Source organism: Maribacter litopenaei (genome assembly GCF_025244665.1).
Lineage (GTDB): Bacteria > Bacteroidota > Bacteroidia > Flavobacteriales > Flavobacteriaceae > Maribacter > Maribacter litopenaei.
Window position 1 is genome coordinate 2,097,747 of sequence record NZ_CP104205.1, and the last position, 461,373, is coordinate 2,559,119.

The following is a 461,373-nucleotide window of genomic DNA, read 5'->3' on the forward strand; positions in this document are numbered from 1 at the left end:
CGGCCGTGGTGGTCAATAAATGCAACCTTTGAATTCCGTTCCTTTTACTGGCATCGCACAATGCATCCAGCAATTGCGTTCCAATACCCAAACCTTTATGTTCGTCGGACACCGCCAGGACCGTAACAGGCCATGAGTACCATAGGTTTCAATACCTATGCATCCCAGCAGCTTCCCATCCTTTTCCTTCGTAATGAATGCCACTTGGGATTCCTCCAAATCTTGGTAGGGAAGCTTGTTTTCCTTTAATAAGTCTTGAATGGGTTTTATATCCGTTACTGGCTTCATCATATGTTTTTTTTAGAAATTCTTTGTTGCCGATAGATTTTTCAAAACTAGATTCCTGAACTTCACTTTCAATTCATAAACCGACCCATCTTTTCATATTATTTCACCTGGCCCATCAGCACCTCAATGGATTTTTCCAATTGCTGATCTCGGCCTTTGGCAATGACCTCGGGTTGATTTTTAATGAGAATATCAGGATCAGTCTCATTGTTTTCCATCCACTCACCGGCCTTATTTTTGGCACTTACGGGCACAACGCCCCAAACACCTCCGTTCGGTAAGCGCTCCCAACCGGCAAAGCTGCAGGTACCCGGTACAGGCATACCCACCGTGGTCCCTATTTGCAGTTCCGTATAGCCACTGGCAAAACAGGAACCATCACTATACATGGATTCGTTGTACATGGCCAAGGTGGGTTTCGTCCAACGTGAGGTGGGCTCCCCTCCTACGACGCGATCCTCGGTTTCATAGGATAAAAAGGATTCCCCTGTAAAGAACATGGCCAAATCCGCAACTAAGTCGCCCCCTCCATTAAATCGGGTGTCTACGATTACCCCTTTTTTATCAAAGAACTTGCCCATCATTTCCTCATAAATGGAACGATAGGGCCCATCACTCATACCGGGAATATGCACATAGCCAAGGGTACCGTTACTCTTTTCCTTTACTTCCTTTTCGTTGGTCTCTACCCAACGATCGTATAGTAGTCCGCCCTCCTCATTTAAGGAAATGGGTTTTACGGTAATCTGTTTACGTCCATTGTCCTCGCCTAAAATATCCAACAACATGAATTCCCCTTCCTTGCGATTCAAGTAACTGGCCACATCCTTGGAAGGTAGTATGGTTTCCCCATTTATTTTTTCAATGATCATCCCAGGTTTTAAGTCAAAGCCGGCCTTATCCAAAGGTCCACCCTTGATTACCTCGGCAATCTTGATACCGTTTTCGGTATGGTCATAATCCATAAAAATTCCCAGGGAGGCCGTAGCGTCACCATTATCGATATTGTCGTTGTAGCGACCTCCTGCATGGGAAACATTCAGCTCCCCCAAGAGTTCCGAAATCATTTCAGCAAACTCATAATTATTGCCAATATACGGGAGGTACTTTTCATACTCGCTCCGCATGGCCTTCCAGTCGATACCATGAAAATTGGAGTGATAGAAAATACCATTGGTGCGTAACCAAATATGGTCGAACATATACTTTCGTTCGGCATCGGCATCCGAGAACCATTTCCGACTTCAACTTAACGGGTTCCCTTTTGCTAGCTTTCACATCTATTTTGGCAATACTACCGTCCGCCAATAAATACAGGTTTTCCTGTTTTTTGTCCCACTGCAGGCTACCGCTCTTCGCTCCAAGGCTGACCAGTTTTTTCGTCTCCTTGGTACGGATTTCGGTTTCCCAAAGATCTAAGTCTTCCTCAAAACGAGTGAGGTAATACAGCTTTTCCCCATCTTTGGACAACACCGCATCGCTCAGTTTGGAAGAATGTATCGTAAGGCGGGTCTTTCTGTCCTCGGTACCTTCCAAATCAAATTTCAAGGGTTTTACCGCCTCTTCTTTAGAATCATCATCTTTCTTCTTTTTCTTTTTATCCTCCTTGTCATCCGTCTTATCCTCCTCCTTTTTATCTCCCTCCTCAATGAGCTTCATTAAATCATATTCCTCTTTGGATAGATTGAATTTGTCCCAACCATCTTGGGTGAGGAACATGGTGTATACATCGAACTCCGACTGGCCACTCGTAGCATAGCTTTTTAATCCATTCCTGTTGGAGAACCAAATAATCTGGTTCCCATCCCCTATCCACTTGGGCTGCATATCATAATAGCCGCTTTCGGTAAGGTTTTTTCGGGTCTTGCCATCGGCAGAAATCAATAGAATTTCGCTATTACTCAAGGTCACTCCCCAATCCACCAACAACCATTTACTATCCGGACTCCATTGGTAGTATTTATCCCCGTCGGAGAAATGGTAGAGGTCTTTTGGGGTCAATAATGTCACCTCTTCGTTTGTTTTTAAGTTTTTGATTTTCAAGGTTCTACGCCCTTCGATGTAGGCTATTAAATTACCATCAGGCGAAAACTCGGCAAATACACATCCGTACTGTCGGTCAACAAGGTATCCTCCTCAACCAAGGTAGCTGCAAAAAAGTAGGGCTCCTCTTTTCGTTGCTTTACAGTCTTAAAAATAGACCATTTCCCATTTCGCTCACTGGCATAGGCGATTCCCTTTCCATCCGGCATGAATTTTAGAAAACGTTCCTGCTCCGGTGTATTGGTCAATCGTTTGGTCATAGTGCCATCCACGGAAGTGGCAAAAACTTCTCCACGGCTTATAAATGCTATTTCCTTACCATTGGGCGCTATATCCATCTCTCGAACACCACCATTAATGGATACATATTCCATAGCGTTCGTTGCGGATTGCGTACGGATGATAATATCCACTTTTTGCGGCTCAGACCCTTCTTCAAAAGTGTAGAGCTCCCCGTCATAGCTAAAGGCCATGATCCCGTTCCCAATGCTCAAAAAACGAACGGGATGGGTCTTGAAAGAGGTTAACTGTTCTTTATTTTCAGGATTGTTCAAATCCAATGAATGCACATTAAAAGTACCACTCTCCTCACTCAGGTAGTACAAGGTATTTCCGTCCTTACCATACACAGGATTACTATCCTCGCCATCAAAATTGGTCAGTTTGGTATGCGCCCCGCTTTCCTTATCATATATCCGGATATCACGTGTAATGGCGGAAGTGTGGTGCTTACGAAAAGTATCCTCAAAGCCCTTTTTATCATGATACACTAATTGGGTGCCATCGGAGTTCACCTGCACATCCTCCGCAGGGACCGTAAGCACTTTATCCACACGGCCACCGTTCACAGGAACGCTATACAGTTCCGGCTGCCTGCTCATAGGGTATTGGCGATGCTTTACATCGTCCTGCCTGGCCGCTCCAAAAAGGACACTTTTGCTGTCGGATGAAAAAGTATATGGTGTTTCATCATTACTATGGAAGGTCAATCGAGTCGCCTCCCCCCTCGGGCATTCATCACATAAATGTCGAAATTACCAAATCGGTTGGATGCAAAAGCCAAGGAATCCCCCTTTTTATTCCATATTACCTGATAATCATGGGCTTTATGAAAGGTGAGTTGCTGGGCAACGCCACCGTCTTTTGAAACCCGGTAAATATCCCCTTTGTAGGTGAAGGCAATGGTAGTACCATCGGGTGATATGGAAGGATAACGCAACCATTGAGGGTTGTCTTGGGCATTAATTTGAGAGGTAAAGAATAGGGTAATGGAAAGTAGTTGAAGATAGTTTCTCATTCTCGGTTTTTGCTTGGTTTTTAATCTTCGGAAGATAGGTAAATTGTGTGTATTTGTACCAAATATTTGTATACATGGTCAAGAATCGGCGATGCCTTTCAAAATTGTACCTATTTTCGTTTCCGAAAGCTAGTTACCATGGATGACAAAACCTATTGGACCCAAAGGTACGAGGCCGGTTCCACGGGATGGAACATTGGTTACCCCTCGACACCTATCAAGGAATTTGCGGACCAATTAACCGACAAAAACCAAAGGATACTAATCCCGGGTGCAGGAAATGCCTATGAGGCCGAATATCTTATTGAAAATGGATTTGAAAATATACATGTACTGGATGTCTCCGAAATTCCCTTGAACGAATTAAAAAATCGGAATCCGCGTTTCCCGGAAAACCAGATTTTACATGAAGACTTCTTTACCCACACCGGAACCTATGACCTTATTTTGGAGCAAACCTTTTTCTGTTCCTTGGTGCCTACGGACGAAAATAGAAGTCGGTACTTTGAACAAATGCACAGATTGCTAAAACCTGATGGAATCCTGGCTGGACTCTCGGTTCGATTTTCCCTTGACAGGAGATATGGAAAAACGGCCCTTTGGTGGCAATAAAGACCTTTACATGCGCTATTTAGCACCTTACTTTAACGTCCGAACTTTTGAATCCTGTTATAATTCCATTCCGGAGCGCCAAGGCAAGGAGCTATTTGGAATTTTTGAGCGAAACTAATCCGCTGTATTGGAAAATTATGGGCACATACCAAATAAGTTTGCGGTTTTTTACATCGGTCTTCCACTGCTTTTACCGTATCTTTAGGCGTATTGGTTCTATACCTGTGCGTATGAATTCTAAAAAATCAATCTCATGAAAAAATTAGCCATATTCGGTGCCCTTGTAATTATTGCATGGAGCTGTAAGCAAGAATCCAAGGAAGAATCGGATACTTCCATGGCCAAATCGGTAAAATCCTATACCATTGAACAGATGATGGACAATGAGGCCATTGGAGGCGGTAGTTTTTCACCTGATAATTCCAAGCTGTTAATATCCAGTAATCGATCCGGGATTTACAATATGTATACCATTTCAACGGACAGTGGGGAGATGGAACCCATTACGCAATCGGACAGTTCCTCTGTATTTGCCATTTCCTATTTCCCTAGGGACGAGCGCATGCTCTTTAGAATGGATGGCAATGGGGATGAAATCTATCATATTTATATCCGTAACCTGAGCGGCAGCTTTACGGATTTGACCCCTACCGAAGGAGCACGTGCCAGTTTTCATTCCTGGTCGGAAGACAAAAAGAGTTTCTTTTTTACTTCCAATAAAAGGGATTCCCGTTTTATGACCTGTACAAAATGGATTTTTTGGACTACAGACCGCAACTCTTGTATCAAAACGATGAGGGCTACGATATCGGGCCATTAAGTAAGGACCAAAAATACTTGGCGCTGTCCAAGTCGTTGAACACCAACGATTCCAATCTCTTTCTATATAATCTGGAAAACAAGGAAAAGACCCAGATCAACAAGGAACAAAGTGCCAATAACGGTCAGGATTTTACACCGGATGGTACGGCCCTTTACTATACAACCGATTTTGGGAACGAGTTTTCCTATCTCATGAAGTACGACATAACCACTGGTGAAAGTACTAAAGTAATGGAGCGTGATTGGGATATCATGGGCAGTTATTTCACCAAAGATGGTACCTATCAGGTAACCTATATCAACGAGGACGCCAAAAATGTTATTGAAGTAATGGAAACCGCCACAGGAAAGAATATAGACCTTCCCTCCTTCCCCAACATGGATATTACGAATGTGGGTTTTTCTGATGATGAAAATATGATGCGTTTTTATGCAGGTGGGTCACAAACTCCCAGTAATCTCTATGTGTATGATTTGGAGACCAAAGAACAGAAACAATTGACCAACGTGTTGAACACAGAAATTGATCAAAATGACCTAGTTTCCGCGGAGGTTATCCGATATGAATCCTTTGACGGACTGGAGATTCCTGCCATCTATTACAAACCCCACCAAGCATCCGAAGCGAACAAGGTACCTGCCTTGGTCTCGGGTACATGGTGGTCGGGTGGGCAATCCGGACAGAATTTCAGTTCTTTTATCCAATATTTGGTGAATCATGGTTATGCCGTGTTGGCTGTGAACAACCGAGGAAGTAGTGGGTACGGTAAATCCTTTTATAAAATGGATGACCTTAATCATGGGGACAAGGATTTGAAGGATTGTGTGGAGGGCAAAAATTGGCTGGCCTCCCAACCCGAAATAGACTCGGATAAAATTGGAATTATTGGTGGTTCCTACGGGGGCTATATGACCATGGCGGCCTTGACCTATACACCGGAGGAATTTGATGTAGGTGTGAATCTTTTTGGAGTGACCAATTGGATCCGAACGTTGCGCAGCATCCCACCATGGTGGGAATCCTTTAAGGATGCATTGTATTTGGAACTCGTGAATCCTAATAGCGCGGATTCGGTCAGATTAAGGGCCATTTCCCCGCTGTTTCATACCGACAAGGTCACCAAACCATTGATCGTGCTACAAGGATCCAAAGATCCCAGGGTGCTTCAGGTAGAATCTGATGAAATAGTGGCGGGCGTGAAAAAAAATGGCGTACCGGTGGAATACGTGCTCTTTGAGGATGAAGGCCATGGATTCGTAAAAAAAGAAAATCAAATAGAGGCCTATAGCAGGGTTTTGCAATTTTTGGATGTGTACCTAAAAGGGGATGAAGGAACTCCCATTAAGGACGGGGAATCCATAGAAAGTGATATTTAGATCAAAGTCCATTTTACATACTGAAGTGGTTTAAAGTTTTTGAATTGAAGCGAAAATTGATGATTTTGTGCCCATATAAAGGCTTTTTTGAGCTGCATAGCTGGGCTACGGAGCAATAAAAAGACAAAATATGGGTGCAAAGGGGCAATTTTTTAGCCAATTTGTAAAAGTTTAAACCACTTCACTTAATAAAACTTGAAGAAGCAGTATCTATGAGGAAATTACTATGGGTAGTATTGAGCATTATCTCCACAATGGCCGTGGCCCAGGAAAACGGCGAGGACAAACTGGGAAGCTGGCATATGTATTTTGGTACCAACCAAATTGCGGATAAATGGAGCATCCATACAGAGGCACAACTCCGATATTTTGAGCAAGCCAAAAACTTCAACCAGTTATTGCTACGAACAGGTCTCAATTATCATATCGATGGAAATGCCATCGCCACTGCCGGATATGCCTTTATTAAAACAGACCCCACATATTTTGAATCGGCCGTGCTAGACCTTGAAGAACCAGCTTCCGATAAGATTTCTGAACACCGAATTTTTGAACAATTCATTTTAAAGAATAAGGTTTGGGAATTGTTGTTTGAGCATCGGTATCGTTTGGAACAGCGTTTTATAACCGATAGTGACCTGAATACAAAAAGCACTCAGCACAGAACGCGCTATCGACTTCAAATGACAGTTCCGCTCACCGATATTTTCTTTTTGAATTTTTACGATGAAATATTTATCAATCTACAGAACGAAGCTTTTGACCAAAACCGATTGTATGCCGCAGTGGGGGTGAATGTTACAAACAATTTAAGTGTACAGGCGGGATATCTTAAAAACCATTTTAGAACCGTAAACTATGATCGTTTACAAGTGGCCGTTTTTTACAATCCGGATTTGCGTGGGCTTTTCGGTAAAAAATAGGAATTCCCAATAGTTTCCTTCCATATTCCAACAAATTACCGAATACTGTTAAAATGATTGGGATATGAGTTCATATAGCGCTGGGATTTTCTTAATTTTAACAAACGTAAATTTAAAACAAGAACAATTGAAATCCTCATTGAGGGTTTTGTTGTGGCAATTTAAATTAGCTAAGAAAGTAAATACTTAATTATCAATTCGTTAATATAAATTTAATCACATGAAAAAAGTAATAAAATTACCATTGGTCACATTGGCCCTTTTAGCGATCTTTAGTTGTAAAGAAGCAAAAAAGGAATCCAATGATGCCGCAAACGAAGCGGAAGAGGCAATGGAAGAGATGACAATGGAAGAAGAAGTACAATCCATTAAATTTATGATGGAGCCAAAAAGTGACAGTGGCGTACAAGGAGAGGTGGAATTCACGGAAGAGGACGGTGAGGTTAAAATGATGGCCTCCTTTACAGGTCTTTCAGAAGGTGAGCATGCCATTCACATTCACCAAACTGCGGACTGTTCCGCCGCCGATGGAACATCGGCAGGTGGACACTGGAATCCAACTAACGAACCGCATGGTAAGTGGGGAGCCAGCGAAGGCTATCATAAAGGTGACATTGGTAACTTTACCGCGAATGCCGATGGCACCGCAACAGTTGAATTTTCTACGACCAATGGTGTATTGGTTGTGAAGACCCCAATAAGAATATTGTTGGCAAGGCTGTAATAGTACACCAGGGATCAGACGATTTTACAAGTCAACCAAGTGGCGCAGCGGGAGCAAGAGTTAGCTGTACCGGCATTATTGAATAGGATTAAAAAAGATCAGGATAAAAGCCACCCTCAGCGGTGGCTTTTTTTATTTTTAATCGCTAAATTCACGGCTATGCAATTGGAACAATTGGTTGAGAAATTTCGGGAAAAGGATATGTCCGCTTTTGAAACCCTTTACGGTATGTATGCCGATAATATTTGCGGGGTCATCAATACCATTGTACGGAACGAAGCACGATCCCAAGAAATTTGTCAGGATGTATTTGTCAAAATATGGGACAATGCAACAACCTATAATGCTTCCAAAGGACGCTTTTTTACCTGGATATTGAATATTGCCAGGAATGCAGCCATCGATGAAATACGCAGTAGGTCGTATAAAAATGAAAAAAAGAACCTTTCCGCAGACTACTTCGTAAGTGTTTTGGAAAGTAAGGAAGAAGAAAGCGTAGATACGATGGAAACCAAGGGTCTTAGGAAATTGGTAAAAACCCTTAAGAAAAAATGTGTTCAGCTTATTGAGCTACTTTACTTTAGAGGATACACCCAAAAGGAAGCTGCCGAAGAACTGGCCATACCGGTGGGAACTGTCAAAACTAGAAATAGAAGCTGTATTTCCAAGTTAAGGGAAAATATGGGAGAAAGATAATGGATGTACAAGAATACATAGCGTCCGGAATATTGGAACTATATGTGGCCGGGATTCTTTCTGAAAAAGAAAACCTAGAGGTACATACCTATGCCCAAGAATATCCTGAAATCAAGGCTGAAATCGAAGCCATTGAAGCTGCGGTATTGGAAATTTCACATAAGGCCACAAACTTGCCTGCTAAGGGTTTTGAAACCCTTAAGCCCAGATTGGAAAATTCAGGAGAAACAAAGGTTATACCTATACAAAGAAAGCCTGTATCCTGGACAGCTTATATAGGTTGGGCCGCTTCCATTTTACTGGCTATTGGATTATTCGGGTATACAACCAAAACAAAGCACTGGAATCCGAATTAGAGTTGGTAGAAAGTCAAAATCAACAATTGGAACAGCAAATAGCCGATTCCAATACCTCCTTGGAAAAAACCCAAGACCTTTTGAATACCTTACGGGATCAAAATATTTCCGTCATCCCATTAGGTGGACAAGATGTATCCCTGCATTCCTATGCCAAGGCCTATTGGAACAAACAAGAGGAAAAAGTTTTTATAGATGCCCAAGGTTTACCGGAGCCACCGTAAGGATTTGTTTATCAAGTATGGTCGTTGAAGTTATCGCCATTGACACCAACAAGTATGGGATTATTAGAAGACTTTGCTATGGATGAAAATAAGGTGTTTACCTTAAACAACCCCAATGAATCAGAAGCGTTTGGTATAACATTGGAACCTGCTGGTGGTAGTGAATCCCCAACCCTGGAACAACTATACACCTTAGGTGTGGTTTCAGCATCCTAAACAATTTGATTATCTATACCTATCAGATAATCTAAAATTTACTATTTTTCCCGCATGGATTTGAAGAAACTATTTGGTACAGTACTCACCCTTCTAGGTATTGGTGGTCCGGTATATGCAGCCATTCTTTTTGGTAATGGTGCGGGAACAACAAAAGCATTGATCGTTTACGCTGTATTGGGAGGAATCTTTTTTTCTCTGGAATAGGGCTCATACGTACCACAAAAAGTAAGGAATAAATCTCCCTTAAAGGTCCTGTAAAACCCTATGAAAGCGCAATGTTCTTACCATCCATTTAGGTAAGGGCTTTGTCGGGTTCCTCTTCTTTAAATTTAGGTACAAACCCAATGGCTTAAAAATGGGCACTTTATGGGTTTCTACAAATTCAATTAAAGTTCCATCCGGATCTTCCACATAACTAAAATGGCCGGCAGCGTCTCCCATATCAAAGCTTTGGGCACTGTCTACGGTAAAGGGATACTTTAAAGAAGCGGCACGATGTCTTAATCCTTTCATTCCCGATACATCAAAACAAACATGGATGTAGCCCAAATCCCCCCATGTCCTATTATCAAATATTTTGTTTGGATTTCTGTCCAAAGCCTGCAATAATTCTATTTGAGTAGGTCCCAGTAACGCACCAAAACCCCCGAATTTTGGCCGGGAATGCCCTAAGACTACTTTTCTATACAGACCATTTTTTCTACCGCCTGTATTGAGTGGCAATCGTATATTCTCCTCTGAGAGTATGGTGCCATAGCCCAAGAGTTCCCTGTAAAAATGTAATGCATCAGGCATATGCGAAACTCCTATGACCACTCCTAAAACACCCCCTGTACTAAAATGGGTCTTGGTATATAAATAATTGTCCTGTACTATTTCGACCAAATTATCCCAAGTATCCTGAAAATAGAACGAATCTCCTACTACATCATTTTTGATAATATCTGTCAAATATTTTAATTCTAAACTTCTTAGCGTTTCATGACTCTTTGCGATGTTGTTGCTCCGTATCTTCATGGCATTAATACCCAAATCTCCCGTAATAATTGGATTCTTGGGTTTTTGGGGCTTTCTGTCCATAAACTGCCATATTTCCAAACCTCCACCTCCCATCATGTTAAGTGACAAATAGGCATTCCTATGGCATACGGCATTACTGGTATATTTTTTCATTAACGTGGCGGGGGCTTCATCCTTAAAAAGAAGGATGTCAAAACCCGGATGTTTTCTATACCAATTGAAAACCGTCTTGGTATCGGATACACCTATACCTACCTGTTGAATCCCGTTAATAATATCAGGAGTTGTAGGGAGTTCTGATGAGTTTGTCATGAATAGTCTTTAATTTTTTACTGCTATACCCCATGTTAAATAATATCACAAGTAATAAATTGGAAAGATTTACCCGCAGGTAGGAGTTGGATTCGTATTTTCTTGCAGAAACAATGAGGTTACTTTTTACGATTTTATATCTGAGCTTATGCTTTTTCATACGTTTAAAAAACTCAAAATCCTCCATCAATACTTGGTTTTCATTAAAACCTCCCAATTTTTCAAAAAGCTTATTCCTAATAAACAAACATTGATCTCCCCCACCCGTAAATAGCCCGTCCTTAGCTGTAAAATAAGCGTTTATTTTTAGGGGTAGGCTGTCCTTATCAAACCGATAGGAAAAAAATCCGGCGTCAAAATCGCTATCAATGGTATTTCGAATGTCACGCAAGAAGGTTTTTGGTGGTTTAACATCAGCATGCAAAAACGCCAATACATCCCCTTTGGCTATTTTGGCAGCTTCGTTCATTTGGGTCGCCCTACCCTTCCGCTCGCACTTTAAGAATTGGGCACTTTGCATGACCTCAGCATCGAAATTCACCTTTGATACCGGGGACAGCGCCACTACTATCTCATAAGGCTCTGAAGCTGTATAACTGGCTAGTTTACGTACTAAAGAGTCAATGTTTTCAGTTTCCTTATGTGCGGGGATAATAATACTGATCATTACGGTAAAAATGAGGGCTTAGCAAGTATCTTGATACTTGAAATTTATTAAATCTACGTAATAAGAATGGGAAGGGTTTTGTTTCCGGTATACATTTATTGACATTAATTTAGAAAGTTTGTTGATTAATTACGACCTAATACAAAACCTTACCCATCGCAACTTCGTAAGTGAGGAAAAACAAGGATATGAAACACATGAATATAGTACGGATACTTCCTATAATTTTTTTCATAGGGTGCTTAACCATTAAGGCTCAAACACAGGAGGAAAATATTGATTTCAATGAACTTTCCATGGAGTTTTTGGTCAAAATAAAAAACAATGAAAGCACAGAAGGTGTTCAGAAAACCTTATCCAAGGTATCCATAGAAGCTTTGGAAAAGGCCTTGGACAACAACGATAAAAAATTAGCCTTTTGGGTAAATATCTACAATGCCTATATTCAGGTAATTCTTCAAAAGAACCCGGACTTGTATAAGGATAGAAATGATTTTTTCAAAGCCGATCAAATAGCCATAGCAGGGGAAGATATATCCTTTGAAAAAATAGAACATGGTATTATTAGGGGGTCCCAATGGGAATATGGATTGGGATTTATTGGAAAACTATTTCCCGGAGAGTTCGAAAAAAGATTAAGGGTTGAGGAGCCGATTACCGAATACATTTTGCCCTCAATTGTGGTGCAAAAGACTGTCCACCTGTGGCTATTTATGATTGGAAAAGATTGGATGAGCAATTCGCCAAGGGTACATCCAACTATCTAAAGCGTACTACAGAGTATGACCCAAAAGAAAAAGAGGCAAAGGTAACCACATTATTTAGTTGGTTTCGGGGCGATTTTGGTGGTACGGATGGAGTAAAGGACATTTTAAAGAAGGAAGGCCTTATTCCAACGACCAAAGGAATAGACTTGGACTATAAAAATTATGATTGGACCTTGAAATTGGATAATTTTGTGACCCTTTAACCTTAGGCATTAGAAAAATAGTGTTGTTTTGCCTATAGACGGAAGTCTCACTACATGAATCATCTTTCCCTTGTAAAAAAAGTCTGCATAGTTGTTTTCTTGCTAATTGCTGTATTCTCGGCTTCCCTACTACCTCGACTAAAATTTTCTTTTGATTTTAGTCAATTTTTTCCGGAGGAAGACCCGGATCCGAGTTTTATCAAGCATTTGTGGAGGAATTTGGCACGGACGACAATTTCCTATTGATTGCCATTGAGAATGACCCTACTGTTTTTGATGAGGATTTCTTGAAAAAATTCCATGCCTTTTCAGTAGAAAGTAAAGACTTTGATTTTGTTACGGAAAGCAGTTCATTAACGACACTATCCTACCCACTAAAAACCTCTTTTGGTTTTACGCAACTGCCCGTTATTCATAGAGACGACCCCCTTGCCTATAAAAAAGATTGGGAAAAAATCAAGGAGGATGGACTCTTTGTCAATTTTTTAATCGATAGCAATGCAAGCTCAACCGTAGTTGCCCTAAGGACACAGGACGACATAGATTATCAACAGGCGGAGTTGTTGCTTTCCCAAGTTAGAGCATCTCTCAAAACCCATCAATTGGATAATTATCACATTTTGGGAAGGGCATTTTTTCTCGAAGCGATCGTTGATATGCAAAAAAGTGAGGTCCTCAAAACTAGCATTATAGCGGCCATTTTGGTTTTAATCATTTTGCTATTGGTGTATAGAAGTATTCCCCTAGTGTTTATTTCCATGGTTTCCATTTGCCTATCCCTTATCATCTTTATGGGCATACTGGCGCTTTGGGGCAAGGAATTGAATGCGATGGCAGCTTTTTACCCAGTTTTAATGCTCATTGTAGGTACCTCGGATGTGATTCATGTTACGGATAGTTTTATTAGAAAAATCCAGTCCGGCATTCCTAGATATAAAGCCATACGTTCATCTTTGCGGGAAGTGGGCCTCACTACCTTGCTTACATCTGTAACCACGGCAGTTGGCTTTATCACCTTATTATCTTCCAGATTGGTCAGTATACAGGAATTTGGCATCAATGCCGCTATTGGAGTAATGGTGGCTTATTTAACGGTTATTTTCTTTACAGGTTCACTATTGATTAGTTTGCCGGAGAAAATGTTATTGGGAAGAAGGAGTATTTCTAAAAAGTGGGTAGACCAACTCCTTAAAATCAACACTTTTACAAAAAATTACCCAAAATCCATTTTGGCAGGTACCCTACTATTTACGGGGTTTTGTTTCGGGGTATCAGTTTGATTAGTACCAATTATGAGTTTAAAAGAACACTGCCCAATAACAGTGAAATTGCGGCCGATTTTGAATTTTTCCAACAAAACTACGCTGGTTTTAGGCCATTAGAAATTGCCGTTATGTCTCAGGATACCTACAAAGTTCTCGACCATTCCGTAGCCTTGGAGATTGAAAAGCTAATGGGGTATTTAAATACTATTGCTTCCATCGGAAATCTCCAATCCTCGAATTTACCCTTTAAAATACTTCACAAAGCCTATAATCTAAATAAGTCTGATTTTATGACCTTTCCGGATGATGCGGCCACTTTTGAAAAGTATAAGAAGGATATAAATAAGTTGGGGCGACAACAACTCAATCGGTTTGTGAACGAAGATGGCTCTATGGCCCGTATCAACGGTAGACTTCAGGATGTTGGTACGGATAGTCTGAAAGTAGTGTATGATAGAATTGAGCAATATGCGAAAACCGATTTGGATACTACAAAAATTAGGGTCAAGGTAACCGGAAAGAGTTTGCTATTGGACAAGAATTCCGAATATATTCGAAGTAGTTTGCTTGAAGGGTTGTTTCGGGACTACTCCTCATTGGGATTATTATGGTCTTGGTATTCAGAAATTTTAAAATTTTCATTATTTCATTGATCCCTAATATTTTGCCCATTCTATTTGCCGGTGCCGTGCTAGGTTTTCTAAGCATACCACTAGAGGCATCCTTATCGGTGGTATTTGCCATCGTATTTGGGATAGCCGTGGACGACACTATTCATTTTCTAGGCAAATATAAATTAGGGAGGACGCAAGGACTAACACAAGAAGAAGCATTGCAAAAGACTTTTGCACATACAGGTAGGGCCCTGGTAATAACGACCATAATCCTCTTCTTTGGATTTTTGGTATTATTGTTCTCTATACATCAACCTAGTATCACCATAGGAATTATCATCAGTGTAACGTTAGTAACCGCTCTTATTTTAGATGTACTTCTGTTACCTGTATTGATACGTAAAATGTTAAGGGAAGCGTAGTTTTATTTCCTATCCAACATTTTTTTAAGTGAACGATGGGCCACTATTGTTTTTCCAACCATAAAGGCCATTAGGGCAATCCACAAAGTAAAGAGTAGGTATTCCATAACAAGCGAATTTTAAAAGTTTGGTTTGGTCAAATTCATATACTATTTCTAAGTTTTGGGGCTTAACAAATAGCTTTATTATGCATTTCAACGATAAATATATGTATTTCATCTGTTCCATTGTTAATTATTGTTAACTTTTCGATGAAATGCACCAAAATAAAAAACGCCATGACCGGTTTAACCATGACGTTTTTCCAAAAAACAATCCAACCTAATACATACAAACCGGAAATGAAAACTTATTACAACCCTCGAATTTCGCTTTCCATGCCAGGACCCAATTCATAGAGGGCCCCTAAAAGTTCTTGTTTCAGTTCATTGATCCTTTCTGCCATATCATTTGCCTTGTAAACGGTCGCAGCCACATATAATAGGGATGGCTCATACGTTTGGTCAATAACATATGTGTCAATTATTTCCTTGGCCTTTTCGGGATTACCCAGTTTTAAATAACTGTAGGCCAACCAACTATAGGATTCCGGAGTGGGCCTATTGCTAACTTCTTCCTTGGCCAGTTGCAATGCTTTCTCAAATTGCTCCGTTTCATTTATCAACACATCCAAATTGTAGGCATTATACATCTGTCCGTATGATGGATTTTCAATTTCCGTAAAGTAGGTATGGATATTTTCAAGTCTGATTAAATCGTTTCCCATATAATCAGCTATTTCTGCCTTCAACAAAAAGTAATCGGGTGCTTTGTGGTTTTCCGTAATAGAATCCAGTATTCTTAAGGCTTCTTTTGGATTTTTATCATGGGAGAAGACTATCCAAGCAATTCCCTTTTTGGCATAAGCATTATTGGCATCCACTTCCAATGCTTTAAGGTAGTGGTCATAGGAATCCTCTATCCTCCCAGCGTGGCCGTAGTAATCCGCAAGATTGGTCACACTCCAAACAATCAGAGTCCCTATTTTTGGATTCCACAGCAAGGCCTTTTGCCTTCTCCATAAAGTTGATGGTCGTTTCCAAATCACCCTTATAGTCGTTCCATTTGGCAAGTCGTATCAAGTAACCAAAATCTTTCATGTTTTTGGTACTATCCAAATATTTTTCCGCAGTTCTATAATTTCCTAACTCCAAATGGACATCAAAGAGCAGGTATTGACTTTCCTTTGGATCCGTGCCAATTTCCCTAGCTTCATTCGCCAGCACCAACGCTTCCTTAAATCGATGTTGTGATATATAATTTCTTGCCAAAGACCGCCTATAGCCTGCCCTACCTACAGAAGCTATTTCCACGGCTCTTTTGAGACTCCTTTCGGCCTTCTTCAAATAGGAGATATCCCCCGTTTCCTTGAAATATCTACCATACTCGCCGCCAACTATACCAAAACTGGTTAGCTGCATACTATCCAATCTTATCTTGGAATTCCATAATTCAAAATATTTGGACGTGGTTTTGGGAGCATGTGTTACGAGATATTTATCGTAATCCCTTTGGGAGGCCACACGATTGTTGCTCTCCTCAGAACACGAGCATACGAGCAATAGCCCCAATATGTATATGTATAATTTCATCTTGATGGTTTTCGGATTGTTAATAGTATTTATAAAGGGGGAGCATTAACTCCCCCTTGCTCCTCTTTTTCATAGTCTTTATTCAGGAGCTCCCAAATAAGGGAATGTTGTTGAGATGTCTGCCGTTAAGGCTACCCCATCAGAAGTCAATCTTGGTAAATCGGGAGTACCGTCCATATCGGTATCCTGACCACTAAAACGGTCACCTTCCATACCTCCGAACAACAGTATTAAGGATATATCGATGACATCATCCTGAGGCCTTCTTCCTGTCAATGCAACCTCGTCACCGTCTTGCACCAAAATTCTACCATCCATATCATTATCGGTACCCGGGTCAAAATAGGTTGTGGGAAGGTTTGGGGCCACTTCAAGAACATCCGCAGCTAAGTAACCGGTTAATGTAGCGGCATCCAAACCAAGAATATTGGGCTCATAGTTCACATCCTCGGGGTTGGCACCCAATAAATTGGCGTATACATCGTGATAAGCCTCCAATCTTGCCTCAAATCCGGCTTGAAACATACTCCCCATTTCTGATGGAATTGCCTTGTTATAGGCATTTTTTGTTTCATCATCTGCACTTAAAACAGTATTAATACCAGGTCTGCCCATAAAATCGACTTGGGCATATGTTCCTGAAAAATCCGGCATCATAGGTTCCATTCCATCCTCACAAGGGGTACAGGATCCTCCACAATCTACCCCTGTTTCATCACCGTTCATTATTCCATCACTACACGTAGCCATGGCCATGGGCGGGGTATAATCATCATCATTATTGCATCCTGTCAAAACAGTCAAAGTACAAATTGACAGAAAAACATATTTTATTGTATCTAGTTTCATCTCTATATCTTTTAGTTCGTTAATTATTGTTTAGCATTCGTGGTTACCCACGTTTTGTATACTGAAAGTCCAAGAGCATTCATAGCAGTAGTTTCACCCAATATAGTGTTAGGTAATTCCACGACAATGGACATCGTATTGGCGCCATCAAAAGTATCCACGGCGGTCGTATCATCGTCATCCGTGGAATCCGGATCACCTGCAGGTTTAAAACCTTCGGGTGCCATCCCTCCTATTACAGCGTTAAACTGAAAAAAGTCAAAAAAGAAAGCATCCTGCCGTGGCCCGGCGAACAATGAGACTCCATCTTCCGTGGTTTCTACAATGGCAGTATCGGTAGAAATATCTACAGATCCCAATGGACTATTCACCATGACCATACCGTTCAATCCGGTACTGCTGGGGGCAACCGATCCAAAAAAGTACATTTTTCCATCCCTAGGTATCGCTTGGATGACCAAGTCTTCTACCAGGTCCCCATCAGTATCTATATTGATTTCCGTTAAAATGTTCTCGTCAAAGGTCCCATAGGCCAAATCCGGCAAAACATTGGATTGTAGATCTACGGCAAACACCGTATTGTCCGAACCTACGGTGGGTTCAAAGGCATAAAAATCAGCAATATCGGCACTGGTTCCCATAGAATGCGGGGCGTCAATGTGGTCGGCAGCCACCAATAGGGTCGCAACGAGTGCCAATATCCCAAGACCGGTTAAAAGAGTTTTGTTTTTCATAGTGATAGTTTTTAGATTAAATCACCCTTACCTACGCAGCAGTCCCTTGAGGGTTTTGTTTTAAATGTTAAAAGAAAGTTAAATACCGGTTCCCGGATTTTTATCTAGAGAAAAGTTAAGCTTGATTTCCTTTGCAACTTCAGTACTAGAATATCTGGTAATCCAGATTAAAAAGTATATCGTATAACAATTTTGGAAGGAAACAAGAACATGCAATTGGCTAACTTTGCACTTTTCTAAATACCTAGGTAATGAATCCATCGGCGAATGGTTGGATAGATAAGTTTGGATCGTTGGTAAAGAACCATGATGGGCATTACGGTACCTTCAAGGAACTATTCAAGGATTTAAAAAATATAGGTTTTGTGTATGGTATCAATACCGGCTATCCAGATTTCATTTCTCCGAACATGCATTTTCAGAAGATGAAAAAGCCAAGATAAACTTGGTAACGGCCCTTTATTTTACCTTTAAAATAGAAACTCAACGTGCTGATTTTGAATCCTTTTTAGAAAGGATATTCCAGTTTTACGAGACTTTAGAGGTAAACAAGGTTACCTTTCTTGGTAAACTCTTTTCCGGAAGCAAGACCTCTTCGAAATTGGAAAAAATCTTGGAATCCCGCATTTATTTAGAGGATAATATCATAAGTAAGACCTTCAACAGTTCCATCACAAACTCTCTTTTGTTCATAGATGTCCTCCTTTTCCGAAGGTATTTGTTGAATGCAAAAGGAATTAAGAAACATGCCCAACTTCTCGAGTATCTGGCGATTAACATTACCTATCACGCCTTAAATTCCAAGGAGAAGAATAGGAAAGATGAAAAATTGGCGCAATTACTGGCATCCTCGCTCACCTTTATCAACAGTGATTCAAAAAAATTTGACGATGCCTATAGACAACATCTGGTTGTAAATGAAGACGAATGGGAAAAAAGATATCTACTGGATTTGGCCTGCCTTACGGTATGGGAAGACCATTCCCTTGAATATATGGAGTCTGAATTTATTTATGGTATTGGCAAGGATTTAAAGTTAGATGAAGAAACGATTCGGGATTCATTGTCCCATGTTTCTTACTTCATAAGTTCCCATAAGGAAACCATTCCGTTTTTACAGGAACACAATATGGCCGTTCAGTTTTATGACAGTATGTCAAAGCTGGTCAATAGGCTCATACTGAGGAATAGAAAGCGTTTGCACAAAGAACTTTCTGAAAGCGCGGAACTGGTAGCCTTGCTTTCAAAATCGACCATAAGTGACCTTTCCAAAGAAGAGAAGAAGAAGGTACAGTCACAATTATTGGATATTTTTAAAAGTATCCCTTCCTTGGCTATTTTTCTGTTACCTGGCGGTGCTATATTGCTTCCAATATTTATTAAACTGATTCCCAAATTATTACCCTCGGCATTTGACGAAAATAGGGTGGAAAAGGAAGAATAGTCGTTCTTAAAAGGAATACTTTTTTACTTTTCACTTACTCCAACCGGAGCTTAAAGTCCTTCACACGTTCCCTGCTCACTATGATTTCTTGGTCTGAAAAGGAATTGAGTTTCAATTGTAAACGGGAATTGGTATAGGAAATAATGTCTTTTATAGCATTGATATTCACATAAAACTTACGGCTCACCCTAAAAAAAGTATCGGGTCGTAATTCATCCTCTAAATTTTCCAACGTAGTATCCAACAAATAATTTCTTCCGTCCGAGGTAGCGGCATAGGTACCCTTATTTTCACTGTAAAAACATTCTACTTCATCGGCATTGATGATTTTTAGATGCTGGCCAACTTTTGCGGTAAAGCGCTTTTTAAATTCCCGCTCCAACGGATTCACCAAAAGCTTTTTGATATCCTCAAAATCCGGACTTAACTTTTTGGATTCGCGCTTTAGGTTTCTATACTTCTTCACGGCACTTTCCAATTCCTCATCGTCGATCGGTTTAAGCAAATAGTCAATACTGTTTAGCTTAAATGCCTGTAGGGCATATTCATCATAGGCCGTGGTGAAGATAATGGCACTTTGGACATCGACCACATCAAAAATTTCAAAGGAGAGACCATCGGACAACTGAATGTCCAAAAAGATAAGGTCCGGATGTTCATTCTCCTGAAACCACGTAATGGATTCCTCCACGGAATGTAACATGGTGGAGACCGCGACATCCAACTCCGACAATAATCTACCAAGTCGACGAGCGGCAGGCTTCTCATCCTCTATGATAATGACATTCATACTCACTTATATTCAAAATTAGAATTCCTCAAAAATACCATTTAATCCCTTCGGGACACTTTTTCCTCCTCTTCCTTAAGAATCCGTTCCAGTTGCCTTTCCTCCCATCTTTTTAGGAAACCTGGTTTTAGCTCTTGCCATGGCTTAGATTTGAAAGTAAAGACATAGAGTCCGTGAGCGAGTAACCCAATACCCCATAAGACGGGGGTTCCCAAAAAGTTCCAGCCCATCCAATCATTAAATTGAGGACTTTGCAACCAATCATAATCATCTTTAAACCAATTAAATAGGTTCAACTTAATTAGTAACAAGAGAACATTAACAATTATAAATATCCTAAGATGACGGTAGAATTTTTTCATGTCCTCGATACGCTTCCGTGCCTTTATATAGGACTCATTTTGCGACTGATTCATATTTTTATTTATTTAAATTTTTCGGCCTCCTGCCTATCCTTTTCCATATATTTCTGAATCTGACGCTCTTCCCATCGCTTTGAAAATATGGGATTACGGGAGAAGACCTTCATTCCATGGAAGAAGAGACCGATACCCCAAAAAACCCATACTGCAAATGTTCCAAAATCCAGTACATCCGTAAAATTTGCCCCGCTATTCATCCTTCCTATAATGCTACTAATGGATATAAAGCTGTTAACTCCAACATAAACGACTGCATGCCAATAGAAACCTTTTAGTTCCTTAAGCCTCTCTTTGGCCCTTTCCAATTTATTTTCCTGCCTATCCATTACTTCCATTTTGTTTGTTCTTCGTCCTCCTTCATAAGTTCCTTTAACTTTCGTTCTTCCCAGTCCTTCCCTAGTATAGGGTTGTATCCAAATGCTTTCACACCTTGAAATATGAGTCCTATGCCCCAGCCAAAAGCGGCCCATAAAAACCAAGGATAATTCCATTGGTCCAGCCAATAGTTCAACCCGGCCAAAAAGCCAATAAAAATTACGTAGGAAAGTGCACTGGTATAGAATTTTTTTATGGCATCTACACGTTCCTTGGCCCGGTAGTATCTAGATTCTTTGTCTCTTGGTATCATTGCTACATGTTTTGTTGGTGTATCCTGTTTTAAATATACTTTATTCCTTAAAAATCATCCCTTTTCATAAACTCTTCCAATTTTCTTCGTTCCCAGTCCTTTCCAAACAATGGATTGTATCCATAAGCATTGGACCAATGTCCCAATAAGCCTAATCCCCAACCTATGGCCGGAAAGATGGCCCACGGGAAGCTTGTGGTATTATAGTTAAGCCAAGCCAAAAAAGGAATGACAATACAATATGCCAGCAAATTGGAATAAAAACATTTGATTTCCTTTACTTTTTCTTTTGCTCTTTTGTATTTGAGTTCGTTTGTGATTTCCATGATTTTAATTTTTTAGGAGTATGACCTCGTTAGTACTATTTATACCACGAATTTCATCAAAGAACAGAGGTTTTTAAAAAGATAGATACCCAATTGTAATTTTTGTGGGATGGATTGTAATACAATGTATCTAAGAATTCAGAATACTTCTCCACCTAATGAAAAACACTTGTTTAAAAGGTGCATTCCCATATATTGGGACGCTATAAATCATCCTTGTCCATTAATTCACGTAGTTTCTTTTCCTCCCATCTTTTTCCCCAAATTGGGTGGTAACCAAAGGCTTCCAAACCATGGGTCAACAATCCAAACCCCCAACCCACCACTGGAAAGATAATCCAAGGAAAACTTGTGGTCTTATAGTTTAAAAAGGCCATAAAAGGAATTACGATACAATAGGCTATGAGATTTCCATAAAAACCCTTAATGTTCTCCACTTTTTCCTTTGCCTTTTGATAACGTTTGTCCTCAATAAATTCCTCTTGTGTTTCCACAACAGAAACCTTTTGCGTCAACATGGGCAACTCCACGGTAAAGGTGTCGGCCGTTTTATGGATTTCCATTTTACGTGTACTAAGAAGTTCATAACGCTGTTGTATATTTTGAAGTCCAACGCCACTGCTCTTTTTAACGACTTGTTTTTCCTGCAAATTATTGGAAATCTTTAAGTTACCATCCTGCTCAAAAATTTTGATGTGCAAAGGTTTGGCACTATTTACAATATTATGTTTTACGGCATTCTCCAATAATAATTGAAGGGATAAGGGAACAATTTTTGCCTCCGGGTTAGAGGCCCTTTCGGGAATATCGAGGATAATGCTATCCTCAAATCTCATTTTTAAAAGTTTGACATAGGTCTTGGCGAATTGCAGTTCCTCATCTACAGAAACCAAATCCTTATTTTTTTGTTCCAGTACATAGCGATATACTTTGGACAGGGATGTCGTAAATTTCTGTGCCTGATCTGTATCTTCCTCGATAAGGCTTGTGAGTACATTTAAGCTATTGAACAAAAAGTGGGGATCCAATTGGTTCTTTAGCGCATCAAACTTAGCAGACGCGGTACCTGCTATTATTTTTTGCTCCTTTACCTTATTTTCCTGGAGGGCCTTGTAAAAATGGAAGGCATGTAGAAATAAGGAAATCAGAACCGTAATAATAATGGCAAAGACGTAGGAAAATGGTTCCTCATACTCCAAAAAATCGTTGAAGGAATTTCCATAAAATACCATGGAAAGGAACATTCGTAATAACCCGAAAGCTACTATGGACAATGCTATGGAACCCAATGCACCTACCCAAAGCCGTGCCTTTGGTTGCGTTGCCCAATCATATCTAATGGACACACCATCATAGTAATAGGCATTGACCAATGTCAGCACAAAACTGAACAAAAAACAGATTCCAAAATACTCCCAAAAAACAGGCCATGTCAATGGTTCATCTAGAAAGAAAAACAAGTTAAGCAGGGTTACCCCTGCCGTTATATATATGGATATTCTAAGAAGTTTAAGAAACTTTTTCATCCCCTACCCTTTACACTGTTTCACAATGGCCTTAGCCCTATCTTCACCCCAATTTGGATAAAAGGGCCCTTTTGGTTTAAAGTTAGTGAAAAGTTCCAAGGACTGCTCCACATCCTTGCAGTATTGGGTGGTATCCTGACCAAAATAGGCAGCAGCGCCCATGTCCCATTCTGCTTTCGAAAAGACTACCCGAGGATTTTCAGGGGCAATCTTTAGTGCCTCGTTATACAAGGCAACCACCTTCCCTGAATGGGTCATTCCATAAGTAGCCCCATCAAATGCAATCCATGCTGTGTAGGTCATGGCCTGTTGCACCATAATTTCAGGGTTTTTCGGAGAAATTCTTTTGGCTATATCCAAGAACTCCTGTGCTTTGTCCAATTGTTGTTTTAGCTTCTTTTCATCTTTCTCCCCAAAGGAATTTATGGTATTTATCCGGGCCACATAGTAGTAAGGTAGCCAATTGTCTTGCTCCGCGTTACTAATTCTTTCGAATAAATTGGAGGCTTCCATGGGTTTACCTTCCCCCCGGAGGGCAAAGGCCTTTTCCATTCCTTTTGTAAACTGGTCTTGGGATCAGGTACTAGTAGTCAGCACTACAAAAAGTAGTGTAATAAATTTTTTCATTTTGAACAGCTTTTAATGAATTTGAATTGAGTGTTTCAATGTTCCACCCAATAATTGAAATTTAGCATCCCGCCATTTAGGAGGTCCAAATGCGAGGGGGCATTGTTAGAGGCTCCAAAACGTTCAGTAGGCAAGCCGAAAAGTCTATTGAGCTTTCCGTCATTGTCCTTGTCGTGAAACACGGAAATGGCGTATACACCTTCGGGAATATCCCGAAAAATAACCGTAGTTACCCCATTGGCTATTTTACCGAACGCTCCTTTGTAGGGCTTTAGCAACCATCCTTCCTCCGAATTGTAGAGACCGACCAACATTTGACCTTCATCATTTTCCATTCCGGTAATTTCCAATTCGATAACTCCCATGGCGGCAGTCTGCGCCACTCCTAGGGTCAACCAAAAAATTCCGATAATGGTAAAAAGACATTTCATTGGGTTAAACATGATTTGCTGTTCAAAGCTCTTTGAATATTCTTGCAATTTATAAAAAGAATGACCCAACTGTGGATTTTAATTGCTGGAATGTAAATTTCCAAGCCATATAATTTATTTCAAATAAAAAAGTCCGATGAAATCATCGGACTTTGGACTCAAATTTACACTATATTAAGAAAGTGTAAACTCCGGTAATTTTATAATCGCACCACCTTGTTGTGCCGATTCGTGTGCCAAGATTCCAACGCAAGTAATGTTTGCCGATTGCTTGACATTTGGATAGGGCGATCGCTGTTGCACTAGTGCCTCCACAAATTCATGAACCAAATGAGGATGTGAGCCTCCATGTCCAGCCCCTTGGGTAAAGGATAAGTGTTCATTTTCCTCGGAATCGTAGACCCCCTTGGTCGTAAAATGCTGTATCTCCTTAGGCAATAGCTTTGCATAATCCGGACTTTCCACTTCTTCAGGTATTTCAGGTTCGGGCCTTTTGGCGGTATGAATCACCAATGGCTTCCCTTCTATCAAAGGCCATTCTACCGATTTTTTAGACCCATATACTTCAAAACTTTCACGATATTGTCTCGCTACATCGAACAAGGAGCGATAGACCTGTGCGCTCAAATCTGAATTTCTAAACTTGATATGGGTAGTTTCTACGGCATAGGGAGAGTTGTATTCCTTGATCAGTTCTTCCCGGATAGTCCCGAACCAAAACAGGAAACGTATTCGGCCTCGCCTTTTGTTAAGGCGAGAACGGGACCAACACAATGTGTAGCATAGTGCATAGGAGGTAATCCAGGCCAGTAGTTGGGCCAACCGTCCATATCCTGTTGGTGGCTTGCTTTTAGGAATTGTACTTTTCCAAGCTCACCATTTTCATAAAGCTCCTTCATAAAAAGGAACTCACGCGCATACACCACGGTTTCCATCATCATATAAGTAAGACCCGTTTCCTGTGTCAATTTTACGATTTGCTCACATTCTTCAACGCTAGTGGCCATGGGTACGGTACACGCAACATGTTTGCCGGCTTTTAAGGCTTTAATCGATTGTATTCCATGATCTGGAATAGGCGTGTTGATGTGCACAGCATCAATATTCGGATCCTTTAACAAATCATCATAGGAAGTGTATCTTTTCTCTATATCGAAAGCATCGGCCAGTTCATTCAATTTGGCTTCGTTCCGTTGACAAACTGCTATTAAATTGGCATTAGGGTGCTTTTGGTAAATCGGTATAAACTCCGCTCCAAAGCCTAATCCTACGATTGCGACATTTACTTTTTTTCGCTCATAATCAATATCTTAGTTAAATGTTTTCTTTAAAAATTTTAATCCATCCGAAGCAAATGCGTCTTGACTATCCGCTAATTTCTTCCAAATGTTCACTGCCGCGGCCAATTCAGGTATTTCAGGTGTAAAGCTTTCAATTATCATAGCCCCATCATAGTTTACATCTTCCAGGCCTTTGGAGAACTCCTCCCAAGGTGTTAAACCGGTGCCCGGGATACCTCGATGGTTTTCGGAAACTTGTACATGAATCAATCGATTGCCAGCGGTATTAATGGCTTTTCGGATATCCTGTTCTTCAATAGTCATATGAAAACTATCCAATATGATTTTCATGTTCGACTCATTTATAGTATCTAGTAGGCGAACTACATCATCCGCGGTATTTATAAGGTCAGACTCAAAACGATTGAGCGGTTCCAAAGCAATATCCAGTCCGTGCTTTTTACCAATACCGGATAGGGTTCTCAAATTAGTAACGGCACGTTGCCATTCCTTCTTTTTTTCCTCCACAGGTGCTAAACGGGCCTTTCCGACTGCTGCATATAATGGGCCCGCCACAAAATCGACCCCAAGTTCAGTGGCCACAGCAAAGCACTTCTCCGCATGTTCGAAACAATTTTGGTGTAGCGAGGTGTCTTCGGAAGTTAGATCCTTATCATTGCCAAATACGATACATATGGACGGCTTCAAATCGTTTTCTTCCAAAGCCCTTTTTACCTCTTTCACATTGATTAACGAGGGGTCTTCAATTGGAATCTCGACCACATCAAATCCCAATTTTTTAATTTTAGGGAAGAGCGCCACAGATGATGTGGAAAACGGTGCTTCCCAAAGCCAAGTGCTAACCCCAAATGAAATTTTCTTCGACATATATTTTTAGTTGGGAACCACTTTCATAACACCTTGCATGATTCGCCAATGTCCCGGAAAGGTACATATGTATGGATACTCGCCGGGCTCCGATGGCGCTTTAAAACGAAGCGTAACTGTTTGATCCGGATTTACCAATGCGGTCGCAAATAATACTTCCGACATTTTGGGTACATAGTTTTGAGTTGCTCCATTGGGATCTGCGGCCAATTTGTCTGCAGCGGCACCCACCTTTTCTTTGGTACCCGGTTGAACGATCACCGATTGTGCTGCATAAAATCCACATTGTCCGAACCAATTCCACTTCCTTACCTGCAGGCACTACAAACTCCGTAATGTCAAATTTCATTTCGTTTTGGATCGTCTTCATATTGATAACGACTCTATCCGCTGAAACAGCTTCATCGTCTGTATCTTCGCCCAAACCTTCCATGGCATAGTTTTTTATAAACACCTCTGCGATAGAGCTACCTCCAAAGGCATTATTGGCGCTTTGGGAAAAATCGGTCTCCACCTCATATTTCCAAGTACCTGCCAAGGATAGGTTTTTGCTCCCGGATCTAATGTATAGTTGTTACGGCCTTCCGTAGATTCCACCTCCTCCGCCTGTGTCCTCTACCCGGATGGCCAAGGTGTTTTTTCCACTCTTGAATAGGTCCGTATCAATATCATAGTATCGGTTTCCGGCATATTCCCCTTCGGTGACACCGATTTGAGTTCCATTGAGGTACACTATATCAGAATCATCAATGGGACCCAATGAAATATAAGCAGACTGACCTGGACTAAAATTAAAATCTTTACGAAACCGAGATGATACCGTCCATTTCCAATCCGGCATCCTCAATGTATTGAGGTAGTTCCATTGTTTTCCAACCACTGTCGTCATAATCCAACGCCTGTCTTTTTGTAATACCCAAAGAGGAAATGTCAAAATTTGGATACTCCTCTCTGTAACTGGCCATAAAGCCATTGCCCTGTTTGGCGGCGGCGGCATACACCGCCTTGGAAAGCCAATTGTCCTTTAAAACAGCATCGCTCTTGCTTACATCGTAAATTACTTCTCCTAACACATCTGAAGGTTCCCTGTCGGCCATATATAAGATTGCCGCAAGCTGCACTAAAGGTTCTTTATCGTACAATACGTTGGATTTTATAATGGCATTATCCGATGCCTCCGTTTTGGGAAGTATTTGGACAGCGGCCCTACGTACAGCGGCCGATGGATGGTATAGGGCTCCAGCAACCACATCCCTGGCTTCTTGGTTGGACTCCAATGATACCAATCCATCTATAGTCCATAAAGCATGTAATGCTCCCGCATTCATACCCATATTATCAACGTTATTGGAATTCACTAATTTATATAGGTCTGTAAGCACGTCAGTATCTTGATTTTCGACCAGAAGGCGCTGGGCTGTCATTCTCCAAAACATATTGGGATTACTTAAGGCGCCTACCGGACCTTCGGAATCCTCAGAGTTCAAAACCATGGGATCCGTTTCATGCGCTCCTTTGGGAACCACTCTCCATATACGTCCTCTGGATTTATCCCTAAGGGGATTCACATAAGCATTTCCGTCACCATTTTCGGCATCGAAACCTCCACGTTCCTTACTAGGCGTTGGATTGTGCTGCACGATAAAATTATACCAATCCGCCACCCAAACATTGCCATCCGGGCCCACTTTCGCTTCCACGGGAGAAACCCACTCGTCTGAGGAAGCAAATAGATTTCCGCCATCCTCTTCCTGGTACCCTGCTCCCGTCTTTACAATTTTTGCCATGTGCACAACGCCTCCGGTAGGCTCGCAGACAAAGGCGATTTTATTCCAATAGGTACTGGGATAGTTTCTTGCCGTATAGAAATGGTGTCCGGCTGCCGCGGTAAAACCACCAAATACGTCCACTTGTCTAACGTTAGGGGTTATGGCCTGCATATCATAATGACCGTCTATCTTAAGACTGCCTTGGGCCGGAATCCCCACAATACCGTTCATGGCAGAATTTGGAATGCCCAAATACACGCTATGTGTGTTGTTGGCAGTAGAAGCAAATACGGAATTGTCCTCTGTAATACCCAAACCCCATGTATTGTTACTGGTGTTTGTCAATACCTCGAAGGTGTTTTTCTTTGGATTGAATCGGTATACGTTTTGATTGAATTTAAAGTTCTTTCCAAATATCTGACCCTCAAAGCCTGAATAGCCCACTACTCCATACAATTGATTGTCTATCCTATATTGCAAGTTGGAAGGCCCTGCGTGGGTATCAAAAGTACCCCAGCCGTCAATCATTATTTCCCGTACATCCGCTTTATCATCGCCGTTGGTATCCTTAAGAAATAGAAAATGTGGCGCCTGGGAAACTACAATTCCTACGTCATAAAAAGAGAAACTGGTAGGGATGTTCAAATTTTCAGCAAATATGGTGAACTTGTCCGCTTTACCATCTCCATCGGTATCCTCACAAATTTTTACCCTATCGTCACCTATACCGTTATCATTTCTAACCGTATTTGGATAATCCACTGTTTCAATGACCCAAAGCCTACCACGCTCATCCCAGTTCATGGCGATCGGATTTATGATATCCGGCTCGGAAACAAATAGTTCCAATTTAAAACCCGCAGGTACCTGAATCAACTTTGCCGATTCTTACGGAGATAGCGGCAATTGATATTTGGGTGCAGGGTCTCTTTTCTCATAGTTGGGAATATTAGGCTTCTCTTCATATTTTAAAGTGGGTATTTCCGCTGCAAAGGCTATCCAATTTTCCCTTGGTGTATCTCCAACTGCCCATAAAATCCCTTCCTTTACCAAGTTTTGAAAACCAGGATTGGCCCATGTACGCTCATCATGCCCATAAGCAGTGTAAAAAACCTTTCCATCTCCATATTCCTTGACCCAGGTCCAAGGTTCGTGATGGTCTCCTTCTACCCTTTCCATTAGCACCGTAATATCATCCGCAATCTTATCATGGACGTATGTTTCGTCCCATATGGAAAAAGGCTCCACGTTCTGCATGATAGGATGTTCCTTTTTGATAATATCCGTAGTAAAAGTACCCGTTCCATGCTCCAAGAACTGTGCACCTACCAAATCGATATATTCCGGTGAATTTTTAAAACAGAAACTGGCAGAATGAATCGGAATGAACGCATGGCCCTCACGAACATAGTCCAACAAGGCCTTTTCCTGCGACGGGGTTATCTCCTCATGATTGGCATATACGATCAAACCATCATAGAGGGAAAGGTTCCTTTCATTCAAATCATTGACATCTTCCGTATAGGTAATGTTAATCCCATCCTTGGTCAATGCCGATGCCAAAATAGGAAAGTAAGCACGAGAATTGTGATGTTCAATGGAGTGCCCCAAGAACAACAGTTCCAATCTTACGGGAACATCATCTGCAATGGCCTTATTCCCATTTTCTGATTTACAACCGGTAACCAGTAGCAAAACACCAAAAACCACTGATAATATCTTATAAAAAGCCTTCATAAAATGATAAATATTGATTTAGCTTTCAATTTTAATCATAATATTACAATTAGATGCCCTGTGTTTTATCCTATCCTGACTGTATTTTATCATGCTAATCCATAAATTGTTAAATTTACAGGCAAATTAGTGTTTTGTTGCTCCCTTTGGGAGTACGTACCCAAAAGTTGGAATTTTGAAGGTAGCATTAGAAAAATCCCCCATCCCAAAAACACATGCCCTGGTTTCCAAGGCCCTCAAACAACCTTTGTTCGATCCCAATTGGCACTTCCATCCGAATATCAACTGTTCATGATCCTAAAAGGTAGGGGTACACAATTTATTGGAGATAGTATACGTCCCTATAGGGAGGGAGAAATTACCTTTACCGGACCCAATCTCCCCCACCTCCGGAAAAGCGATGTTGAAGGGAAGAAGGACAGTAAAGATGGATATTCAGAAGGCATCGTTATTTATTTTAATGGAAACTTTTTGGGAGAAAATCTTTTACAGAAAGAGGAAGGTATTAAGTTGAACCAGCTGTTTAAAAAAAGTCTTCGTGGACTATTAGTTCAGGGAAATACAGCTTATGAAGTCCAAAAATTGATGCAAAACCTTTTGCATTTAGAGGGTCCGGAAAGCGTACTCGAATTATTGAAGATTCTTAATCTTTTGAGTGAAACCAAGGATATGGAGGTTTTGGCAAGTCCAGGATATATAAATTCCCTAAAACAAGGGGACACGGAACGTATGAATACCGTGTATGCCTATGTTATGAGACATTTCCGTAGAAAAATAGCTTTGGAAGAACTGGCAGAACTCACAAATATGACCCCAACCTCTTTCAGCCGCTATTTTAAGGTGCATGCCAATAAGACCTTTTCAGAATTCGTGAGTGAAATTAGAATCGGGCACGCCTGCAAACTACTGTTGGAAGAAAATATGAACGCTTCCCAGGCCTGTTACGCTAGTGGTTTCGAGACCCTTTCTAACTTCAACAAACAATTTAAAGGTATTACCAATCGTACTCCTATTGCCTATAAACAAGAATTCGGAAATTGATATCCGTACAGTTTGTAAGGTATTTATTTTAGCATTTTACTCTTCGAATATGACTAAAATCCACCTACGCTTCCAAGTCAAGTATTCAACGTACCTTCGCAGCTTATAAGAACTACATGACATTTAAAGAACTTGGCCTCACTGGGCCTATTTTAGAGGCTTTGGAAAAAGAGGGGTATACACATCCCACACCCATTCAAGAGCAAGCCATTCCCATATTATTACAAAAAAAGGATTTATTGGGCGTAGCCCAAACAGGTACCGGAAAAACCGCGGCCTTTGGTCTTCCTATGCTCCATCACCTGTACGAAGGAATAAAGCTGAGTGATACCAAACGAAGAATAAAAGCGCTCATTGTGACACCAACACGAGAGCTCGCCATTCAGATTGGGGAAAGCCTTACTGCGTATGGCGCCTTCACAGGACTAAGGAATACCGTGATTTTTGGAGGGGTAAAGCAAGGAAAACAAGTCAACGCCCTAAAAAGTGGCACGGACATTCTAGTAGCAACCCCAGGTCGATTGCTTGATCTATTGAGTCAAGGTTATATAAGTTTTAAGGACCTGGATATCGTGGTTTTGGACGAGGCCGACCGAGATGTTGGACATGGGTTTTATTCATGATGTAAAAAAAATCATTGCCAAATTACCCCCAAAAAGACAGTCGCTCTTTTTCTCCGCCACCATGCCACAGGATATTGTGGAGTTGTCCAAAAGCATGTTGGGGGATTTTCATAGGGTTACCATAAGGCCGAGACAAACCCACTGCAGAAAAAGTGCAACAAGGAGTTTATTTCGTGAGCAAACAAAATAAGCCCAAGTTACTTATCCATTTACTTAAGGAGCGTCCAAAGGAGTCGGTATTGGTATTTTCCCGCACCAAACACGGAGCCAACAAAATTGTAAAGAAATTGGCGCAAGCAGGCATTAAGTCGGCAGCCATTCACGGCAATAAGTCACAGACCGCAAGGCAAAAGGCCCTTGGGGATTTTAAGGACGGTAAGCTAAAAGTGCTGGTCGCCACAGATATCGCAGCTAGGGGTATCGATGTGGACGAACTGTCATTAGTGGTCAATTTTGATTTGCCCAATGTTCCGAGAAACCTATGTTCATAGAATTGGGCGTACCGGTCGTGCCGATGCCAGTGGCACGGCATTGTCCTTCTGTGATAAGGATGAAAGGCCTTATCTGCGGGATATCGAAAAGTTGATAAAGCAAGGTGTTCCGCATATGCCCGAGCATCAGTTTGTAGATGATGAAACGGAAATAAAGGATACCGAATCTTCAAAACCAAAAGAAAAAGAGCAACAGAACCCATTTCCAAAACCTGGAAACCGAAATAAGAATAGAAACAGGAATAGGAATCGAAATAAAAATCGCAACTCCCGAGGAAACAAATCCGGTAAACCCAAGTTTAGGGATGCCCCTAAAAAAGGAAGTCATTCTTAGCTTCCAAAAAATTCCCATATCGGTAAAAAAAGGGTGAACAGGCTATCTTTATGGTTTAAAATAAATAGGAATGAAGCGACAATTATTTATTTACGGAAGTGGAAGACATACGGTTCCATTTTTGGACTATGTGGCAAAAGCTACGGGTAAGGAACCACCCAACCTTTGTTTTATCCCTACGGCCAGTGGAGAAGACCAGGACTACATTGAATCTTTTTACGAGGTCTGTTCCCAAATCGATGTGATTCCGCATGTTATGAGCGTTTGGATCAATTCCTATGACCAAAATGAAACTTTTGGGGACATTATTTCAAAAATGGATGCTATTGTCGTTGGTGGCGGCAATACCCTGAATATGTTGGCCATTTGGAAAGCCCAAGGTATCGATTCCGAACTAAAAAAAGCTTATTATAATGGTGTAGTCATGGCTGGGGGAAGCGCAGGATCATTATGTTGGTTCAATGCCGGTACCACTGATTCCGGACCTAAAGAACTAAGTATCGTGGAGGGTATGGCCTTTATTGACAAAAGTCATTGTCCGCATTATAATTCGGAAACTTCTAGGCGACCCTTGTACCACAACAATATTCTTTCCGGAAAACTGACCGATGGCTATGCCTGTGACGACCGTTCGGCTATTCACTTCATCAACGAGCAAGTACATACCTCGGTTTCCTTGGATGAGCAAAATAATTCCTACTATGTCCATGAACAGGAGGGAAAGATTGTGGAAGACCGACTGGATAGAATCCTAATTTCCTAGTCTATATCTGCCTAATTTTTTTAGTTTTCATATAGGTTTTCGTTCTTAAATGTAAGCCGATTCTTTCCTAGTATTTGAATTGTATTTAATCTATTGATAATCAATTTATTTCTTATTTTTAGTGAAATCCAACCAAACTAAATATGAGAAATACCATCACCCTTGCTTTCCTTGCTGCGACCACTTTTTTATCCGCTCAAACTGAAAAAGAAATAGCCGCGGCAACAGTCCGAGAAAAACAACATAGAAGGCCATATCTATTTTCACGGCCGATGATGTATTAAAAGGCCGTGGAACCGGAACCCCGGAACTAAAAATTGCAGCATCCTATCTTGCCAATACTTTACGTAGTTATGGCATAAAACCACATCCGACCACAAATTCATATTATCAAACATTCAATCTTCTCCAAACAGCTCCACCAGATTTACTAAAAGTTTCCATAAACGGAGAGGCACACCCGCATGTGATTGCGATAAAAGCCAAGGCAACTAAAATTTCCGGGGATGCCATATTTCTAGGATATGGACAGACAGATGATTATGATGGCAAGGATGTTAAGGGAAAACTTATAATAGTAAGGGCCGGCACGTCAGAGGCTACCGATGCTAGGAGTATTTATATGGCTCATAAGGAAAAACAAGAATTAGCCAAGTCGAAAGGGGCTATCGGCATCATTGAGATGACGTTGCTAGAGGAAGACTGGTGGACACGTATGTCACACTTTATGGGAGAAAGTGTAAAGATTCCGGACCCAGTGAACCCACAAAACCCACCGAATGACTTTCTACATCTTTGGGTAAATACCACCGCTGAAAAACTAGAGGGACCTCTAAGCAACAAAGGCACCTATGCCATTGAAACCGATGGAATTAAGGAAGAAACCCTGGTAACCCAAAATGTTATTGGCGTGCTAGATGGAACCGATCCACAACTGAAGGACGAATACATCATGTATTCCGCACATTATGACCATGTGGGCATTGGAAGACCTAATGCAGAAGGAGACAGTATTTACAATGGTGCCCGTGATAATGCCATTGGCACTACAGCTGTTTTAAGTATGGCTGAGAATATTGGCAAATATCCAACGAAACGTTCCGCTGTCTTTATCTTCTTTACAGGAGAGGAAAAAGGACTTCTAGGTAGTAAATACTATGCAGAGCATCCTGTATTCCCGTTAAATCAGATCGTATATGGCTTCAATACTGATGGAGCCGGTTACAACAATACCAAATTGGCCATGGTTATTGGGTTGAACCGAACCACGGCCCAAAAACATATCCTAACCGGTGCAGCGGCTTTTGGACTTGAAGCTATTGATGATCCTGCACCCGAACAAGGTCTTTTTGACCGGAGCGACAATGTTAGTTTCGCCAGCAAAGGAGTACCCGCACCCACCTACTCCACCGGTTTTGATGCCTTTGATGATGAAATCAATAAATATTATCATCAAGCTACTGATGAAGCGGAAAGCTTGGACTATGACTATTTAGTAAAATTCTATCAAGGATATGTGTTATCGGGTAGGTTAATCGCCAACGACCCTGAAAGACCTTATTGGGTAAAGGGTGATAAGTATGAAGCGGCGGCAAACATTCTATATGGAATCGCCCCTGAAACACCCCTGAAAAACTAACAGACATTAATTCAAATTAAATGAAGACCCGTATTAAGGCCTTTTTAGGCTTGGTATTTCTTTTTTCTGCCTGCAAGCATGAAGGTCCTACAAAGGATATACCACTATTTGTGCATGATATTAAGGATGGTCCACTCCGTGGACTAGCGATGTTTTTGAATCCACTGAGGACGATTTTACCTTCGCGATTATCTCTGATCTAAATGGCGGAGAACGGGAGGGAGTCTATAGTGCAGCTGTGGTACAACTAAATCGGTTAGATCCCACCTTTGTACTGAGTGTGGGCGACCTAATTGATGGGGGAACAGAGGATTCCCTTCAATTGGCTACCGAATGGGATTCCTTTGAGACTAGGATCAAAAACCTGAACATGCCCTTCTTCCATTTAGGGGGCAACCATGACCTGACCAATCCCACCATGCGCACTTTTTGGAAGCAACGTTTTGGTCCGAGATACTATCATTTCCTTTATAAAAATGTATTGTTCTTAATGATGGACTCTGAGGATTATGAGGAGGAACGAATGCTAGAAATCTATAAGGCACGGGCGGAAGCCCTCAAAGTCATAAATGGGGAAGTCAATGGAATCTATGAGGAGACGGACTATTATGGCATGCAAGAACGAAAAGTAGGTGGTATGGGTTCGGAACAATTAAGCTATTTCAAGCAGGTTTTGGAGCGATACCCAAATGCTGCATGGATCTTTGTCCTAATGCATAAGCCCCTTTGGCAACGTGATGGCGATAAAGGTTTAAAGCCTTTGGAAGACCTTTTGGGCAATCGCCCCTATACGGTCATCAACGGACATATCCATTCCTTTTCGCACCAAATTAGGAACAATCGTGACTACATCATCCTAGGTACGACAGGAGGCTCCCAAAATGCACAGGATTCCATGGCTTTTGACCATATTTCCCTGGTGCGCATGGCCAAGGAACCCATAGTTACCCATTTAAAAATGAACGGTATTTTGGATAAAAAAGGGGAATTACCACCAACGGGGGAGCTCATCCATTGAAAACAGTTTTATGATCAAATTCTTTAGAAAAATCCGTCAGCAACTGGTCAAAGAAAATCGATTATCTAAATATTTTCTATATGCCTTTGGCGAAATGGTATTGGTAGTCGTAGGTATTTTGATTGCGCTTCAAATCGACAATTGGAACGAAAACCGAAAACTCGAGGTAAAGACTCAAAATTACTATAAACAAATACTGGAAGACCTGCAAAAAGACAAAACATTTGCAACGCAAACCATTACAAAGTTTGAATTGCAGAGAAAAGCCTATCAAGACTACATCGACAAATTCAAATCCTCACAATTCACATTGACATCCATGTACGAGGAATTATTGGACTTGAACGCTGAATCCTATGCCCTAAACTTCAATACCAGTACCATTGAATCACTCCAAAACAGCGGAGAAATAGCACTAATTCCCCCTCACCTAAGGAATAAGCTGTTAGACCTTAAACGGATGCAACAAAAAATAACCCTTGACGAGAGCTTGGACAATAGGGCAAAAACCGGTGTCACAGAGCGTATTAGTATGCTTATTGGATCACCTGACTTAGAGAAAAGATTGGAACACCAAGAGGAGTTAAAGCATTCATTGGATATAGAAAAAAATAAGGCTAAGATAATCCTAGGTTTAGAGGGCGTACAGGATTGGATGGACTTTTCAGAGAAAAAATCCATTGGGCAGCTTAAGGAATTGGTAAAAGAAATAGAAACCATCGAAGAACTCATTATCAAAGAAATAGCATCCTTGTCATGATTAAATTCTTTAGAAAAATTCGGCAACAATTACTGAAGGAAAACAGGTTTTCTAAATATTTACTCTATGCTATCGGTGAAATCTTTCTCGGTGGTCATTGGTATTTTGATAGCCTTACAAATCGACAACTGGAACGAAACTCAAAAAAGTAAAAGCCTAGAACAACAATTACTAAAGGCCCTATTGACGGAATTTGAATCTAACCTACAATTGTTGGACGAAGTAATTGCCATGAACAACTTGAATATAGAAAACAGTATTCGTTTGGGCGAATTTACAGGTCCCTCCCTTTCCAACATCAATGAAAAGGAACTTTCACAATACATGGTGGGCATATTTAAAATAGAACCGAGATATACACCAAATCAGGGCGCGGTACAGGAAATTATAAATTCGGGCAGGCTCAGTGTATTGTCGGATGACCTGCTCCGCAAGGCCATATCATCCTGGCAGTCCAGTCTCGAAAGTGTAAAAAGACAAGAGACGTATGTCGTAGAAAGACGGGATATAGGGCACGACTTTTTTTTAAAGGGAGGAAATTTCAGGAGGCACCTTGATATAATTGACGACGCACTGCTCGACCCAACTCCCAGTAAATTTCCGGATAACGATTTCAAATTTTTGGAAAATCGAGAATTTGAAAGTCAGCTCTATCTGTTTATTGTAGCTTCCAAAAATCTGAACGTCGCATTTTACGAACCTCTGAGGGAGCGTATAAATACCATAATTAACTTGATTAACAACGACCTTCAATGATCAAATTCTTTAGAAAAGTCCGTCAAAGGCTACTTCAGGAAAACAGGTTTTCCAAATATATGCTCTACGCCCTTGGTGAAATTATACTGGTAGTCATCGGTATACTTATCGCCCTTCAAATAAATAATTGGAATGAAAACCGTAAGGAACGTATAGAGGAAAGTGTATTATTGACCCAATTGAAATCTGAGTTTGAAAGCAACAGCAAACAACTGGGTGAAAAAATGATCATTCGCAATAACATGATTACCGCGTCCTTTAAACTGTTGGATTATATTGATCATCCGGAAAAGCGACAGTTGGACAGTGTTAGCTCTTACCTTGTTCAAACCTTCTTGGTTCCCACCTTTGACCCCATCGTCAATGATATTATTAGTTCTCGGTAGAATTCAATTGCTAAGAAACAATAGGTTAAAAGAATTGCTTACCCTATGGATCAGTGAAATTATTCAGGTAACGGAAGAAGAGGCGGCCTGGAGGGATTATAAGTCTAGTTCCTATGCTCCATTTCTTCTTAAATATAGCTCCATAAGAACTATAATGAATAGATACTGGCAAGAAAATGCCATGGAAACATTTTATTTGGACAAAGGGACCACCGTGAAATTTGATTTAAGAGACTCTTTGCACCGCGACCGATTTCTCTAACGTTTTTGAAAGTCCGGATTTTGAAGATCACTTGGCGGTCTGTGCTACCGATGCAAAAATTGCCAATATCCAGTCTTTAAGCCTACAGAACAGGATTACCGAGATTTTAGGGATTATAAACCAAGAATTAAAAGAAACACAATGATAAAATTCTTTAGAAAAATTCGGCAGAATCTCATCATGGAAAACAAAACCTCCAAATATTTTAGATATGCCATGGGGGAAATCGTGCTGGTGGTCATCGGGATTTTGATTGCCTTGCAGATCAATAATTGGAACCAGGACCGAATTAACAATATCGAAAAAAAAGCTTTACTTTCTAAACTACATGCAGAGTTCAAAACCAATAAAAAACTGGTAGAGGATTTTAGGCTTGAAGAGCAAAGGGCCATAAAATCTTCCAGTAAATTGATTAGTTTGATCGGTGCCTCAAAAGAAGAGCTTGAAAATAAAAATTTAGACAGCCTATTTTTTGAATCCTTCCCCTCTAACGAACTGGCATTTGCCAACAATTCGGTAAACAATCTCGTGCAAAACGGACGTCTTAACCTTTTTGAAAACGATTCCATCACCTCACTTTTATACCACTGGAATTCACTATCTGAAATTAGGCAAACACGTTTTGACAAATTGGACGCTTGGAACAATGAACATCTTTTGCCCTTTTTGTTACCTTATATTTCATTTAGGGAAATGGACAGTAACGCCCATTATCCATGGTCCGGGAAATCCAAGGTGAAACCGGACTACTATCCCTTGTTTCAGAAAGTGGAATTTGAAAATTTGTTGGATAATTCCTTATGGCTGCATCAAAATATAATGGATAGGTTGGATGAAACTGAAATGTTGATTGAAGAAATTCTTCAGGAAACCAAACCTGCAATAAAATGATAAAATTCTTTAGAAAAATCCGCCAGCAGCTACTTCAGGAAAACAGGTTTTCCAAATACCTGCTCTATGCCATTGGGGAAATCGTGCTGGTGGTCATTGGTATATTGATTGCCCTACAGATTAGCAACTGGAATGAAAACAGGAAAGTTGATGGTGAAATCGTGAAAATTCTTACCGAAATACGCAGTAATCTCATTAGTGATAGCCTTAACATTGAGGAAACCTATAGCACGAAGTTGGAAGATATCAACATACAGTATACCGTAATCAATAAGCTAGAGACGGGTAATATTCCTTATGATTCCATCAATTATCACCTAGGGCGTGTAATGTTGGCGAGATGTATCGTGTTAGTGGACAATGGGTATCAATTGATAAAAAAATTAGGAATAGAACTCCTCCAAGATCAGGAACTCCGTAATAAGTTGACAAGTTATTATACTACTGCCGTAAAAAAAATCAACGATGATACCTATGACGACGATTATGAATTTCGCACCGTGTTCCTGCCTTATATACGTAACCATTTTAAAGATTACAGCTGGGGCAAAGAAGCTATCCCTGCAGATTATGAACAACTCAAATCCGATCTTTACTTTCTAACATCCCTAAAAATAAATATAAGAAACGAGGAAAGTACCCTTGAAGCCTTAGAGGAAGGAAATCAGGCCATTCGGGAACTACTACCCAAGCTTGACAATGCCCTGACCTCCTACCAAAAAGGGAACTAATACTATTGAAATCATGATTAAATTCTTTAGAAAAATCCGGCAAAAGCTACTTCAAGAACATAGGTTTACCAAATATCTCCTCTATGCTATCGGTGAAATTGTACTGGTAGTCATCGGGATTTTGATTGCCCTTCAGATTAATAATTGGAACGAAAACCGAATCAACTCGAATAAAGAAACTATTGTTTTGGCCAATATTCACAAAGAGTTCGTACAAAACAAAAAGCAATTAGACTCCGTGGTCGGTCAACACAAGGTTGTCTTCAAAAACTGCGCAGGTGTAATTAGTCTCTTCCCCATTACATCAAAACCGGAACAGGAAGTATTGGATTCACTGGCCACTATGCTTTGGTGGACATATGGAGGAAATACCTTCAATCCCACCCAAACAAGTATTAAAGCCCTGGCCAGCACCTCTTCTTTCGATATTATAAAAAACGGAACGCTGCGCGACTTATTAATTTCCTGGAACGACCTAGTTACAGATTATCAAGAAGAAGAATTGGCCTCCGGAAATCACATTTGGAGCCAATATGATCCTTATTTGTCAAAACACTTTGATTGGAACCTTAATTTTAAAGACGAGCGAAACGATTTTGACGCACTCCAAACGTTGGAGTTTGAATATATGATCCGGAGTCGGTATGATTTGGTAGATCAAATATTGAATACAAGCGGTGAGCTACAAAAAGTACAGGTCACTCTAAAAAGAATAATTGAACTTTCGAAACCTTAAATTAATTATAAACCATGATAAAATTCTTTAGAAAATCCCTTTAGAGTTCCCCTCTTGGGAGGGAATAAAGGGGTGGGTATAACATGAAAAAAATAATTCCATATAATCAAGATTTGATTGCCTTTACCAAAAAGTTAAGAAACAATATGACCTTGGGGGAGATAGCCCTTTGGCGCGAATTAAAGGGCAGACAGCTAGGTGTAAGGTTTAGCAGACAGATTCCAATTGACCAATTCATTGTTGATTTCTATTGAAAGGATTTAAAATTGGCCATAGAAGTGGATGGAGGAATTCACTTTGAGGAAGGCCAACAGGATAAAGACCAAAAAAGGCAGAAAAGACTGGAATCTTTAGGAGTTACTGTAATTAGGTTTAGTAATTTGGATATTAAGAATAATCTTAAATGGGTTTTAGAAGAGATTCGGAAGGAAATTGAAAAGTTACCCACCCCTAACCCCTCCAAGGAGGGGAATATATTCCAACAGAAATTATAGCAACGATGATAAAATTCTTTAGAAAAGTCCGACAAAATCTCCTTATGGAAAATAAAACCTCCAAATATTTTAAATATGCCATCGGTGAGATCATACTTGTCGTCATTGGAATATTGATTGCACTACAAATCAATAACTGGAATGAAGGTCGGTTGGAAAACAATCGGGAAAAGGTCACCATACAGAATCTCCATACGGAATTCAATGAAAACTTAAAGGACTTGGACTCCATAAATACCATATTAAATCGTACCATACTCGCAACCGAGACCATTTTTGAAAAGTTCAGGGAAAGAGAACTGCAGGACGCCAAAGAAGTGGATAGTCTATTGCACCATGTCATAGAAAGTCCATCCTGGAAGCCCAGTGAATTTGTGTTGAACGACTTACAAAACTCCGGAGGACTCTCAAAACTGAACAATACGGAACTTAAAATACTCTTGTTCAATTGGTCACGATTTTTTAACGAACTGCAAGAAACCATGGTCCAATCGGAGGAGACCAATATCAGCGTCATCGAATACATTAGGGAACACGGATCATTAAGAAACATTGATACCCAATCCAAGGCCTTTCAATACAGGCCCTCACAACTTAAAATGAACAATGCCCTATTGCTACAAAATATTGAATTTGAAAATTATATCGATGACAAGCTTTATGTACTAAAGGAGTCGGAAATTGCCTATAAACAGGCTAAAATATTGATACAAAAAATATTGGAAGAAACTACTCTAGAATAATGCATAAGTCTCCTTCAAAAGAAACTTGATACCAAACCAAATGAAAAATTTTCCCAATGCCTTTGTCATTATTATTGCCGCGGTCATGTTCGCATGGGTGCTTACCTATGTGGTGCCACAGGGCAGCTATGAACGGTTTACGGATCCGGATACCGGTATTACAAGCGTGGTAAGTGATTCATACCAAGAAACGGAAGGCAAACATTTATCTGCCTTTGAGGTAATGCTAACCATTCCCAAGGGTATTGCGGATAGGGCCAATATTATTGTGTTGATCCTTTTATTGGGCGGTTGTTTCTATGTCATCGAAAAAACGGGGGCCCTGTCCCAAGGCCTGAACAAACTCGTCAAGGTTTTAAAGGGCAGGGAAGTCTTGTCCTTATTCGCGGTCACCCTATTATTTACCGCCGCAGGGGCAAGTATTGGCATGCAGGAAGAAGTCATCGCCATGATGCCGGTACTCATCATTTTTGGAAAAAGCATGGGGTTCAACATCTATACGACGGTTTACATGAGTTATGGTTCCACCGTATTGGGAAGTGCCTTTAGTCCATCAAACCCCTTTGGGGTCATCATTGCCCAACAGGAGGCAGGTGTTTCCTTACTATCCGGCAGTATATTCAGATTGGTGGTTACGGGCATCGCTTTTTTAATATGGATGCTCTACTTGGTACGGTACAACGCCAAACACCAAACAGAAAAAATGGAGGCCTCCGATACCCAAGAAAAAATGTCCCTGAGTTCCAAAATTATTCTCACCCTGTTATGTCTCACTTTTGTAGTGGTACTATACGGCCTTTTAAAACTGGATTGGGGTTTTATTGAAATGTCCGCCAGCTTTTTTGTATTAGGTATTGTTTCCGGACTTTTGGGGAAACTGGGGATTAATGGTACGGGTGAAGCCTATATCGACGGATTCAAGGAAATGATCTTTGCCGCCATTATCATTGGTCTCGCCAATAGCATATCCATGGTCTTGCAAGAGGGGATGATCATTGATTCCATTGTGTACGGACTCTTCGGGCCCTTGCAATATGTATCGGCATCGCTTTCCGGGGTATTGATGATGGTGGCCCATGTCATTTTGCACATTCCCATTCCCAGTTACTCCGGGCAGGCTATTTTGACCATGCCCATTTTGGTACCGCTCTCCGATTTGATCGGGATTTCGAGACAGACATGTGTACTGGCCTACCAGTATGGCGCCATTACGGCGGACATGTTCGTGCCTACCAACGGGGCCCTTATGGCCATATTGGCAGTAAGTGGAATCCCCTATAACAAATGGTTACAATTCGCTTGGAAACCCACTGCCCTTCTGTTGCTTTTGGGAGCCTTGGCCATTGTGGTATCGGTATTTACAGGGTATGTCTAGGATGCTACGCCGTTAAGGATTTATAGGCCCTCAGTACATTTTCTATTTTCGCCTCCGTGTCCGGGTCGATCCATTGCCGTTCCGGTTTTTCCTGTAGCCAGTTCAAGGTACGTTTGATTCCTTCGGAATATGGGATGGTAGCCTTAAAACCGGGTACAAAGGTCTTTATTTTGGTATTGTCAAAAATCACACTCTCCGCTTTGTCCGCCAATAAACTTCCGGTAAAGGAAGGCTCTACTTTACAGATGAAGTCTGAGGCGATGTGGACAATATTCGCCTCCTTACCCAAAGCCTCCGCTGTAATCTTATAGATCATGTTCCAGCTCAATACCTCGTCTGAGGTAATATGAAAGGCATGGCCAATAGCGGTGGTCAATCCCAATAAGCCCACAAAACCTTTTGCAAAATCGTCGGCATGGGTAACGACCCATAAGGAAGTACCGTCACCATGGACAATGATTTCCTTGCCCTTCAAAATCCGATCAATCACGTTGTATTTGTTAAAGCCACCAATGGCCAAAGGTGTCACGGTACCATAGGTATGAGAGGGTCGCACGATGGTCATGGGAAAACCTTCCTCCCTATAGGCCTTTAGCAGTCGTTCCTCACACTGTATCTTTTGGCTGGAATAATCCCAAAGATTATTGCATACCGGGGTGGATTCGGTGATGATGGGATAGCGTAAAGGGGTTTGGTAACAAGAGGCGGAACTGATAAAGATATATTGCTTGGTCTTGCCCCTGAATAGCTCCAAATCGCGTTCTATATCTTCGGGTGTAAAAGCGATCCAATTGACCACAACGTCCCAGGAATGTTTTTTAAGCTCGGTCAGTTCCTCGGGTTTATTGATGTCACCTATGATGGTGGAGGCACCTTCTATCTCCACTTTGGAATTCCCTCGGTTCAATAAAAAGAGGTCCATTTCTTTTGAAAGGGCCAAATGGCTGGAAGGCGTACTGATATTCCCCGTACCTCCGATAAATAATACTTTCATTTTCTATTATATATTTGATATTCAATTGTTTGAATTATTTTAAAGGATTATTTACTCGTAATATCCCTGTAGAACGTCAGACCGTTTTTAAAAGGGTCATAAAAGGCGAATTCCTTCGTGCCCCAGGCCGTTTCGCGTAACAATGTATGCGAATGGAATACATCCTTTTCGCCATACTCATCGTACAGGCCTTCAATGTTTTGGGTAACGATGCGCAACATGGGTCGATCAATCTCTATATCCCATTCCTTTTTATCATGCCACTGTAAATGTATTTCTATGTCGTCTCGGATAACACCGGCGTATTTGGGGTTTTTGGAATCATCCGCGAAGGCGATGCGAAAGCCCAATCGGTTTACATAAAAGTCCAACGCGTCCAGCACATCCCACACGGGTAGTACCGGATGTATTTGATGTAGATGGATTTTTTCGTTCATAGCTTGAAGGTATGAAATTTATTATGGTTTCAGGTTTGGGGTTTCTAGTTCCAAGTTTCATGTTCAAGAAATCACTTATAGCTTTTGGCTTTTAGCATTTAGCTCTAAACTTTTTACTTAAAACTTATAACTAGTCCCTCAAACTTTTCACTATGAAATCCGTACATTGAGGGTTCAAACCAAACGAGAACCCCTTATGAAAAAATACACTACGCTACTACTCTTATTTATTGGCTTAGTATTCACCCAAGCACAGAAAAAGACCAATTTGGAGCTGACAGATATCTTCGATTATGAGTTTATCTCCGACCCACAGATTTCCCGGATGGCAGCCAAGTCATCTACGTGCGAAACTTTAAGGATATCATGACGGACAAAAACCTGTCCAACCTTTGGATCGTGAATTTTGATGGCAGCCAAAACCGACCCTTGACCACCGGAAACCACAACGATTACTACCCCAAATGATCCCACGATGGCAAAAAGATCATCTTTAAGTCCAACATGGCAGATGAGAAGATGAAACTCTATCTCATGTGGCTGGATAGCAAGGAGACAGTGCCATTGACCAATACACCAAAGGCGCCGGGAGCCGTTAGCTGATCCCATGATGACCGATATGTGGCGTTCAATATGTTTGTGCCGGGAAAGGATGAATCCCTCATTAAAATGCCTGCAAAACCGGAAGGTGCCAAGTGGAATACACCCCCTACCTATATCGATAAGATGAACTATCGCGGTGATGGCCAAGGCTACTTAAAAGCCGGTAACGACCAATTGTTTACCCTGTCCATCAACGGGGGTACGCCCAAACAGTTGACCACTGCAGAATTTGACCACGGTGCCCCGGTTTGGTCCAATGATGGGAAGAGCCTCTATTTCTCAGCGAATTTTCATCCTGAAGAAGATTTTGAACCTGCCAATAGCGAGGTCTATAAATTAGACCTTAGCAATAATAGTGTAACCCCACTGACCAGCCGATTTGGTCCCGATGGCTCACCCGCCCTTTCCCCGGACGGTAAAAAAATCGCCTATACGGGTTATGACGATACCTTTCAAGGCTATCAGGTCGAGGAACTGTATGTGATGAATGCCGACGGTAGCAACTCGCAGCTCATTTCTCGGCGATTTTGATCGCGACATCGGCAATGTGCAATGGGCCGCAGATGGCAAGGGGCTCTATTTTTTATACAACGACGAAGGGGATTCCAAAATAGGACATATTACGATGAACGGTACCGTAACCACTTTGGCAGAAGGACTGGGCGGACTTTCCTTGGGAAGACCGTACAATGCGGCCGACTTCACGGTGTCCAACAACGGCAAGTTTGCCTATACCTTGGGTGGCACACAGCACCCGTCCGACTTGGCCGTGGCCGATAAAAAAGGAAGCCAACGCCTCACCTTTGTGAACGACGACCTATTCTCCTTTCGCAATGTAGGCGACGTAGAAGAAATCTGGTGGAATTCCTCTTTTGATGATCGAAAAATACAAGGGTGGATCGTAACCCCGCCCAACTTTGACCCCAACAAAAAATATCCCTTTATTTTGGAAATCCACGGGGGGCCTTTCCAAAGCTACGGTTCCGTCTATAGTGCAGAGATACAGGCCTATGCCGCTGCCGGCTATGTGGTGCTCTATTCCAACCCACGCGGAAGTACTAGCTACGGGGCGGAATTTGGCAACCTCATCCACCATGATTATCCCAACCATGATTATGAGGACCTCATGAGCGGCGTGGATACCGTTATTGAAAAAGGGCTATGTGGATACCAACAACCTCTTTGTCACCGGAGGTAGCGGTGGCGGGGTGTTGACTGCATGGATCGTGGGAAAAACGGACCGTTTTAAGGCCGCCGTAGTCGCCAAACCGGTGATTAACTGGACGAGCTTTGTGCTCTATGCCGATGGGGCCGCTTTCTTCTCCAAATACTGGTTCGGGAAGAAACCTTGGGAAGACCCGGAGAACTATTTTAGGCGCTCTCCCCTCTCCTATGCCGGTAATGTGACCACACCCACGATGTTGATGACGGGGGAGGAAGATTACCGTACCCCCATAGCCGAATCCGAGCAGTTCTATACCGCCTTAAAATTGGAAGGTGTGGAAACCGCCATGGTACGTATTCCCGGTTCCGGGCATGGGATTGCCAATAGGCCCAGTAACCTGGTCGCCAAAATAGCCTCGGTATTGGCGTGGTTCAACAAATACAAAACGGAATAAGCAGATGAAAGTATTGAAAAAATGGGGTTGCACCGTTTTGCTGGTGCTTTTGGCCAGTGGATTGACCGCTCAAGAGGTTAAGGTGATGTCCTACAACATCAAGTATGATAACGTAAACGATACCGTCAACAACTGGAATTTTAGAAAGGAGGCCATGGTGCAGCTATTACACCACTATGGCCCCCATTTTGTAGGCATGCAGGAGGTCTTGCATAACCAATTGGAATATCCGGACGAACACCTAGCCGACTACGCTTACATAGGTGTGGGTCGTGACGACGGCAAACAAAAGGGCGAGTACTCCCCTATTTTATACAATAGTCAGCATTTTGAACTGCTTCGAACCAATACCATTTGGCTTTCTCCCACTCCTGAAAAAGTGTCCAAGGGATGGGATGCTGCGTTGGAGCGAATCTGTACCTACGCACTGTTTAAAGAAAAAAGCACGGGCAAGGAACTGTATGTTTTCAACACCCATTTTGACCATGTAGGTACCGAGGCCCGAAAGCAGAGTGTAAACCTTATTTTACGACAGATCAAGGCGGTGAATACGCAAAACCTGCCCGTAGTGGTGACGGGGGATTTTAACCTGGAGCCGGACTCCGAACCCATACAGTTGATGCAAGCCGGTTTGACCGATGGGCTACAGGCCACCCAGCAGCCATTTTACGGCCCTACGGGCACCTTTAACGGCTTTGACCCCAATATGGTGTTGGATCGCCGTATCGACTATATTTTTGTGAAAAATCTACAAGTGCAACGTTATCTGCATATTGATGACCGAATGGAAAACAACATGCATATCTCGGATCATTTACCGGTGTTGGCGAAGTTGAAGATGGAGTAATTAGACCGATTCGTAGAACTAAGTACTTTAGCTCTTTATTTTATATTTTATTCGCAGTTTTTGTAAAATGTTTGAGGGTATATTTCCGGAACTTCAGGCATTTTTTCAATTAGGTCGATTTCCAAATCTGACTTTAATTGTTCGAATGAAAATCCATATGTTTCTTCAAATTTTTCAAAACCATCTTTCCAAACCAGTCCAAATTGTTCTATACTGTAATTCTCCAATAAGTATTCAACAATGTAGGCCGATTGATGGTAGGAAAAATTTTCGGGTTGTTTGTAAAAGTCGGTTGTGAGTAAGTTCATGGAAATCAATTGGTCATTCTCTAGTAAATATCTGTACATCTGTGCAACCGTCCATCCACTACAATTGTTTTCGGCAAACGTACCAAGCCCTTCATTCATCCAGGTGGACGATGGTGGCGGGTAACCCCATTCCAACATGGAGATGAGATGCATGAGCTCATGTTTAATGGGCGGCCGGGTGTTATCATTTGCGACAACATAGAGGGTTTTTAAATGCGGATACGCACTGCCGCTAGGTGTATTTCCCGTTAAGGGTTTCATTGCCTCTCTGCTAGGTAAAAATCGGATAAAAATGGTATCGTTGAAGTCTTTAAGGTCTATAAGTTCGCTATCATATTTTATTGCATCAAAACAATCTTTAACCAGTCTTTTACGGTTTTTATAGGCAAATCCACTTTCCGGAAAGGTAAAAATTACATTATCGATTTGTTTTTCTGTTTGGCCCACTCTTTTCCATCCATCATTTTGATTCATCTGCTCCTTTTCCTTGGATTCACTGCAGCCCGGAAAGACTGTCGCGAAGCTTGATAAAAACAAAATTCTAAATGAATTTCCCATTGTTTTCAGTTTTTCCAACTTATGGATTTTACTTTATGAATCGTAGCAACCGAATGAGAGCTATGATTTCATTTACATTGTTATGTGTATATTATCCATTTAAAAGTTTGATTGTCCTGTTTTTAAATCTATCATCGACTTCGAGTACTGATATACTTCCAGGATTGAGCCCGAAATTGATAAAACCCATAGATGAAATATCAATCTTTTGAAAAGCTGCGATAAAAAATGTTGCTGCAAATCCATGCGTTACAACTATTTCATCTTTTTGTAATACCATTATTTCTTCAACGAATTGATATATTCGTTCAGCAACATTTCTCCTGCTTTCTGCTCCATTACATATCCTATGGTCTAATCTGTTTTCGTTTGGACTTACTGGGATCATTATTTTGTTATGTTCACTTTGCATCATTCCTTCATGTTCTCCAAAAGACATCTCCCTTAGTCTTTGATCATAAATTATTGGTGTATTTGTTCCGCTTGTCAAAATCTGAGCTGTTTGGGCGGCTCTTTTGAGATCAGAGCTGTAAACTTTCAAAGTTCCAAAGTCAAAACCCAATTCTGAAATCCTATTTGTCAACTGTGATGCCTGTCGTTTTCCATCTAATGTTAGTTCTGAATCGAACCACCCACCAACTCTTCCGTCCACTGAATGCGTAGCTTCACAGTGAGTAATGAGACATATTCTTTTCATTTTCTATTTATTGACAATCACCCATTACGATTAGTATATGAAAAGTAGGCGATTTCGAAGCGCCAAACTTTCAGTTGAGCACTAATTTTGATACGGGCCAAAAGCATTAATATTATTACTATTACGCCTATTTTTTATATACATTGTTAGCCACTGGCATTTCTTCCACGTTGTATTGAATGTCCGTGATTTGTAATTTCAACCAAGTCCATTTATCATTCTCCAATTCCCAACTCACTTCGCACTCAACAGGTATTTTTAAACCATTCCGTTCTTCTGTTTTTGTTGCAATGACAGTCCATTCGGTTGGTTCGGTTGCATTTGAATCTTGATAACGCAATGCTATAAATTTTTTAAAGTTTCCTTTTTCGTCAAAATGGAATTCTCCCGAGCCTCTTGTTCCCTCATAATCCATAGTTGCTTTTGCGGAATACTCATTCAAAGATTCCCATTTTATGTATGGACTTAAAGAAGCTGAAGGAAACCAAACTATTTCTGCTAAAAATCTTTGCAAGGTTGCTTGGTTTACTTTTTCGTGATTTTTAGCATTTGCAACTGGAATAAGCGAAAACAGTTTTATCGTCATTTCGCCGTTGCCATTTTCAAATTTATCACGACCTACAACTTTTAAAATCGAGTTCATTTGTGTTGTAATATTCCAATTAAAGGCAGGTGGTTGAACCGTAAAGTATTGTTCCGCAGCACCATTATTCCATTCTAATTGTTCAGGTTTCATTTTAAGTTGTAATTCCTGCACTAAATGAACGTTTGAAATGAACTTTTTACCAATCACTCCACTATTGGTCAACCATTTCTGAATCACCGCCGGTAATTCCGAAAGTGTGTCTTTAGTTATAATTTTTTCATTAACAGGTTGTGAGTTTTCGAAGAGTTTGTTCCTCTCTTCGGCAACCTTATTCTTAAAACTAAAGTTTGAATAAGCTAATATTGCAGACACAAGAATTATAAGGTTTGCTATTGTACCAAATTTTGCATCAGACCAATAGTTAAAAATCAAAATCTGCGAAACAACTACAGCCAAAAATCCGCTTAACCACCAATAATTTGACTGAAAAATTAATAAAGTAGTTGTAATCGCAAGAAGAACAAAAGTCAATAACCAAACAACTCCAAAAGTTTTGGAAATCGGTTGTGAAATAGTATTAAACTCAGATATATCAAATGCTTTCAGAAATCCGAATAAATGGATGATTCCGTGAATTCCAGTCAATATGGTTACAGCTGTTCTCACTGTTTTTTGCTTCTGACCAACAATTGTATAAACTTACCTAGATATGTTTATCTCTACTTTAGGGGAAGTAATTAAAAATCCTATAAATATTTGGTTTGGGCAAGGAAATGGGGAAATATGTACCCTTGACTGTGCTTCACCTTATTGATTTGTCCCCTTTTAATCACAAGTGAAAAATAAATTTACGACCATTCAAAAGACTATATGCACAAATACAATTGTATAAACGCTTCTTTATCCCTTTCCATGAGGTATTCAATCTTTTCGATTCCTTGTAGGAGCATTTAATTTTTAACCTCTCATAATTGGCCTTAGATAATCTGCCAAAATTCCAAAAATGTTACTTAGCACAAATAAATTAACCGGAAAAATCAGAAACCCTATCCATGTAGCCTTAAATAATGTTCGGTAAACGATGAAGTCATACAAAAAAATCATTAGAAGCGGAATGACATAAATGACCAAAAAGGGATTAATTGCTATATCCGAGAAAAGAATAAAAACGAACAACCCCCGCTCCGCTTAATATGATTAGTGTGTAGAGCAAGTATCTTTTATGGTAATGAGGATTATTCCGATAAATATAACCCAGCAAAGCATAGATTACCCCAATAAAGAACAATCCAATTTCATTACCCATTACTTCAAAGGGTACGGTCTCAAAAGGAATGGGGGCCCTGAGCAGAACCACATAAATACCACTGACAAAAACAGCTATGATCAGAGGGACTAATATTTTACCAACTTTGATATGTAATTTTCTCCTATTTAGGATTATTAAAAGAACTTGAGCAAAAAATAAAAAATACCAACAACCGGCCAGCGCCCCATGTACAATTGCCCTAATAGGAATTTCACCTCCATTTTCAATGATTCCGGAGGAGGAGGATCCAAATCCTACTACCGAAGTAATAACATAATAGAGAGCAAAAATGGAAAAGAAATGATGATCCGCTTTTTTTGTAGCAATGACTTTCATGTATGATTTAATTATGGCTAACAATCCAATATGTGTAGAAATACACTTATTGCTTTAGGGGAAGTCCTTAAAAATCCTATAAAAAAGTGAGTTGGGCAAGGAAATGGGGAAATATGTGCCTTCGACTCCTCTCAGGCACCAAATTAGACTCCCCTTCGACTTTAGTTTACCTTTAGAGTAGCCGAAAGGCTCAGGGCAGGTTGTTCAGACATCAATAAAGGTCAAGTCGCCTATCCACTTAAGATAATTATGGGATACCCTTACTCTTTCGAATATTCCAACAAATCACCTGGTTGGCAATCCAAAGCCTCGCAAACGGCTTCTAACGTACTGAATCTAACCGCCTTAACCTTTCCAGTTTTAAGTTTTGAAAGATTTGCCAAGGTTATATTGACCGTTTCTGCTAATTCATTGAGCGATATTTTTCGTTTCGCCATCATTACATCCAAGTTTACAACTATTGCCATGGTCTATACCGTTTCTTCCAATTCTTCTTGATACTCCACTCCTTTTAAGAAAATTACTCCAATAATGTACACCACGGCTGCCATTAAGATAAAAGCCTGTCCATCTGCCCAAAATGAATTCAATTTATCTAAAGAAAGTCCATTGTTCCCAACATTCTTTGCCAATTGCCTTCCTATTAGACTCAATATGCCAATTGAAAGGGTGTAATAGCTTATATTAAGAATCTTTTTAGATACCATGTTATTGAAGGGTTTGGTTAGGTCGATTTTAGTTATCAAAAGAACCACCAAGTAAAAAAGAACCACCTTTAAAAGGGATATCGCAAGAATGAATCCGTATAATCCAAAGAAGATTAGTTTACTACTTTGATATACATGGCTTAAATCTAATTTCTGATAGAGGTTCTGAACAAATTCGGTCGGATACAGGCTAAAAATAAAATTTACAATCAGGCCTCCTGCTTCCACACAGAGACCCACAAAAATAATCCATGAAATAATCTTTAGTCCTTTAAAGATGAGATTGTCTGTTTTTAACCTTGTTTTCATTTTAAATATATTAAACTCTGAGTAAAATTAAAAAAATTTTTATTGATAAACAATAAATATTTTTCTTTTTATGATAAATATTTATTTAAAAACTATTAGGTCATTATTTAGTTTAACCAACAGGGTGTACAGGTGTATTTGTAAAAAAATGGAAATATGTGGGTTCGACTTTAGTTTACCTTGAGCATTGGGTGAAAAGAAAATATATTTTCTTTGAACGCACCTTGCGTAGCAAAACGAAAGGCTCACCCACCTTGAAAGAGGCTACCTAGGCACCACACATACTACGGGACAATTGCTGGATCGTAAATCGTTCGGCTTATTTTTCAATCCGTTTTTGAATTCTTCCTCTCTTATTGACGGTATTGATAGCCATTGTATTGCGAATTTCTTCCAATGGATTCTTGTCCAACAACACCATATTCGCAATTTTACCCATTTCAATGGATCCCAAACTATCCTGGGCATGCATCATTGCCGCCGCATTATAGGTACCCATCTTGATAATATCCAAGGGCTCCATACCCCCCCATCTCAAGCAATTGCATTTCTTCGTGCAAACTGTAACCGGGCATTACAAAAAAACCGGTATCTGTACCTAAGGCGAAACGTATACCGTTTTCATACAAAACCTTTATATCCTCCACTTGGAAGGCCGCAATATCAGCTAATGTTACACTATCTTTCTGAAAATAATCCCTCCGGAATCCCATATTTTGTTAAGCCCGTGCCAAGAATTCGGGTTTTTTCGCATTTTCAAAATACGCTTCATCAAATATGTTTTCTTGGCGAAGGTCGGCCACCCATTCAGGGAACAAAGGATATAAAAAGCCCTTATCAATCATAAACGTGGTGATAAATGATGGCCTTACCTGATATATTTTTTCCAAAAGGACGGTATCTCTTTGAAAGTCAATATCCGGACCTGTCCAATGAACAATGTTTTGAATTCCCGCATCCATGGCCATTTCAAGTTCCACATTGTCACTAACATGGGCAAAAACCTCTGTATCATAATTCCTTGCCTCTTTCTGAACCTTGTTGATAAAAGCTTGCGGCATTCGCTCTACCCAAGGAGGATGGGGTCCATCTTCAATCGTAAGCTTGATTCCAACTATGGGATATTGGGTTACCTCTTTTACCAAACTTTCTATTTGAAGCGTGTCCTTGAGCAAGAAAACCGATTTACCGTCTTCCCAGTTTCCTTGGTATGTTTTCAACGGATGCCGGCCCTCCATGGTAAAATGCTGACTCGTATGAAACACAATTGGGGCAGGTAATGTGTCCTGATTACCATAAGAGCGCATACTGGCATAATATTCATTGGTGCATACACTGCCACCGGTAATGAACACGGATGTCACACCATAATGTATGTATTTGGCAAAATCACTTTCAAAATCCGTGGTGTGGACATGACAATCGAATAATCCGGGGATCAAAAATTTGCCGGTACCGTCGATCTGGATTTCTGCACTACTAGAATTGGTAGAATCAATGACAACAATCTTACCGTCTTGGATACCAACGCTCACATTTGTTTTTAAGGGGCTTCCCGTTCCATCAATAAGGCTCACATTTGAAATAACCATGGATAAGGGATCGGAATGCTCAGTGGTACAGGCAACAAGACAACCAAAAAGAATAAGTAAGGCTAGGCGCTTCATTTTAATAGGGATTAGAATTATATAATTGAATTGGCTTCGGGGTAAGCCTATTTCTTTAGGGGAAGTCTTCTAAAATTCCTACAAAAAATTGATTTGGGCAAGAAAATGGGGAAATATGTGCCTTCGGCTTTAGCTTACCTTGATCAAATCATACGGGTACATATTTTTACACTCAGTAGTACGCTGTGATACTAATGATACTGGTATACCACAGAATATTCTAATTTTCAGCCAAGGTTACAAAAAGTTGGGACTTGATTTTCCACACTCCGGACTTTTTGCTCCACATGGCAGAATAGTTACCATTTACGATGGATTCATCACTCTTTTCAGGGTCGTATCCATTCCGGATTCCACGTTCCCAAGCCAGCCCCCTCTCTGTGTTCACTATTATTTCCTGTGTATCTCGAATCCAGTACATCTTGCTTTTTCCACCTTCTTTTATATAACTTGCCAGGGCTTCTTTTCCACATAGTAACGTCCCATTCCCGGTTGTGGTAAGTACATCATCGGTTAAATAGGAAAGCACCTTGTCGTTTTCATATGTTTTTAGCGCCGTATTGGATGCATTTCTAAGGGCCATGATCTGTTCCTTATCCCTATGGGAAAAGAGTCTCGAAGAGCACATTAGCATACACACGAGTAGTAAAGCGATATTTCTAGTACCATTCATCTGTGTTCCTGTTTTAAGTTTACTTAGTGACACCTAGTTCAAGTTTAAAAATCGTGCGGCATTGCCATAGAAAATACCCTCTTTATCCTTTTCGGTTAAGAACTCAAGACTGTTTAGGAAATTGATCGATTTTTCTATAGCATAGGGCCACACCATTTGGTCTGACCCGAACATCACCCTATCCAAATAACCGGCATGTTTTGCATTCTTTAGAAATTCCGTAACCGTGCGCTGGGTATTGGGCTCCACCCAAAGCATTACGGCAATATCCGTATACAACTGGGGATAATAGGCCATGAGCCGCAAGGCATGTTCATGCCACTCTTCCCCACCGTTGTGCATCAAATACATTCTCAGCTTGGGATATTTCACCAACACATCCTCGATCAAATACGGATCACCCATCCTAAGCCTTGCTTTTGGAGACCAGGAATAAGTGCCTCCAGGGTCGCCCCCACCTGTATGTAAGGCAACCGGGATATCGTACTTTTCACAAATACGTAAATAAGGCTGCCAAACAGGATCGCTTAGGGTGGTACCGCCATAATACGCACCAATTTCCCCAAAAACTTCAATTTCCTTATCCTTCACCATTTGCTCGAACTTTAGACTGTCCAAGCCATAATCATCGGGTGAAAAGATCAAAATCCCTTTAATTATCCTGTCATTGTCATCTTTTGCTGCCCATTCTTCCACGCTTTGGGGATTACCGCTTACCGCGGCTTTCACAATATTCCATTTTTTAAATGCCTCGAACGTTTCAACGCGATGTACCTCTGCATTTGCAGCACCTTTTTCACCATAATGATCGCTTGTTGGCTCACGTTCACCAAAATCTGACTCTGAATATGAATGAATATGCATGTCAATAATCCTGGTCTGAGAGAATGTCGGTACTAACTGTATCAAGAAAACAAGTAAGGCAAGTGTGGTTTTATTCATAAGGTTGGTTTGTATTGGCCCGTATCAATGGTATATGCGCATTCATACGCATTCATACGCATTCATACGCATTCATTGATTTTTGGAAGCCTATTAAAATTCAAACAAAAATTTGGGTTGGACAAGAAAAAGGGGAAATAAGTAGATTTATTATTCCCTTAATTCGGATTCCAATAAGGACATGAGTTCCTGGTTTCGTTGTTGGGTATCCCGAATCAATTCATTTTGCACATCAATGATCATTTTAATCCCAAAAAGATCCGACATTAATTTGGAGTCGGTGGCAATATCCAAATCTTTTACAGCAGGCATCTCTGAGGACATTCCCATCCAGTTGGATACAAATTCCTTGGTGAAGAATTTAGGATACGAGTCATCCACCACCCTTCTGTTGATGACTGCGATGCGATTTTGAACCCCACCCAAATAATCAAAATTGTAGTATTCGGACAAAGCCTTTCGAAGCTCATTGTCTTCAATAAGACCAATACTCTCTGCGGATAGCATATTATTGAATGCGATGCGTACCGGGTCAAATACCTCATAGTAGGTAAAATCGTTTGCATTATTGTTAAAGATGCGAAAGCGTTCTTCGTTGGTGAGGGTATCTACAAAGACCTGCAGCATTTCATCTACAATGACCTTTTTGCTATCATTAAACGTTAGGACGGTTTCCAATCTCAGGGAATCATGTTGAAGGTTGGTCCGAATTTCTTGCAGATAGGCCTGCTCCTTCCGCTGTGTTTGCTGATCGATATTCCAATTATTGATTTGCAGGGCAATCAAAATTCCAATAACCACGAGAATGATTTCACCGATGGCATATTTTAGATACTTAACTGTTTTTCCCTCCGAAAGCAGGTTTCTTCTAATTTTTCTAAAAATTTTTGCCATGAATCCGAGGTTGGTCAATTATTTGGTCTATGCACTACCGTACCGATTTTCTACTTGGGGAAAGTCCTTTAAAAATCCTATAAAAAATTGGGATTGGCAAGAAAACAAGGAAATATATAAAAGGGGATCGGGCCTGCAATCTAAGGAGCCAAGGATGCGTCCGTAATCATAAGAAGATAATCCCTTTCGTATTCCCATGGGGTAGTAAAGATCCATTGATCATCTACTACAGGTCGCTGCTCATAAAGAATGGTCAACACTCCCGTTTCCTCTTTTCTGTAAAGTGTGATGGCATCAAAAGCCGTGGTTTTGGATGGGGGTATAAAGGAATCCAAATTGGTGGAAACCCCCAAAAACTGCTCGGATTGACTTTCTACGGTAATTTCTTCCGCATCTGCATTTAACCAAATGAGATCAACGCTTGAATTGTTTTGAACGTAAAATTCCGAACTAAAGGCCGGTTCGTCGTTTGATTCACATTGCATGGACAGTAACAATGGCACCGAGAAATAAAAGAGTTACTTTTCGCATGGGTCATTTGGTTTTTTACATAACAACTAAGTTCTTAAAAATACTACCGGAGAAAGTAAATTTTTCGTTACCAATTTTTACATAAGAAAAAAATAGGGTACAATCAAAAAAAGAGTGATACGAAAAGTGGGGAAATTTGACAACTTCATGTAAGTATTGTGACATCGAAAAATGTGATTTCAATTCTCTTTCGACTCTATCAAGAATAAAAATACTTAAAGGAACTTATGTCTATTTAGAGTCACTTTCTTGATTGGTTAAATGCTCCGTAAATCCCTTCCATTTTTCAATATCCCCATTTATTTCAAAAGACTTGGAGTTTTTGAATAGTATTGTGAAACCACCTATTGCGGCACCGGCAGTTCCTCCAAAAATTGCTCCCGATAGCGCACCTTCCCCACGATTATAACCAAAGATCCAAGCATCTCGGATCAGCGGTGGCTATCCCTACAATGGCAAAGGCGGTTGCACCTGTAGCAGCACCTACCAAAACATTGTTACCACCGGAACGTTTGGTTTTAATCCTACCGATATCATCCACCATGAATTCCATAGTTTCCCCATGTCTAAATAATTGAAGTGATGTTTCCGATACCTTATGAATTTTTCCCTTCCCTATTTTTTTACCCTGTAAATTATATACTCGCACAAATCCATTTGATTTTACCTTCACATTTTGTGCATGAATGTTCATGCATGCTATTAGAGTTACTGCAAAAATTACATGTTTCATAATGAGTTATTTTAAAAATGAATTAGCTCAACAATGCATAAACAAATTAGAAAAATGAAGTATTAAATCTATTTATTATTAGGAGTAAGTTCTTTAAAAATCCTATAAATAAGTGAGTTACACAACTAAATGAAGAAATATGAGAATTCGGCTACCACTGGATTAAGTCTAGATTTAGGTAGTAGAAAGGCTATACACAGGCTTCTTAACTTCGCCTCTGAAGTCCATAATCATAGGGCTGGTTCACCGGACGTTTTATGGTTGCCATCTGACCGCAATGCCACATGGTATGCTTTACATTCCAATCAATGGCCTCAAATTTTGTTTTGGCCACTGGGTGCGGCACTTTAAGAGGTTCTATAGGTTGCCAAAGGTCCGGTATGGATAATGAGTCGATAACCTCCAAGGATGTATCCTGCATAGTTTGCAAGTCGGCCGTTAATTTTACAGGAGCCCAAGTTCCCGCCATTTCCTTGGCGTGGGTATCGTAACCACAAAGTTTGGTGTACAATCGTAGGTTTAGTTGCTCAATGAGTTCGGGCATATGTCCTACAGTGGTCATGATGGTATGGTAGTAAATACTTACCACAAGATGGCCCACCTGCCAACTAAAACTGGATCCTAGGACCTCCGGTATGTCATCCCACTTCTCTTTGGGAACGGAATCCATCAACTTATGTGTCCGGACATAAGCCATCTCCGTTTGTTTGGTAAGGATTTCTAGTTCGGTCATTGGATTCGTTTTTCCAGCTAAAGATATTCAAACTATTGTATATGAATAATTTGCCCAAATCTACTCATAAAAAAAGGCCTTCTAGAAGGCCCTTTTTGTTTCTCTGATATTCTTACTACTTATTTTTTCAAAAAAGAAATCAAGATTTCGTTCAATTCCTTGGCATGGGTAATGTTCAATCCATGCGGTGCCCCTTTGATGACTTCGTAGGTGTTATTCGCGATTCCCTTGGCCGCCTGTTCTGCGGAAGTTTCAATGGGAACAGTACTATCGGCGTCCCCATGTACGATCAACGTTGGTACATCAACATTCTTAAGTTCCGGTCTGAAATCGGTATGCATCCATGCAAGAGCCGCCTGAATGGTACCCCGTGGAGAGGCATGGGAAGCTACAATAAAATCGTATTCCAGCTGTGCCTCGCTCATTTTGTTCTTATTGTCATCATAGTTGTAGAATCCCTTGTGGAAGGTCTTTAAAAACCCTACGCGATCCTTTTGAAGCGCATCCTTGATGTTATCCAATACATTTTCTCGGCACTCCATCCGGGTTGTCATCTTTCTTTTTTACCAGTGGAATAATGGAACTGATTAGGGCCACTTTGGCAATCTTGTCGCTTCCGTAGTCCGTTAAATAACGTACAACTTCACCACCGCCCATGGAAAACCCGACTATTATGGCATCCTTCAATTCCAATCCTTCAATAATCGTATGCAGGTCACTGGCCAAGGAAGAGTAGTCATAATCGCCCCATGGTGCAGAAGAGATTCCAAATCCCCTGCGGTCGTAGGAGATACAGCGATAGCCTTCCTCCACAATTTTCCAAACCTGCTGTTCCCAGGACTTCCTACTCAATGGCCAACCATGAATTAAAATCACGGGTTGTCCTTCCCCATAGTCCTCATAAAAAATATCAACGGCTTCCTTTCCTTTTTTGTTCGTTATAAATGGCATCTTAGTTTTATTTTAAGTTCATTTGAAAATACCTTTTAAAAATAAAAATGCTTGACGCGTTCACTTAGATTGTTACCTGAATCAATGTTTTGCTAATTTTATAGCATGTATACACCCCAACACTATAAAAACGAGGACCTGGCATCCATAAAAGAATTTATTAAGGCGAACAGCTTTGGTATTTTGGTGAATCAGGTGGATGGAAAACCTTGGGCAACCCATATTCCTATGGAATTGGATATGGATACCGATGGAAACGATATTTTGGTAAGCCATATGTCCAAGGCCAATCCCCAATGGAAGCATTTTAATGAAACCGATGAAGTACTCTGTATCTTTAACGGGCCCCACTCCTATGTGTCCTCTTCCTGGTATGCTGAGGAGGAAGTGCCCACATGGAATTATATAGCCGTTCATGTATATGGACAAATTCGTATCTTATCGGAAGCGGAAGTATTGGACTCTATGCACACCTTGGTGGACAAATATGAAAAAGATTCCAAACATCCGATTTCACTTCATGATATGTCCCCTAAAACCATGGCACAAATTCGTGGGGTGGTCGGTTTTAAGATTCAAATAACGGATATACAAGCCACTTATAAACTATCTCAGGGTAGGGAGCATGACCATGCCAAGATTATTTCGGAACTTGAGGAACGTGATGCCGGTGCCAGGGCCATAGCCTCTAGAATGAAAAGAAAATGATGAAAAAGAAAGGAATACATCTGTTGCTATTGTACCTTTCCCTATGGGTCGTGACCTTTGTATATTTTCTTATTCGGTTTTCCGGAAGGGACGGCAGTTTCGCGGAATATATTTCCTTTTTCTTTGAACTTGCCTCACGTACGTTTATTCTCATAGGGTTTCACATTCTCTTTATACTGTGTTGCGGATTGTATTTTGTCATCAGTCATTTTGTGAAAGTAGGCAGGAAAAAAGGCAGCGGTACAGCATGGAAACAGTTTTCATTCCGCTTTCTCTTGCCGATTGTTTTTTTGATAGTCGGATTTAAAACGGTGGTATTTATCAATGCCAATGAAGGCCATGATTTTCAATGGGATCATGGAGCCATGAACGAAACCGGCAAGGCAAATCACTTTTATGAAATCGATAGTAAGCATAGGGGTGCGAGCGTATTTGGATGGTCGGACGACAATTCGGAAGCCATAGATCAACTCATACGGGCCAATGTGGAATGGGTTGCGGTCATTCCTTTTTTACATCAGGAAAATGAAAACACCTCCCAAATGGAAGTCCCGGAATCCATGGAGTCATACGGACGTAGGGATTCCAGCTTTGTTAGAGCCATCAACGACCTACACAAAAACGGGATACATGTACAGCTAAAACCTCATTTATGGATGCAGGAAGGCTGGCGTGCCAACATCCAATTAAGGGATGACCGCGAATGGGACCAATGGTTTGAAAGCTACCGAAAAAACATGCTCAAATACGCCGAATGGCCCAAGAAACACAAACGGAGCTTTTTTGTGTGGGCACCGAGCTAAAGACATCCATTAAAAAACAGCCCGAAAAATGGATACAGCTCATTGCGGAAATACGTAAAGTGTATGACGGTAAATTAACCTATGCTGCCAATTGGCACGATGAATATGAACATATCGATTTTTGGGATCAATTGGACTATATCGGTATCCAAGCCTATTTTCCATTGACAAAGGAAGAGCATCCAGATTTGTCAACCATCGAAAAAGGATGGGATAAACATCTTTCAGTCTTGGAGGCCGTCCATAAAAAGTACGACAAACCCATCCTCTTCACAGAAGTCGGTTACAAAAGCACCCCGGACGCCACTATCAGGCCATGGGAATGGGGGTCCTATTTTAGCAAGTATACCGAGAAAAAATCGGACAAGACCCAACAGCTGGCTTATGAGGCCATGTTCAAAAAAATGTGGAACCAGCCTTGGTTCGCAGGTATTTATATCCGGCAATGGCAGAATAGGACTACCCCCGAGAGTGCCCTTACGGATTTGGACTTCTCCCCCCGATTTAAGCCAGCGGAAAACGTGATTGCCAAGTGGTTCGGCACACCCCCCCATTAACTGAAAGCGTCCTTTTTATTGGGATTAGAGCACATGCAGTTCATCGAATTTATGATTTCCTTGCCCGAAAGGCATTTATTTTTTTGCAATTTTGCCATGCCCAACTTTTAAAATAATCGGCTTCGGGGAAGTCCTAGGAGCCAAAAAAACATTTTAAAATGAAAACAAATCTTATGTACACCCTATTGGCGTGTACCCTATTTTTAGTTACAAGTTGTTCCGATGATTCAGCAAATATGGACGGTATGGGAAGACTACGTGTTCAGATGGTCGATGCCCCCTTTCCTTTTGACCAAGTGGCGGAAGCCAACGTAACCGTCTTTAAAATCGATGCTAGATTAAAGGACGGTGCTGACGTATCTGATGACGACGAAAGCCTGGAAGATGATTCCAATGAAATGAATTCTCCCTTTGTACTCTTAATGGAAGAGGAAATTCCCTTGAACTTGTTGGATTTAGTAAATGGCACTACAGCTACCATGGCAGATTTGGATGTACCTGCAGGCACCTACGATTTGGTTAGGGTACATGTAAAAGGCGTAAATGTTGTGCTTAAAGATGGTACGGAATACGACCTCAAAGTTCCAAGCGGTGCACAAACTGGTATAAAGGTATTTATTGAACCTGGCTTAACCGTGGTGGGTGGACTTTCCGCTGACCTATTGTTGGATTTTGACGTGAGTAGGTCCTTTGTTGCGAAAGGAAACGCCAAGGTTGCAGGAGGTATTACTGGATTCAACTTTAAACCCGTTATCAAGGCGACCAACATGTCCACGGCAGGTACCTTAATGGGTAACGTTTCAACTATAATTGAAGAAGCTCCATTGGCACTCGAAGGTTCTTTGGTTGAAATATTCAATGAAACAGATACCTTGACCACGTTTACCGATATTGATGGAAATTATATGATTATGGGCATTCCGGCCGGTAGCTATAGAACTACTTCGGCTTGGAAGGCTATATACAAAGCGATACGTTATCCGTTGATATCAATGCAGCGAACAAAACAGTACAGGATTTCATCCTAGAAGCCGAAATGGTGGTAGAGGAAGGAAATTAAACCTGTCACTTAACACAATAAAAAGGCGGTTTGTACCGCCTTTTTTATTGCTCATATATTGGGTAAATCTGTACTTTTAAGATGTGAGATAAAAAAAATTAGTCCATTTTAGAACCTTTTCAACACTCTTACGTAGGTAAGGCATAAACAAACCAAATCTACTATGACCTACATACAATTTTCGTTTTATATTGGAATGATTGTCTTCCTACTTTGGATGACCTTTAAAGCGAACAAAAACCTTCAAAAGGTTTTAAATACGAAGACCACCCATTAGAATGGCCTTTTACTAATGCTATAGACTACCTTAGAGATTAACTGTCTTTGAGGGATTTCATATCGATTACGAATCGATACTTCACATCCGATTTTTGTAGACGGTCATAAGCATTGTTGATATCTTGTATGTTGATCATCTCTATATCGCAAACCACATCGTGTTCCCCGCAGAAGTCCAACATTTCTTGGGTTTCCTTTATACCTCCTATTAGAGATCCGGCAATACTTTTCCTGCCCATGATCAGTCCACCTGCATGTAGGGAATCCAATGGCTCCACAGCTCCAACGATAACCATGCTTGCATCACGTTTTAATAGTGATATGTACGGATTCATATCATGACCTACAGGTATGGTATTCAATAGAAAGTCAAAACTCCCGGTGTGTTTTTTCATGTCATCCTCATTTTTGGATATCAAGACCTCATCTGCACCTAATTTTTTGGCGTCCTCGCTTTTGTCTCGGGGAGGTGGTAATCATGACGGTATGGGCTCCCATGGCATGGGCAAACTTAATTCCCATGTGGCCAAGACCTCCAAGGCCTATCACACCAACCTTGTCTCCTTTCTTTACGCCCCAATGGGCCAAGGGAGAATAGGTGGTAATACCTGCGCACAACAAGGGAGCGGCCGCCTTAGCATCCAAATTCTCTCGGAATGCGAAGTACAAAATCCTTGTCGACCACAATACTCTCGGAATAACCTCCAAATGTGTGACCGCCCATATGCTTGTCCTTGCTATTATAGGTCATTGTGGCCCCGTTTTCACAGAATTGCTCCAAATCGTCCTTGCAGGAGCTACAAGTCTCGGCAAGAATCCACCATACAACCTACCCCAACCAAATCATCTTTCTTAAAATTGGAAACATTATCGCCTACCTCCAAAACCTTTCCGATAATCTCATGGCCAGGAACTACAGGGTATTGGGAGTTTTTCCAATCATTTCGTACTTGGTGCAAATCACTATGGCACACCCCACAATATAGAATGTCTATTTTAACGTCATCTCGGTTTTACATCCCTACGTTCTATGTCAAAAGGTTTTAAATCCGCATCCTTTGATGATGCTGCATATGCTTTTATAGCTGTCATTTTTATGTTTTAAGGTTCTTTCCCAAAATTCAAAAAATAGTTTCTGAATCTTTGACTTGAATACCAAATTCCCTGACGCTTTCTAATAATTGTACAGGCATTCGGCAATATCCCGTCAAGATGAGCGATTTAAAGATTATCCAATTGATTGCTTTTTTTATCCTGACTGATGATTCAAAAGAAACCCACGAAAAAGAAAGTATCCGCATTGGGGCGAATGGTCCTCCGCTCAAAAACGCCCAAGTCATTAGGTGTGTTCGCATATTGATAACCATTCACATTATTGAATCCCGCCACATTACTTATTGAAAAGTACAGGATTTTTTGCTGTGACAACAAATATGCCCAGTTCACACTCAAGTTATTATAGGATTTGGTTTTTTCGCTAAGGAATTCGGCCTTGTTAGGGTCGTTATAGGGCCTTCCAGCGCCATAATTATACGAAAACCCGACTTGGGAGCGCCAATCTTCTACCCAATATTTAGTGACCAAGGAGAAACTGTGTTTCGGCGCAAAGTTGGGAGTGGCCTTTTCCCTAAAATTTCGGTAATCGCGCTCCGTATCCAAAAAGGAATAGGAAATCCAATAATCCAAGTTTTTAATGCTTTTGCTGTCCCGCCGGAAAATATCCAGTCCCGTGGCATAGCCACCTCCGTTATTATTGAAAACCGAATTGAATTGTGGCATATCGGTATCGAACTTTACGAGTCGGTCATAATTTTTATAGTAGGCTTCGGCCCTAAAGGTCCGTCCGTTTTCCAAAAGCTGATAGTTCAAAATATAGTGCGATGTCCTTTCGGCTTCCAGGTTTTGGGAAAACTTCAGGTATTCCTGCCAAGGGTTCCGTAAAAATCCCCGTATGCCAATGAAAACTGACCCTTCTCCCCGCTTTTATAGGCTAAGGAAAACCTTGGCGAAAGTGTTGTTTGCCCCAAAAGTTTGCTGTTTTCCATTCTTCCCCCGAGTTTCATGGCAAAACGATTGCTAAAATAGATATCGGCTTCCACAAAACCGGCCCATAATCCGTCATTAAAACCGTTTTGAAATGGGTCGATTCCAGCACTGGCAAAGGTTTCATCAAAGTTTTGCATAAAATATTCCGTGCCAAAATTCAATTGGAACCGATTGCTGAAATTCTTACCTACTTTGGTCTTTAAGTGGCCGGCAACTTCCTTGGAATCTATCTCATTGTCCAAAATGACAATATCATTTCCATCACTGGATATGCTGGCACCTGTGGTAAGGATTCACTCGTCCTCAAAAAAATGTTTGTGGGAGGCGTTAAGATATAGATTGTTATTTTGAAGGCTAAAAGGCACATATTCCTCAAAATTGATGTCGGCCTGAGCGATATCCAAATTAGAATGATTGAACCCTGTGTAGAGTTTGAACATACTTTTGTCTCTCAAGCTTCTGAATACCGCTTCCCCTGAAATGGATTCATAGGGTTTGTTCCATCGCATATCCTGATTGGAGGGTACTAATAGTTGATATGGCGCCAAGTTCAAGTAGTTGGCATTAATGCTCAGGGATTCCTGTCCCCAAATCTCGGTATGTCCTACTCCTCCCCCAACGGACATGATGGAAATATCGGTCTTTTCCTGTTACGGGATATCGCTTGTATTTAGAAGCAATACACTGGATAGTGCCTGGCCGTATTCTGCGGAATAACCCCCAGTGCTAAACGTAATTCCTTTAAAAAGAAATGGGGAAAACCTTCCTCTTGTGGGCATATTGTTCGCAGTGGCGCTAAAGGGTTGAAAAACCCGTAAGCCATCAATGAACACCTGTGTTTCCCCGGCAGCTCCTCCCCTTACGAACAGCCTTCCATCCTCGTTTACCGTACTGGTCCCTGGTAGTATTTGTAATGCGGCCACAAAATCGCCCGCTGCACCGGCGGTCGTAACTATATCCAACGGTTTCAATACCGACGCTTTGGAGTTGTCCCCCGCCTTAAAGCTACCGGCCGTTAAGGTCACCCCAGTTAATTCGTTCAGTGCCTCGCGAAGGGTGATTTTCAGGTCATTTAGATAGGTTACATCACCTACCATGGAATAGGATTCAAAAGATAGCATGGAAACGAGTAAGTTCTGTGAACCTGTTTCGGTCGTCTCAAAAGAAAAAGTGCCTTGGGTGTCAGTAGAGGCTCCGTCATAGGTGCCTTCCAAATAAACATTGGCGCCTTCTATCGGAGTATTTTTTACATCTGTCACTGTTCCGGAAACTACCGTTTGAGCAAAGGATCCGGCTGTCATGCAAATGAAGATAAGTTGATACAAAGTTTTCATGTTGTCTTTCCTGATTGATTACAGGACAAAACTCCATCAAACAAAAACACAACCAAATTCACGTTGACCCAACTGTGGATTTACCCTTCTGAATTGATGCCAAAAAAGAAAAAAACATTTCACTCCTAAAAAACAACAACTCGGTAAACGTATTTTTTAAGAGCAGTAGGAAACCATGAATTTTGGACTATCCAATAACTTTAAAACTTTGAGTAATGAAAAAATTAGGAATTATTTTAGGAATTGTATTCACAAGTATGGTCATGAATGCCCAGCAGCAAAATGGGGTAAACGTTACTGTAACTATTGAAAATGTACTGTCGGACGAGGGACAGATTATTGGTTCCCTCCACACGGCCGACACCTTTATGAAAGGGCCTGGGATACAGAACAAAAGTGTGGACGCATCCACAGGGGAAGTGACCCTTACATTTTCAGATGTTGCCCCCGGGACATTTGCCCTCATGTTGATGCATGACAAAAACAGTAACCAACGTATGGATTTTGAACCTTCTCGGAATGCCTAAGGAAAGTTATGCTACCTCTGGTGAAATGTCTTTTGGACTCCCAAGTTTTGAAGGGTCTAAATTTGAAGTAACCGATATCGATTTAGAATTTAGGGTACGCTTCTAAATATATCATCAATCAGAAAACGAAAAGACTTCCATTTGGAAGTCTTTTTTTATGGCTTGAATTTCCTAATTTTAATAGGTCACCAATTCCATTTCCTATGCCCAATATGATCAAAGCATCAAATTTTGAGGAGTACGTTGCCCATTTTCCGTTTGAAATACAGGAAAAATTAAGGATTCTAAGAAAACTGGTAAAGGAAACTGCCCCCGATGCCGTAGAAGGAATTAGTTATGGGATGCCTGCCTTTAAACTCAACGGGAAGCCATTGGTCTATTTTGCGGCGCAGAAAAATCATTTTGGCTTCTATGCCACACCTAACACACATGAAGCTTTTGCGGAACATCTCTCTAAATATAAACAGGGAAAAGGTTCGGTTCAATTTCCCTTTAACGAGCAACTGCCATTAGAGCTTATAAAAAGAATGGTCAGTTATAAAGTCCGGGAACTGAGTAACTGACCATATTGATGATTACATATTTCTTAAATATCTTCGGCCAACCAGGCTTTCATCATCCGAGACGGTTTTTTCCTGCTCGGTAATAAAATCGCTCATCATTGAATTTGTTCCCTCGTCATCAGCCTCATCCGAAGCTTTTAAAATACCCCTTTCAATTGTCAACAATTCCTTTAATGAATCCACAATTAACCTAATGGCATCATCATCCTTGGTAATATTCTTGCCCACGGGCACCGAGGCTACAGAAATATAGTCCTCAAAGGTATGGGTAGGAACACCTCCAAGGGTTAAGATACGTTCTGCTACCATGTCCACTTTAGTGTTGGCATCGGTATATAACTCCTCAAACTTTAGATGTAAGTCAAAGAATCGCTTACCCTTAATATTCCAATGTATACCACGTAAGTTTTGATAATACCTTTGAAAATTGGCTAAAAGCACATTTAGATCTTTACTTATCACTTTGGATTTGTCCGTTTCCAATCCTATACTATTCAATTTCATATCTGTGTATTTATAAGTTATCAATTACAATACTAAGTATAAATATATTGAATAAAAATGATGATTATCATAAGTAATATTGATAGTTTTTATACCTTTATCATCAAAACCACTAGCATGACAATTACTCAATTAAGATATGTACTGGCCGTTGCGGAATACCAAAATTTTACCTTGGCCGCGGAAAAAAGTTTTGTAACCCAGCCTACTTTAAGTATGCAGGTGCAAAAACTTGAAGATGAGTTGGATGTGCAAATTTTCGACCGTGGAAAAAAGCCTATATCCGTTACTGAGGTAGGTAAGAAAATTGTGGCCCAGGCCAAAAATATCGTCAACGAGGCCAATAGGATCAAGGATATCGTTGACCAGGAAAAAGGATATATAGGAGGAGATTACACGTTAGGTATCATACCCACTATTATGCCTACCCTATTACCTATGTTTCTTAAAACCTTCATTACGAAATATCCCAAGGTAAATCTCATTTTAAAGGAGCAAAACACAGAGTCATTAATTGAAAATCTACAGGATGGGCATTTGGATGCGGCCATTGCGGCAACACCTCTAGAGGTGGATACCATTATAGAAAGACCTTTGTATTATGAACCGTTTGTAGGCTATGTTCCAAAAAATCATAGATTGGGAAGCTATTCCACATTGGAGGTTGAGAATCTTGACGTTTCGGATATACTCTTATTGCAAGACGGACACTGTTTTAGGGAAGGAGTACTAAATTTATGTAAAGCCCCAAAAAAATTGGGTGGTGATCATTTTCAATTACAGAGTGGAAGTTTCGAGACATTAATAAATCTCTCCAATGAGGGCTTAGGAATGACACTACTTCCTTTTTTAAATACCTTGGAACTGGAAGATGACAAAAAACAAAATCTGAAATATTTTAAAGAGCCTTCCCCAGCACGTGAGGTAAGCTTAATTTACCATAAAAGTGAACTTAAAATCCAGATTACCGAAGCCCTACGTAACGTTATTTCAGGAGTGGTTAGGGGGGCCATTGCCTTTCAGGACGTAAAAATAATTAGCCCGCTTAATAAATAATTCTTTGAATTGTAAAACCTCTTAGGGTAAGAATAAACATTAAAAAAGCCACTTTTCAGTGGCTTTTTCTTATGCTTTAAGATACGTTAAACTTGGTTTCAACTCTGGTTTGTCGACTACAAAAGTTTCCAACCAGATCTTTAATTCTGCTACCTCTTCCGGTAGCAATCGCTCAAGGGCCTTTTTAAGCTCCTTGTAAAACAATTTGGCGTCAAAACTAACCTTTTGGAGCACTGTTTTACTGTACTCCAACATTGTTCTTTTCATCTAAACACGTTTTTAAATTAGTTGTTGTGTAAATTTAAACCCCAAAGTGAATATAATATTGTGGTCAAAAAGTTAAAATCGATTAAAAAATGTTAAACCACTTCAGGATTTGATTTCATGGAATATAACAAAATCAATTTTTAATTCCTAAAATATTGGTTAACAATAAAATACAATACATTTAAATGAAGAAAATCTCCATCCTCTTACTGCTATCAGGTCTCGTATTCGGCTGTGCCAGCTTAAAAAAAAGGGTTCATAAATCAATTGACAAAAGCTTAGATTCTTCCTTCTTCAATAACCAATTTACTGGATTTTTGGTCGTGGACCCCATTTCAAGGGACACTCTTTATGATTACAATAGTGATAAATATTTTACCCCTGCCAGCAACACCAAAATTTTTACACTATACACGGCCTTAAAAACACTGCCGAAAAAAGCGCCCGCCCTTAACTATATACATCATAATGATACCTTATATTTTGAGGGAACTGGAGATCCCTCCTTTTTACACCATTACTTAAAGGACAGCACTGCATATACCTTCCTAAAGAATAGTGATAATTTGGCTTTTTGTTATCCCAATTTTCAGGATACCCCCATGGGCCCAGGTTGGTCTTGGGATGATTTAAGTTGGTACTACTCTCCTGAACGGAGTGCCTTTCCCATTTTTGGAAATACAGTGATGATTCATGACACTCCAACTTATAGTGTTTCTCCAAATTATTTTACGGATAGTGTAGTCCAGATTCAAAATGCTTGGAATCGGGAAAAAAATAGAAATGTTTTCTATTTTGATAAGACAGCAAGGGATTCATTGGAAATTCCTTTTAAAACGGATAAAAAAACCGTTGGTTCAATACTGGAGGAATCCTTAGTAAAACCCATAAACATAGTACTCAAAATGCCCGAGGGTGAAAAGAAAACACTTTATGGGATTGATATGGATTCCCTATACGTACGACTGATGCACGAGAGTGATAATTTTATTGCCGAACAATTGCTCATTATGGCCTCCGGAATATTGACAGACACATTAAATTCTGAAAATGCTCGAAACTACATATTGGAAAATAACCTTAAGGGAATTCCTCAAGAACCCCGATGGGTAGACGGATCGGGACTTTCCCGTTATAATCTCTTTACACCTCAATCCATGGTATACGTCTTGAACCAACTGTATAGAGAACTTCCGGAAGAACGACTCCTAATGATTTTCCCAACAGGAGGTGTTTCAGGCACCTTAAAATCGTGGTATTCCGGAAATCAAGAACCGTATATTTTTGCAAAATCGGGTAGTTTAAGTAATAATTACTGCTTAAGTGGCTATTTAAGAACCAAAAAAGGGAAGCTATTACTCTTTAGTTTTATGAACAATCACTTTAGGCATTCCTCATCCGAAGTAAAGGAACAGATGCAGGCAATATTTGAAACGCTAAGGGACAGATATTAGTTTAGATTGATTTGTGACTCAAAATCTTTCACCATGAATTTTCTACTCCAATAAACCATGTATCTCGGGCGTATTGCAAAAGCAAAATCGTTTTAGCATCGCAGATTTCGCCTGAAAGTATCATTTGTAAGGCTTTTTCAAACCGGATTTCCAAAACCTCTATGTTTTCGGTCTCGTCATCCGCCCCTCCACCTTCACTAATTTTCATTTGGTCTTCGTATTCCCCTACAAACAAATAAAGGATTTCAGTGACCGATCCTGGCGACATATAGGTTTCAATCACCTTTTTAACGTTTTCGATTTGATATCCGGTTTCTTCCTCTGTTTCCTTTTTAATACAATCCTCAGGGTGGTCTCCATCTAAAAGACCGGCGCATACTTCTATCATCATACCATCTTCATTCCCGTTAACATAAGTAGGCATTCGAAACTGTCGTGTAAGTATTACCGTTTGCTTTTTTCTGTTATAGAGCAAAATGGCAGCACCATTACCTCGGTCGTATGCTTCCCTATGTTGTTCTTCCCAGGTACCATCATCTTTTTGGTATTCGAAAGAGAACTTATTCAATGTGTACCAATTATCGGATAGTAATTGCTTTTTGATATTTCTAATTTTAGAATTTCCCATCCTTTTCAATTTTCCCTGTAAAGTAAAACCGGATTTAAAATATTCTTTTAAACCCGGTTCAACACTATTTTAAAATTTGTTCTCTTAAATACTCCAGCGATTCCCGACTTCTGAAAGCGGCTTACAAGCTTCATATCCGCCTGGGATGGGGTCATAACTTAATACGTTCTCCCCCATTTCCTCCGAGGTAAAATATGCCCAAATGGCCATGGACTTCATAGATCTATAAAAACCTACGGGTTTTTGATCCCCCACCGTTGTTCCCCAAACACCTGGATTGAACTTTGGATCATTGGCCTCCTCTTCTTTTAACATCGCTGTTTTATCGGCATCGCTCAGTTCAGGAAAGATTGAACCGTACTTCTCCTTGCTCCTAGCATTGAATTCTGCAATGGCATTTTGCATATTTTTTTGCCCTTCAGCATCGTAGGTATGGGCAACAACCTTATCGATGAACATATCCGCCTTTACATCCAATCCGCCAGGAGTATCTGTTGTGGGTAAAATAGTATCGATCAATACTGCAATAGTTTTAGCCTCTTCCTCTGTGAAAAATTCCGGTTGCCAATCCAACCTAGTTTCATTTTTGCACGACTGCAGAAGGGATAAAAATGAAGGCATTGCAAGGGTGGCTCCCGCCAATAATCCGGTTTTCTTAAGTGCTTTTCTTCTATCCATGATCTTAGATATTAAATTTTTTCAATTCGGATACAGCATGGTCGGCAGCCCTAGCGGTAATCGCCATATAAGTCAATGAAGGATTCACACAAGACGAAGACGTCATACAGGCCCCATCGGTTACAAATACATTTTTGGCCGCGTGTATTTGGTTAAATCCATTCAAAACCGAGGTTTTCGGATCTCTACCCATTCGGCAGTACCCATTTCATGAACCCCATATCCTGGTGGATGTTCCTTATCAAAGCCCATCACATCTTTTAGTCCGGCTGTTTGCAACATCTCCACGGCATCCTCCTGAATTTGCTTGTTCAGCGCCTTTTCGTTCTCTTTGAACTCGGCATCAATGGTTAAGGTAGGTTGACCCCATTTATCCAAGACCTCATGATTCAAACTTATTTTATTATCGTGATAAGGCAAGCATTCGGCAAAACCTGTGATGAAGAACTCCCATCCGCCTGGTTTTAGGATTCCATCCTTAAAGTCGGCCCCAAAAGACTCCTCATTGGCCGGGTTGCCCCCTCTATAACCTCCTCCTTGGAAACCGAATCCTCTAACAAATTTATCTGACTTAGACTTTTCATCAATGTTTACATATCTCGGGATATAAATGCCGTTAGGTCTTCTTCCCTTGTAATACTTATCTTCAAATCCGTCCACTTTACCAATAGCACCTACTCTATAGGTATGATCCATAAGATTGTGTCCTAACTCACCACTATCGTTCCCCAATCCATTTTCGAACCTCTTGGATTTTGAGTTCATTAGGATGTGGGCCGTACTTAGGGCCGAAGCATTCACAAAGATAATTTTAGACGAATATTCAATAACCTCGTTGGTTTCCGCATCAATAATACGAACCCCGGTAGCTTTGCCTTTTACATCATCATAGATAACTTCCTGTACAATAGAATAGGGCCTAATGGTTAGGTTACCGGTTGTATTCGCAGCGGGCAAGGTTACCGCATTACTACTAAAATAGGCACCATATGGACATCCCCTGCTACATCTATTACGATATTGACACTGACCCCTCCCATTATGCGGTTGGGTCAAATGGGCGACCCTTCCAATAATTAGGTTTCTTCCTTCAAAATTCTTTTCAATCCGTTCCTTCACATGTTTCTCCACGCAATTGAGTTCCATAGGTGGAAGAAAGTGGCTATCCGGTAGCTGTGGCAACCCCAAGGCCTCGCCACTAATCCCTGCAAATTTCTCCACATAGGTATACCAAGGTTCTATATCCTTATATCGTATAGGCCAATCCACACCGTGTCCATCCTTGGCATTGGCCTCAAAATCCAGGTCACTCCAACGATAGGTCTGTTTCCCCCAAAGCAGGGATTTTCCACCCATTTGGTGTCCACGAAGCCAAAGAAAGGGTTTTTCTTCCGTGTATGGGTTGGCTTCATCATCGGCCCAAAAGTGTTCCGTATCCTTTCCAACCCATCCAGAGCGGATGTTCTTATAGTGTTTCTTTTTCTCCTCAGGCGTAAGTCCCCCTCTGTATTCCATATCCCATGGGTCCCAGTGCATGGTTTTGTAATCCACCACATGTTCCACTATAGGACCTCTCTCAAGTACCAATGTTTTAAGTCCCTTTTCACAGAGTTCCTTTGCTGCCCATCCACCACTGATTCCAGAACCTACCACAATGGCATCATAGGTCACGTCTTTTTTTGCGTCTATATTAAAATTGGCCATAAAAATTATAAGTTAACCTGTTAAAGATATAGTTTATCAAGAATATGACAATAGTTTACTGTTATACTATGCAGAAAATAAGTGCTATTTTTAAGAAAATTTAATCCGACTTAATGAAAAAAAATAGCCTCTTATTTGTCCTATTGACTTTATTGTATTTGAGCTGCAAGGACCAATCCAAAACAGAAGAAACCAATACAGAATTACCAAGAATTGCCATTGCGGGAATCGGTATTGAATCCAGTACTTTTTCGCCGGCCCAAACCGAGGAGGCCGCCTTTCACGCCGAATTGGTGACTCCATCTTTGGTCGCTATTCATTTTTTGATGAAGGGACCGATATTAGAAAACGTGCGGATTGGGTACCTACTTTACTTGGGAAATCCCTCCCTGGAGGCATTGTGACTAGGGAAGCCTATGAATCCATGGTAGACAAATCGTTGAAAATGCTGAAAGAAGGCATGCCCTACGACGGATTGTTCTTTGATATTCATGGGGCGATGAGCGTGGTAGGACTGGAAGATGCCGAAGGAGACTTGATCCAACGAATCCGGGAAGTGGTTGGGCCTGAAGTGTTGATTTCCACCTCCATGGATCTACACGGAAATGTGTCGGAAACATTGGCCAAACATAGCGACCTTATTACTTGTTACCGAATGGCGCCACACGAGGATGCGCTAGAATCGAAAGAACGTTCCGTTCGATTATTATTGGAACGGTTGGAAACTGGCAAGGGAAAACCGGCCTATAAGGCATGGATTCCAGTTCCCATTTTATTGCCTGGAGAAAAAACCAGTACGCGCATTGAACCAGGGAAAAGCCTTTATGCCAAAGTTCCCGAGGTAGCGGACCAAGAAGGGATTATTGATGCCGCAATTTGGATTGGCTATGCTTGGGCGGACGAACCCGTAAACCATGCGGTGGTGATGGTTACCGGTGACGATAAGGAAAAGGTTACTGCAGGGGCCGAAAAATTGGCAAACGCCTTTTGGGACGTTCGTAACGAATTTGAGTTTGTAGCCCCCGTCGGAACTTTGGAAGAAAGCTTGCAATTGGCATTGAATAGCGATAAAAAGCCCTATATGATTAGCGATATGGGGGATAATCCTACTGCTGGAGGAGCAGGCGATGTCACTTGGACCTTGGACAAAATCTTACAAAGACCGAATTTAAATCCAGCGATGGATCTACATTGATATACGCTTCCGTACCAGGACCTGAATTTGTGGAGAAAGCCATGGAAATTGGGGTTGGCGGACAAATTTCAGCAACGGCAGGTGCAGCCGTAGATGACCGGTATGCCGATCCTGTGGAGCTATCTCGGTACAATTGAGGCCATACATGAAGGTGATAGGGATGCCGAAGTGGAAGTAGTGGTAAAAGTAGGTAGTGTGCATGTTATCGTGACCAAAAAGCGAAAGCCGTACCACCATAAAAGCGATTTCACCAATTTGGGACTAAAACCCACGGAATCGGACATAATAGTGGTTAAAATTGGGTATTTGGTTCCCGAATTGTACGACATGCGCGGTGATTGGATCATGGCCTTGACTCCCGGTGGTGTAGACCAGGACTTGGAACGATTGGGTTACAAAAATATCAAAAGACCTATGTTCCCATTGGATGCCGATATGGAAACACCGGACTTGAGTGCGCGGTTAATTCCAGCCTCAAATAAATAGTCGGCTTATACCGAAATAGCTTGGTTTAAATAGTTCCTAAACGGAAGCATTTCGCGATAAACATCGAAAACCTTTTCGTTAAAATTGGGCTTGAACAGTTCCTCATTGCTAAATTTTGTCATCACCGCAAAGGTTTTATGCTTTAACAAATGGATATGCGGATGATGCTCTGAAAATCCTTTCGGTGGGCGTGTCAACCGTACATCCTTTACGAGTCCTCCAAAAGTATTCTTGAAAGTGGGTTTTGTCAAAATGGCTTCCAATTCCTCCCCATTGTAATCGATGGCATCCCTAAGGCTGGATAATTTTTTAGGTTCAGGTCGCCAAAGTCCTCCGGCGAACATTGATTCCTCAATACCTATTTCAATATAAAAATCGCCCGTGTTGGGTCGCTTGTCCAAGCCGGCTCCAAAATGATCCTTATAGATAGGACGGTTTGGATGATATAGCAGATTGTTGTTAATTCTATTAATTCCCTTTCTACCGGGCGTATTATAGTAATTGTCATACTCCTGCAACAAATGCCCATTTAATACATCGAGCCAATCAATGAACTCATCCCGGACGGAATGGTACCATTTTCTATGGGCATCCATCCATTCCTTGTTGTTATTTTTATTGAGGTCCTGGAGAAAGACGATAAGGTTTTTGAAATCCATAGAAAAAATACAAGTTCAAGAGTCAAACTCAAATACAATAGTTAACTTAAAAAAAACATATAGTTAATAGTTCCTGTGACAAATCAGTTCTTCAAAAATAATACGATTTGGAACGAATCTATTGAACTTGATTCTTGAGCTTGTATTTGAACTTTAAAACCTATTATCCCCATCCAACAAATCACCTAAGGAACCTAGAATACTTCCTTCTCCCTTATCCTTTCCTCCTCTTGGAATTGCGGCCAATACCCGACCCGCTAATCGGCTAAAGGGTAGCGATTGAATATATACGGTACCCGGGCCCCTCAGAGTAGCAAAAAAGAGTCCTTCCCCGCCAAAGATGGTATTTCGTATACCACCGATAAATTCAATATCATAGTCCACATCCTTGGTAAATCCAACAATGCAGCCTGTGTCTACTTTTAAAACTTCACCTGGCCCCAACGTCTTTTTGGCCAATGTACCACCTGCATGGACGAATGTCATTCCGTCACCCTCCAATTTTTGCATAATGAACCCTTCACCCCCAAAGAGACCGCGACCCAATCTTTTTGAGAATTCGATTCCGACGGAAACTCCTTTGGCCGCACATAAAAAAGCATCTTTTTGACAGATGAACCTTCCACCGAGTTCAGATAAGTCGATGGGAACGATTTTTCCAGGATAGGGAGAGGCAAAACTTACCTTCTTTTTGCCCTGACCAATGTTTAAGAAGGCGGTCATAAACAGGCTTTCTCCGGTAAGCATACGTTTACCGGCTGAAAATATTTTACCCAATACGCTATTGTCTTGGTTGCTACCGTCCCCAAAAATGGTATTCATTTTAATATCGGTGTCCATCATCATAAAGCTACCGGCTTCGGCCACCACAGCCTCTTGCGGATCTAGCTCGATCTCCACATATTGCATTTCCTCCCCAAAAATCTCGTAATCTATTTCGTGTGCGTTCATTTTGTTCTGTTTTTTGTTGATGCGTATTAGTTTTCGATATTACCTGAATTGTTACAATTGTCCTACTTTTTCTTTCAGGAGTTTTGCTAACTCAGAAGCTTTTTCAGACCCAATAAAATAGTTATCTCCATTATATAGTAGTACTTGGATTCCTTTCTTAGCTTTAATATTGTAGACGTTACCGTAATTCTTGTTTACCAGTAATCCTAGCCCTTTTGGAGCATATAAAACGGAGGCAATAGATTTTATTTCCTCAATGGAAATGCTCTTTTTGAAAAACGGGTAAAAATGAATTTGAAGCTCCTGCTCCTTTATAGATATCTCCAATTTAAGGACCAAAAATAAAGCTATAAATAAAATACTGAGCAGCACAGCATATATGGCCCACATGTTGATGGTGACTTTAGATTCTTCCAAAACCTGTGTAAATGCATCGACTTCCCCTTGAGTTTTTACTATCGTTACACTATTTGTAATTAAATTATAGATTGACAAGGAAAAAGCGACTATCAAAAATAACCACATCCACCACGGCGTGAACTCATGGGTCTCTTTAAAAGAAAAGCTTTCGTACTGTTTCATTGTTTTAAAATTACCGTCCACAAAATCCTTCGTCAAGCTTTGGATGATGGCTTTCCAAAATTTCAATCAACTTTTTAATCGTACCGTCCATTCGAAATTAAAGGTACTTACCACTACCCCATCGGTATTCACCCCCACCGATTTCATCCAAATCGTTTGTCCTTCTCCCGTAGCGATCGTTTTCTCCAAAGCTTCTTTAATTAAGTGTCCATCCTCACAAGTAAAGGTGATTTTACCAGTAGCCTTTTTGGAGAAATTGGCATTGTTATTGGCCACAAGCATGGAGATTTTCTTACCAGTCGCATTGATTTGATCAATCATCATGGCCCCTGTTGAGAGTTCTGCGGCCATGCCCTGCACAGCCCAAAACATAGAATTAAAGGGATTTTGGTTGAACCATTTATGGGTAACGGTCACCACGGCCTTCCGTTGATCTAAGTATTTTAAACGTACCCCGCACCACCAAGCAGAGGGCAACTTAAAGAAGGTGAACGTATTGAATTTACGTATGTTTACGGCCATTACAGTATTATTTATTTTCTAAAAATATTGATAATTATCAACATCTTAAAATGTTAATAAAAAGTTAAATATTAGTACTATGTGTTACATAGTACCATCTTTTAAACATATATTTGCATAGTAAGTTATTATGTAATCAATGTATTCTTTTAAAACCTAGTAACTTAAACTATCATCAAATTAAAGAACGAGCCATGACCGATTCATTAACAAAACACGAAAGAAACCTCTCCGCATTAATACATGCGAGTACGTTTTCCAAATTCTTTATCCCTTTTGGGAATTTTATTGTGCCCCTCATTTTATGGACGGCCAATAAAAAAGAATATGAGTTTGTAGACCATAATGGAAAACAGGCCTTGAATTTTCAAATTAGCCTTCTACTCTACTCTATTATTCTTGGGATTATAAGTATTCCTTTTTTCATTGGCTTTTTTCCAAATATTTTCGATTTCGATTTCTTTGGGTTTGGCCACTTAAATAATTGGAACAACCTCAACTTTCACATAGATAGTGATGACTTTAGGTTTGGAACTTGGCTAATACCCGTGGGAATCACAGGTCTACTACAAGGTGCATTGTTCGTGGTGAACATTATCTATACCATTTTGGCCACCATCAGAACCAATGAAGGACAACTTTTTCAATACCCCTTAACCATTAAATTTATAAAGTAATGACCTTGTTAAAAGTAATAGTATATATCGTTGTTGCCTTCTTTACGAGTTTGGCTTTTGGACAGGTTGCAAAGGATTCTGAGTTGTACAATGAGTTGAAAAAACAGGACAGTATCTTGTTCCATGCGGCTTTCAATACCTGTAACGCCGATGTTCTTGAAGAAATCTTTACCGATGACTTTGAGTTCTATCATGACAAAAGCGGATTCACGGATGGCAAGAAGGCTTTTTTAGCTCCGTTCATTGAAAATTGTGCCGATAGAAATCCGAATGAACCACAGGCATCTAAACGAATTTTGCTGCCCAACACCTTGGAGGTTTATCCATTGTACAATAATGGAGAAATCTATGGAGCCTTGCAACATGGAGTGCACAGGTTCGAGTTCCTAAATGAGAAAAAAGAGTATCAAAAAGGAGACGTTGCCCAATTTACCCACGTGTGGATAAAACAGGGCGACACTTGGAAAGTAAAAAGGGAATTAAGTTTCGATCATCAATATAAACCAGAGTTTAAATAGGGTATTCATCACACCCATAGGAGTTTACTAATCAATCAAAAATCAATCAAGGATGTTTATTCATCAATCAAAAAACGAACCGTTAACCCATGCAGACCACAAGAAAGCAGAAGGAGTAATCCCCAATGAGAAAGTGGCCGCATAAAAAAGAAAAGACATTATGAATGTAGAAAATACAAAAGCGCAGATGCGTAAGGGAGTCTTGGAGTACTGCATCCTGTCCATTTTAAACGGACAAGATAAGTACGCCTCGGAAATCCTGGATACGCTAAAGGATGCCAAAATGCTGGTGGTTGAAGGGACTATTTATCCCCTTTTAACCCGATTAAAAAACGCCGGGCTTCTCAATTATCGTTGGGAAGAATCTACCTCCGACCACCAAGAAAGTACTATACCCTAACGGAGACCGGGAAACTTTTTTTAAAGGAACTGGACACCACATGGGATGAATTGAGAAAGGCCACGAATCTGGTAACCAACACAAAAAACAGCTAACAATGAACAAGACAGTAAATATAAATCTAGCAAATACGCTCTTCCATATAGACGAGGATGCGTACAACAAAATGCGTAGGTATTTGGAAAGCGTGAAACGCTCCTTTGCCAATACGCCGGGAAGCGACGAAATTTTGGCCGATATAGAGGCCAGGATCGCAGAACTCTTCTACGAAAAATTAGAGAACGAAAGACAGGTAATCACCCAAAAGCAAGTGGACGAAGTAATCGCCATTATGGGACAACCGTGAAGATTATATGGTGGATGAGGACATTTTTGAGGACGAACCAAAGTCCAAGAGCACAGATCCCGCCCCACGTGTAAAAAAATTGTACCGTGATACCGAACAAAAATACGTTGCGGGGGTTTCCTCAGGTCCGGCCCATTACTTGGGAATAGATCCGTTATGGATACGCATCCTTTGGGTCTTTTTGACCATAGGTTCCGGTGGCGGGTTTATACTTCTTTATGGCCTTCTTTGGATATTGATACCGAAGCGACCACCACTGCCCAAAAATTGGATATGCGTGGCGAAGCAGTAAATATTAGCAATATTGAGCGTAAGGTTAAGGAGGGTTTTGAGGACGTTGCGGATCGTGTAAAAAGTGTTGACTACGAAAAGGTAGGCAATACCGTCAAAAAAGGAGGGAAAACATTTTTTGATACCCTTGGTGACATTATCATGTTCTTTTTCAAAATCTTTGGAAAATTCATAGGAATCTTATTGATCATCATAGGGGCTTCTACCTTAATTGGTCTTTTTGTAGGACTGATTTCAGTAGGTGTCATGGATATGATCCATGTACCGGGAATTGACTTTTACAATGTTGTCAACTCTAGCAATATGCCAATTTGGTTGGTTTCATTATTAGCCTTTTTTGCTATAGGAATCCCATTTTTCTTCCTTCTTTATTTAGGCCTGAAAATTTTGGTGAAGAACCTAAAGTCTATTGGAAACATTGCTAAATTCAGTCTTTTGGGACTTTGGTTAATATCCATTATATTATTGATTGTATTCGGGGTAAGGGAAGCCGCAGCACATGCCTATTCCGGAAGTGCCACATCTGAGACAGAGGTTTATTTTGAAAATCCCGTGGATACATTGAATATACGCTTGGCCACTTTCGACTACAATAGAGACCGAAAAATGCATATGGGGAATATGATCATTACCCATGATGATAATGGTGAAAAGATATTGGTATCGGAAGATGTACGATTCAGAATCAGAAAATCGAACGACACCATTTTTAGAATCGAGGTACGCAAGGAAGCCAATAGTCCTTCCTTTGCGAGGGCCAAGGAAACCGCGGAAGCCATCAACTATGACTATACTGTAACCGGTAACGAACTTGTATTTAATAATTATCTACAGATTCCAGGAGACAGCAAATTTAATGACCAAGAGGTACGGGTGAATGTCTTTGTTCCTGTTGGGACCGTTCTCACCTATGATCGGGGAGATGGTCGTAGTTGGGTAATGAGGGCCGACACCGATCGGAACACCAACAACTTGGACGGATATACATGGGAAATGGAAAGTGATAATGAACTACGATGCCTTGATTGTCCAGCAGATATGGAATTTGATGAAGATTCCGATAATAGGGTACGCATCAACGAAAATGGTATCGATATAAACATCAACGATACGGATGGGGAATCCTTTAAAATGAAAATCGATGAAAATGGGGTGCGAATCAATGCGAAGGACAACGATGAAGAAAAGGTGGATATAAACATCGATGCGAACGAAAGCAAGATAGAGATACAGGCCCAGGACGGCGATACCACCATGCGGAAGACCATTTCAAAGAATTAATTTAAAGATGACAGTTCAGAGATGAAAAACTACAATTCAGTAGAAATCATTTAATAAAGAGATTATATAACATCAATTTTACATCATTCAATAAACAACAATCTAAAAACAAACATCATGACAACAGTAGTAAGAGTAACCATAGCATTTGTACTTGCCATATTCTTGTCCTCCTGCGGCTTCGACGTTAATTTCGGGGACTTTGGAACAGGAAAGTCCGGTAACGGTATCGTAGTGGAAGAAACAAGGGAGGTAACCGAGGATTTTAATGTGATTCACGCATCGGAAGGAATTCAAGTGTACGTGACCCAAGCTTCTGACTACAGTATTTCTGTGGAAGGGGACGAAAATATCATTGACCTTATAGGTACCGATATTCGTAATGGAAAATTAAAAATCCATGCCATAGAGAACATCGGTAGAGCTACTAAAAAGGTATTTGTTTCTTTACCGAACATTACCTCTTTGGAAAGTTCCAGTGGAGCTCACTTGACCTCACAAAATCTAATTAAGGGAGATGATATCAATGTAGATTCCAGTAGTGGTTCTATTCTGAATGTGGAAGTGAACGCCAATCACGTAGAAATAGATGCGAGCAGTGGCGCCAATATTGAAATTACAGGGAACGCCAAGGAAGTGTATGTGGATGGAAGCAGTGGTGCAAACATTAGGGCCAAGGACTTGGTATCAGAGGAATGTCGTGCAGAAGCAAGTAGTGGTTCTAACATAAGCGTCAATGTTTCGGGCCTTCTAACAGCTGACGCCAGCAGCGGTGGCAACATATCTTATAAAGGAGACCCTACAGTTAAAAAGAACAAATCGGTTTCTCGCAGCGTGCATAAATATTAAAGGTAAATTTTAACCTATCAACCAACGAACCCACTGAAAATTCAGTGGGTTTTGATTTTGGATTATGGGTCATATCCCTATCTTAGTAGTATGCAATTACAGCTACAAAAACATACTTTGGCATTACGCCACACCTTTAGTATTTCTAGGGAGTCCCATGATTTTCAGGACACTCTTATCGTAGGTTTGGGTCTAAAGGGCCACACAGGATTTGGGGAAGCTACGAGCAACCCGTATTACCAAATTACCGTTGAAAGTATGATGGCCGAAATCGAATTGGTACGAGAAATTATCGAAACGTTCGATTTCAAAAATCCCGAAACATTTCATGCATTTCTTAAGGGTAAAGGTTTATCTAATTTTACATTGTGCGCCTTGGACCTAGCGGCTCACGACCTGTATGGTAAACTAAATGGAAAACCCTTGTACGAACTATGGGGAACACAAAATGACCACTACCCTATTACCAATTATACGATAGGAATCGCACCTATTGAAGAAATGGTCTCCAAAATGATGGACATGCCATGGCCTATCTATAAAATAAAATTGGGAACTGAAGATGATGTTTCTATTGTGAGAGAGCTTAGAAAACATACCAATGCTGTTTTTAGAATCGATGCCAATTGTGCATGAACCGCTGAGGAAACTATTGATAATGCCCCTTTGCTAAAAGAATTGGGGGTGGAGTTTTTAGAGCAACCCTTGAAAGCGGATGATTGGGAAGGCATGGAAAAAGTAGTTCATCAAAGTGTACTGCCTATCATTGCGGACGAAAGCTGTATTGTAGAAAGCGATGTTGAGAAATGCGCCATGCACTTTAATGGTATCAACATAAAGCTCACCAAATGCGGCGGCCTCACCCCTGCCCTTCGCATGATAAAAAGGGGAAAAGAGCTTGGTTTGAAAGTCATGGTGGGATGTATGACAGAATCTACCGTGGGAATATCGGCCATAGCCCAATTATTACCTCAATTGGATTATGTGGATATGGATGGAGCACTACTTTTGAAAAATGATATTGCCAAGGGTGTCGAGATACAAAAAAACGGTAAGGTGATTTTTCCGAATTGGCCGGTAGCGGAGTAACAATGATGTAGAATCTATGGCGTATTTTATCGATTCATTCCCAGGGAGAGAAATAAAGTATGAGGGGCAGGAATACCTGTATTTTGGGGGAACCTCTTATTTGGGACTCCAAAATTACCCGCCATTTCAGGAACTCTTTATAAATAACATTAGAAAATATGGAACCAATTACAGTGCTTCCGGAAAATCCAATGTCCGCTTTTCTATTTTCCATTTGGCTGAGGATTATCTCTCCGATTTAGTAGGGAGTGAAGCCTGCATCACGCAATCCTCAGGATATTTGGCTGGACAATTTTTATCGGACTATATTCATAAAAAGTCCTGTAAACCCTTTTTTGCTCCCAATACACATTCTGCATTGTTCAGGCATCAGGTTAAAAATTATGTGACCTATGCGAGTTTAAACATAGCCTTGCGAAATTACCTGAATGAACCCAATGCCAAAACCCCTGTTTTATTCATGGACGCCATAGATTTTTCGGGAGGTGGCTATCCTGACTTTGAAAGTTTAAAAATCCTTCCACTTAATGAAATCATAGTAGTGGCGGACGACTCCCATGGTATCGGGATAATAGGAAAAAATGGGAGCGGTGTATACAGGTCTTTACAAGCGTTGAATCCCAAAAAATTATTTGTATGCTGCTCGTTGGGAAAAGGGTTTGGTGTACAAGCGGGAGCTATCTTTGGTAATAAGGAAGATTTGCTTCATATGGAAAACACCTCCTTTTATGGTGGTGCAAGTCCGGCAAGTCCGGCCGCAATTGCCACGTTCTTGGAAGCGGCCCCTCTTTACTTGGAAAGAAGGAATATTTTAAAGGCTAACTTGGATTATTTTTTAGAAACTAATGAGTCTCTGAAACACTTTAGACATATGCAGGGGCATCCAACTTTTACCTTTTTAAATCAAGAACTGGTTCAATTTCCGGAGAAGCACCATATTATCGTTACCAATTTTAACTATCCAAAAGAAAGCTCTGAAACGATGAGCCGTATTGTACTTTCGGCCTCACATATAAAGTCCGATATCGATTTGCTGACCAATACCCTAAACAATTTCAGACGTTAGGTCTACACCTAAACCTTACTGAAAATTTGATAATTATTATCCTTAAAAATTGTTAAATTATCAATATTATTTGTACCTTTTATGGTATTAATAACCATTAAATAATTTGGCCATGAAAAAATTAATTGGGTCAGTTTTTTTGATGTTCTTATTGGTAACCCTTACCAGTATCACTTCTTCAAAACTACAAAACGCGAATTCCTTAGAAGGAACCTGGGAACTTATCAACCGATATAATTATGATGAACAAGGTGTTTCGGATACATTACAGAACGTAAATGGTTATCGGCAAGTCAAGATTTACAGTAAAGGTAAAGTAATGTGGACACGTTATTCACCGGACGATCCGGCGGAATGGTTCGGATATGGGTCGTATACCAATACAGCAAACGAATTAGAAGAGCGATTGGAATTTGCCTCTTCAGAAATGATGAAAATACAGGACACCGTTCGTATATTCAAGTTTGAACTGGTTTTGGATGAAAACAATTATAGCCAAATAACATTGGACGATGATGGGAATAGGGTCTATGCAGAGAATTATAAGCGAATCGACTAAAAATAGCATCTTAGTAAACAAAAAAAGCGCCTAAACGGCGCTTTTTTATTTATCTATTATTATTCAATTATTATAATCGTCCGCTATGGTTTCTGCCACAGAACCTATGGTCGCCAGATAACGCTCTGCATCCAAGGCTGCCATACATCCAGTACCGGCAGCAGTTACCGCCTGCCTGTATTCCTTATCCTGGGCATCACCGAAGCAAAGACCCCAGGGATATTAGTCTTGGTAGATTTACCCTTGGTAATAATATATCCGGTTTCGTCCATATCTAATTGCCCCTTGAAAATATCCGTATTGGGTTTATGTCCAATGGCAATAAATAGACCTGTAATGGCAATCTCTTCTTTTTCACCGGTTTGATTATTCACCATTCTTAGTCCTTCAACCACTTGGTCTCCCAGCACCTCGTCCACCTCTGTATTGTACTTTATTTCAATATTTTTGAGGCTTTGAACCCTATGCTGCATGGCTTTTGAAGCTCTCATATAATCCTTACGACCAACATGGTAACCTTATTGCAGATATTTGCCAAATACGAGGCCTCCTCGGCCGCAGTATCCCCAGCACCAACAATGGCAACATCCTGACCTTTATAGAAGAAACCGTCACAAACGGCGCAGGCCGAGACTCCTCCGCCCCTTAATCTCTGTTCACTAGGGATATTCAAATATTTTGCCGATGCCCCAGTAGATATAATCACCGTTTCAGCTTCAATTTGCTTTTCATTATCGACGGTAATTTTATGGATACCGCCCTCTTTTTTACTAAAATCCACATTCGTCACCATACCGATGCGTACATCAGTTCCAAAACGTTCCGCCTGTTGCTGAAGTTGAACCATCATAGAAGGTCCGTCTATACCCTCTCGGATAGCCCGGAAAATTATCTACTTCTGTGGTGGTGGTAAGTTGTCCACCTGGTTCCATACCTGTATATAAAACTGGTTTTAAATCCGCTCTTGCAGCATAAATTGCAGCCGTATATCCAGCAGATCCAGATCCAATTATCAATGTTTTTAAACGCTCTATTGCTTCCGACATAATAGTATCTTTCAATTCGTTCTACAAAAGTAGGATATTGGACAAAAAACTTACATGGAAGTTATTAAAAGTTTTCACAGGAATGTGTGTTCCCTTTAATTCCTAATTGGAATAAATTAAAAGGTCATTCGGTCAACATATTCACGGTTGCAACGGTTCTAAATCCTGTATGTTCCAACGAAGAATCCATACTGGAACCCATCCTTGCAGAAACGCGATAACTTGCACAATAGGAGGCACTACATAAAAAAGAACCTCCCTTTATCACCCTTTCCTTGGCATAAGGGTTGTTGGGGGTAAATGGCATTTTGGCACCCTGTGGGTTTTTCTCGACCAAACCTGAAGCACTTGCTTCCTTATAATAATTGGTATTGTACCAATCACTTGTCCACTCCCGGACATTGCCCGCCATGTCATACAATCCGTAATCGTTTGGGGGGTAAGACTTCACTGGGGCCCTCAATTCAAATCCATCCGTTTTGGTGTTGGATACCGGGAATTCGCCTTCCCAAGTATTGGCCCTGTCCTTCAGTACATCAATATCATCTCCCCGAAAAAGGTGGTTCCTTCCTTTCCCGCCCTAGCGGCCAATTCCCATTCTGCCTCTGTAGGCAAACGTCTTCCTGCCCATTTGCAGTAGGCCAAGGCATCCTCATAGGATATTTGTACCACGGGATAATTTTCCTTGCCTTCGATAGAACTGCTAGATCCATTAGGGTGCCTCCAATCAGCTCCTATAGTCCAATTCCACCATTGTGAAAAGTCGTAAAGATTGGGTACCGAAGTCTTTGTTTTTTTAAAGGTCAATGAACCTGGTTGCAATAATGAATCATGGGGTTTCTCTGTTCCCTCCGGCACTTGTTTCTTTAATTCCTCCCAGTCGATGGCCCTTTCCGCTGTGGTAACATAACCTGTTTGTTCCACAAACTTCTTGAACTGGGCATTGGTCACTTCGGTAATGTCCATAAAAAACCCATCTACTAAAACATGTATTGCAGGTTTTTCGTGCTGCATCGCCATTTTATCTTGGGAAACAGCACCTTGTTTTAAGGCCCCTCCCGGTACCCAAACCATACCTTCCGGGAAAGCAATGTTATCCGGCTTTTCTATAAGTACATCTTGACCAATTTCTGCAACTTTTGAAGTCTCATGTTCCGAATTTGAACTTTCCGTTAGTTTCGCCGCCTCTTGCTTACATGCCTGCAAGCCCGGAAATACAAGTACGAAAACCTTCACTAATTTTTGCATTTTAGTTCTTTAGCTATTGGTAAAACTACACATTATGCTTGGAGAAGACAATAGTATGTAAAGTTTGGTTCTATTATGATAACCACAAAAAAACACCTAGCCGAGCTAGGTGTTCCCCTATATTTGCTATTATGGTTGGAGACTCCTAATTTCCTTTCTTGTAATCTTCTAGGAACTTCGCTAAACCACTATCCGTCAAAGGATGTTTTAAAAGACCCTTAATTGCGGATAAAGGATCGGTCATAACATCCGCGCCAATTTTGGCACAATCCAATACATGCATCACGTGTCTTACGGAGGCTGCCAAAATTTCCGTTTCAAAACCGTAGTTGTCGTATATCAATCTAATATCGGATATTAACCCAAGTCCATCCGTGGAAATATCGTCCAATCTTCCAATAAACGGGGAGACATAGGTGGCTCCCGCCTTTGCCGCCAATAATGCCTGACCTGCAGAAAACACCAATGTTACATTTGTCTTTATTCCTTTATCCGAAAAATATTTACAGGCTTTTACACCGTCGGCAATCATAGGAAGTTTAACTACAATCTGGGGATTTAGGGCTGCCAATTTCTCCCCTTCTTCGACCATCCCGTCAAAATCGGTGGAAATAACCTCTGCACTTACATGCCCATCAACCAAATCACAGATTTTCTTGTAGTGATTTAGGATATTTTCAGTTCCCGTTATACCCTCCTTGGCCATTAGGGATGGATTGGTGGTGACACCGTCCAATACTCCCATATCTTGGGCTTCCTTTATTTCATCTAGGTTTGCTGTATCTATAAAAAATTTCATTGTATTCTTCTTTTATCTATTTGTTCAAAAATTCTATTACTTCTTTATATACCTGATCTCCCGTAAATCCAAACTTTTCATCCAATACGGAAGCCGGCGCAGAATATCCAAAGTGTTCAAGACCGAAAACCTTTCCATTTGATTCTGCCAAACCTTCTAAATTTACAGGTAAACCTGCCGTCAATCCAAAAACTGGTTTGTTGCCAGGAATCACTTTTTCCTGATATTCCTTAGACTGCTGTCTAAAAATACCTTCGGACGGGATAGAGGCAATGTTTACTTTGAGATTTTTCTTTTCCTCCAATAATTTTGATGCATCTACAAGAGTGGATACTTCTGAACCGTTGGCAACTAAAATCACATCCGGGTCACTGGATTCCTTCACCAAATAACCGCCCTTTTCCGCTCCAAGGGCCGCATCATATCTACTACCGGACTCTGCAGGAACGTCCTTAATATTCTGTCTTGATAAAATAAGACCCGTTGGAGTTTTTTTATTCTCAATGGCCATTTTCCAAGCTACATTGGTTTCCTGTGAATCTGCAGGGCGCAGGGCCACAAAGCTCTGCTCATGGCTGTGGTTCTTTAATTTTTCCAATAAGCGTATTTGTGCCTCCTGTTCTATAGGCTGGTGGGTGGGATCATCTTCCCCTATCCTAAAGGCATCATGGGTCCAAACATATTTCACCGGTAATTCTTGAATGGCGCTCAATCGAATGGCAGGCTTCATATAATCCGAGAAAACGAAGAAAGTTGCCACTACAGGAATAATCCCGCCATGAAGAGCGATTCCATTGGCAATCGCCGCCATGGTCAACTCGGCCACCCCGGCTTGTAAAAAGGCCCCTGAAAAATCACCCTTTTTAAGAATAGAGGTCTTTTTAAGGAAACCATCCGTTTTATCGCTGTTGGATAAATCAGCAGAAGAAACAATCATATTCTCCACATTCTCTGCTAAGTAGGCCAAAACATTGGACGATGCCGCTCTTGTAGCCTGACCTTCTTTCTGTGTGATGGAGCCAAAATCTAAATCAGGTAGTTTACCATCAAAGAAACTATCCATTTTACTGGAAAGTTCCGGATTATCAGCTCGCCAAGCATCGATTTTCAACTTCTTTGCATGGGCCGCCGCTCTTTTTTTCCAACGATATCCTCATAATATTCCGCGACACTTTTAAAGATTTCAAACGGATTGTCTACGTCTGCCCCTAAGTTTTCTAGCGTCTTTTGATAATCTGCACCTGTATCACCAATCGGTTTTCCATGTAATTCGGTATGACCTTCATACATTTCACCATCTGCGGTAACACATCCTTTACCCATAATGGTATGTCCAATAATCAATGTGGGCTTTTCGGTCTCCGCATTGGCATCGGCCGTAGCCTTTCTTATTTGGTCATGGTCATGGCCATCAATGGTTACCACCTTCCAACCCCATGCTTCATATTTCTTTGCAGTATCCTCGGAAGTAACCTCATCAGTCTTTGAGGAAAGCTGTACATCGTTTGCGTCATAGAACATGATGAAATTATTCAATCCCAAATGTCCTGCTATTCGGCCAGCTCCTTGGGAAATTTCCTCTTGAACCCCACCATCGGAGATAAATCCATAAATCTTATGGTTCATCCAATCTCCAAAACGTGCCTGTAAAAATTTAGCCGCAATGGTGGCGCCCACACCCATGGTATGACCTTGTCCCAAGGATCCCGAGGTATTTTCCACTCCCCTAGCCACATCCACTTCCGGGTGACCCGGTGTAACGGACTCCCATTGTCTAAAGTTGGCAATGTCCTCCTTCTTATAATTGCCCAACAAATAATACTGAGCGTACATGAGTGTAGATAGGTGACCTGCATCCATAAAAAAACGGTCACGGAATGGCCAATGCATATCCGCTGGATCGTAATTAAAGAATTCGGAGTATAGAATATGCATAAAATCTGCCCCACCCATGGGTCCTCCCGGGTGTCCGAATTTGCCTTTTCCACCATAGCCACAGCCAAGGCCCTGATGTTATCCGCTGCTAGTTGATCAATTTCTTGGTTCATTTATTAAAAGGTTGTTTGAAATTTGCTTTTACATTTAGACTTTGCGCCCCAAATATACCGTATTTATAGCGCCTTTTAAAATTATTGCACCACATATAATTATATATATGTGTAAAAATCACATTTAAAAAATATCCATTAAAATTTTTAAGTGAAAAGTAAACTAAAAATCAACCATACATCTAAAATGTTGTACTATGGACATAAAAAAAACCCACTAAAAGTGGGCTTTTTTTATCTGTAAGAACGCTCTTCTTATTGCTGTGCCATCTCTAAATTGATGGTCAAATCGATTTCACTGCCAATAGCAGCACTCTCTTCACCAACACCAAATTCAGTTCTGTCTATTGTACCGGTCAATTTTAATCCAGCTTTTAATTTTTGACTACGCTGATCAGTAATCACTCCGTTTACTTTTCCTTCCAATGTTACAGGCTTTGTAACCCCATGCATAGTTAAGTCTCCCATCATTTTGAAGGTATTGTCACCTGTTTTTTCAATGGAAGTAGTTTTAAAGGTCATTGTAGGGTGGGCTTCTACATCAAAGAAATCTCCGCTCTTTAAATGACCATCTCTTCTTTCATTATCGGTATCAACACTGGATGTATTTATAGATACATCAAAAGATGGATCCATAAAAGTATCACCGGCAGTAGCAGAAATTTCAAATTCGTCAAAATTACCATCTACCTCAGAAATCAATAAATGCGTAACGGTAAAACCAATTTTAGAGTGTGCTTTGTCAGCTGTCCATGTAGACTGGGCTGTAAGCACTGAACAAAATATCAGTGCTAGAAGGGATAGATTTTTTTTCATAATGATTAAAATTGTAGTTGTTGAGTTAAAATATTTAAATGAGACAACAAATAACATAAAAGGTTTAATGCATATATGTTAAAAAAATTATAATAAATCAAAGAGGTATTATTCTAAGAATCAGTATTTAAACAAAAATATTCAAGACTAAAACAATTGATATCCAAGGTTTCCTATTACAATCCAAAAAATAATACCTTTAAGGGATTTCATAGTAGAAAACTTGATAAGACCCTAAAACCTCCAATTGTAAAAGTCTGACTTCGAGCTTATCAATTGGGGTCATAACCAAACCAAATTGAAATGAAAAAATCGACAATTCATATTTTGTGCACTCTAATCTTCGGATTATTCTCGATTAATGGTCAACAAACCGATGATAGTGAGAGAATGCGCAATGTCAGGAAATTCTTCAAGGATATTGAGGACAAAGCCATGGCCGAGGAGTTTGTTGGCGTGCGAACATCCAAAGGTCTTGTGGAAAATCTTTTTCCAATCCATTCTACAGGTGTGTCTACCATCCACATTACTACTGCCGCCAATAACTTTTTAAGAAGCCTGGATAAAGAGCAACTGACTAGAACTACTTTTAAGGTAGATGATCCTGAATGGCGAAAATGATCCAATGTGGATAACGGGATTTTTATTAGACAGGGAATATCTTTAAAAGAAATGAATCAGGACTAAAGAAAGTTGGCTTTTGAACTGATGCAGGAATCACTAAGTGCAAAAGGCCTTCAACTTAGCAAGGATATTATGAAAACGGACCATACTCCGGCCGAACTTAACAGTAGACCGGATATTTTTAGCGAGGAACTTTATTTTTTCACCATAATGGGTACTCCTTCCCTATCAGAGCCTTGGGGCTGGCAAATAGATGGCCATCATTTAGTGATAAATTATTTTGTTTTGGGCGACCAAGTTGTAATGTCACCTGTATTTATGGGTGGTGAACCCATTATTACTACTAGTGGTAAGTATGAGGGCAATACCCTTTTTCAAGACGAGCAGAATATGGGGTTACAATTTATGCAAACCTTAAATGAAGAACATCGAATGAAGGCTACCCTTAATAATGAAAAGAAGCATAATAACAATCAAGCCGAAGCCTTTAAGGATAATCTCATTTTAGAATTTGAAGGTTTACCTATGGCCGAAATTCCAAAGAACCAGCAGGAGATACTTCTAGACCTTATAGACCAATACATAAGTAATATGAAGGAAGGGCATCAAGAAATTAAAATGGAAGAGATAAAAAAGCACATAGACCAAACTTGGTTCGCCTGGGTGGGTTCCATAGAGGAGGATGCCGTATTCTATTACAGAATTCATAGTCCTGTTGTCCTAATTGAGTTCGACCATCAAGGGGTAGTTGGAGTCCCTAATGTGGAAAGAAGAGGCCCCACCCGAAACCATATCCATACGGTAGTAAGAACACCAAACGGCAATGATTATGGAAAGGATTTATTAAAACAGCATTTGGAATCATCACACAAAAATTAACACTAAAAAATATGCCATGAAAAAATTAGGAAATGTCATAATTATTATACTACTGGCCAGCACTTCATTACAGGCACAACGAGATTTTAGTACCGTTGAAATAACTTCGGAAAAACTTACCGATAATGTCTACACTCTCTTTGGTGCGGGTGGAAATATTGGCCTCGCCATTGGGGAGGATGCGGCTTATCTTATTGATGACCAATTTGGATCACTTACGGAAAAAATAGTAGCCCATGTAAAAACAATAACCGACAAACCCATCAATTTTGTACTAAATACCCACATGCATGGAGACCATACGGGGGGTAATGAAAATTTAGCAAATGCGGGAGCTCTTGTCATAGCCCATGAAAATGTGAGAAAGCGTATGGTAAGCTCCGAGGAACCACAACCAAAGGAAGCTTGGCCGGTAGTCACTTTTAACGACAAGATGACCTTGCACTTAAAAAATGGGAAAAGCGTGCATGCCATGCATGTAAATCCCGCCCATACGGATGGGGATACTTACTATTATTTTCCTGAGGACAATGTCATTCATATGGGTGATAATTTCTTTAGTGGACGCTATCCATATATCGACTTAAATTCGGAGGCGATATTGACGGGTTGATATCCAATACAACAATGGCCCTGGAACTAATTGACGATGAAACAAAAATCATACCTGGTCATGGTGCTATATCCTCAAAGACTGATTTAAAGGATTTTACCAAAATTTTGATTACCTTGAGGGAACGTGTTAAGGAAACCGAAGTTCCGGAAAATCATTGGAGGAAGTACAAAAAATGGGGCTATCCAAAGAGTGGGACGAGACCCATGGACAAGGCTTCATCAATGCGGATCGGATTGTGGAATTTATTTATAAATCTGCCGATTAAAAACTTAGTAAAATGAAAGAGTTAAGGAAAGAAGACATTAAACAAGAGGTTTTTGACCTTTATGACGACTATGCCCATAATAGGGTAAGCAGAAGATTGTTCATTGACAAATTATCCACTTATGCGGTAGGGGGAATTACGGTGTCATCCTTACTTAGTTTTATCTCGCCGGATTATGTCAAAAAAATACAGATACAGGCGGATGACCCCAACTTAAAATCGGAATTCATCTATTATGATTCACCTAAGGGAGGAGGTTCCATAAAAGCATTGCTATCAAGACCAGCCGATGCAAAAGAACAGCTTCCGGGCATTGTAGTTGTACACGAAAACAGGGGATTGAACCCACATATTGAAGATGTAGGCAGACGCGCCGGATTGGCCGGGTTTATCTCCATAGCGCCCGATGCATTGACGCCATTGGGTGGTTATCCAGGGAGCGATGATGACGGACGCGAACTACAGAGAAAAAGGGACAGAAATGAAATGTTGGAAGATTTCATCGCAGCCTTTGATTACCTAAAAAACCATCCAGAGTGTAATGGAAAAGTAGGTGTCGTTGGTTTTTGTTTTGGTGGATGGATTTCCAACATGATGGCCGTTAAAGTATCGGACCTTGGAGCTGCCGTTCCTTTTTACGGAGGCCAGCCAACAGAGGATATTGATAAGATAAATGCTCCATTATTACTTCACTTTGGAGAGCTGGATAAAAGAGTCAATGAAGGTTGGCCGGCTTATGAAGAAGCACTCAAGAAAAATGGAAAGGAATACGTGGCCTATGTATATGAAAATGCCAATCACGGTTTTCATAACGATACAACACCAAGATACGATCGTGAAGCTGCTGAATTGGCATGGAAACGTACCATTGAATTTTTTAAGGCTAAACTTGCCTAAGCAACACGTGCAATGTCTACGGACACTTTAAGTTTGCTTTTTCCGCTTCCATAGACCACTCCCTTTAAGGGAGGGACGTCATAATAATCCCTTCCCCACCCTACCAATATATGTTGGTCCTTGGGGATTTGATTATTGGTTGGGTCAAAATCCACCCAACCGAAACCAGGAATAAATATGGAGAACCACGCATGGGAAGCATCCGCACCCACCAGTTTTTCCTTCCCTGGTGGTGGAAGCGTTTCAATGTAACCACTCACGTAACGAGCTGGCAAACCCACAGATCTGATACAGGCAATGGCAATTTGTGCAAAATCCTGGCATACCCCTTTTTTCTCACGCATGACCTCTTCCACTGGAGTTGAAATACTGGTAAAACCCGAAACAAAATCGAAATCGGTGTAGATACGTTGCATTAATTCGTAAGCAGCATCAAAAACAGAACGATTTCCTTGAAATGACTTTTCTGCATACGCTTTAATGTCCTTATTGGTCTGCCTTATAAATATGGATTCCAACACAAACTGTTTTGCATCCATAATGGTAGCATCATTTCCATTGAGGGCATAAAGGGCCTCGTTCATGGTTATTTTTCTACAGGCATCCGATAAAAATGAATCGTAAAAAAATCCAAAGTCCCTAATTATTTTGCTTTTGGTAGTGACTTTTAGAGTGTCGTGCTCTGTCTGAATGGAAAATCGGGTTATAAAATTTCCAAAAAAATCAACCCTTTCGGTTATTTCAGCAGGTCCGGGACTAATATTTATTTTGTAATCCAATAATTCCTGTCCATCCGACCTACGAGGACGTAATGTCGCAATATTATGGCAGTAATTTACCGGGGCATTATATTTATAAGTGGTGATATGCGTTACGTTGAAAACCATATTTAAATGGGAAAAGACTGTGTAAACATTTGGGTCTGTCTATCTGTATGGTTAAAATAGGTACCAGTGATGGATTGGGAGGTCTTGTACAATAAATCCGAAAGCTCCTCAAGTAAGATGTCCAATTCCTGGCGTACCACGTCGTTCTTAGATTTCGTCAAACTTAATTTTGAAGAATCCGAAAGTCGCAACTTTGAAAAGGCACTAAAAACATATTTCTGATAATTGGTCAACTGCTGATCTTTTCTTGAATGAGGTAATCTAGCAATATCCTTCTGCAACCTCTTTATCATAAAAGTCAAGGATCCGGCATATTCAACATCCGTAATTACCAAATCCAAAACATGCTCCAATTGAATATAGGAGCGATAACTATACCTGTAAATATTTAAACTTTCATGACTGGTAAGGAGATATTCCAACAGGTCGTACTCAACCTGTGTATCGTATTTTACGGCCAATAAAGAGCGGCACTTCGTTATAGTCAACATACTCTGTTCCAATTGCAGACCAATGAAGTAAAGCAATAATCCTTGCTGGACCATGATGCTTTCCTCAATAAGCCCCATGAAGGCAATTAACCGGGTAATTAATTGATTAAGTACTTTTAGAATTCTCAATATAGAGGGGTTTTCTTCCTCTTGAAAACTTTGCCATAGTTTTTGTATATTTTCAAAAACCCGCCACATATCCGATGACCAAAGGTTACGAATGGAATAATAAGAATTGCTGAACATACCAATGGTATGGGCCAAGCTACCCACCCTATCTTTATCACGTATTACGGAAAGCATTTCCTCATAGGGGTTATCCATAGCAGGAGTGCCTTCCTTGGTCTTTTCCGAAAAACCAGGATAGGTACCGGTCATATGTGTAACGGCTTTTAAAAGAACCTGAATTTTTATGGAATCGGGTTTCTCATCCCTATTTTGCATCATGGCCATTTGACGCATAACCGTTCTGATAAAACGGGCATTCACAAGGGTACGACCTACGTATCTCCCTGCCCAAAACAAATTCTCCGCAGTAAGACTGGGCAAGTCATCCAGCCCGGATAAGGCGATAGCTGACTTCTGTTCCCAATTCTTGTTTTTATCCTCTTTAACTATCTGATCACCAACTACCCAAAAATCCTTGCTTGTACCCCCTCTTTGATTGGATACACGTACTGTTTTGCTATCCGGGGCCACCCTTACCAATCCACCAGGCATCACACTGTACTGATTACCATAGGCAATTGAAAATGCCCTGGTAACCACATTTCTAGGTTCCAAGGAGCCCTGTGTGAGATTAGGTGCCGTTGAAAAATTTATTTGCTCCTGGGCTACAAATCTATAAGGTCTCTGTAATATCTGTGCTTTAAGGGATTCCAATTGGTCAAAACTCAAAAACTTGCCGAAATAGATACTTTCCCTGTTGGTCCTATCTATTCGTTTAACTACTAGATTTGAGAGATTGTTTAGTACATAGTTTTTCTCCTTTTCCTGCCCACACCACCAAGACGCGATTTGAGGAAGGATTAGATTCTCATTTAAAAAATATCTTGAAATGGCGGGCATAAAGGGTATCAAACCTGGATTTTCTATGACCCCGCTTCCTACCGGATTGATAACAGATACATTCTTTCTTCGAACCACATCCGGAAGACCGGCAACACCCAAATGGGAATCCTCCCTAAGTTCCAAAGGATCCGAAAAGGCGTCGTCTACCCTACGGAGAACCACATCTATTCTTTTTAAACCTTGTAAGGATTTCATCCAAAGGAATCCATCCCGTACCACCAAATCATTCCCCTGTACCAAGGGGTATCCTAAAAACGAAGCCATATAGGCATGCTCAAAATAGGTTTCGTTATGGGATCCAGGTGTTAAAATGACAATGTTGGGGTTGTCCTTCTTTCCAGGGGCAGCATCAATCAACATTTGATGAAATTCCATGAAGAAGCTCGATAAACGGGTTACGTTCATCTTAGAATACATTTCGGGAGTGTCCTACTGGTTGTAGACCTATTTTCTAGGGCATATCCCATTCCCGAGGGTGCCTCAGTACGATCATTCACCACCCATAATCTACCGTCAGTGCCTCCGGCTAAATCGGCCGCATAAATTGAGAGTAGCTTTTCAGTCGTGTATTCAATTCCGAACACTGTCTTAAAAAGCCCCTATGCCCATAAATTACCTCATGTGGAATAATGCCGTCCTTTATCAACCTGCGCTCCCCATAGGCATCCTTTAGAACCAAATTCAATAACTCGGCCCTCTGTTTTAAACCCGCTTCTATCGTTTCCCACTCACTTCTATGCATGACCAGTGGAACCACATTAAGATTCCAAGGACGGTGCATACCTTGTGGATCATTATATACATTGTAAGTGACCCCATTCTCCAAAAGCAACCAATCGATATCCTTCTGACGACCTGAAAGTCCATTTTCGCCCAATTTATCGAAACTGGTGAACAGTTTTTTCCAATACCCCTTTACCTCATTGCTAGAGTTGAACAACTCGTCATTCCCAAATTTTGTTGAATAGGTATTTAACCAGCTTGCCTTCGTAGTTGTGGACATTAAATTCTGCTAATTACTTCTTTCTTAAATCCGTTACATGGGGATATTCCGGATTTATAGGTATCTCTTTGTATGCAAATGTATTCGAAGCAACCTTAGGTTGTACCATTCTGCCCGCAAAATTTGTTGAAGGAGCCACTTCCATCGGTGTGACTTCACCTTGGGTGTGCCCAAACTCCCAAAATCGATTGATTCTCCTCGATTCTGCCTCATAGCTATTTACGGGATAGGTATCATATGAACGACCGCCCGGATGCGAAACAAAGTAGGTACAACCCCCTATGGATTTTTTGTTCCAGTCATCGACAATGTCAAAAACCAACGGTGTATCTACGCCAATGGTCGGATGGAGGGCAGACCAGGGCTCCCATGCCTTAAATCTAACACCTGCTACATATTCACCCTTGGTTCCTGTGGGACTTAATTCCACTTTAATTCCATTACAAGTCAAGGTATACCTTTCTTCGGTGAAATTTTTCACTTTCACCTGTACCCTTTCCAATGAGGAATCTACATATCTTGCCGTTCCCCTACCGGACATTTCTTCGCCCAATACGTTCCAAGGCTCTATAGCCATTCGCAGTTCCATTTGTATTCCATTGATTTCTACCATTCCATACAATGGGAAACGGAATTCGAAAAATGGGTCGAACCAATCCAATTTAAATGGGTAGTCCGCATCGTTCAGTTGTTCCACTATATCTTTTATATCCTCTTTCACGTAGTGTTCTAACAGGAATTTATCATGAAGTTCCGTACCCCATCGTACCAAATCGTGCTTATACGGTTTTTTCCAAAACCAAGATACCAGTGTACGAACCAATAACATCTGCATTAAGCTCATTTGGGCGTGAGGGGGCATATCAAAAGCACGAAGTTCCAAAATTCCCAAACGACCCGATGAAGAATCCGGGGAATACAATTTATCGATACAAAATTCCGCCCGATGGGTATTACCTGTGATATCCGTCAGCAAATGCCTAAAGAGACGGTCTGTTAACCAAAATGGGACTTCTTTGTCCTCCGGGATTTGGGAAAATGCAATTTCCAATTCATACAAATTCTCCAATCGTGCTTCATCCACCCGTGGTGCCTGACTCGTAGGTCCTATAAACGCTCCGAGAAAATAGGTAAGAAAGACCCGGGTGATGTTGCCAAAAGGTCAACAAACTACGTAATAACTGTGGATTTCGTAATAGCGGACTGTCACCCGGAGTTGGCCCGCCAAGCGTTACGTGATTTCCTCCACCTGTTCCCGTATGTTTACCGTCCAACATAAACTTTTCGGTACCCAAACGGGACTTCTTTGCTTCCTCGTACAGTTTTAGGGTGTTTTCAGTAAGTTCCTTCCAGTTATTTGCGGGGTGTACGTTGACCTCTATAACTCCAGGGTCCGGCGTTACTTTTAACACCTCTAAACGGTTATCCCGTGGTGGTTCATATCCTTCCAAAATAACGGGAACCTTTAATTCTTTTGCCGTTGCTTCTATACTGGCTATCAAATCCAAGAAATCATCGGCACTGTCCAATGGTGGCAAGAACAAAAACAATTTATCCTCACGGACTTCCGTACATATGGCAGTTCGAACAAAGGGATGATTTTTATCGGCATTCATCCCATCACTTTGCATTCGTTCATTCAAATCGTGCCCATATGGCTTTAAATGGGGCTTGGCCTCGAACAATTCCGGCTCGGCAGTAGGTTCCGATGGAATTTTTGGATTTTTTGGTAAAGATTCCAATGGCAAACGCAAACCTATGGGCGAGTTACCCGGACTCAAGAAGAGATGGGTACCTCTGAACTCCCATGGATTTGTAATCCATCGATTACCTTTTTTATTCAATGGCAATACATGTCCAACACTTTTACCGACGCCCTGTTCCAAGACCTCACCCAATTTTTTCCTAAGGGCGGTATCCTTTTCATTATATTCCTTTGGGTCTATATCTAAGGGAAGTTTGCGTTCTTCCCATAAAAAGTAGAAAGCATCTTCATAGGCTGGGATAATCGATTCATCTGAACACTTCAAAAACTTGGTTAGAGATTTTAAAAATGTGGATGTAATATTGTCCGGAAGCTCATATTTTTTGGTAAAGGAAGCTAGTAACTCAGGGTTTTCCCAAACCATCTCACCGTCTTTTCTCCAATGGATCCCTATAAGCCAGCGGGGCAATGGTTCACCAGGGTACCATTTACCCTGGGCATGGTGCAATAGTCCACCTTTACCAAAAGTATCCAACAAACGGAGCGAAAGGGAACTTGCCAATTGCCGTTTATGGTCACCATCAGCGGCCGTATTCCATTCTTCCGATTCCATATCGTCTATGGATACGAACGTTGGTTCTCCCCCCATAGTCAAACGCACATCATTTTCTTGCAACTCTTCCTCGACCGCAAATCCGAGATTATAAATAGCCTGCCACTGGTCTTCAGTGTAAGGTTTTGTCACTCGGGGGGATTCAAAAATTCGGGTCACGGAATTATCGAACTCAAACTCGGTTTCACAGGGATCGGTCAATCCGTATACCGGAGCAGCACTTTCAAACGAAGGTGTGCAGGCAAGGGGAATATGTCCTTCTCCTGCCAAAAGTCCGGAGGTTGCGTCTAGACCAATCCAACCTGCACCTGGCAGATATACCTCGGCCCAAGCATGCAAATCGGTAAAATCCTCCTCAGGGCCGGACGGACCGTCCAATGATTTTTCATCCGCTTTCAACTGCACCAAATAACCCGAGACGAAGCGTGCCGCCAACCCTAAATGTCTAAGTGTCTGTACCAAAAGCCACGCGAAATCCCTACAGGAACCCAGTTTTCTTTCCAGTGTTTCCTCACAGGTCTGTACCCCAGGCTCCATACGGATGGTATAATTCAGAAAATTATATAAATCCTGATTGAGTCCCGTTAAAAAATCGATACTACGCCTAGGAGTTCTATCAATGTTGGACAGCCATTCCTTTAAAAGGGACCATCCTCTGTAATTTCCAAATAGGGTAGTAATTCCTTTTTGAGATCTGGCTTGTAGGTAAACGGAAAATCCTCCACCGATTCCTCTACGAAAAAATCGAAGGGATTTATCGTTTTCATATCGGCAATAATTTCCACATCTATGGAAAGCTCATCCGTTTTTTCCGGAAAGACCAGTCGAGCTAAGTAATTCCCAAATGGATCTTGCTGCCAATTAAAAAAATGGTTTTCTCGGCTTTATCTTAATGGAATACGCTTCAATTGGGGTTCTGCTGTGGGGCGCCGGTCTTAGCCGGAATATATGGGGTGAAAGATTTACCCTTCTATCATATTTATATCTCGGTACTATGTTTAATTGCAACTTTTAAAGCCATAAAATCATTTGTTTCAAGCCTAACTAAGATAAAGACTTAATTTCCAATAATCGATTTTTAAAGTTGTTTCCTTGTGATTTTTATCCAAATGATAGTTCCAGGGATTTTTTTTGCAGAAATAACATTTTATCTGTCCATATAAAATATACCATATCTCCATAGAAATTTGGAATCACTATCTTGCTATAGATTACGTTGGAATTCTTTGCGAACTCATTTATCAGAATGTTCTAAAACAATTTAAACCTATACCAAAATATTTAATTCAAAAACATATTAACCAAGTGAAAACCAAATTAACGCTAACGATTGCAGCCATTTCAACTACTTTATTAGGTGTGGCACAGGAACCGGACTGGGAAAAAATGTATAAGGAATCCCGGAAAACGGAGGTCTACGAACCTGTACCTCCAAAGGTTACCCCGGGCAAGAAATCCAGTGAGGCACCTTCAGATGCTATTGTCCTTTTTGATGGATCCGATTTAGAAAAGTGACCTATGACAACCCGGATAATCCGGAGACCTGGAAAGTGGACAACGGCATATTGACAGTTAATAAAAAAGCGGGTAGTTTGACCACGAAAGATGCGTACATGGACTACCAACTGCATTTAGAGTATCGCATTCCCGAGGAGATTACTGGAGAGGGTCAAAGCCGAGGAAATAGCGGAATTTTCTTAGCGTACCTTGGGCTAGATGAAAGTGGCCTTTTCGAAGACGGATATGAAATCCAAATATTGGACAATTATAACAATGAAACCTATGTTAACGGCCAAGTAGGGTCTATGTACAAACAATCCATTCCTTTAGCGAATGCCGCAAAGAAACCAGGAGAATGGCAGACCTATGATATCGTATGGAAAGCACCCGGATTTAATGAGGATGGCAGTTTATCCTCTCCTGCAACGGTTACTGCATTACATAATGGAGTCTTAGTCCAAAATCATTATGAACTTAAGGGCATAACCCCATGGATAGATCCACCAAGCTACCGAAATCATAGTCCTTCCCCTATTCGCCTACAGGCTCACGGAGACCCAAGTGAACCCATTAGCTTTCGAAATATTTGGCTCAGGAGATTATAATTCTAAGTTTACATTTTTTTAAAATCATGAGCGAAACTAAAAAACATCGAATTTATACCATGTCCTTCGCGGGAGTATATCCCCATTACATTGCAAAAGCCGAAAAAAAGGGTAGAACAAAAGAAGAAGTAGATAACATTATTTTCTGGTTGACAGGTTATGATCAGGAATCCTTGGCGAAGATCATTGAGAGTAAAACGAATTTTGAGACATTTTTTGAGGAAGCCCCGCGTCTAAATCCAAATGTTTCTAAAATTACTGGGGTAATTTGTGGCCATCGGGTTGAGGAGATTGAGGACAAACTGATGCAAAAGGTTCGGTATTTGGATAAATTGGTAGATGAATTGGCAAAAGGAAAATCCATGGAAAAGATTTTACGTCAATAGATTGTTAGCATTAAGATAAATTAAACCTTTGGCAGAACTTCAACTAAAAAAAGTCCCCCAACGTCTGTAACAAAGGTTACCTATATAACCGTTTATATAATTTATTTTTGTGGCAAAATTCCAAGGTATGTTTAGCAAAGGTTCCAAACTATATAGTATTCTATTTTTAAAATGTCCTAGATGTCACGAGGGTGCATTTTTAGAAGCCCATCCTTACAAATTAAGTAATTTTAATAAAGTGAAGGAACATTGCCCAAAATGCAATCTCAAATATAGTATTGAGCCAAGTTTTTATTATGGTAGTATGTATGTTTCCTATGCTGTAGGAGTTGCTGTTGCAGTCGCAGTGTACGTTTTGACACTTATATTTGGTTTGGAATTAAGCATACTTGGTCTCTTTGGATCAATTGTGGCCGTTCTCGTGTTGACCATGCCATGGATTGCGGCAGTATCAAAATCTATTTGGGCCAATTTCTTCTTTGACTATAATAAAGAAATTGCGGAAAAAGTTAAATAAGTACTTCAATGATACAGGAGCTCACAGAAAGTTACGGTTCAATTTTTGAAAAGGAATTGATCAACGAAATAGCACAAGTTGGTACTTACAAAGAAGTACCGGAAGGTTACAAACTCATTGAAATCGGTGACTATATCAAGGGAATGCCTCTGCTGATTTCCGGAGCTATAAAAATCCTTAGAGAAGATAATGATGGCGACGAATTATTGCTATACTATCTAGAAAAAGGGGATACTTGTTCTATGACCTTGGCCTGCTGTATGGGAGATTCCAAAAGTGAAATTCGCGCCATAACGGAAACGGACAGTAAGTTGATTATGGTTCCCATGCAAAAAATGGAGGAATGGATCGTAAAATATAAATCGTGGCGAAATTTCGTTTTTAACAGCTATCATGAGAGGTTGAATGAACTACTAAGTACCCTGGATAGTATAGCCTTTGATAAAATGGATGCCCGCTTGATCAGTTACCTTAAAGAGAAGGCGAGAATCAACAAGGGCGATATCATTAACAATACCCATCAAGAAATCGCCTACGAACTCCATAGTTCCGGAGTAGTGATTTCTAGGTTGTTGAAAAAGCTGGAACAGATGGGGTTCGTTGAGCTACACCGCAACTACATAAAAATTTTGGATTTATAATCCTCTGTAACCAATGTTACTGCAAACCTTCCTAAGGTGCACTAGCTTCGCACCAATAATTATAAAATTACATGGAAGTGCTCCACATATTTGGTTATATCAGTGCGTTGATTATTGGAATATCTCTTGGCCTTATAGGCGGTGGGGGTTCAATTTCGGCCGTGCCAGTTCGGCCTATTTGTTTTCTGTAAATGAGAAAGTCGCCACAGCTTACTCACTCTTTATTGTAGGCGCGAGTGCCCTTGTTGGTGGATGGAAACAACATCTAAAAGGTTACGTGGATTGGCGAACAGCCATAGTTTTTGGCATACCGGCCATTATCGGTGTTACTTTGGTCAGGCATTACCTTGTTCCCATTTTACCCGATGTTTTATTGGAAATAGATAATTTTCAGTTCACACGCCGCATGGGAATGTTTGGGCTATTTGCCCTATTAATGATTCCCGCGGCCTATTCCATGTTAAAAACCAAAAAGGAAGTATTAAAAAAAGGAGGCGGTGAAGTAAAATACAATTACCCGCTCATTTTGGCCGAAGGCCTACTAGTTGGAGGTATTACAGGCCTAATAGGAGCTGGTGGGGGGTTTTTGATTATACCTGCGCTGGTAATTTTGGCCAATGTAGAAATGAAGGTTGCAGTAGGAACCTCATTGATTATCATTGCGGTAAAATCCCTTATGGGATTCTTTTTGGGAGATGCCTTGACAATGGAAATCAACTGGTTTTTTCTGCTATTGTTTACCGGCCTTTCCTTTTTGGGAATCTTCATCGGTAGTTATATCGGAAATTTTATAGATGGAAATAAACTGAAAAAAGGCTTCGGTTATTTTATTCCGGTGATGGCGTCATTCATCTTTTATATGGAATTTTTCACCATTGTCTAAGCACCGACTTTACAAGATTTTGAAACCTGTCCAAAACGGCAGGTTTTTTTATTTTCCTGTGTAACCAAAGTAACTGTAGACTCCTTTTATGATATTTACTTTTAAAGAGTGAACCATAAAAAAATAGTAATCATGAAAGTCGAACAAATTTATACCGGATGTCTAGCGCATGCCGCCTATTACATTGAAAGTAAGGGTGTTGCCGCAGTATTTGATCCTTTAAGGGAAGTACAGCCATATTTGGACCGAGCAAAAAAAGATAATGCCAAGATTAAATATGTTTTTGAAACACATTTTCACGCAGATTTCGTGAGCGGACATTTGGATTTACAGAAAAAAGCTGGAGCTGAAATTGTATTTGGACCGGGAGCAAAACCTGCCTATGAAGCCATTACAGCGGAAGACGGACAAATTTTTGAGGTAGGGGATTACAAGGTGAAGGTTATCCATACCCCGGGCCATACCATGGAAAGTACCACGTATCTTTTAATTGATGAACATGGCAATGAACATGGAATTATAACTGGGGATACCTTATTTATTGGAGATGTGGGAAGACCCGATTTGGCTCAGCATGTAGTTTCGGAATTGACAGAAGAAAAATTGGCAGGCCACCTATTTGACTCGCTCAGAAACAAAATTATGCCATTGAGCGATGACCTCATCGTATACCCCAATCATGGGGCTGGCTCTGCCTGTGGCAAAATGATGAGCAAGGAAACAACGGATACCTTGGGCCACCAAAAAGAAGTGAATTACGCATTGCGTGCCGACATGACCAAAGAGGAATTCATAAAGGAATTGTTAACCGGACTTACAACACCACCAGGCTATTTCCCAAAAAATGTTTTGATGAACATCAAAGGGTATGATAGTTTGGACACTATTATGGATAGGGCCACTACCCCCTACTTCCCCCGAAGCTTTTGAAGCTGTGGCAAATGAAACCGGCGCTTTGGTCTTGGATACAAGAAATGCCGAGGATTTTGCCAAAGGGTTTATCCCAAACAGTATTAACATAGGTTTGGAAGGTAGTTTTGCCCAGTGGGTAGGTGAAATGATTCCGGATATAAAACAGGAAATTCTATTGGTAACCTATGATGGTAAAGAGGAAGAGGCCATCACCCGTCTATCAAGGGTGGGTTATGACAATACTGTTGGCTTTCTAAAAGGTGGCTTTGACGCTTGGAAAGATTCCGGTAAGGAATTTGAAACGGTGGGCCGCATTTCCGCCAAGGAATTGGAAATGGCCATGAAAGACGAAAAACCGTTGATCATCGATGTTCGTAAAAAAAGTGAATATGATTCCGAACACCTAATTGGCGCCATAAATATTCCATTAAATGAAATAAATCAACATTTGGCAGAATTTCCTAAAGACAGCACCTTTGTATTGCATTGTGCAGGAGGGTATAGGAGCATGATTGCAGCCTCTATACTAAAACAACGTGGTTGGCAGGATTTTGCAGACGTGAAAGGCGGTTTTGAAGATCTTTCCAAAACAGCCCTACCAAAGTCAGAATACGTATGCCCCTCTACAATGTTGTAGAAGATTGATATAGTGTAAAAAGCCCCTAATTTAGGGGCTTTTTTGTTTTTGAGTCAATGTAACCTTTGTTACCAATTTAGTAAATTGCAATTAGTAATTTTGTATTCAATTAAAAACTGTGTACCTATGAAAGTTGAACAAATTTACACCGGTTGCCTTGCACAGGGAGCCTATTATATAGAGAGTAAGGGTGAGGTTGCCATTATCGACCCTCTTAGGGAAGTAAAGCCTTATATCAATAGGGCCAAGCTGGACGATGCTAAGATCAAGTATATTTTTGAGACGCATTTTCATGCCGACTTTGTAAGCGGTCACGTTACATTGGCCAAAGAAACTGGAGCTCCCATCATTTATAGTCCTAACGCCAATCCTAACTTCGAAGCCATTATAGCCGAGGACAATCAGGAATTCAAATTGGGAGAAGTAACCATAAAAGTCTTGCATACTCCAGGACATACCATGGAAAGCACCACCTATCTCTTAAGGGACAAAGATGGGAAGGACTACGCTATTTTCAGTGGTGACACTTTGTTCTTGGGCGACGTAGGTAGGCCGGACCTGGCCCAAAAAATGGGTGTATTGACCGAAAAGGACCTTGCTGGATTCCTGTATGATAGTCTTAGGGAAAAAATTATGCCCCTATCAGATGATGTTATCGTATATCCAGCTCATGGCGCTGGTTCTGCCTGTGGTAAGAACATGATGAAGGAAACGGTAGATACCCTTGGCAACCGAGAAAAAAATGAATTACGCCCTTAGGGCGGATATGACCAAAGAGGAATTTATTGAAGAAGTTACGGAAGGGCTGTTGCCCCCACCACAGTATTTTCCTTTGAACGTGAAGCTGAATAAGGAAGGATACGAGGATATTGAGCAGGTATTGGAAAGAGGTACGAGGGCCTTGTCCCCAAAAGCCTTTGAGGCTGCCGCCAATGAGACTGGTGCCGTAGTATTGGACGTTAGAAATGCGGCCGACTTTGCTAAAGGGCATATTCCAAGATCCATATTTATTGGTCTCGGATGGTAGCTTCGCTCCATGGGTAGGCGCCTTGATTGCAGATGTTCAGCAACCTATATTATTGGTAGCCCCAAAAGGCCTGGAAGAAGAAGCGGTCACTAGATTGTCCAGGGTTGGTTTTGATAATACTTTGGGATACTTGGAAGGAGGATTTGAGGCTTGGAAAAAGGCATCCATGGAATACGATACGGTAAGTCAAGTCGATGCTAAGGAATTAAAAGCAGAATTGGAAAAAGAAGATGTACCCGTATTCGATGTTAGAAAAAACAGCGAATATCTATCAGAACATGTTTTGGAGGCCCATAACACACCCTTGGATTATTTGAACGACCATTTATCTGAATTCCCGGACAACGAAACATTTTATGTACACTGTGCAGGAGGATACAGAAGTATGATCGCGGCTTCCATTCTTAAAAGTAGGGGTATTCATAATTTAATTGATGTTAAAGGTGGTTTTAAGGCCATCAATGAGGCTGGTATACCTGTATCTGAATATGTTTGCCCATCCACATTATAACTCAGCTGTTTGATGTAAGTCAAAAACATTCAAACTACTTTTCACTTAAAGACCCATTATAAAATTGATCAATTTTATAATGGGTCTTTTGTTCCTATGCTCTAAGTGAAATCTTTTTTCTTAATTTTTTTCTCTTGTGTAACCATGGTTACTGTAGATGCTTTATTCCCGTTTTACCTTTACTGTACTATGGTGAAAGGCCGTAGTAACAAAATCGATTGATATTTAGGGATAGGTATTAATCTGATTGTTTTTAATTGGTTGGTTGTTTAAGGGAGGCAGACCAAAAAGTCTGTCTCCTTTTATTAAGTACTCACTTTAAAATTCTTGAACATGTCATTTCTTAGCACATTATTTGGCTCTAAAACCACAACTGATACAGGAAACATCGTCATTCTCGGACAAAAATGAATATGCAGAAGCCATCTCCGGCAAAAAAGTACAATTGGTTGATGTGAGAACGCCAGCGGAATACAATGGTGGCCACATTAAAAAAGCGATAAACATAGACTTTTTCAATGCCTCCCATTTTAAGAATGCCTTTGAAAAATTGGATAAAAATCAGCCCGTATATGTATACTGCAGGTCCGGGGCAAGAAGTCAAAAAGCTGCTCGGAAACTTGTGGGAATGGGCTTCACCGAAATATACGATTTACGGGGAGGATATAATTCGTGGAGATAGGAAGATTTAAAAACATTCAGATATGAAGGCTTCATTGATCGTACAAAATCTTAAGTGTGGTGGTTGTGCAAAAACCATTATCGATAAAATCTCGGAATTAAAACATATTTCCAATGTGCAGGTACATGTTGAATCCTCAACCGTATCGTTTGAGTATACGGATTTGGACGAAGCCATCAGCGTAAAGAATAAACTCCAAAAAATTGGATACCCATCGGTGGATATGGAAAACACTACTATGTCCATGTTGAAATCCTATGTGAGCTGTGCCACCGGTAAAATGAGGTAGCCTACTAAATTGGGGATGTAGTGTAACTACAAAAGAATCGTAAAAAAAGTACAATCTTAAGGATTATGGGTATGGGAGTTTTTATATATAAGGCTTTCCCGAATAAGGGGGGGCTACCGGATTGTTAGGAGGTTAAATCAAAAAATTAATATTCTAAGTTATGTACCTAAAAAATCTTCTATATGTATTTCTCATACTCGGGCTGGTAAATTGTAAGGATTCAGAAAAAACAAAAAAGCCCCTATCCAAGTTGGATGCGAACGCACCTGTAGTTTCGCAAGAATCATCCCATAAAGGCAAAGAGCTAATGGAGGCGAAATGTTATGTCTGCCATGGTCCGGATGCCGGTGAGGATGCGCGAATCGCACCGCCTATGGCCGCAATTAAGGCCGAGATATATGATGGGGAATCCAAGCAAAGAGGAATTTGGCAATGCCATTTGGAATTTTGTTGAAAAACCCACTATGGAAAAAGGAAAGATGAAGGGGGCTTTAAAGAGGTTTGGTGTTATGCCCTATCAACCCTTTTCCGAAGCGGATATCAAGCTCATTTCTGATTTTATGTATGAATATAAAATTGAGGAACCTAGTTGGTTTAAGGAGCATTGGGAACAAGGCCATGGAAAAGGAAACTATAAGCAACAAGGAAAGGTTTTACATTCGAAACCGGACTCCCCTCTTAAATCCCTAAAGGAAACAGGACTTGAAATAGCGAGGAATACACAAAAGGTCCTTGGCAAAAATTTGATGGGAAAAATGCAGAACGAGGATCCAGTGGCCGCTCTCCAGTTCTGCAATGAGAATGCCTATCCATTAACGGACAGTATGGCTACTGTACATCAGGCTAAAATCAAAAGGGTATCGGATAAAGCTAGAAATCCCCTAAACCAAGCCAATCAAGAAGAAATGGAGCACATTGGTTATTTCAAGAAAAAAGTGGAAGCTCAAGAAAACTATGATCCTATCATAATCGAGAACGGTGATGAGGCCCATTTCTACTATCCCATCGTCACAAACGACATGTGCCTAAAATGCCACGGAAAACCGGGTCAAGATATCAGTCCGAAGTAGCTAACATTTTAAAGGAGCGATACCCTACGGATGCCGCTACCGATTATACCATCAATGAAGTTCGGGGTATTTGGAGCCTTGTTTTACAAAGCAATACCGACAAGTAAATCACTGTTTTTTCTTCCTTATACCGAATCCTGAAATATTCTGACCAATAAAATCTTGTGGCATATGCTCATCGCCCGGGTAGCCAAGTTGAATGGTTCCACTTTCTTCAGGAATATAATTGATCCTAAAAATATAATCCCGGAGACTTAGACTTATACCGAAGTTCACCCCATATCTTTTCCCCTTAGGCAAATTATAGGCATGGTGGTACAAATGCATGACCGGGTTATTAAAAAGATATTTTAAAGGCCCCCAAGTGATTTTGATATTGGAATGGTTGAAATGACCAATTGCAATGGCTAAAAAGTGAACAATATAGGCCTGCTCCGGCTCAAAACCTCCCGAATCATCACACCAAAAGTTTTTAGGGGTTTGTACAGTATATTTTCCATCCAGTGGTACCGTAAATGAGCTGCAAAGCCCATTTCCTTTACACTGTGGTGAACTTTGTGGAAGTTCCATAGGACCTCATACCTATGCAAAAGTATATGGGTAAACCACTGAACAAAATCCAAAATCAGGAAAAAAACCAATAATTGCGCCCAAGAAGGCCACGCGGTAAAATCGATTACGGCAAGACTTTTGGCAGTGATTCCTATATCCCTAAACAATAACTGAAGTACCTTGTACACACCACTAATGACAATAGCGAAGATGAAGAAATTGAAAAACATATAAAAAGCATCCAGCCAAAAATCCTTTCTAAAAACCCCCTGATCTTTACGCCATGGAAAGAGTATCTCCAGTCCCCAAACTAATAAAGAGATAAGGATAAGTCCCCAAAAGTAATTGGTATACCAAGGGACTTCAAAAATGATGGATTTCCAGATCCAGTTTAACGTTCCTAAAAAAGAATTGTAAAATGCTTCAAGATATTCCATATCATTAGTTTACATTTTCAAATATAGCTTCCTATCCCGTAAGGTTCGGTAACTTTGGTTACAAAACGATTCCAGTAATATCACTATATTGTAGTTACAATTTTACATGAACAGTAAGGCTAAAACCTTTGTCGCAATTTAAACAATAGGCTTACCTAAGTTCAATTTAAAAATCAGTATAACCAATTAATTACTTAATTATGAAAAAAAATATGGGAACCGCGGACAAAACCATCCGAATTATAATTGCTTTGGCAGTATTTGCCCTTTACTATTTCAATGTCATTGGAGGTACTTTAGCTTATGTATTGATGGCTCGGCAGCCATTTTTGTTTTGACAAGCTTAATAAGTTTTTGTCCGTTGTACACGCTCTTCGGAATCAATACCTGTAAAACAAAATAAATATCATTTTAATCGCAATGAAAAGGCCGATTTCCTATTAGGAATCGGCCTTTTTTATGACCCCTATCATAAAAATTTAAGGCTTTGTAACAATTGTTACATAATTCATAAAAATTAGCTCTTATATTTATCAGGTTGAACAAAAATTAATCAAAATGAGCTCACATCATCAAATACTTGTTATTGGTGGGGGAACAGCAGGCATCATGGTCGCTGCCCAACTAATAAAACAAAAGCATGCAAAGGACGTTGCGGTAATTGAACCTTCAGACACACATTATTACCAACCTGCATGGACTTTGGTGGGTGCTGGCACTTATGATTACGATAAAACCGCAAGGCCCATGTCTTCTGTGATGCCAAAGGAGGCGACTTGGATTAAGGATAAGGCCACGGGGTTTGATCCCGAAAACAATATAGTACACACGGCCTCCAGTGGTGATATATCCTATGACTACTTGGTGGTGGTTCCTGGGCTGGCTTATGATTTTAGTCTGATTCCCGGACTTGGAGATGCGATGGACAAGGGAGTGGTTTGTAGTAATTATACGGATCCAAAACATACTTGGGACGTCATCAAAAATTTCAAAGGGGGTACGGCCCTATTTACCCAACCTACAACACCTATAAAATGTGGTGGGGCACCACAAAAAATAATGTATTTGGCCGAAAGCTATTTTAGGAAAAGTGGGGTCAGGGATAAAACCGATGTGGTCTTTGCTACTGGAGGCACCGTAATTTTCGGCGTGAAGGAAATTGCTCGAACCTTAATGAAAGTGGTGGATAGAAAAGATATCAACCTTCGCTTCTTCCATAAACTGGTGGCCGTGGATGGTGATAAAAAAATAGCTTGGTATGAGTTGGGGAAAGATATTACGGCAGGTGGTTGTGTTGTCATGGCAGGGGAAGATGATGATCGGCATTTGGACGAATCTTTCCAATATAACTATAAAGATGTAAAAGTAACGGTAGATGGTGACCGATATGGAATTCATTATGACATGCTCCATACAGCTCCACCCTCGGTAGCCCCAAAATTTGTAAAGGATTCCGTATTGGTAAACGATGCGGGTTGGTTGGACGTAGACCACAAAACAATGCAGCACAATAAGTACCCCAATATTTTTGGATTGGGCGATGTAGCAGCGTTACCTACAGCTAAAACCGGAGCGGCCATCCGTAAGCAGGTACCTATTGTAGTGGATAACATAGATAAACTTATTAAAACACAATCGATGGGCACAAAAGCCTATAACGGGTACTCTTCATGTCCCTTGGTAACCGATTATGGAAAGATGGTTTTGGCGGAGTTTGACTACAACAATAATTTTACGCCCGATCCAAAGTTAAAACAGATGCTCATTTCCGATTCTTCCAAAGAACATTGGAGATTGTGGATGCTCAAAAAATATGGACTTCCTTATTTATATTGGAACAAAATGATGCAAGGAAAGGATGTTTAATCAAAATCCCCTAATTTAAAAGGATGAAGCTTTAAGTTTCATCCTTTTTTTGTGCCCTTTAAAAATTGTAGTTTAAAATAAAATCTATGTGGAGCATATCCACTTTATTAAAGTAAAAATTAGGATTGTCCGGTATGTCCCCATTGCCTATTTTTCCGGTTACCAAAAGTTCACGGTTTTAAATTGTTTAACCCCTTTATATTTAAAAAGAGATCCAAGTTAATGTGGGTATAATCCGGCATGGCATACTTATTATTTTCTGCGTCGGTGACAGCGGGTTTCCACTGTCTACCTACACTAAAGATAGTCCGCACATCCACTTTATCGTTTATAATGGGAAAAGCGTTCCCATAGGTCAACACCACCGCATGGTTGTCCGCGGAGCCTTCACTTCGTTCCCTTTTTTGAAAACTAAAAAGGTCTTCCCTACCCCATTCGCGGGGAGATATAAACTGACCGCCCGGAAGTATATGATCATATCCTAGGGAAAGTTTCGATTTTCCTTGTTGATAATTCAATTGTAATCCCAAAAGGTCCGAAGAGGCTTGTGCGAAATACCTGAATTCATCCAAAGCGTTGCCCCCATCCCCTATTCTATTCTGATGCAACCATTCCGCGTTCAATATCCACTTTTCACTGAGTTGTAAGCTGGGCTTAACATACACCGTATTGTAAATATTGTCCACATAATAATTCCAAAAATCCAATTGTAGTTTCTCGGTTAATTTAAAATTGGAATTAAACATGAGAATAAAGTCTGATGAAGTATTTCCTTCATAAAGACTTGGTGCTCCGAGAAATAGACCTTCCAACAGGGTATGTGCCAATACTCTCGCCAATTGTATAAAATCTTCCTGTGGAACGGGGGGCTATTTCATTTAGTACCCCAAATTGAAACGTACCATTCGGGGAGGCTTTGTATTTGTACCAAAAACCTTGGACCAAGGTGGGTATCATTCTCCCATCTTGTGGATTTATCAATGGGGTATTGATTTTTATCCTTCCTAGTGTAAATCGATGCTTTTTTAGTTGATACTCCAAATACAATTCCCCCAATAAAAAGACCGCATCATTTTCCAAATCCAACCGGTCGAATTGCCCCTCCTCATAACGACTCAGTCTTCCAGTAGTTCCATCGGGAACGGTCAAATCCTGTAAACCCATATTGGTGGAATTGTACAAGGCAGAGCCCAACCTAAGATTATTTCCAAATTTCAACTCATATTTCAAGAATCCCCCTGTAGCTAAAGCCCTAAAATCCTTAAGGTCGCCTTTATTGACCGTATTCATGTAATAACTCCGCCATTGTCCGGATAGCGTTCCTTGTACCTGAGACTCGGTCGGATTTTGGGAATGCAACAAAAATGGCAAGAACAATAAAAGATATATTTTTTGCATGAACCCCTATTTGGACTTTTCAATATTATAGTGCTCCTTATAGTACTCCATTATCGGAAGGAAAGGACCATATTTGTGCTGTTCTTGAGAGAAATTGTCTACCCAAGGTCGTAGGAAGTGGACACAGGTTTTAGTTTCTTATCCGGATAATCTGTTTCTGTATGGCTCTTTACTGGACGATCAAAACTATTAATATATCCCGCCACATGATAGGCTTCCTCATCTGTAAGTTTTGGATTTTTATAGGTAGCCAATCCAAAGGGCATATTACTTTTAATGAATTCGGCAGAAGTAATAACTCGGTGCATCCCGGCACCATTGTTAAAACTATCGGGGCCCCATAGAGGTGGGTACAGATATCCATTTTCTACATCCGGCTTTTTAATCCCTTGACCATCCGCTCCGTGACAGACCATACATTCCTTATCATAGACCAATTTTCCTATTGCCAAATCAACCTTTACTTCGGTATTTTTATTTTTGGATATCCTTTGTACTCGTTCTCCTTTTCTTTTGGCAATCCCTCACCCAACCACTCCATGTAGGCTACAATGGCCAAAATCTCATCTGAATCTTTGGGTAATTTTTTACCGTTCATGCTGCGTTCCATACATCCATTAATGCGGTCCTGTAAATCGCCAACAGCATTTGCCCTTCCTCCAAATTGGGGAAATCGATTCGCCACCCCAACCCAGGATCCGGAACCTGCCTGTGTTCCAAATTGTAAATGGCAGTTAGTGCAGGATAGGTTATTGCCAGCATATCTTTTGTTCACATCTTTAGCCTGGGATCCATTTCACCCGGGGTTTGGGAAACCAACAAAAAACCTGACTTAACATTGGGAGCCATACTGCCATCTTCAAAAGCAGCCAATACATCTCCGGGTTGCCACTCTTCGGGATTCTCTTCAACCAATTGAACTTCTTCTAGGCTTGTTAGGCTTGGGCGATATGTTAACAGGGCAATAAAAAGCGCGGTAATCAACGAAAGGGCAATGACAAATAGCCAAAAAAGACGTCTTACCAAATATCCAAAATGCTCCATATCCAAGTTTACAAACTTTTAAAAGACCAACGAAATTAGTGTTTAGGCCTAGACAAGACAGTAACAATTGTTACAAATAAACCCAAAATGAAACGATATTTTCGTAAACTTACTGACAATATTATGAGTTGTGGGCCAAACCAAAAATGCTCCGCTCAATTTAAATCAGTCTAAACATAAAAACATTAGAAATGTACTATATGAAATCAAGAATTAGCCTAGTTATCACCCTATTATGTATCAGCCTCTCTATGGCTCAAGAGTGGGAGACACCGATTATAAAGGGATATGGTAAAATAAAAAATTTCAAGGACGTGGCCGTACAGCCCGATGCTTCAATAGAGTACAAATTGGTATTTGACATCACCAGCGATTCTGAAATGGACGGCGTGAACAAGGGGCTATGGAAAATTGCGCGCGTTATCAATATGTTGGGGTCTGCAGATATCCCTTCGGATAAAGTCCATATTGTAGCTGCCATACATGGGGCGGCTACCTTTGCGACATTGAACGATACCAAACATCAGGTAAAGTACGATAAAGTGAATCCCAATACAGAATTATTGGGCCTTTTAAAAAACTATGGGGTAGAACTCTTTGTTTGCGCACAGGCTACGGCGGCACGAAACATTACTGCCGAAGACCTCAACCCAAATACTGAATTGGCCCTTTCTGCCATGACCGTTTTGGCGAATTACCAACTACAAGGTTATGCCTTAATGCCCTAGTTTTTCAATGCAGGATTTTTGGAACCAAAGATATTCCGAGGAAACGTTTGCCTATGGCACCGAGCCAAATGAGTTCTTCAAACAGCAGCTAGAACTTTTAAAACCCGGAAGTATTTTACTTCCTGCCGAAGGTGAAGGTAGAAACGCCCTGTATGCCTTACAAAAAGGTTGGAAAGTACACTGTTTTGATTATAGTGAATCCGGCAAACAAAAGGCCCTCGAATTAATTCGACCTTTTGGTTTTGAATTGGATTACCAAGTATGTGATGTTCTTGAATATAGAGCGGAAAAGCAATTTGATGTCCTTGGGTTTAGTTATGTACATTTTCCAAAGGAAATACGCCCAAAAGCACATGAATACCTGCTTTCATTTTTAAAACCTGGAGGTACGATTATTTTTGAGGCCTTTTCAAAATCACAATTAGGAAAATCCTCTCGGTGGTCCAAAAAATTTGGAGATGCTCTTTTCCGTAGATGAAATAAGAAGTGAATTTCAAGGAATCCAATTTGGTTATTTGGAGGAATTGACAATTCAATTAAATGAAGGGCAATACCATATGGGTGAGGCTTCTGTAATTCGGTTTACAGGTAAAAAAGGGGGCTAAAGAATTAGCCCCTTTTTTATTATTCATTTTATTAGAAAACAGTACTAGAATTTATACTGCAAAAAAGCAGAGAAATTCCTTCCCGGATCGTTGATACGTGTATTCGTAAAACCAGCTTGATTATTAAAGGCAAAGTTCAAGTGGTTATTATATGTGGCATCGAATACGTTTAAAACCGCCACACCCAAGGAAACGTTTCTAACCGGTATTATACCTAGTCTAACATCCAATACTTCATATCCTGGAGTAACCTGTTCTCCAAAAGAAGGTGCAATATCATCCTGCTTCGAGGTTATTGTGTAATTCGCATTTGCCCAAAATTTCTCCGTTTCATAGCCTAACTTCAACCGTGTAGTCAAAGGAGGAACTAACGGTAGGGATTCGCTCAAATCCTTGTTTTTGGCATATACATAGGCTAATTCCGTTGTGAAATTTAAGTGATTCCAAAAATCAAAACCTGCCATGACTTCAAAACCGGTCTTATAGGCCTCATCCAGATTTCTAAAAACTTTAGGGTTTACAGGTTCATTACCGGGCATATATTTTCGGGTCAAGGATTCGTCAATAATCGGAACAATATAATTTTCATACAAGGAATAATAAAAGGAAGTACTATAGTTAAAAGCGTCTGAAGTTTCTTCAGAGAGAGGCAGCCTCCCTTTGAACCCGACTTCAAACTGATTGTTTACCTCGGCCTCCAAATTGGGGTTTCCTATATATTCATAAGGATCTTGTCCAACCGTAAAATGGTTGATAACCCGCTCTATCATATTTGCGGAGCGCACGCCCCTACCATAGGCAACCTCCATAATAAATTCCGTTGAAGGGACATATTTTATTGAGGTAGTGGCACTTATGTTATGTTCGGTACGCTTTTCCAAATCAGGGTATAAAGCTGCAAAGTCGTCCGCTGGGTCTTTGATTTCAGAGGTTATGTTATCATACCGAATACCGGCCGTCCAAATGGTATGGGAAGACAAAGGGTATTTGGTTTCTGCAAAAATACCCAAATCATATATGTAGGAATCCTGCCATACCTTGTCCACAAATTCCATGGGTGTAGGCAAAGGTCCCATCATATTCCTTTTTACCAAACGGGTTCGAGCCCCATCACGAGCAATATTTAATATATCTAAACCTGTGTACAAGGAAAGCTTGTCATTCGGCACGAGTTTAAATTCCAATTTACCTCCTGCCGTAGTGGCATCAATTTCAGAAATTGCTTCCGTCATCATAAAAGAAGGTCTATTGGTATTTGACATGATATGATCCACATAACTATAGTAGGCTTTTGCCGTTATATCCTTAACCAACCCAACTAGCCCGGTCAACTTGTAATCCAAGGAAAGTATACTACTGTTATCCTCATCCGTGTCCATGGGGAGCCCGGCATGTAAAACGTCCCTTCCATACGATTGTCTCCAATTGGCCTGCAACCGCTGGTTATCGCTAAAATTATATCCTGCTTTAACACCATATTCCAAGCTTCTGAAAGAAGATGGAATTTCCGTTCCATCGCCATCCTCATAATTTCCAAAATCCCGATATCCTATTGTTCCGCCAACATCGTATTTTGCAGTGGCCTGCTGAATTTGAGCAGTGGTTACCATGGATTCACCATTGGTTTCGTACCCTGCACCAATACTACCACTTAGCCCATAGTCTTGGGATGAAGGTTTTTGAGTCACCATATTAATCACACCGCCAAAAGTAGCACCGTAACGCACCGTATATGGTCCTTTGATGATTTCAATCTTTTCTATTTCTTCCGGATTTACATGCGTGGTAATAGGATCCATTCTATTGGGGCATGCATGCATCACCTTGGTTCCCCCATCAAACTGAACATTTAATTGTTCGTACTGAGACGCCCTAAAACTAGGGTCGATCGCATAATTTCCTCGTTTTATCAAGGAGAATCCATTAACATCCGAAAAAAGATCCGCCACATTCCGTGGCTGAACAATCTTTTTTGCATAATCATTGGTTTCCATGACGTGGACGGGATCGTCCTTGCTATGACCCGTAACCAAAACGCCCTGTATTTGAATGGGAGCCTCGTTTAAATAAATTATCAAGACTTGATCAGAGGGAAGAACTTGAATTTCTTTAGTCTCGTGCCCTACGAAAGAAACAATGATTTCCTGTCCGTTTTCATTGATAAGGATTTCAAATTTACCGTTTAGGTCTGTATGGGCAGTTGTTCCTCCAGTAGTCCGAATATGGGCTCCCGCAAGTACTTCTTTAGTATTCTCGGACAGAATTTGTCCTTTAAAATTTTGTGCATTGATTAGATTGACCAAGAGCAATGCCCCTAGTAATCCAAGATATTTTAGATTCATTTTTAATCTTTAAATATTATACATAAGATGTGTCCGGGAAATGACCACTCATCCCGGAAAATTGAAATTGGAAAAAAGAATCCTAGTATCTCGGGAGGTATTATTGTGACTGGCACAAAACGAAAATTGTATAAGTTTATTTGCTTTGCATAAACCCTTTTCAAAACCGAAAAAACTTTAAAATCAAGCGCGGATAAAGTTTCTAAAAATAGGATTGTTTCCGTTTTTAGCCAGTCTAAGTTGAAAGGCTTTCTTTCCTCCTGCTTTTTTTTAGCCAACATTTTAGAAAGGGCGCACTTGCCATTACATTGTAACTCCGGCCTTTCTTTGTTCTCACAAAATCGCTCTACGAAGTCTTCGGTGAACAGTGCATAATACCCCAAAGTGCCCGCTATTTTAAGGCTTCCGGCTATGGTTATGACCAGGAACAAAATTGTTATGGCTAAGGTATTCACTTTCACGTGGCGAATTTATAAAAGAACCAAAACTCTAAAAGTGACATAAGTCACATTCCTTCATGTTCTTGGGAAAAAACATTTCAACCAATTGAAATTCAATTTTATACATACTAGAGTAGAGTCACTAAAATTTACATTTTACACTAAAGCATTTATTCTAAAGACTTATAACCTAAAAAAATGTTAAAAAGATACCTATGTAACCTAGGTTACTACACGACTTTATATGATAGTGTAAATTTATCAAAAATTAAAAATTCAATAAACAATATCTATTATGAATACTGAAAGTAACACTTCCGAAACAACGAATGTAATGCCAAGAATTGGAGATCAAGCACCTGATTTTACAGCAGTAACAACAAAAGGTAAAATAAAATTTTCTGATTTTGCAAAAGACAAATGGGTCGTAATGTTCTCCCATCCAGCGGATTTTACACCCGTTTGTACGACGGAAATGAGTGGTTTTGCAACCGGAAAATCCGAATTCGATGCACTCAATACAGAGCTAATGGGGTTAAGTATTGATAGCATTCATGCACACTTGGGTTGGGTACAAAACGTACGGGAAAATACAGGTGTATATTTTGATTTTCCGATTATTGCCGATCTGGATATGAAAGTATCTAAACTTTATGGCATGCTGCAACCTAATGAAAGTGAAACAGCCGCCGTACGTGCCGTATTTTTCATTGACCCCAGTAAAAAAATACGTTTGATTATGTACTACCCACTAAACGTAGGTAGAAATATGGACGAAATTTTAAGGGCGTTGGAAGCCCTTCAAACTTCCGACAAACACAAAGTTGCCATGCCATTGGATTGGAAAAAAGGTGACAAAGTGATTGTGAGTCCACCAAAAACATTGGATGAGTTAAATGAACGGATTAAGGACGAATCACTAGAAAAAGTGGATTGGTATTTAGCCAAGAAAAGTATTTAATCAAGAGTCATCATCGGTCTATTCCCTTAGAATAGACCGATTTTTTTATCATTTAGGACTATTGGCCAAACCATCATAAGGAAGTATATGATATTTGTTAAAATTTAGGAATTGTAACCCATATTACTCAATAAAAAGTACCCCAATCGTAATTTTGTAATAAACCGAATACTATGGATGTAGAAATTCTTGCCGGAATTCAATTCGCTTTTACTATTGCTTTTCACTACATATATCCACCACTGAGCATAGGTATAGGTTTGATTATGGTCATTATGGAAGGTTTGTATCTTAAAACTGGCCATAAGCACTATGAAGTTCTTACTAGGTTTTGGTTAAAGATATTCGCCATAACCTTTGGAATTGGGGTGGCTACGGGAATTATCATGGAGTTTGAATTCGGCACCAATTGGTCCGTATACTCCAAATATGTGGGTGATATTTTTGGTAGTGCATTGGCAGCCGAAGGGCTATTCGCTTTTGGTTTGGAAAGTACTTTTTTAGGGATTTTATTATTTGGCTGGAACCGCGTATCACCAAAAGTTCATTTCATATCCGCACTTGGTGTTTTTTTAGGGTCTATGTTTTCTGCGGTCCGGATAGTGGTCGCCAATAGTTGGCAACAAACCCCCGCAGGATACCATATTGTAGGTGAAGGTCTAAGTGCCAGGGCCGAGGTAACCAATTTTTGGGCCATGGTTTTTAACCCATCTAGTGTGGATAGAATTATCCATGTTTGGCAAGGGGCATTTTTAGCGGGTGCTTTTATGGTCTTGAGCGTTCATGCCTATTATCTTTTAAAGGGAAGATATGTTCAGATTTCCAAAAAAGCATTCAAAATCGCTTTATTTGTAGCTACCGTTATTTCTTTGTCGCAACTAGTTTCGGGTCATAGTTCAGCTGATGGCGTTGCCAAGCATCAACCGGCCAAACTGGCCGCTATGGAAGGCCACTATGAGGAATCCGCAGCAGCTGACCTTTACCTATTTGGTTGGGTTAACAATGAAACCCGTAAAGTTACTGGTATGGGAATACCTGGAGGTTTATCCTTTTTGGTACATCAAGATTTTGAGAAGCCCATTAAAGGCCTGAATGCCTTCCCAAAGGATGAAATACCCACTCAGGTCAATGCCGTGTTTCAGTTTTATCATATAATGATTTCAATCGGCATGTTTCTTATTCTATTGACTCTTTACGCTAGTTATTTATGGTGGCGAGGGACATTATTTGACAAAAAGTGGTTGCTCAAAATCTTTGCGTTTTCGGTATTATTGCCCCAAATAGCGAACCAAGTTGGATGGTTCGCTGCGGAAATGGGTCGTCAACCCTGGGTTGTTTACGGGCATTTAAAAACAAGCGAAGCATTTTCACAGGAGGTGTCCGCAAATCAAATCCTGTTCTCATTGGTATTGTTTCTGATAGTCTACACGATTCTATTTTTGTTGTTTTTGTATTCCCTGAACAAAAAAATTAAGCATGGACCTTATGAGGAAGCTGAAAATCCGGACGAATTTTTAAAATATACATAAGAGCAGAATCATGGAAACATTTTTAGGGATAGATTATCCAACGCTGTGGTATTTAGTAGTGGGATTGCTGTTTTCAGGTTATGCCATTTTGGAGGGCTTTGATTATGGTGCAGGGGCTTGGCATTTGTTTTTTAGAAAGGATTTGAGCAGACGAATTGCCATAAACGCCATTGGACCATTGTGGGACGCTAACCAAGTTTGGTTGATTATTGGAGGAGGTGCCCTATTCGCCGGGTTTCCGGTCATGTATGCTACCATGCTTTCGGCCATGTATATTCCTTTTATGGTGTTTTTGATGTTGCTCGTTTTACGCTCGGCGGCCATTAAATTTAGAAGTTCGGAAGAAATGACCTGGTGGCGAAAAACTTGGGATGTCGTCTATTTTGTATCCAATACCCTTATAGGTTTTCTTTTGGGCGTTGTTCTTGGAAACATTCTCCAAGGCTTTGAACTTCATGAAAACTTTGAATATAGGGGAGGCATCTTTTTAACTTTTTTAAACCCATATGCCCTCATGACGGGCCTCACTACCCTGTCCATTTTTATGACCCAAGGAGCAATTTTTTTGTTGTTAAAGACAGAAGGCAAGCTGCATGATAGACTTTCCTATCTCTTGAAAAAAGGAATGGTTTTCTTCATTATCAGCTTTGCTATTACCTCATTATACACCCTTACCTTCCTTCACGGGGTAACCGATAAATTTAAAGAGCAGCCCATTTTCTTTATTCTACCGATACTTGCGTTTCCGGCGGTAGCCAATGTACCCAGATTGGTTTCTAAAAAAAGATATGCGTACGCATTGGTGTTTTCATCATTGATTATGGCATTTTTATTAATGTTGGTGGCATTTCAACTATATCCCGTGCTTTTGCCATCAACAGTTAACCCAGGATATAGTGTAACCATTTATAATGCGGCCTCTTCCCAAAAATCATTGGGAATTATGCTGACCATCGTATTAATCGGCGCACCACTTCTAGCGGGATACTTTTTATTTTTATACAAAACCTTTCATGGCAAAGTAAAATTGGACGATACCAGTTATTGAGGTATGAGCAATGGCTGTTAATAAAAGAGCATCCAAATGGGTGCTCTTTTCATGTTACTACGGGGACGAACTCAAATTATCGTTGAAATCAGTATTTTGTGTCAAGTATTATCCTTTGGTAATCAAAAAATGAAATAAGGTCTAATACATCTTTCTTGAACAAATAATCGACAATTATATAGGGTATTGCTATTTGTAACCTTTGTTACAGACCAAAACCTGATCAATGTCATATATTTGCCTCATAAAAATTGTTATGGACTGGATTTATGAACCTTGGCCTTGGTATGTTTCCGGGCCGATGATTGCTTTGGTGATGTTCCTATTATTAATGGTAGGAAAGAACTTTGGAATGTCCTCCAACCTTAGGATCTTATGTACTATATGTGGTGCAGGCAATAAAGCTGATTTTTTTAGATTTGACTGGAAGGCGCAACGCTGGAACCTAGTAGTGGTATTAGGTGCCATTATCGGTGGTTTTATTGGTTCACATTTTATGACCACCGATGCGGCCGTTGCAATTAACCCTGATACGGTGAGCACTCTTAATGAGCTTGGTTTTAGCAGCGCAGGTAAGACCTATTTACCCACAGAACTATTTAATATGGAAGCCATGACAGACCTCAAAAGTCTTGCGCTTTTGTCTATTGGCGGACTCTTGGTAGGTTTTGGTACCCGCTATGCAGGAGGATGCACCTCCGGCCATGCCATTTCCGGATTGAGCAACCTTCAGTTCCCATCACTGATTGCCGTTGTAGGGTTCTTTATCGGTGGTTTGATTATGATCCATCTTATTTTCCCCCTAATATTTTAAACTATGAGAACCCTATCCTATTTATTGATCGGAATCGTTTTCGGAATCACCATGTTCAAATCTGAAGCAGCATCCTGGTTCCGGATTTATGAGATGTTCAAATTTGAATCCTTCCACATGTATGGTATCATAGGTTCTACGGTGCTAATTGGAATTATTACGGTACAAATGATCAAAAGAGTACCTATTAAGTCCTTTTATGGAGAAACGATCCAAATACCACCTAAGGCCAAGAGTTTTAGCCGTTATATGTTTGGAGGAATACTTTTCGGATTGGGTTGGGCCTTGGCAGGTGCTTGCCCAGGACCCATGTTCACCTTGGTCGGTGCGGGCTATGTTCCCATTTTGGTAGTAATTGCTGCGTCGATTTTGGGAACTTTCCTTTATGGATTACTTAAAGACAAATTGCCTCACTAGCTAGCTACAATTTCCACCCATTTTTTCGGATTAGTTGAGTGAAGTCCAAAAAGTAACTTAATCAAATTCCTTTATGAATGGTATGATTTTTATCATTCCCTAGGTGTCGCTTTATGTGTAGTTTTCGGTTAACCCATAACCTATCCCGATGACTATTCTATATGCGACCGATTGTTCTAAAAACTCCATATCTACGTTACAATATGCCCAAAAACTGGCCTTACAGTTAAGTGCCAAGTTGGTGGTACTCTATGTCTACGATATTCCACCCATTGCCGGAAAAACCATCAAAACGGAGGAGCAGATTCAAAGGGGGCTAAAAAAGGAAAAATTACAACTCTTGAGGAGCTATTGCCATGAAAATTCGGTAGAAAATATAAAAAATCTAACCATGTTCCTTACCTCCGAATATGGAGCTTCCATTACGCATACCATCATGGAATACACCCTACATTTGGATTGTAATCTATTGATAATTGGTATGAAGGATGAACACAGCAAAAGGGGTGTGTTTTCAGGAAATATCGCCAATAGTCTACTAAGGCATATCAATTGTAAAATGATGATCGTTCCAAATGCTTTTGAATTCTCTGCCATAACATCGATTGTTTACGCAACCGACTTTGAGGAAGAAGACATTAAGGCTATTCAGCAGGTACTACAAGTTTTTAAAATGCAAAATTTAGAAATCAAAGTTGTCCATGTGGATACAAATACAAACGCCAAAGGAAAGGAGCAAATGGAGTGGTTTAAGGAAATGGTACTTGAAAAGGTTGGGGATAGTACAATTTCGTTTAATGTAATAAATGCCAAAACAGTTCCCCAAGGTTTGCGCATGTTCATCGGGGATGAAAACCCTAACCTAATCGCTCTTTTGGAACGTGAGGAGCCAACAATATTTAAAAAATTGTTTCACAAGGATTTGATCAAAACTATGGAGTCGCGAATTAGAATCCCAATACTATCTATTAACCAAAAGTCGTTACAGTGAATATGTGCTTTTCATTCTCGTTAAATAATTAGACGTACCTCCCCAAGTTCCTCCAATCGATACGGAAATTTATCGCCGGGAGAGCCGATGAACATGAAATTGGTAGGAATATTCCATTCCTTTGAAAGCTCCTCTATTTTCTTTGGACCAAATTCATCCTCAACCTCCACAAAATCGATATCTATAGTGGGGTAGGCCCTATTGAGTACCTGTATATCCGTCCTCAAGTTTTTTACCACCTGAACTCCTTTATCCGGGATTGAAACAATTTTTAGTTTTCTGGTAGGTTCATTCTTCTTAATATATAACATGATTTTATTTAGTCACCTTTTTGAATGAAAATCCAGTATAAATTTGTAATTATTTATAGGATGGTAGGATTTATATTATCCTTATAAACCGCTATTTCTTCAAATTAAAGAATGTAAGAATTTCTCCTAAAAAGGGAAGAACTTGGAGAATCTCAACAAACTTTCATTGCAAATTAAGCTTTAATTCTTTTCAAGAAATTAGGATTTACAGAATCCTTTTACATCCAATGCTGAAAATAGAAAAGATGAAATTTCATAAATTCAAAAAAGGAAGGGATCTAGATAATCCTCAAAACCCTCATAGCAAATGACAAAGTGAAGGTTACCACCTTCGCACTTTTTGCTTTCAAACACTTATACAAATTTTGTTTGCGCCCCCTTTAAAAGCAAAAAGTGAACTGTTTTCACAGTTCACTTTAACATTCAGTCGGGATGACAGGATTTGAACCTGCGACCACTCGACCCCCAGCCGAGTGCGCTACCGGACTGCGCTACATCCCGAATTTTAATAAATAACACCAACTTTTGTGTTGGCCTCGTAGTTTTTCAAATGACCTAGAACATCCTCTAGTGCAGTTTATCCTGAGCTCGCCTGCACTGAGCGCAGACGAAGTGTCGAAGGGCTACATCCCGAATTCGGATGGCAAAAATAAAAAAGTAAAATAGATTACTCCCTATCTTTTTGCAAATTTTAAACTAGCGCAAACTTTCAATCCATTCGAATAGTCGCTCTGTCCAACCTCTAAGGTGTATATCGTTTCCGGCCAATGAAAATCCGTGTCCGCCTTTAGGATAAATGTGCATCGTCGCAGATACCCCTTTATCTTTAAGTGCCTGAAAAAATAGCAAACTATTTTCTACTGGAACCCCTCCATCATCCGTAGCGTGCATGAGAAAGGTGGGCGGTGTTTCAGCAGATACTTGTTTTTCATTTGAAAAGTGCTCGACCATGGCTTCCGTGGGATTTTCACCAATTAAATTTTTCTTGGAACCGCCATGAGTGTTTAAGCCAAAGGTAATGACCGGATACCCAAGCGCCATAAAGTCCGGGCGGGTACTAAGTTGATCAACAGCATCCACGGCTTCATAGACCTTTTCATTATAATGTGTACCTAAGGTAGAAGCCAAATGACCCCCAGCAGAAAACCCGATAATCCCGATTTTATCCGTCTTAATATTCCAACCATCGGCCTTACTACGCACCAAACGTATGGCACGTTGAGCATCGATCAACGGTACATTGTGCTTTTCCACTTGCGATACATCAGAAGGCAATCGGTACTTCACGACAATACCAGCTATGCCCTTTCCGTTTAAAAACTTCGCTATATCCGTTCCTTCCCAATCATAGGCCAAAACACCATATCCCCCACCAGGGAAAATCAACATGGCCTCACCGGTAGCATTTCTTGCTGAAGGCAAATACACCTCAATAGTAGGGTCTTGCACCTTACTAATAATGAGAATACCTTCTTCTCTATGAGTCTCCTTTTCGTTACTATGAATGTGATTGGGACCTTACCCTTTGGCCATAAGGGTATAATGGTATCTTGTGAATACATGGTTATACCTATTAAGAAAATTATTCCGTAAACTAGTTTTTTTGGCGTTTCCATTTTTCTATTATTTTATTCGCAATCCCAGGTAAAGTTGGCTATTTTTTCATTGGATGCAGATGACAGGTTATAGTGCCACCATTCCGTGCGTATCGACCAAAAGCCATGCTTTTCCATCGTTTCCTTTAATAATTTTCTATTGTCCAAAATTTCTTGGGGAAGATCTGTATTATCGTGATAGGCCCTTTTACCAAAAAAATCGAAATCGGTTCCCATATTCAATTCCTTCCCGTCCAGATCCACCAAGGTAATATCCACTGCCCCGCCCTTATTATGTATGAATCCTTTTACCGGATTCGCCACATATTGCGGGTTGGGAACAATCTCCCACATCTTGTACTGAACGGAATTGGGCCTATAGCAATCGTAGAACTTTATTTTTACACCTTCTTTTAAAAAGTCCTTATTAGCGGCAATTAGGGCCTTCGCGGTTTTGACCCGGGTGTAGCATTCGGCACATTCATACACCTTAGCCTTTAAAAAGTTATTTTCAGTGGCATAGCGCATGTCATAGGCAAAGTCATCACTAAAGTCGGCCAGCCTTATAAAGGTGGTATCGGCCAGTCCATCAAAACTCCTTAGTCGCACTTCTGAAACTGGTGCTGCCTCGATCATGGTATCCTTTTTCTTTATTTTTTCGGGGATTGCCGCCTCTTTTTCCTTTTTATTTCCCGACTTACAGGAAACAATCAATAGACAGAAAAGCATTCCAAAAATGTATTTCATACCTGCAATTATTGCGATTAAATTACATCTAATTGAGGGAACTTCCTAAAACCTACTTCATATGAAGGTGGGATTCCAATTTTTCATGATGATTGATGTAAATATGCGTAAATTGATTTTTGTGAAAAATCAAATCCGAACTATGTATTCAAAAATTTCCCTCGTTAGTATCCTTATCCTTTTTTTAGCCTGCAAAAATAAATCAGGGACAACCGAGCCAACTGGAGAAGAACCCTCTTCCCAATGGCTATTGGGTTTTGAAAAGGCTGAAAAAATCCAATAATGGTTCCGGATTCTACCTACATATTTACCGATCCCATTACCCAAAAGGAAGTCCGATGGCAAAAGGCAGATGTTTTTAATCCGGGGGCCATTGTAAAAAACGATACCGTTTTTCTCCTGTTTCGTGCCGAGGACAACCCCGATGCCATTTTAGGCGGACGCACCTCAAGAATCGGGCTCGCCTATAGTACCAATGGTATTGATTTCACCAAGTATCCGGAACCGGTTTTCTTTCCACAGGACGACGCATTTAAAAAATGGGACTACCCTGGTGGTATGGAAGATCCTCGAATTGTAGAAACACCTGATGGCACGTACCTTATGTACTATACTAGTTGGAACCAAGATGTAGCCGGACTTTCCGTAGCCTCTTCAGATGATTTGAAAAATTGGTCCAACCATGGCCCCATATTTCAAAAGGCTCACGACGGTAAATTCTTGGATGTTTGGAGCAAGTCGGGTTCCGTGGTGACGGAATTAACCAATGGCCGCTTAATCGCCAAAAAATTCAATGGTAAATACCTCATGTATTGGGGAGAACTTTTTGTAAATCTTGCCGAAAGTGAAAATGGAATCGACTGGACACCCCTACTTGATGACAATGGCGAACTCCTTCATGTGTTTAAACCGACCTTAAACGAGTTCGATAGTCACTTAACGGAACCGGGGCCTCCGGCCTTATATACCGAAAATGGAATTCTATTGCTGTATAATGGCAAGAATCTTTCAGGTGAAGGTGCTACCGACCAATATCCGGAAGGCACCTATTGTGGCGGGCAAGTGCTATTTGATAAAGAAAACCCAACCAAGATGCTAGAACGACTGGAAACTCCTTTCATTTGCCCCAGCTTGCCCCATGAAGTCAGCGGGCAATACAAGGCCGGAACCACCTTTATCCAAGGATTGGTCTATTTTAAGGACCAATGGTTTCTGTATTATGGGACGGCCGATTCCATGGTGGGATTGGCGATTAAGGAATAATATGGCATGTACAGGATTTTAAAAATAGGTACCTCCGCTATTTTGCTTCTTTTACTTTTGACCAATTGTAAGGAAGTGACTCAGGTTGCCTCTGAAAAAAAAGTTCAGGGATCTAATGTAATCCTTATCATGGCCGATGATCAAGGATGGGGCGACTTGAGCTTTCATGGCAATACCAATCTGAACACTCCCAATATCGATGCCATTGCCAAAAAAGGGGTATCCTTTACCAATTTCTTCGTACAACCTGTCTGCTCCCCCACTCGGGCCGAACTTTTGACCGGAAAATACTTTACCCGACTTGGGGTGCATGATACCTCGGCAGGCGGAGAGCGCATGGACATTGGTGTACCCACAATTGCCGATATCTTAAAAAACCACGGATATAAAACCGCCGCCTTTGGAAAATGGCATAACGGTATGCAACCTCCGTATCATCCCAACGCCAGGGGTTTTGATGAATTTTACGGATTTGCTTCGGGGCACTGGGGCAACTATTTTAGTCCGCTATTGGAACACAATGGGGAATTGGTTCATGGCAATGGTTTCTTGGCAGACGACCTTACCGATCATGCTATTTCCTTCATACAAACCCATAAAGATGCGCCCTTGTTTGTCTACCTTCCACTGAATACGCCCCATAGTCCTATGCAGGTTCCGGATTTATTTTGGAACCGATTCAAGGACAAAGAGCTTGTGATGAAATATCAAAATCCGGAGGAGGAAGACCCTCAATTTACACGGGCCGCTTTGGCCATGGTGGAAAATATCGATTCGAATGTAGGTCGGATTTCAGAGCATTTAAAAACGCTTGGGTTGGAGGAAAACACGATAGTCATATATCTATCCGATAATGGCCCCAATGGATGGCGGTGGAACGGCGGATTACGGGGTAAGAAAGGTACAACCGATGAAGGCGGTGTTAAAACGCCCTTTTTTATCCGATGGAAGGACCATATAAAAGCGGGCATCACCGTAAATAGAATCGGTGGCTCCGTGGATATTACCCCTACCCTATTGGGATTGTTGGATATCTCTGAAGACAAATTGGAAACGGACGGGGTAAACTTGGCACCATGGGTTTTTGAACCAAAATCGGCATTCAAGGATCGTATTATTTACAACCACTGGGCCGGTCGCACCAGTTTAAGAACACAACGGTACCGCTTAGATGATGAAAACCGATTGTACGATATGGTCAACGACCCAAAACAAAAAGAAGACATTTCCGAAAAGCACTCAAAAATTCGAGATTCCTTGGTACAAGAAAAATTCACTTGGTTAGCCCAATACCCACCGATAACCAAAGAAACTGATAATCGACCCTTTACCTTAGGCCATCCCGATTTCACATTCACACAGCTGCCGGCAAGGGATGGAATTCCATCGGGCCAAATACAACGAAGTAACCGTTTTCCCAATAACACTTTTTTTACGAATTGGACCCAAACCAAGGATTCGATTTACTGGGATGTAGAAACTTTAAAAAAGGGTAAATATCAGGTTACCCTCTATTATACCCTACCCGAGGGAAATGCAGGTGCCGAGATATCGCTAAAACAAGATAATAACATATTAACAACCACAATTCCGAGAAATATACGACCCACCTCTTAAGGGTATGGAAAACGACCGGGTGGAGCGTATGGAATCCTATGTAAAGGATTTTAAATCGCTTAACATGGGCATTTTGGAACTGGATACTGGTAGAAGGCCTCTTATTTTAAAGGCTAACCGAATAAAAAGTACAGGTCCTGATGTTCGACTTTTACAATTTGAACGCATAGACTGATTACTTTTTTCTATTTTGTGCTCCCTTAAACCACATTTTATGTCAACCAAGAATATTACCCGCAGAAACCTATTAAAAACTGGAACCTTATTTGCCGTTTCGGCTACATCCGGACTGGCCTTTGGCAGCACCACTCCAAAGGATGTACGGAAGTATACACAAGAACCAACGCATTCACTCCCATTTAGGGTGAGTCTAAATGCCTCAACCTTAATGGCATACCAACTACCTGTGGATGCTCAAATTGAAAAAGTGGCCGCAGCCGGATTTGACGGGATTGAACTTTGGATGCGGGACATCATGACCTATTTGGAAAAAGGAGGTACCACGCAGGCTTTAAAAGAAAAGTTGGAAAAAGGTAACCTAAAGCTGGAAAATATCATTGGTTTTTCGGAATGGTGCAGTGATGACCCTGATAAAAGAAGGAAGGCCATAGAACAACTGCGAGAGGAGATGAAGATCATTAAGGAATTGGGAGGAGAACATATTGCCGCACCTGTCATGGGAATTTCAAATCTTGAACCTTCAAATATGGGCGAATATGCAGAACGTTACCGTGCCATTCTCGATTTGGAGGAAGAAACAGGGGTCATTCCCGTTATTGAACTTTGGGGAATGGGAGCCCTACATAAAATATCGGACTGTGCCCGGATAGTCATTGCCTCCTGGGCATCCAAAAGCTACCATGTTATTGGATTGTTATCATGTTCACCGAGGTGGAAACTCATGGGATACAGTGGATGTGCTCAATGGTGCAAAATTGCCTGTCATACACATGAACGATTATCCCTCGGAACCCACGTACGATAAGTTAACGGATGCCGATCGCGTGCTACCTGGAGAAGGAGTTTGCCCTTATGATTATATAGTTCCAAAACTCTTTGAAGCCGGGTTTAGAGGTGGATTTTCGGTAGAGTTGTTCAACAAAGGGTATTGGGATAGCATGGATGCCGATGCCTTGCTCAAAAAGAGTTTTGAAAGCTCGGTATTGGTTTTGAGTTCAGCACTACAAAAAGCGGGACATTACTAACCTATTCCATCCTTAAAATTTCGCTATCCAAATAACCAATTCGTTCCGCCTTGGCTTCAAAATTCAAATCTTTGGAAAGCGGTTTTATGTAGACCTTCCAAATAGAATCCTGGGAATGTTTCCGGACAATTGTAGCGTCCCTTTGCGGGGAAATCAATTGCACGACGGAATCCCTCATGGCTACCTCCAAGGGAGGCAAACGCTTTGCCTTACCATCGGGGAGCCATTTATCGATAAGTTCCCGCTCCGGTATACCTCCCAAATCCTTACTTTCCTTAATCCATTCATCTAAAATGTTTCGGTAGAAGATGAGTGTATCCTGCAAATCGGGGTTTCCCGCGAGGTTGTTCAGTTCAAAAGGGTCGTTTTGCAAATCGTACAATTCCTCTTCCGGTTTGGTGGGATGCAACCAAGCTGCCTGTTGTTCGTTCAAGGCTCCTTCGTTATAAAGTTTACGTAACTCTTGCATCATCGGCATTTGCTCGCGATAGGAAACAGGCAACGCGTGACTTAGTTCCGTATTGTAACTTTTGATGTATTTGTAACGCTTGCTACGAACGGCGCGCAAGCGATCATAAATTTCATCAAACCGATCTGAGGTATGAAATGTATATTTTGGTTTTTTATCAACAGCATATTGACCAAACTGCGCCATACCCTGCATTACTTTTGGAGGTTCTATTCCCGCTAGGGAAAGTACCGTAGGCCCATAATCTATAAAACTGATCGAACGGTCATCATAGCTTCCAGCTTTCTCATTTTCAGAAAATTTTACAATCAGCGGGACTTTAACTCCAGTATCGTACAAAGCCCTTTTATGTCGAGGAAAAGGTCCCCATGGTCACCATAGAAAAAAATAATCGTGTTTTCATACAATCCATCTTCCTTCAAATCATCTATAACCTTTCCAATCTGGTCATCCAAACGCTTCAGGTTGCTATAGTTTACAGCCAAATCATGACGTATTACTTCCGTATCGGGGAAATAGGGCGGAACCTTAACGTTTTGCGGATCTACATAAAGTGAATCCTTACCTCGATTCCATACTTGGGACTCATGACATACGGAATAGTTGAACACAGCAAAAAAGGGTTGTCCATTTTTACGTTTTCTCCAATGGCGTTCTCCACTACTCTCATCCCAGGCTGCATCGGTCTTTTCAAAATTATAATCCTCCTTTGGGCCATTGGCCGTATAATATCCTATTTTTCGTAGATACTCAGGAAACATCTTGACACCTTCAGGGACTATTGGGGAATAGCTAGGCAGACTATCCAACGTTGGCTGGTTTACCGCTAACCATGGTGTATAGGTACGCATATTATGTGTACCAAGGGTGGTTGGGTACATTCCTGATATCAATGCACTTACGGCAGGGGCGCATACCGGAACCGGAGCCACAGCATTCGTAAAGACAACTCCATCTGCCGCCAGTGACTCCGGATTTGGTAAAGAAATGGTAGAATCCCCGTACATTGGGAACCATTCCGGAGATTGATCTTCTGCGACCAGCCAAACAATGTTTGGTAAATTTTCCTGAGGGATATTTTCTTCGTTTCGCTGTTCCTGAAGACAGCCTACCAGTACTAAAATGGCGAATAGGATAATAGGATATTTTGGTTGCATATCAATCCATATGAAGTTTCCCTAAATTTATATTTTATTGGTACAAATAAAAAACCCTTCATAGATTTAGAATGAAGGGCTTTACTTTATTCGGATTCCATTTAAGATAATCTATTCAAGACTTTCCAAAAATTGTAGGCTTTTAGGAACTTGTTCCACGACTCGGGAGGACTCATCCTCAATGAACATGTATTCCAGTCCAAGTTTTTTAGCCTCAGCTACTACACCGGCAATATCTACTTGTCCTGTACCCAAAACCACGTTTGTCTCTACGTCCTCATGGCCGGTATTATTACCCTTCACCCCGTGTTCCATATCTTTTAAATGTAGCAAGGTCATTTTACCTGGATACTTTTTCATCAGACCTACTGGGTCCGCTCCGCCATGTTTGGCCCAATATACATCCAGTTCAAAAGTGAAGTCGGTCGCATTTTTGGCCATATAATCGAAGAAAGTGCCGTCCTCATACGGTCTGAACTCGTAGCCGTGGGCGTGATACGCCAAGGTCAACCCTTCTTCCTTTAATCGCTTTCCTGCGGCATTAAAAACATCAGTGGCATGTTTGGTCTCTTCCAAGGCCCAATTATTCCCATCATGGGGAACCCACGCACACATGACATACTTCGCCCCAAAATCCTTCGCATTTTGAATAACTTTCTCCACATTTTGCTCCAAGTCATTAAAATCGGCTCCTACGCTTACTACACTTAGTTTGTTGTCCCTCAAAAGTCCCTGAAATTCATCTAGAGGCATTCCGTAAGTGCCTCCTCCTTCAATTTTTGAAATACCCCAAGAATTAATAAGTTTTAATGTACCAGGTACATCTTCCTTAAATTGATTTCTTAAGCTATACAATTGTAGACCAACTTCTTGGGCATTAATACTTACTGCAGTAAAGGCAATGACCAATACAAATACAAGTCTTTTCATATTGATTGTGTTATTATGTGAGAAGATTTCCTTCATCATCCCATTCCGCAATGACATTTCGTTTGCTCTGATCGACACATCCGGCAATCCATTCCGGGTCATATGCTACACCATGTTGATCCAAGACATCTTGGGGCACTCCATCCCGGACATTCGGTTGGTTGCCTTTATAACCTAAGTCGGCTATCCCCACTTTTGAAGTATAATAACCCGTTACGGTCAAACCTCGCATCATGTAGAAGAATTGAATTTCCAAGGGCTGTTCGGATAAAGGTTTTTCAATATCATGCCAACAAATCTCGTCACAAATCTGTTTCTTTTGTTCCAAGGTGGCCGTCTTAAATTCAGTTCCAAATTCAGTATTACTCTTATGGTCCAACCACATTAGCCCTCCTAGCAATGTGGGCGCCATATCAGGAATATCCTTTCCCATAAATTCAACCAAATCAGGAACGCCTGCTTCAATAGGTGCACCGTGGGGTTCCTTTGGGGGAAGTATGACAACACTCAATGCCGCTATCGTCTCCATTTCGTGTTCATTGAACAACTGCTCTGCCTGTAGCTTTTCCAAGCGTTCCAGTTCCGCAGGGGTTCTTCCAAAATATTTATCGCTACTTTCCGTAATGGCCTGGTCTATAGGTTCTGTATTCTCTGTTTTACAGGAATTGAAAACTAAGCCTGACCCAGCAGCGGCTCCTCCAAGAATTAGGGTTTGTAAACTCTTTCTTCTGTCCATCTTCTTAAATATTTTGTTGCTTCAATTGTTCAATGATATAGTCCGATGCCCTCCAGGACAGCGCCATGATAGTCCACGTACAGTTTTTATCCGCTTGTGAAACGAAGGATCCTGCATCCACAACAAACACATTATCACAGTCGTGAAGTTGCTGGAACTTATTGGTTACCGACGTTTTTGGATCATTACCCATTCGGGTCGTACCCACTTCGTGAATGATTTGTCCAGGGGCTAGCAATCCATAATTTTGGTCTTTACCTGGTTTTTCACTTAATGGTATACCTCCCATATTATGAATGAGTTCCTCAAAAGTATCCTGCATATGCTTGGCCTGGTTGATTTCATACTGCGAATGCTTGTAATTGAACTTTAATACCGGAATACCGTATTTATCGACAGTAGTAGGGTCTATTTCACATCGATTTTCCTTAAACGCAATAGCTTCTCCACGGCCTCCAAATCCAATAACGGAACCATAGTATTTTTTCACGTCGTCCCGTAGACTGTCACCATAGCCGCCGACTTTAAGTCCGAAAAATTTGTTCATGGCATTAGGATCGAATCCAAATCCGTAGTTTGGTTGGCTCATACCACCCCAAACCTCAATATGATATCCTCTTGGAAAGTCCAATTTGGAATTATCGCCCCACCAAGGAGAATAGACATGCATCCCTCCTACACCATCTTCATTATAGGACACCTTTCGATTCATTAGACCTGGAATGACACCCGCAGCACTGGCACCGGTGGAATCGTGAAGATATCTACCCACTGCATCACTACTGTTACCTAATCCATTAGGATGTTGCTTACTTTTGGAGTTAAGTAGTATCCTAGCAGAACTACAAGCGGAAGCGCCTAATACTACTACTTTACCTTTTAACTTATATTCCTTTCTATCCTCTTTGTTTATATAGGACACCCCTGTGGCCTTACCTTCCTCATTGGTAGTCACCTCACGAACCATGCAGTTCACGAACAGCTTTACTTTTCCCCCATTTTTTTGTGCTGGAAAAATAAGGCAGCTACCGGCCGAGAAATCGGCGTAGACTTGACAGGAACGACCACATTGTCCACAATAAAAGCATACACCCCTATCATTGTTAATTCGTTTCGTCAACATGGATAGCCTTCCTGGAATTACCGGGATTCCGGTTTTTTTAGCACCGTTGATATAAAACAATTCATGAAGCCTTGGTTTTGGCGGTGGAAGAAAAAATCCATCAGGATCGTTTTCCCTTCCCTCTTTGGTACCAAAAACTCCTATCAACTTGTCCAACTTATCGTAGTAGGGTTTTACATCTTCATAACCAATGGGCCAATCTTCGCCAAGACCATCCCTAGATTTGCCTTTAAAATCCTTTGGTCCAAATCGTAATGAAATACGTCCCCAGTGATTGGTACGCCCGCCCAGCATCCTGGCTCGCCACCACTTAAAATCCGTTCCTTCTTCATGGGTGTAAGGTTCCCCCTCAACTTCCCAATCGCCCCAGGACTGGTCCCATTCCCCAAAAGCTCTGTCTGTACCCGCACCTCTTCTTGGAGAGTCATAGGGCCATTTTAATTGCGTCATTGTCTTTGGGTCGGCTGGGTCAAAAAACAGACCGGCCTCTACAACGGCTACATTCAATCCTGCATCCGCTAATTGTTTGGTGGCCATTCCGCCACCTGCCCCGGAGCCTACAATAATAACATCATACACTTCGGAGGATTCTTTTATCTGCATAACTTGGTCTTTGGTTTATTGTACAATTTAAAGAATAATTCAAGAATTACCCGATATACTCCTATTCAGAATACACAAATTCATGAATCATGATGTTCAATCATCATTTTACTTGAATTTTGATATCCCATAAAAATCATTTAGTTACAAATCCTCGCTTATAAAGGTAGATGCAGGCAAGCCTACGGCATTGAATAGGTTCGCAATGTCAGTACTTTTATAAGCGTATCTAACTTTCTTAGGTACCTTTACCTCTTTTGAGCTTACCGTCACAATCCCATTGTTAATTTTAGCCTTTGCCGGATACCATGTTCCATCCGAAGACAAAAGTTCAAAAAGTTCCAATTTATTTCCTTTTTTAGTAAGCCCTTCATTATTCGTAAAATGAACCTCAACTGTACTTTTGACTACCTCGGCCCTATCATACAATGGTCCATATACTGAGGCATCCCAAGCAGAATAATGTTGTTTTAAAGCAATGTTTGCCAACCTGATACCTACATCTATTTTATTTGTAGGATGAATATCTTCTACAGTACATATGTCACTGGTCATAGCCATACCGGTATTTGGAATGGACAATGTTCTTCTTTGCTGATCCCTAACGATACCTCCTTCATATTCTCGGCCATACTTATATGGGGCAATCTGTACATAATAAAACGGAAATTCATAACCCCATTGGTTACGCCAGGATTTTATCATGGTACCAAAGGTATTTTCATAGGTTTCTGCATTTGCCGTGTTGGACTCTCCTTGATACCATAATGTTCCAGCTATCTTAAAGTCTGTCAACGGCGCAATCATGGCATTATACAAAATCGATTTTTCAATAGGCACCCAAGGATTGGGTTTTATAAGCTCATAGGATTTCTGCAAGTCCGGATTCTTCTCAAATTCCTCTTTCGGTGTCCACACTTCCGCACAGGATGCTCCCCAGGAAGAATCTATTAATCCAATGGGTATGTCCATTTCCTCTTGAAGACGTTCCGCAAAAAAATAGGCAACCGCACTAAAATCCGGCATGGTTTCAGGAGAACAAACTTGCCATGTCCCTACCAGGTCATCTTGAGGATAATCCGAAGTCCTTTTCGCCACTGTAAAGAGTCTTATTGTTGGTTTATTGGAATTTGCAATGGCCTCTTCCTTATTATCCAAACCACTATTTGCGCTCCATTCCATATTGGATTGCCCGGAACACAACCAAACTTCTCCTATCAATATATTTTCTAGGATAATTTCATTGGAGTTTCCTTTAAAAATAATCCTGTAAGGTCCTCCCGCAGCCGGAGTTTCGACCGACAATTTCCACTTTCCGGTAATTGGAGTTTTTATGGCAAATTCCCCATTGTCCCAACTCGTGGCTATGGTAAATTTCTCTCCAGGATGGCCCCATCCAAATAGGTCAACAGAAGATTCCCGTTGTAAAACCATATTACTGGAGAAAATTTTGGGAAGGGAGATTTCCGCTCTAGTAATGGTGAAACAGAAAAGAAACAATACAAAAAAAAGATGCCTCATGATAAATTATTAAATTAAGCCACCCAAATATAAATATTTAATAACGTTCCGCTTATTTTTATACCAACATGATACGTTTTATTAAGTATAATCTAATAACTTACGAAAAACTTTTTCACACCATAGCATTCTTAAGAAATTATTTATGAGCACCGAAAAACAACTTTTAGGAAGAAGGAATTTTATCAAAGGCGCTTCCGCCGCTTCTCTACTCTTATCCTCCATGGGCAGTTACGGATTTGAATTCTTTAAAGATGAAAAACCAAAAAAAGTGGCCCTTATTGGAACAGGTTGGTATGGCACTAGTGACCTGTTTAAACTGATTCAGGTTGCCAATGTAGAAGTTGTTTCGCTCTGCGATGTAGATTCCAATTTTTTAAACAACGTAGCCGAATTGGTTTCCCAACGTCAAAAGAATGGTAAAAAACCAAAGCTGTATTCGGATTACCGAGACATGCTTAAAAAAGAAAAACTGGATATCGTTTTAATTGGAACACCGGACCATTGGCATGCCCTTATGTGCATTGAGGCCTTAAAATCAGGGGCTCACGTATATGTTCAAAAACCAATAAGTGTAGACGTGATAGAAGGAGAGGCCATGGTTGCCGCAGCCAGTAAAATACAATAGGGTTGTACAGGTGGGTACCCAAAGAAAAAGTACCCCGCATTTAATCGATGTCAAAAAAGAAATTGTAGATAAAGGACTATTGGGAAAAGTGGGACATGTAGAGATGTGCTGCTATTATCACATGAGGGCCAATGGAAATCCACCCGTACAACCGGTACCGGAGTTTCTCGACTATGAAATGTGGACGGATCCTGCTCCGATGAGACCTTATGACGGAATTCCCCATAAGAGATGGTGGAGGACCTTTATGGAATATGGTAATGGGATTATGGGTGATATGTGCATTCATATGTTCGATACCGTACGTTGGATGTTGGATTTGGGATGGCCTAAGCAAATAAGCTCCGAAGGTGGCATTTACATACAAAAGGATGGCAAATCCAATATTTCCGATACACAGACCGCCGTATTTGAGTATGATGACTTAAACTGTGTTTGGCAACATAGGAGCTGGGGAAATCCTGCGGATCCGAATATCCCTGGGCCTTCATTATTTATGGGGACAAAGGCGTACTTAAGGGAAGTACCATGCAGGCCGATTTTATTCCCTACGGCGAGGGCGACCCAATACACTACGATGTACTATACGAGAAAGAAAAATATCCGGAGGATTTGGTAGAAAAGGACAATGAATTAAACGCAGCTCCTGCCACAAGAAGGCACATGATAGACTTTCTTCAAGCAATTGCGAATGGTACTAGACCGGTTGCCGATATAGAAGAAGGCCATATTTCAACTGCGAGTTGTATTTTGGCAAACCTATCTATGGATTTAGGAAGACCACTTGTATATGACCCTAAAAGTCGTACCGTGGTCAATGATGAAGAAGCAACTGCGAGATTAATGCGCGACTATCGAGGTGACTGGGAACATCCCCATCCGGATACCGTGTAATTACTGTAGCTTTTTAGTGGAATCCCTAACCAAAAGGCTGGTTTTTACCACTTTAGTCTCGAATGGCCTATTGGGTTCCTTTATACGCTTGATTAAAAGCTCTGCGGCCTTTTCCCCGATGAATTTTCCATGCTGACTTACCATCGTCAATGACGGAGTCACATATTGCGACAATTGTCCGTTTGTGAAACCAACTATAGAAACATCCCCAGGAACATTATAGCCACGGGACTTCACGATATGGAGAATTTTAACGGCCGTGATTTCATCCAAACCTAAGATGCCGTCTATGGGCTTATAGTTCAATAAAAAAGACATTAGCAGGTCTAGGTCATCCTTGGCCGTAAAGTTCACTACCAATTTCTCATCATATCGTCTTTCAGCTTCTTCCGAGCTTTTTTGTAGCCCTCCAGTCTCAATTTTCCAACACTCGATTTGCCTATGGGGGATACAAAAGCGACGTTCTTGCATCCTAGGTTCAAAAAGAATTTGGTCGTTTTGTACCCGGCTTCAAAATCATCCACGATTACCTTGTCACAAGCTATTAAGTCCGAAACCCTGTCAAACAATACCAAAGGGATTTGACTTTCAGAAATTTCCTGAAGTCCCTCTATCCTCTCCTTCACCTGAGTTTCCTCGGCCAAGGAAATAATCAATCCATCCACGGTACCCGAGTCCAAAAACTCCAAAGTTTTGGATTCCTTTTCAAAGGATTCATCACTGATACAGCTAATGATATTATAGCCATTTTCATTGGCAATTTTTTCTATTCCATACAGAACCTGAACGAAAAAATAGTTCAATATATTGGGGACAATTACGCCAATGGTCTTGGTACTACGGTTTAGAAGGTTTAGGGCAAGCTTGTTCGGTTTGTAATGATTTTCCTTGGCATACTCCTGTATACGTTGTTTTAAATCCCTACTAATTTCATGACTATCGTTTACGGCTTTGGATACCGTAGAAATAGAAACATCAAAATACCTCGCTATGTCCTTTAGTGTAATTTTCTTCATTACTCGATAATCGAGATTTGAAATTTCCGGCGCTTGCTTCGAAATCCTAATACATGTTCTTTCATGTACTTCTCCGGCCAGTCAAGAGAGTATTTACCATAAACTAAAAAGGTCCTGAAAGACATCAAGACCTTTTATATTAAAATCTTCTAAATTATATATACTGATTGATAATATTTTCAAACAGCTCCTGCTTACCACTGATTAAGGGAAGCTCACCATTTTCCTTGGCAATTGCATACAAATCGTTCAAATCCAATTTGCCGTCCTCAAAATCTTTTCCTTTTCCGGAATCAAAAGAACTGTACCTCTTTTCCCTTAAGCTGGTATAGGCGGAGGAAGTAATAATTTTGTCAGCGGTTATCAACGCACGGGCAAATGTATCCGCACCGCCAATGTGAGCTAAGAAAATATCTTCCAAATCGGTGGAATTACGTCTTATCTTGGCGTCAAAATTTATACCGCCCCCTTGTAGTCCTCCTGCTTCCAAGAATACCAACATGGCCTCGGTAGTTTCTTGAATATTATTTGGAAACTGATCCGTATCCCATCCATTTTGATAGTCGCCCCTATTGGCATCCAAACTACCTAGCATTCCCGCCTTTCCTGCGACGGCCAATTCGTGTTGGAAGGTATGCTGCGCCAAGGTAGCGTGGTTGACTTCTATATTGATCTTGAAATCCTTCTCCAAACCATATTCTCGTAAAAACCCTATGGCCGTAGCCGAATCAAAATCATATTGATGTTTCATAGGTTCCATGGGTTTTGGTTCTATGAAGAAATTACCTTTAAACCCTTGTCCACGGGCATAATCCCTGCACATGGTCAAAAACTGTCCCATGTGGTCCAATTCCCTACCCATGTCAGAATTCAATAGGGACATATATCCTTCCCTACCTCCCCAAAAAACATAGTTTTCACCATTAAGTTCCATGGTGGCATCCAACGCCATTTTTATTTGGGCACCAGCCCGTGCAACCACATTAAACTCCGGATTGGTCGCCGCACCGTTCATATAACGTGGATTGGAAAAACAGTTGGCCGTTCCCCATAACAGCTTTTTACCGGATGCTTTTTGTTTATCCTTGATGTAATCCACAATAGTATTCAATCTCTTTTCCGACTCCAAGAAAGTAGGTCCCTCTTGTATGAGGTCAAAATCATGAAAACAGAAATAATCAAAACCGATTTTCTCAAAGAATTCAAATGCAGCATCAGCCTTGTCCTTTGCTGCTTGAACTGGATCCGAAGATTGGTCCCATTCAAAGTTCTGCGTACCTGATCCAAATGGATCAGACCCCTGCCCACAGAAGGTATGCCAATACGCGATAGCGAATTTAAAATGCTCACGCATCGTTTTTCCAGCAACTACTTGTTACGGGTTGTAATATTTGAAAGCCAAGGGATTATCCGAATCCTTTCCCTCAAATTTGATTGCATCTATTCCTTTGAAATATTCTTTGTCTGCCATTATTGTTGTTTTATAAGTTGTTTAGTATTAATTCCAATTCTTTTTTCCAAAGCTGATAGGCTTTTCTGTATTCTTCCTTGTTCTCGAGAGGCTTAAAAGTCATCACATAATCGTTTTCCATGATGGCTTTACCAAAGGCTTTATAATCACCATCTTGCAAAAGTCCGGCCCTTGCCGCCCCAATAGCGCCAGTAGTATTATAAATTTCTATGTCGTAACCAATGAGGGTAGCCACAGTCTCGGAAAATATCTTTGACCTAAAGAGGTTATCGTTACCTGCACGCATCACATTGACCTGTATACCATCCGACTCCATAATTTCCATTCCATAGACAAAGGAAAAAGCGATGCCTTCCAATGCAGCCCTACACAAATGACCCTTACCATGATTATTCAAGTTTATATTCACTAGCCGTGTACCAACTTCCTGATTATTAAGCATACGCTCCGCCCCATTGCCAAAAGGTATGATAACCACACCATCAGAACCTACAGGAACTTCAGATGCCAGTTCGTTCATTTCATCGTAGGAACCCACTTCCAAATTATTGAGTAACCATCTGTACTGAATTCGAGAACCATTGATACAAAGAAGTTTCCCTATTCTTGAATCGCTATCCGGACTATAATTAACATGGGCAAAATTGTTTACCCTAGCGCTTTCCTTGACAGATAGACTATCGGTTACAGCATACACCACTCCTGATGTCCCACCAGTAGCGGCCACTTCACCAGGATTAAAAACATTCAATGACAGTGCATTGTTGGGTTGGTCCCCTGCCCTATACAATATGGGTGTACCAACTCGCAAACCGCTATCGGATGCCCCTTTATCATTTACTCTGGATTGTACACCAAAAGTTTCCGCGATATCCGGCACCAAATCAGCATCCAAACCATAATAATCCATCAAGAAGCTAGCAATATCCTTGTTCTTGAAATCCCAAAAAATTCCCTCGGAAAGCCCGAAACCGTCGTATTTATTTCGCCGAGAAAGTTTTAGGGCAATGTAATCACCTGGCAACATAAATTTGTGAATCCTTGAAAATACTTCCGGTTCATTGTCCTTTACCCATTTAAGCTTACTGGCCGTAAAATTGGAAGGTGAATTCAATAAGTACTCGGAACACTTGTCCTCCCCTATTTTCTCAAAAGCCTTTTGCCCAATGGGCACGGCACGGCTGTCACACCATATAATAGAGTTACGCAGCACATTACCCTCGGCATCCACCAAAACCAAACCATGCATTTGATAAGAGATTCCTACTCCTATAATTTCTTTAGAAGAAATAGCGTGCGTTTTGATGAGCCTTTTTATTCCATTACAGGCATGAATCCACCAATCCTCAGGATTTTGTTCCGCCCAACCGTTTTTAACCGCCAACATGGACATTTCTGTCTCGGGTTCTTGGACAACATCCACACTTTTACCGAAGCAGATTCAACCAAAGCGATTTTGATGGACGAACTACCAATATCCAAACCTAAATAGTACATATACAGATTGGGCTTTAATTCAATTATAATTTTGCCTTTTAAAAATACTACAAACTAGGCTTCTAAAAGAATGTTCGGACTATGAATATTTGCCAAAAAAGAGAATCATAAGAATAAAAATTTGATATCTGGTATTTTTAGAGTACTGATTTTTAGATATTTAAATTTTTTTCGTGGATTACGAAAATTTACCGAAACCCTTTTCGTAAAGAAAAGGCCCAAGAAAACCGAGAGAAGTTTCCAAGGGCCTTGCCTAAAGCATAAGTAGGTATTATAAACTTTCAAGCTTGCTTAAGGCTTCAGATTTGGAGTTTACATCCAACTTGAGATAGATGTTCTGAATGTGGAAATTGACAGCACTAGTGGTAACAAAGAGTTTGTCCGCTATCATTTTATAGGTTGCACCATTGCACAAATAGTCTACGATTTGATTCTCTCTTTCCGAAAAGAAACTATAGGATTTCCTATTGAAATTGGACACAACTTGTTTAACAATGTCGTTGCTAATAGTTGCGCCTTCTTCCCTCACACTGGTTAAGGCATGACTAAATTTGTCCGCGGACATAGGTTTCGTCAAATAACCATTGGCTCCTTTTTTGAAACTTTTTTTAATGAGTTCAAAGTCATTGTTTTCACTTATCATCACGACCTTAACGTTCCAGTCCTTCTTTCGATACAACTGAATGGTATCCAAACCATTGGTTTCATTCAAGTCGACCTCGGTCAAAACAATATCCGGACTAGTCCTACTGAAATCCTTTAGGGCTTTTTGCGCAGAGCTATAAATGCCCATAAGTTGAAAACCATCCACTCCTTTAAGGTAGTTGAGATAGCTCGCGTGTAATTGTTCGTTTTTTTCTACAATAATGATTTTTAAATTTTGCGTATTCATACTAAGTTAAATTGTCCTGTATGGTTCCCTAAAGGAAACCACATCCGGGGGTTAATAATTGGGTAAAATCTGGGTAGCCTTCAGCCCTAATCGTCTTGTTTTTTATGGAAAAGCCATAAAAGGAATGTATACCAAAGTAATCTCTCGGAAACACAACAAGAATCAATAAGGTCGTGAAAGGCGAAATTGTCTTAACAACGATAGCGTCCTTTATCAAAGACCTGTCGATGCAAAATGGGTTTCAAAATAAAATCCGAAAAATTAATAACACTATGAAAGTGTTTTTGGATTGTCGTCAAGAAGGAATGCTTGTGGGTAGCAAGCTGTAGGTAAAATTTATCCATAGTTTGGGGGATTTGGGGTTAAACAATGGTTTTATTTCTGTTTGGAATTGAAATATACTTCTTTAACAACTAGACTTGATAAACTCCTAAGTTTTTTCGTTCAAATGCACAATTTGAATGTATTTCATCGAAAATATTGCCTTAAAATAAAAAGGAGGGGCCCCAGTTATCCCCCCGGATACTACCCCTCCTTCTGTCGACAATTTACTCAAACATAGAAATACTCAAACTTTTATATCTCGATTATAGTATGTAAACCTTACTATATTTTTGTTAGTCTTCTTAATACGTATCATCGTCTTCAAATGTATTGGAAACGGTTGCCGTATGTTGGTGCACCTGCATGATCCACTTTTCATCATTGTATTTACCACCTAAATTGGAAACGTATGCATCGTGGGCCTCGCTCTTGTAATCATAATCGGCAAGATATACATAATACAACCCGTTCTCTTTATTGTAAAACTGCTTTGCATCCAATCCTTGGTCCTTTAATTTATGCATGAAGGCGTTCAAATATTTTTTATTGCTGTACACATTGGCAATAACATAGTATCCTGATTTTACCCCTAACATATCTGCACTCCCCAGCATTTTTATGGGAAGCTTGTTATATTTTTCAAAATCTTCTTCCGCGGCCATTCTAGCATGCTCCTCTTCCATTTGTTTGGCGGCCATCATCGTACGTTCTTCCAGCTTAAAGTTTTGAAGGTTGGAATCAACACTGTTTTTAATATCATTACGCAAAAGACGTACGATGGTCTCAAACTTCTTCTCAAAGGCCAATGTTCTTGCCTCTTCTATAGAGTCCTGTCTCAAAATAAGTTCATCAAGAATCAATCGGTTTTGATAGGCCAAATCGTTTGAATCTATATTTTCCATTGATGTAGGTGTAACTGACCTTGCGGCCACTTCTTTATTTGCTACCTCTTTTTTCTCCTCCCTCTTTTCCTTTTTCCTTGCTTTGTCCCTTTCGGAAATCAAATCTGCAATTTGCTCCTCATAGTTACGTACAATAGCATCGATTTTACTGTCATTGGAACGATCAGCGATGGTAATGGACATATCTTCGTCCTTAAACTTATAGGCCAAGGAAACCTCGTGGTTCCAACCCAAGTTGGATTCATTCTGAGATAAGTCTTTTTCGATTAAATAGCCCAAAGACATTTTTTTACTGAAATTGAATCCAACCCCAGCTGACATACCATACTCTTGATCTAAGGTCGTCTGTAACCAACCATAGTTAGGTAGATCTAACAATAGGGAACCCAAATAATAAATACTTCCATCCTCATTTTTACCCACCTGGGCCAAAGGCATCAATCTTGCGTCCTCGAATAATCCACGCCCGGCATTGAACGAATGGGTATACTGCATTGAGGCCTTTACACTCCTTGTTGAAAGATTGGTCAAAAATTCATCGGTTGTTTGGTTGTAGCGTAATAGATCCTCTGCATAAAGTCCAAAGTCGAATTTTCCAATGGAAAGGTTTATTCCTGGTTGAACTGCAATTTTACTTTCTTTTCTTGCTTCCGATATTTCCGGATCTGCCTCGGAAATCACGACTCGGTTTTTGTCCAGTCCTTGGTTAAAATAGGTGACATTGGTTCCAAATGTAAGCGTACTTTTATTTCCTAGTTTTACCGCGGTGGCATAGTTCGCATTAAAACCAAATTCCTGTACGACGCCTGCCCACTGGCTATATACTCCAATTCCTATAGCGGTCCTTCCGTTTAATTTATTACTGAAACCTAGAAAATAATTTTGAGCGTTATCATCAAACGTTGCATACTGGTTTCTATGTAAAATATTAAGATACGATTTGTTTTCCCTAACCAATGAGAAGGTTGGGTTAATTAAATACCTATTAAAGAACAGCTGGTTGTGGTACGTACTGCTTGAGTTTAAATTGGTATCCGTTTCCTGACCAAAGAGGTCTAGGCTTCCCATAAATAGGAATAGGATTACTGGGAGACCTATTTTTGCCGATATTTTAGTAGCGAATTTCATTTGAGTAGGGTTTATAGTTCAAGTAAATAAGGTCGCAAAGGATTGGGGGTACCAAAATTTCCACTTTTTATTAATGGATTCCGGTTTCCTTTGAAAAGTTCAACATAGAATTTATTTGGGGGATATCTCCTATTTAATTTTCATCTTCAAAAACCGATGACGAATATTGGGTTCTACTTTCTGTATTCATAGCTTCCATTAATTGAAAGTCTCTAGCCTGCTTTGTGAATCCTTCTTGTGAAAAAGAAAAAGCAACAAGTTCCATGGTCTTTCCGTTTCCACCTCGATTGGACATCACATAACCCATTTGATCATTGGTGAATTGAATGGAAAAATCGTCGCTGGAGCTATTTATGGAACTTCCCATATTCATGGCCAAGCCCACATTCCTTTTTTCTACTTCTACCATGTACACGTCCAAACCACCGTAGCCTTGATGCCCTTCGGAGGCAAAAACTAAGGTATTACCTTCCATTACCTTAGGGTACATTTCGTTTTTTGAGGTATTTACCTTAGTTCCCAAGTTTTTTGCCACGCCAGCAATACCACCGGACCTTATGTTGGATACATAAATATCATACTCACCAAAAGTACCGGGCATGTTGGAGGCAAAGAACAATCTTGTACCATCTTTTGATATTGCAGGGTGTAAAGCGGAATAATCCTTTGGGCATAAGGCCAATTCCTTAATGGACTTCCATTCGCCATTTACTTTATCTGCCCTAAAAATCCTATGGATCTTTTGTTTTTTGGAAAAAATACCGGTAGTGGGTTTTACCCAAACCTCTTTGCTAAAGTAAGCAGTCTTTCCATCTTTGGTCAAAACCACCGGGCTTTCGTAATTGAGTTGTTTCGGTTCCCTTACTTCTTGTTCCTTTACTATAAAAGGCCTATCGTTTCCCACTGAAGCGGTACTGTAATCAGAGTCTATGTATAAAGGTTTAAAATTCTTTCTCCGTGACAACCTTTTAGAGGTTTTCATGGAAGCATCCGTCATATGATAATCGGACTTTACCAATTCAGTCCAGTTTTCATCCTCCTCGGCCTTTTTTGTTTCCTGACCTAATTTGGATATGGCAAAATCATATCTCTTTTGGTACGATGGGTCCAAATGACCATCCGAGACTGATTTCAATCAGTTTCTCGTACCAAAACAATGCGGTTTCATAATTATGGGACAGAAAATGGGCATTCCCCAAATCTTGGTAAATTTCCTTTTCGGTATAACCTAAGTCTTTTAGGTCCTCATAATTTTGCTGGCGCTTTTCCGTCTCATTTATTTGATGGATTCCATTGGAAGCCGCCACTGCATTCGGGCATTTAGCGTATAACATCCTATTAAAAGACTACACCCGATGACCATTTTGTAAGCTATTGTATTTCTCATAATTCAGGTATTTGGGGTTCAACAAGACAAAGTTGCCAAAAGATACCATGCCTAGACTTGATAAAAATTCATAGGTTTTCATAGTTTTTTGGGATTTTTCTTAAAATTTCATGTAGTTCATCGAATAATTAAATCGCTTCATCCTATATAATCCCTTCATCGAGATTTTCCATCGATGAAATACCTGTCATTTTTCTTAATTATTTGTTAATTATGTTAAAGATTTGTAAATTGCTACAGATGATATGAACTGTTAGACACATGAACACTTCTTCTGAAAAAAATCTGAACGCTAAATTTATGACGGACGCTTTGGTATTGTTAATGTTCATTATCACAGCTCTGCTTTTCTTTCAATACTCCCAAGAAATAGAAAATGAAATTACTGCCGTAGTACTCAATTCCGTGAACGATATAAATAGTAGTATTGCGGAGACTAGAACAGGTAGATAGGTTTAGTTCTCTTAACGCTTGCCTATGAAAACATTGGCTACCAAAGCGCCAATAATCAGCAAGATTCCCATTAAACTAAAAAACGTGTATATATCCCCAAACCGAGAAAACCCCTATGGTTAGGGTAAAAATGACCTCTATATATTTTAAGGGCGCTACCATGGTGGTCTTGGCTGCCTGAAAGGCTTTGGTCATAAATAATTGCCCAAAAAAACCAAAAAAGCCCAAACTCAAGAGTAAAAGCCATTCCTGGCCCATGGGTGTGGAAAAGTTATTAATACTTAGCAATCCGCCAACAACCGTACCAATAAACATAAAGTAATTGACCACCACCAACGGATGGTCTCCCTTTCCAATTTTACGTATCAATACGTAGACCAAACCACTAAAGACCGATGCGGTTAACACCAAAAGTAATCCTGTAGTATCCACTGCACCCCCAAATCCCTTTATAAATAGTACTCCACAAAAAGCTATCAAAAACAATAACCATTGAACGGACCTTAGTTTTTCTTTCAGCCATAGAACCGCAAAAAACGTGGCAAAAATGGGAGAAATATATCTTAAGGAGACGGCGGTACCCACAGGGATATATTTTAAGGACATAAAAAACAAGCTCATGGCCGTTAGTCCAGCGAAAGATCTATAAAGCAACAGTCTTTTGTTGTTTCCCATGATAGGTATGCCCTTATAAATTATATAGGAAGTTGCTAAGACCAAAGACCCTATCGACCTGAAAAAAACGACTTCAAATGTTGGGAAATGGCTTAAGTACTTTACGAACGCATTCATCAAAGTGAATGAGAAGGTACTAATGACCATGTAAAGAATGGCTTTCTTCAAAAAGGCTGATTTTCTTTGCCGCAAAGTTAAGGGAAGCAAATTTGAAAAACATCGATTTAAAGTATTTACCTTAACCTGAACTCCTTTCTTCTTGATTATAAGTTCAAGAATCAGGGACAAAAACTATCAAAACATCTATATTGATAATATTTTCCAAACAAAATCAGATAAAATTGAATTTTAAGGCTAAAAAACAATCAAGTCTGAAAAAATCGATATATTATTGTAACATTTTGAGACAATAAACTTTAACCCAAAGAGATTCATGCTAAAAAGTCGACTAACTGTACTAATTCTAATCTTAATCTTTGCCGATCTATTGTACGGGCAAAAGGAACTAAAATTATATGAGGGCACCGCGCCTGGGTCAGAAAATTGGACCTGGGAAGAGGGACTAAGTGAGAAGAACCTATTCAACACCAAAGTTGTTTACAATGTAACAGATCCGACTATCACAGTGTATCTACCTCCAAAGTCAGCCGCCAATGGAACTGCGGTAATCATTGCCCCAGGAGGCGCATTTCACACACTGAGTGTTCAATCTGAGGGTGTAGATGTTGCCAAATGGCTTAACAGTAAAGGTATTGCTGCTTTTGTTCTTAAGTACAGGGTTGCGAGAAGCTTTACCGATGATCCGGTGAAAGAATTGGTTGATAAAATGAATGATTTTGAAACCTTGAATAAAATTACCAAACCTATTATCCCACTTGCCATGAACGATGGTCTCAAAGCGATGGAATATGTAAGATTCAATGCGGAGAGTATGAATATAGACCCACAAAAAATCGGGTTTATGGGCTTTTCTGCCGGAGGTACCCTAACCATGTCCGTACTTTATAATGCCGAGGACAATAACCGACCTAACTTTGTGGCCCCTATATATGCCTATGAACCTGCGATTATCGGTTCTGAAATTCCAAGCGAAAAAACTCCCATTTATATTGCGGTAGCAGGGGACGACGAGCTGGGCATGGTACCTTACAGCATCAACATATACAACAAATGGTTTAAGGCAGGACAACCCGCAGAACTCCATATATACGAAAAAGGTGGTCATGGATTTGGTATGCGAACCCAAAACCTGCCGACCGATACATGGTACGAACAGTTTGGGGCATGGCTCAAAATGCATGGTTTTATGGAAGAACCAGCAAACCTATCTCCGTTTCAGCGTATGACGACGCCCAACGATTCTTTGCAGTCCGTTCTGTTGGATTCAAATAAGAAATTGGAATTCAAAATATATGCACCGCTAGCGGAAGAGGTATCAGTTACTGGGGATTTCCCTGGTGGTTTTCCTGGGATCAATTTAACTAAGAATTATTTGGGTGTCTCGGTATGGTCAGACAGAAAATGAAGTTACCCCGGATATTTACACCTATGATTTTACGGTGAACAAAATCAAGACCTTGGATCCTAAAAACGCCATGGTTAAGGAAAGTTTAAACGGTTTCTCAAATCTTGTAGAGATTGAAGGCAAGGAAAATGACTTTCAAACCAGAAAGGATGTTCCCCACGGTCGAGTCGAAAAAGTTTGGTATACCTCCAAAACTTTGGATGGTGCCCAAAGACGACTCCATGTCTACCTCCCTCCTATGTACGATCGATTTAAAAAGAAGGACAAACTTCCTGTCCTATATTTATTACATGGAGGAGGGGACAATGATGCCTCTTGAATTACTGCCGGAAGAGCCAATGTTATTTTGGATAATTTGTATACCGAAGGCAAACTAGAGCCTATGATCGTGGTAATGCCTAGTGGCCACACCGGTATTGAAGGATTCTTTATGGGCGCCGGTCCTGATCAGGACCCTTTCTGCAGGGATTTATTGAACGAAATCATTCCATTTATAGAGAACACCTATCCCGTTTCAGATAAACGCACCGATAGGGCTATAGCCGGTCTTTCCATGGGAGGTGTACAGACCTTGAACACTGCGCTTTGGAATCCGGAGTTATTCGGTTATGTAGTTCCTATGAGCACTGGATATTTTTCTCCCAATATCAAGGAAATAAAGGAAAATTACGCTGATGTAATGAAGAATGAAGAAATCAATCAGTTTGAGCTTTTTCAAATTTATATGGGGGGAGAAACCGATATTGCATATCAGAACAATTTGAATATGATGGCCATGTTCGATGAATTCGGAATTAAATACATATATAAAAATGGTAAAGGAGGACATACCTTTAGGGCATGGCGACGAAATCTGCATGATTTTGCACCCTTACTGTTTAAAAAGAAATAATACTAAAAAACGATAACGATGAAACTAAAAACTTTTGGTTTACTACTCGTCTTGCTTTCTTATGGAGTACAAGCCCAAACCGTACAGACGAAAGATGGAATAGTAAAAGGCTACACCAGTAACGATATCCAAATTTTTAAGGGAATCCCCTTCGCCCAGCCTCCGGTAGGAGATTTACGATGGAAGGCACCACAAGCCGTCACACCATGGGAAGGAGTAAAGGAATGTACAGAATTTGGGCCAAGCCCTATCCAAAACAAACCGGAACCCTTCCTATGTTGGATCAGAAGAATTTATTGCCAAGCCGAGCCTCTGAGCGAGGATTGCCTGTATCTTAATGTTTGGACTCCAGTAAAAACCGAAACCGAAAAACTTCCCGTATTTGTATGGATCTATGGGGGTGGATTAAGTTCCGGGTCTGCTAATTGCGATATCTATGATGGCGCCCAAATGGCAGAACAAGGTGTTGTTTATGTGAGTATCAACTATCGTGTTGGGGTTTTGGGTTTCATGGCGCATCCTGAGTTGAGTGCCGAATCTGGTCATGATGCTTCGGGCAACTATGGGTTTATGGATCAGTTACAGGCCTTAAAATGGGTCAAGAACAATATAGCAGCTTTTGGAGGTGATCCTAACAATGTAACTATTGCCGGTCAATCTGCCGGTTCCTTTAGTGTTAATGCCCAAATAGCTTCGCCTTTAGCGGAAGGGTATTTTCAAAAAGCCATTACCCAAAGCGGGGGGATTTTAAGCGGTCGCTTAATGCAAGATTTACCTACTGCCGAGCAACAAGGATTGACTTTCCAAAAACTGGCTGGAGCTAACTCCATATCGGATTTACGAAAAATACCTGCGGACGAGCTTCAAAAAATGAGTTCGCAGCGAGAGGCTGGCAGATTTGGTGTGGTCTTGGACGATTACTTCCTTCCTACCGATATATTGCGGTATTTTAAAGACGGAAAACAAAATCAGGTTTCCGTGCTTTCCGGTTGGTTACCTGGTGATGCGGCCTTATTTCCTGTCAATAATGTAACTACGGAATCCTTTAAACAAGATGCCTTCAAAAATTATGGGGACAGGACGGGTGAATTTCCGGAGTATTTTCCCGCCAATACCAATGAAGAGGCCGCAGAGTCACAAAAAAAACTGAATCTTTTGAATTTTGCAGGCGTTCCTAGTTACCTATTGGCAAAATACATGGAAAAGGATGTTTGGCTCTACGAGTATGTTCATGTGCCCACGGATAAACCAGGTTTTCCCAATTACGGTGCCTTTCATACCTCGGAAGTCCCTTTTGCGCTTCATACCTTGGATCCAATGGGATAGGGCTTGGAATCCTGAGGAACGCACCCTGGAGGATCAAATGTCAGGTTATTGGGTCAATTTTGCCAAATCCGGTAACCCCAATGGTGAAAACCTACCACAATGGGAACCTTATGATGTTAACAATGGAAGCATCATGGTTTTTGATACGGGTGATTTAGGTATGCAAAACAGATACAAGGATGAATTTGAATTCTTGACGAATTGATATCGATATCACTTCAGAAAACAAAAAGGCCCGCTTTAGAGCGGGCCTTTTTGCTGTTATATCATACGATTATGCTTCACAACTAGCACATTCCTTCTTTTGTTTGAACTTCTGTGCCGCGTTCATACTATGTTGATAGTACAATGATTTTAACCCTAGCTTCCAAGCGGTTACGTGGATTTTGTTAATTTCTTTCACCGGCATTTACTGGATGCACTATAATGTTTACGGACTGACCTTGGTCAATATGATTTTGTCTATTGGCCGCCTGATAGATAATATCCATCTGATCGATCTCGGAATAGGTTTTGAACACCGCTTTCTCCTCTTCGGTTAAGAAATCCAAATGCTGAACGGATCCATCAAAGTCACGGATACTTCTCCAAACCTCCGTAGTGTTCATTCCCTTTTCTTCCAACAAAGCTTCCAAATAAGGATTCCTTATTGTTGTTTTTACCTTGGCGATATCCTTCACGTAGGTGTTGGATCAAATAGGTTCGATTCCTTGGGACACCTGCCCTAAAATAAAGGCGGAAGAGGTTGTAGGTGCAATCGCGTTTAATGTAGTATTTCGTCTACCGTATCCTTTTAAGACGGCTGGCTCCCCAAACTTCTCGGCTAACTCCTCAGACGCTTTATAGGACTTCTCTTTAATGGTCTTAAAGATTTCACTATTCAAGTTATAGGCCTCTTGGCTATCGAAGGCCAACATTTTTGATTGCAGGAATGAATGCCATCCCAAAACACCTAAGCCTAAAGCGCGGTTATCTTTCGCAAAGTTGTAGGCACGTTCCATGAACAGGAAGGTCTGACGGTCACTCTCGACTATCGGAATCACGATATACCTCTAATTTTTCACAGAACTCAGTAATAACGGCATCCAAGAAATATACCATGGTTTCCACTGCATCGGTATCCTTCCATTTATCGTAATGTAAAAGGTTTACGGAAGACAATACACAAACAAAGGATCAATTATCATTGGACGGCAACATGATTTCCGTACAGAGATTACTGGCATATATAGGATGGTTTTTATCACGATATACATCCGCGGCCCCATTGTTCGCATTGTCCTTGAAGAAAATGTAAGGATACCCCATTTCTCCCCTACGCTGCAACACTTTGGCCCGGATAGATCTTTTTTCGGTATCACCATCTACCATCTCTTGCATCCATTGGTTGGTAACGGTCACCCCATGTGTCAGCTCCTGAATGGGATTTCCTTCGGTTCCGATTTCCAAAAACTCCTTAATATCCGGATGCTCTACCGGCAAATAAGGTGAAAAACGACCACGACGAACCGAACCTTGGCTAACTACGTCTACCATAGATTCAAACAATTGCATGATATGAACGGCCCCGGAAGCCTGACCGTTATTTTTAACCTCGGCACCGCGATGTCTTATTTTTCCGAAATAGCCCGATGTTCCTCCACCTAATTTGGACATCATGCCCACTTCAGATTGGGTGAACAGGATATTGCCCATATCATCATCGATATGCGACCCAAAACAACTAATAGGTAAACCTCTTTGCTTACCAAAGTTGGACTCAAACCGGAGAGGCCAATGAATAAAAACCTTCGCTCATGTAGCCATAGAACTTTTCGGAAAAACCCGGAATCTTTAAGATGGCCTCTGCCCTATCGGCAATTTCCCTTATTCGTTCCTCTCGGAGTTACCCCTTTAGTCAAATAACCTGATGCCAAAAAGTTTCGGCTGTGGTCATTCAACCAAGAAAATCCTTTTCCTTGTTCTTTTTCTCCCGACAAGTTTTTAAGTGCTTCCTTCCTAGCCTGTACCAATTGGTCAGAACTGTTTAGCACTTTCTCTTCTTGTACTTCTTTCTCTAGGTTTAGTTTTGTTTCGTTCATGTTAAAATAAGTCGTCGCTGGTTATACTTTGTGTTCTCTTGCTGTAGTTGATGGATCGTTTTACGAAAAAATCCCCGTGTTTGGTACCGATAATCTCGTCGTCAAACCATTCGGTCTGCGCTAAAAGCTTTTCATCTACCTCAAATATTTTGTCGATTCCTATGCTGTCCAAGGAATCGTTAAATCTCTTTTTAATGAACTCCTTCACCAAAACCTTCGGCAAAAAGTCGATTTCACCAGCCTCAAAAATCCAATCGATGATATCGCTTTCGGCCTCAAAGGCATCCTTGCACATGTCCTGAACCATGGAATGGTATTCCATATCGAACCATTACTGGATTCTCATCCTTTATGATGTTTATGATATCGATACCAAAGTCGCCATGAATTTGCTCCTCCTTGGAGGTTGCCTCAACTACATTGGATATACCTTTCAACATGTTCTTATACTTGTTAAAGGCCATGATAATCAGGAACTGAGAGAACAAGGAAACATGCTCAATGAACAAGGAGAACAAAAGTATAGACTCGGCGTATTCCTTGTGGTCCTCGCTCTTTGCATTTTTTAAAGCTGTCTCTAGGTAATGAACCCTCTTCATGATTACGGGTTTCTTTTTTAGGTTTTTGAACTCTTGGTTCAATCCTAAAATTTCCGAGAAGATGGGAATAGGCATCATGATGTCGTACCTCACTTTCCGCAAAGGTCGCACCTACAGATCCAATCTCCGGCTTTGGCATTTTGTGATAGATATCGCCCCAAAAACTCTTTACCGCTACTTCTATTTGTGAAATGGCCAACATCGTGTTTTTTATGGCACTACGCTCGGTATCCGTAAGACGGGTCTTAAAATCTTGGATATCACTTGTAAAATTAAACTCCGTGTGAATCCAATATGAATGCCTTATGGCTGGTACATACTCGTACAACGCCGGATATTCGTAAGGTTTTAAATTGATACGTTTCTCGAAAATATTTGACTTTCTCTTCGGGCCTGTTCATTTCTATAAAGAATGTATGCCTTGGCAACATCAAAAAAGCCACCTTCCATTAATTTCTTCTCTACAAAATCCTGTACCTCCTCTACCGTAGGTTTGTATGCAGGATCTGCTTTTTTCCTTTCCAAAAGGGCTGAATAAACAGTTTCGGAAATTTTTTCGGCATCACCAGGACCACCAAGTTCCACAGCGGTCATGGCCTTTAAAATTGCATTCGTGATCTTGTGTAATTGAAAGGGTTTAGTAGTAAAGTCCCTTTTGATGACTTCCGTTATCTCCATGTTAATAAAAGGTTAAAATGAAACTATTTTCGAGAGGTATAAAGGTCAAATTTTTAGTCCTTAGATGGTAGGTCGCTCTCTTTAGTTTTTCAACAGTTTTATCAACAATGATTTTTTAAAATATCAAAAACGATATAATTTAATTTATATAAACATTTGTTATTCAGATATTTACAATCCAACAAATGAAGTTACATATAAGGTAGATCGTCTTTTTTTAATTCTTTCCGTCATTTAAAAACACGATTCAAACCCACATTTAAAGACATGTAAAAAGTATGTTAAGGTACTTGCCTAACATAGTGGGAAATAGCCCTGGCAGTCAGGGTGTAATTTTTAAAAATGTATCCACTTTTCACTTCAATTTTAAACGCAAAAAAATATTTCTAGTAAAATTTTAAGTGCAAAGAATTTAAAATTATGAAACATTCTCGATGACCATCGCATACCCCATACCGACACCCACACACATAGTGGCCAAACCATATTTTCCACCGCTTCTGACCAATTGATTTGCGGCAGCTTGAACGATACGGGTTCCGGACATGCCCAAGGGGTGGCCAATGGCAATGGCCCCACCGTTCGGGTTGATTCGTGGGTCATCGTCCGTCAACCCCAATTCACGGGTACAGGTCAAGGATTGCGCGGCAAAGGCCTCGTTGAACTCCATCACATTTATGTCTTTTAACGTAAGTCCCGTTTTCTCCAATACTTTCTTGGTGGCGTACACCGGACCAATACCCATGATTACGGGTTCCACCCCTACCACGGCCGAGGCTACGATTCTAGCTTTGGGTGTTAGTCCATATTTTTTAAGGGCTTCTTCCGATACCACCAGCATTGCGGCAGCCCCATCGTTCAATCCCGAGGCATTCCCGGCCGTGACCGTACCTTCAAGTTTAAATACCGTACGCAGCGTAGCCAATTTTTCAAGGGAAGTATCGGGACGGATAAATTCATCTTGGTCCACCATCACCGGATTTCCTTTTCTCTGTGGAATGGCTACCGGACAAATCTCTTCAGCCAAACGGCCTTCCTTTTGTGCGGCCGCAGCTTTCATTTGGGAACGATACGCGAACAAATCCTGGTCATCCCGACTGATCGAAAACATTTCCGCCAAGTTTTCCGCGGTAATTCCCATCGCGTCGGTGCCATACATTTCATGAAGCTTCTTGTTTACAAAACGCCAGCCGAAACTGGAATCTTCCATTTTGGCATCGTTGCCAAAGGCTGTGGAAGCTTTTGATATCACATAAGGTCCGCGGGACATATGTTCCATACCTCCTACAATAAATACATCACCATCGTTCGCCTTTATCGCCCGATTGGCATGCACAATGGCCGACATCCCGAGAAGAACATAACCTATTTACAGTTTCACCCGGTACGGTATAGGGCAATCCGGCCAACAGCAGCGCCATGCGTGCCACATTCCGATTGTCCTCACCGGCCTGATTATGACACCCCAAAATAACATCGTCTATGGCTTCTTTGGGCAGGTTAGGATATTTCTCAAGCAAGGCCTTCATAGGAATAGCGGCCAAATCATCGGCGCGAACAGTTGCTAGGACTCCTCTAAAACTTCCTATGGGCGTACGTACTGCGTCTACAATATATGCTTCTTTCATTGTGTTTTGGTTGTTGGTTGTTCCCTTCAGCTTCACTTCGACTACGCTCAGTGGCCGCGCTCAGGACAGGCGTTGTTCGTTTTTGGTAAAATAATAATTCACATTTAACTTATCACTTTTAACTCAGAACTTGAATTTGTATTTGTTATTTCAACCGTTCTACAAATTTGGCCTCTGTCTTTGCCCTCACTTCCTCCGGACTGCTCCCCGGCAATATCTCCGTTAATGTTAACTGGCCGTCTATGAACTTGAAAACGGCCAATTCGGTAATTAGCACGTCCACGCAGCCAAAATCGGTTACAGGCAAGGTACAATTTTCTACCACTTTGGAGTTCCCCGCCCTATCCGTATGGCTTAGGGTAATAATCAACTTTTTGGCCCCGGCGGCCAAATCCATAGCACCCCCGACGCCCAATAACGGTTTTCCCGGTACTGCCCAATTGGCCAAGTTGGCCCTGGTATCCACTTCCAAACCGCCCATAATGGCCACATCGATATGTCCGCCACGGATCATGGCAAAACTATCGGCACTATCAAAATAACTGCTTCCCGGTAAGGCCGTTACGGGTACCTTTCCTGCATTGACCGGATAATACATCGCCCCACGCCCATCGGCCGGTTCCGGGCCTACCCCTAACATCCCGTTTTCGGTATGAAGGATGATACCATCCTCGGGTTTGATCAAATCGGCCACCAAGGTTGGGATACCAATGCCTAAATTCACTACATCCCCTTTCTCCAATTCCGCAAAGGCCCTTTTTGCCATGTTCAATCGCTTCTCATCGGTTACTTTGGAAGACCCAACTGATGCGGAAATGCCCAAATCGGATTCGGATAATTTTCGTTCTACCAAATAATCCACAAAGTTCCCTGGGGTATGGATGTGATTGGGGTCGATGCCTCCCACAGGTACAATTTCCTGTACCTCCGCAATCACCAAATCCGCCGCGGTCGCCATAGCCCTATTAAAGTTTTGCTCTGTCATACGATATTGAAGGTTCCCGGCAGTATCCGCTTTCCAAGCCCTGACGAAGGCGACATTCCCACGGATTCCCTCTATAAACACCTGCTCCTTTCCATTTAGGATTTTTGTTTCCCGACCTTCCGCAATCAAGGTTCCTGCCGATGTAGGGGTGTAAAATCCGCCAATACCAGCTCCCCCAGCACGAATGGCCTCCGCCAACGTACCCTGAGGTAGCAACTCATACTCTACTTTACCTTCCTGCGCAGCTTTCACCGCTTCCGGGTTGGAGGTAAAAAAGGAACCGATCATTTTTTTGAGCTGTCCGTTATTGAGCAATCGTCCGCCGCCCATATTGGGTTCTCCCACATTATTGGCAATATAGGTAAGGTTCTTGGTGGTTGTTTCCGCAAGGGTATGTACAATGTTCACGGGATTGCCGGTCATACCAAAGCCTCCGGCCAAAATCACATCCCCATCCTTTACCATCGCCGCCGCTTCTTGGGCCGTTATTACAGGTACCGTTTTCATCATAGGATTCTAAAATTCATAGGTTTCAAAAGGCAGGCCTACATAGTTTTCCGCTATGGTGGTTTTGTAAGCCTTGGACATTTTTATATAGTTCATCTTTGCCTTTTGTAATTTGTAGGTGTAGGAACCATGTTCGTCCCTCTTATGGAACAGCTGGGTCATGAAATTGGAAAAATCCTGTGCCCGCCAAATCCTGCGTAAGGCCATTTCTGTATAGGTATCCAACTGGCTTGTGCTGTTATTTTTATAAAAATCTACCAAACCGTCCACCAAGTGCTTTACATCCGCTACAGCCAAGTTTAGGCCCTTACCCCCCGTGGGTGGTACGATATGACCCGCGTCTCCCGCCAAGAACAGTCGACCCGATTGTAAATTGTCTATCATATGACTACGCATTGGTGTAATGCTCTTATCGAAAATGGGGCCTGATTTCAATTCCCAACCCTCCGTGCCCAAACGTAATGAAAGTTCTTCCCAAATACGCTCATCTCGGCCAATCCTCCAACTTTTCGTCATTGTCCACTTGCAAATACAGCCGACTCACCGTCTCCGAACGCAAACTGTGCAGGGCGAACCCGTTTTCATGATAGGCATAGATCAGCTCATCCGTTGACGGTGCCACATGGGCCAAAATACCTAACCAGCTAAAGGGATAGGTAATATCATACGACTTATAACAATCCTTTGGCAAGGTCTTTCTGCCAATGCCGTGAAAGCCATCACAGGCAGCCACAAAATCGCACTCCAAAACCCCTTCTTCTCTTTCTTTTTTAAAATGAATTTTGGGTGTTTCCGAATCAAAATCAACGATTTGGGTAGCACCTGCCTCAAAGTAGAGCTGTTCCCCAGCCTCCAACCAGGCATCGGTAAGGTCTTTTACCACCTCCTGCTGTCCGTAAATGGTAATTTTGCGTCCGTCCGTCAATTCCGCAAAAGGTACCCGAACCCGCTCCCCATCAAAACTAAGGTATACCCCATCATGTTCTATCCCCTCTTTTTCAAGACGGTTCGCCAATCCTAATTCCTTAATAATGTCCATGGTGTTTTGTTCCAATAGTCCGGCCCGTACGCGACCTTCCACATATTCTCGGACCGCAGTTCTAAAATTACGGATGAAATTCCCTGTTTTTTAAGCCAATGCGCCAAGACCAGTCCTGCGGGACCTGCACCAATGATACCTACCTGTGTTTTTATCTTTTTCATCCTCAATTCAATCTAATATGCTATTCCAAATTCTTTAAACACTTCCTCGGCACTATGCATCGCCTCATTCGCCGCTGGTAGTCCGCAATAAATACCCGATTGTAAAATGACCTCCTTTATTTCCTCTATGGTGACACCATTGTTGAACGCGGCCCGAACATGCATTTGAAACTCCGGTTTCCGGTTCAAGGGAATCAGCATGGCCAAGGTAATCAAGCTCCGTTGGTGTTTGGGTAGACCCGGCCGGGTCCAAATCTCGCCCCAGGCGTAATGGGAAATGAATTCCTGAAAATCGGTATTGAATTCATTTTTATTACCGTTTGCTCTATCAACATGCGAATTGCCCAACACCGTTCTCCGAACATGCATCCCCCTATCAAAAGTATCCTCACCTACAATAAAGTTTATCAACGTTTCAGCATAATAGGTAGGTAATTCCGTACTTGGCAAATGCCTGGCCTTAAACACTTTGAGTTGCGCGTTCGGAATCGTTGCTTGCATGTTTTCAGCTTGGGCTACATTGGTCACTTCATCGGCATCACCCGTAATGACCAAGGTCTCTACCGATATGTTCTTGATATCCTCCCTAAAATCGGCCGCGCCTATAGCGGAACAGCAACCTGTATATCCAGTGATGTTGTTGGCCGAAAATATATTTGTCATTTCCGCTACGCGGGATGGGTTCGTTTTATGAAATGCTTCGGTAAACCACTTTTGCATCGTACCATCTACGATAGCTGCCATACCTTCCTTTTCTAACAAGTCGATACGCTCGTTCCAACCTTCTGTAGTGCCTATTTTCGAATTGGTATTACTAAGGATCAATTTGTGCAATCGCCCCGGATGGTGGATACCCAAGTACTGTCCGATGAGCCCGCCCATGGACAAGCCGCAGAAATACACTTTTTCTATGTGTAGTGAGTCCAAGAGGTCGATAACATCCTGCCCGAGCATGGCAATGGTATAGGATCCTTCCGTAACTTCGCTTTTGCCGTGTCCCCGAGTATCGTATTGCAATACCCTAAAATAAGGGAGCAAATAGGGCACCAATTCATTCCACATAGTCAGAGTCCGCACCCAAGGAATTGGAGAACATCAGCACGGGACTGTTGGGGGTTCCCTGAATTTTGTAATTCGTCTTCATAATTTTTGATTTCTATTAAAATAAAACCATTGTCCGGTCGAGCGCAGTCGAGACCTAATTCAATTTCTTGATGTCCATGAACCCCTCGACTCCACTTCGACTCCGCTCAGTGTCCACTCTCGGGGGGAAATCACACAAATCAATATGAAAAAATTCCATAAGTAAAGACTTAATCATTCTATGAACTATATTTCTTCAAAATTTCCTCCACCCATTCCACACTATGCCCTATGGCGTTCTCCGGTTGAAAGAGGGCTTCCAAGTCCGCAATGTCCGGAAAGGCCTCCTGCACTACCTCCTTTAAATGTCGCTTTTCAGCCAAGGCCGTTTTACAGGCTTTTTTCACGGCTTCGTGCGCCTGCATCCTTCCGATGGATTTGGAAAGGTGCAGCGATACTTTTTCCGCATAAATGAGTCCGCCCGTCATTTCAATATTCCTCAGCATATGTTCCGGTTGCACTTCCAGGTTCTGTATCAGGTCCACACTTTTTTCCAAGGAACCGGCGGTAAGCCCCATCAATTGGGTCAGGGTTTCCCATTCCGCATGCCAATAACCGGCAGAGCGTTCGTGTTCCTGCACCATGGCCGATAACATGGTACTCACCAAACCCGGTGTTCGGGTGCTGTTACTCAATATTAGAGCGCAGGTCACGGGATTCCGTTTGTGTGGCATGGTACTGGAGCCTCCCTTTCCTTCGGCGGCGCCTTCATAGGCTTCGGCAATTTCAGTCTGCATCATCAGGGAAATATCCTTGGCAATTTTTCCCAAGGAACCGCTCAGCACACCCAAGGCACTGGCAAAATCCACCAGGCTTGAACGGTCTGCCTGCCAGGGAAATGCCGGGGACAAGCCCAAAATCTCGGCACATTTTTCTTGCACGGAGGTGGTGATGCCTGCATTACCGCTGCCCACGGCCCCGCCCAACTGTATTTTAAACAGTCCCGATGTCAATTTCTGCAATCGGTTTTTAGCATATGAGACCGACCGTAGCCAACCCGCCGTTTTCAATCCAAAGGTAATCGGTTTTGCCTGTTGCAACAGGGTACGCCCGATCATCAAGGTGTGTTTGTGTTCTTTGGTTAGTGCAACTAGGGCCGATTCCAAAGCCGTCAATTTACCCTCCAACCAACTCATATAGTCCTTGATGGCCAGCACGGTGGCCGTATCGATGATATCCTGACTCGTGGCCCCGTAATGTACATATTTGGAGGCCTCAAAATCCACATTCTTGATGACCTTGGTCAATTGCTGCACCAAGGGAATGGCCACATTGCCGCCAAGCACCACTTCCTCCTTCAACTTGTTGGCATCAATAAAATCGACCTTGCAACTAGCAGTGATGACAGCAGCCGCTTCTTTGGGGATAATGCCCAAATCGGCCTGAGCCTGGGCCAAAGCCGCTTCCACCTGTAGGAGATAGGCGATGGATTGCGTATCGGAGAACATCCGATTGACCGCATCCGCATAAAAGGTTTCTGAATAGAGCGACATAGGCTTTTACACTTGAAAAAAGACGGTTTCCAATTCCCCTTGCATATGGATATCGAACACATATCCCCTATCTGTTTTTTGGGCAATTAAGGTTTTTCTCCTAGCTTCGGGTACGGCCTTGAGGGTCTCATCCGTAGTATTCAATTCCTCATCGGAAAAATAAATGCGCGTGTAGGAATGTAATAACTGCCCCCGCATAAAAAGGATGACATTGATAAAAGGCGCCTGCCCGTCTACCGAGGTTGGCTTGATCGTGGTGAACTCAAAACTGTTATCCGGTTTTGTGCCTGTGCCATACCGACCGAACAATCGGTTTTCGCCATCGTTCAACCAAAGTTCCACCATGGCGTCGTTGATGGGATTCCCCTCCCCGTCCAACACTTTTCCGGTAATGGTAAAGGCATCGTTCCGAGTATTCGGGTGCACCATAATCCCATCTACCCAGCTTTTAAAATCATAGCCATACTGCTCGGGCGTTAGCCCATAGGCAAAATACGGACCAATGGTCTGTGACGGTGTTTGAATTTTTAGTTCGGTATTCATACTAAGTCTTATTTGTTTTCAAAAGGGGTGGCGTTATGTCCCCGTAATACAATATCGAATCGATACCCCAAGGCAAAATTGGGTTCGGTAAGTGAGAGGTCGAATTTGGAAATCAGCAACTCCCGACCTTTCTCCGGAACCGCTTTAAAGATAGGGTCGTATTGAAACAACGGGTCGCCCGGAAAATACATTTGGGTAATCAATCTACTGGCAATATCCCCACCAAAAAGTGAAAAGTGGATATGGTTAGGTCGCCAGGCATTGGGGTGGTTGCCCCAGGGATAGGCACCCGGTTTAATCGTATAAAATTTATAATTTCCGGCATCATCCGTCATACAACGGCCCGCACCCAAAAAATTGGGATCTAAAGGCGCATCGTGCTGATCTACCTTGTGCACATACCTCCCGGCCGCATTGGCCTGCCGATTTCCAACAGCGTATTTTTCAGGGGTCGTCCCTTTTCATCTGTGACCTTGCCATGCACTACAATACGTTCGCCCAAGGGTTCCCCGTTTTTAATGGCATTTTTGGTAAGGTCATGATCCAAGGCGCCCAGTTCAAAATCGTGAAACACAGGAGAGGTAAGGTCCGACAAGGATTTCTTGAGCAATACCAATTCCTTTTGCGGGGCCCGTAACGGGGTGGATTTATAGTCCGGTGCCAAATACGGGGGTTGCACGCTCATATCAAATTGGTCCAAAAATTTAGAAGCCATGGTTTTTGTTTTTATTCTTTTGAGGGACTATCTAAGGTTCCTTTGTCCGGTCGAGCGCAGTCGAGACCTAATTTAATAACCCATTATTTCAAATGACCTCTCGACTGCGCTCGAGGGGACAATACTTTATGAGTATCAAACCTAATCAATCCTTGCCAATACCACTGGTATATTTTGAATAGTTACTGGTACAAAATAAACATTATATATAACAAAAAGTTATACCTAGACGTTATAAATACCCATAATATGCCTATTTTTAGCTATTTGAAGTCAATTAGTGTTTTTAGTATTATATGACATAATATACATCCATGTCACAAGAATTGCTTTCCTATAAAGGGCTCTACGGGGATCCACAACCTACCTTCCTAACGGATTTTATCCATCCGGAACCCCTCGCCGTACGTAGTAAGATATATGCTTGGGAAATCAACGAACATATCCATACGGACTATGCTACAGATATTTATCATTGAAAAGGGAGAAGGGCGGCTGCATTCCGAAAAGCAGGAATTTCCCATCACGGGACCCAGTGTGCTCATCATACCCCCGAACATATTGCACGGGTTTACCTTTGAAGCCGATATTCCGGGCGAAGTACTCACTGTATCCGAATCCTACCTGTACACTCTCTGCAAGGACAAACCGGTCTTGTTGGAAGCCTTGAAGCATTTGGAGGTGTTGAACCTCCCTGCCGACAGTCCCATTTTTGCCGATTTTTCCTATTGGAAGGAAAAAATACAGGAGGAGCTTTTTGGGGAGTTTACCGCCAAGCAACTGGCCATGCAATCTTATTTTCAACTGTTCCTATTGGAAGTGGTACGCTATCGGAACACCCACGCCCAGCCCGAAATTGCCCACGAAAACAAGGCCTTGGCCTATTTTAGGCAGTTTCAGCAATTAATCCGGGAAACAGCGCAAAAGCCCTTGACCATCAAGGCATATGCGGACCGTTTGCACATCACCCGGACTCACCTCAACCGTATCTGCCATACCGTGGCCCGGACCACGGCATTGAACGTGGTACAGGATTTTACGGTCAACGAGGCGAAAAAGTACCTGTTGAACACCTCTTATACCATCTCGGAAATTGCCTATTTCCTCAATTTTAACGACCCTGCCTATTTTGGACGTTTGTTTAAAAAAAAGGTAGGGGTGTCGCCAGGGGAGTTTCGGAGAGGGTGATTTAGGCCATTTCTGAAATATCAAAATTATGCAATAACAAATCCTACTAATTAAAGTACAGAGTATCGTAGATAGTTATTTCGTTTGTGGAATAGTTGCCTGAATATCAAACGGAAGAACTCTTTCTCTCATTAAAACTTTATCACTAAAATGCCTTGAAATCTGCATTCTTTTATTAAAATCATCTTCCTCACCTTTATAATGAAAGTTTTGGATTGCCAAACAGTTTTTATGCTCAAAAATTGTTTTCAATAAAGTTCTGTCTGAAAGACCACAAGAATGACCTATAATAAAAACATCAAATTCCTTTGAATCTAAAATATTTAATAAATGATGATAATTCCTAGTTACGGGGTATTGGAATGATTTGATTTTTCTAATCAATTCATTATTATCTTCAAATTCTAATTTCCTATATGATTCATTTGTATCATCGCCATAGCCAAATATTATTGGATTGTTTAGATTATCAACCTGTCCATGGATATTAATATGTTTAATATCTCTTTTTATGAAGCTATTATTTGTTAGTACCCTGGCCGTATTTGTATAATTGAAGTTTAAAAAAATAACTTCTGTTGGGTCATCTTTTCTATTATGTCTTGAAATCAGGCCTGAAATTTCATGACTTAGTTTTGATTGAGCTTTTTCAATTAATGAGCTTAATGGAGAATTAGCATAAGAAATGTTGGCATTATAATCTATCACTGAAATATAATCCTGGAGTTTTGAAGTTAAAATGTCCATTAACCAATTTAACTCTTTAATCAATCCTAGTTTACGCTTGAATGGGTTCAATGGGCCCGAGAGTTCATAGATACTTAATAATTTATCAAAATAGTATTGTTCTATATCCACCCATCGTTCATTTGAAGTTTTTATAATTTCCTCGAAAAAGCGATGCTTATAATTAATTACACTAACTTTTTCTATAAATTTTAAAGCGTCTTTTGCACTTTCCTTTTTTTCAAGTGCCTCAATTACTTCATTGAAAGGCTCTCTATAATTGGTATTTCCGCTTTTTATTGATATTAATTCTGAATCATATGTGTGTTCAGAAAGGAAAAATCCAACGGCGTTTTTAATATATGCATCAATAAAGTTTTTATAGCTTGTTTTAAGCCCGCAAGCCCTGTCAAAACCGTTTCCTATAAGAACTATTCTATTGTATTCACTCATTATTAAAAGAATCTAAGAACAATTAATCTTAACAAACTGACTATAAAATTTTTGGTTTTTCTCGGTTTCTCCTTTACCATAATTATCAAATTTTTAAAACAATTGAGTAGTATTAAGTTTAAACTTAGCTTTCGATACCAAGAGGTAGAGTAAATACAGCTATTCATTATATAAAGTAAATGAACTTATCCTTAAGTCAATTAGAGGATAAGGTTTTTCAAGAATCCCCAACAAGATAATAAGTGTTTAAAGCTTTCCTTTTGGAAATCCGTAAAACTTATAAGACCTTATTTGTTTTGTATCTTTTCCTGTATCCTAATTGATTCATCATGTATAGTATTCCAAATACTTTTTACGAACATGGGGTCTAAGCCTTTTTCAGCACCTTGGCCCATGGCCTCCTTTAAAATGGCTTCCCAACGGTTACCCTGAACTACGGGAAGTCCCCGCTCCTTTTTATAAGTACCAATGGTTACGGCATGTTGCATGCGTCGCGCCAATAGTTCCAATAATTGGGCATCTATGTCATCAATGTCTTTTCGGATGTTTTGGATAAAGGGTGAGTTCATTTTGGTTGTTGGTTGTTGGTTGTAAAATTATAACTATTCCATGTCCGGTCGAGCCGTCACATCGAGCGGAGTCGAGATGCGAGACCTCTTTACCTCTAAGAATTTTTAAATACCTCTCGACTGCGCTCGAGGAGACAATAATCCCTCCTTAATCCAAATTCTTGGACGGAATGGAGTACGCCATTAACGCCGCAATGACCAAGGGCACCGAAAAGATAGTAAATAAGGTTTCTATGGACAATTGCCAATCGCTCAATACCCCAAAAAGCAGAGGTCCCAAAATGGCACCAAAACGGCCTATGCCCATCGCCAGCCCTACCCCCGTAGAGCGTATTTGCGCGGGATACACCCGTGTAGCAATGGGAAACAGCGTATTGAATCCGCCTTGCACAAAAAATCCAATAAAAAATATCAGGATAAACATGATCATGTAGGTCAGCCCCACATTGGCGTATAACAACATACTACAAAAAGCGGTCAACAGGAAGACCAAAATGGTCCGTTTTGGCCCAAACCTATTGGCAAAGTAGCTCATGGCAATGACCCCAATCAAAGCACCCAAATTGAGCATCATCCCGGCATAGGTAGCCATTTCAAAGGGCATCCCGGAATCCTTGGCAATACCCGGCACCCAACTCATCAGGGTATATAGCGTCAAGAAGCCAAAGAATATGGCCGTCCACAAACGCAAGGTGGAGGGTTTCAGTTCTATGGACAATACCTTTTTCAGGTTGATGTTCCTGGAATGTGAGGGTTCCTTTTCGGTCTCGGGTTGCAGCTCCACCGTTTCGACGTATTCGCCTTTGTTCATCCGTACCAACAATCGTTTTATTTTTTGCATCTTATTGTCGTCTGACTGGTTGGCCAAAAAGTCGAGGGATTCCGGCATCAAAAAGTAGACGGCAATCAGCATCAACAAAGACACCGAGCCCGCAAAGAGGTAGGCAAAGCGCCATCCGAATTCCGGTACGGCCCACGCCGCAAAGAAGCCCGTAAGGATGGCACCCAGTGGCCATCCCCCCTGTATCAGCCCGACATTAAAATCCCGCGAGGCATTGTTGGAATACTCCGAGGTAATCGCGGCCATGGTGGGCAGAATGCCGCCAATACCCAATCCGGTCAAGACCCGTAGCACTAAAATTTGCGGATAGGACGTTACAAAATAGACACTGATCATGCCCACGGTGTTCAAGATCAGGGCAATAATAAACAGTTTGCGTCGCCCAATCTTGTCACCAAACGGCGCCAGGAAAAAGCTGCCCAAAGTCATCCCGATCAAGCCCATGCTAAAGACCCATCCCATTTCGCTTTTGGAAAGTCCCCATTCCTCTATGATTTCCGGATCGGTATAGGAGACCACCAGGACGTCCATACCGTCGTTCATGTTGAGGACAAAGCACAGGAATACCACCATGATCTGGTAGCCGCTCATCGTTGTGGTGTCTATTATTTTTCGTAATTGCATGGTTTGGTTGTTGGTTGTTTTCTTAGTTTCAATTTCAAATTAGTTAATCCTCTTGTCCGGTCGAGCGCAGTCGAGGTTTGTGCTGGTCGAGCGCAGTCGAGGTTTGTCCGGTCGAGCGCAGTCGAGACCTCAATCAGGTCTAAAATCATAATGACTCGCATTTCGGCATTCTGCTAAAATTTGTAACATTTTATTGTCGCCATTGACCAAGGCGTATTTTTTAGATTTGCTCCACTTTTTTATCTTCTTTTCAAAGAAAATTGCCTGATTTATATCGTTAAATGTTTCATGCCAAATCAACTTAACTGGGCGCCTTTTGTATGTATAACAGGCTTTGTTCAATCCTTTTTCATGTTCATCCACACGACGCGCTACATCATTGGTAAAGCCAGTATACAGCATCCCGTCATTACATTCAAGGATATAGACATAATAGAATTTCATTTTGTTTTTTTAGGTCTCGACTGTGCTCGACCTGACATTATTGGATTGATTCATTTTTTGAGGTCTCGACTGCGCTCGAACTGACATTATTGGATTGATTCGGTTATTTTAGGTCTCGCATCTCGACTGTACTCGATGTGACAGCTCGACCTGACATCATTAGTTTCTTGTTCATTTTTAATTACCTCGATAGGCGGTATCAATTGTGATGTTGCCATTTGCGACCCGACTCACACAGGCGCATATCTTTTTGTTCTCCCCTTTTTCCGCCTCGCTAAAAAAGAAGTCTCGATGGTCGATATCGCCCGTATACTCAAGGATATCCACCTGACACAGTCCGCACTCCCCTTTTTTACAGTCGTACATCACATCAATTTCGGCGGCCTCCATGGCATGCAACAGCGTCTCATTTTCTTTAACCTCTATTTGCTTGTTATATCCGGGAATATTGACCATAAACTTTTGTGGGGCGAACAATCCCGAGGCACCAAAGGTCTCGTACCGAAGGTTTGTATTCTCAAACGGACTTTGCTCCCAAGTCTTTCGCACGGCGTTCATCAGCCCGATTGGCCCACAGAGATACACCTGGGTCCGTTCATCGACCATTTCCAACAGTCGGGCAGTGTCGAACAATCCATCGGCATCACTAAAATGTAGGGTGAGTCGGTATCCCAACAGTTCCTGCAATTCCTGAATAAAGGGCATTTCCTCGCTGGACTGCCCCAAATAGAGCATATTCACCTGTTTTTCAGGACGATGGGCCAATTGTTGGGCCATGCCCACGATGGGCGTGATTCCAATACCTCCGGCAATCAGCAAATAGTTCTTTGCCCCAAAACCAAGCTCAAAATGATTGGTGGGTTGGGAAATCTTGATCTTGCTGCCTTCCTTGAGCCGCCACATATATTGGGAACCGCCCCTACTCTGCGGCAGCCGCTTTACCGCAATTGTATAGGGTGCCTTGGGGTCATAGCTGCCTACTAAAGAATAACTACGGATTTCGGGAATATCATTAATCAGCACAGAAACATCCAAATGCGACCCCACGGTAAACTTTTCCATTCCCTTTTCCGGAGCGATCTGCAATTGCATCACATTGGCCGCCACCTGTTGGGTACGCACCACGGTCGCCTCCATCCATGTGTTTCGGTATCTCATGATGCCTGTTGTTCCTTTTCGACCATTTTATCCGTTATCCTTCGAGCCCACATGGCCCCAGCATCAATGTTCAAGTTATAGAATTCCCGTTCCGGATTATCGTTAATGGCCTGTTGCTGAGCCTCTAAAATATCCTCGTCCTGGGCGAAAATCCTGGACACTCCCTCCCGAAGTTCAATCGTATTGCTTTGGTCCTGGAGGTTATAGTTTCGGGCAAAGGCCCGAAATAATAACAGGTCTGATTGGTGGACGGGGTCATGGTATTCAATACATAGCCATTCACTCCCTGTGAGCGGTTCCCCTCCGGGGCTCCCGTATTCTGTATTGCCACCCCAACATCGATATTCACGGTGCACGGGGCCTGAAACTTGATGACCTGCCAACGGTCTACAAGTCCGTCATAGGTCATTTTCTTGTTCAATTGACTCTTCCAAAACGGCGGTGGGTCAATGCCCTTCATCCATCGGGTGACCGTAGCCGTATGTTCATCGTAGTGCACATCGAATGGGGCCTCGGCCACATTTCGGTCACCAATACTACCGGCATGTACAAAGGTTTCATGGGTAAGGTCATCAAATTATCCACTACCGGACGATAATTGCATTTTACCTCGATCATCTTACCATCCCCGGCCCATTTGGGGTCATCGTTCCAGTGCATATCGGGAATCTTTGATTCATCGGCCAGGGAAGAGTCCCCCATCCATACCCAAATGAATCGGTATTTTTGAACGGCCGGATACGAACGTACACAGGCCGAAGGATTGATCGTTTCCTGGGAGGGCATGTACGAGCAACGTCCGTCACTGTTGTACTCCGGACCGTGGTAACCGCAGACGACGGTATCGTCCCTTAAACTCCCTTTGGACAGGGGCAACAGGCGATGCCAGCAGGCATCCTCCAACACTACCGGAGTACCGTCCTTCTTTCTGTACAGTACCAATTTTTTGTTACAAACGGTACGTGCCAATAATTCATGCTTCAATTCCACGTCCCAGGCCGTCGCATACCATGCATTCATGGGGAACGATTCGTTCATGGTAAAAGTGGTTTTTACGGACATATCCTTTTGTTTTATCAATTTATATTTCGATGACTATTTTTGTTTCGGTTCCTTTCGAGGCCAGTTCCAGTGCCGATTGAAGCTCCGAAAAAGGCATGTATTTTGAAATGATTTGGCCCGGACGGATTGTTTTGGAAGCAATCAATTCCAAAGTTTTTTTGAAATCGGACGGATGGTCATAGATCAGCGAGGGAACGATCCGGATGCCTTCCCGTACCAATTGCAAGGGCTGAAATGAGGCCTTTTCCCCAGCCAAACCTAAAATGACCACTTCTGCACCTCGGGGCGCATTTTCAATGGCCATGCTTACCGTGGCAGCGGCTCCGGCGCATTCAAAAATGGCCATAACCCCGGCCTTTTCCCATTCGGTTTTCAATGGGTTTCCTTCTTCCGGTACGGCTCCCATGGATTGAGCCACCTCTATTTTATCCCGATTAATTTCCGAAACATACACCTTATACCCCAAGGCCAAGGCTACATGGGTCAGCAAGAGTCCGATAGCTCCCGGACCAATGACGGCAATGGCATCGCCCGGTTGTGCCGAACTTATTTTTAGCGCATGTACGCCTGCGGCGGTAGGCTCTATGGTCACTGCATCCGCATCCGAAACCTCAACAGGCACACGCCAGGCAAAATCAGAAGGAACGATCACATATTCCGCAAAGCAACCTTGCTCCGACAAACCGATGGTCCGTTTATTGGGGCAAATATTTCCCCTTCCCCGCTTGCAGTAGGTACAGTGTCCACAAGGAATATTGGGCTCCACCACTACCCGTTCGCCTATCCGGGTTTCGGGGACGTCCTTTCCCACAGCATCTATTTCCCCCAAACCTTCATGACCAATCACTGTGGGAACCGATAGCGGTCGGTGCCCGAGGAACAAATGCACATCGGACCCGCAAATACCTATTTGACGCAATTTTATACGAACGTCACCACTACCCGGTATGGGAATGTCTTGATCACTCTCTTTGAGTGTTTTTGGTATTTCTAGGTATGAGGCGCGCATTGGTATTTAAATTTGCCCAATTGTTGTATTGGGTCTTTCTATTATTTTTTTTCAATAACTGTAATTATTCATTACATGCCGTCACCTCGAGCGCAGTCGAGAGGTCTCTAAATAGTACGTTTTTTAAATGAGGTCTCGACTGCGCTCGACCTGACAAGAAAAGACTATTTATGAATAATTACCAATAGTCCATATTTATCTAATAATACTATTATTTTACAATTCTTCATTCAAATATTCCTATGGCTTTACCATTCCCGTCGATGGAAAAGGAAACCATTTAAACACTTTACTCTACAGGTCCGGGGGCTGGTTTTTTACCACTCTCCACCCAGTTTAAAAGACTTTCAAAGGCCATCCGGGTCTCTTACGGGGTAAATTGGCAATGTGCCTGACCATTGGTATAGTAAACCGTCAGGAATTCCGTCTTCCCCTGATCAATGACCATGTTTTCATAATTGGTGACACCATATGTTGGCGGAATCAATTGATCATATATCGTGTGCATCAACACTACCGGAGTATTGATATTCCCCGTTCTATCATATTTACTGAAAATAACTTCGGGATCTACGGTAGCTGGCAATCGCTCCGCCTTTTGGTTGACTTCCCAATCGTTGGGAAAACCGGAATACACAGTGTTTGTATTATCAAAAGGGTTTCCACCAGCCTTTTGGGCCAAATCCCGCAATACGTTCTCATTAAAGAAAAGGGAAAAAGGGAGGTCCTTAAATTTCAGGTCGAATTTCTTGGCAAAAGCGACTCCTAAAACGGAATCCTTTGCAACAATCGCCTTGGTTATTTCCTGGGCCTTGGAGACCATATTTCGCACATTTTGCGCCTCATAGGGTTTGCTGACATCAAAAATCTCTTTCAATGGGGTAATAACTCCCGGGAACAACCCATTGAAAGTCGCATACATATCGTATTCTTTTCTACACTGTAAATATGGCCTACTGGATAAAGGACATAAGGCCAGTCCCCCATCATAGGCATCCCCAAAATTTTCTAGCATGGCCAAGGTAATACCCCCGCCCATGGAATGGCCTGCCATGATCGTCTGTTTGGGCTCTCCGTATTTTTCAATAAAATACGCCCGGAGGGCCTCCGTATCATCCACCCCTTGCGCCAAGGCAAAACCCTGGTAAGCATAATCCGATGCGGCCACTGCAAAACCTTTCTCTAAAAACAGGCTCATTTTATTCTGAAAATCGGGATCCTCGCTTTGTAGTGGAGAACCCATAAAAGAATACCCATGGGCATACATGACCAAGTTTCCGTTCCAGGGTTCCGGAACAAAAATTTTAAATCCCGCACCGTTCAAATCACCCGATTCGGTTTTTACAGACGTCCGGGCCGTAAGGGAGCCAATGACGAAAAAGAATAATAGTAGTTTTTTCATGGTATTATGAATTTGGTTTTAACCCTAACATTTCAATGGCATTTTCCTTTAGGATAAGAGGTTTTACCTCTTCCCTGAATCCAGCCTCCTCAAAATCATTCATCCATCGTTCCGGAGTGATCAAAGGAAAATCGATCCCAAACAACATTCGTTTTTTTAATAAGGTATTGGCATATTGCACCAGCTGCTTGGGAAAATACTTGGGTAACCACCCACTTAAATCGATATACACATTCGGTTTATGCATGGCTACCGACAAAGCCTCATCTTGCCAAGGCCAACTTGGGTGAGCAATGATGACGGGATTATCGGGAAAGTCGATGGCCACGTCATCCAAGTGCATCGGATTTGAATATTCCAAGCGGAGTCCGCCACCCCCTTTAACACCGGAACCAAAACCGGAATGCCCGGAATGAAACAACATGGGTAGTTTATATTCGGCAATGACCTCATACAAATGGTAAGCCATACGGTCGTTGGGATAAAATCCTTGTACCGTGGGATGGAATTTGAATCCCTTTACTCCATAATTTTCAATAAGCTCACGCGCCTCCCTGGCACCCATACGGCCCTTATGAGGGTCGATACTGGCGAAGGCCAACATGACATCATCATTTTTTAAGGCACATTCGGCCACCTCAATATTGGGTATCCTTTTTTTGCCTACCTCATGTTCCGAATCAATGGTAAACATGACCAAGGCCATATTTTGGTCCCGATAAAAATCCGCGGTCTCCTGCATCGTCGGTCTTTTATCGGACTTGAAATACTTGGCAAAAGCCTCATCCAATTCGGGCCTGTAATCATCATGGGGCTGTTGACAGGATACCTCCGCATGGGTATGCACATCAATCGCCCTTATTTTTTCTATGTCAATCATTTTGTTTCTGACTATGTCACTTCGACTTAAGTTTACCTTGAGCGTAGTCGAAAGGCTCAGTGACCTTTACTTTTACTTTTAACTTACTAAGAAATCCTTTTAGAGGATAGGTAAAAAGTAACCACACCTGCCAAGAATGTCGGTACCGCGAATATCATAAAGGTCGAGGCCATCATAAAGCCCATCCCGATCAACACACCACCCACAGCAGGGCCGATCACACCTCCCAGTCGGCCGATGCCTATCGCCCATCCCAGTCCCGTGGTCCCTAAAATTGGTAGGATACATTCGCGCCGCTACTGCATACAGCCCTACAAAGCCTCCCTGCAAGGTAAAACCTAATAGACCGAATACAAAAAGTAACCAATCCGAACCGATGAACCATCTGAATACCATCATGAGAATTGCTGTCAATATCAAGTACACCGCAATGGTTTTCTTAAGCCCGAATCGGAGGAAAAATACCCCTGGAGAATGATACCACCCCAGGCCCCAACATTAAATACCGTACCGGCATAAATTGCCAAGGACATGGAAAGTCCCGTGGTTTCAGCCATTTTGGGTATCCAACTGGTTAAAAAGTACAGACAGCCAAAGGCCTGGAAAAGGGCAATCCATAATTGTATGGTGGAAATTCTAAACTCATCGTTCAATAACCGTTTCACCGGAATGCCACTAGTTTTGGATTCCCTGGGAGGAAATGCTTCTACGGGCTCAAACCCCATTTTTACTATGGTTTTATTCGCCTTGGCCAGGCCATTGTTGGGTTGCCTATTAAAATAAAAATCAATGGATTCCGACAGGAATATCAAAATCAAGGGGATGGTCACAAAGGATGCCAGCCCTGCCAATTTAAACATCATCTGCCATCCACTGGCCGGCACGACCGATGCGGCCACCAGTCCGGATAAAACAGCGCCCACAGGATATCCCGAAATGACAAAGCTCACCCAAAAATCCCTGGACTTATTAGGAGTGTACTCCGCCGTAAGGGCAGCTGTACTTGCCAACATGCTACCAATTCCAATACCACTGATAAAGCGCAAGGCAATAAGTTGGGTCACCGTTGTGGTCCAAGCCGTCAACATAATGCTGGTACCCATTAGCAGCGCACTCAAGACAATCATTTTTTTCCGTCCCATTTGATCGGCAAACGGGGCCGTAAACAGCGCTCCCAACGTCATTCCCGCCGGACCGGCACTGAACACAATCCCCAGCGCCTCGGGATCAACTTCCCATGATTTGGCGATGGCCGGTGCGCAATAGGAAATGACCAACACGTCCATTCCATCCAAAATGTTCATTAAGAAACAGACCAAAATGGTCCCATACTGCAATTTGGACATTGCAGACGAATCAATCAGTTTTTGTATGTTAGATTCCATTGGTTAGTTTTTGATTTCCAATATTCCAGGGTGCAATTTATCCTCGTAAATCCTCTCCACTATAGCACTTCTATGCTTTAAAAAGGAACGCTGGTTTATCGAACCTTTATCGGTTATTTCCCCTTTATCGATACTTAATTCAAAATCGGCAAAAACGGCACGCTTCACTTTTGTGGAACTGCCCGTGGCCGTTTTGGCAAGTGAATTTAAAAAGTTCTGAAGAAAATCCTTCAGCTCTTGCCGTTTCATTATTTCAGTTAGTTCTAAAGCGTCCACCTTAGCATCCGAAATCAATTCCTTGCATCGATTTACATCAGGTATCAAAATAGCCCCCGGATAATCCTTATCATGACCCGTAATCACGGCATCTCGCACCACCCCGTCACCTTGGGCTATCAGTTTTGCCCGTAAAACACCCACACTTACCCAAGTACCGGAGCTTAATTTAAAATCTTCCGCAATCCGACCGTCGAATAACATGCCGGCGTTTGGATCCTTCTCATCTATGAATTTTAAGGCGTCCCCTGTTTTATAAAATCCCTCTTCATCAAAAGCTTTTACTGTGGCTTCCGGATTTCTCCAATACCCAGGCGTTAGATTGTTCCCTTTAAAACGGGCTTCCAATTTATCCCCGTCGGGCAATAACTTTACCTCCAATCCGGGGACTGGAACGCCCAGCACTCCCGAAGTACTTCCGTATCTCGGTATTGAACATGGCAGACGGACTTGCCTCCGTCATACCTAATCCGGATGAGATTAAAATCTTTTTGCCTGTGGTTTCCAATGCCGGATTTTCCAATCCGTTCCACACATGTTGCGACATACTTGCACCGGCATAGAAAAACATTTTGAGCCTGGAGAAGAACAATTTTCGTAATTCGGCATCTTTCTTCAAAAAAGGAATCAATTCCTCAAAACCTTTAGGTACATTAAAATAAACCGTTGGGGCCAAGTCCCTTAGGTTTTTAACGGTCTTGGCGATACCTTGGGGCGTTGGGTTGCCTTCATCGATATACAAGGTACCCCCGTTGTATAGGGTTAAACCAAAATTGTGATTGCCCCCAAAGGTATGGTTCCAAGGCAACCAATCCATCAATTTCAACCCTCCATCCTTAAAAAATGGAAAAGTCCGGGTAATTTGTTGCCAGTTGGTATTCATGTTACCATGGGTATTGATGACCCCCTTGGGCAATCCCGTAGATCCGGATGTAAATAATATCTTGGCTATGGTCTCTGCATTGACCTTCTGATTTCGGCTTTCAACCGAATCCATTACCGGTGTCTGCAAAGCCCTTTCAAACGATAAATCCGAACCGCTACCATTGGTTACCGCCAAAACAGGGACATGTTTTGCGGTTGCCTCCAAGGCTCCCTGAAATATTGATGTATCATCCACAAAAATTAGACCTGGGGTCAATATGGAAATGCAATGGAATAGCTTCTCATATTTATCCGATTTTAAACTATACGCCGGACTGATGGGCGCATATGGAATCCCCACATGCATGGCGGCCAGGGCCAATAATCCGTGCTCCAATCCATTTCCGGACAGGATGGCGATGGGTTTTTCTTCGGAAACATCACACTCCAATAAAAACTGTGCTAGATGCTGCACCTTTTCCCATACCTCCGCGTAGGTCATTTTCAGCCATTCCCCATCCGAACCTCTTTGGGCCAAGAATACGGTATCAGGTGTTTGTTGTGTCCAGTACCGAAGGCTATCGGTAACCCTATCAGGACAAGATTCCAAGGGTATATTGGATTTTAAATAGATGACCCCATTTTCATCTACTCTTTTTTGGATGTCAATGGGTATGGTGGGCACTTCCAAATAATTCATTTCCTCCATCGCTAGGGTGCTCTTGGACCTGGTTCTAGTTTACTTGATAAAAACGAATGATAACGGCATCGGCCAAACGGGCTCCGCTGGCCACTGCAATGACCTTATTAAGCCACTTGTATTTTTCATGGGACGTTTCAAAGGTGGCCGCCGTTCGCATATAATATTCACTTGGGTGCACATTTTCCCCATTTTTCATACGTTCCAGCACCTCCGGTGACGCATGCCGCACCCCTTTGTTCACGATATAAATGAGCGCCCCATCGTCGGTTTGAAGGGTATATTGAGCGACTAAATCTGCCGTGCCATCCTCACGTACCGTTTGCCAGTCGGCACCACCACTCAGGATTTTTCCCTTTAACCTAGGGCCTTCAAAGGTACCCCCCACAATATTGATGATACGTCGGTTGCCGTAGGTAGTAACACCCAATTCTTGGGCCGGTTCCAGGAGGACGTTCTCCTCAAAAAGAAATTCCAAGGTGGGTTCAGGCACCCTGGATTGGGCATTTACTTGTGCCCATGTCCCCATGACTACTGCTATCAAAAAAACACGTATTCCCGTTTTCATGTTCGTATGCTTATTAATTATTTTTCCCCTACTTTTTTTGCGCGGCCTTCCAAAAAGTCACGTAAACGTTGTTTTGCCTCCGGTGCATCTTGCGCTATAGCACCGGCCATTGATTCCATCATAAGACCCACATCATGTCCCCCATCCACAATTCTTGGGAGGATGTTGGTAAGGGCAAAGTTGGTCATTGGAGCGTTTTGGCTGACTTTTTCTGCTAATTCTTCAGCTTTTTCCATACCCTTACCGGTTTCCTCCAAATACTGTGACAATCCTATTTGGTAGCCTTCTTCGGCCATGTAAACGCGTCCGGTCAACATCATATCGGTCATACGTGAAACACCAATCAATTTTGGCAACCGTACAGAACCACCTCCACCCACAAAAATGCCTCGCTGTCCCTCCTGGTAACGCATAAAAAGTGGTCTCTTCAGCTATTCTAATATGGCAGGAACTTGCCAATTCCAATCCCCCACCCACACAGGCTCCGTGCAGTAAGGCAATAACAGGTACACTGCTAAACTGTACCTTATCCATGGCGCTGTGCCATTTCCTTGAATGCAACATACCCTCAATGGCGGTGCTCTCTTTGAGATCTGAAAGGTCCAATCCCGCACAAAAGTGTTTTCCCTCTCCATAGATCAAAATACACTTGGCCTCTTTGGGAATATTGGAAAATATCTCCTCAATCTCGACAATGGTTTCCGTGTTTACAGCATTTCGTTTCTCCGGACGATTAAGTCCTACGTAAAACACCTTGCCCTTAAGTTCCGTCTTTATATTTTTATACTGTTTTGTCATCTATCCTTATTATTTAGCGGTCATTCGTATGGCCCCATCCAAGCGGATGACTTCCCCGTTTAACATTTGATTTTCAATGATTTGTTTCGCCAAGGAGGCGTATTCCTGCGGTCTTCCCAACCTTGATGGGAAGGGGATTTGTTGTCCAAGGGACTCTTTCGCATCTTCCGGCAACTCCTGCAACATTGGAGTTTTAAAGATACCTGGTGCAATGGTCATCACCCGAATTCCAAACCGGGCAAACTCCCGAGCGATGGGCAGCGTCATTGCTACGATACCTCCTTTAGAAGCCGAGTAGGCCGCTTGTCCTATTTGTCCGTCATAGGCCGCCACGGAGGCCGTATTTATGATGACCCCACGTTCCCCGCTTTCCCCAGGTTCGTTTTTCTGTATTTCGTTGGCAGCCAATCGCAATATGTTAAACGTTCCTATCAGATTGACTTCGATTACCTTTGAAAAACTGTTCAGTTCATGGAGGCCTTCCCTTCCTAAAACACGTTGCGCGGGTTCAATGCCAGCACAGCTGATAGCTCCATGGAGCGCGCCGAATTTTTGAATACCTTCTGCTAAAGCACTAATCACGCTTTCTTCATTGGTTACATTGACTTTTTTAAAGTATGCCGAAGGACCCAATTCCTTTACCAGTTGCTGACCTTCCGTCTCCTTAAGATCCAAAAGAATGACGTTGCCTTGATTTTCAATTATCATCCGGGCAACCGCCGCTCCCAAACCCGAGGCACCACCACTGATTAAAAATGTTTTATCCTTTATCTCCATGTAATTTTATTGACAAAAAATTGTTTGGCCAAAATATGCGAAAAGCATATCTAAATATAGTTTTTATCAATTTTCAACGCTAAAATTTATCTATTAATTTATAATTGTAAATTCTGTTTGACTAATCGATAAATTTTTACCATAAAAATTGATGTAAAGTAAAACAAAGAAAGGCTTTTATTTTAGCTAAAATCGATTCAATTTTATGCAAATTCAATCAATCTGAAATTTTTCGATAATCCCCCGGGGTCATTCCAGTATGGGATTTAAAGAATCGGGTAAAATCACTTTGATCCACTTTACCCACGTTAAATGCTATTTCAGCTATGGACAGATCCGTTTGCCGTAGCAGCACCTTGGACTCTAAAATCCGCATGTTGGCTAACAAGGAATGTGCGGATTTTCCCGTGACCGACTTTACACATTTATGCAAATGGTTTTTGGAAATCGATAAATAATCGGCGAACTCCGCCACTGTTTTCTTATCACGAATAAAGCGCTGTAAGGCATCCTTATACTGTTCGGTAATGCGAAGTGCCGCGTTATTTGGGTTAGATTCTAATTCCAATACATCTGTCTGCTTGTTTACTTCTTTCAATAGGGTGGCTAAGTACATGGGTATCAAATCGAACCGATTCGCATCCCCTAGCATATATTCATGCTCCAAAATCTTCAAAAGGTTGGGAAGGGTACCCATGTCCTTAATCTTTACCAAAGGGGCGGCATTGAACCTAAAAAAGGGAAAATCCTTCTCCAGGTTGATCTTTAATATCCCCTCTTGAAAAATGGCGGAATTAAAATGACAATAATATCCGTCGGCATCGGCACTCACATATTCCAAAGAGGTTATTTGATCTGCAGGAAGAAAGTAAAAATGACCGGGCAGGATTTCATACCTATTCAATCCTTTGCTCCTAATGGCCTTTCCTTGGGTCAAAAAAATAAAAAAATTGACCGTCCTTCGATGCGGCAATACCGGTATCTTCAGGTGCTTGGCATACTGTGCGATTTTGGTTATGTGGAATTTATGATACGACGGATAATTGGGCGGCTTCCAACCTTGAAAAAGAAATTCATCAAATTGGGAGGTAGTTAAACTGGGTATTTTGAAGTCCTTTTCGCCCGCCATCCGCTACAATAAAATTTCTGTATCGTCCTTCTTCATTGTAGTTTTGGTCATACTCAACAGGCGCTCCTGCAACCCTTTTAACTGTGGAATTTCATATTCGAAAAAATGCTGCATTGTACTAATCTTAGACTTTAAAAAGTCCGAGTTAGGCTCACTTTGAAGTTTTTCATGAGCCGTGATTCCTTGCTTTATCCATTGCCATGCCACATTTAGGATCCCAAAAACTCCATATACAAATTGGCATCGGCGAGGTATACCTCTGCCGAATGTTCTTTTGTCAACTCTGCCAAATGCTGTGTAATCTCAAATAAATTATCAATTTCCAAGGACAATCTAGCGGCATAAGTTGCCAATTCCTCAAGTTCATGGGCGCGTCCAATATCCAGCATTACCTCTTTGCACCAAAGCTCCAAGCTCTTCCCTTGATCCTTCAAGACTTGTCTTCCTAACAATCCTAACGAATGAATTCCAGTGGTACCTTCGTAAATAGGTAAAATACGTACATCCCTCGCCAATTGTTCCAACGGAAAATCCGAAGTATATCCGTAACCTCCAAATACCTGCAAGGCTTGGTTTACACTGGTGACCCCGTGTTCCGCTCCATAGGTTTTGGCGACGGGGGTCAATAAACGCAACAATCGGGTATACTTTTCCACTTCGCTGCTTTCCGAACTATGTTTTTGCATATCCAAATACAGATAGCATTGAAGTATAAAGGCCAAAGTTCCTTCTATAAATGCTTTTTGGGATAAGAGCATCCGTCGTACGTCCGGGTGGTTGATGACGGCCACGGATTCAGAGGCATCCTTGGATTCGTCCGGATGCCTTCCCTGCTTTCGTTCGTTGGCATACCTCAACGCATGGTAATAGGCCGAGGAGGCGATTCCCGCCCCCATGGAACCCACACTAAGCCTGGCATTGTCCATCATCAGGAACATATGTGACAGCCCTTTGTGGGCCTCCCCTACAAGATAGCCCGTACAAGAATCGTTTGCGCCGAATTCCAAATGCATGGCGGGGGTAGCCTTCTGCCCCATTTTATGATAAATTCCTATGGAGCTCACATCGTTATACTGACCATCGTCCGAAGTAGTCGGTACCAAAAACAAGGAGATACCTTTAGTTCCTTGGGGAGCACCTTCAATCCTTGCCAAAACTAGGTGTAAAATATTCTCCGTAACATCATGGTGGCCGGCAGAAATGAATATTTTACGCGCCCTTGATGTAATAGCTTCCATCGGATTTTGGAATGGCCTTGGTAGTGATATTCGCCAAAGAACTTCCGGATTCCGTTTCCGTCAAGCACATGGTTCCCAACCAATTGCCTGATAATATTTCGGGAAGGTATTTTTTCTTTTGCAGCTCTGTACCAAAAGCGGCAATGACATTGGCCACACCCTTCGCCAAATCGGTATACATAATGTAGCTGTTTGACTTGGTGCATAGCATAAAATCTACGGCAGCGACAATGGTTTTGGGAATCTGAAACCCACCCAAATCTTCCGATAAGGCTCCACCCACAAAACCGGCTTCGGCATAGCTTTTTACAAAATTGTGGATGGACGGATGGACCTTCACCTTTCCATCTACCAACTCGGGTTCATTTCTGTCGGATGCGATGATATCCTCCGGGTTGATTCTATCGGCAAGGTCCGTTGCCGAATCCAAAATCATTTGGAGGCCTTCAGTGTCATACTCCTTGAAAAAAGGTAGGGAATTCAAAGTTTGAACGGAGAGGACATCGAACAATATAAAATCCAAATTTTCCCTTGAAAATGATTTCATAGTCTCTTTTTATTTAGCGAGTTTGGGATTCGGGTAATTATCGGACTGGTCTTCGGCCGTATTATCCATACATACAAAATCCTTTTCCAATAATAGACACAAAGTAATGCCGTTTGAAGTTTTAATCTCCGGACTAAACCCCACCACATCGTTCTTTGGCCAGGCTGCACTTTTATCTCGGTTAAAGTACATGGTAATGGTATCGGCCGAAAAATCCACATCCAATTCCTGCGTACCATTATCCGCCTTAATGGCGTAAGCAAAAGTCCGGTGGGGGAATTCTGTTTCTTCCCTGTAGTATCCGGTTTCCGCCAAGGTCTCCACTTCACTTTTCGTAAGACGGTAGCGTATGGAATTTCCTTTGATTCTTATTTTCATGTGTTCATTTATTCTTCTTTTCAACCAAGCCCTTGGTGAATTCATTTAAGGTCTCTACTTTTTCTTCAAAATCCCCTTTGATGGTCTTTCTGAATTCATTCAGGTTTTTGACCAGATCATCTATATTTTCCGGAATAACATCCTCAAAAAACTGTCGGAGTCTTTTGGCGGTCGTGGGTGATTTTCCATTGGTAGAAATGGCCACCTTCACATTGCCCTTGGTCACGATTCCTCCCATATAAAAGTCACAAAAAGGAGGGTTATCCGCCACGTTCACCAAGATACTGCGCTCCCTACAATCTTGATATACCTGCTCGTTTACCTCAACCTGATCCGTTGTGGCAACGACCATATGTTTCCCTTCCAAATAGCTGGGATTATAATAGCCGGAATGCATGATCACTTGGGCTTGTTGCGCCAATTTTACAGTCTCCTCCCGAAACATGGGTGAGACCATTTCCACTTGTGCATTGGGACTTGATTTCAGCAAAAACGTCAACTTTTCCAAAGCCACATTGCCCCCGCCCACAATCAATATTTTTAGATTGGAAACCTTTAAAAAAATAGGGTATAATTCGTTTCGTTCCATGTACGCTTATATACTAATAATTATGTCAACGCCTTTTCTACCGAGACTCTTAGATATTTGGGATAAGGAGAGTTTCAATGCGGCCTCTTGCCCTTTCTCGGACATTTTGCGCCACGTTTTTTGTAAAATATCCACCACTTTTTCCTCTGAATGCTCCTTGGCAAAGGGCTCAAAGTAATATTCCGAGAAAGACCAAACAAATGACGTCTTCCAAGGTCCGGGTCTCATCATTTCTCTTTAGCTGTTTCTTTTCCAATAAAAATTGAACCTTCTCGATGGTCTCATGGTCATAGCCTACCTCCTCCAATATTTCAGCGGCCTTTTCCGCATGGAACTTTTTAAGCTCCTGTCGCCATTTTAAATATCCCACTCGATTCATTTCGTAGGACTCCCTGGGAATTTCCCACCTACGAATGTGTTGGGCCCTTGCCGTTAATCGTAAGACTTCGGAGGCATTTGGGGCAAAGTCATTAAGCTTGTCCGTCATACGCATCGCATACAATACTTCCTTGGGATACTCCCTTCCCATAAATACCTCGGTATTCGGGTCCTTTGAGTTTGCAAGATCAAAAAGCTCAAACGCCTTTGATAATTTGTCTGAAGTGGCCATGAATACAATTTTAAACTAAGATACAATATTGAAAGGACCCTTGCAGGCCTTTTGATTAAGCACCTACGGATTGACTTCCTCATCGACTGAATTCAAGATAGTTAATTAACCAATTATCTTCGTTTTGTTATTATAATTTTCGTTTATTTGTGTTTTACCTATGTTTTATTTCTCTATTTAGGGTTTATGTTAGCTAATCAAAGAAAATCTAAAATTTTGGACATCCTTAAAGAGGATGGATCTGCCAAAGTGGCCGCGCTTTCCAAAATTTTTAAGGTGACCGAGGTAACGATCAGGCAAGATTTGGAAAAACTGGAGGAAGAAGGATTGATCGTACGGGAACATGGTGGCGCCTATTTAAAGGATATGGCCGATCAATCGGGTAATTTGATTTTGGCCAATCAGGACAATCTCGACCTTAAAGAAGCGATCGCCCAAAAATGTATCGATTTTATAGAAAGTGGTGACACAATCATTCTCGGATTCAGGAAGCACCACTACGGAAATTGCCAAAAAACTCATGGGCTATAAAAACCTGACCGTCATCACCAATGCCCTGAATATAGCATTGCTGCTGGGAACGGAACCTGGCATAGAAGTTATCATGACCGGTGGAGAGTTCAAGCCCCCTACCCTGTCCTTGACCGGCCGGAAGGCGGCCGATTTTTTCGAGGGACTCAACGTGCAAAAATTGTTTTTGGCGACGGCGGGGATTTCCTTGAAATCGGGTTTGACCTATCCCAGCCTCAGTGATCTTGTCGTAAAAAAAGCCATGATCAATGCCGCGGATATTACCTATTTGGTAGCGGACCACACAAAATTTGGTAAAAATGCCTTGGCAAGTTTGGGGGCACTATCCCTAATCGATTATATCATTACCGATGCCGGTATCAAGAAAAAGGACAAGGAAGTCCTGATAGAGAACGAAATAGAAGTAATTACAGCATAAAACTAAACATAAAAAACACGCATGTCAAAAGCCAATTTACCCATAGGAATCATCATAGGAAATCGGGATTTTTTTCCGGACAGTCTTGTGGAAAAAGCCGTGAACCGAAATTCGGAGGTATTTAAAAAACTAAACCTCACTCCTATTTTATTGGAAATTACCGATACCAAATTGGGCGGTGTAGAGGTCTATAAGGACTCACAGAAATGTGCCGACCTGTTCAAAAAGCACAGGGATGAAATTGGAGGTATTCTGGTTTTATTACCCAATTTTGGGGATGAAAGAGGGGTGGCCGATACTTTAAAATTAGCCAACCTAAATGTACCGGTCTTGGTACAGGCCTATCCTGATGAACTTTCCAAAATGAACGTTGTAAACAGACGTGATTCTTGGTGCGGGAAAATATCGGTCTGCAACAACCTGTATCAATATGGTATAAAATACTCGCTAACGAGTGGGCATGTAATGTCCCCTGCCGAGGAAGCCTTCCAAAAAGACCTTTTGGATTTTGTAGCGGTTTGTAGGGTGGTCAAAGGATTACGGAATGTTCGTATTGGTGCCGTGGGTGCCCGTCCAGGAGCCTTTAACACGGTGCGCTATTCTGAAAAGATACTTCAAAGAAACGGTATTACGGTAACCACGGTGCACCTATCCGAAATACTGGGTAAGGCGGATAAATTGACGAAGGACGATGCTGCCGTAAAACAACATCCGGAAGCTATCAATTCATATGCCCCTAAGGGAAAAACACCGGATGCGGCCATGATCCAAATGGCCAAGTTGGATGTGATTCCTCAATCAGTTCGTAGAGGAGTACGCCTTGGATGCTACCGCCATACAATGTTGGACATCGCTACAGCAGAATTTTGGCTGTAACGTATGTACCAGCATGAGTATTATGAGCGAAAACATGCTTCCTTCGGCGTGCGAGGTGGACGTTACCGGAACTTTGAGCATGTATGCCATGCAACTGGCATCCGGCGCTCCAAGTGCCTTGGTGGATTGGAACAACAATTATGCGGATGACCCCAATAAATGTGTGTTGTTCCATTGTGGCAACTGGGCCAAATCCTTCCTACCGGATATTGAAATCAGCAATGCCCCAATTCTAGGGAATTCTGTTGGGGTGGAAAACACGTATGGCGCATTAGACGGAAGAACCCCGGCCAATCCTTTGACCTATGGAAGAATCAGTACTGACGACCCCAAGGGAATTATAAAGGCCTATATTGGGGAGGGCGAACTTACGGACGACCCTCTGAAAACCTTTGGCAACAGGGCCGTTGCCAAGATAAACGACCTTCAAGGATTGATGAACTACGTCTGCAGAAACGGATTTGAACATCATGTGGTCATGAATGCTTCCAAAACCGGAGCGGTATTGGAAGAAGCCTTGGGCAACTATATGGGTTGGGAAGTTTACAACCACAAATAACAGCGTATGACGGACAAAGAATTAAAATTAAAATCGGTATACATACGAAAGACGCTTTTAAAGTATATCTATAAAGCGAAAGCCGGCCATACGGGCGGGAGTCTTTCCTGTACCGATATATTAAATATATTATATAACCGCGTGTTAAACGTCGACCCTAAAGATTTTAAGAATCCAAACCGTGATCGATATATCCAAAGTAAAGGCCATTGTGTAGAGGCCCTATTTGTGACCTTGGCGGATCGTGGCTTTTTTCCAATGTCTGATTTGGAGGAGTTATGCAGCTATCAGTCGCATTATATAGGCCACCCCACCAAAAAGGTTCATGGTGTGGAGCAAAACACGGGTGCCTTAGGACACGGACTTCCTATTTGCGTAGGCGAGGCCATCGCCGCCAAGTTAGATGAAAAATCGCATCGTATCTTCACCCTCATGGGAGACGGCGAATTGCCCGAGGGTTCCAACTGGGAAGCTTTTTTGGCGGCCGCACATTATAAACTGGACAACCTCTACGCTATCTTAGACTATAATAAGCAGCAGATTACTGGATCCAACCAAGAAGTTATGAATACGGATTCCGTAAAGGACAAATTGGAAGCCTTTGGCTGATCCGTTCAAGAGGTAGACGGGCATGATGTACTGGCCTTGGAAAAAGTACTGAACAACTAGTCCTTTTGAAAAAGGAAAGCCAAATTTCATTATCGCACACACGATTAAGGGAAAAGGAATTAGCTATATGGAAGGTAACCTGAAATGGCACCATGGGGTTCCAAGTCCTGAACAATATGAGTTGGCCCAAAACGAATTGGACGAAGCAGAGGCATTAATCTAGAGACACATGGAGTTAGACAAAATAGAGGAAAAAGATTTAAAAATGGGCATTGCCAATCAGGTCGCTTTTTCGGAGACCTTACAGGATTTGGCAAAGACCGATACCGATGTCGTTGTGGTGACCAGTGACTCCCGAGGTTCCGGGAAATTGGTGCCTTTTGCCGAAAAATTCCCAAAACAGATAGTTGAAGTAGGTATTGCCGAACAGAATCTGGTAGGTGTTGCCGCTGGACTCGCATCCGCAGGAAAAAAGCTTTTGCAGTTTCCCCTGCTTGTTTCTTAAGTGCCAGGGCACTGGAACAGATCAAGAATGATGTCTGTTATTCCGATAATCCCGTAAAATTGGTTGCCATCAGTGCGGGAGTGAGCTATGGAGCCTTGGGAACCACTCATCACAGTTTGCATGATTTTGCTGCGCTACGTGCGATTAATAATATTACCATAGTCGCCCCGGCAGATAACTTTGAAACCGAGCAGGCGGTAAAAGCAGCTATTGCCCATGAAAAACCACTTTATTTAAGGTTCGGAAAAAAAGATATGCCCTACTTGGGAGATTCCGATAAAACCTTTGCCTTTGGTAAAGGAAGAATCGTTCGGGAAGGGACGGATTTGGCCATTATTGCGAACGGTGAAACGGTATATCCAGCATGGTTGGCAGCAAAAAAGTTGGAAGAAGTACTCGGCATACAAACTACCGTTGTAAGTATGCATACCATAAAACCATTGGATACCGAATTATTGGAGCAATTAGCCAAAAATGGGCGTCCGATTATTACTGTAGAAGAACATATGGTATATGGGGGCTTGGGAGAGGCATGTGCCTCCCATTTGTTTCAAAAGGGCTACCATAATCCATTTAAAATTATGGCCATTCCTGATGAATATACGGTGACAGGTTCACAAGGTGAAATCTTTAATCATTATGGTATTTCCAAAGAAGGTATCTATGAGGTTGCAAAAAATCTACTAAAAAACTAATCTGTCAAAATGAAACTGCTACCTCGTAAACTTTACTTGACACTGTTAATCCCGCTTTTGCTATTACTATTAACTGTAAGATGCAGGGAGACCAATACCGATGGCCCTAAAAAAGTGGCGGTAGTCATATCTACCTTAAATAACCCTTGGTTTGTGGTGTTGGGAGAATCGGCTGCAGAGCGTGCAAGGGAATTGGGGTATGAGGCTACAATTTTTGACTCGCAAAACAATACCTCCAAAGAGGCTGAACACTTTGAAAATTTAATTGCCACAGGTTTTGATGCCATTTTATTCAATCCGACCGACTCTGAAGGTTCCGTTTCAAATGTGAAGCGAGCAAAAGAGGCGGGCATACCTACTTTTTGTATGGACCGTGAAATCAATTCTTTGGAAGTGGCCACTTCACAAATAACTTCGGATAATTTCACGGGGTGTGTGGAACTGGGAGAATATTTTGTACGAAAACTGAGCAAAAAAGGAAAGTATGTGGAATTATTGGGACTGGTCGGCGACAACAATACCTGGAACCGTTCCAAAGGCTTTCACAGTGTTGTAGACCATTTTCCCGAGTTGGAAATGGTAGCCCAACAAAGTGCAGATTTTGACCGAAGCAAGGCCATGGAGGTGCTGGAATCCATTATGCAATCCAATCCGGATATCGATGCCGTCTTTTGTGGTAACGATGCCATGGCGATGGGAGCCTACCAGGCATTGGTCGCGTCGGGCAAGGCGGATAGCGTGATGGTTTTCGGGTTTGATGGGGCAAAGGATGTCATGGATGCGATAAAGGATAAAAAAATAGAGGCCACTGCCATGCAGTCACCCAAGCAGATGGCCAGGACAGCGGCCGAGCTAGCGAATGAATACCTCAATGGAGCCCGCAATTTCAGCAAAAAAACACCCTTACAGGTGAAAGTGGTCACACAGGAAAATATCGATGCATTCGGCGCATACGGATCAACAAACTGATGATGGGAAAACTTCTAAAATATAGTATCATAACGATTATCATCCTGATTGCAGGATACAATTCGGTCACCCTATCCCCTTTGGACGAGGTCAAAAAATCACAGAATGATGCCGTTTTCAATGCCCGTGCCTATGCGGAGAACTTTATATCCAACGATGTCACCTCCCTTCCGGCCACAGAGGTTACGGAGTTCCTTTCACAAATTTCCGAGGACCTTGACGGGTACACCGAACAATACGGTAAGCGCCTTGGCATCAGCGATGCTTATAATTTTATACTTCAAGGAACCGGTACCGTGTCCTCTATGGAAGAAGAGTACGTAAACTTAATCCTAGAAAATGAAAAGTCGATACACATTGCCACCGATTTTATTTTTGGCAATGCCATTCGAGACGGCAGTGCCATGGCCGATATTGGGGATTATCAAAATACCATGGACTTTAATTCCATTTCCGTGGAACTGAACAACATCGTACGGGAAGAGATTATTCCTCCCTTCATGAAGAAAGCAAAGGTTGGTGATGAAGTCCTCTTTAAAGGGGCTGTAACGGTAGATGTCACGGATCCTCAATCGGATAGCCTAAAAATAATACCGCTACTTCTAAAAATCAACGAGTAATTGGAAAACAGGCCGGACATCCTATTTGAAGCGAAGAACATTACCAAAACATTTGGTGGGGTGACGGCATTGGACGCTGTCAATCTCGAGGTGCATCGGGGTAAAGTAAATGTCATCGTTGGGGAAAACGGGGCCGGTAAATCCACCTTGATGAAGATTCTATCGGGGGTCTACCCGGATTATGAAGGTACCCTGATATTGGACCATGAGGAGGTACATTTCAATAATCCAAAAGATGCCATGGCCAGGGGCATTGCGATTATTCATCAAGAGCTCAACCTTATCCCCTATTTGACCATAGCCCAAAATATATTTTTGGGCAGGGAAATCAAAAATTCCTATGGGCTATTGGATTCCAGGGCCATGAACGAAAAAACGAAGGAGCTATTGACACGTCTTGACTGTCATCTACACCCAAGAACCTTGGTTTCAAAATTACGGGTGGGAGAGCAACAAATGGTAGAAATCGCCAAGGCCCTATTGGAAAAGGCCCGGGTGCTGATCATGGACGAACCAACGTCGGCAATCTCCGATTCCGAAGTGGCATCCTTGTTCAAAATCATAAAAAATCTTCAAAACCAAGGGGTCGCCATCCTATATATTTCACATAAGTTAGATGAACTTTTCGCCATCGCCGACCGATTTATTGGCCTTAGGGATGGAAAAATGGTGGGAACCATAGAAGATGCTTCCACGGCAAAAAAAGAAGATTTGATACGGCTTATGGTAGGCCGGGATATCAAAAATGTATTTGAAAAAGAAAAAACAGCACTAGGGGACGAAATATTTCGTGCGGAAAATATGAGCTTACCCCGTTTTAATAATCCATCGGAATATATTTTTAAGGACATCAGCTTTACAGTAAAAAAAGGGGAAGTACTGGGTATTTTTGGGCTTATGGGTGCTGGAAGGATCGAGCTATTAGAGACCCTATTCGGACTACATGCCAAAACGATGTCCGGTAATATTTACGTGGACAAAGTACTTGTGAACATCCGCAACGTGATGGATGCCATTAAGGTAGGTATGGGTCCGGTACCGGAGGACCGAAAGCAGGACGGTTTAGTGTTACCGATGGAAATTTTTAAAAATGTAAGTATGGCAAGTATTGCCAGCGTGGTAAAAAACGGTTTCCTTCATGAGAAATCTGAAGCCGATCTATCCAAAAAATACATCGAATGGTTAAAAATCAAAACCCTTTCGGAAAAACAGCTTTCCAAAAACCTGAGTGGCGGCAACCAGCAAAAAGTCGTACTGGCCAAGTGGTTGGCCACAAATCCGAAGGTACTCTTCTTGGACGAACCAACCCGAGGCATCGACGTAAATGCCAAAAACGAAATTTACCATCTAATAAACAACTTGGCGAAGGAAGGGCTGGGAATCATAGTAGTATCCTCTGAACTACCCGAAATAATGGCCATCTCTGACCGGATTCTGGTGTTGAGCGATGCCCGGATCAATGGTGAATTCCATCAAAAAACAGCCAAAGAAGAAGACATCATGCAGGCCGCAATTTTATAAAAATACAACCGACCAAAATGACCGATATTAAAAGTACCTTATTAAAGTTCCAATCCATAATAGCCTTGTTGGTGCTGTGTGTAGTCCTTACCCTATTATCCGATAAGTTTTTGACACCGAGAGAACGGATGGAATATCATGCGTCAGATTTCAATCAACGTTTGCATATCCGTCGGAATGACATTGGTGATACTCACCAAGGGCATTGACCTTTCGGTAGGTTCCATGCTGGCCTTTGCAGGAGCGGTAACAGCGGGACTCTTAAAGTTCGGTATCGAAATTCCATCGGTAAATACCTTTGTCGGTTTCACCGTTTTTGGGGCTATATTGGCCGGGCTGCTAGTCGGTGGTGCCTTGGGAACTTTTAACGGTTGGATGATTACCAAGTTCAAAGTACCTCCGTTCGTGGCTACTTTGGCCATGTTGACCATCGCCCGAGGGGCCACCATGTTATGGACGGGAGGATTTCCTATTACGGGATTGGGGGATAGTTTTGCATTCATTGGCACGGGATGGTTTTTAGGCATACCGATGCCTGTTTGGATCATGGCAATTGTAGTAGCTTTTGCCATCATACTAACCAAGAAAACGGTCTTTGGCAGGCATATTTACGCCATAGGTGGTAACGAAAGTGCCGCCCGATTATCGGGTATCAATATCAAAAAAGTAAAGATTTGGGTATATGCCATTGCCGGAATATTGGCAGCTGTTGGAGGTATCATCCTTACTTCTCGGCTCGATTCCGCCCAACCAAATGCCGGTATGAGCTATGAATTGGATTCTATAGCCGCGGTAGTTATTGGAGGTACTTCCTTGTCCGGGGGGCGTGGTTCCATCATGGGTACTGTACAGGGTGCGCTTATTATAGGGGTATTGAACAGTGGTCGCAGTCCTTTTGAACGTGTCCCCTTTCTCGGCAGCAGATAATTAAAGGGTTTGTAATCTTAATCGCCGTTATTTTAGATAGAATCAACCATCCGAACGAAGAATAAGCATGGATCAAAAGCCCAAAACCTATATTTTAGCCATTGACCAAGGTACCAGTAGTACCAAGGCGATCATTTTTGACAACAAAGGTAAGGTGGTAAAGAAAGCCTCGGCCCCACTTCCAACGAATTATAGGTCGGATGGATTTGTAGAGCAAAATCCACAGGATATATTAACCAGTGTAAAAAATGCTTGTAGTGCATGTTTAACCGATTTTGATATTCAAAATCTAAGCACTATTGGAATCAGTAATCAACGGGAGACCTTTGTATTATGGGACAGCCATGGAAAACCCGTATATCCGGCCATCGTTTGGGCCTGTAAACGATCTGTGGACATATGTGGAAAGATTCAGGACCAAAGCGATTGGCTGAACGAAAAAACGGGTCTTGTGGTTGACCCTTATTTTTCAGGCACCAAACTCCTATGGCTTTTGGAAAACGACCCCTTGATTTCGGAGCGCATAAAAAATGGGGAATTATTTTTTGGAACGGTAGACACATGGCTATTGTATCATCTAACAAACGGTACATCCTATTATACGGACCATAGCAATGCCTCCGAACCCTTTTTTTTAATTTGAATGATTTGGCCTGGGACGAGGATATTCTTCAAAAATGGGGACTAAACAATCTTCAACTGCCCGAAATAAAACCGTCCTCCGATCAATTCGGAGAAACTTCGCTATTTGGTCTATTGGATGACAAAGTGGCCATATCGTCCATGATCGGTGATTCCCATGCGGCTATGTTTGGGGAGGCCTGCTTTCAAACAGGAAGTACCAAAATGACCTTGGGTACGGGTTCTTCCTTGTTAATGCACATTGGACAGATGCCCAGGAAGTCGGCTCAAGGTCTTTTAAGCACCATTGGATGGAGCACCCAAAACGAAGTTGCCTATGCCTGGGAAGGTGCCATTGTCGCCTGTGGTTCCATGATAGAATGGTTAAAGTCCATGGGTATATTGACATCTGCCCAGGCATCAGCGGACATTGCCGAATCGATTACTATCCCCTCCGAAGTATATTTGGTTCCCGCATTCAGTGGTCTCGGGAGCCCCCTTTTGGCAAATGGATAGAAAAGCATCCCTTCATGGGCTTACTTTTGGGACTACAAAGGGCCATTTAGTACGGGCCACTTTGGAAAGTATCTGCTTTCAGGTCAAAGCTGTAATCCATGCCATGGAGCAGGACTTACAACAGCCTATGCCCCAAATTGCCATGCACGGAGGGCTATCTAAAAACACCTTTGTCCAAAATGGTCTCGGCAAGTTTAATCGATGCTGAAATCAAGGTTCAGGACAATGCCGACATATCTGCCCAAGGGGCCGCCTTTTTGGCCGGTTTGACCATGGGTATTTTTAGGGATCTAGACCATATAAGTTCCCTGATAAGTTCCAACACCTTGGAAAAAAAGCAAAAATCTAACTGGGAACCAAAATATCAATATTGGAGCAACCTAATAATTCAAAAAAACAACCGATGAAATGAGCCAAAATAAATCTTGACAATCAACGTGATGCTTATTGGCTAATTACATCTGACCTTTGGAAAAAATAAAAATTAACAGATGAAAAATTTTCTTTTACTACTCCTTACAGCAGTATCAATCTCCACAAGTGTGGCGCAAGAAACAATGAAAAGGACCATTGTCACCACTGATGGAGAAATTGACGACGTAGATACCTTTATCAGGTACCTCCTCTACTCCAATGAGTTTGAAACCCAAGGATTGGTGTATTCCAGCTCCATGTGGCATTGGAAAGGTGATGGCAGAGGCACCAAATTTACCTCGGAAATGGAAATGACCAAAAGAATTTATGGGGAGAACATTAACGATTTACGATGGCCAGGAACCCAATGGATACAGGAGTTACTGGCGGAATATGCCATCGTATATCCAAACCTACTCCTTCATGATGAAAATTATCCATCTCCTCAAGAATTATTGGGTTTGGTACGCATCGGTAATATCGATTTTGAGGGGGATATGGCCAAACGTACTGAGGGTTCTGAACTTATCAAAGAAAAATTATTAGACGGTGATGACCGTGACCTGTTCCTACAGGCATGGGGAGGGACCAATACCATTGCAAGGGCCTTGAAATCCATTGAGGAAGATTATAAAGACACCCAGGACTGGCAAGATATCAAAGAGAAAGTTTCTAAAAAGGCCATTATCTATACCATTATGAATCAAGATGCCACCTACAAAAACTATATAGGATCCAATTGGCCGGAAATCAGGGTTTTCTACAACGCCAATCAATTACGGTGTTTTGCCTACCCTTGGAAACGTGTGGTTCCAAAAAGCCAACAACCCTTTTTGGAAGGGAGTTTTATGGGTGCCAATATTATCAACGACCATGGGCCGCTCCTAAAAAAATACTATTCCTATGGGGATGGACAAAAACAAGAGGGCGACCCCAATCATTTTGAGGGCGATATCACTAAAATTGTCAACACGGAACGTGGGAGTTTCTCCAAATATGATTTTATATCGGAAGGCGACAGTCCCGCATTTTTACATTTAGTGGATGTAGGATTGAACAACTACGAAGACCCCTCGAGAGGTGGTTGGAGCGGTCGCTTTGTGCTTTCTTCGGAAAACCCATTTCGGTATGAAGATGGGGATAAGGCAGCGGACCTTAACCCTGAAAGTGGGGAAATGGACAAAAGCTACCCCCGGACACGTTGGATAAAGGCCATGCAATTGGATTTTGCCGCTAGGGCGGATTGGTGCGTACTCCCTTTTGAAGAAGCCAACCACGCCCCTAAAATTGAGGTAGCGGAAGGTACAAGTATAGATGTTGATCCTGGTGAAACCGTAACCCTAAAACTTTCGGCCACAGATATAGATCATCATCCCGTTGTCCTGAAGGCCTGGTGTTATGACGAAGCAGGTGACGGCCATGCCGAGGTTAAAGTGGAGAACGCTATCGCTACCGTACAAATACCCAAAACGGCAAAAAAAGGGAATCAATTTCACATTGTTATAGAAGGGACAGATACGGGTTTTCCAGCATTAACAAGGTACAAAAGGGTTATCCTGAAAATTAAATAAGGATCTACTCTCATTACATCCATATTGGATTTAGATTAATAAACCGGTAAAAAAATAAAATTGGTATAATAACCCGTAATCTAGGTATCGTAGATATTTCCATTACCTTTAACTTTATGATACCGAAATACTTAAGCATGTTCTTTAAAAGACTCTCAAAGAAATTACCGCTATTGCTTTTCTTACTATCTCTTTATTTTTCAGGAACTTCACAAATAAGCCCTCCAGTGGAAAATGGAAGAAAGGAGGCTCCGGGTCAAGATCCGGCTTTTAAATCACAGACCCGGGTGCCATCTATAAATACAAAGACTCCTTTTTCCCTGGAGGTTATTACCGATGAATTGACCTATCCCTGGGGAATGGACTTTTTGCCCAATGGGGATATGATAGTAAGTGAAAAGCCAGGTGCCATTAGAATTGTATCCCCACAAGGAAAGGTACGTGACCCCTTAGAAGGTGTCCCAAAAGTACGATATCAAGGTTCCGGAGGTATGTACGATTTAAAACTGGATCCTAATTTTAAGACGTCTAGACTTGTATTTTGATCCTATGTGACCACCTCTGAAGGAGAAGCCATGAATTGTGTTGCCTCCGGTCGGCTATCAAAAGATCAGACCAAATTAGAGAATGTTAAGGTTATTTATAACATCGCCCCTACAAATGGAGGCAGATTTCATTTTGGCTCAAGAATGTTGTTCGATGAAGAAGACATGTTATTGGTCACTTTTGGAGACCGATTCATGTCTCGGGCGCAAGGAAGTACAAGAATTGAACTCGGCCTTGGGAAAAATCATCCGAATTGACATCAACGGAAAACCGGCAACGAACAATCCTTTTGGTGAAAGAGAAAATACACTCTCAGAAATTTGATCCATAGGCCATAGAAACCCGCAGGGATTGGCCTTTCATCCTGAAACGGGCGATTTGTGGGAGTCTGAACACGATCCAAGAGGCGGGGATGAAATAAACATCATCAAAAAAGGGAGCAATTACGGATGGCCAATAATTTCATATGGGGTAGAGTACCGTGGCGGTGGTGTCAATGGAACGGGGCTCACCCAAAAAAACGGCATGGAACAGCCGGTATATTACTATGATCCCGCTACGGCACCCAGTGGTATGACCTTTTATAGCGGCAAACTTATAAATGAATGGAAAAATAACTTGTTTGTCGCCATGTTAAAAGGTATGCATATTAGCCGACTCGTCATTGACGACAAAACCGGTAAAATTCAATTTGAAGAACGTCTACTTACTGCTGAGAACCAACGCTTCAGGCATATAACGGAAGGACCTGATGGTGCTTTGTACATACTCACAGATGCCGAAAAGGGTCGTTTGTACCGAATAAAATAAGGAACTAATATTTTTAACCCTTTTATCCTTAATCAAAGTCTTCCAAAGTTTGAATATCTTACTGTTTCATTTGATTCCCACTATTTATACTAACGGTAGCCACGTATTTTTGCCCATAAGAAATGACAGATAAATTTATGGCGCGTACCAAAAAGGTTGGGGTAGGGAATTTCATGTGGGGTACGCTGGCAGCCCTTATGGCCATTACCTCTCTATCTACGGATATTTATCTTCCGGCCATGCCTCAGATGATGAAAGACCTTCAGGGAGATATTGAACTAACCATTACCGGTTTTTTAGTCGGTTTTTCTATAGGTCAATTATTTTGGGGGCCAATAAGTGACAGATACGGTAGAAAAATTCCGATGACCATAGGACTTCTGCTTTTTATTTTAGGTTCTATAGGCTGTGCCTTGTCTTCCACAATTGTAGAAATCGTATTATTCAGGGTTTTTCAGGCCTTTGGGGCCTGTGTTGGGCCTATGCTTTCCAGAGCCATGGTGCGAGATACATTGGAAAAGACCAAAGCCGCCGAAATGCTTTCCACATTAATGACTTTGATGGCCATTGCCCCTATTATTGGTCCATTAATAGGTGGTCAATTATTAAAATTCACGACTTGGCATAGCATATTCTCGCTTTTGGCACTTATTGGCTTTTTGATGTTAGTTGCATCGATCCGACTCCCGGAAACACTTCCCAACAAAAAAAGAAATGGCACATCTTTATGGGAGGCTTTTAAAAAGTATAAAATACTTTTTCGAAAAAGGGATTTTATGGTCTACACCCTATGTGTAACCTTTTACTATGTTACCGTTTATGCCTTTGTAGCCGGTTCGCCCCTGGTGTATATTAATTTCTTTGGACTGAGCCCGGAAGATTATGGTTGGCTGTTCGCGGTAAATATCGTAGGAATTGCCACATTGAGTTTTATAAACCGATATTTAGTGAGGCGTTACACGTTGGACAACCTATTAAAAACGAGCACCTCGATTTCTATGTTAGCAGGGCTACTGTTAATAACCATGGCCTATACGGGATTTGGGGGATTGTGGAGTATTGCAATTTCCGTATTTTTTGTTCTTAGTATGAATGGGGTAATCGCTGCCTGTTCGACAGCATCGGCGCTAGATAAAGTTCCTGATATGGCCGGGGCAGGATCAGCTTTGCTGGGAGCGCTGCAGTATGGCAGTGGTATAGTTTCTACCTTGCTTTTGGCCTTTTTTGGTAATGGAACTGGCAACCCATGGATCATGAGTTGGATTATGGCCATATTTACTATGTTAGCTACTACAATGGCTTTCCTTCCAAAACGTAGATCGAAAATTTGAAATAAATTATTTTACCATTGGTAGCCTTATATAGTTAACTAATAAAGAATATACTAAAAGAGGCATATTGCCGTTTTTCTATAAATAATTTCCTACAAATCCCCCGGAAATATGATTTTTTTTAGAATTGTTCCAAGGATACGAATGTCGAATTTTGTCAGGCTTATCCTCCTATTTGCGAGTTTGGTTATGAATGGACAAACCGTAAAGGAACTTCAATTTTTACTTACCCAACAGGAGCTCACTTCAAAGGAAAGAGTTGAAATTCTTTATACACTAAGCAGGGAGCTGACCTATGTAGATACGATAAAATCCCTTGAATATGCAGAAGAAGCGTTACAGTTATCCACAGAGTTGAAAGACGAAAATGGCATAGCATACAGTTATAGAATATTGTCAAGTATTTATGCAATAAATGACAATTACTTCATGAGCATGGAATATATCCACAAGGCCTTGGATATTTTTGAAAAACGCTCTGATTTGGAAGGTATGGCAAACTGTTACATCTCCATGGGGCATATTTATCGCAGTCTTAACAACCGCAGACAAGAAATAAACTATCACAAAAAATCATTCGATATTTTCAACGATTTAGACATCACGGAAAGGATAGGCGTAACAGCCCACAACCTAGGAGAAAGCTATTACAATAATAAGGAGTTTATTAAAGCTGAAAATTTAACCCGTTATGCCATTAATATTAACGATTCCATACTTAACCTACCCGTGCTTTCCAGTTGCTATAAAGTCATGGGGCTCATAAAGCAAAAAGAAAATCAGGTTGACTCTGCCAAATACTATTTTAAAAGTGTACTTAATATTTCTGAGGAACTTGGTAAAAATTCACAGAAAGTAGCAACTGTCGAAGCTATGATGCAACTAGCTACAATGGCCAAAACGGAAGGTGATTTAAATCTCCAATTTAATTACTTGGAAAAAACGGAGGCATTTTGCTCGAAATTTAATTTGGATCAGTCGCTTTTAAGGGTTTACCGAGATTTGCAGACCTTCTATTTGGACCAAAATAATCCGGAAAAAGTTAAATATTATTTCGGTGCCAACAATGAACTTGCCGGGTCGATTCAAACAATTCAACTTGAAGACAGAAATAGATTGACGGAAAGTATGACATCAATACATAGGTTGAATACGGTGACAGAGGCTTTGGAAAAAGAAAATGCAGCCCAAGCTTCGACCATACTTTATAGAAATATCAGCTTAATTATTATTGCCCTTTTTCTTGTTGCTTTGTTTTTTGTATTGAGGAAGTTAAAGCACATCAACAAAGAACTCTTATTCCAAAACGATACCATTCAAAAGCAAAAAGAAGAGCTACAGGAACTTAACGCCACTAAAAATAAGTTCTTTAGCATCGTGGCTCACGATTTAAGAAGCCCTTTAGCTTCCTTAAAATCCTTTAGCACAGTTTTAGTGGACTATATCGATTTATTGAGTAAGGATGAAATATTTCATATGGGTAAACAACTGAATGATTCTGTCGACAACACTTTAAAAATGGCAGATAATTTAATCGTCCGGGCTAAATGCCAAATGAATGTCATTGAAGATCTCAGGGAGTTAATTTCTGTAAAGCAAATAGTTGAGGAAGTAACAAGAATTTTTGAAGGTATAGCTGCTAACAAAGATGTTGTTTTGCAAACCTCAATAATGGGTAACCCCGAATTTATGGGAGATAAAAATCAAATTGAGTTCGTTGTTCGAAATTTGGTTAACAATGCTATAAAGTTCACCCCTAAAAATGGAATCGTGAATATATCCGTTACCCGGACAAGTAGAGATATTAAAATCCAAGTTTCCGATACTGGTATAGGGATGTCACCGAATTTAGAAAACAGTTATTTTCGGTTCAAAAACCAAAAGGAAGCAATGGTACGGAAGGTGAAAAGGGAAGTGGACTTGGTTTAGTTCTTAGCTCGGAATTCATAAAAAGAAACCAAGGCGAAATCCATGTAGATAGTATGGAGGAAAAAGGTACTACTATTACAGTTACTTTTTCAGGAAATCAAAGCGTAGCTTAAACATAAAAAAACACCGTCTACAATAAGTAAACGGTGTTTAAGGAACCACATAATGTGATATCTGTCGGGGTGGCAGGATTCGAACCTGCGACCTCCTGCTCCCAAAGCAGGCGCGATAACCGGGCTACGCTACACCCCGAAGTTATCTTAAATTAAAAGAAATTGCGGAGAGAATGGGACTCGAACCCATGCGACACTTGCGCGTCGACAGATTAGCAATCTGCTCCGTTACCACTCCGGCACCTCTCCAATAATTTATTTGTATGAACGTTCGCTCAAATTGCGGATGCAAAGGTAAATTTTACCGTAGACGCACGCAACTATTTTGGTAGGTTTTTTGACAAAAAATAAGCAGCGACCTATCACTCAGGATATTCCACTCTTAAATGATAGATATTAGTCAGTTTTTGTTTAAAGATTTTTTTTATGGTTTCAATTTCCTTAAACGTAATGTCGGCATTTATAAACTGATTGGCTTTCATTTGTCCCGCAATAATTTTGTCAACAAATTCATCAATAATGGTATATGTTGGATCCTTTAAGCTTTTGGACGCGGCTTCTACAGAATCGGCCATCATTAAAATAGCCGTTTCCTTGGAGAATGGTAAAGGATCGGGGTATCTAAATTCCTCTTCGTTCAATTCCGGATCCATTTCCTTTTGCTTTTTATAAAAATAGTACACATAGGTAGTGCCATGGTGAGATCTTATAAAATCGATAATTCTGTCCGGCAGTTTATTTTTTCGTGCCAATTCTATCCCCTTTATTACATGGCCAATAATAATCTTGGCACTCTCCTTTGGAGTGATTTCATCGTGTGGATTTACATTCGTTATCTGGTTTTCTGTAAAATAGGTAGGATTGTTCATTTTTCCGATATCATGGTACAATGCTCCTACCCTAACCAACATAGCGTTCGCTCCAATTTCGTTTGCCGCCGATTCAGCCAGATTGGCCACTTGTAAAGAATGGTTAAAAGTTCCTGGTGCCTTGTTAGAAAGTTCTTTTAACAATTTCGAGTTAGTATCAGAAAGTTCCAATAATGAAACATCGGAAACAAGACCAAAAACTTTTTCATATATGTAAATAAGGGGTTGCACGAACAAGGTTATCATCCCGTTTAATAGAAACAATCCCAATGTATACCAAGAAATGTTACTAAGGTTTCCTTCATGTATAATATGAAAAGCTAAGTAACCTACTACATAAATGGAAATTATCTCGGCCGATGGAGATAAAAAGATTGGCTCGCTTATACAATTCAGAAACCGTTAAAATGGTAACAATTCCAGTGATTATCTGTAAAAAAATATATTCAAAACTATTAGGGACAACAAACCCTAAAATCAAAACGGTTAGAACATGGGCAAAAAGACCCAACCTAGCATCAAAAAACGTCTTCAGGATTAATGGGAGAATACAAAGAGGAACCACAAATACCAAGGTGTCATCATATTTCACAACCATGGTCGTTATGAAAACCATCAATAAGATGTTGAAAAAAATGAAAGTCACTTTCGTATTGTTCGCATAGACAGTTGGTCTGTATTTTTTCAAGAAAAGTAATAGCATCAGCAGTACCAATGCTACTAAAACTGTATAACCTATAAGAATGATATAATAATTATTTGCAGTCCATAATTCAGATTCATACTCTGCCTTTAAAGACTCCAAAACCTTTAGGTTTTCACCCTCAACCACCTCTCCTTTGGCAATAATCAATTTACCCTCATCAACGGTACCTCCGGTATAGCTTATTTTTGATAGGGCATCCTCCCTACTCTTCTGTGTGAGATTGGCATCGTAACTTACATTTGGTACAATGAGATCAAAAAAGATATCCTGAAACTCTTGTGTTAAATGTGGAATATTTTCGTCTTTTAGTTTGCTCTGAACCAAGCTGTCTACATCCGATACCCTATAAAATGATGAAACTTGTTTGCTAACAGCTTCATTATTTCTTAGTAGATAAATGGAGTTGCCATTAATTTGTTTGGCACTACCATCAAGAATTCCGTTTTTATATATTGAATCTAATAGCGTTTCACCTAAGTTCCTTAGAAATCTTTTTTGTGCATTGGTATAGTCGGAAGATCCAAATTTATTGCTGAAAGAATTCTCAAATTCTTCGTACACATTATTGACCTTCTGTTGGTCATACCTGAAATATTGACCACTGGTTTCATCAATACTTTGCTTTTCTTCCGCTATTTCGGCGTCAGTCTTTTTTATGGAAAAGTCGAAGGGTGCGTATAAGGTTTCAAACTGCCAAGGTTTCCCTTTTTGAAATTCATACTTGAACTTCCCTCCCTTTGGGAAGAAGAAAACAATAAATCCTATCGCAACAACATACAGGACATATTTAAAAATTAGGGATTGTTTTTTGTAAAGGTTATCCAAGAGTTCAATTATTACTATACCCACATCAAAAATAGAAAATATAAACTTACAGTGAGGAATTGGGGGTATTACCGGATGTTTGATTTAGAATTTAGTAATTTCGCCTTTATAAAGTTGATAGTTCATATGAAAGAGGTTGTAATCGTTTCCGCCGTTAGAACGCCCATAGGAAGTTTTTTGGGGGCGTTGTCCACTATACCTGCCCCTAAACTTGGAGCAGAGGCCATAAAAGGTGCGCTTCAAAAAATAAATTTAAAACCAGGAGATGGTGGAAGAAGTTTTAATGGGAAATGTGGTACAAGCTGGTACCGGGCAAGCGCCCGCTAGACAAGCCGCCATATATGCTGGAATCCCGGATACAGTACCCTGCACAACTGTAAATAAGGTTTGCTCCTCTCGGAATGAAAGCGGTAATGCAAGCGGCCCGCACCATAGCTGCGGGAGATGCATCGATTGTAGTGGCAGGTGGTATGGAGAACATGAGCTTAATACCTCATTACACTTACCTGAGAACACCTGTAAAATTTGGACCTTCATCATTAATCGATGGTATGCAAAAGGACGGCTTGGTGGATGCATATGACCAAAATGCCATGGGGGTTTGTGCCGATGCCTGTGCCGAAGAATATAAGTTTTCTAGGGAAGACCAGGATGCCTTTGCAATTCAATCCTACAAAAGATCAGCGGAGGCATGGAAAAATGGCCAATTTAAAAATGAGGTGGTTCCCGTCTCTGTCCCTCAAAGAAGAGGAGAGCCATTGCTCGTATCTGAAGACGAAGAATATAAAAATGTATTTCTCGGACAAGATTCCTAATTTGAGACCGGCATTCTCAAAAGAAGGTACCGTTACAGCGGCAAATGCCTCCACAATAAATGACGGTGCCGCCGCCCTAGTTTTAATGAGTGCTGAAAAAGCAAAAGAGCTAATGCTAAAACCATTGGCAAAAATTAAGAGTTATGCTGATGCCGCACAGGAACCTAAATGGTTCACGACAGCACCGGCCAAAGCGTTGCCAAAGGCCTTAAAAAAGGCAGGCATAGAATTGAATGATGTTGACTTTTTTGAATTCAATGAGGCATTCTCCGTAGTGGGTTTGGCCAACATGAAAATATTGGGCCTTACCGATGAAAAGGTAAATGTGAACGGTGGAGCAGTTTCTTTAGGACATCCCCTGGGTTGTTCAGGAGCTAGAATTCTTGTAACCCTTTTAAATGTTTTAGAGCAAAAAAATGGTAAAATTGGTGCGGCGGCCATTTGCAATGGAGGGGGCGGAGCATCTTCCATGATTTTGGAAAAAATCTAAACATCCTTCTGACATTACATGCAATACGGAATTTGCCCTTTAAGTTTAGTCCCTTTAAGACAATCACCCGATGAAACTTCTGAAATGACCAGTCAATTATTATTTGGCGAGCATTTCAAAATATTGGAATCCGAGAAAATACTGGTCAAAAATTAGGGTTCCTGCGGACAAGTGTGAAGGATGGATCCCAAATAATCAATTGCAATTTATCACAAAGGAGGAGTTTGATGATATAGAGGAAAAAACAAAGATTTATACTTCAGACTTAATTGGTTTTGCCGAAAGGCCAAACGGTATGTTGACCTCAATTCTTTTAGGTTCCTGCATTCCCTTTTCAAATTGTCTCCCGGTAACAATTGATGGAAATAAAACCCAAGGGAAACAGTCCAAAGACAATTTGATCAACACGGCGTTATTATACTTGAATTCCCCTGAATTGAAAGGAGGAAAGTCCCCATTCGGAATTGATGCCGCTGGTTTCACCCAAATGGTCTATAAAATAAATGGGTACAATTTATTAAGAACTGCGGAACAACAGGCCAAACAAGGAGAGGCCCTAAGCTTTGTTGAAGAAAGTGAACCTGGTGACCTAGCATTTTTCGACGATTCCAGTGGTTCAATCAATCATGTGGGAATTATTATGGAAAACAATTATATCATCCATGTAAATGGTATGGTCAGAATTGACAGAATTGATCATACTGGAATTTTTAATAATGATCTTAGAAATTATTCACATCAACTCCGAGTCATTAAAAAAATCATATAAAAAAAGGATCCTAAAAAACAGGATCCCTTTTATTTCTTTAAGTGCTGTAAATAATTACTCTCCTAACATCTTTTTTATTCTCATAAAGTTTTCATTGTCGCCCATGGCACCGTAGATGTTCTTCAATTGAGTTAAAATACCTTGGTTATCAGGATTTGTTTTTAGGGCCTCTTCCGTGAATGTTAGCCCCTTGGGTAAATAATTCATCCTTTTTGGTCTTTAGTTCATCATAGCGTGCTATATCAGCTCTAGAATTACCTAAGGAATTCATTTCATCAATAAGGGTGTTGCCTTCATTAACGTAAGTGGTAGATAGGTTCAAAAAAGCATTCGTATAACCTGGGTTCAATTCAATGGCTTTCTTATAAGATGCTCTAGCTTCCTCAAAGTTACCCTGCTCCATATTTATAACTCCAACGTTATAATGTAGGTCCGGATTATCCGGAGCCAAAGCAATGGCCTCTGCCATCAGTTCCTTGAATTTGTCCTTATCTCCTAATTTGAAGTATAAATTGGCTTCGTTTAGGATTAAATTCACATCCTCAGGATCATTGGCCCTTGCGGCCTTATAAGCCTCCAATGCCTTGTCATCCTGACCTAACTGCGTGTATATCAAGGCAGTATTTTTTACAATTTCTGCTTTTTTAGAAGGTGTTTTTTCATCTACAGGATCTTTATACGACCCGCATTTAATCATTAAATCACGCTGCACTTTATCCATAGTAACCACTTCACCTGATTCTACATCAGTAGCCTTATAAACAACTCCGCTACCATCATACCCTATTTCCTGTAACTCATTATAGTATTTCAAAGCTTTTTCATAATGACCTCCGTTCACGGCGCTACTAGCCGCGTAATATAGGTATGAAGTATCCTTAGGACTAATTTTGTAGCTCATGTATAATTTGTCCGCAGCTGTTTCAAAATCTTTCTTTTCATTGTCAGAAACAGCAGAGTTTACCAAATCGGCAGTTAAACTGGCAATGTATTGTTTGGTTTCATCGGTATATTTACTCTTACCTGATTTTTCTTCTATATCCAATACTTTTTGAAATGAGTTTGCCGCTGGTTCAAAAGCTGAACCATCGCCCTTTTTTGCTAAATCAGCATAAACTTTACCTCTTGTGTAGTAATATTGAGCTTGTATTTTTTCGTCGGCACCAGCTATACTACCCATAGCTGCCTCAATGGACGTTTTTGCCGCTGCGGCATCTCCATCCTTTAAGGCCTTCTCAGCGTCCTTTATTTCGTTTTTTTGGGCAAATCCAATCATTGCAAAGGACATCGCCGCTATTATTGAAATCTTAGTTTTCATTTTTCGAATCTTTAATTTTTATTTAGTGTTAATTATCATTCGGTGCAAATTTAATCAATTCCCGTGCCAATTTTATTCAGGATTTACTTCTATGTCCTTAATATCAGTATCATCAAGATCGTCTTCCTCCTTCATAACCTTTGCAACGGCCGCAATTGAATCGTTATCCCTGATATTTATCAATTTTACACCTTGGGTAGCCCTTCCCATCACTCTTAAATCTTCAACGCTCATTCTGATGGCAATTCCGGACTTATTGATGATCATTAAGTCATCAGAATCGGTTACGTTCTTAATGGCCACCAAATTACCTGTTTTTTCAGTAATGCTAATGGTTTTTACACCTTTACCTCCACGATTCGTAATTCTGTAATCCTCTATACTCGATCTCTTTCCATATCCATTTTCCGAAACGACCAAAAGTTCATCCTCAAAATTATGAACAGAAACCATACCTATTACCTCATCATCATCACTTGCCAATGTAATTCCACGTACACCGGAGGCATTCCTTCCCATTGGCCTAGTTTTGCTCTCCTCGAATCGGATAGCCTTGCCTGATTTCAGTCCGAGGAAAATTTGACTGGTACCTGTGGTCAATTTTGCCTCCAAAAGTTCATCGCCATCCTTAATGGTGATGGCATTTATGCCGTTTTGTCTTGGACGGGAGTACTGTTCCAATAGCGTCTTTTTGACCGTACCTTTTTTAGTCGCCATTATTACATAATGACTATTTACATAATCCTCATCCTTCAAGTCCTGAGTACAAATGAAGGCTTTGACCGTATCATCCTGCTCAATATTTATCAAGTTCGGATAGCCCGACCCTTTGAGGTTCTACTTCCCTCTCGGAATTTCGAAAACCCTCATCCAAAAACATTTTCCCTTTTGGGTAAAAAACAACATGTATTGATGATTGGTACCTACAAAAAGGTATTCCAAAAAGTCCTCATTCCTGGTTGAAGAAGCCTTTTGTCCAACACCTCCCCTATTCTGTGTCTTATATTCCGTAAGTGGAGTCCTTTTTATATATCCGGCCCTGGATATGGTAATGACCACCTGTTCGTTAGGTATCATATCCTCCATACTCAAGTCCCCGCCAGCAAAATTAATTTCTGACCTACGTTCGTCCCCGTACTTTTCCTTTATTTCAAGAAGCTCATCTTTGATAATCTGCATCCTTCGCTCTTTTCTTGCAAGAATATCCTTTAAATCGGCAATGGTCTTTATGATTTCTTCATATTCGGAACGTAATTTATCCTGTTCCGGACCCGTCAATTGACGTAGCCTCATTTCTACGATAGCCTTTGCTTGAATCTCGGTTAACTTAAATCGCTCCATTAAGTTTTCCCTGGCTTCATCGGCATTGGAAGAGGCTCTGATGATAGCTATTACCTCATCGATATTATCCGATGCAATGATTAGACCTTCAAGGATATGAGCCCTATCCTCGGCTTTTTTAAGTTCAAATTCTGTACGCCGTACAACTACCTCATGTCTATGCTCCACGAAATAGTGAATCATATCCTTTACGTTTAACAACTGTGGCCTTCCATTAACCAATGCAATGTTATTAACACTGAAAGAAGTTTGTAAAGCAGTGTACTTGAATAAAGTGTTAAGGACAATATTGGGTATCGCATCTCTTTTTAACATGTAAACAACACGCATACCTTTTCGGTCAGATTCGTCCCTAATATTCGAAATCCCTTCGATTTTTTTGTCATTAATCAAATCGGCGGTTTTCTTAATCATATCCGCTTTGTTCACTTGGTAGGGAATCTCGGTAACTATGATACATTCACGTCCCTGAACTTCCTCGAAATGGGCTTTGGCGCGCATTACAATTCTACCCCGACCCGTATGAAAAGCCTCTTTAACCCCGTCGTAACCATAAATAATTCCTCCGGTTGGGAAATCAGGCGCTTTAATATGGGTAATCAACTCATCTACCTCAATTTCGTTATTATCAATGAATGCCACGGTTCCATCAACAACCTCTGCAAGATTGTGGGGAGGCATATTGGTGGCCATACCGACGGCAATCCCCGAAGCCCCATTTACCAAAAGATTTGGTATGCGGGTAGGTAATACAGTGGGTTCCTGTAAAGAATCGTCAAAATTTAATTGATGGTCTACAGTATCCTTATCGATATCCGCCAACATTTCATCCGCAATCTTTCGCATACGTGCCTCGGTGTAACGCATTGCGGCGGGACTATCTCCATCGACCGAACCAAAGTTACCCTGACCATCTATCAACATATATCGCAAACTCCATTCCTGTGCCATTCTGACCATGGTATCGTAAACGGAAGTATCTCCATGGGGATGGTATTTACCCAATACCTCACCCACAATACGTGCTGATTTTTTGTGGGCGCTTGTACTTCTTACCCCCAGTTCATGCATTCCAAAAAGAACCCTTCTGTGCACAGGTTTTAGACCATCCCGCACATCCGGCAGAGCTCGTGACACTATGACCGACATTGAATAATCAATGTAGGCAGATTTCATTTCTTCTTCAATGTTGATAGGAATCAATTTTTCTCCTTCAGCCATGGTAAAATTTTATATGTTTTTTATTAGTAAAAAAGCATGCCAATATACGGAAAATCGAAGGTTTTAAAGGGCTCAAAAAAGTATTTATTCAATATTTTATTAACATAAAACATAGCCGGTTTGGTTGATAATTTAACCTATAAGGATTTTGATTTAGCGAACTTTTTTCGTCATTTAGAACAACTTTAACGAATATAGGTACGGTATTTGCCCATCATTCATTGATAATTAGTAATTTTATAGTTGATATATTGATATATGGACGACAATTTTTCACCTAGAGTAAAAGATGTAATTGCCTACAGTAAAGAGGAAGCTTTACGGCTCGGTCATGATTTTATCGGTACCGAGCATTTGATGTTGGGCCTTTTAAGGGATGGTAGTGGAAAAGCGATAAGTATTTTGGATGCCTTGGATGTAGACTTAGACCATTTACGCAGAAAGGTTGAAATTCTTAGTCCTTCCAACCCAAATGCCGGTAATATTCAAAAAGACAAAAAAAATCTTCATTTGACGAGACAAGCGGAAAGAGCCTTAAAAACGACCTTTTTGGAGGCCAAACTCTTCCAAAGTTCTTCGATAAATACAGCGCATTTATTACTATGTATTCTACGCAACGAAAATGACCCAACGACCAAACTGCTTCATAAACTCAAAGTGGACTACGATGGCGTTAAGGAGCAGTTTAAATTTATGATAACTAGCGATGACGACATAGTGGATTCACCAACTTCGGAATCCTTTCCTAGTGATTCAGACGAGTCTAACGAAGGAAAAGAAAGTACTTTTGGAACAAATTCCGGAAATAAGGGCTCAAAAAAATCCAAAACCCCTGTGTTGGATAATTTCGGTAGGGACCTTACGCTTATGGCAGAAGAAAATAGGCTGGATCCCGTTGTGGGAAGGGAGAAAGAAATTGAACGAGTTTCCCAAATCCTTAGTAGAAGAAAGAAGAATAATCCTCTTCTTATCGGAGAACCGGGTGTTGGGAAAAGTGCTATAGCCGAAGGTTTGGCACTAAGAATTATCAACAAAAAAGTATCACGTATTCTTTACAATAAAAGGGTGGTTACTTTGGATTTGGCTTCCCTTGTTGCAGGAACAAAATACCGTGGACAGTTCGAGGAGCGTATGAAAGCCGTCATGAACGAGTTAGAGAAGAACGATGACGTTATTTTGTTCATAGACGAAATTCATACCATTGTAGGGGCTGGTGGCGCAACAGGTAGTCCGGACGCATCCAATATGTTCAAGCCCGCCCTGGCGAGAGGTGAGATCCAATGTATAGGTGCTACCACTTTAGACGAATACAGACAATATATTGAGAAGGATGGGGCGTTGGAAAGGAGATTCCAAAAGGTTATTGTAGAGCCGACGAGTGTTGATGAGACCATTGAGATTTTACACAACATCAAAGGAAAGTATGAGGATCATCACAATGTTAGTTATACGGATGAAGCCATTGAAGCCTGTGTAAAATTGACAAATAGGTACATGACGGATAGGTTCCTTCCGGACAAGGCCATCGATGCTTTGGACGAAGCCGGATCTCGAGTACATATCGTTAATATGGATGTCCCTAAACAGATTCTTGAACTCGAGAAAAAATTGGAAGATGTTAGGGAACTAAAAAATTCAGTAGTCAAAAAACAAAAATATGAGGAGGCTGCTAAATTAAGAGATGACGAAAAAAGGCTTGAGAAAGATTTGGCCATTGCCCAAGAAAAATGGGAAGATGAAAGCAAGCTTCATAAAGAAACAGTCACTGAGGACAATGTTGCCGATGTAGTTTCCATGATGAGTGGAATCCCGGTAAATAGAATTGCCCAAACAGAAAGTAATAAACTGGCCGGACTGCCAAAGCTTATCAAAGCTAATGTTATCGGTCAGGATGAGGCTGTTGCCAAGGTATCAAAGGCCATTCAAAGAAACAGAGCTGGTCTAAAAGATCCAAACAAGCCTATCGGCTCCTTTATATTTTTGGGGCAAACAGGGGTAGGAAAAACCCAGTTGGCCAAGGTAATGGCCAAAGAACTTTTTGATTCTGAGGATGCCTTAATTAGAATTGATATGAGCGAATACATGGAAAAATTCGCTATTTCAAGATTGGTGGGTGCACCTCCTGGTTATGTTGGATATGAAGAAGGAGGGCAATTGACCGAAAAAGTAAGGAGAAAACCTTATTCTGTAATTCTTTTGGACGAGGTTGAAAAAGCCCATCCGAGATGTATTTAATATGCTGCTGCAAGTTTTGGATGATGGATATCTTACCGATAGCCTTGGAAGGAAGATAGACTTTAGGAATACCATAATCATTATGACCTCCAATATTGGGGCCCGTCAGTTAAAGGATTTTGGACAAGGTGTAGGCTTCGGAACCGCAGCAAAGAAGGAACAGGCCGATACTCACCAAAAAGGGGTTATTGAAAATGCTTTAAAAAAGGCATTTGCTCCTGAATTCTTGAATAGAATAGATGATGTTATCGTTTTTAATGCTTTGGAAAGAGAGCATATACATCAAATCATAGATATTGAACTCTCTAAGTTGTACAAACGAATCAAAGGAATTGGTTACGAATTAAAACTTTCCGAAGCTGCCAAAGACTATATTGCAGAAAAGGGATTTGATAAGCAATACGGTGCAAGACCCTTGAAAAGGGCGATTCAAAAATATATTGAGGATGCACTAGCGGAGGAAATCGTAAATTCCAAATTGGAGGAAGGGGATACCATTACAATGGATTTGGATGAGAAAAAGGAGAAACTTACCATTAAGATTGACAAGCCCCAAGAGTCACCCAAATCCGAATAACGAAATTCAAATATTTTAAAAATTAAGGAAGGGCATCTTGGTAAGATGCCCTTCTTTTTATTTAATGGAATACATCAGTACCCGTAAGAATTAAAAGACAAACTTATTGTTACCCACGTAATACATGAGATATTTACGCTTTTAATCTAATAATTTATCATCACAGATCTAATCGATATATTTTCGTTTCAGACACTATAAGGCATACAAAATGAAGGTAAGATCTGTGAACAAAAAGATCATCGTACGCGAGTACAACTTAGAGGTTGGAAAAATTCAGGTTTTTGACGATTATATGGTATCCATTTTTGATGAGGGTGCCACTTTAACTTTAGAAAGGGCGTATCAAATAATAGGTATTTCTGAAATTCATTTTAGAAATAAGAACTTTGGTTTTATAAGCTTAAGGAAGAATTCTTATGCCATAGATCCAACGATTTATAGCTATTTAAAAGAGTTGGAAAATCTAAGGGCCTTTGCCATAGTTTCCGTGAAGGAAATCGACATGCATAATTTCAAGATTGAAAAACTTTTCTATAAAAAACCGATGAAGTTTTTCATTGAATACGATAATGCCCTAAAATGGGTGAAAAGGAGAATATCCCAAAAATAAACATCTTAATTTTCAGCCGGTTCCTGTGACTCTCGCTTTTCTTGTTCAGGAACTTTAAATAAGTCTATAAAAGCATTACCAATACCATCTATAATGTCGGAAGCGATCAGAGCTTGATATCCTTTATTTTCAACTAAAATGTCCGCCGATTTTCCGTGAATATAAACCCCAAAAATAGAAGCCTGTAAACTTGAATATCCTTGGGCCATTAGACCTGTGATAATGCCAGTGAGAGTATCGCCGCTACCAGCAGTCGCCATTCCAGGGTTACCCGTTGTATTGATATATCCCCTACCCTCAAAAAAAGTAATCGTATGAGCCCCTTTGATTACAACGACGACCTTCCTTTTTTTAGAAAAATCTTTAATTTTTTCCAACTTTTCAAAGTCATCCTTCCACTTACCCACTAATCTTTCTAATTCTTTTGGGTGCGGTGTTAAAACGGAATTTTCGGAAATAAAATCCAAAAGCCTTTGATTTTGGGATAGTATGTTCAGGGCATCCGCGTCCAAGACCAATGGTAATTTATTTGCTTTTAAAAACCCCTCTAGAGCCTTTACAGTTGTAATCTCAGTGCCCAGGCCGATTCCCAAACCAACGACCTTTGGCTTAATATCGAACTCAATAGCTTCTATAGCAGATTTTCCATTTGTCAAGACCATCACCTCTCGGTATGGAAGTCTGTAGAATTTCATATCCACATTCAGGAATATAAGCCGTTACCAAACCACTACCTGCTTTCAATGCTGCTTTGCTCGCCAAGGTTACCGCACCAATCTTTCCATAACTACCACCAACAATAAGGGCGTGTCCGTAGGTGCCCTTGTGCGAATATTTAGCCCTAGGTCTATAAAATTGAAGCACCTCATTTTTAGATATTAACTCGTATTCCGTTTTTGTACTCATTAGAAACTCTGAATCCAAGCCTATATCCGGAATCTCCCATTGTTCCAGGTAAATTCCGGTTTCAGGAAGAAAAAAAACCAATTTTGGCACCTGAAAACTTAACACATAATTGGCTTGTATAACTGAATCTTTAACCTCCGGAACCCTATCCGTGAATAGCCCGGATGGTATATCAACCGATAGTATAAAGGCTTGGGAGTTGTTCAAGTGTTGGATTAATCTACCCACCCAATCGTCTGGCGTTCTGTTCAATCCAATTCCAAAAATAGCATCTACAATAATATCATCACCATGGATTACTGGCATATCGCTCTCAGGATCTAGAAATACCGGCCAAATTTTACGCTCTTTTAATCTATCCAAGTTGGTAAGAAAATCCTTAGATCTTTTATCGCTATACTTTACTACATAAACTTCAATGTTATATCCATGCTCAAATAAATGCCTTGCCAAGGCTATACCATCCCCACCATTATTCCCAATACCGCAAAACAAGTGAATCTTGACCGGCGCCCCCTGCATCCTCAAATGCATCCAATTAAAAATTTGGGTTGCGGCCCTCTCCATTAAGGCATCACTCGATATTTGTTGTTTTTCCAGTGTCGCTTTATCCGCTTTATAAATTTGTTCTGCAGTAAAAACCTTCATTTCTTATATAGATTGAATTAAAAAGTAACGATTCCACAAAAATTTGTGGAAACGTTTGAATAGCTAATCAAAAGTACTACTTTTGATCCTCATCATTTTATAAATGAACCGTACTAGTAAGGACACCATGTTTGTATCTACTACCCGAATAAAATACTTTAATGCACTTACTATATTCTTCACCCCTCCGGGGTAAGAAAATATGCACTTCCGTAACAGTGTTTTTAAACACGATTCCCAAAAAGTCAATTTACACAATACTCTAGCATGAAAGTCTTGAAATTTGGCGGCTCATCAGTAGCCAGCCCGGAAAACATTATAAAAATCAAAAACATCCTATCAAACTATAATGAACATATTATAGTGGTGGTCTCAGCTTTTGGGGGAGTAACGGATCCAATTACTTGAGGCGGGTGAACTGGCGGCCAAACAACAAACGGGCTACAAAAGAGTTTTGGATGAAATTGAAGCAAGGCATTTGGATACCGTTAAAGAATTACTCCCTATTACGGCCCGAGGTAAGGTTCTGAGCAAAGTTAAATCTGAATTGAACATTCGGAAACGCTGCTAGAGGGTGCCTATTTTATCGGTGAGATTACACCAAAATTATCTGATAAAATAGTTAGTTTCGGGGAACTACTTTCTTCATATATAATTAGTGAGTATTTGGCTGCAGAGGGACTAAACACCATTTACAAGGATAGCAGGGAACTTATAAAAACATATAAACTTGCCGGTAAAAATGTGGTCGACTTTGCTTTGACCAATACTAACTGTAAAGATTTTTTTGGCCATAAATCGGCTTCAATAACAATCTGTCCCGGATTTATTGCAACTTCGAGAACCGGCGATATTACTACACTTGGCAGGGGTGGTTCGGATTATACGGCAGCTATCTATGCAGCTGCCTTAGAATCTGAAATTTTGGAAATTTGGACGGACGTTAGCGGTATGTACACGGCAAACCCTAAAATGGTGAAACAAGCCAAGGCGATAACCCATATTTCCTACGAGGAAGCCATGGAACTATCGCATTTTGGTGCCAAAGTTTTATACCCTCCCACTATACAACCCGTATTATCCAAGGGAATTTCCATAATCATAAAAAATACTTTTAGGCCGGAAGAGGCAGGAACCTTGATCACAAAATCAAAGAACGAAGGCGGAAAGACCGTACGCGGTATTAGCCACATAGGGAATATGGCGCTGCTTTCTTTGGAAGGACCTGGAATGGTAGGCATACCCGGGATTTCAAAACGGTTTTTCGAGGTTTTGTCACAGGCGGACATAAGTGTCGTACTAATTACCCAAGCCTCCTCAGAACATTCCATTTGCGTTGGAGTGTCGGCAGATGACGTTGAAAAATCCGTTGAAGTAGTCAATGAGGCATTTGCCTATGAAATTGAGAGGGACAAAATAAAGAAAGTAATCCCGGAGAAAGGACTTGCCATCGTGGCATTGGTAGGTGACAATATGAAAAGTCATCAAGGGCTCAGTGGAAAAATGTTCAGCACCCTAGGTAAGAACAATGTCAATATTAGGGTGATCGCGCAGGGAGCCTCTGAACGTAATATCTCCTGTGTTATTAACGAAAAGGATGTAAAAAAAGCCCTTAATGCCCTTCATGAAGAATTTTTCGAGGAAAATATAAAGCAGCTTAACTTATTTGTAATGGGCGTTGGAAATGTAGGCGCCAAGTTCTTGAATCAAATAAAATCACAAGAAAAATATCTAAAGAAAAATCTGAAGTTGAATGTACGGGTCATTGGTATTTCAAATTCAAGGATCATGCATTTTGATGAAAAAGGGATACAATTGGATACTTGGCAGGAAGCTTTGTTAAATGGGCAAAAGGCCGATAAAAAACTTTTTATAGAAAAGGTAAATGACCTAAATTTCCGCAATAGCATATTTGTTGACAATACCGCAAGTGAAGAAATAGCAAGCACCTACCCTTCTTTCTTAAGCAATAGTATATCCGTAGTAACCTGTAATAAAATAGCCTGTTCATCTGAATATACTAACTATGCGAGGCTAAAATCCCTAGCAAGGGAATACAACGCACCCTTTTTATTCGAGACCAATGTAGGGGCAGGACTTCCAATTATTGACACGTTGAAAAATTTGATAGCTTCGGGGGACAAGATACTCAAGATTCAAGCGGTACTTTCGGGCAGTTTAAATTTTGTCTTTAACAATTTCAACGACACCAATACATTTCATGATATTGTTAAAAGAGCCCAGGAAGAAGGTTATACGGAACCTGATCCAAAAATTGACCTTAGTGGTATCGATGTCATGCGCAAGATTCTAATTACGGCAAGGGAGAGCGGTTATATTTTGGAAATAGATGATATTAGAAACGACTCCTTTTTACCTGAAGAAAGTTTAGCTACCAAAAACAATGAAGATTTCTTTGAATCTTTGGTTAAATACGAGTCGGATTTTCAGAAGATATACGGGGATGCTAAGGAGAAAAACTGTAAACTGAAATATGTGGCACAATTTGAAAATGGCGTGGCCAGCGTTGGATTACAGGAAATTCCCAAGGGACATGATTTTTATAATCTTGAGGGAAGTGACAATATAGTATTGTTTTACACTGAGCGCTATCCTAACCTTCCCTTGATAATTAAAGGTGCAGGTGCAGGTGCGGATGTTACCGCCTCCGGAATTTTTGCGGACATCATAAGAATAGGTAATTTTTAAGTATGGATGAAGTAAAGGTATTCTGTCCGGCGACCATTGCCAATATTTCTTGTGGTTTTGATGTTCTTGGCGTTGCATTGGATTCTGTAGGTGACGAAATGGTAGTGCGAAAGACCAATAAAAAGGGTGTTTTCATTACAAAAATCGAAGGACAGAAATTACCCCTCGAGACAAAAAGCAATGTTGCAGGGGTAGCAGGACTTGCCTTATTGGATAAAACGGATTACCCTGGAGGTTTTGAAATAGAGATTTATAAAAAAATCAAGCCAGGCAGCGGTATTGGAAGTAGCGCGGCTAGCTCTACCGGGGCAGTTTGGGCCATGAATCATTTATTGGGAGACCCCTTCTCTAAAACGGAACTTGTTACTTTTGCCATGGAAGGGGAGCGATTGGCAAGTGATGTTGCCCATGCAGACAATGTCGCTCCTGCCTTATTTGGGGATTTTACCTTAGTGAGAAGCTATACTCCCTTGGATATCATTCCCATCCAAGCGCCAAGTGAGTTATTTGCCACGGTTATCCACCCACAGATCGAAGTAAAGACATCTGACTCTAGAAAAATTTTAAAGACTTCTTTGTCATTGCAAACCGCCATAAAACAATGGGGAAATGTAGGAGGATTGATCGCGGGACTACTTCAAAATGATTACGATTTAATAGGTCGTTCCCTAGAAGATCACATTATAGAACCTATACGCTCCATTCTAATTCCTGGATTTGATATGGTTAAAATGGCTTCTTTGGAAGCTGGGGCCCTAGGCGCAGGAATCTCGGAGTCGAGTCCTCTATATTTGCCCTGAGCAAGGGCGAGGACGTTGCCAACAAGGTAGCCAAAGCCATGAAAGAGGTATATAAGAAAATAGGATTGGAGCATGATGTCCATGTTTCTAAAATAAATCATGAGGGAGTGAGAATTATTTAATTCCTATTCTCTTAATACATTATACTATATTTTGAATTTTTACAGTTTAAATAAAAAAGCCCCTGACGTTTCCTTTAAAGAAGCGGTTATTAATGGTATTGCCCCGGATAAGGGACTTTATTTCCCGGAAAAAATTGAACCCTTGCCCGATAGTTTCTTCGATGGCATTGAAGACCTATCGAATCAAGAAATAGCATTTAATGCCATCCATCAATTCGTAAGTGATGAAATACCAAACGACGTCCTTCGTGAGATTCTAAAGAATACCTTGGACTTCGAGTTTCCAGTAATACAGATTGAAGAGAACATTGCTACGCTGGAGCTTTTTCACGGTTCCACTATGGCCTTTAAGGATGTAGGTGCGAGGTTTATGGCGCAGTGTTTAGGCTACTTTTCAAAAGACGAAAAAAATGAGGTCACCGTTTTGGTAGCCACGTCCGGAGACACGGGAGGGGCAGTTGCCAATGGATTTTTAGGGGTTGAAGGTGTAAAAGTTGTGATACTTTATCCAAGCGGAAAAGTAAGTGATATCCAAGAAAGACAATTGACCACCCTAGGACAGAATATCACGGCCCTGGAAGTTGACGGTACTTTTGATGACTGTCAGGCCATGGTTAAAAAGGCCTTTCTCGGACGAGACTCTTTTAGGAAAAATGAAGCTTACATCGGCCAATTCCATTAATGTGGCACGTTGGCTACCTCAATTATTTTATTTTCTATTCGCCTACAAACAAGCCAAGAGTAAGGGTAAAGAAATTGTCTTTTCGGTTCCCTCCGGTAATTTCGGGAATATTTGTGCAGGTATGGTCGCACAAAAACTGGGAATGCCCGTAAAGCACTTTGTTGCTTCCACAAATGTGAATGATACCGTGCCCGAGTTTATGAAAACGCAAACGTACAACCCAAAACCATCTACTGCGACCATCTCGAATGCCATGGATGTAGGCGACCCGAGTAATTTCGTAAGGATACGACATTTGTTTCAAGACGATTTTGAAATATTGAAAAATCATCTATCCTCCTACTCCTTCTCGGATAGCGAGACAAAAAAAGCAATTATGGACATCTATAAAGCCAGCGGATATTGTGCAGACCCGCATGGTGCCGTAGGTTATTTAGGACTCAAAAAGTACCAGCATAATCATTCCGACACCTATGGTATATTCTTGGAAACTGCGCACCCCGTTAAGTTTTTGGATGTGGTAGAAGAAACTATAGGAAAAGAATTACCCTTACCTCCACAAATTCAAAAGGTTATGGATAAGGAGAAAAAATCTATAAAAATTAAAACGTATTCGGATTTAAGCGAATTCCTATTGAACCGTTAATCAAGCTTTGGCAGTTGAAAGTCGTCCAAAGGACTAGGTTGTTTCATCATGGCCTCAATAGCTTCGGTTGTTCTTGGTGCCATGGCTGATAGATTCACAGGACCCTCGTCGGTAATAAGGATATCGTCCTCAATACGTACTGCGATGCCCCACCATTTTTCATCACAATCGCTGCCTTCTCGGAATATAAATACCGGGCTCCACCGTAATAACCGTGTTTGCTTGAAACGGCCGATAGGTTCCTTGGTCATGGACATCAAGTCCCAAATAATGGGAAGTTCCATGGGGAAAATAGGTCCTTGCTTCGCTCGCTTCCTTGATTATACCTAATCTGATCAATCCTTCTTCCACAACTTTTAAAGCGGCCTTTCCAGGAGCCTGGAATTCGCCACCCACCACACTAGCTTTTATTCCGGCCTCTTGAGCGTCATAAACGATATCATAAATAGCCTTTTGTTCGGGAGAGAATTTTCCATTGGCGGGTATGGTTCGGGTAACATCCGCGGTATAGCCATGATATTCCGCTCCAAGATTCATCAACACCAAATCATTACCTACCTCCATTTTGTTATTCTCTATATAGTGTAAAATACATCCGTTATTTCCGCCGCCTACTATAGACGGATAGCCTTCATATTCTGCTCCATATTTTTTGTAAACATATTCATGGACACCCTGTATTTCTGTTTCTGACATGTAAGGGTGCATCGCCTTCATCACTTCGATCTGTCCCACTGCGGAAATCTCTATGGCCTTTTTCAACAACTTCATTTCCTCCGGGGTCTTTGTCTCGCGAAGGGTAGCCATTATTTCAGAAATCATTTTGGAATCTAGATTGTTTGATGCAAGTGCCAAATTGACTTTCTCCTTCACCTCCAATCTTCCGGAGTCATCAGTGGCATTTACAAAGTCCTTCAAAAATTCATCTCCTTTAAGGTTTTCGTAAAAATCCGGATACCTCCCAACAGTCTTTGCTACATTCTCCGTGTTTTCAGGAGTAGCAGATTGAATCATGGCATACAAATTTTGCTTTATCGGGTCATAATCCGATGGATAATTTGCCTTTATCTTAAAGGTTTTTATAAGGTCGAACAAATCAGCATCTCCCCTTTTATCACGGTAATCATTTTCAAAATCAAAGAATGACACTTTGTCAAATGAACTTAAATCTATTGGTAAATTGGAAAACTCACTACCATTGTAAACCCTTTTAAAACCAAGTTTTTCGGTTACCCCTTCTACACCTAATCGCTTTCCTGTCCATTGCTCTTCCCTAGCATTCCGTTCCTGTACATATATCATTTCGTCATATTCCTGACCATTGGCATCCCTTTGCATCTCGGAGAAAATGAGCAATACGGCATTGGGTTCCTTGTATCCTGTCAAATAATAAAAATTGGGATCTTGATGATAAATATAATCCACATCGTTCGCTCGGTTCCGCTCCGCATTGGCAAAGAATACCAAGACGCTATTGTGTGACATCATTTCTCGAACTTTGTCCCTTCTTTCTTTATGGAATTCTGATGATAAGTAATCTTTTGGAAGGTTTTGTGAGCTTACTGTCAATGTGGAAAGAATAACAATCCAAAGCACAGATAATTTCATAAGTATTCTTTTACGTTGAAAAATAGGAACGGACAAGGTACTATAAAATTTAGGTAAAACATAGGATATCATTGGAATGCTATCCTATTTAATTCCATTAAATTTGCGTTACGTAAAACATTGAAATGAAAAATACAGCCTTAACTAAGACCCATGAGAAATTGGGAGCCAAAATGGTCCCATTTGCCGGATACAATATGCCCGTTTCCTATGAGGGCGTCAATGCAGAACATGAAACAGTGAGAAAGGGAGTTGGTGTATTTGATGTTTCCCATATGGGTGAATTTTTGATCAGTGGGCCAAATGCCTTGGATTTGATCCAAAAAGTGACATCCAACGATGCTTCCAAATTGACCATTGGTAGGGCTCAATACAGTTGTTTGCCCAATGAAACAGGAGGAATCGTAGATGACCTTATTGTATACAAGATAAAGGAAGAGCAATATCTATTAGTGGTAAATGCCTCAAATATTGATAAGGATTGGGCACATATATCAAAGTACAATGTGGATTACAATGCGGATATGCGAAACCTTTCCGAAGATTATTCACTCCTGGCCATTCAAGGTCCAAAGGCAGTTGAAGCCATGCAATCTTTGACTTCGGTCGATTTGTCGCGAATTAAGTTCTACCATTTCGAAGTAGCCGATTTTGCAGGCATTGAATATGTCATCATCTCGGCAACAGGTTACACCGGTTCACGGCGGTTTTGAGATCTATTGCAAGAACAGTGAAGTACAACAAGTTTGGGACAAAGTTTTTGAGGCCGGAGCCGATTTTGGAATTAAACCAATTGGTTTGGCCGCCCGAGACACCTTAAGGCTGGAAATGGGCTACTGTCTTTATGGAAATGATATTAACGATGAAACCTCCCCTATTGAAGCCGGCTTGGGATGGATAACAAAATTTACCAAGGATTTTGTAAATAGTGAAGCTTTGGAAAAGGAAAAGGAAAAAGGTCCGGACAGGAGACTAATTGGGTTCGAATTAGTAGAACGTGGAATACCTAGGCATGACTATGAAATTGTGGATGACAGCGGAAATATAATTGGAATTGTTACATCAGGAACTATGTCCCCTTCTTTAGGAAAGGGCATTGGTTTGGGGTACGTGCCAACAGAGTTTTCCGAAATTGGCAGCAATATAAATATTCAAATCAGGAAAAACGCGGTACCCGCCAAGGTAATAAAACTTCCTTTTTATAAGGGTTAAATGCCGGATTTTCAAAACATCATACATACCGTCTATGAAGAAACAAAGCACCTGTCCGATACCGGAAAGGTCGCTTCCTATATTCCAGAATTAGCCTCCATACATGAGGATAAATTCGGTATTTGTTTATTGGATATAGATAAGAAGTCTTTTCAATTGGGCGATTTTAATGAACGCTTTTCTGTACAGAGTATATCCAAAGTGCTCACGTTGGCCATGGCCATGAGTCTAATTGGTGAAAAGGTTTGGAATCGAGTGGACGTAGAGCCTTCGGGTGATCCTTTCAACCACCTTTCACTTCGGAACAAGAAAATGGGATACCCGGAAATCCGCTGATCAACGCTGGCGCTATTGTCATAGCGGATATTTTGGTAAGTGAACTACGTAATCCCAAAAAGGACTTTTTAGAATTCGTTCATAATGTAAGTGGTGACACGACCATCACATATGATGAAAAAGTGGCACAATCAGAAAAAGCAACGGGATTTAAAAATTACGCAGCGGCGAATCTCCTTAAATCCTACGGCAACCTAAAAAATGACCTCATTGAGGTGCTTGATTTCTACTTTTATCAATGTTCCTTATCCATGTCCTGCACCCAGCTTTGCAACACCTTCTATATGTTCATAAATCGCGGAAGATGTAAACAGCAAATGGAATTTCTTTCCGTTGGACAGGTGAAGAGAATCAATGCCCTAATGTTGACCTGTGGTTTCTATGACGAAGCGGGTGAATTTGCATTTAAGGTAGGTCTCCCGGGAAAGAGCGGCGTGGGAGGAGGTATTGTGGCGCTTTTGCCCAAAAAATTCTGTGTGACCGTTTGGTCTCCTGGATTAAATCCCAAAGGTAACTCTACAAGGGGCATGGCGGCACTGGAGCAATTAACTACATTATCCGATTTATCAATTTTTTAGTTTGGAAAAAAAAAGAGTATTGATATTAGGGGGAAGCGGGTTCCTTGGCAATGCCATTTATAAGGAACTTTGTAACTATTTTGATACCTATGGAACCTATTTCAACGCTAGACGGTCTTTTGAACAAAACAAACAGTTTTTCCAATTTAATCTAGAGGAGGACGATATTTATAAGGTATTGGAAAACCTTAGACCGCATGTGATAATCTCGGCACTGAGGGGTAATTTTGCGGCTCAAATAATAACACATCAACATCCGGCTGAGTACACAAGACACAATAACAGTAAACTCTATTTTCTTTCTTCAGCCAATGTATTTGATGCTTACAGCAAGTATCCCTCCTACGAAAACGATAAAACTCTTTCTGAAAGTATCTATGGAAGACTGAAAATTAAGATTGAAAACATGTTGATGCGCTTGCCAAAAGATAAAATGGCAATTTTAAGAGTTCCTATGGTCTTTGGAAATACTTCACCACGTGTTCGGGACATGAAAAATTTGATATTAAACAATGAACCTGTAGAGGTTTTTCCAAACTTAATATTAAATGTAACCAACGATGACAAGCTAACCCAACAAATTCATTATCTTATCAATAGAAACAAAACAGGTATATTTCATCTTGGTAGTACAGATTTGGTACATCATGAGGACTTTGTAAAGGAGGTTTTGGAGCGGGTAGGCAAATTTAATCCTATTATTAAAAGGGTTTATACTACAAATGAAGATAGGTATTTGGCCGTTCTTCCAAAATCGAACCTACTACCAAAAAATTTGAGATTTTCGTATCAAGATATTATAGACCACCATATTATTAAATAATAACGCATGGAAAAATTTACGGACAAACAGATTTATGATTATCTAAGCCAATTGGATGGCTGGGAATATGTGGATGGAGCAATCGAGACTACTTTTGAATTCAAGGATTTTAAGGAAGCCTTTTCGGTAATGACAAGGATTGCATTTGAATGCGAGGCGCAAGGCCACCACCCAGATTGGAGCAATGTATACAAAACCGTAAACATTCGACTAAGCACCCATGATGCCAACGGTGTTACGGAAAAGGACTTTGCATTGGCGAGAAGTATCGAAGACATTATAGAGAGTGATTAGAGAGATAATTTCAAAGAATAGTTTTCGGTTTTAACCTTTGGGAATTTTGCTAAATTTGCCAGCATCAAACAAACAGGATTATGGGAAGAGCTTTTGAGTTTAGGAAAGCACGAAAAATGAAGCGATGGGCAGCAATGTCCAAGGCATTTACGCGAATTGGGAAAGACATTGTAATGGCCGTTAAGGAAGGAGGTCTGGATCCGGATGCAAACTCCAGGTTACGAGCCGTTATTCAGAATGCCAAGGCGGTGAATATGCCCAAGGACAATATTGAGCGCGCCATAAAAAGAGCAAGTGATAAAAATGCGGGAGATTACAAGGAAGTCTTGTTTGAAGGCTATGGCCCGCATGGTATTGCCATCTTGATAGAAACTGCAACGGACAATAATACCGGAACAGTGGCAAATATCCGAAGCTATTTCAATAAATGTGATGGCAGTTTGGGAACCTCCTGGGTCAGTAGAATTTATGTTCGACCACACCTGTAATTTCCGGATTCCGGCTGAAGGCATAGACCCTGAGGAACTTGAATTGGAAATGATCGACTTTGGAGCCGAAGAGGTATTCGTGGACGACGATGGCATATTAATATATGCCCCTTTTGAAAGTTTTGGAGCTATACAGAAAGAGCTTGAGAATAGGGGTATCGAAATTCTATCTTCCGGGTTTGAACGCATCCCCCAGGTCACAAAACCCTTAGGCGAGGAAGAAGCAGCCGATGTGGAAAAATTACTGGAGAAAATCGAGGAAGATGATGACGTACAGAACGTCTATCATACAATGGAAGAATAAAAATTAATGATTTGCTCCTTTTTAAAATTAAAAAAGGCCACCTTATATAAGGTGGCCTTTTATACATTTACAAAATCCTTTAGGGCCTGCGAAGCACCTTTAAAATTTGTTTGCCGCTACCGGTGGTAACATATACATAATACATTCCCGCAGGCAGTTCGTTCGTCCTTAGTCCAATCTCATTTCTACCTTTTTTCAGGTAGTAGTTTCCAAAAGTCTCGGACTCTTTTACCGATTCCATCATATAGGGACAATTCGCTCTTCATCTCCCTAGGAGAAATCACTACGAGCGTAAAGTCCTCCTTGAATGGTACGGGATATCCTGATAGTTCCAAGGTAGGTGCCTGATATTTGGCCACATCATCCATCGGACATACTTCGGCGTGCAATATTACGTAGAAGCTATCCATATCACCCGCACTTACATCCGGAAAGGTATGGGTTACAAAGTCTCCGCTGATATTGTCCTCATATGGATAATCCCCTGGTGCCACCGTTAAATTGCCGTTGTTCGGTTTGGCGGGTACTGCGTTACTGCCCACATAGAGCTGGGCCTCCGTCATCTTATAACCGCCCAAAGTGGATACGGTAACGCTTACGCTACCACCGGAATAGACCACTTGAACACTTCCGACAAGGGCTCCCTTACTGATATCGCATTGGCCGGCAGCTGCGTACAGGTCCATTTCATAGACGCCATCTATCGACGGGAACTCGTTGATCCATCCCCATCTATTTGCATTGATATTTGGGATATCCAAGAAGCAGGTCCATACGTTTTCATCAGAGGACCTTGCAAATGCCGTTTCGCATTGGTCAATGGAACCAGGATCACAATTCAAGCCCTCATCTATATCGCCGTCACCATCATTGTCGACCCCATCGCAAACCTCTTCGTCACAGGCATCCGGAATGCCATCGCCATCGCTATCGGCCATATCGTCCCCGTCCGGACAAACGTCCTCACAGTTCCTTACACCATCCCCATCGTCATCTAAATCGTCACAGTCGTCACATCCATCCGGAGTTCCGTCTCCGTCAGAATCTAGGTTATCATCAAAACCTTCACAGACATCCACGCAGTTCGGTACGCCATCCTGGTCGTCATCGCGGTCATCGCAGTCATCGCATCCATCCGGGATGCCATCACCGTCGGAGTCCATCGTATCATCGAAGCCAGGGCAGATATCCTTACAGTCCGGCACACCGTCCTGGTCGGTATCGATGCTATCGTCGCATTCATCAAAGCAATCCGCAATACCGTCGCCGTCCTTGTCGAAACCTTCGTCTATGTCACCGTCACCGTCGTTGTCCACGCCGTCGCATACCTCGATATCACATCCATCCGGGATACCGTCCCCGTCGGAGTCCATCGTATCATCGAAGCCTGGGCAGATATCCTTACAGTCCGGCACACCGTCCTGGTCGGTATCGATGCTATCGTCGCATTCATCAAAGCAATCCGCAATACCGTCGCCGTCCTTGTCGAAACCTTCGTCTATGTCACCGTCTCCGTCGTTGTCCACACCGTCGCATACCTCGATATCACATCCATCCGGGGTACCGTCCCCGTCGGAGTCCATCGTATCATCGAAGCCAGGGCAGATATCCTTACAGTCCGGCACACCGTCCTGATCGGTATCAATGGTGTCGTCACAATCATCGTAACAATCCGCAGTACCGTCGCCGTCCTTGTCGAAACCTTCGTCAATCTCACCGTCGCCGTCGTTATCCACACCGTCGCATACCTCGATATCACATCCATCCGGGGTACCGTCACCGTCGGAATCCAATGTATCATCAAAGCCCGGACAAGCATCCCTACAGTCCGGAACTCCGTCCTGGTCGGTATCGATGGTGTCGTCACAATCATCGTAACAATCCGCAATACCGTCGCCGTCCTGGTCGAATCCTTCGTCTATGTCACCGTCACCGTCGTTGTCCACGCCGTCGCATATTTCTTGACCGGGTTCTGTAATGGTAATACTACAACGGGAAGTTGCCCCTGTGGCATCGGTGATGGTCACATAATGTGTCCCAGCTTTTAAATTTGTGTTTAGCCTATCCGTGGTACCATCGTCCCAGCGATAGGTAAACGGTCTATACCCTCCATTGCCATGTACTTTTGCAGATCCGTCACTGCCGCCGCGAACCGTTACGTTGCCATAAAGGTTGATCCAGCAGTACAGTTCTTTGGCAATGTCTATCCGGCAGGTAGTTTCACATCCATTTATATCAGTAACGGTCACCGAATGCATCCCATAGGTCAGGGTCGTTGCCTGTTGGGTGGTCTCCCCGTTATCCCATAGATAGGTATACTGTCCCGTACCTCCTTTTACGTAGACCGTTGCCACTCCATCCTCTGTCTCATGGTGCATGGTAAGGACGTCCTGTTCTATGGAACATATCAATTGGCTACAGTTGGTCTCATTGGGTTCCTCTATGGTAACGCTGCAACGGGACGTTGCCCCCACAGCATCTGTAATCGTTACATAATGGACTCCCGCTTTTAACGTATTGTTGGTCTGTTCAGTAGAACCATCGTCCCATTTGAAAGTATACGGGGCATAGCCTCCGTTACCCATGGCCCGTGCCGCTCCGTCGCTACCGCCCTTTACGCTCACGTTCTGGATCAGGTTGGTCCAACAATAGAGTTCCTTGGCAATGTCCACTTGGCAACTGGTCTCGCACCCGTTGGAATCCGTTACCGTTACCCAATGCATACCATAGGTGAGTTTGGTCGCCGTCTGTGTCTTCTCCCCGTTGTCCCACAGGTAGGTATATTCTCCCGTACCGCCCTTTGGGTTCACCGTGGCAACACCGTCCTCGGTCTCGTGGTTCGTGGTGAGTACATCCTGGTCTATGCTGCAGGTCATCTCACATATAAAGTCGTCATTAAGTATGGTACCGGTTCCTCTAAATTTTGATGTCCAAAAATCTCCGAATTTCGACCAAAAATCTGAACTAAAAAGGTTTCATCTGATTCAACTTCTGAATCAGGTACAACATCAACTGTAAATTGCTTAGAAGCTTCACCTGGATTGAAAGTTAAAGTTCCTGACACGGCAGTAAAATCATCGGGAGAAATAGCGAAGTTATCATAGGTTTGGTAATCCACAATCAACGTTTCCGAAGAGGGCCTACTTAAACTTACTTGAAATACAAAGTTCGTAGTCCCACCTGTTCCCTCAACTTGTGTCACATCATTTATGTATATTAAAGCTTTCTCCGGGAAAATTAATATTTCGTCAGTTGCGGAACTCGAACAACCATTGGCATTTGTATAGGTGTAGGTAATGGTTGTAATTCCTTCTCCAGCTACTGCTGGGTCAAAAGTATAGGTCAAACCATTGCCGTCATCGGTAACACCGGGACCACTGTAGACACCTTTGTCGCCCACTTGTGTGCCCTGGGCAGGTAAGCCCCCGCCCTGATCGGTCTGTACGCCAAAGTTAACAGGGATATCTGCCTTAAATTCTAATGATACGGTGGTCAACGTAACTTCATCACTGGTAACTGAGCAATCATCTGTAGCATCGCCTGGGGTTCCATTATCTGAGGTTACCGTTACTCGAAACATGGATCCATTATTATAGGGCAAATTATCAACTATTTCCAAAGTATTCCCAGTTAAATTAAGTGGGAACCAAGAAGATGAGTCCGATAGCTTTTGTTCCCATAAGTAGGACAATGTACCCGAACCGGATGCTTCAACTATAAAAACATTTAGAGGTGGCTCCGTTTCACAAACCGTAACATCAACATCTTGTGGTTGTTGAAGAATCATAACTTCGCATTCAGAAATCACCGTAATCGTTTGTTCACAACTTGAAGTGCCTTCATTTTCATCGGTAGCGGTCCAAGTTCGGTTATCGTACCATCAGTAGCTACAATATCGGAAAAAGTAATAGTGACATCTCCTGCTCCACCTTGGTAAACCGGTTCTCCTGTAAACGCGGGATCCGTTGATTCATCATCTTCGATAGTTAGGTCCGATGGACAAGTAATTACAGGGGGAGCTATGACTTCGCAACCAACAAATGCCGTACCATCTACCCTTGTACCTGGTGAGAATGGAGTACCCCCACTTCCCGTTGCCGTACTATGGGGTACCAATGGTTCCGTACCAGTCCCATCAGGGACTAGGGTCAAGGATTGATCATTACCACCTTCCGAACCATACGTATATGTTGCAATTACAGTGGCTTCGTCATCTGATAGAATTACTGTATCCCCGCCATTGTTCAACCCAAGGAAGCCTGAGGAAGCCGTTTGCACAGCCATTCCCCCAAATTGACCAGTAGGCGTACCACCTCCAAATATTACTGCTCCACAATTTGATGCTAGAATCGTATTTGCAGGGAAAGTATGTCTAATACCTACTGCATCAGAAATTGTCCATCCTGAAATATCAATATCCGTATCCTCCAAGTTCACTATTTCGATGAATTCATCTTGTGATGCATCCCTTGTACCATCCCCATTTGCGTCTCCTGATAAATCCACTGGGGGATCTGCTAAAATTTCGTTTATGACTATTGCAGGTATTGGAACATAAACATTGTTAAAAGTGACAACAGCGTTCTCACCCGCTTCCAAAACTACCGTTAATCCATTTGGCAATGCCGTATTATTATTACCGGCACCTGCATTTATACTTACCAAATCCCATCCATCAGGAACCAATTCCGTTATTTCGTAATTACCGGGTAGCAAATTTTCAAACACATATCCCTCCGTTGTATTTTCGCTGATCGAAAATGGGATACCTCCAAAAGAGAAATCGAACATCATATCGGCAAAACTGTCATCGTCCACATTTTTTAATACCGTGATGCTAGCTAAAGTAAAAGGAGTACCTGGTGATCCTATATCTCCGCCGTTATTTCCTCCAGCCGCCTGACTGGTATACCCTTCAAAAAGTGGCGTAGCCCCACCATCTGTACTCAACGCCCAATTACTACCAATGGTATTGTCTGCGGTTAAATCCTTTAAGTATACAGACGAGATACCATCATCCAATGGCCAATCCGTGGTTTCATATGCCACCTGCTCAATCACATTGGCCTGTGTTTCATTATCTCCGGAATAACTGGCAAAACTATCCCAAATACCGATGGTATCGCCGGTATTGTTCAAGGACATGGCCCCCCAATTGGTCACTGGGACCAAATTGACAAAGCCCCAAGCTGCTAAGAAATCGGCTTCGGAAACGTCCTCTGAATTATAAAGTACGACAGACTCTCCTGCGGGTACTATACCCGTTGCAATATTTGCTGAACCATGGGCCACACTATTGAAATCATCTATGACATAACCGGAAATATCCAGGTCAACCAATCCGGGGTTGTAAATTTCTATCCATTCCCAATCGTCCTCCATACTACTTGGGTTGTACATAATTTCCGTGATAATTGGTGTCGGTTTGGGCTCATTGACAATAATATCTATTGTTGTACAAGTTATTTCTTCTACACAATCACCTTCACCTCGAACATAGAGTGTATATAAGCCAGCTAATGCTCTAAATCCCACATTTATTGTAGAAGAACTGCTTCTGACAACCTCCGTAACTCCGCAACCATCATCATTGTATACTACCCATTCCGTGGCATCATTTAAACTACCATTAACTGATAAGATAACAGTTTCTCCAGGCAGATATGTGCTCTGATTTAGTGATAGACTTGTTATTTCCGGATTGGTTCCTCCTACAATTATTGAAGTCTCAAAACAATCAGGTGGTGTGGCAATTGTCCCTCCCTCCCCTCTTACAAAGAGGTTATAGGTATCTACGTTAGCCCTTGATCCTATATTGATAGTAGAAGAGCTACTTCTTACTATTTCAGTTACACCACAGCCACTACTGTTATAAACCACCCATTCAGTTGCATCATTGAGTTGACCATCTATAGTTATGACAACTAACTCACCAGGGCAATAACCAGATTGGTTAAAGGTGATATCATTGATAGTCGGTGGAGTTTCGCCATCAGTTATTGTAACTGTACCCAAACTAGCATCCACTGTACCGGGATATACTGTATCATCATTACTTACCCAATTGGCGCGATTATGAACAATGGCCCTAATCTGTTCCGGGGTACCTGAAAGTGGGCAGCCCGCTATACCACAACTAAATTGAAAATTGTCCTGTTCCATTCCCCCTGGGCCGGTCAATCGAACTGCAGTATCACCCGTAGTCAAAGCATCCGGAAGCGCTGAAGTAGTGTTGCTCGTAGCATCACCGTCCCAATTGGCATCGTCCGTAACCCCAGTTACCACATTAAAATGCAATCCTGCAATAAAAGTTGGACTTGCAATACTGCCCTGGATAGCGAACAGTTGGTCGCCCGCGACCGTAAAGGAAGCCGCAGGTGGGGACAAATTACTAAAGTCCAATACTATGACCTCACCGGCCGTTCTTGCCGCTCCGGAAGTCCAGGTAAATTCACCGTCACCTACAAAGGAAGAGAATCCCGTGGCATCACTCCAGCCACGATCCGTAAAAATGATCCGGGTCGCGGCATCTATATCTTTTAAAAGAACAAACGCAAAGTTATCATCGGCGTCGGTTGCCCCATCGGTATTCAGACCTACAAAGGCAATATCACCTGCACTTAGTGTAGTCCGGGCAAAAGCGCTACTTAAAGTGAACAGTAATGTACACAACAGCGTAATTTTTCTCATATCCGGACGGTTTTGGTTGGTTTATGTCTATTAGGTATTAATTTCTAGAAGGGAATATCCCTTGCAATGCGATGATATAATTCACACATTGAAACGGTTGAATATTATTTATAGGCTGGCTACCTCCGGCATTCAAGGTCTGAAATGAGGCCATATTTGAGTCTGTGGTCGTACCAAAACTATCAAGACCGGCACCGGCAACATAGTTACCCGCAGGAACATCAGCATTACCTTCTTCCTTTGAGGGTATGGAGACACCATGATTGTGTGATGGCAGTTGCGTAACATTCAATGTATTGGTTTCTGTACCACTTTTTTGTCCTAAATTTCTTGGGGTTAAGCCCGGACTCGTTTCCAGCATGCATAGGCACGCGGCCACGTAAATCAGGTAATCCAAACGTTGTACGGCCATCGCCCCCATACGTGATTCCTAAAATTGAAAAAAGCGCAGTATACTGAGATATGGGTAACAATTGCCCGTCACACAACGCCCAGCCCCTGGGTGCAAAATTACCACCAAACATCATTATCTGTCCTATAAATGGTTCCATAGTTATCTAGTTTTATTGGTTGATTGAAATATTAAAATTGATTTTAGTTTTATAGAATGATTTTTCCAGTTTTGGAAAAAGTAGATTGTCTTCCAAATTTTGATGGGATTCCCAATGTTTATTGGTAATGTATGCCTCAACATCTGAAAATTTTAGTTCCGTAACTAATTCCTTATTTTCCTTTGACACCCTAAAGTGGATGGTCGTGTGCTTACCCATTTCCCTGGACGGGTAATCGATCCTTAAAAGGTATCTTCCCTGGGAATCCGTTATCAGTAAGCCCTTATGTCCCATCTGTTCAGAATTGGGGGAAAGGTGCGCGAATTCAATCTTCGCATTTTGAAGGGGATTCTTTCCCGAACCATCGAACACCTGTCCGGAAATTTCCACTTGCTTACCAAAGAGCTTGGTACGTATATCTGACGTTGAAATTGAATGGGAAGAAGAGAATTCTTTCGCCAATAAATTGGTCGTAGGCAAAAGCATGGCACCTGTGGATGCCATAATGGAACCTTTGAGAAAGTTCCTTCTTTTTTTGTCGTTTTTCATTTTTCCTTTGGTGATTGGTTACAATGACCATAGGAAGCGGGTTGGTTCTTTGTATTGTGGGGTTACAAAAACCAGTTAATGTTCCAACTGAATTCTATACCTACGGAAGGTACTAGTTAATAAGGTATTTACATAATCACAGCGCATGAACTGTATGATTTATCGGATGAATGGTAATAAAATGTTAAAATTCAAGATAGTATAAGTATTCAAATTGCCGGAGAGTTTAATCAAATACAAAAGCCCCTGTATCAAATGTACAGGGGCCTTCCATTTTTAATTTTTGATACTACTTGCTTGAGATGACCTTATGTACGAATTGCTCCTTGTCCGTCTTAACTATGACCAGATATATATCCGGCGCCAAATCCCCCACCTGAAGTGTCAACGAGTTTTCCCCGACACTTAAGGATTGTCCATTCTCGTGTCTTACCAATTTTCCGTTCATATCGAACATCGTCACCTCCAGCTTGGATGAATAAGCGGATTCTATCTCAATGTTCAGGATATCGTTAAAGGCGGTAGGAAAGGTCCTTACAATGGTACTTTTTACGCCTGCCGTTGGATTCTTGGAGGCACAAGCCTCATTTTCGAGACCAATAACAACAGTTAACATGGCTATATTCCCATCCGCATCCGTTACTATAACGGTGTATTCTCCCGCAGACAATTTATCATTGTTAGCCTTGTCAGAACCATTGTCCCAATCGTAGGAATAAGGTGCCTTACCCCCCTCCGGATGAACTACCACTTGCCCATCTTCACTACCTGGACAGGTCTCATCTTTCTGTGTGTTAATGGTTACCACTAAGTTATCACAGGCATCCGGGAAGCCGTCACCATCTGTATCTATTAAATCGTCACCAGCTTCACAGATGTCACAGCCATCCGGTATAGAATCCCCATCGGTGTCAACGGTATCATCATAATCCTCACAAACATCTTCACAATCGGCCACACCATCACCATCAGAATCTATTGAAACACCATTGGCATCCACATTTTCTCGGACATGGTGAATCGATTTCTTCATCATAGCAATCGAAAATACCGTCACCATCTGTATCGACCGTGCCATCGCAATCATCCGAGACAGTCCGGAGTACCGTCCCCATCCGAATCCATCGCATCATCATAGCCTGGACATTTGTCCAAACAATCCGGCACGCCATCTAGGTCAGTATCCATTGATACCCCATTAGCATTTACGTTATCCGGGCAGGGCGAATCAATTTCTTCATCGTAGCAATCGGCAATACCATCACCGTCTGTGTCAACGGTATCGTCACAGTTATCCATACAATCCGGGGTACCATCTCCATCGGTATCCAGATTATCATCGTACCCAGGACACTTATCCGAACAATCCGGCACACCGTCCTGATCTGTATCCAATCTATTATCGCAATCATCGAAGCAATCGGCAATCCCATCCATATCGGCATCGAAGCCCTCGTCTACTTTGCCATCGCCATCGTTATCGAGACCATCACACTCCTCTACATCACAGGCATCGGGCACTCCGTCACCATCGGAATCCTCGGTATCATCCCCATTGGGACATTTGTCCGAACAATCAGGTACTCCGTCCTGGTCAGTATCCAATCTATCATCGCACTCATCGAAACAGTCCGGGATTCCATCCATATCCGCATCGAACCCTTCATCTATTTTACCATCGCCATCATTATCCACACCATCACAAACCTCCGGTCCAGGTTGGGTTATGGTAATACTGCATTGCGAGGTCGCCCCCGTGGCATCCGTGATTGTCACATAATGTTTCCCCGCCGTTAGCGAGCGGTTGGTCGCTTCCGTAGATCCGTCATCCCATTTAAATGTAAAGGGCCTGTATCCTCCGTTACCGCTTACACGTGCGGCACCGTCCTTACCGCCATACTCCGTAACATTCTGTACCCGGTTTACCCAACAGTAGAGTTCCTTGGCAATATCTATATAGGATACCGACTCACAACCATTAGCGTCCGTAACTTTCACCCAATGCATACCATAGGTCAGCGTGGTTGCGGTTTGGGAGGTTTCCCCATTGTCCCAATAATACGTGTAAGGTGCTTTTCCCCCATATGGCGTTACCGTTGCCTCACCATCTTTGGTCAGATGGTCTGTAGTGAGCTTATCTTGTTCCACCTCACTTGTAAATTTATCACAGGCACTTCCGGTAGGCTCCATTATTGTAATAGTACATTCGGAAGTCGCACCAGTAGCATCGGTAATGGTCACAGTATGTATACCTGCCGTTAACGAGCGGTTGGTCGCTTCCATAGACCCGTCATCCCACTGGAAGGTAAAGGGCCTATATCCTCCGTTACCGCTTACACGTGCGGCTCCGTCTTTACCGCCATACTCTGTTACATGTTGTATCAGGTTTACCCAACAATAGAGTTCCTTTGCAATATCTATTTGACACATCGTTTGGCAACCATTAGCATCCGTAATGGTAACGGAATGCATCCCATAGGTCAATTTGGTGGCCGTTTGGGTGGTCTCCCCATTGTCCCATAAGTAGGTGAACGGTGCCGTACCCCCAAAAGGTGTTGCCGTTGCCACCCCATCCATTGTTAGATGATCCGTGGTAAGCTGATCTTGTACGATACTACAGCTCATTTCCTGCCATGAACCTACGCTGAATATTGACGTAGCCGACTCACATCCACTTTTTAAATCCTTTACAGTGACCGAATAGGCAGTATCCAATAAAAAATTCAAGATTTCCCCACCCTCACTAATAGTTGAACCGGAAGGTACAAAAGTATACACCAAGCCTAATCTATAATTACTTACCATCGCCGACCCCTCGGTATCACAGCTAGCATTTTCTATTTTAAACACAGGTTTTTCCGGCAATGGGTTGACCGTAACGCTAACCGTTTCATCGTCGCTGCATCCGTTGGCGTCCGTTACCGTTACCGTATAGTCACCGGCGGTGCTCACTTCTATCGAGGCTGTCGTCTCCCCTGTGCTCCACAGGTATTCCGTTCCGCCACTAGCGGTCAGGGTCGTGGTCTCGCCCTCGCAGATGATCAGGTCGCCTTCTATGGCCGCCGTAGGCAATGGGTTGACCGTAACGCTAACCGTTTCATCGTCGCTGCATCCGTTGGCGTCCGTTACCGTTACCGTATAGTCACCGGCGGTGCTCACTTCTATCGAGGCTGTCGTCTCCCCTGTGCTCCACAGGTATTCCGTTCCGCCACTAGCGGTCAGGGTCGTGGTCTCGCCCTCGCAGATGATCAGGTCGCCTTCTATGGCCGCCGTAGGCAATGGGTTGACCGTAACGCTAACCGTTTCATCGTCGCTGCATCCGTTGGCGTCCGTTACCGTTACCGTATAGTCACCGGCGGTGCTCACTTCTATCGAGGCTGTCGTCTCCCCTGTGCTCCACAGGTATTCCGTTCCGCCACTAGCGGTCAGGGTCGTGGTCTCGCCCTCGCAGATGATCAGGTCGCCTTCTATGGCCGCCGTAGGCAATGGGTTGACCGTAACGCTAACCGTTTCATCGTCGCTGCATCCGTTGGCGTCCGTTACCGTTACCGTATAGTCACCGGCGGTGCTCACTTCTATCGAGGCTGTCGTCTCCCCTGTGCTCCACAGGTATTCCGTTCCGCCACTAGCGGTCAGGGTCGTGGTCTCGCCCTCGCAGATGATCAGGTCGCCTTCTATGGCCGCCGTAGGCAATGGGTTGACCGTAACGCTAACCGTTTCATCGTCGCTGCATCCGTTGGCGTCCGTTACCGTTACCGTATAGTCACCGGCGGTGCTCACTTCTATCGAGGCTGTCGTCTCCCCTGTGCTCCACAGGTATTCCGTTCCGCCACTAGCGGTCAGGGTCGTGGTCTCGCCCTCGCAGATGATCAGGTCGCCTTCTATGGCCGCCGTAGGCAATGGGTTGACCGTAACGCTAACCGTTTCATCGTCGCTGCATCCGTTGGCGTCCGTTACCGTTACCGTATAGTCACCGGCGGTGCTCACTTCTATCGAGGCTGTCGTCTCCCCTGTGCTCCACAGGTATTCCGTTCCGCCACTAGCGGTCAGGGTCGTGGTCTCGCCCTCGCAGATGATCAGGTCGCCTTCTATGGCCGCCGTAGGCAATGGGTTGACCGTAACGCTAACCGTTTCATCGTCGCTGCATCCGTTGGCGTCCGTTACCGTTACCGTATAGTCACCGGCGGTGCTCACTTCTATCGAGGCTGTCGTCTCCCCTGTGCTCCACAGGTATTCCGTTCCGCCACTAGCGGTCAGGGTCGTGGTCTCGCCCTCGCAGATGATCAGGTCGCCTTCTATGGCCGCCGTAGGCAATGGGTTGACCGTAACGCTAACCGTTTCATCGTCGCTGCATCCGTTGGCGTCCGTTACCGTTACCGTATAGTCACCGGCGGTGCTCACTTCTATCGAGGCTGTCGTCTCCCCTGTGCTCCACAGGTATTCCGTTCCGCCACTAGCGGTCAGGGTCGTGGTCTCGCCCTCGCAGATGATCAGGTCGCCTTCTATGGCCGCCGTAGGCAATGGGTTGACCGTAACGCTAACCGTTTCATCGTCGCTGCATCCGTTGGCGTCCGTTACCGTTACCGTATAGTCACCGGCGGTGCTCACTTCTATCGAGGCTGTCGTCTCCCCTGTGCTCCACAGGTATTCCGTTCCGCCACTAGCGGTCAGGGTCGTGGTCTCGCCCTCGCAGATGATCAGGTCGCCTTCTATGGCCGCCGTAGGCAATGGGTTGACCGTAACGCTAACCGTTTCATCGTCGCTGCATCCGTTGGCGTCCGTTACCGTTACCGTATAGTCACCGGCGGTGCTCACTTCTATCGAGGCTGTCGTCTCCCCTGTGCTCCACAGGTATTCCGTTCCGCCACTAGCGGTCAGGGTCGTGGTCTCGCCCTCGCAGATGATCAGGTCGCCTTCTATGGCCGCCGTAGGCAATGGGTTGACCGTAACGCTAACCGTTTCATCGTCGCTGCATCCGTTGGCGTCCGTTACCGTTACCGTATAGTCACCGGCGGTGCTCACTTCTATCGAGGCTGTCGTCTCCCCTGTGCTCCACAGGTATTCCGTTCCGCCACTAGCGGTCAGGGTCGTGGTCTCGCCCTCGCAGATGATCAGGTCGCCTTCTATGGCCGCCGTAGGCAATGGGTTGACCGTAACGCTAACCGTTTCATCGTCGCTGCATCCGTTGGCGTCCGTTACCGTTACCGTATAGTCACCGGCGGTGCTCACTTCTATCGAGGCTGTCGTCTCCCCTGTGCTCCACAGGTATTCCGTTCCGCCACTAGCGGTCAGGGTCGTGGTCTCGCCCTCGCAGATGATCAGGTCGCCTTCTATGGCCGCCGTAGGCAATGGGTTGACCGTAACGCTAACCGTTTCATCGTCGCTGCATCCGTTGGCGTCCGTTACCGTTACCGTATAGTCACCGGCGGTGCTCACTTCTATCGAGGCTGTCGTCTCCCCTGTGCTCCACAGGTATTCCGTTCCGCCACTAGCGGTCAGGGTCGTGGTCTCGCCCTCGCAGATGATCAGGTCGCCTTCTATGGCCGCCGTAGGCAATGGGTTGACCGTAACGCTAACCGTTTCATCGTCGCTGCATCCGTTGGCGTCCGTTACCGTTACCGTATAGTCACCGGCGGTGCTCACTTCTATCGAGGCTGTCGTCTCCCCTGTGCTCCACAGGTATTCCGTTCCGCCACTAGCGGTCAGGGTCGTGGTCTCGCCCTCGCAGATGATCAGGTCGCCTTCTATGGCCGCCGTAGGCAATGGGTTGACCGTAACGCTAACCGTTTCATCGTCGCTGCATCCGTTGGCGTCCGTTACCGTTACCGTATAGTCACCGGCGGTGCTCACTTCTATCGAGGCTGTCGTCTCCCCTGTGCTCCACAGGTATTCCGTTCCGCCACTAGCGGTCAGGGTCGTGGTCTCGCCCTCGCAGATGATCAGGTCGCCTTCTATGGCCGCCGTAGGCAATGGGTTGACCGTAACGCTAACCGTTTCATCGTCGCTGCATCCGTTGGCGTCCGTTACCGTTACCGTATAGTCACCGGCGGTGCTCACTTCTATCGAGGCTGTCGTCTCCCCTGTGCTCCACAGGTATTCCGTTCCGCCACTAGCGGTCAGGGTCGTGGTCTCGCCCTCGCAGATGATCAGGTCGCCTTCTATGGCCGCCGTAGGCAATGGGTTGACCGTAACGCTAACCGTTTCATCGTCGCTGCATCCGTTGGCGTCCGTTACCGTTACCGTATAGTCACCGGCGGTGCTCACTTCTATCGAGGCTGTCGTCTCCCCTGTGCTCCACAGGTATTCCGTTCCGCCACTAGCGGTCAGGGTCGTGGTCTCGCCCTCGCAGATGATCAGGTCGCCTTCTATGGCCGCCGTAGGCAATGGGTTGACCGTAACGCTAACCGTTTCATCGTCGCTGCATCCGTTGGCGTCCGTTACCGTTACCGTATAGTCACCGGCGGTGCTCACTTCTATCGAGGCTGTCGTCTCCCCTGTGCTCCACAGGTATTCCGTTCCGCCACTAGCGGTCAGGGTCGTGGTCTCGCCCTCGCAGATGATCAGGTCGCCTTCTATGGCCGCCGTAGGCAATGGGTTGACCGTAACGCTAACCGTTTCATCGTCGCTGCATCCGTTGGCGTCCGTTACCGTTACCGTATAGTCACCGGCGGTGCTCACTTCTATCGAGGCTGTCGTCTCCCCTGTGCTCCACAGGTATTCCGTTCCGCCACTAGCGGTCAGGGTCGTGGTCTCGCCCTCGCAGATGATCAGGTCGCCTTCTATGGCCGCCGTAGGCAATGGGTTGACCGTAACGCTAACCGTTTCATCGTCGCTGCATCCGTTGGCGTCCGTTACCGTTACCGTATAGTCACCGGCGGTGCTCACTTCTATCGAGGCTGTCGTCTCCCCTGTGCTCCACAGGTATTCCGTTCCGCCACTAGCGGTCAGGGTCGTGGTCTCGCCCTCGCAGATGATCAGGTCGCCTTCTATGGCCGCCGTAGGCAATGGGTTGACCGTAACGCTAACCGTTTCATCGTCGCTGCATCCGTTGGCGTCCGTTACCGTTACCGTATAGTCACCGGCGGTGCTCACTTCTATCGAGGCTGTCGTCTCCCCTGTGCTCCACAGGTATTCCGTTCCGCCACTAGCGGTCAGGGTCGTGGTCTCGCCCTCGCAGATGATCAGGTCGCCTTCTATGGCCGCCGTAGGCAATGGGTTGACCGTAACGCTAACCGTTTCATCGTCGCTGCATCCGTTGGCGTCCGTTACCGTTACCGTATAGTCACCGGCGGTGCTCACTTCTATCGAGGCTGTCGTCTCCCCTGTGCTCCACAGGTATTCCGTTCCGCCACTAGCGGTCAGGGTCGTGGTCTCGCCCTCGCAGATGATCAGGTCGCCTTCTATGGCCGCCGTAGGCAATGGGTTGACCGTAACGCTAACCGTTTCATCGTCGCTGCATCCGTTGGCGTCCGTTACCGTTACCGTATAGTCACCGGCGGTGCTCACTTCTATCGAGGCTGTCGTCTCCCCTGTGCTCCACAGGTATTCCGTTCCGCCACTAGCGGTCAGGGTCGTGGTCTCGCCCTCGCAGATGATCAGGTCGCCTTCTATGGCCGCCGTAGGCAATGGGTTGACTATTATTACTATTTCAGCAAAAGGTCTACAATTTGGGTCTGTTAAATCCGGGTCATCCGTATCTAATAAAGCATAGGCATAATAGGTCCCGAGATGCAAGGCCACTAATACCTGTTGAAGAAGTTGCCGTACCGTCACTGGGTGTAACCGCAGTTCCCAATTGGGTACCACCCCCCACATATGGGTCTCCTTGTTGTGAAGGAAAGATCAAAAACTCAATATCAATGTTAGAAATGTCCGTTTGAACACTTAACGTCTGCCCTTGATTATCTTCACAAGTTGAAAAATCAGCTGTTTCACCGTTAAGATTCGGGCAATCAAAAGGTACTTCACCATTAAGAAAAGTTACGGTCCATTCTTCCCCATTCGCAACTGTTACGGTTGCCGTTCTAGTACCAACATCCACATTAGAAATATCTCCAGTTGTAGAGTCTTCAATACCATTCTCAAGCGTTGTGATACTTTGAAGTAACCATCCATCGACAAGATTCTCAGTAATAGTATAGACGCCCTCCTGCAAGCCAAAGAATACCTCTTGGTTTGAAAGCGTTGCATCCCCATCATCATCAAGTACAAAATTAAATGTCCCATTTGGCCCAGTTAAAGTGAAGCCAAAATCTTCGGAATCATTAGGATCAGCATCTTTAATTATAGTAATCTGCCCCTGTGGAATTATAGCGTTAGGATTAATATTAATATTTACCTGTACATTTTCCTCCTCAGGGCTAAGACCATTATTGATATCTGGATCTAAAAAGACTACAAATTGAGGAGATGCTCCTGGAAAATCAGCTGCACCATTTTCAAAGCCGTAATCAACTTGGGAAGCAAGGTGCCCACCCCATGCAATGCCAACATTAAGGCTTTCACCAAGTATGGCATCCCCATTAGAAGGGGTAAAAGTAATTCTCAATTTTCGATCTTCTTGATTTGCGTTTTCAGGATCATCTAAGTAACTACTGAAAGTAACTGAGCCTGGATCAATATTATATAGTGTAAAGTTGCCTGCTGGATGTGCAACAGTAATTGGATTAGGCGAACCAGCACCATTATCATTTGGTATTGGCACACTATTAATATATGTTCCCGTAAAACCCGCACCTAGGTCTGAGCCTGGACTAAAGGGCGAGTCTGCGGCCTCGGTTGCATTGTATGATGTCAAATAATCGAAAAATAGTTTTTCAGGTTCGGAAGTACCTCCTGCATATGCCCAATCCAATTCAATTGTATAAAATGTCCCCTCAGTTAGTTGCGGGGCCGGATTGCCGGATTTTATTGTCCAAACAAAAGGAATCACCTCGCCTTCTGCATAAATTGAGTTGGCTTGTTGAATAGTTGTGCCTTGATCCCAAGAGTTTAAGGTAGGTCCAGGCTGATTTCGCCACGCCCAAAGATCACGACCCCCATCGGTAAAATAGGTAACTGCTGTCCCCGATATAGGTCCAGTCGCTGTTAGCGTAAAACTAGAACCATAATCGTGCTCTTCAAACTCATAAATTTGAACGTTACTGAATTCTCCATTCAAATCGGCAGTTACATAGGTAACCACATCAGGATGATATACAGGTTCTTCATGAACATTAAGTGTAATCTGTTCATTTGGAGCCCAACCGGAACCTGAAGCATATCCAATTTCTCCGGGTAAATAATCAAGTTTGTCAGTACTGACTGTTTGTCCATTCAAAAGGTTGAATGATGCAAGTAAGAACGAGTACAGAAATAATGTCCTAAAAAATCGAAGAGTAGAGTTCCCCATATGTTTGGCTATTTTGTTGATTAAAACCAAAGCATATCATAAGAAGTATCAAAAATTAAGATGTGGGGCCTTAATCCGTGATTAAAAAATTATAACTTTAAAAAGTTATGTGGGGGAATACAAACGAATCTAGGAAGAAGTTGCTTGAAAAGTTATAAACAGGTTAAAAATTAATTAAAAAATCGATGAAATGCACATTTCATCGATCAAGGTCACGATTAAATCATCGACATTATTTTAGAAAATATTTGGAGGAAGTCGATTCAATTATCCAATAATCAACAAAAATAAACTCCACTATCGCATGACTTTACCCTCCACACCCTTAAAAAAAGTATTATATTTTTCCATATCAGCTTCTTGGTCATTGGAAACTATTTGAGGTTCTGAAAACCTCACCTCCTTCTTCCCATAATCGAATGCCACCATAACAATGGGAACATTAGCATGTTTGGCAATAAAATAAAAACCTGTTTTCCATTTTTCCACTTTTTTGCGTGTTCCTTCCGGAGAGAGTGCTAATCTAAATTTTTTTCTTTCATTAAAAATCTTCACTGTAGCACTTACAGTATCGTTATTCTTATTGCGGTCAATTGGGGCACCGCCAGTCCAGCGAAAAAACCAACCAAATGGTGAATCAAAAAGACTTTTCTTACCAATATAATTGATTTCTTCGTTCAACACTTTTCTCACCAAAAGCCCTAGAACAAAATCCCACCAACTGGTGTGTGGTACTACAATAATTACGAATTTGTCTAAATGGGAAGGAAACTCACCTATCATTTTCCAACCCAAAAGTTTGAAGTATATAAATTTGGAAAGTTGCCGCATTTTAAGTTTTATGGAGTCAGGAAAAAAAATCGATTATGCAAAAAACTAAATTTTCCTATAAATGGATTTCAATTTACTTGGAGTAATCAACGACTTCCAATTTTCTCCCAAAGCATTTTCCCATAAGGGTTCCATACCCAAGGCTACAGAAGTCATAATATCAAAATCATCTTCATTAAGATCAGCACAAATTCCACTTGGCAATTCGATTTGATGTTTTTCCTTCATTTTATTGAAGAGAGCAACACCATCTGGATAAAACTCTTCTAAATACTGGAATACCGAGACAATTGCCAAGACCATGTTTTACTCCTAGTCGGTATCCTAATCCATAACTCATGGCATGCGCTACTCCAACTTGTGAATAGGCTATGCTCATACCGCCATGCCATGATGCCATCATCAACTTGTCACGCGATTCTTCCACCGTCAAAGGGTCAAGAAAAACTTCTTTACAAAGCTCCAAAGCCTTTTCACCATAGCTTTGACTAAATGCGTTTAAAAAGGTTCCTTTTAAACTTTCTATACAATGTATAAAACAGTCCATTCCTGTATAAAACCATTGGTCTTTTGGCACGCCTTTCGTAAGTTCAGGGTCCAGGATAACTTGATTAAAAGTGGTATAATCTGAATTAATGCCTAATTTTCTCTGTGGCCCAAGAAGAACTGTAGTCCTAGACACTTCTGCACCGGTACCGCTGATCGTGGGAATACCAACATGATAAAGCGATTTTTTTTGAACCAGGTCCCATCCTTGATAATCCGCCGAACTACCTGGGTTTGTCAACATAATGGCAACTGCCTTTGATAAATCCAAAAGGGTTCCCCCTCCAATTCCTACTATACCGGAAGGAAGTTCCGGATGCGTTTCTTGAATCAAACGTACCAAAGCATCTACCTGATTTGTTTTTGGTTCTTCATCCGCAGAAATAAAAATTATCTCGGTCTGAAAATATTTGTGGTATTCTGGTCTGCAATTGCGAACCTTCAAATACATCATCCACCAAAAAAATAAAAGGGGCCTCGGAATTTTTTCTTTTTGGTAACAGAATATACCCAAGTTGATCAAAACTTCCATTGCCAAAAACGACCCTAGGAACCATAGGGAAATTCCTAAACCTTTCGGATACTCTTGTAGGTACATTTTTCATTGCCATTCCATTACTGGTCTCCATCCATTCGTTTTAAAGGTAATTCAACACATCCGTTAATTTTGCTACCGTCATATATCCACTTTTTCCCTCAGGTTCTGCCACCTCCTCGTGCTGCCATGTAGTATGGAATGGAACATGAACGGCCTTTGCCCCAATATTAACCAAAGGAAGTACGTCAGATTTAAGGGAGTTACCAATCATCAAAAAATTCTTTACGTTAATTTCCAAATGATCCAGCAAATCCTGATAGTTTTTCTCCTTTTTGTCGCTCAAAACCTCAACATGATGAAAATACTCAGAAAGATTGGATCTTTCCAACTTTCTTTCTTGATCTAAAAGATCACCCTTGGTCAAAACTATCAACCTATATTTCCCTTTCAACCTTTCAAGTACCTCTACCACACCTTCTAGAATCTCAACGGGATGCGAAATCATGTTCTTCCCTAAATTTAAAATTTCCGATAAAGTTGATTGCGATACCTGATTATTGGATAATTCTAGGGCCGCCTCTATCATGGACAACATAAAACCCTTGATACCATATCCATATAGTTCCAAATTCTTTATCTCCATTTTAAAGAGTTCTTGGTCTATCTTATTTTTGGTTTCATACTTTTCCAATAGGTCTGCAAAAGCTTCCTCTGCATCCCGAAAATAGGTTTCATTTACCCAAAGGGTGTCATCGGCATCAAAACCAATGACCTGTATCTCATCAAAGTTTATTTCCATACAGCTTTTGCCTTTTCCAAATCCTCCGGGGTATCAATTTCAATACCCGTTACCGTGGTTTCTACCATTTTAATTTTTTTTCCGTATTCCAAATATCTAATGGCCTCAATTTTTTCGGTAGCCTCCAATTGGAGCATGGGTAAACGTTGAAAATCCATCAAGGCGCTTTTTCTAAAGGCATAAATTCCTTTATGTTTATAGTAACGGGTATATTCACTTTTTGCCCGTGGATATGGAATGGGGGATCTTGAGAAATAAAGGGCAAAGTTTCTATTATCCACGATTACCTTTACCGTATTGGGATTTTTTATTTCATCCTCATCATCAATTCTAACCATTAAAGATGCCAAATCTATCTCTTTATCCTTATCATTTTTAAATACCTCAATGACTCCGATCAAACTTTCTCTATTTGTAAAAGGTTCGTCGCCCTGTACATTTACTATAATATCAACATCCATAGCCATAACTGCCTCTGCGATCCTATCACTCCCACAATCGTGTTCCTTTTGACTCATAAGTGCTTTACCACCTTCCCCAACTACAGCATCATAAATAATGTCACTATCCGTAACCACATACACCTCGTCAAACAATCCTGTGTTGACCGTAGCCTGATAAGTTCTTACAATTACTGGCTTGCCCAATAAATCCTGCATCAGCTTTGCCGGAAATCTAGACGCAGCATAACGAGCTGGTATCATTGCTATTATCTTCACTTGACTATGTTTTTGCTTTAGGCCTTAAACTCCGATAAATCCTAAAGATGATGACTAAAATTATAATGACCAGTACTGCCGCCAAAATGGGCGCGAATATGGAGGCGATACTAACTACTGTTGCCGTTCCTGTTTCTACGGTCGCCAAAACCGGATTGGCCAAACCTCCGGTTGTTGCCGTTGAAGCAAGTCTTCCCGTTGCCCCGGCCCCTCTAATGGCCGTAGCCGTACCCCCTCCTGCTATGATTGCCAAGGATCAGGTAACCACTGGATCCAAATTCGCTACTGTAGAAACCATCACGGCGGTACCGGCAATCGCTGCCAATGGTACGGCAAAGCTATCCAACAAATTGTCGACCCAAGGAATAAAATAAGCAAATATCTCCACAATGGTGGCTACCCCAAGAGTAATCAAAGCGGCCAAACTACCTATCCATTCCCAGTTTTCATTCAACTCCCATACATCAAAATATGCCGCTAAACTTAAAGCGAATAAGGGCAAAAACACCCTAAATCCTACAGAGGCGGCAAGCCCTACTCCTAGAAAAATACTAATGATGGTTTCTGATGTCATGAATCATTTTATCAATAGTTCAATTATGAACTTATTTAGAAGATTACGGATTTCCATTACTAAAATAACGGTTTCCTATTCAAGAAAAAAATCACTTTTGAATCCAATTAAGTAGAGCTTTTCCTTAGCCCTAGTGACAGCCGTATAGAGCCATCTTAAATACTCTTTGTCAGGATCATTTGGCAGATATGGCTGTTCTACGAATACCGTGTTCCACTGTCCGCCTTGGGACTTATGACAAGTAATGGCGTACGAAAATTTCACTTGTAGACCATTAAAATATTTGTTGTTCTTTACCCCAAGGAACTTTTTATATTTTGATTTCTCATGGGCATAGTCTTTCATTACTTCTTGGTAGAGGCGATTGCCATCCTCATAGGAGAGGGATGGGGACTCTGCTTTTATGGTGTCTAGTAAAAGGACAGTCTCAAAAGGTTTCATGTTAGGATAATCGACCATTTTCACTTTGACTTCTGCAAATTTAAATCCATATAAATCCTTAAAGGCAAAAATTTCAAGTATCTCAATAATATCCCCATTTGCTATAAATCCCGCTTCTGAATTCGGTTTTAACCGGAAATAATTATTCTTGACCACCATCATAAAATCGCCGGGCGCCAAATCATGTTCCAAAAAAAGAATACGCTCCCTAATGTTAAGATTATAGAGATTTGCCCTTTTATTAGAGCGAACGATAATAGCCGTCTCTTCCTTACCGTTTTTGGAGTATGATTCGTCAATAGCCTCCTGTATATCATGTCCGTCTATTAAACGAACAATATCAGAATAGGGATCTACATCAAACTTAAACGATTCAAAATAGCTTCCATTTAATTGTTCCCTTAACATAGTGGCATTTACCAAAATACCCGAGTCCTCTGCCTGACGGACTACCTCGTCCAATTCAAGTCCTATGATTTCCTTGTTGTAGTTTAGGGCTATTTTATCTTCGTCCAGAGCGGGACTTAATTCCAAATGGACAGGAGGTAATTGCGCAGTGTCCCCAATCAATAGTAGCTTACAATTATGGCCGCCATACACAAACATTATCAAATCATCCAACAAAGAGCCGTTTTCGAACAACTTGGAATCTGCAGGAGTATCGGGAATCATGGAGGCCTCATCCACAATAAATATCGTATCTCTATGCTTGTTAGGTGCCATCACAAATTGCACCCCTCCCCCACTTTGTTTTTTTGGAAAATAAATCTTTCGATGGATGGTAAAGGCCTGTGTTTTTGAGTAGTTGGACATTACCTTGGCAGCTCTACCTGTAGGAGCCATCAATACGGACTTCATCCCTGTCTTCCACAAACTTTTCACCAATGTACCCACCAAAGTGGTCTTTCCTGTTCCTGCAAAACCCTTTAGCACGAACGCTTCGTCCTTCGTTTTAGAAAGGATAAATTTCGATAATTTTTCAAGGGCAATTTCTTGCTTTAAGGTGGGTTTATGTGGAAACTTGGTTTCCAACTCTTTAAAGAAAATAGCGGGTGTCTGTAGCTTCATTGAGCCCCAAATATAACAGGATTTTTAGGGGAAAAACTTTTGCGATTAAAAAAAAATTGTAGATTTGTGACAACCACTAAATTAAATTAACACTTAAGAAATGAAGACCATAATACAGATTGTACTTTGGATTGCATGTATCGGTTTGGGTTACATGATTTACAACTCGGTAACCGGATCAATTAAGTTTAACGAAGCAAAGGTAGAACGATTTGGGAAAGTTATCGCGAAACTAAAGGACATTAGAAATTCACAAGAAGCTTACAAAAGTGCCAACGGTAAGTATGCCAACGATTTTCCAAGTTTAATTACTTTCATTGATACTGGTAGTTATGTTATTACACAGCAAAGAGATTCTTCTTTTATGAGATATGACAAAACGTATCAAATCGATCTTCAACAAGATACCGTAATCGTAGACACGCTAGACTTCGTTTCTGTAAAGGATTCTTTGTTTAAGAACGATACTAGATATAAAGATTTGGCTACCGTACCTACCGCACCAAACGGGGAGAAATTCACCATGAAAGCGGATATCATTGAAAAGAGTGGTTACAGAGCTCCGGTATTTGAGGCAAAAGTTGATAAAAGTGTTGTGCTATACGACCAACCAAAAGATTTATTGACAAGGGAAAATGCGCAGATGAGCGTAGAAGAAGTTAATGGTTCTGAAATTAAGGTAGGTTCTTTGACCGAAGTAAGTACCAGCGGTAACTGGCCTCCCATTTATGACAAAAAGAACGATCAATAAGGAAATAGACATAGAAGATAAAAATTTTAAGAAATTGTCCATTCAGGTTAGCTTGAATGGACTTTCTTTTGTATCGCGGATACCGTTTCGCACAGAATACTGCTGTCCGAAAACAATTTGTTTTCTGATGAACTTAATCCAGTAGCACTGCTTCAGGAAGTAAAAAACCTATTGAACAAGCATGGGTTGAATGACAAACACTTTGATGAAGTGGTAGTTATTCACACTAATAATCTTTTCGCTTTAGTTCCCAAGCCTCTTTTTAAGGAGGATTCAATGGCTAATTACCTTAAATTCAATACCAAAATATTAGCAACGGACGCCCTGGCCTATGATGAGTTGGACAATTTGGATATAGTAAATGTGTATGTGCCTTACATGAACGTAAACAACTATATCTACGATCTATTTGGGGAATTTACCTATATGCACAACGGGTCAGTACTTATTCAATCGCTACTGGACAATTATAGTAATCACAAAGAGCCGGTTTGTTTCGTCTATGTCGGAAAAAAACAAATGGATGTTGTTGTTCTAAAACAAAAGAGTCTCTCCTTTTATAACAGTTTTATCTATGAAACCAAGGAGGATTTTGCTTATTATCTCCTTTTTGTGATGGAACAGTTAGATCTGGATACGGAGTCAACTGTTGTCAAATTTTTTGGACATATAGAAGAGGATGATGACATTTTCCAATTATGCTATTCCTATATAAAGGATCTTAGCATTTTTGTACCGGCATCGCCCAATCATTTGGACTTGGGAGAACCCGAGACCTCTTCCATCGATTTTACTATAATTAGCACTCTCTAATGCGGATTATTTCGGCAAACATAAGGGAAGACATTTAATAGCGCCAAAAAACCTACCCGTACGACCTACAAAAGACATGGCCAAGGAAGGCCTGTTTAACATACTTCATAATCGCTACTACTTTCCGAGACCTCAAAGTATTAGACCTTTTTGCTGGAACCGGAAATATTAGTTATGAGTTTGCATCGCGAGGGGTGGAGGACATATTAGCCGTGGATTTACATTTGGGTTGTATTAATTACATTTCAAAGGTATCCACAGAATTGGATATGAACATAAGAACCCTAAAGAGTGATGTTTTTTCTTTCCTATCTAGGAATACTGAGAAATTCGATATCATTTTCGCTGACCCTTTTTATGACTTGGAAATAGGTGAATTAGAAAAAATTACGTCCCTCATCTTTGAAAATAATATATTGATGGAGGGCGGAGTTGTTGTCATTGAACATTCCAAACAAACCAATTTGGAATCACTGCCTCATTTTGACAACTCCCGAAAATATGGTAGTAGCGTTTTTAGTTTTTTCAAATCCTAAAATTTGGGAATCCAGATTCTTGTGAGCCAAAATATAGATTTCTAGAGTCGAAATTGACGTTGTAATTCTTCTATATTGTATGTTACAAAAGCAACTATGAAAAGATCATTGGTTAGGTTTAGGAATAGTCCCCTTAGAAGGTTTATTCAAAGACATGGGAAATATGCTCCAATTCTTTTCTTTATCGGCGGTTTTGCGTTTGATGTACTCACTTTGGGCCGAATTGACCGTACTTATGATTTGGTGATGCTATGTCTGCATATGACCAATCTAAGCATTACACTCTATCTGTATAATTTAGCCGATGATGGTAAGTGGAAAAATACGTTCCTGGAACGTTTTGAGGAATATTTTCCATTAGCCATCCAGTTCTTTTTTGGAGCGTTATCCAGTGCCTATGTAATTTATTTCTCTAGGAGTGTTTCACTTTCAAAAACCGTCTCATTTTTTGTAATCCTGATTATTTTATTGGTTGCGAATGAATTTCTTAAACAAAGGATTTCCAACAAGTATTTACAGTTCAGCGTATATTTCTTTATAAGCTTTACTTTTTTCACATTTATGATTCCCGTTCTTATTTCACAAATGAGCCCTACTATATTTTTCACCTCTCGGACTCATAAGTCTAGGGTGTACAATGACTTTGATAATTCTCATTTATACTTTAAGCCCTAGCACAAGAAAAGAGATACATCCGGGCAGATTATTAGCCATCATCCTATCCATATACACTATCATAAATCTATTCTACTATTTTAGGTTGATACCCCCAGTTCCATTGGCTCCGGACGAGGGAATCGTTGCCCATTATGTAGAAAAAAATGGAGACGAGTACACCGTATCTTATGAGAAAAACGACTCATTTATTTTTTGGAGGGATTACAGGATCAAATTTGTATTTAAACCCGACGAAAACGTATACATCTATTCCTCTATTTTTGCCCCAACCGATTTACAAAAATCGATTATTCATCGCTGGAAATGGTATAATGAGGAGACTTCCGAGTGGGAAATTGTCGAAGACATTACATATGAAATAACTGGTGGTAGGGATGGTGGATTTAGGGGTTACACCTACAAAAACAATATTTGGGCCGGAAAATGGAAGGTAGAAGTCATTACCACTGAAGAACTGGTATTAGGGGTTATAGATTTTGAAATTACCTTAGATGACACCCTGGAACCAAAACGATTAGTGAAACGGAGATTCTAAAAAAAGCAGGCCATAAGCCGGATTCTGTTTTCGTATACGAAACCTTATCATTTATCTAGACCAAAGGTTACCCGATGGTTCTAACCGCCTACCCTTCGGCTCGGGCGTGCAGCCCTCAAACACCGATTTACATGACGTTTCACCGTATAGAGTTTACCTGATTTCACTACAGCCGAACTGTACTTGCTTTCTGTTGCACTTGTCCTCGCCTTTCGGCGGACGGGCGTTACCCGCTATACCGCACTTTGGTGTCCGGACTTTCCTCCCCCAATATACATTGGCAGCGATAAGGTGGCCTGCTCAGCGCAAATGTACTCTAATTGTTGATAACTAAGGATGATCTACAATGTAAATAGCCTACCAAATTAACCGCTATCTTTATATTTGTAAGTATACAAATCTATCTCAAATTTGGAACCGTTTATAGTTTCAGCCCGTAAGTATAGACCTCAGACCTTTAAAGGATGTAGTGGGGCAACAGGCCATTACCAATACGCTCCAAAATGCCATAGACAACAATCATTTGGCCCAGGCTCTTTTGTTTTGTGGACCAAGGGGCGTGGGAAAAACTACATGTGCCCGTATTTTGGCCAAGCAAATCAACTCTGACGGTAGCGAACGTGAAGACGAGGATTTTGCATTCAACATTTTTGAACTTGATGCTGCATCCAACAACTCTGTAGATGATATCAGAAACCTTATCGACCAAGTACGTATTCCTCCTCAAGTTGGAAAGTATAAGGTCTATATTATCGATGAGGTGCATATGCTTTCCCAATCGGCATTCAATGCCTTTTTAAAGACATTGGAAGAACCACCCAAACATGCCATATTTATTTTGGCTACAACGGAAAAGCACAAAATAATCCCTACTATTCTATCACGTTGTCAAATATTTGATTTTAAGAGAATTACCGTAAAGGACGCTGCTGAATATTTAAAATATATTGCAGAGAATCAAGGAATAAATGCAGAGGATGATGCACTGCATATAATAGCACAAAAAGCAGATGGTGCAATGCGTGATGCGCTATCCATTTTTGATAGGGTCGTTAGTTTTTCAGGAAAGGAACTAACAAGAAAGGCAGTTACTGAGAATCTTAACGTTACGGATTACGACACCTATTTTGAAGCAACGGACTTTATTCTGAACCACGATATTCCTCAATTATTGATTCTTTTTAACAAAATCCTTTCATTAGGTTTTGATGGTCATCATTTTATTGCAGGACTGGCCTCCCATTTTAGGGACCTAATGGTCTGCCAACACCAGGATACCATTTCACTTTTGGAAGTTGGGGAGAATGCTCAGGAAAAATATAGGGAGCAGTCAAAAAAAGCCTCTCCAAGTTTTCTTTTAAAGGGACTTGATATTGCCAATGATTGTGACCTCAAGTACAAGTCCAGTAAAAACCAACGTCTTTTAGTGGAACTTACTTTGATGAAACTAGCCTCTATCGACTTCGATGGAGAAAAAAAAAATCCTGAATCCCTAGCACTCCACAATAGAACTATAGATTTTATAGCTCCGGCAGAGTTCTATCAAAACATTCCTAAAAAGCCAAAGAAACAAAGAGAGGAAGATGTGACCATTTCGATTACATCTCCGCCTTTGGAGAAAAAAGAAGAACTCCCATCTCCTCTTACCGATAATCAACCTGTGGATACCAATAGCAGGTCAATAGGCCATACAGTTCTTAAAAAAGAGGGAAATGGGGAAATAGAGGAAGTAAACAAGGTTCAGGAACCGAGAACCACAGAAGATACACATATCACCTCCCAAGAAAAGGGTGTCAGGATTATCTCTTTCCAGTTTAAAGGCGAAGAAGGATCATGAACTCAACAAAATTGAGGTGGTTATCGATGAAGAGGATTTACCGAAGGATAATTTTACAGAAACCGATCTCCAAAGACATTGGGCGGATTTTGTGGAACAGATAGATAAAAAAGGGCAAAAGATATTAGCTTCCAATCTTCATACCGATATTCCTAAACTCGGTAAAGACTTTACCATACATATTGAGCTTCCCAACAGCACTATGAAAAAGGAGATTGAGCGAGAAAGTTTTGAACTCATGGGCTATCTTAGGAGAAAACTCAATAATCATTTTATTCAGCTGAAAATTAAGGTGAATGAGTCCAATGCTAAAAAATTTGCATTTACTCCTGAGGAAAAATATGAAAAGTTACGGGAGAAGAACCCTGCTATCGATGTATTGCGCAAGGAGTTTGACTTAGACCTTTAGCATTCTTCGCAACCTTACCGTGTAAAAAAACATTACCAGAGCAATAATCAAGAGTCCAAAAGCTTCACGACCCAACTCCACCGTTTCAATATCACCATCATTAAGTCCGAAGCCCTGAAAATCGCTAGGATACAGATACATAAATCCTATAAAACAAATTGTTCCAAACACTAACGAAACCACCGCCCTTAAATTGTTCAACGAAAACAATAGGGAAATAACCGCCGAAATCGCATAGATAACAATCCATAATAAGGAGTCCGGATCATTATACTGTACGATCGCACCGATTGCAAAAAGCACTGCAAATAAATAACCAAAAGTTTTAAAAAATAAATTCATAAGTCCTAGTTTATAACATGACTCTTGATTAAATCGTAAATCTCCGTAGCTTTCAATTCCGGTAAGTCATTGCCGATTGATTGATTCGAAATAAAAATAGGAAAATCCTCACTATTTTCCGTTTTTCTTCCGTGCGACCCTTTTATTAGGCTAGCGTCTAGAGGAATGATATCCAAAACGATTCTAAAGCCAAGCTTCTTTTTGAGTAATTTCCACCCCACCTTCGCCATTACCAATTTATCCTTAGGATCCGTCATCATTTCCACGGGATCATATCCTGGTTTTTTATGAATATCTACCATTCACGGCATAATCCGGTGCCACGGCATCATCCAACCAAAAATAATAGGTAAACCAAGAATCAGAGTTCGCAACTACTACCAAATCACCACATCGTTCGTGGTTGAGATTTTCCTTTTCAATTTCGTTCTTATCCAACACCCTTTCAACACCTGGCACCTTAGTTAGAATAGCTTTGACTTTATCTAAATTAACTGAGTCTTTCACATAAATATGGGCTACTTGATGATCTGCTACCGCAAACGCCTCAGAGGCACCAGCATCCAACAACTCCAATCCTCTTTCAATCCTTACTTTTACAAATCCTTCTTTTCGTAAAATCCTATTTAGGTGGATTGGATTTTTTACATTCGTTATTCCATATTCCGATAGTAAAATAATTTTGGCCCCTTTCTGTTCATAATGACTGACCAATTGCTCGACTACCTCATCAATCTCCCTTAAATCCTTGAATATTTTACTAAAATCCAACCCGTAGCGTTGTAGATTATAGTCAAGATGAGGGAGGTAAATCAAGGTTAAAATTGGATTATATTTCTCATCCGTTTTAATAGCTCCATTGGCAATCCACTTGGATGAATTAATGGTCGTCCTTGACCCCAAAACTCGAAGAGAGGAAATGAACCCAATTCATTTTGGAGCTCATCCCTAAGACTGGAGGGATAAGAATAAATATCCGGGATTTTGCGACCATCAGCTAGATAATTAGGCCTTGGTGTTATGCTATAATCTACATTGGAATACATGTTATACCACCAAAAGTGGTTGGCACACGTAAAGGTTGGATCCATCTCCTTTAACTCATCCCGGATTTTTGGTTGTTGTACTAACCTGTTGGATTGTCTCCGAATTTAACTTCCAGCTCATCCTTAAAGTACCACCCATTGCCCACGATGCCATGTTCAGAAGGCCATTTTCCGGTAACGTATGTCGATTGAACAGAACAAGTGACTGCCGGTAACATGGGTTTTATAAACTTATAATTTCCTTTGTCCAAAAAAGCTTTTATAAAGGGTGTATGTTCCCCAATAAGTCGCTTCGTTAAACCCACAACATTTATCACTACCGTCTTATTCATGCTATACATGCTCTTTTAGCCATTCTATTTCTCTTATAATAGAATGGGATAAATCCTCTTTAAGTTCTTCCGGTAATACATCCCAAGTATAGGTTTCTATCTCTAAATGTTCAGAAAGACTATCCTTACTCAAATATTTTAATGTATCCAAAATCTGGTCTTGTGTAGAATTTAAAGCTCCAAACTGTTCTATGAAAATGGGCACATGGTAATGGGCCCTTAGTTCGTCCACTTCCCTTTTTTCTTCTAAAACAACGGGAAGGTCATTGTACGTTTTAACACTCTTGCCTATTTTTTCAGTTACTTGATGTAGATAGATGGGCTCATTGAATTTTTCAAGTATTTTCCATACTTCCTCCCTATTTTTGTCCTTAAAAAGTACTTTTAACGCAGCGCTAACCTGAATTTTGCCAACCACTATATCCGCATCCCTGAATTTTTGAAAGGTTTCTTTAGGTTCTTCATATGCCAGAGAAAAATGGCAAACATCATAACATACCGTAATATATCGCTTTACCAACTTCTCCACTAGGGAAGCATCCATATTCAGTTCTTTACACAGTCTTTGCTGGGCTATTGGTATTAAATAGTCTGAATAGAAAAAAAGTACCTCTTCAGTATTTTCCAAAAATCCGTCCGGTTCGGGTTCTATATCCAAATGAAGGTATTTATTAGTCTTTTGTTCCAATTCAAAAAGTTGCTTTGCAATCAAAACCATATGCTCAGCTCCCTTCCAAAAAGCAGCTTCTTTTTCTTCATTTGTACTATACCAATGCTTATAACTAATGGGAGAAGTTGAAATACCACCGTTGATTCCATCAGGAATCAATTCAGCCAACTGATTAAATAATCTTTGCGTGTACATCAATCGTTCGTTGGTTGTCCAGTCCGGAGTATGCACATCATCCTTCACCCTCTCATTATGAAAATTTCCATAAGGAAAACCATTCATAGTAAAAATGTATACCTGTTGCTCCCGTAACCAGGCCTTAAACTCGAGCATATGATTACCCTGAGCCAACTCCTCACTTGCCTTATTAGAAAGTCTAAGCCCTAAACCGAAAGGTGCACTTGGTGAAACGGATTTCTTAATCCCTGGCACATGTTCCTTGATACTGTTAAAGGTACTTTCCCAGTCTTGACCTGGATGAATATTTGTGCAATACGTAAGATGGTATTTATTTTCTATAAACATATTTTTAGCCCTACTTTACAGCCATTTGAAGATTTAATTGTTCTATGGCCTGCTTCATTATTTCCATATCTATTTCGTGAACATCGTGCTTTTTTCCTAATCCAGAAATAAGTGTAATGGTAAGTCGCCCACCTAAATGCTCCCTGAACTCTTCAATTCCTGCCAATAATTTATCGAGATCTTCTTTTGAGCTTAACGGTAGTGATAAATCGAATCCAATCTCCTTCATCACATCCAAAATATAATTCAATTCCTCTTTAGAAATGAGGCCTATTAACTGAGCATAGGTAACGTCCAGGGCAATCCCTTTGGCTACGGCCTCTCCATGCCTTAGCTCATAGTTGGTCATATACTCCAACTTATGTGCCGCCCAATGACCAAAATCCAATGGTCTTGAAGAACCTGATTCAAATGGATCACCTCCCTGTGAAATATGATGCATATGCATTTCGGCACATTTATAAATAACATATTGCATAGGCTCTAACTTTCTATCTTTTAAAGCGATTGCATTGTTGGCAATGTAGCTAAAAAACTCTACGTCCTTTATCAAAGCAACCTTTATCGCCTCGGCAATACCCGCAATCCAATCCCTTTGCTCAAGAGTTGCCAAAAAATCGCTATCGTTGATTATAGCATATGGTGGGGCAAAAGTCCCAAGGAAATTTTTCTTTTTAAAAATATTGACGCTGTTTTTAACCCCAACCGCTGAATCGTTCTGTGATAGAACTGTAGTAGGAATTCTAATGAGTTTTACGCCTCTATGTGCAATAGCCGCAGCATAACCAACCATATCTATGACTGCACCACCTCCAATGACAACCACAAACGAATGTCTACAGATAGCGTTGTCATTTATTCCCTTCAAAACAAGGTTTATATATTCCGAATGATTTTTGGATTGTTCCCCCCCATCAATCAACAATGTTTTGGTATGATTCAAATTACTGGAATTCTGTTCACAGTATGTTGTAATCTTGTCCAAAAGTTGGGGATGGGTATCCGCAACTCCCCTGTCAACAACGAAGAGAAGTTTTACAGGCTCATAGTCCTTATAATCCCTTATAATATTTAAAAACAAGTCATTCTCCTCTTGGAACAAATCCCTTGTAAAATGGAGTTGATATTCATAGGGTACGGAGAAAGACTGTTTAATAGGTTTTAAATCCATATAACTAGGTAACAGCGAAAATTCTTGAAAGTAATAATGATAACGGCAAAAGTAATAAAACTAGAAGTGCTATATACCAAGTGGCAAAGCCTGCCACCCATGAAGCATCCATCACTATGAGAGAAAGTACACCTGCCATCACCGCTTTTTTAATGTTTTCCGGGAGTTACTTTGGTAGGCCGCCCACAAAGGTCTAAAAACCAAAAATCCCAATAGAAGTACAAAAGGCAAGGACTGTAATAGATTCATTGTTTTTAGACTGATTGAAAATGTAATAAAAAGAAGAACTAAGGCATACAAAATTCCGGCAATTACAATTTGCTTTCTGTTATTACCATGTACTTCCCCCCTGCTAATCAAGGTTATCGCAAAAATATAAATCACAGGGATGATGGAGACCCACCATAAATCAATTTTTCCCAAAATTGACATTCCCAATAAAAGGTTCAGTCCCCTACAAATCCCCATAACCAATGATTCATAAAAAGAATAGTTCTTGGCCAACCCATCATAAACCATAATGGCGATAGTCAATGTAACAGCAATTTTTCCACTTAAAATATTCACCCAAAAAGCTAGGGACAGACCAAAAGCCAATAATAAAGTTCCCCATAATATTGCTTGTTGCTTGGGAACAAGGCCGCTGGGGATAGGTCTTTCGGGACGCTCAAGAGCATCTAACTTAGCATCAAACACATCATTGAACACAACACCTCCGGCATATAAAAATACCGAGGAGAAAACAAGGGATAGAACCCCCCCTCCGTTTTCCACATAAAACTGAAGCGTTCCTGTCTTTAAAGAAAAAAGTGCCAAGCTGATTCCTGCCAAAATATCCGCCGCGGCAGTGGGCAAGTTCGCAGGTCTTGCCAATCCGGCAAAACCCATGATTTTCTTCATCATTCTAAGAGATTTGGTCGGAATCTATCCGGGGTGTCTGTCCTCTTAAAACGCTATTATCATTGAAAAGTTGTGACTGATCAATTCCTTTCGGTTTTAACCAATGTTCTTCCTTCATTCTCCCATTTTTACTAAAGGCATCCAAAGCGTTCTGATAACACGTTTTTACAACATCTTCCCGAGAAATACCTCGTTTTAGCATCAAAGAAGCTGTTTTAGGTACGGCCAACGGATCACTAACCCCCCAATCCGCAGAACTATCAACGATTATGTTGTTGCTACCGAACTTGCGCACCACCTCAACCATTCTTTCATTACCCATCTTTGTTTTTGGGTAGATGGTAAAAGCGGCTATGAAACCCCTATCTAAAACCTCCTTTACGGTTTCTTCATTATTATGGTCAATAATCACATTGGCTGGATCCAATCCATGCTCCAAGCATACTTCCATACTCTTGATTGTACCTGCCTTTTTATCACGATGTGGTGTATGCACCTGAACTGTCATGTCCAATTCCTTGGCCAAATCAAGTTGCATCCTAAAATATTTATCCTCAGCCGGGGTTTGGTCATCATATCCTATCTCTCCAATAGCTACAACATTTTCCTTGTGAAGATACAGGGGAAGAAGTTCTACTACCTGTTCCGCCAAAGCCTCATTGTTAGCTTCCTTAGAATTCAAACCTATAGTACAATAGTGCTTAATACCGAACTGACTTGCCCTAAAGGGTTCCCAACCCACCAAACTGCTAAAGTAATCTTGGAATGAGCCTACCTGGGTTCTTGGCTGACCTAACCAAAATGAAGGTTCTATTATGGCTACCACACCTGCCTGCTGCATAGCTTCATAATCATCCGTAGTTCCGGAAGACATGTGCACGTGCGGGTCAATTATCATCAATTTATCTTGCATATTTTTCAATTCTTTAAGTTTTTCCAAGTTAATGTTCCTTCTTCTATCTCTTGTTTTAAATCAGGTCTGCGATCCAAAATTTCCGAGCCTTTTCATTTTTGGAATAATAACAGCATAAAGCTCCCGCCTTATTTTCAATCTCATCCTTACTATTTAACAAATGCTCCATATCCTTAAGTAAGACCTGATTTAAAAATCCGGTCACCGGACGCCAAAACATAGGGTCAATTTTACGGGAAGCCGCCCAACGTTCATGGGCATAATCCGATATAATCCTTGCCAAATCTCCATTAGAACGGTCCTCCACTGATTGTATCTTGGAAAGGTCACGCTCCATGAAAGCAGCTTTTAGATACATTTGGTTCCACTGTTGATCATTGAAATGTTTAGCGGGGTAGGGATTGTTTAAGGTGATGGCATCAAATATTATTGATATATTGGTTCGCAGAGCCTCAACTGCCGTGAATTTGAACATTTCCGAAATGGCAACAAGTCCAAAAATTTTAAAAAAGTCTCAAGTTCAGATATATCGGCCACTTGAATAATATTGGCCACTTTGGTGCCATAAAAATCCTTATCAATTTCCAACACCCTGATTAAAAGGTAAATTCTTGCAACCTCTAATAAATTGGCATTTCTTGAGGTTAGAAAATCCATAGATCTAGAATCTGAACCTTCATGTAATAATTTGGTATTCTTATCAAATTTTGAAGCTAAAAGGCTATACGTCATGAATAAGTTCCTGACGGATTTATCGGCTTCCAGCTTCTCAATTTTTTCATTTAACCAACTCAGTGAACTTTGGTCCGCTTGTTTACCAAGCGCTTCCTTAGTCCGTTCGCTTTTCTGCATTTTAGGTGAATTCAAATTCTCTTTCCCCAAAAATAATTATTAAAACCCACAAAGCCTTATTTTTACATCGTAAACAAGGTTAATAAGCGTTAAAATGATGTTAGGTCTAAAATTACCTACCGACCCAAGATGGGTAAATATTGTGGAAAAGAATATTGATGAAATATTAACCGATCATGCCTATTGCGAACAAAAAGCAGCAAGTACCGCCATCTCTTTAATTGTTTCTTTTCCTGAGTACACAGAACTTGTTGAGGAAATGGTAGCCCTATCAAGAGAGGAAATGGGTCATTTTAAAATGGTACATGATTTAATATTGGAACGAGGTCAAAAACTGGGAAGGGACAGAAAAGATGAATATGTACTAGCATTGCTAAAATTTTTTCCGAAAGGCGGAAGCCGAACCACCCAATTGATACATCGGCTTTTATATGCTGCTCTCATAGAGGCTCGCAGTTGCGAACGTTTTAGACTTTTGTCCGAAGAACTTCCGGATAAGAAACTGGCCGATTTCTACCATAAGCTTATGATAAGCGAGGCCGGGCATTATACTATGTTCTTAAAATTTGCCCGAAAATATGGCGATAGAAAAGAGGTAGACAAAAAGTGGCATGCCTTATTGGAATACGAAGCCGAAATCATGAAAAACCTAAGCAAAACCGAAAAGGTACATGGATAGGCACCAACAGATTACTACTCTTTCAATTTTTTTACATAATAATCATAAGTTTCAAATTGGGAGCGATGTTTGGGCGTTTTAGACTTTCTATAGGCATTGTCCTGTTTTTCGGAGAAAACCCTTGCCTTTAGGTTATCCCTCCAGCAAATTTCAAACGTATCCATTAGTTCCTGTTTGATGTCCTCATCATAAATGGGACAACCAACCTCTACTCGATAATCTAAATTTCGGGTCATCCAATCCGCAGAGGAGATATATACTTTTGGATTACCGGCGTTGGCAAAGACAAAAAGCCTGGTGTGCTCCAAAAATTTATCGACGATACTAATAGCCTCAATGTTCTCGCTCATTCCCTTTACACCTGGAACCAAACAGCAAATACCCCTAACAATCAACTGAATCTTTACTCCGGCCCTACTTGCCTCGTACAGTTTATCTACCATTTCATATGATGTAAAACTGTTCATCTTTATCTTGATGTACGCCTCCTTTCCCACAATGGCATTGGCAATTTCTTGATCGATTAGTTTGTGAAAAACCTTTTTGGTATAATGGGGAGATACAATAAGGTGTTTGTATTTATTTATCTTATACGTAGTTTCAAAAAAATCGAATACCTTGTTCAATTCCTTAAGGATAGGCGAATGAGAGGTAAATAATGTGTAGTCCGTGTAGATGCGCGCCGTAGACTCATTAAAATTTCCTGTACTTATAAAACCATATCGCTTTAAGCCCTCGTCCTCTTCTCGTTCAATTAGGCAGATTTTACTATGTACCTTGAGTCCGGGTACGCCAAATATCAATTTAACTCCCTCGGCCTGCAATTGCTCGGCGTACTCGATATTGGCCTGCTCATCAAAACGGGCCTGAAGTTCTATTTGTACCGTGACCTGTTTTCCATTTTTAACCGCGTTAATGAGCGATGCTGCTACTTGCGAGTTATTGGCCAAACGATATACCGTTATCTTTATGGTTCTTACCTTTGGATCCAATGCGGCTTCCCTTAAAAACTTAAGGATATAAGTGAACGTATGATATGGTGTGTATTGAAGGTAATCCTTTTGCGATATGCTTTCCAAAATACTTCCTTCGATACTTAAACCTTTTACCGGCAAAGGTTTTATTTTATCATACAGTAAGTCGTTCCTATCCAAACTTGGAAATCCCATGTAATCTCTTTTATTATGGTACCTACCACCGGGGATAACACTATCTGTATCCTCAATTTGCATTTTTTCTTTAAGAAAGGCCAAAGTATCCTTAGCAATGCTTTTATCATAGACAAAGCGAACGGGGTCGCTTATTTTTCGATGCTCTACACTAGAGGATATTTTTTCGATAAAACTCTTACTCAAGTCATTGTCCATATCAAGTTCCGCATCCCTTGTTATTTTGATCATATGGGCGGAAATGGACTCATATTCGAACATGGTAAAAATACTACTCAGACAGTATCTAATGAGGTCGTCTAAAATGATGATGTAGTTTTTATCCCCTTCTTTTGGCAAAACGACAAACCTGTCAATGCCTTTTGGTATTTCGATGAGAGCAAATCGTTTTTCCTTCTTTCCATGATCCCCTTTTATAATCATTTTAACGGCCAAATAGGCTGCTGTATCCTTCAAGGTTGGGAAACGCGTCAAATCATTAAGAATTATGGTCATGAGTTGTGGGCTCACATTTTGCAAGAAGTATTCCTTTACAAATTCCTTTTGGTCCTTGTTAAGGGCCGTTTCCCTAATGATAAAGATATTCTGACGTTCAAGCTCCTGCTCAATATTTTTAAGTATATGCAAACTCTTTGTCTGCTGACCGATTACGATTTCGGTAATTTCCTCCAAAAGGTCTTTGGCCTTTTCACCTCCTAAAACACTTTTCCCAGTCTTTCCGGCTTCAACGATTCTTTTTACAGTGGCGTAGCGGATCTTGAAAAACTCGTCCAAGTTGTTTGAAAATATACCCAAAAAACGCAACCTCTCAATTAAAGGAACATTTTTATCAGCACTTTCCTGGAGTACCCGTTCATTAAACCATAACCAACTAATCTCTCTGTTAACGTACTGATTGTTAAATTTCACCATTATTTTAAGTGCTTTGGAAAAATCGTTTCTATTGTTTTACCTTGGGAAATGTTTGCCCAAGTGTCTTGTTTAAATTGTAAATGGACATAACCACTCGTTGGAACGTTTTCAATATAGGAATCTCCAAGGGAATTTACCAAATGCGTAAAGGCATGATTGTGGCCAAAAACCATAATCGTTCCACGGGTGTCATCTGTTTTCTTGATGAAATCCAACACTTGATTCCCCGAAAAATCATATAGATCCGCCACAATTTGAAATTTGGCCAATGGATATTTTAAATTCCGCAAACAAATCATTGCCGTGTGCAATGCCCTATTCGCCGGACTTGAAAAAGCAAAGTCCGGCTTTATACTGTTTTTAAATAGTTTATTTCCAATCAAGTGTGCATCCGTAATCCCTCTTTGTGATAAAGGTCTATCTTGATCGCTAACATCCAGCTCCCAAGATGATTTTCCATGACGCATGAATAGTAAATTCTTCATTTTTTAATTCTTAAGGAGCCAGTCGTTCCATTTTCCAGTCCCAATTCTCTTGCAGAGTAAAGCGTATCCTATCGTGCAATCTATTGGGTCTTCCTTGCCAAAATTCCATAGATAAAGGTTTCACTAAATATCCACCCCAATATTCAGGTCTTGGTACTTCCTTATTTTTATAATCTTCCTCTAATTTTTTGAGTTCTCGTTCTAGTTGTTCCCTTGATTTTATAATACTACTTTGGTCAGAAACCAAAGCTCCTAACTGACTTCCCTTTGGACGGGATTCAAAATAGCCATCTGAGAGATTTTGCGAAACCTTTTCCGCCTTTCCTTTGATAATTATCTGTCGTTCCATAACAGGCCAAAAAAATGAGATACAAACGTTTGGGTTTGCGGAAATTGCCTTTCCCTTTTCGCTATTATAATTGGTGTAAAAAATAAAACCTTCATGGTTAAAGCGCTTAAGCAGCACTACCCTACTTTTTGGAAAACCATCCAGGCCTATCGTGGAAACGGTCATGGCGTTAGGTTCGTCAACACTTTCCGACTCTTCAACCTCATGAAACCAAGTCTTAAAAAGTTGCATGGGATTATCAGAGATACTGCACTCTATTAAGGCGCTTTTCTCATATGATTTTCTATAATTTCCTAAGTCTTTCTGCATTCCTTGAAGTCGAAAAAGTAAGATAACCAAAGTTCTTGAAAAGAATGCACTTTAAAAAACAAGTCAGGTGCTTTTGTTGGTTAATTTGATATTAAACCTGATAATAATCTTTCCTAAAATTCAAAAACCTTACCATCGTTCGCCAATTCTACCTTATCAAATTCAATGAAAGCTTCCTTTTTGAATACCTCGATGGATGTATAACGCGTTGAATAGTGTCCTAAAATCAGTTTGCCTACTGAAGCCTCCTTAGCTATTTTTGCAGCTTCCTTGGCCGTAGCATGTTTGGTTTTTTTCGCCAAATGCGCCTCCGATTCCAAAAATGTGGACTCGTGGTACAAACAATCCACTTCTTTTATTAATGGTAAGATGTCAGGGTTATAAGCGGTGTCACTGCAAAAGGCATAGGACGTCGGTTTTGGCGGGTCAAAAGTCAACGCTTTGTTGGGAATGATTTCGCCAATTTCAGTCACTATATCCTTTCCCCTTTTAATATTATTATAATAGGCCTTATCAATTTCATAATATCTGACCGCCTCCACATTCAGTTTTCTCTCTGCCAACTTTTCCTTGAACAAAAATCCATTGGTATACACCCTGTGGTCAAGTGGAATAGTCTGTACAGAAACTTTATCATCCTCAAAAACAAGCTCACTATCCCGGGAAGTCAATTCGTGAAAACAAAGTGGATAGTTTGTCCATGAATCACCCAATTTTAAAAGCATGGTAATGGCCTCTTTAATTCCTTTGGATTCATAGATATGAAGTTCTTTATCCCTTCCTAATAAACGGTAGGTAGAGACCAAGCCTGGGAGTCCAAAAAAATGGTCACCATGCAAATGTGAAATAAATATATGTTTGATTCTGGAGAACTTTATTCTATGTTTCCTAAGTTGAACCTGGGTACCTTCACCACAATCAATTAAAAACATGTGGTTTTTGACCTCTAACACCTGTGATGTTGGATTAGTCAAGGTTCTTGGTGTGGCCGCATAACAACCTAGGACGGTCAATTTCAAAGCTCCAGATCCCTTTCTATCTCCTCCATTTCAATAATGTCCTTTGCCTCCTGTAAAGTGGGTGCCACGATAATTTCATCAGGGACTTCATTATAACTAACCTTATCCGTAACAATTACAAAGGACCTTCCGAATTTCTATGCGTATTTGAGATATCCAAAAACTCCAACACATCTCCGGATGTTAATTTATCAAAAGTGAACAGGTTAATTATGATATTATCATTTTTTACCTCAGAGTATCTTTCATCCAAATTTTTTAAAAAAACGGAAAGCGATTTTTTTCTTGATCGATTATTGTGGTAGTTCCTTCCTTATCAAAAATCATAATCCTATTGTTTAATTTTTGAAGCTAACAAGTAGATTACCGCCATACGAATGGCAACCCCATTCTCTACCTGGTTTAGTATAATGGATTGTTTGGAATCAGCAACATCACTGGTTATTTCCACGCCACGGTTAATGGGACCTGGGTGCATGATTACAATTTCCTTGTCCGAGACTATCCAACAATTTTTTATTGACTCCGAATTGCTGTGTGTATTCCCGGGTCGTAGGGAAATAACTGATGTCCAAACGCTCATTCTGAATACGCAGCATATTGGCAACATCGCACCATTCCAAAGCTTTTCTAAGGTCCATCTCCACTCCTACCCCTAGAGATTCTATATATTTTGGAATCAATGTCTTTGGACCGCACACTTTCACATTAGCCCCCTGTAATTTTAACGCAAAAATATTGGACAAGGCTACCCTAGAGTGCAAAATGTCCCCAACAATAACTACGTTTTTCCCCGCTACGTCACCTAATTTTTCCCGAATGGAAAAAGAGTCCAGCAAAGCCTGAGTAGGGTGTTCATGGGCTCCATCTCCGGCATTAACAATGGATGCCTTTACATGTTTTGATAAAAAGATTCCCGCACCGGGGTTGGGATGCCTCATGACCACCATATCCACTTTCATGGAGAGAATATTGTTGACAGTATCGATTAGGGTTTCACCTTTCTTAACGGATGATTGGCTCGCCGAAAAGTTGAGCACATCTGCCGAAAGTCTCTTTTCTGCCAGTTCAAAGGATAATTTGGTCCGCGTGCTGTTTTCAAAAAATATATTAGCTATGGTAATATCCCTAAGCGAAGGTACTTTCTTAATGGACTAGATTGATTACCTCCTTGAAATGATCCGCAGTTTCAAAAATGAGCTGAATATCCGACTCGTTCAAATATTTGATTCCTAACAAGTGATTTACACTCAGTTCGCTCATTTTATTTACCTATTTATCAAATATACAATGTCCTCCCCATCATTTTCCTCCCACATTACCTTTACCTTCTCATTGTCAATGGCATCTACTTGCCTACCCCTATAATTTGGCTGTATGGGCAAATGCCTGCTAAAACGCCTATCTATAAGCGTCAAAAGCTCTACCTCTTTGGGCCTACCAAAGGACTGCAAGGCCGTTAACGCTGCATTAATACTTCGACCTGTGTACAAAACATCATCTATTAGGACTACCTTTTTATCCTCCACCAAAAAATTTATTTTGGTCTTTGTAGCCTCCAAAGTCTTTTCTCCCCTTCTAAAATCATCCCTGTAAAAAGTGATGTCCGTGAAAACCTAAATCAATGTGTTTTACCTTGTACTCTTCCGGAAGAATTTTGGTAAGTCTTTGGGCCACAAATATTCCTCTAGGTTGAATCCCTATAAGAACGGTATCCTTAAAATCCTCATGATTTTCAAGCAGTTGACAAGCCAAACGATGAAGGATGATATTAATTTCCTTTGAAGAGAGTAAGACTTTTTGACTCATAATTCGTCAGTCATGCTTTTAAGCTTGACAAAAATAGGGAATTCTCTCAAATAATCTTTCTTAGATTTTAGAAACAAAAAGGCCCGGCATAATGCCGGGCCCAATAAATTATAAAGATTTAATGGATTACTTCTTCTTCTTAGAATCAGCTTCCATTTTATCTTTTAACGCTTGCAATGCATCGTTGGCATCCCCTAAAGTTGGTTTTGCCTCTTCCGCTGCGGCCGCTTGTCTTTGAGCTGCTGCTTTAACATTGCGTTGTTCCTCTTCCCTAAAGATAGCTGTATGGCTAGCTACAACACGTTTGAAGTCTTTGTTGAACTCAATGATCTTGAATTCTGCTTCATCGCCTTTTCCTAGTTTTTTACCATCTTCCTTTTCAAGGTGACGCTGTGGAATAAATGCAGTGATATCCTCATTAAAGTCTATAGTAGCACCTTTATCAACCACATCAGTAATTGTAGCTTTGTGTACTGTTCCTACTGCGAACTCAGCTTCATATTTATCCCAAGGGTTTTCTGTTGTTTGTTTGTGACCTAAGCTCAACTTGCGTCCATCAACATCCAATTCCAACACCTCTACTTCCAAAGTATCACCTACATTGGTGAACTCGGAAGGATGTTTGATTTTCTTAGTCCAAGAAAGGTCTGAGATATAAATAAGACCATCGATTCCTTCTTCCAATTCTACGAATACACCAAAGTTTGTGAAGTTACGAACGATTCCTTTATGTCTTGAACCTACAGGATATTTAGACGTAATGTCAGTCCATGGGTCTCGGAGTCAATTGCTTGATACCAAGAGACATCTTACGATCTTCCCTATCCAAGGTCAATACAACTGCCTCAACCTCATCCCCAACTTTTACGAAATCCTGAGCGGAACGTAAGTGTGTGGACCAAGACATTTCAGATACGTGGATTAGACCTTCTACACCTTCTACAACTTCTATAAACGCACCGTAGTCAGCTATAACAACTACTTTACCTTTAACTTTATCTCCAACCTTGATTTCATCGCTAAGAGCTTCCCAAGGATGTTTCTCCAACTGCTTAAGACCTAATTGAATTCTAGATTTATTCTCGTCAAAATCAAGGATTACAACATTCAATTTCTCGGTCAAGTTCAACAACCTCGTTCGGGTGGTTGATCCTGCTCCAAGAAAGGTCTGTAATATGAACAAGACCATCAACACCACCAAGATCGATAAAGACACCATAAGAAGTGATGTTTTTAACAACACCTTCCAATACTTGCCCTTTCTCCAACTGGCTGATGATTTCCTTTTTCTGTTCTTCGATATCAGCTTCAATAAGTGCCTTATGCGAAACAACAACGTTTTTAAACTCGTGGTTGATTTTAACAACCTTGAATTCCATTGTTTTATTCACATACTGATCGTAATCCCTAATCGGCTTCACGTCAATTTGAGATCCTGGTAAGAACGCTTCTATTCCGAATACGTCCACAATCATACCACCTTTAGTTCTGCATTTAACAAAACCGGATACAATTTCTTCTTTGTCATGGGCGGCGTTAACCCTATCCCAAGCTTTGATCGTACGTGCCTTTCTGTGTGACAATACCAATTGACCGCTTTTATCCTCACGAATATCAATCAATACCTCAACCTTGTCGCCTACCTTTAAATTTGGGTTGTAACGAAACTCGTTCAAAGAAATAACACCCTCAGATTTGGCGTTAATATCAATGATTGCCTCCCTATCGGTTAAATAAACTACCGTTCCTTCAACCACTTCCTCATCGGCAGTATCAACGAAATTTTCGGCAACCAAATCTTCAAATTCCTTAAGCTTAGAATCGTCTACTCTCTCAATTCCTTGCTCGTACTTTTCCCAATTGAAATTTTCTAAAAACTCTTGTGGATCCTGCTTTGGGGTTTCCTTTGCAGTCTCTTGTGTAGTAGCCTCTGTAGTTTCTTCTACTTCAGCTGTTGCTTTTTCTTCAGCCATTTGCTGATTTAAAATTTGTATTTCATAACCCTATCAAGATGTAAGCAATGGCTATGAAAGTCATTAATTATTTGATTTTATCCCCTTTTCCGTCTTGATATACTTGCTAAAAAAGGAGTGCAAAAATACAACTAAATTTATTAATACACAATAAGTTGAAGCTCATCTAAATATCGTGCTACAGTATTTGGCAATTTTTGGAAGGTTTTGCCCAAATATCATTAACTTAACACCATAAATATTAACCGTTAAATCGAAAGTAAATTATGAGCGTTAAGGCAAAGTATCAACCAGTATTGGATCTAGGAGAGCAACTTGGCATCAAGGATGGAAATGTTACCGTTGAAGGTGATATCCTTAAAGTAAAAGGTATGGCTAAAACCCAATATGAAAAGAATATTCTTTGGGACAAAATAAAGGAAATTGGAGGCGAAAAACCTTCGGATATAAAGGCGAACATTACTGTTGAGGATGATTCAGTATACCATAGGCACACCGTTAAAAGTGGCGAATCCTTGAGCAAAATAGCCAAGCATTACTATGGGGATCCTATGAAATACAAGCAAATATTCGAAGCCAATACCAACATCCTGAAAAATCCTGACCTAATCCATCCCGATCAGGTACTGGCCATTCCCAATTTATAAGTATTTATTATTATGGAATAAAAAAACCGCCGTAAATCCGGCGGTTTTTTTTTCAGCTTTTTTCTATGACCCTAAGCGCATGCTCATATATCCGCTCAAATTGCTGCACCAGTCCTAAATCACTATTATCAAATTCGATGGCGTCCTCCGCTTTTTTTAATGGGGAGTTTTCCCTATGCGAATCGATATAGTCCCTTTTTTGAACATTTTCCAAAATATCCTCATATTTAACATTCTCTCCGCGATCCAACAACTCCTTATATCGTCTTACCGCCCTTTTTTCAGGACTGGCCGTCATGAAAACCTTAAGTTCGGCTTCAGGAAAAACGACAGTCCCAATGTCCCTACCATCCATCACAACACCTTTGTTCTTTCCCATATCCTGCTGCAAGGAGACCAATCTTGACCTCACCTCCTTGATTTCCGCAACCTGGCTCACATAATTGGAAACATCCAAGGTCCTGATTTCCCTTTCCACATTTTTATCGTTCAAATACATTTCGGCAAAACCCAAATCCGGATTAAAAACAAACTTTAGTTGAATTTTGTCCAAGTCATTTATCAGTCCCTCAATATCAAAATTCCCATTCCCTATGTAGCCCATTTCCATGGCGTAAAGGGTCACTGCCCTATACATTGCCCCGGTATCTACATACACGTATTTCAGTTGTTTTGCCAGTTGTTTTGCCAAGGTACTTTTCCCGGTGGAAGAAAAACCGTCTATGGCTATGGTTATTTTGTTCATCTTTTAAAGATACTTGAAAAACCCTTATAGGTTTTTGGCGTCCTTTACTTTTTGATTGGTCAATGCTATATCAATGACTTCGGACATTTCGGTCACATAATGGAATTTCAAACCTTTTAAATACGATTCCTTTATTTCCTTCACATCCCTTTCATTATCGGCACAAAGTATAATCTCCTTAATTCGGGCTCTTTTGGCAGCCAATATCTTTTCCTTAATACCACCAACAGGCAGCACTTTTCCTCTCAACGTGATCTCGCCGGTCATGGCTAAACTTTTTTTGATTCTTTTTTGTGTGAAAAGAGATACCAAAGAAGTTAACATAGTAATACCAGCGCTTGGCCCATCCTTTGGAGTAGCTCCTTCGGAACATGGATATGTACATTATACTTTTCGAATATCGAAGAATCTATACCAAACCTATCTGCATTGGACTTTATGTACTCCATTGCAATGGTAGCGGATTCTTTCATGACCTTACCCAAGTTTCCAGTTATACTTAAATTACCTTTTCCTTTGGACAAAATTGATTCTATAAAAAGAATATCTCCACCAACACTGATCCATGCCAAACCAGTAACCACACCTGCTACCTCATTATTTTCATACTTACTACGTTCCATTTTTGGAGCACCCAAAACTTTTTCAATATCCGCGTTACTGACCTTTACATCATACTCTTCTTCCTTGGCAATGGACTTAGCTGCATAACGAACCATTTTCGCTATTTGTTTCTCCAATGAACGCACACCGGATTCCCGTGTATAACCTTCAACGATTTTCTCCAACTGCGGTTTTCCAATCTTTAAATGAGTGGAATTCAAACCATGCTCCTCCAATTGCTTAGGCAGTAAATGTCTTTTGGCAATTTCTACCTTTTCCTCTATGGTGTATCCGCTTACATTGATAATTTCCATCCGATCCCTCAAAGCAGGTTGGATATTACCCAAATTATTGGCCGTGGCTACAAACATAACTTTGGATAGATCGTAACCCATTTCCAAGAAGTTGTCATAGAAATCATTATTCTGCTCTGGATCCAAAACCTCCAACATTGCTGAGGACGGGTCTCCTTGGTAGCTGTTTGACAACTTGTCTATTTCGTCCAAAATAAAAACTGGATTGGAAGTACCCGCCTTTTTAAGGTTCTGTACAATCCTACCGGGCATGGCTCCAATATATGTTTTTCTATGTCCGCGAATCTCAGCTTCGTCCCGTAAACCGCCTAAGGACATACGTACATATTGCCTTCCCAATGCTTCTGCAATTGATTTCCCTAAAGATGTTTTACCTACCCCTGGAGATTCATAAAGACAAAGAATGGGAGATTTCATATCGTTTCGCAGTTTTAAAACTGCCAAATATTCGATAATCCTTCTTTTTACATCTTCCGGACCATAATGATTCCTATTTAAGATGCGTTCTGCTCGTTTTAAATCGAACTTGTCCTTGGAATATTCGTTCCAAGGTAAATCCAACAATAAGTCCAAGTAATTTCTTTGAATGGAGTACTCTGCTACTTGGGGGTTCATACGCTGCATTTTGGCCAGTTCCTTTTCAAAATGCTCCTTTACTTTCTTGCTCCATTTCTTCTTTTTCCCACGTTCGCGCATTTCATCCAACTCCTCATCGTAAGAGACACCTCCAAGCTCCTCCTGTATGGTCTTCATTTGCTGATGAAGAAAATATTCACGTTGCTGTTGATCCAAGTCACTTCTAACTTTGGACTGTATATCATTTTTCAGCTCCAATTTTTGGAGTTCAACGTTCATATACTTTAAAGTGGCCAAAGCGCGCTCCTGTAGACTGCCGATTTCCAACAACTCTTGTTTCTCCTTCACAGCGAGATTTAGGTTTGAGGAAACAAAGTTTATTAAGAATGAGTCACTCTGAATATTTTTGATGGCAAAGGAAGCTTCACTGGGAATATTTGGATTGTCCTTGATGATTCTCAAGGCCAAATCCTTAATAGAATCGATAATAGCCAAAAATTCCTTGCTGTTTTTATCAGGTCTAATCTCTTCCGTTTCACGAACCGTCGCCGTGATATAAGGTTTTTTGGTCAACACTTCTGCTATCTCAAAACGCTTTTTACCCTGAATGATTACCGTAGTATTACCATCCGGCATCTGCAAAACCCTTAAAATACGGGCAACGATTCCCAATGTATTAATATCCTTAATATCCGGGTTTTCAGTTTCTTCATCCTTTTGGGATACTACTCCAATAACTTTGCTTCCATTATTGGCATCTTTTATCAATTGGATGGACTTGTCCCTTCCGGCAGTAATAGGTATTACAACACCAGGGAACAATACCGTATTTCTTAAGGGCAAAATAGGTAAGGTTTCCGGTAATTGCTCACTATTCATTTGCTCTTCGTCCTCTGCAGTAAGCAGCGGAATTAACTCGGAATCCTGATCAATACCCTGTAAGGACATATTGTCAAAATTTTCAAATTTAGAATCTCCCATACTCATATATCGGTCATTCTGTCATTAAACAGACAGCTACTTTTTTATTGTTCAAAATTTAAAAACCCTTGAAAGAGCTTGCTAACAGGGTTTTTATCGTTTTATAGTCTTTCTACTCCTTACCTATTTCAATTCTTGTGCCATTCATATGGTAGTCATATGTTCCTTTGTCATCGTCATACACCATCTAAGAATGGTATAACTAAAGTTCCTGGATGACTTTACACGGATTACCAAAAGCAAGAGTATTGTCCGGGATATCCTTCGTGACAACACTTCCGGCACCAATAGTCACATTATGTCCTATGGTAACTCCAGGGCAAATAACTGCATTTCCGCCAATCCGGACGTTATCACCGATTGTTACCGGCAAACTTGAAGTTACATACGATGCTCCTTTAGGATTTTCTAGTATCCTTTCAGATGCCTTTAAAGGATGTGAAGCCGTATAAATTTGTACATATGGCGCTATAAGCACATTTTTACCGATTGTGATTTTGTTATCATCCAAAAAAGTACAGTTCATATTCACAAATGTGCCTTCGCCAATGGATATATTATTTCCATAATCGCAGAAAAAGGGAGATTCTATCCAAACACCCTTCCCGATGTGTTGAAAAAGTTGGGATAGGATTCGTTGACGTTCCTGAGTTAAGTCGGCTTCTAAACTATTAAGTTCCTTGGTCAATTTTCGTGCATGGAAATACATCTCCAACAACTCCGGATCTCGGGAATTATAGACCATTCCTTGAAGCATTTTTTCCCTTTCTGTCATACTGTGTATTTTATTTTGAGGTATACATTGTGGAATATCCCAATCAATTTAGAAAAACTTTTCGGCCAAAACTGTAACAATAGGTAAATTGAGTCATCTCTAAGACAAACCAATCACTTTTTGAGCCAAAGTAAGGTACATATTGATGATTTATTACAATCGTGCAGGGAAGGTAAGCAAAGTGCACAACTGGAAGTTTACAATCGGTATTATAAGGCGATGTACAATACCGCCTTACGGATTGTAAAGCACAGTGCCGAGGCCGAAGATGTTATGCAGGAATCGTTTTTAAACGCGTTTACGAAACTGGATACTTTTAGAGGCGAGGTAACTTTTGGAGCATGGCTTAAAAGAATTGTTGTAAACAACAGTATTTACCATTACAAAAAGCAACGTAAAAAGAATGAAGTTGCGCTGGATGATTTAATGTACAAGGTCGAAGATAATGACGGAATTGCTTCGGATCATGTGTTTGCTGAACAAAAGGCTCAAAAAGTAATGGAAACCATGAAACGCTTAAAAGATAATTACAGAATTTCTTTGACCTTACATTTAATCGAAGGGTATGACTATGAGGAGATCAGTTCCATTATGGATATGAGCTATGCAAATTGTAGGACTACCATTTCCGAGCAAAAGAAAGTCTTAGAAAACAACTATTAATTGCAAACTGATGGAAAAAGAAAATTTAGAAGATTTTTTCAAGGAGCTTCATGGCCAGTTTGATACGGAAGAACCATCATCAGGGCATCAAGAACGCTTTCCGGCAAAACTAAGTGACTCCAATCAAACTATTACGCTGAACAAACCTCGAGTCAATTGGTGGAAACCTTTGTCCATTGCGGCATCCTTGGCACTTTTGGTTGCATTGGTATACGGGCAACTAGATTTAAACCCAAGTTTGGAAGAGCAAGTGGCAGAGATTTCACCCGAGGTTGCCAATACCCAATTTTATTTTGCCAGCCTCATTGAAGAACAGGTGAAGGAACTGGAGGCCGAGGATAGCCCCGAAACAAAAAAAATCATTTCCGACACCATGATTCAACTTAAAAAACTGGAACAGGACTACAAACTGTTGGAAAATGAACTATTGGAGGGTGGTAACAGTAAACTGATCTTGAGTGCTATGATAACCAATTTTCAAACTAGAATTGACTTGTTGAATGATGTTTTAAGTCAAATTGAAACCATTAAAAATTTAAAAAATTACAATGATGAAAACTTTACTATTTAAATACGGCATATTATTAATTTTTCTTTGTCCTGCATTACTATCAGCGAAGAATGGCGGAAAATTAAACGGTAAGTATACCAAGGAAAAAACTATTAAGAAAGAGTTTAACGTGAATTCTGACGCTCTCTTGAAGGTGGATAACAGCTATGGAAACCTGAATATCACCTCATGGAACGAAAATAGGATTATGATAGAGGTGCATATCAAGACCAATGGCAACAACGAAGAAAAAGTGCAGCAAAAACTGGATGATATTTCAGTAAATTTTGACGCCAGTAGTTCTATGGTTTCTGCTAAAACGGACTTCAATGACAATAAAAGTGGATGGGGATGGAATTGGGGTAAAAACAACAATGTAAATATGCAGATTAACTACACCATCAAATTGCCCATAAAAAATAGTGTTGACTTGGACAATGACTACGGGTCTATTATGTTGGATCGTATAGATGGCCACGCAAAAATAAGTTGTGACTATGGAAGACTGGAAATTGGAGAACTTAGGGGCAGAAACAACCAATTGAATTTTGATTACACCTCGAATTCGACCATTGAATTTATGAACAGTGGTGAGATTAGAGCGGACTATTCAGGATTTACCATAGAAAAAGCGGGTGACTTAAAGGTAAATGCAGATTATACCAATGCTAAAATAGACCAGATGGATAATTTGGTTTATAGTAGTGATTATGGAAAAATGGAGGTTGGAAGCGCTAAAAACATAGAAGGCAATGGAGATTACATCACTATAAAATTGGGCACCGTTCACGGAAATGTGGATATTTCATCGGATTATGGTTCGATTCGAATAGATGAGCTAGCCGAAGATGCAGGTAATGTAAATATTAGAACGGATTACACCGGAGTTAAAATTGGCTATAGTTCCAATTATCACTTCGATTTCAAAATCACTACAAGCTATGCGGGAGTTAGCGGTAAAGATGATTTTGTGACCAACATAAGTATGGAAAAATCAACCTCAAAGCACTATGAAGGGTATTATGGAAGCCAAGGAAGCGGAAATATGGTTACCTTGAACAGCGATTACGGTGGCATAAGTTTTACCAAAAATTAATATCAATCAAAGCTTGAACTAAGTTCAAATCAAAAATCAATTAAAAAATGAAAAAAATCGCAACACTAGCCATTGTTTTAGCAATGACAATTTCATGTTCCGCCCAATGGGGCAAAAGAATTAATGGTAATGGGGATGAAGTCACCATTAAAAGAACAACGGGTGACTATGATGCCATAGGGGTTTCCGGTTGGTTCGATGTATATCTTGTAGATGGAAAGGAAGGGGAGTTGGAATTATCCGGAGAATCCAATTTACTAGAATATATTGTTACCGAGGTGAAAAATGGAAAATTGGTCATTAAGACCGAAAAAGGTGTGAATCTAAAGCCATCCTCTTGGAAAAATGGAATCACCATCACCGTTCCTGTTGAAAGTGTGGATGCCATAGCCTTATCCGGTTCAGGGGACATTGTAAGTAAGACTACTATAAAAACAAATCATTTGGATACGGCCATGTCAGGTTCTCGGTGATATCACATTGGACGTGGATACGAACTCCGTAAGTGCAAGCATGTCGGGTTACGGGGACATCACATTGAGTGGTAGCACCAAGGATTTTGAAGCGACCATTTCAGGTAGTGGGGACATTAAAGCGTTTGAAATGGATGCAGACAATGTGGATGCCACTGTTTCAGGTTCCGCGGACATTGAAGTTACCGCCAATAAAATGCTAAAGGCGAGGGTTTCAGGTTCCGGAGACATTACTTATAAAGGAAATCCCGAAAAACTAGATACCAAAACCTCCGGTTCCGGAGATATCTCAAAAGGATAAAATCAAATAGCGAACAATCAACAACTGTAAAAAGGCCTCTTATTCAAGAGGTCTTTTTAACTTTTTAACCCTGGTCAAAAGCAACATTCCTACAAGAAAAAAGATTCCTAAAAAAATAATGGCATTTCGCATACTTCCCGTAAATTGGGCAATAAACCCGTACAAAAAAGTACCGATTATGATACCTATTTTCTCGGCGACATCATAGAAACTAAAAAATGAAGTGGTATCCTTGGTTTCGGGAATAAACTTGGAATAGGTTGAGCGCGACAACGCCTGAATCCCTCCCATGACCAAGCCTACGCATCCAGCGGCTATATAGAAATCCATCGGTGTAATCACGAAATAGGCATATACGCAAATGGCTACCCGGAGCGCATTTACAGCAATCAAGGTTTTGATATTACCAAAATTTTTGGATGCCCAAGCAGTAACAGAAGCCCCAAAAATAGCGACGATTTGAATGACCAAAATACTTACTATTAGGCCAGTAGTACGTTCCGTATCAGAACCCCATCCTATTTCCTCCTCCCCAAAATAGGTAGCGATTAACATCACGGTTTGCACGGCCATGCTGTAAACAAAAAAAGCGCCAAGATACCTTTTTAATCGGGTCTGATTACCCAATTGGTGCCAAACCATTTTCAACTCCTTAAATCCATTCAAAATAACATTGGTACGTTCTCCTTCCCTCTTATTTCCCTTTGGTAGAAAGTAAAAACTATATTGCGCAAAAATTATCCACCATATCCCTACCGAGACAAAGGAGTATTTCATGGCTTTAATTTCCGAAACGCCATTGGCATCTGTTGTAATTCCGAAAAGTTCAGGTTTCATCACCATGGCCAAGTTCACTAATAACAATAAAACACTTCCAATATACCCTAAGGAAAAACCCTTTGCACTTACGGCATCCTGTTGTTCCGGATAGGCAACATCAGGCAAATATGAATTATTGATGGCAAAACTTACCCAAAAACCCACCAAACCAAAAAAATAACAGAGTAGCCCAAAATATATATTTTCAAGTGAAAACCAATTAAGACCTATACAGGATAGTCCTCCTAAGTAACAAAAGAACTGCATGAAAATTTTCTTGTTTCCTAAATAATCTGCTATTCCTGATATTATTGGAGTGATGATAGCAATACATACGAAAGCTAGGGAAGTTGTATAACTGATAAGAGGGGCTCTTGCTATTTCACCCCCAAAAACGGATACCTTTTCTATTTCCGCTACGCGAAAAAGAGCACCGTAAAATATGGGAAAAACCGCAGAAGAAATAACAAGACTATAGACGGAATTGGCCCAATCATAAAACGCCCAAGCGTTCAATAGTTTTTTACTTCCTTTTTCTACTAAGGTTCTCGCCATAAAAAGTATAAAGCCGTTCAGAGGAACGGCTTCAATATACAATAAATTGCAATGTTCTATTTAAAATTAGTAACACCAAATTTTGCCGCTTCCGCAGCCGCTTCAGGTGCCCATGCCGTTAAATTGTTAATCCTGGTATCATTGGAAGGGTGAGTGCTCATAAACTCCGGTGGGCTTTGACCACCGCTTTGCGCCTTCATACGTTTCCAAAGCTCGGCAGCTTCATAGGGATTATATCCTGCAATTGCCATAATTTGGAGTCCGATACGATCTGCCTCAGTCTCGTGGCCCCTACTAAAAGGTAACATAACGCCTAACTGGGAACCAATACCATAGGCTTGGTTGAACATATTCCTTTTTTCAGGATCTTGAATCGCAATATTTCCCGCTACAGCTCCAATTTGTTGTAACGTACCAGCACTCATCCTTTGAGCTCCATGGTCTGCCAAGGCATGGGCTACTTCATGGCCCATAACCACCGCTACTCCTGTCTCTCCTTGGCATATAGGTAGTATTCCTGTATAGAAAACAATTTTACCCCCTGGCATACACCAAGCGTTTACGGTTTCATCCTTCACCAAATTGTATTCCCATTTGTAATCGTTTAAATATCCCGGATATCCATTGGCCGCAAGCCATCGCTCCGCAGCGGAGGAAATTCTTTGACCAACCCTTGTAATCATGTGCGCTTCGGAAGTACCGTTGACTACATCATTTTCCCCTAAAAACTGATCGTATTGGGCAAAGGCCATTGGAAAAATCTGACTATTTGGGTAAAAATTCAATGTTTTTTGACCTGTAAAAGGATTAACCTTACAAGCTGATACAGCCGTAAATATGCTTAATATTAATAGTATTTTTTTCATTTCATTAGTGTTTTTGTGGAATCGAAAAATACAAAATAATTATTTTGAGGTTAGATGTAAAAGCGTAAAGTTTTTGTCTATATAAAAGGTGTTATTACCATTTGGGCGAATGGATTTCAAGGATACTTCTTCGTTATCTACCTGAACTTTTCCAATTTTAAAGGGCAATCCAAAAAAGTTAAATTTTAGAGTTTCATATCCCGTAACAAAACTGCCATCTTTAAATTGTTGAATTGTTAAAGACTTCTCCTTTCCTGTCAATTTAAAATTTCGTAATGAATATCTTCCTTTCTTATAATCATAACCATCTTGCGCATCTTCATAGACCTCAGATGTTTCAATACCCAATTTATAATAGACATCCAATATCAACTCCTGAATGTCCACCTCTCCTACATATTGTTGAACGGGATATTTAGGAATGATAGCACCCGCCTTTATATAAACAGGAATTTTTTCCAATTCAGCGGTCACCCAACGTTCCTTGCCCCCACTCAATGATTCCTGGATCCAAAAATCGTACCATTTCCCTTTTGGAAAATACATTCTCCTTCCCAAAGCATTGGGTTCCTGAATGGGACATACCAAAATTTGATTTCCAAAGATGAACTCATCTGTCCTGAAATGGGTTTGTGTATCTTCCTGATCAAAATATACTAAAGGTTTTAGCATAGGAATATGGTCCTTGCTGTATTTATGGAACATGGTATACAAGTAGGGAAGTAATTGATAACGGATTTCAATAAACTTTCTAACAATGTCCGTAATATCGGAGCCAAAGGACTATGGTTCTTGGTCTCCTTGGTCACCACTGGAATGAACCCTGCAAAAAGGGTGAAACACACCCAATTGAATCCATCTTGCAAAAAGCTCACCGTTGGGCTGCTCTGCAAACCCCCCAATATCCGATCCCACAAAAGAATAGCCGCTCATGCACATTCTTTGCACTTGTACATTGGCAATCCAAAGATGTTCCCATGTGGCCACGTTATCTCCCGTCCAAGTTGATGAATACCTTTGTGTTCCTGCGAAAGCCGCTCTGGTTATCACAAAAGGTCTTTTAGGGTATACATATTTTTTAACCCCTTCATATGTAGCTCGAACCATTTGCATTCCATAGACATTATGGGCCTTTCGATGCGTACATGGGTGTCCATCATAATCATGTCTTGTATCCAAAGGTGCCGTTTTGCTTGGCACCTCCATTACCGCAGGTTCGTTCATATCGTTCCAAACGGCATGCACCCCTATATCTGACATAAATTCCTTATAAAGCTCAGCCCACCATTCTCGAACTTCGGATTTGTAAAATCCGGAAAGTTACACTCACCAGGCCATACTTTGCCGTGCATCAAAGATCCATCACCTCGTTTACAGAAATAATCATTCTCCAAAGCTTCTTGATATACCCAGTAATCCCTATCTATTTTAATTCCGGGATCTATCATTACTACGGTCTTAAAACCATCCATCTCTAATTCTGAAATCATTCTTTTAGGGTCTCGGAAAATGGTTTTTGTCCCAGGTAAAACAACGGAAACCGTCCATATAGTCGATATCCAAATAAATGGCATCGCAGGGTATTTTATGTTCCCTAAATTTACTTGCGATTTCCTTGACATTACTTTCAGGGTAATAACTCCATTTAGATTGATGGAATCCCAATGCCCACAGAGGTGGCAAATCCGGCGTCCCCGTTAAATTGGAATAGGCACTAACAACGGTTGACATATCTCGCCCATAAAAAAAATAATAGTCCATTTCACCACCATCTGCCCAAAAACTAGTTATGTTTCGTTTCTCATATGCAAAATCAAAATGGGTCTTGAAACTATTGTCAAAAAAAACACCATAGGCCTTGCCCCTATTCAAACCAATATAAAATGGAATAGCTTTATACAATGGGTCTTGGTCCTTTCCATAGGCATAGGAATCCGTCACCCAATTCTCAACGCGTTTTCCCTTTAAATTACTATGGGTGGATTTGTCACCCATGCCGTAGTAGCTTTCACCGGTGGGGGTAATTTTACTCATTTTCACGGTATTGCCACCATACTCATAGTTTTCTTCCCAATGAAAACCTACCTCATCCTCGTTTATGATAACCCCATCTAAATCGGAAATCTGAGTACGGAGAGACATTTTATCCACTAAAAGCTGGATTCTCGCCGTTTTGATAAGATACTCTGTTTCGTTTTCGGTTACTTCCGAATACTATAACCAAGTGATGCTTCCTCATCTATGGCATACGAAAAATCAGGCTCAAAGATATGATTGGTGGCATATCTAAAACGAATAACACTTCCCCTTAAAATAGTAACCTGTAGGATTACTCCGTTCTCAGTAGTGAAGTATAGCTTATCATTATCCTGTTTAAATTCAACTATATGATTGGGATACAAATTGCCTTTATATTCCAATTCGGTATTTGTGATCATAACATCTAGAATTTTGACGTTGGCAAGAGAAGAATACTGACAAATAATTTTAAAAACGTATTCAATAAATACACCTTAACCTTTTCGAAGTGATTATTTTAAAATTACAACACCTAGTGGCGGAATGGTGATTTGGATAGATTTTTTATGTCCATGCCACTCCTTTGTGGAAGTTTTGATATCTGCATTAATTTTACCGGTTCCTCCGTATTTCACATCATCACTATTTAACACCTCTTTTAACTTGCCTTTTTTCGGAATTCCTATTCTATAATTTTCCCTTAAAACAGGTGTAAAATTACAGGCCACAATAAGGTCGTTTTTGGCATCATGTCCCTTCCTTATATAGGTTAATACAGAGTTTTCATGGTCACCATAATCTATCCATTGAAAACCCTCTCGGACTAAATTGCTTTTCATAAAGCGCAGGAGAGCCTTTATATAGGGCGTTTAAATCCTTCACAAATTGTTGTACTCCGAATGCACCTCATATTGAAGAAGGTGCCAATCCAAACTATTTTGAAAGTTCCATTCGGCTGTCACGGCCAAACTCACCTCCCATGAACATTAGTTTAGTCCCCGGATGGGTAAACATATAACCGAACAACAATCTCAAATTGGCAAAACGTTGCCATTCGTCCCCAGGCATACGATATACTAAGGATTGCTTTCCATATACTACCTCATCGTGAGAAAACGGCAACATAAAATTTTCAGTGAAAGCGTAGGTCATACTGAATGTTAAGTCGTTCTGATGATGCTTTCTGTAGATAGGCTCTTTCTTAAAGTATTCCAATGTATCGTGCATCCAGCCCATCATCCATTTCATACCAAAACCAAGCCCTCCGTATTCCACCGGTCTAGACACACCTGAAAACGCGGTGGACTCTTCCGCTATGGTCTGAACCGAACCTTGAAAACTTGCTTGAACTTCTTGATTGAGTTCCCTAATAAAGGACATGGCCTCCAGGTTTTCGTTGTTGCCATACATATTGGGTTCCCATTCGCCATCCTCCCTGGAATAATCCAAATATAACATAGATGCAACGGCATCTACCCTTAAGCCATCCACATGAAATTGATCTAGCCGTGAAAAGTGCATTGCTAATCAAGAAAGCCCGCACTTCATTTCTACCATAATTAAAGATCAAACTCTTCCAATCCGGGTGATATCCCTTTCTTCTATCCGGATGTTCATATAGATGGGATCCATCAAAAAAACCAAGTCCATGGGCATCCTCCGGAAAATGCGAAGGAACCCAATCCAGAATGACCCCAATATCGTTTTGATGAAAAGAATCCACCAAAAATTTAAACTCTTCGGGTGTCCCAAATCGGAGGTGGGTGCAAAATATCCTGTCAACTGATATCCCCAAGAAGGGTCGTAAGGATATTCCATCACGGGCATAAATTCCACATGGGTGTAGCCCATTTCCTTTACATAGGAAACCAACTCCTTTGCCAACTCCTTATAGGACAGTACATTATTACTCTTGTCCCTCTTCCATGAACCAATATGAACTTCGTATACGGAATATGGTCTATCGAGCCCATTTTTATCCTTTCGGTACCCCATCCAATCAGAGTCCTTCCACTCATAATCTGCCGACCACACTACGGAGGCAGTTTTGGGCGGATGCTCGCATAATCTCCCAAAGGGATCTGCCTTTTCTGTCCATATATCATTATTGTGCGATTGGATTTTGTACTTGTATTTCTCTCCTTTTCCAATTTTTGGTATAAATCCTTCCCAAATACCACTGGAATCCCAACGTACGTTTAATCGGTGTTCTTCTGCATTCCAATAATTAAAATCACCAACTACTGACACGGATTTTGCCGATGGGGCCCAAACTGCAAAATAGGTGCCCTTTATTCCATCGACCTCTATCATATGCGAACCTAGTTTGTCATATAAACGATAGTGTTTACCACCCTTAAATAGGTCTATATCAAAATCTGTAAATAACGAATGAGGTATTACTTTGGACATAACTAAGTGTTTGGTTTGCCTGTAAATCTAATCAACTTTACTCGATAATCGAGATTTAAATGTTTCTAAGCCTACTTCAAAAATAAAATTTAGTTTTTTTGAAGATATGTATACCTACACCCAATTTTTATTATTGATCATTTTAAATCTGTAGGATATATTTTCTAAAATACTAAAATTGGAACGCTTTTTGAATAACTTGATTAAAATTAATAATGGTGAACCAATAAAATTCAATATCATGAAAAAAACAACGATTCTACTTAGCTCGATAATGGCATTCTTTTTTATGGCCTGCGAAGGACCACAAGGCCCTCCAGGTTTTGATGGTTTGGATGGAAGAGACGGTATCGATGGACAGGACGGTATCAACATTTTAGGAAAAGTAATCGATATTCAGGGTACTTTTGATGCAGCGAACGATTATTCCATATTTTATGAATTTCCGCAAACCATAGAAGTATTTGAGACCGATGTTGTTTTAGTCTATCTTTTATGGGACCAAACAGAGGATGGCAACGGCGATCCTGTAGATATTTGGAGATTAATGCCACAAACCGGAATTATAGACCAAGGACTTCTTCAATACAATTATGATTATACCTTTTTTGACGTAAGTATCTTCTTGGAAGCAGATTTTGACCTAAGCACTTTATTACCCGGGGACACGGATGATCAGGTATTTAGGATTGCCGTACTACCGGCCGAGGTGGCACAAACTGGAAAACTGGATGTTACCAATATCAATTCTGTAATGAGCAGGCTTGGAGTATCTGAAAAAGATGTTCAAAAAGTAGTTTTAAAATAAAGCCTCGAAAATATGAATTCAAACCCCGATTTCTCGGGGTTTTTTATTTTGATTCATTTAGAAAATCTTAACTCCTCTATAATTATTTCTACTATATCTTTGAAAGGATTGGGTCAATTAATCGACCTAACAAGAAAATGCTATTCTTGCTCGAAATAAGTTTTTTAATTCAGTACAAAAACAAAAAATAACAAATGAAATATTCAGTTTTATTAGTGGCCTTGGCCTTATTGACCAGCTGCAGGGGAGTCTCCCAAGATAAAGATATCGCCAAAGACCAAAGCCAAGAAAAAAATAAGGAGTTTAAAATTCAAAAAACGGAGGCCGAATGGAAGGCGGAATTAACGGATGCAGAGTTTTATGTCTTACGTAAAGCAGCCACCGAAAATCCATTTACCAGTGAACTTTTAGATAACAAAAAAAAAGGAACCTATGTTTGCGCAGCATGTGGAACCCCACTTTTTAAAAGTGAAACCAAATTTGACTCCGGTACAGGGTGGCCAAGTTTTTACAAGGAAATAGAGGGTAACGTCGGTTATGATGTAGATTACAAAATTGGATATAAAAGAACCGAAGAACACTGCGCTAACTGCGGAGGCCACTTGGGCCATGTATTTGAGGACGGCCCGGCGCCAACGGGTCTAAGACACTGTATAAATGGAGTTGCCCTCGATTTTGTCGAAGGGGAGTAATTCAATGAATTACCCAGTGAACCTACAATGCGATTCGAAACTTTCTTCAGAGAAATTTTCCTTTATATTATTATGCACATTTGAAATCTGATTTTTAGTAGCCTGCGTTCTTTAATTCCATCTTAAGTTAAAATTCCGATTTGGTTTTGTATTTTTGCACCTCAATTTTCAACCACAAAAAAAATTATATATGAGCACTTTTGATGTCATTGTTTTGGGTAGTGGGCCAGGCGGCTATGTTACAGCCATAAGAGCCTCACAGTTAGGTTTTAAAACAGCTATAATCGAAAAAGAAAATCTAGGTGGTGTCTGTCTAAACTGGGGGTGTATCCCTACCAAAGCATTGCTAAAGTCTGCTCAGGTATTTGAATATTTACAACATGCCGGGGACTATGGTCTTCAAGCGGAAGGTGTTGATAAGGATTTTGAAGCTGTTGTAAAGCGAAGTAGAGGTGTTGCCGATGGCATGAGCAAAGGTGTTCAATTCCTGATGAAAAAGAATAAAATTGAGGTAATCAATGGTTATGGAACTTTAAAATCTGGTAAAAAAGTTTCCGTAAAATCAGAAGATGGCAAGGAAACCGAATACAGCGCTGAGCATATTATAATAGCAACCGGAGCCCGTAGTAGGGAATTACCAAGTTTGCCACAAGATGGTAAAAAGATAATCGGTTACAGAGAAGCCATGACGCTTTCCGAGCAGCCCAAGAAAATGATCGTTGTAGGGAGTGGTGCCATTGGTATTGAGTTCGCCTATTTTTACAATTCCATGGGAACGGAAGTGACCGTGGTCGAATATTTACCCAATATAGTTCCCGTGGAGGATGAGGACGTTTCCAAGCAATTGGAGCGCAGTTTCAAAAAGGCGGGTGTAAAAATCATGACTTCAGCGGAGGTAACCTCGGTAGACACAACAGGTAGTGGTGTAAAGGCGACTGTAAAAACATCGAAAGGCGAGGAGGTTTTGGAGGCGGATATTGTACTCTCAGCCGTTGGAATCAAAACCAATATTGAAAACATAGGTCCGGAGGATGTAGGTATTGCAACAGATCGCGACAAGATTTTGGTTAACGATTATTATCAAACCAATATTCCAGGATATTACGCTATAGGAGACGTCACTCCAGGTCAGGCATTAGCCCACGTTGCATCGGCAGAGGGAATACTTTGTGTTGAGAAAATTGCAGGAATGCATGTAGAACCGCTGGATTATGGCAACATTCCGGGATGTACCTATTGCTCTCCTGAAATTGCTTCTGTTGGTCTTACCGAAAAGCAGGCTAAAGAGAAAGGTTTTGATATCAAGGTTGGAAAGTTCCCTTTCTCAGCAAGTGGAAAAGCAAAAGCTTCAGGAGCATCCGATGGATTTGTGAAGGTAATCTTTGATGCCAAATATGGTGAATGGCTTGGATGCCATATGATTGGTGCAGGTGTAACTGACATGATTGCAGAGGCGGTCGTAGCTAGAAAACTGGAAACCACGGGTCATGAGGTTTTAAAAGCCGTGCACCCACATCCGACCATGAGCGAAGCGGTTATGGAAGCCGTTGCAGACGCTTATGATGAAGTCATTCACTTATAAAAATTAAGGGCAAAATACTGTTGTATTTTGCCCTTCTACATTCCAATTTTATATGCTAAAAGCTTTTAGAATAACAGCAATTTTAGAAGGAATATCTTATTTGGCCTTATTCGGTGTTACAATGCCCCTAAAATATTGGGCTGAGATTCCTGAGCCCAATAAATGGGTGGGTTATGCCCACGGTTTTTTATTTATTGCCTTTATTTTATTGGCAATTATCGTCTGTTATAACAAAAAATGGGGCTTTAAACGCTTGGCCATTTTCGGAATAGCTTCCCTGCTTCCCTTCGCAACTTTCTATGTAGAGGAAAAATATTTAAGGTAGATTCTCCTCTTGGGGTACCAGTTTGTAAATGTTACCGTCAAAACTACAGATATAGATCTCATTGCTTTCATCCGTTCCAAATGAAGCGATATTCAGGCCTGTTTCGAAAAGTAGCTCATTTGCTACTGTGGCACCCGACACGTTGTCCAAGGCCCATATCCTACCGGAAATAAAGTCTCCGTAAATATAATAACCAGATAAGGTAGGGTTAAGGGCTCCTCTATACACGTAACCTCCAGTAACAGATTTATCATTATTGTCGTGACCATACTCAAAAACAGGAGCAATAATTCCAGTTTCCTCACAATTCTGTGCATTGTAACATGAAGTACCTTCTAAGATATTCCAACCATAATTTCCACCAGATTCGATAATATTTATTTCTTCCTTTTCACCCTGACCCACATCGCCGGACCATAAATTTCCATTCGGGTGTCAAATGAAAACCTCCAAGGGTTTCTAAGCCCATAAGCATAGATTTCGGGTCTTGCACCTTCCGTATCTACAAAGGGATTATCACTTGGTAGGGCATAGTTTAATCCATTATCAATATTATCCACATCAATACGAAGGATTGCTCCTAGAAGGTTTTCCAAATTCTGTGCATTTCCATCCGGATCTCCTCCGGAACCACCATCGCCGAGATGCGATATACAAATATCCATCGGGTCCAAATCCAAGCTGCCCACCATTGTGATTGGTATAAGGCTGGGGAATTTCCAAGAGTACTGTTTCGCTAGTTGGATCAGCCTGGTTACTATCGTTTCCCATTGTTCTAAAACGGGAAATCACGCTCAAATCGCTCGTGGGCGTATAGCAAACATAAAAGTACCCGTTCTCCCCAAAATTTGGGTGGAAGGCCAACCCCAACAAACCAAGTTCATCTGAACTGGCAATATTTCCACTCATATCCAAAAAAGTACTGGATTCTGTGGTTTCACTATTGTTTTGAAAAAACTTTATTCTTCCGCCCTGCTCCACCACAAATATTCTATCGGATCCATCATTGGGACTTTGTAAGTCCAGTGGTCCGGAAAAGTTAAGATTTGGAAAAGCGTTTATAATCCTAACGCTATCATCTTCTATAGGGCTAAGATTTATATCATCGGAATTACTGCAAGAAGATGTAAGGTATATAAAAACAAGGGAAATGATTTGAAACATTTTTTTCATAGCATAAGTATTTATTTATGTACGAAAAATAGGATCCTTTTGGATTATCAGGATATGCAGCAACTTATAAGAAACTACGAATGGCCAAATCGTAACTTTGCAATCCAAATCCTAAAATCACCCCTTTGGCACCTGGCGAAATGAAGGATACATGTCTATAATCCTCACGGTTATATGTATTGGATATGTGAACTTCGACCACTGGAGTGTTTATTGCCTTAACGGCGTCGCCCAAACCAACCGAAGTATGGGTATATGCCGCCGCATTTAAAACGATACCATCATAATCAAAACCTACTTCCTGTAACTTAGAAATTAGCTCACCTTCAATATTGGATTGATAATATTCCAATTCAACCTCTTTAAAACGAAACTGTAGTTCAGAAAAGTAGTCTTCAAAGGTTTTGTTGCCATAAACCTCGGGTTCTCTTTTTCCTAAAAGGTTGAGATTAGGGCCATTTATGATAATAATTTTCATGGAGTTAAAAGTACTAATTATTTGAACAAAAAAAGTGGCACCCAATGAATACCACTTTTACAATTTTATTTTAAAATATTTTAAAAGAGGAACAAATATCCTAATAGGACGCTTCCAAAAGTTACATCGTCACTTACGGCCAAATAGGATATATTCAACTCAGAAGAACCCCCGCTCAAGTCAATACCAAGAGAGGGCCTATAATAAAATCCTCCTTCATTTCCTTTGTTAATGCCAATGGCATAGCCTACATCACCACCAAATTTAAATCCCGAGGTGGGGTAAATACGTACAGAGGCACCCGCAGGAATAAACTGTATATTGTCGAATTCCGTTTCAACAGATACACCTCCTGTAGAAATGGTCTGCTTTTCACCAAAGGCATTCATAAAGCCCGTAGTAAGACCCAAATCTATTTCCCTGGAAACACCCCAATGGTGGTACATATCCAATCCTAAATTTAAACTATATGCCTCAGAGTAATCGCCTACCACAATTCCCCCTACCGAGACCGGCCCTAAAATTTGTGCGGTCCACATACTGAGCTGAACCAAAGTATCCTACTGTCACTAAAAATAAAATTGTCACAAAACCTTTCATGCTGTTATTTGTTGATTAGGACGTAAACTTAACGTCATTTTAACAACCGACTAATTTTTAGTTGTGACCCTTCATATATTGGTGGTAAAAAAGGGAATAATGAAGGTTTTCCTCTTTTAGGACGTTCCAAAACAGATAGTTGAGCTGTGCCACAAAAAAAGGCGAAGGGGTGACTCCTTCGCCTTATTATCTAGACTCTTCAGTTTTAAAGAAAATAAACTACGGAAATGGCGAACACCCTATTTTTGGAATTCACATCTTCAATTACATTTATAAAACCGGCAGAGTATCCGGCCTGGAAATAAAAGTTATCATCCAATCTATAGCCAGCTCCAATCCCCAAACCAAGGTCAATTCCGTTTGTTGCATCAAAACTTGCACCGGTTCCGGAAATATTACGATCAACATTGTTGGATAACAATAAGCCTAAATATGGATCAGCCTCTATATAAAGTTCATCCCAAACGTTGTATTTGGCCATTACAGGAACGTTCAAGTACCAAAAGTTTAAATCATCTTGAAAAAACCCACCACTACCCTGGTATGATATTAAAGCTTCAGGTTGTATTATCAATTCATCACTAAAGGGTATCTCTAAAACTCCTCCAATATGGAAGCCTGTCTTTGCATCATAACTTAAGTTGGCATCTCCGCCTAAAGAAGAAACATTTATTCCCGCTTTTGCCCCAAACCTTGTAATATCTTGGGCATTCATCATAAAGCATCCCGTAAATAAAAAGGATGCCATAAAAACTATTTTTTTCATATTCATTTTGTTTAATGGTTGCTCCTTCAAAGATATGAATCTTTAAGAACCTAGTCCTCTACACGTTTACAAGATGTTAGACCATAATAATGAACCCCATAATTAGATTAAATGTATCTTTAAATATGAAATGGGAGCAGGCCTTAAAAGACTATGAGCATTACTTGAAATTGGAGCGTGGATTGGCCCACAATTCCATTAAAAATTATATTATGGATGTGGAGAAACTGGTTGCTTTCCTATCGGATTACCAAATAAAGGAAACCCCTTCAACCATTTCAAAGGATATTTTGCAACAATTTATTTACGAGGTCGCCAAAGTGGTTCATCCACGTTCCCAGGCCGAATTATTTCCGGTTTAAAGAGTTTTTTTAATTACATAGTCTTCGAGGATTATAGGGGGGACAACCCGTTAGACTTAATCGAATCTCCAAAAATAGGAAGAAAGCTACCCGACACACTTTCCGAAAGCGAAATAAATCAACTTATTGAAAATATAGATTTAGGTAAACCCGAAGGTGAACGTAACAGAGCCATGCTCGAAACGTTGTACGGTTGTGGTCTTCGTGTTTCAGAACTTATCAGCCTAAAATTATCTGACCTTTTTTTTGATGAGGATTTTATAAAAGTGACGGGCAAAGGTGACAAGCAACGATTTGTTCCCATAAGCGAAGTCAACAAAAAATACATCAATATCTATCGATATCAGGTACGGGTTCACCAAGAAATTAAAAAGGGTTTTGAAGATACCCTTTTCTTAAATAGAAGGGGCAAACAATTGACACGTGCCATGGTTTTCACCATTGTTAAAAATCTCGCTGAAAAAATAGGACTGCGTAAAAACATAAGTCCCCATACCTTTCGTCATTCCTTTGCGACCCATTTGTTAGAAAATGGCGCTGATTTAAGGGCCATACAACAAATGTTGGGGCATGAAAGTATTACTACAACCGAGGTATATATGCACGTTGACCGAACTCATTTGGCAGACGTACTCAATAAGTTCCATCCTAGGAAATAACTTAAAATTTAATCTTCCCTTTTAACGAATACATTTGAGGCATAGGTACTAAAGGTTCCCCAAAATGTCCCAAAGAAGAATTATTTATTTGTATATTTCCTCTAGCCTCTACTTGGATGCTTCTATTGACCTCATAACCGATTCCGGAAAGTATATCAATACGTGGAGCGGATTGCTTCGGGAATCTATACTTTGATACTTGTTAAAATTAAATTCAGATTCTATTCCGAGAAAACAAATACCAATTTTCGTCCGAGATATTTCTTAAGTAGAATATTGGCCCTAAATCGAATGGAAAGTCAGTAGGTGTCATAAAACGAGTTGAGATTCGCACTAAAAGTACTGCTAAAAGGATAGGTTAAATGAAAGGATGCGTGTTGTTCTCTACCTAGAAAAACAGGGTATCCAAATGACTCCAATTTTAAACCTTCTATTGGTTTGGGCTCCTTTCCTAACCCATTTATCTGTGAAGCACCTATGGAGTAAAAGAAAATAAACATCGTGAAAAGATAGAACTTCATAGGGCTAGTCTTTTCATTAAAGGAAAAGAAAAATCCCATTGAAAGCTGCTGGCTTAGTAAATAATTAACGGAGAATGTTCAGAATCAATCCCTGAACTGATCATAGTTCCTTTTAAAAGGCCTAATGATTAACCGTGCCTCGCGATCAAATCGGATATAATTATAGACCCAATTCACAAATACCACTACCCTATTTCTAAAGCCTATTAGAAAAAATAAATGCACGAACATCCAAACGAACCAGGCAAAAACCCCTTGAAAACGGATATTTTTTAAATCGCAAACAGCCTTGTTCCGTCCAACTGTCGCCATACTGCCTTTATCCTTATAAATAAATGGCTGGAGCGCCTTGCCATTCAGAAGCCTGATTAAATTATCGCCCAAGTTTCGTCCCTGTTGGATAGCTGGCTGCGCCATCATGGGATGTCCTCGCGGGTGCATCATCACTTTGCATACAAGCGATATCTCCAATGGCAAAAACATCAGGGTACCCAATAACTTGATTAAATTCATTAACGGACAATCGATTACCACCGGCAATCAACTCTTTGGCATCCAATCCCTTTATGGTGGCCCCTTTCACACCTGCCGCCCAAATAAGAGTAGCGGTCTCAAATGTTAGATCGGTCTTAGTTCGTACTGTTTTACCATCATAACCGGTAACCCTCACATTTTTCCAAACCTGCACTCCCAGTTTTTCTAAAAATTCTTCGGCCTTTTCAGAAGCTTTTTCGCTCATGGCATCTAAGAGGCGCTCTCCTCCTTGTACGATATTGATCTGCGCCCTTCTAGTATCCAAATCCGGATAATCCTTGGGTAAAATGCCCTTTTTTATTTCGGCCAAGGCACCGGCCAATTCCACCCCGGTAGGTCCTCCCCCAACGATTACAAAGTTCATTAAAGCATCTCGTTCATGATACTCGTCCGTCAGCAAAGCCTGTTCAAAATTCTCCAAAATGAGACTTCTCAGATTCAAGGATTGTGGAATCGATTTCATGGCCATGGCATGTTCTTCCAATTCCGTATTACCGAAAAAATTGGTTTCAGAACCTGTTGCCGGAACCAAATAATCATAGGAAAGTTCACCAATGGTCGTTTGGAGCATCTTTCTTTCGGGAATAATTTCTGTTACCTCGGCAAGCCTAAAAAAGAAATTATCATAACCTATCAATACTTTTCGCAATGGATAGGCAATGGAGTCCGGCTCCAATCCCCCTGTGGACACTTGATAAAGCAATGGTTGGAATGTATGATAATTGTTTTTGTCCAAAAGTACTACCTGTACTTCCTGTTTTTGAAGTTTTTGAGCTAGGGAAATCCCTCCGAAGCCCCCACCAATGATAACAATTCTAGGATTATTGGAACGAGGTATGTTCATAGTGTAAAAGTAAGCCGTAAAATTAAACAAACGGGGTTCCAATAGAAAAGAATATGCTGTTTTTAGTAACTTTAAAGGCTAATTCAAATAAATAATTCCAGCATGCAAAAATCAATCACTATGCTCTTAGTTCTCTGTACTTGCGTACTTTCTTTGAGCGCTCAAAAGACAAAAAAAGACGTTCTAAAGTCCTTGGACTGGAAAAGTGAATCCTACGGGGAGATTTCACAGGAAATATGGAATCTTGCAGAGATGGGCTACCAAGAAGAAAAAAGCTCAGCTTTGTTACAGCAAACCCTAGAGGATGCGGGGTTTACAATCAAAAAAGGTGTAGCGGGAATTCCTACCGCGTTCATCGCCGAATTCGGTAGCGGAAGTCCCATTGTAGCGATTATGGGTGAATACGACGCCCTCCCCGGTCTTTCACAAGAAGCCATAGCCGAAAAGCAATCTGCTGGAGGTGCTGCAGGCCATGCATGCGGACACCACCTTTTTGGCACGGCATCTACCGCAGCGGCAATTGCCACCAAGGATTGGATGGTTGCAAACAACAAACAAGGCACAATTCGATTTTACGGAACCCCAGCAGAAGAAGGGGGATCCGGAAAAGTCTATATGGTACGGGCCGGTCTTTTTAATGATGTTGACATTGCCCTACATTGGCATCCAGGGGCTCAAAACGCGGCAAATGCCGGAGCCGCTTTGGCAAATAAATCGGCCAAGTTTCGGTTTCATGGGTTTTCAGCACACGCAGCGGCCGCCCCGGAACAGGGTCGTTCCGCCTTGGATGGAGTCGAGGCTATGGATATGATGGTTAATATGATGCGTGAACATATTCCTTCCGATGCTCGTATACACTATGTAATTACCTCAGGTGGAAAGGCCCCTAATGTAGTTCCGGATTTTGCTGAGGTATACTATTATGCCCGCCATGCCAAAAGAGATGTGGTTATAGATATTTTCGATAGAATCGTAAAAGCTGCCGAGGGAGCCGCTATGGGAACCGGAACGACAATGGATTACGAAATGATTGGGGGTACACATGAACTTTTGCCAAACCTCACCTTGCAAAAAGTGATGTTCGACAACCTTACTGAAGTGGGTGGTTTTGATTATACGCAAGAAGAGAAAGAATTTGCAGATAAGATTGCAAAATCACTAGGCAAGGAAAAAGCGGACATCAGTATAGCAAAAAACATCCAGCCATATAAAACAGAGGCCAAACCAGGAGGTTCTACGGATGTAGGCGATGTAAGCTTCACAGTTCCTACAGTGGGAATGAGCGCCGCTACGTGGGTGCCAGGAACACCGGCACATAGTTGGCAGGCGGTTGCCGCGGGGGGGACTTCAATAGGTAAAAAGGGAATGATGGTCGCTGCCAAAGCTTTGACCTTAACCGCGATTGATATTTTTTCCGACAAAAAACTAGTTGAATCCGCTAAAACCGAGTTTAAGGAAAAACGTGGTGCCGACTTCAAATACATACCTCTTTTGGGAGATAGGGAGCCAGCTTTAGATTATAGAAATTAATTTACGACAAGAATATTTTAAAAGTGTACGGGGTACTCCCGTGCACTTTTTAATTTTATTTCAAACCAACCTGTAACAAAACCTGATTACATACTACTAATACCTTAACAACAACCAACCATTAGTGAATAAAGAACTGGAACATAATTTTGTGACAGAGCTTCAGGACAATCAAAACATTGTCCATAAAGTATGTACGTTATATACAAATGACAAGGAGTCACATAATGATTTGTTTCAGGAAATTACTATTCAACTATGGAAGGCCTACCCCAAATTTAGGGGAGAATCCAAGTTCAGTACTTGGATGTACAGGGTTGCCTTGAATACGGCAATAACCCTCTACAGGAAATCCAAAAGAAGAATAGATACGCAGGATTATGAATCGATCATATTTAAAATAAAGGCCGATGAATATGATGAAACAGAGGAACAACAATTAAAGTTGATGTACAAAGCCGTAAGGCAATTAGGCGATATTGACAAAGCGTTGGTGTTTATGTACTTAGAAGACAAGAATTATACGGAAATAGCAGAAACATTAGGTATCACGGAAGTGAATGCACGCGTAAAGATGAACCGTATAAAAACAAAATTAAAAACCATTTTGAACCCCTAGGTTATGACGGATGAGTTGGACTTATTAAAAAGGGACTGGCAGAAAAAGGAAGTAAACCTGCCCAAACTTTCCTATTCGGATATCCATAAAATGATATGGAAGAAATCTTCTTCTATTGTAAAATGGATATTGATTATAAGCATTCTAGAGTTTACACTACCGCATTTGCTTTATCTTCTCCCATCTATGCAGGATGGCATGGAAGTGTACAAAAAATTGGGAATATCCAATTATTTGTTGATAGTATCCATTATTACATATTCAGCTGCAATTTATTTTATCGTTCAGTTCTATAAAAGATTCAGGGAAATATCTGTTCCGGATAACTCAAAAAGCTTAATGAATAAAATAATTAGAACAAGGAGAACCGTTAAGCATTACGTCATTTTTTCCTTGAGCATGATCATGCTGACCGTTATAGTAATGGTAATAGGCGTATTTTTTAGTCATGATATTGCCGATGCCTTTCCTGATTTAAGGCAAGGACTGCAAAACATATCGGAGGAAAAATTAAGGTTTACATTAATGGCAAGTATTGGTGGTTTTGGCGTCGTACTTACTCTTTTTATGGGGTGTGTTTATTTTCTTCTTTATGGTCTTCTGTTAAGAAAATTGAATAAAAACTATAGGGAATTAAGGCAATTGGAAATTTAACTGGTGCGCCATTTTCTTTGTTGATGTTCTTCTTCGTAGGCCAAGAGTTCCTCCTTGGGAATCACCTTTAAAAAAGATGGATGCTGCTCTATGGCATATTCCAATTTTTCGATGATGGATTCTGTAGATTCGTTGTCGTAATCGATTTCCAGGGGTTCCTTGATGACCATAGATTGTAAAATCCCCTTCTTTTTTACACGAAGTCCCTTTTTATCAAAAGAGCGTCTAAATCCGTCTATGACCACTGGCACCACAATGGGTTTAAACTTTTTTATGATATGTGCCGTACCTTTTCTTAAAGGTTTCCAAGGTGTAGTGGTACCCTGTGGAAAGGTAATTACCCAACCATCCTTCAAAGCAATACCAATATTGGATATATCGCTCATTTTCACTTGCCTATTCACTTCCTTGCCTTCGGAACGCCAGGTTCTTTCTACGCTAATTGATCCCGCATAGGCTAAAACCTTAGTCAACAAACTCTTCTTCATGGTCTCGGCCGCGGCAATATAATACATGTTCAATTTGGGATGCCATATATAACCCACATTCTTTATTGAGTCTTCCCTCCCACTTAAACTAGCATTAAAAACATGGAACATGGCCACCACATCCGCAAAGTAAGTCCGGTGGTTGCTAACAAAAAGTACGTTGGTATCCGGTAAACTTCGAATAATCTCAGAGCCATCGATTTCCAATTTATTAAACCGCTTATACCGTTGATGGGACATTAGACCTAATATCCTGATCAACCATTTTTTTAGAAAGAGGTTGTGCCCAAAAGGGTTTTTCTTAAACAGTCCCATAGTTGCTAAAATACTAAATACTCCTTACAACACTTGCTTTAAAAGATCTTTAATCTCGCTTAACATCATGGCTGTAGCGCCCCAAATAATATAATCGTTTAATTTAAAGGCAGGTACAGAAATCTCCTTTGCATAGGAGGTGCTCAACTTTTTTGAAGTAAGGTTGATATCCTCCAAAAAATCCGTCAAGGAAATTTCCAAAAGTGAGGCTACTTCAGATTCCTGGATCTTAAAAGGTTTAGGTTCCTTATAAAGACCGATGAAAGGTTGCACCTCAAAATTACTGGGTGGAATATAGACCTCTGAAATGGTCCGGACAATTTCAACATCCTTTGGGTTCACCCCTACCTCCTCATATGTTTCCCTAAGCGCCGTAATCTTGAGGCTCCCGTCTTCCCTTTCAGCTTTTCCTCCAGGCAGTGCCACTTGATTTGAATGAATACCCTCATAGGTCTTCCTAAGAATACATAAAAGATGTGTCATATTCCGGGAATCTGGATAAAACAAGGCCATCACGGCTGCTTTGCGTGGATTTTTTCTAAGGATCTTACCTTCCATCAATTCCCTGATCCGAATCTCTCGGAGCCATTTTGTAATGTGAAATTTCGCCCGGAAGGGGTAAATCCTTTATTTTTGAAATCCGTTGCTCAAAAAAGTTGAAATCCATGCGTTTAAAGACTTTCTACTATTTTCTCATAGTCCTTACGGTTCCCTATATAAGTTGTAAAGATAATCCGCAAAAAACTGAAACCCCACCGAAAATCCAAATAAAAGAGGTGGATTCCTCCGAAGTAAATACAGGAGATTCCAAGGAAGCAGAAGAGAATGCTTTTGAACTCACCGAGGAGAACGCCATCGATTTTTTCTTCGATTATCAGAAAAACTTAAAAGTCAATAAAGTTAAAATGACCACAAAGTTTGGAAGCTTTGTCATTCAACTATACGACGATGTTCCCTACCATAAGGCAAATTTCATCTATTTGACCGAGAAAAGGGTATTTTGACTATACACAATTTCATAGGGTTGTCAAGGATTTTATAATCCAAGGAGGTAGTTCGGACGACCAAAAAACGGCGGATAAAAGATGGGATATTGGTAGATACCTCCTACCCCCTGACACAAAAAAAGGATACAGCCACCATAGAGGAACCGTATCCATGCCAAGTAGCGAAATGGATAACCCACACAAACTAGCATCGCCATATGAGTTTTTTATAGTAGTAACGGATCCTGGATCATATCATCCGGATGGTGATTTTACTCCCTTTGGAAAAGTAATTGAGGGTATGGACGTTGTGGATGAAATCAATGCCCAACCCGTTGGTAAAGGTGATTGGCCACAGCAGAATATCTATATTACCAAGGCAGAAGTTATTGAGTAATCATCATTTAGGATATATACCGGGCAAGGCTATCTTAAATTTCACTGCCAAAAGGCGCAAAACTATGATGCAGATAATTCCCGTGATGTAGGGAATATCTCGATTCACGGGAAACTGGAGCATTAAAAAATAGACGCCGCCACCAAGTATACATACGGTCGCGTAAATCTCCCGTCTGAAAATGACGGGGATTTCATTACACAAAATATCTCTAATAACCCCACCAAAACAAGCGGTCATGATTCCCAAAGCGATGCACATTATGGGCATTAAACCCGCATCCAATCCCTTTTGAATCCCAATCATTGTGTAGAGGCCAATGCCAATAGTGTCAAAAAGGAAAAGTGATTTCCTAAAGTGTTTTAACCTTCCGGCAAAAAGAATGGAAAGAATAACCGTGATAATGATAATGACCGTATAATTGGGCTGCGTCATCCAGCCTACTGGTGTATTTCCTATCAATACATCCCTTAGCGTACCTCCTCCCACTGCGGTCACAAATGCTATGATGAAGACACCAAAGACATCCAAACGCTTATCCATAGCAACCAAAACCCCCGATATGGCAAAGGCGATAGTTCCTAAAATATCAATAAGCGAGTAGAGCATGTTTTACAATTGCTGTGTATAATAACTGTAATCCTTGATGACAATATCCACAAATTCTATGGGCTGCAGGTCGCTAGAAATATCCGTAACCTTTTTTATCCGATTGTTCAGGGACAAAATTACGCGATGGTTTCCATTTCTGCGAGCGCTATCGAACAAGTTTTTGATGGTCTGCATCTCATTGTCCTTAAAGACGGTGACCTGAGGAAACTTTGGAGCATAATCCGAAGGTAGTTCACGTAAAAGGGTATCGCTTAAAAACACCTTTCTTTTCTCGCTGATTACTGTGGTGCCAGCCGCTATATCCCCCACCCTTTGTCCTTTACCTCGGATTAAAATCGTAAAAACTGCAATACCACCGGAGGTTAAGGTAATATCGAGAATTCGCAAAATCCATCGGATAAAATAACTGGAAAAACCAGGTTTGGTGCCATCCAATTTTACGACCCTTATATTCAAGAAATTCTTTCCTATGGTCTTTCCGTCCATAAAAGTTTCCATCAAAAAATAATAGAGAAATGCCGGCAGACTTAAAAGAAGGTAAATGGCCCAAGAATCACCTGGCTCTACATCCAGGGCCAGTAATAACCAAATCATCAAAACATAATAAATTACAATGACAAGAGTATCTATAATGTAAGCCGAATGCGGTCTCCAAGGTGCGCGGTATTTTGGGCGATGCTTATATTTTGAGCCGTTTCTATTTGAAATTGTTCCATTCTTTTGTTTCTTTGGAATAAACCAAGTAGTTAATGCGCGAAGCCGCCTTTGTAAAGCAAAATAAGGACAAATGGTCAACTTTTGAAAGCGCTTTGGCTAACAAAACGAATCTGGATCCGAATGTATTGTCCGATTTATATATAGAGGTAACGGACCATCTAAGTTATGCCAAAACCTTCTATCCAAAGAGCAATACAGAATTTTATCTCAATTCCTTAGCGTCACAGGCACATCAAAAAATTTATAAGACCAAAAGAGAGCCAAAAAACCGAATCATTACGTTTTGGAAGACTGAATTTCCCCTGATGTTCAAGGATCACCATAGAGAGCTTTTGATAGCTTTTTTGGTATTTCTTTTTTTCTCTTTTGTAGGGGCATACTCTGCGGCCAATGAAGGTGATTTTGTACGTTCGATTTTGGGAGACGCTTATGTAAATTTGACGCTTGACAATATTGAAAAAGGCGATCCTATGGCCGTTTACAAACAAATGGGTGAATTCAATATGTTTTTGGGAATTACAATCAACAACATCAAGGTAGCACTAATGGCCTTCGTTTTTGGGATATTATTGGGCGTAGGAACCCTTGTCGTGATGTTGCAGAATGGAATTATGCTCGGTAGCTTTCAATATTTTTTTTACGAAAAGGGACTCCTTTGGGAGTCAGTCCGTACTATTTGGATACATGGTACTATTGAAATATCTGTCATAATCATCGCTGGATGTGCAGGTTTGGTCTTGGCAAACGGAATGCTGTTTCCTGGTACCTATACCCGTTTGGAATCTTTTAAAAGAGGTGTAAAAAATGGGCTTAAAATAATGGTAAGTACTATACCTTCTTTTATTGTTGCCGGATTTTTGGAAGGCTTCGTAACCGAGACATACCGAGATGCCCGACTGGCTTGCGATTATAATAATATTAGGGTCGCTCGCACTAATTCTTTTTTACTACGTTATATATCCATACCAAATCCATAAAAAAACTAAACCGAATGAATCCAAATTACATCGAGTTTAAAAAACAGCGGGAGCTGGGCGAAATTCTGACCGACACCTTTGCCTTTCTTAGGGCCGAGTTTAAACCCTTCTTTGGTACCTTTTTTAGAATAGTAGGTCCTTTTTTGGCCGCCATGATTGTAGCCTTGGTGGCATATATGTATTTCATTGGCAATAGTTTTAATCTTTTGGTTCAAACAGACAATGAAGCGGCTGGTTTTGCCACCATGTTCGTTGTTGTCATTGTCTATTTAATATCTATTATTACGGTATACACGCTGTCGCAATCTACAGTGCTTCACTATATAAAGTCCTATAACAAAGGACAAGGGGTTACGGATTATAGTACTATTAAGAAAGAAGTCTACGGAAGCTTCGGAGCTTTATCGGTTTAGGTATAATGGTAGGGCTTTCTGTTTTTGTAGGCCTTATGATATGCCTATTGCCTGGGATATACCTTTATGTCCCTTTGGCGTTATCTTTCAGTATTATGGTCTTTGATAAAATGGGAGCCTCAGATTCTTATAGTTACAGCTTTAAATTGGTAAAGGATGAATGGTGGATATCCTTTGCAACCATCTTTGTCATAGGAATTATACTCTATATAGCTGCTTTGGCCTTTTCAATACCTACGGTAGTTTACCAGTGGCTAAAAATGGGTATTTTCTCGGGTGAAATGGACGCAGAAAGTGTCTTTGATATGACCACCGATCCCATTTACATCCTATTTAACATTATAGGTACCGTAGCCCAGTTTTTATTGAACCTCATTAGCATCATATCGTTGGCCTTGATTTACTTCAACCTTAATGAGAAAAAGAATTTCACGGGTACTTTTGAACGTATTGAAAGTTTAGGAAAAACCACGGAAGAGTAATATGCAAAAACAGGTCCTGTTGGTGCTATTTATATTACTGACCAGTGTTATATTGGCCCAGCAGGATTCGGTGAGTATAAAATATGATACTTCAGAGATTACCCCGATTAACATCAGCGACTCCGATTTGGAATCCTTCCAAAATGACTCCGACTTCAATTATGAAATCGTTGAAAAAAATGCACCCGATTGGTGGATTGCTTTTAAGAATTGGATCGGGAGTGTTTTTATGAAACTGTTCGAGTGGATTTTTGGTATCGAAAAAGCGACAGGGGCCTTTAATTCGTTCTTACAGATTTTACCCTATTTATTGCTTGGTATTCTTATTTTTATTTTGATCAAATTTTTCTTGAACGTCAATGCTCGTTCCATTCACCAATCCAAAAAGAATCAAGCACTGGTGGGTCTTTCAGAGGAGGAACACATAATCAAAAACGAAAATATTGAAACCCTTATAAACAATGCCCTATCTGAAGGTAATTATCGTCTCGGCCATCCGTTTTTATTATCTATTGATACTTCAACAAATGACGGATAAAGAAATCATTTCTTGGGCATTGCAAAAAACCAATGAGGATTATTTGATGGAAATCCAAGAAACCGCACTAAAAGATACCTTTAAGCAGATCACCCGATTCTACAACTACATCTGGTATGGTGATTTTCCTTTGGATGCTACCAAGTACGAAAAAATGGCTCCTTCATTTCATAAATTGAAAAGAATGATAGCCAATGGGTAAGAAAGGGCTTCCATATATTGTCACGGCCATTATTCTAATTGCAGGACTCATGCTCTTGCAATATAATAAACCCAAGACCATCAATTGGTTCGAGTCCTTTGTAAGTACCCATAAAATACCCTATGGCACCTATGTGGTAAATGACTTGATGACCAATAACCTCTTTAAAGGAAAGGTACAGCAAGTACACTTACCTCCCTATGAGTTTCTTTCAAGTAGTGACTCTTTAAGAGGTATCTATGTTTTTGTCAATAATAGTATTTCCTTTGAAAAGGCAGAACTCCATAGACTTTTGGAATGGACGGCTAAGGGGAACAAAGTATTTATAGCCTCAGAGAATTTTGAGGAAAATCTAAGCGATACGTTGAACTTTGAAACTGGATACCAGTATGGAGGTTTTGAAATTGCACAAAAACAAAAACATCATTTAGTCAACCCCACCTTTAAAAAGTCCCATTCCTACATATATGAAAGGGAGAACTACGTAACCTTTTTTAAGGAAATAGACACTATACAAATGAAGGTGCTGTCCACGGTTAAGTTGGACACTACGAATTCTGAATGGCCTATAGAGAAAATTACTAGTGTTAAAAGCCCCTTTGGTAAAGGAGAAATTATACTATCCACCTTTCCTAAGGGATTTACCAACTATTTTATATTAAAAGACGATAATAAAGATTATACGGCTGGGCTACTATCTTATTTTGGAGATTCCCAAAGAATCTACATGGATAATTATTATAAAAGCGGCAAGGCTTTCTACACATCACCTATGTACATCTTTTTAAACACCAAAGAGCTGAAATGGGCTTATTACATGGTATTGATTGGAGGTTTGTTTTACATCATCTTTGAAGGAAAAAGAAAACAACGCCCCATTCCTGTGGTAAAACCATTACAAAACCAAACCCTGGCTTTTACGAGAACCATATCTGACATGTATTTTGAAAAGGGTGATAGAAAATCCATTGTAGAGCATAAAATAAACTTCTTTCTAAACTACATTAAGAGCAGGTATTACTTGGGAAATATAAGTAAAGAAGAGGAATTTTACAGGAATGTATCGGCGAGAAGTGGAAATGGTATTGAGGAGACGACAAGGCTTTTCAATTACATGGATGATTTAAGAAGTAGCCCTGAGGTTTCTGAAAGTCAGCTCGTACAATTAAATAAACTTATTCAAAAATTTAAATCGAAAAGTAATGGAAAATAATGAAGAGCATAGGGACGAATTAAGCTTTAATAGCAGAATTCCCTTGGCCGAACTACAAAAAGCCGTTGAGGACATAAAAAAAGAAATTTCCAAGGTAATTGTGGGGCAAAACAATTTTATTGAACTTTTGATTGTATCGTTGCTGGTAGACGGCCATGTATTGATAGAAGGGGTTCCCGGTGTTGCCAAGACCATTACGGCTAAACTCTTTGCCAAGACCTTAAAAACAGAATTTAGCCGGATTCAATTTACACCGGACCTTATGCCTAGCGATATTTTGGGTACATCCGTCTTCAATGCAAAAACTTCCGATTTCGAGTTCAAAAAAGGTCCTATATTTTCTAATATCATTCTTATAGATGAAATAAACCGTGCACCAGCTAAGACCCAAGCGGCCATGTTCGAGACCATGGAGGAAAAACAAGTGACTATGGACGGCACCACCTATCCAATGGCGGCCCCATTCATGGTACTTGCTACCCAAAATCCCATAGAGCAAGAAGGTACCTATGCCCTACCGGAGGCCCAGTTAGACAGATTCCTCTTTAAGATAAAAATATCTTACCCAGCTTCGGATGAGGAAGTTTTAATCCTAAAAACCCATCACGCACGGAAAGGGTCACAGCCCCAAACCTTGATCAAGGATATTCTAAATCCAAAAGAATTGGAAGTATTCAAAAATCAAATTCAGGAAGTGGTGGTCGAGGAAAAGATTTTCAAATATATTGCGGATGTGGTGGCCAAAACACGAAATCACCCCCATTTATATTTGGGTGGTTCCCCAAGGGCATCTATCGCGACCATGAATAGCGCCAAGGCCTTTGCGGCAATCAACGGAAGGGATTTTGTAACCCCGGAGGACGTTAAAAAAGCACTGGTTCCCGTGCTCAACCACAGGGTAATCCTTACACCGGAACGCGAAATGGAAGGGATGTCCACAGAGAGTGTTATTCAAATGATTATGGAAAGCGTTGAAATACCCAGGTAAATGAACTTTATTAGGTCATTTTACATCAACAATGTCTTTTTTAGGTACATCGCGATTCTTGCGGGTTGTTTTGTACTTTCATATTGGTTCAAATCCCTATATCCCATTGCTTGGTTATTGACGTTATTATTAGTGGGTCTTTTTCTTTTCGATATTTATCTATTATATGCATCAGGCCAATCTATAAAAGCCGAAAGAAAGCTTCCAAAAAAATTGTCCAACAGTGATATCAACCCAATCATAATCACTTTTGAAACCAAGTATGGCTTTAAGACATACGTTTCCATTATAGATGAATTGCCAGTTCAGTTTCAAAAACGGGATTTCCTGTTCAAGACTTCTCTAAAAAAAGGTGAAAAAAGACAATTTGATTATGAGGTTCGACCAGTGGAAAGGGGAGAATATGTTTTTGGAAACTTGATTGTGTTTGCCTCCTCACCTATAAGGATTATCCAAAGAAAATATTGTTTTCAAAAAGACCAGATGGTGCCGGTGTATCCTTCCATCATACAAATGCAACAATATGATTTTTTGGCCATCAGTAATAGGCTATCTACCATCGGACTAAAAAAATTCGAAGAATAGGCCACACGCAAGAATTTGAACAAATTAAGGAATACGTACAAGGAGACGATATTCGAACTTTAAACTGGAAAGCGACCGCCAAACAACATCAACTAATGGTAAACCAGTATCAGGATGAAAAATCGCAACCTATTTATTCTATCATTGATACTGGGAGAGTGATGAAAATGCCTTTCAACGAATTAAAACTATTGGATTATGCCATAAACAGTTGTCTCGGCCTTTTCTAATGTAACCCTCAAACGCAACGATAAAACAGGCCTAATTGCGTTTTCAAAAAACATCGAAACGTACTTGCCCGCTGTACAAAAAATTACCCACCTCAACACAATATTGGAAAAGCTTTACAATATTGGCACTGCTTTTTCGGATTCTGACTTTGGATTGTTATACGGGCACATAAAGCGAAAAATAACCCACCGGAGTCTTTTGTTGTTGTATACAAACTTTGAACATATATCGGCCTTAAAAAGACAACTTCCTTACCTCTTGGCCATGGCTAAAAAACACGTGTTGGTAGTTATTTTCTTTGAAAACTCGGAATTGGATAAGCTCATAAATACCGATGCTGAGGATATGCAGTCCATTTACCATAAAACCATTGCAGAGAAATTTTCTCTCGGATAAAAAGTTGATGCAAAAGGAATTGGAGAAATATGGCATACAAACCATACTAACCAAACCTGAGGAATTGACCATTAAGACCATTAACAAGTACCTAGAAATCAAGGCAAGGGGAATTCTCTAGAATTTAGTCTAGAAAGTAGGATACTTGAATCTCAGATTGGATATTTCCGGAGCCCTTATCCATAATGATAGGTAAAAACACGGGAATAGAATTGTTGCTTCTATCTGCTACAAGACAACCACAACCTTTTCCAGTTCGTCCATTTCTACGATACGTATTTTTGAGTAATAGTTCTAAGGCTAGGCCGGAAATTACGCCTCCCAAGGTAGTATACAGTACATCATCTGTTTGCCAAATTCCGAATTTGACTTATCATAAGTCTCCTTTGCCAATCCAGCTGCCAAGCTAGATCCAACGGCACCGGCCCATGTCCAACCTCTTTGACCTGGAAAAATCTTATGAGCTGCGTAACCTCCCACTCCACCTATTACCACTCCAGCTCCTATATGTTTTGCGGCATTGTTAAAATCCTGTGCCTGTACCATGCCAATACCAAAACTCAATACCAAAAGAAAAATCCTAATTTGCATATCGTAAACAGCTTCTTTTTTATTCTATTCAACGAAAGAATCAATTTTTAATTTCATTGAAAATCTGAATCTTCAAAAAGAAAACAATTCAAATATTTTAGGCCCTACTTATATGATTATTTAATGGACATACTGCAAAAAAAACCGATATTCTGTATTATCTGGTCATGTAAAACAAGTGTAATAAAATAGTGACCTATTCGACTAAGTTCAAAACAATTATTCATGAAAACTATTTTATATAAAGCCGAAAGCCGAGGCCATGCCAATCATGGTTGGTTGAATTCCTGCCACAGTTTTAGTTTTGCAAATTATTTTAATCCTGAGCGAATGAACTTTGGCGCTCTTAGGGTGCTGAATGATGATACAGTTTCTGCAGGTCGTGGGTTTGGTACACACCCACATAGTAATATGGAAATAATCTCCATACCCTTAGAAGGTGACTTAAAACATATGGACAATATGGGCAATTCCACAGTCATCAAAAAAGGGGATATCCAAGTAATGAGCGCGGGAACTGGTGTGGAGCACAGCGAATTTAACAACAATAGGGATTCATTAGTAAAATTTCTACAGATATGGATTATTCCCGACAAACAAAATGTAACACCACGATATGATCAAATCTCTATTGAAGACATAAAAGTAAAAAACAAACTATATCAAGTGCTTTCACCCAACCCGGAAGACCAAGGAGTGTGGATACACCAAAAGGCATGGTTTCATATGGGTGATTTTGAGAAAGGGCAATCGGAATCCTATTCTTTTAAATTGGAAGGAAATGGGATCTACATTTTTGTTTTGGACGGTACACTGAGTGTCAATGACACAGAACTAAATACTAGGGACGGATTTGGAATTTGGGACACCAATTCCTTTGATATCACCGCAACGAGCGGTGCCAAATTCTTGATTATGGAAGTACCCATGGAATTTTGATTAACATTTCAGCACTCCAACACAAATCAAAAAAGATGCCGTTAAGCGGCATCTTTTTTTATGAAGTAAAAATAAATGGATAACTGATCTTCAAGTTTGGTATATTTAGGGAAAGTCATAACGATATGAAATGAGCTATAACAAGTCTCGGCTACTAACCGAGATGGTTATTGCGAATTACATCTGACCTATGAAAAACAGAAAAATAAACAGATGAAAACTATTTTAACCCTAATTGGTATACTTACACTTTCTATTACTTCATTCTCTCAAGAAAAACCTTTGAAATTGGGAATTGCGGGACTCACCCACGGGCATGTAGGCTGGATTTTGGGTAGGGAACATCAACCGGATATCAATATGGTGGGCATTTTTGAACAAAATAAAGAATTGGCCCAAAGACTCTCAAAGCAGTATGGTTTTTCCATGGATATCGTCTATGACAGCATGGAGGAATTGATAAAGGCCACTAAACCTGACGCAGTCGCTGCCTTCGGAAATATAAAAGATCATTTATCCGTAGTTGAAACTTGTGCCCCAAAGGGAATTCATGTAATGGTAGAAAAACCACTGGCCGTTAGTTTGGAAGATGCCAAAAAAATGGAGGCTTTGGCAAAAAATCATGGCATTCATTTATTGACGAATTATGAAACTTCATGGTACGAAACCAATGTTAAGGCCAAAAACCTTTTGGATGAAGGCAAAATAGGAGGTCTTCGAAAAGCAATTATCAGGGATGGTCACAAGGATCCAAAAAAATTGGTGTTTCCAAAGAGTTCTTAGAATGGCTAGCAGATCCTGAACTCAACGGGGGTGGTGCCATTATGGATTTTGGGTGTTATGGAGCCAATTTAATGACCTGGCTCATGAAAGGAAAAAGACCAAACTCGGTTACAGCCGTCACCCAGCAATTACAAGAGGAGAACAATCCAAATGTGGATGATGACGCAACTATAATACTTACATATGACAATGCCATGGCTATTTTGGAACCCTCATGGAATTGGCCCATTGGTAGAAAGGACATGGAACTATATGGTGAAACAGGTGTCCTTTACGCTGATAATGCAAACCAATTAAGAATCAGGGAGTCAACCGGATATAGCAGCTATACAGAAGAAACACTATTTTTTAAAGATAGACAAGTTCCTTACGATGACCCATTTGCTGTTCTTGCAGCCGTTATCAATGGCACGTTGACATTGGAACCTTTTGGGCCATATACTTTAGAAAACAATATGATTGCGATGGAAATTTTACAGGCCTCTGTCGAAAGTTCCAAATCAGGAAAAACCATAAAATTGGATTGACTATAAGGGGTTACTCATTTTAAATTATCCCGATAGCAAGTCCACAAAAAATAGATTAATTTTTAAGGAATTTTCCATTCGTTTCACTCAAATAACGTAATTACCCAAAAGCAACTCAAACAACCCATACTTCAAAAATTATTGAGTAACTTTCTTGGAACATCTATTAACATTATTATGAAATATACCATTACCTTATTACTGCTATTTATTGTTATTTCTCTAGGAAATGCTCAAAATTCTATACTGGGTTTTACCGAAAAAAGTTCGGCAGAACAGAAAAAACTTGAAAAGGACTTTGAAGAAAAGCTGGAGGCCTCCAATATCGACAATTGGATGCAAAAAATGGCGGCAGAACCCCATTGGGTAGGCACCAAGTTTGGCGAGGAAAATGCCAAATGGATTCGGGATCAATTCAAATCTTGGGGCTATGATGCCAAGATAGAAACCTATCAAATTCTATTTCCCTATCCTACGGAAAGAGTTTTAGAACTGACAGGTCCCACGCAGTATAAGGCGAAGCTTAAAGCCGTTCCCGTGGAGGGCGACCCTTTTACAGCACAGGGCGATGCCCTGCTCCCAAGTTATAATGCTTTTTCAAAAGATGGAGACGTAGAAGCGGAACTCGTATTTGTCAATTACGGTATTCCCAAGGATTATGAAGAACTGGAGAAATTAGGAATTAGTGTGAAAGGTAAAATTGTAATTGCAAAATATCAAGGTAGCTGGCGAGGGATTAAACCCAAACTCGCAGCCGAAAACGGGGCAATTGGATGCATCATTTATTCGACCCACAAGATGATGGCTATGGACGTGGTGATGTGTATCCCGAAGGTGCTTTTAAGAACAAAACTGGAGTTCAGCGTGGATCCGTAATGGATATGCCCACATATCCTGGGGATGTGTTAACCCCAGGCTACGGAGCCACTAAGGATGCAAAAAGATTGACAAAGGAAGAGGCCCCAACCATCACTAAAATTCCGGTATTACCCATTTCTTATGAAGATGCACAACCTTTACTGGAAGCTTTGGACGGACCAGTAGCACCGGAGTCCTGGCGGGGGGGATTGCCCATTACCTATCATATTGGCCCCGGAGCGGCAAAAGTCCATCTCGGAACTTAAATTTGATTGGAAATTGGTACCTGCACACAATGTAATTGCCACCATGAAAGGGACGGAATTTCCTGATCAATGGGTAATGCGAGGAAACCATCATGATGCTTGGGTACATGGTGCAAATGATCCGGTAAGTGGTATGGTTGCCTTAATGGAAGAGGCCCGGGCCATAGGTGAATTAGCGAAAAAAGGCCAAAAGCCAAAAAGGACCTCGTATACTGCGCTTGGGATGCGGAAGAACCTGGACTGATCGGCTCTACGGAATGGGTAGAAGACCATAAAAAGGAGTTACAAGAAAAAGTTGTTGCCTACATAAATACCGATGGTAACGGAAGAGGCTTTTTAGGAGTCGGAGGTTCACATTCCCTAGAAGCTATGGTAAGCGAGGTGGCAGAAGACGTGACCGACCCCCAAACAAAGGTTTCGGTCAAGGAGCGAAGAATTGCCAGGGATATAATCAATGGTGGCGATGATTCCTTTGAACTATATGCCCTAGGTTCAGGTTCAGATTATACACCTTTTATCCAACATGCAGGTATAGCTTCATTGAATTTAGGTTTCGGTGGCGAAAATGCGGGAGGTGAATACCATACCATTTATGACACCTATCCCCACTACAAACGATTTAAAGATCCAGAATTTGCATACGGCGTTGCGCTCGCCAATACTGCCGGAAGGATTACCTTACGATTGGCCAATGCGGATATAATCCCCTTGGATTTCTCCCAATGGCACAAAACGGTATCGGGTTATTTGGATGAAATCATGGAAGAAACTTCGAAAATGAGGTCATCCGTGGAAAAGCATAACAAATTGATAGACAGAAATGCTTTCGCACTTGCGTCCGACCCAAGAAAAAATGTAAAAGCGCCCGAACGAATGGAACCTGTTCCTTTTATAGACTTTTCGCCCTTACAAAATGTAATGAGCGAACTTAAGTCAACAATTAATGCGTATAGTAAACTTGATTTAGAAAATCTTCCTAAAGCGAAGAAAGATAAGCTTAACAATATGTTGATGGATGCCGAACATAAACTTACTTCAGAAGGGGGGTTACCTAGAAGACCATGGTTTAAACATCAAATATACGCTCCAGGGTTTTACACAGGTTATGGAGTTAAAACGCTTCCAGGGGTTCGGGAAGCAGTGGAACAGAAAAATTGATCCGAGGCTAGGGAGCAGATCAAGGTTCTTACCGAAACATTGACTAACTTTAATGAACATTTGAAGGGGGTTATTAGTAATTTGAAATAATAAATAAACATTAGTTACTGCTTAAAATCGGGCTAAAATCAAAAGAATTTAATTCTCAATGAGCATGAAATCAGATTATATAAAGGTCTTTGGAGGAAACAATACTGAAAGCAATCGTGTGGAACAACTATTAAGGGAAAATGACATATCACCGATTGTTAAAAGTGAAAGTGAATCCGCGAGGTTAGCTGGTTTTGGAACCCCGTTGCCGCACATTGCAGAGATATATGTTCATGAGGACGAGGAAGCAAAAGCTTTGGAACTCATATCACAATTGGATTGGGAAGAATAAAAAAAAGCCTCCATTTGGAGGCTTTTTACTTATTTCTTTGTGATTGGTATTATTTCAATTGCCTTGAACTCAACAGGACCATGGTCACCTTGAATCATTATGGGTCTCGTATCCGCCTCATGATTGTCCAAAGCTCCGCCAGTCATCCCTAATATGTTTTGTCCATCAATGATGGTTTTACCATTTGCCACTATAGTGACACGTCTACCAATCAATGTAATGTCATAGGTTTGCCATTCTCCCGCTCTCATAGCTACATTTTCATTTGGGGCAATCAATCCATAAATACCTCCAAAATATATAGAAGCTGCCGGCAGGCCAATATTGTCCGCAATTTGAACCTCATATCTCCCCCTTAAATATAAGCCGCTATTACTACCTTCAGGGTATTTAAATTCAACGTGTATTTTAAAATCCTTGAATTTTTCCTGCGATACTAAATTCACCCCGCATTTATCGCTCGTCAAAATACCGTCGACAACTTTCCATTGATTTCCATCCTTAATTTCCCAGCCTTCTAAGTTCTTCCCATTGAATAGGTCGATTTTCTTGCCCAATTTATAATCATCGTAATAAGGTAATTCCGGTGTCCTCTCGGCCTGTCCAAGAATAGGTTTTTCCATTAGTGTAAACCATAGTTCCTTCCAATCCCTCACCTACCATTTTAAATTGAAATTCCATATCTGAAGCACCAGGTTCCCATTGGGGTGGAATTTCAAACTGAAATACATCTCCAAATTTTTTGACCTCGGAAACAGGACGAGCGCTACCAAAAGCATAGGTAAACCTACCTATTAGCGTATTGTTACCTGAATGCATGACCTCCAACCAACTTGGCAAATCTGAACCCTCTTGGGAAATGGTCAAGTTCCATCGTCCTTCCAAAGGATGACCTTCCTGCCCGTTAACCCTAAAAAGGCTAAAAACAAGTATTGGAAAAAGTAAAAATCTTAATTTCATAAATCTGTTCTTTAAATGTTTACAAATACACTTTCAAATATAGTCCATGTGTAACTCAAACTAGGAACACTCCAATGGTAAAATTCATGTATTTAGTTAAAAATCGGCTATTAAAATTACATATTTCAAATTTTGAGAGGGTTTAAAATAAAAATCCCTTTATTAATGTTGATGGTTTGAGTTTGATAATTACTATTTTTAAAACTTCTAAAATCATATACTACTAATGCGATTCGTTTTTAAACCACTACTATTAATTACCTTTTCCTTAATCGTAATTTCCTGCCAAAATAAAAATCCTATTGAAACCCCTGTGGTAATTTACGAGGACAGTACGGCTATAAGAGAAAAAATTCAATCTGCACGTGAAGGCGTCTCCGCTATTGTTGCCGATGGTCTAAAATTAAGCCTGTGGGCCACTGATTCATTAGCCCCCGATCCAATTGCCATGGATATGGATAACGCAGGCAGAATATATATAACCAGATCTAATAGAAATAAAAATTCGGAGTTTGATATACGCGGGCATCGTGATTGGATGACAGCATCCATTGGGCTTCAATCTGTTGAAGATAGAAGGGCATTTCTGCATGAGACCTTTGCACCGGAAAAAAGTAAGGAAAACAGCTGGTTTCCCGATTTAAACAATGATTCCATTCATGACTGGCAAGACTTGGCCGTTCAGAAGGATGAGGTTTGGATGTTGGAAGATTCAGATGGTGATGGGATAGCAGATAAATCAACCCAAATACTAAATGATTTTAACGATGAAGTTAATGATGTTGCTGGTGCCATTTTGGTAAGGGACGAGGACGTTTTTGTAGGTATCGGGCCTGATATGTTTAGATTAAAGGACACGAATGGTGATAAGATTCTGGACGAAAAAACAAGCATAGCAACTGGTTTTGCAGTGCACATAGGCTTTGGCGGACATGGAATGTCAGGTGCCACCCAAGATTCCGATGGTAAAATTTATTGGGGAATTGGAGATATCGGTGCAAATCTAACCACTGTGGATGGAGAAACACATAAATATCCCAACCAAGGTGTCATTGTTCGAAGTAATCCGAGATGGAAGCAATTTTGAAGTTTTTGCTCGAGGTTTGAGAAATACCCACGAATTTGTTTTTGATGCTTATGGTAATATTATTTCATCTGATAATGATGGCGATCACAAGGGTGAAAGTGAACGTTTAGTGCATATTGTGGAAGGATCGGACGCTGGGTGGAGGGCCAACTGGCAATACGGTAAGTACACGGACCCGAACAATAATGGATACAATGTTTGGATGGACGAAAAATTATATGTGCCAAGATGGGAAGGACAAGCCGCTTACATCATTCCCCCGATTCAGAATTTTCACAATGGCCCCACAGGAATGCTTTACAACCCGGGGAGTGCACTTGGAAAAAAATGGTTGGACAAATTCTTCTTGGTGGAGTTTGTGGGCGATCCCAGCCGATCTCATATCCGGTCTTTCGACTTAAAACCCAAAGGAGCCTCCTTTGAATTAGGGTCGGACGAATCTATTTTAACAGGTGTTTTACCCACTGGAATTGCTTTTGGACCTGACGGCGCCTTGTATTTGGCAGATTGGATCAATGGTTGGGGGTCTAAAGATTTTGGTAGGGTATGGAAACTTGATGTTACCGAAACGGAAAATGATTTGGAACAACAACGTCTCGGAGACACAAAGACTAATGACCCATAATTACAAGGAAGATGATACTGACAACCTTATCAAGTTATTGAGTTATGAGGATATGCGTATCAGGTTAAAGGCCCAGTTTGAACTTGCCAATAGAACTTTTTGGGGCTATAGGGCCTTAGAAAAGGCCATCGTGGAGGAAGAAAACCAGTTTGCAAGAATCCACGCTATATGGGCCATTGGGCAAATTGCTGCCAATAATCCCAGTAAGGCTGATCCGTTAGTACCTTTATTGTCGGATGGTGACCCGTAAATAATTACCCAAGTAGCCAAGGTGTTAGGCGATATCAAATATACTAATGCTTCTGAAGAACTAGTATCATTGCTTTCCCATGAAAATGACAGAGTGAAATTTTATGCTGCGCAGGCATTGGGAAGGTTGGCCTACGAACCTGCTATAGATTCGTTAATTGAAATGTTAGCCGCAAATAATGATAAAGACCTTTATCTAAGACATGCTGCAATACTTGCGCTGTCAAGAATAGGCAAGGTAGAACCATTGGTGGCCTTGGTAGGCCATGAAGATAAAAGTCTTAGAATTGCGGCGGTTTTGGTTTTAAGAAGATTGCAAAGTCCGGAAATATCCATTTTCCTATCCGATAAAGACCCCTATATTGTAACCGAAGCTGCAAGGGCCATTAATGATGATTGGTCTATAGAACAAGCCCTACCGGCACTTGCGGCAACATTAAAGAACGAGAAGTTTAAGTCTGAACCTTTACTAAGAAGGGCTATTAATGCGGCATTAAGAGTGGGCAGTGAAGAAGCCTTACAAGACTTGATAGATTTTGCAAAAAGAGAGACAGTTTCGAATGTCTTAAGGGGTGAAGCACTCTCAGCCCTAAGTACTTGGAACAAACCCTCGGTTCTTGACCGGGTTGATGGAAGATATAGAGGTGAGATTGTAAGGGACAGCAGTCAACTAAGAAATAAATTAGAAAGGGATATTCCTGTTTTTCTTGAGCAGAAAAATCCGGAAATACTCATTGGTGTGGCAAAGGCCATTAGTGCAGTGGGTATCGATAGCTATAACGACAGACTTTTTAACATTTTTAGAACGCACAATAATCCAAAGGTAAGGGCTTCGATTCTTACGGCCTTGGGAAATTTGGATTATGGTAGAATGGAGGTTGCTATAACAAGTGGTATGAAAGATTCCAACGAAGAAGTTAGAACCGCTGCAGTAAATCTATTACCCAAAATGAACATTTCTAAAGATAAACTACCTTCCATTGTTGGTTCAATTTTTCAAAATGGTTCAACAAGTGAGCAACAAAGTATGTTAAATGTGCTTGGAGATTTGCCAAAAGAAAATACATATGCCATTTTAAGTAGTTTGATTGTTAAGGCCAGTAACAATAAACTTGGACAGGATATTATTTTGGATTTAATGGAATCAGTAAAAGCTACGGAGGATTCCGTTCTGATCAAAAAAATGGACCAACTTAAAAAAGCAGGGTACACAGCGGATTCCTTTCAAGAAACCTTATATGGTGGAAATAGGTGGAATGGCAGGGATATATTCAACAGCAATCCTACGGCACAATGTGTTCGTTGTCACTCTGTAAATGGTTCCGGTGGTGAGGTAGATCCAGCTTTAGATAATATTGCCAATCTACTAACCCGTGAACAAATATTGGAGGCACTTATTGAACCTAGCGCCAGATTGGCGCCGGGATATGGAACAGTAAACTTAATTCTTACCGACGGGCAAAGAATTACCGGAGTACCTTTGGAAGAGGACAACAAAGAACTCCTATTGCGTACTTCTGCTGCAGAACCAATGCGCGTTCCGAAAGGCAGAATAAAAAAGAGGGAAAACTCGCTCTCCGCTATGCCTGCTATGGGTAGAATGATTACCGAGACGGGAACTGAGGGATTTAATGGAGTACTTAGGCAGTTTAAGAGAATAAAAGCAGACTACGACTACATAAAAATTAGTAATCAGTGGATATGAATTGTAAATGATTTAGAAATAATTCAAGCTGTTGAGATAACAATTAAAGTTTGTTAGTATTCTTATATACTATAAAATCAATCTAAATTTCATTAAGTTCCAATGTCTTTTGAATAAGAAAAATCATTATGATTCCTAAAGAGAAAAAAAGAAATATTGGAATTGATGTATTAAAATGTATTGCTGCCATACTTATTACAAATTCTAATTTTGAGGTATTGTATCCCATCAGATCTTTCGCTACCGGAGGAACTATGGGTAATTGCCTGTTCTTCTTTGCTTCGGATTTACACTATTTTTAAAGCCATTAGGACGATTTGATCAATATTACAAAAAAAGAATAAATAGAATTTATCCAACGGTATTTGCCTGGGCCATATTTAGTACCCTTCTTTTTGACAATTCTAAAAATATTATTCAAATACTATTGTATGGTGGGGGATGGTTTATCACATGTATAATGGTGCTTTATGTATTTCTCTTTATTGTAAATAAAACTATGTATAATAAATTGATTATGAGCTGGATAATCTCATTTGCAATCGTTGTTATTTGGTTCTATTTAATTGACAAGAAAAATGACTCTTCGTTTTATGGTGATGATTCCTATTTTAGATGGGGTTTTTATTTCCTTTTTATGCTCCTAGGCTCAATCTGTGGAGTTTACCAACAAAAAATTAAACATAGGTTTACATTAAACCTTTTAATCGTTGTTTCATGCATTGCTATATTCTATGCAATGCTGTATTTCGCAAGAATTAATGTCATTCCTAGGCAAGTAGAATTAATTTCCATTATACCCCTTTTGGGAATGACCTTCTATTTTTATAAACTAAGTAATTCCAAAGAATTGAAATATGTCTACAATCACAAAATATTTGGCACTGCCATAAAGATAATCGGTGGACTTTGCCTGGAAATTTATCTTGTTCAACACGATTTGATTACTGATAAAATGAATATGATTTTTCCATTTAACCTTGTAGGGATGTTCATTATTATCTTAATTGCCGCCTATATTCTTAGGTGTATGGCCGATTATTTTCGCAAATTTTCGGACAACAAGAATTAAATTACAAAGAAGTTTTCCGATTGTATTAAATATCACCCAATCAATCTATTATAATTAAAACTCTTACTTTTCAAATTATTAAATAGATTCAGGTTGTCTTTGGAAGTTTAAAATAAAGTACTAGACGGTTTAAGCATTTTTTAATTAGTAGAAGCAACCCTTTCATATTATCCCATCTTCTTAAAAATAAACCACATGAAATTCGGCAGATTTAATCTTCAATACTTGCTCCTTTTATTTGTATTATTTTTTCTCAATTGCAGTGTAAGCAATGATCCATTAGTCTGTCCTGAGCAATTTACTGGAGAATTATTAGAGAACGAAACCAAGTTGGTTGGACAATGGAGGGCCTCAGGCGCCATTTCAAATGTAGAGGTTGATTTAACCAATGATAATGTTGAAAATCCTAGTTTTAACATGTTTGAACAGTTCTCTGAATGCGCCAAGGATGCAATTTTCAATTTCGATAGAAATAGGGAATATGCGTATGACCTAGGGATCGTGACTACTGGATGCACCGGAACAAATACGGTAGGTACTTGGAAGTTAAGTTCAAATGAATTACAGTTGATTGTTTCTTGCGGTAGTATAGACTATAATATTACATTTAACGGGGATAATTCCCAATTTGAATACACTAGTAATATAGATGTTCAAGAGGTAAATGGTTCATTAACTCCGGCAAGAGTCACCTTTACTTTTTCCAAGGTTGAACCTTAGTCAATAATTCTAATAATATTTAAAAATTAAACCTTTTGTCTTCCATGGACATTTTGGCCTTTCTAAACTGTATTATAATATTCTCTACAATTTCTTTTGCAGGTAGAATTTTATGTATAATTGACGACACTTGCCCAATTTCAAGTTCCCCCTCTTCCAAGTTACCCTCGAACATTCCTTTTTTGGCCCGTCCCCTTCCTAATAGAATTTTTAGTTCTTCAGTAGTGGCATCCCTATCGTAGGCTAGTTGTACTTCAGAATAGAATTTATTCTTTAAGAGACGAACAGGTGTCAATTCCTTCAAGGTCAAAAGAGTATCACCCTCTTGGGCCTTTACGACCTCATCCTTAAAATTCCTATGACTAGAAGCTTCCTCGCTCGCCACGAACCTACTTCCTATTTGCACGCCATCGGCACCTAGAACCATTGCAGCCAACATTCCTTCACCAGTGGCAATTCCACCAGCGGCGATTAGGGGAATCTGAATCTGTTCCTTTATCAAGGGTATAAGTACTAAGGTGGTAGTTTCGTCCCTTCCGTTATGACCGCCTGCTTCAAAACCTTCGGCCACTATAGCATCCACACCGGCCTTTTGTGCCTTTAATGCAAACTTTAGGCTGCTAACTACATGAACCACGGTAATACCCCTTTCCTTTAGATGGTCCGTCCATGTTTTTGGGTTGCCCGCAGAAGTGAAAACAATTCCAACGTTTTCTTCTTCGATTATCTTAAAAATTTCTCCCACATTTGGATAGAGCATGGGCACATTTACTCCAAATGGCTTGTTAGTAGCAATCTTACATTTTTTGATATGCTCCCTAAGTACCTCAGGATACATACTCCCCGCTCCTAATAATCCCAGTCCGCCAGCATTGGAGACAGCAGATGCCAGTTTCCATCCACTGGCCCACACCATTCCTGCCTGGATAATCGGATATTTGATTTGGAACAATTCGGTTATCCTGTTATGCATAGGTTTTAATTTTTATGGTCAATAAGATCACGAGAAAAATATTTAAGAAATAACTCCTGAACCTAGAAGCTCGTCATCCATATACCAAGCTACGAATTGACCTTCGGTTATAGCTGATTGCTTTTCTTCAAAATCCACATATAATCCCCCATCTGTTTTATAAAGAGTGGCATTTTGAAGTTCCTGACGATATCTAATCCTGGCTTTTACTTTGAGATTTTCATCCGTTTTTAAACGTAAATCCGATCTCACCCAATGAATTTCGGAATCATGAACAAACAATGTTCTCCTGTATAGGCCTGGATGGGATTTTCCTTGTCCTGTATAAATAATGTTTTGCTCAACATCCGTCTCAATAACAAACAATGGCTCCTTGGTTCCTCCTACATTAAGTCCTTTTCGCTGCCCTTTGGTAAAATAATGTGCGCCTTGGTGCTCCCCCACTATCTTTCCATCTTCCACGGAATATTGAGGTTTTCTAGCAAAATATTCCAATTCCGATACCTTATCATCAAAATTTGGAATCGACAGTTCGTATTTAGTGACTGTTGAAGAAACCTCTATAATCTTACCCGTTTTGGGTTTTAGCTGTTGTTGCAAGAATTCCGGAAGACGTACCTTACCTATAAAACATAGTCCTTGGGAATCCTTTTTATCAGCTGTTATCAAATTCATTTTAGAAGCAATTTGACGTACCTCTGGTTTTGTCAACTCACCTATTGGAAATAGTGTCTTTGATAATTGTTCCTGTGATAACTGACATAAAAAATAGGACTGGTCTTTATTTTTGTCCTTACCTGCCAACAATTGATAGGTTTCGGAGCCGTCAGAATTTATAAGAGTCCCTTTCCTACAATAGTGTCCAGTGGCAACATAATCCGCTCCCAATTGCAACGCTATTTTTAAAAAAACATCAAACTTGATTTCCCTATTGCAAAGTACATCCGGATTGGGAGTACGTCCCATCTCATATTCCCTAAACATGTAGTCTACAATCCGTTCCTTATATTCAGCACTTAAATCTACTGTTTGAAAAGGAATACCCAGTTTTTCCGCTACTATTAGGGCATCGTTACTATCCTCGAGCCATGGACATTCCTCTGAAATAGTTACAGTATCATCATGCCAATTCTTCATAAAAAGACCGATTACCTCATATCCTTGTTCTTTTAAAAGATAGGCTGCAACACTGGAATCTACTCCACCCGAAAGTCCAATTACTACTTTTTTCATCTTGACTACTTTGTCGTTACAAAAATACAAAATTACACTGCTGTCTCATCTACAAGTAAATCAAAGAAAACTTAAGGATTCCATGATAAAAAATTGTCGTGAGCATCAACTTAATTTGACAAGTAGCCGTCAACCTAAAGCATCTTAAAACCAATCAACTATGTTAAAGTTTGATAAATTTTTCCTGTTAAGATTGAATTCCTTTTTAATTAAAATTGACCGATTTTATTACCCTTTATCGATGAATGACGAGTTAAAAATCACGCCATACATACTCCTAATTTTAACAAAGCCTTAAATCAAGAACATTGATTTTGTTTAACTTCATTTAAAATTACTTAAACAAAAAATACTATGAAAACAATGACTACCTATTTTAAACCTTTGCTACTGCTTCCGGTTTTGGCTTTTACTATTTCCTGTAGTGAGGAGGAAAATGAAGAACCCATGGTGATGGATTCCTCAACCATCGTGGACATTGCCCAGGATGAAGAAGCACTGACCTCGTTGGTTGCTGCCTTGACCACAGCGGATATTTCCGAAGCAACCGACCTAGTTGGTACATTAAATTCCGACGATCCTTTTACCGTATTTGCCCCAACAAACGATGCTTTCATATCACTTTTGGCGCAATTAGATGGATTTGATTCACTAGAAGATTTTGATACGGATGAAGAACGAGCCATTCTTGCAAAAATTCTGACCTATCACGTGGTGGCAGGAACTGCGGCCGCTTCTACGGATTTAACTGATGGTATGACCGTATCAACCGTTCAAGGGGAGGATGTGACCATAAGTTTGGATGGGGGCGTATTTTTAGATGATGCTACAGATACGAATGCCGAAGTAATTATTCCGGACGTTATGGCAAGTAACGGCATTGTGCATGTAATAGACAAAGTTTTATTGCCGCAGGAGATTATTGACGCATTAAATTCTGGTGAAATGGAAAATGAAAGTGGCACCCTGGTTGATATCGTGGTAGATACAGAAGCGCTTTCCATTCGGAAGCTGCGGTAATTAAAGCAGATTTGGTAGCTACATTAAATTCTGATGGGCCCTTTACAGTTTTTGCACCTACAGATGATGCATTTGTGGCCCTATTGGATTTACTTGGGGATGATTATAATAGTTTGGATGACTTCGACACTATGGAAGAAATGTCCCTATTAAAAGATATCTTATTATTTCATGTAATAACGTCGGAGGTAAAATCTACCGATTTATCGGCTGGAGAAGTACCAACCGCACTGCCAAATAATAGTATCGAAATTATATCCTCCGGAGATATATTTGTAATAGGGGATGCCTCTAGTACTGATGCAAATATTACAGGAGTTGACATCATGGCTTCCAATGGTGTTGCACATACCATAGATAAAGTTTTATTACCTCAAAGTGCCATTGATTTTGTAACACAGCTACAAATGAAGACCATAGTGGAAACCGCAGTGGACACAGATGATTTAAGCTTATTGGTTGATGCCTTGATTCAAGCGGATGCAGGTTTGGTGGAAACCTTGAACGGTAATGGTCCTTTCACGGTTTTTGCCCCTACAAATACCGCCTTTGCCGCATTGTTAGATACCTTAGGTGATGACTATAACAGTCTATCCGATTTTGATACGGAGGAGGAAAAAGACCTTTTAGTCACTATTCTAACTTATCACGTAGTTGCAGGAACAGCCGCGTTCTCCACAAATCTTTCAGATGGTCAGGAAATCGAGACTTTTCAAGGTGAGAATGTAACTGTAATCATAAAGGACGGGACCGTTCATATATCGGATGCAACTGATGAAAACGCTACTGTAGTGATTCCCGATGTGGAAGCTTCCAATGGAGTAGTTCACGTAATTGATAAAGTCTTATTGCCACAAGCAGCTTTAGATGCCTTGACTCCGCCTACTCCAAATATTGTTGAAGCCGCCCAAGCTACCGAAAGCTTGAGTGCTCCGGTATCTGCATTGATACAGTCTGACGCCGGTTTGGTTACTACCTTAAGTGGTGAAGGCCCTTTTACGGTATTCGCGCCAACAAACGAAGCCTTTACCAACTTCTTGAACGACTTGGGACCTAACTACAATAGTCTATCCGACTTCGATACGGAAGAGGAAAAGACCCTATTGGCCAAATTACTTACATATCATGTTGTATCCGGAGCAGCCGTTGCTTCCACCGACTTATCGGATCATCAGGAAATCGCAACTGTACAAGGAGAATCCCTTTTCGCCATTTTAAGTCACGGCGTCCAGATTAGGGACAAATCCCATGTAGATGCCAATGTGACCACACCGGATGTGATGACTAGTAACGGTATTGTTCATATAATAGACAAAGTACTTTTACCGCAGGAAATTATTGATGCACTACATTAAATTATTGGAAACCCAAGTTATAAAAACCTCCTCCCACATGGGGAGGTTTTTCTATTGAATTTTAACAAACATCATTTAATCTACGTTTAGCATACAAGTTAGAACCCTTTACAACTAACTTTTTTTTAATCGAAGTACAATTAACAAATTTACATCCCCAAAACTTACCAAACCAAACCTTAATCAATGGCAAAAGCCTCTACTAAAATTGTAGAGGCTTTTCATTTTGTATTGTTTCAAAAGGTTTATTTCTTTTTTTGAGCTTCGGCCTGTTCCATCATTTCTCTCATCTTTCGCTGAAACTTATTTTCCTTTTTTGGTTTCTTTTTGTTCTCCTGTATTTGTGCATGAATCTTGTCATTATCCAGGATGAAATTCTTGATAACAAGCATAATTCCAATGGTTATCAAATTTGAAACAAAGTAATACAAACTTAAACCACTCGCATAGTTATTAAAGAAAAACAACATCATAAATGGCATTAAGTACATAATGAATTTCATGTTGGGCATGCCAGGTTGTGTTGGCATATTCTGTCCCGTAGTCATCATCATATAAAAGAAAATCGCCACCGAAGCCAAAATAGGGAAAAAGGCTCACGTGGTCTCCATAAAACGGAATGGAAAAGCCTTCAGGAAACTGGTATATAGTATCAAAGGAAGACAAATCATCCGCCCATAAAAATGATTTTTGTCGCAACGCAAAGGATGTTGGGAAAAACATAAACAATGCATAGAAAATAGGCATTTGCAAGAATGCGGGTACACATCCACTCATAGGGCTTACGCCGGCCTTACCATACAATTTCATGGTTTCCTGTTGCTTTTTCATGGCATTGTCCTTGTACTTTTCGTTCAATTCCGCAATTTACTGGTTTTAGAACTTTCATTTTCGCCTGTGACAAGTAGGACTTATAGGTCACCGGAGACATAGCCAGTCTTACCAAAATTGTCATAATGATGATGGCAATACCATATGGAAAGTACGTACTTAACAATGAGTAGAACGGGGTAAATACGTATCTATTTATCCATCCAAAAATTCCCCAACCAAATGGTATGGAATCCACCAAATCCAAATCCTCATATTGGGAAAGTACCTCTAAATCTGTAGGGCCATAATACAAATACATGTTCTTGGTAATTTCGCCCCCTTTTACCTCCAAAGGTAAAACAGACCCATAATTTTTAGTAAACCCAAAGGTCCTACTTTCTTCCTTCACCAGATCTTGGGATTTTAACTCTCCAGATTGGAAGGGCTCGTCGGCGCCTAAAATCGAACTGAAAAAGTGCTGCCTGTAAGATATCCATTTAATGTCCTCCTCGGTTTCGTCATCATCACCACCAGCTGATAGTTTACTAAGTTTTCCATCTTCATGATGATACGTCAAGCGGGTATATCTGTTTTCGTATTCAATACTCTTGGAGTGTCTTATGCCCTTCATCTTCCAATCGAAGGTTACTGGCTTACTACTGTTTAATACCCTATCCAATCCTTGGATCCGCACTGTAAAATCCACCAAATATTCATTGGGTTTCATTTCATATCGATATTCCAAAAATTGATTATTGGAAGTTTTGGCTTTCATAGAAAGTACCTGATTCTCCCCGGATTTTGTTAAAGAAGGTTCAAAATAAAGATCTTTTGTATTTAAGACACGGTTATCAGAAGTGGAAAAATCAATAGAATATGCAGAATTACCGTCCTTCACCAAATAAACCGGAACTGAATCATAGGTAACAAAATTCTTCATTTTAGCTTCCACAACATGACCTCCCTTGTTGCTTATTTCCAAATAAAGAACATCGTTCTCCAAAACGGTGGTTCCCTCTTTTGGGGTTGTAAATCCAAATGCACCTATTTGATTTTTATATCCGGCAACTGCGGTAGAGTCGTTTAAATCAACGGAAGGTGTATCGTCCACAACAATATCTTCAGTTGATTGTTCTTGTGCAGCTGCAGCATCAATTTGTTCCTGCTTAGCCTTTTGGGCCTCAAGTTCTTCGGGAGTAGGCTTGTTTTGATAGAACATGAAAATCAAAATGCCAAAAATCAAGACAAAACCGATAATAGACTTTACATCTAATTTCTTCTCTTCCATTTAATTATAATAAGTATGGTACTAGTTTGGTTTACAGTGAGCAAATATATGCCCATTTACGTAGTTTATGCCATACTGGCATTAGTTTGTGACTTTTTGTGTACTAAAGCGGCCTTTACAAAACCTACAAACAAGGGGTGCGGGTTTGCCACCGTACTTTTATATTCGGGTGATATTGGACTCCAATGAACCAAGGATGATCTTTCAATTCAACAATTTCCACCAAATTGGTTTTAGAATTGATTCCTGATGCTATCAATCCCGCAGCTTCCAAATCTGCCTTATAAGTGTTATTGAATTCATATCTATGGCGATGTCTTTCGGAAATTTCGGTAGCACCATCATAAACTTCTTGGACCAAACTTTCATCCTTTAGTTCGCAATCCCATGCCCCTAGTCTCATGGTACCTCCCTTATTTGTGATTGACTTTTGCTCTTCCATTAGACTGATGACAGGATCTACTGTACTAGGATTCATTTCAGTTGAACTCGCTTCTTTAAGTCCCAATACGTTTCTCGCATATTCAATAACTGCCATTTGCATACCTAGACATATTCCTAAAAAAGGAATTCCATTTGTTCTAGCGTAGTTTACAGCTTTTATTTTTCCTTCGATGCCTCGCTCCCCAAAACCTGGAGCAACCAATATACCATCCAACCCTTTTAGCTTACTTTCAAGATTGTTAGCTGTAATATATTCGGAATGAACGGACCTAACATTTACTTTTACCTCGTTCTTGGCCCCTGCATGTATAAACGCTTCTAAAATAGATTTATAGGAATCCTGAAGTTCTACGTACTTACCTATTAAACCAATAGTTACCTCATTCTTTGGATTTTTATGTCTTTCCAGGAATTCCTTCCAATTGCTCAAGTCAGGTTCATTGGTGTTGGGTAGCGCTAATTTTTGAAGGGTAACGGTATCCAATCCCTCTTCCTGCATTAATATGGGAACATCATAAATTGTAGAAGCATCAATACTTTGAATTACCGCCTCCCTTTTTACATTACAGAAAAGGGCCAATTTATCTTTAATGTCATCGGAAATTTTGTGCTCCGTTCTGCAGACCAATATATCAGCCTTTATACCGCTTTCCATCAAGGTCTTTACTGAATGCTGGGTTGGTTTTGTTTTTAACTCCCCTGCAGCCGATAAATAAGGAACCAAGGTCAAATGGATAACGATGGCATTGTTGTCACCTAACTCCCAAAGCAATTGACGAACCGCTTCTATGTAAGGCAAGGACTCTATATCCCCAACCGTTCCACCTATTTCAGTAATGACGATGTCGTATTCACCACTATTTCCCAGTACTTGAACCCGTTCCTTGATTTCATTGGTAATATGTGGCACTACTTGAACGGTCTTCCCTAAGAATTCCCCTCTTCGCTCTTTATCAATTACACTTTGATAGATCCTCCCCGTGGTAACATTATTTGCCTGAGACGTTCTAACATTCAAAAAGCGTTCATAATGGCCCAAATCTAAATCGGTTTCCGCACCATCATCCGTAACATAACATTCGCCATGTTCGTAGGGGTTGAGTGTACCGGGATCTACATTGATGTAGGGGTCTAATTTTTGAATGGTGGTTTTGTATCCTCTAGACTGTAATAACTTTGCCAAAGATGCGGCAATTATACCCTTTCCGAGTGATGAAGTAACGCCTCCCGTAACGAAGATGTATTTGGTTTGTGCCATTTTTCGATTTCTATGTTACGGGACACAAAGGTACAAATTGAGAATATAACTTATAGACTTTCCCTTGGAAAATGTTTTTGAATTCCCCGAATTAGGGATTCCAAACTATTTGTTTTGATTTCTAGCATAGATCGCAATAATTCACCCAATTTTCCATCAGGAAATCCTTTTTGATGGAACCACACCAAATAAGCTTCGGGCAAATCTACCAAATAGCGACCTTTATATTTTCCATAGGGCATTCGGTAATGAGCCAATTCAATTAAATCTTGGTTATCCGGTTTTAATTCCATTTTTAAATCTAAAAAAATTATCTTTAGGAAATCAACTTTACTAGTAAACATAAAATGGTCCCTAAAAGATCTTAGTTTTAATACAAGGTTTTAATGGACATTGAAAAGAGCTTAAAATACAACAAATGAAAAGACGAGATTTTATAGGTACATCGGCCGCTGCTTCGGTAGGTTTTATGGCATCTGCCAAATCCAATGTTGGAACCAACATTACAGAGAAACCTTTCAAATTGAAGCACAATATTAACCATAGTGCATGTTACTGGTGCTATGGATCTATTCCTTTTGAGGAGTTTTTGCAGGAGCTTAACAAACTGGACATTAGAGCGATTGACCTAGTGGACGCTGAACAATTTCCATTATTAAAAAAATATAACATCCATGCCTCCATGTGCTGGGGTGCCGGTCTAGGTATAGAAAAAGGGTGGAACGACCCACAGTACCATAAGGAACTTATCGAAGATTACAAAAGGGTAATCCCATTGGTGGCCGAAGGTGGTTACACCAATCTTATTTGCTTTAGCGGTAACAGAAATGGCATGAACGACATGGTAGGGCTAAGAAACTGTGCCAAGGCCCTAAAGGAAATTATTCCCATGGCCGAAGAATATGGCGTGGTTATTCAAATGGAGCTCTTGAATAGTAAGGTAAACCATAAGGATTATATGTGTGACACGAGCGAATGGGGTGTATCCCTTTGTGAGACCATTGGTTCGGACAATTTTAAATTGCTTTATGATATTTACCATATGCAAATTATGGAAGGTGATATTATTAGAAACATTCAAGACTATCATCAATATTACGGTCATTACCATACTGGAGGGAATCCAGGAAGACACGAGATAGATGAGACCCAAGAAATTTTTTATCCGGCAGTCATGAAGGCTATTCCGGAGACCGGATACACCGGTCATGTGGCTCAGGAATTTGTGCCCAGTTGGGAAGATAAAATCGCCGCCTTAAAACAAGGAGTTACCATCTGCGACGTTTAGAATATTTATTATCAGCACATTGATAGGCCCTTTTCACAAGAAAAGGGCCTTTTTTTCGTTCTTACCTCATTGACAAAGGAAATTCACTGTACAATCTACCCATTTCTCAAAATATGAAAAAAGCTTATTTGTGCTTGGCAACGGTTTCATTGCTTATTTGTAATAGTTGTGTAAAACAGGTAAAAGATGCATTTGATGAAACAACCCAAGCATTGACTTGTGCCAATCTCGTGCAAGAATTTGAGGATACCAACGAGGCCAATCCAGATAGAAGCTGTTCGGCTATACTGGCCGATATTAACGACATAGAAGATTCTTGCTCCGTGTATTTATCTGAAAGTACCAAACAGTCATTTGCCGAACTGAGATCAGCATGTACAGGAAACTAAGAACTTTTGTCAGCTTCTAGCAACCTATCTATATGCTTTTGCCAAAGTTTTTGTTTTTCAATATTCCTGGAAAAATCCGTTTCAATATCATATCCCCTTTGAAAATCATCCAATTCTTTTAAAATACGCTGGTATAATACCCTAACCTCTTGTTTGATATTATCCGTGAATTTTGTTTTGGACATTTCCTCATCCATTTTTCGGGCGAAAATTTCGGAAATATCAAAATGCAATTGCTCGTGTAATAAAGTTACTTCGTTGCATAAGGCTGGTCTATACCATGACTTGGTAGGATAAAAAAACGCTTCAACCTTATAATCCACTTTCATATCCCCATTTTCACGTCGCGAAGAAAAACTATAACTTATCCCACTTGCAGTGGTAGCCGCAGCCCTAGCCATGTGAGGAACTTCTCCTTTGAAATCCTTCCATTTCAATCTAAAATTGGGAGACCATGGAATTTCTTCCTGTGCCTTTATATTGGTACTATAAATGGATAGCAATAATGAAAGACCAACTATGTACTTTGAAATTCCCAATAGTATCCGAGGGTTTAATGAGGTAAAAAATGTTATTTACCTACCATGAATATGCTATTCCAATTGCTTTATATACATATTATCATAGCCCATGATATACGAGGCCTTATTGAAATATCCTGAAGAAATGTCCTTCTCATAGTCAAACTTACTTCCACTGTATTGCGTTTCCCCTATAAACTTGGAAACATCCAATAAATCGTTCCTATAGGCCAATTTAAGTAGTAGATCGAATGTTACATCAAAACCTCTCACGGCAAACCTATCCGGTACATCTCCAAATCTTGCCTTGTACCTTCTTTCGAAGGAGTCTGAGGGAGCCTCCCTGTAAACCGACGGATACGTAAACCTGAGGTTGGATAGGTGGGTACTAGAAATAACGTCGTTATCAAAGGCGTTATTCTTGTCCGTGGTAAACATTCTAACTTGAATCTTTTCGGCTTTTGGATCCTCTATATCCAAAACGGAGTTATGAAAAGAATTCAAAATGGACACTACACTGGAAATTAATTTGAAATTATCGGATTCTACAAAAACCCAGTTCTCGGTATCCTCTGACAGCTGAAGTTCCAATTTATCTCTATTGATACCAATATTCTCTTCTTCCTCCTTGACTGCAAGTATTTTAGCGAAAGGGAATTGGCTTAAGATAGAATCCTTAACAGCTCCATTTTTTGCATCGGCAATAATGATAATATTTTGTTCCTCGCGTTTTTCCAAAACATATTTTAGCACGTGTTCCCGCAAGGTTTCTTCGGGTGTGTATGAGAAAAATACGTTTCCTAAACTTATATCGCTCTTTGCCGGTACAGGTGCTATAACAGGCAAATTATAGCTTGCTGCTTGTGTAGATGCCTCTTTTAGGGACAATACATCCAAGGGCCCAAAAATAGCGTTGAAAGATCCTAAATTTTCCCTTTGCAGGATTTCCTTGGTTCTTTGAAGGTCCAAACGATTATCAAATGTTTTGACATCTACTGAAACCCCCAAGGATTTTATGGAGTCCAAAGCCACTAAAGCTCCGAATACAAACCAAGGCTATATTTTAGACTGTTTCTATTTTCTATGGTCCATTCAACTGTTTCAGCATCATTAAGGTCTAATTTATCCAACCTAAAGGGCAGAAGAAACATAATCTTGGGTTTATTTTCCACATTAATGCTGTCCATTAAATTGATTTTGTCCAACACCAAGGAGTTCCTTACTTCAAAATCACCCACTTGATTTTTGGGCAATTTAAGGACCATACCTGCTTTTAGCCCATCCTTAAGTTCAGGGTTAAGCTTAATCAATTCTTCCCAGCCCATACCAAACTTACGTGTTAATCGAAACTCGTTTTGCTTGGGTTTTACCTCATAAAAAATATAGTTGTCCGTATTAATTTCTCCAGGATCCAATTTCCTCTCGGGCAGACGTATTACCATACCTTCCTTTAGCCCGCCCCGCTCGGTAATCTCCGGGTTCAATCGTACCACCTCATCGGACTTAACTCCAAATTCCCTTTCAAGCCTATAAAAATTCATTTTAGCCGGAACCGTATAAGAGGTATACAATTCGGTCTCCTGATTTTCCACGGTTGAACCAGCTCTTTTTGGGAGTAACAATTCATACCCTTCCTGCAAATAATTTGTGGTTTTGGAAAGTGAAGGGTTCAACACCAACATACTATCAATGGTAATACCATATTTATTGGCAATACTCCAGCGCGTCTCTTTAGGCGCAACTATATATTTTTCAAAAGCATCAATGTCGATTGCACCCTGAATTTCCTCTTGGGGCTTATATTTAGGGATTCTAATGACCATTTTCCGATCAAGTTGAGAAGAGTAAAGCTCTTTGTTAAACTTCTTTATCTCTTCTTCGGTAACTCCATATTGTTTTGAAATGCCATATAGGGTTTCTCTCTTTTTCACTTTATGTTCTACAAAGCCAATTGGTTCCCGTTTAACAACGGAGTCGTTCATTATCCTATTGACCAATTCCGCTACCTCCCCATCTACTTGATTGTTATTTTCTTTTCTACTTTCATTATCCTTTATCACATTTCCATTAGCACTAGGAATCACCAATATGGTGTTGATACTCAAGGATTCTCCTTTTTTAAGTTCTTTGTTATATTTAAGAATGTCCTCTTGGGAGACACCATATTTTTTGGCAATGCTATACAACGTCTCATTCTGCTTTACTGAATGGGTCGTAAATTTTTGTCCTAAGGCCTTACAACCCAAAAACATACTAAAGCAAACCGTTAGAAAAACCTTGACAAATCGTTTCATATTTATTCCCATTCTATGGTCGCCGGCGGTTTAGAGCTTATATCATACACTACCCTATTTACGCCAGGCACTTTATTTATAATATCATTCGAGGTTTTTTGCAAAAACTCATAGGGTAAATTTACCCAATCTGCGGTCATACCGTCAGTACTTTCAACCGCTCTTAGGGCAACGCACTTTTCATAAGTGCGTTCATCTCCCATGACCCCTACACTATTTACGGGCAAAAGCATTGCTCCGGCCTGCCAAACCTGGTCATATAGTCCCCAATCTTTTAATCCTTGAATAAAAATATGATCCACCTCCTGTAAAATGGCTACTTTTTCCCTCGTGATGTCTCCTAAAATACGAATGGCCGGACCAGATCCGGGGAAAGGATGCCTTCCTAAAAGATTTGGTTCCAATCCCATACTTTTACCAACCCTTCTAACCTCATCCTTAAAAAGCATTTTCAAAGGCTCCACCACTTTCAGCTTCATAAAGTCCGGTAACCCCCCAACATTATGATGACTTTTTATAGTTGCCGAAGGCCCACCTGTTGCGGAAACCGATTCAATGACATCCGGATAAATGGTTCCTTGAGCCAACCACTTTGCATTTTCAACCTTATGTGCCTCGTCATCAAAAACTTCTATAAAAACCCTACCAATGGTCTTTCGCTTCTTTTCAGGGTCACTTTCCCCCTCCAGTGCATCCAAAAAACGTGCCGAAGCATCCACTCCTTTTACGTTTAGCCCCATATCCTTGTACTGATGCAGCACATCATCAAATTCGTTTTTTCTGAGCAAACCGTTATTTACAAAAATACAATGCAGATTATCGCCTATGGCTTTATTTAAGAGTACCGCCGCTACTGATGAATCCACACCTCCGGAAAGTCCCGAATGACTTTCTCATCACCAATTTTTGCCTTTAGTTCGGCCACGGTCGTCTCCACAAACGCATCTCGGTGTCCATGTTTGTTCTACTTTAGCAATATGTACTAAAAAATTTTCCAAGATTTGTTTTCCATCCGTTGAATGATACACTACGGGTGGAATTGTATGCCATAAGTATCCTCCCCTATAAACTTAAACGCAGCATTTTCAACATCGTATGTGCTGGCCAATAAAATTGAGTTATCGGGAAGATTTTTAATCGTATCGGCATGGCTCATCCAAACTTGGCTGCCCACCTCAATATCATTTAAAAATGGGTCTTCTTCATATAGTTTGGCCAACTTGGCCCTCCCATACTCCCGGGTATTTGATTTTTCAACATTACCCCCATTAAAATGGGCTAAATACTGGGCACCATAACAAACTCCCGTAAGAGGTTTTTTTCCTTTTATATTGCTAAGGTCCGGGTGCGGAGCATCCCCAGCCCTTACCGAATGAGGCGAACCCGAAAGAATTACAGCCTTGTATTCGGATAAATCACCTGGTAACTTATTGTAAGGTTTTATTTCACAGAAAATATTTAACTCCCTAACCCTTCCGGCGATGAGTTGTGTGTATTGGGAACCAAAATCGAGAATCAGAACATTATTTTGCATGGGCAAAAATAGCAATTTGAAGTTTTTTGAAAACTATCTTTTGGTATATTTATCATAATTTAAAAACATTTGTTTTGAAACATATTTCGGCAATTATTTTTGGAGCTGCCATAGTGATTGCAGCCTTTTTCTTGGGGAATGCCTATGTAAAACGTGCGAATCCTCCACAGATAATTTCAGTTACCGGTTTGGGCAATGAAAACTTCACCTCGGACCTTATTGTTTGGGAAGGTCAATTTTCTACCACCAATACAGATTTAAAATCGGCCTTTGACCAATTGAACAATGATAAGGGAATAGTAAAAGAGTATCTTACCTCTAAGGGTATCAATGATGAACAGATTATCTTCAACAGTGTTCAAACAATGGAACAAAGAGACAATAAGTATGAGAACGGAAATTACGTTGGAAGTATTTTCAGAGGTTATCAACTTACCCAAACTGTTAAAATTGAATCCCAAAATGTAGGTTTGGTAGAAAATGTTTCAAGAGAGATAACGGAGTTATTAAATAAGGGGGTTCAATTTAATTCCTATCCACCTCGATATTATTACACCAAGTTGGCAGATTTAAAAATCGAAATGATATCTAAGGCTACTGAAGATGCAAGATTGAGAGCAGAAAAAATCGCCGAAAATTCGGGAGTAATCTCGGTGATTTAGTATCGGCCAAAATGGGTGTTTTTCAAATTACAGGTCAAAATTCCGGAGAGGATTATTCATGGGGAGGAGCCTATAACACGGACTCAAAAAACAAGACCGCTTCCATAACCATGCGATTGGACTACAAAGTGAATTGATTTAACTTACACTTAATATAAATATGCGCAATATACTGGTTTAAAATAAATTAACCTAATTCCTACAAATACATTTAATTATAACACACGATAAAACAAAAGCCCGGCGAATGCCGGGCTTTTTCAACCAACCTAACTGGAATACACTTCTGAAAAATTTCTTTTTCATAGCACTTTGCATTCCTCTTTATTTAGTCGAAAAAAATTCCAAACCTTACGGTTAAAAAAGAAAAGCTCGGGAACCACCCCGAGCTTACTAATTAAAATCAAAAACCAACCTAAAAATGATTCATCAACTAAATGTTCTTTTTCATAGCAATTTGTATATATAACAACCAACTCATAAAATACCCTACCTTGTTTTTGTATTTTTATAAATAAAATGATGGATATTTTTTGGAACGAACTTCAAGAAGAGCTTAAAAGGGGTACTACAGAGAAAAGACATCCTTTTAGGTTTGGCACATTTGGAACCGTAGGAATTGATAAGTTACCAAGATTGCGGACTATAGTCCTTAGGCATGTATATGAAAATGGATATCTTAGTTTTTATACTGACAAGCGTTCGAAGAAGGTGATTCATATAACTGAGAACCCTAACGTTAGTCTTCTTTTCTATCATCCTGAAAAACTTTTACAAGTAAAAATTGAAGGGCTTGCTTCCATAGTAACCGATGAGCACAAACTTCAGACCATGTGGAGGGATATTCCCGAAAGTAACAAGAAGGATTATACAACTGATAACGCTCCGGGAAGCACTTTAAAAAATCCGGATAATTTGGAATATTTGACTGGTGACCATTTCTTCTGTATGATTGAGATAGAACCTTTTAGAATTGAATACTTGAAGTTAAAAAGGCCTCACCACATTAGAGTGGCATATGCAAAGGAAGATAACTGGAAAGGTGAATTCTTAGTGCCTTAATTTTGCTTTATTCCATACTTTTTAAAATTTCCTCAATATCATTTTTTGTCGTATCGGGATTAATAAAGCAAAATCTGGATACCGTTTCATGGCCATTGGGAGATTTCCATTTTGTAGGGGTAACCAGCGCAAAACCGGATTCATGGTTTTTATAGGTCCAATTCCTATAATCCTCCGCAGACCAACCAATCCTACGAAATAGCACGCAGGATAGACTTGGTTCCCTTACCAGTTCCGTCAATGGGTTTTTCTCAATGAGCTCCCCAGCCATTTGGGCCAGTTGTATCCCCTGTTCCACGGCCCATTCATATTTTTCAGTCCCGTGTGTCGCCAAAGAAAACCATAATGGAAGACCCCTAAGCCTTCGGTCAATTGAATTTGATAGTCTGAAGGGTTGAACCCAAAGGCCCCTTCATCCTTGAATATTTCCAAATAACTTCCTTCTTGGGCATGTGCTTCTTTTGCCTCCTCAGGATTTTTGTAAATAACCGCACCACAATCGTAAGGGGAAAACAACCATTTGTGTGGATCTATGGTAACACTATCAGCCTTTTCTATCCCTTTGAAAAGATGCCTAACGGTTTTTGAAGCCAACGCACCCCCGCCATAGGCCGCATCCACATGAAACCAAATTTTATGGGTAATGCAGAAATCCGCTATCCCATCAAGATCATCAATAATACCCGCATTCGTTGTCCCCCCGGTCCCCACTATGGCAAAGACCCTTTCTTGTTCAGTTGTTGAAAGATTTCCGTAGAACCTGCCCAATGCCTGTTGAGTCATTGCGTCTTCCGACTCAACTAATAATACATCGGCATCTATCACTTTTGCCATGGCCTTAATGGATGAGTGTGCCCCAATAGATGTAATTAACAATCCTTTTTGATTTATGTTTTTGGGATCTCTTCTCCATTTTTCCCTTGCCGTTACTATAGCCGATAAATTTGCGGCAGTTCCTCCACTAGTAAACACACCAAATGCAGGTTCAGGCATGCCAGTCAAGGAAACCAACCATTTCATGGCCTCATTTTCGCAGAATATGCCTCCAGCACCCTCCATCCAATAGGCCCCATGGATACTGGATGCCGAAGTCACCAAATCAAACAGTATAGCCGCCCTAGTGGGAGCGGCAGGCACAAAAGCCAAATGCCGTGGATGATCAATAGGAACCGTTGCCTTTACCAATACCTGACGAAATAGCTCAAAGGCCTTCTCGCCTCCAATTCGAGAATCAGTTACCGTTTCACCAACCAATTTCCGAAGTTCGGCCTCGGATTTTGGCTTACCTAACTCCTGGATTGGTCTGTGTAATTCTATTTATGGCAAACTTGACCACGTCCAAGGTCATCTCGACCATGTCAATATCAATATCGTGCATTATTACGATTTTTGAATTTCCCGTATTTATTTTCGGGGCCTTAGTTTCCGATTCTTTTAGGAGATACTAATCAATCGATTGTAATCACCATAAATTTTAAATCCAAAGGATTCAAATGTTTCAACAGCATAGGAATCAATTCTCCCCCATATTCAATATATAGTTCAGAAAAATTTAACTGCCGTTCCTGTAATGAGTGGCCAGGAAATAACTGGTTTTGAATTTCGGTCAACCGAACCACGTGGTCTTCCAATTTTCTTTTTTGTGCTTTTAGCAGTCTTTTTTCAAGATTTTCCGAGACCTTTCTTTTGTTTTACCTCTTGGGCCTCAACCGCTCCTAGAAAAGACTTGTCCGTTTGTTGGGCAAGTTCGTACAGTCCCTTAAACTGGTCTTCCAAAAACTTTTTTTGCGGTGAAAAATCAATATCAATATTAGAAACCTCTCGTATCTTTTTATTGATCAAGCTATGTTGTTTCAAAAAAATATCCTCAAGACTAATGTTTAGCTTCTCCAACTTTTCATTCTGCTTTTCGGTAATTATCAAAACCGAATTACGCAGTAACAAGATTGGGAATGTAACCTTCATGGCGTCGAAAGAAGATTTTAACTGTAACCAATATGCCAATTCCCCTCCTCCACCTATATAGCATAGATTAGGCAAAATTACTTCCTGATATAGGGGCCTTGCCACTACATTTGGTGAAAATCGCTCAGGATACTGCTTCAATTCCTCTAGCAATTCCTGTTTTGTAAATGATATTTGGGTGTCGTTTACAAAGTAATGACCATCCCTTTCCACAATTCGTTCCCTGACACCATCCTTTAGATAGAAGTAGTTGATTTCCCTTGGATTTACTTGGATACCATAATCAGAATTTAGTTGCTGTATTTCCTCAATTTTATTCGATACGGATTGAAAAGAAACTTGATCGAAAATGTCCTTTTGAACATAGGGAACTAGAAGTTCTTTTAAGCTTCGGTCGTCCCCATCAACAATAACCAGTCCTTCGTCTTTGAAAAGTTCGTTGGCCAAAAATCGGGTTGCCTTTGTCAAATTGTTATGTGTCAGGTATGCTTCGGTGAAAAGCTTCTTTAAGTAGGTGGCGTTTTTACTGCCTCCAATGGTATTGGAAAAAATCCCGAACACTTCGTCCAATCCATCCGTGGAAAGATGACCAACTGCTCCTGATGCATTTTTATTCCATTGTATCTTTTTTCCCTTAAAACTGAAGTAGTTAATTTCCTCAAAATCATGGTCTTCCGTAGCCATCCAATAGACTGGAACAAAACTGCAATTGCTATATTTCTCCTTTAAAACTTTGGCCAAGTTTATAGTAGATACAATTTTGTACAAAAAATATAGGGATCCAGTAAATAAATTTAGTTGGTGCCCCGTAGTTACGGTAAAAGTATCTTTAGAATCAAGGGCCTGAATGTTTTCAGCAGTGACATCGGATACGTCCGAGACCTTCATATTGGTTTTTTAAAGACTTGACCAAAGTGTGTCTATTGGCCATGGAAAAACTTTCCTTTTTCTCCTTTATTTGTGCTTCAAAATTTTCCAGTTTGGGAAATCGATTGTATAGGGTTTCAAGTGCTTCTTTTTCCTCTATGTAATCACAGATCAAATCAGAAAAGTACCCTGTTTTTCGAAAAGGCAAACAATCAATATCCATATAAAAATGTTAATCTCCGTAAATATAAAACACTCCTAACTTTCAGTTCCTAAAAATACGTTAATTAGCCCAGATGAAATTGATTATATATTCGTCGAAAACCCCATTTTACGTGATAAAATTTATCAATAATTTGGTAGATTTGAGTCTTTTGGACACCTTATTTAAATTAAATGAAAAAATTTTTACCTACTCTATTATTTGTTCTTCCCTTCGTGGTAATCGCACAGCTGAAATCACCCTCAGAATTTTTGGGATATGAATTGGGCACACAGTTTACCGAGACATCACCAAGTAGTAGACTATTATCAATACTTGGCACAGCAAGAACCTAATAGGATGAAATTGGAACAATACGGGGAAACCAACGAAAGAAGACCTCTATTTCACGGCTTATATTTCCACAGAATCCAACATGGCCAATTTGGAGGAAATTAGAACAGAACACCTAAACAATATACAGGGTCAAAGCTCTCCCTCCAAAGCCATTGTTTGGCTGAGCTACAATGTTCACGGGAACGAAAGTGTAAGCACGGAAGCTTCTATGCAGACCATTTATGACCTGTTGACCACTAAAAAGGAGTACTTGGAAAATCTCGTGGTAATTATGGATCCCTGCATCAATCCTGATGGAAGGGACCGGTATGTAAACTGGTACAATCAATATAAAAACACACCTTTTAATGTGAATCCTAACAGCAAGGAACATCATGAAGGGTGGTGGAGTGGCAGAAGTAATCACTATATGTTCGATTTGAACAGGGACTGGGCCTGGCTTACCCAAGTGGAAAGTCAGCAACGATTAAAGCAGTATAATAAATGGTTACCCCATGTGCATGTGGATTTCCATGAACAAGGTGTGGACAATCCATATTATTTTGCTCCAGCTGCGGAACCATTTCATGAAGTAATTACGGATTTCCAAAGGGAATTTCAGGAAACCATCGGTAAAAACCATGCGAAATATTTTGATGCCAACGGCTGGTTTTATTTTACCAAAGAGGTTTTTGACCTACTCTACCCAAGCTATGGAGATACCTACCCAACCTACAATGGAGGTATTGGAATGACATATGAACAAGGAGGCAGTGGACGTGCAGGGTTGGGAATAATTACCAGTATTGGCGATACGCTTACTCTTAAGGATCGTATAGCACATCATCATACGACCGGACTTTCAACTGTGGAGGTGGCAAGTAATAATGTGGAAAGATTAAATACGGAATTCAAGAAATTCTACCAGCAAAAGAATTTTAGGCATCAAAATTATATCCTCAACGGAAATGCAGATAAATTAGAAGCTTTGACAAAATTATTAGATCAACATGAGATTGAATATGGCTCGGGAAACAATGATACTTATCGGGGATTTAATTATTCCAACTCTAAATCTGGTTCTTTAAGAGCTTCTAAAAACAGTCTGATTGTATCAACGGATCAGACCAAAGGAACCCTAGTAAAAGTATTGTTTGAACCCAACGCCAAACTTAGCGATTCTGTTACCTATGACATAACCGCTTGGTCATTGCCATATGCCTATGGCTTGGACGCCTTGGCAACGGAAAGCAATATTCAAAAAGTACCCTACCAAACTTCGAATGAAAATATTGGTATTTCGTCACCTAATAACTATGCCTATCTAGCAGATTGGAACAGCATGAAAGACGCTAAATTTTTAGCGGAACTTTTGAACAATAAAATTCGTGTAAGATATGCCCAAAAACCTTTTAGTCTTGACGGTATCAATTATGATAGGGGAAGTCTTATAGTTATTAGGGCCGACAATAAGAATGTAGAGAACTTCACTGAAATATTGGATAATGCTTCCAAAAAATTCTCCAAAAGACTTACCCCTGCCAATACTGGATTTGTAGATGGGGGCAAGGATTTTGGATCTCGCTATGTTGAAGTACTTCAAGAACTTAAAATAGCAGTGTTATCCGGTGAGCCTACTTCTACTTTGAGGTTTGGCGAAATTTGGCATTTCTTTGAACAGCAATTGAATTATCCAATTTCCGTTCTCGGACGAGAATTATTTTAACCGGGTTGACCTTTCAGGATATGATATTCTTATTCTACCTGATGGGTGGGGCTATGGTAGTTTTTTAAATGAAAAAGTAGCTGAGAAAATAAAAGACTGGGTAAGGCAGGGAGGTAAGTTGATTGCAATGGGAGGTGCGGTAGATGGACTTGCAAAGCAAAAAGGCTTTGGAATAAAGGAAAAAGAGCAAAAAAAAGATACTACCACCAACCTTCAGGCATTTGACACCTCTGAGAGAGAATACATAAAGTCAGCTATCACAGGCGCTATTTTTAAGACCACTGTTGATACCACAAATCCTTTGGCGTACGGATATGAAGAACCATACTTTACACTCAAACTGGGAGATCGCGCCTACAATTATTTGGATGGCGGCAATGCGGTTTATTTGTCCGAAGGTCAAAACATTCCTGTTTCAGGTTTTGCAGGGAGCGAGGCTAAAAAGAAGATTGCCGAGACCTTGATTTTTGGTACGGAAAGAATGGGAAGAGGCCATGTGATTTATATGATAGACAACCCATTATTTCGCGGGTTTTGGGAAAATGGAAAACTGTTTTTTGCCAATGCTCTTTTTATGGTCAATTAGTCTGAAATCAATACTATTATGAAAGTATATAAGGTTGAAACGCTTATCTACTATAGTAAGCTAACGCTGGACACCAAACATATCCTGAAATCCTCCCAAAAGGAAATTCAGGAGAAACTGGACGAGTATTCCAAGGATGGATGGAAGTTGACCTCTACCGATGCTGTCAGCTTTGGTGCGGCGATATATATTTATCTATATTTCGAGAAATAGCCAATTTCCTCCCTAATAACCTCTCGACTGCCCTTGGGGTGACAGCCTATGGAAAGAAATTAAAATATCCTGATTGCCATTAATAGTGTTACACCGGCTCGCCATACAAATCAAAATCGGCGGCTTCGGTTATTTTGATAGTTTCGAATTCACCTTGTTTTAGGTAGTGTTTTGTCGCATCCACTAAAACTTCATTGTCCACATCCGGAGAATCGAACTCGGTTCTTCCTACAAAGTAATTACCTTCTTTACGATCGATAATACATCGAAAGGTCTGCCCAATTTTTTCCTGATTCAGTTCCCATGAAATTTGGGATTGAATTTCCATAATAGCATTGGCGCGTTCCTGCTTAACTTCTTCCGGTACATCATCTACTAGATTGTAGGCATGGGTGTTTTCCTCATGACTATAGGTAAAACAACCCAACCTTTCAAACCGCATCTCTTCTACCCATGACTTTAAAGTCTCAAAATCGGCTTCTGTCTCACCAGGATAACCTACTATAAGTGTTGTACGTATGGTCATTCCGGGAACCTCCTTCCTAAAATTCTTTAGTAATTGTGTAGTTTTCTCTTTTGTGGTTCCCCTGCGCATACTCTTTAGAATACTGTCTGATATATGTTGTAATGGGATATCCAAATAATTGCACACTTTAGGTTCTTCTCTCATAACCTGTAAAACATCCATGGGAAAACCTGTTGGAAAAGCATAATGCAAACGAATCCACTCAATACCTTCTACCTTGACCAATGCCCTCAAAAGTTCGGCCAAGTTTCTTTTTTTATAAAGGTCTAGCCCATAATACGTCAAGTCTTGGGCTATAAGAATTAATTCCTTGACTCCTTTGCTTGCCAATTTTTCAGCCTCCAATACCAATTCCTCAATAGGCGTACTTTTATGCTTACCTCGCATCAAGGGTATAGCACAAAAGGAACAGGGCCTATCACAACCCTCGGCAATTTTTAAGTATGCATAATTTTTAGGTGTGGTTGTCAGTCTTTCACCTATAAGTTCATGTTTGTAATCTGCACCTAGCGCCTTTAAAAGATTGGGAAGCTCGCTGGTACCAAAATATTCGTCTACATTTGGAATTTCTTTCTGTAAATCGGTTTATAACGTTCGCTCAAACAGCCTGTAACAAAGACTTTGTCCACTACTCCGTCTTCCTTTTTTTGTACATACTCCAAGATTGTATTAACGCTTTCCTCTTTGGCATTGGCGATAAACCCACAGGTGTTGATCACCACAACGTTTCCTTCCTCTTCATGAACTACATCCTTGTCATTGGCACGTAACTGCCCCATCAGCACTTCGGAGTCATATACATTTTTGCTACAACCCAAGGTAACCACGTTGATTTTATTCTTTTTAAGCGTCTTTGTTCGCATGAACTCTCCTTGTTTATATATTCTGTAAGGGGGTGCAAAAGTACAATTTGAGATACAAATAACTTCTTATAACAAACTATTTCTTTGGAATTTACCCCCAGCCGCTAATGGATAAGGATTTCCTAAAAAGATTACTATTAACGAATTCTATTGTACTTTTTCATTAAAGGAATTACCTCATCCAGCGGAAGTGCTTCTATGGTATGTCCTTGTCTCCCAATCTGGGTCTTTGCAGCGAACAGTGAGTTTAAAATGGCCTCTTCTGTCGCCTCTATAGTAGCTAGAAATAAAGGAGACATTTCGTCATTCCTCAGTATTTTAAAACTGTCCAACGAACTTATGGATTTGTAAGGAATTCTATTGTTTTCATTTGTAGAAACCGCAATAACATAATCTCCACTGCCGTTGGAAGCGATACCACCCGTTTTAGCAAGCCCCATAATGCCTCTTTTAGCCAAGCGCTCAAGATTCCTGACATCGAGAGGCGCATCGGTCATGATAACAATCATACAGGAACCATCGGCATCGTTTAGAATCTTATCCCGATAAGGATATTTATTCAACTCCTTACCTACTGGTACTCCATTGATTTCAAGTACGCCTCCAAAATTCGATTGCACCAGTACTCCAATCGTGTATCCACCCAATGATTCAGGAAGTACCCTAGATGATGTTCCTATACCTCCTTTATATCCAAAACATATGGTACCTGTTCCGGCACCTATATTTCCTTCTTTAACGGGACCTGAGGTCGCACTTGAAATAGCCTCAAAAACATGCTCTTTTTGTACATGCATGCCCCTAATATCATTGAGCCAACCATCGTTGGTCTCCCCCACTACCGAATTTACCGAGCCTACATCCTCATTCCCAGGCAAATTCAGGGTGTAGGATATCAATGCTTCAGATGCTACTGGTACACTCAGGGTATTGGTCAATACGATTGGGGTTTCAATATTTCCCAATTCCTTTACCTGACTATACCCGGCCAGTTTACCAAATCCATTACCAATGTAAATCGCTGCCGGAACCTTTGATTGGAAGATATTCCCTGAATGGGGCAGAATTGCAGTTACACCTGTTCTTATATCATCACCGTATATCAACGAAACTTGCCCTACCCTAACACCTCCTACATCTGTGATGGCATTATAGGTTCCAGTTTCTAAAACTCCAATCTCAATTCCATACTCCCGTATTCTTTTTTGTGCATGCATGATTCCGTTATGAATTAGAAAAAGTAGTACTACAATTCTAAGTGTCATATTGAAGCTTGTTTATTGGTAATCTTTAGGCATTTTCCTTATGGGGAATGTATTTTCAAAAGTCTTTCCCATTCGTAACAAATGTGCTTCGGAAAAAGGCTCCCCAATAAAGGTTAAGCTAATTGGCTCACCGCTAGGTTTATAGCCCATGGGTATGGTCAAAGCAGGATACTTTGCCACTGCGGCATACCCTGCATGATAATTGTTGATGGACAATATAGCATCGAGGTCATGGGCATCCATGGCAGTATCAAAAAATGTTCTTCCACATTCCTCCAAATCCAATTTTATATGATCCAACTCCCCAGTGGTCGTTGAGTCAGCTATAATCCCTTCAAACAGTGCTTGTCCATAAGGGATTCTAATCAATGAGTCGGATTTATTGAAATCGACAATATCGGCAATGGATTTTACACTAACTAAATTAGGGTTTGAGTGAATCTCTAGATAAGTTGGGAGGTCATGCTTCATATCTATATTCAAAAGTGTAATAAAATTCTCCAAATGAATATCAATGGGAGGGGAAAATTCTACTATATGCGCTCCAGCTTCTTTCAGCGCCTCTACCGTTTCTTTATAGATACTATCCCTTTCCATTAAGGGTACCATGGCACCAAGGCGCATACTGGAAATATCCTCTCGGACTAAGACCTGATGATAGAATCCCGAGAAAATTCTTCTTTCACGGATTTGGAATCCTCGGCATCATAGCCCAGCATAGCCGATAATAGGATAGCATTGTCGTTTACATTTTTTGTCATAGGATCGGGCGTATCCAAAGTACTTGAAATTGGAACGATTCCTGATCGGCTCAAAAGACCAATTGTTGGCTTCAACCCCACCACGGAATTTTGGCTACTTGGAGAAAGTATGGAACCGGAAGTTTCGGTTCCTACGGCCGCAACTGCATAGTTTGCCGCTACCGAGGTTCCGCTTCCCGAACTGGAACCCCCAGTTTCAAAAATCCTTCTTCCGTACGGATTTAAGGTCTGCCCTCCAACCGCGCTATAGCCAACAGGACATCCACTACATAAAAAGTAGGCCCACTCACTGAGGTTTACCTTCCCTAAGATAAGGGCTCCATTTTCCTTTAAACGATGAACGATAAACGAATCATCTACCTCATTTTCCATAAGGGCTATGCTCCCGGCAGTGGTCTTCATCCCTGAAGTATTGATATTGTCCTTTAAGAGTATCGGCATTCCAAAAATAGGGTGTCTTACTTCCGGTAAGTTTCCTTTTTTCCTTTGCTCATCCAGATCTCTAGCTTCTGCTACAACCTCTTTATTTAAGGCAATGACGGTATTTAAGGTAGTTTCATTGTTCAACTCGTATTTATAAATTCGGTAGAGATAAAATAAGACCAACGCTTCATAGGATAACCGACCTTCCTCGATATGATTGCTTATGGTATAGATATCCTGTTCTAAAATTAAAGGTTTCAGGGACTCATATTGGGCCTCATCCATTTTGGAAACTTCATCATATAAGGGTAGAAACACCTCATTTTTATCCAACACTTTGGATTGGATGAGCTTGTATCTCATACGGGAAATCTCATAGTCCGCATTGGCGGCTATTTCCAAAGAATCGTTATACGGCTCCCAAAGCACTACATCTTTTTTTGGAGCTGACTCGTTTTTACAGGATAAAAGAAGTCCAACTAAAAGGGGTATAATTAATTTCTTCATAGCATTTTTCAATTATTTTCCAGCTTGTCCTCCCATGTTTTAATACTCTTTTGATTGAGACGAACAAACTCGTCCTTATCTTCCATGGCCGCTAATTTCAAGGATTTGTTAGCAGATTGTATGGCTGCATCATAGTACCCCAAATCACCTTCTACCAAAGACTTGACCCTATAAAAATAATAGGTTTCTCCGCCTTTTTCCAAGGCCTTTTCCAAATAAGAAATCGCCTCAGCAAGATGAATCCCTTCCTCTTGGTAATACCGGGCGACCTCGTAATACGTTTGGGCGGTTGGATTTTCCTTCAACGTCCTTTCTATTTTGGTTCGCATAATTTCATAGGTATCAAACGTGATTAGAACATCCGCTTTTGTTCTCGCCCACTGGATGACCATTTTTACGGAATCATGCCCAATTTCATCAAATGAGATGAGTAAATTTTCTTGAAAAACCAAAGTAGTAATAGGTCGGATTCGTACCCTCAACACATCTTCTTTTGGGTCATAGTTATTCCTTCCGTCCCCCCAATGGGTAATGTTCATATGAAATACCAAATCCCAGTATTCTGAATAAGGAAATACATACAATGCATACTGACCTTTAGGGAGGCTTTGGCCGTTCACTTTAACATCGGTATCAAAAGTAATTTTTGTGGATTCATTGGCGCCAACACGCCAAATACGTCCATACGGCACCAATGCAGGTTGACCATCGGCCTGAAAACCAAAAATTTTACGCCCTCGTGCCGCAGGCCTAGAATATTCCACGATAATTTTTGATAGGCCAATTTCCTGTTCAATAACAGAATATGGGCTGGCTTTGGGATGTATTATCTGAGACCACGATGTTATGGCGCAATGGAAAATAAGTACTAGTAGCCCAATTTTATTCAATTATTAATATTAAAAAAAGAATCTACAAATTCATATTTATTAAACACCTGAAGATCCTCGATCCCTTCTCCAACCCCAATATATTTTACGGGAATTTTGAATTGGTCCGAAATACCGATGACCACACCTCCTTTTGCAGTACCATCCAATTTAGTTACTGCCAGTGAAGTAACCTCCGTGGCCTTAGTGAATTGTTTTGCCTGCTCAAAGGCGTTTTGACCCGTAGACCCGTCCAGTACCAACAACACTTCATGAGGAGTATCGTCGACCACCTTCTGCATTACCCGCTTTACCTTGCTCAACTCATTCATCAAGTTAACCTTATTATGTAATCTTCCTGCGGTATCAATGATAACAACATCCGCATCTTGCTTTACCGCAGAACTTAGGGTATCGAATGCTACAGAAGCCGGATCACTCCCCATTTGTTGTTTCACAATGGGCACATCTACTCGATTGGCCCAAACCTGCAATTGGTCAATAGCGGCGGCCCTAAACGTATCCGCTGCACCAAGAATAACCTTTAATCCTTGCTTTTTAAATTGATGTGCAAGTTTTCCAATAGTAGTGGTCTTGCCAACTCCGTTTACTCCCACTACCATAATAACATAAGGCTTTTTACCTGTTGGCACATGAACTTCCGAGTCCTCACCAGTATGGGTCTCTGAAAGCAATCCTGCTATTTCTTCCCTTAATATGGTGTTTAGCTCATCAGTCCCCATGTATTTGTCCTGGGCAACCCGTGCCTCAATACGTTCTATAATCTTCAAAGTAGTACTAACCCCAACATCCGATGTTACCAGCACTTCTTCGAGGTTATCCAAGACATCATCATCAACTTTGGACTTACCAGCAACGGCCTTTCCTAATTTGGTAAAGAAACTGGTTTTTGTTTTTTCCGAGACCTTTATCAAGGGTTTCCTTCTTTTCCGAAGAAAATATTTTTTTAAATAAACTCATCCTGTAATCAATAGTTCATCAAATATAAAAATTAAAAAGCCCCTTTCGTAAGGAAAGGGGCTTTTAAAACTCTTTAAAAATAGGTTATTTCTTGTCCAACCACTCATTAACCATTTCGGGGGCCATGACCGATTCTACAAAAACATAAGCACCTGTTTTTGGTGACTTAACCATTTTTATGGCTTTTGTCAATCTTTTAGAACTTGATTGTAAACTTGCTACCGTCTTCTTTGCCATGACCTACTTATTTTATTTCTTTATGAACTGTCATTCTCTTCAAGATTGGATTAAACTTTTTAATCTCTAATCTCTCCGGAGTATTTTTCTTATTCTTTGTAGTAATATATCTAGAAGTTCCTGGTTGTCCGGACTCCTTGTGCTCAGTACACTCTAATATAACTTGTATTCTATTGCCTTTCTTTGCCATTGTACTCTATAATTATAGGTTACTTTACTAACCCATTAGCTTTTGCGTCCTTTAATACGGCAGCAATACCTTTTTTATTGATAAGCTTCAAAGCTCTCGTAGAAACTTTTAAAGTTACCCAACGGTCTTCCTCTCGGAATGTAAAATCTCTTTTTGGAAAGATTTACATCAAATCTTCTTTTTGTCTTGTTGATGGAGAAGGAAACATTGTTACCTACCATCGCCTTCTTTCCCGTAATTTCACAAACTTTTGACATCGTGCCGAATTTTTTCTTTTAAACAGGGTGCAAATTTATATCATTTTTATCTTCCAGCCAACAATCCAACTCACATTTTTAAAATTTCTTTTTGAAGCAACTCAAATGCCTTATTTACAGACTTTTGAACTATTCTTTCACGTTGACTTCCCATGGTGAATTTAAGGGCAAAAACATTGGTGGGCGACGCAATACCGATGTAGACTGTTCCTACTTCGGCATCGGAGTCACCTTTTGTGGGTCCGGCATTGCCAGTAGTGGCTATGGCAAAATCAGTACCCAATAGCTTTTGAACACCCTTGGCCATGGCTACGGCCACTTGCTCGCTCACTACTGAGAAGTTGTCCACCAATTCTTGGGGTACCCCTAATACGTTTACCTTTGTTTCCGTCGCATAACTAACCACACTCCCCTTAAAATATGCAGAAGCTCCTGGAACAGCCGTAATTTGACTGGCAATAGTTCCTCCCGTAAAACTTTCTGCCGTTGCCAAAGTCAACCCCTTTTTTGTCAATAACTTGGCAATGACCTCTTCAATAACTTCATCATCTTCCGTACCCTGAATAATATCACCTATCAAGGGCACTAATTTTTCGGATTCCTCAGCAATAGCCTTAGACAAGATTTTATAGTCGGTTCCTTTGGCGGTTAAGCGCAATCTAACCTTGCCCAAACTTGGTAAATAGGCAAGTTTTATAAAATTTGGAAGATTATTCTCCCAGTCCTCTATCTTTTGGGCTATGGAACTTTCCCCCATTCCATAGGTGTTAATAGTCTTATGGATAATGTGCGGACGTTCATAAAAGTCTATCAATTACGGAATAACCACTTCCTTTATAAGATGTTTCATCTCAAAAGGAACGCCCGGCAACGAAATAAAGGTGGTTTCATCCTCATAAAACCACATTCCAGGAGCCGTACCATTCGCATTATGCAAAACCTTGGCCTTACTTGGCACCCAAGCTTGCTTTCTATTTAAGTCTGAAATTGGAGTATTGGATATGTGCTTTGCAAAAAGGTTTTCAACATGTTCAAGGACTTTCTTGTTCTCTACCAGTTCGTCATTGAAAAATTCGCAAAAGGTATGTTTGGTTATATCGTCCTTTGTAGGACCCAACCCCCCTGTCACTATTACTATATCCGCATGGGCCTTGGACTCCTCCAAAGCCTGTAGAATATGATCTCGCTCGTCTTGAACCGAGGTAATCTGATATACGGAAATCCCAATTTTATTGAGTTCCTTGGCTATAAATGCTGAATTCGTGTCAATAATCCGGCCGATGAGAATCTCATCACCAATGGTTATTATATCAGCGAACATTATAGGTGAAAGTCATTTTTTAGCTCACCGATTACCTGATGGATATCGGTTTTTAGGATAGGAAAGGTCTTCTCTATGGCTTCCCAACTAGCACTTTGCTTTCCCAAGGTTTCTACTTCCAAAGCGGCAGCCCGGGTTTGCTCCATACCCAATAAATCCACATTGGGCTTTATCTTGTGAGCCAATTGATAGGTTGTTTCGTAGTCGCGTTCTTGAATCGCGGCTTCTAGACCCTTTAAGTCTTCAGGAACTTCGTCCAAAAAAACGGAAATGACGGATAGTATAAAATCCTGATCTCCATCGGCCATTTCATTAATCTTGTCTAAACTATATATCATTATCTTATTTTGACATTAAAAAGTTCCTCGTCTTCCAAATACCCAGTAAGGTAGTCATTTGCACTAACTTTGCCAACCCCGGCAGGTGTTCCCGTAAAAATCACATCACCCTTTTTGAGCATAAAGAACGTGGACACATAGGATATTATTTCATCAATTTTCCATAACATTAGGGAGGTATTCCCTTTCTGCATAACCTCGCCATTCTTCAACAAACTAAAAGTCAAGTTGTTAAGGTCCTTAAAATTAGTCTTTGGCATCCATTTACCAATAACTGCAGCACCATCAAAACCCTTGGCCTTTTCCCAGGGCAACCCTTTTTCCTTAAGTTTAGACTGTAAGTCCCTAGCGGTAAAATCAATTCCCAAACCAATTTCATCGTAATAGGTCCCGGCAAATTCCTCCTTAATATGTTTACCAACGCGCTTGATTTTCACTAATACCTCTACCTCATAATGGACATCCTCTGAAAATTCAGGGATATAAAAATCTTGCTCCTTTGGCAATACCGCCGAATCCGGCTTTATGAAAATAACGGGTTCCGTAGGTTTTTCGTTCTTAAGTTCTTGTATATGCTCGGTATAATTTCTGCCGATACAGATTATCTTCATAATTATCGTTCTAACTAAGCTTATTATTAAGTTTGCTCAACTTTATCCGGGTTAGGATTTTTTTAGTGTAAAGTGGAAAGTCGGCATTTAAAATCCATCCAAAATATCCAGGCTCCTTTTCCAATACATCGTGTACCTTTTTACCTTTATGCTTTCCAAAGGAAAAAATAGCATCGCCTTCCTCATCCAGCCCGATGAATCCTGCAAAATCCACGAATTCCCTTCGCTTGGAAAATTCGGCCAGTTTTTTGATGTTATTTTCCGGATCCGGATAGCGTTCCAATTGAGAAAGTAAGACTTCATACGTTGCCGTTGTATCAGCCTCGGCGCTGTGGGCATCGGTCAAGTCCTTATCACAATAGAACTTGTAGGCAGCTTCCAAGGTCCTTTTTTCCTTTTTATGGAATATGTTCGGACATCCACCGATACCGTATTCTTCATATCGAAATCTATATCCACCCTTAAAAGTTCCTCGGCCAACAATGGAATGTCAAATCGGTCAGAATTAAAACCGGCCAAGTCACTATCCTTAATCATCTTGTGTATTTCCCTGGATAGTTCCCTAAAGTTGGGTTCGTTGGCGACTTTTTCGTTTGAAATACCGTGGATGGCCACAACATCTTCCGGAATTTCCATTTCAGGATTTACTAACCATGTCCTACTTTCCTTATTACCATTTGGAAAAACCTTGAGAATGGATATCTCAACAATACGGTCTTTGGCCACATTGGTGCCGGTCGTTTCCAAGTCAAAAAAACAAATAGGTCTCGGTAAGCTTAAGCTCCATAATTTTAATTTTGAGCAAAGATAACTTTTAACACCGAAGTCTAGGTCTATAAGACCATACACTTTATTAAAGTCTTGTATTGATAATATTGTTAAATGCCGAGCCAAAGGTATAGCTCAATCCTATTCTAAAACCAGTTTCAAAATCCGTGGCAATCTGTTTTTGCTGTAACAAAACATCTTCGATGGAGGCATCCCCTGCAGGTAAGTTAATTTGATCTCTAATGAGTTCAAATCTTCCTGAAAACCGTACGGATAGCCCCTTTAGAAGCCTAACAGATAAATTGCCGTTAAATTGAATTCTATTCTTGCTAAAATCATTTAAAAAAGTAGAGCCCCGCAATCTGGTATACACACTGCCCCAAGGTTGTCTGTAGCGAACTTGGAAATCCAGGGAATGATTGAAAATACCTTCATTCAACTTGTCGAAAATGGTCGCTTCTATATAGTCATTATGAAAATAGCCTATTTTATAGGCAAGGGTTATTTCCCGACGAAGCACTTCCTTATATGGAAATATATTGTATTCCAACGCTGGCGTAAAATAATATCTAAAATCAAGATTTGTAAAAGTGTCATGCCTTCCCCCACCAAATACACCTGCAGACCAATGGTCAGACAAACTCCTTACTATACTGCCATCTAAAGAATATCTAAATCTTTGACTGGTAAAGGTCTCCTCATCCTGAACATATTCGCTGTTCGCCTGACTAACCCTAATATCAGTCCTAATGCGCCATTTTTCAGTTACATGATCGCTTTCAAAACCGAGGGTATAACTAAAGTTTTTTCTACTGGATTCCTTATCCAATCTAGCATCACCAAAAACCTCAAATATCCAATTGTTCCAAGGATCTGTATAATTTATTTCCTGCACTTCTCCAGTGCCATCTCTATTTACGGTATAGGTGATATTATCTGCTAAACCAGAATGAATAACGTATTTTAAAAGTCCCGATTGAACCTTTTTTAGCAACCCTTTCCTAACCTCATCGCCAGTCATGTTAGCTGTTGTATCATAGGTCAATTTTCCCAAAATATCCTCATAATATCCCTCACCCTGAAAATTTAAGGTATATTTTCTGCCGCCGCTTCCATTGGATATATCGAAAATAAATAATTTGATATTTGCTTGTGCCTGATCCCTGACATGGCCGACATATTTAATTTCCTGTCGTAGAAAATTCTTGTCACAATTACAGTCGATAAAGAGCCTCATTTGAGTCTCCTTTTCTTCTTCGTTCTCTTGTGAAATTGCAAAGAGAGGGACTAGGCAAAGTAAAATAAGGGCAAGTCTTTCAAAAGATTTTTTGAAAAACATGGGTATGAATTTTAACATTTGTTGGTTTGGTAAGCCATCAAAGTTAAAATCAAAAAGAGAAATAGAATGTTAGAATTCTGTTAATCCAAAGTATTAAACTAAACAGGTTAGAGCCTTAAATTTCCCTATCTGCATCCCAGGCTTCCGGATAATCGGCCACGGCCTTGGCGAACATACTTCCCAAGGCACCGTTCACTACCCTATGATCATAGCTATGTGATAAATACATTTTACTCCTCACCCCTATAAAATCACCTTCCTCGGTTTCTATCACTGAGGGAATTTTTCGGATAGCTCCAAGAGCCATTATTCCCACTTGGGGTTGATTGATGATTGGCGTTCCAAAAACACTCCCAAAAGTACCTACATTGGTAACCGTATAGGTACCATCTTGAACCTCATCTGGTTTTAAGGCATTTTTTCTAGAGCGTTCCGCCAAGTCATTAACGACCCTTGCCATCCCCACCAAGTTCAATTGATCTGCATTTTTAATGACGGGTACAATTAAATTACCATCCGGGAGGGCTGCAGCCATTCCTATATTGATATTTTTCTTTTTTATAACATTGTCCCCGTCAACGGAAATGTTCATTAAGGGGTATTTTTTTAATGCCTTGGCAACGGCTTCCATAAAGATCGGCGTAAAGGTCAATTTTTCACCTTCTTGCTTTTCAAATGCGTCCTTCACCTTGTTTCTCCAATTTACGATATTGGTTACATCCACCTCAATGAAACTTTGAACATGGGCCGAAGTAGAAACACTCTCCGTCATGTGTTTGGCTATCAGCTTGCCCATTCTCGGACAAGGGTATGATTTCATCACCTGCCCCCACCCTAATTTGGGCCTCATCCTTTTCAGCACTTTTAGGGAACTGTATTGAATCCTCTTTTTTGCTTTGTAAAGGCTGAGGAACATCGGGTACTTTTTTGTTTTCGGTCGTAGCTGGTGTTCCATTGCTTCTTCCCTCAATATAGTCTAGGATATCATTTTTAGTGACCCTTCCTTCCTTACCGGTGCCGGATATGGCTTCCAGTTCGGCAAATGAAACGCCTTCTTCCCTAGCAATATTCTTGACCAATGGCGAGTAAAATCTTTCTGAGTTAGAATAATCCGGAACGGGACTACCTACAGTTTCCTGAGCCCTTACCACTGCTTCCTCCGCTACAACAGCCATTTCCTCATCACTGTTGGACTCCTCATCACTCTTCCCTTCATCCTTATTTGCGGCATCCCCTTGAATTTCAATGACCGCAACCACCTGACCTACTTTGACAATATCGTCAACATCAAATCTCTTCTCAATTAAAACTCCATCCACTTCACTCGGAACCTCACTATCTACTTTATCGGTAGCTATTTCAAATATAGCCTCATCCATTTCTACAGTGTCTCCTACTTCCTTCAACCAGGATGTTAATGTAGCCTCGGCAACACTCTCACCCATTCTTGGTAATTTCAATTCGAATTTTGACATATCAATAATCTAACGTCCTTTTTGAATGATTTTTTTGCAAAAATAATAAATTTAAAAGCCCTTTTCTGACTTTGCAATAACTTTACCTCTGATTAATTATTATTAAAACTTCCCTCGAAAGGTATCCTATTCAAAATACTACGGCCCAAGGTAACCTCATCCGCATATTCAAGTTCATCCCCTACCGCAATTCCTCTTGCTATTGTGGAAGTTTTAACCTGGGTCCCTTCAATTTGTTTAAAAATATAAAAATTGGTAGTATCCCCTTCCATCGTTGAACTTAAGGCAAGAATCAATTCATTAACCTCACCTTCCTTTACCTTTCGCACCAAAGAGGAAATTGTGAGATCTTGAGGTCCCATGCCTTCTATAGGCGATATTTTCCCTCCTAAAACATGATACAATCCTCTATATTGCCCCGTATTTTCAATGGCCATTACGTCTCTAATATCTTCCACCACACAAACCAAGGTTGCATCCCTTTTTGGGTTAGAACAGATTTCACAAAGTTCCGTATCTGATATATTATGGCACTTTTTACAAAATTGTACCGTATTTCTCAACTTCATTATGGCGTTGGACAAATCCTCGGTCCGGCGCTCGGGTTGTTTCAAAAGATGCAACACCAGTCTTAAGGCAGTACGCTTACCAATTCCTGGTAATTGAGCCATTTCATACACAGCATTTTCCAATAATTTGGAAGAAAAATCCATTGCGTTGAGTTTCGGTAAAATTACGTACTATTTTTACTTTTTGTACTTTGACGATAAATAAATTACCATGACCGCATCCCATATTCTACTCCTAATTGGCAGTTATTTTGCTGTTCTTTTATTGATTTCCTACTTCACGGGCAAGAATGATTCCAATGAGGATTTCTTTAAGGCGGGGAAGCAATCTCCATGGTATTTGGTCGCTTTTGGAATGGTGGGGGCTTCCTTATCCGGTGTTACATTTATATCCGTGCCCGGATGGGTAGATGCCTCGAAATTCAGTTATCTTCAGGTTGTTTTTGGTTATTTGGTGGGCTACTTTGTAACTGCTTATGTATTGCTTCCAATCTACTATAGGCAAAATGTTACATCGATTTATGAATACTTGGATAACCGGTTCGGTTTTGTGAGTTATAAGGTAGGGGCAGTGTCTTTTTTCGTATCACGGGTGTTAGGGGCTGCATTTCGTCTTTTTCTCGGTTGCCATTGTATTACAGCAATTTGTATTCGATGCCTGGAACGTTCCTTTTGAAATAACGGTGACCTTATCTATACTACTAATTTGGATCTATACTTTTAAAGGTGGCATTAAGACCATTGTTTGGACGGACACCCTCCGGACATTGTTCATGCTAATTTCGGTGGGTTTATCCATCTATTTTATACTCAACAAATTGGAGTGGAGTTTCGGTGATTTTCTAAAATCCGAAGAACTTTCCAATTATAGTCAGACTTTCTTTACTGATGACTTTTTTGCCAAAAACCACTTTGTGAAATCATTTTTAGGAGGAATGTTCGTCACCATTTGTATGACAGGTTTGGATCAGGACATGATGCAAAAAAACCTTACCTGCAGGAATTTAAAGGATGCGCAGAAAAATATGGTTTCCTTCAGTTTTGTGCTTGTGCTGGTCACCTTTGTCTTTATGTTATTGGGCGCATTATTATTTATTTATGCAGACCGTTACCAAATCGGCATACCTTTAATGGACGGACAACCTAAAACAGACCTTTTATTTCCGAAATTGCGCTGAACAGCGGTTTGGGAATGACGGTCGCCATTACTTTTATGCTCGGCCTTATAGCCGCTGCCTACAGCAGTGCGGATAGTGCCCTGACATCTTTAACGACTTCCTTTTGCGTCGACTTTTTGGGAATAGGCAAGAAAACGGAGCAAAAAGCGAGAAAAATTAGAAGACAAACACATGTGGGAATGAGTCTTCTACTCATTTTAGTAGTAATCACTTTTAAATATGTATTGGACAGAAATGTTATCGATGGACTTTTAACCGTTGCTTCCTATACCTACGGATCCCTTTTGGGCCTGTTCGCCTTTGGTATATTCACTAAACATCAAATCAAGGATGGCTTTACGTGGATTGTGGCACTGATTTCTGTTTTGATTATTGTAGGCCTAGCAAAAATTCCCACCGGATATCTTGGCGGTTACGAATTTGGGTATGAACTGTTACCCCTTAACGGACTAATAACTTTTATAGGTTTATGGCTTATAAGGAAAAAACCGGAAACTATTCCTACAAGCACATAAGGCTTTTTTCCTAGTACTGGCCGGTCGCCAAGAGCACTAAAGTACAGGCAACTTCTGCTTTTATACCATTAGCTTCAAGAAGCCCTTGAAAATCTGGATTTTCGGTACCAGGGTTGAATATGACCCTTTTTGGCGCCAAATCTATAATACTGTCATAATACTCTTCTTGCCTAACCGGATTAATATATAACGTTATAGTATGAATATTTTGGAATTGTTCTAAATTGGTTTTAACTTGCACTCCCCCGATTTCTCCAGCTCTTAATCCGTAAGCTTCGGTATCGATTCCGTTACCCATAAGCCGATGAATTACCAAATTACTGTAACGGTTTGGTTTTAAGGATGCACCAAAAACAAGAGTAGTTTTCATGTTTAATCAGGGTGTTAAAATTTTTAAGTTCTGTAACTATTTTCAGGATTAATAGTCTTTAAGGTGTTATAATAATTACAAGAAGGTTTATTTTTAATAAAATTAAAATATTTAAAAAGTTGATAGTGCTATATATTTATAGTTAATGGTTAGTGTTTAGTATAGCTTATCAGCATAGAAACCCGGGCAAATGTCCGGGTTTCGCTTTATTAAGCAATATGCTAGCGTTAATCTATAGTTAAAGGGTGCCAAACCTGTAACATAATGGTTATTTAAAAGTCTATTATAACAAGGATTAAGGTTTTGAGAAAAGGGAATTGGTTGGTTTTCCCTTTTTTAACTTTAACCTAATGGAAACCCGTGGCCGTGGCCACGGGTTTTTTATTTACCATCTGATGATAACACTGCCCCAAGTAAATCCACTACCAAATGCGGCTAGTACCACCAAATCACCGGAGTTTACCTTACCGGATTCCCACGCTTCTGTCAATGCAATGGGTATAGAGGCGGCGGTTGTATTACCGTAACTCATAATGTTGTTGAACACTTGGTCATCTTTTAGCCCGAATTTATTCTGTATGAATTGCGATATCCTAAGATTTGCCTGATGTGGAACCAATAAATCAATATCATTTGGCTGCAATCCATTTTTCCCTAGCCCTTCCATAATCACCTCGCTGAATCGAACTACCGCATTTTTAAACACAAATTGTCCGTTCATATAGGGAAAATATGATTCATCATTGGGGTCGTTATCGGCAATGATGTCGGATACCCATCTTTTCCCCATGCCAGGCGCTATTAAGGAGAGCTCCTCAGCATGTTGCCCTTCGGAATGTAAATGGGTGGAAAGAATACCCTCATCCTGACTTTCGGCCCGACTCAGAATAGCCGCACCTGCACCATCACCAAAAATCACTGAGACGGCCCTTCCTCGGGTAGTCATATCCAATCCGTATGAATGCAACTCGGAACCTATTACAAGTATGTTTTTGTACATGCCCGTTTTAATATATTGGTCCGCCACCGAAATGGCATACACAAAACCGGAACATTGGTTTCTAACATCCAAGGCCCCAACGGTTTTTATCCCTAAATCGCGCTGCACTAGTACACCTGGCCCAGGAAAGTAATAATCCGGACTGAGTGTGGCAAACACAATAAAATCGATATCATCCTTATCGATTCCAGCCCGTTCAATGGCAATCTTAGCGGCCTTTACTCCCATGGATGTGGTGGTATCCTCACCCTTTATGACATGTCTACGTTCCTTGATACCCGTTCTTTCTTGAATCCATGCATCATTGGTATCCATGATTTTGGAAAGGTCATCATTGGTTACCACGTTATCAGGTACATAATAGCCCAGTCCCGTAATTTTTGAATTGTACATATTGTGAATTTTAGCCGTATTTAGTGCCTATACAAGCAGTGCAATATAAGAACTATTCCTAATTTCACATTCATTTTAAAAGAAGGTTATTATGCTTGTAGATACTTTTGAAAGTGATTTACCTTTATTTCAGCGTTTAGGTCGTTCAAAAGATTGTATAGTCCAAAGAATGTCCTATTCATATATAAAAAGTGTTTGGAACCCCTATTTCCGTTCATCTTTCTAATTTGTTTATCAGAAGCATAGTGCTCACTTAGAGCAGCGATTTTATTCCAAAAATCGGTATCGCCAAAATCAAACTTCTCTTCATGAAAAGGAGAAGTAAAAAGGCTTAACATTTCATGAAAGAGCGATTTAAAGAATTTTATTTCCTTTTCCGTATCGGAAGGTGTGAGAATTTCCAATTCATATAACTTTTGAGTGAAAATAGCATCATTGGAAATATTTTCTTTTTTTGCCAATTCAAAGTAAGGATTATAAAAATCATCCGGTACTTCCTTAATACATCCAAAATCAATCACTACCAACTCGCCTTTAGAATTGACCAAAAAGTTTCCAGGATGTGGATCTGCATGTACCTTTCTAATCCCATGTATTTGATACATGTAAAAATCCCAAAGTGTTTGGCCCAATTTATTTCCGACTTCCTTTGAAAAGCTGGTTTTGGTAAACTCTCCAAGGTGTGTGCCCTTCATCCAATCCATGGTGATAATACGCTCGCTGGAAAGGGCTTCATAATAGTTAGGAAACCGTAAATTCTCAATATGGCTGCATTTCGAGGTAATTTCTTTACTCTGTTCAATTTCTAAAAGGTAATTGGTCTCCTCCAATAATTTATGCTCAACCTCCTTAAAATATTTGTCAGAGTCCTTTCCCTGAAGATTGAACATTCGTAGGGCAATCGGTTTAACCAGGGCCAAGTCACTGCTAATGCTTTCCGCCACACCCGGATATTGTATTTTCACAGCTAAGTCCATACCATCCTTGGTGGCACGGTGAACCTGACCTATACTGGCCGCATTTATAGATTCCCTTTCAAATGAATCAAAAATCTCTTCCGGATACTTATCGAGATATTTTTTAAAGGTTTTTCGCACCAAAGGCCCTGATAAGGGAGGAACGGAAAACTGGGAAAGGGAGAATTTTTCAACATAGGCATTCGGTAACAGGTTTTTCTCCATGCTCAACATTTGAGCTACCTTTAGTGCACTACCTTTTAGGCTTTTGAGTCCGTCGTAAATATCCCCCGCATTATCGTTATCAAGTTCATCCCTTGTCAAGTCTCGGATTTACTATTTTTTTGCCGTAATATTTGGCATAATTTCCTCCTATTTTCACCCCCGTTTTTATGAGTTTGCTGGCACGTTCAATTTTTCCGGTAGGTATTTTGTCTAATGTTTTCAAGTTCTATGAATTAGGGTGTTATGCGAACGTTTCCTTGTACAGGAATTTTCCAAAATCCACAATATTTTCCAAAGGAGTGTTGTCAAAGAGGTCAAATACGGTATTGACGGATTTCTCGATGGCCATATCCGTTTTTTCAAATCCCTGGGATTCATCGTTCATCCAAAATTTCAACAAAAACAGTAATTGCAACCAAGCTCCTTCCGAAAAAATGGAAGGATTATGTTTTGTGATTTTACTTGTTTTTTGTTCGTTTCCATCGGCAATCAACTCCTTTGCAAAATCTTTAAAGTATATTCTTAAACCTTTTAGTTGCTCCAAACTTTTAAGCTGGTTTCCACTTTGAGTTAGGGCAAATAGCACATAACTTCTGTTAAGGGTCAACATTTCAAAAAAAGTATAAAAAAAGGTCAATAACTTATCTCTATTCGTAAATGCGGCGTATTCCTTATTTTTGGTCATCAATGCCTGGGAATTAGTAAAAAAGGTATTCCGAGATACCTTTTTTCACAGAAAGTATGGAGGCAAAATATTTGTAAAAATCGGCTTCGGACATTTTATTTTCCTTACAAAACTTATAGACCGTCTTTGGTTCCTTTTCCTGTTCCAAAACATAATCCATGTACTTGGCAATCATTTCCTCTTTTGTTATACTCTTTTTCTTAGTGGCCATATTTTAAACTATTTAAGTTCTATGATTTACCTTCAAAAAATATCTGATTTAGACTAAAAAACGTGCCTTCAGAGGAAAGCACGTTTTCAAACAACCTAACCAATAAATAATCAAACGTGATTATGATTAAAACTTTTTCATAGCATTTTCTTTCCTAATCACAAGTAAAATTAAATAATGTTTAATCTTTATTAAAAAAAATTAAACAAAAATTTTGTTAAAGTTTGATTATCAGTAAGTGTGTCAGTTTGTCACTTTCAATAAGTCTCGGTATTTTTTTTGTCCAACGATGTTTGCAATAATTAAAAAAATCTAGGTAATGGCTACAGGTAAAATAAATGTTTCGGTAGACAATATTTTTCCACTTATAAAAAAGTTCTTGTATTCCGATCATGAAATTTTTCTACGTGAATTAATATCTAATGCAACCGATGCAACACTTAAATTAAAGCACTTAACCGCCATTGGCGAGGCAAAAGTAGAGTACGGCAACCCCTTGATCGAAGTAAAAATAGACAAAGAGGGTAAAAAGCTTCACGTCATCGACCAAGGTTTGGGAATGACGGAAGAAGAGGTCAAAAAGTATATCAATGAGGTTGCCTTTTCCGGGGCGGAGGAATTTTTGAACAAATATGAAGATTCTGCCAAAGATGCAGGTATCATTGGGCATTTTGGACTTGGCTTTTATTCCGCTTTTATGGTGGCCCATAAAGTGGAGATTATCACCAAAAGTTATAAGGAAGAGCCAGCAGTGCACTGGACCTGTGATGGTTCCCCTAACTTCACTATTGAGGAATCTAATAAAACGGAACGTGGTACTGAAATCATTCTTCACATTGCAGAGGATTCCACCGAGTTTTTGGAAGAGGGAAGAATACGGGAGTTGCTAAGAAAATACAACAAGTTTATGCCGGTTCCCATTAAGTTTGGAACCAAAACGGAAACACTTCCCAAACCAGAGGACGCCAAGGAAGAAGATCCGGCCCCAACCAAGGAAGTTGATAATATCATCAATAATCCAAATCCGGCTTGGACCAAGCAGCCTACGGATTTAAAAGACGAGGATTATAAGAGTTTTTATAGGGAACTGTATCCCATGCAGTTTGAGGAGCCACTGTTCCACATTCATTTGAACGTGGATTATCCTTTTAACTTAACGGGTATCCTATATTTCCCCAAGCTTACAAATGACTTGAATATTCAGAAAGATAAGATTCAGTTGTACCAAAACCAGGTATTCGTAACGGACAACGTAGAAGGCATCGTTCCCGAATTTTTGACAATGCTACGTGGTGTCATTGATTCCCCGGATATTCCTTTGAATGTCTCAAGGTCGTATTTACAGGCTGATGGGGCCGTTAAGAAAATTTCTTCTTACATAACCGGAAAAGTAGCGGATAAGCTGAATTCCCTTTTCAAGAATAACCGTGAGGATTTTGAAAAGAAGTGGAACGATATTAAAATCGTTATTGAGTACGGTATGTTGTCCGAGGATAAGTTCTTTGAAAAAGCGGACAAATTTGCATTGTATCCAACCGTTGATGGTGCCTATTATACTTTTGAGGAACTGCAAGAGAAAATAAAGGGCAACCAAACGGATAAGGATGACAAAATGGTCATTTTGTATGCATCGGATAAAGAAGCACAGCATAGCTATATTGAAACTGCAAAGGCCAAAGGATACGAGGTTTTATTGTTAGATTCACCTATAATTGGTCATCTGATGCAAAAATTGGAGACCACAAAAGAGAAAATTTCCTTTGCTAGGGTCGATGCGGATCATATCGACAAGTTGATTCAGAAAGAGGACACGCAAATCTCCAAATTATCCGACGAAGAGAAAGAAAAGCTAAAAGCTGATCTGGAAGCCGTTTTTGGAGAAAAAAGCAATTACACCGTGCAATTGGAAGCCATGGATAGCGATGCTTCCCCATTCGTGATTACGGAGCCGGAATTTCTACGACGAATGAAGGAGATGCAGCAAACCGGTGGAGGCGGTATGTTCGGTATGGGGAATATGCCGGAAATGTATAACCTCATCGTAAACACCAATCATGAATTGGTAAGCGAAATCCTGAATACAAAAACGGCCAAGAAAAAAGAACGATTGATCAATCAGTCTTTAGATTTGGCCAAGCTTTCCAAAGGTTTGTTGAAAGGAGCAGACTTAACGAACTTTATTAAGCGGAGTTACGAAATGGTAAAATAAGACCATTGTTTAAATAAAAAAGGGCCACAATGTGGCCCTTTTTTTATTCTTCATAAACAATTACCAATAAATAGGTCCTTTCCCCAAATATTTTTCCGCAATGGGTTGATAGTACTCCCTAACGTCTTCTAGGTCATATATTTTTTGACTTTTGGTATATAGATCATATTTGTTGAAATCCTTTATGATTTCCAAATATTCCTTATCCTTTTCATTGGTCAATTCCTTATAGCTTCCTCCAGAGTGCCAAGGATAAAAGGAGTGGTATCTGATCATGACCATAGCCTCATCGGGTAGTGAATTTTCCTTGTGATTATTTAATACCTGATACAGATACTCATCGTGTCCCCATGCCAATTCCAGATTGTCCAACCCACACCCTTCTTCATAAACACCTGTTGTTGTATTGTAGCGGTCATCTTTCATGTCCGGGTTTAAGGCATTGAATTCGGGATACACACAAGAAGATGGTAATTTACATCCAACCACAAAAACATCACCAACCATTCCCCATTGCTCCGCCTGACTTGTACCGTCGGCATCGCTGCCCCACATAAACATAATCTTTCCTAAATCGTGAATGAGTCCCGTAAGTTGCATCCAATCAGGTCTGTTGTCCGCCCTAATGGCTTCTGCACTCTGAATCAAGTGCTGCACATTGGGTAAATCCAAATCTGGATCGCTCACATCTATCAAACTATTTAAATGCCCCATTGCTTCCCGCAGATCCATCGGCTTGTCAAAAGTGAGGTATTTTTTATGCATGCGCTGTACATAATCGTATGTCCGGTTTTGACGCATCTTACGATAATGTTCCTTCACGGCTACGGACACATCTCGGCGCATCGTAATTCCTAAATGTTTTTTCTTCCATCTTTTACTCTAAACTATTTTAATATATACAAATTACTGAATTCTAGACATTTCCCAATAGAAAATAGATGATAACCGTAAAAAGTACCAGGAAAATGCTGAAAGGTTTTGCCAATTTCCATGGCTTTACATCTAATACATTGGCGTCTTGAATAGAAAACCGTGTTTTAGTTGGCCGATATAAAGACGCCAAATGCATTATCCCAATATTTAACACCAGCTCAATGCCCCAAATATGTACAAAATGCAAGTTCACCTCTAGTATGTAATACATGAGTACATAAAAGACTAGGCCAAAACAAAGCCCCACCTTTGCTCCAAATGCCGAAACCCTTGGAAACAGAAATCCCGCTATAATGACGCTGGCAATGGGTATAAAGAAAATGCCATTGAGCTGCTGCAGTAACTGATAAAGTCCATCCGGGGCATTCGCCACAAAGGGTGCAATACCAATGGCAAAAATAGCAAGCAATAACGAGGTCCATTTACCGATGGCGACCAACTTTTGGTCGCTGGAATCCTTGAAAATATATCGCTTATAAATCCCAAGACTAAAAACAGTGGCAGCACTGTTAAGCGCACTATTAAAGGTGCTTAAAATAGCGCCCATCATGACCGCCACAAAAAAACCGGTGAGCCAAAAAGGCATCACTTTTTTCACCAGCTCAGGATATACGCTATCCGGATTGTCATAAAAAGATTCCCCAAAATAATAGAATGCGATTAGCCCAGGCAATACAATGATGAGGGGAACCGGAATTTTCAAAAGCCCCGTATATAGCAATCCCTTTTGGGCTTCCTTTAAACTAACCGCCCCCAAAACCCTTTGTATAATGGATTGGTGCATGGTCCAAAAATAGATTTGGTTGACCATAAGACCTGTAAATAGCACCTCAAAAGGTAGAATGGCAGACCTTGCACCTTCCCCAACTCCGGATTCTTTGCTGATTACATTGAATTTTTCCGGGGCATTGTTAAACACCTCTCCCAGTCCATGGAACAAATTTCCATCCCCAATTGCCAAGAGCGCCAAAACAGGTACCAACAGACCGGCTACCAACAACCCAAAACCATTGATTGTATCCGTATAAGCTACCATCTTGAGTCCCCCAAAAATTGCATAGATGGCTCCAATGGTCCCGACTACTAAAATGGTTACCCGGATACCCTGGGACTTACTAATGTCCAAAAGGTTTGAGATATCAAAAATGGCTTCTATGTTAAGGGCTCCTGTATACAATACGATAGGCAGCAACGTTGCCACAAAGGAGATGATAAGAAGTAAGGCAACTATGGTTCCGGTAAGGCCGTCAAACCGTTTTTCCAAAAATTCGGGAATGGTCGTCAATCCCATTTTCAAATACCTAGGGGCAAAATATAGGGCCCCAATGACCAATGCCAATGCCGAAGTAACCTCCCAAGCAATGATAATGGCACCGTTTCTATAGGACGAACCATTCATACCTACCAAATGCTCTGTGGAAATATTCGTTAATAGCAAAGACCCTGCAATTACGATTCCCGTCAAGGAACGTCCTCCCAAAAAGTAACCGTACTTAGTATTTAGTTTATCCTTACGAAGTTGATAGGTCGCATAAAAAGCGACAAAACCGGTAAAGAGCAAAAACGATAGGAATATCATCGTTTTAAATGTAGTGATAAATTTTAAATCACTTTCGCTAGATTATTACCTTATGCTTGGAGAAATACTGTTTTAATAAAAGAATTTGGAACAAGATAAAAATGACAAAACCCGCCATCGCATAACTGGTAGTATTCCATTGAATGTCCTCCATTCGGAGATTAAAAAAATCAAGATTTCCAATGGTATTATATTTCATTGAAAAGAGCCAAAAGTCGGGATGTGGTTTTGCCATAAAGCCAATTGCCAAAATTCCAATTAAGAAAAGACCTAATACAAACCGAGACCACTTTGGGTATCAAAGGGGTATGGGCCACCTTTTTGCCCTCTATTTGGGCAATCTTCTGAAACAGTTTTTTATTAAAATCCGCAGATACCTCTTCAGGTATTAGTTCTTTCATCGCAGTCTTTAAGAATGCATCCAATTCCTTATCTTCTTGTTCCCTCATAATTATGAATTGTTTCCGGTTCCAATGAATTTCTTAAAATTGAGGCCAACTTTTTTCTCGCCCTATGCAGTTTTACTTTCACCGTATTTGTTTCAATATCCATTATATCTGAAATCTCGACTAGAGAAAGCTCCTCATAGTAAAACAGCGTTATTAAAACACTGTCCTCGTTCGCCAGTTTTTCAATCGCACTTTTAATAGTATTTCTTCTCTCCCTTATTTCTAGGTCGTTCCATATCTCTGTAGTTAAAGGAATGATTGATCTAATATCCTTATCAAATTCTTTTGTTTTCGGCAGCGACCTTCTTTTTTTTAAACAATCCAGTCCTTTTCTATAGGCTATTTTATATAACCACGTAGAAAATTTGCTATCGCCTTTGAATGAGGCCAAAGCACTATACACCTTCAAGAATGTATCTTGGGCCACCTCTTCGGCATCCTCCCTATTCCCCACCAATCTAAACGTCAAGGTAAAAACCATATGTTTATAATTATCCACTAGTTTTTCATAAGCGGACATATCGCCTTTTTGGGCAAGGGCTATTAATGGTTGGTCGCTTTGCTTGTTCATTTCTATACGTTGGACGAAATGTACTGGACTAAGGTTACAGTTTTAAAGAAAAATTAAAAAAGTTGTAACCTGAAGATTTTTATTGTCGTCATAGAAGTAAACAGTTTATTTATCAATTAAAAAACAAATCAATGGGAGGAGAAGTAATTATTTTCACGTTAATCTTTGGGGTTATTTTTGGTATAGCCTATTTATTCTTTTCAACAAGGAACAAGGAACGTATGGCACTTATAGAAAAAGGTGCGGACGCAAGTATTTTTGTAAAAGGCAGAAAAGAACCAACCGCACCATTTTGGAAAGTCCTAATCCTAAATCTCTCCTTATTACTCATAGGGATTGGTTGTGCTATCTTTTTGGCATCGATTATGGTGTATAGCTTAGGAGTCGAGGACAGTGTTGCCTATCCCGGAACCATATTCCTTATGGCCGGAATTGGACTATTATCTCGGTTTTTTCTTACCAAAAAGTTGGAAAAGGAGGTATAAAGACTGCTTTACAATTTAGTATAACCGCCAGTTTTCATCTCGGCGGTTTTTTTTATCTTCACATTATGAAGGTAATTTCCACCAATGTCTGCAACGAGCCTAAAACCTTTATTTGGAACGGCGCCGAAGAACAAACCGGTATTTTCAAATTTCCAACTTCGGAAAAATTATTCCTGACCAAAAGTGATGTTCGTAAGGACACTATCATTAATAGGGTAAACCATGGGGGCGAAAACAAGGCATGTTATCTGTTTTCCGCCGAACAGTATCCTTTTTGGAAGGAAAAATATCCCAAACTTGATTGGAATTGGGGCATGTTTGGAGAAAACCTTACCATAACAGGTTTAGATGAATCCAAGATAAGGGTAGGTTCTATTTATAAATTAGGAAATGCCTTGGTTCAGGTGTCGCAACCAAGGGAACCTTGTTATAAGCTGGGAATACGATTTGGTACCCAACAAATCCTAAAAGAATTCATCGATCAAAATCATCCTGGTACGTATGTGAAAATTACGGAGGAAGGGGAAGTCAGTGTTGGCGATGAACTCCAATTGATACAGCTTTCGGAGAATACCTTAACGGTACAGGAATTCTATCAGCTCATGTTTATGAAAGAAAAACCCAAGGAACTGCTTCATAGGTTTATGGAAAATCCTGCAGTACCCCAATATAAAAAAGACCGAATGCAAAAATTTCTTGAATGAACCTTCATTTTCCTTGGCACCTGTATTTAATGGCCGCACTGTATGTGTTTGCAGGTCTCATGCATTTTATAAAGCCCAAAATATACCTTAGGGTAATGCCCAACTATCTGCCCTATCCAAAATTTTTAGTACTTCTAAGTGGTGTTTTTGAAATTCTATTGGGTATTGCTCTCTGTTCACAGGAAACAAAAAATATAGCCATCTATGGTATCATTGCCATGTTGGTGGTCTTTCTATTGGTTCACTTTTATATGCTCAAGGGCGAAAAAGAATCCGCTGGTTTTCCTAAGTGGTTACTATTACTGCGTATTCCTATGCAATTTCTGCTCATGTATTGGGCCTATACTTACGTAAGCTTATAAAAACGTAAAGGGGACTCTCCAGTCCCCTTTCCTTGAAATTAACTTAAACCAACTTAATTAACAACAAATTCTTCACTGTACGTTTTAGTATCATCGGATACTACAACCATATAACTTCCGGAGTAAGCTCCTTCAAAATTGAAGGCTTTCTCAATGATCATCTTATCGGATACGGTTTCAGAGAATACCAATCTATAGTTTTGATCATACACTTTTAAGGATACCTCGGATTTATCCAAGTTCAAAAAGTTCATGAACACCCTGTCGGCCGTTTTTCTGAAGAATGGTTTAGCATCTACTTCAGCATCGATGATTTCAATGACACCATCATTTAAGGAAATAGTGTACATGTTACTTTTAAGACCACTTTCAGCGACCAAATAATAATATCCATCTACCAAGTCTTTCATGTTCAGTTTTTTACTGAAACGACCATTTGAAAGTTTTTCAAAATAGATGCTATTAGAATCCGAATCCAAAAGCTGGATGGTTACACTTTGGTCAGGTGCATCCAATGTCAATAAGACACTTTTGGATTTACCTAAGGTAACAACGTCCAATTTAGGCTCTCTTGCCATGCCCGCTACTGTAGCGAACATAAAGGCAACTACGGTTGTGATTTTTACAATTGTTTTCATAATAAATTACTTTAAAGGATTAATTAATAATTTACGTTACAAACATACGTCTGATATCCAGCCTCCACTACAGCTTATTTTTCCAATTTATGTGCTATTTTACCAGTCTTAACATCACTTTAAGATAGTAATGTTAATATTCCACATATTTAGGTTAATTTTGCAAAGTGACCTCCAAAAAAGGTTGCCTAACTTTACATTAGCAAACCCATAGAGATGATTGCACAAAAACCTACATTTGAGGCCATTGAACCAGATTTTGGACATTCTTTTACCTATCAAAAGTTTGATGAGCACAGGGTTAATAGAAATAACGTGTGGCACTACCACCCGAACTGGAACTGGTCTATGTAAATGGTGGTTCCGGCAAACGCCAAATAGGTAGTCATGTTTCCTATTATACAGATGGTGACCTTATATTAATAGGAAGTAACCTGCCCCATTGCGGATTCACCGATGCCCTTACGGGTAATACTAGTGAAACGGTAATACAGATGAAACTGGACTTTTTGGGAACCGACTTTTTCACTATTCCCGAAATGAAGAAAATCAAAAAGCTTTTTGAAATTGCCAGTGGCGGTATTGCCTTTTTTGGCAAGACCAAAAGAAAAATTGGTGAAAAAATGGAAGTACTGGAATATCAGACCGATTTCCAACGTCTCCTAAGCATTTTAAACATTTTGAATGAATTAGGCGGTTCGCAAGAAATGAAGCTCTTAAATGCCACTGGGTTTTCCCTCGCCACGGATATTAAGGACAATGACCGAATCAATATTGTTTTCAACCATGTGAAAAACAATTTTAAGGAAGAAATAACCTTAGAAGAGATTTCCTCTATGGTGAGTATGACCATTCCATCATTTTGTAGATATTTCAAAAAGCTAACTAACAAAACTTTTGTACAGTTTGTGAACGAATATAGGTTGGTACATGCCTCCAAATTATTGGCCGAAAAACCCATGAGTATTACGGAGGTCTGTTTTGAATGTGGTTTTAACAACTTTTCTCACTTCAATAAGTCGTTCAAGGCCTTTACGGGTCAAAATCCTAGTGAATATAGAAATGAGCTGAAAGCCGTATTGGTCTAATGCAGGAAAAAAAGAATTTCACACAATTGGATTTGCCAGATTGTGACATACAATATTACCCTAATTTTTTTCCAAGTGAGGTTGCCGATACCTTTTTTCAAAAGTTACGGATCGAAACCCCCTGGCAACAGGATGACATCAAAGTTTTCGGAAAAGTGTATGCCCAGCCCAGGCTTACCGCATTGTATGCCAATAATGACAGGCCTTACGCCTATTCCAACATTATTATGACACCTCATCCGTTTAGCAAGATATTATTGGAAATAAAATCGGAAATTGAAAAACACGTCTCACAACAATTTACCACCTGTTTACTGAATCTGTACAGGGATGGCAAGGATAGCAATGGTTGGCATGCCGATAATGAGAAGGAACTAGGTAAAGACCCTGTCATCGCCTCTGTGAGTTTGGGGGCCGAACGTATGTTCCACCTAAAACACAATACTAAGTCATTTGCAAAGCACAAAATGATCCTGGAACACGGAAGTTTATTATTGATGCAGGGGGAAACCCAACATACTTGGAAGCATCAAATACCAAAAACGGCAAAACCGGTTGGGGAACGGATCAATCTCACATTTAGGATAATTAAATAAAGATGACTTAGACAATTTATAGAAAACTTTTAAATCGATTTTAGCCCTTGTCAAACTTAAATAAAAAAAAAATCGGTTGTGGGAACCGATTTTTTATGCCTTTTGTAGACCGACCATCTTTAATACCAGGGCACACCAATATTAATCTGCTTGTCGGGCCCTACGCTAGCCTCTAATTTTCAAATGTCATGCCAAACTTCTTTTATCAAAGGCTTTGTATATTTGTAATGCTATGACAAAAGAATTTACAGAAAGGGAATTGGACCGTATTATTGAAATGGCCTGGGAGGATAGAACTCCTTTTGAGGCTATTACTTTTCAGTTCGGTATCAGCGAACAGGAAACTATTGAAATCATGCGTAAGCAAATGAAGCCAAGCAGTTTTCGCATGTGGAGAAAAAGGGTTCAGGGTAGGGCCACCAAACACAGAAAATTACGAGAAAATGTATCAGGACGGTTTAAATGTTCCCGACAAAAAAATATAAGTGGAAACAAAATTTCCAAACGGTAATTCAAGTTTATTTGAAAATATCATTTAACATGGCTGCCAATCGGATTCCACCTTTCAACAATTGATTTTCAACCGTATTCCACCATCGATAGCTATATTGATACCCCAACTTCTCTCCTACTTCAACAGAATCATAGACTTCATTCGTAATTTCTTGGGTTTCCTCTATCCATACATAGATATCGCCTTTTTGAATTTGTTTTACCTCTTGTTTGGAGATTTTTGGAAGGGAGTTTGAAAGTTCCGTAAAACTCATACCATAATCATCGATCATATTGGAGTCCCATACTCGGTGAAGGTTACTCCCTCTCCCAAACCACTGTAATTGGATGTCATTTCCTCCTTTGTCTTCCAGGCGACCGATATGCATAGGCTGATGCAAATCCCCAATAAGGTGAACCAAAAACTTTAAATAAAAAGCTTTATCCTCCTTGGAACTTACTTCTGAGGTAATGATTTCTATGCATTTGTTGATTCCTATTACCAAATCCCCATATTCACTGGGTTCCACGTCCTTGTAATCCTTATCAGCGGGGAAATTGACATAATGCCAAGCACTGAATTCGCTATATTTCCTATCGGCCTTAATTTCATCTCCAAAATTGGAAACCGCTGCCAAACTTTGGCCATCCAGTAATTGTTCAATGGCCTTTCTTGCTTTTCTAGTTAGGTAGTCCTGAGCTACATCCCCAATGACCCGATGGCCTGTTTTGGATCAGATTTCATCATTGGCAAACGAGCATTGAACTATTACCGAGAAAAATTAGTGTGAGTTTCTTCATGAATATGGTTTTGGACAAAAATAGGACTTCATCTTTTAAGGTATTGTTAAAACTCAGGTCAGCTAAAATATTAATAAGAACTTGCAACCATGAAACCCTCATGGAGGGATTTGGTAGGGCAAACTAAATACCGATATAAAAGGAAATGGTTAATACCAATCCATTAACCTAATTTTAAACTTGTGAAGAAGTTAAAAGACCTATTACTGAGAATAAAACCTCCTATCCTAAGGTACCTACTTTTGGGAATAGTAGGCCTTGCTTTTATTTTCCTACTCTTTTTAGGCAGCATATATGCAGGGGTATGGGGAAAGATACCAAGTAAAAAAGATCTTTCTAATTTTCAGTATCAAGTGGCATCGGAAGTATTCACTTCGGATAGTGTCCTTATCGGAAAATATTACTTAAATGACAGACAGCCCATCACCTTTGAAGAGTTTCCGAACATCTTCTACAAGCTTTGATTTCTATCGAGGATGAACGATTCTACGAACATTCCGGCGTGGACTATCCCAGTCTTCTTAGAGTAGGTCTAAAGACCATACTTATGGGAGATGAATCATCGGGTGGTGGAAGCACCATTAGCCAGCAATTGGCAAAAAATCTATACCCCGTAAAAGATAGGAAGCCAACTAATATCGTAATCGATAAAATCAAGGAAATGTTTATCGCTGGCAGACTTGAAGATATTTACGATAAAAACCAAATACTCACTCATTACCTTAATACAGTTTCCTTTGGTGATAACACCTTTGGGATTGAAAGTGCCTCTTTGAAATTCTTTAATACTAGAACTAAAGATCTTTCTGTGGAAGAGGCGGCAACATTGGTGGGTATGTTGAAGGCGACCTATGGCTACAACCCAAGGATATTTCCGAAAAGAGTAAGGCAAGAAGAAATCCGGTGTTGTATACTATGGAGAATAATGGATTCCTATCCACAACCGAATCCGACTCACTTCAAAAATCCGAGCTCGATCTTGATTATAGGGATTATGATTATAGTTCGGGACTCGCCCCATATTTTAGGGAGGAAGTGCGTAAGCAATTACTGGAATGGACAAAAAAACAAAATGAGCAGGGCCAGGCATACAATATTTATACTTCGCGCCTCAAGGTTTACACTACCTTGAATTATAAAATGCAACAACTGGCGGAGCAAAGCATGGTGGAGCACATGAGTAGATTACAAAAAGACTTTGAAAAAAGCTATGGAAAAAATGCCCCATGGATTGTAAACAAAAAATTGATCAAAACGATAGCTAGAAGAAGTCCGGCGTATCAAAACCTTAAAAAACAGGGATTATCCGACGATGAAGTATTTGATAGTCTAAGTCGTACCAAAAGAAAAATGGTACTAAAGAATTGGGAAGAAGATACGGAAAAGGAGGTAAGTATTCTTGATAGCATTCAACACTATATGAAGTTTTTGAACACCGGCTCCATTTCCATGAATCCAAAAACAGGTGAAGTATTGACCTGGATTGGTGGCGTCGACTTTAAGCAATTCAAGTATGACCATATTTCCCAAAGCAAACGCCAAGTAGGTTCTACGTTTAAGCCAATCGTTTACACCGCAGCTTTAGAACAGGGAATTGAACCCTGTACCTATTTTTCAGCCGAGGAAGTTGCATATGAAAATTTGGAAGGCTGGTCACCGAGCAATTCAGGGGACAAGGATGAGGCCTACCTCAATTATTCCATGGAAGAAGGACTTAGTAAATCCGTTAATACGATAGCGGTGAAGGTTATGGAAAAAACAGGTATTGATAACGTGCTTGCTCAAGCAAATAATATGGGAATCGAAGAAAAACTACCGAGGGAACCCTCGATTGCCCTAGGTACCGGTGAAATAAAATTGATCGAATTGGCAAAGGCGTATACTAGCTATTTAAACGACGGTAGGTCTGTTGAACCATTTTTGATAAAAGGTATTACCGCCCGTAATGACTCCCTATTGGCAAAATTCGAAACCAAAAAGAGTGAAAATGCCGCGTTCTCTACGGAAAATGGACAGATTATGCTGGAAATGATGACATCGACCATAAATTCAGGGACAGCCTCTCGAATCCGTTCCACCTATAAACTATCTAACGATATAGCCGGGAAGACTGGAACTACCCAAAATAACAAGGATGCTTGGTTTGTGGCACTTTCCCCTAATTTACTTCATGTTACGTGGGTCGGGTTGGACAATCATGAAATCGGATTCAAAAATACCACCATTGGTCAAGGAGCGAACGCGGCCTTGCCCATGTATGCGCTATTCTTACAGAAACTGAACAAGGAAAAAGGGTTCAACTATATTACCCAAGCAAAATTTCCACCTCCCAGTGACTATGTTCAAGAAATTCGGATTGCGAGCCTGTAAAACGTGATGGGTTCTTTAAAAGGCTTTTCAAAAACCCAAATAAGAAAAAGACCCGGAAATTTAGAAGTCAAGATTAACTTTTAACACCACTAGCTAGTTTTAATTTTTTTTGATATATTTATGATATCATTTTAATATCATATACCATGTCAAACGAAAAAAACTATAGCCCCATCAACGGCTACGTAATGATTGCAGTTGTCTTAGGGCTTTTAATCGGGGGCGTTGCCCTATTGAGAATTTACTTGGGTATCCTTTTAATCCTTTTGGGAATTATCTGTATAGCCGGATTTGTGTTGGTAAACCCTAATAGTTCTAGGGTTTTATTGCTATTTGGTAAATATGTAGGTACCATAAAAAATAATGGCTTCTTTTGGGTGAACCCACTTTATTCGAAAAGGAAAATATCCTTGCGAGCAAGCAATTTTGATAGTGAGCGGTTAAAGGTAAATGACAAGCTGGGAAATCCGGTAATGATAAGCACCATTTTGGTATGGAGGGTTACCAATACTTACAAGGCAGCTTTTGATGTGGACGATTATCAAAACTTTGTACGAGTACAAACCGATGCCGCAGTGAGAAAATTGGCCAGTATGTATCCTTATGATAACTTTGCCGATGAAGGTTTGGATGAAGATATCACTCTAAGGTCCAGTGTCAACGAAGTGAGCGAGGCCTTGGAAACAGAGGTACAAGAACGTTTGGCCATGGCGGGAATTGAGGTATTGGAAGCCCGAATCGGTTACTTGGCCTACGCACAGGAAATAGCCAATGCCATGCTAAAAAGACAACAGGCCACGGCCATTGTGGCGGCAAGGCATAAAATTGTCGAAGGTGCCGTAAGTATGGTGGAAATGGCCTTGGAAGAGTTGAGCAAAAAAGAATTGGTGGATTTGGATGAGGAGCGCAAAGCGGCGATGGTAAGTAATCTTATGGTAGTACTATGTTCTGACAAGGATGCATCTCCCATAGTGAATGCGGGTACTTTAAATCACTAACATGCGCTTTTTTAAGGAAACTCAACGGTTCGATCAATGGTGGTTTCACCTCATCAACATCCTTGTTTTAGGAGTAATGATATACCCAACCTATCAGGCGTTTCGCTCAAATAATTTGGAAGCAACGGAAATATATGTCCTTATTTTGGCCTTCATTTTGGTATTGTTGCTTCTAGGACTAGTCTACAGTATTAAACTTAGAACGCAAATTGATGAAAAGGGTATTCATTATGGATTTTTTCCATTTCATAGGAAAAACAGAATCGTGCCTTGGTCAAATATTGAACATTGCTACGTTAGAACCTACAACCCGATTACTGAATACGGCGGATGGGGTTACAGGGGAATACGAAGAAACAGCAAAGCCTTTAATATCAAGGGTAATCAAGGCATACAGATAGTTTTTAAAACTGGAGGAAAACTTTTGATAGGTACCCAAAAAACCGCTGAAGCGGGACAAATCATAAACAGATATTTTAAACAGGATGAGGGAATATAAGGTAATAGGTTGGATCATAGACCTCATCAATAACAATTAGTATTTGACAATGCTATGATTCATGGATTGGAGATACAAATATGAGTAAGAAAAAAGCGTTTGCATTACGGGTCAGTGAGGATATGCTGAAGGCCATTGAAAAGTGGGCAGCGGATGAATTCCGTAGTACCAATGGCCGGATTGAATGGATGTTGATGAAATGTCTAAAAGAGGCCAAGCGCGAACCTAAGAAAAAACAGGAGTAATCTTTTAGGCTTTTTTTAACGCAACTATGCATTAACTTTACGCTCCAAAGTTTCCAATCCAAAATGACCAAATTTACCTGTACAGCAGTACTGTTGCTTTCATGTTTTGCTCTCATATCCCAAAATCCTGAGAAATCCTTCACGGTAAAACACACATCGGAAAAAATACAATTGGACGGAATTTTGGACGACCCCGCTTGGTCTTTTTCGCAAAGTGCCGGCGAATTTCAACAGTATTTTCCATCTGATAAAGTGCCAGCACAGTATCAAACCGATATTCGCATGCTTACCGACGGAACAACCCTCTTTATAGGAATTACAGCCTATTCCCCAGGTATGGATTACGTGATTCCTTCCCTGGAAAGAGACTTTAGGGCTGGGGGTAACGACAATATCAGTTTGGTTTTTGACACTTTTAACGATGGTACCAATGCATTTCTTTTTGGTATAAACCCTTATGGAGTGCGCAGAGAAGCACTCATTGCTGGGGGTGGGCAGGATTTAAGTGGTTTTACCACCTCCTGGGATGTAAAATGGAAAGCAGAGACCAAAATCTATGACAATTACTATACGGCGGAAATAGCCATTCCTTTGACTTCATTTAAGTTTGCCGAAGGTGAAACCAAATGGCGATTCCAAAGCTATCGGTTCGATATGCAATCTAACGAACGCAGTAATTGGTTTTTAATACCCCAAAACCAAAGTGTGATCAATTTGGCATTTATGGGAGACATGCATTTTGAAAGGCCTTTGGGAAAATCAAGAACTCCTGTAGCTTTAATTCCATATATAAACGCCATTTCTGATAAGGATTTTACAACAGATGAACGCAATACAAAGTTAAAAGTTGGAGGGGATGCGAAAATATCCATTGGCAACGGCATGAACTTGGATGTCACCATAAACCCCGATTTTTCAAATGTTGAAGTGGATGCCATTATCACCAACCTTACCAGATTTGAAGTTTCTTTACCGGAAAGGAGGCAATTCTTTATTGACAACAATGACCTCTTTGGAAGTTTTGGAAGTATCAGACATTCCAATGCCTTCTTTTCCGGACGTATTGGTATTGCTACGGATAGACTTGGAAACTCTGTACAAAATGATATTCTAGGCGGTGTACGGCTTAGTGGAAAATTGAACAAAAACCTTCGGTTGGGCTTTTTGGACATTCAAACCGCAAAAAACGAGGACCAAGAAGTAGCCTCCAATAATAATTTAATGTTTGCCTTACAGCAAAAAGTGTTTTCCCGCTCCAATATTGGCATGTTCTTCATAAATAGACAAGCCTTTGGAAACGAACCTTACTTAACACCGGAGGAAGAGTATAATAGGGTACTGGGAATAGATTATAATCTTGCCAGTGAGGACAACACTTGGAATGGTAAGTATTATCTCCATAAGTCCTATCAACCTGGAGACAATGAAGGAAATCTGTCGGCCGGAGCCTTACTGAGCTACAATTCCAGGTATTGGAATTCATTTCTAGATTTGGCCTATATAGACAATGATTTCCAATCTGACCTTGGTTTTATCCCAAGAACGGATATCGCTAAAGCTGTTGGCTCGGTAGAGCGTCTTTTTTGGCCGAGAAAGGGTGCTATCAATAATCACGGTCTTCAGGTATTTGGAATATTCAATTGGAGACCTTCCTTGGATTATCAATTAGCAGATTATGATATTCGAGGTCAATACAATTTTGTGCTTAAGGACTTTACGGAGTTTGGGGCTGAATATTCCTCTAGTTATATCTATCTATTTGACCCCTTTGACCCCACCGGGACAGATGGAGCCGTACAACTACCCGGAAACCAAGAATATAGATTTGGCACTTTTACGTTGGGATATCAATCAAATAGGGCCAATGTTTTTGCATTTGAAGGCGAAACTTCTATAGGCAATTTCTTTAACGGGCAGCGTTTTTCCATTGGTGGGGAGGCTACCCTTAGACTACAACCAAAAGTGCGCATAAGCCTAAATGTGAATTATGATAAAATCAGTTTACCTGACCCCTACCCCAGTGCAGATCTTTGGTTGGTAAGCCCTCGTTTTGGATTTACTTTTAGCAAGTCCGTTTTTTGGACCACACTCCTCCAGTACAGCAATCAGAGGGATAACCTAGGAATCAATTCCCGGTTACAATGGCGATTTGCGCCTCTGTCCGACTTGTTTATAGTTTACAACGACAATTATTCCGTAAATATCTTTGAACCAAAATATCGTTCCATAAACTTAAAGCTCACCTATTGGTTAAACATATAATGGATTATACTTAAGTATTTGTAACATCCGATTAAAAACTAAAGAATGTCGTTTAATTCTACCAAAAAAACAACTCTTAGCTTTCTTTCATTTATCATTTCGTTTTGCGCGTTTGCCCAAGAACAGACCAAACAAATCAATGTCAAGTTCATTACCGAGGAAATCACTCCGGATGGCTTGTTGGACGAACCCATTTGGGCAATTGCCGGTATGGCTGAAGATTTTTGGGAGTATTTTCCCTTGGATTCAGTTCAGGCCAAAAAGCAATCCCAAATTAAAATTCTATACGACGAAAAGAACTTATATATTGGAATAAAAGCATATTCAAGTGGAAAAAACTACGCAACTCAATCACTGCAACGTGATTTTAGAGGAAGCGGAAGTGATAGCTTTACGCTTGTTTTTGATACCTTCAACGATGGCACTAACGCTTTTTCATTTGGTATTAATCCCTATGGTGTACGCCGTGAAGGCCTCATTGCAAATGGAGGTGCCGACCAAAGTGACTTTAATCTATCCTGGGACGTAAAATGGAAAGGTAATGCTAAAATTCATGATGATTACTTTACTGCGGAAATGGTCATTCCCCTCACCTCTTTAAAGTTTGAAGAAGGCGCTACCAAATGGCGGTTCAATTCCTATCGTATCGAAACACAATCCAACGAACGCAGTACTTGGATCAGAATACCTCAAAATCAACTTATCTATAATCTTGCCTTTATGGGCGAACTCCTTTTTGAGAAACCTCTTGGCAAGTCTAGAACGCCTTTCGCTATAATACCCTATGTAAATGGTATTAGCGCCAAGGACTTTGATAATGGTGAAAACCTGGATAATTTTAAAGTTGGTGCAGATGCCAAAGTTTCTATTGGGAATAGCTTAAATCCGGATCTTACAATAAATCCGGACTTTTCGACCGTAGAAGTGGATAATTTTATCACCAATCTCACGCGCTTCGAAATTGCACTGCCGGAGCGTCGTCAATTTTTCATAGACAACAATGATCTTTTTGCGAGTTTTGGAAACGGTTTTGACTTTAGTCCTTTTTTCTCAAGACGTATTGGTATCGCGAGGGACACCGTTGGGAATACCATAGAAAATAATATTCTTGGTGGCGTACGGCTTAGTGGAAAGCTGACCAACGATTTGAGGGTTGGGGTATTGAATATTCAGACCGCGGAAGATTTAGATAATAGAATTCCATCAAATAATAACACGATGTTGGCATTGCAGCAGCGTGTTTTCTCACGATCCAACATAGGTGTTTTTTTTATAAATAAGGAGTCTTTCAAGGATTATGATTTTGTAGAAAGGGAAGACGAATACAATCGAGTTTTAGGTGTTGACTATAACTTGGCCTCTAAGGATAACACATGGAATGGATCGTTCATAACCCATAAATCCTTTCAACCGGATGATAATGTGGGGAACTTTGCCTCTAGTGCCCTAATTCGATATAATACAAGAAAATTAAATGTATTCGCCAAAGGTACTTTTATTGATGAGGACTTTCGTTCGGATTTAGGCTTTGTGCGAAGAACCGATCTGTTTAAGACGCTCTTTAGCCTGGAACGGGTATTCGGCCAAGAAAAGGAATTGTCCAGAACCATACGCTTCGGTCATTTACAAATATACGATGGAGCCCTAGCATGGATTTTAAAAATACAGATTATGATCTTCAATACAGTTATGAAATTCAATTCAATAATCAATCACAGGCACGAGTAGAGTACACGAATACTTTCACGTTCTTGTTCGATTCTTTTGATCCGACACGGACCGAGGGTGCTATACCTCTCCCAGCTAACAAAAATTATCATTATAATAGTGTTCAGGCAGGATTTCAATCCGATCAGCGAAAACTTTTTTCATATGCCATCCAGTCCACTGTGGGACGCTTTTTTAATGGAAATCGATTTTCAATGGAAGGTTCTATGGCCATGAGGTTTCAACCTAAAGCATCGATTTCCCTCCAATTTAATTATGATCAAATAGATTTACCCGAACCCTATTCAAGTGCCAATATCTCGGTTAATAAGCCCACGGATGGACCTTACCTTTAGCAAATCCATTTTTTGGTCACTTTGATTCAATACAGTAATCAGCGGGATAACTTGGGCATTAATTCTAGATTGCAGTGGCGATTTGCACCGCTCTCCGATTTGTTTATAGTGTATAATGATAATTATGCCGTAAGCCAATTCGAGCCAAAATATAGATCCATAAATTTAAAGCTATCTTATTGGTTAAATATTTAGTATGAAGTTCAAGTTACTATGCTCTGATCTGGATGGAACTTTATTGTCGACCAAAAGTGATGTATCAAAATACACCATTTCACAGATTGGCAGAATAAAACAAGCTGCTCGAATCATTTTGGTTTCTGCCGGAATGCCCAATGGTATGTATTATATACAGAGGGATTTGGGAATTTTAGACCAACCAATAATTAGTTATAACGGCGCATTGGTATTGGATGGTGCCAAGGAACTGCTTTCCGTAACCATTCCTTTAAATGTGGTAAAGGAAATCCATGAAGTTTGTGAAGAGCACAGTACCGATTTAGGCCTATATGCTTATAACGAATGGCATGTACCCAAAACATCGGAAAGGGTCGAAAAGGAAATAAAATACACCAAGACCAACCCGGTATTTCAGCCAACCTTAAACACTCTAGAGCAATGGGCAACCAAAAAAAGTGGAATACATAAAATAATGCTCATGGGTACCAAATCTACCGCGGATGCTTTAATGCCGATACTTCAGGAAAAATTCGAGAATGAGATTAATTTGTACCGATCCAATGATACCCTCATAGAAATCGCACCAAAATCGGTATCAAAACTAACAGCTATACAAAAACTATTGCATTCTGGTGAATTACTACAGGATGTCATAGCATTTGGTGACAATTACAATGATATTGAAATGTTGACCCATGTTGGTTGGGGTGTCGCGGTCTCCAATGGAAGGGAGGAAGTGAAACAAATTGCCAATTTTATTACTTCCAGTAATACTGAGAACGGAGTTGCCCAATACATTGAACAACATCTACTTATTTAAGTATATTTGGTTCCCAAGGAAAATTCTTCATTATGGACAACCCTGTCGATCAACCTTTGATTGTTAATGATACCGTTGTATTTGGCCTTTTGGCACTAGCCCTTGGCTTTATATTTTATACCTCCAATCTAAAAACTGGTTTACGGCAAAAATTCTATTCAATTGTACCTGCAGTGCTTATGTGTTATTTGATACCTGCGCTTATGGCAAGTGCCGGTTTGATATCGGATGATACTTCAGGCCTTTACTTTATGGCCAGTAGGTATTTGTTACCAGCAGCGCTGGTTTTGATGACACTGAGTATTGACCTTAAGGCAATCAGTAATTTGGGTTCGAAAGCAATCATCATGTTTTTAACGGGTAGTTTTGGTATTATCATCGGGGATTCACTGGCCATACTTTTGGTGTCCATATTTTCTCCAGAAACAGTTGGCGGTAACGATTTTGATGCGGTTTGGAGAGGACTGGCTACCATCGCCGGAAGTTGGATCGGTGGCGGGGCCAATCAGGCGGCCATGCTCGAAATTTTTAAATACAACCCAGAGAAATATGGGGGAATGGTACTTATCGATATCGTTGTTGCTAATATTTGGATGGCCGTGATACTATTGGGCGTGGGCAAAACGAAAAGAATCGATAAATGGTTAAAGGCCGATACCTCTGCCATTGAAACCTTAAAAGTAAAGGTAACCGAGTTTACGGAGAAAATTACCCGGGTGCCAACGCTCCAAGATTATATGATCATGCTTTGTTTGGCCTTCACAGCCGTAGGAATTTCCCACTTTTTTGGAGATCATATCAGCGAATTCCTAATATCAAATTTTGAAGCCGTCAGTGACAAGAAAAGTTTTCTTTCCTTTTTGGGGTCTCGGTTTCTTTTGGATGGTGGTACTATCTACTTGTGCGGGTATAGCTATGTCATTCACAAAGGCGAAGAATTATGAGGGTGCCGGGGCAAGTAAAATTGGTGGAATGTTCATTTATATTCGGTGGCTACCATTGGTATGAAAATGGACTTGGGCAAGGTTTTGGAGAATCCAGGTCTTATTGCCATTGGTTTTGTTTGGATCAGCGTACATGCATTGCTACTCATTCTAGTAGCCAAAATCATTAAGGCGCCATATTTCTTTTTGGCCGTGGGTAGCCAAGCCAATGTGGGCGGTGCCGCTTCCGCGCCGGTAGTCGCAGCAGAATTTCATCCCTCCTTGACTTCGGTAGGTGTTCTATTGGCCGTATTGGGGTATGTTGTAGGTACTGCAGGTGCCTTGCTATGTGCTTACTTAATGGAAGTAGCCTCCAGCTTATAGTATTTAATTTTTCAATTGCATTTTCTTTAAAAATTTAATGATATTTGCCCCCTGAATGAAATGAGTTAATAAACAATTGCAGCTGTTGTCCTATTTCCAATTGACTGCGATTTACACATTAGTTCCTCGAAATAAAAAAAGTTTTAAGAATTTGATCTATGAAAAAAGTTGTTGTTATCCTGTCTATACTTTTTATGGTTTCTTGCGGAAGCGATAAGGAAGATAACCTAATCGTAAATGGAAAGGTTAGAGGGTTAAAAAAAGGAACACTCTATTTACAGCATTTGACAGATACCACTTTGGTCTCGGTGGACTCCCTAGAAATTGATGGCGACGGCACGTTTAGTTTATCGACTTTCCTGGAAAGCCCGAAATATATTATCTGTATTTAAATAAAAAGGACAATAACGACATCAATGACCGAATTACTTTTTTTGCTGAACCAGGTACCATCACTATTAATTCAGACTGGAATACCTTTGATACCACGGCGGAAATTACAGGTTCACCTTCCCAGGTAATGCTAGAGGAATATCAAAAAGCATTGTCCAATATTAATTTAAGGAATATGGAGATTATGCTAAAGGCCTCACAATCCGAAGAACCTTTGGACCAAGCCGCAATAGACTCTTTGGAACAGGTAAGTGTAAAGAATACAAAGAGAGGGTATGCCTATTCCATTAATTTTGCCCTGAACAACAAGGATTCGTACATTGCCCCTTATATCGCAACTAAGGAAATTCCAGATGCCAATATAAAATATCCGGATTCTATATATAATGTTCTTTCTCCGTGATGTAGCCAATTCCAAGTATGGAAAGGAACTGAAAAAACTGTTGGAGAACAAGCAATAAAAAAAGCATCCGAAAAGGATGCTTTTTGCTTTATGGTGAAAGCTATTGCTAAGCCATACTATTTAATTTATCCACCAATTGATTGGCCTTGGTTTCCAATTCGATCCTTATCCCATTAAAATGGGCCTTTTTGTTTTCAATATCATCTTGATTAACCTTGGCAATCAGCTCATCAAAAGTTTCAATAGCACCATCTATTATAGCTGTTCCCTCTTTTGATGGACCAACTCCATTCGCTTCTTCAACTATGTAGACACCTTCAATAATATCACCAAGGACATTATTTATATCTTTTTTCAAATTTTTAATACTTGCCATTTGTTTTAAATTTTGAACAAAAGTACAATTTAACCTTAGAATATTTGCAAAAGTTTAAATAGTAACTTCCAGTAATTTAACCCCTGTAGTTTTTATAGCTATCTCCTCAGTGATTGCCGGCAAAAGCGTAGTTTCTCCTTTTTCTAAACTTACTTTACCAAATTCGTTTTCAATTAGTGCCTCCCCATCCACACACATATAAATAGTAAAGGAATCTCGATTTTTAGTTTCAAACTTGAGGTCTTTGTCTAAATCCAAGAAGTTGGTTTTAAAATAAGGGCAGTCCACCATACTGTTTACAGAGTTCATTCCTTTAGGGTATTCTACCTTGAAATCATCCTTATTTTTATAATCAATTGCGTCCAAGGCCAGTTCTGTGTGCAATTCTCTCAAATTTCCATCTTTGTCCTTTCTGTTAAAGTCGAAAACACGATAGGTAACATCTGAAGTTTGTTGAATTTCGGCCAAAAGGACCCCGGCACCAATGGCATGTATTTTTCCCGTATTAATAAAAAATGTATCACCCTCCTTGACCTTTTCATAATTCAACAAGTCCAGTAACGTATCATTTTCTAGACTCTTGGAATACTCCTCCTTTGAAACATCCTTATTAAAGCCTACAATTAATTCCGCTCCAGGATCAGCATCCATAATATACCACATTTCTGTTTTGCCAAAGGAATTATGTCTTTCCTGTGCCAATTCGTCATTAGGGTGTAGTTGAATGGAAAGGTCCTGTTTAGCATCTATAAATTTAATCAGTATTGGAAACTCAGTTCCAAATCGTTCCACTACGCTCTTACCCAATAATTCTTCGGGATATTTTTCTATTAATTCTTGAAGTGAAGTATTGGCAAGTTCGCCATTGGCAACAACTGAAACATCCCCTTTCACCGTAGAAAGTTCCCAACTTTCCCCCGTTATAGCACTCGTGCTTGGTTTTCCAAATGTGTCCTTTAATTTGGTTCCTCCCCAAAGTCGTTCTTTTAAAATTGGTTTGAATTTTAAAGGATAAAATTTCATATTGGTAGATTTATACATCATACTAATGAACGCAATATTATCTATAATATTTGGATCAAATTGATGTCCTCAAGTAAAATTTAAAGGAATGGGGTTAACCCGAATAGGTTACAAAATTACGGGGAGTTTCATATAGAACGACCTCCAAATCCTTATTTTCCTCAATACTAGGCCTCAACCTGTTCCAAATAACGACTGCGATATTTTCTGCGGTTGGATTTAAATTTTGAAACTCCGGCACTTCCTTGTTCAGGTTCTTATGGTCAAATGCGTCCTCGATTTTGTCCTTAATAAGGTCCTTTAATTCCTTCATATCCATCACAAAACCAGTTTCCGGATCAATCTCTCCGGTGACGCTGACAACCAATTCATAGTTATGGCCATGAAAATTAGGATTATTGCATTTACCAAAAACCTCCCAATTTTTTGAATCGTCCCAATCTGCTCGGTAGAGTCTATGTGCCGCATTAAAATGTGCCTTTCTACTGACCTTAACTTTCATTTTGTACCAAATTATCGATTAAATGCTGATAAAATTTTTCAAAAATTATCTTAAACCATGCAGTGTAGCTATCAGGATTTTTAGTCATATCCAATTTTACTTCTTTGGGAGTCATCCATTTCCAATCAGCAACTTCATCCCTATTAATATTTGAGATCCCATCAAAATAACCAATCATTACATGGTCTAATTCATGCTCCGTCAAACCATTATCAAAAGGTGCTTTGTAGATAAATGAAAAAAGTTCCTTTAGATCCGTTTCAAAACCCATTTCCTCTTGAAGCCTACGCTTCCCTGCCTCCAAATTGGACTCCCCTACTCTTTGATGGCTGCAACAGGTATTGATCCATAAAAGAGGGGAGTGATATTTATGAGCCGCCCTTTGTTGCAACATGATTTCATTTTTGTCGTTTAAAACGAAAACGGAAAACGCCCTATGCAACTCCGCTTTTTCATGGGCCTCCATTTTAGGCATGGTTCCCCTTGGATTATCGTTTTTGTCGACTAGAATTACTTCTTCTTCCTTCATCCTGTAAAAATAAGGCCTTTGAGCATTTCTATTCGAAGCCTTTAGGAAAAATATAAGAAATGAGCCATCGAAAGTCCTGATGCCCACCGAGATTGTTATTGGCGAATTACATCCCTGTGCTGAGCATAGTCGAAGAATGACCTATGAAAAACAATAAAATAAACAGATGAAAGAAAAAATGAAAAAAGTAGTATTAGAAGAACCTAGGTGATTTGAGGTTGTTCTTGCTCGATATAAAATCATATCTAAGAATAACTTCAAATGAACCGTCGTTGAAGGCCTGTTTGCCTAATTCAGTTGTTTCACGGTCATAAGCCGAGACCTATCAAAAAGTTACCATTGATATTGAATCCGACCATACCACTGAATGCCGCATCCCACCGATAGGCACCTCCTAAAATAAATCGTTCGTTAAGCATAAAATTTGCCGAAAGGTCTACCTGTAAAGGCGCTCCCTGCACTACCTTGGTAAGCAGGGTTGGTTTAAACTTTAACATTGGATTCAAATCCCAAACATATCCCGTAATAAAATAAAAGTTCATTTGTTCCTTCGCCGTACTCAATGAAGATTCCTCAAAATGGGATGTCTCCAAAATTCTAGGTACTGAAAGACCCGCATAAAACTTATTCGTATGATAATATACCCCTGCACCAATGTTGGGAGTAAAACGGTTATCTATATCCTGCTGAAGGGTCTGATCGGTCGTAAACTGGTTGAGTTCCGAAAAACGTACATCCAATAAGTTGGCACTTGCCTTTAAACCAAAACTTAAACGGCCCTCTGCAGAAGTCCAAACCGTATAGGAAAAGTCTACATCAAAATTGGTTTCTGAAGTGGGTCCTATCTTATCATTTACAATGGACAATCCCAATCCAAGTCCTTTATAACCAATAGGGGAATGAATGTTGAAGGTTTGTGTTGTGGGAGCCCCCTCCAAACCCAACCACTGGGAACGGTGTAAAGCTGCAATACTAACTTGTCCTCGAGAACCTGCATAACCGGGATTAACGCTTACGGTGTTATACATGTATTGTGTATACTGGGCATCCTGCTGTGCAAGTACCGAGGTTCCAATCCATAAAGATAAAAGGACCAATACACTTTTTATAGAAAAGCCAAAATCCACATTTAATTTTTTGCTGTCTAACATCCCCTTATCTGTTTATGTATATATAACCCGAAAGCTGTTTCATATCTCCGTTAGGTTCCTCGTAGTCCAGTATATAGAAATAGGTTCCCACAGGTAATTTATTGCTCTGCTCCACGGTTACCCTACCTTGTGAAGTTCCATCAAAAACATTACCCTCAGTATTGTAGGCCCTTGTTGTAAATACGGATACGCCCCATCTGTTATAGATTCTTATGGTATTGTTTGGATAATTTTCCAACCCATCAATTCGCAATACGTCATGTACACCGTCACCATTTGGCGTTATTACATTAAAGACCTCTATTTGTTCAGATAATTCTCCTAAATCACTATCCAAATAGTTCGGGGTACCATCGCCGTCTGTATCATCGTTTGCATAATCACCGTCCAAGTTCAAGTCTTCATCAATAGTCTCTATACCATCATCGTCGTCGTCGGTATCACGATAGTCGGACTCCAGATCACTGTCGGTATTAGGTAACTGGTCAAATGGATTATCCAGTTCATCGTTTACATCGATATCATTGGTATTACTTCCCTCGTATCCATCATCAAGACCATCTCCATCCACATCTGAACCTAACAAGGTAAAATCGGCCATACCATCTTGATTATGGTCATGTCCTTCTATGCTATCAGGTACATTGTCATTATCACTGTCGTCATCCAAATAGTCAGGTAGGCTATCCCCATCAGTATCCACTGGGAATATTCCAAGATTTCCATTAGCCTCATAGGCATCGTCCACTCCATTTCCATTTGCATCCGTTCCACTAGGAGCGATGTAATCTGATGTTGTCTGAGCTTCTACGTTATCTCGGAATACCGTCATTATCACTATCTATATCTAGATAATCAGGGTAGCCGTCCAAATCGGTATCTGTAGGATTTGTGGCGGGATCATTATCACCATCCAAATTCAAATCCTCAAAACTGTCCAGTATTCCATCGTTATCACTATCCAAATCCGCATTTGCCGGACTTACGATTATGGTAATCGTAGATGTACTGCAATTTCCTACATCGTCGCAAAGGGTATAATCAAAGCCATCTGTACCGACGAAATCATTATTTGGGAAATAGGTAATTGTATCGTCCGATGGATCATTAGGTGTACCATTATCATCGATAGTCGCTGAACCACTCGTGGGCTGTGTAATACTAAATGTTCCGATAGTAGGAATATCATTGTCATTCAAAACCCACTCATCGATTACCCTAATTTCATTCACCAAAATGGCAATATTATCATCAAAAGTATCTACAATTGGAAGCACATCAATACTTACAGTTGCCGTACTACAATCGCCAAAACTGTTACAGATAGTATAATCAAAGCTATCCGCACCATTAAAATCTGGGTTTGGTATATAGGTGAGTACATCGTCCAAAGGATTGTTGGGCGTCCCGTTATCATCTATGGTGACCGTACCGTTGGATGGTGTAGTAGTGGTCAAAGCACCGGGATTTGGCAGATCGGAATCATTGGCATAAATATCCACGATTACGGAAGTGTCTTCGTCAACAGAAACAATATCGTCCACCAAGGTTGCGGCCTGAGGCAAACAAACGACCGTAAAGTTAGGTAGGGCAAAATCATTACCTGCCTTAGTAACTGTGGCCGTATATTTCACCACGGCATCCGTAGCAGTAACAGTCGGCCTAGTGGGGTCTCCGCTTACTGCAGGTGACCATGTTACTGTTGCACCACCGGTTACATTATTGGTAATGTCCAAGGTAACCTGATTATCAGGATTATTACAATCAGTAACGATGAAATAACCAGTGGCATTTGATCCACAAAGAGTACCATCATAGGTGGCAAAGTAAATACCGGGTGCGGTTACCTCAAAGAAAAAATCTGTTCCTAAAACGGTACTGGTATCCGAAGCCTCGTACCATCGATAATTGTTTTCATCGGTGGAATTAGGTGCCTGAAGCAAAAACTGGGCATTTGATACCAACATCCCGAACATTGTAAATACAATGCCCAGGAATATGGATTTATGTAGATTGATTTTTTTCAAACCGATTTGGCCTTTATCTGATTACTTTACTACGAATACCACGTTTATCAAGGAGTTATAATCCGGTGGAGTTCCTATTACATCGTATTGCATAACACCATCCGCTCCGATCAAATCTATATTCAAAACCGCCGGATCTGCATAGGTTACATAGTAGTATAGTTCTGTTCTACCATAAGTAGGTACCGTTCCAGGCGCACCTGCGCTTGCCGTAAAGTTAGCTGCGGAACCGCCATACTGATCTAGGTATTCCTGATAAAGATCCACGGTGGTATCGTTAATAAGTACAGATGCATCGATTGCTATGGAAGGTGGATAGAAAATCCGTGCCGCCTTTGATGTTATTGGAGCGATAGCCTGTATTACATCTTCTACTGTATCATCCGTAACTCCATCACCGTCTACATCCACAGGAGTATCGGAATCCACTTCAGAAGCTAATTGGTCATCGGTGCCCAAAGCACTCAATGCAACATCCAAATTGCCATTACTATCTGTAATTCTTAGTACATCTTCAACACCATTATTTGTTACTGAAAAAGCAGTGTTCACCTCGTTGGTCACACTACCGTCCACCTCAGTTCCTGTTACCACATATGGGTCGCCACTGGTTCCACTACCTGTTACCACGTTGATACCACCACCGTTCACGATGGTCTCCGATCCGTCGGCCGTTGGCAATGTTACCGTGTTCCCACCGGCAATCGATAGGTCGTTCCCAGTAATGCTCAAGTTCTGATTGTCCGTGTTGTCCAAATAGCCACTAAGATCCACCGTAGTGGCATCGTCGCTCAGGCTCAGTGTATTTCCACTGATGCTCAAATCCTGTATCTCATTTGTCACACTGCCATCCACTTCCGTAAAGGTATTGTTCACCACATATGGGTCGCCGCTCGTTCCGCTTCCCGTTACGCTTATATCAGTTCCGCCATTTACTATGGTCTCCGATCCATCGGCCGTCGGCAATGTTACCGTGTTCCCACCGGCAATCGATAGGTCGTTCCCGGTGATGCTCAATGTCCGGCTGTCCGTGTTGTCCAAGTAGCCGCTAAGGTCAACCGTAGTGGCATCGTCGCTCAGGCTCAATGTATTTCCACTGATGCTCAAATCCTGGATCTCATTGGTAACGCTTCCATCCACCTCGGTTCCGGTCACCACATATGGGTCGCCACTGGTGCCGCTTCCGGTAACCACGTTGATACCGCCTCCGTTCACTATCGTCTCCGATCCGTCGGCAACCGGTACGGAAAGGTCGTAGTCATCACCGGTTTGAGTCAATGTTACGGAACCATCTATGGAAGTTATTGTTTGTATTTCGTTGGTAATACTACCATCCACTTCCGTAAAGGTATTGTTTACCACATATGGGTCGCCGCTCGTTCCGCTTCCCGTTACGCTTATGTCAGTTCCGCCATTTACTATGGTCTCCGATCCGTCTGCAACTGGTACGGAAAGGTCGTAGTCATCACCGGTTTGTGTCAATGTTACGGAACCATCTATGGAGGTTATTGTCTGTATCTCATTGGTCACACTGCCATCCACTTCCGTAAAGGTATTGTTCACCACATATGGGTCGCCGCTCGTTCCGCTTCCCGTTACGCTAATATCGGTTCCGCCATTTACTATGGTCTCCGATCCATCGGCAGTCGGCAAGGTCACCGTGTTCCCTCCCGCAATCGATAGGTCGTTCCCGGTGATGCTCAAGTTCTGATTGTCCGTGTTGTCCAAGTAACCGCTCAAATCGGCAGTAGTGTCAGCACCGGTTCCATTGGAAAGGGTCAACGTGTTCGTGCTCAAGCTTATCTGCTGGTCGTCAGTGTTCACGAAACCACTAAGGTCAACACTATTACCACCGGTAGCTGGATTGGTCAGGGTCAACGTATTGCCGCTAAGGCTCAGATCCGTAAGCTCGTTGGTAACGCTACCGTCCACCTCGGTTCCGGTCACCACATATGGGTCTCCCGAGGTACCGCTACCTGTAACCACGTTGATACCGCCTCCGTTAACTATCGTCTCCGATCCGTCCGCAACTGGTACGGAAAGGTCGTAGTCATCACCGGTTTGTGTCAATGTTACGGAACCATCTATGGAGGTTATTGTCTGTATCTCATTGGTCACACTACCGTCCACTTCAGTAAAGGTACTGTTCACCACATATGGGTCGCCACTGGTTCCGCTTCCCGTTACGCTGATGTCCGTTCCGCCATTTACTATGGTCTCCGATCCGTCGGCCGTTGGCAAGGTCACCGTGTTGCCTCCAGCAATCGATAGGTCGTTCCCGGTGATGCTCAATGTCTGATTGTCCGTGTTGTCCAAGTAGCCGCTAAGGTCCACCGTAGTGGCATCGTCGCTCAGGCTCAGTGTATTTCCACTGATGCTCAAATCCTGTATCTCGTTGGTAACGCTACCGTCAACCTCGGTTCCGGTCACCACATATGGGTCTCCCGAGGTACCGCTACCTGTAACCACGTTGATACCGCCTCCGTTAACTATCGTCTCCGATCCGTCCGCAACTGGTACGGAAAGGTCGTAGTCATCACCGGTTTGTGTCAATGTCACGGAACCATCTATGGAGGTTATTGTCTGTATCTCATTGGTCACACTACCGTCCACTTCAGTAAAGGTACTGTTCACCACATATGGGTCGCCACTGGTTCCGCTTCCCGTTACGCTGATGTCCGTTCCGCCATTTACTATGGTCTCCGATCCGTCGGCCGTTGGCAAGGTCACCGTGTTGCCTCCAGCAATCGATAGGTCGTTCCCGGTGATGCTCAATGTCTGATTGTCCGTGTTGTCCAAATAGCCGCTAAGGTCCACCGTAGTGGCATCGTCGCTCAGGCTCAGTGTATTTCCACTGATGCTCAAATCCTGTATCTCGTTGGTAACGCTACCGTCAACCTCGGTTCCGGTCACCACATATGGGTCTCCCGAGATACCGCTACCTGTAACCACGTTGATACCGCCTCCGTTTACGATGGTCTCAGAACCATCGGCCATTGGCAGGGTCACCGTGTTCCCTCCTGCAATCGATAGGTCGTTCCCGGTGATGCTCAGCGTCTGACTGTCCGTGTTGTCCAAGTAACCGCTCAAATCGGCAGTAGTGTCAGCCCCGGTTCCATTGGATAGGGTCAATGTATTTGTGCTCAAGCTTATCTGCTGGTCGTCCGTGTTCACGAAACCGCTAAGGTCTACACTGTTTCCTCCGGTAGCTGGATTGGTCAGGGTCAACGTATTGCCGCTAAGGCTCAGATCCGTAAGCTCGTTCGTCACACTGCCATCCACTTCCGTAAAGGTATTGTTAACCACATATGGGTCGCCACTGGTTCCGCTTCCCGTTACGCTGATGTCCGTTCCGCCATTTACTATGGTCTCCGATCCATCGGCCGTCGGCAAGGTCACCGTGTTGCCGCCAGCAATCGACAGGTCGTTCCCGGTAATACTCAAGTTCTGATTGTCCGTATTGTCCAAATATCCACTAAGGTCTACCGTAGTGGCATCGTCGCTTAGGCTCAGTGTATTTCCACTGATGCTCAAATCCTGTATCTCATTTGTCACACTGCCGTCCACCTCTGTTCCTGTTACCACATATGGGTCGCCACTGGTTCCACTACCTGTTACCACGTTGATACCACCACCGTTCACGATGGTCTCCGATCCGTCGGCCGTTGGCAAGGTCACCGTGTTCCCTCCTGCAATCGATAGGTCGTTCCCGGTAATGCTCAATGTCCGGCTGTCCGTGTTGTCCAAGTAGCCGCTAAGATCCACCGTAGTAACATCGTCGCTCAGGCTCAGTGTATTTCCACTGATGCTCAAATCCTGTATCTCATTGGTCACACTTCCGTCCACCTCCGTAAAGGTATTGTTCACTACATATGGGTCACCGCTCGTTCCGCTTCCTGTTACGCTGATGTCCGTTCCGCCATTTACTATCGTCTCCGATCCGTCGGCCGTCGGCAGGGTTACCGTGTTCCCACCGGCAATCGATAGGTCGTTCCCGGTGATGCTCAATGTCCGGCTGTCCGTGTTGTCCAAGTAGCCGCTCAAATCGGCGGTCGTATCGGCCCCGGTTCCATTGGAAAGGGTCAACGTATTAGTGTTCAAGCTTATCTGCTGGTCGTCAGTGTTCACGAAACCGCTAAGATCCACGCTGTTTCCTCCGGTAGCTGGATTGGTCAGGGTCAACGTATTGCCGCTAAGGCTCAGATCCGTAAGCTCGTTGGTCACACTGCCATCGACCTCGGTTCCGGTCACCACATATGGGTCGCCACTGGTTCCGCTACCTGTTACCACGTTGATACCGCCTCCGTTTACTATCGTCTCAGAACCGTTGGCCGTTGGCAATGTAACCGTATTACCGCCCGTAATCGATAGGTCGTTCCCGGTGATGCTCAATGTCTGACTGTCTGTTCCTGAGTTATCTAAAGATGATAAATCTATAGATGGATTGTTTCCTAATTCATTGGTATATGTCAATTGATTGGTTCCACTATCAAAAGACAGGGAGGTGTTGGTCTCGGCTATAGATACCGATGCAACATTCAGGTATAATGCTCCATCAGATCCAACCCCAATGTTATTATTTGCATCGCCACTAATCAAATTCACGGATTCCGTACCTCCACCATCAGTTATTTCTAAGTTTCCTCCAGTTATACCACTACCCGTATTGTATTCGTTGGTTGCATCGTTATCATTATTGGTCGGAAAGTTTACGGACAAATCGTAATCTATTCCTGTTTGGTTTACCGTAATTGACCCATCACCTGAGGTAATATCTTGTATCTCATTGGTCACGCTACCGTCCACCTCGGTTCCGGTCACCACATATGGGTCTCCTGAGGTACCGCTACCTGTTACCACGTTGATACCGCCTCCGTTTACGATGGTCTCCGATCCATCGGCCGTTGGCAATGTTACCGTGTTGCCTCCCGTAATCGATAGGTCATTGCCGGTAATGCTCAGCGTCTGATTGTCCGTGTTGTCCAAATAACCGCTCAAATCGGCAGTCGTATCGGCCCCGGTTCCATTGGATAGGGTCAATGTATTTGTGCTCAAGCTTATCTGCTGGTCGTCCGTGTTCACAAAACCGCTAAGGTCTACACTATTACCACCTGTCGCAGGATTGGTCAGGGTCAAGGTATTGCCGCTCAGGCTCAGATCCGTAAGCTCATTGGTAATGCTACCATCTACTTCAGTAAAAGTATTGTTCACAATATATGGGTCGCCACTGGTTCCGCTTCCCGTTACGCTTATGTCAGTTCCTCCATTTACTATAGTCTCAGATCCGTCGGCCGATGGCAAGGTAACCGTATTACCGCCTGCAATCGACAGGTCGTTCCCTGTAATGCTCAGCGTTTGGGAATCTGTGTTGTCCAAGTAACCGCTAAGGTCAATACTATTTCCATCTACTATGGCCGGAGTATTCCCCGTTAGACTCAATGTCCGGTCATCGGTATCGGTCAAAGCCGCGATGTCGGCCACAGGTACGCTTACCGTACCCCCGTCGCTGTCGGTAATGACCAGATCGGTTCCCACCACCGCGAAGGTCGCGTTCGTCGTATTGGTGTCCGTAGCGGCGGCGATGTCCGCCAGGGCGATCGTCACCGTGTTACCGTCACTGTCCGTCAATATCAAATCCGTACCGTCCTCGGTCAAACTTGTGTTCGTGGTGTTCGTGTCCGTCAAGGCCGCGATATCGGCTACCGGTACGCTCACCGTACCACCGTCGCTGTCCGTAATGACCAGGATCCGTGCCCACCACCGCGAAGGTCGCGTTCGTCGTATTCGTGTCCGTGGCGGCGGCGATGTCCGCCAGGGCGATCGTCACCGTGTTACCGTCACTGTCCGTCAATATAAGGTCCGTACCGTCCTCTGTCAAAGAGGTGTTCGTGGTGTTCGTGTCCGTCAAGGCCGCGATGTCCGCCACAGGTACGCTCACGGTATTACCGTCGCTGTCGGTGATCACAAGGTCCGTTCCCACTACCGCAAAGGTCGCGTTCGTCGTATTCGTGTCCGTGGCGGCGGCGATGTCCGCCAGGGCGATCGTCACCGTGTTACCGTCACTGTCCGTCAATATAAGGTCCGTGCCGTCCTCGGTCAAAGAGGTGTTCGTGGTGTTCGTGTCCGCCAAGGCCGCGATGTCCGCCACAGGTACGCTCACCGTACCCCCGTCGCTGTCGGTGATCACAAGGTCCGTTCCCACCACCGCGAAGGTCGCGTTCGTGGTATTCGTGTCCGTGGCCGCCGCCAAAGCTGCTAAAGAAACGGATAAGATAGTACCGTCAGAATCCTCAAGTTCCAGATTGGAACCATTTATTTCAAGTCTACTATTAGTAGTATTGGTATCAATATTTGCCAAAGGTACGCTCACCGTACCACCGTCGCTGTCCGTAATGACCAGATCCGTGCCCACCACCGCGAAGGTCGCGTTCGTGGTATTGGTGTCCGTGGCAGCGGCGATGTCCGCCAGGGCGATCGTCACCGTGTTACCGTCACTGTCCGTCAATATAAGGTCCGTACCGTCCTCTGTCAAAGAGGTGTTCGTGGTGTTCGTGTCCGTCAAGGCCGCGATGTCCGCCACAGGTACGCTCACGGTATTACCGTCGCTGTCGGTGATCACAAGGTCCGTTCCCACTACCGCAAAGGTCGCGTTGGTCGTATTCGTGTCCGTGGCGGCGGCGATGTCCGCCAGGGCGATCGTCACCGTGTTACCGTCACTGTCCGTCAATATCAAATCCGTACCGTCCTCGGTCAAAGAGGTGTTCGTGGTGTTCGTGTCCGTCAAGGCCGCGATATCGGCTACCGGTACGCTCACCGTACCACCGTCGCTGTCCGTAATGACCAGATCCGTGCCCACCACCGCGAAGGTCGCGTTCGTGGTATTGGTGTCCGTGGCCGCGGCGATGTCCGCCAGGGCGATCGTCACCGTGTTACCGTCACTGTCCGTCAATATAAGGTCCGTACCGTCCTCTGTCAAAGAGGTGTTCGTGGTGTTCGTGTCCGTCAAGGCCGCGATGTCCGCCAGGGCGATCGTCACCGTGTTACCGTCACTGTCCGTCAATATAAGGTCCGTGCCGTCCTCGGTCAAAGAGGTGTTCGTGGTGTTCGTGTCCGCCAAGGCCGCGATGTCCGCCACAGGTACGCTCACCGTACCCCCGTCGCTGTCGGGTGATCACAAGGTCTGTTCCCACCACCGCGAAGGTCGCGTTCGTGGTATTCGTGTCCGTGGCCGCCGCCAAAGCTGCTAAAGAAACGGATAAGATAGTACCGTCAGAATCCTCAAGTTCCAGATTGGAACCATTTATTTCAAGTCTACTATTAGTAGTATTGGTATCAATATTTGCCAAAGGTACGCTCACCGTACCACCGTCGCTGTCCGTAATGACCAGATCCGTGCCCACCACCGCGAAGGTCGCGTTCGTGGTATTGGTGTCCGTGGCAGCGGCGATGTCCGCCAGGGCGATCGTCACCGTGTTACCGTCACTGTCCGTCAATATAAGGTCCGTACCGTCCTCTGTCAAAGAGGTGTTCGTGGTGTTCGTGTCCGTCAAGGCCGCGATGTCCGCCACAGGTACGCTCACGGTATTACCGTCGCTGTCGGTGATCACAAGGTCCGTTCCCACTACCGCAAAGGTCGCGTTGGTCGTATTCGTGTCCGTGGCGGCGGCGATGTCCGCCAGGGCGATCGTCACCGTGTTACCGTCACTGTCCGTCAATATCAAATCCGTACCGTCCTCGGTCAAAGAGGTGTTCGTGGTGTTCGTGTCCGTCAAGGCCGCGATATCGGCTACCGGTACGCTCACCGTACCACCGTCGCTGTCCGTAATGACCAGATCCGTGCCCACCACCGCGAAGGTCGCGTTCGTGGTATTGGTGTCCGTGGCCGCGGCGATGTCCGCCAGGGCGATCGTCACCGTGTTACCGTCACTGTCCGTCAATATAAGGTCCGTACCGTCCTCTGTCAAAGAGGTGTTCAGTGGTGTTCGTGTCCGTCAAGGCCGCGATGTCCGCCAGGGCGATCGTCACCGTGTTACCGTCACTGTCCGTCAATATAAGGTCCGTGCCGTCCTCGGTCAAAGAGGTGTTCGTGGTGTTCGTGTCCGCCAAGGCCGCGATGTCCGCCACAGGTACGCTCACCGTACCCCCGTCGCTGTCGGTGATCACAAGGTCCGTTCCCACCACCGCGAAGGTCGCGTTCGTGGTATTCGTGTCCGTGGCCGCCGCCAAAGCTGCTAAAGAAACGGATAAGATAGTACCGTCAGAATCCTCAAGTTCCAGATTGGAACCATTTATTTCAAGTCTACTATTAGTAGTATTGGTATCAATATTTGCCACAGGTACGCTCACGGTGTTCCCGTCGCTGTCGGTGATGACCAGATCCGTGCCCACCACCGCGAAGGTCGCGTTCGTGGTATTGGTGTCCGTGGCAGCGGCGATGTCCGCCAGGGCGATCGTCACCGTGTTACCGTCACTGTCCGTCAATATAAGGTCCGTACCGTCCTCTGTCAAAGAGGTGTTCGTGGTGTTCGTGTCCGTCAAGGCCGCGATATCGGCCACAGGTACGCTCACGGTATTACCGTCGCTGTCGGTGATCACAAGATCCGTACCCACTACCGCAAAGGTCGCGTTGGTCGTATTCGTGTCCGTGGCAGCGGCGATGTCCGCCAGGGCGATCGTCACCGTGTTACCGTCACTGTCCGTCAATATAAGGTCCGTACCGTCCTCTGTCAAAGAGGTGTTCGTGGTGTTCGTATCGGTCAAGGCCGCGATGTCGGCCACAGGTACGCTCACGGTATTACCGTCGCTGTCCGTAATGACCAAATCCGTACCCACCACCGCGAAGGTCGCGTTGGTCGTATTCGTGTCCGTGGCAGCGGCGATGTCCGCCAGGGCGATCGTCACCGTGTTACCGTCACTGTCCGTCAATATCAAATCCGTACCGTCCTCGGTCAAAGAGGTGTTGGTCGTGTTCGTATCGGTCAAGGCCGCGATGTCGGCCACAGGTACGCTCACGGTGTTCCCGTCGCTGTCGGTGATGACCAGATCCGTGCCCACTACCGCAAAGGTCGCGTTGGTCGTATTCGTGTCCGTGGCAGCGGCGATGTCCGCCAGGGCGATCGTCACCGTGTTACCGTCACTGTCCGTCAATATAAGGTCCGTACCGTCCTCTGTCAAAGAGGTGTTCGTGGTGTTCGTATCGGTCAAGGCCGCGATATCGGCCACAGGTACGCTCACGGTGTTCCCGTCGCTGTCGGTGATGACAAGATCCGTACCCACTACCGCAAAGGTCGCGTTGGTCGTATTCGTGTCCGTGGCAGCGGCGATGTCCGCCAGGGCTATCGTTACCGTGTTACCGTCACTGTCCGTCAATATAAGGTCCGTACCGTCCTCCGTAAGGCTGGTGTTGGTCGTGTTCGTATCGGTCAAGGCCGCGATGTCGGCCACAGGTACGCTCACGGTATTACCGTCGCTGTCCGTAATGACCAAATCCGTACCCACCACCGCGAAGGTCGCGTTGGTCGTATTCGTGTCCGTGGCAGCGGCGATGTCCGCCAGGGCGATCGTCACCGTGTTACCGTCACTGTCCGTCAATATAAGGTCCGTACCGTCCTCGGTCAAAGAGGTGTTGGTCGTGTTCGTATCGGTCAAGGCCGCTATTTGGGCCAAAGGAATACCTACCATATTACCGTCTGAATCTACCATGACCAAATCTGTACCCATCACCAAAAAGGCATTATTGGTGGTGTTCGTGTCCGTAGCGGCGGCGATGTCCGCCAAGGCGATCGTCACCGTGTTACCGTCACTATCGGTCAATATCAAATTGGTACCATCTTCAGTAAAACTGGCATTGGTCGTATTATTATCAGTGGAGGTCAATTCCCAGGAATCGCCATCCCAGAAAAAGATAGTCCCGGTATTCGTATTCACGTACAAATCACCTAGATCTGCCCCACTCGGAGTGATAGCCCCTGCGGCGGTAACTGCGGTACCTTGCAATACCTCACAATTACACTGATCTTCCAATGTTACGGTCGTTTGTGCGAACGTGAATCCGGATAACAATAAAAATATCCATAAAATTCTTTTATCCATCACCTTATATTTACTTAAGTACTTTGTCATTTTATGATTGACCTGGTTATAATTGTCGTTCAAATCCATAGTTGGTCGGTATTCCATTTCAACCGCAGACAGACCACGGCATATTAATTCCTTACAAAATTAGATTTAAGCCCAGCCTAGTGAAATATTTGTTGTGTAAGTGGAATTTCACACGGTCTAGCTCTTGAAAAATGAGGTTATGTCTTTCCAAAATGCTAAAAAAAAGATGAGTCCTTTATCGATTAGCCCAATATTCACAGTACTTTGAAAAGGGCCATATGTAATCCAAAAACTACATTATTAAAAACAAAATTCAACGGTTAGTTCTTTTTTACCCTGTAGGTAATTCGACGGTTTGTTATGACCTTATTTACCCTAATATTTAAGATGGCAGGAGAAGAAGTTTCCAGCGAACAGACATAACCGTAATTAGAGACTATTACCCTGTATTGACTATTATGATCTGATGGACTTGGGTTTGTAATGGTTAGATTGTCCGAATCAGTACCGCTATAAATTCCAGTATCGGACAAATCTACCCATGAAGTTCCATTAAAAAATTGCCATTGGTAGGTGTCCACATTACTAGCAGTAACAATGAAATCTGCCGTACATCCTGGACAAACCGTTACGTCAATAGGGCTTGAAGCAATGGCAGGTGCCGTCGTTGCTTCCAAGAAATCATATGTTGTGTTTGAATTACCATCTACAGGTTGAGAATAGCTGGCAGCTAATACAGCTCCATTGGAACCTACCGAAGGATTTCCAGTACCGTACATACCATTACCATCGGCATCGGTTCCTGCTACCCCATAAGCCTCATCGGCATCATTGCAAGAATCACCATCACTATCAATATCTAAACTGTTTATAGCTCCATCCCCATCCAGATCACTGCAAAGCGGAAGCAACAATCTAGCGGAATTAAGGGACGAATTAATCAGACTTGTATAGGTAATACTAATTTCACTGATGGGCATGTTGGCCATGATATCAAAAGTAGAAAACGGAGCAGCACCTAAGGTTCCACTACTAGCGACCCGGTAATGCTTACCGTATTTCCATTCACAGTAACTTCAGCATCGGAACTGCTATTTAATTGCCATATGAAACCTACAGGCGCACCTACTGCTGTAATTACAATTGAATCAGATTGATTGATGTTACTATTACCAAAACCATTGGAAGCAACCACTTGGACCAATTCTCGATTGGAATAGAGTATATTGGAGGTTAGGCCCTGATTGGTTGTAATTGAATTGAGTTCCATTCTTAAGGTTTGGAATTCAGCTCCCAACTGTTCTCCTTCAATGTTTACCGAAGTAGCCCCATTAAGTGCTACTGGAGACTGAAAAGTAAGGGTATTGGAGAATGAATTCCCATCGCTTGCCATGGAAACCATAAAGTCAGGATCACCGGGATCAAGTTGTGATGCACCGGAAATTCCACTTAAGTCAGGATACTGTGTACTACATTCCTCCGTGTCGTAAATCCCGTCATTATCGTCATCCAAATCACAATAATCACCTACTCCGTCAGAATCCGTATCTACATAAGCAGGATTTAATGAATTACAGGTGCTACATTCGGTTGCCTGTAATAAAGGGTCATCACTTGTCCCCCCACCTTGTCCTCCAGAAACAATTAGAGGAACCCCATTTGCATCCACTCCTCCGGACAGGGAACCGTCAGGATTAAGGCTTGAGAAATTTATCTGTGAGTTGGAAATAGCTCCTTCTAATGCATCCGGACAACCATCACCATCACTGTCCAAGTCTAGAGAATTCACGATACCATCATTATCAATATCGTTATCCACGGAAGTGCATTGTTCATATACTGCGATATTGTCCACAAAAAACTCGTGATGCGAATCCACAGCCGAGGAACCTTCGAACAAGAGAGTTGATGTAGTGGCAGTAGCCGTAAAGGTCAATGTTCTATTAACCATTATATTACTTCCTCCATTGGTTGACTCAATATTTGTTGAGGTATCTGAATACAACTGGTTTCCGGCAGCCAGCACCCTAAAATTGGAGGTGTTTGGAAAGGCTGTGTTAACACCTAAATCAAAACTTACGGTATAGGTGGTACCTATTACTGTTGTAAGGTCTTGTGCGAATGTACTTGTGGCGGCCGAATAGTCCTCGAACAAAGCCCTGTCGTTTGTAGGTTCTTGCCACTGATTCCCTGTGCGCGTCCATCCGTCATAATAAAATGATTCGAAGTCTCCATTATATACCAAGTTTGCCACCGAAGTTGTTGAAAGGATCGAGAATGGCATTTGTTGTTTGGCAATGCTAGGTCCTTGATAAAGTACCTGTAAAGTCTGCCCTCCACCATTTTCATAATATGTTATCTCAATGTCATGAAGGCCTACCGATAAACTAATGGGACTACTAGAAACCTCCACTGCTCCGTGATCGCCATCATTATCAACCACCTCGACCCCATCGATAAACAGCTTGGAGCCATCATCGGAATTTGTGAAGAAAGTATAGTTTCCGGATGTCGTAATATCGATTTGACCTCTATATCTTATGGAGAATGAGTCCGTATCACCTGGGTCAACATTATTCTGAAGAGCGGCCACATCAAAATTGGAAACATACCCAGTGGCCAGTGCTCCACTATTAGGAATATTGTCCACAGTGTTCCCGGAAGGTACCAAATCATAAAATTCATAAAACAATGAATTAGCTACCGAACAATCAGGGTTTTCATCACTGTCCAAGATTCCGTCATTATCATCGTCCAAATCCACTGTATCCGCGTATCCATCACCATCTGAATCATTTACTACGGTCAACAATCCAAAATCTGATATGACCTGGGCACAGCTTGATCCACTTTCAGATACCAAAACCCTGTAGCGGTTACCATCATCTGAAAAACTAACATTATTTATGGTCACAGAAGCACCTGTCGCCCCAGCAATATCGTTGTAGCTTGCTCCATTATCCATACTTACTTGCCACTGAAATAACAAATTACTACCTGTTGCACCTGCGTTGAAAGTCGCGTTATTTCCCTCTATAATCGATTGATCAGCAGGTTGAGAAGTGATGGTGGATCCTTGTGTAATATTGATAGTAGTACTTGCGGAAACATTTACCGTGGGGTCGCCGGGCATCCCTCCATATTCCACAACATATCCCTTGGGTTGGTATGCTCCCGAGCCTGCTCCCGTATTACTCAAATCATTCCAAGATCCATCGATACCTGTTCCATTAGCTGTAATATGCGCATAGTCCTCGTCTCCAGATTGATTTGGTTCCCCTGTATTCCAAAAGGCATAGTTGGGTGTAGAACCATTTGCTAACCCGTTCCAAAAAATCGTACCCGTTTCCGATCCTGTAACCCAACGCCATTCCCCTTCCACAGCGGCATCGCTACCACCAATCCAACCAGCACCTGAAATTTGAGAACCTGCAAAATTAGATTCTTCGGCAGAAGTTAGGGTTGCCAAGTAACCTTGCAATCCAAAATACGTTGATAAAGCTGCCTTGTCCCTAGCACTTGTCCAAGTAATACCGATATCCGAGAAAAATTGATAATAGTGACCAGTATCAGGAAGAAAATAGGCGTCACCAACGATAATCGAAAAATCCCTGCTTCCGTAAGCACTAAGTGAACTATTTGAATACTCCACTGCTAAAACGGCATTTTCGAACTCTGTGGATGTCGCCGGCCCGGTTAAGACCAAGCGCCCTTCACTGGCAATCCAACTGGAAGTAATAGCAGGATGTGTACCCGTCAACGTCAAAAGATCCTCACCATCCACATAGCCATTGGAAACCTGTATCGAAACTTCCTGAATAGTTGGGTCATCTGGATCAGTAATACTTATTGTTTCAACAACGGGTAATGAGGTTCCCGGGCAAAAATCTTGATTCCCAGTTGCGGTCACTACCGGGGGTTGATCCTCAATCCGAAATGTGATATTATCAATGGCTATACTTTCGCCCGCATCCCAGTCATTGGAACTACTCCTAAAACGAATAGCCGATTGATTTGATTTTTGATTATTACTTAATGTATACGTAACTGTCCCAGTAGTCGAAATTTGGAGTGTGGTAATGTTCTGCCAGTTATTAGATGTTGAATTATATAGATAAACCCTCAATCTTTCATTTCCTCTACTGGTAGCGTCATAATCAAACGTCAACACTACATCCTTGGTGATTCCGCTTAGATCTACCCCTCTCGAAATTTCATCATTTCTGTTGATCCTATCAAAAACTAGTTCTCCGTAACTTACGTAAATATTCCCGCCGGTAGCCCCGCCACCGTTGACATCGATTTCTGTCCAATCATTTGAAAAATTAGAGTTACCATCATTATTGTTGTAGGCATTGTTGGAAAATGCATCCATGTAGACCTGCTGGGCAGATACCATACCAGCGTAAAAAAATAATAAGAAAGCGTACCTAAAAAATTTCATTTACCCCAAATACTTCGGACAAGGGCAATATTAGATATAGGTGCGAGAAGGAACTAATTATTGTTGTCAATGACGCTCTACATATAGTGAAATGTAAAATTCCTACTATCAGGATACCTGAAAGGCCCTAATTTTTCTTTACCCTATAGGTAATCCTCTTATTTGTAATCAAAGAGTTGGCCCTAATTTCACTTAAAGGAGAAAACTCAGAAGTGCTATTTGACAACGTTGCTGTAGCCGTAATCAACTCCCCAATGATTACTCCGGGAGGTAATGGAATGGTGAACTTAAATTTGTTGGTGTTGTCAGTATTTCCGTCCATATCGGTATATGGTAGAACATTTGAATCCTGATCCGACCCACTGCCTTCAACCAGTGTTCCTATATACACTTGACCTTCACCATAGTCCCTTAAAAGTCCCAATTCATTATCACCGGCACTGGCAGTGCCTTCGTTAATATCGGTCATAAAAAATTCCAAGGTCGCTCCAGGTCGTGACCAACCTTCCACTGTTAATGAAGTAACACTTCCATATACACCCGATATTATCGGAAAATTGAGGCTGCCGTTAGATCCTCCATCGGCATCGTTCAAATCATTTAGGGTAACACCATCGCCTAAAATATCTATACCCAAGGCTGGTGCATTGGTACCATTTGCATAAAATGAGTTCTGACTTACTAGATTACCGTTCCCGGACCCAATTAAGGCGATTCCCGCACCTCCATTGCTGTGGATTACATTATTGGTTATTTGAGAGTTGCTACCTGCCAATTCTATACCCATATCTTCCGGATCCACACCACAATTACCACCATCCTGACCTGAACCTGTTATCGTATTTTCGGTTATAATAAGATTTCCCGATGATGAGGCAGCATCTATACCCAAGGAGGCCGCATTCTCAATTAAGTTTTGTTGTATTACGATACCACTGCCCCCATTGATCATGATGTTATCATCACAGGGTGCATCGCCATTGGAAGTAATATGATTGTTCTCGGATAATGTTCGAGGTTCCACCATTTATGAGTATACCACCATCTGTATTGGTGGCAATATAATTGGAATCTACCAGCATATTTCCACCTAAATTCTCTACTGCAATATCGATATCACCTGCATTTACCCCGCAGGCATTAACCCCCAAAAGGTTGTTTTGAATATCAATACTTCCACCATCTATTCTGATACCAGCGTTGTTGTTGGCATATACTGAGAGGTTCCTTATTTGGATGTTATTCGCATTAATTTTAAATACATCACCCCCATTTCTATGAACCTGAATCTCAGGTAAATCGTAATTGGGCAATGCTACGGCAGAGGTCCCGACAGCAGTACCCCCAGCACCTATTGAACCAGTATTTGTGTTACCGTAATAGGCGGTCTGAGTACGCCCATCAATTTTAGTATTATCAGAAGAAATATTCGAAAGAGGATTTCCATTCGAAATAAAAATATCAAAATACCCTCCGTAATAATTGGAATCCGCTGACCTACCCAGCGGATCGCCGGAGGATGGTATCATAAAAACAGACGTATCTTCACCCGAAGCCGGATCAAATAGCCCATTAGCCTCAATATCAAGACCTGCCTCATCCAAGTTGTTGGAATTTATGATAAACTGTTCCAACGATCCCTGCCCATCTTCATTAGTATTTACGATGGTATTAAAATTATAACCGAAGTCGATATTTCCCAATCCACCTCCCGAAATTGTTACAGAACTAACGGATTGAGCTCCGGTAAATATTCCAGCTCCCACATCTTCCTGATCGGGAAATGCCCCTCCGATTTCACTAGTTACATAATTATAGGAGGTGCCGTTATGTGACGTCCTGAAAGTTTGTACCGGCCAACAAGTGGAACATGCACTTCCCCCTCCCCTGCTGGATCTGACGGTCGAATTCACCACACGAATATTATATGTACCATCTGCCATACCACCGAAGGCGTATTCACCATTGGCATCCGTTGTATCGGAATTCCATAAATTTCCTAAGTTATCATAGATTTCAACGGTGGCACCCACAACAGGAACACCGGAAGATGTGGCCATGTTTCTACCAGCCCCGCCGCCGTAATCGACATCCTCAAAAACGGTACCCGCAATTAGGTTTGACTGCACTTTAAGTACCACGGCATTGGAGATTACAAAATCCTGACCCATGGCTACATTGGCCGTGAATTGGGTATCGCCAGGGTCTAGGATACTCGTTAGATCGTATGTGTCCCAGTCCAAGCCGTATGATGTTGTAATATTTATAGTTGTTGGTGTGGTATTATCATAAATGGTACTATTATAGGGATTATTCCCAGTCTGCCCTCCGTCTCCCGTTAAATTGACGGCTGGATCTCCAGGCACACTGATGGATAAGTTTTCCACCACCGACCCTGATCCGGCACCCACAATGTTTTCATCGCCTTCCCAGGATAAAAAAGAAGCTTTTGAACCTGCCCCACTAATCGCATAAAAACTATCCAATGTATAACTGTTGGTATCATCGCTTATTCCATAAAAACCTTGGTACACATTTATAGTTGATACGGGTAAAGATGGCTCCTCATAGAATATCATAAGTGCCCAACCTCCCAATACCGTTGAGGAACTGCAGTAGGTGGCTGAATTATCTATATCCAAATCTGTAAACGTGAAATCTGCCGTGTTTAAATTGGCCTTTGCCTGTACAATGGAGGTTACATCACTTACGTAGCCATTAAACTGCCTTGTAGTAATGAAAGATGTATAGGCTTGGTCAGCTGTAACATTTTGTCCCTCGAATGTGACATTCGTATCCAACGTACCATTGGAATGGGCCCAATACAGATATGCCTTTTCAATAGTGGCACCTACAGGAACATCCACCAAAAGTGGTGCCTGAGAAGTTGCTTGTATCTGACAAGCATCGTTATTGGAATTATTATTAGGAAGGGTTCTTAATGAGCCTCCCGTTGAAGTGTAGTCAAAGTTACCATTAAACTCTCTAACCAGCACCAAAGGAGGGTTAACTTGAACTTCATCATCATTAATAGTAATCGTTCCGTTGTCAGTTATATCAACCGAAGGATTACTTGAACCCGTTAGGTCCAAAATGAAACTTTCCCGCCCCTCAAGTGAACTATCATCCAAAATTGTAACCGTAACCGTTTCAGTATCTCCAACAGTACCGTGAAAAATTAAGAGTACCGAAGTAAAGGTATAGTCCGACCCACTTATAGCAGTATTGTCAACAGTTTGAAAGTTAACGCTAAAACTACCTGTATTAGTTGCTGTATGGGTCACTGTAATGTCAACAGTACCAGCAGTTTCATCTACGGAAACATCAGTGATTTCAACTACTGGGTTATAAAATGCCGTAAATAACACATTATCGATAAAAATAGTATCTCCATTTTGCCAGTCAGTATCCCTGGGATAAAAAATGATTGCTGGATTGGAATCGATTTCGGCAGCGGTGAGATTGTATGTTATGGTACCAGTAGTATTACTGTCTACACTCCCTACCAAATTCCAAAACGCCGTATTACTGTTATAAATGTAAACATCCATGATTTCTCCACCCCTAGATGTACCGTCAAAATCCAAGGTTAGTTGAACACTTGATGCTCCTGCCAATGGTACAAATCGATAAATCCAATCATCATCACTATTAGAAAAGCGCAAACGCCCTGAAGTAATTCTTGTAGAACCACTACCGGGATTGTTATTATCATTGTTCTCAATCCAATTAGAACTAAAATTCTGACTACCATCATTATTTGAATATGAAGCTGAACTAAAATTATCCCTAAAGGTCTCCTGACTCCAAGAAACATTAGCGGCTACCATTAATGAAATAATCAAAAGCAGTTTAAAGAACTTCATTTCTATACAACTTTTTGCAATTAAACGAAGTTAACGCTTGGGAAGGGTATCAATAAACAATTGTTGTGAAAGGGCTGATCGATGAAGTGTAGCCCTTAAAAAACGTTATACAGTTTTTTAATGATGACCTCCAAAACAAGAAAAGACAGCCCTTTTGGCTGTCTTCTCATTTTGAAACTATTGTTCTATTTTATTCGAAAATTATAAATTCCGATCTTCTGTTGACATCGTGTTTAGCAGATGAACATGGAACACCATCTGCACATTCGTTCAACAATTTAGATTCGCCAAAGCCCTCGCTTAACAACCTATCCCTAGAAATACCTTTGTTCACCATGTAATTTACTGTTGATTCTGCTCTCTTTTGAGACAACCAAAGATTATAAGCGGCAGGTCCCCTACTATCTGTGTGGGAATTGACCTTGATCTTTAGACTAGGGTATTTTTCCATGGCAGCGATTACCTTTTCTATTTCCACTTCTGAGTCCTTTCTTATATTGTATTTGTCGAAATCGAAATAAATGGTACTCAGCTGTAACAGTTTGGCCAAATCATCCCCGTAACCAGCGGTTATTCTGTCCCTTTCCAAATAAAAATCGATGATTTTCGGTTTGCCGTCCGAAACACCAATATACTCCTCATGAGGGGTATAGCCTTCCATTAAAGCCCTAACAAAATTCCCTTGATTGCAATCCAAAACCAAACTGTAGGTTCCTTTTGAATCCGTGATGGTGGATAAAATCTCTACATTATCCTCGTTGATTACCTTAACCGTGGCTCCTACCAACACCTGATTGGAAATTTTGTCCCTAACAGTTCCTGTTACCTGTTGGATACAATCAAAAACCAAAGGTTCGTTTTCAACAAAAGCATAAATGTCATCATAGCCCATTCCACTATCCCGATTGGATGCAAAATAGCCCTTTCGGTTTTCCTCATTAAAAATAAAGGTGAAATCATCCTTAACACTGTTAACAGGTTCGCCTACATTCATGACGTTACCGTTAAAATCTTTGCGTTTTATTTTCGTTCCGAAAACATCCAAACCTCCCAATCCCGGATGTCCATCCGATGAAAAATAGAGATTCTCCTCTTCCGTGACAAATGGAAAAGTTTCCCGCGCTTCCGTATTTATATTTTCTCCTAAGTTGACGGGAGGACCAAAAGTTCTATCCTTGTTGATTTCTACCATGAATATATCGGAAGCGCCTAATGTTCCTGGCATATCCGATGCGAAATACAGGGTCTTTTCATCCGGACTCAAAGCTGGATGCGCTACCGAATAGGAATCACTATTAAATGGAAGTTCCTCTACCTCGCCCCACACACCATCTTCCATCATTTGGGCCCTAAATATCTTAAGACGAATCATACCTTCTTCGTCCTTTTTATATTTGCCTTCCACTATATTATTTCGAGTAAAATAGAGTGTTTGCCCATCTTTTGTTGTTATGGAAGTGGATTCATGCAAACGCGTATTCACATAATCGTCTAATTTTACGACTTTGCTATTTGAGGTACTGTCGGCATTCACCTTGTACAAGTCCAAAAAATCCTGACCATTCCAAGTATGTCTATTTCTCGCGAAGTTTCCTGTATCCCTATCGGACGAAAAGATAAGACCTTCCTCATAAAAGGAAGGTGCAAATTCTGAATAAGCAGAATTGTAAGGGAAAGAATTCAATTCATACCTACCGAATTCTTTTTAATATCCGCTAGATAATCTTCCATACTCTTATATTGTTTGGCCCGCACGTCATTGGACGTCATTTCGGTAAACTTGCCCATAATTTCATCTGCCCTATCATAGTCCTCCAATGATTTTAGGGTTTGGGCATATTTGAAATAGTCTTCGGCCGTAACCTCGGATTGAAATTCAGTAACTAACCTATTATAAATTTTCCCTGCTTCCTTATAGTCTGCATTGAAGTAATAAGAATTTCCCAATTTTCGCAATAAATCAGCCGATACAAACCCCTTGTCCAACACTTTCTTATAAATATCAATGGCGGGGCTAAAGGAATACTCTTCATATTTTTCATCTCCCTTTTTTAAAAACCTTTCTTGGGCAAACGAAATTCCCGAAGCCATTTGAAAGATTATAATAAGAAAAAGGATATGTACTTTTTTTAACATTTGCATATTTTAGAAGAATCGGGGTGATACTAAACGTTGAAAGGATCTGACCAAATCAAACCTCAGAAAAACTTCAAATGAACCATCATTGAACTGGGTTCCCCCAAGTTCCGTAGTTTCCCTATCATACGCCAAACCCAACATGAACTGTTCCGATATTTGAAAACCTACCAAGCCACTAATAGCGGCATCCCAGCGATAGGCGGCTCCAAAGGTAAACTTGTCGTTAAACATGAAGTTAGCCGATAAATCGACTTGCAAAGGGGCTCCACCCACTACCTTGGTCAATAAAGCGGGTTTGAATCTTAGATTACCGTTCAAATCAAAAACATAGCCAGTAATCAAATAAAAATTGATTCTTTCTTGGGAAACAAATTGAACCGCACTAGCATCCCTATTTGAGTTATCAAAATAATCCGTCTGTAACAAATTAGGTGCCGATAGCCCTGCATAGAAATTATTGGTGTGATAATACATTCCTAATCCAAAATTTGGGGAAAACCTGCTATCTATATTATCCGTTCGAACCACCTCATTATCAAAATTTCTTAGTTTGATAAAATCAAGACTTAAAATATTTCCTCCAGCCTTAAGCCCAAACGAAAGTTTTGCATCCCTGGAAACATCAATGGTATAGGAGAGCATAGCATCGAGATAGGTCTCCTGCACGATCCCATCTCCAATTTCATCGTTTACGATAGATACCCCATAACCCAATTTACTATTTCTAATGGGTGAATGTAAGTTTAGGGTAAAAGTACTTGGTGCTCCTTCCAACCCTACCCATTGAGATCTGTATAGTGCCGCTGCGCTCAATTGACCGCGTGATCCCACATAACCAGGATTAACTGTCATGGTATTATACATATACTGCGTATATTGAGCGTCTTGCTGCGCATTCGCCTCATCTAAAAAGATAAAAGTTATAGCTAAAAAAGTTAGAATCTTGTATCTGATATTCATATAGTTATGCTTTTATCGGCTGATGTAAATATACTCACTATCCACAATATTTTCTCCGTCCAAGGTAGTATAGTTGAATATGTAAAAATAAACCCCGTAAGGCAAATAATCATTTACGCTAAGTGTTGAACGACCCCTAGAGCGACCATCAAAAACATTGTTCTGATTGTTATAATTTTCACCCTCATAAACGGATACGCCCCATCTATTGAAAATTTTCAAGGTACTCTGTCGTATATTCTCTGTACCACGAATAAAGAGGAAATCATTCTTACCATCTCCATTGGGTGTCAACAATTGATTTACCTCGACTTTTTGAGTAATAGATTCTTCTACTATGATGGTTACAGTAGCTGTATCACAGTTACCTTCGGTATCACAGACCGTGTATTCAAAACTATCCGTTCCATTGAAACCTTCATTAGGAGTATAAACGATGGTATCGTCCGTAATGTCATCAGGTGTGCCACCATCATCTATGGTGACCGTTCCACTCGAAGGATCCGTGACCGTCAACTCACCATCCGATGGAATTCCCGTGTCGTTGGCCAAAACATCGATTTCCGTAGCCGTATCCTCCTGGTATGGAGACCTCGTCGTCCACAACATCCAATACCGGTGGCGTACCTACCGTTATGGTCACAGTGGCAGTATCGCAATTTCCTTCCGTATCACAGACCGTGTATTCAAAACTGTCCGTTCCATTGAAACTTTCATTTGGAGTGTAAACGATTGTATCGTCAGTAATATCGGCCGGTGTGCCACCATCATCTATGGTGACCGTTCCACTTGAAGGGTCCGTGACCGTCAACTCACCATCCGATGGAATTCCCGTGTCGTTGGCCAAAACATCAATTTCCGTAGCCGTATCCTCTCGGTATGGAGACCTCGTCGTCCACAACGTCCAAAACCGGTGGCGTACCTACCATTATGGTCACAGTGGCAGTATCGCAATTACCTTCCGTATCACAGACCGTGTATTCAAAACTGTCCGTTCCATTAAAGCCATCATTTGGAGTGTAAACGATTGTATCGTCAGTAATATCGTCCGGTGTGCCACCATCATCTATGGTAACCGTTCCACTCGAAGGGTCCGTGACCGTCAACTCTCCATCCGATGGAATTCCTGTATCGTTGGCCAAAACGTCGATTTCCGTAGCCGTACCCTCCGGTATAGAGACCTCGTCGTCCACAACATCCAATACCGGTGGCGTACCTACCGTTATGGTCACAGTGGCAGTATCGCAATTTCCTTCCGTATCACAGACCGTGTATTCAAAACTGTCCGTTCCATTGAAGCTTTCATTTGGAATGTAAACGATTGTATCGTCAGTAATATCGTCCGGTGTGCCACCATCATCTATGGTAACCGTTCCGCTTGATGGATCCGTGACCGTCAACTCTCCATCGGACGGAATTCCTGTATCATTGGCCAAAACATCTATTTCCGTAGCCGTATCCTCCGGTACGGAGACCTCGTCGTCCATAACATCCAATACCGGTGGCGTACCTACCGTTATGGTCACAGTGGCCGTGTCACAGTTACCTTCCGTATCACAGACCGTGTATTCAAAAGTGTCCGTTCCATTGAAGCTCTCATTTGGAGTGTAAACGATTGTATCATCGGTAATATCGTCCGGTGTGCCACCATCATCTATGGTAACCGTTCCGCTTGATGGATCCGTGACCGTCAACTCTCCATCGGACGGAATTCCTGTATCATTGGCCAAAACGTCGATTTCCGTAGCAGTATCCTCTGGTATGGAGACCTCGTCGTCCACAACGTCGAGTATTTCTGTAATAGGGTCTAAATAGTCAGGAGTACTGTCTTCATCAGTATCATCATTGGTCGGATCACTGTCTCCATTGGAATCCTCATCCGGAGTGTTGATACCGTCACCATCGTCATCCAGGTCCCTATAGTTCACATCCTCGGTGCCGTCCGTATCAGGAAGGTCGTTGGCAGGATCGTCGATTTCATCGTTTACATCAAAGCCATCGCTTACATCACTGCCCTCGTATCCGTCATCAAGGCCATCTCCATCTGTATCGATTCCAGTAAAAGTCTCAGTCCGGGATACCATCAAAGTTAAAGTCGTTCCCTTCGTTGTTGTCCGGTACCAAATCGTTGTCGGTATCATCGTCCGGATAATCGACTTCGTCTGTTCCATCCGTATTCACAGGGGTCAAACCGTCGGGATAGGCACTGTTCACCCCGTCGTTGCTCACATAGGTGGCGGCATCGTCATCGTTAGGTGCAATGTATCCGAGAGGTTGTCCGGGCCTCTACGTTGTCGGGAATTCCGTCATTGTCGCTGTCGATGTCCAAATGGTTGGGATAGCCATCACCATCCGTGTCCAACGGATTCGTTAGTGGGTCGTTATCATCATCCAGATTAGGGTCCTCAACGGTATCCAATATTCCATCGTTATCATCGTCCAAGTCCGTAATGTCAGGAACTCCATCTCCATCGGTATCAGGACCTTGATTATTGTCTACATCCAAATAGTTGGGCCTCCCATCATCATCCGTATCATCATCCGTGGGATCATTATTTCCGTTTACATCTTCTTCAGGGGTAGTTAATCCATCTCCATCATCATCTAAATCTCTAAAGTTAACATCATCGGTTCCATCCGTATCTCGGAAGGTGGTTGGCCGGATCGTCGATCTCATCGTTGACATCAAATCCATCGTTAATATCACTGCCCTCAAAACCATCATCCAGTCCATCGCCATCCATATCTGTACCCGTTGCATATTGATCAGGTATTCCATCAAAATTGAAATCGTTCCCCTCATTATTGTCCGGAACCCAGTCGTCATCACTGTCAAAATCTTGATAATCTGGCTTATCAGGTGGAGGCGTACCATCAGTATTTACCGGTATCAATCCCCCAATATATGCGCTATTGATCCCTTGGTTTGATATGTAGGTAGATGGAGAGTCATCATTTGGAGCAATATAATTAGCCGTTGCTTGAGCCTCCACATTATCAGGAATACCATCCCCATCGGTGTCAATATCCAATTGATTTGGATAACCATCATTGTCCCTATCGTTCAACACTATTCCTTCTCCTGCCCCAGGGTGACTTTCATATATATCATCCAATCCGTTCCCATCACTATCCACGCCGATTTGGGTTTATAATTATGGAAATTTTGGGACTCTAGATTATCCAAAATACCGTCATTATCAGAATCTAAATCCAAATAATCAGGCACTCCATCACCATCCGTATCCGTTGGATTAGTTGTATAATCATTATCACCATCAAGGTTTCCATCCTCCACAGTATTGATAATACCATCACCATCAGTATCAATATCTACATCATCATAAACACCATCTCCATCATAATCCCAATAATAAATAGTATTATAATCAATAGTTGAATATTTGTTGGAATAGGCCATAATTCCCAAAGGGAAAGCCAAAAAAAGAAATGTAAAGAACAGAAAATTCCCTAGATACTTTATGAAACTTCCACAATTCAATGTTCTATCTTCCATACGGGATATTGTTTAATTAACATATATCCAAAGCATATGAATTTCAAGCTGGTAGGATTTGGGTTTTTCCTAACGAAAATTACACGCAAGATACTTCTTAATATTTCAGTTATTGTGTAATTCGGATGACTTGTTGATAAATCTCCATAAACTGTGAAAAAGTTCTTAACTCACTGATTCTATCGTATTGATTAAGACACGTTTATAATTTTTTAGGTCACATTAAAAGGAATAAACCAGTAGTGGTTACCCCCACAACTCCATAAATATTCAAATTAGCTTATTTTTGCGGCAAATTTTGACCGAATGAGCTTTAAGAATGAGATAGAAAGAAGAAGAACCTTTGGTATTATTTCCCATCCGGATGCTGGAAAGACTACCCTAACGGAAAAATTACTCCTTTTTGGAGGAGCGATACAGGAAGCGGGAGCAGTTAAAAATAATAAAATAAAAAAAACCGCCACCAGTGACTTCATGGAAATTGAGCGACAACGAGGAATATCGGTAGCAACTTCCGTTTTAGCATTTATTTACAAGGACAAAAAAATCAATATTCTAGATACTCCAGGACACAAGGATTTTGCCGAAGATACCTTTAGAACATTGACAGCTGTTGATAGTGTTATAGTGGTTATTGATGTTGCCAAAGGTGTGGAGGAGCAAACCGAAAAACTTGTGGAGGTTTGCCGAATGAGAAAAATACCAATGTTGGTTTTCATAAACAAGCTAGATAGGGAAGGTCAAGATGCATTCGATCTATTAGATGAACTTGAACAAAAATTAGGACTTTCTGTTACACCTCTTAGTTTTCCAATTGGAATGGGATATGATTTTAAAGGCATTTACAATATCTACGAAAAAAACATAAATCTATTCAGCGGGGACAGTAAAAAGAACATTGAAGAAACTATAGCTTTTGACGACATAGAAAGTCCGAATTGGAAAAAATAATAGGTTCTAAGGCAGCGGAGAATCTTAGGGAAAATCTTGATTTGGTTTGGGGCGTATATCCGAGACTTTGACAAGGAGCTTTATTTAAAAGGGGAGCAACAACCCGTATTCTTTGGTTCCGCCCTTAACAATTTTGGCGTTAGAGAACTGTTGGACTGTTTTATTGAAATTGCGCCCTCTCCAAAGGCAAAAATGGCAGAGGAACGATTGGTAAAGGCCGATGAAAAAAACTTAACGGGATTTGTGTTTAAAATCCATGCAAATATGGATCCAAAGCACAGAGATCGATTAGCATTTGTAAAAGTTGTTTCCGGTACTTTTGAAAGAAACAAGCCTTATTTACATGTACGACTTGACAAAAATTTAAAATTCTCAAGTCCCAATGCCTTTTTTGCCGAGAAAAAAGAAATTGTTGATATCTCTTATCCTGGTGATATCGTAGGACTGCATGATACTGGAAATTTCAAGATTGGAGATACCTTGACCGAAGGTGAGGTATTGCACTATAAGGGCATACCCAGTTTCTCGCCGGAACATTTTAGGTATATCAATAATGCGAATCCTATGAAATCCAAACAACTTTACAAGGGAATAGACCAATTAATGGATGAAGGGGTAGCACAACTTTTTACATTAGAAATGAATGGCAGAAAGGTTATTGGTACCGTAGGTGCTCTTCAATTTGAGGTCATTCAGTATCGCTTGGAACATGAGTATGGGGCTAAGTGTAGTTATGAAAACTTTCCGGTATACAAAGCTTGTTGGGTTGGTACTGATAATACAAAAAGTGAGGAATACAAGGAGTTTATTCGAGTAAAGCAAAAGTTTTTGGCAAAGGACAAGAGAGGACAATTGGTTTTCTTAGCCGATTCTCAATTTTCTTTACAGATGGCCCAACAAAAATATCCTTCCGTTAAACTATACTTTACTTCTGAGTTTGAATGAAAAAGAGCCACTTAAAGTGGCTCTTTTTATGCTTCTCCTGTTGGACCAAAGTTTAATGGTATGGTTGGCTGCTCATAATCCTTAATGGTACCATGTGCCTTCTCAAAGCGCTGTACATTATCATTAAGAGCCTTTAAAAACTTTTTGGCATGTTGGGGCGTAAGAATAATTCTACTCTTTACCTTTGCTTTAGGCGCGCCCGGCATCAAGCTGATAAAATCAACCACGAATTCCGAGACCGAATGATTAATGATAGCCAAATTAGAGTAAACTCCCTCCGAAGTTTTTTCGTCCAGCTCAATATTGATCTGTTTTTGATTCTGATTTTTATTTTCGCTCATCGGTATATATCAAAATTAACAATTAAAAAAGCCCTCATTTAATGAGGGCTTTTTAGTATTAGAATCTCAAGGCCTCTTTTCTCGCCATTATCTCATCGTATTCTTCCTTAGAACCAACTATGATGTTTTCATAGTCTCTCATACCCGTACCAGCAGGTATTTTGTGGCCTACGATAACATTTTCTTTTAGTCCTTCTAAAGTATCTACTTTACCGCTTACGGCAGCTTCGTTCAGTACTTTAGTAGTTTCCTGGAACGATGCAGCGGATATAAACGATTTGGTCTGCAAGGAAGCTCCGGTTATACCTTGTAAAATAGGTGTTGCCGTTGCTGCAATTGCATCCCTAGCTTCAACTAAAGCCTTATCACTTCGTTTTAAAATTGAGTTTTCATCACGAAGCTCCCTTAAAGTAACAATCTGTCCTGGTTTCAGATTTTCAGAATCACCAGCTTCCATAACAACCTTTTTTCCAAAAATCTCATCATTTTCGATGATAAAATCATCTTTATGAATCAATTGGTTCTCTAGGAAAATAGTATCTCCCGGATCTTCTATTCTAACCTTACGCATCATCTGCCTAACGACCACCTCAAAGTGTTTATCATTAATTTTTACACCTTGTAAACGATATACTTCCTGCACTTCATTTACCAGGTACTGTTGTACAGCCGATGGTCCCTTGATGGCCAATATATCCTCCGGCGTAATCGATCCGTCGGAAAGTGGCATACCAGCTCTCACATAATCGTTCTCCTGAACCAAAATCTGATTGGAGAGTTTCACCAAGTATTTCTTGACTTCTCCTAACTTGGACTCGATGATAATCTCTCGATTACCTCTTTTTATCTTACCGAATGAGACTACACCGTCAATTTCGGATACTACCGCTGGGTTAGATGGATTACGGGCTTCGAATAATTCGGTTACCCTTGGAAGACCACCGGTAATATCCCCTGCCTTTGCAGACTTACGTGGGATTTTCACCAAAATCTTACCTTCTTTAATCTTATCACCATTGTCCACCATGATATGGGAACCTACAGGAAGGTTGTAAGAACGTAATGTCTCTCCTTTACTATCCTGAATAAGTAGCGTAGGAATCAACTTTTTGTTTCTTGACTCTGAAATTACCTTTTCCTGGAATCCAGTCTGCTCGTCAATCTCTACTTGATAAGTTACACCTTGCTCAATATTCTCATAGGCAATTTTACCCGGAAATTCTGATACAATAACACCATTATACGGATCCCAAGAACAAATTAAATCTCCTTTTTGAACCTTGGCTCCATCTTCTATAAATAATTGCGAACCGTATGGGATATTATTGGTGCTTAGAGTAATACCTGTTTTGGCATCAACCACCTTAATTTCGGTAGTTCTAGAAATAACGATGTCTACTATCTTACCTTCTGAGTTTTCACCTTTAACCGTTCTCAAATCCTCAATTTCGGCAATACCGGAGAATTTAGCCTCCAATTTATTGTCCTCGGAAATGTTACCAGCGATTCCACCCACGTGGAAGGTACGAAGTGTCAACTGAGTACCTGGTTCACCGATTGACTGTGCTGCCACAACTCCAACTGCCTCACCCCTTTGAACCATCTTATTGGTTGAAAGGTTTCTACCATAACATTTAGCACAAATTCCTTGTTGTGCCTCACAAGTCAATGCTGATCTCACTTCAACCGTTTCAATAGCGGAAGCCTCAATTTTCTTAACATCGGACTCCATGATTTCCTGACCGGCCTTCAATAACATCTCCTCAGAAATTGGGTCATAGACATCGTGCAAGGATACACGTCCAAGAATTCTTTCTCCCAAGGACTCCACTATTTCCTCGTTTTTCTTCAATGCCTGAACCTCTACTCCACGTAAGGTTTCACAATCCTCGATATTGATAATAACATCTTGGGAAACATCTACCAAACGACGCGTTAGATAACCGGCATCAGCTGTTTTAAGAGCCGTATCCGCCAATCCCTTACGTGCACCGTGCGTAGAAATAAAGTATTCAAGAATTGAAAGACCTTCCTTAAAGTTGGAAAGAATCGGGTTTTCAATAATCTCTCCACCACCTGCAGTCGATTTCTTCGGTTTCGCCATCAATCCTCGCATACCTGTCAACTGACGAATCTGTTCCTTGGAACCCCTAGCACCTGAATCAAGCATCATATACACGGAGTTAAAGCCTTGCTGATCTTCCCTGATACGCTTCATGGCCAACTCGGTCAACATGGCGTTCGTGGAAGTCCACACATCGATTACCTGATTGTAACGTTCGTTATTGGTGATTAGACCCATGTTATAGTTGGCCATAATACCATCGACCTGACCGTTGGCATCATTGATCATATCGTGCTTTTCTTCGGGATAATGATATCCCCCAAGCTGAAGGACAATCCGCCTTTAAAAGCGAACTCGTATCCCATAGTCTTGATCTTGTCCAAGAAATCCGCAGTAGTTGGCACATCGGTAACGGAAAGTATGTCACCAATGATATCCCTTAGAGATTTCTTGTTCAATACCTTATTGATATAACCGGCAGCTTCGGGCACTTCCATGTTGAACAATACCCTTCCCACGGTAGTTGGAATAATCTGGTATACCAATTCTCCTGCTTCATTAAAATCCTTCGCCCTAACTTTAATACCGGCGTTCAACGCAACTTTTCCTTCGTTGAAAGCGATTTCCACTTCTTCTGCGGAATAGAAAGTCAAACCTTCACCTTTTACTGGAACTTCCGGCGTTGATTTACGCTCTTTTGTCATATAGTAAAGACCCAAGACCATATCCTGGGAAGGTACCGTAATTGGCGAACCATTTGCCGGGTTCAAGATATTATGGGAAGCCAACATCAACAGTTGTGCTTCCAAAATGGCCTCAGGACCCAACGGAAGGTGAACCGCCATCTGGTCACCATCAAAATCCGCGTTAAAGGCGGTACAAACCAATGGGTGCAGACGAATAGCCTTACCTTCAATCAATTTGGGCTGAAATGCCTGAATACCCAATCTGTGTAATGTAGGGGCACGGTTCAGCAATACCGGATGTCCTTTCAGGACATTTTCCAAAATATCCCAAACAACAGGCTCTTTCTTATCTATTATTTTCTTGGCGGACTTCACCGTTTTTACAATGCCCCTTTCAATTAATTTCCTAATTACGAAAGGCTTGTACAGCTCGGCAGCCATATCTTTTGGAAGACCACATTCGAACAATTTCATTTCAGATCCTACAACGATAACCGAACGTGCAGAGTAATCCACCCGCTTACCAAGAAGGTTTTGACGGAAACGACCTTGTTTACCCTTCAAAGAATCCGAAAGGGATTTTAAAGGTCTATTTGATTCCGTTTTAACCGCCGATGCTTTTCTTGTATTGTCAAAAAGAGAATCCACGGCTTCCTGAAGCATACGTTTCTCGTTTCTAAGAATAACTTCCGGTGCCTTTATCTCAACCAACCTTTTTAAACGATTGTTTCTGATAATGACCCTTCTGTACAAATCGTTCAAATCTGAAGTTGCGAAACGTCCACCGTCCAAAGGAACCAACGGTCTTAATTCGGCGGAATTACCGGAATAACCTTCATGATCATCCACTCCGGAAGATTCTCACGATTGTCCTGGGACTCCCTTAAGGCCTCCACAACTTGAAGTCTCTTTAGAGCCTCGGTTTTTCTTTGCTTGGAAGTCTCCGTATTTGCCTTGTGCCTCAATTCAAAAGATAGTTCCTTTAAATTGATTCTGCCCAAAAGATCTATCAAACATTCCGCACCCATCTTGGCGATGAACTTGTTTGGATCGGTATCCTCCAAGTATTGATTCTCTTGTGGAATGGATTCCAAAATGTTCAGATATTCCTCCTCAGTCAAGAAATCCATTTTTTGGATTTCCTCTCCCTCAGGACCTTTGGCGATACCAGGCTGAATTACTACATACCTTTCGTAGTAGATGATCATATCCAATTTTTTGGAAGGCAGCCCTAACAAGTACCCAATTTTATTCGGTAAGGAACGGAAATACCAAATATGTGCGACAGGAACCACCAAATTGATATGACCTACCCTATCCCTACGTACCTTTTTCTCGGTAACTTCAACACCACATCGGTCACAAACAATACCTCGGTAACGGATTCTCTTATACTTTCCACACGCACATTCGTAGTCCTTCACAGGTCCGAATATACGCTCACAGAACAATCCGTCACGTTCCGGTTTGTGGGTTCTATAATTGATTGTTTCAGGCTTTAAAACCTCACCTCTCGGACTCTGCCAAAATTGCTTCGGGCGAAGCCAATCCGATTGAAATTTTATCAAACCTTTTTACTTGGTTATTATCTTTTAATCTAGCCATAATAGCGTACTGATAATGATTTTAAATGTGTTTAAAACAGCCTCTTAAAGACCATCGTTATTCTTCCAACCTGATATCCAAACCTAATCCCTTAAGCTCGTGCATCAATACATTGAAAGATTCGCGCAAACCAGGTTCCGGCATCGTCTCACCTTTTACGATGGATTCGTAGGTCTTGGCCCTGCCGATAACATCATCCGATTTAACGGTCAATATTTCACGTAAGGTTGCCGATGCACCGTACGCCTCCAAGGCCCAAACTTCCATCTCCCCAAAACGCTGACCACCAAATTGTGCTTTACCACCCAATGGCTGTTGCGTAATCAAAGAGTAAGGTCCTATGGAACGTGCATGCATCTTATCATCTACCATGTGACCTAATTTCAGCATGTAGATAACACCAACTGTTGCCGGCTGGTCAAAACGCTGCCCTGTACCACCATCATAAAGATGTGTGTGCCCAAATCTAGGGATACCGGCCTCATCCGTATAGGCGTTGATTTCATCCAAGGATGCACCATCGAAAATTGGGGTAGCGAATTTTCTACCCAGTTTCAATCCGGCCCAACCCAACACGGTTTCATATATCTGACCAATGTTCATACGGGAAGGTACACCTAACGGGTTCAATACAATATCAACCGGTGTTCCGTCCTCTAAGAAAGGCATATCCTCCTGACGCACGATTCTGGATACGATACCTTTGTTACCGTGACGGCCCGCCATTTTATCACCTACTTTAAGCTTACGTTTTTTGGCAATATAGACTTTGGCCAATTTCATAATACCCGCTGGTAATTCATCCCCAACGGAAATCGTAAACTTATCCCTTCTCAAGTTTCCTTGAAGATCGTTCAACTTGATCTTATAGTTGTGAAGCAAATCGGCAACAGAATTGTTGGTATCCGTATCCGTAGTCCAGCTTCCGCTCACCAAGTGTGCGAAATCGTCCACGGAGTTCAACATCTTCATGGTATATTTCTTACCTTTTGGCAATACCTCCTCACCCAAATCATTCAATACACCTTGGGAAGTTTTTCCATTTACCAGGGTAAATAGTTTCTCTACCAATATATCTTTTAGCTCTTGGAATTTAACTTCATATTCCAATTCCAGTTTGGAAAGTTCCTCCTTGTCCTCAGAACGCTTTCTCTTATCCTTTACAGATCTTGAAAACAACTTCTTATCGATAACCACACCTCGTAAAGATGGGGAAGCTTTCAAAGAAGCATCCTTTACATCACCTGCTTTATCACCAAAGATGGCACGTAACAACTTCTCTTCGGAGTTGGGTCTGATTCCCCTTTTGGAGTAATCTTACCAATAAGGATATCTCCTGGCTTCACTTCGGCACCAATACGAATCATACCATTTTCATCCAAATCCTTTGTTGCCTCTTCGGAAACGTTCGGAATATCATGGGTAAGCTCTTCTGCACCCAATTTGGTATCGCGCACCTCCAAAGAATATTCATCAACATGGATAGAGGTAAAAATATCTTCTCTAACCACTTTCTCAGAAATTACGATTGCATCCTCAAAGTTATATCCCTTCCAAGGCATGAACGCTACTGTAAGGTTTCTACCTAAAGCCAGTTCACCCTTCTCGGTTGCATATCCCTCACACAATACCTGACCTTTCTTAACTCTGTCCCCTTTCTTAACAATAGGCTTCAAGTTAATGCTAGTACCTTGATTCGTCTTTCTGAACTTTACCAAGTAATACGTCTTCTCATCCTCATCAAAAGAAATCAATCTTTCCTCATCAGTCCTATCATATTTGATGATGATTTTCTGTGAATCTACATATTCGATGACACCATCACCTTCAGCATTTATCAAAACCCTAGAATCCGAGGCCACTTGCCTTTCAAGACCTGTACCCACAATTGGAGATTGAGGTTTTAAAAGAGGAACCGCCTGACGCATCATGTTGGATCCCATCAAGGCACGGTTAGCATCATCATGCTCCAAGAAAGGAATCAAGGATGCGGATATGGATGCAATTTGGTTTGGAGCAACGTCCGTATAGTGGATTTCGGCTGGATCAACTACTGGGAAGTCACCTTCCTCCCTTGCAATAACCTTATCGGTATCTATCTGCCCATTTTCCTTTAAAGGAATATTTGCCTGCGCAATCTTCATTCCTTCTTCTTCCTCGGCACTTAAATATGTGTAATTTTCTAAATCAACCTTAGAGTCTTCCACTTTTCTATATGGAGTTTCCAAGAAGCCCATTGGGTTCACTTTGGCAAATACAGAGAGTGAAGAAATCAAACCAATGTTCGGACCTTCAGGTGTTTCAATAGGACAAAGACGTCCATAATGCGTATAGTGAACGTCACGTACCTCAAAACCTGCTCTTTCCCTGGAAAGACCGCCTGGCCCAAGTGCAGATAATCTTCTTTTGTGCGTTATCTCAGCAAGTGGATTGGTCTCAGTCCATAAACTGAGATAACTGGTTTGTACCAAAGAATGAATTGATTACAGAAGACAAAGTCTTTGCATTAATCAAATCGATAGGAGTAAACACCTCATTGTCACGTACGTTCATACGCTCACGAATTGTTCTTGCCATACGTGCAAGACCCACACCAAATTGTTGAGACAATTGTTCACCTACCGTACGAACACGACGGTTTGAAAGGTGGTCTATATCATCAATCTCCGCTTTCGAGTTGATAAGCTCAATCAAATATTTTATAATGGTTATGATATCTTCCTTGGTCAAAACTTGTTTGTCCATTCCAATATCAAGACCTAATTTTTTGTTCATTCTATAACGACCAACTTCACCTAAGTTGTAACGCTGATCTGAGAAGAACAATTTATCAATAATACCCCTGGCCGTTTCCTCATCGGGTGGCTCGGCATTACGTAATTGTCTGTAAATATGTTCAACAGCCTCCTTTTCAGAGTTCGTTGGATCCTTTTGAAGTGTATTATGAATAATCGCATAATCAGACTGCGCATTATTCTCTTTATGCAAAAGAATTGTCTTAACGTCGGCCTCTAAAATCTCTGCAATATGTTCTTTCTCAAGAACTGTATCACGATCCAAAACGATCTCGTTTCTCTCAATGGAAACTACCTCACCGGTATCCTCATCCACAAAATCCTCGTGCCAAGTGTTCAAAACCCTTGCAGCAAGTTTACGTCCTAGTACCTTTTTAAGACCTGCATTGGAAACCTTAACTTCCTCTGAAAGGTCAAAAATTTCCAAAATATCCTTGTCCCTTTCAAAACCAATGGCTCTAAATAGGGTGGTTACGGGTAATTTTTTCTTTCTATCAATATAAGCGTACATTACGCCATTGATATCGGTAGCAAATTCTATCCAAGAACCTTTAAAAGGAATAACCCTGGCAGAATACAATTTTGTACCGTTTGCATGGAAAGACTGTCCAAAGAATACACCAGGAGAACGGTGTAATTGGGAAACCACTACTCTTTCCGCTCCATTTATAACAAAAGTACCACTTGGAGTCATGTAGGGTATTGTCCCTAAATAAACGTCCTGTACAATAGTTTCAAAATCTTCGTGTTCCGGATCGGTACAATATAACTTTAACCTAGCCTTTAACGGAACGCTATAAGTAAGACCCCGCTCAATACACTCTTGAATGGAGTATCTTGGTGGATCGATAAAATAATCTAAAAATTCCAGTACGAACTGATTTCTAGTATCAGTTATGGGGAAGTTTTCCATGAAGGTATTGTACAATCCCTCATCACCTCTTTGATCAGATTTGGTTTCAAGTTGAAAAAAATCTTGAAAGGATTTAATCTGAATATCCAAGAAATCCGGATACTGCGGAGTATTCTTAGCGGATGCAAAATTTATTCTTTCAGTCTGATTTGTGAACATCTACGGACAGTGTTTTGATCGTGAGTACTATTGGGGTGGTATATCACTTAATATACCTGATTCTATAAAAAGGCTTAGGTCTAGCCGCAAAATGCGAAAAGACCTAAACCAAATGCAATATGGTAAAGCTATTATTTAAGCTCAACTTCTGCTCCTGCTTCTTCCAATGATTTTTTGATACCTTCTGCCTCGTCTTTAGCGATACCTTCTTTAACAGCTTTTGGTGCGCTATCAACGATATCTTTAGCATCTTTCAATCCTAAACCAGTTAATTCCTTAACCAATTTAACTACAGCAAGCTTAGAAGCTCCTGCTGATTTCAAAATTACATCGAATTCTGATTTTTCCTCTGCAGCTTCACCAGCTTCAGCGGCACCACCACCAGCAGCAACAGCTACTGCAGCAGCAGCAGGCTCAATACCGTATTCTTCTTTTAATATATCAGCTAACTCGTTTACTTCTTTTACTGTAAGGTTAACCAATTGTTCTGCGAAATCTTTTAAATCTGCCATTTTCTATCGTTTAATAAAATTTTAAAATATACTTAGTTTTTAGTGCGTACTTATCTTTCGGATAATGTCTTAAGGATTCCGGCAAGTTTACCTCCACCAGATTTAAGTCCGGAAATAACATTTTTCGCTGGAGATTGTAACAATCCGATGATTTCTCCAATCATTTCCTCTTTAGACTTAATGCTCACTAAAGCATCCAAAGTTTCATCACCCACATAAATTGCTTCCTCTACAAAAGCACCTTTCAATAAAGGTTTATTGGATTTTTTCCTGAAATTCTTAATAAGTTTTGCCGGAGCATTACCTACTTCAGAGAACATTAAAGAGGTATTCCCCTTTAATACTTCGGAAGTTCACCAAATTCCTTTTCGGAAGCTTCCATTGCCTTTGCAAGCAATGTATTTTTAACTACTGCAAGTTTAATATTTGCCTTAAAACAAGCTCTTCTCAAATCAGAGGTTGTTCCTGCATCCATTCCGAGAAATATCCGCTAGATAAATAATGGAATTTTCACCCAACTGCGTAGTTAAATCTTGTATAACCGTTGCTTTTTCTTCTCTTGTCATAATTGATATTTTTAACTAGCAGTGCTTAAACTGACTTTGGGTCTAATTGAACGCTAGGACTCATAGTGCTAGACAAGAAAATACTTTTCATGTATACACCTTTTGCAGCAGTTGGTTTCATCTTGTTCAAAGTTTCCAATAACTCTTTTGCATTACCTGCAATTTTATCAGGGGAAAAAGAAACCTTCCCGATTGCAGCATGAACAATACCCGTCTTATCAACTTTAAAATCAATCTTACCAGCTTTAACCTCAGATACCGCCTTAGCAATATCCATAGTCACTGTACCCGTTTTTGGATTGGGCATTAAACCTCTTGGCCCTAGAACACGTCCCAAAGGTCCAAGTTTACCCATAACGCTTGGCATAGTGATGATTACATCAACATCTGTCCAACCATTTTTAATTTTATCCAAATATTCGTCCAATCCAACATAGTCAGCACCTGCTTCTTTAGCTTCGGCTTCCTTATCCGGAGTCACCAAAGCCAATACTTTTAAATCTTTACCGGTACCATGAGGAAGTGTCACCACCCCACGTACCATTTGATTCGCCTTACGGGGATCTACACCCAAACGGACAGCTATATCAACAGATGCATCAAACTTTGTGCTTGTTATTTCTTTTACTAAAGCAGAAGCCTCTTCCAAAGAATAAAGTTTATCCTTTTCAATTTTGGAGTGCGCTTCCTTTTGCTTTTTTGTCAACTTTGCCATTTAATTGCTTTTTAAGATTTTAAAAAGGTCTTTTACCTGCAACCTTCATACCCATTGAACGAGCAGTACCGGCAATCATACTCATAGCCGATTCTATCGTAAATGCATTAAGGTCTGCCATCTTATCTTCGGCTATTGCCTTGATTTGATCCCAGGTTACACTACCCAATTTTACTCTGTTAGGTTCGCCAGATCCTTTTTTAATCTTAGCCGCTTCCAATAGCTGAACTGCCGCTGGTGGTGTTTTAACGACGAAGTCAAAAGACTTGTCCTTGTAAACGGTGATAACAACTGGTAAAACCTTACCTTGTTTGTCCTGTGTACGAGCATTGAACTGCTTACAGAACTCCATGATGTTAACACCGGCAGCACCTAAGGCGGAGTCCAACCGGTGGCGATGGATTCGCTGCACCTCCCCTAACTTGTAGCTTAACTACTTTACCTACTTCTTTTGCCATTGTTTAAAATTAAATTGAAAGTGTGTTAATGGAAGCAACACAACTTTTAAATATGTAACAATTATCTTAAATCTTTTCTACCTGCATATAGCTTAACTCCAATGGTGTTTTTCTTCCAAAAATCTTTACCATTACTTCAAGCTTACGCTTTTCTTCGTTTATCTTTTCCACGGTACCATTAAAACCATTAAAAGGACCATCGATAACCTTAACGGTTTCACCAAATACAAAAGGTATAGCCACACTATCCGTATTCACGGCCAACTCATCTACCTTACCTAGCATCCTGTTTACCTCAGACTTTCTAAGAGGCACTGGATCACCGCCTTTGGTTTCACCTAAAAAGCCAATAACATTGGTTATGGATCGAATAATGTGAACCATCTCACCTCCCAAATTGGCTTTTACCATAATATATCCCGGAAAATAAACCCTTTCCTTATTAATTTTCTTTCCGTTCCTAATTTGAATTACTTTTTCAGTTGGAACCAAAACTTCTTCCAAATAATCGGAAAAACCATGACGCTCCACTTCACTCTCTATGTAGCCTTTGATTTTGTTTTCCTGACCACTTACAGCTCTTACTACATACCATTTCTTTTCCAATACTTCTGACATAGAGCTCAAATTAGTTTAATACGTAATCAAAATACAATTGAACTACTTTGCTAAAGACCGTATCCACACCCCAAGTCGCCAATGCGAAAATGATTGAAAAAACTGCAACCACTACCATTAAGTTTGAGGCCTCAGCCCTGGAAGGAAGGGTAACATTATTCCTTAGTTCTTCAACGGATTCTTTAATATATGTAAGCATCTCTACTGTATTAAGTTTCAAAAATTCAGGATACCGCCTATCCTAATTTTCCAATTTTGGCACGGGAGGAGAGACTCGAACTCCCGACACCTGGTTTTGGAGACCAGTGCTCTACCAACTGAGCTACACCCGTATTTGCGTATCATAACTTCTCATATGACACGCCTTTATATTTACATTTAAAGGTATCCGTCAAAAGACGGACACCCTTAAAATATATTATTGCATTAAAAGATTGGATTAATCCAAAATCTTAGTCACCTGACCAGCTCCAACGGTTCTACCGCCTTCACGGATAGCGAAACGAAGACCTACGCTAAGCGCGATTGGCTGAATCAAATCTACAGTAATTGTAAGGTTATCACCTGGCATTACCATCTCAACACCAGAAGGCAAAGAAATATTACCGGTAACATCAGTAGTTCTTACATAAAACTGTGGACGATAGTTATTGTGGAATGGAGTGTGACGACCACCTTCTTCTTTTTTCAAGATATACACCTCAGCTTCAAACTTAGCATGTGGCTTAACAGATCCTGGCTTACAAATTACCATTCCCCTCTTGATATCAGACTTCTCAATACCTCTTAATAAGATACCAACGTTGTCACCAGCCTCACCTCTATCCAAAATCTTACGGAACATCTCAACACCAGTAATAGTAGAAGATAATTTCTCAGCTCCCATACCAATGATATCTACAGCGTCTCCAGTGTTGGCAACACCTGTTTCTATTCTACCAGTTGCAACAGTACCACGACCAGTGATAGTGAATACATCCTCAACAGGCATCAAGAAAGGCTTATCAACATCTCTCTCAGGCAATTCGATCCAGTTATCAACTGCCTCCATCAATTCCATAACAGTATCAACCCATTTTTGTTCACCGTTCAATGCACCTAGAGCAGAACCGGAAATAACGGGACCATTGTCACCATCATACTCGTAGAAAGAAAGCAATTCCCTTACTTCCATTTCAACTAGCTCCAACAATTCCTCATCGTCAACCATGTCTACTTTATTCAAGAAAACAACGATTCTAGGAATACCAACCTGACGACCTAAAAGGATGTGCTCACGAGTTTGTGGCATAGGACCATCTGTAGCGGCAACAACCAAAATAGCACCATCCATCTGAGCGGCACCAGTAACCATGTTCTTTACGTAATCCGCGTGACCTGGACAGTCAACGTGCGCATAGTGACGGTTAGCAGTTTGATACTCAACGTGTGATGTATTGATTGTGATACCTCTTTCTTTTTCCTCCGGAGCGTTATCGATAGAATCGAAACTTCTCTTTTCAGAAAGACCTGCGTTAGACAGAACCTCTGTGATAGCAGCAGTCAATGTAGTTTTACCGTGATCCACGTGTCCAATAGTACCAATATTTAAGTGCGGTTTGGAACGATCGAAAGTTTCCTTTGCCATGTTTATTGAATTTTAATCTTAGTTTATATTAGTGTACAAATTTATACCTTAATTGAGCCAATGACGAGATTTGAACTCGTGACCTCTTCCTTACCAAGGAAACGCTCTACCCCTGAGCTACACCGGCGTAAAGTGTTGAATCCACCTCGCTGATGGATTCCTGCCTTCGCAGGAATGACAATAAAGTCAAGAAAATAGAGCGGGAGACCGGGTTCGAACCGGCGACATTCAGCTTGGAAGGCTGACGCTCTACCAACTGAGCTACTCCCGCTTATTAATTTTCAAAATTTCATTTAAATACTGATAGTCAAAGCTATGTGGGGAGAGCAGGATTCGAACCTGCGAAGACATAGTCAGCAGATTTACAGTCTGCCCTCGTTGGCCGCTTGAGTATCTCCCCGCTTTACCAGTATTTTAAGAACTTCGGAGCCGATGGAGGGACTCGAACCCACGACCTGCTGATTACAAATCAGCTGCTCTAGCCAGCTGAGCTACATCGGCACTTTTCATACTTTTTTTAGCATAAAAAAGTCCGCTATTTCTAACGGACTGCAAATGTATAGATTTATTTGTTTTTTCAAAACAAATTTCAAAAAATTTTATTCATGCATTAGCTCTTAATTTTTCCTTTCTCTTTATCAATTTTCTCTCCAATGAACTGCACGCTGTATCCACTGCCTCTTCAAAGGATTTGCACTGCTTTTTTACCATGAAATTATTCTTTGGAACATTTAACTTAATTTCCACAATCTTGTTCTCTTTAGAACTTGTATTCTCAACCTTTAAATAAACATCGGAACTGATGACCTTGTCATAAAAAGTCTCCAGCTTATCCAAACGGTTTTGCAGAAAATTAATCAATTTAACATCTGCATTAAAATTAACGGATTGTGCGTTTACTTTCATAAGCTAAAATTTTAATGCCCCTTTTTGATGCTTAAGGGACGGAATTAAACAATCTATTTGTTTTTCCCTCTAGGGTGGGAAGAAGCATGTATTCTTTTCAACTCCGCTATACCATTATGTGTATAAACTTGCGTGGATGCCAAACTAGCATGACCTAACAATTCCTTTACCGAATTCAAATCTGCACCTTTATTTAAAAGATGCGTAGCAAAAGTATGCCTCAAAACATGTGGGCTCCTTTTAACCTTAGCGGAAACCTTTCTAAAATACTTATTTATAATTCTATAAACAAGGGTTTCATATATTTTATTGCCCTTATTGGTCAACAATAAAAACTCTGAATTCTCGCCTATAAACAATGAGTTTCGTTCGGATAAATAATGCTTAAGAAGTGTAATGGATTCCTCCAACAAAGGAATAATACGCTCCTTATTTCTTTTCCCCAAAACCTTTATAGTTTTTTCTACAAGGTCTACATCCTTAAGTTTAAGATTTACCAATTCCGCCCTTCTTATACCTGTAACATATAAAATGTGAATCACAAGCTGATCTCTCTTACCTTCGAAATCATTGGAATAACTTATTTCATTTAGCACTTGTTCCATTTCAATTTCAGAAAACGGAGTCTCCAACTTTTTAGGAGTCTTCAAAGCCTTATGCTTGGCAAGAGGACTTGTTTTAATTGCCTCAATCTTTTGCAGGAATTTATAGTATGCCTTAAGGGAGGCAATTTTTCTATTAATCGTCCTATTTGAAATACCGGTATCCGACAAGGAAACTACCCAACTTCTGATAATGTTGTACGCTACCGAATCTATGTCCTCAACCTCAATCTCGGACTTACAAAAATCCTGAAACTCCAAGAGGTCTTTTCCATAGGCTCTATACGTATGTTCAGAATATTTTTTCTCTAAAGAAAGATAGTCCAAGAATTGATTTAAAAACATTTACCAAAGTTAGGAATTGCATTAGAAAAAATACCTAAAACAAAAAATCCCGCATGATGCGGGATTATAATTTTCTTTGTATCAATTTCTAAATTTCCTCTTGGTCCCTCAGACTTTGAATATATTGTGCTTTTTGTATTTGAGCTCTTCGCTCAACAGAAGGCTTAGTAAACTGTTGACGTTTTCTCAACTGCCTCATTGTACCTGTCTTGTCAAACTTTCTTTTGAAACGTTTTAAAGCTCTGTCTATGTTTTCTCCTTCTTTTACTGGTATAATTAACATGGGCTACAACCTCCTTTCTTTTGTGATTAAGGCCGCAAAGATAAAAACTAATTTAATATGGACAACTTTATTTAATTTTTTGATGAAAAAATCACTCTTTAGTTTGTTGCAGGACGATATTCCTTTTTATCTATGATAATTTTGGCAATAATCTCTCTTAATATCTCTGAAGTACCCCCACCTATAGGTCCCAATCTGCTATCGCGTAATAAACGGGCCATGGGGTAATCTTCGATGTATCCATAACCACCCAAAAATTGAAGACATTCATAAGCGACCTCATCGGCCATTTTGGTGGACTTAAGTTTGGAAATGGTTGCTTCCTTTACCACATACTCCCCTTTATCCAGTCTACCGGCCACATAATAATTATATTGTTTACAGATTTCAATATCAGAATGAAGATCTACTATTCGATGGCGCAATGCTTGAAATTGGTTTATGGTTTTACCAAAAGCCTCTCGCTCAGACATATACTGCATCGCATATTCCAAAGCATATTCTGCCCTTGCATGGGCATTGACTCCCATAATCAATCGTTCCAAGCTGAAATGCTCCATGATATAAGAAAACCCCATATTCTCTTCTCCCATTAAATTACTCGCAGGAACTTCAACATTGTCAAAAGCCAATTCCGCCGTATCCGAGGCACGCCAACCAAGTTTATTCAATTTGTTCGCTGATACACCTTTACTTTTGCGATCTACCACAAAAATGCTGATTCCCTTGTTACCCAAACTGGTATCCGTCTTAGCGGCAACTACCATATAATCCGCATAAACTCCATTTGTGATAAACGTTTTGGAACCATTTAAGACATAAATGTCCCCTTTTTTGACCGCCGTTGTTCTCATTCCCGCAACATCACTTCCCCCAAAGGGTTCCGTGATACAAAGACAGCCTATCTTTTTCCCTTCTACACTGGGTACCAAATACTTTTCTTTAATTTCATCGCCTGCCTCTTTGTTCAGATGAGTCATTGCGAGATAGGCATGTGCCCGGATAGCTGCGGCGAAGCCCCCGGAATTAATCTTTTGCAACTCTTCTAAAAGGATAACGGTATAAAAAATATCCAATCCCAAACCACCAAACTTTTCAGGAGTGGCCGGACCGAAATATCCCATCTCACCAAACATTTCCCAAATGAATCTTTCAATAGTCCCGGTTTTCTCCCATTCTTCTATATGGGGAACAACTTCCTTCTGCAAAAAATCATTTAGGCTCTGCCTAAATAAAATATGTTCCTCAGTGAAGTACATACTGTTCATAGCATTATTTTTTGAGCGACAAATATAATGGAATTCTATCAATCCGATCTGCTGGAAAATTCTCGATTTGAATCAATTCCCCAAAGGATAGGATTTCACCTTTTTCATTTCGGTACCTTACAATTCCTTCCGCTACGCCTCTAGATATGTATACTATTTTGGATAGTTCCCATGCCGTTGCCGTATTAATATCTATCTTTTGAATTTCGGGTACTTTTAACACCCTATACTTTTTAAGAATACGCTCGGCGACTTCAGGCTTTAGCGCATAAACGTCATACAATTGCTCGTCCACTATAAACCCACCTAATCTATCCCTAAATTTTAGTATTCTCTCGGAGAGGATATCTCCAATCCCATTAATGCTTTTTAATTCTTCTAGAGTTACCTGGTTTAAATCCTTAACCACAACTGATGACGGTTTATTCTCTTTCTCCTGCTTTGTAACATCCTTCAAATTGTTTCTTTGATTATTTACCCACTCAGGAAATTTAAAATAGGGTGATATTAGATTTAGAATGGAATCCGATACACCCGTCACTTTCTGAAACTCTTCCTTCGTATTTACAAATTGATCATCATCCCTATACTTATGAAGTCGGTCAATCTCTTCTACCGACATACCCAATGTATATCCTTTATAGTCAGATATGAAGTTTGGATTGAAAGGGAACATATTCAATGATTCCTTTTTTTCTCCTTCTTCCTTTAGGCTATCTATTTTTACTTGTATATCATTATCCAATATCAACGGAGCGGAATATACTTTTGAATAATGTTGATACAACCAGTAAAGAAGTTTGAACCAACACTATTAGGAATACTAAAAAGAAAATCCCACTTCGTTCCTGTTTAGTAAACTTGAAGTGGGATTGTTTCAATGCTGTAAGATTAAAAGACTATTCAGTAACTGCCTTGACCTTAAGTTTAATGGCGTCCATGTATTTTTTAAGTTCACCCTTCACCTTTGGTGCCAATATTACAATTCCTACCATGTTTGGCACCATCATACCAAAAATCATGGCATCTGAAAACCCAATTACAGAACTCATACTCGCCGAGGCCCCTACAATTACAAATAGACAGAAAATAATTTTATAGGTATACTCTGTTTTTTTAGTTCGTCCGAAAAGATATGCCCAAGCTTGGTATCCATAATACGACCAAGAAATTTGGGTACTGAAGGCAAAAAGTACAACAGCAACCGTCAAAACATAGGGAAACCAACTAATGACAGAACCAAAAGCTCCGAGAGGTTAACAAAATGGCATCCGCATCATTCAACCCAGCATTTCCTGGATCCACATTTCCTGTTATAATAAGTACCAATGCAGTCATTGTACAAACTACTACGGTGTCTATAAATGGTTCCAATAGAGCTACTAGACCCTCGGATGCCGGATATTTTGTTCTTACCGCGGAATGGGCAATAGAAGCAGAACCGACACCCGCTTCATTAGAAAAGGCCGCTCTCCTAAACCCTTGAATCATTACCCCAACAGCACCACCAACAATTCCTACCGGTGCAAAGGCACCTTGAATGATTTCATTAAAGGCCCAACCGATCATATCAAACTTGGCAATTAATACAAAAAGAGATGCACCAACATAAATAATTACCATAAATGGCACGATTTTGTCTGTCACTTTAGCAATCGATTTAATTCCTCCAATAATTACGATACCAACCAAAATAGCCATAATTAATCCAAAAGCCCATCTGTAGCCATAAAGAAAGGATTCGGTACCACCAGTCATACTTTCAAAAAGCTGTACCGCCTGATTCACTTGGAACATATTACCTCCGCCAAAGGATCCCCCAATACACATAACGGCAAAAGCACCTGCCAGCACCTTACCTAAACTCTTGTTTTTCAAACCTTTGTTCAGGTAATACATAGAGTCCTCCAAAAATGGTTCCATCCTTGCCTACATCCCTATATTTTACACCTAGGGTACATTCCACAAACTTTGAAGCCATCCCTAAAAGTCCGGCAATAATCATCCAAAAAGTGGCACCGGCCCCACCAATGGAGACCGCAACGGCAACGCCTGCGATATTTCCCGCACCAACAGTAGCTGAAAGCGCCGCCGTAAGTGCCTGGAAGTGGGATACCTCTCCATTGGAACTTTCATCCCTAATAGTGTCCAATATATCACCATCAACCACAATCTCATCTTTGTTATCCGCCAAGTGCTTATCCGGACTCTCCACTTTGTTCATATCTACACCAGCGGCAATACCATCCTCACCATATAATTCCTTGGCCCCATATTTTTCAATATCCTCGTATTTCCCCATTACAACTTTAATGGCTGTCAATACACCGGTAAAGTTGATGAACCTGAAATAAAAAGTAAAAAACCCTGCTCCTAATATTAGCGGAAATAGTACCCAATAAATTTTGATATTTTCAGAAAAAGGTATCTGATAAAAAATAAAGTTTACGAACCACCCTGTAAGATCTCCGAAAACTTTATCGATTTTTTCATCTATTCCCATTTCACCAGCCTCTTGGGCCATGGATAAAAACGGTAACATGAAAGAACAAAAACTCAGAAGTTTATACTTCATACTTTTTTCTATTTTTTAGTTAGTTGGTTGGCAATATCACAAAAAAAAAGAACCCAATCAAATAATAACGTTGAATTAACTCAGCTCAATATGGAACATTTCGTTCAACTTTCTTATTTGTTCCGGCCTACCCAAAACAATCACTTTGCTTTTTGGCTGTAACTGAAGGTCTGCTTCCGGATTAATTATGTATTCGCCATCCGGGGCTATATATCCTATAATGGTACAACCTGTTTTCTTACGTAAGTCCAAATCCCGCAATGAATTGCAGTCCATTTGATCCGAGAAGTCCTCAATAGCCACCTCTTCCAAATTGGTTGTATGCTCCCCTTCTACCGATAATTTATCCATAAAGGTTATAAGATCGGGCATTACGACCAAGGAGGCCATATGATCCCCGCCAATTTTATCGGGCATGATAACCTTGTTGGCACCGGCCAATTGCAATTTTCGCTGAGAAGTGACTTGGGAAGCCCTACTTATAATAAAAAGGTTAGAATTCAACTGACGTGCAGAAAGCACTACAAAAAGATTCGCCGCGTCGTCCGGAAGTGTAACAATCAAATATTGCGCCCTTTCTATTCCTGCTGCAAGCAATACTTCATCTTCATTGGCATCACCTTCCATAAAAAGGATCTCGTCTTCGAATTTTTCCAAAAGCTCTTTGTCCCTTTCTATGACCACAAAAGGCTTTTTATATGCTTTTAACCTCTCTGCGGCCTGCATTCCATTACGTCCAAAACCACAAACTACTACATGGTCCGTTAACTTATCAACTGTATTTTTCACTTTCTTCAATTTTAAAATTTGAGGATTATTTCTGCTCAATAAATATTCTGTAATTACCGAAATGGCAAAACCAACAATGAAAACACTTGTAACAATCAATATAACGGTAAATATTTTCCCTTCCACTCCCATTGGACGGACTTCGGAGAAACCAACGGTTGTTACCGTAATGATGGTCATGTAAAATGCATCTATCCAAGAATAATCCGCTATAAGCCTATACCCCAAAACCCCAAAAAGAAGGACGGCAAGCATTAACATAAGTGCCAGGTAAATTTTAGAGCGAAATAATTTTATCATAGTTATAAATCAAAAACGGATGTTCTTTTGGTGTAGATCAAATCTTTAATTTTTAGCCAAAATGCCAAAAACAGATAAAGGGCAAATCCAAATCCAAGGGTTACAAATGTTAAATAGATGAAAGAAGTACGTACAACCCTGGCCCTAATACCAAGCCGATCCGCAATTCTTCTACAAACCTCGAAACCCCTTTTCTGTAGATAATGCAATAAATTATACAAAATGTTCATAAGGATAAAATTAGGATTTTAAATTCAATAAATTAGTCCCAACAGTACACTTCAGACATTTATTCTTGGTGCAATAATTGCTGTACAATTGCAAGAGCGACTGACTCTCAAAAGCCGAATCCACGGACAAACCCAAAAGCTTAAAATTCTCGATTATACTATTTTTCTCCTCCTTTATATCTTGAATCAAGAAAAGTAAGGAATCCGAATTATAGTTCCCTTTACTTCTAAAATAACAGAACCTAACAGGGATTAACGTATTTATAATCAAAAGGTCTATGAATTTCTTGGAAACTATCTTACGGGAATTTTTTGATTTTTTTCCAAAATTGAAATGCGTATCCCAATAGGAACTCGCACTTATTCTAAATCGTTTGTATATTTCCTCGGTAGAACAATAAACCAGTTCATTGAACAAATTATTGGAGCCTGAATATAACATAGCGAATTGAGAAAGGCGTATTGTAGGAAAATTTAATGGCCTCAATTTAAAAAAGGAAGCTTTGGGCGACCTGAAAGTACCCAAATCATATTTGGAACTTAAGTATCTATAAGAGTTCTGTAGTTCTATATAATAGGAATCCAAAATATCGTCTGTTTCGAGCAGTCCTGTCATACCAAAAAAAAGACTTTCAAGTTCCAAAGGTTTCCCTATCAGGTGCCTTACTTGCGAAAAATTCAAATCCTTCCCCAACTGAAAAAATGCCTCTCCATTTATTTTTGAGCCGAAGTTCTTTAACAACATCGTAAATAGAACCTTTTCCCAGTCATTATTAAACTCTTCCAATAGATGTATGATGACCTGGGACTTTTCCTCCAACCTCTCCAAATATAATCGGTCTTGCCAATTTTTAAAATTGAATTCCGAAACTTCACATATGTCCTTACCGCAATTAATGAATTGACCGTCATTTCCCTTCATTAACTTTTGATATCCATTCAATAATTGGGGGTCAATAAGATCTTTTAATTCAAACGTAGGTATTTCGGTCCCCTCCTTTCTATAAACCGATACATCATCGTTCCATACAACATGCAGAATCACATTGTCGTAATTTCCATCACTCTCATGATGATGTGCGTACCAGTCCGATGCATTTACATGAATCTCAACATTGCCGGCCCAAAGTTGTTTTCCTATTCGGACTTGAGCATTAAAAAAATCCGGACCACTTAAATGATTATGCGTACCTGAATGAACAATTGACAAATCCTCACCGAAGTGACCTTCAATCCATGCTTGGGAAATTTTTTATAGTTCCGGATATAGTGAAGTAAGTCTTCTCGCATTGGGCAGAATTAAAAAGACCCGCACAAAGCGGGTCTACAATTTAAGTATTTAAATTTGTTTTTATTCGGCTATCTCGCCTTCCCAATTCATGAATCCACCCTCCAGGTTGTATGCATTTTTAAAACCAAGACTATTCATAATGGCACAAGCTTGACCAGATCGGTTACCGGATCTGCAGTACACATAATAATTCTTTGATTTGTCCAACTTCTCCAGTTCGTCTATAAAGCCTTGCCCCTTATAAATATCTATATTGGTAGAGCTTGGAATATAACCGTCCTCTACTTCGGTTTCGGTACGTACATCTAAAATGACGGCATTGGAGTCATTTTCCAATTGTGAGGCCCATTCCTCCTGCGATAAATCTGCCATAAGTATTTTTTTCAAAAATAATGGATCTGTCTTAAATCGATAAAAAATATTTTAACAAAAAATTAAAAGCTAAATAATAGGAAGATAATTTTTAATATCCATACATTTGTATATACAAATATTGTTTATACATGAATGTTGAGGCGATAATTAAAACTAAAAAAGATATTCCCTTAGAGGCAAGGACAATTATTCACTTGACTTTGGTCTACAATAAAATCAATGAGGAAATGACCGTTACTCTAAAACCATTTGGAATTTCGATTCAACAATTTAATGTGTTGCGAATTTTAAGAGGTCAAGGAGATCAACCTGCAAATCTGTCAACCATAAATGATAGGATGGTGACCAAAATGAGCAATACCACTCGTTTGGTGGATAAACTGCTTGCCAAGAATTATGTCGTAAGAAATGTATGTCCACAGAACAGAAGAAAAGTCGAAATAAAAATTACTTCCAAGGGATTGGAAGTTCTAAATGAGATTGATGGCATAAAATTTGAAATGGAGAAAAACATCCTGGCAAACTTTACAGCAGCTGAGTTAAAGGAGCTTAATAGTTTATTGGATAAATTTTAATAAAATGAAAAATATAATTGAGGATTTAAAATGGCGCTATGCTACTAAAAAGTTTGATAGTAACAAAAAAGTAAGTGCGGAGGATTTAGAAACCTTACTTGAGGCCACTAGGTTAAGCGCTTCCTCGTACGGGCTTCAACCCTATCATATTTTTATAATTGAAAATAAGGAACTTAGGGAAAAACTTAAACCTTTCTCCTGGAACCAATCACAGATTACGGATGCGTCGCATCTTATCGTATTTGCCAATAAACAGTCCTTTGGAGAAGAGTTGGTAGACGAATATTTGGATAATGAAACCAGAACAAGAGGACTCGCCAATGAAGCCGTGCAAGGTTATTCGGATTTCATGAAATCAAAGTTGATGGGTTTACCGAGATGACGTTAAAAGTAGTTGGACATCCGAGACAGGTGTATTTAGCCCTAGGTAATGTAATGACGGTTGCTGCCTCTATGAAGATAGATACATGTCCTATCGAGGGGTTTGAAAATGAAAAATACAATGAAATTTTAGAGTTGAAAGATTCCAACCTCAATGCCGCAGTGGTTTTGGCCATTGGTTACAGGGCAGAAACTGATAGCACCCAACATTTACCCAAAGTGAGGTATACAAAGGAAAAATTATTTACCCATTTATAAACAATCAGTATTTATTCTAACAATTAAATTAAACAAATGAAAAAGACAGTTTTTAGTATTGCAATGGCATTGGTATTCGGATTTTCCGCTACGGCCAAATCTCCAATTGATGGGGAGAAAAAAGAAGTGAACGTAAAAGAAAGCAAAATTACTTGGAAGGGTTATAAGGTAACAGGTTCTCATGAGGGGACCATCAACCTTAAATCTGGTCATTTAGTAATGGATGGTAATAAATTGACAGGTGGAGAGTTCGTTGTAGATATGACCTCAATTACCAACTTGGATATGGCTGCAGGAGAAGGAAAGGAAAAATTGGAAGGACATTTGAAATCCGATGATTTTTTTGGTGTAGAAAACTATCCAACAGCAAAATTGGTGATTACCTCTGCGGAGTCAATGAACAAAAACTCCTATTCCGTTAAGGGTGATTTGACTGTTAAGGGGAAAACGAATCCCGTAACCTTCGTTGTTTCCATTTATGAGAACAAAGCTACTGCCACACTTAAGGTCGACAGAGCCAAATACGATGTTCGTTACGGTTCAGGTAGTTTCTTCGATAACCTTGGTGACAAAACCATTTATGATGAATTTGACTTGGTGGTGGATTTGGCCATATAGTGGTTAAATTTTTGCGAATAATCAAGTAAGAATATTAAAAAACCCTCTTGAAACAATCAAGAGGGTTTTTGTTTTTTTTTAGAAAGAAAATTTGCGACTTACATTTTCCTTTCTATATTTACGGCAATGAAAGAAATAAAAAATATCTCGGTGGTGGAATAACTTACGTCGACAATCGTGAGCTAGTACTCCATTTAAATAATATAGAGGCTTGTCATCACGACAGGCCTTTTTTAATTTTAATATTTTCCATGTCATATACGCTTAAGACATATTCAAAGAAAATACTGGCAGACACTATTACTCCAGTCAGTGTTTATTTAAAAATCAGGGATAAATTTCCCAACAGTATCCTATTGGAGAGTAGCGACTACCATGCTAACGACAATAGCTTCTCCTATATCTGTTGTAATCCCATAGCATCAATAAAAATCCAGGATGAAACTATCTCCAAGGAATGGCCGGATGGTTCAAAAGAAAGTTTGACTATCGATAAGAATGTAGACGTCATTCAAGAGATTGACCAATTTGGTAAAAGTTTCAATGTAACCGATCAAGATTTTAAATTCATCACCAATGGTCTCTTTGGTTTTATGGCATATGATGCGGTTCGTTATTTTGAGGATGTTCAAATATCGAAAAAGCAAAATTCTGTTGAAATCCCGGATGTATTTTATGCCGTTTACCAAAATATAATCGCCATAAACCACTTTAAAAATGAGGCCTATATTTTTGCCCATTGTTTTAATTCTGAAAATAATATTGCCGAGATAGAACGCCTATTGAGTGTGCGTACCTTCGCTTCCTATAATTTCTCTAAAGAAGGTGCCGTAAAAACGAACTTAGCGGACGGGGAATACAAGGAACATGTGGAGTTGGCTAAAAAACATTGTAAAAGAGGCGATGTTTTCCAGCTAGTTTTGTCCGAGAAGATTCTCTCAAAAATTCAAGGGTGATGAATTTAATGTATACAGGGCTTTACGCTCCATTAACCCCTCCCCTTATCTTTTCTTTTTTGATTATGGTGATTTTAAAATATTTGGAAGTTCTCCGGAAGCACAACTTATTGTAAAAAATGGAAAGGCAGAAATTCATCCCATAGCCGGAACCTATAAACGTACCGGTAACGATGAAAAGGATGCTGAACTCGCCAAAAAATTGGCCCAAGATGATAAGGAGAATAGTGAACATGTAATGTTGGTAGATCTGCCAGGAACGATTTAAGCCGAAATGGAAACTTGGTCAATGTGGATACCTTTAGGGAGGTACAGTATTTTTCCCATGTAATCCACTTGGTTTCCAAAGTAACGGGAATGAAAAAAGGAGACATTTCAACTTTAAAGATAGTGGCGGATACGTTCCCTGCAGGAACTTTGAGCGGAGCCCCTAAACACATGGCCATGCAGCTTATAGAAAAGTACGAAAAAACCAGTCGAAGCTATTATGGTGGAGCCATCGGGTTTATGGATTTCAATGGAAATTTTAATCATGCTATAATGATTAGAACCTTCCTTAGCAAAAATCACGAACTCCATTTCCAAGCGGGAGCAGGGCTAGTAGCCGCTTCTAATGCTGATGATGAACTTCAAGAAACCTATAATAAACTCGGAGCTTTGAACAAGGCCCTTGAAATTGCAGAAACTATCTAGATGGCACGTAAGATATTAATGATTGATAACTATGATAGTTTTACCTATAATTTGGTACACTATCTTGAGGATTTAGGTTGTGAAGTCGTTGTAAAACGAAATGACCAGTTAAGTTTGGAAGAAGTAGCGGATTACAACGAAATTGTACTTTCCCCGGACCGGGCATCCCCGATGAAGCCGGGTTGTTGAAACCCATTATAGAAAAATACGGCCCTACAAAACGAATCTTTGGAGTTTGTCTAGGACAACAAGCTATTGCAGAGGTTTTTGGTGGGTCTTGGTGAACCTAGACCAGGTATATCATGGAGTAGCCACCAAGATAAAAATTACTAAGGACGACTATATATTCGATGGCATTGAAAAGGAGATTGAAATTGGAAGGTATCATTCTTGGGTAGTAGATCCAAAATTACCTGAATGTTTAGAGGCAACCTCCATCGATGAAAACGGACAGGTTATGTCCTTACGACATAAGGTTTACGATATTAGGGCCGTGCAATTTCATCCGAGAATCGGTTCTTACCCCTAGTGGAAAACAGCTATTAGAAAACTGGTTAAAGTATTAGCCCATGAAAGAAACGCTAAATAAACTGATCAATCACGAAATCCTTGAAAAAGAGGATGCCAAACAAATATTGGTCAACATAGCAAAAGGTGATTATAACACCAGTCAAATTGCTGCCTTCTTGACTGTTTACATGATGCGAAGTGTAACCATTGAAGAATTGGAAGGGTTCCGGGATGCATTGCTAGATTTATGCCTAGCCGTGGATTTATCCGAGTATAACCCTATTGACCTGTGCGGTACAGGAGGAGACGGAAAAGATACCTTCAACATTTCCACATTGGCTTCATTTGTCACCGCGGGTGCCGGTGTAAAAGTGACAAAACATGGAAATTATGGAGTCTCATCTAAATGCGGTAGTAGTAATGTGATGGAGTTTTTGGGTATCAAATTTAGTAATGAACCTGACTTTCTAAGAAAATCCATTGAGGAAACAGGAATTTGTGTACTTCATGCGCCACTTTTTCATCCCGCTATGAAAAATGTGGCACCTATACGAAGGGAATTAGGCGTAAAGACTTTCTTTAACATGCTAGGGCCCATGGTGAATCCGGCATTTCCTAAGAATCAAATGGTGGGAGTTTTCAACTTGGAATTGGCTAGAATGTACGGCTATCTATATCAGAATACGGATAAAAATTTCACGGTACTACATGCCTTGGATGGTTATGATGAAATCAGCCTAACGGGTGAGACCAAGACTATCTCCAATGGTTCCGAAGGTATTTTGAAGCCCTCTGATTTTGGTGTATCAAATGTAGCTGCCTCAGAAATAGAGGGAGGTGAAGACGTATCAGAATCCGCTCAAATTTTTATGAATGTGTTGAACGGCAAAGGGACGGAAGCCCAAAATAATGTGGTCTGTGCCAATGCGGGTATCGCCATAAGTACAGTACGTAATATCACCCCAAAGCAAGGTTTTGAGTTGGCCATGGAATCCCTTAAAAGTGGTAAGGGACTTACTGCCCTAAAAAAATTACAAGCAATTAGCGCGACATGAATATTTTAGATAAAATAGTTGCGGACAAGCGAAAGGAAGTAACTTTAAAAAAATACGTTATACCTTCCCAACAATTAGAGAAATCTGTTCTTTTTGAGCGAAATACAAATTCATTGTCCCAAGCTTTGAGAGATAGTAATACTGGGATTATAGCGGAGCACAAAAGGCGTTCCCCATCCAAAGCCACAATAAATCAGAATACAAATGTTGGACAAGTTGCTAAGGGATATAAAACGGCAGGCGTTTGTGGAATGAGTGTGCTCACCGATATTAAATATTTTGGAGGTTCCATCGAAGATCTTTTATTGGCAAGGGCCTCCGTAGATATCCCCCTGTTACGAAAGGAATTTATTGTTGATGAATATCAACTTTTGGAAGCTAAGGCCTATGGAGCAGACGTCATCTTACTGATTGCGGCCGTGCTTTCTGAAAAAGAAATTAAAGAACTATCCAATTTTGCCAAAAACTTAGGATTGGATGTTTTGTTGGAAGTCCACAACGAGGAAGAATTGAAGAGATCCATCATGCCTAGCTTGGATATGTTAGGTGTTAACAACAGAAACCTTAAAACCTTCGAAGTGAGTTTGGATACCAGTAAGGAGCTTTCCGACCTCATTCCGGATGATTTTGTAAAGGTTTCCGAAAGTGGAATTAGCACCATTGAAGCCATAAAGACTTTGAAAGAGTTTGGTTATAAAGGTTTTCTCATCGGTGAGAACTTTATGAAAACTGACAATCCAGGAGCAAGTGCGGCAGACTTTATTCAGCAATTAAAATGAAACTAAAGATTTGTGGCATGAAAGATAATCCCGAAGAGGTTGCGCAACTGCAACCTGATTATTTGGGATTCATCTTTTGGGAACCATCCTCACGCTATTTTGATGGGGCAGTTCTACAAATAGCTTCTGCTATTGAGAAAATTGGGGTTTTCGTAGATGCAGATTTGTCTTCTGTTCTGGAACACATAAAAAAATATAATCTCCAAGGTGTGCAATTGCATGGAAAGGAGACTCCCGAATACTGCAAAAAACTCAACAAATTAAAACAAAAACTCGATTTTAAAATTATTAAGGTTTTTTCGGTAAAAGAGAAGTTTGACCTTTCAGTTTTAAAAGAATATGAAGAGGTGTGCGATTATTTTTTATTTGACACCAAAGGAAAACTTCCAGGGGGAAATGGTTTTACGTTCGATTGGTCTTTATTAAAGGACTATCCATCATCCAAACCTTATTTTCTAAGTGGAGGTATTGGACTTGAAAATGTGGAAGAAATTAAAGAGTTTATGCGAAGTCCCGAATCCAACTATTGTTATGCCCTTGACGTAAATAGCAAGTTTGAGGAAAAGCCCGGATTAAAAAATATTGAGAAATTAAAAGAATTTAAATCGCTACTTAGCATTTAAACCATGTGATTATGACATATCATGTAGATGAAAAAGGATATTACGGTGAATTTGGGGGAGCATTTATCCCTGAGATGTTGTACCCTAATGTGGAAGAATTACGCCGAAGTATCCGGAGATAATGAACGAGGAATCCTTTCAAAAGGAATTCCAGCAATTATTAAAAGATTATGTGGGCCGCCCATCCCCGTTGTATTTTGCACAAAGGCTTTCCGAAAAACATGGAACCAAAATTTATTTGAAAAGGGAAGACCTCAACCATACTGGTGCCCATAAAGTGAATAACACCATTGGTCAAATACTAATGGCAAAAAGATTGGGGAAAACGCGCATTATTGCAGAAACAGGAGCAGGTCAGCACGGAGTAGCCACAGCAACGGTATGTGCATTAATGGGCATACAATGCGTGGTCTATATGGGTGAAATTGATATTGCACGCCAAGCACCAAATGTTGCCCGTATGAAAATGCTAGGCGCCGAAGTGCGACCTGCAACATCGGGCAGCAAGACATTGAAAGATGCTACCAACGAAGCCATACGAGATTGGATCAACAACCCTGTGGACACGCATTATATCATTGGGTCTGCTATTGGATCACACCCCTACCCCGATATGGTAACTCGTTTCCAATCCGTAATTTCTGAAGAAATAAAATGGCAGTTAAAGGAAAAAGAAGGCAGGGAAAATCCTGATTATGTTGTTGCCTGTATTGGAGGTGGCAGTAATGCGGCAGGAACCTATTATCATTTTTTAGATAATCCGTAGTGGGTATCATCGCGGTAGAAGCTGCAGGTAAAGGAATTGATTCCGGGGAAAGTGCTGCCACATCTGCATTAGGGAAAATTGGAATCATCCATGGTTGTAAAACGATGTTGATGCAAACCCCCGATGGTCAGATTACCGAACCTTATTCTATTTCAGCAGGATTGGATTACCCAGGAGTGGACCCATGCATTCCCATCTTTATAAATCGGGTAGGGCAGAATTCTATTCCGCTACAGATGACGAGGCCATGACCGCAGGTTTGGAGCTTTCGCAATTGGAAGGAATTATACCGGCCATAGAATCGGGTCATGCTTTTGCCATTTTTCAGCACAAAAAATTTAAACCGGACGATGTTCTTGTCATAAGCCTGTCGGGCAGAGGCGATAAAGACTTGCAGACTTACATTGATTATTTTAAGCTAGCCTAAATCATGAACAACAGAATATTAAAAAAATTAAAATCGGACAAAAAACTATTGTCCATTTATTTCACCGCTGGATATCCTTCTTTAAACAGCACCTTACAAATCATCGAAGATCTGGAAAAAAGCGGAGTGGATATGATTGAAATAGGCCTTCCCTTTAGTGACCCACTTGCTGATGGCCCCACTATTCAAGAAAGTTCTACAGCTGCATTAAAAAATGGAATGACAACGGAAATACTATTTGATCAATTAAAGGATATCCGGAAAACCGTTTCCATACCCTTGATCATTATGGGATATTTTAATCCGGTACTACAATTTGGCGTGGAAAAATTTTGTCAAAAATGTAAAGAAACTGGAATAGATGGACTCATTTTGCCCGACCTTCCCTTGGACGTATATGAATCTGAATACAAAGAGATTTTTGAAAAATATGGATTGCTGAATACGTTTTTGATTACCCCACAAACAAATGATGAACGTATTCGTCAAATTGACAAAGCCTCAAATGGATTTATCTATATGGTAAGCTCTGCGAGTGTCACAGGTTCCAAATCCGGATTCGGGAGTGAACAGGAATCATATTTTGAGCGAATTGCTTCTATGGGTCTTATTAACCCGCAAATTGTAGGTTTTGGCATCAAGGATGCAACCACCTTTCAACAGGCAACCCAAAAAGCGAAGGGTGCTATCATAGGATCCGCATTTATAAAACATCTTACCCAAAATGGAACTGAAAAAATCAGTGAATTTGTAAATTCAATAAAAAAATAAATTTATTTGTCCCCCCTTTGTCTGTTTGAAACGTCATACTTGTGAGTAATAACTTTTAAAAACAAAAAACATGAAAGAATTTATGATGATTTTTATCGGGGCTGATTACAAAGAAATGGGTCTATCCCCTGAGGAAATGCAGAACCGAATGGGGAAATGGTTTGCGTGGGGAAACAAAATGGAATCCGCTGGTATTTTAAAAGGTGGAAATGCTTTAGAAAGCTCCGCAAAATGTATTTCCGGAAAGGATATGAATCGTTACCGACGGACCATTTGCGGATGCAAAGGAAATTATTGGTGGATATTATATCGTCGATGCCAAAAACGCGGATGAAGTGGTTGAAATTGCCCAAGACTTTCCTGATTACGACCTAGGTGGTACCGTAGAAATTAGGGAAATTATGGTGTTTGACAAGTAATAATGACACTAGAATCTAAAATGGACCATCTTTTTCGTCACCAGTACGGAAAGATGGTTTCTATTTTAACACGCATATTCGGACTTTCAAACTTAGAACTGATTGAAGATGCGGTACAAGACACCTTTCTAAAAGCCAGCATAAAATGGCGGAATAATATTCCGGAAAATCCTGAAGCCTGGTTAACGACAGCTTCAAAAAACAGGGTAATTGATTTGCTCAGAAAATTAAAATCCGAGAGCGCCAATATTGAAAAATTAAGCCGAGGGACTTCCTCAATATCAATAAACAACCTATTCCTAGCCGAAGAAATTGAAGATAGCCAATTACGCATGATATTTACGGCCTGTCACCCTTCGCTAAAACCGCAAGATCAAATAGCATTTGCCTTAAAAACAATATCAGGCTTCAGCGGAAAAGAAATTTCAGGTGCCCTATTATTAAATGAGGATACCGTAAAAAAACGGTTACAGCGAGCAAGGCGTACTATAATGGAAAAGAAAATTTCCTTTGACTTCCCCGACTCAAAAAGTCTACAAGTACGTTTAAACAGGGTTCATGAAGTTATCTATTTAATTTTCAATGAAGGCTTCCACTCTTTTAAAAAGGACACTTTAATACGGCAAGAACTTTGCGGAGAGGGATTACGACTATGTAAATTGATTTTAAAAAAACCCGAATTCAGAACCAGTGATGGTTACGGTCTATTTGCATTGTTATGTTTTCATGCCTCTAGGATAGAAAGTAAAGTTGGTAAACTGGGAGAGGTCATTGACTTAAAAAATCAAGACCGAAAGCTATGGCACAAACCTTTAATTGACTTGGGTAAAGATGCCCTATTAAAATCCTCAGAATTTGCCAAAGTTTCCTCGTTTCAAATTGAAGCTTCAATAGCCCTGGAGCATGTGATTGCCAAGTCCTTTTCAGATACCAATTGGGACAGAATCCTTCAACTTTACAAAACACTATACAATTTCAATAACTCACCATATACACTTCTTAATCAATCTATTGTCTTAATTCAATTAAGCAAAACAAAAGAAGCAAGGGAATTATTAGACAATATTAATCCCGACAAATTAGAGCAAAGAAGTTATTTGTATTATGGTACAATGGCCGAATGTTATTTTTTAGAAAAGGATTATATACAAGCACTTAGTTTTATAAATGAAGCATTAAAAAAAGTATTAAATAAGAGTGAAAGAACATTTTTAGAAGAAAAAAAACTTTTGATTGAGAATAGTATGAAGTAATCCTATACTTTCTGAAAATCATCTTTTAAATGTATCTTAATAAACAACTTGCATTTAAACTAAGTAATTTATGAAAGCTATTAACGATTGGAAAATCATCATCCTATTGTGTTTAACTCTAGGTTTGGCACCCTTTTTTCCAGAACCACATATTTGGGGCAAGATAAAATGGATTATGGGAGGGGCCAAAGGAATGGCATTTATGGATTGGTTTGATGTTCTCCTTCATGGTTTCCCTTATGTGCTACTAATCAGAAAAATTATCCTTAGCCTAATAAAAAAATAGTTTCAATTTAATTGGTAGCCCTATCTTTAAGGATTATTTGACTAATCCTTTTGAGCAGAACACCAATGAAAAAATTATTATCCCTATTACTTTTTTTTACTGTATTATTTGATGTTGTCGGACAGGATTCTACGGCTTTAAAATCAAAGGTCAGGAAGACAATTGATGAATTAAAAGATTTTGTAGCCATTCCCAATGATGCTTTAAATTCGGATGATATAGACAATAACATTCTATGGCTTCGGAATAAATTCAACGCTCGTGGTTTTAATACCAGCATTCTTGAAACGGAAGGGCTTCCCTTGTTCTTTGCTGCACTACCCATGGACGATAGCAAACCCACAATTCTTTTCTACATGCATTTTGACGGCCAATCCGTTGACCCGTCCAAATGGGATCAGAAAGACCCATATGAGCTAACCTTGAAGTCAATGGTCGATGGGCAATGGAAAGAAGCTCCATTTGAAGATTTGAATAGTGATATTAATTATGAATGGCGTTTGTTCGGTCGTTCTGCTTCAGATGATAAAGGTCCCATCGTAATGTTTCTAAACACTATTGATTTATTGAAGGACAATAATATCAATCTTCCATTTAATGTAAAAGTGATATTGGATAGCGAGGAGGAGAAAAGTAGTGCTCCGTTGCCCGAAGCCGTTAAGACCTATAGAGAACTATTGGAGGCTGATTTTTTAATGATCAATGATGGGCCCGTTCACGCATCGGGAAAACCAACGGTGGTTTACGGATGCCGTGGTATAACTACATTATCGCTTACCACTTTTGATCCAATCAAACCCCAACACAGCGGGCATTATGGAAATTATGCACCAAACCCTGGCTTTATCCTGTCAAAATTATTGGCTTCCTTTAAGGATGATGGAGGTAGGGTTGTTATACCGGGATACTATGATGGAATTAACCTGGACGATGCCACCCAAGCCATTTTGAAAAGTGTTCCGAGACGACGACGCCGAAATAAAAGAACGACTCCAATTTAAATCGGCCGATAAAGTAGGAGCGTTTTATCAAGAATCGCTACAATATCCGAGTTTAAACGTTAGGGGATTAGGCGCAGGATGGGTTGGCGCCGAAGCAAGAACCATAGTACCTGCATCGGCTACAGCGGAGTTGGATTTAAGGTTGGTGCCCGAATCGGATGGAAACCGACTTAAAAAATTGGTGAAAGACTTTATTAGAAATCAAGGATTTTATATTACGGATACTACCCCAACAAAGGAAGAACGCTTAAAATACGACAAAATCATCATGGTCACAGAAGGTTCCGTAACCAATGCATTTAGAACTGATTTAACAAACCCATATGGCTCCCATATCGTTAACATCCTAAAGAACAAGTTTGCAGACGAAGTGGTTCAAATACGAATTATGGGAGGAACCGTTCCCATTGCCCCATTCGTCAATGAACTCAAAGTTCCAGCGTTTCTAGTACCATTGGTTAATCCTGATAACAACCAGCATAGTCCGAATGAAAATCTAAAAATCGGTCAAATTGCCTATGGAATACAGACTTTGTATGCGCTGTTGAGTACGCCCATTGAGCCATGAGCCCATCATTTAACATTCACTAACAAAGGTTTAATGGGGCCTTAACTGAAATCCCTCTTTGTTTTCCCTATATTCTTAATAAATCAAAAAAAGAAAAATGTTATGGGAATAATTAAAGATAAAAGAAAATTCAAAAGAACTAAGGAACAGGAAAATCCTACAAATCCTACTGGTAATACGAAAATCGACATCAATAAATTTGATATCGACGAGAAGACAATAAAAGACCAGCAGAACAAGAAGTAATTGTCTAAATAATCATAATTAAAAAGCCCGGTTTAAACCGGGCTTTTATGTTGAGATACTAAGACGAATTCTATGCCGAATTCCTGCTTGCATTAATATTGCCGTATAATGAGCGAGTAACTATTTTCTCGTAAAGTTCTTTGTGCTCAGTACCTTGACTTATTTTTTGTAGGGCATATTGTTGAATGACCAATAGTGGCAGTACAATATCTTCCCTTATTTTTATGGATTCCCTTGAAATAGCCTCTTTTTCCATCAAGACTTCCATTCCTGACAATTGCAATAGCATCTTTTTGGAAAGCTCAAATTCTTTTAAAAGTATCTCCCGAGAAAGCCCCATACTCATCATCCTCTTTCATATAACTTGTTAGCTCAAAATAACACTTGGAAAGACTCATCATGCTGTTCATCATCAAGGCCTGAAAGAATGGAACTTCATCATACAGCTTTTTAGCCTCCTCAAACCGACCCTCGTCCTCTAACTTTTTAAGAGCGGTACCAATTCCAAAATATCCCGGGACATTTTGTTTAAGCTGGCTCCAAGATCCTACAAAAGAAATCGCCCGTAAATCAGAGAGCTCCAGTTTGGCCTTATTACCACGCTTACCTGGTCTACTGCCTATATTGGCTTTGGTGTAATACTTTAAAGTACTCATGTTTTCCAAATAGGGCATGAATTTTTCATGGTGCTTTAATGCATCATATTTTTCAAAACTTACCTCTGAAAGTTCTTCTATTAAAGCTCTAGACTCCTCAGAAATAGTAATTTCCTTACCTAAAATTGAATTTGAAAGCCCAGCAGTCAATAATTGTTCACTGTTATATATGAACTGTTCTTTAGTTCCATATGTACTGGTAATCGTTTGACCTTGGATTGTCAACTGAATTTCATTATTAGCTACTTTACTAGTTTGAGCGGCATAAAAACGGTGCGTCTTTCCTCCTCCCCTCGCTGGTGGTCCTCCCCTGCCATCAAAGAATATGGCATCTACTCCATTATTTTCACAAACCCCGGACAAGGACTCTTTGGTCTTTAAAATAGACCAATTTGCTTTTAGGTAACCACCATCTTTGGTGCCATCAGAAAAACCAAGCATAATGGTTTGCTTGTTACCCCTATTTTTAACATGATTCCTATACTCTTTTAAACCGAACAATCGCTGCATCGTGGCCTCTGAATTATCCATACCCGCCATGGTTTCAAATAACGGAACTATATCAAAGGTTATTTGCTTGTCCGCCCAACCACACCATCTAAATAATGCATAGACAAAAAGAATACTAAAAATATCCTCTGAATTACTTATAATATACCTATTACAGCCTTCTTCACCATTTTTATCCTGTATGGTTTTCAATTGCGAAATATTTGCAATGGTATCCTTAACAATATCCTCTGAAAAATCTTTAGGAGAAAGCTTCAAATTTTCATGTATTAGAATCCTAACCAACTCATCTTCGGCCAATTCATTCAAATCCTCTTTAATGAACCCTTTTTGTTTAAGAACCTCCGTCATCACTTTGGTATGCATGCTATGATCCTGACGGATATCTATCGTGGCAAAGTGGGTCTTAAAGATTTTTACCTTGTCTATAAACTTATCCAAGTCCTTTAAGTACAAGCTATTATATTTATCAATGAGTGCTTCCCGAATCTGAATTAACGGATTAATGATTTCGTCATACCCCACATCCTTAGAACTATCGAACATGGCTGTATATAGGTTAGAACGAAGTTCGTTCAATGGATCTTGCACGGCCTTAAAGGTCAATTTATGCTGTAACCGCTTTAGGTCGTTATAATAGCATTTCATTAGTGTTAAACGAAGCTCGTTCATAACATCCTTGGTAATATCGGCGGTTACGAAAGGATTTCCATCCCTATCTCCTCCTGGCCAAAACCCCAGTTTTACGATGTTATGGTTTTCGAACTGCTTGGAACCGGTACTACCTTTAATGTAGGAATAAAGGTCACCAATGGCGTCGTAGTACACATGCCTAAGCGTATAAATGATGTTCTTGGCCTCATCCAAAGGTGTTGGCTTCTTGGCATTTATCAACGAAGTCAGTCCCAACTGTTGCAGGGCCACATCAATTTCATCAATTCGATCCTCAAGAATTAAAGTCCTTAAATTGGTAATAATATCAAGAACTGAGGGCGTATAGAACTGTGTAGGATGTGCGGTCAACACAATTCTTGCACTAAAATTATCTAGCTTATCGCCAATTTGATCCCATGAGCCATTTCGTTCTACCAATTGAAAATAATCCCTTAATGATAAAGAACTAGAATGTCTATGTAACTTTGGGAAAGCGGCATCTTCCACACTATCATACAATACTACTTGCCTTTCCACATATTGGATTACGCGGAACATAAAGTCGATCTTTTCCTTTTCAGTCTCCAAACTACCGAACTTCTCAAAGAACATATCTAGAATTTCCTTTGGGTTCAATCCCTTCTTCAAACCTTTCTCCGATTGATCCATCAATAATGGAATCAACATTCCTACATTTTCTATATTACTGTATGGTAAGTTCAGAAATAGACTATTATAGACATTGAATTTATTTTCGACCGATTTTTTAAATTCCTCCAATCTTTCCGACTGCTGCATATATCAAATAATTTTTTCAATTAGTAACATTATTCCAACACCTTCACCCACCTATAAAGATCGATATTCTTTGGAAATGGTAGGCACGAATATGCTTAAATAACAAAATATATTTCCTTTACCACAAAAACAACAGTTTTGGCAACAATAATTAACTCAAGCTAAAAAACCTACCTAGTTTTATCATGTAATCAAGTAAATAATTTTTTCATTTTCATATAGTGTTCTCGTAAAAGAGTCCTGCAGAAAAAGCAGGGCTCTTTTTAGTTATATGGGATTTAGAAAAACTTTGCGTATTGCAAAACCCTATAATCTAGGGTATTAAAATTAGAGTTAGACGATTTCATTTTTTTATATTCCGGCAGACTTCCTACCGCCCTATTGGCAGCACCGGATGGCGCAATCAAGGATACTGTGGTAATTTCGTTTTTTGTGTTGGGGTGAACGAATTTATGTATCCTTGGGACCTCATTTGATTTTAAGGTCAATTGTAAACCATGTTCCTTCAAGTGCTTTCTAAAAAAATATTCAGGATCGTTTTTACTATTTCCACCGGTAAACAATAATGTTTTTATTGAAGGAAATTTTTCCAAATAAAAAAGCAGGTTTCTTAATCTGATGTTTTGCATGCCTAAATCTGAAGCATCTACTTTTTTCCGTTCAGCAGAGGCAACAATATCGCAAATTCCTATTTTATTCCTCCTCAAAAATTCCTTTCTTTGGATAACCGATTCCTCGCATGTTTCAAAAAGAAGTTCCAGTTTAAATATCTTATTTAAAATAGGCCATAATTGCCCATCCCTACTACCATAGCAAAAATTCACGTCACCTTCTTTTAATTCTCCGGTGGTGAATCTAGGGGGCGGTAGGGTACCAACAATCAATTTTGTGACTCCTTCAAAAAGAAATGGCTCATAAGGGTGGGTATGCAGGAACAACTTAAAGTGTTTTTGGAATAGGGTATCAAAACTATTGAAATCGGCGTTTAACTCCAATTTCGTAACTTTAAGATGTAAACAAAATAAGGTAAGTCAAGGTATTTGTGCTTAAAGACTATTTCAATGGACAGGCAAACTTGATAAAACTTAAATCTCGACTACCTAGTGTAATTGAAAGAGATATGGGAAAAGGTGATAAAAAAACAAAAAGAGGTAAAATAGCCAATAATTCTTATGGCGCTAGAAGGCCTAAAAAAATAAAACGAAAACCTACCGTAGAGGAAAAAATAAAAATTGGCAAGAAAAAATAGGGCTAATAATCTATCCTAAAGTTAAATTGAATTTGATTTTCATCATCAAGACCCAATTCATAAGTATAAAAACCTATTGGTAATGAATCTATAGCCAATACCCTTGGGGTGTAATTATATGTAGTAGAATCCGATATTATGGTCAAGCCCATTTCTTCAGGGGCAGATTCGAATTCATAATACTCAGAGAACCCACCTGAAGCGATATTTTCGTACACAGTATCTTTTTCTACAACCCTGACCTCATTGAAATTAAATTCGGTATCGTTTTTAATACGAATATTTACCATGTTCACATCATCATCCCTATCGGTACAGGATAATAGAACAGTTGAAAAAATTGCAAAAACAAGTATGACCTTTTTCATTCTTTTAAGGATAGGATAAGCTATACTAGCAGAACGAAAAGAAGGAAAATATATTATTACCGTATAAAGACTGGTTCGTTTTCTTTAAGTGTATGTTCCTGACTATATTGGTAATCATCCAAATCAAATCCCTTAATATCTTGTAAGCTTTTTGCGTTGTTATCTAAAATATATCGCACCATGGAGCCCCGAGCCTTTTTGGCAAAGAAGCTTATAACCTTTAGTTTATCGTTCTTCCAATCCTTAAAAACAGGCGTAATCACTGGAACCTTTAATTTCTTTTGGTCTATCACATTAAAATATTCATTGCTAGCGAGGTTAATGAACAGTTCACCTTCCTCCAATTCGCTATTTAAGTGTTCTGTTAACTGCTTCTTCCAAAATTCATAAAGGTTCTTTTTTCTTCCAATTTTTAAGGATGTACCCATTTCAAGTCTATAGGGTTGTATTAGATCCAAAGGTTTAAGAATTCCATAGAGTCCGGAAAGGATACGTAACGTATTTTGTAGGTCTTCAAGTTTTCCAGCTTCAATTGTGTAAGCATCCAACCCTTGGTATACATCCCCATTAAAAGCATATACAGCAGGTCCGGCATTATCACGTGTAAATGGAGTTTTGAAATTTTGATTTCGTTCCCAATTCAATTGGGCCGGATTATCTGAAATGGACATTAATTCTGAGAGAGCCTTTGGCTTTTTCTTGGCCAAAACCTTGTTCAACTTTTCAGCTTCCTCTAAGAAAATAGGTTGGGTAAATCTATCTGTGGGTAACTTACTTTCAAAATCCAAGGATTTTGCTGGTGATACTACAATTTTCATGTCTGTCGTTTAAATTTTGATGGTAAGCGGCATTTAATCAAAGTCAAAAATATATGTTTTTGGTGCTTTGAAAAACAGATGACAAAAAAGAGTTTTGATAGTCCTATTGACTTACTCTATATCTCCTTTTTTGGAATAGTTTCGCCACTTTTCTATACAGGCCTGCATATCCTCCGGAATTACAGAGTCGAATTTCATATGCTCCCCCGTTAAAGGATGTACAAAACCGAGTGTTTTTGCATGTAAAGCTTGTCTTGGCAGAACCTTAAAGGCATTTTCAACAAACTGCTTATATTTTGTAAAAGTGGTACCCTTTAGAATTTTGTCACCTCCATAGCGCTCATCATTAAATAGGGTGTGCCCGATAAATTTCATGTGTACCCTTATTTGGTGGGTTCTACCGGTCTCCAATTTGCAAGAAACCAAGGTTACATACCCCAATCGTTCCAATACCTTATAATGAGTGATTGCCTCCTTTCCATCGTCCCCTTCCGGAAAAACGTGCATTTGAAGACGGTTCTTAGGGTTTCTACCTATATTTCCGACTATAGTGCCTTCATCATCCTCCAAATTGCCCCACACCAAAGCAACATACTCACGCTCAGAAGTTTTATCGAAAAACTGTTTGGCCAAGTGGGTCATTGCAGTTTCAGTCTTGGCAATGACCAATAAGCCTGAAGTATCCTTATCTATTCTATGAACCAATCCCGGCCTCTCACTACTATTGGTTGGTAAATTTTCAAAATGATAAATTAATGCATTAATAAGAGTACCTGAATAATTACCATGCCCGGGATGAACAACCATACCTGCGGGCTTGTTCAGCACCAAAAGATTGTCATCCTCATAAATTATATCCAATGGGATATTTTCAGGAACCAATAAATATTCATGGGGAGGGTGTTCAAAAAGCACCTTTACTTCATCCCCTGCCTTTACCTTGTAATTACTTTTAACAATGGAATCGTTTACCCATACATGACCGTCTTTGGCCGCTTGTTGGATTTTGTTCCTAGTGGCGTTTTCAACAAAGTTCATCAAGAATTTATCGACTCTCAACGGATCCTGTCCTTTTGAGGCCACAAACCTATAGTGTTCAAAAAGATCGTCGTTATCCTCTTGTTCCGAAGTTGAAATAGAAGTCATAATTATTCAGAATCGTTCTGAATGACGGCCCCTCCCGGAACATTGCCATTACCACAAATCAATTCAATTTTAGAGGTTTTGGGAAGTTTGTCACCGGGCTTGATATCCTTTCCCTTGTATTTTATATAGTAAACCATGTCCTTGCCCAACTGGTCTATATATGTTACCCTTTGAACATCTAAACCGACTGCTTTCAACATCGAGGATGCGTTCCGCTTGGTTACCTGTATAATTTTTGGAACCGTTACTTTTTTATATCCGGATGGATTTACTGTAAAATATATTTTCCGATTGCTTTTAACTTTGGTCCCTGCAGTTGGATTTTGCTCGATAATTGAAAATCTAGGATAATCCGGGTTGTAATTAGCAGAATCGACCACCTCATAACGCAGACCTGAGTTCTCCACCTTTTGTCGCATTTCCATCACGGAAAGCTTCGAAAAGTCAGGAACTTCTACAAATTCACCGTGATTGGTAGTGCTGTTTAACCACCTGAATACCAAGAATATTAAAACAAGTAGAATGCCAAAGGCAAGCCCAATTTGTATTAGGAAAGATTTACTCTTTAAAAACCTTAAAAAATTTCTCATCTAATTTTTTGATTGCTACAAATATAGTAAATGCCGATTTACAAAAACGACGGATTTCTAATTGGCGAAATAGTATTTAAATCTATCAACAAGAATTCTCTTCTTTTTTCTTTTATGGTAATAATCCATCTTTGTAATAGAAACTTCTATTTTTAATTCATGAAGAAAAATATAGCGATCATAATGGGGGGCTATTCCAGCGAGTATGGGATTTCCTTGAAAAGTGGAAAAGTAGTATATGATTATTTGGACAAAGAAAAGTTCAACTGTTTTCCAATTCATATTTCTAAGTCCAAATGGGTGTTTGTTGACGAGAATGACAAAGAGACTCCTGTAAATAGACATGATTTTTCATTAGTAAAAAATGGTCAAAAGATAAATTTTGATTGCGTATTCAATGCTATTCATGGATCACCCGGTGAAAATGGACTTTTGCAGGCCTATTTTGAACTAATGAATATTCCACAGACTTCATGTGATTTTTATCAAGCAGCATTGACCTTCAACAAAAGGGATTTGTTGAGTGTATTAAAGCCTTATGGTATTAAGTGTGCTCCCTCATTCTATTTGAACAAGGGAGATGTAGTCAATGAAAAAGAAATTATAGAAAAAGTAAAACTCCCGTGCTTTGTGAAAGCTAACAAATCCGGTAGCAGTTATGGCATCTCCAAAGTGTATAAAAAAGAAGAATTGAAGAAGGCAATAGACCTGGCCTATATGGAGGATGATGAAATTATTATTGAAGGTTTCTTAGATGGTACGGAAGTATCTGTTGGTGTTATTACTTTTGAAGGGAAAACCAAAGTTTTGCCGATAACGGAAATTGTTTCGGAGAATGATTTTTTTGATTACGAAGCAAAATATGAAGGGAAGTCACAAGAAATTACCCCAGCAAGAATTTCAAAAAAACAGGAAGAGAATGTGACTAAATTGGCCAAGAAAATATATGAAATTCTTAAAATGAAGGGGTTTTCAAGGGGTGAATATATTTTTCTAGATAATGAGCCGTATCTTATTGAGATAAATGCAACACCAGGGTTAACAAAGGAAAGTATTTTACCTAAACAGGCTCTTCAAGCTGGAATAAGCCTTTCAGCACTATTTGAAAATGCCATAAGTGAGGTTCTAGTATAAAATGAGTATTTTTAAAGGGTTTTAATGAATGTAAATTTATGAGACGTGCCATTTTTCCAGGATCATTTGATCCACTAACCTTAGGCCATCATGATATTATCATGCGTGGCATTACCCTTTTTGACGAACTTATAATAGCTATTGGAAAAAACGCCGAAAAAAAATATATGTTCAGCCTAGATGAACGTATGTCTTTCATAAAGAAGGCATTCATCAATGAACCACAGATAAAGGTCTTGACCTATGAAGGTTTGACAGTCGATTTTTGTAAAAAAATCAATGCCAACTACATTTTACGAGGGCTTCGAAATCCTGCGGATTTTGAGTTTGAAAAGGCTATAGCACATACCAACCGAAAACTTTCTGAAATAGAAACTGTGTTTCTACTTACATCATCCGGCAAGTCATACATAAGTTCTTCTATTGTTAGGGACGTTATTAGAAATGGAGGAGACTACACAGGGTTAGTTCCGAATCGGTTAGGGTTTCACCTTAATCTTACATTTTTTAAGATGTAATATACATTTTCATTATTGGGGATTTCTCTATCTAACAATTTCTTATTTGTCAAATACCACAGTTTTCTATTAGTTCACAACAAAGTTTATCTTAACTTGTAGTCCTCTGATATATTTGTAAGAAATTACATATAATGCTTATAGATCCCCATATTCAATCTACTTCATATTTAGTAAAACAGCTGCCTACACTAACTGTTTTTATTGACCTTGAGTTTAAGATTATCCACGCCTCGGACAAATGGCTATTTACATTTGGCGAAAACAGCAATTCTATTTTCGGACAGAGCCTTTTTGAAGTGTTTCCAAACCTTAGTAAAAAATGGAAAACGATCATTACGGAATGTTTCAAAGGAAAATCTAACCCAATGGGGGTACAGAAATACAGAAATCTCCAACAGATTGAAAAATGGTATGAATGGTCCAACACCTGTTGGTACGATGAAAATGAAAACATCATAGGTGCCATCATCCAAATAAATGATATTACCGATGCCATTGAAAGCGAAATGGAACTTGAAAAGACCAAGGTGCAATTAAGGCAACAATCAGAAATATCAAAAACTGGCAGATGGGAATATGATATTTTAAATGATGAAATAATTTGGTGTGATATTACCAAGTTAATTCATGAAGTAAGCCAGGATTATGTACCCCGTTTGGACACCAGTATAGAATTCTATAAAGAAGGGTATAGTAGAAATGCCATTTCCATGGCAATTTTCGAGGCACAGGAAAAAGGGACACCTTGGAGCCTAAAACTCCAAATTATTACGGCAACAGGTAAAGAAAAATGGGTTTTGGCAGCTGGCAAGCCCCTTTATGAAAAGAAAAAACTTATTGGTTTTACCGGTACTTTTCAAGACATCGATGAGCAGGTCTTGCCAATATGGAAACAAAAAAGAATGAAAAGCTTCTTAGAACACTAATAGACAATCTGCCTTTAAATGTTTATGTAAAAGACATCAATTCTAAAAAGATCCTAGTTAATAAAGCTGAATGCGAATATCTAGGTGCAAAAAGCGAAGCTGAACTTACGGGAAAAGACAACTTTGACATTTACGATCACGCCACCGCAAGGAAATTTACGGAACAGGATATCAGCGTAATGACCACTTTAACATCGATTATTGGTGAGGAAGTACTATCTATCGATAAAAATGGTAGACAAACAACCTTTCTAACTTCAAAAATACCCTTGGTGGATGAACATGGAATCGCAAATGGACTTATTGGTATTAGTTTGGATATCACCAATATAAAACAAAATGAAAAAGAACTTAGAAACCTAATTGATGTTACCTCCTTACAAAATAAAAAACTGATCAATTTTGCTCATATAGTATCGCACAATCTTCGTTCGCACACGGCCAACTTTTCAATGCTATTGGACTTTTTACAGCACGAGGAAGATGAGGAAGAAAAGACTAAATTGTTGGAGATGCTAAATAGTGCTTCAGGGAATTTATTGGAAACCATAGAAAACCTAAACGAGGTTGTAGCTATCAATACCAATATTAATGTAGAAAAGAAGGTTGTAAATCTTTATGAAAAGATAAAAAGTGTAGAACAAAATTTAGAAAAGTTTGTAAATGAAAATGAGGCTGAAATAATAACCAATATTCCCGAAAATGAGACCTTAAAAGTAATTCCCCAATATCTAGATAGTATTTTGATAAATTTTATCACAAATGCTATAAAATATAAACATCCGGATAGAAAGTCTAAACTTAACATAAGCACGACTATAGAGGATGGTTACACCATTCTTAGTTTTCAAGATAATGGGTTGGGGATTGACTTAAAAAAATATGGGAACAAGCTTTTTGGAATGTATAAAACCTTTCATTCTCATGAAAATGCTAGAGGTATTGGCCTTTACATTACCAAAAATCAGGTTGAGGCCATGGGTGGTAAAATAGAAGTAGAAAGCAAAGTTGGAGTGGGTACCACTTTTAAGATTTATTTCAATGAAAAAAATTAAGTTTATAGGAATAGTAGATGACGACCCAATTACCGTTTTTGGCATTCGAAAAATGCTAAACCTTGTAGTGGAATGTGAGACTATAGAGGCCTATAAAAATGGTAAGATTGCATTTGATTCCCTAAGAAAGAAATATTTAGAGGATCAAGACATTCCGAGAAGTCATTTTTTTGGATATCAATATGCCCATAATGGATGGATGGCAATTTTTAGAAGAGTTCCTTAAACTTCCAATAAAGAAGAGAATCAGAATTAATATAGTGACCTCCTCCATAGATCCTTATGATAAAAAAAAGTGGGAGTTCTACAAGGATAAAACGCACCATCTTATCACTTTTAACAACAAGCCTATTAAAAGGCAAGAAATTGCCGAAATTACTCAAGTAGCTTAAACAGGAGGTATAGTGTTTTTGGCTACTTTTGCAACAAACGAATCATGATTTGGTTTTAGTTGATTGAGTTTATTGCAATGAAAAGGATTTATAGAGTATTTTTTTTAACCTTGTTTTTTCCGGCTTGCGAGAATAAGACTGAAGATGTCGAGCTAGATTTCCCTACAACTTTTGAAACTTCCGATGGCACTGAAACTGCTACTTATGATGAGGTTATTGATTTCTATTTGAAGTTAGCAAAGGAATTTCCCGAAATTAATATCCGGACCATGGGGATAACGGATAGTGATAGGCCGCTACATCCGGTAACCTACAATGCGGCTGGAGATTTTAATTTCAATAAAATCAATAAGGAAAAAACAGTTTTATTCATCAACAATGGAATACATCCAGGTGAGAGTGATGGAATTGACGCGACAATGCTACTGTTCAGAGACCTGGCCAGCGGCAAAGTAGTTGCTCCGGACAAAACGGTCGTAGTTACCATTCCTGTTTACAATATTGGAGGCTCCTTGAACAGAAATTCGACTTCGAGGGCAAATCAAAATGGGCCCAAAGCCTATGGTTTTCGTGGAAACGCCCTTAATTATGACCTTAACAGGGATTTCATTAAAACAGACTCCAAAAACGCCAGGACCATTGCCCGGATTTTCCATTTGGTGAAGCCTGATGTCTTCATTGATAATCATGTGAGTAACGGAGCGGACTACCAATACACCTTGACCCATTTATTTACCCAGCACAATAAACTTGGAGGAGATTTGGGAAGATATATCCATGAAACATTTATGCCTTCCTTGGAGGATTCCCTAGCCCGTTATAACTGGGATATTACACCGTATGTAAATGTTTTTAACAAACCGCCCGAAGTCGGTTTTGCGCAATTCATAGACCATCCAAGATACTCAACAGGATATACTACTCTTTGGAATACTTTGGGAATGATGGTGGAAACACATATGCTCAAGCCCTATCAAAAAAGAGTGGAAGGCACCTACGAATTAATGAAAAAGGTAATTGACCTTGCAGAAACGGATGGTTCTAAAATCAAAGAGTTAAGAATAAAATCCTTTAATGATTTTCAGGAAAAAGAATATTACCCCTTTGATTGGACAGTGGATAGCACAAAAGTTTCAAATATAGAATTCAAAGGTTTTCAGGCAGACACTATTATCAGTAAAATAACAGGTTTTGAAAGGTTAAAATACAATCGAGAAAAACCCTTCACTAAAAATGTAACCTACTACGATTACTATTATCCTAAAGACTCCATAAAAATTCCGAAGGCATATGTTATTAAAAAACAGTGGAAAAGGGTAGTGGATTTATTAAATCTTAATGGAATAGAGTTTGACATTTTTGAAAAGGATACTATTCAAAAGGTAGAATCCTATAAAATTGAGAGTTTTGAGACGTTAAATAGACCCTATGAAGGTCATTATTTGCATTACAACACCAAAGTTTTAGCTACCACAGCAAATGTAATGTTTGAGGCTGGAGATATAATTGTTCCCACAAATCAAAATGGAATTAGATATATATTGGAAACCTTGGAACCCTCTGCTGTGGATTCATTCTTTAACTGGAATTTTTTTGATACTATTTTACAACAAAAAGAAGGCTTTTCCCCTTATGTTTTTGAAGATACCGCACTAAAAATGCTTCAAAACGATTCCGTTTTGAGGTTAGAATTCGAAACCAAAAAGCAGAATGAAGTTTCATTTGCAGAGAATTGGTATGCCCAATTAGATTGGGTATTTAAACAATCTGAACTTTACGAAAAAGTCCATAATCAATATCCAATTTATAGAGTATTTGAAAATAATTAATTGACCTAATCTCCCTCGAACAGGATTTTTATATTTACATAGGAGTTTTGTAAAGCCTTTTGAATCTTTTTGGGACCTTTCCATTTCACCTTTACAATTCCCTCCTTTTTTTCGGGCTTGAGTTTACCCGAGTAATCGGTCTTCATTGCATACCAATGTACCTGTTTTAAGGTAGTAGTACCGTTATTTTTAAAAATGTGATACGATGTTCGTAAGAAATTTTCAACCCTAAGCCCTTTCACCCCGGTCTCCTCCATAACTTCCCTTACGGCACAGTCCTCAATGGATTCGCCCTTGTCCAGCTTACCTTTTGGCAAATCCCACTTATCGTTTCGGTATATGAATAAAACCTTGCCCTCAGAATTGGTGACAACACCTCCTGCAGCAACGACCAAAGGGATTTCTTGTGTAAATTTTTTAAGGATTTCCTCAGAATTGGGATGGTAAATATAGGCCTCCGCCAGCTTTTTTCTTTTTTAAGGCCTTTATAGCATTATTGATAGAATCTTGATTCAAAAGGAAATACTCGCCACCGGCCGTTTCGGAGAGTTTATTTGTTAAAATCAGAGGCAGTTCATTAACAAAAACTTTATACATTTGCTACATGGTTTTAAACAAAAACACGGCTAAAAAAACAGCTGAGCTTCTGCTGCAAATTAATGCAATTAAATTGAAACCCGAAAATCCTTTTACATGGGCCTCAGGTTGGAAATCCCCTATTTATTGTGATAATAGAATTTTACTTTCATACCCTATCATAAGAAACTTTATCAAGGAGGAAATGGCCAAACAAGTTGAGTCCCTATATGGCAAACCGGATGTTATTGCCGGAGTCGCCACAGGGGCGATCGGTATGGGAGCACTTGTGGCAGATACCCTTGGATTACCCTTTATTTATGTTAGGCCCGAACCCAAATCGCACGGTAGACAAAATCAAATTGAAGGCTACCTGGAGCGCAGTCAGACGGTTGTGGTTATTGAAGATTTAATAAGCACGGGTAAAAGCAGTTTAAATGCCGTCGATGCCTTAAAGGAACAAGGGGCAAATATTAAAGGGATGCTGGCCATTTTTACATATGGTTTTGAAACGGCAACAATCAATTTCAATGAAAAAAAGATAGATCTTCATACCTTAAGTAATTATGAATATTTAATCGAGCAAGCATCTGAAACCAACTATATTAAAGAAGAGCACCTGAATACATTAATGGAATGGCGCAAGAATCCATCCAAATGGTTACAATAAGTTATGTTTATAGAATCACCCAAATCAACCGTATCAAAAAATAAGGAAGAAACTTTCAAATTTTTGAACGACCTGTCCAATTTTGAAAAATTGATGCCGGAGAATATCGACAAGTTCGAAGTACTGAACGAAAACAGATTTTTATTTTCCCTAAAGGGAATGCCTGAAATAGTTACGGAAAAAAAGAACAGTTACCTTTCTCCAAACTTGTTATGGGCGCGGCCAGTGATAAATTACCTTTTACCTTAACGGCGGACATAAACGAAATCGAAGAAAATAAAAGTGAGGTGACACTGAGCTTTTCCGGTGAGTTCAATGCCATGATGGCCATGATGATCAAATCACCCATCACCAATTTTATGAACACTTTGTCCAGCAATTTGGAAAACATTTAATACAGCAAGGTAAGTTCCTTTATATCGAATACCTTTAAGGTATCGTCTTCGAGCTGAACCCTTAATTTTCCCTCGTTTTCTACCCCTTTAATAATACCATTGAAGCGAATCCCCTCTTTGGAAAGAAAAGTACTAGCAACCCCGATTCTGAAAAGGTTGGATTGGTATTCTTGATGAATTACCTCCGCGTCGCCACTTTCGACTAAGACCAATCCCGATTTTATACTTTCCAAAAGCTTGTTTAAAAGGTCCTCTAAATCATAGGTTATTCCTGTTTTATTCTTCAAAGAGGCAGCTTTGGGGTTACCAGGAAAAACGGTTTGATTCACATTCAATC

433 protein-coding genes, 8 tRNA genes, 1 other RNA gene and 87 pseudogenes (2 of these 529 running past the window's edge) are annotated in these 461,373 nt (G+C 40.7%); 237 read left to right on the top strand and 292 right to left on the bottom strand.

Going from position 1 to position 461,373, the window contains the following annotated elements:
- The 5 genes from NYZ99_RS11285 to NYZ99_RS11305 all read right to left on the bottom strand — a co-directional run.
- Positions 1-112, bottom strand: partial view of a GNAT family N-acetyltransferase gene (locus tag NYZ99_RS11285; protein ID WP_420845120.1) — the start only. It extends 128 nt beyond the left edge of the window; the window shows 112 of its 240 coding nt (coding positions 1-112); its start codon is at positions 110-112; its stop codon lies beyond the left edge, outside the window.
- Positions 113-386: 274 nt separating this feature from the next.
- The gene (locus NYZ99_RS11290; RefSeq protein ID WP_260571237.1) at positions 387-1,490 is read right to left on the bottom strand and encodes a S41 family peptidase; all 1,104 of its coding nucleotides are present in this window, start codon (positions 1,488-1,490) and stop codon (positions 387-389) included.
- Positions 1,399-2,331 (bottom strand): TolB-like translocation protein, encoded by a 933-nt coding sequence (locus NYZ99_RS11295; protein WP_260571238.1) that lies wholly within the window; start codon positions 2,329-2,331, stop codon positions 1,399-1,401. Before NYZ99_RS11295 ends, NYZ99_RS11290 begins: the two co-directional genes overlap by 92 nt.
- 26 nt (positions 2,332-2,357) lie before the next feature.
- Positions 2,358-3,320, bottom strand: coding sequence for a hypothetical protein (locus NYZ99_RS11300; RefSeq protein ID WP_260571239.1), 963 nt, complete (start codon positions 3,318-3,320; stop codon positions 2,358-2,360).
- Positions 3,317-3,628, bottom strand: coding sequence for a hypothetical protein (locus NYZ99_RS11305; RefSeq protein WP_260571240.1), 312 nt, complete (start codon positions 3,626-3,628; stop codon positions 3,317-3,319). The genes NYZ99_RS11300 and NYZ99_RS11305 overlap by 4 nt, the downstream gene beginning before the upstream one ends.
- Before the next feature lie 138 nt (positions 3,629-3,766).
- On the opposite strand from NYZ99_RS11305, the gene NYZ99_RS11310 reads away from it, so the two are divergent.
- The 10 genes and pseudogenes from NYZ99_RS11310 (at position 3,767) to NYZ99_RS11345 (ending at position 9,785) form a co-directional block, all read left to right on the top strand.
- Entirely contained in the window at positions 3,767-4,240 is a 474-nt protein-coding gene (locus tag NYZ99_RS11310; RefSeq protein WP_338038973.1) for a methyltransferase domain-containing protein, read from the top strand.
- Positions 4,241-4,493: 253 nt separating this feature from the next.
- Positions 4,494-5,060 carry a TolB family protein gene (locus NYZ99_RS11315; RefSeq protein WP_260571241.1) on the top strand — a complete coding sequence of 189 codons (567 nt, stop codon included), beginning with the start codon at positions 4,494-4,496 and terminating at the stop codon, positions 5,058-5,060.
- On the top strand, positions 4,991-6,439 hold the full coding sequence (locus NYZ99_RS11320; RefSeq protein WP_260571242.1) for a S9 family peptidase: 1,449 nt from the start codon (positions 4,991-4,993) through the stop codon (positions 6,437-6,439). Before NYZ99_RS11315 ends, NYZ99_RS11320 begins: the two co-directional genes overlap by 70 nt.
- Before the next feature lie 212 nt (positions 6,440-6,651).
- Positions 6,652-7,362, top strand: coding sequence for a DUF2490 domain-containing protein (locus NYZ99_RS11325; protein WP_260571243.1), 711 nt, complete (start codon positions 6,652-6,654; stop codon positions 7,360-7,362).
- A 220-nt stretch (positions 7,363-7,582) separates the two neighbouring features.
- Positions 7,583-8,172: pseudogene (locus NYZ99_RS11330) on the top strand (superoxide dismutase family protein).
- Positions 8,173-8,245: 73 nt separating this feature from the next.
- Positions 8,246-8,782 (top strand): RNA polymerase sigma factor, encoded by a 537-nt coding sequence (locus tag NYZ99_RS11335; RefSeq protein ID WP_260571244.1) that lies wholly within the window; start codon positions 8,246-8,248, stop codon positions 8,780-8,782.
- Positions 8,782-9,138 (top strand): hypothetical protein, encoded by a 357-nt coding sequence (locus NYZ99_RS21865; protein ID WP_338038974.1) that lies wholly within the window; start codon positions 8,782-8,784, stop codon positions 9,136-9,138. The genes NYZ99_RS11335 and NYZ99_RS21865 overlap by 1 nt, the downstream gene beginning before the upstream one ends.
- A gap of 26 nt (positions 9,139-9,164) precedes the next feature.
- Positions 9,165-9,362, top strand: coding sequence for a hypothetical protein (locus NYZ99_RS21870; protein WP_338038975.1), 198 nt, complete (start codon positions 9,165-9,167; stop codon positions 9,360-9,362).
- Between the two features lie 54 nt (positions 9,363-9,416).
- Complete coding sequence (locus NYZ99_RS21875; RefSeq protein WP_338038976.1) at positions 9,417-9,578, top strand: anti-sigma factor; 162 nt, start codon at positions 9,417-9,419, stop codon at positions 9,576-9,578.
- Positions 9,579-9,632: 54 nt separating this feature from the next.
- Positions 9,633-9,785: a hypothetical protein gene (locus NYZ99_RS11345; protein WP_260571245.1), complete on the top strand. Its 153-nt coding sequence runs from the start codon at positions 9,633-9,635 to the stop codon at positions 9,783-9,785.
- A gap of 39 nt (positions 9,786-9,824) precedes the next feature.
- On the opposite strand, the gene NYZ99_RS11350 is transcribed toward NYZ99_RS11345, so the two are convergent.
- Complete coding sequence (locus tag NYZ99_RS11350) at positions 9,825-10,913, bottom strand: VOC family protein (RefSeq protein ID WP_260571246.1); 1,089 nt, start codon at positions 10,911-10,913, stop codon at positions 9,825-9,827.
- A complete protein-coding gene (locus tag NYZ99_RS11355; RefSeq protein ID WP_260571248.1) occupies positions 10,879-11,580 on the bottom strand; it encodes a glycosyltransferase in 702 nt (233 codons plus the stop codon). The genes NYZ99_RS11350 and NYZ99_RS11355 overlap by 35 nt, the downstream gene beginning before the upstream one ends.
- A 188-nt stretch (positions 11,581-11,768) precedes the next feature.
- Between NYZ99_RS11355 and NYZ99_RS11360 the strand changes: the two genes are divergently transcribed.
- The 5 genes from NYZ99_RS11360 to NYZ99_RS11380 all read left to right on the top strand — a co-directional run bounded on the left by NYZ99_RS11360 (position 11,769) and on the right by NYZ99_RS11380 (position 14,851).
- Positions 11,769-12,347: a DUF547 domain-containing protein gene (locus NYZ99_RS11360; protein WP_260571250.1), complete on the top strand. Its 579-nt coding sequence runs from the start codon at positions 11,769-11,771 to the stop codon at positions 12,345-12,347.
- The gene (locus NYZ99_RS11365) at positions 12,284-12,550 is read left to right on the top strand and encodes a hypothetical protein (RefSeq protein ID WP_420845121.1); all 267 of its coding nucleotides are present in this window, start codon (positions 12,284-12,286) and stop codon (positions 12,548-12,550) included. Before NYZ99_RS11360 ends, NYZ99_RS11365 begins: the two co-directional genes overlap by 64 nt.
- Before the next feature lie 209 nt (positions 12,551-12,759).
- Positions 12,760-13,830: an MMPL family transporter gene (locus tag NYZ99_RS11370; RefSeq protein ID WP_260571252.1), complete on the top strand. Its 1,071-nt coding sequence runs from the start codon at positions 12,760-12,762 to the stop codon at positions 13,828-13,830.
- Positions 13,809-14,468, top strand: coding sequence for an RND transporter family protein (locus tag NYZ99_RS11375; RefSeq protein WP_260571253.1), 660 nt, complete (start codon positions 13,809-13,811; stop codon positions 14,466-14,468). The genes NYZ99_RS11370 and NYZ99_RS11375 overlap by 22 nt, the downstream gene beginning before the upstream one ends.
- Positions 14,423-14,851: an MMPL family transporter gene (locus tag NYZ99_RS11380; RefSeq protein WP_260571254.1), complete on the top strand. Its 429-nt coding sequence runs from the start codon at positions 14,423-14,425 to the stop codon at positions 14,849-14,851. The genes NYZ99_RS11375 and NYZ99_RS11380 overlap by 46 nt, the downstream gene beginning before the upstream one ends.
- A 352-nt stretch (positions 14,852-15,203) precedes the next feature.
- Here the strand turns inward: NYZ99_RS11380 and NYZ99_RS11385 are convergent, their stop codons facing one another.
- The 4 genes from NYZ99_RS11385 to NYZ99_RS11400 all read right to left on the bottom strand — a co-directional run bounded on the left by NYZ99_RS11385 (position 15,204) and on the right by NYZ99_RS11400 (position 18,065).
- Positions 15,204-15,851 (bottom strand): tetratricopeptide repeat protein, encoded by a 648-nt coding sequence (locus NYZ99_RS11385; protein WP_260571255.1) that lies wholly within the window; start codon positions 15,849-15,851, stop codon positions 15,204-15,206.
- Entirely contained in the window at positions 15,796-16,482 is a 687-nt protein-coding gene (locus tag NYZ99_RS11390; RefSeq protein ID WP_260571257.1) for a tetratricopeptide repeat protein, read from the bottom strand. Before NYZ99_RS11390 ends, NYZ99_RS11385 begins: the two co-directional genes overlap by 56 nt.
- A gap of 78 nt (positions 16,483-16,560) precedes the next feature.
- Positions 16,561-17,331 carry a DUF4331 domain-containing protein gene (locus tag NYZ99_RS11395; RefSeq protein ID WP_260571258.1) on the bottom strand — a complete coding sequence of 257 codons (771 nt, stop codon included), beginning with the start codon at positions 17,329-17,331 and terminating at the stop codon, positions 16,561-16,563.
- Between the two features lie 23 nt (positions 17,332-17,354).
- Positions 17,355-18,065 (bottom strand): DUF4331 domain-containing protein, encoded by a 711-nt coding sequence (locus NYZ99_RS11400; protein WP_260571259.1) that lies wholly within the window; start codon positions 18,063-18,065, stop codon positions 17,355-17,357.
- Between the two features lie 337 nt (positions 18,066-18,402).
- On the opposite strand from NYZ99_RS11400, the gene NYZ99_RS11405 reads away from it, so the two are divergent.
- Complete coding sequence (locus NYZ99_RS11405) at positions 18,403-19,509, top strand: LETM1-related biofilm-associated protein (RefSeq protein WP_338039451.1); 1,107 nt, start codon at positions 18,403-18,405, stop codon at positions 19,507-19,509.
- A 34-nt stretch (positions 19,510-19,543) separates the two neighbouring features.
- Here NYZ99_RS11405 and NYZ99_RS11410 read toward each other — a convergent pair whose 3' ends face one another.
- The 16 genes from NYZ99_RS11410 to NYZ99_RS11480 all read right to left on the bottom strand — a co-directional run bounded on the left by NYZ99_RS11410 (position 19,544) and on the right by NYZ99_RS11480 (position 29,933).
- Positions 19,544-20,299 (bottom strand): LytR/AlgR family response regulator transcription factor, encoded by a 756-nt coding sequence (locus NYZ99_RS11410; RefSeq protein ID WP_260571260.1) that lies wholly within the window; start codon positions 20,297-20,299, stop codon positions 19,544-19,546.
- Between the two features lie 41 nt (positions 20,300-20,340).
- The gene (locus NYZ99_RS11415; RefSeq protein ID WP_260571262.1) at positions 20,341-20,715 is read right to left on the bottom strand and encodes a 2TM domain-containing protein; all 375 of its coding nucleotides are present in this window, start codon (positions 20,713-20,715) and stop codon (positions 20,341-20,343) included.
- An 8-nt stretch (positions 20,716-20,723) separates the two neighbouring features.
- The gene (locus tag NYZ99_RS11420) at positions 20,724-21,047 is read right to left on the bottom strand and encodes a 2TM domain-containing protein (protein WP_260571263.1); all 324 of its coding nucleotides are present in this window, start codon (positions 21,045-21,047) and stop codon (positions 20,724-20,726) included.
- Positions 21,047-21,349: a 2TM domain-containing protein gene (locus tag NYZ99_RS11425; RefSeq protein WP_260571264.1), complete on the bottom strand. Its 303-nt coding sequence runs from the start codon at positions 21,347-21,349 to the stop codon at positions 21,047-21,049. Before NYZ99_RS11425 ends, NYZ99_RS11420 begins: the two co-directional genes overlap by 1 nt.
- A gap of 47 nt (positions 21,350-21,396) precedes the next feature.
- Positions 21,397-21,675: a 2TM domain-containing protein gene (locus NYZ99_RS11430; RefSeq protein ID WP_260571265.1), complete on the bottom strand. Its 279-nt coding sequence runs from the start codon at positions 21,673-21,675 to the stop codon at positions 21,397-21,399.
- Positions 21,676-21,878: 203 nt separating this feature from the next.
- The gene (locus tag NYZ99_RS11435) at positions 21,879-23,201 is read right to left on the bottom strand and encodes a 2TM domain-containing protein (protein ID WP_260571266.1); all 1,323 of its coding nucleotides are present in this window, start codon (positions 23,199-23,201) and stop codon (positions 21,879-21,881) included.
- 3 nt (positions 23,202-23,204) lie between these two features.
- On the bottom strand, positions 23,205-23,753 hold the full coding sequence (locus NYZ99_RS11440; protein WP_338038978.1) for a tetratricopeptide repeat protein: 549 nt from the start codon (positions 23,751-23,753) through the stop codon (positions 23,205-23,207).
- A gap of 110 nt (positions 23,754-23,863) precedes the next feature.
- Positions 23,864-24,259, bottom strand: coding sequence for a DUF2141 domain-containing protein (locus tag NYZ99_RS11445; protein WP_260571267.1), 396 nt, complete (start codon positions 24,257-24,259; stop codon positions 23,864-23,866).
- 174 nt (positions 24,260-24,433) lie between these two features.
- Positions 24,434-24,886 carry a hypothetical protein gene (locus NYZ99_RS11450; RefSeq protein ID WP_260571269.1) on the bottom strand — a complete coding sequence of 151 codons (453 nt, stop codon included), beginning with the start codon at positions 24,884-24,886 and terminating at the stop codon, positions 24,434-24,436.
- Positions 24,887-24,948: 62 nt separating this feature from the next.
- A complete protein-coding gene (locus tag NYZ99_RS11455; RefSeq protein ID WP_338039452.1) occupies positions 24,949-25,566 on the bottom strand; it encodes a Gfo/Idh/MocA family protein in 618 nt (205 codons plus the stop codon).
- A 3-nt stretch (positions 25,567-25,569) separates the two neighbouring features.
- Positions 25,570-26,427 (bottom strand): sugar phosphate isomerase/epimerase family protein, encoded by an 858-nt coding sequence (locus tag NYZ99_RS11460; RefSeq protein WP_260571270.1) that lies wholly within the window; start codon positions 26,425-26,427, stop codon positions 25,570-25,572.
- Between the two features lie 6 nt (positions 26,428-26,433).
- Complete coding sequence (locus NYZ99_RS22930; protein WP_420845224.1) at positions 26,434-26,592, bottom strand: plastocyanin/azurin family copper-binding protein; 159 nt, start codon at positions 26,590-26,592, stop codon at positions 26,434-26,436.
- The gene (locus NYZ99_RS11465) at positions 26,528-26,965 is read right to left on the bottom strand and encodes a cupredoxin domain-containing protein (RefSeq protein ID WP_260571271.1); all 438 of its coding nucleotides are present in this window, start codon (positions 26,963-26,965) and stop codon (positions 26,528-26,530) included. The genes NYZ99_RS22930 and NYZ99_RS11465 overlap by 65 nt, the downstream gene beginning before the upstream one ends.
- A 36-nt stretch (positions 26,966-27,001) precedes the next feature.
- On the bottom strand, positions 27,002-27,268 hold the full coding sequence (locus NYZ99_RS11470) for a hypothetical protein (RefSeq protein ID WP_260571272.1): 267 nt from the start codon (positions 27,266-27,268) through the stop codon (positions 27,002-27,004).
- Entirely contained in the window at positions 27,228-29,072 is a 1,845-nt protein-coding gene (locus tag NYZ99_RS11475; RefSeq protein WP_260571273.1) for a PVC-type heme-binding CxxCH protein, read from the bottom strand. The genes NYZ99_RS11470 and NYZ99_RS11475 overlap by 41 nt, the downstream gene beginning before the upstream one ends.
- A 12-nt stretch (positions 29,073-29,084) precedes the next feature.
- Positions 29,085-29,933, bottom strand: a complete 849-nt coding sequence (locus NYZ99_RS11480; protein WP_260571274.1) for a ThuA domain-containing protein — start codon at positions 29,931-29,933, stop codon at positions 29,085-29,087.
- Between the two features lie 261 nt (positions 29,934-30,194).
- Between NYZ99_RS11480 and NYZ99_RS11485 the strand changes: the two genes are divergently transcribed.
- From NYZ99_RS11485 to NYZ99_RS11555, 15 genes and pseudogenes are all read left to right on the top strand, one after another.
- Entirely contained in the window at positions 30,195-30,974 is a 780-nt protein-coding gene (locus NYZ99_RS11485; RefSeq protein WP_260571275.1) for an AraC family transcriptional regulator, read from the top strand.
- Between the two features lie 116 nt (positions 30,975-31,090).
- Positions 31,091-32,422 (top strand): annotated as a pseudogene (locus NYZ99_RS11490) (DEAD/DEAH box helicase).
- A gap of 70 nt (positions 32,423-32,492) precedes the next feature.
- Positions 32,493-33,185 carry a Type 1 glutamine amidotransferase-like domain-containing protein gene (locus tag NYZ99_RS11495; protein ID WP_260571276.1) on the top strand — a complete coding sequence of 231 codons (693 nt, stop codon included), beginning with the start codon at positions 32,493-32,495 and terminating at the stop codon, positions 33,183-33,185.
- Between the two features lie 466 nt (positions 33,186-33,651).
- Positions 33,652-34,824 (top strand): M28 family peptidase, encoded by a 1,173-nt coding sequence (locus tag NYZ99_RS11500; RefSeq protein ID WP_260571277.1) that lies wholly within the window; start codon positions 33,652-33,654, stop codon positions 34,822-34,824.
- 238 nt (positions 34,825-35,062) lie between these two features.
- Positions 35,063-35,842: a metallophosphoesterase family protein gene (locus NYZ99_RS11505; RefSeq protein WP_338038979.1), complete on the top strand. Its 780-nt coding sequence runs from the start codon at positions 35,063-35,065 to the stop codon at positions 35,840-35,842.
- Positions 35,843-35,852: 10 nt separating this feature from the next.
- The gene (locus tag NYZ99_RS11510) at positions 35,853-36,602 is read left to right on the top strand and encodes a DUF6090 family protein (RefSeq protein WP_260571279.1); all 750 of its coding nucleotides are present in this window, start codon (positions 35,853-35,855) and stop codon (positions 36,600-36,602) included.
- A gap of 66 nt (positions 36,603-36,668) precedes the next feature.
- Positions 36,669-37,358, top strand: a complete 690-nt coding sequence (locus NYZ99_RS11515) for a DUF6090 family protein (protein ID WP_260571280.1) — start codon at positions 36,669-36,671, stop codon at positions 37,356-37,358.
- On the top strand, positions 37,355-37,744 hold the full coding sequence (locus tag NYZ99_RS11520; protein WP_260571281.1) for a DUF6090 family protein: 390 nt from the start codon (positions 37,355-37,357) through the stop codon (positions 37,742-37,744). Before NYZ99_RS11515 ends, NYZ99_RS11520 begins: the two co-directional genes overlap by 4 nt.
- A complete protein-coding gene (locus NYZ99_RS11525) occupies positions 37,722-38,006 on the top strand; it encodes a hypothetical protein (RefSeq protein ID WP_260571282.1) in 285 nt (94 codons plus the stop codon). Before NYZ99_RS11520 ends, NYZ99_RS11525 begins: the two co-directional genes overlap by 23 nt.
- Before the next feature lie 141 nt (positions 38,007-38,147).
- A complete protein-coding gene (locus tag NYZ99_RS11530; protein ID WP_260571283.1) occupies positions 38,148-38,897 on the top strand; it encodes a DUF6090 family protein in 750 nt (249 codons plus the stop codon).
- Positions 38,894-39,628 carry a DUF6090 family protein gene (locus tag NYZ99_RS11535; RefSeq protein ID WP_260571284.1) on the top strand — a complete coding sequence of 245 codons (735 nt, stop codon included), beginning with the start codon at positions 38,894-38,896 and terminating at the stop codon, positions 39,626-39,628. The genes NYZ99_RS11530 and NYZ99_RS11535 overlap by 4 nt, the downstream gene beginning before the upstream one ends.
- A 13-nt stretch (positions 39,629-39,641) precedes the next feature.
- The gene (locus tag NYZ99_RS11540; protein ID WP_260571285.1) at positions 39,642-40,364 is read left to right on the top strand and encodes a DUF6090 family protein; all 723 of its coding nucleotides are present in this window, start codon (positions 39,642-39,644) and stop codon (positions 40,362-40,364) included.
- A 146-nt stretch (positions 40,365-40,510) separates the two neighbouring features.
- Positions 40,511-40,858 (top strand): annotated as a pseudogene (locus NYZ99_RS11545) (endonuclease domain-containing protein).
- 44 nt (positions 40,859-40,902) lie between these two features.
- On the top strand, positions 40,903-41,601 hold the full coding sequence (locus NYZ99_RS11550; protein ID WP_260571286.1) for a DUF6090 family protein: 699 nt from the start codon (positions 40,903-40,905) through the stop codon (positions 41,599-41,601).
- A 40-nt stretch (positions 41,602-41,641) separates the two neighbouring features.
- Positions 41,642-42,976: a YfcC family protein gene (locus tag NYZ99_RS11555; RefSeq protein WP_260571287.1), complete on the top strand. Its 1,335-nt coding sequence runs from the start codon at positions 41,642-41,644 to the stop codon at positions 42,974-42,976.
- Positions 42,977-42,980: 4 nt separating this feature from the next.
- On the opposite strand, the gene NYZ99_RS11560 is transcribed toward NYZ99_RS11555, so the two are convergent.
- From NYZ99_RS11560 to NYZ99_RS11570, 3 genes are all read right to left on the bottom strand, one after another.
- Positions 42,981-43,970, bottom strand: a complete 990-nt coding sequence (locus tag NYZ99_RS11560; RefSeq protein WP_260571288.1) for an SDR family oxidoreductase — start codon at positions 43,968-43,970, stop codon at positions 42,981-42,983.
- Between the two features lie 47 nt (positions 43,971-44,017).
- Positions 44,018-44,407, bottom strand: a complete 390-nt coding sequence (locus NYZ99_RS11565; protein WP_260571290.1) for a glyoxalase superfamily protein — start codon at positions 44,405-44,407, stop codon at positions 44,018-44,020.
- Between the two features lie 291 nt (positions 44,408-44,698).
- Positions 44,699-45,016, bottom strand: a complete 318-nt coding sequence (locus NYZ99_RS11570) for a hypothetical protein (protein ID WP_260571292.1) — start codon at positions 45,014-45,016, stop codon at positions 44,699-44,701.
- 12 nt (positions 45,017-45,028) lie between these two features.
- On the opposite strand from NYZ99_RS11570, the gene NYZ99_RS11575 reads away from it, so the two are divergent.
- From NYZ99_RS11575 to NYZ99_RS11590, 4 genes are read left to right on the top strand one after another with little or no spacing between them, the layout of a single operon-like run.
- Complete coding sequence (locus tag NYZ99_RS11575; RefSeq protein ID WP_260571294.1) at positions 45,029-45,541, top strand: TolB family protein; 513 nt, start codon at positions 45,029-45,031, stop codon at positions 45,539-45,541.
- Positions 45,498-46,208: an alpha/beta hydrolase family protein gene (locus tag NYZ99_RS11580; protein ID WP_260571296.1), complete on the top strand. Its 711-nt coding sequence runs from the start codon at positions 45,498-45,500 to the stop codon at positions 46,206-46,208. Before NYZ99_RS11575 ends, NYZ99_RS11580 begins: the two co-directional genes overlap by 44 nt.
- Positions 46,174-46,629 carry a prolyl oligopeptidase family serine peptidase gene (locus tag NYZ99_RS11585; RefSeq protein ID WP_260571298.1) on the top strand — a complete coding sequence of 152 codons (456 nt, stop codon included), beginning with the start codon at positions 46,174-46,176 and terminating at the stop codon, positions 46,627-46,629. Before NYZ99_RS11580 ends, NYZ99_RS11585 begins: the two co-directional genes overlap by 35 nt.
- Before the next feature lie 4 nt (positions 46,630-46,633).
- Entirely contained in the window at positions 46,634-47,476 is an 843-nt protein-coding gene (locus NYZ99_RS11590; protein ID WP_260571300.1) for an endonuclease/exonuclease/phosphatase family protein, read from the top strand.
- Positions 47,477-47,523: 47 nt separating this feature from the next.
- Here the strand turns inward: NYZ99_RS11590 and NYZ99_RS11595 are convergent, their stop codons facing one another.
- The 17 genes from NYZ99_RS11595 to NYZ99_RS21885 form a co-directional block, all read right to left on the bottom strand.
- Positions 47,524-48,342, bottom strand: a complete 819-nt coding sequence (locus tag NYZ99_RS11595; protein ID WP_260571302.1) for a peptidase MA family metallohydrolase — start codon at positions 48,340-48,342, stop codon at positions 47,524-47,526.
- Positions 48,343-48,433: 91 nt separating this feature from the next.
- Entirely contained in the window at positions 48,434-49,039 is a 606-nt protein-coding gene (locus NYZ99_RS11600) for a histidine phosphatase family protein (RefSeq protein ID WP_260571304.1), read from the bottom strand.
- A gap of 127 nt (positions 49,040-49,166) precedes the next feature.
- Positions 49,167-50,291, bottom strand: a complete 1,125-nt coding sequence (locus tag NYZ99_RS11605) for a DUF6920 family protein (RefSeq protein WP_260571305.1) — start codon at positions 50,289-50,291, stop codon at positions 49,167-49,169.
- A gap of 472 nt (positions 50,292-50,763) precedes the next feature.
- Positions 50,764-51,270, bottom strand: coding sequence for a hypothetical protein (locus NYZ99_RS11610; protein WP_260571307.1), 507 nt, complete (start codon positions 51,268-51,270; stop codon positions 50,764-50,766).
- 260 nt (positions 51,271-51,530) lie between these two features.
- Complete coding sequence (locus NYZ99_RS11615) at positions 51,531-51,737, bottom strand: helix-turn-helix domain-containing protein (RefSeq protein WP_260571309.1); 207 nt, start codon at positions 51,735-51,737, stop codon at positions 51,531-51,533.
- A gap of 3 nt (positions 51,738-51,740) precedes the next feature.
- Positions 51,741-52,286: a DUF2975 domain-containing protein gene (locus NYZ99_RS11620; RefSeq protein ID WP_260571310.1), complete on the bottom strand. Its 546-nt coding sequence runs from the start codon at positions 52,284-52,286 to the stop codon at positions 51,741-51,743.
- Between the two features lie 319 nt (positions 52,287-52,605).
- On the bottom strand, positions 52,606-52,785 hold the full coding sequence (locus NYZ99_RS11625; protein ID WP_260571311.1) for an amidohydrolase family protein: 180 nt from the start codon (positions 52,783-52,785) through the stop codon (positions 52,606-52,608).
- The gene (locus NYZ99_RS11630; RefSeq protein ID WP_260571313.1) at positions 52,772-52,999 is read right to left on the bottom strand and encodes a hypothetical protein; all 228 of its coding nucleotides are present in this window, start codon (positions 52,997-52,999) and stop codon (positions 52,772-52,774) included. The genes NYZ99_RS11625 and NYZ99_RS11630 overlap by 14 nt, the downstream gene beginning before the upstream one ends.
- Positions 53,000-53,005: 6 nt before the next feature.
- Complete coding sequence (locus tag NYZ99_RS11635) at positions 53,006-53,953, bottom strand: amidohydrolase family protein (protein WP_260571314.1); 948 nt, start codon at positions 53,951-53,953, stop codon at positions 53,006-53,008.
- Between the two features lie 220 nt (positions 53,954-54,173).
- A complete protein-coding gene (locus NYZ99_RS11640; protein ID WP_260571316.1) occupies positions 54,174-54,659 on the bottom strand; it encodes a YybH family protein in 486 nt (161 codons plus the stop codon).
- Complete coding sequence (locus NYZ99_RS11645) at positions 54,660-55,568, bottom strand: amidohydrolase family protein (protein ID WP_260571317.1); 909 nt, start codon at positions 55,566-55,568, stop codon at positions 54,660-54,662.
- Positions 55,569-55,718: 150 nt separating this feature from the next.
- Positions 55,719-56,462 (bottom strand): DUF6090 family protein, encoded by a 744-nt coding sequence (locus NYZ99_RS11650; RefSeq protein WP_260571319.1) that lies wholly within the window; start codon positions 56,460-56,462, stop codon positions 55,719-55,721.
- 140 nt (positions 56,463-56,602) lie between these two features.
- Entirely contained in the window at positions 56,603-56,947 is a 345-nt protein-coding gene (locus tag NYZ99_RS11655; RefSeq protein ID WP_260571320.1) for a hypothetical protein, read from the bottom strand.
- Between the two features lie 449 nt (positions 56,948-57,396).
- On the bottom strand, positions 57,397-57,726 hold the full coding sequence (locus tag NYZ99_RS11660) for a hypothetical protein (protein ID WP_260571321.1): 330 nt from the start codon (positions 57,724-57,726) through the stop codon (positions 57,397-57,399).
- A gap of 205 nt (positions 57,727-57,931) precedes the next feature.
- Positions 57,932-58,459, bottom strand: a complete 528-nt coding sequence (locus NYZ99_RS11665; protein WP_260571322.1) for a DinB family protein — start codon at positions 58,457-58,459, stop codon at positions 57,932-57,934.
- Positions 58,460-58,578: 119 nt separating this feature from the next.
- A complete protein-coding gene (locus NYZ99_RS21880) occupies positions 58,579-59,013 on the bottom strand; it encodes an alpha/beta fold hydrolase (protein WP_338038980.1) in 435 nt (144 codons plus the stop codon).
- Positions 58,973-59,410 carry an alpha/beta fold hydrolase gene (locus NYZ99_RS21885; protein ID WP_338038981.1) on the bottom strand — a complete coding sequence of 146 codons (438 nt, stop codon included), beginning with the start codon at positions 59,408-59,410 and terminating at the stop codon, positions 58,973-58,975. The genes NYZ99_RS21880 and NYZ99_RS21885 overlap by 41 nt, the downstream gene beginning before the upstream one ends.
- Positions 59,411-59,515: 105 nt before the next feature.
- Between NYZ99_RS21885 and NYZ99_RS11675 the strand changes: the two genes are divergently transcribed.
- The 3 genes and pseudogenes from NYZ99_RS11675 (at position 59,516) to NYZ99_RS11690 (ending at position 62,506) form a co-directional block, all read left to right on the top strand.
- Complete coding sequence (locus NYZ99_RS11675) at positions 59,516-60,118, top strand: FMN-binding negative transcriptional regulator (protein WP_260571323.1); 603 nt, start codon at positions 59,516-59,518, stop codon at positions 60,116-60,118.
- Positions 60,119-60,483: 365 nt separating this feature from the next.
- Positions 60,484-61,478 (top strand): annotated as a pseudogene (locus tag NYZ99_RS22935) (glycoside hydrolase family 113).
- A 158-nt stretch (positions 61,479-61,636) separates the two neighbouring features.
- Entirely contained in the window at positions 61,637-62,506 is an 870-nt protein-coding gene (locus NYZ99_RS11690; RefSeq protein ID WP_260571327.1) for a DUF4382 domain-containing protein, read from the top strand.
- A 346-nt stretch (positions 62,507-62,852) separates the two neighbouring features.
- Here the strand turns inward: NYZ99_RS11690 and NYZ99_RS11695 are convergent.
- Both NYZ99_RS11695 and NYZ99_RS11700 read right to left on the bottom strand, forming a co-directional pair.
- A pseudogene (locus tag NYZ99_RS11695) lies at positions 62,853-63,909 on the bottom strand (NAD(P)-dependent alcohol dehydrogenase).
- 174 nt (positions 63,910-64,083) lie between these two features.
- Positions 64,084-66,197: pseudogene (locus NYZ99_RS11700) on the bottom strand (TonB-dependent receptor).
- 215 nt (positions 66,198-66,412) lie between these two features.
- Between NYZ99_RS11700 and NYZ99_RS11705 the strand changes: the two are divergent.
- The 3 genes from NYZ99_RS11705 (at position 66,413) to NYZ99_RS11710 (ending at position 67,287) form a co-directional block, all read left to right on the top strand.
- Positions 66,413-66,724: a DUF2141 domain-containing protein gene (locus NYZ99_RS11705; RefSeq protein ID WP_260571329.1), complete on the top strand. Its 312-nt coding sequence runs from the start codon at positions 66,413-66,415 to the stop codon at positions 66,722-66,724.
- Positions 66,717-66,830, top strand: a complete 114-nt coding sequence (locus NYZ99_RS21890) for a hypothetical protein (protein WP_338038982.1) — start codon at positions 66,717-66,719, stop codon at positions 66,828-66,830. Before NYZ99_RS11705 ends, NYZ99_RS21890 begins: the two co-directional genes overlap by 8 nt.
- Positions 66,831-66,927: 97 nt before the next feature.
- Positions 66,928-67,287: an iron chaperone gene (locus NYZ99_RS11710; RefSeq protein ID WP_260571330.1), complete on the top strand. Its 360-nt coding sequence runs from the start codon at positions 66,928-66,930 to the stop codon at positions 67,285-67,287.
- 23 nt (positions 67,288-67,310) lie between these two features.
- Here NYZ99_RS11710 and NYZ99_RS11715 read toward each other — a convergent pair.
- Positions 67,311-67,791 (bottom strand): annotated as a pseudogene (locus tag NYZ99_RS11715) (Dps family protein).
- A 117-nt stretch (positions 67,792-67,908) separates the two neighbouring features.
- Between NYZ99_RS11715 and NYZ99_RS11720 the strand changes: the two are divergent.
- Complete coding sequence (locus NYZ99_RS11720; protein ID WP_260571331.1) at positions 67,909-68,847, top strand: LysR substrate-binding domain-containing protein; 939 nt, start codon at positions 67,909-67,911, stop codon at positions 68,845-68,847.
- A gap of 69 nt (positions 68,848-68,916) precedes the next feature.
- Here the strand turns inward: NYZ99_RS11720 and NYZ99_RS11725 are convergent, their stop codons facing one another.
- On the bottom strand, positions 68,917-69,114 hold the full coding sequence (locus NYZ99_RS11725; RefSeq protein ID WP_260571333.1) for a hypothetical protein: 198 nt from the start codon (positions 69,112-69,114) through the stop codon (positions 68,917-68,919).
- Between the two features lie 185 nt (positions 69,115-69,299).
- Between NYZ99_RS11725 and NYZ99_RS11730 the strand changes: the two genes are divergently transcribed.
- Positions 69,300-70,568, top strand: a complete 1,269-nt coding sequence (locus NYZ99_RS11730; protein WP_260571334.1) for a D-alanyl-D-alanine carboxypeptidase/D-alanyl-D-alanine-endopeptidase — start codon at positions 69,300-69,302, stop codon at positions 70,566-70,568.
- A 28-nt stretch (positions 70,569-70,596) separates the two neighbouring features.
- Here the strand turns inward: NYZ99_RS11730 and nudK are convergent, their stop codons facing one another.
- The 3 genes and pseudogenes from nudK to NYZ99_RS11745 all read right to left on the bottom strand — a co-directional run bounded on the left by nudK (position 70,597) and on the right by NYZ99_RS11745 (position 73,578).
- Positions 70,597-71,196 (bottom strand): GDP-mannose pyrophosphatase NudK, encoded by a 600-nt coding sequence (gene nudK / locus NYZ99_RS11735; RefSeq protein WP_260571335.1) that lies wholly within the window; start codon positions 71,194-71,196, stop codon positions 70,597-70,599.
- An 84-nt stretch (positions 71,197-71,280) separates the two neighbouring features.
- On the bottom strand, positions 71,281-71,874 hold the full coding sequence (locus NYZ99_RS11740) for a gluconate 2-dehydrogenase subunit 3 family protein (protein ID WP_260571337.1): 594 nt from the start codon (positions 71,872-71,874) through the stop codon (positions 71,281-71,283).
- A gap of 4 nt (positions 71,875-71,878) precedes the next feature.
- Positions 71,879-73,578: pseudogene (locus NYZ99_RS11745) on the bottom strand (GMC oxidoreductase).
- Positions 73,579-73,691: 113 nt separating this feature from the next.
- Here NYZ99_RS11745 and NYZ99_RS11750 point away from each other — a divergent pair.
- The 4 genes from NYZ99_RS11750 to NYZ99_RS11765 are packed head-to-tail and all read left to right on the top strand — an operon-like array spanning position 73,692 to position 75,259.
- On the top strand, positions 73,692-73,982 hold the full coding sequence (locus NYZ99_RS11750; protein WP_260571338.1) for a M81 family metallopeptidase: 291 nt from the start codon (positions 73,692-73,694) through the stop codon (positions 73,980-73,982).
- Complete coding sequence (locus tag NYZ99_RS11755; RefSeq protein ID WP_260571339.1) at positions 73,979-74,773, top strand: M81 family metallopeptidase; 795 nt, start codon at positions 73,979-73,981, stop codon at positions 74,771-74,773. Before NYZ99_RS11750 ends, NYZ99_RS11755 begins: the two co-directional genes overlap by 4 nt.
- Before the next feature lie 29 nt (positions 74,774-74,802).
- Entirely contained in the window at positions 74,803-74,910 is a 108-nt protein-coding gene (locus NYZ99_RS11760) for a hypothetical protein (RefSeq protein ID WP_260571340.1), read from the top strand.
- Positions 74,876-75,259, top strand: a complete 384-nt coding sequence (locus tag NYZ99_RS11765) for an MlrC C-terminal domain-containing protein (protein ID WP_260571341.1) — start codon at positions 74,876-74,878, stop codon at positions 75,257-75,259. Before NYZ99_RS11760 ends, NYZ99_RS11765 begins: the two co-directional genes overlap by 35 nt.
- Before the next feature lie 5 nt (positions 75,260-75,264).
- On the opposite strand, the gene NYZ99_RS11770 is transcribed toward NYZ99_RS11765, so the two are convergent.
- The 4 genes from NYZ99_RS11770 to NYZ99_RS11785 all read right to left on the bottom strand — a co-directional run bounded on the left by NYZ99_RS11770 (position 75,265) and on the right by NYZ99_RS11785 (position 77,973).
- Positions 75,265-75,918, bottom strand: coding sequence for a DUF2461 domain-containing protein (locus tag NYZ99_RS11770; protein ID WP_260571342.1), 654 nt, complete (start codon positions 75,916-75,918; stop codon positions 75,265-75,267).
- A gap of 153 nt (positions 75,919-76,071) precedes the next feature.
- Positions 76,072-76,869 (bottom strand): TIGR00266 family protein, encoded by a 798-nt coding sequence (locus tag NYZ99_RS11775; RefSeq protein ID WP_138258511.1) that lies wholly within the window; start codon positions 76,867-76,869, stop codon positions 76,072-76,074.
- Positions 76,870-76,920: 51 nt separating this feature from the next.
- On the bottom strand, positions 76,921-77,517 hold the full coding sequence (locus NYZ99_RS11780; RefSeq protein WP_260571344.1) for a hypothetical protein: 597 nt from the start codon (positions 77,515-77,517) through the stop codon (positions 76,921-76,923).
- On the bottom strand, positions 77,518-77,973 hold the full coding sequence (locus tag NYZ99_RS11785) for a DUF4442 domain-containing protein (RefSeq protein WP_260571345.1): 456 nt from the start codon (positions 77,971-77,973) through the stop codon (positions 77,518-77,520).
- 194 nt (positions 77,974-78,167) lie between these two features.
- On the opposite strand from NYZ99_RS11785, the gene NYZ99_RS11790 reads away from it, so the two are divergent.
- The 10 genes and pseudogenes from NYZ99_RS11790 (at position 78,168) to NYZ99_RS11825 (ending at position 85,049) form a co-directional block, all read left to right on the top strand.
- Positions 78,168-78,650 carry a DUF4870 domain-containing protein gene (locus tag NYZ99_RS11790; protein WP_260571347.1) on the top strand — a complete coding sequence of 161 codons (483 nt, stop codon included), beginning with the start codon at positions 78,168-78,170 and terminating at the stop codon, positions 78,648-78,650.
- Positions 78,650-79,168 carry a nuclear transport factor 2 family protein gene (locus NYZ99_RS11795; protein WP_260571349.1) on the top strand — a complete coding sequence of 173 codons (519 nt, stop codon included), beginning with the start codon at positions 78,650-78,652 and terminating at the stop codon, positions 79,166-79,168. Before NYZ99_RS11790 ends, NYZ99_RS11795 begins: the two co-directional genes overlap by 1 nt.
- 160 nt (positions 79,169-79,328) lie before the next feature.
- Positions 79,329-79,663, top strand: a pseudogene (locus tag NYZ99_RS11800) (PadR family transcriptional regulator).
- 2 nt (positions 79,664-79,665) lie between these two features.
- Positions 79,666-79,914, top strand: a complete 249-nt coding sequence (locus NYZ99_RS21895; RefSeq protein WP_338038983.1) for a hypothetical protein — start codon at positions 79,666-79,668, stop codon at positions 79,912-79,914.
- 7 nt (positions 79,915-79,921) lie between these two features.
- The gene (locus tag NYZ99_RS21900) at positions 79,922-80,206 is read left to right on the top strand and encodes a PspC domain-containing protein (protein ID WP_338038984.1); all 285 of its coding nucleotides are present in this window, start codon (positions 79,922-79,924) and stop codon (positions 80,204-80,206) included.
- The gene (locus tag NYZ99_RS11805) at positions 80,143-81,486 is read left to right on the top strand and encodes a hypothetical protein (RefSeq protein ID WP_338038985.1); all 1,344 of its coding nucleotides are present in this window, start codon (positions 80,143-80,145) and stop codon (positions 81,484-81,486) included. The genes NYZ99_RS21900 and NYZ99_RS11805 overlap by 64 nt, the downstream gene beginning before the upstream one ends.
- Positions 81,487-81,603: 117 nt before the next feature.
- Positions 81,604-82,335: a head GIN domain-containing protein gene (locus NYZ99_RS11810; protein WP_260571350.1), complete on the top strand. Its 732-nt coding sequence runs from the start codon at positions 81,604-81,606 to the stop codon at positions 82,333-82,335.
- 90 nt (positions 82,336-82,425) lie between these two features.
- Positions 82,426-83,435, top strand: a pseudogene (locus tag NYZ99_RS11815) (dipeptide epimerase).
- Between the two features lie 5 nt (positions 83,436-83,440).
- Positions 83,441-84,490, top strand: a complete 1,050-nt coding sequence (locus tag NYZ99_RS11820; protein WP_260571352.1) for a PLP-dependent aminotransferase family protein — start codon at positions 83,441-83,443, stop codon at positions 84,488-84,490.
- A gap of 112 nt (positions 84,491-84,602) precedes the next feature.
- A complete protein-coding gene (locus tag NYZ99_RS11825; protein ID WP_260571354.1) occupies positions 84,603-85,049 on the top strand; it encodes a hypothetical protein in 447 nt (148 codons plus the stop codon).
- A gap of 63 nt (positions 85,050-85,112) precedes the next feature.
- Here NYZ99_RS11825 and trxB read toward each other — a convergent pair.
- The 6 genes and pseudogenes from trxB to NYZ99_RS11855 form a co-directional block, all read right to left on the bottom strand.
- Positions 85,113-86,095: pseudogene (gene trxB, locus NYZ99_RS11830) on the bottom strand (thioredoxin-disulfide reductase).
- Between the two features lie 124 nt (positions 86,096-86,219).
- Positions 86,220-87,343, bottom strand: a pseudogene (locus NYZ99_RS22940) (formylglycine-generating enzyme family protein).
- 145 nt (positions 87,344-87,488) lie between these two features.
- Positions 87,489-88,142 carry a fructose-6-phosphate aldolase gene (fsa, locus tag NYZ99_RS11840; RefSeq protein ID WP_260571356.1) on the bottom strand — a complete coding sequence of 218 codons (654 nt, stop codon included), beginning with the start codon at positions 88,140-88,142 and terminating at the stop codon, positions 87,489-87,491.
- Positions 88,143-88,158: 16 nt separating this feature from the next.
- Positions 88,159-89,253, bottom strand: coding sequence for a transketolase-like TK C-terminal-containing protein (locus NYZ99_RS11845; RefSeq protein ID WP_260571358.1), 1,095 nt, complete (start codon positions 89,251-89,253; stop codon positions 88,159-88,161).
- Complete coding sequence (locus NYZ99_RS11850; protein WP_260571359.1) at positions 89,250-90,095, bottom strand: transketolase family protein; 846 nt, start codon at positions 90,093-90,095, stop codon at positions 89,250-89,252. The genes NYZ99_RS11845 and NYZ99_RS11850 overlap by 4 nt, the downstream gene beginning before the upstream one ends.
- A gap of 350 nt (positions 90,096-90,445) precedes the next feature.
- Positions 90,446-91,006, bottom strand: a complete 561-nt coding sequence (locus NYZ99_RS11855) for a YceI family protein (RefSeq protein WP_260571360.1) — start codon at positions 91,004-91,006, stop codon at positions 90,446-90,448.
- 303 nt (positions 91,007-91,309) lie between these two features.
- Between NYZ99_RS11855 and NYZ99_RS11860 the strand changes: the two genes are divergently transcribed.
- The 5 genes from NYZ99_RS11860 to NYZ99_RS11880 all read left to right on the top strand — a co-directional run bounded on the left by NYZ99_RS11860 (position 91,310) and on the right by NYZ99_RS11880 (position 94,287).
- Positions 91,310-91,627: a DUF3500 domain-containing protein gene (locus NYZ99_RS11860; RefSeq protein ID WP_260571362.1), complete on the top strand. Its 318-nt coding sequence runs from the start codon at positions 91,310-91,312 to the stop codon at positions 91,625-91,627.
- Between the two features lie 87 nt (positions 91,628-91,714).
- Positions 91,715-92,509 carry a DUF3500 domain-containing protein gene (locus NYZ99_RS11865; protein ID WP_420845122.1) on the top strand — a complete coding sequence of 265 codons (795 nt, stop codon included), beginning with the start codon at positions 91,715-91,717 and terminating at the stop codon, positions 92,507-92,509.
- Between the two features lie 16 nt (positions 92,510-92,525).
- The gene (locus NYZ99_RS11870) at positions 92,526-93,122 is read left to right on the top strand and encodes an MBL fold metallo-hydrolase (RefSeq protein ID WP_260571364.1); all 597 of its coding nucleotides are present in this window, start codon (positions 92,526-92,528) and stop codon (positions 93,120-93,122) included.
- A 14-nt stretch (positions 93,123-93,136) separates the two neighbouring features.
- Positions 93,137-93,406: a hypothetical protein gene (locus NYZ99_RS11875; protein ID WP_260571365.1), complete on the top strand. Its 270-nt coding sequence runs from the start codon at positions 93,137-93,139 to the stop codon at positions 93,404-93,406.
- Positions 93,403-94,287: a dienelactone hydrolase family protein gene (locus tag NYZ99_RS11880; protein WP_260571366.1), complete on the top strand. Its 885-nt coding sequence runs from the start codon at positions 93,403-93,405 to the stop codon at positions 94,285-94,287. Before NYZ99_RS11875 ends, NYZ99_RS11880 begins: the two co-directional genes overlap by 4 nt.
- Here NYZ99_RS11880 and NYZ99_RS11885 read toward each other — a convergent pair.
- From NYZ99_RS11885 to NYZ99_RS22955, 4 genes and pseudogenes are all read right to left on the bottom strand, one after another.
- Positions 94,284-95,174: a transglutaminase family protein gene (locus tag NYZ99_RS11885; RefSeq protein ID WP_260571367.1), complete on the bottom strand. Its 891-nt coding sequence runs from the start codon at positions 95,172-95,174 to the stop codon at positions 94,284-94,286. The two genes, NYZ99_RS11880 and NYZ99_RS11885, sit on opposite strands and share 4 nt — an antisense overlap.
- Positions 95,175-95,176: 2 nt before the next feature.
- The gene (locus tag NYZ99_RS22945; protein ID WP_420845225.1) at positions 95,177-96,385 is read right to left on the bottom strand and encodes an alpha-E domain-containing protein; all 1,209 of its coding nucleotides are present in this window, start codon (positions 96,383-96,385) and stop codon (positions 95,177-95,179) included.
- 168 nt (positions 96,386-96,553) lie between these two features.
- Positions 96,554-97,739 (bottom strand): annotated as a pseudogene (locus NYZ99_RS22950) (circularly permuted type 2 ATP-grasp protein); the annotation flags it as partial.
- 13 nt (positions 97,740-97,752) lie between these two features.
- A pseudogene (locus NYZ99_RS22955) lies at positions 97,753-101,078 on the bottom strand (transglutaminase family protein).
- 284 nt (positions 101,079-101,362) lie between these two features.
- Between NYZ99_RS22955 and NYZ99_RS11920 the strand changes: the two are divergent.
- From NYZ99_RS11920 to NYZ99_RS11975, 12 genes and pseudogenes are all read left to right on the top strand, one after another.
- A complete protein-coding gene (locus NYZ99_RS11920) occupies positions 101,363-101,572 on the top strand; it encodes a hypothetical protein (RefSeq protein WP_260571376.1) in 210 nt (69 codons plus the stop codon).
- Complete coding sequence (locus tag NYZ99_RS11925; protein ID WP_260571377.1) at positions 101,569-102,162, top strand: 3-keto-disaccharide hydrolase; 594 nt, start codon at positions 101,569-101,571, stop codon at positions 102,160-102,162. Before NYZ99_RS11920 ends, NYZ99_RS11925 begins: the two co-directional genes overlap by 4 nt.
- A gap of 26 nt (positions 102,163-102,188) precedes the next feature.
- A complete protein-coding gene (locus tag NYZ99_RS11930) occupies positions 102,189-102,548 on the top strand; it encodes a DUF2200 domain-containing protein (RefSeq protein ID WP_260571379.1) in 360 nt (119 codons plus the stop codon).
- A 127-nt stretch (positions 102,549-102,675) separates the two neighbouring features.
- Positions 102,676-103,065 carry a DUF983 domain-containing protein gene (locus NYZ99_RS11935; RefSeq protein WP_260571380.1) on the top strand — a complete coding sequence of 130 codons (390 nt, stop codon included), beginning with the start codon at positions 102,676-102,678 and terminating at the stop codon, positions 103,063-103,065.
- Positions 103,066-103,073: 8 nt separating this feature from the next.
- Positions 103,074-103,706, top strand: coding sequence for a Crp/Fnr family transcriptional regulator (locus tag NYZ99_RS11940; RefSeq protein WP_260571381.1), 633 nt, complete (start codon positions 103,074-103,076; stop codon positions 103,704-103,706).
- A gap of 71 nt (positions 103,707-103,777) precedes the next feature.
- A pseudogene (locus NYZ99_RS11945) lies at positions 103,778-104,589 on the top strand (sulfite exporter TauE/SafE family protein).
- A 132-nt stretch (positions 104,590-104,721) separates the two neighbouring features.
- A pseudogene (locus NYZ99_RS11950) lies at positions 104,722-106,138 on the top strand (MBL fold metallo-hydrolase).
- A 126-nt stretch (positions 106,139-106,264) separates the two neighbouring features.
- A pseudogene (locus NYZ99_RS11955) lies at positions 106,265-107,676 on the top strand (MBL fold metallo-hydrolase).
- Positions 107,677-108,031: 355 nt separating this feature from the next.
- Positions 108,032-108,358, top strand: a complete 327-nt coding sequence (locus tag NYZ99_RS11960) for a rhodanese-like domain-containing protein (RefSeq protein ID WP_338038988.1) — start codon at positions 108,032-108,034, stop codon at positions 108,356-108,358.
- 22 nt (positions 108,359-108,380) lie between these two features.
- The gene (locus NYZ99_RS11965; RefSeq protein WP_260571382.1) at positions 108,381-108,647 is read left to right on the top strand and encodes a heavy-metal-associated domain-containing protein; all 267 of its coding nucleotides are present in this window, start codon (positions 108,381-108,383) and stop codon (positions 108,645-108,647) included.
- 160 nt (positions 108,648-108,807) lie between these two features.
- Complete coding sequence (locus NYZ99_RS11970; RefSeq protein WP_260571383.1) at positions 108,808-109,101, top strand: cytochrome c; 294 nt, start codon at positions 108,808-108,810, stop codon at positions 109,099-109,101.
- A gap of 10 nt (positions 109,102-109,111) precedes the next feature.
- Positions 109,112-109,717: a c-type heme family protein gene (locus NYZ99_RS11975; protein ID WP_260571384.1), complete on the top strand. Its 606-nt coding sequence runs from the start codon at positions 109,112-109,114 to the stop codon at positions 109,715-109,717.
- A 108-nt stretch (positions 109,718-109,825) separates the two neighbouring features.
- Here NYZ99_RS11975 and NYZ99_RS11980 read toward each other — a convergent pair.
- Positions 109,826-110,706: pseudogene (locus NYZ99_RS11980) on the bottom strand (sterol desaturase family protein).
- A 200-nt stretch (positions 110,707-110,906) separates the two neighbouring features.
- Here NYZ99_RS11980 and NYZ99_RS11985 point away from each other — a divergent pair.
- From NYZ99_RS11985 to NYZ99_RS11990, 3 genes are all read left to right on the top strand, one after another.
- Entirely contained in the window at positions 110,907-111,044 is a 138-nt protein-coding gene (locus NYZ99_RS11985) for a YgaP family membrane protein (protein ID WP_476738687.1), read from the top strand.
- Positions 111,041-111,109, top strand: coding sequence for a YgaP family membrane protein (locus NYZ99_RS23210; RefSeq protein ID WP_476738694.1), 69 nt, complete (start codon positions 111,041-111,043; stop codon positions 111,107-111,109). Before NYZ99_RS11985 ends, NYZ99_RS23210 begins: the two co-directional genes overlap by 4 nt.
- A gap of 155 nt (positions 111,110-111,264) precedes the next feature.
- Entirely contained in the window at positions 111,265-112,572 is a 1,308-nt protein-coding gene (locus NYZ99_RS11990; protein ID WP_260571386.1) for an NAD(P)/FAD-dependent oxidoreductase, read from the top strand.
- 170 nt (positions 112,573-112,742) lie between these two features.
- Here the strand turns inward: NYZ99_RS11990 and NYZ99_RS11995 are convergent, their stop codons facing one another.
- The 5 genes from NYZ99_RS11995 to NYZ99_RS12015 form a co-directional block, all read right to left on the bottom strand.
- Positions 112,743-113,411 carry a hypothetical protein gene (locus tag NYZ99_RS11995; RefSeq protein ID WP_260571387.1) on the bottom strand — a complete coding sequence of 223 codons (669 nt, stop codon included), beginning with the start codon at positions 113,409-113,411 and terminating at the stop codon, positions 112,743-112,745.
- Positions 113,347-113,970, bottom strand: a complete 624-nt coding sequence (locus NYZ99_RS12000; RefSeq protein WP_260571388.1) for a hypothetical protein — start codon at positions 113,968-113,970, stop codon at positions 113,347-113,349. Before NYZ99_RS12000 ends, NYZ99_RS11995 begins: the two co-directional genes overlap by 65 nt.
- Positions 113,971-114,068: 98 nt before the next feature.
- Positions 114,069-114,422 carry a c-type cytochrome gene (locus tag NYZ99_RS12005; protein WP_260571389.1) on the bottom strand — a complete coding sequence of 118 codons (354 nt, stop codon included), beginning with the start codon at positions 114,420-114,422 and terminating at the stop codon, positions 114,069-114,071.
- A gap of 8 nt (positions 114,423-114,430) precedes the next feature.
- The gene (locus NYZ99_RS12010; protein WP_260571390.1) at positions 114,431-114,745 is read right to left on the bottom strand and encodes a c-type cytochrome; all 315 of its coding nucleotides are present in this window, start codon (positions 114,743-114,745) and stop codon (positions 114,431-114,433) included.
- On the bottom strand, positions 114,742-115,014 hold the full coding sequence (locus NYZ99_RS12015) for a hypothetical protein (protein WP_260571391.1): 273 nt from the start codon (positions 115,012-115,014) through the stop codon (positions 114,742-114,744). Before NYZ99_RS12015 ends, NYZ99_RS12010 begins: the two co-directional genes overlap by 4 nt.
- Positions 115,015-115,214: 200 nt before the next feature.
- Here NYZ99_RS12015 and NYZ99_RS12020 point away from each other — a divergent pair, with 200 nt between their 5' ends.
- The 3 genes from NYZ99_RS12020 to NYZ99_RS21920 are packed head-to-tail and all read left to right on the top strand — an operon-like array spanning position 115,215 to position 116,347.
- On the top strand, positions 115,215-115,742 hold the full coding sequence (locus tag NYZ99_RS12020) for a DsrE family protein (RefSeq protein WP_260571392.1): 528 nt from the start codon (positions 115,215-115,217) through the stop codon (positions 115,740-115,742).
- A 7-nt stretch (positions 115,743-115,749) separates the two neighbouring features.
- Positions 115,750-116,220 (top strand): class I SAM-dependent methyltransferase, encoded by a 471-nt coding sequence (locus tag NYZ99_RS12025; protein ID WP_338038989.1) that lies wholly within the window; start codon positions 115,750-115,752, stop codon positions 116,218-116,220.
- Positions 116,201-116,347 carry a hypothetical protein gene (locus NYZ99_RS21920; protein WP_338038990.1) on the top strand — a complete coding sequence of 49 codons (147 nt, stop codon included), beginning with the start codon at positions 116,201-116,203 and terminating at the stop codon, positions 116,345-116,347. Before NYZ99_RS12025 ends, NYZ99_RS21920 begins: the two co-directional genes overlap by 20 nt.
- A gap of 44 nt (positions 116,348-116,391) precedes the next feature.
- Here NYZ99_RS21920 and NYZ99_RS12030 read toward each other — a convergent pair whose 3' ends face one another.
- Positions 116,392-118,689, bottom strand: a complete 2,298-nt coding sequence (locus tag NYZ99_RS12030; protein WP_260571393.1) for a TonB-dependent receptor domain-containing protein — start codon at positions 118,687-118,689, stop codon at positions 116,392-116,394.
- A 735-nt stretch (positions 118,690-119,424) separates the two neighbouring features.
- Between NYZ99_RS12030 and NYZ99_RS12035 the strand changes: the two genes are divergently transcribed.
- The 6 genes from NYZ99_RS12035 (at position 119,425) to NYZ99_RS12060 (ending at position 124,889) form a co-directional block, all read left to right on the top strand.
- A complete protein-coding gene (locus NYZ99_RS12035) occupies positions 119,425-120,090 on the top strand; it encodes a peroxiredoxin (protein ID WP_260571394.1) in 666 nt (221 codons plus the stop codon).
- Positions 120,091-120,263: 173 nt separating this feature from the next.
- A complete protein-coding gene (locus tag NYZ99_RS12040; protein ID WP_260571395.1) occupies positions 120,264-121,619 on the top strand; it encodes a cytochrome ubiquinol oxidase subunit I in 1,356 nt (451 codons plus the stop codon).
- Positions 121,620-121,629: 10 nt separating this feature from the next.
- Positions 121,630-122,667, top strand: a complete 1,038-nt coding sequence (cydB, locus tag NYZ99_RS12045) for a cytochrome d ubiquinol oxidase subunit II (RefSeq protein WP_260571396.1) — start codon at positions 121,630-121,632, stop codon at positions 122,665-122,667.
- Between the two features lie 256 nt (positions 122,668-122,923).
- On the top strand, positions 122,924-123,481 hold the full coding sequence (locus tag NYZ99_RS12050) for a YeeE/YedE family protein (RefSeq protein WP_260571398.1): 558 nt from the start codon (positions 122,924-122,926) through the stop codon (positions 123,479-123,481).
- Positions 123,482-123,484: 3 nt separating this feature from the next.
- Positions 123,485-123,898, top strand: a complete 414-nt coding sequence (locus NYZ99_RS12055; protein WP_260571399.1) for a DUF6691 family protein — start codon at positions 123,485-123,487, stop codon at positions 123,896-123,898.
- Positions 123,899-124,046: 148 nt separating this feature from the next.
- Positions 124,047-124,889 (top strand): universal stress protein, encoded by an 843-nt coding sequence (locus NYZ99_RS12060; protein ID WP_260571401.1) that lies wholly within the window; start codon positions 124,047-124,049, stop codon positions 124,887-124,889.
- Positions 124,890-124,909: 20 nt separating this feature from the next.
- Here the strand turns inward: NYZ99_RS12060 and NYZ99_RS12065 are convergent, their stop codons facing one another.
- The 4 genes from NYZ99_RS12065 to NYZ99_RS12080 all read right to left on the bottom strand — a co-directional run bounded on the left by NYZ99_RS12065 (position 124,910) and on the right by NYZ99_RS12080 (position 127,542).
- Positions 124,910-125,200, bottom strand: a complete 291-nt coding sequence (locus NYZ99_RS12065; protein WP_260571402.1) for a hypothetical protein — start codon at positions 125,198-125,200, stop codon at positions 124,910-124,912.
- 427 nt (positions 125,201-125,627) lie between these two features.
- Positions 125,628-125,701 (bottom strand) — tRNA-Pro (locus NYZ99_RS12070).
- A gap of 195 nt (positions 125,702-125,896) precedes the next feature.
- Positions 125,897-126,649: an alpha/beta hydrolase gene (locus NYZ99_RS12075; protein WP_260571403.1), complete on the bottom strand. Its 753-nt coding sequence runs from the start codon at positions 126,647-126,649 to the stop codon at positions 125,897-125,899.
- 179 nt (positions 126,650-126,828) lie between these two features.
- Entirely contained in the window at positions 126,829-127,542 is a 714-nt protein-coding gene (locus tag NYZ99_RS12080) for a M15 family metallopeptidase (protein ID WP_260571404.1), read from the bottom strand.
- Between the two features lie 282 nt (positions 127,543-127,824).
- Between NYZ99_RS12080 and NYZ99_RS12085 the strand changes: the two genes are divergently transcribed.
- Genes NYZ99_RS12085 through NYZ99_RS12105 form a run of 5 tightly spaced genes read left to right on the top strand, consistent with a single transcriptional unit; the run spans position 127,825 to position 131,627 of the window.
- A complete protein-coding gene (locus NYZ99_RS12085; protein ID WP_260571405.1) occupies positions 127,825-128,805 on the top strand; it encodes a glycoside hydrolase family 130 protein in 981 nt (326 codons plus the stop codon).
- A 6-nt stretch (positions 128,806-128,811) separates the two neighbouring features.
- Complete coding sequence (locus tag NYZ99_RS12090; RefSeq protein ID WP_260571406.1) at positions 128,812-130,422, top strand: arylsulfatase; 1,611 nt, start codon at positions 128,812-128,814, stop codon at positions 130,420-130,422.
- Between the two features lie 4 nt (positions 130,423-130,426).
- Positions 130,427-130,597, top strand: a complete 171-nt coding sequence (locus NYZ99_RS12095; RefSeq protein ID WP_260571407.1) for a hypothetical protein — start codon at positions 130,427-130,429, stop codon at positions 130,595-130,597.
- Positions 130,598-130,636: 39 nt separating this feature from the next.
- Positions 130,637-131,407: a sugar phosphate isomerase/epimerase family protein gene (locus NYZ99_RS12100; RefSeq protein ID WP_260571409.1), complete on the top strand. Its 771-nt coding sequence runs from the start codon at positions 130,637-130,639 to the stop codon at positions 131,405-131,407.
- Positions 131,289-131,627, top strand: a complete 339-nt coding sequence (locus tag NYZ99_RS12105; RefSeq protein ID WP_260571411.1) for a TIM barrel protein — start codon at positions 131,289-131,291, stop codon at positions 131,625-131,627. The genes NYZ99_RS12100 and NYZ99_RS12105 overlap by 119 nt, the downstream gene beginning before the upstream one ends.
- Before the next feature lies 1 nt (position 131,628).
- Here NYZ99_RS12105 and NYZ99_RS12110 read toward each other — a convergent pair whose 3' ends face one another.
- From NYZ99_RS12110 to NYZ99_RS12135, 6 genes are all read right to left on the bottom strand, one after another.
- Positions 131,629-132,435 carry a sulfatase/phosphatase domain-containing protein gene (locus tag NYZ99_RS12110; protein WP_260571413.1) on the bottom strand — a complete coding sequence of 269 codons (807 nt, stop codon included), beginning with the start codon at positions 132,433-132,435 and terminating at the stop codon, positions 131,629-131,631.
- Positions 132,405-133,253: a sulfatase-like hydrolase/transferase gene (locus tag NYZ99_RS12115; RefSeq protein ID WP_260571414.1), complete on the bottom strand. Its 849-nt coding sequence runs from the start codon at positions 133,251-133,253 to the stop codon at positions 132,405-132,407. Before NYZ99_RS12115 ends, NYZ99_RS12110 begins: the two co-directional genes overlap by 31 nt.
- A 111-nt stretch (positions 133,254-133,364) precedes the next feature.
- Positions 133,365-134,183, bottom strand: a complete 819-nt coding sequence (locus NYZ99_RS12120) for a sugar phosphate isomerase/epimerase family protein (RefSeq protein ID WP_260571415.1) — start codon at positions 134,181-134,183, stop codon at positions 133,365-133,367.
- A gap of 13 nt (positions 134,184-134,196) precedes the next feature.
- Positions 134,197-134,919, bottom strand: a complete 723-nt coding sequence (locus NYZ99_RS12125; protein ID WP_260571416.1) for a gluconate 2-dehydrogenase subunit 3 family protein — start codon at positions 134,917-134,919, stop codon at positions 134,197-134,199.
- A gap of 4 nt (positions 134,920-134,923) precedes the next feature.
- A complete protein-coding gene (locus NYZ99_RS12130; protein ID WP_260571417.1) occupies positions 134,924-136,645 on the bottom strand; it encodes a GMC family oxidoreductase in 1,722 nt (573 codons plus the stop codon).
- A 144-nt stretch (positions 136,646-136,789) separates the two neighbouring features.
- Positions 136,790-138,166: a sialate O-acetylesterase gene (locus tag NYZ99_RS12135; RefSeq protein ID WP_260571418.1), complete on the bottom strand. Its 1,377-nt coding sequence runs from the start codon at positions 138,164-138,166 to the stop codon at positions 136,790-136,792.
- A 145-nt stretch (positions 138,167-138,311) separates the two neighbouring features.
- Between NYZ99_RS12135 and NYZ99_RS12140 the strand changes: the two genes are divergently transcribed.
- From NYZ99_RS12140 to NYZ99_RS12150, 3 genes are read left to right on the top strand one after another with little or no spacing between them, the layout of a single operon-like run.
- On the top strand, positions 138,312-138,794 hold the full coding sequence (locus NYZ99_RS12140) for a Gfo/Idh/MocA family protein (protein WP_260571420.1): 483 nt from the start codon (positions 138,312-138,314) through the stop codon (positions 138,792-138,794).
- On the top strand, positions 138,769-139,413 hold the full coding sequence (locus tag NYZ99_RS12145) for a Gfo/Idh/MocA family protein (RefSeq protein WP_260571422.1): 645 nt from the start codon (positions 138,769-138,771) through the stop codon (positions 139,411-139,413). The genes NYZ99_RS12140 and NYZ99_RS12145 overlap by 26 nt, the downstream gene beginning before the upstream one ends.
- A complete protein-coding gene (locus tag NYZ99_RS12150) occupies positions 139,407-139,688 on the top strand; it encodes a hypothetical protein (protein WP_260571423.1) in 282 nt (93 codons plus the stop codon). Before NYZ99_RS12145 ends, NYZ99_RS12150 begins: the two co-directional genes overlap by 7 nt.
- Here NYZ99_RS12150 and NYZ99_RS12155 read toward each other — a convergent pair whose 3' ends face one another.
- From NYZ99_RS12155 to NYZ99_RS12190, 8 genes and pseudogenes are all read right to left on the bottom strand, one after another.
- The gene (locus tag NYZ99_RS12155; protein WP_260571425.1) at positions 139,689-140,042 is read right to left on the bottom strand and encodes a substrate-binding domain-containing protein; all 354 of its coding nucleotides are present in this window, start codon (positions 140,040-140,042) and stop codon (positions 139,689-139,691) included.
- A complete protein-coding gene (locus NYZ99_RS12160; protein ID WP_260571426.1) occupies positions 140,042-140,704 on the bottom strand; it encodes a LacI family DNA-binding transcriptional regulator in 663 nt (220 codons plus the stop codon). Before NYZ99_RS12160 ends, NYZ99_RS12155 begins: the two co-directional genes overlap by 1 nt.
- A 154-nt stretch (positions 140,705-140,858) precedes the next feature.
- Positions 140,859-142,175, bottom strand: a pseudogene (gene xylA, locus NYZ99_RS12165) (xylose isomerase).
- 10 nt (positions 142,176-142,185) lie between these two features.
- A pseudogene (locus tag NYZ99_RS12170) lies at positions 142,186-143,672 on the bottom strand (xylulokinase).
- Between the two features lie 271 nt (positions 143,673-143,943).
- Positions 143,944-144,564, bottom strand: coding sequence for a response regulator transcription factor (locus NYZ99_RS12175; protein ID WP_260571427.1), 621 nt, complete (start codon positions 144,562-144,564; stop codon positions 143,944-143,946).
- 626 nt (positions 144,565-145,190) lie between these two features.
- Entirely contained in the window at positions 145,191-146,918 is a 1,728-nt protein-coding gene (locus tag NYZ99_RS12180) for a PorP/SprF family type IX secretion system membrane protein (RefSeq protein ID WP_260571428.1), read from the bottom strand.
- Positions 146,919-147,051: 133 nt separating this feature from the next.
- The gene (locus NYZ99_RS12185) at positions 147,052-148,053 is read right to left on the bottom strand and encodes a TolB-like translocation protein (protein ID WP_260571429.1); all 1,002 of its coding nucleotides are present in this window, start codon (positions 148,051-148,053) and stop codon (positions 147,052-147,054) included.
- Positions 148,001-148,252: a hypothetical protein gene (locus NYZ99_RS12190; RefSeq protein WP_260571430.1), complete on the bottom strand. Its 252-nt coding sequence runs from the start codon at positions 148,250-148,252 to the stop codon at positions 148,001-148,003. The genes NYZ99_RS12185 and NYZ99_RS12190 overlap by 53 nt, the downstream gene beginning before the upstream one ends.
- Before the next feature lie 314 nt (positions 148,253-148,566).
- Here NYZ99_RS12190 and NYZ99_RS12195 point away from each other — a divergent pair, with 314 nt between their 5' ends.
- Positions 148,567-148,758: a hypothetical protein gene (locus tag NYZ99_RS12195; RefSeq protein WP_260571432.1), complete on the top strand. Its 192-nt coding sequence runs from the start codon at positions 148,567-148,569 to the stop codon at positions 148,756-148,758.
- Positions 148,759-148,833: 75 nt separating this feature from the next.
- Here NYZ99_RS12195 and NYZ99_RS12200 read toward each other — a convergent pair whose 3' ends face one another.
- Positions 148,834-149,601: a DMT family transporter gene (locus tag NYZ99_RS12200; protein ID WP_338038991.1), complete on the bottom strand. Its 768-nt coding sequence runs from the start codon at positions 149,599-149,601 to the stop codon at positions 148,834-148,836.
- Between the two features lie 265 nt (positions 149,602-149,866).
- Here NYZ99_RS12200 and NYZ99_RS12205 point away from each other — a divergent pair, with 265 nt between their 5' ends.
- The 5 genes from NYZ99_RS12205 to NYZ99_RS12225 are packed head-to-tail and all read left to right on the top strand — an operon-like array spanning position 149,867 to position 153,381.
- On the top strand, positions 149,867-150,958 hold the full coding sequence (locus NYZ99_RS12205; protein ID WP_260571433.1) for a dienelactone hydrolase family protein: 1,092 nt from the start codon (positions 149,867-149,869) through the stop codon (positions 150,956-150,958).
- Positions 150,930-151,277, top strand: a complete 348-nt coding sequence (locus tag NYZ99_RS12210) for an early set domain-containing protein (RefSeq protein WP_260571434.1) — start codon at positions 150,930-150,932, stop codon at positions 151,275-151,277. Before NYZ99_RS12205 ends, NYZ99_RS12210 begins: the two co-directional genes overlap by 29 nt.
- Before the next feature lie 27 nt (positions 151,278-151,304).
- The gene (locus NYZ99_RS12215; protein WP_260571435.1) at positions 151,305-151,850 is read left to right on the top strand and encodes an alpha/beta hydrolase; all 546 of its coding nucleotides are present in this window, start codon (positions 151,305-151,307) and stop codon (positions 151,848-151,850) included.
- Between the two features lie 18 nt (positions 151,851-151,868).
- Positions 151,869-153,176, top strand: coding sequence for a carboxylesterase/lipase family protein (locus NYZ99_RS12220; protein WP_260571436.1), 1,308 nt, complete (start codon positions 151,869-151,871; stop codon positions 153,174-153,176).
- Positions 153,145-153,381: a carboxylesterase family protein gene (locus NYZ99_RS12225; protein WP_260571437.1), complete on the top strand. Its 237-nt coding sequence runs from the start codon at positions 153,145-153,147 to the stop codon at positions 153,379-153,381. The genes NYZ99_RS12220 and NYZ99_RS12225 overlap by 32 nt, the downstream gene beginning before the upstream one ends.
- A 69-nt stretch (positions 153,382-153,450) precedes the next feature.
- Here the strand turns inward: NYZ99_RS12225 and NYZ99_RS12230 are convergent.
- From NYZ99_RS12230 to NYZ99_RS12285, 12 genes and pseudogenes are all read right to left on the bottom strand, one after another.
- Positions 153,451-155,257, bottom strand: a pseudogene (locus NYZ99_RS12230) (ribonucleoside-diphosphate reductase subunit alpha).
- Position 155,258: 1 nt separating this feature from the next.
- Positions 155,259-156,534: pseudogene (locus NYZ99_RS12235) on the bottom strand (ribonucleotide-diphosphate reductase subunit beta).
- Positions 156,535-156,952: 418 nt separating this feature from the next.
- Positions 156,953-158,162: pseudogene (gene pcaF / locus NYZ99_RS12240) on the bottom strand (3-oxoadipyl-CoA thiolase).
- Between the two features lie 145 nt (positions 158,163-158,307).
- Complete coding sequence (locus tag NYZ99_RS12245) at positions 158,308-159,657, bottom strand: 3-oxoacid CoA-transferase (RefSeq protein WP_260571438.1); 1,350 nt, start codon at positions 159,655-159,657, stop codon at positions 158,308-158,310.
- Between the two features lie 6 nt (positions 159,658-159,663).
- Complete coding sequence (locus NYZ99_RS12250; RefSeq protein WP_260571439.1) at positions 159,664-160,170, bottom strand: FAD-dependent monooxygenase; 507 nt, start codon at positions 160,168-160,170, stop codon at positions 159,664-159,666.
- Positions 160,139-160,693, bottom strand: a complete 555-nt coding sequence (locus tag NYZ99_RS12255) for an FAD-dependent monooxygenase (RefSeq protein WP_260571440.1) — start codon at positions 160,691-160,693, stop codon at positions 160,139-160,141. The genes NYZ99_RS12250 and NYZ99_RS12255 overlap by 32 nt, the downstream gene beginning before the upstream one ends.
- Positions 160,672-160,857, bottom strand: coding sequence for an FAD-dependent monooxygenase (locus NYZ99_RS12260; RefSeq protein WP_260571441.1), 186 nt, complete (start codon positions 160,855-160,857; stop codon positions 160,672-160,674). Before NYZ99_RS12260 ends, NYZ99_RS12255 begins: the two co-directional genes overlap by 22 nt.
- Positions 160,858-160,869: 12 nt before the next feature.
- A complete protein-coding gene (gene pcaDC, locus NYZ99_RS23215; RefSeq protein WP_260571443.1) occupies positions 160,870-161,919 on the bottom strand; it encodes a bifunctional 3-oxoadipate enol-lactonase/4-carboxymuconolactone decarboxylase PcaDC in 1,050 nt (349 codons plus the stop codon).
- A 260-nt stretch (positions 161,920-162,179) separates the two neighbouring features.
- Positions 162,180-163,493, bottom strand: coding sequence for a 3-carboxy-cis,cis-muconate cycloisomerase (gene pcaB / locus NYZ99_RS12270; protein WP_260571444.1), 1,314 nt, complete (start codon positions 163,491-163,493; stop codon positions 162,180-162,182).
- 6 nt (positions 163,494-163,499) lie between these two features.
- Entirely contained in the window at positions 163,500-164,036 is a 537-nt protein-coding gene (locus tag NYZ99_RS12275) for a peptidase associated/transthyretin-like domain-containing protein (RefSeq protein ID WP_260571445.1), read from the bottom strand.
- Positions 164,037-164,044: 8 nt separating this feature from the next.
- Positions 164,045-164,434, bottom strand: coding sequence for a dioxygenase family protein (locus NYZ99_RS12280; RefSeq protein ID WP_260571447.1), 390 nt, complete (start codon positions 164,432-164,434; stop codon positions 164,045-164,047).
- A complete protein-coding gene (locus NYZ99_RS12285; RefSeq protein WP_260571448.1) occupies positions 164,422-164,751 on the bottom strand; it encodes a dioxygenase family protein in 330 nt (109 codons plus the stop codon). The genes NYZ99_RS12280 and NYZ99_RS12285 overlap by 13 nt, the downstream gene beginning before the upstream one ends.
- Positions 164,752-165,065: 314 nt before the next feature.
- Between NYZ99_RS12285 and NYZ99_RS12290 the strand changes: the two genes are divergently transcribed.
- Positions 165,066-165,230: a cupin domain-containing protein gene (locus NYZ99_RS12290; protein WP_260571449.1), complete on the top strand. Its 165-nt coding sequence runs from the start codon at positions 165,066-165,068 to the stop codon at positions 165,228-165,230.
- Positions 165,208-165,939 carry a helix-turn-helix domain-containing protein gene (locus tag NYZ99_RS12295; RefSeq protein WP_260571450.1) on the top strand — a complete coding sequence of 244 codons (732 nt, stop codon included), beginning with the start codon at positions 165,208-165,210 and terminating at the stop codon, positions 165,937-165,939. The genes NYZ99_RS12290 and NYZ99_RS12295 overlap by 23 nt, the downstream gene beginning before the upstream one ends.
- A 75-nt stretch (positions 165,940-166,014) precedes the next feature.
- Here the strand turns inward: NYZ99_RS12295 and NYZ99_RS12300 are convergent, their stop codons facing one another.
- The 25 genes and pseudogenes from NYZ99_RS12300 to NYZ99_RS12425 form a co-directional block, all read right to left on the bottom strand.
- Positions 166,015-167,118 carry a bacteriophage abortive infection AbiH family protein gene (locus NYZ99_RS12300; RefSeq protein ID WP_260571451.1) on the bottom strand — a complete coding sequence of 368 codons (1,104 nt, stop codon included), beginning with the start codon at positions 167,116-167,118 and terminating at the stop codon, positions 166,015-166,017.
- A 287-nt stretch (positions 167,119-167,405) separates the two neighbouring features.
- Positions 167,406-167,687, bottom strand: a complete 282-nt coding sequence (locus tag NYZ99_RS12305; RefSeq protein WP_260571452.1) for a chorismate mutase — start codon at positions 167,685-167,687, stop codon at positions 167,406-167,408.
- 148 nt (positions 167,688-167,835) lie between these two features.
- Entirely contained in the window at positions 167,836-169,152 is a 1,317-nt protein-coding gene (locus NYZ99_RS12310; RefSeq protein WP_260571453.1) for an MFS transporter, read from the bottom strand.
- A 129-nt stretch (positions 169,153-169,281) separates the two neighbouring features.
- On the bottom strand, positions 169,282-169,596 hold the full coding sequence (locus NYZ99_RS12315; RefSeq protein ID WP_260571454.1) for a GIY-YIG nuclease family protein: 315 nt from the start codon (positions 169,594-169,596) through the stop codon (positions 169,282-169,284).
- 177 nt (positions 169,597-169,773) lie between these two features.
- Positions 169,774-170,754: a PDR/VanB family oxidoreductase gene (locus tag NYZ99_RS12320; protein WP_260571455.1), complete on the bottom strand. Its 981-nt coding sequence runs from the start codon at positions 170,752-170,754 to the stop codon at positions 169,774-169,776.
- Positions 170,751-171,274, bottom strand: a pseudogene (locus NYZ99_RS12330) (RHO alpha subunit C-terminal catalytic domain-containing protein). The gene NYZ99_RS12320 and the pseudogene NYZ99_RS12330 overlap by 4 nt, the downstream one beginning before the upstream one ends.
- Entirely contained in the window at positions 171,211-171,816 is a 606-nt protein-coding gene (locus NYZ99_RS12335; RefSeq protein WP_260571456.1) for a Rieske 2Fe-2S domain-containing protein, read from the bottom strand. The pseudogene NYZ99_RS12330 and the gene NYZ99_RS12335 overlap by 64 nt, the downstream one beginning before the upstream one ends.
- A gap of 19 nt (positions 171,817-171,835) precedes the next feature.
- On the bottom strand, positions 171,836-172,825 hold the full coding sequence (locus NYZ99_RS12340) for a zinc-dependent alcohol dehydrogenase (RefSeq protein WP_260571457.1): 990 nt from the start codon (positions 172,823-172,825) through the stop codon (positions 171,836-171,838).
- Positions 172,826-173,192: 367 nt separating this feature from the next.
- Positions 173,193-174,227, bottom strand: a complete 1,035-nt coding sequence (locus NYZ99_RS12345; RefSeq protein WP_260571458.1) for an alpha/beta hydrolase family protein — start codon at positions 174,225-174,227, stop codon at positions 173,193-173,195.
- A gap of 4 nt (positions 174,228-174,231) precedes the next feature.
- Complete coding sequence (locus NYZ99_RS12350; RefSeq protein ID WP_276580544.1) at positions 174,232-175,107, bottom strand: amidohydrolase family protein; 876 nt, start codon at positions 175,105-175,107, stop codon at positions 174,232-174,234.
- 99 nt (positions 175,108-175,206) lie between these two features.
- Positions 175,207-175,506 (bottom strand): hypothetical protein, encoded by a 300-nt coding sequence (locus NYZ99_RS12355; RefSeq protein ID WP_260571459.1) that lies wholly within the window; start codon positions 175,504-175,506, stop codon positions 175,207-175,209.
- A gap of 17 nt (positions 175,507-175,523) precedes the next feature.
- Positions 175,524-176,492, bottom strand: coding sequence for an MFS transporter (locus NYZ99_RS12360; RefSeq protein ID WP_260571461.1), 969 nt, complete (start codon positions 176,490-176,492; stop codon positions 175,524-175,526).
- A gap of 3 nt (positions 176,493-176,495) precedes the next feature.
- Complete coding sequence (locus NYZ99_RS12365) at positions 176,496-177,149, bottom strand: AMP-binding protein (protein WP_260571462.1); 654 nt, start codon at positions 177,147-177,149, stop codon at positions 176,496-176,498.
- Positions 177,118-178,341, bottom strand: coding sequence for an AMP-binding protein (locus NYZ99_RS12370; protein ID WP_260571464.1), 1,224 nt, complete (start codon positions 178,339-178,341; stop codon positions 177,118-177,120). The genes NYZ99_RS12365 and NYZ99_RS12370 overlap by 32 nt, the downstream gene beginning before the upstream one ends.
- Positions 178,342-178,366: 25 nt before the next feature.
- Entirely contained in the window at positions 178,367-178,900 is a 534-nt protein-coding gene (locus tag NYZ99_RS12375; protein WP_260571465.1) for a DUF3237 domain-containing protein, read from the bottom strand.
- A 17-nt stretch (positions 178,901-178,917) separates the two neighbouring features.
- Entirely contained in the window at positions 178,918-179,256 is a 339-nt protein-coding gene (locus tag NYZ99_RS12380) for a Clp protease/crotonase-like domain-containing protein (protein WP_260571467.1), read from the bottom strand.
- Complete coding sequence (locus tag NYZ99_RS12385; protein ID WP_260571469.1) at positions 179,141-179,698, bottom strand: enoyl-CoA hydratase-related protein; 558 nt, start codon at positions 179,696-179,698, stop codon at positions 179,141-179,143. Before NYZ99_RS12385 ends, NYZ99_RS12380 begins: the two co-directional genes overlap by 116 nt.
- Before the next feature lie 9 nt (positions 179,699-179,707).
- Complete coding sequence (locus NYZ99_RS12390; protein WP_260571470.1) at positions 179,708-180,475, bottom strand: 3-hydroxyacyl-CoA dehydrogenase; 768 nt, start codon at positions 180,473-180,475, stop codon at positions 179,708-179,710.
- A 217-nt stretch (positions 180,476-180,692) separates the two neighbouring features.
- Entirely contained in the window at positions 180,693-181,604 is a 912-nt protein-coding gene (locus NYZ99_RS12395) for a helix-turn-helix domain-containing protein (RefSeq protein ID WP_260571471.1), read from the bottom strand.
- 3 nt (positions 181,605-181,607) lie between these two features.
- Positions 181,608-181,811, bottom strand: coding sequence for an acyl-CoA dehydrogenase C-terminal domain-containing protein (locus tag NYZ99_RS12400; RefSeq protein WP_260571473.1), 204 nt, complete (start codon positions 181,809-181,811; stop codon positions 181,608-181,610).
- A gap of 2 nt (positions 181,812-181,813) precedes the next feature.
- Complete coding sequence (locus NYZ99_RS12405; protein WP_260571474.1) at positions 181,814-182,842, bottom strand: acyl-CoA dehydrogenase family protein; 1,029 nt, start codon at positions 182,840-182,842, stop codon at positions 181,814-181,816.
- Positions 182,814-183,389: an acyl-CoA dehydrogenase family protein gene (locus NYZ99_RS12410; RefSeq protein ID WP_260571475.1), complete on the bottom strand. Its 576-nt coding sequence runs from the start codon at positions 183,387-183,389 to the stop codon at positions 182,814-182,816. The genes NYZ99_RS12405 and NYZ99_RS12410 overlap by 29 nt, the downstream gene beginning before the upstream one ends.
- A gap of 9 nt (positions 183,390-183,398) precedes the next feature.
- Positions 183,399-183,767: a DUF7009 family protein gene (locus tag NYZ99_RS12415; RefSeq protein ID WP_260571476.1), complete on the bottom strand. Its 369-nt coding sequence runs from the start codon at positions 183,765-183,767 to the stop codon at positions 183,399-183,401.
- 4 nt (positions 183,768-183,771) lie between these two features.
- Entirely contained in the window at positions 183,772-184,356 is a 585-nt protein-coding gene (locus tag NYZ99_RS12420; RefSeq protein ID WP_260571477.1) for a precorrin-2 dehydrogenase/sirohydrochlorin ferrochelatase family protein, read from the bottom strand.
- 6 nt (positions 184,357-184,362) lie between these two features.
- Positions 184,363-184,966, bottom strand: a pseudogene (locus NYZ99_RS12425) (DUF4202 domain-containing protein).
- Positions 184,967-185,182: 216 nt separating this feature from the next.
- On the opposite strand from NYZ99_RS12425, the gene NYZ99_RS12430 reads away from it, so the two are divergent.
- The 22 genes and pseudogenes from NYZ99_RS12430 (at position 185,183) to NYZ99_RS22975 (ending at position 201,047) form a co-directional block, all read left to right on the top strand.
- A complete protein-coding gene (locus NYZ99_RS12430) occupies positions 185,183-185,497 on the top strand; it encodes a DeoR family transcriptional regulator (protein ID WP_420845123.1) in 315 nt (104 codons plus the stop codon).
- Complete coding sequence (locus tag NYZ99_RS12435) at positions 185,430-185,915, top strand: DeoR/GlpR family DNA-binding transcription regulator (protein WP_260571479.1); 486 nt, start codon at positions 185,430-185,432, stop codon at positions 185,913-185,915. Before NYZ99_RS12430 ends, NYZ99_RS12435 begins: the two co-directional genes overlap by 68 nt.
- A gap of 21 nt (positions 185,916-185,936) precedes the next feature.
- Positions 185,937-186,791 carry an L-fucose/L-arabinose isomerase family protein gene (locus NYZ99_RS12440; RefSeq protein ID WP_260571480.1) on the top strand — a complete coding sequence of 285 codons (855 nt, stop codon included), beginning with the start codon at positions 185,937-185,939 and terminating at the stop codon, positions 186,789-186,791.
- Between the two features lie 22 nt (positions 186,792-186,813).
- Entirely contained in the window at positions 186,814-187,350 is a 537-nt protein-coding gene (locus NYZ99_RS12445) for an L-fucose/L-arabinose isomerase family protein (RefSeq protein WP_260571481.1), read from the top strand.
- A 6-nt stretch (positions 187,351-187,356) separates the two neighbouring features.
- Positions 187,357-187,959 carry a transketolase gene (locus NYZ99_RS12450; RefSeq protein ID WP_260571483.1) on the top strand — a complete coding sequence of 201 codons (603 nt, stop codon included), beginning with the start codon at positions 187,357-187,359 and terminating at the stop codon, positions 187,957-187,959.
- 229 nt (positions 187,960-188,188) lie between these two features.
- Positions 188,189-188,464: a transketolase family protein gene (locus NYZ99_RS12455; RefSeq protein WP_260571484.1), complete on the top strand. Its 276-nt coding sequence runs from the start codon at positions 188,189-188,191 to the stop codon at positions 188,462-188,464.
- A 20-nt stretch (positions 188,465-188,484) separates the two neighbouring features.
- Positions 188,485-189,159: a transketolase family protein gene (locus tag NYZ99_RS12460; RefSeq protein WP_260575234.1), complete on the top strand. Its 675-nt coding sequence runs from the start codon at positions 188,485-188,487 to the stop codon at positions 189,157-189,159.
- Positions 189,160-189,168: 9 nt separating this feature from the next.
- Entirely contained in the window at positions 189,169-190,128 is a 960-nt protein-coding gene (locus NYZ99_RS12465) for a D-ribose ABC transporter substrate-binding protein (RefSeq protein ID WP_260571485.1), read from the top strand.
- Positions 190,128-190,748: a DUF2291 domain-containing protein gene (locus tag NYZ99_RS12470; protein ID WP_260571486.1), complete on the top strand. Its 621-nt coding sequence runs from the start codon at positions 190,128-190,130 to the stop codon at positions 190,746-190,748. The genes NYZ99_RS12465 and NYZ99_RS12470 overlap by 1 nt, the downstream gene beginning before the upstream one ends.
- Positions 190,749-192,269 carry a sugar ABC transporter ATP-binding protein gene (locus NYZ99_RS12475; protein ID WP_260571487.1) on the top strand — a complete coding sequence of 507 codons (1,521 nt, stop codon included), beginning with the start codon at positions 190,749-190,751 and terminating at the stop codon, positions 192,267-192,269.
- 17 nt (positions 192,270-192,286) lie between these two features.
- Positions 192,287-192,478 (top strand): hypothetical protein, encoded by a 192-nt coding sequence (locus tag NYZ99_RS21925; RefSeq protein WP_260571488.1) that lies wholly within the window; start codon positions 192,287-192,289, stop codon positions 192,476-192,478.
- Entirely contained in the window at positions 192,447-193,196 is a 750-nt protein-coding gene (locus NYZ99_RS12485) for an ABC transporter permease (RefSeq protein WP_260571489.1), read from the top strand. The genes NYZ99_RS21925 and NYZ99_RS12485 overlap by 32 nt, the downstream gene beginning before the upstream one ends.
- A gap of 67 nt (positions 193,197-193,263) precedes the next feature.
- Positions 193,264-193,952, top strand: a pseudogene (locus NYZ99_RS23220) (FGGY family carbohydrate kinase); the annotation flags it as partial.
- A 135-nt stretch (positions 193,953-194,087) separates the two neighbouring features.
- Positions 194,088-194,333: a hypothetical protein gene (locus NYZ99_RS23225; protein ID WP_476738695.1), complete on the top strand. Its 246-nt coding sequence runs from the start codon at positions 194,088-194,090 to the stop codon at positions 194,331-194,333.
- Positions 194,326-194,541 carry an FGGY-family carbohydrate kinase gene (locus NYZ99_RS12500; protein WP_260571490.1) on the top strand — a complete coding sequence of 72 codons (216 nt, stop codon included), beginning with the start codon at positions 194,326-194,328 and terminating at the stop codon, positions 194,539-194,541. Before NYZ99_RS23225 ends, NYZ99_RS12500 begins: the two co-directional genes overlap by 8 nt.
- Positions 194,513-194,740 carry a hypothetical protein gene (locus tag NYZ99_RS12505; RefSeq protein ID WP_260571491.1) on the top strand — a complete coding sequence of 76 codons (228 nt, stop codon included), beginning with the start codon at positions 194,513-194,515 and terminating at the stop codon, positions 194,738-194,740. The genes NYZ99_RS12500 and NYZ99_RS12505 overlap by 29 nt, the downstream gene beginning before the upstream one ends.
- 84 nt (positions 194,741-194,824) lie before the next feature.
- Positions 194,825-196,318 carry a DUF1593 domain-containing protein gene (locus tag NYZ99_RS12510; protein WP_260571492.1) on the top strand — a complete coding sequence of 498 codons (1,494 nt, stop codon included), beginning with the start codon at positions 194,825-194,827 and terminating at the stop codon, positions 196,316-196,318.
- A 359-nt stretch (positions 196,319-196,677) separates the two neighbouring features.
- A pseudogene (locus tag NYZ99_RS12515) lies at positions 196,678-197,188 on the top strand (PQQ-dependent sugar dehydrogenase).
- A 27-nt stretch (positions 197,189-197,215) separates the two neighbouring features.
- On the top strand, positions 197,216-197,674 hold the full coding sequence (locus NYZ99_RS12520) for a PQQ-dependent sugar dehydrogenase (protein WP_420845124.1): 459 nt from the start codon (positions 197,216-197,218) through the stop codon (positions 197,672-197,674).
- A gap of 122 nt (positions 197,675-197,796) precedes the next feature.
- Positions 197,797-199,005 carry a multidrug effflux MFS transporter gene (locus NYZ99_RS12525; protein WP_260571493.1) on the top strand — a complete coding sequence of 403 codons (1,209 nt, stop codon included), beginning with the start codon at positions 197,797-197,799 and terminating at the stop codon, positions 199,003-199,005.
- Between the two features lie 189 nt (positions 199,006-199,194).
- Positions 199,195-200,934 (top strand): tetratricopeptide repeat-containing sensor histidine kinase, encoded by a 1,740-nt coding sequence (locus NYZ99_RS12530; RefSeq protein ID WP_260571494.1) that lies wholly within the window; start codon positions 199,195-199,197, stop codon positions 200,932-200,934.
- Between the two features lie 17 nt (positions 200,935-200,951).
- A complete protein-coding gene (locus tag NYZ99_RS22975; protein WP_420845227.1) occupies positions 200,952-201,047 on the top strand; it encodes a hypothetical protein in 96 nt (31 codons plus the stop codon).
- A gap of 64 nt (positions 201,048-201,111) precedes the next feature.
- Here the strand turns inward: NYZ99_RS22975 and NYZ99_RS12535 are convergent.
- The 3 genes and pseudogenes from NYZ99_RS12535 to NYZ99_RS12545 all read right to left on the bottom strand — a co-directional run bounded on the left by NYZ99_RS12535 (position 201,112) and on the right by NYZ99_RS12545 (position 203,459).
- Positions 201,112-201,186 (bottom strand) — tRNA-Pro (locus tag NYZ99_RS12535).
- A gap of 26 nt (positions 201,187-201,212) precedes the next feature.
- Positions 201,213-201,296, bottom strand: a tRNA-Ser gene (locus NYZ99_RS12540).
- A 113-nt stretch (positions 201,297-201,409) separates the two neighbouring features.
- Positions 201,410-203,459, bottom strand: a pseudogene (locus NYZ99_RS12545) (HD family phosphohydrolase).
- Between the two features lie 114 nt (positions 203,460-203,573).
- Between NYZ99_RS12545 and NYZ99_RS12550 the strand changes: the two are divergent.
- Together NYZ99_RS12550 and NYZ99_RS12555 are read left to right on the top strand one after the other, a co-directional pair.
- Positions 203,574-204,752: pseudogene (locus NYZ99_RS12550) on the top strand (acetyl-CoA C-acyltransferase).
- A gap of 18 nt (positions 204,753-204,770) precedes the next feature.
- A pseudogene (locus tag NYZ99_RS12555) lies at positions 204,771-205,521 on the top strand (C40 family peptidase).
- 148 nt (positions 205,522-205,669) lie between these two features.
- Here the strand turns inward: NYZ99_RS12555 and NYZ99_RS12560 are convergent.
- Together NYZ99_RS12560 and gyrA are read right to left on the bottom strand one after the other, a co-directional pair.
- Complete coding sequence (locus NYZ99_RS12560) at positions 205,670-206,839, bottom strand: tetratricopeptide repeat protein (RefSeq protein ID WP_338038994.1); 1,170 nt, start codon at positions 206,837-206,839, stop codon at positions 205,670-205,672.
- A gap of 72 nt (positions 206,840-206,911) precedes the next feature.
- Positions 206,912-209,401: pseudogene (gene gyrA / locus NYZ99_RS12565) on the bottom strand (DNA gyrase subunit A).
- A 258-nt stretch (positions 209,402-209,659) separates the two neighbouring features.
- Here gyrA and NYZ99_RS12570 point away from each other — a divergent pair.
- Positions 209,660-212,213: pseudogene (locus NYZ99_RS12570) on the top strand (ATP-dependent Clp protease ATP-binding subunit).
- Positions 212,214-212,424: 211 nt separating this feature from the next.
- A complete protein-coding gene (locus NYZ99_RS12575; RefSeq protein WP_260571496.1) occupies positions 212,425-212,826 on the top strand; it encodes an STAS/SEC14 domain-containing protein in 402 nt (133 codons plus the stop codon).
- A gap of 5 nt (positions 212,827-212,831) precedes the next feature.
- On the opposite strand, the gene NYZ99_RS21935 is transcribed toward NYZ99_RS12575, so the two are convergent.
- On the bottom strand, positions 212,832-213,488 hold the full coding sequence (locus tag NYZ99_RS21935) for an NAD(P)H-hydrate dehydratase (protein WP_338038995.1): 657 nt from the start codon (positions 213,486-213,488) through the stop codon (positions 212,832-212,834).
- The gene (locus NYZ99_RS21940) at positions 213,448-214,380 is read right to left on the bottom strand and encodes an NAD(P)H-hydrate epimerase (RefSeq protein ID WP_338038996.1); all 933 of its coding nucleotides are present in this window, start codon (positions 214,378-214,380) and stop codon (positions 213,448-213,450) included. Before NYZ99_RS21940 ends, NYZ99_RS21935 begins: the two co-directional genes overlap by 41 nt.
- 267 nt (positions 214,381-214,647) lie before the next feature.
- Between NYZ99_RS21940 and thrA the strand changes: the two are divergent.
- The 3 pseudogenes from thrA (at position 214,648) to thrC (ending at position 219,339) form a co-directional block, all read left to right on the top strand.
- Positions 214,648-217,089: pseudogene (gene thrA, locus NYZ99_RS12585) on the top strand (bifunctional aspartate kinase/homoserine dehydrogenase I).
- A gap of 2 nt (positions 217,090-217,091) precedes the next feature.
- Positions 217,092-218,011, top strand: a pseudogene (locus NYZ99_RS12590) (homoserine kinase).
- Between the two features lie 31 nt (positions 218,012-218,042).
- Positions 218,043-219,339, top strand: a pseudogene (gene thrC / locus NYZ99_RS12595) (threonine synthase).
- Here the strand turns inward: thrC and NYZ99_RS21945 are convergent.
- Together NYZ99_RS21945 and NYZ99_RS12600 are read right to left on the bottom strand one after the other, a co-directional pair.
- Entirely contained in the window at positions 219,336-219,590 is a 255-nt protein-coding gene (locus NYZ99_RS21945) for a hypothetical protein (protein ID WP_338039487.1), read from the bottom strand. The pseudogene thrC and the gene NYZ99_RS21945 sit on opposite strands and share 4 nt — an antisense overlap.
- Positions 219,502-220,947: an aminopeptidase P N-terminal domain-containing protein gene (locus tag NYZ99_RS12600; RefSeq protein WP_338038997.1), complete on the bottom strand. Its 1,446-nt coding sequence runs from the start codon at positions 220,945-220,947 to the stop codon at positions 219,502-219,504. Before NYZ99_RS12600 ends, NYZ99_RS21945 begins: the two co-directional genes overlap by 89 nt.
- Before the next feature lie 125 nt (positions 220,948-221,072).
- Here NYZ99_RS12600 and gcvT point away from each other — a divergent pair.
- The 5 genes and pseudogenes from gcvT (at position 221,073) to NYZ99_RS12625 (ending at position 224,982) form a co-directional block, all read left to right on the top strand.
- Positions 221,073-222,159 (top strand): annotated as a pseudogene (gene gcvT / locus NYZ99_RS12605) (glycine cleavage system aminomethyltransferase GcvT).
- A pseudogene (locus tag NYZ99_RS12610) lies at positions 222,160-223,073 on the top strand (glutaminase).
- Position 223,074: 1 nt separating this feature from the next.
- Complete coding sequence (locus NYZ99_RS12615) at positions 223,075-223,896, top strand: sugar nucleotide-binding protein (RefSeq protein WP_260571498.1); 822 nt, start codon at positions 223,075-223,077, stop codon at positions 223,894-223,896.
- Between the two features lie 6 nt (positions 223,897-223,902).
- Positions 223,903-224,190, top strand: coding sequence for a 4a-hydroxytetrahydrobiopterin dehydratase (locus NYZ99_RS12620; RefSeq protein WP_260571500.1), 288 nt, complete (start codon positions 223,903-223,905; stop codon positions 224,188-224,190).
- An 80-nt stretch (positions 224,191-224,270) separates the two neighbouring features.
- Positions 224,271-224,982, top strand: a pseudogene (locus NYZ99_RS12625) (YebC/PmpR family DNA-binding transcriptional regulator).
- Between the two features lie 185 nt (positions 224,983-225,167).
- Here NYZ99_RS12625 and NYZ99_RS12630 read toward each other — a convergent pair.
- The 15 genes and pseudogenes from NYZ99_RS12630 to NYZ99_RS12695 all read right to left on the bottom strand — a co-directional run bounded on the left by NYZ99_RS12630 (position 225,168) and on the right by NYZ99_RS12695 (position 247,679).
- Positions 225,168-227,858: a hypothetical protein gene (locus tag NYZ99_RS12630; protein ID WP_260571501.1), complete on the bottom strand. Its 2,691-nt coding sequence runs from the start codon at positions 227,856-227,858 to the stop codon at positions 225,168-225,170.
- The gene (locus tag NYZ99_RS12635) at positions 227,855-228,769 is read right to left on the bottom strand and encodes a Calx-beta domain-containing protein (RefSeq protein WP_260571502.1); all 915 of its coding nucleotides are present in this window, start codon (positions 228,767-228,769) and stop codon (positions 227,855-227,857) included. Before NYZ99_RS12635 ends, NYZ99_RS12630 begins: the two co-directional genes overlap by 4 nt.
- 17 nt (positions 228,770-228,786) lie before the next feature.
- A complete protein-coding gene (locus NYZ99_RS12640) occupies positions 228,787-231,672 on the bottom strand; it encodes a lamin tail domain-containing protein (RefSeq protein WP_260571503.1) in 2,886 nt (961 codons plus the stop codon).
- A 37-nt stretch (positions 231,673-231,709) separates the two neighbouring features.
- Positions 231,710-232,084, bottom strand: a complete 375-nt coding sequence (locus NYZ99_RS12645; RefSeq protein WP_338039488.1) for a phage tail protein — start codon at positions 232,082-232,084, stop codon at positions 231,710-231,712.
- 13 nt (positions 232,085-232,097) lie between these two features.
- Positions 232,098-232,223: pseudogene (locus NYZ99_RS21950) on the bottom strand (phage tail protein); the annotation flags it as partial.
- Between the two features lie 12 nt (positions 232,224-232,235).
- The gene (locus tag NYZ99_RS12650) at positions 232,236-232,772 is read right to left on the bottom strand and encodes a peptidase associated/transthyretin-like domain-containing protein (protein WP_260571504.1); all 537 of its coding nucleotides are present in this window, start codon (positions 232,770-232,772) and stop codon (positions 232,236-232,238) included.
- Between the two features lie 289 nt (positions 232,773-233,061).
- A complete protein-coding gene (locus NYZ99_RS12655) occupies positions 233,062-233,850 on the bottom strand; it encodes a T9SS type A sorting domain-containing protein (RefSeq protein WP_276580545.1) in 789 nt (262 codons plus the stop codon).
- A 5-nt stretch (positions 233,851-233,855) separates the two neighbouring features.
- Positions 233,856-240,578: a hypothetical protein gene (locus NYZ99_RS12660; RefSeq protein ID WP_260575238.1), complete on the bottom strand. Its 6,723-nt coding sequence runs from the start codon at positions 240,576-240,578 to the stop codon at positions 233,856-233,858.
- On the bottom strand, positions 240,460-242,091 hold the full coding sequence (locus NYZ99_RS12665) for a prealbumin-like fold domain-containing protein (protein WP_260571505.1): 1,632 nt from the start codon (positions 242,089-242,091) through the stop codon (positions 240,460-240,462). Before NYZ99_RS12665 ends, NYZ99_RS12660 begins: the two co-directional genes overlap by 119 nt.
- Positions 242,092-242,460: 369 nt before the next feature.
- Positions 242,461-242,994: a 1-acyl-sn-glycerol-3-phosphate acyltransferase gene (locus NYZ99_RS12670; protein ID WP_260571506.1), complete on the bottom strand. Its 534-nt coding sequence runs from the start codon at positions 242,992-242,994 to the stop codon at positions 242,461-242,463.
- Between the two features lie 45 nt (positions 242,995-243,039).
- Positions 243,040-244,097 (bottom strand): annotated as a pseudogene (locus tag NYZ99_RS12675) (iron-containing alcohol dehydrogenase family protein).
- Between the two features lie 81 nt (positions 244,098-244,178).
- A complete protein-coding gene (locus NYZ99_RS12680) occupies positions 244,179-244,877 on the bottom strand; it encodes an HAD family hydrolase (RefSeq protein ID WP_260571508.1) in 699 nt (232 codons plus the stop codon).
- Positions 244,868-245,581: a 3-deoxy-manno-octulosonate cytidylyltransferase gene (gene kdsB, locus NYZ99_RS12685; RefSeq protein WP_260575239.1), complete on the bottom strand. Its 714-nt coding sequence runs from the start codon at positions 245,579-245,581 to the stop codon at positions 244,868-244,870. Before kdsB ends, NYZ99_RS12680 begins: the two co-directional genes overlap by 10 nt.
- Positions 245,582-245,600: 19 nt before the next feature.
- A pseudogene (locus NYZ99_RS12690) lies at positions 245,601-246,170 on the bottom strand (DUF4126 domain-containing protein).
- Between the two features lie 75 nt (positions 246,171-246,245).
- On the bottom strand, positions 246,246-247,679 hold the full coding sequence (locus NYZ99_RS12695; RefSeq protein ID WP_260571510.1) for an ATP-dependent DNA helicase: 1,434 nt from the start codon (positions 247,677-247,679) through the stop codon (positions 246,246-246,248).
- A 100-nt stretch (positions 247,680-247,779) separates the two neighbouring features.
- Between NYZ99_RS12695 and NYZ99_RS12700 the strand changes: the two genes are divergently transcribed.
- The 5 genes and pseudogenes from NYZ99_RS12700 to NYZ99_RS21960 all read left to right on the top strand — a co-directional run bounded on the left by NYZ99_RS12700 (position 247,780) and on the right by NYZ99_RS21960 (position 250,992).
- Positions 247,780-248,430, top strand: coding sequence for a hypothetical protein (locus NYZ99_RS12700; protein ID WP_260571512.1), 651 nt, complete (start codon positions 247,780-247,782; stop codon positions 248,428-248,430).
- A 117-nt stretch (positions 248,431-248,547) separates the two neighbouring features.
- Positions 248,548-249,243 carry a DUF3822 family protein gene (locus NYZ99_RS12705; protein ID WP_260571513.1) on the top strand — a complete coding sequence of 232 codons (696 nt, stop codon included), beginning with the start codon at positions 248,548-248,550 and terminating at the stop codon, positions 249,241-249,243.
- A gap of 37 nt (positions 249,244-249,280) precedes the next feature.
- Positions 249,281-249,779: pseudogene (locus NYZ99_RS12710) on the top strand (RsmD family RNA methyltransferase).
- A gap of 96 nt (positions 249,780-249,875) precedes the next feature.
- The gene (locus NYZ99_RS21955; RefSeq protein WP_338038998.1) at positions 249,876-250,454 is read left to right on the top strand and encodes a hypothetical protein; all 579 of its coding nucleotides are present in this window, start codon (positions 249,876-249,878) and stop codon (positions 250,452-250,454) included.
- Positions 250,417-250,992, top strand: a complete 576-nt coding sequence (locus NYZ99_RS21960; protein ID WP_338038999.1) for a DUF2914 domain-containing protein — start codon at positions 250,417-250,419, stop codon at positions 250,990-250,992. The genes NYZ99_RS21955 and NYZ99_RS21960 overlap by 38 nt, the downstream gene beginning before the upstream one ends.
- On the opposite strand, the gene rnpB is transcribed toward NYZ99_RS21960, so the two are convergent.
- An RNA gene (gene rnpB / locus NYZ99_RS12720) (RNase P RNA component class A) lies at positions 250,991-251,295 on the bottom strand. The two genes, NYZ99_RS21960 and rnpB, sit on opposite strands and share 2 nt — an antisense overlap.
- Positions 251,296-251,403: 108 nt before the next feature.
- Between rnpB and NYZ99_RS12725 the strand changes: the two are divergent.
- A pseudogene (locus NYZ99_RS12725) lies at positions 251,404-253,238 on the top strand (DNA polymerase III subunit gamma/tau).
- Here NYZ99_RS12725 and NYZ99_RS12730 read toward each other — a convergent pair.
- From NYZ99_RS12730 to NYZ99_RS12775, 10 genes are all read right to left on the bottom strand, one after another.
- Positions 253,227-253,580, bottom strand: a complete 354-nt coding sequence (locus tag NYZ99_RS12730) for a transmembrane 220 family protein (RefSeq protein ID WP_260571514.1) — start codon at positions 253,578-253,580, stop codon at positions 253,227-253,229. The pseudogene NYZ99_RS12725 and the gene NYZ99_RS12730 sit on opposite strands and share 12 nt — an antisense overlap.
- Positions 253,581-253,585: 5 nt before the next feature.
- Positions 253,586-253,882: a hypothetical protein gene (locus NYZ99_RS12735; RefSeq protein WP_260571516.1), complete on the bottom strand. Its 297-nt coding sequence runs from the start codon at positions 253,880-253,882 to the stop codon at positions 253,586-253,588.
- The gene (locus NYZ99_RS12740; RefSeq protein WP_260571517.1) at positions 253,866-254,483 is read right to left on the bottom strand and encodes an alkaline phosphatase family protein; all 618 of its coding nucleotides are present in this window, start codon (positions 254,481-254,483) and stop codon (positions 253,866-253,868) included. The genes NYZ99_RS12735 and NYZ99_RS12740 overlap by 17 nt, the downstream gene beginning before the upstream one ends.
- Positions 254,484-254,706: 223 nt before the next feature.
- Positions 254,707-254,958, bottom strand: coding sequence for an alkaline phosphatase family protein (locus NYZ99_RS12745; protein ID WP_260571518.1), 252 nt, complete (start codon positions 254,956-254,958; stop codon positions 254,707-254,709).
- Position 254,959: 1 nt separating this feature from the next.
- Positions 254,960-256,153 (bottom strand): metabolite traffic protein EboE, encoded by a 1,194-nt coding sequence (eboE, locus tag NYZ99_RS12750; RefSeq protein ID WP_260571519.1) that lies wholly within the window; start codon positions 256,151-256,153, stop codon positions 254,960-254,962.
- Between the two features lie 10 nt (positions 256,154-256,163).
- Positions 256,164-257,324, bottom strand: coding sequence for a 3-dehydroquinate synthase (locus NYZ99_RS12755; protein ID WP_260571520.1), 1,161 nt, complete (start codon positions 257,322-257,324; stop codon positions 256,164-256,166).
- A gap of 138 nt (positions 257,325-257,462) precedes the next feature.
- Positions 257,463-258,227 (bottom strand): UbiA-like protein EboC, encoded by a 765-nt coding sequence (gene eboC, locus NYZ99_RS12760; RefSeq protein ID WP_260571521.1) that lies wholly within the window; start codon positions 258,225-258,227, stop codon positions 257,463-257,465.
- A gap of 1 nt (position 258,228) precedes the next feature.
- The gene (locus NYZ99_RS12765; protein WP_260575240.1) at positions 258,229-259,137 is read right to left on the bottom strand and encodes a TatD family hydrolase; all 909 of its coding nucleotides are present in this window, start codon (positions 259,135-259,137) and stop codon (positions 258,229-258,231) included.
- 55 nt (positions 259,138-259,192) lie between these two features.
- Positions 259,193-259,612, bottom strand: a complete 420-nt coding sequence (locus NYZ99_RS12770) for an EboA domain-containing protein (RefSeq protein ID WP_260571523.1) — start codon at positions 259,610-259,612, stop codon at positions 259,193-259,195.
- Positions 259,564-259,989, bottom strand: a complete 426-nt coding sequence (locus tag NYZ99_RS12775) for a hypothetical protein (protein ID WP_260571525.1) — start codon at positions 259,987-259,989, stop codon at positions 259,564-259,566. Before NYZ99_RS12775 ends, NYZ99_RS12770 begins: the two co-directional genes overlap by 49 nt.
- Positions 259,990-260,086: 97 nt before the next feature.
- Here NYZ99_RS12775 and NYZ99_RS12780 point away from each other — a divergent pair, with 97 nt between their 5' ends.
- Positions 260,087-260,668 (top strand): MiaE family protein, encoded by a 582-nt coding sequence (locus tag NYZ99_RS12780; protein WP_260575241.1) that lies wholly within the window; start codon positions 260,087-260,089, stop codon positions 260,666-260,668.
- A 14-nt stretch (positions 260,669-260,682) separates the two neighbouring features.
- Here the strand turns inward: NYZ99_RS12780 and ppk1 are convergent, their stop codons facing one another.
- From ppk1 to rpsA, 8 genes and pseudogenes are all read right to left on the bottom strand, one after another.
- Complete coding sequence (gene ppk1 / locus NYZ99_RS12785) at positions 260,683-262,749, bottom strand: polyphosphate kinase 1 (RefSeq protein ID WP_260571526.1); 2,067 nt, start codon at positions 262,747-262,749, stop codon at positions 260,683-260,685.
- Complete coding sequence (locus NYZ99_RS12790; RefSeq protein WP_260571527.1) at positions 262,749-263,234, bottom strand: SixA phosphatase family protein; 486 nt, start codon at positions 263,232-263,234, stop codon at positions 262,749-262,751. Before NYZ99_RS12790 ends, ppk1 begins: the two co-directional genes overlap by 1 nt.
- Positions 263,235-263,244: 10 nt before the next feature.
- Positions 263,245-263,892 (bottom strand): pyridoxamine 5'-phosphate oxidase, encoded by a 648-nt coding sequence (pdxH, locus tag NYZ99_RS12795; RefSeq protein ID WP_260571528.1) that lies wholly within the window; start codon positions 263,890-263,892, stop codon positions 263,245-263,247.
- Positions 263,893-264,005: 113 nt separating this feature from the next.
- Positions 264,006-264,911 carry a ribonuclease Z gene (locus NYZ99_RS12800; protein ID WP_260571529.1) on the bottom strand — a complete coding sequence of 302 codons (906 nt, stop codon included), beginning with the start codon at positions 264,909-264,911 and terminating at the stop codon, positions 264,006-264,008.
- Positions 264,912-265,026: 115 nt separating this feature from the next.
- Positions 265,027-265,164 (bottom strand): hypothetical protein, encoded by a 138-nt coding sequence (locus tag NYZ99_RS21965; protein WP_338039000.1) that lies wholly within the window; start codon positions 265,162-265,164, stop codon positions 265,027-265,029.
- 78 nt (positions 265,165-265,242) lie between these two features.
- A pseudogene (locus NYZ99_RS12810) lies at positions 265,243-266,174 on the bottom strand (aspartate carbamoyltransferase catalytic subunit).
- Between the two features lie 5 nt (positions 266,175-266,179).
- Positions 266,180-266,720 (bottom strand): annotated as a pseudogene (gene pyrR / locus NYZ99_RS12815) (bifunctional pyr operon transcriptional regulator/uracil phosphoribosyltransferase PyrR).
- A gap of 126 nt (positions 266,721-266,846) precedes the next feature.
- Positions 266,847-268,693: pseudogene (gene rpsA / locus NYZ99_RS12820) on the bottom strand (30S ribosomal protein S1).
- Between the two features lie 266 nt (positions 268,694-268,959).
- On the opposite strand from rpsA, the gene NYZ99_RS12825 reads away from it, so the two are divergent.
- On the top strand, positions 268,960-269,340 hold the full coding sequence (locus tag NYZ99_RS12825) for a LysM peptidoglycan-binding domain-containing protein (RefSeq protein WP_260571530.1): 381 nt from the start codon (positions 268,960-268,962) through the stop codon (positions 269,338-269,340).
- A 52-nt stretch (positions 269,341-269,392) separates the two neighbouring features.
- Here the strand turns inward: NYZ99_RS12825 and cmk are convergent, their stop codons facing one another.
- The 3 genes and pseudogenes from cmk to NYZ99_RS12840 form a co-directional block, all read right to left on the bottom strand.
- The gene (gene cmk, locus NYZ99_RS12830) at positions 269,393-270,085 is read right to left on the bottom strand and encodes a (d)CMP kinase (protein WP_260571531.1); all 693 of its coding nucleotides are present in this window, start codon (positions 270,083-270,085) and stop codon (positions 269,393-269,395) included.
- A gap of 24 nt (positions 270,086-270,109) precedes the next feature.
- Positions 270,110-272,559 (bottom strand): annotated as a pseudogene (gene lon / locus NYZ99_RS12835) (endopeptidase La).
- 202 nt (positions 272,560-272,761) lie between these two features.
- Positions 272,762-273,334 carry a sugar O-acetyltransferase gene (locus NYZ99_RS12840; RefSeq protein ID WP_260571533.1) on the bottom strand — a complete coding sequence of 191 codons (573 nt, stop codon included), beginning with the start codon at positions 273,332-273,334 and terminating at the stop codon, positions 272,762-272,764.
- Positions 273,335-273,454: 120 nt separating this feature from the next.
- Between NYZ99_RS12840 and NYZ99_RS12845 the strand changes: the two are divergent.
- The 5 genes and pseudogenes from NYZ99_RS12845 to NYZ99_RS21975 all read left to right on the top strand — a co-directional run bounded on the left by NYZ99_RS12845 (position 273,455) and on the right by NYZ99_RS21975 (position 276,417).
- Positions 273,455-274,008, top strand: a pseudogene (locus NYZ99_RS12845) (RNA polymerase sigma factor).
- Complete coding sequence (locus NYZ99_RS12850; protein WP_260571534.1) at positions 274,008-274,568, top strand: hypothetical protein; 561 nt, start codon at positions 274,008-274,010, stop codon at positions 274,566-274,568. Before NYZ99_RS12845 ends, NYZ99_RS12850 begins: the two are co-directional and overlap by 1 nt.
- Positions 274,549-275,643: a DUF4097 family beta strand repeat-containing protein gene (locus NYZ99_RS12855; RefSeq protein WP_260575242.1), complete on the top strand. Its 1,095-nt coding sequence runs from the start codon at positions 274,549-274,551 to the stop codon at positions 275,641-275,643. Before NYZ99_RS12850 ends, NYZ99_RS12855 begins: the two co-directional genes overlap by 20 nt.
- 47 nt (positions 275,644-275,690) lie before the next feature.
- On the top strand, positions 275,691-276,116 hold the full coding sequence (locus NYZ99_RS21970; protein WP_338039002.1) for a GIN domain-containing protein: 426 nt from the start codon (positions 275,691-275,693) through the stop codon (positions 276,114-276,116).
- 13 nt (positions 276,117-276,129) lie between these two features.
- Entirely contained in the window at positions 276,130-276,417 is a 288-nt protein-coding gene (locus NYZ99_RS21975) for a GIN domain-containing protein (RefSeq protein ID WP_338039003.1), read from the top strand.
- Positions 276,418-276,456: 39 nt separating this feature from the next.
- Here the strand turns inward: NYZ99_RS21975 and NYZ99_RS12865 are convergent, their stop codons facing one another.
- From NYZ99_RS12865 to glgB, 4 genes and pseudogenes are all read right to left on the bottom strand, one after another.
- On the bottom strand, positions 276,457-277,791 hold the full coding sequence (locus tag NYZ99_RS12865) for an MFS transporter (RefSeq protein ID WP_260571535.1): 1,335 nt from the start codon (positions 277,789-277,791) through the stop codon (positions 276,457-276,459).
- A gap of 56 nt (positions 277,792-277,847) precedes the next feature.
- The gene (locus NYZ99_RS12870; RefSeq protein WP_260571536.1) at positions 277,848-278,657 is read right to left on the bottom strand and encodes a M48 family metallopeptidase; all 810 of its coding nucleotides are present in this window, start codon (positions 278,655-278,657) and stop codon (positions 277,848-277,850) included.
- Positions 278,658-278,696: 39 nt separating this feature from the next.
- Positions 278,697-281,095 (bottom strand): annotated as a pseudogene (locus NYZ99_RS12875) (glycoside hydrolase family 31 protein).
- 93 nt (positions 281,096-281,188) lie between these two features.
- Positions 281,189-283,088, bottom strand: a pseudogene (gene glgB, locus NYZ99_RS12880) (1,4-alpha-glucan branching protein GlgB).
- 241 nt (positions 283,089-283,329) lie between these two features.
- Between glgB and NYZ99_RS12885 the strand changes: the two are divergent.
- The 4 genes from NYZ99_RS12885 to NYZ99_RS12900 all read left to right on the top strand — a co-directional run bounded on the left by NYZ99_RS12885 (position 283,330) and on the right by NYZ99_RS12900 (position 286,495).
- Positions 283,330-283,896: a collagen-like protein gene (locus tag NYZ99_RS12885; RefSeq protein ID WP_260571538.1), complete on the top strand. Its 567-nt coding sequence runs from the start codon at positions 283,330-283,332 to the stop codon at positions 283,894-283,896.
- A gap of 194 nt (positions 283,897-284,090) precedes the next feature.
- Positions 284,091-284,588, top strand: coding sequence for a peptide-methionine (R)-S-oxide reductase MsrB (gene msrB, locus NYZ99_RS12890; protein ID WP_260571539.1), 498 nt, complete (start codon positions 284,091-284,093; stop codon positions 284,586-284,588).
- 190 nt (positions 284,589-284,778) lie between these two features.
- Positions 284,779-286,170, top strand: a complete 1,392-nt coding sequence (lpdA, locus tag NYZ99_RS12895; protein WP_260571540.1) for a dihydrolipoyl dehydrogenase — start codon at positions 284,779-284,781, stop codon at positions 286,168-286,170.
- Positions 286,171-286,222: 52 nt separating this feature from the next.
- Positions 286,223-286,495 carry a DUF3817 domain-containing protein gene (locus tag NYZ99_RS12900; RefSeq protein ID WP_260571541.1) on the top strand — a complete coding sequence of 91 codons (273 nt, stop codon included), beginning with the start codon at positions 286,223-286,225 and terminating at the stop codon, positions 286,493-286,495.
- Here NYZ99_RS12900 and NYZ99_RS12905 read toward each other — a convergent pair.
- From NYZ99_RS12905 to NYZ99_RS12930, 6 genes are all read right to left on the bottom strand, one after another.
- The gene (locus NYZ99_RS12905; RefSeq protein WP_260571542.1) at positions 286,487-286,900 is read right to left on the bottom strand and encodes a PQQ-dependent sugar dehydrogenase; all 414 of its coding nucleotides are present in this window, start codon (positions 286,898-286,900) and stop codon (positions 286,487-286,489) included. The two genes, NYZ99_RS12900 and NYZ99_RS12905, sit on opposite strands and share 9 nt — an antisense overlap.
- Positions 286,873-287,091 (bottom strand): PQQ-dependent sugar dehydrogenase, encoded by a 219-nt coding sequence (locus NYZ99_RS12910; protein ID WP_260571543.1) that lies wholly within the window; start codon positions 287,089-287,091, stop codon positions 286,873-286,875. Before NYZ99_RS12910 ends, NYZ99_RS12905 begins: the two co-directional genes overlap by 28 nt.
- Positions 287,057-287,668 carry a PQQ-dependent sugar dehydrogenase gene (locus NYZ99_RS12915; protein ID WP_260571544.1) on the bottom strand — a complete coding sequence of 204 codons (612 nt, stop codon included), beginning with the start codon at positions 287,666-287,668 and terminating at the stop codon, positions 287,057-287,059. Before NYZ99_RS12915 ends, NYZ99_RS12910 begins: the two co-directional genes overlap by 35 nt.
- Positions 287,669-287,732: 64 nt before the next feature.
- Positions 287,733-288,146, bottom strand: coding sequence for a type II 3-dehydroquinate dehydratase (locus NYZ99_RS12920; protein WP_260571545.1), 414 nt, complete (start codon positions 288,144-288,146; stop codon positions 287,733-287,735).
- Positions 288,147-288,226: 80 nt separating this feature from the next.
- Positions 288,227-288,685, bottom strand: a complete 459-nt coding sequence (locus NYZ99_RS12925) for a hypothetical protein (protein WP_260571546.1) — start codon at positions 288,683-288,685, stop codon at positions 288,227-288,229.
- Between the two features lie 266 nt (positions 288,686-288,951).
- Positions 288,952-289,512, bottom strand: a complete 561-nt coding sequence (locus NYZ99_RS12930) for a porin family protein (protein WP_260571547.1) — start codon at positions 289,510-289,512, stop codon at positions 288,952-288,954.
- A gap of 125 nt (positions 289,513-289,637) precedes the next feature.
- On the opposite strand from NYZ99_RS12930, the pseudogene xerD reads away from it, so the two are divergent.
- Both xerD and NYZ99_RS12940 read left to right on the top strand, forming a co-directional pair.
- A pseudogene (xerD, locus tag NYZ99_RS12935) lies at positions 289,638-290,533 on the top strand (site-specific tyrosine recombinase XerD).
- A gap of 64 nt (positions 290,534-290,597) precedes the next feature.
- Positions 290,598-290,729 carry a hypothetical protein gene (locus NYZ99_RS12940; RefSeq protein WP_260571548.1) on the top strand — a complete coding sequence of 44 codons (132 nt, stop codon included), beginning with the start codon at positions 290,598-290,600 and terminating at the stop codon, positions 290,727-290,729.
- 103 nt (positions 290,730-290,832) lie between these two features.
- Here the strand turns inward: NYZ99_RS12940 and NYZ99_RS12945 are convergent, their stop codons facing one another.
- Together NYZ99_RS12945 and NYZ99_RS12950 are read right to left on the bottom strand one after the other, a co-directional pair.
- Positions 290,833-291,054 (bottom strand): hypothetical protein, encoded by a 222-nt coding sequence (locus NYZ99_RS12945; protein WP_260571549.1) that lies wholly within the window; start codon positions 291,052-291,054, stop codon positions 290,833-290,835.
- A gap of 84 nt (positions 291,055-291,138) precedes the next feature.
- Positions 291,139-292,432 (bottom strand): annotated as a pseudogene (locus tag NYZ99_RS12950) (NAD(P)/FAD-dependent oxidoreductase).
- Between the two features lie 120 nt (positions 292,433-292,552).
- On the opposite strand from NYZ99_RS12950, the gene NYZ99_RS12955 reads away from it, so the two are divergent.
- The 3 genes from NYZ99_RS12955 to NYZ99_RS12965 all read left to right on the top strand — a co-directional run bounded on the left by NYZ99_RS12955 (position 292,553) and on the right by NYZ99_RS12965 (position 295,235).
- A complete protein-coding gene (locus NYZ99_RS12955; RefSeq protein ID WP_420845125.1) occupies positions 292,553-293,962 on the top strand; it encodes an amidohydrolase in 1,410 nt (469 codons plus the stop codon).
- Between the two features lie 124 nt (positions 293,963-294,086).
- The gene (locus NYZ99_RS12960) at positions 294,087-294,581 is read left to right on the top strand and encodes an RNA polymerase sigma factor (RefSeq protein ID WP_260571551.1); all 495 of its coding nucleotides are present in this window, start codon (positions 294,087-294,089) and stop codon (positions 294,579-294,581) included.
- 3 nt (positions 294,582-294,584) lie between these two features.
- Positions 294,585-295,235, top strand: coding sequence for a hypothetical protein (locus NYZ99_RS12965; RefSeq protein WP_260571552.1), 651 nt, complete (start codon positions 294,585-294,587; stop codon positions 295,233-295,235).
- On the opposite strand, the gene NYZ99_RS12970 is transcribed toward NYZ99_RS12965, so the two are convergent.
- Positions 295,232-296,038, bottom strand: coding sequence for a lysophospholipid acyltransferase family protein (locus tag NYZ99_RS12970; protein ID WP_260571554.1), 807 nt, complete (start codon positions 296,036-296,038; stop codon positions 295,232-295,234). The two genes, NYZ99_RS12965 and NYZ99_RS12970, sit on opposite strands and share 4 nt — an antisense overlap.
- 24 nt (positions 296,039-296,062) lie before the next feature.
- Positions 296,063-296,596: an NUDIX hydrolase gene (locus NYZ99_RS12975; RefSeq protein ID WP_338039004.1), complete on the bottom strand. Its 534-nt coding sequence runs from the start codon at positions 296,594-296,596 to the stop codon at positions 296,063-296,065.
- 107 nt (positions 296,597-296,703) lie between these two features.
- Between NYZ99_RS12975 and NYZ99_RS12980 the strand changes: the two are divergent.
- Positions 296,704-297,421 (top strand): annotated as a pseudogene (locus tag NYZ99_RS12980) (peptidylprolyl isomerase).
- A 3-nt stretch (positions 297,422-297,424) separates the two neighbouring features.
- On the opposite strand, the gene NYZ99_RS12985 reads toward NYZ99_RS12980, so the two are convergent.
- Together NYZ99_RS12985 and NYZ99_RS12990 are read right to left on the bottom strand one after the other, a co-directional pair.
- Positions 297,425-298,030 carry a trimeric intracellular cation channel family protein gene (locus NYZ99_RS12985; protein WP_260571556.1) on the bottom strand — a complete coding sequence of 202 codons (606 nt, stop codon included), beginning with the start codon at positions 298,028-298,030 and terminating at the stop codon, positions 297,425-297,427.
- Positions 298,031-298,033: 3 nt separating this feature from the next.
- On the bottom strand, positions 298,034-298,627 hold the full coding sequence (locus tag NYZ99_RS12990; RefSeq protein ID WP_338039005.1) for an RDD family protein: 594 nt from the start codon (positions 298,625-298,627) through the stop codon (positions 298,034-298,036).
- A 155-nt stretch (positions 298,628-298,782) separates the two neighbouring features.
- Here NYZ99_RS12990 and NYZ99_RS12995 point away from each other — a divergent pair.
- The 8 genes and pseudogenes from NYZ99_RS12995 (at position 298,783) to NYZ99_RS13030 (ending at position 304,896) form a co-directional block, all read left to right on the top strand.
- Positions 298,783-299,767 (top strand): annotated as a pseudogene (locus NYZ99_RS12995) (stage II sporulation protein M).
- Positions 299,742-300,140: a hypothetical protein gene (locus NYZ99_RS13000; protein ID WP_260571557.1), complete on the top strand. Its 399-nt coding sequence runs from the start codon at positions 299,742-299,744 to the stop codon at positions 300,138-300,140. The pseudogene NYZ99_RS12995 and the gene NYZ99_RS13000 overlap by 26 nt, the downstream one beginning before the upstream one ends.
- A 95-nt stretch (positions 300,141-300,235) precedes the next feature.
- Positions 300,236-300,622 (top strand): hypothetical protein, encoded by a 387-nt coding sequence (locus NYZ99_RS13005; RefSeq protein ID WP_260571558.1) that lies wholly within the window; start codon positions 300,236-300,238, stop codon positions 300,620-300,622.
- Between the two features lies 1 nt (position 300,623).
- Positions 300,624-301,160: a hypothetical protein gene (locus NYZ99_RS13010; RefSeq protein ID WP_260571559.1), complete on the top strand. Its 537-nt coding sequence runs from the start codon at positions 300,624-300,626 to the stop codon at positions 301,158-301,160.
- A complete protein-coding gene (locus NYZ99_RS13015; protein ID WP_260571560.1) occupies positions 301,150-301,362 on the top strand; it encodes a DUF4129 domain-containing protein in 213 nt (70 codons plus the stop codon). The genes NYZ99_RS13010 and NYZ99_RS13015 overlap by 11 nt, the downstream gene beginning before the upstream one ends.
- Positions 301,355-302,575 (top strand): DUF4350 domain-containing protein, encoded by a 1,221-nt coding sequence (locus tag NYZ99_RS13020; protein WP_260571561.1) that lies wholly within the window; start codon positions 301,355-301,357, stop codon positions 302,573-302,575. Before NYZ99_RS13015 ends, NYZ99_RS13020 begins: the two co-directional genes overlap by 8 nt.
- Positions 302,565-303,563, top strand: a complete 999-nt coding sequence (locus NYZ99_RS13025) for an AAA family ATPase (RefSeq protein ID WP_260571562.1) — start codon at positions 302,565-302,567, stop codon at positions 303,561-303,563. The genes NYZ99_RS13020 and NYZ99_RS13025 overlap by 11 nt, the downstream gene beginning before the upstream one ends.
- Positions 303,564-304,896 (top strand): annotated as a pseudogene (locus NYZ99_RS13030) (DUF58 domain-containing protein). It abuts the gene before it with no gap.
- Positions 304,897-305,087: 191 nt separating this feature from the next.
- Here the strand turns inward: NYZ99_RS13030 and NYZ99_RS13035 are convergent.
- On the bottom strand, positions 305,088-305,366 hold the full coding sequence (locus NYZ99_RS13035; protein ID WP_260571563.1) for a hypothetical protein: 279 nt from the start codon (positions 305,364-305,366) through the stop codon (positions 305,088-305,090).
- Between the two features lie 225 nt (positions 305,367-305,591).
- On the opposite strand from NYZ99_RS13035, the gene NYZ99_RS13040 reads away from it, so the two are divergent.
- The 8 genes and pseudogenes from NYZ99_RS13040 to NYZ99_RS13075 all read left to right on the top strand — a co-directional run bounded on the left by NYZ99_RS13040 (position 305,592) and on the right by NYZ99_RS13075 (position 310,279).
- Complete coding sequence (locus tag NYZ99_RS13040) at positions 305,592-306,305, top strand: pirin family protein (RefSeq protein ID WP_260571565.1); 714 nt, start codon at positions 305,592-305,594, stop codon at positions 306,303-306,305.
- A 213-nt stretch (positions 306,306-306,518) separates the two neighbouring features.
- On the top strand, positions 306,519-307,088 hold the full coding sequence (locus tag NYZ99_RS13045; protein ID WP_260571567.1) for a Gfo/Idh/MocA family protein: 570 nt from the start codon (positions 306,519-306,521) through the stop codon (positions 307,086-307,088).
- Between the two features lie 41 nt (positions 307,089-307,129).
- Entirely contained in the window at positions 307,130-307,615 is a 486-nt protein-coding gene (locus tag NYZ99_RS13050; protein WP_260571569.1) for a Gfo/Idh/MocA family protein, read from the top strand.
- A 177-nt stretch (positions 307,616-307,792) separates the two neighbouring features.
- Entirely contained in the window at positions 307,793-308,491 is a 699-nt protein-coding gene (locus NYZ99_RS13055; protein WP_260571570.1) for a PA domain-containing protein, read from the top strand.
- 5 nt (positions 308,492-308,496) lie between these two features.
- The gene (locus tag NYZ99_RS13060; protein ID WP_260571571.1) at positions 308,497-308,739 is read left to right on the top strand and encodes a protease-associated domain-containing protein; all 243 of its coding nucleotides are present in this window, start codon (positions 308,497-308,499) and stop codon (positions 308,737-308,739) included.
- 76 nt (positions 308,740-308,815) lie between these two features.
- Positions 308,816-309,294, top strand: a pseudogene (locus NYZ99_RS13065) (M28 family peptidase); the annotation flags it as partial.
- 363 nt (positions 309,295-309,657) lie between these two features.
- Positions 309,658-309,897 (top strand): transferrin receptor-like dimerization domain-containing protein, encoded by a 240-nt coding sequence (locus NYZ99_RS13070; protein WP_260575243.1) that lies wholly within the window; start codon positions 309,658-309,660, stop codon positions 309,895-309,897.
- A 154-nt stretch (positions 309,898-310,051) separates the two neighbouring features.
- Positions 310,052-310,279, top strand: a complete 228-nt coding sequence (locus NYZ99_RS13075) for a DUF2007 domain-containing protein (protein WP_260571572.1) — start codon at positions 310,052-310,054, stop codon at positions 310,277-310,279.
- Between the two features lie 29 nt (positions 310,280-310,308).
- Here NYZ99_RS13075 and NYZ99_RS13080 read toward each other — a convergent pair whose 3' ends face one another.
- Both NYZ99_RS13080 and NYZ99_RS13085 read right to left on the bottom strand, forming a co-directional pair.
- Positions 310,309-310,902, bottom strand: a complete 594-nt coding sequence (locus NYZ99_RS13080; protein WP_260571574.1) for a 3-keto-disaccharide hydrolase — start codon at positions 310,900-310,902, stop codon at positions 310,309-310,311.
- Entirely contained in the window at positions 310,844-311,239 is a 396-nt protein-coding gene (locus NYZ99_RS13085) for a hypothetical protein (RefSeq protein ID WP_260571575.1), read from the bottom strand. Before NYZ99_RS13085 ends, NYZ99_RS13080 begins: the two co-directional genes overlap by 59 nt.
- Positions 311,240-311,465: 226 nt before the next feature.
- Here NYZ99_RS13085 and NYZ99_RS13090 point away from each other — a divergent pair, with 226 nt between their 5' ends.
- The 6 genes from NYZ99_RS13090 (at position 311,466) to NYZ99_RS13115 (ending at position 316,697) form a co-directional block, all read left to right on the top strand.
- Positions 311,466-312,326, top strand: a complete 861-nt coding sequence (locus tag NYZ99_RS13090; RefSeq protein WP_260571577.1) for a DUF7133 domain-containing protein — start codon at positions 311,466-311,468, stop codon at positions 312,324-312,326.
- On the top strand, positions 312,256-312,951 hold the full coding sequence (locus NYZ99_RS13095; RefSeq protein ID WP_260571578.1) for a PQQ-dependent sugar dehydrogenase family protein: 696 nt from the start codon (positions 312,256-312,258) through the stop codon (positions 312,949-312,951). The genes NYZ99_RS13090 and NYZ99_RS13095 overlap by 71 nt, the downstream gene beginning before the upstream one ends.
- Positions 312,941-313,201 (top strand): HEAT repeat domain-containing protein, encoded by a 261-nt coding sequence (locus tag NYZ99_RS13100; protein ID WP_260571579.1) that lies wholly within the window; start codon positions 312,941-312,943, stop codon positions 313,199-313,201. Before NYZ99_RS13095 ends, NYZ99_RS13100 begins: the two co-directional genes overlap by 11 nt.
- A 21-nt stretch (positions 313,202-313,222) precedes the next feature.
- Positions 313,223-314,905, top strand: coding sequence for a HEAT repeat domain-containing protein (locus NYZ99_RS13105; protein ID WP_260571580.1), 1,683 nt, complete (start codon positions 313,223-313,225; stop codon positions 314,903-314,905).
- Between the two features lie 262 nt (positions 314,906-315,167).
- Entirely contained in the window at positions 315,168-315,977 is an 810-nt protein-coding gene (locus NYZ99_RS13110) for an acyltransferase (RefSeq protein ID WP_260571582.1), read from the top strand.
- 195 nt (positions 315,978-316,172) lie between these two features.
- Positions 316,173-316,697: a DUF5004 domain-containing protein gene (locus NYZ99_RS13115; RefSeq protein ID WP_260571584.1), complete on the top strand. Its 525-nt coding sequence runs from the start codon at positions 316,173-316,175 to the stop codon at positions 316,695-316,697.
- A 19-nt stretch (positions 316,698-316,716) separates the two neighbouring features.
- Here NYZ99_RS13115 and NYZ99_RS13120 read toward each other — a convergent pair whose 3' ends face one another.
- Together NYZ99_RS13120 and mnmA are read right to left on the bottom strand one after the other, a co-directional pair.
- A complete protein-coding gene (locus NYZ99_RS13120; RefSeq protein ID WP_260571585.1) occupies positions 316,717-317,670 on the bottom strand; it encodes an NAD(P)H-dependent flavin oxidoreductase in 954 nt (317 codons plus the stop codon).
- A gap of 42 nt (positions 317,671-317,712) precedes the next feature.
- Positions 317,713-318,903 carry a tRNA 2-thiouridine(34) synthase MnmA gene (gene mnmA, locus NYZ99_RS13125; protein WP_260571586.1) on the bottom strand — a complete coding sequence of 397 codons (1,191 nt, stop codon included), beginning with the start codon at positions 318,901-318,903 and terminating at the stop codon, positions 317,713-317,715.
- A 354-nt stretch (positions 318,904-319,257) separates the two neighbouring features.
- Here mnmA and NYZ99_RS13130 point away from each other — a divergent pair, with 354 nt between their 5' ends.
- Positions 319,258-319,923: a fasciclin domain-containing protein gene (locus NYZ99_RS13130; protein ID WP_260571588.1), complete on the top strand. Its 666-nt coding sequence runs from the start codon at positions 319,258-319,260 to the stop codon at positions 319,921-319,923.
- 11 nt (positions 319,924-319,934) lie between these two features.
- Positions 319,935-321,278, top strand: coding sequence for a fasciclin domain-containing protein (locus NYZ99_RS13135; RefSeq protein WP_260571589.1), 1,344 nt, complete (start codon positions 319,935-319,937; stop codon positions 321,276-321,278).
- Between the two features lie 245 nt (positions 321,279-321,523).
- Here the strand turns inward: NYZ99_RS13135 and yidC are convergent.
- The 3 genes and pseudogenes from yidC to NYZ99_RS13150 form a co-directional block, all read right to left on the bottom strand.
- Positions 321,524-323,379, bottom strand: a pseudogene (yidC, locus tag NYZ99_RS13140) (membrane protein insertase YidC).
- Positions 323,380-323,444: 65 nt separating this feature from the next.
- Positions 323,445-325,081 (bottom strand): annotated as a pseudogene (locus NYZ99_RS13145) (CTP synthase).
- A 50-nt stretch (positions 325,082-325,131) separates the two neighbouring features.
- A complete protein-coding gene (locus NYZ99_RS13150; protein ID WP_260571590.1) occupies positions 325,132-325,374 on the bottom strand; it encodes a DUF3820 family protein in 243 nt (80 codons plus the stop codon).
- A 125-nt stretch (positions 325,375-325,499) separates the two neighbouring features.
- Here NYZ99_RS13150 and NYZ99_RS13155 point away from each other — a divergent pair, with 125 nt between their 5' ends.
- Together NYZ99_RS13155 and NYZ99_RS13160 are read left to right on the top strand one after the other, a co-directional pair.
- Positions 325,500-326,369, top strand: a complete 870-nt coding sequence (locus NYZ99_RS13155) for a hydroxypyruvate isomerase family protein (protein ID WP_260571592.1) — start codon at positions 325,500-325,502, stop codon at positions 326,367-326,369.
- A gap of 113 nt (positions 326,370-326,482) precedes the next feature.
- Positions 326,483-326,758 carry a hypothetical protein gene (locus NYZ99_RS13160; RefSeq protein ID WP_260571593.1) on the top strand — a complete coding sequence of 92 codons (276 nt, stop codon included), beginning with the start codon at positions 326,483-326,485 and terminating at the stop codon, positions 326,756-326,758.
- On the opposite strand, the gene NYZ99_RS13165 is transcribed toward NYZ99_RS13160, so the two are convergent.
- From NYZ99_RS13165 to guaA, 4 genes and pseudogenes are all read right to left on the bottom strand, one after another.
- A complete protein-coding gene (locus NYZ99_RS13165; protein ID WP_260571594.1) occupies positions 326,755-327,297 on the bottom strand; it encodes a DUF922 domain-containing Zn-dependent protease in 543 nt (180 codons plus the stop codon). The genes NYZ99_RS13160 and NYZ99_RS13165 overlap by 4 nt on opposite strands.
- Positions 327,298-327,351: 54 nt before the next feature.
- Positions 327,352-328,305 carry a type 1 periplasmic-binding domain-containing protein gene (locus NYZ99_RS13170; RefSeq protein ID WP_260571595.1) on the bottom strand — a complete coding sequence of 318 codons (954 nt, stop codon included), beginning with the start codon at positions 328,303-328,305 and terminating at the stop codon, positions 327,352-327,354.
- 5 nt (positions 328,306-328,310) lie between these two features.
- Complete coding sequence (locus tag NYZ99_RS13175) at positions 328,311-329,573, bottom strand: LysM peptidoglycan-binding domain-containing protein (RefSeq protein ID WP_260571596.1); 1,263 nt, start codon at positions 329,571-329,573, stop codon at positions 328,311-328,313.
- 2 nt (positions 329,574-329,575) lie between these two features.
- A pseudogene (gene guaA / locus NYZ99_RS13180) lies at positions 329,576-331,107 on the bottom strand (glutamine-hydrolyzing GMP synthase).
- 74 nt (positions 331,108-331,181) lie between these two features.
- Between guaA and NYZ99_RS13185 the strand changes: the two are divergent.
- Both NYZ99_RS13185 and NYZ99_RS13190 read left to right on the top strand, forming a co-directional pair.
- Positions 331,182-331,906 (top strand): annotated as a pseudogene (locus tag NYZ99_RS13185) (SIMPL domain-containing protein).
- Positions 331,907-332,288: 382 nt separating this feature from the next.
- Positions 332,289-332,831, top strand: coding sequence for a pyridoxamine 5'-phosphate oxidase family protein (locus NYZ99_RS13190; protein WP_260571598.1), 543 nt, complete (start codon positions 332,289-332,291; stop codon positions 332,829-332,831).
- Between the two features lie 7 nt (positions 332,832-332,838).
- Here the strand turns inward: NYZ99_RS13190 and NYZ99_RS13195 are convergent, their stop codons facing one another.
- The 3 genes and pseudogenes from NYZ99_RS13195 to bshC form a co-directional block, all read right to left on the bottom strand.
- Positions 332,839-333,102: a hypothetical protein gene (locus NYZ99_RS13195; RefSeq protein ID WP_338039006.1), complete on the bottom strand. Its 264-nt coding sequence runs from the start codon at positions 333,100-333,102 to the stop codon at positions 332,839-332,841.
- Positions 333,069-334,085 (bottom strand): pyridoxal phosphate-dependent decarboxylase family protein, encoded by a 1,017-nt coding sequence (locus tag NYZ99_RS13200; RefSeq protein ID WP_260571602.1) that lies wholly within the window; start codon positions 334,083-334,085, stop codon positions 333,069-333,071. Before NYZ99_RS13200 ends, NYZ99_RS13195 begins: the two co-directional genes overlap by 34 nt.
- A gap of 194 nt (positions 334,086-334,279) precedes the next feature.
- Positions 334,280-335,886 (bottom strand): annotated as a pseudogene (gene bshC / locus NYZ99_RS13205) (bacillithiol biosynthesis cysteine-adding enzyme BshC).
- A gap of 173 nt (positions 335,887-336,059) precedes the next feature.
- Between bshC and NYZ99_RS13210 the strand changes: the two are divergent.
- Together NYZ99_RS13210 and NYZ99_RS13215 are read left to right on the top strand one after the other, a co-directional pair.
- A pseudogene (locus NYZ99_RS13210) lies at positions 336,060-338,513 on the top strand (M14 family metallopeptidase).
- Between the two features lie 18 nt (positions 338,514-338,531).
- Positions 338,532-338,726 (top strand): DUF4177 domain-containing protein, encoded by a 195-nt coding sequence (locus NYZ99_RS13215; protein ID WP_260571603.1) that lies wholly within the window; start codon positions 338,532-338,534, stop codon positions 338,724-338,726.
- Positions 338,727-338,814: 88 nt separating this feature from the next.
- Here NYZ99_RS13215 and rimO read toward each other — a convergent pair.
- The 16 genes and pseudogenes from rimO to recR form a co-directional block, all read right to left on the bottom strand.
- Positions 338,815-340,115: pseudogene (gene rimO / locus NYZ99_RS13220) on the bottom strand (30S ribosomal protein S12 methylthiotransferase RimO).
- A 137-nt stretch (positions 340,116-340,252) separates the two neighbouring features.
- Complete coding sequence (locus tag NYZ99_RS13225; protein WP_260571604.1) at positions 340,253-341,380, bottom strand: DmpA family aminopeptidase; 1,128 nt, start codon at positions 341,378-341,380, stop codon at positions 340,253-340,255.
- Between the two features lie 12 nt (positions 341,381-341,392).
- Positions 341,393-342,004 carry an amidase gene (locus tag NYZ99_RS21980; RefSeq protein WP_338039007.1) on the bottom strand — a complete coding sequence of 204 codons (612 nt, stop codon included), beginning with the start codon at positions 342,002-342,004 and terminating at the stop codon, positions 341,393-341,395.
- Positions 342,005-342,024: 20 nt separating this feature from the next.
- Entirely contained in the window at positions 342,025-343,071 is a 1,047-nt protein-coding gene (locus tag NYZ99_RS21985) for an amidase family protein (protein ID WP_338039008.1), read from the bottom strand.
- An 8-nt stretch (positions 343,072-343,079) separates the two neighbouring features.
- Positions 343,080-343,835 carry a DUF2911 domain-containing protein gene (locus NYZ99_RS13235; protein ID WP_420845127.1) on the bottom strand — a complete coding sequence of 252 codons (756 nt, stop codon included), beginning with the start codon at positions 343,833-343,835 and terminating at the stop codon, positions 343,080-343,082.
- A gap of 122 nt (positions 343,836-343,957) precedes the next feature.
- Positions 343,958-344,921 (bottom strand): annotated as a pseudogene (gene ftsY / locus NYZ99_RS13240) (signal recognition particle-docking protein FtsY).
- A gap of 84 nt (positions 344,922-345,005) precedes the next feature.
- Complete coding sequence (locus tag NYZ99_RS13245; RefSeq protein WP_260571606.1) at positions 345,006-345,158, bottom strand: DUF4295 domain-containing protein; 153 nt, start codon at positions 345,156-345,158, stop codon at positions 345,006-345,008.
- 7 nt (positions 345,159-345,165) lie between these two features.
- Positions 345,166-345,348 carry a 50S ribosomal protein L33 gene (gene rpmG / locus NYZ99_RS13250; RefSeq protein WP_058105695.1) on the bottom strand — a complete coding sequence of 61 codons (183 nt, stop codon included), beginning with the start codon at positions 345,346-345,348 and terminating at the stop codon, positions 345,166-345,168.
- A gap of 19 nt (positions 345,349-345,367) precedes the next feature.
- Positions 345,368-345,605: pseudogene (gene rpmB / locus NYZ99_RS13255) on the bottom strand (50S ribosomal protein L28).
- A 70-nt stretch (positions 345,606-345,675) separates the two neighbouring features.
- A pseudogene (locus NYZ99_RS13260) lies at positions 345,676-346,926 on the bottom strand (competence/damage-inducible protein A).
- A complete protein-coding gene (locus tag NYZ99_RS13265; RefSeq protein WP_260571610.1) occupies positions 346,926-347,264 on the bottom strand; it encodes an Hpt domain-containing protein in 339 nt (112 codons plus the stop codon). The pseudogene NYZ99_RS13260 and the gene NYZ99_RS13265 overlap by 1 nt, the downstream one beginning before the upstream one ends.
- The gene (locus NYZ99_RS13270) at positions 347,264-347,875 is read right to left on the bottom strand and encodes a fumarylacetoacetate hydrolase family protein (RefSeq protein WP_260571611.1); all 612 of its coding nucleotides are present in this window, start codon (positions 347,873-347,875) and stop codon (positions 347,264-347,266) included. Before NYZ99_RS13270 ends, NYZ99_RS13265 begins: the two co-directional genes overlap by 1 nt.
- A gap of 10 nt (positions 347,876-347,885) precedes the next feature.
- Positions 347,886-348,712, bottom strand: a pseudogene (locus NYZ99_RS13275) (exonuclease domain-containing protein).
- Between the two features lie 16 nt (positions 348,713-348,728).
- The gene (locus NYZ99_RS13280) at positions 348,729-349,982 is read right to left on the bottom strand and encodes a DUF481 domain-containing protein (RefSeq protein ID WP_260571612.1); all 1,254 of its coding nucleotides are present in this window, start codon (positions 349,980-349,982) and stop codon (positions 348,729-348,731) included.
- 115 nt (positions 349,983-350,097) lie between these two features.
- Positions 350,098-351,457 (bottom strand): annotated as a pseudogene (locus tag NYZ99_RS13285) (dihydrolipoamide acetyltransferase family protein).
- Between the two features lie 92 nt (positions 351,458-351,549).
- A complete protein-coding gene (gene recR, locus NYZ99_RS13290; protein WP_260571613.1) occupies positions 351,550-352,170 on the bottom strand; it encodes a recombination mediator RecR in 621 nt (206 codons plus the stop codon).
- A gap of 67 nt (positions 352,171-352,237) precedes the next feature.
- Here recR and NYZ99_RS13295 point away from each other — a divergent pair.
- A pseudogene (locus NYZ99_RS13295) lies at positions 352,238-353,719 on the top strand (sodium:solute symporter).
- Between the two features lie 10 nt (positions 353,720-353,729).
- Here NYZ99_RS13295 and NYZ99_RS13300 read toward each other — a convergent pair.
- The 5 genes and pseudogenes from NYZ99_RS13300 to NYZ99_RS21990 all read right to left on the bottom strand — a co-directional run bounded on the left by NYZ99_RS13300 (position 353,730) and on the right by NYZ99_RS21990 (position 357,559).
- On the bottom strand, positions 353,730-354,089 hold the full coding sequence (locus NYZ99_RS13300) for a CoA-binding protein (RefSeq protein ID WP_260571615.1): 360 nt from the start codon (positions 354,087-354,089) through the stop codon (positions 353,730-353,732).
- Positions 354,090-354,474: 385 nt separating this feature from the next.
- Positions 354,475-355,482: a 3-oxoacyl-ACP synthase III family protein gene (locus NYZ99_RS13305; protein WP_260571617.1), complete on the bottom strand. Its 1,008-nt coding sequence runs from the start codon at positions 355,480-355,482 to the stop codon at positions 354,475-354,477.
- Positions 355,483-355,571: 89 nt separating this feature from the next.
- Positions 355,572-356,886, bottom strand: a pseudogene (locus NYZ99_RS13310) (ABC1 kinase family protein).
- Positions 356,887-356,904: 18 nt separating this feature from the next.
- Positions 356,905-357,348: a TetR family transcriptional regulator C-terminal domain-containing protein gene (locus NYZ99_RS13315; protein WP_338039009.1), complete on the bottom strand. Its 444-nt coding sequence runs from the start codon at positions 357,346-357,348 to the stop codon at positions 356,905-356,907.
- 13 nt (positions 357,349-357,361) lie between these two features.
- On the bottom strand, positions 357,362-357,559 hold the full coding sequence (locus NYZ99_RS21990; protein ID WP_338039010.1) for a hypothetical protein: 198 nt from the start codon (positions 357,557-357,559) through the stop codon (positions 357,362-357,364).
- Positions 357,560-357,878: 319 nt separating this feature from the next.
- Between NYZ99_RS21990 and htpG the strand changes: the two genes are divergently transcribed.
- The gene (gene htpG / locus NYZ99_RS13320; RefSeq protein ID WP_260571619.1) at positions 357,879-359,768 is read left to right on the top strand and encodes a molecular chaperone HtpG; all 1,890 of its coding nucleotides are present in this window, start codon (positions 357,879-357,881) and stop codon (positions 359,766-359,768) included.
- 60 nt (positions 359,769-359,828) lie between these two features.
- On the opposite strand, the gene NYZ99_RS13325 is transcribed toward htpG, so the two are convergent.
- The 4 genes from NYZ99_RS13325 to NYZ99_RS13340 form a co-directional block, all read right to left on the bottom strand.
- A complete protein-coding gene (locus NYZ99_RS13325) occupies positions 359,829-360,614 on the bottom strand; it encodes an inositol oxygenase (RefSeq protein WP_260571622.1) in 786 nt (261 codons plus the stop codon).
- 70 nt (positions 360,615-360,684) lie between these two features.
- Complete coding sequence (locus tag NYZ99_RS13330) at positions 360,685-362,283, bottom strand: solute:sodium symporter family transporter (protein WP_260571624.1); 1,599 nt, start codon at positions 362,281-362,283, stop codon at positions 360,685-360,687.
- A 188-nt stretch (positions 362,284-362,471) separates the two neighbouring features.
- Positions 362,472-362,732, bottom strand: coding sequence for a hypothetical protein (locus NYZ99_RS13335; RefSeq protein ID WP_260571625.1), 261 nt, complete (start codon positions 362,730-362,732; stop codon positions 362,472-362,474).
- Positions 362,713-363,303 carry an RNA polymerase sigma factor gene (locus NYZ99_RS13340; protein ID WP_260571626.1) on the bottom strand — a complete coding sequence of 197 codons (591 nt, stop codon included), beginning with the start codon at positions 363,301-363,303 and terminating at the stop codon, positions 362,713-362,715. The genes NYZ99_RS13335 and NYZ99_RS13340 overlap by 20 nt, the downstream gene beginning before the upstream one ends.
- A gap of 131 nt (positions 363,304-363,434) precedes the next feature.
- Between NYZ99_RS13340 and NYZ99_RS13345 the strand changes: the two genes are divergently transcribed.
- From NYZ99_RS13345 to NYZ99_RS13355, 3 genes are all read left to right on the top strand, one after another.
- A complete protein-coding gene (locus tag NYZ99_RS13345) occupies positions 363,435-363,788 on the top strand; it encodes a DUF6249 domain-containing protein (protein WP_260571627.1) in 354 nt (117 codons plus the stop codon).
- A 65-nt stretch (positions 363,789-363,853) separates the two neighbouring features.
- Entirely contained in the window at positions 363,854-364,492 is a 639-nt protein-coding gene (locus NYZ99_RS13350; RefSeq protein WP_260571628.1) for an MOSC domain-containing protein, read from the top strand.
- A complete protein-coding gene (locus NYZ99_RS13355) occupies positions 364,489-364,854 on the top strand; it encodes a DoxX family protein (RefSeq protein WP_260571629.1) in 366 nt (121 codons plus the stop codon). Before NYZ99_RS13350 ends, NYZ99_RS13355 begins: the two co-directional genes overlap by 4 nt.
- 53 nt (positions 364,855-364,907) lie before the next feature.
- On the opposite strand, the gene NYZ99_RS13360 is transcribed toward NYZ99_RS13355, so the two are convergent.
- On the bottom strand, positions 364,908-365,492 hold the full coding sequence (locus tag NYZ99_RS13360; RefSeq protein ID WP_260571631.1) for a hypothetical protein: 585 nt from the start codon (positions 365,490-365,492) through the stop codon (positions 364,908-364,910).
- A gap of 216 nt (positions 365,493-365,708) precedes the next feature.
- Between NYZ99_RS13360 and NYZ99_RS13365 the strand changes: the two are divergent.
- The 3 genes and pseudogenes from NYZ99_RS13365 (at position 365,709) to NYZ99_RS13375 (ending at position 367,687) form a co-directional block, all read left to right on the top strand.
- Positions 365,709-366,580: pseudogene (locus tag NYZ99_RS13365) on the top strand (AraC family transcriptional regulator).
- Positions 366,580-367,176 carry an alpha-ketoglutarate-dependent dioxygenase AlkB family protein gene (locus tag NYZ99_RS13370; RefSeq protein WP_260571632.1) on the top strand — a complete coding sequence of 199 codons (597 nt, stop codon included), beginning with the start codon at positions 366,580-366,582 and terminating at the stop codon, positions 367,174-367,176. Before NYZ99_RS13365 ends, NYZ99_RS13370 begins: the two are co-directional and overlap by 1 nt.
- 232 nt (positions 367,177-367,408) lie before the next feature.
- Positions 367,409-367,687, top strand: a complete 279-nt coding sequence (locus NYZ99_RS13375; RefSeq protein ID WP_260571633.1) for a TIGR03643 family protein — start codon at positions 367,409-367,411, stop codon at positions 367,685-367,687.
- A 7-nt stretch (positions 367,688-367,694) separates the two neighbouring features.
- Here NYZ99_RS13375 and NYZ99_RS13380 read toward each other — a convergent pair whose 3' ends face one another.
- Positions 367,695-368,381 (bottom strand): S1/P1 nuclease, encoded by a 687-nt coding sequence (locus tag NYZ99_RS13380; protein ID WP_260575244.1) that lies wholly within the window; start codon positions 368,379-368,381, stop codon positions 367,695-367,697.
- A 270-nt stretch (positions 368,382-368,651) separates the two neighbouring features.
- Between NYZ99_RS13380 and NYZ99_RS21995 the strand changes: the two genes are divergently transcribed.
- From NYZ99_RS21995 to NYZ99_RS13430, 12 genes and pseudogenes are all read left to right on the top strand, one after another.
- Positions 368,652-368,933 carry a hypothetical protein gene (locus NYZ99_RS21995; protein ID WP_338039011.1) on the top strand — a complete coding sequence of 94 codons (282 nt, stop codon included), beginning with the start codon at positions 368,652-368,654 and terminating at the stop codon, positions 368,931-368,933.
- Positions 368,930-369,601, top strand: coding sequence for a biosynthetic peptidoglycan transglycosylase (locus tag NYZ99_RS22000; RefSeq protein ID WP_338039012.1), 672 nt, complete (start codon positions 368,930-368,932; stop codon positions 369,599-369,601). Before NYZ99_RS21995 ends, NYZ99_RS22000 begins: the two co-directional genes overlap by 4 nt.
- Before the next feature lie 8 nt (positions 369,602-369,609).
- Positions 369,610-370,839 (top strand): transglycosylase domain-containing protein, encoded by a 1,230-nt coding sequence (locus NYZ99_RS22005; protein WP_338039013.1) that lies wholly within the window; start codon positions 369,610-369,612, stop codon positions 370,837-370,839.
- A gap of 146 nt (positions 370,840-370,985) precedes the next feature.
- Positions 370,986-371,837: an SPFH domain-containing protein gene (locus tag NYZ99_RS13390; RefSeq protein ID WP_260571634.1), complete on the top strand. Its 852-nt coding sequence runs from the start codon at positions 370,986-370,988 to the stop codon at positions 371,835-371,837.
- Position 371,838: 1 nt separating this feature from the next.
- Positions 371,839-372,336, top strand: a complete 498-nt coding sequence (locus NYZ99_RS13395) for a hypothetical protein (protein ID WP_260571635.1) — start codon at positions 371,839-371,841, stop codon at positions 372,334-372,336.
- An 80-nt stretch (positions 372,337-372,416) separates the two neighbouring features.
- A complete protein-coding gene (locus NYZ99_RS13400; protein WP_260571638.1) occupies positions 372,417-372,581 on the top strand; it encodes a type II toxin-antitoxin system antitoxin in 165 nt (54 codons plus the stop codon).
- 63 nt (positions 372,582-372,644) lie between these two features.
- Complete coding sequence (locus NYZ99_RS13405) at positions 372,645-374,843, top strand: DUF5916 domain-containing protein (protein ID WP_260571641.1); 2,199 nt, start codon at positions 372,645-372,647, stop codon at positions 374,841-374,843.
- Between the two features lie 45 nt (positions 374,844-374,888).
- A complete protein-coding gene (locus tag NYZ99_RS13410; protein WP_338039014.1) occupies positions 374,889-376,571 on the top strand; it encodes a DUF5916 domain-containing protein in 1,683 nt (560 codons plus the stop codon).
- 531 nt (positions 376,572-377,102) lie between these two features.
- The gene (locus NYZ99_RS13415; RefSeq protein WP_260571643.1) at positions 377,103-377,906 is read left to right on the top strand and encodes a Cof-type HAD-IIB family hydrolase; all 804 of its coding nucleotides are present in this window, start codon (positions 377,103-377,105) and stop codon (positions 377,904-377,906) included.
- Positions 377,907-377,938: 32 nt separating this feature from the next.
- A pseudogene (locus NYZ99_RS13420) lies at positions 377,939-379,213 on the top strand (DUF819 family protein).
- 194 nt (positions 379,214-379,407) lie between these two features.
- Positions 379,408-379,670, top strand: a pseudogene (locus NYZ99_RS13425) (DUF4369 domain-containing protein); the annotation flags it as partial.
- 63 nt (positions 379,671-379,733) lie between these two features.
- Complete coding sequence (locus NYZ99_RS13430) at positions 379,734-380,009, top strand: hypothetical protein (protein WP_260575329.1); 276 nt, start codon at positions 379,734-379,736, stop codon at positions 380,007-380,009.
- Between the two features lie 106 nt (positions 380,010-380,115).
- On the opposite strand, the gene NYZ99_RS13435 is transcribed toward NYZ99_RS13430, so the two are convergent.
- The 24 genes and pseudogenes from NYZ99_RS13435 to NYZ99_RS13545 form a co-directional block, all read right to left on the bottom strand.
- On the bottom strand, positions 380,116-380,385 hold the full coding sequence (locus tag NYZ99_RS13435) for a hypothetical protein (RefSeq protein WP_260571646.1): 270 nt from the start codon (positions 380,383-380,385) through the stop codon (positions 380,116-380,118).
- Positions 380,386-380,439: 54 nt separating this feature from the next.
- A complete protein-coding gene (locus tag NYZ99_RS13440) occupies positions 380,440-381,408 on the bottom strand; it encodes a type I phosphomannose isomerase catalytic subunit (RefSeq protein WP_260571649.1) in 969 nt (322 codons plus the stop codon).
- A 94-nt stretch (positions 381,409-381,502) separates the two neighbouring features.
- Positions 381,503-381,910 (bottom strand): 6-pyruvoyl trahydropterin synthase family protein, encoded by a 408-nt coding sequence (locus NYZ99_RS13445; RefSeq protein WP_260571651.1) that lies wholly within the window; start codon positions 381,908-381,910, stop codon positions 381,503-381,505.
- Complete coding sequence (gene idi, locus NYZ99_RS13450) at positions 381,900-382,439, bottom strand: isopentenyl-diphosphate Delta-isomerase (RefSeq protein WP_260571652.1); 540 nt, start codon at positions 382,437-382,439, stop codon at positions 381,900-381,902. Before idi ends, NYZ99_RS13445 begins: the two co-directional genes overlap by 11 nt.
- Before the next feature lie 193 nt (positions 382,440-382,632).
- A pseudogene (locus NYZ99_RS13455) lies at positions 382,633-383,590 on the bottom strand (PorP/SprF family type IX secretion system membrane protein).
- 4 nt (positions 383,591-383,594) lie between these two features.
- A complete protein-coding gene (locus NYZ99_RS22010; protein ID WP_338039015.1) occupies positions 383,595-384,422 on the bottom strand; it encodes a T9SS type B sorting domain-containing protein in 828 nt (275 codons plus the stop codon).
- Positions 384,403-385,617: an Ig-like domain-containing protein gene (locus tag NYZ99_RS22015; RefSeq protein WP_338039016.1), complete on the bottom strand. Its 1,215-nt coding sequence runs from the start codon at positions 385,615-385,617 to the stop codon at positions 384,403-384,405. Before NYZ99_RS22015 ends, NYZ99_RS22010 begins: the two co-directional genes overlap by 20 nt.
- A 21-nt stretch (positions 385,618-385,638) precedes the next feature.
- Complete coding sequence (locus tag NYZ99_RS13465) at positions 385,639-391,332, bottom strand: beta strand repeat-containing protein (protein WP_260571653.1); 5,694 nt, start codon at positions 391,330-391,332, stop codon at positions 385,639-385,641.
- On the bottom strand, positions 391,232-392,704 hold the full coding sequence (locus NYZ99_RS13470; protein ID WP_260571656.1) for a beta strand repeat-containing protein: 1,473 nt from the start codon (positions 392,702-392,704) through the stop codon (positions 391,232-391,234). Before NYZ99_RS13470 ends, NYZ99_RS13465 begins: the two co-directional genes overlap by 101 nt.
- Positions 392,664-393,581: a hypothetical protein gene (locus tag NYZ99_RS13475; RefSeq protein WP_260571657.1), complete on the bottom strand. Its 918-nt coding sequence runs from the start codon at positions 393,579-393,581 to the stop codon at positions 392,664-392,666. The genes NYZ99_RS13470 and NYZ99_RS13475 overlap by 41 nt, the downstream gene beginning before the upstream one ends.
- Positions 393,541-395,709 (bottom strand): beta strand repeat-containing protein, encoded by a 2,169-nt coding sequence (locus NYZ99_RS13480; RefSeq protein ID WP_260571660.1) that lies wholly within the window; start codon positions 395,707-395,709, stop codon positions 393,541-393,543. Before NYZ99_RS13480 ends, NYZ99_RS13475 begins: the two co-directional genes overlap by 41 nt.
- A gap of 329 nt (positions 395,710-396,038) precedes the next feature.
- Positions 396,039-396,707: an immunoglobulin domain-containing protein gene (locus NYZ99_RS13485; protein ID WP_260571661.1), complete on the bottom strand. Its 669-nt coding sequence runs from the start codon at positions 396,705-396,707 to the stop codon at positions 396,039-396,041.
- Positions 396,708-396,736: 29 nt separating this feature from the next.
- The gene (locus tag NYZ99_RS13490) at positions 396,737-400,093 is read right to left on the bottom strand and encodes a PA14 domain-containing protein (RefSeq protein ID WP_260571663.1); all 3,357 of its coding nucleotides are present in this window, start codon (positions 400,091-400,093) and stop codon (positions 396,737-396,739) included.
- 196 nt (positions 400,094-400,289) lie between these two features.
- Entirely contained in the window at positions 400,290-401,189 is a 900-nt protein-coding gene (locus NYZ99_RS13495) for a right-handed parallel beta-helix repeat-containing protein (RefSeq protein ID WP_260571666.1), read from the bottom strand.
- Entirely contained in the window at positions 401,125-404,028 is a 2,904-nt protein-coding gene (locus NYZ99_RS13500) for a Calx-beta domain-containing protein (protein ID WP_260571668.1), read from the bottom strand. The genes NYZ99_RS13495 and NYZ99_RS13500 overlap by 65 nt, the downstream gene beginning before the upstream one ends.
- A 190-nt stretch (positions 404,029-404,218) precedes the next feature.
- Positions 404,219-406,164 (bottom strand): annotated as a pseudogene (locus NYZ99_RS13505) (OmpA family protein).
- Between the two features lie 9 nt (positions 406,165-406,173).
- Entirely contained in the window at positions 406,174-407,127 is a 954-nt protein-coding gene (locus NYZ99_RS13510; RefSeq protein ID WP_260571670.1) for a PorP/SprF family type IX secretion system membrane protein, read from the bottom strand.
- 12 nt (positions 407,128-407,139) lie between these two features.
- Positions 407,140-407,736 (bottom strand): T9SS type B sorting domain-containing protein, encoded by a 597-nt coding sequence (locus NYZ99_RS13515; RefSeq protein WP_260571672.1) that lies wholly within the window; start codon positions 407,734-407,736, stop codon positions 407,140-407,142.
- Positions 407,645-408,028: a cadherin-like domain-containing protein gene (locus NYZ99_RS13520; protein WP_260571674.1), complete on the bottom strand. Its 384-nt coding sequence runs from the start codon at positions 408,026-408,028 to the stop codon at positions 407,645-407,647. The genes NYZ99_RS13515 and NYZ99_RS13520 overlap by 92 nt, the downstream gene beginning before the upstream one ends.
- On the bottom strand, positions 407,979-409,211 hold the full coding sequence (locus NYZ99_RS13525) for a cadherin-like domain-containing protein (protein WP_260571676.1): 1,233 nt from the start codon (positions 409,209-409,211) through the stop codon (positions 407,979-407,981). The genes NYZ99_RS13520 and NYZ99_RS13525 overlap by 50 nt, the downstream gene beginning before the upstream one ends.
- Positions 409,195-409,356: a hypothetical protein gene (locus NYZ99_RS13530; protein WP_260571677.1), complete on the bottom strand. Its 162-nt coding sequence runs from the start codon at positions 409,354-409,356 to the stop codon at positions 409,195-409,197. Before NYZ99_RS13530 ends, NYZ99_RS13525 begins: the two co-directional genes overlap by 17 nt.
- Positions 409,357-409,378: 22 nt before the next feature.
- Positions 409,379-409,804, bottom strand: coding sequence for a hypothetical protein (locus NYZ99_RS13535; protein ID WP_260571680.1), 426 nt, complete (start codon positions 409,802-409,804; stop codon positions 409,379-409,381).
- A complete protein-coding gene (locus NYZ99_RS13540) occupies positions 409,752-410,264 on the bottom strand; it encodes a hypothetical protein (protein ID WP_260571681.1) in 513 nt (170 codons plus the stop codon). The genes NYZ99_RS13535 and NYZ99_RS13540 overlap by 53 nt, the downstream gene beginning before the upstream one ends.
- The gene (locus NYZ99_RS13545; RefSeq protein WP_260571682.1) at positions 410,198-410,644 is read right to left on the bottom strand and encodes a hypothetical protein; all 447 of its coding nucleotides are present in this window, start codon (positions 410,642-410,644) and stop codon (positions 410,198-410,200) included. Before NYZ99_RS13545 ends, NYZ99_RS13540 begins: the two co-directional genes overlap by 67 nt.
- Positions 410,645-410,950: 306 nt before the next feature.
- Between NYZ99_RS13545 and NYZ99_RS13550 the strand changes: the two are divergent.
- A pseudogene (locus NYZ99_RS13550) lies at positions 410,951-412,540 on the top strand (peptide chain release factor 3).
- Positions 412,541-412,566: 26 nt separating this feature from the next.
- Here NYZ99_RS13550 and NYZ99_RS13555 read toward each other — a convergent pair.
- The 25 genes and pseudogenes from NYZ99_RS13555 to NYZ99_RS13675 form a co-directional block, all read right to left on the bottom strand.
- Positions 412,567-412,881 (bottom strand): DUF3467 domain-containing protein, encoded by a 315-nt coding sequence (locus NYZ99_RS13555; protein WP_260571684.1) that lies wholly within the window; start codon positions 412,879-412,881, stop codon positions 412,567-412,569.
- A 58-nt stretch (positions 412,882-412,939) separates the two neighbouring features.
- Positions 412,940-417,237, bottom strand: a pseudogene (rpoC, locus tag NYZ99_RS13560) (DNA-directed RNA polymerase subunit beta').
- A gap of 57 nt (positions 417,238-417,294) precedes the next feature.
- A pseudogene (rpoB, locus tag NYZ99_RS13565) lies at positions 417,295-421,104 on the bottom strand (DNA-directed RNA polymerase subunit beta).
- 131 nt (positions 421,105-421,235) lie between these two features.
- The gene (gene rplL / locus NYZ99_RS13570) at positions 421,236-421,616 is read right to left on the bottom strand and encodes a 50S ribosomal protein L7/L12 (RefSeq protein WP_260571686.1); all 381 of its coding nucleotides are present in this window, start codon (positions 421,614-421,616) and stop codon (positions 421,236-421,238) included.
- A 50-nt stretch (positions 421,617-421,666) separates the two neighbouring features.
- Positions 421,667-422,182 (bottom strand): annotated as a pseudogene (gene rplJ / locus NYZ99_RS13575) (50S ribosomal protein L10).
- A 25-nt stretch (positions 422,183-422,207) separates the two neighbouring features.
- Positions 422,208-422,897: a 50S ribosomal protein L1 gene (gene rplA / locus NYZ99_RS13580; protein ID WP_260571687.1), complete on the bottom strand. Its 690-nt coding sequence runs from the start codon at positions 422,895-422,897 to the stop codon at positions 422,208-422,210.
- A gap of 19 nt (positions 422,898-422,916) precedes the next feature.
- Positions 422,917-423,355 (bottom strand): annotated as a pseudogene (gene rplK / locus NYZ99_RS13585) (50S ribosomal protein L11).
- Between the two features lie 66 nt (positions 423,356-423,421).
- Positions 423,422-423,973: a transcription termination/antitermination protein NusG gene (gene nusG, locus NYZ99_RS13590; RefSeq protein WP_260571688.1), complete on the bottom strand. Its 552-nt coding sequence runs from the start codon at positions 423,971-423,973 to the stop codon at positions 423,422-423,424.
- Positions 423,974-423,983: 10 nt separating this feature from the next.
- A complete protein-coding gene (gene secE / locus NYZ99_RS13595) occupies positions 423,984-424,172 on the bottom strand; it encodes a preprotein translocase subunit SecE (protein WP_099545812.1) in 189 nt (62 codons plus the stop codon).
- 57 nt (positions 424,173-424,229) lie between these two features.
- Positions 424,230-424,305: transfer RNA gene (locus NYZ99_RS13600), tRNA-Trp, on the bottom strand.
- A 107-nt stretch (positions 424,306-424,412) separates the two neighbouring features.
- Complete coding sequence (gene tuf, locus NYZ99_RS13605; RefSeq protein ID WP_260571691.1) at positions 424,413-425,600, bottom strand: elongation factor Tu; 1,188 nt, start codon at positions 425,598-425,600, stop codon at positions 424,413-424,415.
- 55 nt (positions 425,601-425,655) lie between these two features.
- Positions 425,656-425,727, bottom strand: a tRNA-Thr gene (locus NYZ99_RS13610).
- Positions 425,728-425,798: 71 nt separating this feature from the next.
- Positions 425,799-425,871, bottom strand: a tRNA-Gly gene (locus tag NYZ99_RS13615).
- A 47-nt stretch (positions 425,872-425,918) separates the two neighbouring features.
- Positions 425,919-426,000: transfer RNA gene (locus NYZ99_RS13620), tRNA-Tyr, on the bottom strand.
- Positions 426,001-426,027: 27 nt separating this feature from the next.
- A tRNA-Thr gene (locus tag NYZ99_RS13625) sits at positions 426,028-426,101 on the bottom strand.
- 102 nt (positions 426,102-426,203) lie between these two features.
- Positions 426,204-426,506, bottom strand: a complete 303-nt coding sequence (hpf, locus tag NYZ99_RS13630) for a ribosome hibernation-promoting factor, HPF/YfiA family (RefSeq protein WP_260571694.1) — start codon at positions 426,504-426,506, stop codon at positions 426,204-426,206.
- A gap of 53 nt (positions 426,507-426,559) precedes the next feature.
- Complete coding sequence (locus tag NYZ99_RS13635; RefSeq protein WP_260571697.1) at positions 426,560-427,453, bottom strand: tyrosine-type recombinase/integrase; 894 nt, start codon at positions 427,451-427,453, stop codon at positions 426,560-426,562.
- Positions 427,454-427,541: 88 nt separating this feature from the next.
- Positions 427,542-427,736: a 30S ribosomal protein S21 gene (gene rpsU, locus NYZ99_RS13640; protein ID WP_138259555.1), complete on the bottom strand. Its 195-nt coding sequence runs from the start codon at positions 427,734-427,736 to the stop codon at positions 427,542-427,544.
- Positions 427,737-427,834: 98 nt separating this feature from the next.
- Positions 427,835-429,004: an acyl-CoA dehydrogenase family protein gene (locus NYZ99_RS13645; protein WP_260571703.1), complete on the bottom strand. Its 1,170-nt coding sequence runs from the start codon at positions 429,002-429,004 to the stop codon at positions 427,835-427,837.
- 4 nt (positions 429,005-429,008) lie between these two features.
- Positions 429,009-429,791, bottom strand: a complete 783-nt coding sequence (locus NYZ99_RS13650) for a ComEA family DNA-binding protein (protein ID WP_420845128.1) — start codon at positions 429,789-429,791, stop codon at positions 429,009-429,011.
- Between the two features lie 112 nt (positions 429,792-429,903).
- Positions 429,904-431,579: pseudogene (locus NYZ99_RS13655) on the bottom strand (alanine/glycine:cation symporter family protein).
- Between the two features lie 75 nt (positions 431,580-431,654).
- Positions 431,655-432,668 carry a potassium channel family protein gene (locus NYZ99_RS13660; RefSeq protein WP_260571705.1) on the bottom strand — a complete coding sequence of 338 codons (1,014 nt, stop codon included), beginning with the start codon at positions 432,666-432,668 and terminating at the stop codon, positions 431,655-431,657.
- Between the two features lie 2 nt (positions 432,669-432,670).
- A complete protein-coding gene (locus NYZ99_RS13665; protein ID WP_125223759.1) occupies positions 432,671-432,898 on the bottom strand; it encodes a PspC domain-containing protein in 228 nt (75 codons plus the stop codon).
- Positions 432,899-432,908: 10 nt separating this feature from the next.
- Positions 432,909-434,108 carry a DUF2851 family protein gene (locus NYZ99_RS13670; RefSeq protein ID WP_260571709.1) on the bottom strand — a complete coding sequence of 400 codons (1,200 nt, stop codon included), beginning with the start codon at positions 434,106-434,108 and terminating at the stop codon, positions 432,909-432,911.
- Positions 434,109-434,249: 141 nt separating this feature from the next.
- The gene (locus tag NYZ99_RS13675) at positions 434,250-434,561 is read right to left on the bottom strand and encodes a rhodanese-like domain-containing protein (protein ID WP_260571711.1); all 312 of its coding nucleotides are present in this window, start codon (positions 434,559-434,561) and stop codon (positions 434,250-434,252) included.
- Between the two features lie 131 nt (positions 434,562-434,692).
- On the opposite strand from NYZ99_RS13675, the gene NYZ99_RS13680 reads away from it, so the two are divergent.
- The 18 genes and pseudogenes from NYZ99_RS13680 (at position 434,693) to NYZ99_RS13760 (ending at position 446,749) form a co-directional block, all read left to right on the top strand.
- Complete coding sequence (locus NYZ99_RS13680; RefSeq protein WP_260571712.1) at positions 434,693-435,139, top strand: MarR family winged helix-turn-helix transcriptional regulator; 447 nt, start codon at positions 434,693-434,695, stop codon at positions 435,137-435,139.
- Between the two features lie 4 nt (positions 435,140-435,143).
- Positions 435,144-435,521: a nitroreductase family protein gene (locus NYZ99_RS22025; RefSeq protein ID WP_338039019.1), complete on the top strand. Its 378-nt coding sequence runs from the start codon at positions 435,144-435,146 to the stop codon at positions 435,519-435,521.
- Positions 435,518-435,778, top strand: a complete 261-nt coding sequence (locus NYZ99_RS22030; protein ID WP_338039020.1) for a nitroreductase family protein — start codon at positions 435,518-435,520, stop codon at positions 435,776-435,778. Before NYZ99_RS22025 ends, NYZ99_RS22030 begins: the two co-directional genes overlap by 4 nt.
- Before the next feature lie 36 nt (positions 435,779-435,814).
- Positions 435,815-436,396, top strand: a complete 582-nt coding sequence (locus NYZ99_RS13690) for a YceI family protein (protein ID WP_260571714.1) — start codon at positions 435,815-435,817, stop codon at positions 436,394-436,396.
- A gap of 251 nt (positions 436,397-436,647) precedes the next feature.
- Positions 436,648-438,045 (top strand): annotated as a pseudogene (locus NYZ99_RS13695) (anthranilate synthase component I family protein).
- A pseudogene (locus NYZ99_RS13700) lies at positions 438,046-438,611 on the top strand (anthranilate synthase component II). It abuts the pseudogene before it with no gap.
- A gap of 3 nt (positions 438,612-438,614) precedes the next feature.
- Positions 438,615-439,610: an anthranilate phosphoribosyltransferase gene (gene trpD / locus NYZ99_RS13705; RefSeq protein ID WP_260571716.1), complete on the top strand. Its 996-nt coding sequence runs from the start codon at positions 438,615-438,617 to the stop codon at positions 439,608-439,610.
- Positions 439,607-440,389, top strand: a complete 783-nt coding sequence (trpC, locus tag NYZ99_RS13710) for an indole-3-glycerol phosphate synthase TrpC (RefSeq protein WP_260571717.1) — start codon at positions 439,607-439,609, stop codon at positions 440,387-440,389. Before trpD ends, trpC begins: the two co-directional genes overlap by 4 nt.
- On the top strand, positions 440,386-441,012 hold the full coding sequence (locus NYZ99_RS13715) for a phosphoribosylanthranilate isomerase (protein WP_420845129.1): 627 nt from the start codon (positions 440,386-440,388) through the stop codon (positions 441,010-441,012). Before trpC ends, NYZ99_RS13715 begins: the two co-directional genes overlap by 4 nt.
- 11 nt (positions 441,013-441,023) lie before the next feature.
- A pseudogene (gene trpB, locus NYZ99_RS13720) lies at positions 441,024-442,205 on the top strand (tryptophan synthase subunit beta).
- A 3-nt stretch (positions 442,206-442,208) separates the two neighbouring features.
- A complete protein-coding gene (gene trpA, locus NYZ99_RS13725) occupies positions 442,209-442,976 on the top strand; it encodes a tryptophan synthase subunit alpha (RefSeq protein ID WP_260571721.1) in 768 nt (255 codons plus the stop codon).
- A gap of 70 nt (positions 442,977-443,046) precedes the next feature.
- Positions 443,047-443,310 carry a YciI family protein gene (locus tag NYZ99_RS13730; RefSeq protein WP_260571722.1) on the top strand — a complete coding sequence of 88 codons (264 nt, stop codon included), beginning with the start codon at positions 443,047-443,049 and terminating at the stop codon, positions 443,308-443,310.
- Positions 443,285-443,395 carry a YciI family protein gene (locus tag NYZ99_RS13735; protein ID WP_260575246.1) on the top strand — a complete coding sequence of 37 codons (111 nt, stop codon included), beginning with the start codon at positions 443,285-443,287 and terminating at the stop codon, positions 443,393-443,395. Before NYZ99_RS13730 ends, NYZ99_RS13735 begins: the two co-directional genes overlap by 26 nt.
- Positions 443,396-443,415: 20 nt before the next feature.
- A complete protein-coding gene (locus NYZ99_RS13740; RefSeq protein WP_260571724.1) occupies positions 443,416-444,648 on the top strand; it encodes an RNA polymerase sigma factor in 1,233 nt (410 codons plus the stop codon).
- A gap of 70 nt (positions 444,649-444,718) precedes the next feature.
- Positions 444,719-444,934 carry a hypothetical protein gene (locus NYZ99_RS13745; RefSeq protein ID WP_260571725.1) on the top strand — a complete coding sequence of 72 codons (216 nt, stop codon included), beginning with the start codon at positions 444,719-444,721 and terminating at the stop codon, positions 444,932-444,934.
- Positions 444,935-444,999: 65 nt separating this feature from the next.
- The gene (locus NYZ99_RS13750) at positions 445,000-445,935 is read left to right on the top strand and encodes a M20/M25/M40 family metallo-hydrolase (protein WP_260571727.1); all 936 of its coding nucleotides are present in this window, start codon (positions 445,000-445,002) and stop codon (positions 445,933-445,935) included.
- Complete coding sequence (locus tag NYZ99_RS13755) at positions 445,889-446,503, top strand: peptidase dimerization domain-containing protein (protein WP_260571728.1); 615 nt, start codon at positions 445,889-445,891, stop codon at positions 446,501-446,503. The genes NYZ99_RS13750 and NYZ99_RS13755 overlap by 47 nt, the downstream gene beginning before the upstream one ends.
- Positions 446,504-446,605: 102 nt before the next feature.
- Positions 446,606-446,749, top strand: coding sequence for a hypothetical protein (locus tag NYZ99_RS13760; protein ID WP_260571730.1), 144 nt, complete (start codon positions 446,606-446,608; stop codon positions 446,747-446,749).
- Between the two features lie 70 nt (positions 446,750-446,819).
- Here NYZ99_RS13760 and NYZ99_RS13765 read toward each other — a convergent pair.
- Positions 446,820-449,367, bottom strand: a pseudogene (locus tag NYZ99_RS13765) (phosphoenolpyruvate carboxylase).
- 278 nt (positions 449,368-449,645) lie between these two features.
- Positions 449,646-450,305, bottom strand: coding sequence for a uracil-DNA glycosylase family protein (locus NYZ99_RS13770; RefSeq protein ID WP_260575247.1), 660 nt, complete (start codon positions 450,303-450,305; stop codon positions 449,646-449,648).
- Between the two features lie 182 nt (positions 450,306-450,487).
- On the opposite strand from NYZ99_RS13770, the gene NYZ99_RS13775 reads away from it, so the two are divergent.
- On the top strand, positions 450,488-450,616 hold the full coding sequence (locus tag NYZ99_RS13775) for a 30S ribosomal protein THX (protein ID WP_260575248.1): 129 nt from the start codon (positions 450,488-450,490) through the stop codon (positions 450,614-450,616).
- Positions 450,617-450,618: 2 nt separating this feature from the next.
- Here the strand turns inward: NYZ99_RS13775 and NYZ99_RS13780 are convergent, their stop codons facing one another.
- From NYZ99_RS13780 to NYZ99_RS13795, 4 genes are all read right to left on the bottom strand, one after another.
- Positions 450,619-450,984, bottom strand: coding sequence for a hypothetical protein (locus tag NYZ99_RS13780; RefSeq protein WP_260571731.1), 366 nt, complete (start codon positions 450,982-450,984; stop codon positions 450,619-450,621).
- Between the two features lie 56 nt (positions 450,985-451,040).
- Positions 451,041-451,802 (bottom strand): peroxide stress protein YaaA, encoded by a 762-nt coding sequence (yaaA, locus tag NYZ99_RS13785; protein WP_260571734.1) that lies wholly within the window; start codon positions 451,800-451,802, stop codon positions 451,041-451,043.
- Positions 451,803-451,913: 111 nt separating this feature from the next.
- Entirely contained in the window at positions 451,914-452,948 is a 1,035-nt protein-coding gene (locus NYZ99_RS13790; RefSeq protein WP_260571735.1) for an RluA family pseudouridine synthase, read from the bottom strand.
- A 2-nt stretch (positions 452,949-452,950) separates the two neighbouring features.
- Complete coding sequence (locus tag NYZ99_RS13795) at positions 452,951-453,538, bottom strand: PASTA domain-containing protein (RefSeq protein ID WP_260571736.1); 588 nt, start codon at positions 453,536-453,538, stop codon at positions 452,951-452,953.
- Between the two features lie 159 nt (positions 453,539-453,697).
- Here NYZ99_RS13795 and NYZ99_RS13800 point away from each other — a divergent pair, with 159 nt between their 5' ends.
- From NYZ99_RS13800 to NYZ99_RS13825, 6 genes are all read left to right on the top strand, one after another.
- Positions 453,698-454,672, top strand: coding sequence for a D-alanine--D-alanine ligase (locus tag NYZ99_RS13800; protein ID WP_260571737.1), 975 nt, complete (start codon positions 453,698-453,700; stop codon positions 454,670-454,672).
- Between the two features lie 38 nt (positions 454,673-454,710).
- Positions 454,711-455,190, top strand: a complete 480-nt coding sequence (coaD, locus tag NYZ99_RS13805) for a pantetheine-phosphate adenylyltransferase (RefSeq protein ID WP_260571739.1) — start codon at positions 454,711-454,713, stop codon at positions 455,188-455,190.
- 134 nt (positions 455,191-455,324) lie between these two features.
- Positions 455,325-456,119 carry a PAS domain-containing protein gene (locus NYZ99_RS13810; protein WP_260571740.1) on the top strand — a complete coding sequence of 265 codons (795 nt, stop codon included), beginning with the start codon at positions 455,325-455,327 and terminating at the stop codon, positions 456,117-456,119.
- A complete protein-coding gene (locus NYZ99_RS13815; protein ID WP_260571742.1) occupies positions 456,080-457,174 on the top strand; it encodes a sensor histidine kinase in 1,095 nt (364 codons plus the stop codon). Before NYZ99_RS13810 ends, NYZ99_RS13815 begins: the two co-directional genes overlap by 40 nt.
- Complete coding sequence (locus NYZ99_RS13820; protein WP_260571743.1) at positions 457,161-457,400, top strand: response regulator; 240 nt, start codon at positions 457,161-457,163, stop codon at positions 457,398-457,400. Before NYZ99_RS13815 ends, NYZ99_RS13820 begins: the two co-directional genes overlap by 14 nt.
- A gap of 243 nt (positions 457,401-457,643) precedes the next feature.
- Positions 457,644-459,395, top strand: a complete 1,752-nt coding sequence (locus NYZ99_RS13825; RefSeq protein ID WP_260571746.1) for a M14 family metallopeptidase — start codon at positions 457,644-457,646, stop codon at positions 459,393-459,395.
- A 5-nt stretch (positions 459,396-459,400) separates the two neighbouring features.
- Here NYZ99_RS13825 and NYZ99_RS13830 read toward each other — a convergent pair.
- Positions 459,401-459,992, bottom strand: a pseudogene (locus NYZ99_RS13830) (NUDIX hydrolase).
- A gap of 7 nt (positions 459,993-459,999) precedes the next feature.
- Between NYZ99_RS13830 and pyrE the strand changes: the two are divergent.
- Both pyrE and NYZ99_RS13840 read left to right on the top strand, forming a co-directional pair.
- The gene (pyrE, locus tag NYZ99_RS13835) at positions 460,000-460,641 is read left to right on the top strand and encodes an orotate phosphoribosyltransferase (RefSeq protein ID WP_260571749.1); all 642 of its coding nucleotides are present in this window, start codon (positions 460,000-460,002) and stop codon (positions 460,639-460,641) included.
- Between the two features lie 3 nt (positions 460,642-460,644).
- A pseudogene (locus NYZ99_RS13840) lies at positions 460,645-461,036 on the top strand (SRPBCC family protein).
- On the opposite strand, the gene NYZ99_RS13845 reads toward NYZ99_RS13840, so the two are convergent.
- Positions 461,033-461,373, bottom strand: partial view of a biotin--[acetyl-CoA-carboxylase] ligase gene (locus NYZ99_RS13845; protein ID WP_260571751.1) — the 3' portion only. The gene runs 175 nt beyond the window's last position; only the last 341 of its 516 coding nucleotides appear in the window; its start codon lies beyond the right edge, outside the window; it ends in the stop codon at positions 461,033-461,035. The pseudogene NYZ99_RS13840 and the gene NYZ99_RS13845 overlap by 4 nt on opposite strands.

What these genes read in the sequence shown, in the direction of transcription:
- NYZ99_RS12500 (WP_260571490.1), top strand. Translation starts at nt 194,326, where the DNA reads ATGGATAGAAAAGCATCCCTTCATGGGCTTACTTTTGGGACTACAAAG.
- NYZ99_RS11930 (WP_260571379.1), top strand. Translation starts at nt 102,189, where the DNA reads ATGAGCGAAACTAAAAAACATCGAATTTATACCATGTCCTTCGCGGGA.
- NYZ99_RS13010 (WP_260571559.1), top strand. Translation starts at nt 300,624, where the DNA reads ATGCAAAAACAGGTCCTGTTGGTGCTATTTATATTACTGACCAGTGTT.
- eboE (WP_260571519.1), bottom strand. Translation starts at nt 256,153, where the DNA reads ATGTTTATAGAAAATAAATACCATCTTACGTATTGCACAAATATTCAT.
- NYZ99_RS13000 (WP_260571557.1), top strand. Translation starts at nt 299,742, where the DNA reads ATGAATCCAAATTACATCGAGTTTAAAAAACAGCGGGAGCTGGGCGAA.
- NYZ99_RS13405 (WP_260571641.1), top strand. Translation starts at nt 372,645, where the DNA reads ATGACCAAATTTACCTGTACAGCAGTACTGTTGCTTTCATGTTTTGCT.
- NYZ99_RS12855 (WP_260575242.1), top strand. Translation starts at nt 274,549, where the DNA reads ATGAAAACTTTACTATTTAAATACGGCATATTATTAATTTTTCTTTGT.
- NYZ99_RS13160 (WP_260571593.1), top strand. Translation starts at nt 326,483, where the DNA reads ATGAAAAAAGCTTATTTGTGCTTGGCAACGGTTTCATTGCTTATTTGT.
- NYZ99_RS12485 (WP_260571489.1), top strand. Translation starts at nt 192,447, where the DNA reads ATGACATTGGTGATACTCACCAAGGGCATTGACCTTTCGGTAGGTTCC.
- NYZ99_RS11355 (WP_260571248.1), bottom strand. Translation starts at nt 11,580, where the DNA reads ATGATCAGTATTATTATCCCCGCACATAAGGAAACTGAAAACATTGAC.
- NYZ99_RS13535 (WP_260571680.1), bottom strand. Translation starts at nt 409,804, where the DNA reads ATGAGATCGACGATCCGGCCAACCACCTTCCGAGATACGGATGGAACC.
- NYZ99_RS13075 (WP_260571572.1), top strand. Translation starts at nt 310,052, where the DNA reads ATGAAATCAGATTATATAAAGGTCTTTGGAGGAAACAATACTGAAAGC.
- tuf (WP_260571691.1), bottom strand. Translation starts at nt 425,600, where the DNA reads ATGGCAAAGGAAACTTTCGATCGTTCCAAACCGCACTTAAATATTGGT.
- NYZ99_RS13005 (WP_260571558.1), top strand. Translation starts at nt 300,236, where the DNA reads ATGGTCTTTGATAAAATGGGAGCCTCAGATTCTTATAGTTACAGCTTT.
- NYZ99_RS13410 (WP_338039014.1), top strand. Translation starts at nt 374,889, where the DNA reads ATGTCGTTTAATTCTACCAAAAAAACAACTCTTAGCTTTCTTTCATTT.
- NYZ99_RS11985 (WP_476738687.1), top strand. Translation starts at nt 110,907, where the DNA reads ATGAAAAAAAATATGGGAACCGCGGACAAAACCATCCGAATTATAATT.
- NYZ99_RS13070 (WP_260575243.1), top strand. Translation starts at nt 309,658, where the DNA reads ATGAGCGAACTTAAGTCAACAATTAATGCGTATAGTAAACTTGATTTA.
- NYZ99_RS12305 (WP_260571452.1), bottom strand. Translation starts at nt 167,687, where the DNA reads ATGAACTCACCCTTTATCCAAAACATCCGAAAAGACATTGATGACATA.
- NYZ99_RS12745 (WP_260571518.1), bottom strand. Translation starts at nt 254,958, where the DNA reads ATGAATAAGACGGTAGTGATAAATGTTGTGGGTTTAACGAAGCGACTT.
- NYZ99_RS13740 (WP_260571724.1), top strand. Translation starts at nt 443,416, where the DNA reads ATGGACCATCTTTTTCGTCACCAGTACGGAAAGATGGTTTCTATTTTA.
- NYZ99_RS11335 (WP_260571244.1), top strand. Translation starts at nt 8,246, where the DNA reads ATGCAATTGGAACAATTGGTTGAGAAATTTCGGGAAAAGGATATGTCC.
- NYZ99_RS12680 (WP_260571508.1), bottom strand. Translation starts at nt 244,877, where the DNA reads ATGGAAATAAACTTTGATGAGATACAGGTCATTGGTTTTGATGCCGAT.
- NYZ99_RS13760 (WP_260571730.1), top strand. Translation starts at nt 446,606, where the DNA reads ATGGGAATAATTAAAGATAAAAGAAAATTCAAAAGAACTAAGGAACAG.
- NYZ99_RS12020 (WP_260571392.1), top strand. Translation starts at nt 115,215, where the DNA reads ATGAAATCAAGAATTAGCCTAGTTATCACCCTATTATGTATCAGCCTC.
- NYZ99_RS11785 (WP_260571345.1), bottom strand. Translation starts at nt 77,973, where the DNA reads ATGGCCGTAAACATACGTAAATTCAATACGTTCACCTTCTTTAAGTTG.
- rplA (WP_260571687.1), bottom strand. Translation starts at nt 422,897, where the DNA reads ATGGCAAAGTTGACAAAAAAGCAAAAGGAAGCGCACTCCAAAATTGAA.
- NYZ99_RS13495 (WP_260571666.1), bottom strand. Translation starts at nt 401,189, where the DNA reads ATGGTGGAACCTCGAACATTATCCGAGAACAATCATATTACTTCCAAT.
- NYZ99_RS11325 (WP_260571243.1), top strand. Translation starts at nt 6,652, where the DNA reads ATGAGGAAATTACTATGGGTAGTATTGAGCATTATCTCCACAATGGCC.
- NYZ99_RS11625 (WP_260571311.1), bottom strand. Translation starts at nt 52,785, where the DNA reads ATGGGTACCTATAATGCGGCGGCAATGATGCATGCCCAGGATAGTTTG.
- NYZ99_RS12375 (WP_260571465.1), bottom strand. Translation starts at nt 178,900, where the DNA reads ATGAAAACGGGAATACGTGTTTTTTTGATAGCAGTAGTCATGGGGACA.
- NYZ99_RS12000 (WP_260571388.1), bottom strand. Translation starts at nt 113,970, where the DNA reads ATGCAAAAAATATATCTTTTATTGTTCTTGCCATTTTTGTTGCATTCC.
- NYZ99_RS13055 (WP_260571570.1), top strand. Translation starts at nt 307,793, where the DNA reads ATGAAATATACCATTACCTTATTACTGCTATTTATTGTTATTTCTCTA.
- NYZ99_RS13100 (WP_260571579.1), top strand. Translation starts at nt 312,941, where the DNA reads ATGACCCATAATTACAAGGAAGATGATACTGACAACCTTATCAAGTTA.
- NYZ99_RS13545 (WP_260571682.1), bottom strand. Translation starts at nt 410,644, where the DNA reads ATGGAAGATAGAACATTGAATTGTGGAAGTTTCATAAAGTATCTAGGG.
- cmk (WP_260571531.1), bottom strand. Translation starts at nt 270,085, where the DNA reads ATGAACAAAATAACCATAGCCATAGACGGTTTTTCTTCCACCGGGAAA.
- trpC (WP_260571717.1), top strand. Translation starts at nt 439,607, where the DNA reads ATGAATATTTTAGATAAAATAGTTGCGGACAAGCGAAAGGAAGTAACT.
- NYZ99_RS13660 (WP_260571705.1), bottom strand. Translation starts at nt 432,668, where the DNA reads ATGATAAAATTATTTCGCTCTAAAATTTACCTGGCACTTATGTTAATG.
- NYZ99_RS12730 (WP_260571514.1), bottom strand. Translation starts at nt 253,580, where the DNA reads ATGAATTTATTTTTTAAAACTTTTGGTTATTTATTTGCAGTGCTTTTT.
- NYZ99_RS13510 (WP_260571670.1), bottom strand. Translation starts at nt 407,127, where the DNA reads ATGAATATCAGATACAAGATTCTAACTTTTTTAGCTATAACTTTTATC.
- NYZ99_RS22010 (WP_338039015.1), bottom strand. Translation starts at nt 384,422, where the DNA reads ATGACGGTATTCCGAGATAACGTAGAAGCTCAGACAACATCAGATTAC.
- NYZ99_RS13245 (WP_260571606.1), bottom strand. Translation starts at nt 345,158, where the DNA reads ATGGCAAAGAAGACGGTAGCAAGTTTACAATCAAGTTCTAAAAGATTG.
- NYZ99_RS12865 (WP_260571535.1), bottom strand. Translation starts at nt 277,791, where the DNA reads ATGGCGAGAACCTTAGTAGAAAAAGGAAGTAAAAAACTATTGAACGCT.
- NYZ99_RS11810 (WP_260571350.1), top strand. Translation starts at nt 81,604, where the DNA reads ATGACAACAGTAGTAAGAGTAACCATAGCATTTGTACTTGCCATATTC.
- NYZ99_RS12125 (WP_260571416.1), bottom strand. Translation starts at nt 134,919, where the DNA reads ATGGACAGAAGAAAGAGTTTACAAACCCTAATTCTTGGAGGAGCCGCT.
- NYZ99_RS13790 (WP_260571735.1), bottom strand. Translation starts at nt 452,948, where the DNA reads ATGACTTCTATTTCAACTTCGGAACAAGAGGATAACGACGATCTTTTT.
- NYZ99_RS12135 (WP_260571418.1), bottom strand. Translation starts at nt 138,166, where the DNA reads ATGAGGCATCTTTTTTTTGTATTGTTTCTTTTCTGTTTCACCATTACT.
- NYZ99_RS13330 (WP_260571624.1), bottom strand. Translation starts at nt 362,283, where the DNA reads ATGATATTCCTATCGTTTTTGCTCTTTACCGGTTTTGTCGCTTTTTAT.
- NYZ99_RS13130 (WP_260571588.1), top strand. Translation starts at nt 319,258, where the DNA reads ATGAAAACAATGACTACCTATTTTAAACCTTTGCTACTGCTTCCGGTT.
- NYZ99_RS12900 (WP_260571541.1), top strand. Translation starts at nt 286,223, where the DNA reads ATGCTAAAAGCTTTTAGAATAACAGCAATTTTAGAAGGAATATCTTAT.
- trpA (WP_260571721.1), top strand. Translation starts at nt 442,209, where the DNA reads ATGAACAACAGAATATTAAAAAAATTAAAATCGGACAAAAAACTATTG.
- NYZ99_RS11990 (WP_260571386.1), top strand. Translation starts at nt 111,265, where the DNA reads ATGAGCTCACATCATCAAATACTTGTTATTGGTGGGGGAACAGCAGGC.
- NYZ99_RS13730 (WP_260571722.1), top strand. Translation starts at nt 443,047, where the DNA reads ATGAAAGAATTTATGATGATTTTTATCGGGGCTGATTACAAAGAAATG.
- NYZ99_RS12420 (WP_260571477.1), bottom strand. Translation starts at nt 184,356, where the DNA reads ATGGAACGAAACGAATTATACCCTATTTTTTTAAAGGTTTCCAATCTA.
- NYZ99_RS21900 (WP_338038984.1), top strand. Translation starts at nt 79,922, where the DNA reads ATGGTGGATGAGGACATTTTTGAGGACGAACCAAAGTCCAAGAGCACA.
- yaaA (WP_260571734.1), bottom strand. Translation starts at nt 451,802, where the DNA reads ATGAAAATTGTAGTATCACCAGCAAAATCCTTGGATTTTGAAAGTAAG.
- NYZ99_RS12455 (WP_260571484.1), top strand. Translation starts at nt 188,189, where the DNA reads ATGGAGTTAGACAAAATAGAGGAAAAAGATTTAAAAATGGGCATTGCC.
- NYZ99_RS12370 (WP_260571464.1), bottom strand. Translation starts at nt 178,341, where the DNA reads ATGGAGGAAATGAATTATTTGGAAGTGCCCACCATACCCATTGACATC.
- NYZ99_RS11535 (WP_260571284.1), top strand. Translation starts at nt 38,894, where the DNA reads ATGATAAAATTCTTTAGAAAAATCCGCCAGCAGCTACTTCAGGAAAAC.
- NYZ99_RS11525 (WP_260571282.1), top strand. Translation starts at nt 37,722, where the DNA reads ATGATATTATTAGTTCTCGGTAGAATTCAATTGCTAAGAAACAATAGG.
- NYZ99_RS12085 (WP_260571405.1), top strand. Translation starts at nt 127,825, where the DNA reads ATGGTTCCGGATTCTACCTACATATTTACCGATCCCATTACCCAAAAG.
- NYZ99_RS12530 (WP_260571494.1), top strand. Translation starts at nt 199,195, where the DNA reads ATGAATGGACAAACCGTAAAGGAACTTCAATTTTTACTTACCCAACAG.
- NYZ99_RS11940 (WP_260571381.1), top strand. Translation starts at nt 103,074, where the DNA reads ATGATACAGGAGCTCACAGAAAGTTACGGTTCAATTTTTGAAAAGGAA.
- NYZ99_RS12205 (WP_260571433.1), top strand. Translation starts at nt 149,867, where the DNA reads ATGCTAAAAAGTCGACTAACTGTACTAATTCTAATCTTAATCTTTGCC.
- NYZ99_RS12250 (WP_260571439.1), bottom strand. Translation starts at nt 160,170, where the DNA reads ATGACGAAAAGTTGGAGGATTGGCCGAGATGAGCGTATTTGGGAAGAA.
- pyrE (WP_260571749.1), top strand. Translation starts at nt 460,000, where the DNA reads ATGGTTTTAAACAAAAACACGGCTAAAAAAACAGCTGAGCTTCTGCTG.
- NYZ99_RS21985 (WP_338039008.1), bottom strand. Translation starts at nt 343,071, where the DNA reads ATGAAGAAATTAATTATACCCCTTTTAGTTGGACTTCTTTTATCCTGT.
- NYZ99_RS11400 (WP_260571259.1), bottom strand. Translation starts at nt 18,065, where the DNA reads ATGAAAAACAAAACTCTTTTAACCGGTCTTGGGATATTGGCACTCGTT.
- pcaB (WP_260571444.1), bottom strand. Translation starts at nt 163,493, where the DNA reads ATGTCGCTCTATTCAGAAACCTTTTATGCGGATGCGGTCAATCGGATG.
- NYZ99_RS12510 (WP_260571492.1), top strand. Translation starts at nt 194,825, where the DNA reads ATGAAAAATTTTCTTTTACTACTCCTTACAGCAGTATCAATCTCCACA.
- NYZ99_RS11720 (WP_260571331.1), top strand. Translation starts at nt 67,909, where the DNA reads ATGACAATTACTCAATTAAGATATGTACTGGCCGTTGCGGAATACCAA.
- NYZ99_RS12065 (WP_260571402.1), bottom strand. Translation starts at nt 125,200, where the DNA reads ATGTTATATATTAAGAAGAATGAACCTACCAGAAAACTAAAAATTGTT.
- NYZ99_RS13395 (WP_260571635.1), top strand. Translation starts at nt 371,839, where the DNA reads ATGCGCTTTTTTAAGGAAACTCAACGGTTCGATCAATGGTGGTTTCAC.
- NYZ99_RS12915 (WP_260571544.1), bottom strand. Translation starts at nt 287,668, where the DNA reads ATGAAAAAAATGTTTCAAATCATTTCCCTTGTTTTTATATACCTTACA.
- NYZ99_RS13350 (WP_260571628.1), top strand. Translation starts at nt 363,854, where the DNA reads ATGAAGGTAATTTCCACCAATGTCTGCAACGAGCCTAAAACCTTTATT.
- NYZ99_RS23225 (WP_476738695.1), top strand. Translation starts at nt 194,088, where the DNA reads ATGCCCAGGAAGTCGGCTCAAGGTCTTTTAAGCACCATTGGATGGAGC.
- NYZ99_RS12395 (WP_260571471.1), bottom strand. Translation starts at nt 181,604, where the DNA reads ATGGCGGGCGAAAAGGACTTCAAAATACCCAGTTTAACTACCTCCCAA.
- NYZ99_RS13675 (WP_260571711.1), bottom strand. Translation starts at nt 434,561, where the DNA reads ATGGCAGATTTATCGCAGGAGGAATGGGCCTCACAATTGGAAAATGAC.
- NYZ99_RS13315 (WP_338039009.1), bottom strand. Translation starts at nt 357,348, where the DNA reads ATGACCAAAAATAAGGAATACGCCGCATTTACGAATAGAGATAAGTTA.
- NYZ99_RS12640 (WP_260571503.1), bottom strand. Translation starts at nt 231,672, where the DNA reads ATGAGAAAAATTACGCTGTTGTGTACATTACTGTTCACTTTAAGTAGC.
- NYZ99_RS11765 (WP_260571341.1), top strand. Translation starts at nt 74,876, where the DNA reads ATGCCGATCCTGTGGAGCTATCTCGGTACAATTGAGGCCATACATGAA.
- NYZ99_RS11310 (WP_338038973.1), top strand. Translation starts at nt 3,767, where the DNA reads ATGGATGACAAAACCTATTGGACCCAAAGGTACGAGGCCGGTTCCACG.
- NYZ99_RS11430 (WP_260571265.1), bottom strand. Translation starts at nt 21,675, where the DNA reads ATGGAAATCACAAACGAACTCAAATACAAAAGAGCAAAAGAAAAAGTA.
- NYZ99_RS11320 (WP_260571242.1), top strand. Translation starts at nt 4,991, where the DNA reads ATGGATTTTTTGGACTACAGACCGCAACTCTTGTATCAAAACGATGAG.
- NYZ99_RS12655 (WP_276580545.1), bottom strand. Translation starts at nt 233,850, where the DNA reads ATGGCACGGTCGATACAGATGGTGACGGTATTTTCGATTGCTATGATG.
- NYZ99_RS13345 (WP_260571627.1), top strand. Translation starts at nt 363,435, where the DNA reads ATGGGAGGAGAAGTAATTATTTTCACGTTAATCTTTGGGGTTATTTTT.
- NYZ99_RS11690 (WP_260571327.1), top strand. Translation starts at nt 61,637, where the DNA reads ATGAAAACAAATCTTATGTACACCCTATTGGCGTGTACCCTATTTTTA.
- NYZ99_RS13120 (WP_260571585.1), bottom strand. Translation starts at nt 317,670, where the DNA reads ATGCATAACAGGATAACCGAATTGTTCCAAATCAAATATCCGATTATC.
- NYZ99_RS11570 (WP_260571292.1), bottom strand. Translation starts at nt 45,016, where the DNA reads ATGGGATCAGCTAACGGCTCCCGGCGCCTTTGGTGTATTGGTCAATGG.
- NYZ99_RS13035 (WP_260571563.1), bottom strand. Translation starts at nt 305,366, where the DNA reads ATGCAAATTAGGATTTTTCTTTTGGTATTGAGTTTTGGTATTGGCATG.
- NYZ99_RS11460 (WP_260571270.1), bottom strand. Translation starts at nt 26,427, where the DNA reads ATGTCGAAGAAAATTTCATTTGGGGTTAGCACTTGGCTTTGGGAAGCA.
- NYZ99_RS12115 (WP_260571414.1), bottom strand. Translation starts at nt 133,253, where the DNA reads ATGCAACCAAAATATCCTATTATCCTATTCGCCATTTTAGTACTGGTA.
- NYZ99_RS12920 (WP_260571545.1), bottom strand. Translation starts at nt 288,146, where the DNA reads ATGAAAATTATTATCATAAATGGCCCTAATCTCAACCTTTTAGGAAAA.
- htpG (WP_260571619.1), top strand. Translation starts at nt 357,879, where the DNA reads ATGGCTACAGGTAAAATAAATGTTTCGGTAGACAATATTTTTCCACTT.
- NYZ99_RS11610 (WP_260571307.1), bottom strand. Translation starts at nt 51,270, where the DNA reads ATGAAAGTCATTGCTACAAAAAAAGCGGATCATCATTTCTTTTCCATT.
- NYZ99_RS13500 (WP_260571668.1), bottom strand. Translation starts at nt 404,028, where the DNA reads ATGAAGTTCTTTAAACTGCTTTTGATTATTTCATTAATGGTAGCCGCT.
- rpsU (WP_138259555.1), bottom strand. Translation starts at nt 427,736, where the DNA reads ATGTTAATTATACCAGTAAAAGAAGGAGAAAACATAGACAGAGCTTTA.
- NYZ99_RS11515 (WP_260571280.1), top strand. Translation starts at nt 36,669, where the DNA reads ATGCTATCGGTGAAATCTTTCTCGGTGGTCATTGGTATTTTGATAGCC.
- NYZ99_RS12350 (WP_276580544.1), bottom strand. Translation starts at nt 175,107, where the DNA reads ATGATTGACATAGAAAAAATAAGGGCGATTGATGTGCATACCCATGCG.
- eboC (WP_260571521.1), bottom strand. Translation starts at nt 258,227, where the DNA reads ATGATGAAGAAAATCATGGGTTTTGCCGGATTGGCAAGACCTGCGAAC.
- NYZ99_RS13085 (WP_260571575.1), bottom strand. Translation starts at nt 311,239, where the DNA reads ATGAAATTAAGATTTTTACTTTTTCCAATACTTGTTTTTAGCCTTTTT.
- NYZ99_RS11825 (WP_260571354.1), top strand. Translation starts at nt 84,603, where the DNA reads ATGAAAAAATTAATTGGGTCAGTTTTTTTGATGTTCTTATTGGTAACC.
- NYZ99_RS13795 (WP_260571736.1), bottom strand. Translation starts at nt 453,538, where the DNA reads ATGAGAAATTTTTTAAGGTTTTTAAAGAGTAAATCTTTCCTAATACAA.
- NYZ99_RS13015 (WP_260571560.1), top strand. Translation starts at nt 301,150, where the DNA reads ATGACGGATAAAGAAATCATTTCTTGGGCATTGCAAAAAACCAATGAG.
- NYZ99_RS13390 (WP_260571634.1), top strand. Translation starts at nt 370,986, where the DNA reads ATGTCAAACGAAAAAAACTATAGCCCCATCAACGGCTACGTAATGATT.
- NYZ99_RS11705 (WP_260571329.1), top strand. Translation starts at nt 66,413, where the DNA reads ATGAAAAAATTAGGAATTATTTTAGGAATTGTATTCACAAGTATGGTC.
- NYZ99_RS13825 (WP_260571746.1), top strand. Translation starts at nt 457,644, where the DNA reads ATGAAAAGGATTTATAGAGTATTTTTTTTAACCTTGTTTTTTCCGGCT.
- NYZ99_RS11550 (WP_260571286.1), top strand. Translation starts at nt 40,903, where the DNA reads ATGGAAAATAAAACCTCCAAATATTTTAAATATGCCATCGGTGAGATC.
- NYZ99_RS21890 (WP_338038982.1), top strand. Translation starts at nt 66,717, where the DNA reads ATGCCTAAGGAAAGTTATGCTACCTCTGGTGAAATGTCTTTTGGACTC.
- NYZ99_RS12600 (WP_338038997.1), bottom strand. Translation starts at nt 220,947, where the DNA reads ATGAAATTATCTGTGCTTTGGATTGTTATTCTTTCCACATTGACAGTA.
- NYZ99_RS12630 (WP_260571501.1), bottom strand. Translation starts at nt 227,858, where the DNA reads ATGACCTGCAGCATAGACCAGGATGTACTCACCACGAACCACGAGACC.
- NYZ99_RS12220 (WP_260571436.1), top strand. Translation starts at nt 151,869, where the DNA reads ATGAAACTAAAAACTTTTGGTTTACTACTCGTCTTGCTTTCTTATGGA.
- nudK (WP_260571335.1), bottom strand. Translation starts at nt 71,196, where the DNA reads ATGGGAAATTCTAAAATTAGAAATATCAAAAAGCAATTACTATCCGAT.
- NYZ99_RS12670 (WP_260571506.1), bottom strand. Translation starts at nt 242,994, where the DNA reads ATGCGGCAACTTTCCAAATTTATATACTTCAAACTTTTGGGTTGGAAA.
- NYZ99_RS13375 (WP_260571633.1), top strand. Translation starts at nt 367,409, where the DNA reads ATGACAAAAGAATTTACAGAAAGGGAATTGGACCGTATTATTGAAATG.
- NYZ99_RS11530 (WP_260571283.1), top strand. Translation starts at nt 38,148, where the DNA reads ATGATAAAATTCTTTAGAAAAATTCGGCAGAATCTCATCATGGAAAAC.
- NYZ99_RS11305 (WP_260571240.1), bottom strand. Translation starts at nt 3,628, where the DNA reads ATGAGAAACTATCTTCAACTACTTTCCATTACCCTATTCTTTACCTCT.
- NYZ99_RS12440 (WP_260571480.1), top strand. Translation starts at nt 185,937, where the DNA reads ATGTCAAAAGCCAATTTACCCATAGGAATCATCATAGGAAATCGGGAT.
- NYZ99_RS13480 (WP_260571660.1), bottom strand. Translation starts at nt 395,709, where the DNA reads ATGGATAAAAGAATTTTATGGATATTTTTATTGTTATCCGGATTCACG.
- NYZ99_RS13810 (WP_260571740.1), top strand. Translation starts at nt 455,325, where the DNA reads ATGCTTATAGATCCCCATATTCAATCTACTTCATATTTAGTAAAACAG.
- NYZ99_RS13435 (WP_260571646.1), bottom strand. Translation starts at nt 380,385, where the DNA reads ATGGCAAGTATTAAAAATTTGAAAAAAGATATAAATAATGTCCTTGGT.
- NYZ99_RS11440 (WP_338038978.1), bottom strand. Translation starts at nt 23,753, where the DNA reads ATGGAAAAGGCCTTTGCCCTCCGGGGGGAAGGTAAACCCATGGAAGCC.
- rplL (WP_260571686.1), bottom strand. Translation starts at nt 421,616, where the DNA reads ATGGCAGATTTAAAAGATTTCGCAGAACAATTGGTTAACCTTACAGTA.
- NYZ99_RS21875 (WP_338038976.1), top strand. Translation starts at nt 9,417, where the DNA reads ATGGGATTATTAGAAGACTTTGCTATGGATGAAAATAAGGTGTTTACC.
- NYZ99_RS12180 (WP_260571428.1), bottom strand. Translation starts at nt 146,918, where the DNA reads ATGAAATTCGCTACTAAAATATCGGCAAAAATAGGTCTCCCAGTAATC.
- NYZ99_RS13775 (WP_260575248.1), top strand. Translation starts at nt 450,488, where the DNA reads ATGGGAAAAGGTGATAAAAAAACAAAAAGAGGTAAAATAGCCAATAAT.
- NYZ99_RS12840 (WP_260571533.1), bottom strand. Translation starts at nt 273,334, where the DNA reads ATGACAGAAAGGGAAAAAATGCTTCAAGGAATGGTCTATAATTCCCGA.
- NYZ99_RS12060 (WP_260571401.1), top strand. Translation starts at nt 124,047, where the DNA reads ATGACTATTCTATATGCGACCGATTGTTCTAAAAACTCCATATCTACG.
- NYZ99_RS13190 (WP_260571598.1), top strand. Translation starts at nt 332,289, where the DNA reads ATGATGGATATTTTTTGGAACGAACTTCAAGAAGAGCTTAAAAGGGGT.
- NYZ99_RS11555 (WP_260571287.1), top strand. Translation starts at nt 41,642, where the DNA reads ATGAAAAATTTTCCCAATGCCTTTGTCATTATTATTGCCGCGGTCATG.
- NYZ99_RS11345 (WP_260571245.1), top strand. Translation starts at nt 9,633, where the DNA reads ATGGATTTGAAGAAACTATTTGGTACAGTACTCACCCTTCTAGGTATT.
- NYZ99_RS11970 (WP_260571383.1), top strand. Translation starts at nt 108,808, where the DNA reads ATGTACCTAAAAAATCTTCTATATGTATTTCTCATACTCGGGCTGGTA.
- NYZ99_RS21880 (WP_338038980.1), bottom strand. Translation starts at nt 59,013, where the DNA reads ATGACAACCCGGATGGAGTGCCGAGAAAATGTATTGGATAACATCAAG.
- NYZ99_RS12985 (WP_260571556.1), bottom strand. Translation starts at nt 298,030, where the DNA reads ATGCTCTACTCGCTTATTGATATTTTAGGAACTATCGCCTTTGCCATA.
- NYZ99_RS11470 (WP_260571272.1), bottom strand. Translation starts at nt 27,268, where the DNA reads ATGCCGGATTGGAAATGGACGGTATCATCTCGGTTTCGTAAAGATTTT.
- NYZ99_RS13115 (WP_260571584.1), top strand. Translation starts at nt 316,173, where the DNA reads ATGAAATTCGGCAGATTTAATCTTCAATACTTGCTCCTTTTATTTGTA.
- NYZ99_RS12050 (WP_260571398.1), top strand. Translation starts at nt 122,924, where the DNA reads ATGGACTGGATTTATGAACCTTGGCCTTGGTATGTTTCCGGGCCGATG.
- NYZ99_RS13195 (WP_338039006.1), bottom strand. Translation starts at nt 333,102, where the DNA reads ATGGCTGGGGAGCTCATTGAGAAAAACCCATTGACGGAACTGGTAAGG.
- NYZ99_RS13080 (WP_260571574.1), bottom strand. Translation starts at nt 310,902, where the DNA reads ATGGAAAAACCTATTCTTGGACAGGCCGAGAGGACACCGGAATTACCT.
- NYZ99_RS11650 (WP_260571319.1), bottom strand. Translation starts at nt 56,462, where the DNA reads ATGGCAAAAATTTTTAGAAAAATTAGAAGAAACCTGCTTTCGGAGGGA.
- NYZ99_RS11420 (WP_260571263.1), bottom strand. Translation starts at nt 21,047, where the DNA reads ATGGATAGGCAGGAAAATAAATTGGAAAGGGCCAAAGAGAGGCTTAAG.
- NYZ99_RS13430 (WP_260575329.1), top strand. Translation starts at nt 379,734, where the DNA reads ATGCTAGAGGAATATCAAAAAGCATTGTCCAATATTAATTTAAGGAAT.
- NYZ99_RS13225 (WP_260571604.1), bottom strand. Translation starts at nt 341,380, where the DNA reads ATGACACTTAGAATTGTAGTACTACTTTTTCTAATTCATAACGGAATC.
- NYZ99_RS11770 (WP_260571342.1), bottom strand. Translation starts at nt 75,918, where the DNA reads ATGGATTTCAAAAACCTTATCGTCTTTCTCCAGGACCTCAATAAAAAT.
- NYZ99_RS11965 (WP_260571382.1), top strand. Translation starts at nt 108,381, where the DNA reads ATGAAGGCTTCATTGATCGTACAAAATCTTAAGTGTGGTGGTTGTGCA.
- NYZ99_RS13490 (WP_260571663.1), bottom strand. Translation starts at nt 400,093, where the DNA reads ATGGATGCATTTTCCAACAATGCCTACAACAATAATGATGGTAACTCT.
- NYZ99_RS12405 (WP_260571474.1), bottom strand. Translation starts at nt 182,842, where the DNA reads ATGGAAGCTATTACATCAAGGGCGCGTAAAATATTCATTTCTGCCGGC.
- NYZ99_RS12770 (WP_260571523.1), bottom strand. Translation starts at nt 259,612, where the DNA reads ATGTTCAAATTCACGGCAGTTGAGGCTCTGCGAACCAATATATCAATA.
- NYZ99_RS12575 (WP_260571496.1), top strand. Translation starts at nt 212,425, where the DNA reads ATGAAGGTAAGATCTGTGAACAAAAAGATCATCGTACGCGAGTACAAC.
- NYZ99_RS12340 (WP_260571457.1), bottom strand. Translation starts at nt 172,825, where the DNA reads ATGCGCGCCTCATACCTAGAAATACCAAAAACACTCAAAGAGAGTGAT.
- NYZ99_RS12310 (WP_260571453.1), bottom strand. Translation starts at nt 169,152, where the DNA reads ATGCAATTACGAAAAATAATAGACACCACAACGATGAGCGGCTACCAG.
- NYZ99_RS13215 (WP_260571603.1), top strand. Translation starts at nt 338,532, where the DNA reads ATGAAAGTATATAAGGTTGAAACGCTTATCTACTATAGTAAGCTAACG.
- NYZ99_RS11560 (WP_260571288.1), bottom strand. Translation starts at nt 43,970, where the DNA reads ATGAAAGTATTATTTATCGGAGGTACGGGGAATATCAGTACGCCTTCC.
- NYZ99_RS11350 (WP_260571246.1), bottom strand. Translation starts at nt 10,913, where the DNA reads ATGACAAACTCATCAGAACTCCCTACAACTCCTGATATTATTAACGGG.
- NYZ99_RS12765 (WP_260575240.1), bottom strand. Translation starts at nt 259,137, where the DNA reads ATGCAAGATAAATTGATGATAATTGACCCGCACGTGCACATGTCTTCC.
- NYZ99_RS13485 (WP_260571661.1), bottom strand. Translation starts at nt 396,707, where the DNA reads ATGGCCAACATGCCCATCAGTGAAATTAGTATTACCTATACAAGTCTG.
- NYZ99_RS12030 (WP_260571393.1), bottom strand. Translation starts at nt 118,689, where the DNA reads ATGAATCTAAAATATCTTGGATTACTAGGGGCATTGCTCTTGGTCAAT.
- NYZ99_RS11675 (WP_260571323.1), top strand. Translation starts at nt 59,516, where the DNA reads ATGTATACACCCCAACACTATAAAAACGAGGACCTGGCATCCATAAAA.
- NYZ99_RS12345 (WP_260571458.1), bottom strand. Translation starts at nt 174,227, where the DNA reads ATGAAAAAACTACTATTATTCTTTTTCGTCATTGGCTCCCTTACGGCC.
- NYZ99_RS13045 (WP_260571567.1), top strand. Translation starts at nt 306,519, where the DNA reads ATGAAAACTATTTTAACCCTAATTGGTATACTTACACTTTCTATTACT.
- NYZ99_RS13305 (WP_260571617.1), bottom strand. Translation starts at nt 355,482, where the DNA reads ATGTACAATTCAAAAATTACGGGACTGGGCTATTATGTACCTGATAAC.
- NYZ99_RS12525 (WP_260571493.1), top strand. Translation starts at nt 197,797, where the DNA reads ATGACAGATAAATTTATGGCGCGTACCAAAAAGGTTGGGGTAGGGAAT.
- NYZ99_RS13715 (WP_420845129.1), top strand. Translation starts at nt 440,386, where the DNA reads ATGAAACTAAAGATTTGTGGCATGAAAGATAATCCCGAAGAGGTTGCG.
- NYZ99_RS12415 (WP_260571476.1), bottom strand. Translation starts at nt 183,767, where the DNA reads ATGAAAATAAGAATCAAAGGAAATTCCATACGCTACCGTCTTACGAAA.
- rpmG (WP_058105695.1), bottom strand. Translation starts at nt 345,348, where the DNA reads ATGGCAAAGAAAGGCAATAGAATACAAGTTATATTAGAGTGTACTGAG.
- NYZ99_RS12470 (WP_260571486.1), top strand. Translation starts at nt 190,128, where the DNA reads ATGATGGGAAAACTTCTAAAATATAGTATCATAACGATTATCATCCTG.
- NYZ99_RS12700 (WP_260571512.1), top strand. Translation starts at nt 247,780, where the DNA reads ATGAAGACCATAATACAGATTGTACTTTGGATTGCATGTATCGGTTTG.
- kdsB (WP_260575239.1), bottom strand. Translation starts at nt 245,581, where the DNA reads ATGATACCAGCTCGTTATGCTGCGTCTAGATTTCCGGCAAAGCTGATG.
- NYZ99_RS11620 (WP_260571310.1), bottom strand. Translation starts at nt 52,286, where the DNA reads ATGAAAACAAGGTTAAAAACAGACAATCTCATCTTTAAAGGACTAAAG.
- NYZ99_RS11855 (WP_260571360.1), bottom strand. Translation starts at nt 91,006, where the DNA reads ATGAAAAAAAATCTATCCCTTCTAGCACTGATATTTTGTTCAGTGCTT.
- NYZ99_RS12850 (WP_260571534.1), top strand. Translation starts at nt 274,008, where the DNA reads ATGGAAAAAGAAAATTTAGAAGATTTTTTCAAGGAGCTTCATGGCCAG.
- NYZ99_RS12410 (WP_260571475.1), bottom strand. Translation starts at nt 183,389, where the DNA reads ATGAAATCATTTTCAAGGGAAAATTTGGATTTTATATTGTTCGATGTC.
- NYZ99_RS13355 (WP_260571629.1), top strand. Translation starts at nt 364,489, where the DNA reads ATGAACCTTCATTTTCCTTGGCACCTGTATTTAATGGCCGCACTGTAT.
- NYZ99_RS11820 (WP_260571352.1), top strand. Translation starts at nt 83,441, where the DNA reads ATGGCGTATTTTATCGATTCATTCCCAGGGAGAGAAATAAAGTATGAG.
- secE (WP_099545812.1), bottom strand. Translation starts at nt 424,172, where the DNA reads ATGCTTACATATATTAAAGAATCCGTTGAAGAACTAAGGAATAATGTT.
- NYZ99_RS12245 (WP_260571438.1), bottom strand. Translation starts at nt 159,657, where the DNA reads ATGATGAAAACGGTACCTGTAATAACGGCCCAAGAAGCGGCGGCGATG.
- idi (WP_260571652.1), bottom strand. Translation starts at nt 382,439, where the DNA reads ATGAAGGAAGAAGAAGTAATTCTAGTCGACAAAAACGATAATCCAAGG.
- nusG (WP_260571688.1), bottom strand. Translation starts at nt 423,973, where the DNA reads ATGTCAGAAGTATTGGAAAAGAAATGGTATGTAGTAAGAGCTGTAAGT.
- NYZ99_RS13400 (WP_260571638.1), top strand. Translation starts at nt 372,417, where the DNA reads ATGAGTAAGAAAAAAGCGTTTGCATTACGGGTCAGTGAGGATATGCTG.
- NYZ99_RS22025 (WP_338039019.1), top strand. Translation starts at nt 435,144, where the DNA reads ATGAAAAATATAATTGAGGATTTAAAATGGCGCTATGCTACTAAAAAG.
- NYZ99_RS12925 (WP_260571546.1), bottom strand. Translation starts at nt 288,685, where the DNA reads ATGTGGACCGCACAAATTTTAGGGCCGGTCTCGGTAGGGGGAATTGTG.
- NYZ99_RS13325 (WP_260571622.1), bottom strand. Translation starts at nt 360,614, where the DNA reads ATGCGCCGAGATGTGTCCGTAGCCGTGAAGGAACATTATCGTAAGATG.
- NYZ99_RS21980 (WP_338039007.1), bottom strand. Translation starts at nt 342,004, where the DNA reads ATGCGCCTTGGTGCCATGGTACCCTTAATGGAAAGGGATAGTATCTAT.
- NYZ99_RS11790 (WP_260571347.1), top strand. Translation starts at nt 78,168, where the DNA reads ATGACCGATTCATTAACAAAACACGAAAGAAACCTCTCCGCATTAATA.
- NYZ99_RS21945 (WP_338039487.1), bottom strand. Translation starts at nt 219,590, where the DNA reads ATGACCAAGGAACCTATCGGCCGTTTCAAGCAAACACGGTTATTACGG.
- NYZ99_RS12315 (WP_260571454.1), bottom strand. Translation starts at nt 169,596, where the DNA reads ATGAAATTCTATTATGTCTATATCCTTGAATGTAATGACGGGATGCTG.
- NYZ99_RS11360 (WP_260571250.1), top strand. Translation starts at nt 11,769, where the DNA reads ATGAAACACATGAATATAGTACGGATACTTCCTATAATTTTTTTCATA.
- NYZ99_RS13060 (WP_260571571.1), top strand. Translation starts at nt 308,497, where the DNA reads ATGCCCACATATCCTGGGGATGTGTTAACCCCAGGCTACGGAGCCACT.
- NYZ99_RS11600 (WP_260571304.1), bottom strand. Translation starts at nt 49,039, where the DNA reads ATGAAAAGAATATGTCTCATTACTCACTGTGAAGCTACGCATTCAGTG.
- NYZ99_RS11395 (WP_260571258.1), bottom strand. Translation starts at nt 17,331, where the DNA reads ATGAAACTAGATACAATAAAATATGTTTTTCTGTCAATTTGTACTTTG.
- NYZ99_RS13665 (WP_125223759.1), bottom strand. Translation starts at nt 432,898, where the DNA reads ATGAACATTTTGTATAATTTATTGCATTATCTACAGAAAAGGGGTTTC.
- NYZ99_RS21895 (WP_338038983.1), top strand. Translation starts at nt 79,666, where the DNA reads ATGAACAAGACAGTAAATATAAATCTAGCAAATACGCTCTTCCATATA.
- NYZ99_RS13525 (WP_260571676.1), bottom strand. Translation starts at nt 409,211, where the DNA reads ATGGTATCCCGGACTGAGACTTTTACTGGAATCGATACAGATGGAGAT.
- pcaDC (WP_260571443.1), bottom strand. Translation starts at nt 161,919, where the DNA reads ATGTGGAATGAATTGGTGCCCTATTTGCTCCCTTATTTTAGGGTATTG.
- coaD (WP_260571739.1), top strand. Translation starts at nt 454,711, where the DNA reads ATGAGACGTGCCATTTTTCCAGGATCATTTGATCCACTAACCTTAGGC.
- NYZ99_RS22945 (WP_420845225.1), bottom strand. Translation starts at nt 96,385, where the DNA reads ATGCCTGGTGGATTGGTAAGGGTGGCCCCGGATAGCAAAACAGTACGT.
- NYZ99_RS11880 (WP_260571366.1), top strand. Translation starts at nt 93,403, where the DNA reads ATGAAAGAGTTAAGGAAAGAAGACATTAAACAAGAGGTTTTTGACCTT.
- NYZ99_RS12260 (WP_260571441.1), bottom strand. Translation starts at nt 160,857, where the DNA reads ATGAAAAAGATAAAAACACAGGTAGGTATCATTGGTGCAGGTCCCGCA.
- NYZ99_RS13645 (WP_260571703.1), bottom strand. Translation starts at nt 429,004, where the DNA reads ATGAACAGTATGTACTTCACTGAGGAACATATTTTATTTAGGCAGAGC.
- NYZ99_RS21885 (WP_338038981.1), bottom strand. Translation starts at nt 59,410, where the DNA reads ATGCCATTTATAACGAACAAAAAAGGAAAGGAAGCCGTTGATATTTTT.
- NYZ99_RS11590 (WP_260571300.1), top strand. Translation starts at nt 46,634, where the DNA reads ATGAAAGTATTGAAAAAATGGGGTTGCACCGTTTTGCTGGTGCTTTTG.
- NYZ99_RS12965 (WP_260571552.1), top strand. Translation starts at nt 294,585, where the DNA reads ATGACGGATGAGTTGGACTTATTAAAAAGGGACTGGCAGAAAAAGGAA.
- NYZ99_RS11540 (WP_260571285.1), top strand. Translation starts at nt 39,642, where the DNA reads ATGATTAAATTCTTTAGAAAAATCCGGCAAAAGCTACTTCAAGAACAT.
- NYZ99_RS12055 (WP_260571399.1), top strand. Translation starts at nt 123,485, where the DNA reads ATGAGAACCCTATCCTATTTATTGATCGGAATCGTTTTCGGAATCACC.
- NYZ99_RS13280 (WP_260571612.1), bottom strand. Translation starts at nt 349,982, where the DNA reads ATGTTTTTCAAAAAATCTTTTGAAAGACTTGCCCTTATTTTACTTTGC.
- NYZ99_RS12035 (WP_260571394.1), top strand. Translation starts at nt 119,425, where the DNA reads ATGAATACTGAAAGTAACACTTCCGAAACAACGAATGTAATGCCAAGA.
- NYZ99_RS11885 (WP_260571367.1), bottom strand. Translation starts at nt 95,174, where the DNA reads ATGGTTTTCAACGTAACGCATATCACCACTTATAAATATAATGCCCCG.
- NYZ99_RS13050 (WP_260571569.1), top strand. Translation starts at nt 307,130, where the DNA reads ATGGATTTTGGGTGTTATGGAGCCAATTTAATGACCTGGCTCATGAAA.
- NYZ99_RS11750 (WP_260571338.1), top strand. Translation starts at nt 73,692, where the DNA reads ATGAAAAAAAATAGCCTCTTATTTGTCCTATTGACTTTATTGTATTTG.
- NYZ99_RS13415 (WP_260571643.1), top strand. Translation starts at nt 377,103, where the DNA reads ATGAAGTTCAAGTTACTATGCTCTGATCTGGATGGAACTTTATTGTCG.
- NYZ99_RS13515 (WP_260571672.1), bottom strand. Translation starts at nt 407,736, where the DNA reads ATGTTGTGGACGACGAGGTCTCCATACCAGGAGGATACGGCTACGGAA.
- NYZ99_RS11565 (WP_260571290.1), bottom strand. Translation starts at nt 44,407, where the DNA reads ATGAACGAAAAAATCCATCTACATCAAATACATCCGGTACTACCCGTG.
- NYZ99_RS11870 (WP_260571364.1), top strand. Translation starts at nt 92,526, where the DNA reads ATGAAAAAATTAGGAAATGTCATAATTATTATACTACTGGCCAGCACT.
- NYZ99_RS13820 (WP_260571743.1), top strand. Translation starts at nt 457,161, where the DNA reads ATGAAAAAAATTAAGTTTATAGGAATAGTAGATGACGACCCAATTACC.
- NYZ99_RS12360 (WP_260571461.1), bottom strand. Translation starts at nt 176,492, where the DNA reads ATGGAATCTAACATACAAAAACTGATTGATTCGTCTGCAATGTCCAAA.
- NYZ99_RS12450 (WP_260571483.1), top strand. Translation starts at nt 187,357, where the DNA reads ATGACGGACAAAGAATTAAAATTAAAATCGGTATACATACGAAAGACG.
- NYZ99_RS12385 (WP_260571469.1), bottom strand. Translation starts at nt 179,698, where the DNA reads ATGACAAAACAGTATAAAAATATAAAGACGGAACTTAAGGGCAAGGTG.
- NYZ99_RS12140 (WP_260571420.1), top strand. Translation starts at nt 138,312, where the DNA reads ATGAGCACCGAAAAACAACTTTTAGGAAGAAGGAATTTTATCAAAGGC.
- NYZ99_RS11860 (WP_260571362.1), top strand. Translation starts at nt 91,310, where the DNA reads ATGAAAAAATCGACAATTCATATTTTGTGCACTCTAATCTTCGGATTA.
- lpdA (WP_260571540.1), top strand. Translation starts at nt 284,779, where the DNA reads ATGAGCACTTTTGATGTCATTGTTTTGGGTAGTGGGCCAGGCGGCTAT.
- NYZ99_RS13750 (WP_260571727.1), top strand. Translation starts at nt 445,000, where the DNA reads ATGAAAAAATTATTATCCCTATTACTTTTTTTTACTGTATTATTTGAT.
- NYZ99_RS12885 (WP_260571538.1), top strand. Translation starts at nt 283,330, where the DNA reads ATGAAAAAAACAACGATTCTACTTAGCTCGATAATGGCATTCTTTTTT.
- NYZ99_RS11595 (WP_260571302.1), bottom strand. Translation starts at nt 48,342, where the DNA reads ATGGGAAATTCATTTAGAATTTTGTTTTTATCAAGCTTCGCGACAGTC.
- NYZ99_RS12620 (WP_260571500.1), top strand. Translation starts at nt 223,903, where the DNA reads ATGGAAAAATTTACGGACAAACAGATTTATGATTATCTAAGCCAATTG.
- NYZ99_RS22930 (WP_420845224.1), bottom strand. Translation starts at nt 26,592, where the DNA reads ATGTCGGAAGTATTATTTGCGACCGCATTGGTAAATCCGGATCAAACA.
- NYZ99_RS11445 (WP_260571267.1), bottom strand. Translation starts at nt 24,259, where the DNA reads ATGAAATGTCTTTTTACCATTATCGGAATTTTTTGGTTGACCCTAGGA.
- NYZ99_RS13680 (WP_260571712.1), top strand. Translation starts at nt 434,693, where the DNA reads ATGAATGTTGAGGCGATAATTAAAACTAAAAAAGATATTCCCTTAGAG.
- NYZ99_RS22030 (WP_338039020.1), top strand. Translation starts at nt 435,518, where the DNA reads ATGACGTTAAAAGTAGTTGGACATCCGAGACAGGTGTATTTAGCCCTA.
- NYZ99_RS12560 (WP_338038994.1), bottom strand. Translation starts at nt 206,839, where the DNA reads ATGAAAACTAAGATTTCAATAATAGCGGCGATGTCCTTTGCAATGATT.
- NYZ99_RS12095 (WP_260571407.1), top strand. Translation starts at nt 130,427, where the DNA reads ATGGAAAACGACCGGGTGGAGCGTATGGAATCCTATGTAAAGGATTTT.
- NYZ99_RS13800 (WP_260571737.1), top strand. Translation starts at nt 453,698, where the DNA reads ATGAAGAAAAATATAGCGATCATAATGGGGGGCTATTCCAGCGAGTAT.
- NYZ99_RS11425 (WP_260571264.1), bottom strand. Translation starts at nt 21,349, where the DNA reads ATGATACCAAGAGACAAAGAATCTAGATACTACCGGGCCAAGGAACGT.
- NYZ99_RS13025 (WP_260571562.1), top strand. Translation starts at nt 302,565, where the DNA reads ATGGAAAATAATGAAGAGCATAGGGACGAATTAAGCTTTAATAGCAGA.
- NYZ99_RS11415 (WP_260571262.1), bottom strand. Translation starts at nt 20,715, where the DNA reads ATGAATCAGTCGCAAAATGAGTCCTATATAAAGGCACGGAAGCGTATC.
- recR (WP_260571613.1), bottom strand. Translation starts at nt 352,170, where the DNA reads ATGGATTTTTCTTCCAAATTATTGGAAAATGCTGTGTATGAAATGGCT.
- NYZ99_RS21990 (WP_338039010.1), bottom strand. Translation starts at nt 357,559, where the DNA reads ATGGCCACTAAGAAAAAGAGTATAACAAAAGAGGAAATGATTGCCAAG.
- NYZ99_RS13370 (WP_260571632.1), top strand. Translation starts at nt 366,580, where the DNA reads ATGCAGGAAAAAAAGAATTTCACACAATTGGATTTGCCAGATTGTGAC.
- NYZ99_RS12780 (WP_260575241.1), top strand. Translation starts at nt 260,087, where the DNA reads ATGTTAGGTCTAAAATTACCTACCGACCCAAGATGGGTAAATATTGTG.
- NYZ99_RS11665 (WP_260571322.1), bottom strand. Translation starts at nt 58,459, where the DNA reads ATGACCGAACTAGAAATCCTTACCAAACAAACGGAGATGGCTTATGTC.
- NYZ99_RS12160 (WP_260571426.1), bottom strand. Translation starts at nt 140,704, where the DNA reads ATGAAGAAAATTACACTAAAGGACATAGCGAGGTATTTTGATGTTTCT.
- NYZ99_RS11410 (WP_260571260.1), bottom strand. Translation starts at nt 20,299, where the DNA reads ATGAATGTCATTATCATAGAGGATGAGAAGCCTGCCGCTCGTCGACTT.
- NYZ99_RS12650 (WP_260571504.1), bottom strand. Translation starts at nt 232,772, where the DNA reads ATGAAAAACGACAAAAAAAGAAGGAACTTTCTCAAAGGTTCCATTATG.
- mnmA (WP_260571586.1), bottom strand. Translation starts at nt 318,903, where the DNA reads ATGAAAAAAGTAGTAATTGGACTTTCGGGTGGAGTAGATTCCAGTGTT.
- fsa (WP_260571356.1), bottom strand. Translation starts at nt 88,142, where the DNA reads ATGAAATTTTTTATAGATACAGCAAACCTAGATGAAATAAAGGAAGCC.
- NYZ99_RS12120 (WP_260571415.1), bottom strand. Translation starts at nt 134,183, where the DNA reads ATGAAAAGACTTGTATTTGTATTGGTCATTGCCTTTACTGCAGTAAGT.
- NYZ99_RS12695 (WP_260571510.1), bottom strand. Translation starts at nt 247,679, where the DNA reads ATGAAGCTACAGACACCCGCTATTTTCTTTAAAGAGTTGGAAACCAAG.
- msrB (WP_260571539.1), top strand. Translation starts at nt 284,091, where the DNA reads ATGAAATATTCAGTTTTATTAGTGGCCTTGGCCTTATTGACCAGCTGC.
- NYZ99_RS13335 (WP_260571625.1), bottom strand. Translation starts at nt 362,732, where the DNA reads ATGAGGGAACAAGAAGATAAGGAATTGGATGCATTCTTAAAGACTGCG.
- NYZ99_RS12445 (WP_260571481.1), top strand. Translation starts at nt 186,814, where the DNA reads ATGAGCGAAAACATGCTTCCTTCGGCGTGCGAGGTGGACGTTACCGGA.
- cydB (WP_260571396.1), top strand. Translation starts at nt 121,630, where the DNA reads ATGGAAACATTTTTAGGGATAGATTATCCAACGCTGTGGTATTTAGTA.
- NYZ99_RS12040 (WP_260571395.1), top strand. Translation starts at nt 120,264, where the DNA reads ATGGATGTAGAAATTCTTGCCGGAATTCAATTCGCTTTTACTATTGCT.
- NYZ99_RS12285 (WP_260571448.1), bottom strand. Translation starts at nt 164,751, where the DNA reads ATGGCTTCTAAATTTTTGGACCAATTTGATATGAGCGTGCAACCCCCG.
- NYZ99_RS11380 (WP_260571254.1), top strand. Translation starts at nt 14,423, where the DNA reads ATGGTCTTGGTATTCAGAAATTTTAAAATTTTCATTATTTCATTGATC.
- NYZ99_RS21935 (WP_338038995.1), bottom strand. Translation starts at nt 213,488, where the DNA reads ATGGTCTTGACAAATGGAAAATCTGCTATAGAAGCTATTGAGTTCGAT.
- NYZ99_RS12775 (WP_260571525.1), bottom strand. Translation starts at nt 259,989, where the DNA reads ATGCAGAAAAGCGAACGGACTAAGGAAGCGCTTGGTAAACAAGCGGAC.
- NYZ99_RS11865 (WP_420845122.1), top strand. Translation starts at nt 91,715, where the DNA reads ATGCAGGAATCACTAAGTGCAAAAGGCCTTCAACTTAGCAAGGATATT.
- NYZ99_RS13440 (WP_260571649.1), bottom strand. Translation starts at nt 381,408, where the DNA reads ATGAAATTTTATCCTTTAAAATTCAAACCAATTTTAAAAGAACGACTT.
- NYZ99_RS13555 (WP_260571684.1), bottom strand. Translation starts at nt 412,881, where the DNA reads ATGAGCGAAAATAAAAATCAGAATCAAAAACAGATCAATATTGAGCTG.
- NYZ99_RS12090 (WP_260571406.1), top strand. Translation starts at nt 128,812, where the DNA reads ATGTACAGGATTTTAAAAATAGGTACCTCCGCTATTTTGCTTCTTTTA.
- NYZ99_RS13175 (WP_260571596.1), bottom strand. Translation starts at nt 329,573, where the DNA reads ATGAAACGATTTGTCAAGGTTTTTCTAACGGTTTGCTTTAGTATGTTT.
- NYZ99_RS12355 (WP_260571459.1), bottom strand. Translation starts at nt 175,506, where the DNA reads ATGATGGTATTCAGATGGTTCATCGGTTCGGATTGGTTACTTTTTGTA.
- trpD (WP_260571716.1), top strand. Translation starts at nt 438,615, where the DNA reads ATGAAAGAAACGCTAAATAAACTGATCAATCACGAAATCCTTGAAAAA.
- NYZ99_RS21970 (WP_338039002.1), top strand. Translation starts at nt 275,691, where the DNA reads ATGAAAAAAATCGCAACACTAGCCATTGTTTTAGCAATGACAATTTCA.
- NYZ99_RS11795 (WP_260571349.1), top strand. Translation starts at nt 78,650, where the DNA reads ATGACCTTGTTAAAAGTAATAGTATATATCGTTGTTGCCTTCTTTACG.
- NYZ99_RS12195 (WP_260571432.1), top strand. Translation starts at nt 148,567, where the DNA reads ATGAACACTTCTTCTGAAAAAAATCTGAACGCTAAATTTATGACGGAC.
- NYZ99_RS11635 (WP_260571314.1), bottom strand. Translation starts at nt 53,953, where the DNA reads ATGAAGCGCCTAGCCTTACTTATTCTTTTTGGTTGTCTTGTTGCCTGT.
- NYZ99_RS13270 (WP_260571611.1), bottom strand. Translation starts at nt 347,875, where the DNA reads ATGAAGATAATCTGTATCGGCAGAAATTATACCGAGCATATACAAGAA.
- NYZ99_RS21865 (WP_338038974.1), top strand. Translation starts at nt 8,782, where the DNA reads ATGGATGTACAAGAATACATAGCGTCCGGAATATTGGAACTATATGTG.
- NYZ99_RS12790 (WP_260571527.1), bottom strand. Translation starts at nt 263,234, where the DNA reads ATGAAGAATTTACTATTCATGCGTCATGGAAAATCATCTTGGGAGCTG.
- NYZ99_RS12295 (WP_260571450.1), top strand. Translation starts at nt 165,208, where the DNA reads ATGCTACAGATATTTATCATTGAAAAGGGAGAAGGGCGGCTGCATTCC.
- NYZ99_RS12025 (WP_338038989.1), top strand. Translation starts at nt 115,750, where the DNA reads ATGCAGGATTTTTGGAACCAAAGATATTCCGAGGAAACGTTTGCCTAT.
- NYZ99_RS12335 (WP_260571456.1), bottom strand. Translation starts at nt 171,816, where the DNA reads ATGTCCGTAAAAACCACTTTTACCATGAACGAATCGTTCCCCATGAAT.
- NYZ99_RS21960 (WP_338038999.1), top strand. Translation starts at nt 250,417, where the DNA reads ATGACTTTGATAATTCTCATTTATACTTTAAGCCCTAGCACAAGAAAA.
- NYZ99_RS12970 (WP_260571554.1), bottom strand. Translation starts at nt 296,038, where the DNA reads ATGGGACTGTTTAAGAAAAACCCTTTTGGGCACAACCTCTTTCTAAAA.
- NYZ99_RS12465 (WP_260571485.1), top strand. Translation starts at nt 189,169, where the DNA reads ATGAAACTGCTACCTCGTAAACTTTACTTGACACTGTTAATCCCGCTT.
- NYZ99_RS12990 (WP_338039005.1), bottom strand. Translation starts at nt 298,627, where the DNA reads ATGATTTGGTTATTACTGGCCCTGGATGTAGAGCCAGGTGATTCTTGG.
- NYZ99_RS22005 (WP_338039013.1), top strand. Translation starts at nt 369,610, where the DNA reads ATGCAACAACTGGCGGAGCAAAGCATGGTGGAGCACATGAGTAGATTA.
- NYZ99_RS12275 (WP_260571445.1), bottom strand. Translation starts at nt 164,036, where the DNA reads ATGAATACCGAACTAAAAATTCAAACACCGTCACAGACCATTGGTCCG.
- NYZ99_RS13340 (WP_260571626.1), bottom strand. Translation starts at nt 363,303, where the DNA reads ATGAACAAGCAAAGCGACCAACCATTAATAGCCCTTGCCCAAAAAGGC.
- NYZ99_RS12130 (WP_260571417.1), bottom strand. Translation starts at nt 136,645, where the DNA reads ATGCAGATAAAAGAATCCTCCGAAGTGTATGATGTTATTATTGTAGGC.
- NYZ99_RS12080 (WP_260571404.1), bottom strand. Translation starts at nt 127,542, where the DNA reads ATGAAATACATTTTTGGAATGCTTTTCTGTCTATTGATTGTTTCCTGT.
- NYZ99_RS11645 (WP_260571317.1), bottom strand. Translation starts at nt 55,568, where the DNA reads ATGAATAAAACCACACTTGCCTTACTTGTTTTCTTGATACAGTTAGTA.
- NYZ99_RS13155 (WP_260571592.1), top strand. Translation starts at nt 325,500, where the DNA reads ATGAAAAGACGAGATTTTATAGGTACATCGGCCGCTGCTTCGGTAGGT.
- NYZ99_RS11510 (WP_260571279.1), top strand. Translation starts at nt 35,853, where the DNA reads ATGATCAAATTCTTTAGAAAAATCCGTCAGCAACTGGTCAAAGAAAAT.
- NYZ99_RS11935 (WP_260571380.1), top strand. Translation starts at nt 102,676, where the DNA reads ATGTTTAGCAAAGGTTCCAAACTATATAGTATTCTATTTTTAAAATGT.
- NYZ99_RS13780 (WP_260571731.1), bottom strand. Translation starts at nt 450,984, where the DNA reads ATGAAAAAGGTCATACTTGTTTTTGCAATTTTTTCAACTGTTCTATTA.
- NYZ99_RS21940 (WP_338038996.1), bottom strand. Translation starts at nt 214,380, where the DNA reads ATGAAGGTTTTTACTGCAGAACAAATTTATAAAGCGGATAAAGCGACA.
- NYZ99_RS11710 (WP_260571330.1), top strand. Translation starts at nt 66,928, where the DNA reads ATGCCCAATATGATCAAAGCATCAAATTTTGAGGAGTACGTTGCCCAT.
- NYZ99_RS11660 (WP_260571321.1), bottom strand. Translation starts at nt 57,726, where the DNA reads ATGAAACATGTAATTTTTGCAGTAACTCTAATAGCATGCATGAACATT.
- NYZ99_RS13265 (WP_260571610.1), bottom strand. Translation starts at nt 347,264, where the DNA reads ATGATATATAGTTTAGACAAGATTAATGAAATGGCCGATGGAGATCAG.
- NYZ99_RS21955 (WP_338038998.1), top strand. Translation starts at nt 249,876, where the DNA reads ATGAAAAGATCATTGGTTAGGTTTAGGAATAGTCCCCTTAGAAGGTTT.
- NYZ99_RS12100 (WP_260571409.1), top strand. Translation starts at nt 130,637, where the DNA reads ATGTCAACCAAGAATATTACCCGCAGAAACCTATTAAAAACTGGAACC.
- NYZ99_RS11580 (WP_260571296.1), top strand. Translation starts at nt 45,498, where the DNA reads ATGCCGACGGTAGCAACTCGCAGCTCATTTCTCGGCGATTTTGATCGC.
- NYZ99_RS11315 (WP_260571241.1), top strand. Translation starts at nt 4,494, where the DNA reads ATGAAAAAATTAGCCATATTCGGTGCCCTTGTAATTATTGCATGGAGC.
- NYZ99_RS12825 (WP_260571530.1), top strand. Translation starts at nt 268,960, where the DNA reads ATGAGCGTTAAGGCAAAGTATCAACCAGTATTGGATCTAGGAGAGCAA.
- NYZ99_RS12390 (WP_260571470.1), bottom strand. Translation starts at nt 180,475, where the DNA reads ATGGAGATAAAGGATAAAACATTTTTAATCAGTGGTGGTGCCTCGGGT.
- NYZ99_RS12290 (WP_260571449.1), top strand. Translation starts at nt 165,066, where the DNA reads ATGTCACAAGAATTGCTTTCCTATAAAGGGCTCTACGGGGATCCACAA.
- NYZ99_RS11615 (WP_260571309.1), bottom strand. Translation starts at nt 51,737, where the DNA reads ATGGCAATAGTTGTAAACTTGGATGTAATGATGGCGAAACGAAAAATA.
- NYZ99_RS12635 (WP_260571502.1), bottom strand. Translation starts at nt 228,769, where the DNA reads ATGATTCTTCAACAACCACAAGATGTTGATGTTACGGTTTGTGAAACG.
- NYZ99_RS12930 (WP_260571547.1), bottom strand. Translation starts at nt 289,512, where the DNA reads ATGAAAAAAATAGTTTTTATGGCATCCTTTTTATTTACGGGATGCTTT.
- NYZ99_RS12190 (WP_260571430.1), bottom strand. Translation starts at nt 148,252, where the DNA reads ATGTTATACGCTAAATGCCCGAATGCAGTGGCGGCTTCCAATGGAATC.
- NYZ99_RS13445 (WP_260571651.1), bottom strand. Translation starts at nt 381,910, where the DNA reads ATGAAAGTTAAGGTCAGTAGAAAGGCACATTTTAATGCGGCACATAGA.
- NYZ99_RS12755 (WP_260571520.1), bottom strand. Translation starts at nt 257,324, where the DNA reads ATGGATTTAAAACCTATTAAACAGTCTTTCTCCGTACCCTATGAATAT.
- NYZ99_RS11435 (WP_260571266.1), bottom strand. Translation starts at nt 23,201, where the DNA reads ATGAAAAAGTTTCTTAAACTTCTTAGAATATCCATATATATAACGGCA.
- NYZ99_RS13150 (WP_260571590.1), bottom strand. Translation starts at nt 325,374, where the DNA reads ATGGAATTAAAACCGGATAACCAAGATTTAATTGAATTGGCTCATTAC.
- NYZ99_RS13090 (WP_260571577.1), top strand. Translation starts at nt 311,466, where the DNA reads ATGCGATTCGTTTTTAAACCACTACTATTAATTACCTTTTCCTTAATC.
- pdxH (WP_260571528.1), bottom strand. Translation starts at nt 263,892, where the DNA reads ATGCAGAAAGACTTAGGAAATTATAGAAAATCATATGAGAAAAGCGCC.
- NYZ99_RS13635 (WP_260571697.1), bottom strand. Translation starts at nt 427,453, where the DNA reads ATGTTTTTAAATCAATTCTTGGACTATCTTTCTTTAGAGAAAAAATAT.
- NYZ99_RS21920 (WP_338038990.1), top strand. Translation starts at nt 116,201, where the DNA reads ATGCTCTTTTCCGTAGATGAAATAAGAAGTGAATTTCAAGGAATCCAA.
- NYZ99_RS13300 (WP_260571615.1), bottom strand. Translation starts at nt 354,089, where the DNA reads ATGAAAACTACTCTTGTTTTTGGTGCATCCTTAAAACCAAACCGTTAC.
- NYZ99_RS12175 (WP_260571427.1), bottom strand. Translation starts at nt 144,564, where the DNA reads ATGAATACGCAAAATTTAAAAATCATTATTGTAGAAAAAAACGAACAA.
- ppk1 (WP_260571526.1), bottom strand. Translation starts at nt 262,749, where the DNA reads ATGGTGAAATTTAACAATCAGTACGTTAACAGAGAGATTAGTTGGTTA.
- NYZ99_RS12505 (WP_260571491.1), top strand. Translation starts at nt 194,513, where the DNA reads ATGGTCTCGGCAAGTTTAATCGATGCTGAAATCAAGGTTCAGGACAAT.
- NYZ99_RS11725 (WP_260571333.1), bottom strand. Translation starts at nt 69,114, where the DNA reads ATGAAAAGAACAATGTTGGAGTACAGTAAAACAGTGCTCCAAAAGGTT.
- NYZ99_RS21925 (WP_260571488.1), top strand. Translation starts at nt 192,287, where the DNA reads ATGACCGATATTAAAAGTACCTTATTAAAGTTCCAATCCATAATAGCC.
- NYZ99_RS13360 (WP_260571631.1), bottom strand. Translation starts at nt 365,492, where the DNA reads ATGAAAACAATTGTAAAAATCACAACCGTAGTTGCCTTTATGTTCGCT.
- NYZ99_RS12940 (WP_260571548.1), top strand. Translation starts at nt 290,598, where the DNA reads ATGTCCCAAAGAAGAATTATTTATTTGTATATTTCCTCTAGCCTCTAC.
- NYZ99_RS11740 (WP_260571337.1), bottom strand. Translation starts at nt 71,874, where the DNA reads ATGGATAGAAGAAAAGCACTTAAGAAAACCGGATTATTGGCGGGAGCC.
- hpf (WP_260571694.1), bottom strand. Translation starts at nt 426,506, where the DNA reads ATGAAAGTAAACGCACAATCCGTTAATTTTAATGCAGATGTTAAATTG.
- NYZ99_RS11495 (WP_260571276.1), top strand. Translation starts at nt 32,493, where the DNA reads ATGAAGCGACAATTATTTATTTACGGAAGTGGAAGACATACGGTTCCA.
- NYZ99_RS12955 (WP_420845125.1), top strand. Translation starts at nt 292,553, where the DNA reads ATGCTCTTAGTTCTCTGTACTTGCGTACTTTCTTTGAGCGCTCAAAAG.
- NYZ99_RS11775 (WP_138258511.1), bottom strand. Translation starts at nt 76,869, where the DNA reads ATGAACGCACACGAAATAGATTACGAGATTTTTGGGGAGGAAATGCAA.
- NYZ99_RS11480 (WP_260571274.1), bottom strand. Translation starts at nt 29,933, where the DNA reads ATGAAGGCTTTTTATAAGATATTATCAGTGGTTTTTGGTGTTTTGCTA.
- NYZ99_RS13095 (WP_260571578.1), top strand. Translation starts at nt 312,256, where the DNA reads ATGGAGAAACACATAAATATCCCAACCAAGGTGTCATTGTTCGAAGTA.
- NYZ99_RS11630 (WP_260571313.1), bottom strand. Translation starts at nt 52,999, where the DNA reads ATGGGATTCCGGAGGGATTATTTTCAGAAAGATAGTGTAACATTAGCT.
- NYZ99_RS11520 (WP_260571281.1), top strand. Translation starts at nt 37,355, where the DNA reads ATGATCAAATTCTTTAGAAAAGTCCGTCAAAGGCTACTTCAGGAAAAC.
- NYZ99_RS11975 (WP_260571384.1), top strand. Translation starts at nt 109,112, where the DNA reads ATGGAAAAAGGAAAGATGAAGGGGGCTTTAAAGAGGTTTGGTGTTATG.
- NYZ99_RS12645 (WP_338039488.1), bottom strand. Translation starts at nt 232,084, where the DNA reads ATGGCCGTACAACGTTTGGATTACCTGATTTACGTGGCCGCGTGCCTA.
- NYZ99_RS11730 (WP_260571334.1), top strand. Translation starts at nt 69,300, where the DNA reads ATGAAGAAAATCTCCATCCTCTTACTGCTATCAGGTCTCGTATTCGGC.
- NYZ99_RS12300 (WP_260571451.1), bottom strand. Translation starts at nt 167,118, where the DNA reads ATGAGTGAATACAATAGAATAGTTCTTATAGGAAACGGTTTTGACAGG.
- NYZ99_RS11390 (WP_260571257.1), bottom strand. Translation starts at nt 16,482, where the DNA reads ATGAAATTATACATATACATATTGGGGCTATTGCTCGTATGCTCGTGT.
- NYZ99_RS12255 (WP_260571440.1), bottom strand. Translation starts at nt 160,693, where the DNA reads ATGGACATTATTAAGGAATTAGGATTGGCGAACCGTCTTGAAAAAGAG.
- NYZ99_RS11850 (WP_260571359.1), bottom strand. Translation starts at nt 90,095, where the DNA reads ATGGGTGGGGCAGATTTTATGCATATTCTATACTCCGAATTCTTTAAT.
- NYZ99_RS12735 (WP_260571516.1), bottom strand. Translation starts at nt 253,882, where the DNA reads ATGGTAGATATTCATAAAAAACCAGGATATGATCCCGTGGAAATGATG.
- NYZ99_RS12015 (WP_260571391.1), bottom strand. Translation starts at nt 115,014, where the DNA reads ATGGAGCATTTTGGATATTTGGTAAGACGTCTTTTTTGGCTATTTGTC.
- NYZ99_RS12320 (WP_260571455.1), bottom strand. Translation starts at nt 170,754, where the DNA reads ATGAGATACCGAAACACATGGATGGAGGCGACCGTGGTGCGTACCCAA.
- NYZ99_RS11655 (WP_260571320.1), bottom strand. Translation starts at nt 56,947, where the DNA reads ATGCAATGTGAATCAAACGACGAACCGGCCTTTAGTTCGGAATTTTAC.
- NYZ99_RS13690 (WP_260571714.1), top strand. Translation starts at nt 435,815, where the DNA reads ATGAAAAAGACAGTTTTTAGTATTGCAATGGCATTGGTATTCGGATTT.
- NYZ99_RS12975 (WP_338039004.1), bottom strand. Translation starts at nt 296,596, where the DNA reads ATGGAAGGTAAGATCCTTAGAAAAAATCCACGCAAAGCAGCCGTGATG.
- NYZ99_RS13020 (WP_260571561.1), top strand. Translation starts at nt 301,355, where the DNA reads ATGGGTAAGAAAGGGCTTCCATATATTGTCACGGCCATTATTCTAATT.
- NYZ99_RS12945 (WP_260571549.1), bottom strand. Translation starts at nt 291,054, where the DNA reads ATGAAGTTCTATCTTTTCACGATGTTTATTTTCTTTTACTCCATAGGT.
- NYZ99_RS13815 (WP_260571742.1), top strand. Translation starts at nt 456,080, where the DNA reads ATGGAAACAAAAAAGAATGAAAAGCTTCTTAGAACACTAATAGACAAT.
- NYZ99_RS11290 (WP_260571237.1), bottom strand. Translation starts at nt 1,490, where the DNA reads ATGTTCGACCATATTTGGTTACGCACCAATGGTATTTTCTATCACTCC.
- NYZ99_RS13745 (WP_260571725.1), top strand. Translation starts at nt 444,719, where the DNA reads ATGAAAGCTATTAACGATTGGAAAATCATCATCCTATTGTGTTTAACT.
- NYZ99_RS11875 (WP_260571365.1), top strand. Translation starts at nt 93,137, where the DNA reads ATGGCCCTGGAACTAATTGACGATGAAACAAAAATCATACCTGGTCAT.
- NYZ99_RS13040 (WP_260571565.1), top strand. Translation starts at nt 305,592, where the DNA reads ATGAAAACTATTTTATATAAAGCCGAAAGCCGAGGCCATGCCAATCAT.
- NYZ99_RS12870 (WP_260571536.1), bottom strand. Translation starts at nt 278,657, where the DNA reads ATGAAAAAAATACTATTAATATTAAGCATATTTACGGCTGTATCAGCT.